This is a genomic window from Enterocloster bolteae (genome assembly GCF_002234575.2).
GTDB classification, from domain to species: domain Bacteria; phylum Bacillota; class Clostridia; order Lachnospirales; family Lachnospiraceae; genus Enterocloster; species Enterocloster bolteae.
This window is the reverse complement of sequence record NZ_CP022464.2, coordinates 1,153,430-1,614,802: the sequence shown is the minus strand read 5'-3', so window position 1 is coordinate 1,614,802 and position 461,373 is coordinate 1,153,430. Positions and strand designations below refer to the sequence as shown.

At 49.6% G+C, this 461,373-nt stretch carries 440 protein-coding genes, 5 tRNA genes, 4 pseudogenes and 2 riboswitches (2 of these 451 only partly in view); of the genes and pseudogenes, 80 read left to right on the top strand and 369 right to left on the bottom strand.

All coding sequences use genetic code 11. The features are described from left to right. The 9 genes from CGC65_RS07660 to CGC65_RS07625 form a co-directional block, all read right to left on the bottom strand. Positions 1–380: the 5' end (the start) of a carbohydrate ABC transporter permease gene (locus CGC65_RS07660; protein WP_227898691.1), read on the bottom strand. It extends 568 nt beyond the left edge of the window; 380 of the gene's 948 nt are visible here — the first part of the coding sequence; the start codon lies at positions 378–380; its stop codon lies beyond the left edge, outside the window. Continuing rightward, positions 346–1,251 (bottom strand): ABC transporter ATP-binding protein, encoded by a 906-nt coding sequence (locus CGC65_RS07655; protein ID WP_330361559.1) that lies wholly within the window; start codon positions 1,249–1,251, stop codon positions 346–348. Before CGC65_RS07655 ends, CGC65_RS07660 begins: the two co-directional genes overlap by 35 nt. A 10-nt stretch (positions 1,252–1,261) precedes the next feature. Then, positions 1,262–1,444, bottom strand: coding sequence for an ATP-binding cassette domain-containing protein (locus tag CGC65_RS32225; RefSeq protein ID WP_007038416.1), 183 nt, complete (start codon positions 1,442–1,444; stop codon positions 1,262–1,264). Between the two features lie 20 nt (positions 1,445–1,464). Then, positions 1,465–2,025, bottom strand: a complete 561-nt coding sequence (locus CGC65_RS07650) for a CD3072 family TudS-related putative desulfidase (protein WP_002569985.1) — start codon at positions 2,023–2,025, stop codon at positions 1,465–1,467. 141 nt (positions 2,026–2,166) lie between these two features. Further along, a complete protein-coding gene (locus CGC65_RS07645; protein WP_002569986.1) occupies positions 2,167–3,147 on the bottom strand; it encodes an ABC transporter ATP-binding protein in 981 nt (326 codons plus the stop codon). A gap of 1 nt (position 3,148) precedes the next feature. Further along, on the bottom strand, positions 3,149–4,186 hold the full coding sequence (locus CGC65_RS07640; protein WP_002569987.1) for an ABC transporter ATP-binding protein: 1,038 nt from the start codon (positions 4,184–4,186) through the stop codon (positions 3,149–3,151). Further along, positions 4,186–5,085: an ABC transporter permease gene (locus CGC65_RS07635; protein ID WP_002569988.1), complete on the bottom strand. Its 900-nt coding sequence runs from the start codon at positions 5,083–5,085 to the stop codon at positions 4,186–4,188. Before CGC65_RS07635 ends, CGC65_RS07640 begins: the two co-directional genes overlap by 1 nt. Positions 5,086–5,099: 14 nt before the next feature. After that, positions 5,100–6,050 carry an ABC transporter permease gene (locus tag CGC65_RS07630; RefSeq protein ID WP_002569989.1) on the bottom strand — a complete coding sequence of 317 codons (951 nt, stop codon included), beginning with the start codon at positions 6,048–6,050 and terminating at the stop codon, positions 5,100–5,102. Between the two features lie 86 nt (positions 6,051–6,136). After that, positions 6,137–7,771: an ABC transporter substrate-binding protein gene (locus CGC65_RS07625; protein ID WP_007038417.1), complete on the bottom strand. Its 1,635-nt coding sequence runs from the start codon at positions 7,769–7,771 to the stop codon at positions 6,137–6,139. Between the two features lie 495 nt (positions 7,772–8,266). Here CGC65_RS07625 and CGC65_RS07620 point away from each other — a divergent pair, with 495 nt between their 5' ends. The 3 genes from CGC65_RS07620 to CGC65_RS07610 are packed head-to-tail and all read left to right on the top strand — an operon-like array spanning position 8,267 to position 10,850. Beyond that, positions 8,267–9,268: an ABC transporter ATP-binding protein gene (locus tag CGC65_RS07620; RefSeq protein ID WP_002569991.1), complete on the top strand. Its 1,002-nt coding sequence runs from the start codon at positions 8,267–8,269 to the stop codon at positions 9,266–9,268. Beyond that, positions 9,265–10,068, top strand: coding sequence for an ABC transporter permease (locus tag CGC65_RS07615; protein ID WP_002569992.1), 804 nt, complete (start codon positions 9,265–9,267; stop codon positions 10,066–10,068). The genes CGC65_RS07620 and CGC65_RS07615 overlap by 4 nt, the downstream gene beginning before the upstream one ends. Positions 10,069–10,070: 2 nt before the next feature. Beyond that, entirely contained in the window at positions 10,071–10,850 is a 780-nt protein-coding gene (locus tag CGC65_RS07610) for an ABC transporter permease (RefSeq protein WP_002569993.1), read from the top strand. A 226-nt stretch (positions 10,851–11,076) separates the two neighbouring features. Here the strand turns inward: CGC65_RS07610 and CGC65_RS07600 are convergent, their stop codons facing one another. The 63 genes and pseudogenes from CGC65_RS07600 to CGC65_RS07280 all read right to left on the bottom strand — a co-directional run bounded on the left by CGC65_RS07600 (position 11,077) and on the right by CGC65_RS07280 (position 63,404). Further along, on the bottom strand, positions 11,077–11,334 hold the full coding sequence (locus CGC65_RS07600; protein WP_002569994.1) for a helix-turn-helix domain-containing protein: 258 nt from the start codon (positions 11,332–11,334) through the stop codon (positions 11,077–11,079). 13 nt (positions 11,335–11,347) lie between these two features. Beyond that, positions 11,348–13,153 (bottom strand): VirD4-like conjugal transfer protein, CD1115 family, encoded by a 1,806-nt coding sequence (locus tag CGC65_RS07595; RefSeq protein WP_002569995.1) that lies wholly within the window; start codon positions 13,151–13,153, stop codon positions 11,348–11,350. A gap of 4 nt (positions 13,154–13,157) precedes the next feature. After that, complete coding sequence (locus tag CGC65_RS07590) at positions 13,158–14,621, bottom strand: DUF3991 and toprim domain-containing protein (RefSeq protein ID WP_002569996.1); 1,464 nt, start codon at positions 14,619–14,621, stop codon at positions 13,158–13,160. Between the two features lie 12 nt (positions 14,622–14,633). Next, positions 14,634–16,559 (bottom strand): MobP3 family relaxase, encoded by a 1,926-nt coding sequence (gene mobP3, locus CGC65_RS07585; RefSeq protein ID WP_002578177.1) that lies wholly within the window; start codon positions 16,557–16,559, stop codon positions 14,634–14,636. A gap of 44 nt (positions 16,560–16,603) precedes the next feature. Continuing rightward, positions 16,604–17,011, bottom strand: coding sequence for a hypothetical protein (locus CGC65_RS07580; RefSeq protein ID WP_002570001.1), 408 nt, complete (start codon positions 17,009–17,011; stop codon positions 16,604–16,606). 153 nt (positions 17,012–17,164) lie between these two features. Then, complete coding sequence (locus CGC65_RS07575; RefSeq protein WP_007038421.1) at positions 17,165–17,374, bottom strand: type II toxin-antitoxin system HicB family antitoxin; 210 nt, start codon at positions 17,372–17,374, stop codon at positions 17,165–17,167. Positions 17,375–17,553: 179 nt separating this feature from the next. After that, complete coding sequence (locus tag CGC65_RS07570; RefSeq protein ID WP_002570003.1) at positions 17,554–17,838, bottom strand: hypothetical protein; 285 nt, start codon at positions 17,836–17,838, stop codon at positions 17,554–17,556. A gap of 493 nt (positions 17,839–18,331) precedes the next feature. After that, positions 18,332–18,616 (bottom strand): DUF6103 family protein, encoded by a 285-nt coding sequence (locus tag CGC65_RS07560; RefSeq protein WP_007038425.1) that lies wholly within the window; start codon positions 18,614–18,616, stop codon positions 18,332–18,334. Positions 18,617–18,651: 35 nt separating this feature from the next. Next, complete coding sequence (locus CGC65_RS07555) at positions 18,652–19,635, bottom strand: DUF5688 family protein (RefSeq protein ID WP_007038426.1); 984 nt, start codon at positions 19,633–19,635, stop codon at positions 18,652–18,654. A 210-nt stretch (positions 19,636–19,845) separates the two neighbouring features. Beyond that, complete coding sequence (locus CGC65_RS31665) at positions 19,846–20,064, bottom strand: DUF6103 family protein (protein WP_235622291.1); 219 nt, start codon at positions 20,062–20,064, stop codon at positions 19,846–19,848. Positions 20,065–20,085: 21 nt separating this feature from the next. Beyond that, complete coding sequence (locus CGC65_RS07545) at positions 20,086–21,243, bottom strand: C40 family peptidase (RefSeq protein WP_007038428.1); 1,158 nt, start codon at positions 21,241–21,243, stop codon at positions 20,086–20,088. 21 nt (positions 21,244–21,264) lie between these two features. Beyond that, the gene (locus tag CGC65_RS32675) at positions 21,265–22,806 is read right to left on the bottom strand and encodes an amidoligase family protein (RefSeq protein WP_007038429.1); all 1,542 of its coding nucleotides are present in this window, start codon (positions 22,804–22,806) and stop codon (positions 21,265–21,267) included. Further along, positions 22,803–24,611 carry a VirB4 family type IV secretion system protein gene (locus CGC65_RS07535; RefSeq protein ID WP_039897671.1) on the bottom strand — a complete coding sequence of 603 codons (1,809 nt, stop codon included), beginning with the start codon at positions 24,609–24,611 and terminating at the stop codon, positions 22,803–22,805. The genes CGC65_RS32675 and CGC65_RS07535 overlap by 4 nt, the downstream gene beginning before the upstream one ends. 34 nt (positions 24,612–24,645) lie before the next feature. Next, positions 24,646–25,245 carry a hypothetical protein gene (locus tag CGC65_RS07530; RefSeq protein ID WP_193466553.1) on the bottom strand — a complete coding sequence of 200 codons (600 nt, stop codon included), beginning with the start codon at positions 25,243–25,245 and terminating at the stop codon, positions 24,646–24,648. Next, a complete protein-coding gene (locus CGC65_RS07525; RefSeq protein WP_007038432.1) occupies positions 25,245–25,505 on the bottom strand; it encodes a hypothetical protein in 261 nt (86 codons plus the stop codon). The genes CGC65_RS07530 and CGC65_RS07525 overlap by 1 nt, the downstream gene beginning before the upstream one ends. Positions 25,506–25,527: 22 nt before the next feature. Continuing rightward, positions 25,528–25,899 (bottom strand): DUF7768 domain-containing protein, encoded by a 372-nt coding sequence (locus CGC65_RS07520; protein WP_007038433.1) that lies wholly within the window; start codon positions 25,897–25,899, stop codon positions 25,528–25,530. Beyond that, positions 25,896–26,798 carry a conjugal transfer protein TrbL family protein gene (locus CGC65_RS07515; RefSeq protein ID WP_039897673.1) on the bottom strand — a complete coding sequence of 301 codons (903 nt, stop codon included), beginning with the start codon at positions 26,796–26,798 and terminating at the stop codon, positions 25,896–25,898. Before CGC65_RS07515 ends, CGC65_RS07520 begins: the two co-directional genes overlap by 4 nt. A 39-nt stretch (positions 26,799–26,837) precedes the next feature. Next, positions 26,838–27,254, bottom strand: coding sequence for a hypothetical protein (locus CGC65_RS07510; protein WP_039897651.1), 417 nt, complete (start codon positions 27,252–27,254; stop codon positions 26,838–26,840). A gap of 156 nt (positions 27,255–27,410) precedes the next feature. Continuing rightward, the gene (locus CGC65_RS07505; RefSeq protein WP_039897652.1) at positions 27,411–27,947 is read right to left on the bottom strand and encodes a hypothetical protein; all 537 of its coding nucleotides are present in this window, start codon (positions 27,945–27,947) and stop codon (positions 27,411–27,413) included. A gap of 4 nt (positions 27,948–27,951) precedes the next feature. Beyond that, positions 27,952–28,287: a DUF3852 domain-containing protein gene (locus CGC65_RS07500; protein WP_002570017.1), complete on the bottom strand. Its 336-nt coding sequence runs from the start codon at positions 28,285–28,287 to the stop codon at positions 27,952–27,954. A gap of 219 nt (positions 28,288–28,506) precedes the next feature. Then, positions 28,507–30,201 (bottom strand): DUF8193 domain-containing protein, encoded by a 1,695-nt coding sequence (locus CGC65_RS07495; RefSeq protein ID WP_007038438.1) that lies wholly within the window; start codon positions 30,199–30,201, stop codon positions 28,507–28,509. A gap of 86 nt (positions 30,202–30,287) precedes the next feature. Continuing rightward, entirely contained in the window at positions 30,288–30,884 is a 597-nt protein-coding gene (locus tag CGC65_RS07490) for a DUF6550 family protein (protein WP_039897653.1), read from the bottom strand. A gap of 140 nt (positions 30,885–31,024) precedes the next feature. After that, positions 31,025–31,516: a hypothetical protein gene (locus tag CGC65_RS07485; RefSeq protein ID WP_007038440.1), complete on the bottom strand. Its 492-nt coding sequence runs from the start codon at positions 31,514–31,516 to the stop codon at positions 31,025–31,027. A 47-nt stretch (positions 31,517–31,563) separates the two neighbouring features. Then, positions 31,564–31,956: a DUF4320 family protein gene (locus CGC65_RS07480; RefSeq protein ID WP_007038441.1), complete on the bottom strand. Its 393-nt coding sequence runs from the start codon at positions 31,954–31,956 to the stop codon at positions 31,564–31,566. Between the two features lie 16 nt (positions 31,957–31,972). Further along, a complete protein-coding gene (locus tag CGC65_RS07475) occupies positions 31,973–32,845 on the bottom strand; it encodes a type II secretion system F family protein (RefSeq protein ID WP_007038442.1) in 873 nt (290 codons plus the stop codon). Between the two features lies 1 nt (position 32,846). Continuing rightward, the gene (locus tag CGC65_RS07470; protein WP_007038443.1) at positions 32,847–33,776 is read right to left on the bottom strand and encodes a type II secretion system F family protein; all 930 of its coding nucleotides are present in this window, start codon (positions 33,774–33,776) and stop codon (positions 32,847–32,849) included. Further along, positions 33,773–35,398: a type II/IV secretion system ATPase subunit gene (locus CGC65_RS07465; protein WP_007038444.1), complete on the bottom strand. Its 1,626-nt coding sequence runs from the start codon at positions 35,396–35,398 to the stop codon at positions 33,773–33,775. Before CGC65_RS07465 ends, CGC65_RS07470 begins: the two co-directional genes overlap by 4 nt. Continuing rightward, positions 35,392–36,201 (bottom strand): nucleotide-binding protein, encoded by an 810-nt coding sequence (locus CGC65_RS07460; protein WP_007038445.1) that lies wholly within the window; start codon positions 36,199–36,201, stop codon positions 35,392–35,394. Before CGC65_RS07460 ends, CGC65_RS07465 begins: the two co-directional genes overlap by 7 nt. Continuing rightward, complete coding sequence (gene cpaB / locus CGC65_RS07455; protein WP_007038446.1) at positions 36,194–37,030, bottom strand: Flp pilus assembly protein CpaB; 837 nt, start codon at positions 37,028–37,030, stop codon at positions 36,194–36,196. The genes CGC65_RS07460 and cpaB overlap by 8 nt, the downstream gene beginning before the upstream one ends. Before the next feature lie 156 nt (positions 37,031–37,186). Continuing rightward, on the bottom strand, positions 37,187–40,258 hold the full coding sequence (locus tag CGC65_RS07445; RefSeq protein WP_007038448.1) for an InlB B-repeat-containing protein: 3,072 nt from the start codon (positions 40,256–40,258) through the stop codon (positions 37,187–37,189). Between the two features lie 36 nt (positions 40,259–40,294). Continuing rightward, complete coding sequence (locus CGC65_RS07440) at positions 40,295–40,711, bottom strand: prepilin peptidase (RefSeq protein ID WP_007038449.1); 417 nt, start codon at positions 40,709–40,711, stop codon at positions 40,295–40,297. A gap of 10 nt (positions 40,712–40,721) precedes the next feature. Then, a complete protein-coding gene (locus CGC65_RS07435; protein ID WP_007038450.1) occupies positions 40,722–41,105 on the bottom strand; it encodes a SpoVG family protein in 384 nt (127 codons plus the stop codon). A 21-nt stretch (positions 41,106–41,126) separates the two neighbouring features. Continuing rightward, positions 41,127–41,255 (bottom strand): annotated as a pseudogene (locus CGC65_RS32395) (DUF6133 family protein); the annotation flags it as partial. Between the two features lie 171 nt (positions 41,256–41,426). Continuing rightward, entirely contained in the window at positions 41,427–42,095 is a 669-nt protein-coding gene (locus CGC65_RS07425) for a hypothetical protein (protein WP_007038452.1), read from the bottom strand. A gap of 13 nt (positions 42,096–42,108) precedes the next feature. Then, a complete protein-coding gene (locus tag CGC65_RS07420; RefSeq protein ID WP_007038453.1) occupies positions 42,109–42,369 on the bottom strand; it encodes a hypothetical protein in 261 nt (86 codons plus the stop codon). A 16-nt stretch (positions 42,370–42,385) separates the two neighbouring features. Continuing rightward, positions 42,386–43,051, bottom strand: a complete 666-nt coding sequence (locus CGC65_RS07415) for an RloB family protein (RefSeq protein WP_007038454.1) — start codon at positions 43,049–43,051, stop codon at positions 42,386–42,388. After that, positions 43,041–44,336, bottom strand: a complete 1,296-nt coding sequence (locus CGC65_RS07410; RefSeq protein ID WP_039897656.1) for an AAA family ATPase — start codon at positions 44,334–44,336, stop codon at positions 43,041–43,043. The genes CGC65_RS07415 and CGC65_RS07410 overlap by 11 nt, the downstream gene beginning before the upstream one ends. 393 nt (positions 44,337–44,729) lie before the next feature. Continuing rightward, positions 44,730–44,951, bottom strand: a complete 222-nt coding sequence (locus CGC65_RS07405) for a DUF6133 family protein (RefSeq protein ID WP_007038457.1) — start codon at positions 44,949–44,951, stop codon at positions 44,730–44,732. Between the two features lie 50 nt (positions 44,952–45,001). Next, positions 45,002–45,103 carry a hypothetical protein gene (locus CGC65_RS32670; RefSeq protein WP_390391313.1) on the bottom strand — a complete coding sequence of 34 codons (102 nt, stop codon included), beginning with the start codon at positions 45,101–45,103 and terminating at the stop codon, positions 45,002–45,004. A gap of 85 nt (positions 45,104–45,188) precedes the next feature. Beyond that, entirely contained in the window at positions 45,189–46,805 is a 1,617-nt protein-coding gene (locus CGC65_RS31645; protein WP_007038458.1) for a hypothetical protein, read from the bottom strand. Between the two features lie 118 nt (positions 46,806–46,923). Beyond that, complete coding sequence (locus CGC65_RS31640; RefSeq protein WP_007038459.1) at positions 46,924–47,085, bottom strand: hypothetical protein; 162 nt, start codon at positions 47,083–47,085, stop codon at positions 46,924–46,926. Positions 47,086–47,323: 238 nt separating this feature from the next. After that, complete coding sequence (locus CGC65_RS07390; RefSeq protein ID WP_007038461.1) at positions 47,324–47,932, bottom strand: YodL domain-containing protein; 609 nt, start codon at positions 47,930–47,932, stop codon at positions 47,324–47,326. Then, on the bottom strand, positions 47,913–48,203 hold the full coding sequence (locus CGC65_RS07385; RefSeq protein WP_007038462.1) for a hypothetical protein: 291 nt from the start codon (positions 48,201–48,203) through the stop codon (positions 47,913–47,915). Before CGC65_RS07385 ends, CGC65_RS07390 begins: the two co-directional genes overlap by 20 nt. 3 nt (positions 48,204–48,206) lie before the next feature. Next, entirely contained in the window at positions 48,207–48,494 is a 288-nt protein-coding gene (locus CGC65_RS07380) for an AbrB/MazE/SpoVT family DNA-binding domain-containing protein (protein WP_039897657.1), read from the bottom strand. Next, the gene (locus CGC65_RS07375) at positions 48,454–48,903 is read right to left on the bottom strand and encodes an AbrB/MazE/SpoVT family DNA-binding domain-containing protein (protein ID WP_007038464.1); all 450 of its coding nucleotides are present in this window, start codon (positions 48,901–48,903) and stop codon (positions 48,454–48,456) included. Before CGC65_RS07375 ends, CGC65_RS07380 begins: the two co-directional genes overlap by 41 nt. A 12-nt stretch (positions 48,904–48,915) precedes the next feature. Further along, positions 48,916–49,845: a DNA adenine methylase gene (locus CGC65_RS07370; RefSeq protein WP_007038465.1), complete on the bottom strand. Its 930-nt coding sequence runs from the start codon at positions 49,843–49,845 to the stop codon at positions 48,916–48,918. 15 nt (positions 49,846–49,860) lie between these two features. Continuing rightward, positions 49,861–50,322 (bottom strand): hypothetical protein, encoded by a 462-nt coding sequence (locus tag CGC65_RS07365; RefSeq protein ID WP_235622292.1) that lies wholly within the window; start codon positions 50,320–50,322, stop codon positions 49,861–49,863. A 228-nt stretch (positions 50,323–50,550) separates the two neighbouring features. Continuing rightward, on the bottom strand, positions 50,551–51,102 hold the full coding sequence (locus tag CGC65_RS07360) for a hypothetical protein (protein WP_007038467.1): 552 nt from the start codon (positions 51,100–51,102) through the stop codon (positions 50,551–50,553). A 52-nt stretch (positions 51,103–51,154) separates the two neighbouring features. Then, a complete protein-coding gene (locus CGC65_RS07355; RefSeq protein ID WP_105105481.1) occupies positions 51,155–51,994 on the bottom strand; it encodes a phosphoadenosine phosphosulfate reductase family protein in 840 nt (279 codons plus the stop codon). 232 nt (positions 51,995–52,226) lie between these two features. Further along, a complete protein-coding gene (locus CGC65_RS07350) occupies positions 52,227–52,652 on the bottom strand; it encodes a hypothetical protein (RefSeq protein ID WP_007038470.1) in 426 nt (141 codons plus the stop codon). Between the two features lie 137 nt (positions 52,653–52,789). Beyond that, positions 52,790–53,512, bottom strand: a complete 723-nt coding sequence (locus tag CGC65_RS07345; RefSeq protein ID WP_039897659.1) for a DUF5131 family protein — start codon at positions 53,510–53,512, stop codon at positions 52,790–52,792. A gap of 64 nt (positions 53,513–53,576) precedes the next feature. Further along, positions 53,577–54,002, bottom strand: coding sequence for a GNAT family N-acetyltransferase (locus tag CGC65_RS07340; protein WP_039897660.1), 426 nt, complete (start codon positions 54,000–54,002; stop codon positions 53,577–53,579). Between the two features lie 185 nt (positions 54,003–54,187). After that, positions 54,188–54,613, bottom strand: a complete 426-nt coding sequence (locus tag CGC65_RS07335; RefSeq protein WP_039897661.1) for a hypothetical protein — start codon at positions 54,611–54,613, stop codon at positions 54,188–54,190. Positions 54,614–54,851: 238 nt separating this feature from the next. After that, positions 54,852–56,456 (bottom strand): hypothetical protein, encoded by a 1,605-nt coding sequence (locus CGC65_RS07330; protein ID WP_007038475.1) that lies wholly within the window; start codon positions 56,454–56,456, stop codon positions 54,852–54,854. Positions 56,457–57,200: 744 nt separating this feature from the next. Continuing rightward, complete coding sequence (arsS, locus tag CGC65_RS07320; protein WP_390391315.1) at positions 57,201–58,154, bottom strand: arsenosugar biosynthesis radical SAM (seleno)protein ArsS; 954 nt, start codon at positions 58,152–58,154, stop codon at positions 57,201–57,203. Positions 58,155–58,187: 33 nt separating this feature from the next. After that, positions 58,188–58,520: an arsenosugar biosynthesis-associated peroxidase-like protein gene (locus tag CGC65_RS07315; protein WP_007038479.1), complete on the bottom strand. Its 333-nt coding sequence runs from the start codon at positions 58,518–58,520 to the stop codon at positions 58,188–58,190. Between the two features lie 14 nt (positions 58,521–58,534). Then, positions 58,535–58,963 carry a C-GCAxxG-C-C family protein gene (locus tag CGC65_RS07310; RefSeq protein ID WP_007038480.1) on the bottom strand — a complete coding sequence of 143 codons (429 nt, stop codon included), beginning with the start codon at positions 58,961–58,963 and terminating at the stop codon, positions 58,535–58,537. Positions 58,964–58,987: 24 nt separating this feature from the next. Then, positions 58,988–59,971 carry a heterodisulfide reductase-related iron-sulfur binding cluster gene (locus CGC65_RS07305; RefSeq protein WP_007038481.1) on the bottom strand — a complete coding sequence of 328 codons (984 nt, stop codon included), beginning with the start codon at positions 59,969–59,971 and terminating at the stop codon, positions 58,988–58,990. Further along, complete coding sequence (locus tag CGC65_RS07300) at positions 59,955–60,671, bottom strand: TVP38/TMEM64 family protein (protein ID WP_007038482.1); 717 nt, start codon at positions 60,669–60,671, stop codon at positions 59,955–59,957. The genes CGC65_RS07305 and CGC65_RS07300 overlap by 17 nt, the downstream gene beginning before the upstream one ends. Before the next feature lie 65 nt (positions 60,672–60,736). Next, positions 60,737–61,144: a hypothetical protein gene (locus tag CGC65_RS07295; protein ID WP_007038483.1), complete on the bottom strand. Its 408-nt coding sequence runs from the start codon at positions 61,142–61,144 to the stop codon at positions 60,737–60,739. A 9-nt stretch (positions 61,145–61,153) separates the two neighbouring features. After that, the gene (locus CGC65_RS07290) at positions 61,154–61,822 is read right to left on the bottom strand and encodes a YdjY domain-containing protein (protein WP_007038484.1); all 669 of its coding nucleotides are present in this window, start codon (positions 61,820–61,822) and stop codon (positions 61,154–61,156) included. Positions 61,823–61,842: 20 nt separating this feature from the next. After that, the gene (locus CGC65_RS07285; protein WP_007038485.1) at positions 61,843–62,577 is read right to left on the bottom strand and encodes a TVP38/TMEM64 family protein; all 735 of its coding nucleotides are present in this window, start codon (positions 62,575–62,577) and stop codon (positions 61,843–61,845) included. A gap of 572 nt (positions 62,578–63,149) precedes the next feature. Then, complete coding sequence (locus CGC65_RS07280) at positions 63,150–63,404, bottom strand: type II toxin-antitoxin system Phd/YefM family antitoxin (protein WP_007038488.1); 255 nt, start codon at positions 63,402–63,404, stop codon at positions 63,150–63,152. Positions 63,405–63,535: 131 nt separating this feature from the next. Here CGC65_RS07280 and CGC65_RS07275 point away from each other — a divergent pair, with 131 nt between their 5' ends. From CGC65_RS07275 to CGC65_RS07260, 4 genes are all read left to right on the top strand, one after another. Further along, on the top strand, positions 63,536–64,201 hold the full coding sequence (locus CGC65_RS07275) for an amino acid ABC transporter permease (RefSeq protein ID WP_039897678.1): 666 nt from the start codon (positions 63,536–63,538) through the stop codon (positions 64,199–64,201). Positions 64,202–64,246: 45 nt separating this feature from the next. After that, entirely contained in the window at positions 64,247–65,146 is a 900-nt protein-coding gene (locus tag CGC65_RS07270; RefSeq protein WP_007038490.1) for a transporter substrate-binding domain-containing protein, read from the top strand. Positions 65,147–65,184: 38 nt separating this feature from the next. Then, positions 65,185–65,922: an amino acid ABC transporter ATP-binding protein gene (locus CGC65_RS07265; protein ID WP_007038491.1), complete on the top strand. Its 738-nt coding sequence runs from the start codon at positions 65,185–65,187 to the stop codon at positions 65,920–65,922. Positions 65,923–65,994: 72 nt separating this feature from the next. Next, positions 65,995–67,218 (top strand): M20 metallopeptidase family protein, encoded by a 1,224-nt coding sequence (locus CGC65_RS07260; protein ID WP_007038492.1) that lies wholly within the window; start codon positions 65,995–65,997, stop codon positions 67,216–67,218. Positions 67,219–67,266: 48 nt separating this feature from the next. Here CGC65_RS07260 and CGC65_RS32390 read toward each other — a convergent pair. Both CGC65_RS32390 and CGC65_RS07250 read right to left on the bottom strand, forming a co-directional pair. Next, positions 67,267–68,120, bottom strand: a pseudogene (locus tag CGC65_RS32390) (N-acetylmuramoyl-L-alanine amidase family protein); the annotation flags it as partial. A gap of 50 nt (positions 68,121–68,170) precedes the next feature. After that, entirely contained in the window at positions 68,171–69,181 is a 1,011-nt protein-coding gene (locus tag CGC65_RS07250) for a virulence RhuM family protein (protein WP_039897664.1), read from the bottom strand. Positions 69,182–69,701: 520 nt separating this feature from the next. Between CGC65_RS07250 and CGC65_RS07245 the strand changes: the two genes are divergently transcribed. From CGC65_RS07245 to CGC65_RS07235, 3 genes and pseudogenes are all read left to right on the top strand, one after another. Further along, the gene (locus CGC65_RS07245; protein ID WP_007038498.1) at positions 69,702–69,869 is read left to right on the top strand and encodes a ribbon-helix-helix domain-containing protein; all 168 of its coding nucleotides are present in this window, start codon (positions 69,702–69,704) and stop codon (positions 69,867–69,869) included. A 3-nt stretch (positions 69,870–69,872) separates the two neighbouring features. Next, on the top strand, positions 69,873–71,498 hold the full coding sequence (locus CGC65_RS07240) for a recombinase family protein (protein ID WP_039897666.1): 1,626 nt from the start codon (positions 69,873–69,875) through the stop codon (positions 71,496–71,498). Positions 71,499–71,551: 53 nt separating this feature from the next. After that, positions 71,552–72,286, top strand: a pseudogene (locus CGC65_RS07235) (nucleoside recognition domain-containing protein); the annotation flags it as partial. A gap of 119 nt (positions 72,287–72,405) precedes the next feature. Here the strand turns inward: CGC65_RS07235 and groL are convergent. Both groL and CGC65_RS07225 read right to left on the bottom strand, forming a co-directional pair. Further along, on the bottom strand, positions 72,406–74,028 hold the full coding sequence (gene groL, locus CGC65_RS07230; RefSeq protein WP_002565270.1) for a chaperonin GroEL: 1,623 nt from the start codon (positions 74,026–74,028) through the stop codon (positions 72,406–72,408). A gap of 43 nt (positions 74,029–74,071) precedes the next feature. Beyond that, positions 74,072–74,356: a co-chaperone GroES gene (locus CGC65_RS07225; protein WP_002565271.1), complete on the bottom strand. Its 285-nt coding sequence runs from the start codon at positions 74,354–74,356 to the stop codon at positions 74,072–74,074. A 229-nt stretch (positions 74,357–74,585) separates the two neighbouring features. On the opposite strand from CGC65_RS07225, the gene CGC65_RS07220 reads away from it, so the two are divergent. Beyond that, positions 74,586–75,230 carry a hypothetical protein gene (locus CGC65_RS07220; protein WP_002565272.1) on the top strand — a complete coding sequence of 215 codons (645 nt, stop codon included), beginning with the start codon at positions 74,586–74,588 and terminating at the stop codon, positions 75,228–75,230. Between the two features lie 160 nt (positions 75,231–75,390). Here the strand turns inward: CGC65_RS07220 and CGC65_RS07215 are convergent, their stop codons facing one another. Together CGC65_RS07215 and pdxR are read right to left on the bottom strand one after the other, a co-directional pair. Continuing rightward, positions 75,391–76,338 (bottom strand): hypothetical protein, encoded by a 948-nt coding sequence (locus CGC65_RS07215; RefSeq protein ID WP_002565273.1) that lies wholly within the window; start codon positions 76,336–76,338, stop codon positions 75,391–75,393. Positions 76,339–76,455: 117 nt separating this feature from the next. Beyond that, a complete protein-coding gene (gene pdxR / locus CGC65_RS07210) occupies positions 76,456–77,859 on the bottom strand; it encodes a MocR-like pyridoxine biosynthesis transcription factor PdxR (protein WP_002565274.1) in 1,404 nt (467 codons plus the stop codon). Positions 77,860–78,118: 259 nt separating this feature from the next. Here pdxR and CGC65_RS07205 point away from each other — a divergent pair, with 259 nt between their 5' ends. Beyond that, positions 78,119–78,589: a hypothetical protein gene (locus CGC65_RS07205; protein ID WP_002565275.1), complete on the top strand. Its 471-nt coding sequence runs from the start codon at positions 78,119–78,121 to the stop codon at positions 78,587–78,589. A gap of 164 nt (positions 78,590–78,753) precedes the next feature. Here the strand turns inward: CGC65_RS07205 and CGC65_RS07200 are convergent, their stop codons facing one another. Continuing rightward, the gene (locus tag CGC65_RS07200; RefSeq protein ID WP_002565276.1) at positions 78,754–80,448 is read right to left on the bottom strand and encodes a glutamine--tRNA ligase/YqeY domain fusion protein; all 1,695 of its coding nucleotides are present in this window, start codon (positions 80,446–80,448) and stop codon (positions 78,754–78,756) included. A gap of 171 nt (positions 80,449–80,619) precedes the next feature. Here CGC65_RS07200 and CGC65_RS07195 point away from each other — a divergent pair, with 171 nt between their 5' ends. Continuing rightward, complete coding sequence (locus tag CGC65_RS07195; protein WP_002565277.1) at positions 80,620–81,321, top strand: AzlC family ABC transporter permease; 702 nt, start codon at positions 80,620–80,622, stop codon at positions 81,319–81,321. A 3-nt stretch (positions 81,322–81,324) separates the two neighbouring features. Next, positions 81,325–81,654: a branched-chain amino acid transporter permease gene (locus CGC65_RS07190; RefSeq protein WP_002565278.1), complete on the top strand. Its 330-nt coding sequence runs from the start codon at positions 81,325–81,327 to the stop codon at positions 81,652–81,654. A 141-nt stretch (positions 81,655–81,795) separates the two neighbouring features. Here the strand turns inward: CGC65_RS07190 and CGC65_RS07185 are convergent, their stop codons facing one another. The 4 genes from CGC65_RS07185 to CGC65_RS07170 form a co-directional block, all read right to left on the bottom strand. Continuing rightward, entirely contained in the window at positions 81,796–84,366 is a 2,571-nt protein-coding gene (locus CGC65_RS07185; protein WP_002565279.1) for a histidine kinase N-terminal 7TM domain-containing diguanylate cyclase/phosphohydrolase, read from the bottom strand. A gap of 14 nt (positions 84,367–84,380) precedes the next feature. Then, complete coding sequence (locus CGC65_RS07180; RefSeq protein WP_002565280.1) at positions 84,381–86,015, bottom strand: GH3 domain-containing protein; 1,635 nt, start codon at positions 86,013–86,015, stop codon at positions 84,381–84,383. Between the two features lie 6 nt (positions 86,016–86,021). Beyond that, positions 86,022–86,555, bottom strand: coding sequence for a hypothetical protein (locus CGC65_RS07175; RefSeq protein ID WP_002578384.1), 534 nt, complete (start codon positions 86,553–86,555; stop codon positions 86,022–86,024). Between the two features lie 454 nt (positions 86,556–87,009). After that, positions 87,010–87,369 (bottom strand): hypothetical protein, encoded by a 360-nt coding sequence (locus tag CGC65_RS07170; protein ID WP_002565282.1) that lies wholly within the window; start codon positions 87,367–87,369, stop codon positions 87,010–87,012. A 167-nt stretch (positions 87,370–87,536) separates the two neighbouring features. Here CGC65_RS07170 and CGC65_RS07165 point away from each other — a divergent pair, with 167 nt between their 5' ends. Continuing rightward, complete coding sequence (locus CGC65_RS07165; protein ID WP_002578414.1) at positions 87,537–88,718, top strand: ISL3 family transposase; 1,182 nt, start codon at positions 87,537–87,539, stop codon at positions 88,716–88,718. A 225-nt stretch (positions 88,719–88,943) separates the two neighbouring features. Here the strand turns inward: CGC65_RS07165 and CGC65_RS07160 are convergent. The 14 genes from CGC65_RS07160 to CGC65_RS07095 form a co-directional block, all read right to left on the bottom strand. After that, positions 88,944–89,016, bottom strand: a tRNA-Thr gene (locus CGC65_RS07160). Positions 89,017–89,270: 254 nt separating this feature from the next. Further along, complete coding sequence (locus CGC65_RS07155; RefSeq protein ID WP_024725852.1) at positions 89,271–90,218, bottom strand: L-lactate dehydrogenase; 948 nt, start codon at positions 90,216–90,218, stop codon at positions 89,271–89,273. Positions 90,219–90,340: 122 nt separating this feature from the next. After that, positions 90,341–91,402, bottom strand: coding sequence for a type IV pilus twitching motility protein PilT (locus CGC65_RS07150; protein ID WP_002565286.1), 1,062 nt, complete (start codon positions 91,400–91,402; stop codon positions 90,341–90,343). Positions 91,403–91,427: 25 nt separating this feature from the next. Beyond that, positions 91,428–91,907, bottom strand: coding sequence for a hypothetical protein (locus tag CGC65_RS07145; protein ID WP_002565287.1), 480 nt, complete (start codon positions 91,905–91,907; stop codon positions 91,428–91,430). A 51-nt stretch (positions 91,908–91,958) separates the two neighbouring features. Then, positions 91,959–92,474 carry a hypothetical protein gene (locus tag CGC65_RS07140; RefSeq protein ID WP_002565288.1) on the bottom strand — a complete coding sequence of 172 codons (516 nt, stop codon included), beginning with the start codon at positions 92,472–92,474 and terminating at the stop codon, positions 91,959–91,961. After that, positions 92,467–92,961, bottom strand: a complete 495-nt coding sequence (locus CGC65_RS07135; protein WP_002565289.1) for a DUF4860 domain-containing protein — start codon at positions 92,959–92,961, stop codon at positions 92,467–92,469. Before CGC65_RS07135 ends, CGC65_RS07140 begins: the two co-directional genes overlap by 8 nt. Positions 92,962–92,974: 13 nt before the next feature. Beyond that, positions 92,975–93,304 (bottom strand): hypothetical protein, encoded by a 330-nt coding sequence (locus tag CGC65_RS07130; RefSeq protein ID WP_002565290.1) that lies wholly within the window; start codon positions 93,302–93,304, stop codon positions 92,975–92,977. Between the two features lie 17 nt (positions 93,305–93,321). After that, the gene (locus CGC65_RS07125) at positions 93,322–94,380 is read right to left on the bottom strand and encodes a type II secretion system F family protein (protein ID WP_002565291.1); all 1,059 of its coding nucleotides are present in this window, start codon (positions 94,378–94,380) and stop codon (positions 93,322–93,324) included. A gap of 15 nt (positions 94,381–94,395) precedes the next feature. After that, a complete protein-coding gene (locus CGC65_RS07120; RefSeq protein ID WP_002565292.1) occupies positions 94,396–95,319 on the bottom strand; it encodes a transglutaminase-like domain-containing protein in 924 nt (307 codons plus the stop codon). Between the two features lie 30 nt (positions 95,320–95,349). Next, positions 95,350–96,093, bottom strand: a complete 744-nt coding sequence (gene rlmB, locus CGC65_RS07115; protein ID WP_002565293.1) for a 23S rRNA (guanosine(2251)-2'-O)-methyltransferase RlmB — start codon at positions 96,091–96,093, stop codon at positions 95,350–95,352. Further along, positions 96,090–96,560, bottom strand: coding sequence for a Mini-ribonuclease 3 (locus tag CGC65_RS07110; protein WP_002565294.1), 471 nt, complete (start codon positions 96,558–96,560; stop codon positions 96,090–96,092). Before CGC65_RS07110 ends, rlmB begins: the two co-directional genes overlap by 4 nt. Beyond that, a complete protein-coding gene (cysS, locus tag CGC65_RS07105) occupies positions 96,545–97,954 on the bottom strand; it encodes a cysteine--tRNA ligase (RefSeq protein ID WP_002565295.1) in 1,410 nt (469 codons plus the stop codon). The genes CGC65_RS07110 and cysS overlap by 16 nt, the downstream gene beginning before the upstream one ends. Before the next feature lie 83 nt (positions 97,955–98,037). Next, positions 98,038–98,589 (bottom strand): 2-C-methyl-D-erythritol 2,4-cyclodiphosphate synthase, encoded by a 552-nt coding sequence (gene ispF / locus CGC65_RS07100; protein WP_002565296.1) that lies wholly within the window; start codon positions 98,587–98,589, stop codon positions 98,038–98,040. A gap of 72 nt (positions 98,590–98,661) precedes the next feature. Continuing rightward, positions 98,662–99,585 (bottom strand): diacylglycerol/lipid kinase family protein, encoded by a 924-nt coding sequence (locus CGC65_RS07095; RefSeq protein ID WP_002565297.1) that lies wholly within the window; start codon positions 99,583–99,585, stop codon positions 98,662–98,664. Positions 99,586–99,763: 178 nt separating this feature from the next. On the opposite strand from CGC65_RS07095, the gene CGC65_RS07090 reads away from it, so the two are divergent. The 4 genes from CGC65_RS07090 (at position 99,764) to CGC65_RS07075 (ending at position 101,815) form a co-directional block, all read left to right on the top strand. Beyond that, positions 99,764–99,836 (top strand) — tRNA-Val (locus CGC65_RS07090). Positions 99,837–99,856: 20 nt separating this feature from the next. Further along, positions 99,857–99,930, top strand: a tRNA-Met gene (locus CGC65_RS07085). Between the two features lie 105 nt (positions 99,931–100,035). Next, the gene (locus tag CGC65_RS07080) at positions 100,036–101,163 is read left to right on the top strand and encodes an MFS transporter (protein WP_002565298.1); all 1,128 of its coding nucleotides are present in this window, start codon (positions 100,036–100,038) and stop codon (positions 101,161–101,163) included. Between the two features lie 13 nt (positions 101,164–101,176). Further along, positions 101,177–101,815, top strand: coding sequence for a sce7726 family protein (locus tag CGC65_RS07075; RefSeq protein ID WP_002565299.1), 639 nt, complete (start codon positions 101,177–101,179; stop codon positions 101,813–101,815). 57 nt (positions 101,816–101,872) lie between these two features. Here the strand turns inward: CGC65_RS07075 and bcp are convergent, their stop codons facing one another. From bcp to CGC65_RS07025, 9 genes are all read right to left on the bottom strand, one after another. Continuing rightward, positions 101,873–102,340, bottom strand: a complete 468-nt coding sequence (gene bcp, locus CGC65_RS07070; RefSeq protein ID WP_002565300.1) for a thioredoxin-dependent thiol peroxidase — start codon at positions 102,338–102,340, stop codon at positions 101,873–101,875. Positions 102,341–102,447: 107 nt separating this feature from the next. Next, positions 102,448–103,662, bottom strand: a complete 1,215-nt coding sequence (locus tag CGC65_RS07065) for a D-galactonate dehydratase (protein ID WP_002565301.1) — start codon at positions 103,660–103,662, stop codon at positions 102,448–102,450. 64 nt (positions 103,663–103,726) lie between these two features. Beyond that, positions 103,727–104,569 carry a carbohydrate ABC transporter permease gene (locus tag CGC65_RS07060; RefSeq protein WP_002565302.1) on the bottom strand — a complete coding sequence of 281 codons (843 nt, stop codon included), beginning with the start codon at positions 104,567–104,569 and terminating at the stop codon, positions 103,727–103,729. Continuing rightward, positions 104,562–105,455 carry a carbohydrate ABC transporter permease gene (locus CGC65_RS07055; protein ID WP_002565303.1) on the bottom strand — a complete coding sequence of 298 codons (894 nt, stop codon included), beginning with the start codon at positions 105,453–105,455 and terminating at the stop codon, positions 104,562–104,564. The genes CGC65_RS07060 and CGC65_RS07055 overlap by 8 nt, the downstream gene beginning before the upstream one ends. 27 nt (positions 105,456–105,482) lie before the next feature. After that, entirely contained in the window at positions 105,483–106,880 is a 1,398-nt protein-coding gene (locus CGC65_RS07050; protein WP_002565304.1) for an ABC transporter substrate-binding protein, read from the bottom strand. 187 nt (positions 106,881–107,067) lie between these two features. Then, positions 107,068–107,970, bottom strand: coding sequence for a helix-turn-helix transcriptional regulator (locus CGC65_RS30880; RefSeq protein WP_002565305.1), 903 nt, complete (start codon positions 107,968–107,970; stop codon positions 107,068–107,070). Positions 107,971–108,134: 164 nt separating this feature from the next. Further along, positions 108,135–110,072, bottom strand: a complete 1,938-nt coding sequence (locus CGC65_RS07035) for a PTS fructose transporter subunit IIABC (protein WP_002565306.1) — start codon at positions 110,070–110,072, stop codon at positions 108,135–108,137. A 21-nt stretch (positions 110,073–110,093) separates the two neighbouring features. Further along, complete coding sequence (pfkB, locus tag CGC65_RS07030) at positions 110,094–110,996, bottom strand: 1-phosphofructokinase (RefSeq protein ID WP_002565307.1); 903 nt, start codon at positions 110,994–110,996, stop codon at positions 110,094–110,096. 232 nt (positions 110,997–111,228) lie between these two features. Next, positions 111,229–112,083, bottom strand: a complete 855-nt coding sequence (locus CGC65_RS07025; protein ID WP_002565308.1) for a MurR/RpiR family transcriptional regulator — start codon at positions 112,081–112,083, stop codon at positions 111,229–111,231. Positions 112,084–112,330: 247 nt separating this feature from the next. On the opposite strand from CGC65_RS07025, the gene CGC65_RS07020 reads away from it, so the two are divergent. Further along, the gene (locus CGC65_RS07020; protein ID WP_002565309.1) at positions 112,331–112,996 is read left to right on the top strand and encodes a phosphatase PAP2 family protein; all 666 of its coding nucleotides are present in this window, start codon (positions 112,331–112,333) and stop codon (positions 112,994–112,996) included. A 201-nt stretch (positions 112,997–113,197) separates the two neighbouring features. Here CGC65_RS07020 and CGC65_RS07015 read toward each other — a convergent pair whose 3' ends face one another. The 11 genes from CGC65_RS07015 to CGC65_RS06965 all read right to left on the bottom strand — a co-directional run bounded on the left by CGC65_RS07015 (position 113,198) and on the right by CGC65_RS06965 (position 123,725). Further along, the gene (locus tag CGC65_RS07015) at positions 113,198–114,535 is read right to left on the bottom strand and encodes a uracil-xanthine permease family protein (RefSeq protein ID WP_002565310.1); all 1,338 of its coding nucleotides are present in this window, start codon (positions 114,533–114,535) and stop codon (positions 113,198–113,200) included. A gap of 231 nt (positions 114,536–114,766) precedes the next feature. Next, positions 114,767–116,017, bottom strand: coding sequence for an MFS transporter (locus CGC65_RS07010; RefSeq protein WP_002565311.1), 1,251 nt, complete (start codon positions 116,015–116,017; stop codon positions 114,767–114,769). Continuing rightward, positions 116,017–117,225: a MalY/PatB family protein gene (locus CGC65_RS07005; protein ID WP_007036755.1), complete on the bottom strand. Its 1,209-nt coding sequence runs from the start codon at positions 117,223–117,225 to the stop codon at positions 116,017–116,019. The genes CGC65_RS07010 and CGC65_RS07005 overlap by 1 nt, the downstream gene beginning before the upstream one ends. Positions 117,226–117,249: 24 nt before the next feature. Beyond that, complete coding sequence (locus CGC65_RS07000) at positions 117,250–117,990, bottom strand: creatininase family protein (RefSeq protein ID WP_235622211.1); 741 nt, start codon at positions 117,988–117,990, stop codon at positions 117,250–117,252. A gap of 68 nt (positions 117,991–118,058) precedes the next feature. Next, positions 118,059–119,438 carry an amidohydrolase gene (locus CGC65_RS06995; protein ID WP_002565314.1) on the bottom strand — a complete coding sequence of 460 codons (1,380 nt, stop codon included), beginning with the start codon at positions 119,436–119,438 and terminating at the stop codon, positions 118,059–118,061. A gap of 32 nt (positions 119,439–119,470) precedes the next feature. Continuing rightward, positions 119,471–120,172, bottom strand: coding sequence for a hypothetical protein (locus CGC65_RS06990; RefSeq protein WP_002565315.1), 702 nt, complete (start codon positions 120,170–120,172; stop codon positions 119,471–119,473). A gap of 11 nt (positions 120,173–120,183) precedes the next feature. Next, positions 120,184–120,897, bottom strand: a complete 714-nt coding sequence (locus CGC65_RS06985; RefSeq protein WP_002565316.1) for a DUF5058 family protein — start codon at positions 120,895–120,897, stop codon at positions 120,184–120,186. Between the two features lie 233 nt (positions 120,898–121,130). Next, the gene (locus CGC65_RS06980; RefSeq protein WP_002565317.1) at positions 121,131–121,610 is read right to left on the bottom strand and encodes a MarR family winged helix-turn-helix transcriptional regulator; all 480 of its coding nucleotides are present in this window, start codon (positions 121,608–121,610) and stop codon (positions 121,131–121,133) included. Positions 121,611–121,828: 218 nt separating this feature from the next. Next, positions 121,829–122,161 (bottom strand): hypothetical protein, encoded by a 333-nt coding sequence (locus CGC65_RS06975; RefSeq protein WP_002565318.1) that lies wholly within the window; start codon positions 122,159–122,161, stop codon positions 121,829–121,831. Between the two features lie 69 nt (positions 122,162–122,230). Then, positions 122,231–123,250 carry a glycosyltransferase family 2 protein gene (locus CGC65_RS06970; RefSeq protein WP_002565319.1) on the bottom strand — a complete coding sequence of 340 codons (1,020 nt, stop codon included), beginning with the start codon at positions 123,248–123,250 and terminating at the stop codon, positions 122,231–122,233. A 25-nt stretch (positions 123,251–123,275) separates the two neighbouring features. Continuing rightward, the gene (locus CGC65_RS06965) at positions 123,276–123,725 is read right to left on the bottom strand and encodes a CPBP family intramembrane glutamic endopeptidase (protein ID WP_002565320.1); all 450 of its coding nucleotides are present in this window, start codon (positions 123,723–123,725) and stop codon (positions 123,276–123,278) included. 158 nt (positions 123,726–123,883) lie between these two features. Here CGC65_RS06965 and arcC point away from each other — a divergent pair, with 158 nt between their 5' ends. After that, complete coding sequence (arcC, locus tag CGC65_RS06960; RefSeq protein WP_002565321.1) at positions 123,884–124,813, top strand: carbamate kinase; 930 nt, start codon at positions 123,884–123,886, stop codon at positions 124,811–124,813. 99 nt (positions 124,814–124,912) lie between these two features. Here arcC and CGC65_RS06955 read toward each other — a convergent pair whose 3' ends face one another. The 7 genes from CGC65_RS06955 to CGC65_RS06925 form a co-directional block, all read right to left on the bottom strand. Beyond that, on the bottom strand, positions 124,913–125,530 hold the full coding sequence (locus tag CGC65_RS06955; RefSeq protein WP_002565322.1) for a CarD family transcriptional regulator: 618 nt from the start codon (positions 125,528–125,530) through the stop codon (positions 124,913–124,915). Between the two features lie 64 nt (positions 125,531–125,594). After that, positions 125,595–126,059: a RidA family protein gene (locus CGC65_RS06950; RefSeq protein WP_002565323.1), complete on the bottom strand. Its 465-nt coding sequence runs from the start codon at positions 126,057–126,059 to the stop codon at positions 125,595–125,597. Positions 126,060–126,201: 142 nt separating this feature from the next. Beyond that, complete coding sequence (carB, locus tag CGC65_RS06945; protein WP_002565324.1) at positions 126,202–129,420, bottom strand: carbamoyl-phosphate synthase large subunit; 3,219 nt, start codon at positions 129,418–129,420, stop codon at positions 126,202–126,204. Continuing rightward, complete coding sequence (locus tag CGC65_RS06940; RefSeq protein WP_002565325.1) at positions 129,420–130,493, bottom strand: carbamoyl phosphate synthase small subunit; 1,074 nt, start codon at positions 130,491–130,493, stop codon at positions 129,420–129,422. The genes carB and CGC65_RS06940 overlap by 1 nt, the downstream gene beginning before the upstream one ends. Positions 130,494–130,719: 226 nt before the next feature. Then, positions 130,720–131,565 (bottom strand): MarR family winged helix-turn-helix transcriptional regulator, encoded by an 846-nt coding sequence (locus tag CGC65_RS06935; RefSeq protein WP_002565326.1) that lies wholly within the window; start codon positions 131,563–131,565, stop codon positions 130,720–130,722. 346 nt (positions 131,566–131,911) lie between these two features. Next, entirely contained in the window at positions 131,912–133,162 is a 1,251-nt protein-coding gene (locus tag CGC65_RS06930) for a peptidoglycan-binding domain-containing protein (RefSeq protein WP_002571884.1), read from the bottom strand. 113 nt (positions 133,163–133,275) lie between these two features. Next, positions 133,276–133,911 carry a cytidylate kinase-like family protein gene (locus tag CGC65_RS06925; RefSeq protein WP_002565407.1) on the bottom strand — a complete coding sequence of 212 codons (636 nt, stop codon included), beginning with the start codon at positions 133,909–133,911 and terminating at the stop codon, positions 133,276–133,278. Positions 133,912–134,070: 159 nt separating this feature from the next. Next, a riboswitch (FMN riboswitch) is annotated at positions 134,071–134,185 on the top strand. Positions 134,186–134,444: 259 nt separating this feature from the next. Between CGC65_RS06925 and ribD the strand changes: the two genes are divergently transcribed. The 4 genes from ribD (at position 134,445) to ribH (ending at position 138,117) form a co-directional block, all read left to right on the top strand. Further along, complete coding sequence (gene ribD, locus CGC65_RS06920) at positions 134,445–135,548, top strand: bifunctional diaminohydroxyphosphoribosylaminopyrimidine deaminase/5-amino-6-(5-phosphoribosylamino)uracil reductase RibD (protein WP_002565408.1); 1,104 nt, start codon at positions 134,445–134,447, stop codon at positions 135,546–135,548. Beyond that, positions 135,530–136,210 (top strand): riboflavin synthase, encoded by a 681-nt coding sequence (locus CGC65_RS06915; RefSeq protein WP_002565409.1) that lies wholly within the window; start codon positions 135,530–135,532, stop codon positions 136,208–136,210. The genes ribD and CGC65_RS06915 overlap by 19 nt, the downstream gene beginning before the upstream one ends. Positions 136,211–136,301: 91 nt before the next feature. Beyond that, positions 136,302–137,519 carry a bifunctional 3,4-dihydroxy-2-butanone-4-phosphate synthase/GTP cyclohydrolase II gene (locus CGC65_RS06910; protein WP_002565410.1) on the top strand — a complete coding sequence of 406 codons (1,218 nt, stop codon included), beginning with the start codon at positions 136,302–136,304 and terminating at the stop codon, positions 137,517–137,519. A 70-nt stretch (positions 137,520–137,589) separates the two neighbouring features. Continuing rightward, positions 137,590–138,117: a 6,7-dimethyl-8-ribityllumazine synthase gene (gene ribH, locus CGC65_RS06905; protein ID WP_002565411.1), complete on the top strand. Its 528-nt coding sequence runs from the start codon at positions 137,590–137,592 to the stop codon at positions 138,115–138,117. Positions 138,118–138,125: 8 nt separating this feature from the next. On the opposite strand, the gene CGC65_RS06900 is transcribed toward ribH, so the two are convergent. The 14 genes from CGC65_RS06900 to CGC65_RS06835 all read right to left on the bottom strand — a co-directional run bounded on the left by CGC65_RS06900 (position 138,126) and on the right by CGC65_RS06835 (position 157,236). Continuing rightward, positions 138,126–141,008, bottom strand: coding sequence for a hybrid sensor histidine kinase/response regulator (locus CGC65_RS06900; protein WP_007036771.1), 2,883 nt, complete (start codon positions 141,006–141,008; stop codon positions 138,126–138,128). Between the two features lie 131 nt (positions 141,009–141,139). Next, positions 141,140–142,855, bottom strand: a complete 1,716-nt coding sequence (locus tag CGC65_RS06895; RefSeq protein WP_002565413.1) for a GGDEF domain-containing protein — start codon at positions 142,853–142,855, stop codon at positions 141,140–141,142. 246 nt (positions 142,856–143,101) lie between these two features. Next, the gene (locus CGC65_RS06890; RefSeq protein ID WP_002565414.1) at positions 143,102–143,722 is read right to left on the bottom strand and encodes a histidine phosphatase family protein; all 621 of its coding nucleotides are present in this window, start codon (positions 143,720–143,722) and stop codon (positions 143,102–143,104) included. A gap of 21 nt (positions 143,723–143,743) precedes the next feature. Further along, positions 143,744–144,787, bottom strand: coding sequence for an NAD(P)-dependent alcohol dehydrogenase (locus CGC65_RS06885; protein WP_002565415.1), 1,044 nt, complete (start codon positions 144,785–144,787; stop codon positions 143,744–143,746). Positions 144,788–144,852: 65 nt separating this feature from the next. Next, positions 144,853–146,337, bottom strand: a complete 1,485-nt coding sequence (locus tag CGC65_RS06880) for an FGGY-family carbohydrate kinase (RefSeq protein ID WP_002565416.1) — start codon at positions 146,335–146,337, stop codon at positions 144,853–144,855. A 32-nt stretch (positions 146,338–146,369) separates the two neighbouring features. Then, complete coding sequence (locus CGC65_RS06875) at positions 146,370–147,308, bottom strand: transketolase family protein (RefSeq protein ID WP_002565417.1); 939 nt, start codon at positions 147,306–147,308, stop codon at positions 146,370–146,372. Beyond that, positions 147,301–148,134 (bottom strand): transketolase, encoded by an 834-nt coding sequence (locus CGC65_RS06870; protein ID WP_002565418.1) that lies wholly within the window; start codon positions 148,132–148,134, stop codon positions 147,301–147,303. The genes CGC65_RS06875 and CGC65_RS06870 overlap by 8 nt, the downstream gene beginning before the upstream one ends. 14 nt (positions 148,135–148,148) lie before the next feature. After that, a complete protein-coding gene (locus CGC65_RS06865) occupies positions 148,149–149,105 on the bottom strand; it encodes an ABC transporter permease (protein ID WP_002565419.1) in 957 nt (318 codons plus the stop codon). 5 nt (positions 149,106–149,110) lie between these two features. Further along, positions 149,111–150,628, bottom strand: coding sequence for a sugar ABC transporter ATP-binding protein (locus CGC65_RS06860; protein WP_002565420.1), 1,518 nt, complete (start codon positions 150,626–150,628; stop codon positions 149,111–149,113). A 58-nt stretch (positions 150,629–150,686) separates the two neighbouring features. Beyond that, positions 150,687–151,751 (bottom strand): sugar ABC transporter substrate-binding protein, encoded by a 1,065-nt coding sequence (locus CGC65_RS06855; RefSeq protein ID WP_002565421.1) that lies wholly within the window; start codon positions 151,749–151,751, stop codon positions 150,687–150,689. A 331-nt stretch (positions 151,752–152,082) separates the two neighbouring features. Continuing rightward, positions 152,083–153,099, bottom strand: a complete 1,017-nt coding sequence (locus CGC65_RS06850) for a LacI family DNA-binding transcriptional regulator (RefSeq protein ID WP_002565422.1) — start codon at positions 153,097–153,099, stop codon at positions 152,083–152,085. Positions 153,100–153,215: 116 nt separating this feature from the next. Continuing rightward, complete coding sequence (gene nrdG, locus CGC65_RS06845) at positions 153,216–153,752, bottom strand: anaerobic ribonucleoside-triphosphate reductase activating protein (RefSeq protein ID WP_002565423.1); 537 nt, start codon at positions 153,750–153,752, stop codon at positions 153,216–153,218. 1 nt (position 153,753) lies between these two features. Further along, complete coding sequence (gene nrdD, locus CGC65_RS06840) at positions 153,754–155,913, bottom strand: anaerobic ribonucleoside-triphosphate reductase (RefSeq protein WP_002565424.1); 2,160 nt, start codon at positions 155,911–155,913, stop codon at positions 153,754–153,756. Positions 155,914–156,198: 285 nt separating this feature from the next. After that, positions 156,199–157,236 (bottom strand): LacI family DNA-binding transcriptional regulator, encoded by a 1,038-nt coding sequence (locus CGC65_RS06835; protein ID WP_002565425.1) that lies wholly within the window; start codon positions 157,234–157,236, stop codon positions 156,199–156,201. 361 nt (positions 157,237–157,597) lie between these two features. Here CGC65_RS06835 and CGC65_RS06830 point away from each other — a divergent pair, with 361 nt between their 5' ends. From CGC65_RS06830 to malQ, 3 genes are all read left to right on the top strand, one after another. Further along, a complete protein-coding gene (locus tag CGC65_RS06830; RefSeq protein ID WP_002565426.1) occupies positions 157,598–159,838 on the top strand; it encodes a PTS transporter subunit IIBC in 2,241 nt (746 codons plus the stop codon). A gap of 66 nt (positions 159,839–159,904) precedes the next feature. Next, positions 159,905–160,777, top strand: a complete 873-nt coding sequence (locus CGC65_RS06825) for an endonuclease/exonuclease/phosphatase family protein (RefSeq protein WP_002565427.1) — start codon at positions 159,905–159,907, stop codon at positions 160,775–160,777. Beyond that, positions 160,665–162,311 carry a 4-alpha-glucanotransferase gene (malQ, locus tag CGC65_RS06820; protein ID WP_276327902.1) on the top strand — a complete coding sequence of 549 codons (1,647 nt, stop codon included), beginning with the start codon at positions 160,665–160,667 and terminating at the stop codon, positions 162,309–162,311. The genes CGC65_RS06825 and malQ overlap by 113 nt, the downstream gene beginning before the upstream one ends. Positions 162,312–162,400: 89 nt before the next feature. On the opposite strand, the gene CGC65_RS06815 is transcribed toward malQ, so the two are convergent. The 7 genes from CGC65_RS06815 to dapF (CGC65_RS06785) all read right to left on the bottom strand — a co-directional run bounded on the left by CGC65_RS06815 (position 162,401) and on the right by dapF (CGC65_RS06785) (position 169,063). Next, entirely contained in the window at positions 162,401–163,183 is a 783-nt protein-coding gene (locus tag CGC65_RS06815; protein ID WP_002565429.1) for an N-acetylmuramoyl-L-alanine amidase, read from the bottom strand. Between the two features lie 75 nt (positions 163,184–163,258). Then, entirely contained in the window at positions 163,259–163,699 is a 441-nt protein-coding gene (locus CGC65_RS06810; protein ID WP_002565430.1) for an Lrp/AsnC family transcriptional regulator, read from the bottom strand. A 33-nt stretch (positions 163,700–163,732) separates the two neighbouring features. Beyond that, positions 163,733–164,953 (bottom strand): LL-diaminopimelate aminotransferase, encoded by a 1,221-nt coding sequence (locus CGC65_RS06805; protein ID WP_002565431.1) that lies wholly within the window; start codon positions 164,951–164,953, stop codon positions 163,733–163,735. Positions 164,954–165,168: 215 nt separating this feature from the next. Beyond that, complete coding sequence (dapF, locus tag CGC65_RS06800) at positions 165,169–165,999, bottom strand: diaminopimelate epimerase (RefSeq protein WP_002565432.1); 831 nt, start codon at positions 165,997–165,999, stop codon at positions 165,169–165,171. 61 nt (positions 166,000–166,060) lie between these two features. Beyond that, positions 166,061–166,609: an ANTAR domain-containing response regulator gene (locus CGC65_RS06795; RefSeq protein WP_002565433.1), complete on the bottom strand. Its 549-nt coding sequence runs from the start codon at positions 166,607–166,609 to the stop codon at positions 166,061–166,063. 45 nt (positions 166,610–166,654) lie between these two features. Continuing rightward, a complete protein-coding gene (gene glnA, locus CGC65_RS06790; RefSeq protein ID WP_002565434.1) occupies positions 166,655–167,992 on the bottom strand; it encodes a type I glutamate--ammonia ligase in 1,338 nt (445 codons plus the stop codon). A 210-nt stretch (positions 167,993–168,202) separates the two neighbouring features. Further along, positions 168,203–169,063, bottom strand: coding sequence for a diaminopimelate epimerase (gene dapF, locus CGC65_RS06785; RefSeq protein ID WP_002565435.1), 861 nt, complete (start codon positions 169,061–169,063; stop codon positions 168,203–168,205). 235 nt (positions 169,064–169,298) lie between these two features. Between dapF (CGC65_RS06785) and CGC65_RS06780 the strand changes: the two genes are divergently transcribed. The 6 genes from CGC65_RS06780 to CGC65_RS06755 all read left to right on the top strand — a co-directional run bounded on the left by CGC65_RS06780 (position 169,299) and on the right by CGC65_RS06755 (position 175,199). Continuing rightward, a complete protein-coding gene (locus CGC65_RS06780; RefSeq protein WP_002565436.1) occupies positions 169,299–170,168 on the top strand; it encodes a helix-turn-helix domain-containing protein in 870 nt (289 codons plus the stop codon). 145 nt (positions 170,169–170,313) lie between these two features. Beyond that, positions 170,314–171,477, top strand: coding sequence for an ABC transporter substrate-binding protein (locus tag CGC65_RS06775; RefSeq protein ID WP_002565437.1), 1,164 nt, complete (start codon positions 170,314–170,316; stop codon positions 171,475–171,477). A gap of 154 nt (positions 171,478–171,631) precedes the next feature. Continuing rightward, positions 171,632–172,513 (top strand): branched-chain amino acid ABC transporter permease, encoded by an 882-nt coding sequence (locus CGC65_RS06770; RefSeq protein ID WP_002565438.1) that lies wholly within the window; start codon positions 171,632–171,634, stop codon positions 172,511–172,513. A gap of 10 nt (positions 172,514–172,523) precedes the next feature. Continuing rightward, positions 172,524–173,639 carry a branched-chain amino acid ABC transporter permease gene (locus CGC65_RS06765; protein WP_002565439.1) on the top strand — a complete coding sequence of 372 codons (1,116 nt, stop codon included), beginning with the start codon at positions 172,524–172,526 and terminating at the stop codon, positions 173,637–173,639. Further along, complete coding sequence (locus CGC65_RS06760; RefSeq protein WP_002565440.1) at positions 173,639–174,505, top strand: ABC transporter ATP-binding protein; 867 nt, start codon at positions 173,639–173,641, stop codon at positions 174,503–174,505. The genes CGC65_RS06765 and CGC65_RS06760 overlap by 1 nt, the downstream gene beginning before the upstream one ends. Continuing rightward, complete coding sequence (locus CGC65_RS06755) at positions 174,492–175,199, top strand: ABC transporter ATP-binding protein (protein WP_002565441.1); 708 nt, start codon at positions 174,492–174,494, stop codon at positions 175,197–175,199. The genes CGC65_RS06760 and CGC65_RS06755 overlap by 14 nt, the downstream gene beginning before the upstream one ends. A 76-nt stretch (positions 175,200–175,275) precedes the next feature. Here CGC65_RS06755 and CGC65_RS06750 read toward each other — a convergent pair whose 3' ends face one another. From CGC65_RS06750 to ftsH, 10 genes are all read right to left on the bottom strand, one after another. After that, positions 175,276–176,052 carry an FCD domain-containing protein gene (locus CGC65_RS06750; RefSeq protein ID WP_002571863.1) on the bottom strand — a complete coding sequence of 259 codons (777 nt, stop codon included), beginning with the start codon at positions 176,050–176,052 and terminating at the stop codon, positions 175,276–175,278. Positions 176,053–176,148: 96 nt separating this feature from the next. Beyond that, a complete protein-coding gene (locus CGC65_RS06745; RefSeq protein ID WP_002565443.1) occupies positions 176,149–177,081 on the bottom strand; it encodes an acetamidase/formamidase family protein in 933 nt (310 codons plus the stop codon). 19 nt (positions 177,082–177,100) lie between these two features. Further along, positions 177,101–178,090 (bottom strand): NAD-dependent epimerase/dehydratase family protein, encoded by a 990-nt coding sequence (locus CGC65_RS06740; protein WP_002565444.1) that lies wholly within the window; start codon positions 178,088–178,090, stop codon positions 177,101–177,103. 15 nt (positions 178,091–178,105) lie between these two features. After that, positions 178,106–178,807: a cyclase family protein gene (locus CGC65_RS06735; RefSeq protein WP_002565445.1), complete on the bottom strand. Its 702-nt coding sequence runs from the start codon at positions 178,805–178,807 to the stop codon at positions 178,106–178,108. A gap of 12 nt (positions 178,808–178,819) precedes the next feature. Then, positions 178,820–179,884 (bottom strand): sugar ABC transporter substrate-binding protein, encoded by a 1,065-nt coding sequence (locus CGC65_RS06730; RefSeq protein ID WP_002565446.1) that lies wholly within the window; start codon positions 179,882–179,884, stop codon positions 178,820–178,822. Positions 179,885–179,979: 95 nt separating this feature from the next. After that, the gene (locus tag CGC65_RS06725; RefSeq protein WP_002565447.1) at positions 179,980–180,960 is read right to left on the bottom strand and encodes an ABC transporter permease; all 981 of its coding nucleotides are present in this window, start codon (positions 180,958–180,960) and stop codon (positions 179,980–179,982) included. Between the two features lie 12 nt (positions 180,961–180,972). Next, complete coding sequence (locus CGC65_RS06720) at positions 180,973–182,466, bottom strand: sugar ABC transporter ATP-binding protein (protein ID WP_002565448.1); 1,494 nt, start codon at positions 182,464–182,466, stop codon at positions 180,973–180,975. A gap of 33 nt (positions 182,467–182,499) precedes the next feature. Continuing rightward, complete coding sequence (locus CGC65_RS06715; protein WP_002565449.1) at positions 182,500–183,258, bottom strand: 3-oxoacyl-ACP reductase family protein; 759 nt, start codon at positions 183,256–183,258, stop codon at positions 182,500–182,502. A 275-nt stretch (positions 183,259–183,533) separates the two neighbouring features. Next, on the bottom strand, positions 183,534–184,172 hold the full coding sequence (locus tag CGC65_RS06710) for a phosphoribosyltransferase (RefSeq protein ID WP_002565450.1): 639 nt from the start codon (positions 184,170–184,172) through the stop codon (positions 183,534–183,536). A gap of 218 nt (positions 184,173–184,390) precedes the next feature. Further along, positions 184,391–186,544, bottom strand: coding sequence for an ATP-dependent zinc metalloprotease FtsH (ftsH, locus tag CGC65_RS06705; RefSeq protein ID WP_002565451.1), 2,154 nt, complete (start codon positions 186,542–186,544; stop codon positions 184,391–184,393). Positions 186,545–186,782: 238 nt separating this feature from the next. On the opposite strand from ftsH, the gene CGC65_RS06700 reads away from it, so the two are divergent. Both CGC65_RS06700 and CGC65_RS31225 read left to right on the top strand, forming a co-directional pair. Beyond that, entirely contained in the window at positions 186,783–188,399 is a 1,617-nt protein-coding gene (locus tag CGC65_RS06700; protein ID WP_002565452.1) for a CTP synthase, read from the top strand. A 106-nt stretch (positions 188,400–188,505) separates the two neighbouring features. Continuing rightward, complete coding sequence (locus CGC65_RS31225) at positions 188,506–188,670, top strand: hypothetical protein (protein WP_002565453.1); 165 nt, start codon at positions 188,506–188,508, stop codon at positions 188,668–188,670. A gap of 187 nt (positions 188,671–188,857) precedes the next feature. On the opposite strand, the gene CGC65_RS06695 is transcribed toward CGC65_RS31225, so the two are convergent. The 5 genes from CGC65_RS06695 to CGC65_RS06670 all read right to left on the bottom strand — a co-directional run bounded on the left by CGC65_RS06695 (position 188,858) and on the right by CGC65_RS06670 (position 193,499). Beyond that, a complete protein-coding gene (locus tag CGC65_RS06695) occupies positions 188,858–189,601 on the bottom strand; it encodes an amino acid ABC transporter ATP-binding protein (RefSeq protein WP_002565454.1) in 744 nt (247 codons plus the stop codon). Next, positions 189,598–190,401: an amino acid ABC transporter permease gene (locus CGC65_RS06690; RefSeq protein WP_002565455.1), complete on the bottom strand. Its 804-nt coding sequence runs from the start codon at positions 190,399–190,401 to the stop codon at positions 189,598–189,600. Before CGC65_RS06690 ends, CGC65_RS06695 begins: the two co-directional genes overlap by 4 nt. 44 nt (positions 190,402–190,445) lie before the next feature. Then, complete coding sequence (locus CGC65_RS06685; RefSeq protein ID WP_002565456.1) at positions 190,446–191,390, bottom strand: transporter substrate-binding domain-containing protein; 945 nt, start codon at positions 191,388–191,390, stop codon at positions 190,446–190,448. 313 nt (positions 191,391–191,703) lie between these two features. After that, positions 191,704–192,612, bottom strand: coding sequence for a class B sortase (gene srtB / locus CGC65_RS06675; RefSeq protein WP_002565458.1), 909 nt, complete (start codon positions 192,610–192,612; stop codon positions 191,704–191,706). A gap of 26 nt (positions 192,613–192,638) precedes the next feature. Further along, entirely contained in the window at positions 192,639–193,499 is an 861-nt protein-coding gene (locus tag CGC65_RS06670) for a hypothetical protein (RefSeq protein WP_007036789.1), read from the bottom strand. 194 nt (positions 193,500–193,693) lie between these two features. Here CGC65_RS06670 and CGC65_RS06665 point away from each other — a divergent pair, with 194 nt between their 5' ends. Further along, positions 193,694–194,929, top strand: coding sequence for a BTAD domain-containing putative transcriptional regulator (locus CGC65_RS06665; RefSeq protein WP_002565460.1), 1,236 nt, complete (start codon positions 193,694–193,696; stop codon positions 194,927–194,929). Between the two features lie 107 nt (positions 194,930–195,036). On the opposite strand, the gene CGC65_RS06660 is transcribed toward CGC65_RS06665, so the two are convergent. The 7 genes from CGC65_RS06660 to CGC65_RS06630 all read right to left on the bottom strand — a co-directional run bounded on the left by CGC65_RS06660 (position 195,037) and on the right by CGC65_RS06630 (position 203,466). Further along, a complete protein-coding gene (locus CGC65_RS06660; RefSeq protein ID WP_002565462.1) occupies positions 195,037–196,422 on the bottom strand; it encodes an MATE family efflux transporter in 1,386 nt (461 codons plus the stop codon). Positions 196,423–196,573: 151 nt separating this feature from the next. Continuing rightward, entirely contained in the window at positions 196,574–198,010 is a 1,437-nt protein-coding gene (locus CGC65_RS06655; RefSeq protein ID WP_002565463.1) for a L,D-transpeptidase family protein, read from the bottom strand. A 205-nt stretch (positions 198,011–198,215) separates the two neighbouring features. After that, positions 198,216–198,929, bottom strand: a complete 714-nt coding sequence (locus tag CGC65_RS06650) for a peptidylprolyl isomerase (protein ID WP_002565464.1) — start codon at positions 198,927–198,929, stop codon at positions 198,216–198,218. Between the two features lie 152 nt (positions 198,930–199,081). Then, positions 199,082–200,305, bottom strand: coding sequence for a putative hydroxymethylpyrimidine transporter CytX (gene cytX / locus CGC65_RS06645; RefSeq protein ID WP_002565465.1), 1,224 nt, complete (start codon positions 200,303–200,305; stop codon positions 199,082–199,084). A gap of 12 nt (positions 200,306–200,317) precedes the next feature. Then, a complete protein-coding gene (gene thiD, locus CGC65_RS06640; protein WP_002565466.1) occupies positions 200,318–201,109 on the bottom strand; it encodes a bifunctional hydroxymethylpyrimidine kinase/phosphomethylpyrimidine kinase in 792 nt (263 codons plus the stop codon). A gap of 148 nt (positions 201,110–201,257) precedes the next feature. Continuing rightward, positions 201,258–201,367, bottom strand: a riboswitch (TPP riboswitch). Positions 201,368–201,446: 79 nt separating this feature from the next. After that, positions 201,447–202,751 carry an ATP-binding protein gene (locus tag CGC65_RS06635; protein ID WP_002565467.1) on the bottom strand — a complete coding sequence of 435 codons (1,305 nt, stop codon included), beginning with the start codon at positions 202,749–202,751 and terminating at the stop codon, positions 201,447–201,449. Between the two features lie 7 nt (positions 202,752–202,758). Beyond that, positions 202,759–203,466 (bottom strand): LytR/AlgR family response regulator transcription factor, encoded by a 708-nt coding sequence (locus tag CGC65_RS06630; RefSeq protein WP_002565468.1) that lies wholly within the window; start codon positions 203,464–203,466, stop codon positions 202,759–202,761. Positions 203,467–203,661: 195 nt separating this feature from the next. Between CGC65_RS06630 and CGC65_RS06625 the strand changes: the two genes are divergently transcribed. Further along, positions 203,662–205,119: a sodium:solute symporter family protein gene (locus CGC65_RS06625; RefSeq protein ID WP_002565469.1), complete on the top strand. Its 1,458-nt coding sequence runs from the start codon at positions 203,662–203,664 to the stop codon at positions 205,117–205,119. A gap of 92 nt (positions 205,120–205,211) precedes the next feature. On the opposite strand, the gene CGC65_RS06620 is transcribed toward CGC65_RS06625, so the two are convergent. Continuing rightward, the gene (locus CGC65_RS06620; RefSeq protein WP_007036796.1) at positions 205,212–206,537 is read right to left on the bottom strand and encodes a hypothetical protein; all 1,326 of its coding nucleotides are present in this window, start codon (positions 206,535–206,537) and stop codon (positions 205,212–205,214) included. 303 nt (positions 206,538–206,840) lie between these two features. Between CGC65_RS06620 and CGC65_RS06615 the strand changes: the two genes are divergently transcribed. Further along, the gene (locus CGC65_RS06615; RefSeq protein ID WP_193466550.1) at positions 206,841–208,046 is read left to right on the top strand and encodes an IS110 family RNA-guided transposase; all 1,206 of its coding nucleotides are present in this window, start codon (positions 206,841–206,843) and stop codon (positions 208,044–208,046) included. Between the two features lie 301 nt (positions 208,047–208,347). Here the strand turns inward: CGC65_RS06615 and CGC65_RS06610 are convergent, their stop codons facing one another. From CGC65_RS06610 to udp, 8 genes are all read right to left on the bottom strand, one after another. Then, positions 208,348–208,611 (bottom strand): CD3324 family protein, encoded by a 264-nt coding sequence (locus tag CGC65_RS06610; protein WP_002567755.1) that lies wholly within the window; start codon positions 208,609–208,611, stop codon positions 208,348–208,350. 210 nt (positions 208,612–208,821) lie between these two features. Continuing rightward, positions 208,822–209,400 (bottom strand): L,D-transpeptidase family protein, encoded by a 579-nt coding sequence (locus tag CGC65_RS06605; protein WP_002567756.1) that lies wholly within the window; start codon positions 209,398–209,400, stop codon positions 208,822–208,824. Positions 209,401–209,496: 96 nt separating this feature from the next. Beyond that, positions 209,497–210,249, bottom strand: coding sequence for an SIR2 family NAD-dependent protein deacylase (locus CGC65_RS06600; protein WP_002567757.1), 753 nt, complete (start codon positions 210,247–210,249; stop codon positions 209,497–209,499). 122 nt (positions 210,250–210,371) lie between these two features. Then, entirely contained in the window at positions 210,372–211,274 is a 903-nt protein-coding gene (locus tag CGC65_RS06595; protein WP_002567758.1) for a DMT family transporter, read from the bottom strand. Positions 211,275–211,391: 117 nt separating this feature from the next. Beyond that, positions 211,392–212,027 (bottom strand): deoxyribose-phosphate aldolase, encoded by a 636-nt coding sequence (gene deoC, locus CGC65_RS06590; protein ID WP_002567759.1) that lies wholly within the window; start codon positions 212,025–212,027, stop codon positions 211,392–211,394. Positions 212,028–212,095: 68 nt separating this feature from the next. Continuing rightward, complete coding sequence (locus tag CGC65_RS06585; RefSeq protein WP_002567760.1) at positions 212,096–213,283, bottom strand: phosphopentomutase; 1,188 nt, start codon at positions 213,281–213,283, stop codon at positions 212,096–212,098. A 12-nt stretch (positions 213,284–213,295) separates the two neighbouring features. Continuing rightward, complete coding sequence (locus CGC65_RS06580) at positions 213,296–214,498, bottom strand: NupC/NupG family nucleoside CNT transporter (RefSeq protein WP_002567761.1); 1,203 nt, start codon at positions 214,496–214,498, stop codon at positions 213,296–213,298. A gap of 25 nt (positions 214,499–214,523) precedes the next feature. After that, a complete protein-coding gene (gene udp / locus CGC65_RS06575; protein WP_002567762.1) occupies positions 214,524–215,303 on the bottom strand; it encodes a uridine phosphorylase in 780 nt (259 codons plus the stop codon). 390 nt (positions 215,304–215,693) lie between these two features. On the opposite strand from udp, the gene CGC65_RS06570 reads away from it, so the two are divergent. Then, positions 215,694–216,440: a GntR family transcriptional regulator gene (locus CGC65_RS06570; RefSeq protein ID WP_002567763.1), complete on the top strand. Its 747-nt coding sequence runs from the start codon at positions 215,694–215,696 to the stop codon at positions 216,438–216,440. Between the two features lie 10 nt (positions 216,441–216,450). Here CGC65_RS06570 and CGC65_RS06565 read toward each other — a convergent pair whose 3' ends face one another. The 5 genes from CGC65_RS06565 to CGC65_RS06545 form a co-directional block, all read right to left on the bottom strand. Next, the gene (locus tag CGC65_RS06565; protein WP_002567764.1) at positions 216,451–217,086 is read right to left on the bottom strand and encodes a response regulator; all 636 of its coding nucleotides are present in this window, start codon (positions 217,084–217,086) and stop codon (positions 216,451–216,453) included. Between the two features lie 58 nt (positions 217,087–217,144). Further along, entirely contained in the window at positions 217,145–218,779 is a 1,635-nt protein-coding gene (locus CGC65_RS06560) for a histidine kinase N-terminal 7TM domain-containing protein (protein ID WP_002567765.1), read from the bottom strand. A 225-nt stretch (positions 218,780–219,004) separates the two neighbouring features. Further along, entirely contained in the window at positions 219,005–221,974 is a 2,970-nt protein-coding gene (locus tag CGC65_RS06555; RefSeq protein ID WP_002567766.1) for a hypothetical protein, read from the bottom strand. A gap of 238 nt (positions 221,975–222,212) precedes the next feature. Then, positions 222,213–223,121: a PHP domain-containing protein gene (locus CGC65_RS06550; RefSeq protein WP_002567767.1), complete on the bottom strand. Its 909-nt coding sequence runs from the start codon at positions 223,119–223,121 to the stop codon at positions 222,213–222,215. Beyond that, positions 223,078–224,274, bottom strand: coding sequence for an MFS transporter (locus CGC65_RS06545; protein ID WP_002567768.1), 1,197 nt, complete (start codon positions 224,272–224,274; stop codon positions 223,078–223,080). The genes CGC65_RS06550 and CGC65_RS06545 overlap by 44 nt, the downstream gene beginning before the upstream one ends. A 167-nt stretch (positions 224,275–224,441) precedes the next feature. On the opposite strand from CGC65_RS06545, the gene CGC65_RS06540 reads away from it, so the two are divergent. Further along, the gene (locus tag CGC65_RS06540) at positions 224,442–225,365 is read left to right on the top strand and encodes an AraC family transcriptional regulator (protein WP_002567769.1); all 924 of its coding nucleotides are present in this window, start codon (positions 224,442–224,444) and stop codon (positions 225,363–225,365) included. Here the strand turns inward: CGC65_RS06540 and CGC65_RS06535 are convergent. The 52 genes from CGC65_RS06535 to CGC65_RS06275 all read right to left on the bottom strand — a co-directional run bounded on the left by CGC65_RS06535 (position 225,352) and on the right by CGC65_RS06275 (position 264,884). Beyond that, positions 225,352–226,125, bottom strand: a complete 774-nt coding sequence (locus tag CGC65_RS06535) for an SDR family oxidoreductase (RefSeq protein ID WP_002567770.1) — start codon at positions 226,123–226,125, stop codon at positions 225,352–225,354. The genes CGC65_RS06540 and CGC65_RS06535 overlap by 14 nt on opposite strands. Before the next feature lie 39 nt (positions 226,126–226,164). Continuing rightward, positions 226,165–226,923, bottom strand: a complete 759-nt coding sequence (locus CGC65_RS06530) for an IclR family transcriptional regulator (protein ID WP_002567771.1) — start codon at positions 226,921–226,923, stop codon at positions 226,165–226,167. A gap of 12 nt (positions 226,924–226,935) precedes the next feature. Then, the gene (locus CGC65_RS06525) at positions 226,936–227,565 is read right to left on the bottom strand and encodes an RpiB/LacA/LacB family sugar-phosphate isomerase (protein ID WP_002567772.1); all 630 of its coding nucleotides are present in this window, start codon (positions 227,563–227,565) and stop codon (positions 226,936–226,938) included. A gap of 44 nt (positions 227,566–227,609) precedes the next feature. Next, positions 227,610–229,094: an SLC13 family permease gene (locus CGC65_RS06520; protein ID WP_002567773.1), complete on the bottom strand. Its 1,485-nt coding sequence runs from the start codon at positions 229,092–229,094 to the stop codon at positions 227,610–227,612. Positions 229,095–229,151: 57 nt separating this feature from the next. Further along, positions 229,152–232,010 carry a molybdopterin-dependent oxidoreductase gene (locus CGC65_RS06515; protein WP_002567774.1) on the bottom strand — a complete coding sequence of 953 codons (2,859 nt, stop codon included), beginning with the start codon at positions 232,008–232,010 and terminating at the stop codon, positions 229,152–229,154. Positions 232,011–232,238: 228 nt separating this feature from the next. Beyond that, positions 232,239–232,451: a helix-turn-helix domain-containing protein gene (locus CGC65_RS32385; protein WP_080548708.1), complete on the bottom strand. Its 213-nt coding sequence runs from the start codon at positions 232,449–232,451 to the stop codon at positions 232,239–232,241. An 85-nt stretch (positions 232,452–232,536) separates the two neighbouring features. Then, entirely contained in the window at positions 232,537–233,292 is a 756-nt protein-coding gene (locus CGC65_RS06505) for a DNA adenine methylase (protein ID WP_002570846.1), read from the bottom strand. Positions 233,293–233,345: 53 nt separating this feature from the next. Next, positions 233,346–234,119, bottom strand: coding sequence for a C40 family peptidase (locus CGC65_RS06500; RefSeq protein ID WP_002570847.1), 774 nt, complete (start codon positions 234,117–234,119; stop codon positions 233,346–233,348). A gap of 14 nt (positions 234,120–234,133) precedes the next feature. Beyond that, positions 234,134–234,472, bottom strand: coding sequence for a hypothetical protein (locus CGC65_RS06495; RefSeq protein ID WP_002570848.1), 339 nt, complete (start codon positions 234,470–234,472; stop codon positions 234,134–234,136). A 421-nt stretch (positions 234,473–234,893) separates the two neighbouring features. Beyond that, complete coding sequence (locus tag CGC65_RS06485; protein WP_007035665.1) at positions 234,894–235,319, bottom strand: hypothetical protein; 426 nt, start codon at positions 235,317–235,319, stop codon at positions 234,894–234,896. Positions 235,320–236,089: 770 nt separating this feature from the next. Continuing rightward, entirely contained in the window at positions 236,090–237,085 is a 996-nt protein-coding gene (locus CGC65_RS06470; RefSeq protein WP_002570850.1) for a tyrosine-type recombinase/integrase, read from the bottom strand. 460 nt (positions 237,086–237,545) lie between these two features. After that, positions 237,546–238,562, bottom strand: coding sequence for a hypothetical protein (locus CGC65_RS06460; RefSeq protein ID WP_007037068.1), 1,017 nt, complete (start codon positions 238,560–238,562; stop codon positions 237,546–237,548). A gap of 1 nt (position 238,563) precedes the next feature. After that, positions 238,564–239,076, bottom strand: coding sequence for a hypothetical protein (locus CGC65_RS06455; RefSeq protein WP_002570852.1), 513 nt, complete (start codon positions 239,074–239,076; stop codon positions 238,564–238,566). After that, the gene (locus CGC65_RS06450) at positions 239,063–239,779 is read right to left on the bottom strand and encodes a baseplate J/gp47 family protein (RefSeq protein ID WP_002570853.1); all 717 of its coding nucleotides are present in this window, start codon (positions 239,777–239,779) and stop codon (positions 239,063–239,065) included. Before CGC65_RS06450 ends, CGC65_RS06455 begins: the two co-directional genes overlap by 14 nt. After that, complete coding sequence (locus CGC65_RS06445) at positions 239,779–240,225, bottom strand: DUF2634 domain-containing protein (RefSeq protein WP_002570854.1); 447 nt, start codon at positions 240,223–240,225, stop codon at positions 239,779–239,781. Before CGC65_RS06445 ends, CGC65_RS06450 begins: the two co-directional genes overlap by 1 nt. 1 nt (position 240,226) lies before the next feature. Next, positions 240,227–240,454, bottom strand: a complete 228-nt coding sequence (locus CGC65_RS06440) for a hypothetical protein (RefSeq protein ID WP_002570855.1) — start codon at positions 240,452–240,454, stop codon at positions 240,227–240,229. A 1-nt stretch (position 240,455) separates the two neighbouring features. After that, positions 240,456–241,445 carry an XkdQ/YqbQ family protein gene (locus CGC65_RS06435; protein ID WP_002570856.1) on the bottom strand — a complete coding sequence of 330 codons (990 nt, stop codon included), beginning with the start codon at positions 241,443–241,445 and terminating at the stop codon, positions 240,456–240,458. A 19-nt stretch (positions 241,446–241,464) separates the two neighbouring features. Beyond that, the gene (locus CGC65_RS06430; RefSeq protein ID WP_002570857.1) at positions 241,465–242,124 is read right to left on the bottom strand and encodes a LysM peptidoglycan-binding domain-containing protein; all 660 of its coding nucleotides are present in this window, start codon (positions 242,122–242,124) and stop codon (positions 241,465–241,467) included. A 17-nt stretch (positions 242,125–242,141) separates the two neighbouring features. Then, positions 242,142–244,259: a phage tail family protein gene (locus CGC65_RS06425; protein WP_002570858.1), complete on the bottom strand. Its 2,118-nt coding sequence runs from the start codon at positions 244,257–244,259 to the stop codon at positions 242,142–242,144. A 185-nt stretch (positions 244,260–244,444) separates the two neighbouring features. Continuing rightward, the gene (locus CGC65_RS06420; RefSeq protein WP_002570859.1) at positions 244,445–244,852 is read right to left on the bottom strand and encodes a hypothetical protein; all 408 of its coding nucleotides are present in this window, start codon (positions 244,850–244,852) and stop codon (positions 244,445–244,447) included. A gap of 17 nt (positions 244,853–244,869) precedes the next feature. Continuing rightward, positions 244,870–245,307 (bottom strand): phage tail tube protein, encoded by a 438-nt coding sequence (locus CGC65_RS06415; RefSeq protein ID WP_002570860.1) that lies wholly within the window; start codon positions 245,305–245,307, stop codon positions 244,870–244,872. Between the two features lie 10 nt (positions 245,308–245,317). Continuing rightward, positions 245,318–246,388, bottom strand: coding sequence for a phage tail sheath subtilisin-like domain-containing protein (locus CGC65_RS06410; protein WP_002570861.1), 1,071 nt, complete (start codon positions 246,386–246,388; stop codon positions 245,318–245,320). Between the two features lie 4 nt (positions 246,389–246,392). Further along, positions 246,393–246,863 (bottom strand): hypothetical protein, encoded by a 471-nt coding sequence (locus tag CGC65_RS06405; RefSeq protein ID WP_002570862.1) that lies wholly within the window; start codon positions 246,861–246,863, stop codon positions 246,393–246,395. Positions 246,864–246,878: 15 nt separating this feature from the next. Further along, a complete protein-coding gene (locus tag CGC65_RS06400) occupies positions 246,879–247,316 on the bottom strand; it encodes an HK97 gp10 family phage protein (RefSeq protein ID WP_002570863.1) in 438 nt (145 codons plus the stop codon). Next, complete coding sequence (locus tag CGC65_RS06395; RefSeq protein ID WP_002570864.1) at positions 247,316–247,678, bottom strand: hypothetical protein; 363 nt, start codon at positions 247,676–247,678, stop codon at positions 247,316–247,318. Before CGC65_RS06395 ends, CGC65_RS06400 begins: the two co-directional genes overlap by 1 nt. A gap of 11 nt (positions 247,679–247,689) precedes the next feature. Further along, positions 247,690–248,046 (bottom strand): head-tail connector protein, encoded by a 357-nt coding sequence (locus tag CGC65_RS06390; protein ID WP_002570865.1) that lies wholly within the window; start codon positions 248,044–248,046, stop codon positions 247,690–247,692. Between the two features lie 16 nt (positions 248,047–248,062). Continuing rightward, on the bottom strand, positions 248,063–249,016 hold the full coding sequence (locus CGC65_RS06385; RefSeq protein WP_002570866.1) for a hypothetical protein: 954 nt from the start codon (positions 249,014–249,016) through the stop codon (positions 248,063–248,065). Position 249,017: 1 nt separating this feature from the next. Further along, positions 249,018–249,692, bottom strand: a complete 675-nt coding sequence (locus CGC65_RS06380; RefSeq protein WP_002570867.1) for a capsid assembly scaffolding protein Gp46 family protein — start codon at positions 249,690–249,692, stop codon at positions 249,018–249,020. Between the two features lie 12 nt (positions 249,693–249,704). Beyond that, on the bottom strand, positions 249,705–249,830 hold the full coding sequence (locus tag CGC65_RS31530; RefSeq protein ID WP_002570868.1) for a hypothetical protein: 126 nt from the start codon (positions 249,828–249,830) through the stop codon (positions 249,705–249,707). Next, a complete protein-coding gene (locus CGC65_RS06375; protein WP_002570869.1) occupies positions 249,827–250,195 on the bottom strand; it encodes a hypothetical protein in 369 nt (122 codons plus the stop codon). The genes CGC65_RS31530 and CGC65_RS06375 overlap by 4 nt, the downstream gene beginning before the upstream one ends. Positions 250,196–250,268: 73 nt before the next feature. Then, positions 250,269–250,469, bottom strand: a complete 201-nt coding sequence (locus CGC65_RS06370) for a hypothetical protein (protein ID WP_002570870.1) — start codon at positions 250,467–250,469, stop codon at positions 250,269–250,271. Next, positions 250,459–252,180: a minor capsid protein gene (locus CGC65_RS06365; RefSeq protein WP_002570871.1), complete on the bottom strand. Its 1,722-nt coding sequence runs from the start codon at positions 252,178–252,180 to the stop codon at positions 250,459–250,461. The genes CGC65_RS06370 and CGC65_RS06365 overlap by 11 nt, the downstream gene beginning before the upstream one ends. Continuing rightward, positions 252,177–253,541, bottom strand: a complete 1,365-nt coding sequence (locus CGC65_RS06360; RefSeq protein WP_002570872.1) for a phage portal protein — start codon at positions 253,539–253,541, stop codon at positions 252,177–252,179. The genes CGC65_RS06365 and CGC65_RS06360 overlap by 4 nt, the downstream gene beginning before the upstream one ends. Before the next feature lie 23 nt (positions 253,542–253,564). Then, a complete protein-coding gene (gene terL, locus CGC65_RS06355; protein WP_002570873.1) occupies positions 253,565–255,319 on the bottom strand; it encodes a phage terminase large subunit in 1,755 nt (584 codons plus the stop codon). 294 nt (positions 255,320–255,613) lie between these two features. Next, the gene (locus CGC65_RS06350) at positions 255,614–256,096 is read right to left on the bottom strand and encodes a transcription termination/antitermination NusG family protein (protein ID WP_002570874.1); all 483 of its coding nucleotides are present in this window, start codon (positions 256,094–256,096) and stop codon (positions 255,614–255,616) included. 2 nt (positions 256,097–256,098) lie between these two features. After that, positions 256,099–256,671 (bottom strand): phage protein Gp27 family protein, encoded by a 573-nt coding sequence (locus CGC65_RS06345; protein ID WP_235622287.1) that lies wholly within the window; start codon positions 256,669–256,671, stop codon positions 256,099–256,101. Then, a complete protein-coding gene (locus CGC65_RS06340; protein ID WP_002570876.1) occupies positions 256,656–256,994 on the bottom strand; it encodes a hypothetical protein in 339 nt (112 codons plus the stop codon). Before CGC65_RS06340 ends, CGC65_RS06345 begins: the two co-directional genes overlap by 16 nt. 5 nt (positions 256,995–256,999) lie before the next feature. Further along, complete coding sequence (locus tag CGC65_RS06335) at positions 257,000–257,365, bottom strand: hypothetical protein (protein ID WP_002570877.1); 366 nt, start codon at positions 257,363–257,365, stop codon at positions 257,000–257,002. Positions 257,366–257,456: 91 nt separating this feature from the next. Next, a complete protein-coding gene (locus tag CGC65_RS06330) occupies positions 257,457–257,780 on the bottom strand; it encodes a Mor transcription activator family protein (protein WP_002570878.1) in 324 nt (107 codons plus the stop codon). Next, a complete protein-coding gene (locus CGC65_RS06325) occupies positions 257,764–258,258 on the bottom strand; it encodes a regulatory protein GemA (RefSeq protein WP_002570879.1) in 495 nt (164 codons plus the stop codon). The genes CGC65_RS06330 and CGC65_RS06325 overlap by 17 nt, the downstream gene beginning before the upstream one ends. A 48-nt stretch (positions 258,259–258,306) precedes the next feature. Then, complete coding sequence (locus CGC65_RS06320; RefSeq protein ID WP_002570880.1) at positions 258,307–258,963, bottom strand: hypothetical protein; 657 nt, start codon at positions 258,961–258,963, stop codon at positions 258,307–258,309. Further along, a complete protein-coding gene (locus CGC65_RS06315) occupies positions 258,960–259,199 on the bottom strand; it encodes an AbrB/MazE/SpoVT family DNA-binding domain-containing protein (RefSeq protein WP_002570881.1) in 240 nt (79 codons plus the stop codon). Before CGC65_RS06315 ends, CGC65_RS06320 begins: the two co-directional genes overlap by 4 nt. Before the next feature lie 92 nt (positions 259,200–259,291). Further along, entirely contained in the window at positions 259,292–259,564 is a 273-nt protein-coding gene (locus CGC65_RS06310) for a hypothetical protein (RefSeq protein ID WP_002570882.1), read from the bottom strand. After that, positions 259,545–260,030: a Gp49 family protein gene (locus tag CGC65_RS06305; protein ID WP_002570883.1), complete on the bottom strand. Its 486-nt coding sequence runs from the start codon at positions 260,028–260,030 to the stop codon at positions 259,545–259,547. Before CGC65_RS06305 ends, CGC65_RS06310 begins: the two co-directional genes overlap by 20 nt. Before the next feature lie 151 nt (positions 260,031–260,181). Further along, positions 260,182–260,433: a hypothetical protein gene (locus CGC65_RS06300; protein WP_002570885.1), complete on the bottom strand. Its 252-nt coding sequence runs from the start codon at positions 260,431–260,433 to the stop codon at positions 260,182–260,184. A gap of 16 nt (positions 260,434–260,449) precedes the next feature. Then, positions 260,450–260,677 (bottom strand): Lar family restriction alleviation protein, encoded by a 228-nt coding sequence (locus tag CGC65_RS30875; protein WP_007038264.1) that lies wholly within the window; start codon positions 260,675–260,677, stop codon positions 260,450–260,452. Between the two features lie 20 nt (positions 260,678–260,697). After that, the gene (locus tag CGC65_RS31220) at positions 260,698–260,874 is read right to left on the bottom strand and encodes a hypothetical protein (protein WP_002570886.1); all 177 of its coding nucleotides are present in this window, start codon (positions 260,872–260,874) and stop codon (positions 260,698–260,700) included. Beyond that, complete coding sequence (locus CGC65_RS06295; protein ID WP_002570887.1) at positions 260,858–261,253, bottom strand: hypothetical protein; 396 nt, start codon at positions 261,251–261,253, stop codon at positions 260,858–260,860. The genes CGC65_RS31220 and CGC65_RS06295 overlap by 17 nt, the downstream gene beginning before the upstream one ends. Before the next feature lie 126 nt (positions 261,254–261,379). Continuing rightward, entirely contained in the window at positions 261,380–261,649 is a 270-nt protein-coding gene (locus CGC65_RS06290) for a hypothetical protein (protein WP_002570888.1), read from the bottom strand. A gap of 13 nt (positions 261,650–261,662) precedes the next feature. Then, a complete protein-coding gene (locus CGC65_RS06285; RefSeq protein ID WP_002570889.1) occupies positions 261,663–262,625 on the bottom strand; it encodes an AAA family ATPase in 963 nt (320 codons plus the stop codon). A gap of 24 nt (positions 262,626–262,649) precedes the next feature. Further along, positions 262,650–264,605 carry a Mu transposase C-terminal domain-containing protein gene (locus CGC65_RS06280; protein ID WP_002570890.1) on the bottom strand — a complete coding sequence of 652 codons (1,956 nt, stop codon included), beginning with the start codon at positions 264,603–264,605 and terminating at the stop codon, positions 262,650–262,652. An 84-nt stretch (positions 264,606–264,689) separates the two neighbouring features. Next, the gene (locus tag CGC65_RS06275; RefSeq protein WP_048928831.1) at positions 264,690–264,884 is read right to left on the bottom strand and encodes a helix-turn-helix domain-containing protein; all 195 of its coding nucleotides are present in this window, start codon (positions 264,882–264,884) and stop codon (positions 264,690–264,692) included. A gap of 139 nt (positions 264,885–265,023) precedes the next feature. Between CGC65_RS06275 and CGC65_RS06270 the strand changes: the two genes are divergently transcribed. After that, positions 265,024–265,581 (top strand): helix-turn-helix domain-containing protein, encoded by a 558-nt coding sequence (locus CGC65_RS06270; RefSeq protein WP_002570891.1) that lies wholly within the window; start codon positions 265,024–265,026, stop codon positions 265,579–265,581. Positions 265,582–266,164: 583 nt separating this feature from the next. On the opposite strand, the gene CGC65_RS06265 is transcribed toward CGC65_RS06270, so the two are convergent. The 3 genes from CGC65_RS06265 to CGC65_RS06255 all read right to left on the bottom strand — a co-directional run bounded on the left by CGC65_RS06265 (position 266,165) and on the right by CGC65_RS06255 (position 270,141). After that, entirely contained in the window at positions 266,165–267,043 is an 879-nt protein-coding gene (locus CGC65_RS06265) for an FAD binding domain-containing protein (protein ID WP_007038269.1), read from the bottom strand. A gap of 12 nt (positions 267,044–267,055) precedes the next feature. Continuing rightward, entirely contained in the window at positions 267,056–268,162 is a 1,107-nt protein-coding gene (locus CGC65_RS06260; protein ID WP_002567776.1) for a zinc-dependent alcohol dehydrogenase, read from the bottom strand. Between the two features lie 98 nt (positions 268,163–268,260). After that, the gene (locus tag CGC65_RS06255; protein ID WP_002567777.1) at positions 268,261–270,141 is read right to left on the bottom strand and encodes a thiamine pyrophosphate-dependent enzyme; all 1,881 of its coding nucleotides are present in this window, start codon (positions 270,139–270,141) and stop codon (positions 268,261–268,263) included. A 408-nt stretch (positions 270,142–270,549) separates the two neighbouring features. On the opposite strand from CGC65_RS06255, the gene CGC65_RS06250 reads away from it, so the two are divergent. Continuing rightward, positions 270,550–271,359 carry an IclR family transcriptional regulator gene (locus CGC65_RS06250; RefSeq protein WP_002567778.1) on the top strand — a complete coding sequence of 270 codons (810 nt, stop codon included), beginning with the start codon at positions 270,550–270,552 and terminating at the stop codon, positions 271,357–271,359. A gap of 295 nt (positions 271,360–271,654) precedes the next feature. On the opposite strand, the gene ppdK is transcribed toward CGC65_RS06250, so the two are convergent. The 3 genes from ppdK to CGC65_RS06235 all read right to left on the bottom strand — a co-directional run bounded on the left by ppdK (position 271,655) and on the right by CGC65_RS06235 (position 277,449). Then, a complete protein-coding gene (ppdK, locus tag CGC65_RS06245) occupies positions 271,655–274,285 on the bottom strand; it encodes a pyruvate, phosphate dikinase (RefSeq protein ID WP_002567779.1) in 2,631 nt (876 codons plus the stop codon). A gap of 982 nt (positions 274,286–275,267) precedes the next feature. Then, complete coding sequence (locus tag CGC65_RS06240) at positions 275,268–275,957, bottom strand: response regulator transcription factor (RefSeq protein WP_002567780.1); 690 nt, start codon at positions 275,955–275,957, stop codon at positions 275,268–275,270. Further along, positions 275,929–277,449 carry a sensor histidine kinase gene (locus CGC65_RS06235; RefSeq protein WP_002567781.1) on the bottom strand — a complete coding sequence of 507 codons (1,521 nt, stop codon included), beginning with the start codon at positions 277,447–277,449 and terminating at the stop codon, positions 275,929–275,931. The genes CGC65_RS06240 and CGC65_RS06235 overlap by 29 nt, the downstream gene beginning before the upstream one ends. 266 nt (positions 277,450–277,715) lie before the next feature. On the opposite strand from CGC65_RS06235, the gene CGC65_RS06230 reads away from it, so the two are divergent. Together CGC65_RS06230 and CGC65_RS06225 are read left to right on the top strand one after the other, a co-directional pair. Beyond that, positions 277,716–278,345 carry a CDP-alcohol phosphatidyltransferase family protein gene (locus CGC65_RS06230; protein WP_002567782.1) on the top strand — a complete coding sequence of 210 codons (630 nt, stop codon included), beginning with the start codon at positions 277,716–277,718 and terminating at the stop codon, positions 278,343–278,345. A 22-nt stretch (positions 278,346–278,367) separates the two neighbouring features. Continuing rightward, positions 278,368–279,306 (top strand): phosphatidylserine decarboxylase, encoded by a 939-nt coding sequence (locus CGC65_RS06225; RefSeq protein WP_002567783.1) that lies wholly within the window; start codon positions 278,368–278,370, stop codon positions 279,304–279,306. Positions 279,307–279,417: 111 nt separating this feature from the next. On the opposite strand, the gene CGC65_RS06220 is transcribed toward CGC65_RS06225, so the two are convergent. The 14 genes from CGC65_RS06220 to mtaB all read right to left on the bottom strand — a co-directional run bounded on the left by CGC65_RS06220 (position 279,418) and on the right by mtaB (position 295,026). Next, positions 279,418–280,806 carry a glycine--tRNA ligase gene (locus tag CGC65_RS06220; RefSeq protein WP_002567784.1) on the bottom strand — a complete coding sequence of 463 codons (1,389 nt, stop codon included), beginning with the start codon at positions 280,804–280,806 and terminating at the stop codon, positions 279,418–279,420. 56 nt (positions 280,807–280,862) lie between these two features. Then, positions 280,863–281,516 carry a hypothetical protein gene (locus CGC65_RS06215; protein WP_156703654.1) on the bottom strand — a complete coding sequence of 218 codons (654 nt, stop codon included), beginning with the start codon at positions 281,514–281,516 and terminating at the stop codon, positions 280,863–280,865. Positions 281,517–281,610: 94 nt separating this feature from the next. Further along, a complete protein-coding gene (gene recO / locus CGC65_RS06210; protein WP_002567786.1) occupies positions 281,611–282,261 on the bottom strand; it encodes a DNA repair protein RecO in 651 nt (216 codons plus the stop codon). A 117-nt stretch (positions 282,262–282,378) separates the two neighbouring features. Further along, positions 282,379–283,290: a GTPase Era gene (era, locus tag CGC65_RS06205; RefSeq protein ID WP_002567787.1), complete on the bottom strand. Its 912-nt coding sequence runs from the start codon at positions 283,288–283,290 to the stop codon at positions 282,379–282,381. A gap of 21 nt (positions 283,291–283,311) precedes the next feature. Then, entirely contained in the window at positions 283,312–286,281 is a 2,970-nt protein-coding gene (locus CGC65_RS06200; RefSeq protein ID WP_002567788.1) for an insulinase family protein, read from the bottom strand. Positions 286,282–286,392: 111 nt separating this feature from the next. After that, entirely contained in the window at positions 286,393–287,220 is an 828-nt protein-coding gene (locus tag CGC65_RS06195) for a YdcF family protein (protein ID WP_002567789.1), read from the bottom strand. 106 nt (positions 287,221–287,326) lie between these two features. Continuing rightward, positions 287,327–288,562 (bottom strand): peptidase U32 family protein, encoded by a 1,236-nt coding sequence (locus tag CGC65_RS06190; protein WP_002567790.1) that lies wholly within the window; start codon positions 288,560–288,562, stop codon positions 287,327–287,329. Beyond that, complete coding sequence (locus CGC65_RS06185) at positions 288,559–289,218, bottom strand: O-methyltransferase (RefSeq protein WP_002567791.1); 660 nt, start codon at positions 289,216–289,218, stop codon at positions 288,559–288,561. The genes CGC65_RS06190 and CGC65_RS06185 overlap by 4 nt, the downstream gene beginning before the upstream one ends. Further along, positions 289,215–289,925: an endolytic transglycosylase MltG gene (locus tag CGC65_RS06180; protein ID WP_002567792.1), complete on the bottom strand. Its 711-nt coding sequence runs from the start codon at positions 289,923–289,925 to the stop codon at positions 289,215–289,217. Before CGC65_RS06180 ends, CGC65_RS06185 begins: the two co-directional genes overlap by 4 nt. A gap of 93 nt (positions 289,926–290,018) precedes the next feature. After that, positions 290,019–292,226: a ribonuclease J gene (locus CGC65_RS06175; RefSeq protein WP_002567793.1), complete on the bottom strand. Its 2,208-nt coding sequence runs from the start codon at positions 292,224–292,226 to the stop codon at positions 290,019–290,021. Between the two features lie 27 nt (positions 292,227–292,253). After that, on the bottom strand, positions 292,254–292,538 hold the full coding sequence (locus tag CGC65_RS06170) for a DUF1292 domain-containing protein (RefSeq protein ID WP_002567794.1): 285 nt from the start codon (positions 292,536–292,538) through the stop codon (positions 292,254–292,256). Positions 292,539–292,608: 70 nt separating this feature from the next. Continuing rightward, entirely contained in the window at positions 292,609–293,034 is a 426-nt protein-coding gene (gene ruvX, locus CGC65_RS06165; protein WP_002567795.1) for a Holliday junction resolvase RuvX, read from the bottom strand. A 220-nt stretch (positions 293,035–293,254) separates the two neighbouring features. After that, the gene (locus tag CGC65_RS06160; protein WP_002567796.1) at positions 293,255–293,515 is read right to left on the bottom strand and encodes an IreB family regulatory phosphoprotein; all 261 of its coding nucleotides are present in this window, start codon (positions 293,513–293,515) and stop codon (positions 293,255–293,257) included. A 149-nt stretch (positions 293,516–293,664) separates the two neighbouring features. After that, positions 293,665–295,026, bottom strand: a complete 1,362-nt coding sequence (gene mtaB, locus CGC65_RS06155; RefSeq protein WP_002567797.1) for a tRNA (N(6)-L-threonylcarbamoyladenosine(37)-C(2))-methylthiotransferase MtaB — start codon at positions 295,024–295,026, stop codon at positions 293,665–293,667. Between the two features lie 205 nt (positions 295,027–295,231). Here mtaB and CGC65_RS06150 point away from each other — a divergent pair, with 205 nt between their 5' ends. Further along, the gene (locus CGC65_RS06150) at positions 295,232–295,465 is read left to right on the top strand and encodes an HPr family phosphocarrier protein (RefSeq protein WP_002567798.1); all 234 of its coding nucleotides are present in this window, start codon (positions 295,232–295,234) and stop codon (positions 295,463–295,465) included. A gap of 172 nt (positions 295,466–295,637) precedes the next feature. Here CGC65_RS06150 and thiI read toward each other — a convergent pair whose 3' ends face one another. The 6 genes from thiI to CGC65_RS06120 all read right to left on the bottom strand — a co-directional run bounded on the left by thiI (position 295,638) and on the right by CGC65_RS06120 (position 301,750). Further along, positions 295,638–296,822, bottom strand: coding sequence for a tRNA uracil 4-sulfurtransferase ThiI (gene thiI / locus CGC65_RS06145; RefSeq protein WP_002567799.1), 1,185 nt, complete (start codon positions 296,820–296,822; stop codon positions 295,638–295,640). Between the two features lie 67 nt (positions 296,823–296,889). Beyond that, the gene (locus tag CGC65_RS06140; RefSeq protein WP_002567800.1) at positions 296,890–298,044 is read right to left on the bottom strand and encodes a cysteine desulfurase family protein; all 1,155 of its coding nucleotides are present in this window, start codon (positions 298,042–298,044) and stop codon (positions 296,890–296,892) included. A gap of 13 nt (positions 298,045–298,057) precedes the next feature. Further along, positions 298,058–298,807, bottom strand: coding sequence for a 16S rRNA (uracil(1498)-N(3))-methyltransferase (locus CGC65_RS06135; RefSeq protein WP_002567801.1), 750 nt, complete (start codon positions 298,805–298,807; stop codon positions 298,058–298,060). A 30-nt stretch (positions 298,808–298,837) separates the two neighbouring features. Continuing rightward, positions 298,838–299,794, bottom strand: coding sequence for a 50S ribosomal protein L11 methyltransferase (prmA, locus tag CGC65_RS06130; RefSeq protein ID WP_002567802.1), 957 nt, complete (start codon positions 299,792–299,794; stop codon positions 298,838–298,840). A 40-nt stretch (positions 299,795–299,834) separates the two neighbouring features. Further along, entirely contained in the window at positions 299,835–300,590 is a 756-nt protein-coding gene (locus CGC65_RS06125) for a sulfite exporter TauE/SafE family protein (RefSeq protein ID WP_002567803.1), read from the bottom strand. A 437-nt stretch (positions 300,591–301,027) separates the two neighbouring features. Continuing rightward, the gene (locus CGC65_RS06120; RefSeq protein ID WP_002567804.1) at positions 301,028–301,750 is read right to left on the bottom strand and encodes a hypothetical protein; all 723 of its coding nucleotides are present in this window, start codon (positions 301,748–301,750) and stop codon (positions 301,028–301,030) included. Positions 301,751–301,964: 214 nt separating this feature from the next. On the opposite strand from CGC65_RS06120, the gene CGC65_RS06115 reads away from it, so the two are divergent. From CGC65_RS06115 to CGC65_RS06105, 3 genes are read left to right on the top strand one after another with little or no spacing between them, the layout of a single operon-like run. Further along, positions 301,965–303,689 carry an ABC transporter ATP-binding protein gene (locus CGC65_RS06115; protein ID WP_002567805.1) on the top strand — a complete coding sequence of 575 codons (1,725 nt, stop codon included), beginning with the start codon at positions 301,965–301,967 and terminating at the stop codon, positions 303,687–303,689. Next, a complete protein-coding gene (locus CGC65_RS06110; RefSeq protein WP_002567806.1) occupies positions 303,689–305,584 on the top strand; it encodes an ABC transporter ATP-binding protein in 1,896 nt (631 codons plus the stop codon). The genes CGC65_RS06115 and CGC65_RS06110 overlap by 1 nt, the downstream gene beginning before the upstream one ends. Before the next feature lie 18 nt (positions 305,585–305,602). Further along, on the top strand, positions 305,603–306,061 hold the full coding sequence (locus CGC65_RS06105; RefSeq protein WP_002567807.1) for a MarR family winged helix-turn-helix transcriptional regulator: 459 nt from the start codon (positions 305,603–305,605) through the stop codon (positions 306,059–306,061). A 100-nt stretch (positions 306,062–306,161) separates the two neighbouring features. Here the strand turns inward: CGC65_RS06105 and CGC65_RS06100 are convergent, their stop codons facing one another. From CGC65_RS06100 to CGC65_RS06055, 10 genes are all read right to left on the bottom strand, one after another. After that, positions 306,162–307,061: a D-isomer specific 2-hydroxyacid dehydrogenase family protein gene (locus CGC65_RS06100; RefSeq protein ID WP_002567808.1), complete on the bottom strand. Its 900-nt coding sequence runs from the start codon at positions 307,059–307,061 to the stop codon at positions 306,162–306,164. A 12-nt stretch (positions 307,062–307,073) separates the two neighbouring features. Next, positions 307,074–307,859, bottom strand: a complete 786-nt coding sequence (locus tag CGC65_RS06095) for an aspartate dehydrogenase domain-containing protein (RefSeq protein WP_002567809.1) — start codon at positions 307,857–307,859, stop codon at positions 307,074–307,076. Between the two features lie 71 nt (positions 307,860–307,930). Further along, complete coding sequence (locus CGC65_RS06090) at positions 307,931–309,121, bottom strand: coenzyme F420-0:L-glutamate ligase (protein WP_002567810.1); 1,191 nt, start codon at positions 309,119–309,121, stop codon at positions 307,931–307,933. A 219-nt stretch (positions 309,122–309,340) separates the two neighbouring features. After that, positions 309,341–309,703: a TfoX/Sxy family protein gene (locus tag CGC65_RS06085; protein WP_002567811.1), complete on the bottom strand. Its 363-nt coding sequence runs from the start codon at positions 309,701–309,703 to the stop codon at positions 309,341–309,343. 31 nt (positions 309,704–309,734) lie between these two features. After that, a complete protein-coding gene (locus CGC65_RS06080) occupies positions 309,735–310,025 on the bottom strand; it encodes a DUF3795 domain-containing protein (protein WP_002567812.1) in 291 nt (96 codons plus the stop codon). 136 nt (positions 310,026–310,161) lie between these two features. Further along, entirely contained in the window at positions 310,162–311,067 is a 906-nt protein-coding gene (locus CGC65_RS06075; protein ID WP_002567813.1) for a helix-turn-helix transcriptional regulator, read from the bottom strand. 47 nt (positions 311,068–311,114) lie between these two features. Beyond that, positions 311,115–311,531, bottom strand: a complete 417-nt coding sequence (locus CGC65_RS06070) for a YjdF family protein (RefSeq protein WP_002567814.1) — start codon at positions 311,529–311,531, stop codon at positions 311,115–311,117. Positions 311,532–311,744: 213 nt separating this feature from the next. Further along, positions 311,745–312,608, bottom strand: a complete 864-nt coding sequence (locus tag CGC65_RS06065) for a type II restriction endonuclease (RefSeq protein WP_002567815.1) — start codon at positions 312,606–312,608, stop codon at positions 311,745–311,747. Continuing rightward, on the bottom strand, positions 312,602–313,399 hold the full coding sequence (locus CGC65_RS06060; protein WP_002567816.1) for a DNA-methyltransferase: 798 nt from the start codon (positions 313,397–313,399) through the stop codon (positions 312,602–312,604). The genes CGC65_RS06065 and CGC65_RS06060 overlap by 7 nt, the downstream gene beginning before the upstream one ends. Positions 313,400–313,409: 10 nt before the next feature. Continuing rightward, positions 313,410–314,237 carry a DNA adenine methylase gene (locus CGC65_RS06055; protein ID WP_002567817.1) on the bottom strand — a complete coding sequence of 276 codons (828 nt, stop codon included), beginning with the start codon at positions 314,235–314,237 and terminating at the stop codon, positions 313,410–313,412. Between the two features lie 205 nt (positions 314,238–314,442). On the opposite strand from CGC65_RS06055, the gene CGC65_RS06050 reads away from it, so the two are divergent. Both CGC65_RS06050 and CGC65_RS06045 read left to right on the top strand, forming a co-directional pair. Next, positions 314,443–315,264 carry a DUF305 domain-containing protein gene (locus tag CGC65_RS06050; protein WP_002567818.1) on the top strand — a complete coding sequence of 274 codons (822 nt, stop codon included), beginning with the start codon at positions 314,443–314,445 and terminating at the stop codon, positions 315,262–315,264. Positions 315,265–315,540: 276 nt separating this feature from the next. Then, complete coding sequence (locus CGC65_RS06045) at positions 315,541–316,872, top strand: MATE family efflux transporter (protein WP_002567819.1); 1,332 nt, start codon at positions 315,541–315,543, stop codon at positions 316,870–316,872. Here the strand turns inward: CGC65_RS06045 and CGC65_RS06040 are convergent. The 12 genes from CGC65_RS06040 to CGC65_RS05980 all read right to left on the bottom strand — a co-directional run bounded on the left by CGC65_RS06040 (position 316,842) and on the right by CGC65_RS05980 (position 328,964). Beyond that, positions 316,842–318,392, bottom strand: a complete 1,551-nt coding sequence (locus CGC65_RS06040; RefSeq protein WP_002567820.1) for a polyamine aminopropyltransferase — start codon at positions 318,390–318,392, stop codon at positions 316,842–316,844. The genes CGC65_RS06045 and CGC65_RS06040 overlap by 31 nt on opposite strands. Further along, positions 318,392–318,814, bottom strand: coding sequence for a DUF350 domain-containing protein (locus CGC65_RS06035; protein ID WP_002567821.1), 423 nt, complete (start codon positions 318,812–318,814; stop codon positions 318,392–318,394). The genes CGC65_RS06040 and CGC65_RS06035 overlap by 1 nt, the downstream gene beginning before the upstream one ends. 77 nt (positions 318,815–318,891) lie before the next feature. Further along, positions 318,892–320,001 (bottom strand): DUF4178 domain-containing protein, encoded by a 1,110-nt coding sequence (locus tag CGC65_RS06030; RefSeq protein ID WP_002567822.1) that lies wholly within the window; start codon positions 319,999–320,001, stop codon positions 318,892–318,894. Next, on the bottom strand, positions 319,994–320,380 hold the full coding sequence (speD, locus tag CGC65_RS06025; protein ID WP_002567823.1) for an adenosylmethionine decarboxylase: 387 nt from the start codon (positions 320,378–320,380) through the stop codon (positions 319,994–319,996). Before speD ends, CGC65_RS06030 begins: the two co-directional genes overlap by 8 nt. Before the next feature lie 215 nt (positions 320,381–320,595). After that, a complete protein-coding gene (locus CGC65_RS06020; protein ID WP_002567824.1) occupies positions 320,596–321,591 on the bottom strand; it encodes an SPL family radical SAM protein in 996 nt (331 codons plus the stop codon). A 197-nt stretch (positions 321,592–321,788) separates the two neighbouring features. After that, positions 321,789–324,254 (bottom strand): DNA helicase RecQ, encoded by a 2,466-nt coding sequence (gene recQ / locus CGC65_RS06015; protein WP_002567825.1) that lies wholly within the window; start codon positions 324,252–324,254, stop codon positions 321,789–321,791. 490 nt (positions 324,255–324,744) lie between these two features. Further along, a complete protein-coding gene (locus tag CGC65_RS06005; protein ID WP_002567826.1) occupies positions 324,745–325,413 on the bottom strand; it encodes an HAD family hydrolase in 669 nt (222 codons plus the stop codon). A gap of 12 nt (positions 325,414–325,425) precedes the next feature. Continuing rightward, positions 325,426–326,244: a PTS system mannose/fructose/sorbose family transporter subunit IID gene (locus CGC65_RS06000; RefSeq protein WP_002567827.1), complete on the bottom strand. Its 819-nt coding sequence runs from the start codon at positions 326,242–326,244 to the stop codon at positions 325,426–325,428. Continuing rightward, entirely contained in the window at positions 326,245–326,991 is a 747-nt protein-coding gene (locus CGC65_RS05995; protein ID WP_002567828.1) for a PTS mannose/fructose/sorbose/N-acetylgalactosamine transporter subunit IIC, read from the bottom strand. Positions 326,992–327,031: 40 nt separating this feature from the next. Next, complete coding sequence (locus CGC65_RS05990) at positions 327,032–327,502, bottom strand: PTS sugar transporter subunit IIB (RefSeq protein WP_002567829.1); 471 nt, start codon at positions 327,500–327,502, stop codon at positions 327,032–327,034. After that, positions 327,499–327,927 carry a PTS sugar transporter subunit IIA gene (locus CGC65_RS05985; protein ID WP_002567830.1) on the bottom strand — a complete coding sequence of 143 codons (429 nt, stop codon included), beginning with the start codon at positions 327,925–327,927 and terminating at the stop codon, positions 327,499–327,501. Before CGC65_RS05985 ends, CGC65_RS05990 begins: the two co-directional genes overlap by 4 nt. A gap of 23 nt (positions 327,928–327,950) precedes the next feature. Beyond that, positions 327,951–328,964 carry an SIS domain-containing protein gene (locus tag CGC65_RS05980; RefSeq protein WP_002567831.1) on the bottom strand — a complete coding sequence of 338 codons (1,014 nt, stop codon included), beginning with the start codon at positions 328,962–328,964 and terminating at the stop codon, positions 327,951–327,953. A gap of 301 nt (positions 328,965–329,265) precedes the next feature. Between CGC65_RS05980 and CGC65_RS05975 the strand changes: the two genes are divergently transcribed. From CGC65_RS05975 to CGC65_RS05960, 4 genes are all read left to right on the top strand, one after another. Continuing rightward, positions 329,266–330,087 (top strand): GntR family transcriptional regulator, encoded by an 822-nt coding sequence (locus tag CGC65_RS05975; protein WP_002567832.1) that lies wholly within the window; start codon positions 329,266–329,268, stop codon positions 330,085–330,087. A gap of 74 nt (positions 330,088–330,161) precedes the next feature. Next, positions 330,162–330,842: a FadR/GntR family transcriptional regulator gene (locus CGC65_RS05970; RefSeq protein WP_002567833.1), complete on the top strand. Its 681-nt coding sequence runs from the start codon at positions 330,162–330,164 to the stop codon at positions 330,840–330,842. 80 nt (positions 330,843–330,922) lie between these two features. Beyond that, positions 330,923–331,492, top strand: coding sequence for a GNAT family N-acetyltransferase (locus tag CGC65_RS05965; RefSeq protein ID WP_235622278.1), 570 nt, complete (start codon positions 330,923–330,925; stop codon positions 331,490–331,492). A 27-nt stretch (positions 331,493–331,519) separates the two neighbouring features. Next, complete coding sequence (locus tag CGC65_RS05960; protein ID WP_002567835.1) at positions 331,520–332,356, top strand: polysaccharide deacetylase family protein; 837 nt, start codon at positions 331,520–331,522, stop codon at positions 332,354–332,356. 146 nt (positions 332,357–332,502) lie between these two features. On the opposite strand, the gene CGC65_RS05955 is transcribed toward CGC65_RS05960, so the two are convergent. Both CGC65_RS05955 and CGC65_RS05950 read right to left on the bottom strand, forming a co-directional pair. Further along, entirely contained in the window at positions 332,503–332,859 is a 357-nt protein-coding gene (locus tag CGC65_RS05955) for an arsenate reductase family protein (RefSeq protein WP_002567836.1), read from the bottom strand. 27 nt (positions 332,860–332,886) lie between these two features. After that, positions 332,887–333,846, bottom strand: coding sequence for a hypothetical protein (locus CGC65_RS05950; protein ID WP_002567837.1), 960 nt, complete (start codon positions 333,844–333,846; stop codon positions 332,887–332,889). A gap of 136 nt (positions 333,847–333,982) precedes the next feature. Here CGC65_RS05950 and CGC65_RS05945 point away from each other — a divergent pair, with 136 nt between their 5' ends. Next, positions 333,983–334,618, top strand: a complete 636-nt coding sequence (locus CGC65_RS05945; protein WP_002567838.1) for an SGNH/GDSL hydrolase family protein — start codon at positions 333,983–333,985, stop codon at positions 334,616–334,618. Positions 334,619–334,703: 85 nt separating this feature from the next. Here CGC65_RS05945 and CGC65_RS05940 read toward each other — a convergent pair whose 3' ends face one another. The 5 genes from CGC65_RS05940 to CGC65_RS05920 form a co-directional block, all read right to left on the bottom strand. Further along, positions 334,704–335,573 (bottom strand): DUF6282 family protein, encoded by an 870-nt coding sequence (locus CGC65_RS05940; RefSeq protein ID WP_002567839.1) that lies wholly within the window; start codon positions 335,571–335,573, stop codon positions 334,704–334,706. Between the two features lie 15 nt (positions 335,574–335,588). Next, positions 335,589–336,869, bottom strand: a complete 1,281-nt coding sequence (locus tag CGC65_RS05935; protein WP_002567840.1) for a TRAP transporter large permease — start codon at positions 336,867–336,869, stop codon at positions 335,589–335,591. Beyond that, the gene (locus CGC65_RS05930; RefSeq protein WP_002567841.1) at positions 336,870–337,367 is read right to left on the bottom strand and encodes a TRAP transporter small permease; all 498 of its coding nucleotides are present in this window, start codon (positions 337,365–337,367) and stop codon (positions 336,870–336,872) included. A 38-nt stretch (positions 337,368–337,405) separates the two neighbouring features. After that, the gene (locus CGC65_RS05925) at positions 337,406–338,503 is read right to left on the bottom strand and encodes a TRAP transporter substrate-binding protein (protein ID WP_002567842.1); all 1,098 of its coding nucleotides are present in this window, start codon (positions 338,501–338,503) and stop codon (positions 337,406–337,408) included. Between the two features lie 336 nt (positions 338,504–338,839). Then, positions 338,840–339,697, bottom strand: coding sequence for a MurR/RpiR family transcriptional regulator (locus tag CGC65_RS05920; RefSeq protein ID WP_002567843.1), 858 nt, complete (start codon positions 339,695–339,697; stop codon positions 338,840–338,842). Between the two features lie 229 nt (positions 339,698–339,926). Between CGC65_RS05920 and CGC65_RS05915 the strand changes: the two genes are divergently transcribed. Continuing rightward, on the top strand, positions 339,927–340,850 hold the full coding sequence (locus CGC65_RS05915; protein ID WP_002567844.1) for an NAD(P)-dependent oxidoreductase: 924 nt from the start codon (positions 339,927–339,929) through the stop codon (positions 340,848–340,850). Between the two features lie 19 nt (positions 340,851–340,869). Then, positions 340,870–341,565 carry an RraA family protein gene (locus CGC65_RS05910; RefSeq protein WP_002567845.1) on the top strand — a complete coding sequence of 232 codons (696 nt, stop codon included), beginning with the start codon at positions 340,870–340,872 and terminating at the stop codon, positions 341,563–341,565. Between the two features lie 93 nt (positions 341,566–341,658). On the opposite strand, the gene CGC65_RS05905 is transcribed toward CGC65_RS05910, so the two are convergent. From CGC65_RS05905 to CGC65_RS05875, 7 genes are all read right to left on the bottom strand, one after another. After that, positions 341,659–342,585, bottom strand: a complete 927-nt coding sequence (locus tag CGC65_RS05905; RefSeq protein ID WP_002567846.1) for a ketopantoate reductase family protein — start codon at positions 342,583–342,585, stop codon at positions 341,659–341,661. A gap of 18 nt (positions 342,586–342,603) precedes the next feature. Beyond that, the gene (locus tag CGC65_RS05900; RefSeq protein WP_002567847.1) at positions 342,604–343,143 is read right to left on the bottom strand and encodes a nitroreductase family protein; all 540 of its coding nucleotides are present in this window, start codon (positions 343,141–343,143) and stop codon (positions 342,604–342,606) included. Between the two features lie 44 nt (positions 343,144–343,187). Next, a complete protein-coding gene (locus tag CGC65_RS05895; RefSeq protein ID WP_002567848.1) occupies positions 343,188–343,874 on the bottom strand; it encodes a YkgJ family cysteine cluster protein in 687 nt (228 codons plus the stop codon). Positions 343,875–344,002: 128 nt separating this feature from the next. After that, complete coding sequence (locus CGC65_RS05890; protein ID WP_002567849.1) at positions 344,003–344,845, bottom strand: MerR family transcriptional regulator; 843 nt, start codon at positions 344,843–344,845, stop codon at positions 344,003–344,005. A gap of 161 nt (positions 344,846–345,006) precedes the next feature. Continuing rightward, on the bottom strand, positions 345,007–345,315 hold the full coding sequence (locus CGC65_RS05885; protein WP_002567850.1) for a transcriptional repressor: 309 nt from the start codon (positions 345,313–345,315) through the stop codon (positions 345,007–345,009). A gap of 239 nt (positions 345,316–345,554) precedes the next feature. Then, on the bottom strand, positions 345,555–347,756 hold the full coding sequence (locus CGC65_RS05880) for a DNA topoisomerase III (protein WP_002567851.1): 2,202 nt from the start codon (positions 347,754–347,756) through the stop codon (positions 345,555–345,557). Positions 347,757–347,805: 49 nt separating this feature from the next. Further along, positions 347,806–348,540 carry a class I SAM-dependent methyltransferase gene (locus CGC65_RS05875; RefSeq protein ID WP_002567852.1) on the bottom strand — a complete coding sequence of 245 codons (735 nt, stop codon included), beginning with the start codon at positions 348,538–348,540 and terminating at the stop codon, positions 347,806–347,808. A gap of 128 nt (positions 348,541–348,668) precedes the next feature. On the opposite strand from CGC65_RS05875, the gene CGC65_RS05870 reads away from it, so the two are divergent. Next, complete coding sequence (locus tag CGC65_RS05870; RefSeq protein ID WP_002567853.1) at positions 348,669–349,685, top strand: GH25 family lysozyme; 1,017 nt, start codon at positions 348,669–348,671, stop codon at positions 349,683–349,685. A gap of 68 nt (positions 349,686–349,753) precedes the next feature. Here the strand turns inward: CGC65_RS05870 and CGC65_RS05865 are convergent, their stop codons facing one another. Both CGC65_RS05865 and CGC65_RS05860 read right to left on the bottom strand, forming a co-directional pair. Next, positions 349,754–351,538, bottom strand: coding sequence for a cobaltochelatase CobT-related protein (locus CGC65_RS05865; RefSeq protein WP_002567854.1), 1,785 nt, complete (start codon positions 351,536–351,538; stop codon positions 349,754–349,756). Then, entirely contained in the window at positions 351,528–352,448 is a 921-nt protein-coding gene (locus tag CGC65_RS05860; RefSeq protein ID WP_002567855.1) for an AAA family ATPase, read from the bottom strand. The genes CGC65_RS05865 and CGC65_RS05860 overlap by 11 nt, the downstream gene beginning before the upstream one ends. Positions 352,449–352,848: 400 nt before the next feature. On the opposite strand from CGC65_RS05860, the pseudogene CGC65_RS32380 reads away from it, so the two are divergent. Continuing rightward, positions 352,849–353,658: pseudogene (locus CGC65_RS32380) on the top strand (hypothetical protein); the annotation flags it as partial. Between the two features lie 82 nt (positions 353,659–353,740). Here the strand turns inward: CGC65_RS32380 and CGC65_RS05850 are convergent. Continuing rightward, positions 353,741–354,139, bottom strand: coding sequence for a hypothetical protein (locus tag CGC65_RS05850; protein WP_002567858.1), 399 nt, complete (start codon positions 354,137–354,139; stop codon positions 353,741–353,743). Between the two features lie 113 nt (positions 354,140–354,252). Between CGC65_RS05850 and CGC65_RS05845 the strand changes: the two genes are divergently transcribed. From CGC65_RS05845 to CGC65_RS05830, 4 genes are all read left to right on the top strand, one after another. Next, on the top strand, positions 354,253–354,474 hold the full coding sequence (locus CGC65_RS05845) for a helix-turn-helix domain-containing protein (protein WP_002567859.1): 222 nt from the start codon (positions 354,253–354,255) through the stop codon (positions 354,472–354,474). A gap of 163 nt (positions 354,475–354,637) precedes the next feature. Further along, entirely contained in the window at positions 354,638–355,498 is an 861-nt protein-coding gene (locus CGC65_RS05840; protein ID WP_002567860.1) for an AraC family ligand binding domain-containing protein, read from the top strand. Next, positions 355,488–356,417: a DMT family transporter gene (locus tag CGC65_RS05835; RefSeq protein ID WP_002567861.1), complete on the top strand. Its 930-nt coding sequence runs from the start codon at positions 355,488–355,490 to the stop codon at positions 356,415–356,417. Before CGC65_RS05840 ends, CGC65_RS05835 begins: the two co-directional genes overlap by 11 nt. After that, entirely contained in the window at positions 356,390–356,812 is a 423-nt protein-coding gene (locus CGC65_RS05830) for a DUF2000 domain-containing protein (protein ID WP_002567862.1), read from the top strand. Before CGC65_RS05835 ends, CGC65_RS05830 begins: the two co-directional genes overlap by 28 nt. A gap of 289 nt (positions 356,813–357,101) precedes the next feature. On the opposite strand, the gene CGC65_RS05825 is transcribed toward CGC65_RS05830, so the two are convergent. Beyond that, on the bottom strand, positions 357,102–359,345 hold the full coding sequence (locus CGC65_RS05825) for a glycoside hydrolase family 3 protein (protein ID WP_002567863.1): 2,244 nt from the start codon (positions 359,343–359,345) through the stop codon (positions 357,102–357,104). Between the two features lie 40 nt (positions 359,346–359,385). Beyond that, a complete protein-coding gene (locus tag CGC65_RS05820) occupies positions 359,386–360,891 on the bottom strand; it encodes an MFS transporter (RefSeq protein ID WP_002567864.1) in 1,506 nt (501 codons plus the stop codon). A 210-nt stretch (positions 360,892–361,101) separates the two neighbouring features. Here CGC65_RS05820 and CGC65_RS05815 point away from each other — a divergent pair, with 210 nt between their 5' ends. Beyond that, on the top strand, positions 361,102–362,322 hold the full coding sequence (locus CGC65_RS05815; protein WP_002567865.1) for a helix-turn-helix domain-containing protein: 1,221 nt from the start codon (positions 361,102–361,104) through the stop codon (positions 362,320–362,322). 6 nt (positions 362,323–362,328) lie between these two features. Here the strand turns inward: CGC65_RS05815 and CGC65_RS05810 are convergent, their stop codons facing one another. Further along, positions 362,329–364,332, bottom strand: coding sequence for an endonuclease MutS2 (locus tag CGC65_RS05810; protein WP_002567866.1), 2,004 nt, complete (start codon positions 364,330–364,332; stop codon positions 362,329–362,331). 418 nt (positions 364,333–364,750) lie between these two features. Here CGC65_RS05810 and CGC65_RS32190 point away from each other — a divergent pair, with 418 nt between their 5' ends. From CGC65_RS32190 to CGC65_RS05795, 3 genes are all read left to right on the top strand, one after another. Beyond that, entirely contained in the window at positions 364,751–366,106 is a 1,356-nt protein-coding gene (locus CGC65_RS32190) for a DNA-deoxyinosine glycosylase (RefSeq protein WP_002567867.1), read from the top strand. Between the two features lie 148 nt (positions 366,107–366,254). Then, the gene (locus CGC65_RS05800) at positions 366,255–366,767 is read left to right on the top strand and encodes a ferritin (protein WP_002567868.1); all 513 of its coding nucleotides are present in this window, start codon (positions 366,255–366,257) and stop codon (positions 366,765–366,767) included. Beyond that, positions 366,767–366,952 (top strand): (2Fe-2S)-binding protein, encoded by a 186-nt coding sequence (locus tag CGC65_RS05795; protein WP_002567869.1) that lies wholly within the window; start codon positions 366,767–366,769, stop codon positions 366,950–366,952. The genes CGC65_RS05800 and CGC65_RS05795 overlap by 1 nt, the downstream gene beginning before the upstream one ends. A gap of 73 nt (positions 366,953–367,025) precedes the next feature. On the opposite strand, the gene CGC65_RS05790 is transcribed toward CGC65_RS05795, so the two are convergent. The 8 genes from CGC65_RS05790 to CGC65_RS05755 form a co-directional block, all read right to left on the bottom strand. Continuing rightward, positions 367,026–367,478 (bottom strand): hypothetical protein, encoded by a 453-nt coding sequence (locus CGC65_RS05790; RefSeq protein WP_002567870.1) that lies wholly within the window; start codon positions 367,476–367,478, stop codon positions 367,026–367,028. Positions 367,479–367,510: 32 nt separating this feature from the next. After that, positions 367,511–368,176, bottom strand: coding sequence for a sugar O-acetyltransferase (locus tag CGC65_RS05785; RefSeq protein ID WP_002567871.1), 666 nt, complete (start codon positions 368,174–368,176; stop codon positions 367,511–367,513). Positions 368,177–368,333: 157 nt separating this feature from the next. Beyond that, positions 368,334–369,761: an MATE family efflux transporter gene (locus CGC65_RS05780; protein WP_002567872.1), complete on the bottom strand. Its 1,428-nt coding sequence runs from the start codon at positions 369,759–369,761 to the stop codon at positions 368,334–368,336. A 218-nt stretch (positions 369,762–369,979) separates the two neighbouring features. Further along, a complete protein-coding gene (locus tag CGC65_RS05775) occupies positions 369,980–370,414 on the bottom strand; it encodes a GNAT family N-acetyltransferase (RefSeq protein WP_002567873.1) in 435 nt (144 codons plus the stop codon). A gap of 69 nt (positions 370,415–370,483) precedes the next feature. Continuing rightward, positions 370,484–370,556 (bottom strand) — tRNA-Lys (locus CGC65_RS05770). A 23-nt stretch (positions 370,557–370,579) separates the two neighbouring features. Next, positions 370,580–370,828 (bottom strand): helix-turn-helix transcriptional regulator, encoded by a 249-nt coding sequence (locus tag CGC65_RS05765; RefSeq protein WP_002567874.1) that lies wholly within the window; start codon positions 370,826–370,828, stop codon positions 370,580–370,582. Between the two features lie 22 nt (positions 370,829–370,850). Continuing rightward, positions 370,851–370,925 (bottom strand) — tRNA-His (locus CGC65_RS05760). A gap of 287 nt (positions 370,926–371,212) precedes the next feature. Then, positions 371,213–371,671 (bottom strand): GNAT family N-acetyltransferase, encoded by a 459-nt coding sequence (locus tag CGC65_RS05755; RefSeq protein WP_002567875.1) that lies wholly within the window; start codon positions 371,669–371,671, stop codon positions 371,213–371,215. Between the two features lie 378 nt (positions 371,672–372,049). Between CGC65_RS05755 and CGC65_RS05750 the strand changes: the two genes are divergently transcribed. Both CGC65_RS05750 and CGC65_RS05745 read left to right on the top strand, forming a co-directional pair. Beyond that, a complete protein-coding gene (locus CGC65_RS05750; RefSeq protein ID WP_002567876.1) occupies positions 372,050–372,664 on the top strand; it encodes a helix-turn-helix domain-containing protein in 615 nt (204 codons plus the stop codon). Between the two features lie 152 nt (positions 372,665–372,816). Then, positions 372,817–373,482 (top strand): phosphatase PAP2 family protein, encoded by a 666-nt coding sequence (locus tag CGC65_RS05745; RefSeq protein WP_002567877.1) that lies wholly within the window; start codon positions 372,817–372,819, stop codon positions 373,480–373,482. Positions 373,483–373,567: 85 nt separating this feature from the next. On the opposite strand, the gene CGC65_RS05740 is transcribed toward CGC65_RS05745, so the two are convergent. The 9 genes from CGC65_RS05740 to CGC65_RS05695 form a co-directional block, all read right to left on the bottom strand. Then, the gene (locus CGC65_RS05740; protein WP_002567878.1) at positions 373,568–373,771 is read right to left on the bottom strand and encodes a hypothetical protein; all 204 of its coding nucleotides are present in this window, start codon (positions 373,769–373,771) and stop codon (positions 373,568–373,570) included. Between the two features lie 28 nt (positions 373,772–373,799). Then, positions 373,800–377,423 carry a glycosyl hydrolase gene (locus CGC65_RS05735; protein WP_002567879.1) on the bottom strand — a complete coding sequence of 1,208 codons (3,624 nt, stop codon included), beginning with the start codon at positions 377,421–377,423 and terminating at the stop codon, positions 373,800–373,802. A 10-nt stretch (positions 377,424–377,433) separates the two neighbouring features. Further along, a complete protein-coding gene (locus tag CGC65_RS05730; protein WP_002567880.1) occupies positions 377,434–378,267 on the bottom strand; it encodes a carbohydrate ABC transporter permease in 834 nt (277 codons plus the stop codon). Continuing rightward, entirely contained in the window at positions 378,264–379,163 is a 900-nt protein-coding gene (locus tag CGC65_RS05725) for a carbohydrate ABC transporter permease (protein ID WP_002567881.1), read from the bottom strand. Before CGC65_RS05725 ends, CGC65_RS05730 begins: the two co-directional genes overlap by 4 nt. Positions 379,164–379,402: 239 nt before the next feature. Beyond that, complete coding sequence (locus CGC65_RS05720; RefSeq protein ID WP_227179058.1) at positions 379,403–380,752, bottom strand: ABC transporter substrate-binding protein; 1,350 nt, start codon at positions 380,750–380,752, stop codon at positions 379,403–379,405. 319 nt (positions 380,753–381,071) lie between these two features. Further along, on the bottom strand, positions 381,072–381,827 hold the full coding sequence (locus CGC65_RS05715; RefSeq protein WP_002567883.1) for a peptidoglycan DD-metalloendopeptidase family protein: 756 nt from the start codon (positions 381,825–381,827) through the stop codon (positions 381,072–381,074). Between the two features lie 40 nt (positions 381,828–381,867). Continuing rightward, complete coding sequence (locus tag CGC65_RS05710; RefSeq protein ID WP_002567884.1) at positions 381,868–382,821, bottom strand: SpoIID/LytB domain-containing protein; 954 nt, start codon at positions 382,819–382,821, stop codon at positions 381,868–381,870. 257 nt (positions 382,822–383,078) lie between these two features. Beyond that, a complete protein-coding gene (locus tag CGC65_RS05700; protein ID WP_002567886.1) occupies positions 383,079–384,293 on the bottom strand; it encodes an FMN-binding protein in 1,215 nt (404 codons plus the stop codon). 443 nt (positions 384,294–384,736) lie between these two features. Continuing rightward, on the bottom strand, positions 384,737–385,777 hold the full coding sequence (locus tag CGC65_RS05695; RefSeq protein ID WP_002567887.1) for a M42 family metallopeptidase: 1,041 nt from the start codon (positions 385,775–385,777) through the stop codon (positions 384,737–384,739). A 204-nt stretch (positions 385,778–385,981) separates the two neighbouring features. On the opposite strand from CGC65_RS05695, the gene CGC65_RS05690 reads away from it, so the two are divergent. Then, entirely contained in the window at positions 385,982–387,853 is a 1,872-nt protein-coding gene (locus tag CGC65_RS05690) for a KAP family P-loop NTPase fold protein (protein ID WP_002567888.1), read from the top strand. 101 nt (positions 387,854–387,954) lie between these two features. Here the strand turns inward: CGC65_RS05690 and CGC65_RS05685 are convergent, their stop codons facing one another. From CGC65_RS05685 to CGC65_RS05640, 10 genes are all read right to left on the bottom strand, one after another. Then, complete coding sequence (locus tag CGC65_RS05685; protein WP_002567889.1) at positions 387,955–389,460, bottom strand: carboxypeptidase M32; 1,506 nt, start codon at positions 389,458–389,460, stop codon at positions 387,955–387,957. A gap of 205 nt (positions 389,461–389,665) precedes the next feature. After that, on the bottom strand, positions 389,666–390,913 hold the full coding sequence (locus tag CGC65_RS05680) for an NRAMP family divalent metal transporter (protein WP_002567890.1): 1,248 nt from the start codon (positions 390,911–390,913) through the stop codon (positions 389,666–389,668). Between the two features lie 23 nt (positions 390,914–390,936). Beyond that, positions 390,937–392,004 (bottom strand): dihydrodipicolinate synthase family protein, encoded by a 1,068-nt coding sequence (locus CGC65_RS05675; protein ID WP_146111401.1) that lies wholly within the window; start codon positions 392,002–392,004, stop codon positions 390,937–390,939. A 1-nt stretch (position 392,005) separates the two neighbouring features. Further along, positions 392,006–393,022 (bottom strand): NAD-dependent epimerase/dehydratase family protein, encoded by a 1,017-nt coding sequence (locus CGC65_RS05670; protein ID WP_002567892.1) that lies wholly within the window; start codon positions 393,020–393,022, stop codon positions 392,006–392,008. 198 nt (positions 393,023–393,220) lie between these two features. Beyond that, the gene (locus CGC65_RS05665) at positions 393,221–393,922 is read right to left on the bottom strand and encodes a TetR/AcrR family transcriptional regulator (RefSeq protein ID WP_227123748.1); all 702 of its coding nucleotides are present in this window, start codon (positions 393,920–393,922) and stop codon (positions 393,221–393,223) included. A 100-nt stretch (positions 393,923–394,022) separates the two neighbouring features. Further along, the gene (locus CGC65_RS05660; RefSeq protein ID WP_002567894.1) at positions 394,023–395,342 is read right to left on the bottom strand and encodes an MFS transporter; all 1,320 of its coding nucleotides are present in this window, start codon (positions 395,340–395,342) and stop codon (positions 394,023–394,025) included. Positions 395,343–395,357: 15 nt separating this feature from the next. Further along, positions 395,358–396,263, bottom strand: coding sequence for a phosphate acyltransferase (locus tag CGC65_RS05655; protein WP_002567895.1), 906 nt, complete (start codon positions 396,261–396,263; stop codon positions 395,358–395,360). Between the two features lie 49 nt (positions 396,264–396,312). Further along, positions 396,313–397,764: a Na+/H+ antiporter NhaC gene (nhaC, locus tag CGC65_RS05650; protein ID WP_235622297.1), complete on the bottom strand. Its 1,452-nt coding sequence runs from the start codon at positions 397,762–397,764 to the stop codon at positions 396,313–396,315. Positions 397,765–397,787: 23 nt separating this feature from the next. Beyond that, positions 397,788–398,849, bottom strand: a complete 1,062-nt coding sequence (gene buk, locus CGC65_RS05645; RefSeq protein WP_002567897.1) for a butyrate kinase — start codon at positions 398,847–398,849, stop codon at positions 397,788–397,790. Positions 398,850–399,090: 241 nt separating this feature from the next. Beyond that, the gene (locus CGC65_RS05640; protein WP_002567898.1) at positions 399,091–399,855 is read right to left on the bottom strand and encodes an IclR family transcriptional regulator; all 765 of its coding nucleotides are present in this window, start codon (positions 399,853–399,855) and stop codon (positions 399,091–399,093) included. A 259-nt stretch (positions 399,856–400,114) separates the two neighbouring features. Here CGC65_RS05640 and CGC65_RS05635 point away from each other — a divergent pair, with 259 nt between their 5' ends. From CGC65_RS05635 to CGC65_RS05620, 4 genes are read left to right on the top strand one after another with little or no spacing between them, the layout of a single operon-like run. Then, positions 400,115–400,333, top strand: coding sequence for a 4Fe-4S dicluster domain-containing protein (locus CGC65_RS05635; RefSeq protein ID WP_002567899.1), 219 nt, complete (start codon positions 400,115–400,117; stop codon positions 400,331–400,333). A gap of 3 nt (positions 400,334–400,336) precedes the next feature. Continuing rightward, positions 400,337–401,398, top strand: coding sequence for a 3-methyl-2-oxobutanoate dehydrogenase subunit VorB (locus CGC65_RS05630; protein WP_002567900.1), 1,062 nt, complete (start codon positions 400,337–400,339; stop codon positions 401,396–401,398). Between the two features lies 1 nt (position 401,399). Next, a complete protein-coding gene (locus CGC65_RS05625; protein WP_002567901.1) occupies positions 401,400–402,152 on the top strand; it encodes a thiamine pyrophosphate-dependent enzyme in 753 nt (250 codons plus the stop codon). Between the two features lie 2 nt (positions 402,153–402,154). After that, positions 402,155–402,718, top strand: coding sequence for a 2-oxoacid:acceptor oxidoreductase family protein (locus tag CGC65_RS05620; RefSeq protein WP_002567902.1), 564 nt, complete (start codon positions 402,155–402,157; stop codon positions 402,716–402,718). A gap of 226 nt (positions 402,719–402,944) precedes the next feature. Here CGC65_RS05620 and CGC65_RS05615 read toward each other — a convergent pair whose 3' ends face one another. The 12 genes from CGC65_RS05615 to CGC65_RS05560 form a co-directional block, all read right to left on the bottom strand. Then, positions 402,945–403,853, bottom strand: a complete 909-nt coding sequence (locus CGC65_RS05615) for an RraA family protein (protein ID WP_002567903.1) — start codon at positions 403,851–403,853, stop codon at positions 402,945–402,947. Positions 403,854–403,869: 16 nt separating this feature from the next. Then, positions 403,870–405,240 (bottom strand): mandelate racemase/muconate lactonizing enzyme family protein, encoded by a 1,371-nt coding sequence (locus CGC65_RS05610; RefSeq protein WP_002567904.1) that lies wholly within the window; start codon positions 405,238–405,240, stop codon positions 403,870–403,872. Between the two features lie 29 nt (positions 405,241–405,269). Further along, on the bottom strand, positions 405,270–406,109 hold the full coding sequence (locus tag CGC65_RS05605; protein ID WP_002567905.1) for a carbohydrate ABC transporter permease: 840 nt from the start codon (positions 406,107–406,109) through the stop codon (positions 405,270–405,272). 17 nt (positions 406,110–406,126) lie between these two features. After that, positions 406,127–407,041: a carbohydrate ABC transporter permease gene (locus CGC65_RS05600; protein WP_002567906.1), complete on the bottom strand. Its 915-nt coding sequence runs from the start codon at positions 407,039–407,041 to the stop codon at positions 406,127–406,129. A gap of 29 nt (positions 407,042–407,070) precedes the next feature. Then, positions 407,071–408,432 carry an ABC transporter substrate-binding protein gene (locus tag CGC65_RS05595; protein ID WP_002567907.1) on the bottom strand — a complete coding sequence of 454 codons (1,362 nt, stop codon included), beginning with the start codon at positions 408,430–408,432 and terminating at the stop codon, positions 407,071–407,073. Further along, positions 408,429–409,490, bottom strand: a complete 1,062-nt coding sequence (locus CGC65_RS05590) for a LacI family DNA-binding transcriptional regulator (protein WP_002567908.1) — start codon at positions 409,488–409,490, stop codon at positions 408,429–408,431. Before CGC65_RS05590 ends, CGC65_RS05595 begins: the two co-directional genes overlap by 4 nt. Before the next feature lie 561 nt (positions 409,491–410,051). Then, entirely contained in the window at positions 410,052–410,912 is an 861-nt protein-coding gene (locus CGC65_RS05585; protein WP_002567909.1) for a CAP domain-containing protein, read from the bottom strand. Between the two features lie 134 nt (positions 410,913–411,046). Then, positions 411,047–411,889: a carbohydrate ABC transporter permease gene (locus CGC65_RS05580; protein ID WP_002567910.1), complete on the bottom strand. Its 843-nt coding sequence runs from the start codon at positions 411,887–411,889 to the stop codon at positions 411,047–411,049. 15 nt (positions 411,890–411,904) lie between these two features. Next, on the bottom strand, positions 411,905–412,792 hold the full coding sequence (locus tag CGC65_RS05575) for a carbohydrate ABC transporter permease (protein ID WP_002567911.1): 888 nt from the start codon (positions 412,790–412,792) through the stop codon (positions 411,905–411,907). 53 nt (positions 412,793–412,845) lie between these two features. Beyond that, positions 412,846–414,147, bottom strand: coding sequence for an ABC transporter substrate-binding protein (locus CGC65_RS05570; RefSeq protein WP_002567912.1), 1,302 nt, complete (start codon positions 414,145–414,147; stop codon positions 412,846–412,848). A gap of 17 nt (positions 414,148–414,164) precedes the next feature. Beyond that, complete coding sequence (locus CGC65_RS05565; RefSeq protein ID WP_002567913.1) at positions 414,165–415,823, bottom strand: glycoside hydrolase family 32 protein; 1,659 nt, start codon at positions 415,821–415,823, stop codon at positions 414,165–414,167. A gap of 231 nt (positions 415,824–416,054) precedes the next feature. Beyond that, positions 416,055–417,029 (bottom strand): LacI family DNA-binding transcriptional regulator, encoded by a 975-nt coding sequence (locus CGC65_RS05560; protein WP_002567914.1) that lies wholly within the window; start codon positions 417,027–417,029, stop codon positions 416,055–416,057. 488 nt (positions 417,030–417,517) lie between these two features. On the opposite strand from CGC65_RS05560, the gene CGC65_RS05555 reads away from it, so the two are divergent. Next, positions 417,518–418,873: a uracil-xanthine permease family protein gene (locus CGC65_RS05555; protein ID WP_002567915.1), complete on the top strand. Its 1,356-nt coding sequence runs from the start codon at positions 417,518–417,520 to the stop codon at positions 418,871–418,873. 110 nt (positions 418,874–418,983) lie between these two features. Here CGC65_RS05555 and CGC65_RS05550 read toward each other — a convergent pair whose 3' ends face one another. The 7 genes from CGC65_RS05550 to CGC65_RS05520 form a co-directional block, all read right to left on the bottom strand. Next, the gene (locus tag CGC65_RS05550) at positions 418,984–421,521 is read right to left on the bottom strand and encodes an FAD-dependent oxidoreductase (protein WP_002567916.1); all 2,538 of its coding nucleotides are present in this window, start codon (positions 421,519–421,521) and stop codon (positions 418,984–418,986) included. Positions 421,522–421,854: 333 nt separating this feature from the next. Then, positions 421,855–422,769 (bottom strand): sugar phosphate isomerase/epimerase family protein, encoded by a 915-nt coding sequence (locus CGC65_RS05545; RefSeq protein WP_007038581.1) that lies wholly within the window; start codon positions 422,767–422,769, stop codon positions 421,855–421,857. Between the two features lie 10 nt (positions 422,770–422,779). Next, positions 422,780–423,814, bottom strand: a complete 1,035-nt coding sequence (locus CGC65_RS05540) for a Gfo/Idh/MocA family protein (RefSeq protein WP_002567918.1) — start codon at positions 423,812–423,814, stop codon at positions 422,780–422,782. An 11-nt stretch (positions 423,815–423,825) separates the two neighbouring features. Then, positions 423,826–424,788, bottom strand: a complete 963-nt coding sequence (locus CGC65_RS05535; protein ID WP_002567919.1) for an ABC transporter permease — start codon at positions 424,786–424,788, stop codon at positions 423,826–423,828. 7 nt (positions 424,789–424,795) lie between these two features. Further along, on the bottom strand, positions 424,796–426,277 hold the full coding sequence (locus CGC65_RS05530) for a sugar ABC transporter ATP-binding protein (protein ID WP_002567920.1): 1,482 nt from the start codon (positions 426,275–426,277) through the stop codon (positions 424,796–424,798). Positions 426,278–426,337: 60 nt separating this feature from the next. Beyond that, on the bottom strand, positions 426,338–427,444 hold the full coding sequence (locus CGC65_RS05525; protein WP_002567921.1) for a sugar ABC transporter substrate-binding protein: 1,107 nt from the start codon (positions 427,442–427,444) through the stop codon (positions 426,338–426,340). A 45-nt stretch (positions 427,445–427,489) separates the two neighbouring features. Beyond that, positions 427,490–428,332: a sugar phosphate isomerase/epimerase family protein gene (locus CGC65_RS05520; RefSeq protein WP_002567922.1), complete on the bottom strand. Its 843-nt coding sequence runs from the start codon at positions 428,330–428,332 to the stop codon at positions 427,490–427,492. A gap of 205 nt (positions 428,333–428,537) precedes the next feature. Here CGC65_RS05520 and CGC65_RS05515 point away from each other — a divergent pair, with 205 nt between their 5' ends. Beyond that, positions 428,538–429,554 carry a LacI family DNA-binding transcriptional regulator gene (locus CGC65_RS05515; protein ID WP_002567923.1) on the top strand — a complete coding sequence of 339 codons (1,017 nt, stop codon included), beginning with the start codon at positions 428,538–428,540 and terminating at the stop codon, positions 429,552–429,554. A 100-nt stretch (positions 429,555–429,654) separates the two neighbouring features. On the opposite strand, the gene CGC65_RS05510 is transcribed toward CGC65_RS05515, so the two are convergent. The 6 genes from CGC65_RS05510 to speB form a co-directional block, all read right to left on the bottom strand. Then, a complete protein-coding gene (locus CGC65_RS05510; protein ID WP_002567924.1) occupies positions 429,655–430,107 on the bottom strand; it encodes an NUDIX hydrolase in 453 nt (150 codons plus the stop codon). A 260-nt stretch (positions 430,108–430,367) separates the two neighbouring features. Next, on the bottom strand, positions 430,368–432,806 hold the full coding sequence (locus CGC65_RS05505) for a xanthine dehydrogenase family protein molybdopterin-binding subunit (RefSeq protein ID WP_002567925.1): 2,439 nt from the start codon (positions 432,804–432,806) through the stop codon (positions 430,368–430,370). 4 nt (positions 432,807–432,810) lie between these two features. Next, positions 432,811–433,269 (bottom strand): (2Fe-2S)-binding protein, encoded by a 459-nt coding sequence (locus CGC65_RS05500; protein WP_002567926.1) that lies wholly within the window; start codon positions 433,267–433,269, stop codon positions 432,811–432,813. After that, complete coding sequence (locus CGC65_RS05495) at positions 433,266–434,060, bottom strand: FAD binding domain-containing protein (protein ID WP_002567927.1); 795 nt, start codon at positions 434,058–434,060, stop codon at positions 433,266–433,268. Before CGC65_RS05495 ends, CGC65_RS05500 begins: the two co-directional genes overlap by 4 nt. A gap of 106 nt (positions 434,061–434,166) precedes the next feature. Further along, positions 434,167–435,603, bottom strand: coding sequence for a YjiH family protein (locus CGC65_RS05490; RefSeq protein WP_002567928.1), 1,437 nt, complete (start codon positions 435,601–435,603; stop codon positions 434,167–434,169). A 25-nt stretch (positions 435,604–435,628) separates the two neighbouring features. Continuing rightward, on the bottom strand, positions 435,629–436,579 hold the full coding sequence (speB, locus tag CGC65_RS05485; RefSeq protein ID WP_002567929.1) for an agmatinase: 951 nt from the start codon (positions 436,577–436,579) through the stop codon (positions 435,629–435,631). A 210-nt stretch (positions 436,580–436,789) separates the two neighbouring features. On the opposite strand from speB, the gene CGC65_RS05480 reads away from it, so the two are divergent. Then, positions 436,790–437,704, top strand: a complete 915-nt coding sequence (locus CGC65_RS05480; protein WP_002567930.1) for a LysR family transcriptional regulator — start codon at positions 436,790–436,792, stop codon at positions 437,702–437,704. Positions 437,705–437,708: 4 nt separating this feature from the next. Here CGC65_RS05480 and CGC65_RS05475 read toward each other — a convergent pair whose 3' ends face one another. The 6 genes from CGC65_RS05475 to ruvA all read right to left on the bottom strand — a co-directional run bounded on the left by CGC65_RS05475 (position 437,709) and on the right by ruvA (position 445,866). Further along, entirely contained in the window at positions 437,709–439,175 is a 1,467-nt protein-coding gene (locus CGC65_RS05475) for a peptidoglycan D,D-transpeptidase FtsI family protein (RefSeq protein WP_002567931.1), read from the bottom strand. Continuing rightward, positions 439,175–440,530: an FtsW/RodA/SpoVE family cell cycle protein gene (locus CGC65_RS05470; protein WP_002567932.1), complete on the bottom strand. Its 1,356-nt coding sequence runs from the start codon at positions 440,528–440,530 to the stop codon at positions 439,175–439,177. The genes CGC65_RS05475 and CGC65_RS05470 overlap by 1 nt, the downstream gene beginning before the upstream one ends. 5 nt (positions 440,531–440,535) lie before the next feature. Next, positions 440,536–442,896: a U32 family peptidase gene (locus tag CGC65_RS05465; RefSeq protein WP_002567933.1), complete on the bottom strand. Its 2,361-nt coding sequence runs from the start codon at positions 442,894–442,896 to the stop codon at positions 440,536–440,538. 82 nt (positions 442,897–442,978) lie between these two features. After that, on the bottom strand, positions 442,979–443,851 hold the full coding sequence (locus tag CGC65_RS05460) for a cell division protein ZapA (RefSeq protein WP_002567934.1): 873 nt from the start codon (positions 443,849–443,851) through the stop codon (positions 442,979–442,981). A 336-nt stretch (positions 443,852–444,187) separates the two neighbouring features. Beyond that, positions 444,188–445,195: a Holliday junction branch migration DNA helicase RuvB gene (gene ruvB, locus CGC65_RS05455; RefSeq protein WP_002567935.1), complete on the bottom strand. Its 1,008-nt coding sequence runs from the start codon at positions 445,193–445,195 to the stop codon at positions 444,188–444,190. 41 nt (positions 445,196–445,236) lie between these two features. Continuing rightward, the gene (gene ruvA, locus CGC65_RS05450) at positions 445,237–445,866 is read right to left on the bottom strand and encodes a Holliday junction branch migration protein RuvA (protein ID WP_002567936.1); all 630 of its coding nucleotides are present in this window, start codon (positions 445,864–445,866) and stop codon (positions 445,237–445,239) included. Between the two features lie 218 nt (positions 445,867–446,084). Here ruvA and CGC65_RS05445 point away from each other — a divergent pair, with 218 nt between their 5' ends. Then, positions 446,085–447,191, top strand: a complete 1,107-nt coding sequence (locus CGC65_RS05445; protein WP_002567937.1) for an exonuclease — start codon at positions 446,085–446,087, stop codon at positions 447,189–447,191. 69 nt (positions 447,192–447,260) lie between these two features. On the opposite strand, the gene CGC65_RS05440 is transcribed toward CGC65_RS05445, so the two are convergent. The 10 genes from CGC65_RS05440 to CGC65_RS05395 form a co-directional block, all read right to left on the bottom strand. Further along, complete coding sequence (locus CGC65_RS05440; protein ID WP_002567938.1) at positions 447,261–448,145, bottom strand: site-specific tyrosine recombinase; 885 nt, start codon at positions 448,143–448,145, stop codon at positions 447,261–447,263. A gap of 229 nt (positions 448,146–448,374) precedes the next feature. Then, a complete protein-coding gene (locus CGC65_RS05435) occupies positions 448,375–449,772 on the bottom strand; it encodes a lipase family alpha/beta hydrolase (protein ID WP_002567939.1) in 1,398 nt (465 codons plus the stop codon). Between the two features lie 22 nt (positions 449,773–449,794). Further along, positions 449,795–450,658 carry an EamA family transporter gene (locus tag CGC65_RS05430; protein WP_038282327.1) on the bottom strand — a complete coding sequence of 288 codons (864 nt, stop codon included), beginning with the start codon at positions 450,656–450,658 and terminating at the stop codon, positions 449,795–449,797. Between the two features lie 39 nt (positions 450,659–450,697). Further along, complete coding sequence (locus CGC65_RS05425) at positions 450,698–451,240, bottom strand: hypothetical protein (RefSeq protein ID WP_002567941.1); 543 nt, start codon at positions 451,238–451,240, stop codon at positions 450,698–450,700. Between the two features lie 92 nt (positions 451,241–451,332). Then, complete coding sequence (locus CGC65_RS05420) at positions 451,333–451,929, bottom strand: NUDIX hydrolase (RefSeq protein WP_002567942.1); 597 nt, start codon at positions 451,927–451,929, stop codon at positions 451,333–451,335. 40 nt (positions 451,930–451,969) lie between these two features. Beyond that, complete coding sequence (gene proC / locus CGC65_RS05415) at positions 451,970–452,767, bottom strand: pyrroline-5-carboxylate reductase (protein WP_002567943.1); 798 nt, start codon at positions 452,765–452,767, stop codon at positions 451,970–451,972. Positions 452,768–452,872: 105 nt separating this feature from the next. Next, the gene (locus tag CGC65_RS05410) at positions 452,873–454,141 is read right to left on the bottom strand and encodes a diaminopimelate decarboxylase (RefSeq protein ID WP_002567944.1); all 1,269 of its coding nucleotides are present in this window, start codon (positions 454,139–454,141) and stop codon (positions 452,873–452,875) included. Between the two features lie 109 nt (positions 454,142–454,250). Further along, on the bottom strand, positions 454,251–455,687 hold the full coding sequence (gene pyk, locus CGC65_RS05405; protein ID WP_002567945.1) for a pyruvate kinase: 1,437 nt from the start codon (positions 455,685–455,687) through the stop codon (positions 454,251–454,253). A gap of 77 nt (positions 455,688–455,764) precedes the next feature. Next, a complete protein-coding gene (locus CGC65_RS05400; RefSeq protein WP_002567946.1) occupies positions 455,765–456,595 on the bottom strand; it encodes a rhomboid family intramembrane serine protease in 831 nt (276 codons plus the stop codon). A 35-nt stretch (positions 456,596–456,630) separates the two neighbouring features. Beyond that, positions 456,631–457,572: a magnesium transporter CorA family protein gene (locus CGC65_RS05395; RefSeq protein WP_002567947.1), complete on the bottom strand. Its 942-nt coding sequence runs from the start codon at positions 457,570–457,572 to the stop codon at positions 456,631–456,633. A gap of 423 nt (positions 457,573–457,995) precedes the next feature. Here CGC65_RS05395 and CGC65_RS05390 point away from each other — a divergent pair, with 423 nt between their 5' ends. Continuing rightward, positions 457,996–461,373 carry the 5' portion of a 2-hydroxyacyl-CoA dehydratase gene (locus CGC65_RS05390; RefSeq protein WP_002567948.1) on the top strand. It continues 954 nt past the right edge of the window, so 3,378 of the gene's 4,332 nt are visible here — the first part of the coding sequence; its start codon is at positions 457,996–457,998; its stop codon lies off the right edge, out of view.

Genomic DNA, 461,373 nt, shown 5'->3' with positions numbered 1-461,373 from the left:
CTCTGGAAAAAAGGCTTGAACCGTATGTTGCTGTTTAACAGCAGAGCAAACAAAAGACCTGAGCCAATGGACAGGGGCGCCGCAAAAAACACCAGTACACATGTATTCTTCATTGCAATCCGGAAATTCTCATCGCACAGGATGTATCTGAAATTTCCCAGTCCCCATTCGTACACCGTGTCTGTCAGATAGTCAAACCTGGTGTAAAACCCCATCATAAAAGATTTATATATGGGATACACCTGAAATGTAAGCAATATGGCCAGGGCCGGCGCCAGATATAGCCAGGCACTCATCTCTCCCCATGTTCTGGTCTTTTGTCCCCGTTTTAAACCTGTATCCTTTTTATTTCCCAGCTCTCCCATTACACTCTGTTTCACCTTTCTCCGGGAAAAGGTATATTTTCTTTACCGCCAGATTTATAACATCACCTATCCCGTAATTATGGTCCCAGCTTACACAGGCTGTCAGCCTGTGGCCCCAGGTCTCCACCTTCAGGTAAATTTCCTTTCCAAGGGTCTGGACAGCAATCACCCTCCCCCTAAAATCACTGTGTTCCCGGCTGGCCACCACATAAATATCCTCCGGCCTGACACCTACCTCCAGGTCTGCCTGTTCCTCAGGCAGACCGGTCTGCTCCCACACGCACTTTTTAACCGGCAGCTCCATGCTGCCATGACCGCAGTCCTGTACCATCAATTTTCCCCCAACCATCCGGCAGGTAAGGAAGTTAATCGGCGGATTTCCAAGGAAACCAGCTGTAAACCGGTTGGCAGGATGGGTATACATATCCTTGGGTGTGGAATACTGCTGCATCACCCCTTCCTTCAGCAGAAGAATCCTGTCCGATATACTCATAGCCTCTTCCTGGTCATGGGTCACGAATATGGTGGTGATCCCCAGCTGTTTCTGCAAGGAACGTATTTCATCCCTCAGTTCAATTCTAAGTCTTGCATCCAGATTGGAAAATGGCTCGTCCAGCAAAAGAATCTTCGGCCGTTTTACCAGTGCTCTTGCAATCGCCACTCTCTGCTGCTGCCCTCCTGACAGCTGGCTGGGTCTGCGGTTTAAAAGATCTTCAATCTGCATCATCCCAGCCACTGCCCTTACCCTTTCCTCCCGCTGTGCCTTCGCAATATGGCGCATACGAAGGGGAAACTCAATATTCCGGCCTACCGTCATATGGGGATACAGGGCATAGTTCTGGAATACCATACCGATGTCCCTGTCCTCTGCCTCCACCTGGTTCACTCTCTTACCATCAAAAAAAAATATCGCCTTTTGTAGGCGGTTCCAAACCCGCAATCATGGAAAGTGTGGTGCTTTTCCCACAGCCCGACGGCCCCAGAAGGCACACCAGCTCCCCTTCCCTGATTTCGACGGACAGCCCTTTAACAGCCGTGGTGTTCCTGAATTTCTTGGTTATATCCTTTAAAATAATCACCAACTATCCCCTCCCGTGTCTTATGTACCTGCAACCAAAGACATGACTGCCTGCAGGTCCCCTGGCTTAAGTCCCTCCACAGGCAGCTGGATTCCTTCTTCCTCCATCATGGACTTAAGGACCTCCATCATGACTCCTGTTCCCGGCGCGCTATGACAGGTGGACAGTACCTCCTGCAAGTCCGTCCTTCCGGAGAACTCTCCTCCCCAGCACCCGCTGCAGGTACGCGACACTCCGCAGCTTGGACTGCCGTCAATGCCAACCACACCCAGCACAGAAAAACGCCCCTGTTCTCCCGGTGCCATATATGCCTTCATCTGAGTGAGAATAGGCTCCAGAATTTTTCTGCAATGCTCCCTGAAAAACGGATTGTCAAACTGCTCCTTTGTATGTCCCCACCGACCTGGTCCATAAAGGGTAAATTCCGGACAAGGCAGCTGAACCAGCTGAATTCCCTGTTCAACTGTCTTTACCACAAACTCCAGCCTGGACTCTTCCTCCTTTTTCCCGGTATCCCCGTACCGTACCACCTTGGCGGCTGTGTTCAAAATACAATGACTGACAAACAATATCTTCTGCATACTATATATCCACACCTTTGGCTGTTTTTCGCTCCTGCATTTGATTACTCTGACCTATAAGCGTAACCTTCATTATAGCACCTTATAAGCTTGTATTTTAATAGGATATTTCTATATGGATTTTTATATAATATATAATTTCTATTTCATTGCAATTCCACCCATCCGGTGGCAGGCCACCCTGTGTCCCGGATAAATTTCCTCCAGCTCAGGAGCCGACCTACGGCATTGGTCACAGGTGTAAGGGCAGCGGGTGTGGAACACACATCCCTTAAATTCATCGGTGTACATCGGCAGTTCGCCTTTAAGAGAGACCGTTCTCTTCTTGTTAAAGTCCGGAATGGAGGCAAATAATGCCTGTGTATACGGATGAAGGGGATGAGAAAAGAGTTCGTCCGTACCGGCCTCTTCCACCAGTGTACCAAGATACATAACGCCGATACGGCTGGATATATACCGCACCACGCCGATATCGTGGGATATGAACAGCAGACTTAGGTTCATCTCTCTCTGCAGGGAGGTCAGCATGTTCAGAATCTGAGACTGAATGGACACATCCAGCGCAGAAACCGGCTCATCACAGATAATCAGCTTCGGGTCGATAATCAGCGCCCTTGCAATACCCAACCGCTGCACCTGTCCGCCGGACAGCTCGTGTGGATAGCGGAAGTAATAATCATCGGACAATCCGACCATTCCCAGAATTTCCATCACCTTTTGGCGGCGCTCTTCTCCGTCTTTCATCCCCTGGACTATAAGGGGTTCCTCCAGCAGGGCCCCGACGCGTGAGCGGGGATTCAGGGAGGACAATGTATCCTGAAAGACCATCTGCAAATCCCGGCGCAGAGGGCGGAATTCACTGTCACTCAGCCTGGTCAGGTCCTGGCCTTTATAAAGGATTTCACCGCTGTCAGGTTTTACCAGACCCAGGATGGACCGTCCCGTAGTGCTCTTTCCGCAGCCGGATTCCCCCACCAGGCCATAGGTCTCGCCCTCGTACAGCGCCAGGCACATATTGGAGACTGCCCGCATATATGTCCTGGGAGGAAACAGCTTTCCCAGAGGGCCATATACAGGGTAGCGTTTCTGAAGGTTCTTCATTTCTAAAAGTGGCGTCTTCATCTTACATCACCTCCTGTTCCGTAACATATTTCCAACACTTTGCTTTATGGCCGGGATACACCTCCACAGATGGAGGGTTTTGCAGCATACAGCGCTGGTCAGCGTAAGGACAGCGGGTACAGAAACGGCATCCCTCAGGCACATTGGACAAGGGCGGCACCACGCCAGAAATCACATGCAGGGGCTGGCTGCGGTCTGAATCCAGACGCGGGATACAGTCCAAAAGCCCCTGGGTATATGGGTGAAGGGGACGGGCAAATAATGCTTCAGCCTGGGCCTCCTCAACAAGATTGCCAAGATACATAACGCGGACACTGTGGCAGATCTGGGCCATGGCTCCCAGGTCATGGGTGATAAACAGGACTGACATCCCCATGCGCTCGTTCAGTTCTGCAATCAGGTTTAAAATCTGCTCTTGTATGGTAACATCCAGAGCCGTGGTGGGTTCATCGGCAATCAGCAGCTTCGGCTCACAGGACAGAGCCATGGCAATCATCACCCTCTGCTGCATACCGCCTGACAGTTCGTAAGGATACTTTGTCATACAGTCCTGCGGGTTGGGTATGCCGGTCAGGTGCAGCAGCTCCCCGCACCGTTCCTCAGCCTGCTGTTTTGTCATCTTTTTATGCAGTATCAGCACTTCCGATAGCTGTCTGCCGACGGTGTGAACCGGGCTTAAGGATGTCATAGGGTCCTGAAAAATGACTGCAATCCGGTTGCCCCGTACTCCGCGCATTTCAGCCTGGGACACCTTTAAAAGGTCCTTGCCCTCAAACAATACCTGGCCTTCATAGTTCACATCCGAGTCGTATTCCCGCAGACGCAGGATTGACTGGGACATAACGCTTTTGCCCGAGCCGGATTCCCCCACAACGCCCACGATTTCTCCGGGCCTGATGCTCAGACTCACGCCGTCCACCGCTGTCAGTACTTTTTTCCGGGCCGTAAACCTTACCTTCAAATTACGGATTTCCAGCAATGTCCCTGCTTCATCAGTCATTTTATCTTGTATTATATTTTGCATTTCGTCTGTTTTCATTATCCTTTCTTCCTCCCTGCCGTACGCGGGTCAAGGTAATCCCGCAGTCCATCACCCAACAGATTCAGGCTGAGTACGCAAAGCACTACTGCCAGCCCCGGAAACAGAACGGTCCATGGCGCTTTCTGAAGCACCTGCTTACTGCCCTGCAGAATGTTGCCCCAGCTTGCAGCCGGGGCAGGAATGCCCGCCCCCAGAAAGCTCAGTGACGCCTCAGAGATGATTGCCTGTGCGAAAATAAAGGATGCCTGAACCGTCAGAGGCGAGATTACGCTCGGCAGGATCAGTTTCCAGAGTATGCGTCCACTGCCTGCGCCCTGTACCTTGGCTGCTTCCACATAGGGCAGGCCCCTGGTCACCAGGGCGCTGCTGCGCACAATCCGGGCAACACTGGGGGTGTAGACGATGGTCAGGGCTATTATTACATTTAGATTGCTTGCTCCCAGCGCAGCCATAAGCGCAATGGCCAACAGAACACCTGGTATGGCTATCAGGCCCTCACAGATACGCATGAGGATGTGATCCAGGATTTTGAAGTAGCTGGCATAGATACCGGTGACCGTACCCAGGACGCAGGACAGCAGCGCCACGGCGCCGCCTACCAAAAGAGAGACTCTTGCCCCATAGAGCACGCGAATCATCAAATCCCGGCCGAATTCATCGGTGCCAAAGGGATGGTTTAGACTTGGCCCCTTCAGACGGTCTGCAATAGCCATTTCATTGGGGTCCACATTGACAGCAGCAGGAATGATTATGGCAGCCAGCGCAATGAGAATAAAAACGGTAAGTCCTATAATCAGTCCTGGATTGGAAAAAAAACGCTCACGGCAAATCTGACGCTGTTCGCGGAGGATGACTTCACTTGTCTGGCAATCCGTTGCGGTATTTGATATTTTCATGATCTTCTCCTCCCCTACTTGTTTCCAAGCTGTATGCGCGGGTCCACAAAACCGTACAGAATATCCACTGCAAGGTTAACCAGCACATAAATAAATGTTACAAACAGAACCACTCCCTGAATAACAAAAACATCCCGGCGTGTAATAGAGGTCATGGTGAGCATGCCCAGTCCCGGTATGTTAAACAGTGTCTCGGTAACAATGGTTCCTGTTACAAGACTGCCAAAGGACTGCCCTACTACCGTCAATATAGTGGGACCGGCATTTTTCAGTCCGTAGACCAGGACCACAGCAGATTCCTTCAGGCCCTTTGCCCGGGCTGTACGGATGTAATTCATATACAATACATCCAGCATAGCCGAGCGGGACATACGGGTGATATAGGCGGCCTGGACCACTCCCAGCGATAGTGCCGGGAGCAGCAGATACCGGAGATGTTCAAGAATCCCCTGGCTCATCTGCACATAACCTGCCACAGGAAGCCATTTCAGATGGACGCCGAAAAACAGCATCAGAAACATACTGAGGAGGAAACCAGGTATGGCGATTCCCAGCAGAGAAGCCGATACCGTAATCATGTCAACGCAGGTTCCCCGTCTATATGCAGCCAGAATTCCCAAGGGGACAGCGATAACCAAAGATATAAGCTGCGCGAAAACAGCCAGGCTGAAAGTTGGGGCAAAGTATTCCCCTATGGCATCCAGCACGGTGGTCTGAAGGAAATAGGACTGTCCCCAATCACCGTGGAGCATGTTTATGAACCAGTCTGCGTACTGCACAAAAAAGGGGCGGTCAAACCCCAGCTCTGCATTTAAATCTGCAATGGCTTCTGGAGTTGCCTCCATGCCTAAAAGTGCTGTGGCTGGTCCTCCGGGAATCATATAGACCACCAGGAAAACCACCACGGACACCACGAACAGAGTCGGAATCAGAGAGAGAATCCGCTTTATGATATAAGATAACATTATTATTTCCTTCCCATCCAATCATCCATATTGATGTGACAAAAAGCAGGTGGGGGAGAACCCGCCACCTGCTGGTAAACCATACATTATACAGGAACTTTCACATTCCAGTAAAGCGGAAAGTCAAAGAAATTAAAGCCTTCCACGCCGGCCCCTGTGGCCATCAGGCCGCTGTAGTGTCCCAGAACGCTTGCCGCCCCATATTCGTACAGGAATTCCTGCAAATCATCCCATTTTTCGGAGGATTCCTCAGCGGAGGCCGCCATACGGATTGCGGATATCCCCTGGTCCACCTCCGGACGGTCCAGTCCGGCCCAATCCTTGGTCAGGACGGAAAGCTGAACCGGATTCAGGTTATAACGGTTGCTGGTTATATACAGGGAGAACTGGTCCGGATTGGCCCTGTGCTCCATGAAGGTTGCAAAATCATAGCTCTCAACCACTGCATTGATACCGGCGCTCTGTAATTCAGCCTGGACAACCAGGGTTGCATTATACATCTCGCCATAATCAGGGGTTGTTACCAGGACAATTTCCTCATTGTTATAACCGGCCTCGGTCAACAGCTCCTTTGCTTTCTCTATGTTATTCTGATTATAATATTCTGAACCCGCATCACTGCCCCACATCGCGTCATCCGGATTGCACCAGCCCGGATTGAGCACATACAGGTTGGGGTCGCCGTAGCTTGCCAGCATAATATCGTCACAATTCAGGCAGGCCATAATAGCCTGGCGCATCTGCTCATTGGTCATGATTCCTTTTGTGGTATTAAAGAACAGGTTGATGGTTCCTGCGGTCTTTACATAGAATTTAAGACTGCTGTCACCGGAAAGCTCCTGGTATCTCTCCTGCGGCATCTCTTCCGCAATGTCATACTGGCCAGTCTGTACGCCGGCGACCCGGGTGGAATCGTCTGTTACCACACGGAAGTAAATATCCGGGGTGGCTGCCAGCTTTTCGCCTGTGAAACCGGAGGACACTCCGGCGGGCTGCGCATAGTCCTCATACTTGACCAGATGAATGTACTGGTCCTGTTTCCACTCGTCCAGTTTGTAAGGGCCTGTGCCTATATATTCCGTTATACCCTCTGTTCCTGCAGAATCAATGACGGATTTCGGATAGACTGCAGGGAACTGAATGGATGCAGCTACCACGGTCATGGCATCGGCATACGCCTCCGGCAGTGTCATGGTAATGGTATAATCATCTGCTTTTTCAAATACGGTTCCTTCCAGAAGGGCCTTTGCCTTGCCGGATAATTCCAGCCAGCGGGACATGGATGCAACCACGTCATCCGCTGTCATTTCCTGTCCATTGTGAAACTTGACGCCCTGGCGCAATTTGATTGTGTAGACTTTTCCATCTTCACTTACAGTGTAGGAATCAGCCAGTACGCCGGCCGGCTCATAATTTGCATCCATTGCAAACAAAGGCTCATAGATATGGGTGCCGATTCCTCCTACAATGTTGGAATTGACGCCGTGAACATCCAGTGTTGGCGGATTTGCGGTGATTGCAACGTTCAGCTCCGTCTTATATTCTGTTTCCCCTGTCCCCTGTGCAGTTTCTGTTCCCTGGGTGTTTCCTGTTCCCTTAGCCGTATCTCCCGCAACCGCAGAGGTGGCCTCCTCCTTTGCCCCGCCGGACTGGCCACATGCAGTCAGCATCACAGCGCTGAGAGCCAGGGCAAGCAAACGGAACCATTTCCTGTGTTTCATAATAGTAAAACCTTCCTTTCCGACAGATACAGGTACCGTTAAAACAGCCGGCAGCTCTGTATCCAGAGCGTTGAATGATGTAAAAAATGACGTCCTGATTATAACATTTGTGTATTTTCTTGTCTACTTCCACCAATTCCAGGTTTAGTTCAAATATTTTTTCACATTTTTCTGAATTCCTGCCAAATTTCTGTTCTTTTATTTTAATTCAACAAATCCTATATTTAATTTCAACTATAAAGATGAGTATTTATTGGACTTTTGAAGGCCTGACTGAATTCAATCGTGTCCCGAATAGAAATGTTGTATAAACGTACTTTTTGTTCATAGAAAAAAACTATGTGTTTTTGATTGGCTCCTGCTCCCGTGCCTGGCTTTCCAGAGTATTTTAGCAGAGTATTTTTATTTCAATGCTGTTGACAATTTCTTTTTCAGGCTATAGAATAAGAATTTAATGCTAAAATGCCATACAGGCTTTCTGCGGAGGATAAAAACATGATTACATTGGAGCATATCTGCAAGACATACCGGGTGGCCAGGAGGAATTCGGGTTTGTCGGCTGCTTTTGCTTCCTTGTTCCACAGGGAATATGAAACCATCCACGCGCTGGAGGATATCTCCTTTCATATCCGTGAGGGGGAAATCGTGGGTTATATAGGCCCTAACGGCGCAGGAAAAAGCAGCACCATTAAAATTATGTCCGGCATCCTGGTCCCCGACAGCGGCCAATGCCATATCAACGGTATGAATCCATGGAAACAGCGGAAGGAATATGTAAAGGACATCGGGGTGGTGTTCGGACAGCGCTCCCAGCTGTGGTGGGACGTGCCTGTGGCAGATTCCTTTGAGCTTTTAAAGGACATATACCGCCTCTCAGACCAGTCCTACCACCGGAATCTGAGTTATCTGATTCAGCTTCTGGACATTGGAACCATCATAAGGACGCCGGTCCGCCAGCTTTCCCTTGGGCAGCGAATGCGGTGCGAACTTGCTGCCTCCCTCCTTCACTCGCCGCGAATCCTCTTTCTAGACGAGCCCACCATAGGGCTGGATGCCGTCTCAAAAGTTGCGGTCCGCAATATTATCCGGGAAATCAACAGGGACCAGGGCACCACCATTATCCTTACCACCCATGACACGCAGGATATAGAGGCGTTGACAAACAGGATTCTTCTCATAGGAAAAGGCCGCCTTCTATTGGACGGCGACCTTCAGATGTTGAAAAAACATTATTCTTCTGCCAAACATATTTCCATTGATTATACACCGGCCCCCCTATGTGGCAGGGCTTCCGACTTACTGGACATCCTTGAAAACGGGTTATCCGTTATCAAGGATATACCCGGCCATCTGGAAGTCCTGGCCGATACAACTACCGTCAGCGTGTCCCAGGTCATTTCCATCCTCAATTCCCGGCTGGAAATCAATGACCTGTCAATCACAGGCACCACCATGGATGAGATGGTTGTTTCCCTCTACCAGGAGTATTCAATATGAAAAAATATGCTTCCTTTTTCAAAATACGTTTCATACAGGGACTCCAGTACCGGACAGCTGCCTATGCAGGCATTCTGACACAATTCATGTGGGGAGCCATGGAAATATTGCTCTTTTCTGCCTTCTACCGCTCTGAGCCGGAAGCGTTTCCCATGGGTTTTTCCCAGCTTGCATCCTATTATTGGCTTCAACAGGCGTTCCTGGCCCTGTTCATGACCTGGCTCATGGAGGAAGAGATATTTCAGGCCATCTCCAACGGCACAGTGGCATATGAACTCTGCCGCCCGGTGGACATCTACTCCATGTGGTTCGTCAAAAGCCTTGCCAACAGGGCTTCCAAAGCAGTGTTAAGATGCATGCCCATTCTCTTGACAGCCCTGCTCCTTCCAAAGCCATACGGGCTGGCTCTGCCGCCAGACGTCAAAACTGCTGTCCTGTTTCTTTTATCCATGATACTGGGATTCCTTGTGGTAGTGGCATTTTCCATGCTGATATATATTGCAACGTTTTTCACCCTATCCCCCCTTGGAATCAGGGTCATATCCCTGTCCCTTGTGGAATTCATGTCCGGCGGAATCATTCCCCTTCCCTTTCTTCCCGGCAGGATACGCGGCATCATGGAGCTGCTTCCCTTTGCATCCATGCAGAACGCTCCTTACCGGATTTATTCGGCAAACATTGCTGGTGCAGCGGCTGTAAGCACTCTGTCCCTTCAGCTATTTTGGGTCATTGCCCTGACGGTCCTGGGCCATTATCTGATGTCACTCGCTTTGAAACACGCAGTCATACAGGGAGGTTGATTATGTTACGCTTATATTGCCGCTATTTCTCCATACAGCTGAAAAGTGCTCTTGAATACAAAGTTTCCTTCCTCCTCACGGCCCTTGGACAGTTTTTTGTTTCCTTTGCTGGTTTTCTGAGCGTGTTCTTTATGTTTCAGCAATTTCATACAGTGGATGGCTTCACCTACCAGCAGGTTCTTTTGTGTTTTTCCGTTGTCCTGTCCGCCTTCTCAATAGCGGAATTATTTGCAGCAGGCTTTAAAGGGTTCAGCCATGTGGTTTCCAATGGTGAATTTGACCGGATTATGCTCCGGCCCGCTGGTACCCTTTTTCAGACCTTTGCCTCCAAAATTGAATTTTCCAGCGTGGGACGCCTGTTGCAGGCAGTCGTTATTCTTGCTTATGCCATATGGTCTAGCGGTATCCGCTGGACCATACAGGGAGTTCTTCTTCTGCTTTTCATGATTCTGTGCGGTATTTTTCTATTCATGGGATTATACATCATCTATGCCACACTCTGCTTTTTTACCATAGAGGGGCTGGAGTTCATGAACATCTTCACGGACGGCGGAAGAGAATTCGGACGATATCCTGCCGGCATCTACGGAAGTTCCATATTAAAATTCCTCACCTTCATCGTCCCTCTGGCCTGCTTTCAATACTATCCCCTGCTTATTCTTTTGGGAAAAAGCAGCCGGAAGCTCTATGCTGCCGCTCCCATCGTATGCCTTATATTCTTCGCCCTCTGCTGCATATTCTGGAGGGCCGGAGTAAGCAGATATAAGTCGGCAGGTTCATAATAAGCCGTCAGGAATATACCTGCCGGCTGTGCCTCCTCCTACCCTCCTTACCAAACTTATCAGCTACCGCCCTCGCAAGGTGTGCAAACAAGTAACAGCTTCCACGTCCTTTATTATACTTTCTTCTCTGTTCTAAAGTTAAATTGGTCCCTTCCTGGCGGCCCATCCTGCCCCAGGGGGCGGCCCACATCATAACCGGACTTCCCCCCTGGCGTGACATTTGTATTTATTTCAAAAGGCGGTACAGATTTGAGCTTCTTCCTCCGTTGTCCCGCAACCTTGTCTCCTTTTGTATAAAGCCAGCTTTTACTAAATCATCAATTCCACGTTTCACAGTATTCCTCGATAACACAAGTTCTTTTGATATGGTACCGATAGAGGGATAACACGTACCATTCTTATCGGTCCGGTCTTTCAGGTACATATACACACTGATGGCACGGTGCGGTAATCCCGACTGATATAGTTTACGGAAATATCCCATTCCTCACCCCCCTCTAATCCACGCGGACCGGCAGCTTTCCTCCAATCGTCCCCGGCCTCCCATGTTCTTTTTTAACAAGCATACGCTCTGAACATCTTGTTTCTATTTCACTCATAACCTCCATCGCCGAGAGGTTAACTGCCAGCTGCCGGTTCATAATCTCCATCTCCAGTTCCAGTTTGTCCGCATAGCTTACCTTCCTGGCGGCCCGTTCCTGCAATTCATAAGGTTCTTCAAATGTAATCCCCCATTTCAGGAACAGTTTCAGCGTTGTCTGCATCGGATGTGCCCCAGTCTTCGTAACGATAAATGTTCCCTTTTTCAGTGCCTTGATTTCATCCGGTGTCATGAGCGGACGTGCGATCATCTGCAGGCTCTGGGACGGATCATTCCTTCCTCTGCTGACATATCCGGACAATACGGTCCTGTTTCCCATATGTTTTGACAGCACTTCCGCTGACTCGGAGTTTGGTGCAAACCCGCCAAAAATGCCATCCTGACAGTTATCAGTAATGATTTCACTCCCCTCTTTCCCATAATTTTTCTGGAGCTGCGCAAAACTCTGGATAATGGCTACAATGGAACACCGCCTGGACCGAACGGCGCTGAATGCCATCTCCAGTGATTCGATTTTGGGTATGGTCCCTATCTCATCCAGATAGAACATCACACGGTTTTTAAGCTTCCCTCCCTGTTCATCCGCGACCGCCAGGAGCTCCCTGTATAGCTGCTGGACAATCAGCGACGCCATAAAATACTTGGTCGCGTCTTCTTCCGGAAGGACAACAAAGATCGCAGATTTCGTATTGCAGAAACGTTCCGCATCAATCACTGTATCAAAGCACAGGATCTGCTCCAGTTCTGAATCCAGGAAAGCGTTAAGACGGGATAACGCGGTGGACATAACGGAAGCCATGGCCTGGTCCCCGGTATTGAGGGCGGATCCCGCAAACCATTTTGCTTTGTGGTCCGGGGGCAGCTTATCCATCAGCAGTTGGAACTGATTCTTTCCTTTTACGCCACTTGGCGCCAGTAAATCCTGAATTAGTTTGAATACTGAGATGATATGCCGCTTTTCCGGAGGACAGTATTCCGCAATCAATAGAATAACCGCAGTCAGAAGACCTTCCGCCGCATCATAAAAATAGGCATTCTGTCCATAAGATGCCGCGTCCCCTCCACTGGAATTGATAATGGTCTTTGAGGTGATTTTTGCGTACTTTTCTGCTTTTGCTTTTGCAGCCAGATTGCTCGTATCTTTCTGGTACTGGTCCATATACTGGTTGACCAGATGCAGCAGGTTATTGCCATCACTTCTTGTGGGATTTCTCAAATCGATAACAGCAGCCTCATATCCATAGTACTTCTTTGCTATACCTGCATAATTCCGAAACAAATCCCCCTTTGTATCGGTTGCCAGAAATGACATTCCTGACGCACAGGCATATTCAATGTTCGGATACAGAAAATACGCTGTCTTTCCTACACCGGCTGACCCAATCATGAGCGTGTGGACATCATCCGTATCAACCAGCGCAGTTACTCTTTTCCCTTTAAAGACTCCCCCCACAACCAGTCCCTGCGCTTCCGGTAATCTGCTTCCCCTGCGCCACGCTTCAGGGAGATATTCCACATGCGTAAATGTTCTTCGGATTTCCTGTTTCGTTGCAAAACGGGCCGTTCCATGCTGGCCGTCCCCTACTGTCTTACTTTTGATTCCATCCAACGTATAATGGCAGGATAGCATTGCAATCCCGCTAATCACTGCAAACATGAAGAATCCTATGACAATTAACAGTGTCACACCAGAACCATCCATCCCGCTACACCTCCTGTTCTTGAATCCCTTCCACGCAGGTAACTGTCACATTCCTATCAGACTCTTGTTGCTGTTCTTTAGTTATCTTGCTGATCTGGATGTAACATTTCATACAGGCCATGATGAACGTTCTGAAGGAGTCCGTTCCTGTTTCCATATCTTCTTTAGTACATTTCTGCATATCCAATGGACAAATGGATTCGACCGTCATTTTTAATTCCTCTGATTTTACCCGCATCCTTCCTCTGTCCCGGTGTGGCTGATAGGATTTAAACAGTTGGTTTGCAAGCTGCTCTTTTGTACAGGATGGTTCTTCGTTTCTATGGTTCTCCAGCAGCAGATGGAATCCGGAGGCAGACATATCTTCCAGGCACATGAGCATCTCCGCTCCATGGTCTTCCCCATATGTCACCTGCCGTTCCATTGCCATACTTAAGTGGTGAAAGGAGTCCTGAATCTGCTTTAGGGCTTCCTCATCTGTACATAACTTATCTTCCTGATTCTTCAACCACAGGCATAGCTTCATACACGTTAAGAGTCCTGGATGTTCCCTTGCAGGCGCTGGATGGATTCCGTGCATTTCCTTCAAGTCCTCGTTCCAATCCTTATTCCTGGATGACAGACGCGACACGTTTTTATATCCCTCTCCCTCCAGGATCTCCTTCAGCCGGTAACATCCCTCAATTCCAGCCGGGTCATGGTCCATACAGAGAATGACTTCCTGTAACCAGGGATGACTGTGCAGCATCTGAAGCATTGCGTGTTCGGATAATCCGTCCAGACAGATATAACTCTGTTTCTTCCATTCAAGGGGATAGAGTGTCAGGAACGACAGAAGATCAATGGCTGCCTCAAACACGTACAGTCTCGGACCTTCCCCACAGTAACCGAATCCATAGGCGGGATCTGAGCCCTCCACATTCAGCCGGAAGCTTTCTCCATTTGTGTAGGCTCCTTTCATATGCGCATGGCGCGCCTTGCCCTGATTGTCAAAGCCTACGAACACTGCATTATGCCGTCTCATTTCTTCATAGATGGCTCCCCGCTCAATGAAGAACATAAGGATTTCATAATCAACGAAACGTGTCCGGGAAAGATAAGCCAGGACACGTTTCTCATTCTTATATGGTTCCGGTAGTTGGAATTCCTTTCTGCTTTTCGCCTTGAGGCATGTACTCCCGTCCCCAGTTTCCCGGATGACCGGCTGGTAGTTACCTTCCAGCAGACACTTCATCGCTTCAACATACGTCATGTCATAGAATTCCTGCAGGAACTGGATTGTTGAACCTCCGTAGTTACAGCTATGCCGATACCAGGTATTATTACGTACCGTCACGCTGTCATGCCGTTTCCAACGCCATTCACTTCCGGACGGTTCCAGTTCCTCCCCCTGGCGTAAGAGAAATTCCACCAGGTTTGCTGCTCCTGCGCGTTCCTTTTCTTCTTCTGTGAAAATGACATATTCCAATCATGATCCCTCCTATCCCCGGATTCCCTGTGCTATCTTCTTTTCCTTAAGCTTGCGTCCTCTCTTGCGGTCAATCCATTCATGCATCTTGTTATGATCTTCGTTTTCCTGTTCATTAAACAGAGCAGACAGATGATGAAATAAGCGGATAACTCCTGACCGGAGTCGTATCCTTCCCCACTCATCCTTATGTTCCAGAAGATATACTGCATATGGATTACCCTGGTCTGCGCAATTCTGCAGCCAGAAGATGCCGCTCTCATCATCCCTGACCGTTGGTTCAAACAGGTATAGCTTTCCCAGTAGATACTGTGCGTACGTATTCCCATGACCTGCTCCCAGGTTCAGCCAGTAAACGGATGCTCCCAGATTCTTTTCCATATACAGGTCGTCATAATACAGCTTCCCAAGCCGGTATTCCAAATAAGCAGTTTCCTTTACGGTTTCAGCATTTAGGAAAACGCGGAATGCTCTGTTATACCATGCCTGGGATACTTCCGGATCCGGTTCGCATCCTCTCCCATAATGCAGCATCTGTCTAAGGTCACACATTGCAAACGTATTTCCCTGTTCAGCTTCGGAGTAAATCATCTGATTGGCTGTTCCTACGTCCGGCTTTTCTCCATCCGTTCCATACAGAATATTCCTCGTCTGCCTGTATTCGTCCGTCCATTTGGCATAACCATCTTCTATAAATTCCACAATACAGGACATATCATCATCTGCCACAACATCATCCGTAAATTCAGTTCCATCCATGATCTCCATATCCTCCGCAATCATCAGGCTCACATCATCCATCGGCTGCTCAGAAATACATTCCCCATACGCTTCCCATTCCATGGCCTCCCTGATAATCATATTTTTGATTTGCTTAAATTCCTTCTGCTTGGAAAGTGGGGGCGGCTCCGGCGTCTGATCTGAATAGATGTGTAAAATCTCCAGTCTGGATTCATACCATTTTTGATAACATTCAGCTATAGCAGGGTTGGTGGACAATACATTCACAATACGGTCTACCTGCTGCTTTACCCTTGGAGGCAGGTAACCATATACTTTTCTTCCCTTTGTCTGTTTCAGATCCGCTGCCAACTGTGTCATCAACTGCTCCAGTTTACTGCTTTCTTCCCATCTTCCCTGATCCTGTCCGAATAATTTCATCAGCGGGTCTGCGCTGGCCCTTACCAGCTCGTTCCTCTGAACCGTCTGATTCTGATACATCTCATACATATCCTGATGGAATATTTCTTTTGCGTACATGGCGCGCATCTGCTCAATCCCCTTTTCCGTCAGGAATCCTTTACCGGGGTCGCGGCTGTACGCAATCATATGGACATGTGGATGATGTCCTGCTTGATGGAAAGCCGCATACCATACCAGATTCTCTGGTGACATCTTCATGGCCTCCGCCATCTGCATCCGCTTACCGCGCAGCAAAGCTTCCCACCTTTTTACATTATCGTAACCTAATCGCACTGCATCCTCTCTCCGTATGGAAAGTATGAAGGTCCATACGTTCCCTTCATGTCTGGCGACTTCTTCCTGTACTCGTGACAGTATGACCGGCACACCGGCATCGGTAAACAGTCCATGTGTCCCCCTTTTCTCTACCCCGGGACGGCTGGCTATATAATCCACATAATTTTCCTTCTTTGCTACCAGGTCCATATTCTGCTCAATGGAAATAGCAATGAACGCCGATGCGTTACCCATGGTAGGATTCGCCTGATAATCACGATATTCATAAGACTCCTGCGTATCAGGAAGGGCCCGGAGTAATTCATCGATCAGTTGTTTTTGTCTGGCGGTTGCCGGCAGATGGTCGTGGGTATCCCTTGCCATCTCCACACCTTCCCGTGTGGCAATGTAACGGACCAGATGCGCCAGATGTGCTTTCTCATGCTTCAGGTAACGGCATTTCAATATGATTCTAGGCATCCAATCACCCCTGTTCCAGAAGTATCCCATGCCATGTACAAGTTCTATTTTCCTTTCTGATACGCCATAACAGATTCAAGATTCACCGAACCATTCGTATGCTTCACATCCTGGATGCACTTTCCCCTCAGTTTTTCCAAAATCTCCTCCCCCACATCACTCTGGGCCGCATACAGATTCATGAGCATGGATAACTCCACTGCAAGTTTGAATAACAACCTGGATGTCCGGTTCTCAGACGCTTCCACGATACCGGACATGGCCGAGGTAAGAATAACCGGCAGATAGGGGCTGCTTTCCTTCGATAAGAGATATCCGTTATAAAATGACACTGCATTTTCAATGTATTCGCTCCGGCTCTTACAGTTCCCCAAGTCCAGGCACTCATCCATCCGCTTCAGGGTCTTCGGATATAACCAGACCGGAATTCGTTTCTTCGTGTCGTCCTCCAAACACTCACCTCCATTCCAAAATATCCCCTTCAGAGCTTTCGTTTCACCCCCTTCATTTACAAACAAGAGCTGAAGAAAATGGTTTTTAATCAAAAAAGACCGCCACCTAATGTGACAGCCTAAACTGTGAGCATATAAACATTTCCATTTCACCTATGCATAGAGCAGACGGCCTTTCGGCTCTGGTATCTCACGCCCTATGGCTCTTGCCGTTTCAATCCACTCATCAATGATGGTTTCAACATTCTCCAGCGCTTCCACCGGTGTAGCCCCATCCGCCATGCACCCGGAGAGCTCTGGTACATCGACAATCCATTTCTGATCTTCCCCGGACCAGAACACAATGCGCTCATATCTATGCATCCTTACACCTCCAACTTCAGCAAATAGTTACCTATCATTTGTCGGCATGGAACTCTCCTTCCACTTCCTGTCATTAAATTATAACATCATACTTTTTTGATTACAAGCCACGATTGATCCCATCCAGTATCTACATACCTTGTCTTCATAATTCAATTCTAAATCACATTCTTTTGGATTCATAATCCATATATCATCTTCATCAAACGTATTCCATCCTTTACCCCTTCCTCATATAGATAGAGCTGGCATTCCCAGTTCTCTTCCAGCATATCATCAATGCAGTCCTCAATCCCATCACGTTGTTCCCCGCTAATCTGTTTAAGCCACCCATCCAAACGCTCATTCACCTTTTGCTGGATGATACGTTCTTCCGGTGTCTTGTTTTCCTGCCATTGACTGTCCAGTATTTCTACCCTGAAGGCCAGAATCTCATCTTTGGTTTTACCTGTTTTCTGTTTCATCGGTACCTCTCCTTTTCATTTGACACCACAATACCGATTATACTGATAAAAGTCCATATCCATATGTTATAAAAAACAAGGGATATATCTGACAGAACCACCTAAAGGGTGTACCTAAAACATGGGCAGGAATCCTGGATTCCCGCTATTTTTCATGTATTCCGACCACCTGGCAGGTGACCAGAACTCCAAACCGGTGCACCTTGGCGGATGCGGAAAACGCCCGCATTGCGGGCGATTGTGACTGGGAGGGGCGCCTTTAGGTGCACCTCCCTTTAACCTGCACACAAATCGAACGCCGGAATTACCTCTGAAATCTGCATGCTGATGGTCCATGATATCCCTGTCTCAGTACTTGATTTTACGCCGTTTTCTCAAATCCGCCCAAATTCCGTCGCTTTTTCCTGACATGCCCGGTACTCCCACTCTCCTCTGTAAAAGCCCACACGCTGGCTTACCGTGCGTCACAGGCCTGGTTTATCCGTACGCTGCCTTACGAATTCTCCGTGCTCCATGTTCCTTCCCCTGTTTCCAGTATTCCCTCATTTGCCCGGTTGGCAGTGTTCCTCCGTTCCTGGCTCCTCACGCCAGTCCTCCCTTCACATGTTTCCCGGCTTTCAATATATTCCCTGACGGCCGGCGGCACATATTTTTCATATAATTTTTGCAGGGTATGCAATAGTTCCACCTCCAGATCCACCTCTTTCTTTATCATATACTTTTCCAATGCCGACAGTTTCTCTTCATCATATTTCAGTTGGATGATTGCCTTTTTCAAAATAAACCTCCCTCTTTCAATAAATACTTCTTGACTTAACTCAAAAAATCCATCCGTCCCACATCCGGTCCGCCATTTCTATCAGCGTCCATTTCGATTTCCTCGCCTGCCTGATGGATGGACAACTCCTGTTTCTGGACATCATAATAGTAGACGTGGTCTGATAGGACTTCCTCTTCTCCCACCTCATTTTGGTTCACGAATCGGACTATATCTTCTAAGCCATCGTATATTCCATCATCAGGTATAACAAGCCATTCATGAATGGATGATGGCAGAAGGAAAAAGTTTCCTCCCTTGGCGGCAGCAAGCTCCTTCACTGCTTCCGGATATAGGATGCAGGAAGCACCAAATAATCCATCCTGTGATGTCAAAACGCTACAATCTAAAAACGAATCCAAACCATCCTCTTCAGGAGTTTCTTCCATTCCCAGGCTTTCGTTTAATCCATGAATGACATCCTCTAGGTTCCCGATGACGTATGGGGCATTTTCTCTACGGTTATCCATGGCCATCTGAAAAAGCTCATCTTCATGAATTCCCATTCCGGCAATCGTATGGTTGGTCAGTGTTGCACCGATTATCCCCTCCCCCGTATCCTGAATGATATATTTATAAATGACTGCCAGGTCAGCAACCATCCGATGTGGTACATGGGATAGGAGTTCCCGATTCCGGTCCGCATTAATCAATTCCATACGGATATTCTTTAAAATTCTGTCCTTTGTAAAATAAGAACCATTCAGTTGGATTCCCAAGTTTTCCTCCTCAACTGTTTTCATTAGCTGGTCAATAATCTCGTCCATCTTCTTTTTTCCTTCACTAAAATCAGCATAAAAGGAGTTCATTACAATGCCTGGTTGTTGTAGCTGGCCTGGCTTTTTTACGACAATTGAACTACTATTTTCCCGGTTCACCCTCTCCCGGTTCTTAATTGTCACCGAATAATCCTGTCCCATTTCCTTATATCTTTCTTCCATTCTCTTAGCTACTGTTGATATGAATTCCTGAAAAACCATGTTAGTTACCCCTCCTTCCACAGGAATATCCTGGTATCATTCGGCCGCATCTTACATCCCCATCTGCATGCCAGGGCCTTCTTCCTCCTGTACGTCTTCATCTAACTTGGGCGCATCTGGTTTCTGTACAACCGTCTGAACGGTTTGGCGTTCCTGCCGTTTATTCCGTTTTGCCTCTTTGACTGTTTCCTTTGTTCCTGGTGTGTTTTCCTACCCTGCTTCCTGATTTTCCTCTGTTTCAGTTGCAAGCTCGCCTGTCATCTGGAACTGAATGAAGTCCCTGGTCTGTTTTGGTACGGCCCGATTATACAGTCTGTCCAGCTGTTCTTCTAACAATGGCTCCAGATTCTGCTGCTCACGATTTAAGAAATATAACAATACATTCAATTTTTCCTCCGGGAATCCAGTTGTGATGTTCTTCTTTGCCATGGTCATATCCTCCTTACATTTCTATATTGATTTGTGTTCGTTTCTTTGATTCTCCTGTTCACTTTTTCCGGCTGTACTGAGCAGAGCCGGACGTCCATATAAAACCTGTTTGTCTGCATCGAACAAGTTCCTGTAAACTACTTTGCCACGTGAGGAGGATGCATCGACGACCATTCCGTTACCCGCATACATTCCCACATGGGTGATGTTCATGTATCTTCCATTCGGTTTATAGGACCAGAATATCAGGTCCCCCGGTACAAGACTGGCCCTTGTCACCACCAGTCCACGCTCCACACAGTACTGCGCCTGCTCCGCTGCCGTGCCTGGAAGATAGACCCCCAGCTGCCGGTAGGCCCATAGGGTAAGATAACTGCAGTCCGTATAGTCCCCCTGTCCGCGCTTTGCTTGGGAATATGGATCTCCCAGTCGGGTCATGGCAAGCTGCACGGCCAGACTTCCGGCCTCCCCCTCCGGCAGATCACTACAGACAGCCTCGTAAGCTTCAGGCGACAAGGTCCCATTCCATTCAGACCATTCCACAAATCCATCCCCCTCCGTGGGTGCGCCTACCCCATACACCATCCGGTAATATATTTCAATTGCATTGGCCTGGTCTATGTCATTTACTGCCTGGAGGCGTGAACGGATGTTGCTGTAAATCTCTGTCTGGCTGGTAAGCGGAACCGCCACCAGATAGGTTTCCTCTGTTGTATTCCCATCATCATCCGTCTCTTCCCTTGTCCGTTCTTCATATTTCACAAAGCAGTCCACGAATTCCTGTATCACGGATAATGAAACAGGAAGGCCCTCATAATCATAAAAAAGGGAATAGAAGATAGACTTTACCATCATTCCATCTATCTCTCCTTCCTCAATCATTCCGGTGACTTCGTCTATTACATTTCCTATCCGGTTGAAGCTGTTCTGCATCCCTACAATGAATGCCCGGTATTCCTCCGGTGTCTTTTCCGGTAACTTTCCATTCTCGAATACGGTCCTTACCGCATTCTGGTTATGTTCAGTCATCCCGGAAAGCATACCCATTATGAGTAGAATAACCACGAGGACAGGGGATAGAATGAGCCCAAATATGGTCGCCATCCGTTTCCTATGTGATTCATCGGCTGCCGCCAGGATGGATGCCTTTGCGATGGCTGCCAGCACAGGTGCTGCCATACTGACTTACCTCCTTCCTCATCATCTGAGGGAGTCCATCCCTGTCATCCCATCCTGCTGTGCATCCTCCTGCATGGCCAACCGTACTGAATCATTGACAGCAGCCTCCAGGACCACTGGGGCAAACCCTGCATTCCGATAACCTTCCCGGATGATATTCAGGTACCGGGATGATGGTCGGCCAAAGGATTGGCCCGGAGTCATGACATATACCATGGCCTCCATCTGCTCTCTTCCCATAGATACCTCCACCTGTTTCTTCTCATATAGGTGGGGATAGCCCTCATATCGGTCCAGTGCCAACTCGTCATCCCCCTGAATCTTCCATATCATGACAGGTACACAGCTGCCCTGTTTAGGCTCGATGGTTGCGAACGCATTTTCCCGACGGCCTCTGAAGAGCAGCTCATAATCCATCAGTTCCGCCAGCCCAACAACCCTGGCGGTGGGACATCGGCGTCTCATCTGTGTCAGGCTCAGGTTAGAGCCATATGCTACATATAACTTTCCCTCTTCCATTTTTTCCTCCATTCCGGTTTTCGTCATAGGATTCGATACGTCTCTTCCTTCCAAGTTTTCCTTTCCTTCCTGATTCGCGTTCTCCTCCATTTCACGTCTGGCCCGCAGACGCTCCTTCTGCCGCTCTGCCTGAGCTGGGTCCTTCCACGCGATACAGCCGTCCAAATGCTCAAGCAGATGCTTTCTGGTGTTGGCGAACTCCTCCCCTATCAATCCCAGGCGAAGCAGCCAGGTACGGAAGGTATATTTTTCATTTGTGCTTGTGGTCTTCCTTCTGCTGGCACATTTCTGGATGAGCGCCTGATAGCTAATGGCCAGGCATAGATGGATATATGCCTTTACTTTTCCGGCGTGGGTCGTGGAATTAAACAGTCTAAACTCAATCGTTCCCTTTTGGAATACGGAGTGCAGATTCAGGCAATGGTAACGCGTCTTATCGTAATGCTTGCTTCTCCTGCTTCTTCCCCTATACCAAATCAAGCTTACCTCATCCATATTTCTCGGCTTCTTCCGGTTCATCTCATCTAAAAAAGTCTCATCCACCGGTCGGCAGTATTGGTGTTTCCGTGCCACCTCAACCTGCAATGCCTTATAAATTAAGTCCTCCTTGCTGGCCATGATGTTCGTGATATTCCTCAAAGTCCGTGCATTGTGAGGGGTGGCATCCACATGGATATGAATACCGCAGGACTTATTAGCGATGGCCCCACCGTGTCGAAGTTGGCGGACAATCTCCTGTATATCAGGAATATCCGGGTATCTGCAGATGGGACTTACCACCTCCACCTTGTATTCGTCATTGGCAATTCCACTTTTGCATTCTACTTTTATACTGTTATCTAACACAACACGCCACTGACGCCCTTCTCTATCCGGTATCTCATAGACGTAATAAAAACCGCCTATATAAACTGGCGTGGTTCCCATATAGTCTCCAATGATGTCAGCCGCCGCCCTGCGTGTAAGCCCGGTCAATTCTATCTCAATGCCGAAGCGCTGCTCTCGCATCCCCGGTACCTGTTCGTTTTCCTGCTGCTTTGTCATCGCCCTCCCGCCTTTCCGAACAGTCTGGCCTTATAGGGTGGTGCCTGGACCATCAGGTTATAACGTTCATTCCCGCATTTATAAAGACATACGCCCCTCTGAGGATACTGAATCAAGTTGTATTCACTCTTTTCTAACTGGAGGGTATCCATATAGAAACCTGCATCCACGGCCCCTGCGTTGAACAGGAAGCTGTGTGTCGGGATGGCGAAAAGCGGCTTGGTATATTCGGCAATTCCCGGCAAGTTGTAGTCTTCCAGGTTCTGACTTGACAGGATAACAGCGCTGTCCTTCTTACGGACCCGTTTCATAAAATTTCTGACGTACTCGACCGCCGTCAGGTTGCTGAGGAACAGATAGAACTCATCAATGCTGGCAGCCGTCCTGCCGTTGGTCAGGAGCGCGTCACTCATATAGGACAGAATATTGAACAGCATTGCATTGCGGATGTTCTTGCTGGCCTGCAATAGTCCCTTGACACCGAACACGATGAAATGGTTATCCGTAATATTGGTATGCCCATCAAAAAAAGGAGCCTCCGCTCCCCTGCACATCGAGTGAAGCCCCAGAAGAATTTCCTGAAGGAGTTCTGCTGTGAACAGCTGGCGCCTGGTATCATCAAATCCCTGGTATTCCCCCTCAATCAGCTGGTATAGATCAGAAAGAATGGGATAATCCGTGGGGTTCAGTCTCTTGAAATCAGTCCTGTCCGTAAAACCAAACCGTTCATACAATCTCCCAACCATGATTTCAATGGCGTCAATATGCTGGTCTGTAAAATCCTTATAGGACCGGAAGAAATCCTTCAGGAATGAGATGTGCTGACTCAATCTGCTGGTCTGGCGGAATGCCATGGGAGCTCCTGTGTCATCCGGGCTTCCATTCTCGTCCCAGCACCGTATCTGCAGCAGATTGATTTTGTACTCGCCAGTCATGAGGTCAATGTAACAGCCGCCCAGGTTTTCCGCCAAATCCTGGTACTCTCCTTCCGGATCCAGGCATATGACATCCATTCCCGCTTCACGCATGATGCACAGAATCAGTTTTAACAGATACGATTTTCCCTGACCGCTGTTTCCCAGAATGAGGATGTTGGCATTGGTCTTATCCTCCGCACGCCGGTTAAAGTCCACGATGATGTTACTCCCAAACTTATCCCTGCCCAGGTAGAATCCATTCGGATCCGTCTTCCCGGAATAATGGAATGGGTACAGGTTTGCAACACTGCTGGCCGGGAGCACCCGTTCATACTGTTCCCTGAACACGTTCCACCCGGATGGCATCACACTGAGGAATCCCTGCTTCTGTCTTATGAGCAGACGGTCCACGTTCAACTTGGAACGCACAAGTTCTGTCAGGACTTCCGTCTGTAGCAGCTTAAGCTGTTCCGGATCCGCTGCCGTCAGTTCAATATATACAGCTGTATGCAGAAGCGGCTCTTTATTCCGGTGCATCTGTGAAACAATGTCAGCCACATCCTGCAGGTTATTGCCTGCTGTGATGGTATCCTGAAGGTTCTCCGTACTCCCCTGCCGCATCCGGTTCTTATTGGCAGCATTGCTGATGATTTTCCGTTCTTCTGCCGGGGAAACCTGCCGGGTGTAGATGCGCAGGGTCACTCCATCTTTCTCTCCCAGGTTCCGTAGGATGGCCTGCTCCTCAGTACTGGTCGGGTACTCCCTGAGTGCCCATACACACCGGTAGGTGTTCCCGCACACATAATGGTCTATCTCAAATTGGATGATGGAAGGGCTGACCATGTCTATAAAATCCTTCACATATACCTCATCATCCCTCCGATTCATTCTTTTTCTTCCGATTACTGTTCCCTCCTCCCCATCAATGGTCATGGAATATGACCCATCGCTCACCATCTGATTCCTCGAACCGCTCCGTGGTCACGTTCTGTTCAAAATACACAGCCAGAACCCTGCGGATGTCATCTCCATTTGCCCTTCTTGTGGTGAATCCCTGGTCATTCAGGGTCTTTTCAATTCGCTTCAGATACGGGGACACTTCCTTCTCTTCCTCTCCCGGAAGCCGCACAACAAGAATGAACTCCCGTGCCGTGGCCATCTGCACCTGGATCTGGTCCAGGAACTTCAGGTCCGCCTCAAGAAGTTTTCGGATGGCAGGATTTTCTTCCTCCTCTACCCGGTCCTGAATAAATTTCTTATTATCCTCAAAGTTCTCTTTGCTGTTCAGGCATAGCATCTCAAGTTCTGCCATTCCTTTTAGGACCGTCATGAGACCATATATTCTGGCAGCCAGGCTTGACTCCGACAGGACAGACAGGTTACTTGGATGAATCAGGAAAAATACCAGCTCACCATGTTCCATTGTCCGCAGGCTATAGTCTGTTATCTCCTGGATACCAATTAGTTGCCGTGTCCCTTCCTTCTTCTGTCCCGTCTTTTTATCCTTTTTCTCCTTCTTCATCATCTTCTCCATTCATAGGTCTGCTGCTGGGTCACAAAAAAGGCACATGCATATAGGATAAAATCCCGGATGCGTGTGCCATCAAACTGGATGGAAAGGAAACCATATACGGTTGTCAATACCATGGGTACCAGGATACCACTGACCGAAAAACAGGCGATGGAGAACACGGCTCCTATTCCTATAAATCCGATATCCCTTAAATCCCACAGCCACAAGGTGGCCCTTGCCCTTAGATGATCCGGATATAAATAGGTCATCTCATTTACCTCCTCCCTCCATTCATCCTATCTCCATTCTTATCAACATTTCCTGCCTTTCATTTACCGATGCAGTAATTTCATTCCGTCCCACGAACCTCACCTCCTTCCCAATCCCCTTGGCAAAGGCCAGTTCCTGCTTCATTCCTGCGGATATATGCTCCCCACATATCCATACACAGTCGCAGACTTCCATCAGCCTTAATCCCATTTCTATTCCCAGTCCACGTTGTGCCGGATCTGTATCGTCCAGGAACGCAGGATACATCATATGTGGAATCACAGGTATGCCGCCCTGCATCATACAATATCGGCCTGCCTGCCCTGCAAAGGTAAGGTTAGCCTCAACATCCCCCGCATAAGGGCTTGCTATATACACCAGTCCTGTCATCATTTTGGTATCAGCATCACCACCGTTCTTGTAAGATTAATTGCACTCTGGGCAGCATAGACGGAGCCCATCAGATTGGCCCTTGTACTTGTATCCATGCCGAACTGCCCCGCTATCCTTGGTATCTCACCACTGGCCAGCATAATTCCAAGCCCCAATAAGGCATGCTCTCGGATGACCAAAAGCCCTGCTGTCAGAAGGGTTGCCTGCAGGAAGGCTGTGAGACACAGACCAATCACCTGTTTGCACCAGTTCATGAAACCATCCACATATCCCCTGGGAACGGAAAACATATATAAACTCCCTACCGTAATCTGAGTGAGCAGGATTCCCCCTCGTTTAAGGTTGGCAAAGAACACCTTAATGATTGCATACCCCATCATGATGATAAGGAAGATGGTAAAGATTCCGTTTCCCGCCGGGTCCAATCCACCATATAAGAAGGACAGGTCTGCCTCCTTCAATGAACCTGCGGATGACAGGTTATCCATGATGCCTGCGGCAAGTTCCGTGACTCCAACACCCTGTCCTGATATGGCAGCACTTACCTGTACCTGAAGTGTGATAGCCAGCCGGTACAACTCCACCGGCACACTGGAAAATAATCCTACTGCCATAAAGCCTTTGATTGCATTGAGAGCTGTATCCTTCACACTTCCCCGTCCGGTCTGATATTCAATGGCACATTCAAATACCGCCACCACCAGCCCGGTCACATATAACGCCCAGGCAAGATAGACAAAAAAATGGACAATCCCCTGAACCCATACCAGATCAAATATCTCTGCGCCCATGTTTCCCATCATACCAAAAAACGAACTCAGAAAGCCTATCAGCTGTCCATAAAACCATTCAATGATATCCTCAAATACCGTATCTACGACAAAATCCCAAATGAACAACTCGTCTGCCCACACCTTTCCATCCGGAAGGCCGGATTATCAACACATCTGCTGGCCTTGTATTGGTTCTTGGAATGTCTCCACATAGGCCCTAACCGCATCAGCAAGCTTTTGGTAATCATCCTTGTTCGGCTGGTACACATACCACTCGGTTTTTTCCCGGTACCTCCATATATGGGGGCTAATCCCTTCCCCAAAGTTAGGATTTCCTGTCTTTTTTATTCCCCACAGGTCATGAAAATGCAGCATCATGCTGTCTATCTCACCCTCATTTCGGTTCAGCAAGGTGACTTTTAATGCTTCATATTGGTCTGCAACGCCACATGTCGTAAAACGAATTTTTATCCGTATATTATTGTCCAGTCTTCCATAGCAGGCATTCCCAATAAACCGTTTGTCCATAAAAGCAGTATCATCTGCAAAGAGTTTTTTAAGTTCCTGTTCAAAAAAAGTCATACCATCCTCCATTTAATCTTAAATACAGTTGCGTATTCACGCTGCCCTATGATACATTCTGACCGACAGAAATACACTCCTGTTCCTTTATATTGACCAGTTCAACCTGGCTGTCCACCAATAAAAGAAGCTCATCAAGACGTCCTATCAGGTCTGTCATATGTTCCTGCCAGCCCGTCCAATTCTCTTCCTTGAACCAACCGCCCCACTTCCTATTTTGTGATTCCGTTTGTGCGTTCCTAGTTCTGCCAAATAATCCTGTTCCAACATACTGAGATAAAAAATTGCAAGCCTTGAAGTATAGTGTTCTGGAGCGCAGTATATATTATGGGTAAGCTTTTTAAGCAGGTTTGCTTCAATGCAGACACTGCACGCAGAAGACTTCTTCATTGAACCATCCGTTTTTATGATATACCAATATTCTTCATCAATGAGAAACTCAAAAACATAGAAATCCCTGTATGTGCTGTTTGTAACCGCAGCACTAAAGGCTGCTGACTGAAGTGCCATCTCACAGCACTTATTTATGGCTTCCTGCTCATCTAACTCAAATTCTTTTGCTATTAATTCGTCACTATAAAAATAAGGCATGTTAGAATCACTACATGTCCAGACAACATCCTTATGGCAGAATCCATTTTTCAATATGCTGCAATAGGCTTCTGTCGTTGTGTCATGATACAGTCTTATCATCTTTTTACATCCCCAAAATCTGCCATATATAAGTGGGCGCTGTCAGAGTAAATACCAGACATGCGAACAGTATCGCTGGCCCGCTCCATTCAAATTGGCCATGTTTTCGGAAATCAAAGTACGCAGTTCCCAGTTTTCCAAAAAAGAATACAGCTAATACCAGGTCGATTGCAGGGAACACGACATGGTCAACGACTGCCCGAATCTGTATCAGTGCAGTTTTCCAGGTCTCCTCTATCGCCCCGGATACATTCCCATCCGCATAAGATATCATGCAGAACAGAAAAGACAGCAGCCATGAGGTCATCACTACTGTCCCAAAACGCTTCTTCCATTTCATAAGCTTCCTCCAATATAAAATTGTCTAATCACGATACACAGTGAGTAATATGAGTAACATTACCTTTTACCCTTCCCCATTCTTACTGCGCAGGATAATCACGTCTAATAATTCGTAGTTCAGGACCGGATCATAGCCCAGATGTCACTCGCAGCTACTATCCCCGTTACAAAACAGGTGAAACTAATATACCTGTTCAGGTACTTATTTGCCCTGCATCTAGGGACTAACTGGTCCGATATGCCAGTCTAACCATAAATCCCCCTGTATATCCACATCGTCTGAAAGGTCAAGGGATAACATGCCTTTGGGTGTCCAGCAGTCCAAAAGCCAGGTATACGCCGTATATGTTCCATCTGGCATCCATATCGGTGTAAAGTGGGTACGTCTGCTAAATGTTGAATACTCATTTTCCTTAAATTCAAACCGGGCATGGTAATCACCGCTGATCCTCTCCAACAATCTCCAATATGTCTGGTAATGAAATTCCGGGAAATAAGTCACAGCATTCTGTGCCCCTGTGACTGCACTGGATAGGGTGGTACTTACATCAGCTGTAACTTCCTGGTTGATTCCATACCCGCTTTTAATTATATCACCAGTTGCTGTGGGATTTTTCTCATCCGGGAATATATCCATCCCTCCTGACAGACTGGCCTGATACCAATCCTGGTCAAATTCCCACCAGCCCTCATCTTCCCAATATCCATCCTCATCTTCCCCTCCATCATGGTACACCCAATATTCATGCCACCAAGGCCTCCATATACTCCACTTGGCTTCCTTCATATGACTGTTGGATGGGAGGGAGGTTGGCTTCACATATGAATCATTCCTATCATCTGCAACCGGATTCGGGGGAGGATTCTTGTCCAGGTCTACTACCTTAACATGGATAGTTCCCTTGCTTGGATAACCTCCTCCACCTCCACTAACTTGGATTATGATATCCTGAGGTGTTTCCGGTGTGGTCCACCGAATCCAAGCCAGCTGCTCACTTCCTTCTGGATAGTACACTTGATTTACAGTGTAGTTCTTACCTTTTATATTAAATCGTACACTTGCAGGGTAATCCGGATCGGACTGGCCACCTCTCACAGTAACAGACGTAATGACTTGTGTATTGACACGGTAAACATAATCATAGGTAACTACTTCGCCTTGTTCCGGCTCATGTTCCTTAAAATGGATGATACCTAATCCCAAAGAGGATATGATTTGGTCCTCGGTAACTAATTGGTCTCTTGGTCCCGACCATGCCGGATAACCTAAGTCGGGAATCTCCAAGAACATAGAAAGCGGTACGTTCTTAAATAAAACATTAGGCAGCATATCCCGGATGTTGGTTCCCATCCTTGAATAATATGCTGCCTCGGTTGCTGTCATTGCCATGCGGATTCCATTGTAGGTCACATAAGCTACTGGTTCCAATAAGATTTTATAATCACCGTTTGTTATGGTTTCAAAGGGTATGCCTGTATCCTGTGAGATTAGCTGTATCATATATTCAGAGCAGAAGTATCGCTTTATTTCTTCAATACTACTATGTCCGCTGGCACTGGTGACAATTTTAGGTAACTTAATAGCAGGTCGTGCATAAACATAAGGAGTGGTGTCAACGGCTAACCGTGTACCGTTTCTATACGTAATCTTGTTTACTGTTCCAAAATGCAGTTGAATATCTGGACTCTTATTCGTATAATCAATCGATTTTGATATCACTGCTTGGTCTGAACTTCGTATAATCGAAATTCGAACCCCTTCATCACCTACAGACCACTTATTTTTCTGGCTCGTACCTTGCGACATATCTCCACCACCGCTATCTATATTGCCATCGCCAATGGCATAGGCATTACTGGAAAGTAATAGGGTTAATACAAATACAATAAGACATTTTACATATCTCGCCATCTATCTCCTTCACACAAAAAGCCGTTGAAACCAACGACTTTTTTATTATGATATCAATTTAGTTTTGTCTTGCTATAGTATTTTGTTCAATCCATTATACCAACCTGCTTATTTATATCACCATCCGAATCTACATCTATACCTATAGAACTGGAAGGCGTTACCCAACCAAATCCAGGTACATATATCATTCCTTCCTGAGGCGCAGATTCCGTTGCTTCGGTCGGAGCTTCGGTTGGCGGCTCTGTTGGTTGTTCTACCGGCTGCGGCTCCGTAACCACCGGCGGTTCTGTTTCCGGGGTTGGTTGCGGTTCTACAACAGCTGGATTGGTTGGTGTCACAGTCTCTCCATTTGGTTTCTTCGTTGGGTCATGTCTGTCCTCATCCTTTGGCTTTGCAGGCTTCGTCACCTCTGGCTGTATTTGTTGGACTGTTTCATCGGTTTGGTCTTTCGCAGGCGCTGCCGTTGTCTCTGCTTTCGTCTCCACCTTGACCGTTTCCCGAACTTCTTCACTGCTCTCTATCATAGGTTCAGCAACAGTAGTCTGGTCTGCCTGCGTGGTTTCCTGAACAGCCGCCGGCTCACTTTTAAACTGGCCCGCAATCAGGAGCACCAAAATCATGCACACAATCACAGCGCTCCCAATTATCATCCATTTCTTCTGCTTGTCATCCAATTTCATATACATCCCCTCCTCTTCCCTGTATCTAATTTCAACCTACCATAATAACGTTCTAAAGTCTAGATTTATTCTCCATTTTAAGGAAACATCGTATAATTATCAGCCAAACGCATCGCCAGATATCTTTTTCAACTATCCCATCAAAACACAGGCGTATAAGCTGCCTGTACTTTCATACGGATCTGCATGTCCGGCAGGCGGCTCCCGCCAAAATGAACCGGCACCCGGAGCAGGAACGTGGCATCTGCCAGGAAGCGTTCGCTGCTGTCCGAGGTTAAAGACACATTCTGTATAGTCACATCCAGGTCCGAAATACGGTACTCTTCCTTTCGGCCTCCGTCCATCCGTTTTACATGATAACTTCCATAGTCCTCCATTCCCAAAAGGTCATCCAGGAACCCATATACGTCACCATAATCCAAGCTTTCATCCCAGCCTCCCCCGGATGGATAGTAACCGCCGGAGTACCCCTCACGCACACCATGGTATACATCATCATAGTTATCATTGACTGTGGACAGGATAGCCTCCTGCACCGCATCCCTGACTCCCGCTGCAATAAGGTTCAGCCTGGCATATTCTGATATACCGCAAAAGAGGAACAGCACCACCAGGGCAGATGCAACGGCCAAAGGGATGCCATTACCTTCCTGCCCTGATATCGCCTTTCTCCATCCTGCTATTTCCAGTATACTTCCCCCTTTCCCTGTGCTTTGGCATGGAGAGTGACAGGATAGGTACCAAAGCCGCCAAACAGGCCAATATCCATCCGCATGGTCAGGGTCACCTCCACCTCCTCATTTAACTGGAACGGTCCACCCTCCGACCATTCCACCTCTGGCGTGAGTCCTGTCTTTTCCCGAAGGACGGTCTCTCTTCTGCTTGTCTCCGGACCAATCCGGCCCGCCATTTCTGCTTCCCTGCACAGTTCCTGTGCAAACGTGTCGAGTTGGTTCTTTGCAACATATACAGGAAGCACGTTAACGGCCAGTCCCAGCATCAGGAATACGCACAGCACCAGGACACACACATCAATATATCCCTCCCCGTTCTCATTTCGGATGATATTCACCAGCTCTCCCCCTTTCTTAAAACATGTTTCCCAGTGACTTAATGATTTCGTACCCAATGATAGCCAGATATGTCATGAGAAAACACAATAACATAAGAAATGAGAAGATACGTATTTTCGGTGGTATCTTCTGAGCCTCTTTCTTTAGCCGCTGCATCTCCAACTGCTTGAAATCGTGGCTTAACAGCTGAAAATAGGCTGCGCTGTCATCTCCCCTTAACACACCGATAAGTCCCCTCACCACATCTGAAAGCATAGGAGAATTCATACGGGCCTCAAACCGGGTCAGCGCTGCCTCATAACTTCCGGAACGCATGTCTGCTGTCAGGATATCAAGCTCTGCCCGGAGAGTATCGCTGGTATTCTTTTTGAAGTTCTCCAGGATGGACAGGACATCCCTGCTGCTCTTAAGGTCCTGTTCAATGGTTGCTACGAACCGTGGCAATTCCTGCTCCACCCTATCCCGTTTTTCCTTCAGTCTTTCTTCCGGCCTTCTGGATTCTCTGAAATAAACAGCCACCGCTGCAAAAACAGGTACTGGTGTCACAAGAGGCAGGAACAGTAAACACGGCAGAATGGGGATTGCTGTCACACCTGCCTTGACCATACAGGAGGCAGCATGGACCTCCGGGGTCATCCCCATCCCGGCGGCTTTCAGGATATTGCCCATCCTCCGCTTTCTGTACTCATCCAAAGTGATATGGCTTGCCAAAAGGACCGACAACTGGTCCATCCCGTCCTCCAGGAATTCAGCAGCTTTCTGTTTCCTGCTCCCACGTTCCGCAATCGCCCTGGCTGCTCCCATGCTTGGCAGTCTTAACACTCCCGCAGCCAGGAAATAAAAGCCGAATGCAAGAGATAGTCCAAATACAAACAGTAATGAAATCATGCTACCTCCTATATTCAATCGGCTTAGTAAGACGTATGACGGCTGCTGTAGACACAAAAATGACAACAGCCGTCATAGCCAGTATGGCCTGTCCGAACAGGGTATGCATTAATGTCTGGTACCAGTCATGGTTCAAGGCATACATGAGCGGAATGTTCCCGATGACAAAGATTACCATAGTGATGAATTCTTTCCTTGGTTCAAACACCAGGTTTTCCAGCTCTCCATTCACTACACGCATGTCGGACAGCTTATTCACGATGGGCGTGAGCGTAGATTTCAGGGAACGGTCATACTGGCAATCACCGATTGCATCCACCCACTCCTCGAACACATCATTGCGTATCTTCTTCCGTAACTCCTTCAACGCCGCCTCCATATCCGGATTAATGACCTTGAGCCTCACCAGAAAATCTTGAAACGCACTGCTGGCTGGCGGGTTCAGGTAGTGGATATTCTCATTGACTGCGGTCAAAATATCCTCGCTGCGCAGATAGGCGGTTGTAATGATGCTTAGGGCTGTCTCCAGCTCCGACGCAACAGCTTTCTTGTAATGGTGTTCCATGAGCCGGATATACCAGAAGGGAAGGAACAGGAAGCCGGTTGCCAGGACTGGAATCAGGAACACATTTCCCAACATAACGGCCAGGATTCCTCCTGCCATAAATAGTCCGAGGGCTGCAGCACAGATTAAGGAGATTCGGTCTCCTTTCCCGGTTAGGGCCAGTACCTCCTGACATAGTTCTACCTCCCGTTGCAGGATGGATGGCTTTTTTCTTTTCTGCGTTTTTTGTATCTCTGATTTGATGCTATCCGGCGATTTTAGGAAATGCCGGAATACCCCATCCGTAAATTCCATCGGTGTCAGCCGCAAAATCAGGAAAAATCCAGTCACCATTCCAGTGCAGGCCAGTATATTTACCATATTCATGCCCCTTCTCCCTCCCATCGCACAAGCTGCTCCTTCGGCATTCCATTCTCCAGGAAGCGCTTCTTCAGGCTTTCTGAAATGCCCTGTACCCGTTCATGCCCGCCATGGATGATGAAGCGGTCTCCATCCAGCCGGTTTTCCACTATGTTGTAATGGTATAAGGTTCTGTAGTTCCGGTTGCCGTCTGGCAGGATCTCGCATTCCATGATTTCCATTACCTTACGTTTCCGGTCCTCTAACTGCTTGGAAAACACAATGATGGGGAATGCTTCCGTTACTAAGGACATCAAAGTCTCATCTGAGATATCATATTTGCGTTTGCACAGTGTCACCATTCTCCGATAGGTTGACTCGCAGCTGTTGGAATGGATGGTCGTAAGCACAGTATGACCGGTCCTGGCTGCCTCCTGTGCAGAGTAAGCCTCTGAACTGCGCATCTCACCTACACATACAATATCCGGATTAAATCGAAGGGCCATGTCGAGCAGGTCATCCTGGTCCACCGTCTGTTTCTCATTCTCGGAATCCCTGGTCAGCGTGTGAATGACACGGTTCATGACCTTCCCTTCCTTCACCCGCACCAGGTCCAGCTCCCTTGAACCGTTCTCAATCGTAAAGATACGCTTGCTGTCCGGGACCGTGGTAAGAATCCAGCCGGCTAATGTGGTTTTTCCGGAGCTGGTAGCCCCTGCCACACACACGGAGATTCCATAACGGATGCATTCTGCCAAAAAGTCAAGCATCTCTCCGGTTGCTGTTCCCCCTTTCACGAAGTCCGCCTGGGTCATACTCTGCGGATTGACAATACGGATGCTGGCGCAGATTCCTACATCCTCATCCACAAGTGGTGTCTTAAGAACAGCAATACGAATGTTTTTCGATAGATGCCCTAACACGGCAGGGCTTGCATTGTCGAGGACCATCCCGCTTACGTGCAGCATGCGCCGGATGACATTGATGGCATGTTCCGGACTGTCAAAATGTTCCTCCAGCTTCTCATTTCTTCCATCGCTGTACTGTACCTCAATATCGTTCCAGCCGTTCACATCCACTTCCTCAATGCCGGTACCAAAGATATACTTGGTTAAGAATGAGAACTCTGCCATCTCAGTATACAGTCCATCCACCAGCTGAACCATGGTCATTCCCTGAACAGCAATCCGGTAATCCTGAATGTATTTTGTGATATAACGCTTGATCTGGGCTTTCACATCCGCGTCGCCATGGCCTGTCAGCAAGGTGGCATACTTGCTTGACACGTATTCCTGTACCTCCTGTAACACCTGAGCGAATTCTCGTCCTTCCCTGGCAGAAAAAAACAGGCCTTGATTCCTGGGTCCCCCATTTCCAGGCACAAATCCTACAGTGGTGTCATCTTCCCATTCTTCCTCCTGTACTTCCACTCCACCATTCTTCCGATCCGTCGGCATCTCTGGCCTTTTACTCTCTTTTTGGGGATGATGCAATGTCCCGGTGGCAGATATTCCGCTGTGGTCCGGTTGATGAAACTCCACGGCCTGTATTCCCCTTTCTACTGTCTGCGGCCCCATTTCCACGATCTTCGGCTCCGCGGCCTTTTCCGCCTGGAAGAACAGTGACTCCCCCCGTTTCTCTCCTAACATCCAAACACCTCCCTGACAATCCGTTCTATTTCCTTGCGGAATCCCCGGCTGTCCTTTAAAGACAGCTCCTTGAACAGGTTCCCGGCCAGAATCTGTTCCTCCACTTCGGCTGAGTGGGGAATCCGGAATGTTACATTTCCTAATACCCGTTCCACATGTTCACTGGCCTCATTTGGCCGGATATTGCTGGCTACCCGGTACTGTTTATCCGCATCCCATTCATGGTCCTGAAGGAGTGGGAGCTGACTGGACAGGTAGCTGATGGACTTAAGATCACACCCAACCAGACGCAGGACCGAATCCGCCTCCATGAGCGCGATTGCGGACAGAATATCATTGACAATATAGCTGCTGCAGTCAATGATAACATAGGGGGTCAGTTCCCGCAGACAGTCAATCAGTTCTGTGGCCTGGCTGGCACTATGGGGCGGATAGGTATACTCATTCTCCCCTTTCTGCATGCCCAGTATCATGAGATAGTCCTGATGTTTGTGCACCACGCAGTTCTGACGCACCAGGTTCTGCGTCACATGAGTCGCGGCCAGAACACTTCCCAGTGAATGTTCGAACTCCAGATCCCCCGGCGGACAGATGCAGGGCAGCATGGGAGCGGTCATGTCACATAACAGGAGAGACACATTCCTCTTACGGTCCGCCAGGTATTTTGCCAGTTTCACGGCCACCGTTGTCTTTCCGCTTCCAGGACTGCCCCACACTGCCAGTACGCCTCCCCTGTCCTGGTATTCCTGACAGTTCCCCTTTTCTTCTCTGGAAAAAATGCTGTGCTTCTTGATATTAAGCATTTTGTTCCTCCATTTCTTCTGTTTCTACGTTTTCTTCCCCTTCTGTATCTTTTCTGTCCTGTGTTTCTGTTCCTCCTTCCCCTCCTTCTGTGGCTTCCTCCGGAGGATATAAACGTTCCAGTAACTGCTCCTGCGCTACAATGAATTGCCCGGCTGTCTCAGCCTTCCCCCGGTATACAAGGGCCGCATGCAGATTTCCCTCTGTCTCAAGCTCTGCCAGGACCTTACACTGAATGGGGGTAGCCAGTAATGTCAGAGTCGCCGGAAGGGATTTCTCCTTCTCCTTGTCTCCGCCCGCTGTATTGGCGTCCACACCGGTGCTGGCGGTCACTGCGATGACCTGGACATACTGCAGCTCCTGTGGTATAACGGTTTCTCCCATCTTTCGGTAATCCGGTGCAAGGATGGACACGATATCACCGCTTCGCAGCTTGCCGGATACCCCCGCAGCAAAGGATTTGACGGTCACGGATATGGCCTGTTTCGTTCCATCCAGCTGATACAGGTAGGTATCTGCACCTGGGGGCTGGACCGAAATCTTGGAATAAAGAACATAGTCGCCTGGCAGAAGATCGGCTGTGGCATAGGCCCCTACGACACTTCCTAAATCCTTCATTACATTTTCGGGAAGGTTATATCCACCTACCTCCACCATCTGAACCTTATCTTTTGTGATCTCATCCCCAGCCTTGATGGCTTTCTGGACACGCACGATATCCGTTTTTTCCGAAATTGCCTGATTAAATAAAGGGGTGGCCAGGAAGCAGATGGCCAGCGATAATACAATACAGAGAATGCCAAGGACAGTCCTGTTCTTAAGCAGTTTCATACGTTTCCTCCCAATTCCCCCACCCGGGATATTTGTCTTACATAATGCTTCTTTCTGTTCCCTCTCCTGATACTTTCCAATACCAGGATTGGTATTGAAACTGACAACCAGGTCTTTTTACATATCTTCAAATTCATTTCTTCATTCTCCTTCTGATCATTCCTGTTTCCGTGCATGGGAGGATACCTTGCTGATTAGGTATAGCACCAGTATGATAATGATGAACAGCAAGACGGCTGCCAGAACGGCCTTGCCTTGATCCGCCTCTTTGTTCCCACCTTCCTTTCCTGGCTCACTTGCACTGGCTGTCCCTTTCTTTATGGCTTCTGCTTCTTTGCCTGTCACATTATTGGCAGACGCAACAGGGATATCACACTCCGATTTGACCTGGGTCTGCCTTACATCCTCTTTTGCAACCGGTCCCCATAACACAGGCGTTCCGGGTTCAATCAGGGGTTCCATGGTCGGTTCCTGCTGAACAGTCAGGGCGGTCCAGTCCTGAAACGGATAGTATGGTCTATATGCCCGCTTTCCTGTTGCATGGCGGCCGCCTGTTCCCCCTCCCGAATGACGTGGTATATACTTCTCGTCATCCTCCGTTCCAGGAATGCGATCCGGTCCATTGGTCCAGAGCTCATCATCCTTTGTTCCGAAGATTCCGTCCTGGCCCGGACGGATATTAGTCCCTTCCTGCTCTCTACGGTTATCATAGCAGTCGTCTTCCGTGCCATATATTCCATCGGGACCAGGTATCAGGATTAGGTCATCCTCATTTCCTGGTATTCTATCCGGACCATTAAACCATATCTCATCGTCCTCCGTCCAGAATTCACCATCCGCTCCAGGACGCACATTGGTGGATGGATAGGAATTCTGGTTATCATACCAGTCATCTCTGGTCCCATAAACCCCATCCAGTCCGGGATGAATTCGCACGTCATCCCCTGTTCCAGGAGTACAGTCCGGTCCATTAGACCAGATTTCATCCTCTTCGGTTCCGAAAATCCCGTCATTCCCCGGCCTGCGGTTGGTAGATGGATAGCTTTCACTATGAGCGACCCAGTCATCTGCGGTACCGGGGATTCCATCCCATCCATTGGAGACAGTAATATCATCCTGGGTTCCAAAGATGCAATCCGGTCCGGGCCGTGTATTCCACCCATTACCGTCATCCCGGTAATCATCCTCAGTGCCGAAGGTCCGGTCTGGTCCCGGGAAATACTTACGCCCCTCATTATCCAAATAGAAATCATCTTCCGTCCCGTACTGACCATCCACTCCTTCGTATATTTTCCGGTCATCACGGGTACCTGCCACCCCATCCGGGCCATTCAGATACAGGTTATCATCCTCCGTCCCGATGGCTTCATCCTTACCTGGCCGTCTATTCGTCCCATCTCCCAGGTCCCGGAATACCAGGGTGAAATAAGCGTATGCGTCCATGTCCCGATCTACCGTATACTCATATGCGGATACAATCTTCTGTCCCGGTTCAGGAAGTGCCTCCCCATACATAATTCCTTCCTCTTTCTCTTCCCCATAAGGTTGGGCATACCATCCCAGAAAAGCATAATCCTCCAGGACAGGGACCGGGAGGATTCCGATAGTTTTATCATATATGACTGCTTTTCCATCTATATCGCAATGGGCGTCCCTGGTATGAAACGTAATTCGGTACTTATTGGCGGACCAATGAGCGTGATAGGTCGTATCCTCATGTGGTACGTCAGTTTCTTCCGTAATCCGGGTCCCTCCAGCCGGTTCCGTATAAAAACCTAGCAAGGTATATCCCTTCCGGATAAATTCCGGAAGCGTCCCGAGCTTCCCTGTATATAGGAGCCCCTTCTGTACATTCTGTCCCCCATCCATCCCATCCGCAAATGTTATGATATATGTGTTTGGAAGCCACTGGGCATACAGAGTGACCGTACCCCCATAGATTTTCGTCAGATTGAGTACGGACTGGCCATCCCCATAAGCAGTGCCGCCGCCATCCGGTTGGCTGTTCCATCCCTGGAATGTATGGTAATCCCTGGTGTACTGGTTAACCGGTAACACAACCGGCGTCTGATAAACAGACGGCTGACTGTTCATGTTCCCGGAACCTCCGTTGGCATCAAATACGATCGTATACGGATTGTATTTCACATCTGTCCTGGCAGCACACCCCGGGCGGGTACACCGTTTAAAGTAGGTACCATCATTGGCACCCATGTAATAACCGTCGCTGAATGCATGTCCCAGGACACTGGTGGATTGGGTCTGGACCGAGCCACAGTCCCGGCAGGTCCGTCTCTGAGTTCCCTGTACCGTACAGGATGGCTCGGATGCGGTGGTCCATGGTCCATAATCATGTGCCACATTGAGATGCATGGTCCAGTGCGCCGGTCCGTAATATACCCGGTCCCCCTCATTGTTCACTGTGTTCCACCCATCGGCATGAGCATCCCAGTTTCCCGCCATATCACAAGTAACACGCATAAGCCAGGCATATTTGTATCTGGAATAGTACGAATCAGATGGATGGTACAGTTTTGCAAAGTCACTGAATCTGCGGCCTTTATTATCGTTGATATAACTTAAATGAAAATAGGAATGTTTGCTCGCCCCCATTGGCCTCAGGATGAGGAGCTGCCCTGTCTTTAAGTTGACTGTTACCTCACTCCGGTTCAGGGAACCATTGCTGCCGGAACCGACCTGAATCTGCACGTCCGCACACCCATTTGGGCCATACGTCTTATACAGACTGCTGGTAACTGCTGCGGCCGGAAGGGATGGCAGGTAATTGGCTGACTGCGCCGGATATACCTTTGGGATGCGGACCGCATTTTGATTGGCATCCGGATCCCAATCCCCCTGATAATACTCCGCCCCATAAGCAGCCCGAAGCAGACTACGTGGGCTTGCATACGATCCCTGGACTTCTTTTAGTTCCCCTGCTTCTGAATCACTTTCTCCTGTTTTCGTATCCTCCATGTGTACTGCCTCTGATGGGGTTGCTTCCCATACCGTTACATCGGAACAAGATGTACCGTTTCCTTCCACGTTGGCATCCACTGCTTCTTCATCCGTATACATTCCCTCCTTCTCTTGGGCCGGCATGGCAATTACTACGTCCCACTGTCCTGATGGTCCCGCATCCCCGGAAGGGGACTGGTCTGAAGCATATGCCACCTGATGGGATAACATAGCCATGCTTAGTAAGATGCATAACTTCTTTTTATTCATATCTGACCTCCGCCCATTCATTATAGTAGCCGTGTCCTATCCTCCTGCACACAACACAGCCAGACAGCCCATTGTTAGGAATGGGACCATGGGGTATGACGTAGGGGGACGGATGGCCTTCCATGAACACCATAAAAGATAGCCCATATGAAACACAAGCAGGGACGCGGTCCCTAATATTGCCGCCCTCAGTCCGCCATACATTCCCAGGTGCATACCGCATGCTGCCATAAACTTGATGTCCCCGCCACCGATTCCTCCCCAGCACCCTGCTGCAAGAAGAAAAGGGATGGCGCACAGAACCCCTGCCAGTGTTCCGCTCCGCAGCCCCAACAGGGAACAGGCTGCAATACAAAGATTCAGCCAGTCCGGTACCATCCGGTGACGAAAATCGATATAGGAAGCCCCCAGCATGAGACCAATCCACAAGGTCAGTTCAAGGTGCCTGTACATCCTTTTCCTCTCACATGGACAGGCCTGTCGGGGCCATCTGCGGGACAGGTGATTCTGCCATCTGTGTCATCTTGCCCTGCTGTATCGTGAGCGCCTCCTTATAAGCAGACGTCAGGGCTTCCGTCATCTGTGTCCGGAATTCTGCTGTAATTGGAAAACAGATATCCCTAAACTCCCCGTTTCCGGTACGATAGGATGGCATGGACAGGAACATGCCTTTCTCACCGTTCATCAGGCGTACATTCCGTATGGCCAGACACTGATTCAGATTGATGGACGCTGTGGCAAGAATGTTCCCTTCCATGCTGATGGAATTAATCTTTACATCAATATTCATCTTATTACCTGCCTGTCCCTCTGGTTGTGTTTTGGATTGTGCTTGTTGTGCCTTCATTTCTTAATACGCCTCCCTTTCTTAACCTGAATAATTGAACATTTCCATGACCCTCTGGGGCAGGGTTGTCAATACGGTATCTGCAAACAGCTTATAGAGCCCTGCTAACAGAAGGGCGTCAATGACAACCGCCATTAAAATCCTGATGGCTTTTCTGAACCTTGGATATACACGATTCAGAAAATCTCCGGTTAGGTAGTGCCAATAATTTGGTTGGTAAAGTGCTCTGTTCAATTCAATTACTTCTCGCTTTCTTTAATTTTTTGTATATAAAAACACGATTGAATTTTTAGGTTCAACCGTGTCTTTACTCGCTCACAATTATTCCGAAAGCATATCTTTATACTTTTGATACAATTCTTTTGCACGAAGCAAAATAGCCTCTTCGTCATCTATAAAGTCATCACTTATTTTTTCTTCAATTGCAAATAGCTTGTGTGGATTATATAAGTCCGAGGAAAAACCTCTCAAGCTATCTATGTAATGGCTTTTATGACTTTTCTCCATTTTAAATGATGCTAGACCTGGATTAATAAACAAATTATTTATCATATCTGCCTCATAATAATACATAAGCTGTTTTTCTTCAATATTAACAACTGGACTTTTTGCAATCCAATTTCCATGTATTTTTTGGTTGTCTGTATATGAAGAACCTTGAATAATAATTCCTTCTAAACTCTGCTCAAATCGTTCACATATATATCTTATTTTTCCACTATTACCTACAAAAAATCCTACCCATGTACCCTCTAAATAATAATTTCCAAGGATTTTTTTCTTTATCACTTTATTATTATTAAAAGCTTTTCTCAATAGTGTAGCTACACTACGATAAAACCCTAATGAAATTAATCCAGATAATATTGTAATTATAAAAAAAGGTATTGTATTAATCTCCATGAGTTTACTAATTCCTAACCAAAGCAAGTACATAAATATGGTTGTACAAGCAATAATCACAGCATTAAAATTTTCTAATGGTGTCATTGTTCCTCCCGATTTAAAGCAAAGTCCATTTTGCTATTACACTATTAATAATGTCATCCTGATCTGTTTCGTTTTTTTGCCAACCTTTTACGAAGCTTATATCTTTTGAATCTGGTAACTGTTCTTCTCGCAATTCTTTTATTTTTAATCTACTAGGCATTGCAACAGCTTCACCAACAATTATTGCTTCTCTTCTTGATAATGAAGAACTCTGGTTTGCACAATCAAATAATATTTGAACTTCTTCCAATATTCCTTTGATTTTATCGTCCATAACTCATTTCTCCCTATCAGCTTATCTTTTTCAGTATTTCCGCCACCAATCGCTGCACCATACAAGCCGGCCACATCTCCGATGGCAGCTTCTTCCCATCTTCCACACACTTCTTCAAACTTCTTTCCGCCAATACAACCGCCTGTTCAAAATCACCATACTGTATCAGCTTGCGATAAACGTCCCTGTCGTTCTTATAATACTTCTGCCCGATAACCTTCTCAAACTTGTCCGCAAACCGATCACAACAAGTATAAGACTCCCTGATTGCAGGCATCTCCCCGAAATACGCATACATCCATATCTCAAAGCAGGGATTTGACCATCCTGCATGCACCCCGTTTTTCTCCGCCGTCCATATAATCTCATCAAATCCTTTCACCTGATCCCGGTCAAATACAATCCATGGAATCCGGTATTGTGATTCCTTTCCGACAAGTTCCAAAGCTCTTTTTACCAGTTCTACCGTTTTGGCCTTCTCAACCTTAATAATCAACCGATCTTTCAGCTCTGCCGGTATGCTGTCACGAAGTCCCTCAAAATAATTTTTCTCCGTTTCCTCGGTGTCTGTCACAATCAAGTAATATCCCAGTTCTGGTACTCTCTGCCCCATCCGCTGATTCCGGTCTTTCCTCTTGCCGGCCCTGCGGTCACTGGGCTTTCCCCCACTCTTATTCGCCATCCGTGCTCCTCCCCTTTAACATTTCCATAGGCCGGAGCGCAGGGATAGCGCCATAGCTGCCCGTCAGATAATTCTTTGCCAGCGCTTCATCACGGCGTACCTTGTTTCCGTCTTCATCCTTGAAATCAGCAAGGGAATACAAATCGGAAACTCCATCCTGATTCTTGTCCACCAGCCATATTTCATCCCGACGCAACAGCTCGTTGGATAACTGCCAGATGTCATGTGTGGTAAAAATCATCTGTGCATGATTGGTATTAATTTCCGGAGACAAAAAAGTCAATATGATGTTTCTAACCAATAACGGATGAAGTCTTGCATTCAGTTCATCTACAAACAAGGTTCCGCCGTTATCAAGCACCTCTTTCAAAGAGGGGTATAAGGCAAACATTTTCAATGTTCCACTGGATTCGCTTTTCAAAGGTATAGATTCAAATTCATCGCAATCCACCATCTTATGCAGTGCGTCAATCTTGTAACTGAGATCGGACTCTTTTTCAATTTCCCGCTGGACTTCCTCCACTTTAAAATCACAAATGGCATTATCAAAAGATGCAAAATAATTCACCACATTGCTCTGTATTTTCCTACTGGTGGTAAAATCTTTCGGCAACACCTGTGAACGGAAAAAGTTCTCTGCGGGATTTCCGAAGTCCACAACCTCGTTATTCAGAAACCAGTCCCTTACCTTTTTCAGTTTCGATATCTTCAGCTTTGCCCCTAGAGATACAATCAAAGTCTCCTTTTCCAATGCGACCTTTATATTTTGGGTACTGCTCTTTGGCAGCCCGTTTACTTCCAGCTCTTCACCTTTTTTCCGATAGAAAATAGTTTTATACCGGTTTCTCGCTGTCTTGGCCTTGGAATAAAACCATTCTTCCACCACTTCATCGTTCTGCAACGCAAAACCATACTGATAAATTTTCCCCGTGTTCTCCGAATTATCAACAAAAAACACTTCAAAAGTTGATTCCATACCTCTGCTCTTACTGTCAAACAAAAAAGGGCTTACCCTAATGTAATCCGAATCTGTTTTTTGCCTGCTGTCGCTTTCACCGCCAAATTTAAAGGATTCCTCCACATAATAGCTCATGAATTTAAAAGCATCGTAAATGTTAGACTTTCCACTGGCATTTGCACCATAGATAGCCGCAACCTTCAACAGCTTATCATTTGCCAACTCCACCACATGATCTTCATGCTCTGTTATCTTTGTAGCTGACAAATCCAGGGATACCTCATCCCTGAAGGATTTAAAATTTTTAAAGTTAAACTGTATCAGCATGGCACTCTCCTTCATTTCACACTCTTTTACGCTCTTAATCCTATTATATGCCATTTTGTAAATAAATCAACGTTTATTTTCGTTTTTTCTGTATTTAACCGTATATATATTTGTCTATAATATAAAAACAGCTTTTTTCTTGTTTATAGGGTGAGGCTAGTCTTTCATCATATAACAGCAAAACTTATCTCCAACTTTGGTTTCAAATAAAAACATTTTTCCATGATTTATCCTTCCTGCGCCTCTGCTGTCTGCAAGAATATTGCTTGTCCTTACATACAGCTTCTTTGCCCTTATTTTTATAAAATTCATCAAAGGCATTAGTCAAATTATAATGCCTTTGATGACACAATATATTATAATTTTCAACTCCAAGCTAATTAAAATCTTTTCTTAGCCGGAATAATTAAACATCTCTGTAACACGCTGGGTCAATGTTGGCAGTACCGTATCAGCGAATAACTTATACAGCCCTGCCAGCAGGAGGGCACCAATGACAACAGCCATCAATATTTTGATAGCGGTATCTACGAATCCTTCCCCGCGTTTATCTGCCATTATCTGAACTAATTTTGTTCTTATCTGAATCATCTTAAAGTTAATCCTTCTTTTCATAACGCAGCCTCTCTTTCTATCATTTTATTGGATGGAGGAAATCAATGTCACTACCTCGGCCATGTTGCGTCGAGATGAGCCGAATGCTTGACGTCATAACAGAACAGACCCCCTGGGACGGTACCCCGGTCGGGCCGCATATTCGTAAACAGGACAGGCTTGTCATCGTGCTAGGACAACAGGCAGTCCTCCTTAGTTGCATTGAAAACCGCCATTGCATTTTTCCTTCCCCTGCCTTTACTGCATGATCATGCCGTTTTGCTGCTCTGTCTGGTTTTTCAGTTCCGCCTCCGTCAGGATTACAAAATCCCCACCGGAATGCCAGAAGCTGACGTGCAGCTCTTCCTGATCAATTTTGATCTCCTGTTGCTCAAACCCCTCCCCCCAACCATCACTGCATTGTCCCGACCATGCTTCGGTCAGTTCCCGCAGTTCACCCTCGGACAATTCGCCGCGCGTCTGTACCTCCAGCACACCCCACAGCCTGCCGTCCCATGCTTCCACGGTAGGATTCATGCTGTAGACCTTGCGGGCAAGAAGCTCGTTTTTCAGATAGACCGCAAGGCCACGGTCGCCCTCGGAATCAATGCGTCTGTCCGCAATAGCCCGCAGGATTTCTTCCCGGTAACCACACACCTCATGAGCGCTCATTTCTTCCGGCTCCCAATTCAAATCGCCGTATTCATCACGGGTGAATACCTGCGTATACAGAGGGCTGAACAGTCGGAGCATGGTCAGTTCCTCCGGGAGTTGCCGGATAGGGTGGTCATACCGCTCCACAATGCCAAAGCTGGTGAGCACCACGCCATTTTCTTTCATCATGGCTTTACCTAACGCATCAAAATTCACAAATTCTGCGGTAATTCCATCCACACAGCAAATGTCCCCCTCATCCATAAGATATTTTGCATAATCCTCCGGGGTTTTGATGTCCTCCGGCAGAAGATGGTACTGACACAGTGCATCCGCAATTTCTGGAAGTTCAAACATACTGCCAGGTACCTCCGCCTCCATCACAGCCATGAACAGCCGGTACTGTTCCTCCAAAACACCCACATAGGCAGCGCCCAGATTCAGACATTCTAAGCCATCGTAATTGGGCAGACGCTCCAATAAGCCAGGGATGGAGCTGGTACAGGAGGCGTAGCAGTCCTCCAAATCCTTTACGCCGAGTTCGGCAAGTACCGCTTCAATGCATTCCTCCGTGGCCGGGAACGTGAGGGTGACACGATTGGGCTTACCCTTGTGACTCAGCCGTACGGTGATAATACCGTTGGGATTACAGTATGGTTCTGGGAGCTTCTCTCCGTCGTAAACTATTTCCAGTGGTTCGTCTTTCCTAAAGACAAAGCCGGAATCGGTGAACACGCCGGGGTGATCCGCCAGATACCTGTTTGCCACCTGATCATAGGCAATATAGTCCGCAATGCTGCCCGGTACATCGATCCCGCGTTCTTTCAACAGATGCCGTCCCATTGCGTCCGCATCCTTTACGCCGGGGAGCCGTTCAAACTTGTGCAGGTTGCAGGAGAGGTTGACTATATCCCGTAGGCTTTTGGAGGGCTCCAGTTCGAGAATGCCAGTCAGTATATTTCGCTCCCTATCGCACAACCCACCGATCCTGCGAGAGAGAAATCCCAACTCGTTCAGTTCCTGCTCGTCGATTTCCATGCCCGGCAGGATACGATCCAGACTTTCGATGGATGTGTCGGCGGAAATAATGGCGGTCGTGATGTCCCGCGAGCAAATGGCCTCCAGCGCGGACAGCGTTTCCTCGCTTTCATCAAACGAGCCGGGAAGCTTCAGCGCGGCTTCCTGCCCGTTGTCGCCTCTCATGATGGTAATGTTTAGCATTCGGTATCCTCCTTAAAATTAGAAATAAACGCGGTTCTATAACGGCGGGTGTGCGGCAATAAGATAGAGGGCTGAGAGACCACCCCTGCGGAGCACATTTGAACTATGACGTTTCACATCACATCCCCATCTCCGGTTCATCCCCTTCCTCCCATTCCATATCCCTATCTTCCTCTATCGGTTCCCGGTCCATCTCATGCTCCGGATTCATCTGCAGTTCATACGCACAAAGGACAGACTGGTCAAACTTCTCCCGTATCTCACGGCTTTCAAAAAACATGCATCCTTATACCCGGCATGGAAAGGCATCTTGGTCCTTGGCATCACAACTTCAATCCCATAATCATTTTCCTTCACCTTCACATTCCGTATGGTACAAATATCTCAAATCCGCACTTCAGCTGTAGCAAGGATACCGATTTCCGGCTGGAGGTTTGTGATAATGGACTGGAAAAACAGAATGGTATTTCGTTCCATGGTTTCCTGCATTTCCTCATTTTCCACCCTGTCTTCATGTCCTACGCTTCCTTCATTTCCTGAATAGGTTGTCTCTGGCTTACGTCCTCTCCTTTCATATGGTCGGTTCCCTGGATATCCAGGGATTGTCCCTGAATAAACCCAATCTTCTGGAATCCGTAATGATCAACATAGTAAAACTCGCTTCCCTGCCTGTCATATAGTTCAAGGACATCCGAAATAGAAATAGGATGCCCTGTAGTCCGTTGCGGGAACTCTCTCTCAAACTTGGTATAGATTGCTTCCAGGTCATCTGTCTCAATCTGGCAGTCATATACCACCTCGTACCGGCTGGAGTCCGGCATTCCATGACGTGATACCTGGTCCTCGAAATCAAGAAAACGCTCCTCTGGCGGCACTTCCGGCCTCAGTTGGTGGAGCCTGCAGTTCCTGAATGGCTTCACCTCCCCGGTCAGATCCACCTTCCCATGTACGAGACGGTCATACACGCCATCCTGCCAGCATGGTTCCAGCCCCTTCTTCTCCTGCAGGAACCGGATCAGGTATCCGTTCTTAAACATCGGATCAAGGACAGCCTTTCCATCTTCCACATATCCGGCCATGTTGCCATAATACAGGATGAGGTTGTTCTTAACCGCAATACCTGCCATCCCCTCTCTCCTTCCCGTATCTTCGTTTCTTTAGAAGACAGTCCAGCTTCTCCCCCAGACCATCCTCCGCGCAGAACTGGATGTTCCCTCCTCTCATGATAAGGACAGGAGCTGCATGGGAATCCAGGAACACAATCAGTTCGGGCAGTGTCTCCTGCGCCATGAGGGCCTCCAGCTGTTCCTCATCGAATGGCATCCTTAGCTTTACCATCCCATCCCGGCCTGCCATATAGGCGCATAACAGCCGTTCCCTGGACTTTACCTCATCCATATGTCATCCCTCATCTTTCTGTATAAGTTCAGCTAATTCAGCCAAAAGACTCACACGGCTTTTATCCGGCATCTGACGGACAGCGACACGGACATATGCCTCCATGGCCTCCGGTGACTGGTCCCCTGCCTCAATCAACTCCACCTTCATCAATCCAATCCATCCGCCATTATCTGCCTCCAGCCGTATGATATCTCCCGGATGCATTCCCGCTTCCTCACGTACACTCTTTGGAAGATAAATCCTGCCATTACCGTCCACGATTCGGTACGTCCTCTTCAAACCTGCCATCTAATCCCTCCATTTCCATAATGATCCGTACTTTCTCAGGGTTGATTCCTATTTCCGAACACAGTTCCAGTATTTCACGCGGCACGATACCCCCGGTCCGGGCTGGAAGAATGGTAATTCTCCTATCCTCGAACACAACCTCCAGGTCCTCATCCGGCTGGATACCGGCTTCCTCTAACAGTTCCTCCGGAACCGTCAGCTGTGTTCCATCCTCATACAGCTGGTCCGGTGTGAGTTCCCCCACCTCCAACGGGCTTACGAACACCTCCGGCCCGCCGCCATCTTCTTCCGCCAGATATGTGACATAGACCGTTCCATCTGCATCTGTGCCAATCGATTCCAACACTTCTGCCGGTATTATCACTCTCCCGTCTGCCTCTGGCCTCACATTTAATTCTTTTAACCGCATGCTCCTCCTTCCTTACGGATAAAATCCGTATACATCCGACAGTTCCATCTGTTCCGGCAATTCCCTGCTCCTACATGCTGTATCATAGTTTGATATGAACACCTCCGCATACTCCTCCCCCTGGTTGTACCGCTGTGCCAGGTTATTCAGCCGTTTAACAGTCTCAATTCGATATCCTTCATACAGTTCACGGATATAGGCACAGTCATTATAGGATAACAACCATTTTCCCTGGATTCCCCCAAGCGCGTCACGGAGCCGTACATGGTCCTCCCGGCGGAACACCACTTCGTAATGCCCTTCCGTTTTGTAATAAGGCGGGTCGCAATAAAAAAAGGCATCCTCCCGGTCATACTGCCGTATAAGTGCCTCAAAATCCTTGTTTTCCACCACAGTACCGGCCAGCCTCCTGCTTCCCTCCCAGAGCAGCCCAAATGTCCTGCGTATATCGAAGGGCTGGCACCCATAGGAAATACATCCGCTTCCGTAGCTGTACCGAATAAGCTGATAAAAACAGGCAGCCCGTTTTACATCATACATCCCTGCGCGTTCCTCCAGAATAGGCCGGATTTCCCCACACGCCTCTGGTGTCAGACATTGTTCTGCCAGATGTCCCTCATCCTGATACCACAGACCTGGAGCCATGAATTCCTCCCGATTCAGGAATCTTTTCAGATAGTCGAACTCTTCCCTTCCATTCAACGGAAAGAATCCTAATTCCTGAATCAATGCCAACGGCCTGTCCCGCACACACCGGAACAGGTTGGTCAGGTCCGAGTTATAATCATTGTATACTTCCATCCTATCCCGCGGCTTTCCGAACAGGACCCAGCCTCCCCCGCCAAAGACCTCGATATAACGTCCATAGGATAAGGGAAAACGCTGATAAATCAATTCCCTGAGGGCCTTCTTCCCTCCAATCCAGCTGATGATGCTGTTCAATGGGGCAGCACCTCCCTACACCATACCAATCTGTTCCATTCGCTTCAGGCCATGTTCACGCAAAAGGCATCCGGTTAGAAGGACAGCAAACATTCCCTGGTCCACCAGGCTGCGGTCCGTCAGATCCGATACCTTCACACACCCGGCCCGGTAATACAGGTCCTTGGCCAAGTGGTACAGGATGTATCCTTTCACATTGATGCCTCCAAGCTGGATGTCCGGAAAAATCACCTGCGACATAGTAATGGCATCCCGTGCCTTATCCCAGAGATATCCGTCAGCGGCTAACAGATAAAGGGCGCAGGCGTAGGATGCCTTTTGGTCCAGAGCAAGAATCTGTCTGTGTCCCATAAGACCTCTGTATCGTTCTTCATGTTCCCGGTTTCGATAGACAGGGCCTTCCATACACGATTTTGTTTCCTCTACCCGCTCTATGAACTGACTGTCGGGAATTCGGAACCGCAATTCCTTTAACATCTTCTGGTATCCTGAACGCTTTGTGTCTCTGCAAAAAAAACAGGAGACCGCCATCTCCTGTTCCTTCCTGTCCGGAAGGCAGGGATGACTCTCCTGCATCAACACTTCGAATGCCTCTAAACTGCTGCCTGATAAAAAACGTCCTGCTGGCATTTCATTTACCTCTCTTTCCTCTGTCCTGACTTGTTTTATGGTTATTCATTTTTCACATTCTTGTAGACCGTATTCTTACTGCACCGGTTCCTGGAGTCCCATCTGACTGTTCTGTCCTGTTTCCAGAAGCTGTGCCCCCTGAAAAAAATAATGGACCAGGCGTCTCATGTCCTCAAACCCTTGGGGTTCCGGCATGCAGACCGTGATAACCGCTGCATCTATAATGCTTCGTCCGTCCCAGATCCGGGAAAATTCACGGCTTTCTCCCCAGTAACCATCTCCTTCTGTTTTGAATTCCTCATAGCGGCCATCCACTTCAAATAAATAGGTCGCTGTATCAACTCCAATCTCTTTCTGCTCAACGTCCTGTCCCTTATAACAATAGCCGTCCATGTAGGTACTGATGGTTCGTTCCGGAGCCATGTAGAGGGTCATGGTATCCAACTTTTCTCCTGGCAGTTCCTCAATGGGTTGTTCCTGCAGTACGACCCGTGCCACAAAATTTTTAGTCACATTACAATCCACCACCAGTCGTTCAAGCTTTTGGTCCTCAAAATGTTCAAAATACATCGGATCACCGAACTGTATATGCGTTGGACAGTCCACTACATAAATTTCTTTCTTCACACCTCTCTCCTTTCAGGACACAGATATTACAACCTCTTACTCTCATCACTCCTCACTCCCCATTCTCTGCCCTCCACAGCTCCAGGTCGGACAGACTGATTTGTCCTTTCGTGTTCTTATCCTCCATCCACCAGGCAAAGACATCCCCTGCATCCTTCCATCGGGTTGCTATCCCCTGCTCCTGGATATAGGTCAGCATCACGCCGAATGCCCGTAGATAGGCCCTTTGGTAGCTGGGAAAAATGCGAAATTCGGTCCAACGGTTCTTTGCCGCCATGGGGCAGCCAATGCACCCCACCCGGTGAAATCCCCATTCATACAGCGGGTTTACCGGGATACGCTCGGACTGGATATAGTCCCATATATCCCGATCCAGCCAGTCTACAATAGGATTGCAAATCCGTTTTCCTTTTATGGTGCATGTCTCAAATAACATACGCTCATCGACGTTGTCATTGTTGAGAATGATTTTCTTGTTCCTATCCCTTGTGTAATTCTCAAAAACACCACGGTTATTCCTCCGCTTCTGGCTTTCTGCCCATCGCACCCCGGTCGTAATGAACCGGTCCTGACAGGAATTTTCCTTGAGGATCTCACAACAATAACGCTGCAGCCTTGTGGGTGGGAACCGTTTCATCGGAATCAGAGACCACATGGATACCCGCTGGCCCTTATAATACGGATAGTGAATGCTGCATGGGATTCCCTTGCTTTCGTATTCCCTGAATATCTGCCGTATATAATAAATTGTCTGTGGTGCGTCGGCAGTAGTCAGATTATGGTGAAGCTCAAAGGGTATACCGGCTCTCCTCACAATCTCCCTGCAAACAGCACTGTCTTTCCCTCCACTATCCGTAACGATTAAGGGACGGCCATACATCCGCAACGACATTTCAGATGCAGTTTTTACTCTTTCTATCGCTTTCTGCTCTAAATCCATTCCAAAAAGAGTCAGATATCTTTTCCCGGCCGGAACTCTGCCTCCTTCCTTTTTGCTATCTTGCAAGAGAAAGAAAAAAGACACTGACTCTCATCAGTATCTTCGTATCGCTTCGATCTGCTCTTTTTTATTTACATTACAAACAATCTCACCTCCCTTCCAACACAGTTTCATTCCCCCGCTTTTACATACTGATTGCAGAATCATTTTTCAGTTTTGCCTCCTCTGTATCCAGAGACAGCTTATCCTCCTGGACGATCGTTGACTGAGCAGACTGTCGCATATTCAGTGGAATCCTGTCATTCGAAAATATATCTGTCAAAAACGCTCTGCCGCCTAATTGACAGACGCATTGGAATGCCGCATTAAAACTGTCGCAGTTTTTCTCAGCCTTTACTGTGGAGATAGCTTCCCCAATATGGGGCATAGCCTCCTCGTAAGTTCCCATTTGCAGCATTCCCTCTGGTGATATTCTTATAAAAGCTCCTGACTCACCACCCATATAATAGAGCGCGCCCCACCCGCTTAGGCGAGTAATTGTATCTTCCCGCCATCTGCAGGAGCTTCCCGCAGTTATCTCCCCCCAGTAATTAAATTCTTCTTGATTCATAACACCTCCTCTTTTAGGTCTCTACAGAATATGATGAGCATTTAATATAAAAATTCTTTGAGTATACCGAATGCGGACATAAAAATAGAGGCGTCATGACAAATTCTTAATGTATGCCACAACAACCTCTATATCATTTAGCATTTATAATTTATCCCGGCCTTCTGCGCCTGGCTCATCTGGGCCTTCCGGTCTATCAAATACACCTTATTCCCCTTCTTGAACTTTGCCCCTGTCTGCTTAAACCAGAAGGGCACATCATATTCCACACATTGCTCCATAGAATCAAGTATCCAGGCGAAGTCGCAGACCCTTGCGTCCGGCCCGGACTCTCCGCCGCATGTAACCCCTTCTATCTTCCCTGTAGCCAAATATTTCCGGATATCGATTTGTTCCAGCATTGGCTCATGAATTACAGTCCGGTGTTTGATTGGCAATTCCAGAAAAACGGGAAGGCGGTAGTCGGCCCGATTCTGGTTCTCACAGGTACAGCAGATGGTCACATTCTCATATCCGCTTCCCCAGTCCCCCGGTAATCCAACCTCAAACCGGTGAATGCGTTTGGTAATAATAACAAAATTCAGATCGCTGCGCCTACGAATGATATCCCATGCTTCCGCACGCCATCCATCTGCCTCATCCAGAAAAAAATCAGAGGTCATGCAGGTATACACCCTCTCACCATCCGACTGCAGCTTGTAGTCACCCTTGCGGTTACATTTAACCGGCATATCAAAGTTAGAAGTACGGGTTACAACACTGCTATCCTTACCAAATTCAGCATCTCTCCGATAAACATAGCAATTCGTACAGCCTGGACTGATTTTTTTACATCCATGCCATGGATTCCAGGTTGACATCTTACCACCTCCGGTTTTCACTACCAAACAGATCAAAAAGCGCCCTCTCCTGTAATTCAGGCTCCTATTCCCCGCTCTCATAGACCATTAGGCATTCACTCTCCCCAGTTTCTTTTTCTGTCATTCTCTCCCGGACCGTGAACCCTTCTTTCAGGTAAAAGGCCATTGCCCCTGTATTCTTATCGAACACATGCAGGGACAACCGTTTCTTCTTTTTCACCGTTTCAATTAGCTGATGGCCAATTCCCTGTCCCTTATGTCCTGCCGCTACAAAAATACCGGCAATATATTCCGCGTCCATTCCGATGAATCCCAGAATTTCTCCATCCTCCTCGTACACATATACCTCTGCATTGGGCAGTACCGATTTTACGGAATCAAAATTCTTCTTCCAATACTCGGCGTCTATAAAAGAATGGGCTTCCAGATTTCCCTGAAGCCATATATCCATAATCTTGTCTAAATCCTGAAATTCAAATAATCGAACCATCTCTCTGCCTCCTTGTTTCTCTATTATATCGGACCAACATCTATTGTGCAAGTCTTGGCAGAACATTTGTTTGTTCTTGTAAAATTATGGCTTCGATAATTATATAGTAACCAAGCGTTTTGTTATATAGAATTCATCATTATTATGAGCCAGGATGATTTTCTACAGTCTTGCTCCACCGCCTGCTATCTCATTGATATATCTCCTAATCCAATCTCCTCATTCTCCTGAGCGGAGATGCCCTGACAAAGTTCTGACTGCTGACGCTCCTCAGTCTTTTGTGCAGAGCCTTCATCAAGAAAACCACCTAGCCTGTTAGGAACATAATCAGAAAGCCACATACCTCCATATGTCTCATGACTACAAAGTCTCCATATAGCCAGTCTTCCGAAATTGAGTTTTACATCCTCAAATGGAAACAGCAGGTTGGTTAATCCTTCATAGAAAAATGACCTCACGTTTCCAAACTTTGTCCCTTCCAGTAAGATGTCTTCCTGTGTCAATCGTTCATTAATCCCATCCACCCATTCTTGTATGTCGCCTCCACAGCCCTGCAAAATCAGCCCATCCTTATGTTTCATCCGACGTAACTCATCTATTGTGATCTCCATGAAACTCCTCCTTCTGTTTTTATGATAGCTCAATTCGCCCATATTTCGATAAAGCCATCGGTCTATATACCTCTCAATATGACAGACCGCTGCTCTCACCCGTTCTATCACTTTCTGCTCTAAATCCAATCATCAAAGAGTCAGATGTCATTTATTCCTGTCGGAATCCCACCTCCTTCCTCTGTCTTCCTACAGGAGCGTGATTTGTATAAAAAGGGGGAGCCCTCTTTTTTCTATGTTACATATACAGTTCCATCCTCCCTGGTTCCTGTTCCGGAAAGTCTGGCCTCTTTAACTCCTCTTCCGTCTTAATGCACAGCGCAGTCCCATAGTCCTCATCCCATAGTCCGATATGCATTTCTCCCCCTTCTGTATGGACAGGATATTCGATGAGGGACAGCCCCCATCCCTCCTTCATCTGACGCAGCCAGTCCCTCTTCAATTCCTCTTGTTCTGCTTCTGTCAATATTCCTATTGTCCTTACCTCAAGGGCACACCACACTTGTCCGTCATAAACTTCGAGCCCCGGAACCATACGTTCCACCTTTGCACGTAGCAGCTGATTATTCAGGAAAACTCCCATACACTCTTCGTCGGATGGCAGATGTCGCTTGATTGTAGCCTCTATGACAGTCTTTCGCTTGATTAAACCTTCACCCGATAATATCTCAGGCATGAAACTCTCACGGTCATGCCTGAACAAGGAGACTGTCAGAGGGCTATAGAGCCGGATGGTCCTGCTTTCTGACAGACGTCTGCTGTAATCCCTGGTTGGATGGAATACATGACCGGTGGATGTGGTTACCATGTATCGGTCCGGAAAAGATTCTATATATTCCTCAAAACGGCAGAACGGTTTCAGTTCTTCTGGAAGAACTATCCTGGCATACTGTAGGGCCAACATTCTCGCCATCGTTTTACGCCCCATCTTATCAGCAGGGACATACACATAATTTTCGTATCCTTGGATAATTTCACATGCCTCCCCTATGGTTTCCGGCAGTCCGGCTTCCAGAATAGCATAGAGTTTTTCCTTCTCTAATATCCCCCTTTTTGCGACTTCCCGGTTGATTACATCGGCTACCTGGTCCAGTTCAGATAACGTAATTCCTGGCGGAAGATAACAAGGAAGTTCCCCCAGATAACCGCTGGTGTACTGTATGGCATATGCATTCCATTTACTCACTGACAGGCTGGATTTCTTCTGTTCTGTAAGCGGAAGCTGGAATATTTTCTTATTCCATTTCTCATCTGTCATATGGACAGAAAGAAGGCATCCTCTGTGGGGTTCATATCCCTGTTCCTTACTACTACATGGGACGCTCTGTTTCCTGGTCACATAACCCATGGGGGTCATACAGCCTTTTGTGTATATATATTCCCTTCCAATGGATTCAAGGTCCAGAAACGGTTCGATTCTCTTGTCTATCTGTATTCCCCGCTTTTCCAGTTCCAGACGCCCGGCTGCTTCCCAGTTTTTTATGCGGTCATCCAGGATGTAACGGTCCAGATTCCCTGCCACATCCATTACCGTTTCAATTGTGTCCGGATGGTCCCACATAAGAGCTGCTCCGAATCTTGCCTTTTCATCTTTTCCCCACACAACCATCTCTCGAGCCAGCTCATTAAGCAGCTCTATATGTCCATTCGCAAATACCGTACAATCTTCCAGGCATTCTGCCAACGATGGGACGTCCGAGTCCACCCCGGCAACAAACGGTATCATACCGGAAGAATGCATACCCTTCAGCTCCGTGTATATCCGTTCTATTTCATCCTGACTGGCGGGTAGGTCCATCCATACTCCCTGGCTGACATTCTCTCTCTTGATATATATTCGCATCTTACATCTCCAATTAAAAAGGGACCTCCATGAAGGCGGCCCTGCATCTATTCTAAATCTAACACACCAGTATCACGATTCTTAAACTCATTGCATCACCATGTCTGATTCTAACCTGGCGAATACCCACACAAACGTCTGCCCAATTCTGAATACAACACCATGGGAGCCATGGCAACACCATTCTTCTGTATATAACGCTCCCCATAACCCTGGAAATCAAAATAAGTGAAGGAAGGATCGTCTGTATCAATACCTGCTTTCTGAAAGAAATGAAATGACAGATGGGTCCAGCTCATAGCAGTTTAAATTGTTTGCAATATTCAGATTCAACTCCAGGTCATTACTTTGTTCAAATTCCAATACCGCCTTATGTTTTATCTGTGTTTCCTAAAATATATCTGGCGATTACATCGCAGGACAGGTCTTTCACTTCTCGTTCCCGACTTATCATGTAATTAAAAAACCGATACTAGGAAATGTTCATCTTTTCTACATATTCGGACATGTCCCGTCCTTGGATGAGCAACCCTTCTGTTTGTTTCATTTCCTTTATTGGAACAATAAATAAGGACTGCCCCCTCTAATATGGCAATCCCTATCATTACAATCTATATTTATACATTCATATATCCGCCTAGTTAAAAGCTGCTATGATAATTTATCTTATCAAAACAGTCCTTTTTACCGATATCTCATTTGGACTAATGAAATAAACCATATAATCTTTCATATCTACATGATTTACGCTTCAGTTGCTCCTCCACAGCTAGAACCTTGACCGGCCGTACATCCGTAGCAATGATTACCAAAGCATATTTTCCTTGCTCTATAAGGCTTTCCAACCAAATCGAAGATTGTCTCACTCGTTGAAACAGGCAAGTCTGATGCCTGGTTGAAATCACAGTCATAAATCCTTCCGTCATAACCTACGGAAACCTGGTAACGGCACATAAGACCTTCAACAGTTGCCTGGTTAAAAGAGCCGCACAGCTTCCTCATATAACTATTTAAATTACAGCTATTCTGAAGAAAATAAAAAAATCGCCCAGTAGGATTGTTTGTTATTGTGAACAGATGATTAAATACGATTCCATAATCTCCTAGCAGCTTGGCTTTATATTCTTTCTCCATAGCCCTCTGAACCGGAGGAAAAAATGCCCCTGATGGATTATAGACCATGTTCAAAACCAGGTCGTCTTCCCGTCCATATCCCAATGAATTTAATTCCTGAATAACTCTGATTGCCTTGTCAAAACTTCCGTCTCCTCTTACACGGTCCATAACCTTGGCCTGGTAATAAGGCAGGGAACAGACCACCTCTATCTTATGATCTGCAAAAAACTTCGGTAGATGTCTATATCCTTCTTCTGTCAGTATTACAAGATTACTACGTACAATAACATGGCTGCACGCTTTGCAGATTTCTTCCACAAACCACTCAAAATGAGGATTCATTTCCGGTGCTCCACCTGTAATATCCGCAGTCTTGACCTTTTGTTCCCTGCAGACCGACAGACATGCCTCCATTACCTCACGCCTCATGATTTCCTTACGGTTTGGACCTGCTTCTACATGGCAGTGCTTACATGATAAATTACATAACTTCCCCACATTGACCTGAAGCACGTCCAAATTATTTTCCGTATACTGGAAACGTTCCTCTATCCGGCTTTCAAACGCCTGTATATGCTCCATTTGATTCAATTGAACTATTGACTCATTCATCTCTTATAACTCCAATTTCTTTATAATATTCTTCATCTGTACACCGTGCACCAATGACGCACCTCCCCTGATAGCCGCAGCCACATGGATCGCTTCCAGCATCTGGTCCTGACTTACACCTTTGTTCAGACAGTCATTGGTATATGCATCGATGCAATACGGACACTGCACAGTATGGGCCACTGCCAACGCAATCAATGATTTCTCCCTTGCTGTAAGAGCCCCCTCTTCAAACACCGAATTATAGTAATCAAAAAACTTTTCTGCCAACCTTGGTGATTCCTCACCGATAGAAGCAAACTTTTCCAAATCTTCCAGATTATAGTAAGTGTCCATTTTGCCCTCCTTCTCTACACCATCTTCTCCAGGATTTCTATTACATCCCTCACAACACATGGACAGAAATCAAACAGCAGTCCTTGTTCCAACACTTGTTCCATCTCACCTGCCTTCGAAATGTCATACCCTAACAACTCTCTGCACATGCAGGATTTGTACCTATCGGCAAACAGACGCTTGAACTCTGAAGTCTTTTCACCCATGATCTCTTTCTGCTTCGAATCGTTATTCTCACTATGTCCATATCTGAGACCAATTACCATCAATGCACCGGTCACTGCACCACATGTTTCACCACACTGCATTCCACCTCCAAAACAGGCAGACATCTTTCTGAGGAGGCTTTCTTCTATCCCCAATTCATCCGCAAATCGGCCTGCTACTACCTGCGAACAATCAATCCCCTGCATAAATAAGTCTTTTATTTCCTCTTCTGTCATCTTTCTTCCCCCTTTTCCCGGTCCTTACCAAAATTTTGTCATCATCCTGTTTATCATCGACCTTGCCACATCTGGCTGTTCGTGGAAATCCAGGATTTCTGTCAGAAGGTGCGAGACCCCCTTACAACCATTGCGTGTAAGGTTCCCCGCACAGGACGCGCAATATGTGTAGACTTTTTTATATCCTTCTTCTGCCACATGGCATGCCATATCTCTGGCCAGGTCTGGTTCCTTTCCTCCCGCGCATCCTCCCAATCCACAACACTGTGTTCCTTTTATAATTTCAGGTTCCTGCTGAAAGAACGGGTTCAGCCAGGACACCCACTGCTGTTCCTCCCTGTCTGGACATGGCAGAAACAGCCTTCCCTCGCCCTCAACCTTCCGACCGATTCCAAGCTGTGATAATTTCTCATAAATACTAAGAACCTGTATTTCCAACTTATCCTTTAGGAAATAATAGCAATTTGGACAGAGCATAACGATTTCTTGTATGCCTGATACATGAAGTCTTTCATTGATCCGCCTGATAATCTTCTCTTCTTGTTCTTCCAGTCCAAGCTCAGAGACCGGTTTGCCACAGCAGTCAAACAACACACCCATATCTGCCTCATCCTTCAATACTTTGATTAATTTCCTGGTCGTCTTCGGATAAAAAGATGGAAAATTACACCCTGGAAATAGTACGCTCTTACCTGTCATATGACGCATATTCCGAAATATATAATTTTTCTTTTCTGACAACAGTATGGAATATCCTTTTTCCCGGCACTTCCCCCCACTCTCTTCTACTTGCGCTCGCCTCATGTCCAAGATAATACCGCGGCCATCAATCCCGATGGGGCAAACCTCTGAACACTTTCCGCATAGGAAACAATGGTATGCGAGCGCTCTCAGCTTAGCCGTATCACCGATATCCACCCCATACTTTGTCAGAAATGAGCAGTGTTTTTGACAGAGATGGCAGTGTATGCATTTATCCCCATCCTTTATCTTAGCTTTCCTGTCCATTGATTTCCTCCATCCGCTCTGACTGTACCACATACTTTTTCTTGAAGAACATTCCCATACCCATGACTATTACTGCCAGTATGACTGCAATGCTGATATAAAGTACCCTGTTCTCCTTATCCGCTAATCCTGAAGTTCCGATGGTGTACATGGCTGTACCCGGCAGCATAAAAATCAGTGAGAATATGGAGTAGGTGCTGAAAGGAATATCCGTAACACCATACGCAAAATTTTGGAGATTATAGGGAAACAGCGGTACAAGCCTGGTAATCATCAATACAAATAATTCATTCTTACCAGCTTCATCGAAAAGCCACTTTTTAAGGTATCGGTTTTTCATAACTACCGGTTTAATACTATCCTTCAGGAAGAATCTGCCTGCCAGAAACGCTGCCATGGCACCTATCATGGTAGCAAGGGAACAACAGATTGTCCCCAATACCGGTCCGAAAAGCAATCCTGCCAGAATAGCAAAGGTGACCCCCGGAAGAGTTAACGCCACGCAACCCACAACAGTGATCACGGTGTACAGGAAAATTGCATTCACCAGATTTTCTTCTGCCATCCGCCTTAGAAGATTTAAACTTCCTGTTCCACTTAACACGGCCGACCAACCAAATATATGATTGCAGACTAATATGGCCGCTATCATTCCTATGAATAGAATAAGCTTTTTATATGTATGAAACACTGTCTTCATTTACATCTCCCATTGACACAAATAAGCGTTGACTTTTACAAAGCACAACGCTTACCGTTTTCTTATTACCTATCTGCCTGTATTATTTTTAAGATATCGTTTAAACCGATAATTAGAATGCCTGCTGCCGTAATAATACATAATATTAGATTAATTTTAGAGAATGGTATTCTTGTCTGATGGATTCCTTCCCGCACCAATGCGGCCGGTACTACTTTCATCCGCTCACCCCCATACATGAGAAGTCCAATCACAGAACAAATAATCAAATTGCCGGCTGTGAAAAGGCTGTTAAACACAACTTCCTGTTTCCTAAAGACAAACAATACCACCATAGTTGAAAGGATTAATAATCCCCCAAAAATATATCCGGTATTCACCCGCATCTGCAACCATTCATTCTTAAAACACAAAATGGCAATGGTCATGGCCCATAAAAAACTATTATAAACAATTTTAAACAGCTTCATCATGACAATTGCCTATTTTGCCAGACGGAAAATAACAGTTACCTGGGTGCCATCCTCTGGCAGCACATCCTTATCCCCGTAGAACTTGGCAATATCATTCTGTGTGGTTCCTGTGGGCCATGCTGCATCGCTAACAATTCCAGTTGCACAACTGTCCAGACAGAGCACACATCCTGTATTATTTTCTTTGGCACTCTCAATATTTCCTCCAAACCGCAAATCCATGGTATAGTCTTCTGTGCATTTAATAATATCCTGGTATGGGATTTCTTCCTGTCCCTCCCATTTCACAAAGACATCAAGCTTATCACCTTCCACAGCTTTTCCATTATCTGGTCCTGCTTTCATATCTGCTGCGGTTAAGTTATCACCGGCTTTGGCTCCAATATCAAGCAATGCCTGATAAAATTCCTTCTCATCAGCCAGCCCCCTAAGCACTGCCTTTTCTCCGTTGGAACCACCCTTATATACAATACCATGTCTCGTTGGTTCTGTAAAATATGTACCATTTACTTCACAAAGCATGATGATTTCTTTCTTGTCTTTATCAACCGTCATGGTTTCCACTGCCGCCTTCTCCTCGGCCTTACTTTCAACCGTATTGCTCTTTCCTCCACAGGCTGCAAGTGAAAACACCATTGCGGTTGCTACCATAATTGCTGTTAACCTCTTCAATTTCATAATTAAACCTCCATGATCGATTAGATATTATCTGTAATATCCACAGATTTATCTGAATTCTTTTGCTTTTGTTTCTCTACATATAACTGCCTAAACAAAACGATGAGTGCTGACAACGCAAACAACAGAAGAAGTGCTGTGACAAACATCTTAGCGCCACCAGTCAGCATGCCACCAACATATGAGTAAATAATGGTGGCTGGAAGTTGTCCAATACCAGTAGCAATAAAAAAGCTGCCAAAGGACATGGATGTCAGACCTGCTGCATAGCTTACAATATCAAAGGAAATGAATGGCAGCAGCCTTGCAATGAGTATGCTGAGACGTCCATGTTTTTCAAAAAACTCATCAATCTGCTTCAAACTGGTCCTGCTGGTTAGCTTCTCCACTGCATCACGTCCCAATAGCCTGGCGATATAGAAGCATACTGCCGCACCTGCCATGGCGCTGGACCACGATAAAATAGCTCCTTTCCACCATCCAAACAGATTAGCATTTGCAAATGTAAGCAGAAACGCAGGTAACGGCGCTGCTATGGACTGCAGTATCATCAGCAGAAAAGACACCAGCGCTGCATAAGCACCATACGATTCGACAAACTGCCGTACCACGGTAAAATCCCCGCTCACAAACATTTTTAGAATATTATTCATTGTAGCATTAACAGGTGGAACAAAAAAATATACCAGCATACCCAACACAATTAGAGCTATAACAAGATATTTCCCAATCTTCCTTGATTTTTTCTTTTCCATATTCACCCCCCTTTCCTAAAGACTTATCATATTCATTCTAATCATCTCCCGTAACATTGACCAATGGTTCTTTTCTATTCAATTAGGTCTTTGATAGATTAAATCTATGGAGTCGTATTCTATTGCCCCTCTCCTTTCATTATCTTCGGATGACCTTTATAAGCTCCGACACATCAATTTTTTTGATATGATAATCTTAACCAAAAGGGAGATAATACATTTGAATTCGATACAAACATTTTTTCTATTTATCCAAGACCAAATATTAGGAATGCAAACCTAATTTTACAATTTCTATTAAGTCTTCAACTTTTTCGATACCGCATCAACATGGCATTTTATCTTATGTTCTACTAAAAATAGAACTACCCACTATTAGTTCCCGGTAACCGCGGTTTGCATATCTGCCAGTTTTTCGCTCCGCGCAACGGTATGGATATTCTTCCAGACTGAAAATACCTGCCTCCAAACGGTCCGCCTGCTTTTCTGCCTATTCCGGAACCTGTTCATAAATATACTGGTAAATACTGTCTAAATCCCACAGGGCACGCTGAAACATCTTGATTGTATATTTATTTTGCATACTTTCTCCTCAATCCGCTCAATGCCTCCCTGGCATCCATAAGGATGTCCCCACCTTCCATTTCTGTCTCCGCTTCTGCAATCGCAGCATCAATCTGTGTATCAGTTATCAGACTCTCATACGCTTCAATGCTCATCAAAACAAGAGCCCCATAGCCATTTTTTGTTACAAAAATCGGTTCCTGGCTTTTATGGCAGATATCTGAAATTTCATTCGTTTTCCTTACATTTATAACATCATTCAAAATATTTATCCGCCAAAAATCTCCATAGATTTTGCCAACTGGATTTCGTAGATTTCTCGATATATAATATGTCTGCTGTTCAATGCATGTTCAATTTAACATAAAGATAAAACATCATGAAAGGGTATGGTATGAAATTTAACTGGAGCTATTTCTTTCAAACACTTCCCTATATTGCGAGTAAGCTAAATGTGACTCTGACCCTGACCATTATCAGTGCTGTGTTCTCCCTTGTCATCGGAATGGTCTTTGCCATCATCAGCTATTACAAAGTTAAGGGTGTGAGCCAGGTCTTAAAAATCTGGATATCCTTTGTCCGCGGTACACCGGTTGCCGCCCAGCTGTTCTTTTTCTATTACGGTCTGGCTAACCTGAGTTCCCTGATTCTTAATATGTCTCCCACCGTGGCTGTTGCGGTCATCATGAGTCTGAATATGGGGGCATTTGTTTCAGAATCCATACGCGGAGCATTGATTTCCGTGGATGAGGGGCAAAGAGAAGCAGCCATGGCCTTTGGCATGACAGGTTTCCAAATGACAATCAGAATCGTCATACCTCAGGCAATCCGCGTTGCACTTCCTCCTCTATTCAATGACTTGATCAATCTTTTTAAAATGTCTTCCCTGGCATTTCTGGTTGGAGTCAGGGACGTGATGGGGGCTGCCAAAATCGAAGGTGCCAACACCTTCCAGTTCTTTGAGTGCTATGCCTGCGTCATGCTGATTTACTGGGTTATAACACTGATTCTCACTGCTATCCAGAAAGTATTGGAAAAACGGTGCAATGCTATATTTTAGACCGTTTACTTATAAATTACAATATTCATAAAACGGAGGATTCATATGAAAAACAAAAAGATAACCGCTCTTATTATCTCGGCAGCTCTGGCAGCTGTTTCCATGGCAGGTTGTACAGGACAGAGCCCGGAGACTGCCGGCTCTGCAAAAACCACACAGACAAGCCAATCCGAAGAAGCTAAGACTGACGATTCCGGCAATGACACGAAACAGGCTGAAAGCCGCACTGTCATTGTGGGAACTGCCGGTACCGGCGAACCTTATTCCATGGTTGACGACAAAGGGAACTGGACAGGAGCCGAAGCTGACCTGTGGGCTGAAATAGAAGCCCGCACCGGATGGACCATCGAGATGAAACAGGTTTCAGATATGGCCTCCCTGTTTGGAGAGCTGAACACTGGTCGTGTGGACGTGGCTGCAAACTGCTTTGCCATTACCGAAGCCCGTCTGAAAACATATATCGCATCTGACCCAATCTACGCGGATGCGCAAGTCATCATAGTCCAGCCAGACAGCGAATATCAAACACTGGATGATTTACGCGGACATACCATCGGTGTGACAGCCGGACAGGCTGCCCAGACAACCGTTGAGAACATGGCTCCGGATTATGATTGGAAAATTGTAACTTATGAGGATTCAAATGCAGGCTTTCAGGATTGTTCCCTGGGGCGCATAGACTGTTATGCCAATACGGTCACCAACATTGAAAAAGCAGAAAAGGCCCAGAACCTGGAATTTCGTATGTTGGACCAAAAGCTGTTTGGAAACAACGTAGGCTGGTGGTTTGCTGACACTGAGGAGGGAACAGGACTCAGGGATGAAGTCAATGTGGTATTAAAGGAAATGCATGAGGACGGAACTGTTTCTGAAATCATCACGAAATGGTTTTATGAGGATTTATCCCAGCTTATTAGCGACGAGTGGTTGACGGCAACCCACTAAATAATAGCTGAAAATCTGCCGTTGAAGGGAAATAACAGATGGTTACAGTAGAAAATCTGTCCAAAACATTCGGAACTGATACGGAAGTTCTAAAGGACATTAATCTGAATATAAGGAAAAATGAAATCGTGGCCATCCTGGGGCCATCGGGCACCGGAAAATCAACCCTGCTGCGCTGCCTGAACTTTCTGTGTGTCCCCACCACGGGAATTATTCAGATCGGCAATGCGCGGGTGAACGCGGCCAGTTATACTTCTAAGGAAGTACGGAACCTGCGACGCCAGTCTGCTATGGTATTCCAGGGTTATAATCTGTTCAAAAATAAAACAGCCCTGGAAAATGTAATGGAAGCTCTCGTAACAGTGCAGAACAGACCAAAGGCGGAAGCAGAGGAAACTTCCTTACGGCTTTTAGAGAAGGTGGGCATGCTGGACCGCAAAGATTTTTACCCGGCCAAGATGTCGGGGGGACAGCAGCAGCGTGTAGCCATTGCCAGGGCCCTGGCTGTTAATCCGGACGTTCTGCTTTTTGACGAACCCACTTCCGCCCTGGACCCTGAACTTGTAGGAGAAGTACTGAATACCATTCGTCAACTGGCCGAGGAAGATTCCACCATGGTTCTGGTCACCCACGAAATCAAATTCGCAAGAAACGTTGCTACCCGTATACTGTTCATGGACAATGGAATGATTGCCGCTGACGGTTCTCCCGAGGAAATCATTGATAATCCCGAAAATCCAAGGCTGCGCCAGTTCTTAAATTTCGTAAGCAAATAATTTTTATCTATGATACCGGCCTCACTTCTGTGGGGCCATATTACATTTTAGTTTGATTCAGGGAGGAAACGAATGCTGACAAATCAAATACTGACAGAACAAATCAAAGAAGAAGCGGAGCAATGCAGAGAGGAATTAATCCAATTTCGCCGTGAACTCCACCAGCATCCAGAGCTTTCCATGGAAGAATATAAAACCTCTCACAAAATTGCCGAAAAATTACGCTGCCTGAAAGGGATGGAAGTGATTACAGGTGCAGCCGGAGGGACCGGGGTTATCGGTATCCTGAAAGGAACAAAGGGCCCCGGAAAAACGGTTCTCCTGCGGGCAGATATTGACGCTCTGCCTATAGAAGAAAAAACCGGACTTCCCTACGCGTCAGAAACAGCCGGCGTAATGCACGCATGCGGACACGATGGTCACGCCGCATGGCTTTTGGGCAGCGCAATGATTCTGTCAAAGCTGCGAAGTCACTTTCCAGGTAACGTTGAATTTGTCTTCCAGCCCGGTGAGGAAAATGGGCTTGGCGGTAAAAAAATGGTTGAGGAAGACCACATACTGGAAAATCCTGCTGTAGACGCTGTCTTTGCTGCCCATGCATGGCCGGGGGCAGCGGCCGGGGAATTGCATGTGGCCAAACGATGTGCCTTCGGGTATCCCGGAAGCTTTGAAATACAGGTAACCGGCCGGGGTGGTCATGGTTCCTGGCCTCATGAGTGCGTAGATCCTATCGCCGTAGCGAATCAGATATATTCCGGTCTGCAGCAAATCGTATCACGACGCCTTCCTGAAACAGCACCACGGGTTCTGTCTGTATGTACCATACATTCCGGCCCTCAGGATAAAAGAAATATCATTCCTGACTGCTGCACGATGACGGGTACCCTAAGGGCAGACAAGTTGGAAGTCATGGAACAGATGGAGGACGATATAAAGCGCATTGCCCAGGGAATAGCCGCTGCAAACGGAGCCTTTGCCAGGGTGACGACCGGTCATGGCCGTGCAGTTATCAATTCCCCTGATGCAGTCCTGTTCTGTCTCCAGTCAGCTGCCGGCATATTAGGCAAAGAGCATGTTAAACTGGATACAAAACCTCATCTGGGAGGCGAGGATTTCAGTGAATATGTATCCCGTGTACCGGGAGCATACGTTTATGCCGGTATAGCGACTGAGAAAAATAACGGGACCTTTGGGCTACACAGCAGCAACTTCATGCTGGAAGAATCCATGATACCCAAGATGGCCGCTGTGTTTGCTCAGTTTGCAGTTGATTTCCTGGAAAAAGGAGGGTTTTAGCCCTCCTTCTGTTCCTAAATTCAAATCATGATTTTCTCTGTCTTTTCTCTATTGTCCAAAATACTGGTCCACCCCAGCCACCAGGCCGTCTGCCAGAGTGGTCAGCGTGGCGGAGGAATGAGCGGACGCCTTATCTCCCAGCTCAATATCCACAGACGGCACCGTGGAAAAGGAGGTCTGGGTCAGATCCATGGCCATGGAACCGCCGGAGAATATCTTGACACCCGCTCCTTTAAGCCCGGACACCAGGTTTTCGCCAAGGGCGTTGTGCTGCTGCCAGTGGGATTTCACAGGTTCCATGTTCCGGTAGGATTCCACATCGGGAACGCTCATATAAAAAGCCCCCTTGTTATTGGTGATGGAGTCCCAGTGAAGGGCAATATGACAATTGCTTGCATTATTGCCAATAACGGTCCTGGCTATATTGTCCAGCTGGACATCGTCGCTCTCACGGATCATCAGACATCATATCCTGCCACCAGCAGCTTATCCTTCAGTATCTTTGCCATGGACAGCGTCACCTTGCTCTCAGGGGTTCCGTCAGCAAAGGTCATACCGCCTGACACGGCCGCCGCCATGGTGGTACCTCCGGTTACCTTTGGAGTTCCGTCTGGGTGACACTGGGTCTTGACGGAAGCGCCGCCCTTGATTCCATGCTCCACGTTGACGCAAACCGTGATTCCCTTTGGACTTGCTGCCTCGGAACGGTACAGTACCGCCGCACCCGAATGAATCTTGGAAAACTCCGCGTATTTCCATGAGGGATTCATGGTTATCTCCCCGCTGTCCACACAGGCCTGAGGCTGCAGTGCCGTTGTCTCCGGAACCTGGGTGGTTATATATTCCGATGATATGTAACCCGGTGTTCCATTATAATCGATTCTGGTCAACTGCTCTCCCTTCTGGTGATTGGATGAAATAGATATTTTTATTATTGACATCCTTATACTTACTACAAATCAACTTTCATTACCAACTTATCAAAATCCGACTCATATAATTGATCTTGTATCACCCTGTATTTTTCAAATTCACTTTCTGCAAATGCTTTTGCAATTTCATGCGTAACTTTTCCCTTATCCAGCAAAATATCCTCATCATTCATTTTCAGAAAAACTTCCAGCTTAGTTGCCCAATCCTCCATCGTCATGGGAATATGCCTTTTTGCCTGTCTTTCCGCATAATCCAGATACATTGACACAAACTGATTCAAATCCTGTAACTCACTCTGAGATAAATAGTTCTTCGCTATGCTTACATCTGCTTTAACAATCTTTCCACCTGGTGCATTTTTCCATGTGGTCAGCCCCATATGTTCTTTTTTATGGTCTGCCCTCTCGACTATAACCTCCGCAGCGGTATGACCATGAATCGCATAATGAAGTTTATTCTGTACGGTCTTAAAGAACTCCTTTGTTGTTACTGCATCTTTTGAATAATCAACTGCTGTAGCGTAAATGTCAGTTATCTTTTGATAAAATTTCCGCTCACTTGCTCGGATTTCCCTGATCTCATCCAGTAAATGTTCAAAATATTCCTCGTCAAATATTTGCCCATTTTCCAATCTTTTTTTATCAAGTACATATCCCTGCACCGTGTATGTTCTTAATACCTTCGTTGCCCATTGGCGAAATTGGGTTGCTCTTAATGAATTAATTCTATAGCCAACTGAAATTACAGCGTCAAGATTATAAAATTTTGTTTTGTATTGTTTTCCATCAGAGGCAGTTGCCGAGGATTCCTCGATAACTGCCTCTGGTACTAGTTCCCCGTCCCTAAATATATTTTTTAAATGCAGTGAAATATTATCAATACTACATTCAAATAACTGTGCCATAGATTTTTGCGTCAACCAAACATTCTCATCATGTACTCTAACTTGAATTGAATCTGTTGAATTCTGTTTTGTAAATACAAGGAAATCTATTGTACTATTCCTAATTTGAAAATCCTTGTCTGCCATAGGAACCTCCCTTTTCATATTACTTCCACACCACTTGTATCCTTGCTTAATTATTCTATCATTCCGAAACAAATGTTTGCAACATAAAAAGCGCCCATTTTCTGAGCGCCTTTTACTATATAACATTATATCTTAATTGTACCTTCAGCGATATCCATTTCAACAGCTCTTTCAATTCTTTATATGTCGCTACACTGTCCCTTCACGGTTCTATCTGCATTTTCAGACAAATGGTAACCTTTTAAATCCTCTTTACCTCTCCAATTTCCATGAAATCTTCCTGCCATCCTGATATTTTTTCTCTATAAAGTTTCCAATCTTTTTTCGATGGTTCTATCATTTTATATCTCTCCTACACATCTTTAGAATAATTTATCACTTTCCCTTTTCTGTTATAAGCACTCATCACAGGCTAAGCCCCATCAATGTCGCCTCCTCCCTATTCTTTATATAAAGAACACTAAACCCATCCAACAACCTTGACAAAGGTGTTACACTATGGTACACACTATACAAGGAGGTGGAGAATTTGGCTGTTTCTAAAAATAACATAAGAGTACCTATAACAATCCCAAAGGAATTAAAACAGCAGTTAGATAAAGTGGCAAAAGAGGATAAGCGTACCTTTTCCAACTTATGCGCCAAAATTCTGTCTGACTATGTTGAGCAAAAAAAGGATGGTGAGTAATCTTTGAGAATCTATATATACAGCCGTAAATCGGTATATACGGGTAAAGGGGAAAGCGTTGAAAACCAGATTGAAATGTGCAGGGAGTATATTTCAGCCAAAATCCCCGAATCAGATAAGGCGGAAATTGTCGTTTATGAAGACGAAGGCTTTTCTGCAAAAAATACGAACAGACCGCAATTTCAGAAAATGCTCCGTGATATAAAACTAAACAAACCAGAATATGTTGTTTGTTACCGCCTTGACCGTATCAGCCGTAATGTCAGTGACTTTTCTTCTCTGATTGAAGACTTGAACAGCTATAATATTTCATTTGTCTGTATCAAGGAAGAATTTGACACCTCAAAGCCTATGGGAAAGGCCATGATGTACATAGCTTCGGTTTTCGCCCAACTGGAAAGAGAAACGATTGCAGAGCGTGTCCGTGACAATATGCTAATGCTGGCAAGGACCGGACGCTGGCTGGGCGGCACTACCCCCACAGGATTTACCTCTGAAAAGATACAGGAAATCATCATTGACGGTAAAATCAAGACTTCCTGCAAGCTAAAGGACAATCCGGAGGAACTTAAAACCATCGACTGTATTCTGGAAAAGTTTTTAGAACTCCGGAGCATATCCGGAGTAAGCAAATACTTAATCAAGCAAGGAATCAAATCACGTACAGGTAAAATATTCTCTCTGTTAGGCATTAAAGAGATACTGCAAAATCCAGTTTACTGTATCGCTGATGAAGACGCATGGGAATACTTTACGGAACATCATTCGGACGTTTGCTTTGAAAAAGCCGAGTGCTCCAATAAATATGGTCTGCTGACATACAATAAACGTGATTATAGGAAGAAAAATGCCCCAAGGCAGGGTATGGATAAATGGATTGTAGCTATCGGAAAACACAAGGGGCGTATTTCCGGTAAAAAGTGGGTAGCCATTCAGAACATCTTAAAAGATAACATCCCCACAGGTACGAAACCAGCTATCATGCATAATGACTATTCCCTGCTGTCCGGCTTAATCTTCTGCGATAAGTGCCAGAGCCGGATGTTCGCAAAGCAGCGAAGCGGCAAAGGAGGCAACCGTGAACTCTACGACTATATTTGTAACAACAAACTGCGTGGGGGTCTAAAATTATGTGACTGTCAAAACCTCAACGGGCAGCAGGCGGACGATATTGTCTGTGAATACCTTATGCAGTACACGGATGAAAATTCCGGTATCTACAAACTGCTGGAAAAACTGAAACAAGATTTACAGGGCCAGACACAAAAAAGTCCCCTATCAATCATTGATGATAAAATCACCAAATGTAACAGCGAGATGGACAACCTGATCAACACACTGTCACACGGAAACTTAGGCACAGCTTTCATTGAACGTGTAAATGCCAGAATCATGGAACTGGACAAAGAACTGGCTTCCATGAAAGAAGAAAAAAAACGTCTGCAAAAGGATGTCAGCGTCATAACTGACAGGGAAATCCAAGTTGATATGCTGTCCACGGCGTTGTCCAGCTTCAAGGACAATTTCCATACACTGGCAATCGAAGAAAAACGTACCTTAATCAAGCTGATGGTTAAGAAAATTGTCTGGGATGGCAAAGATCTCCATATTTTTATCGACGGCGAGTAGGGAACTGTCAGCCCTCTACTCGTCGTACGGAGCGAAGTTGCCTTTTGGCTGGTGGCGCATTCCCCACACTCATCGCCATCATCTCCATGTTCTTTGTGGGTGTATCCGGAGGAGCCTTTGACTCCATGCTGTCAGCCCTGCTCCTGACCCTGTTTATTGTACTGGGCGTATGCATGACCTTTGTGGTCTCCAAAGCCCTTTCCATGACCGTGTTAAAGGGAATTCCCTCTTCCTTCACCCTGGAGCTGCCTCCTTACCGGCGTCCCCAGATTGGCAAGGTGATTGTCCGTTCCATCTTTGACCGGACCCTGTTCGTGCTGGGGAGGGCCATTGCGGTGGCTGCCCCTGCGGGCCTTTTAATCTGGGTCATGGCAAATGTACAGGTAAACGGCATCACCCTGTTAGCCCATTGTTCCGGTTTCCTGGATCCCTTTGCAAGGCTTCTTGGAATGGACGGAGTGATTCTGATGGCATTTATCCTGGGGCTTCCTGCCAATGAAATTGTAATTCCCATCATTATCATGGCCTACATGGCCCAGGGAAGCCTTCTGGAATTTGACAGCCTGGCACAGCTGAGGGAATTGCTGGTAAATAACGGCTGGACCTGGATTACCGCTGTCAGTACCATGCTTTTCTCCCTGATGCACTGGCCCTGCACCACCACCCTTCTTACTATCCGAAAGGAATCAGGCAGTTTTAAGTGGACAGTTATGTCCTTCCTGGTGCCTACGGTCTGCGGAATCGTGCTGTGCTTTGCCTTTACAGCCGTAGCCCGGTTGTTTGTATAAAAAGAGCTTCCCCGCACATACGGCAGGAAAGCAAAAAGGATGGGACAGCAGCACACATATTCCTGTGCTGTGTCCCATCCTTAATTATACTTTATCAATCAAATATCGTGTCTGGGGGATTAATACATTCCGCCCATATCAGGTGCTGCCGGGCCTGCCGGAGCCGGCTCCTTGATGTTTGCAACAACAGTCTCTGTTGTCAACAGTGTGGAAGCAACGCTGGTTGCGTTCTGAAGTGCGCTTCTTGTAACCTTTACAGGATCCAGGATGCCTGCTTCAATCATATCCACATACTCTTCCTTGTAAGCGTCAAAGCCGTGGCCTACAGAGGATTCTTTTACCTTATTTACAATAACGGAGCCTTCCAGTCCTGCGTTGGCCACGATGTGGTACAGAGGAGCCTCCAGAGCCTTTAAGATGATTCTGGCGCCGGTCTTCTCATCGCCTTCCAGTCCGTCAGCAACACTCTTCACTTCTCCTGCTGCGTGTACATAAGCAGAACCGCCGCCTGCGATGATGCCTTCCTCTACGGCTGCTCTTGTGGCGTTCAGCGCATCTTCCATACGAAGCTTAGCTTCCTTCATCTCTGTCTCGGTTGCAGCGCCAACACGGATAACGGCTACACCGCCTGCCAGCTTAGCCAGACGCTCCTGCAGCTTCTCTCTGTCAAAATCAGAGGTGGTTTCCTCGATCTGCTTGCGAATCTGGGATACCCTTGCGGAAATGGCATCCTTGTCGCCCATGCCGTCAACGATGATGGTGTTCTCTTTCTGAACCTTAACGGATTTTGCACGTCCTAACTGCTCCATGGTTGCATCCTTCAGATCCAGGCCCAGCTCCTCAGAGATAACAGTGCCGCCTGTCAGGATAGCGATATCCTGCAGCATCTCTTTCCTTCTGTCGCCGTAGCCGGGAGCCTTCACAGCCACTACGTTGAATGTGCCTCTCAGCTTGTTTACAATCAGGGTGGTCAGTGCTTCGCCTTCCACATCCTCAGCGATGATGAGAAGTCTTGCGCCCATCTTAACAACCTGCTCCAGCAGAGGAAGCAGATCCTGGATGTTGGAGATCTTCTTATCGGTGATCAGCACGTATGGATCGTCTAAGTTAGCTTCCATCTTATCCATATCTGTGCACATATAAGCGGACAGGTAACCTCTGTCAAACTGCATACCTTCAACCAGGTCAAGCTCTGTCTTCATTGTCTTGGATTCTTCAATGGTGATGACGCCGTCCTTGGAAACCTTCTCCATAGCGTCTGCTACCATGGTTCCCACTTCATCATCGGAAGCAGAGATGGCAGCTACCCTTGCAATCTGCTCTTTGCCGTTGATCGGCTTGCTCATCTTCTTGATAGCTTCCACAGCTGCATCTGTAGCCTTCTTCATACCTTTTCTCAGAACGATTGGGTTTGCGCCTGCTGCCAGATTCTTCATGCCTTCGTTTACCATGGCCTGAGCCAGAACAGTTGCTGTGGTGGTACCGTCTCCGGCCACATCGTTGGTCTTGGAAGCAACTTCCTTGATCAGCTGTGCGCCCATGTTCTCATATGGATCCTGCAGCTCGATTTCCTTTGCAATGGTAACACCGTCGTTTGTAATTAACGGAGCGCCGAAGGACTTATCCAGGACAACGTTGCGTCCCTTCGGTCCAAGGGTCACACGTACAGTATCTGCTAACTGGTTAACGCCTGCTTCCAGTGCCTTGCGGGCTTCTACGCCATATTTAATCTGCTTTGCCATCTTTCATCAACCTCCAATATTCTATGTTCTACTGTTTTATTTATTATTCAACAACTGCCAGGATATCGTTCTGCTTTACGATAACGTACTTCTCATCCTCAATCTCTACTTCTGTTCCTGAGTACTTGGAGTAGATTACCTTGTCGCCGGCCTTAACCTGCATGGTTACTTCCTTGCCGTCAATAACTCCGCCTGGTCCCACTGCAATGACCTCTGCCTGCTGCGGCTTCTCTTTGGCTGCCCCCGGAAGGACAATGCCGGACTTCGTTGTCTCTTCTGCAACTAACTGCTTTAACACTACCTTGTCAAACAATGGTACTAACTTCATAATTGAATTCCTCCTTGCTCGATATTCTGATTTTTCTTTCTTGATTTTTTTCCTTACTACTTTCTTTTGCTCACATGATATGTTATATCACCAGTTATTAGCACTGTCAAGAGTTGAGTGCTAATTTCTTTTAATTTTATTGTTTTTTTACAATTTGCTGTTTCTTTTTTTTTCCATTCGTATTACAATAATAACAATAAGGCATAATATGACCCATAGGGGAGCTTTTATGCATCACCATTACAAGAAAGGGGTTTTTGGCATGGCAAAGAAAGGTTGGGGTAAATTCGTGGCATTTGCAGCAGTAACCGGTGCTGTAGCTGCCGGCGTTTCCTACGTACTTCAGTATAAGACATACCACAGGGAGCTGGAAAAGGATTTCCGGGAATTCGAGGATGGCGACGAGGACGGGACAGATCGCACCATTGATACACGCAGCCTGGACCGCAATTACATCTCTCTTTCCTCCAGCAAGGACGAATTCAAGGTGGCTGCCAAAGATATGGCCCAGGCAACGAAGAATGTCCTTAAGGATGCCGGAAGCCTGCTGTCGGACACGGCCCATGAGGCGGTTTCCGCTGCCGTGGACACGGCTCAGATTGCTCTGCAGACCGTGAAGACAAAGAAAGCGGATTTCATGGATGAGCACTCCAGGGATAAGGATGATGATTCTGATTTGTTTGAAGATGAGGGCTTTCTGGACGACGACTATGTGGACGAGGACGACCTCTATGATTACCGCCGCATGGACGGCAGCTCCTCCTATGATTCAGGAGATCTTACGGAAGATGATTACGACGACAGCAGCGAGGAGCCTGAGAAATCGGAAGCAGGCCGCTCTACCGCTATCATTGAGGAAGATACACTGGAATAACACAGCGGTTTAGGACCATGTAAATGAACCAAAACAGTATAAAACAGAAAAACTCCGGGAGCATGACAGTTCATGTTCCCGAAGTTTTTTGGCACTTTATTCTGTATTTCATTTATCCGTTTACTCTTTTTTTTCTTCTTTTTAACTCTTTTTGACTCCTTTATTCCTCCCAGGCCAGAAGGTTAATCCACACAGGCTGGTCAGCCAGCTTCTCATCCATGATGTAGGCATGGCTGTCATCCTCCTGGGACATAAGCTGATACTCCCCACGTTCCTCTATATAGATCCAACGGTCATCTAACTGTACCGTACCGTCCTTTACTTCCAGCTTCCAGGTGGATGTCTCTCCCTCCTGGTTCAGGGTGGTATAGGTTACCTCTCCCTCCAGCCTGTCACCGGAAAACCTTCCTGTCTTGCACACATCCCTGGCTTCCCCTTCCGGGCTGGTCTCATAATAGCAGTATCCTGTATGGCCCAGGCCCTCCATCTTCCCATCCTTCCACAATCCCTGGGAGTAATCATACCTGGGGGCATCCAGTTCAACCACCTGAAGGGCCGTACATTCCCCTTCCGGCCTGCCGCCCTTAAAGGTACCGTAATACAGGGTCTTAGGCATGGTAAGGACCAGCCCCTCACCCTCCATGGACTGGCTGAATGACCGGCCGTCATAAAGATACCGCGCCCCATCCATGACCTCATAAAACAGAGTCACAAGCTCCTCCTCACCGCTGTCCATGACCTGGGCGGCAGTCTCCAAATCCCGCGTCTCTAATGCATTTATGATTTTGTCCAGAACCGCCTTCTGGGATTCTGTCACATCCGGAAGGATCTCTGCGTCTTTCCCTCCCGTCCGGGCCAGATCCTCCCCTGCGCCTTCTGCCGCCTGCGCAGCCCCTGCGGTACCTGGATAAGCCCCGGCCTTCCCCACGGGACCGCCATCTTCATCCGCCGGACCTGCCTGGTTATACATCCGGCCATAAGCGCTGCCCGCCGTTCCTGCCTGGTCATAGGCCCTGTCATGCTGCCCCCAGAAGGCACTGATTCCCAGTACCGCTGCAAAAGCAGCGGCAGCAGCCATATCTGTCCATGTATTATTCCTGCCCTTCATGGCATACCATTCCTTTCCTGTCATTTTTCCTGTTATATTACCTGCTATATTACCTGCTATATTATCTGTTATTTAACCTATCATCCTGCCTGCTGTCTGAAAAATTCATACAGCAGCTTAAAATGTCCAGGCCTTACTCAGTAACTTAGTGCCATTTCGGATTTCCTCCTCGCTGAGACTGGCATATCCCAGCATAACGGTTGAATCAAACAGCTTCTCCTCCGGCTGTATGAAGCATCCTGATATTCCATAAACCTTCACTCCCAGTTCAGCCGCACGGGCCACCAGACTTTCTTCCGTCTCTCCCTGCCTGTGGGTCAAAAGCACATGCAGCCCTGCATATTCTCCCCTGATTAAAAACCGGTCCTCCAGTTCCTTAAGCCCTGCCATCAGAGCATCATGTTTTCCCTTGTACAGGGCTCTCATGCGGTTCAGGTGTCTCTCATAATATCCCTGGGTTATAAACTGATAGAGAATGTTCTGGTCAATCCTGGACACCGTGGAAAGATAGAAACCGGCTCTTTCCCGGTATGCCTCCAGCAAATGCTCCGGCAGCACCATGAATCCCACACGGATAGCCGGGGCTATGGACTTGGAAAATGTTCCCATGTAAATCACACGGCCGCCCCGGTCCATTCCCTGCAGCGCGGGAATGGGCTTTCCCTTGTATCGGAACTCGCTGTCATAATCATCCTCTATCAGATACCGGTCTGCACCGCTGTAAGCCCAGGCCAGCAGCTCCTGCCGCCGCTTCACAGGCATGACAATCCCTGTGGGATACTGATGGGAAGGCATCACATAGGCCACATCCGCGCTGCTGCGGGAAAGCCGCTGCACATCCATTCCATATCGGTCCATATCCACGGGAATCACAGGATATCCCTCGCCCTTAAGCACTCTGTATGCCTGCTTGTATGTGGGGTTTTCCATGGCGATTTTCCTGCCGTTTCCCAGAATCTGGGATAGGAGCATCAGCAGATACTCGCTTCCTGCGCCGATGAGTATCTGCTCAGGCCTGCAGTCCACCCCCCTGGCGGAATGGAGGTAATCACCTATGGCAGTCCTGAGAGCCCTTTCCCCCTGGGGGTCTCCTGCCGCAAACATCTCCTTGTTATCATCCACCAGTGTATTCCTGCTGATTTTCCTCCACGTATTAAAGGGAAAACTGTCCAGATCAATTCCTCTGGGAGAAAAATCCACCTCGTAACGGTCCTTTCCGGTGTCTCCCGGCTCTACAAAAGAACCGCCTCCCTTTTGCCGTACTTCCACCAGCTCCTCTATCTTGCAGACAAAATAACCCTTGCACGGCAGTGCCTCTATATACCCTTCAGACAGCAGCTGGTCATAGGCCATCTGGGTGGTACTGCGGCTCAGCCTCAGGTTCCTGGCCAGTATACGGGTGGAAGGCAGACGGCTTCCGGACTCCAGCTTTCCCTGGCGGATTTCGTTTTTTATGTACTGGTAAATCTGTTCATAGAGAGGACTTTCTGACTGACTGTCAAAGGGTACTATCAATTCCATTTTCCGCCCCTTCCTGCCGCAAACTGGCATTATCATTTGTATTTGAAATAAACATTCTAATCATACCAGTTCAAGTGGGAGATGTCAATGTGTTTTTATATTTATTCTGTTAATTCGTATTATTCAAGCAAAATACAAAGATTATTCAAAGATAATATACTCTTTTTTCTGATTTGTATATTGTAATCACCACGGTATGGAATTATAATAAAAGTAGGAAGACAATCCAATAAAATCAGTTGAGAAAGGACGGATGGACATGAGCGAACAGACTCTGAATATGTTAAAGAAGCTATCTCCCAAAAAGGAACATTCACTGGCTTTCCGCTGTTTCATAGGGGCTGCGGCCATTGTGCTGCTGACCGTGTCCGTGCACATCCTGGTGTTCACAGCCATAGAGAAGCACAGCGAGATAAGGAACCTTCCGGAATGGTACCAGCTGCTGGCAGGTCTGTCTGTGGATGCGCTTTACCCGCTGTTCATAGTGTCCCTGGCATCCATCATCAAGCGGGTGTTCCGTATACCGGTACACCGTCTGGAACGCAAGGTTTTCAAGTTTACCTATCTCTGCCTTGGACTTATCGCCGCCTCCAGAATCAGCATGTATGTGGGACTCTATGTATTCTTTATGGCTTTGTTTGCGGCAGGCACAGCCATATATATCATTATCGGCATACGTTTTCTCTACGAACTGTTTAAATACCGCTTCATATCCTGCCGGTATTATTAAATGGTGTACTATCAGATTACGCGTTATCAGGTGATCCGTCACCGGATTATGCATGGGATACGGTCATAACAAATGCCGGGGACCTTTTTCATCAGGTTCCCCGGCATTTTCTTTATCGCATAAATGACTGCTTTGATTTATCTGTTATTACCTCATGGTTCATCCTATTTGGGAAGCTTAAATGAGCTCTTTAAGGATACAATCCGGTTAAACACCGGCTTCTGGGGCGTGCTGTCCTTGCAGTCCACACAGAAGAAACCGTTGCGCACAAACTGATAGCTGTCATAGGCCTCTCCCTCTGCCAGGGCCGGCTCAACGTAGCACTCCTTTAACACAACCAGAGAGTTCGGATTTAAGTTAAGGCTGCCGTCTTCATTCAGCTTGCCCTTCTCCTCGTCCACAATATTCTCATAAAGGCGGCACTCCACCTGTCTTGCTGTGGGAACAGCCACCCAGTGGATGGTTCCCTTTACTTTGCGTCCCTCAAAACCGGAACCGCTCTTTGTCTCCGGATCATAGGTGCCGTGTACCACGGTAATGTTGCCGTCAGCATCCTTCTCACATCCTGTACACTTAACGAAATATGCGCCCATCAGGCGTACCTCATTGCCGGGGAACATACGGAAATACTTTTTAGGAGGCTCTTCCATGAAATCCTCCCGCTCAATATAAAGCTCCCGCCCAAACGGCACCTTCCTGTCTCCCAGCTCCGGATTCTCCAGATTATTGGGAACATCCAACATCTCCACCTGTCCTTCCGGATAATTGTCAATGACCAGCTTCACCGGATTCAGAATAGCCATCATACGGGGCTTCTTAAGCTTTAAGTCCTCGCGGATACAGTATTCCAGCATGGCGTAGTCCACGGAACTGTTGGCCTTGGATACGCCAACCATCTCCACGAACATCTTGATGGCCTCCGGTGTATATCCCCTTCTCCTCAGAGCCGCGATAGACACCAGACGGGGGTCGTCCCAGCCGTCCACGATGTTATCCTCCACCAGCTTCTTGATATAGCGCTTGCCGGTTATCACATTGGTCAGATACAGCTTGGCGAACTCAATCTGGCGCGGCGGATTCTCAAACTCGCACTCCTTCACCACCCAGTCATAGAGAGGCCTGTGGTCCTCAAATTCCAGGGTGCAGATGGAATGGGTAATGTGTTCAATGGCATCCTCAATGGGATGGGCGAAATCATACATGGGATAGATGCACCACTTGTCGCCTGTGTTGTGGTGGGACATGCGGGCAACGCGGTAGATAACCGGATCCCTCATGTTGATATTAGGGGAAGCCATATCAATCTTGGCTCTCAGCACCTTCTCTCCATCCTGGTACTTTCCCTCCTTCATCTCCTCAAACAGAGCAAGATTCTCCTCCACGGAACGGTTCCTGTAAGGACTCTCCTTGCCGGGTGTGGTAAAGTCTCCCCTGTACTCCCTGATCTGGTCGGCTGTCAGATCACAGACAAACGCCTTTCCCTTCTTAATCAGGAATACGGCGCACTCGTACATCTGGTCAAAATAATTGGACGCAAAGAAAAGCCTGTCCTCGAAATCAGCTCCCAGCCACTTCACATCATCCATGATGGACTCCACGAATTCAGTCTTTTCCTTTGTGGGGTTTGTATCGTCAAAACGCAGGTTGAACTTGCCGCCGTACTTCTGTGCCAGGCCGTAGTTCAGTAAGATGGACTTGGCATGTCCGATGTGCAAATAACCGTTTGGCTCCGGCGGGAAACGGGTCTGGACATGGTCATAAACGCCCTCTGCCAGGTCCTTGTCAATCTCCTGTTCAATGAAATTCCTGGAGACTACCTCCTTTTCCTCAGTTTCCATTACGGTATCCTTGTCTGCCATAATTGTTCCTCCGTTACGTTGCTATTGTGATAAATATAATTATTAATCATAACACAATTCTTTTATCAGTGAAAGGGGAAAATACATTTTGCAGTGGAAATCTTGTCCCATGTCTGCTATACTATATTAATGTGCTAAATTATGTACAATTATGAGGAGATTTACCAAACCATGAAAAAAGCAGCAAAATTCGCTCTGATAAAGACCATCCCCATATTCCTCGGCTACCTGTTCTTAGGAATCGCCTTTGGCCTCCTGTTGCAGAAATCCGGTTTGGGTGTGTTCTGGGCCTTTCTCATCAGCACCCTGGTTTACGCGGGTTCCATGCAGTTTGCCCTGGTGGGCATCCTCACCGGCGGCTTAAGCTATGTGACCACGGCTGTCATGACCCTCTTTATCAACAGCCGCCATGCATTTTACGGACTCACCTTCATCGAGCGCTTCAAGGAAATGAGAAAGACCTATCCATATATGGTATTTTCTCTGACGGATGAAACCTATTCCCTGTTATGTTCCATGGCCCGTCCGTCTGACTTTACAGACAGGGAATGGAAGGCAGCCACCTTCTTTACCTCTTTTTTTGATCAGTGCTACTGGATAGCCGGGTCCGTGTTGGGCGCCCTTATGGGTGAGCTGATTACCTTTGACACCACAGGTATTGATTTTGCCATGACCGCCCTGTTTGTGGTCATATGCGTGGACCAGTGGAAGGCGGCAAAGACCCATATACCGGCTGTCACCGGTTTTATATGCGGCGCACTGTTTCTGGTGCTCATCCGCTCTTCCAACTTCATCCTTCCTGCCCTGGCAGCTGCCGTAGCCATGCTGCTGTTCCTGCGCAGGACTGTGGAACAGAAAATGGAGGAGGATTAAACCATGACCCAATCAAATTATGTACTAATTACCATACTGGTTTGCGCTCTGTGCACCCAGGTAACCCGTTGGCTTCCCTTCCTTCTCTTTGGCGGTAAAAAAGAAGTCCCCGGGCTGGTCCGCTACCTGGGAACCATTCTCCCGGCCGCCATCATGGCCGTGCTGGTGGTCTACTGCCTGAAGGGAATCACACCTTTAGCCTACCCTTATGGCCTGCCGGAGCTTATATCCGTTGCCGTGGTGGTGGGACTCCACCTCTGGAAGGGAAATACCCTTGCCAGCATTGCGCTGGGAACGTTGTGCTACATGATGCTGGTACAGTTGGTATTCTGATGAGGCTCTGACCATGTTCCGGCTGTGCTCTGACCAACCCATATATAAAAGCCTGTTCACGCTTTATAATGTGTGAACAGGCTTTTCTGCATCATTTTATTTTATAATAATTTTATTTCATACCCATTTTATATGCATTTATTAAATCTCTGCATCCGTCCCTTCCGGCTCCCTGCTGCAGACGTCATTCCCATCGTTCAGCGCAGGCCTGATCATTCCATCCTTCAGCAGGCCGATGAATACCGGCACCAGCTCCGGATCAAACTGTGTTCCCGCGCCCCGTTCCAGCTCATTGACAGCGAATTCCACCGACATGCTGGGCTTGTAGCTGCGCTTGGATACCATGGCGTCAAAGGAATCTGCAATACAAAGGATTCTTGCTGCCAGAGGTATATCCTTCCCTGCGATGCGCCTGGGATATCCCCTTCCGTCATACCGCTCATGGTGTCCCAGAACAGCGGGAATCACATAATCCATAGAGGGGAGGTGGCGTATGATTTCCACGGATGCCTCCACATGGCGTTTCATGGTACTGTACTCCTCATCCGTCAATTTTCCGGTTTTATTCAGTATGTTTTCCGGTATCCCTATTTTTCCGATATCGTGAAGCAGGGCCGACTCCTTAAGAATCTCCTGGTATTCCTCGCTGGTTTTCAGGGCCTGTCCCATGGCATGGGCATAATAGGCCACATTCTTGGAATGCTGGAATGTATAATGGTCCTTTGCGTCAATGGCAGCTGTCAGGGCATAGATGGTGGGAGCATACTCAGAATACATGCTTCGGTGCTTCTTTGCCAGTCCCTCGTCTGTATCCCTCACCCCGATGATTCCGTCCGAGTATACCCGGATTCCGTTCTTTCCGGAACGCTTCACATGGTATACCGCACAGTCTGCATTGGATATGAGCTCATTCATGGACGCGGCTGCGTACGGAGCCGCACAGATTCCGCAGCTGACAGTCAGGGGCTTTAAGTAAGTGTCCGTACAGTCCAGATTCATATTCTGGATCTGCCGCGAAATGTTCTCAGCCAGGTTCTGCGCTGAATAGATATCATAATCAGGCAGGATGACGGCAAATTCCTTGCCGCTGTAGCGTCCGCAGTAGCCGTTATCCCCCACAGTCCCCTGTATGATACGCGCAATATGCACCAGTGCCTTATCTCCCTCATGATTGCCGTAAAGCTGGTTGTACAGCTTAAAATCATCCACGTTGAAGATGACAAGGGCCAGAGAGGTCCGCCTGCATTTTTCGTAATTTTCCTCCAGTGTCTGGCAGAAATATTTCCGGTTCAAGAGTCCGGTAAGCTCATCTGTTCTGGCTTCCTCATATGCCTTTTCATAAAGCCTGGAGTTCTTCACCGCAATGGAGCTTACGGATTCAATGGAGTTAAGGAATATGATGTCCTCCTCGGAATACCCCTGGGTACGCATCTTTCCCCGCTTCTCCCTGCCCCCTAAAAGCACCAGTCCGGCCAGATCGTTCCCATCCTTAAGAGGCAGAATACACTCAATCTTAAGGACCTCCATCTGGTATTTTTCTTCCTCCCACATGGACTTGTATTCCACGGTCCTGCGGAAATCCTTAAGCAGCAGACAGGAATCATGGCTTTTAAGCCAGTTGATAAGCGGCGCGCTGCCGGCCAGAGAAAAATTCTTGTCATCCAGGGGACTGCTGCTGAATACAGCCGGATAATTCCCCTGGGAATCCCTGATGCAAATATAAATCTTCCTTGTGTGCAGGGTATTTCCTATGACGTTCACCAGGGCATTCAGGATTTCAGTCAGTCTGAGGGATTGGGACACAATGGCGGTGTATTCGCTGAGACGTTCTGTCTGGCTCACCTCCTCCTTAATAAAAATCCGGTCAAAAAATCCTTTGGCCACCATGTAAATCAGCAGTGTGACCAGCATGGTCATAGTAGCCACAATCATGACGCTGAAAGGGGCCAGCATTGGTATATCCCTGCGGATGATGCCGTCCAGGGTCTGGGCCACATTGTAAAAGGCCAGGGCGCTTACTGCCATGGCAATGATGTAGCAGTTGCCTCTGGATACCAGCAGGGTCATGCGGAACACATGCCTGGAATAAAGCGTATAAAACATCACCCCTGCATTCAGCACCCCTGACAGTATATCAATGGGAAATCCATTGAACAGAGGCACAGCCATATTGCCTGCAAAAAGCAGGAGTATACCTGACAGCAGCGGTACCACCTTGGCCTTCAGGGCCCTGTTTTTCCGGCTGCTCCATATGATGGCGGCCGTATGTATGATTACCAGGAAGCAGAGTCCGTACATAATGCTGGCACGCCAGTCCATATGATAGACAAACACGGCGCTGGCTCCATTCCACTCGATAGCAGGCGGCTGGACCAGGTTTCCTGTCCATATATTATAGAGGTTCACCAGAAGGATAAGCACCAGCCACATCCTGTGGGAGCTTTTCGCCTTATGGCCGCAGAAATCCCTGATAAAGCAGAAAAACGCACACGGCACCAAGCTGATTCCTGCCAGCGAAAGATGAAACCACAGCTCATAGGACGGCCAGGCCCGAAGCCTCATCAAAAGGGAACCGCCGGTCCACAGAATCATGGCGCCCAGCACAGCGATAAAATCACGAATCAGCCGTGATTTCTTAGCCGACATAAAAGCCAGCATAAGAAAGGTATAGAAATATAAAGCTGTTATGGATATAAAAACATAGCTTCTCATACAATCAGTATCTCCTAATATCTCCTGTGCCCGTCAAAAGCCGCCTGCATCTTTATCATTTCCTGTATATCGTGGATGGACGGGTTGATATGCCGCAGTGTCTTTCCTGTCTTTTCCCGATAGGAGGCAAAGGTGCCGCACCGCAGGACAGTTATCTCCAGCGGGTCCATACCCAGTATACGTTTCAGATCATGGTAATCCTGGTCCACGTATTTAAAATAAATGGTCAGGTGTTCCTTCAGAAGTTCCCGGCTTACGGCCCGGTTCACCACGCAGCCCGGCGCCAGCTCCACGTACATATGGAGGTATGGCCTCCCTCTGTCCTCAGTAAACTCCTTAAGGGCTGCCCAGTCCGTCACATCAATTCCGGAAAGGCTGATAACATTCTTAATGGAATTTTCCGAAATCCTTGTAAAACCGGCAATATCAATAATATCCGGTACCCGGTCAATGTACTCAAACCTGGGAATCCGTGTCTCATCCTCCTTGCTGGTAAGTCCCAGACAGCGGTAGACATCCCCCACCCGGTACCGGGCAAATGCCCCGCCTTTCAGCACGGTAAGGACAATTTCATACACCTCCCCGGCTGCCACCTCATCCATACATATGGTCCTGGGAACATAGGAGGGATCATCCAGATTCTTGTACATTTCCGCTTCCGGTATAAATTCATAAAAGCATGCATCTGGAAAAAAGTACAGTCCGTTGCGGTTCCATGTCTCTGTCCCGATAAAACTGGGCTCTGTCCCCGCAAACACCTCCACGGGCCTGATGCCCCACAGCTCCTCCAGGTCATCTTTATAGCAGCGGTTATCTGTTCCGGCGCACAGAAATCCCTTCAGCCTGAACAGATCCTTGGGCATCAATCCCCGTCCTTCCTTTTCACACTGTTTCTTAGCCTTAAGATACCGCAGGGTCATGGAGGGGGGCATGGTAAACAGCTTTTTAAGGAAAGACCCGCCCTTCTTACCGCCCTCGGACAGACTGGCAATACTCATACTCACAAAATAAGCCACGCTGCCCATGCCAAAGAAGAAGTCAATCCCCTTTCCCAACCCCATCTTGAATCCCTTCTTATTCCGCTCGGAAAAGGTCATGTTTACGGCCTCGTCCACCGGAGGAAGAAACTCTATATGGAGCTCGTCCGACAATCCCAGGGGAATCAGGCCCGTGATATAGGGCAAAGGCGCCAGGCCGTATAAAAATGTATCGCCGATTCCGATGTCAAAACTTCCCCTGCCCTTGCTGGTTGCCATCATCAGGCAGGTAAGGATATTATTTTTATAGGTCTTCAGCATGCCGCTGGTGTAGGGCGCCACCTTAATGGGATGCTTGCCGCCCTCCCAGGTGGTCTGTATCCATATAATGGGTTTATCAGGAAGCATGTCCTCCTTCTTAAGGAGAAGAACATCCGCATAATCCTCATAGGTAGTCAACGGCACCATGGCCCTAAACTCCTCTATATTCTCCGGTCTCTTGTCCTTTAGAATTTTCTTTCCAAGAGGGCTGGCGCACCAGAGTCCCATCTGCTCCTCCAAAAGCCTTCTCTGGATTTTCATATAAGACGCCATGTCCAGGTCCAGAAATCCGCAGTATTCCTGCCATATCCTGTCATACTCCTGATTGGTCAGCTTTTCCTCAAATGTCATTCTGATTCACCGCCTTTTCCACAGTCTGGGTAATAGAAATGGTACCTGTTCCTGATACTCCCTGTAGTCAGAAAACTCCTCTACAAATATAAGCCTGTCCTGATACCAGGCATACAAAAGGTTCAGCAAAGAAAGGCAAAGACTGAGCATCACCCGGTTCAGCTCCCCGGTGGACAGGCCCGTACAGAAAAAGCAGCCAAAAAACCACCAGATGCCTGGATGACGGCACCAGCCATACATACCTGAGCGGCAGACCTTGTGCCGATCCGCCTCCTGGCAGTATGTATTGTCAAAGGGCAATGCAAAATACAGCGTATAAATCAATACAGCCAGAAAAAATGCGCCAGGAAGGAGCCATACAGATTGTTCCTTAATTCCTGAGGAGACGCAGGCATATACCATTCTTCCTCCCACCACAGCCAGCAGCAGGTTCCCTGCTGCAAAAAGCGGTAAAAACCACTTTTTCTTCAAAAAAACCCGATTCCAGTCATACAGGAAAAACATTCCAAAGGCCCCTAATCCAAAGCCCCAATCCAACACCTATATCCCCCCTTCCCCATATATAAAAGGGAGTCCGCTCTCTTCATGATTCCAGACTCCCAACCGTATCTAAAATAAATCCTCCCATCTGTTCTCAACCTTTGGGAAATTATGTAAAGTATCATGTAAATAGCAACTATTTGCCGAATAGTATAAATTCTATCATAAATATGCCGAAAAAGGAAGGGATTTGTCCAGGTATTATTTATCTTTTCTTATAAATAATTAGGTTATTTTGTAATCATGCTAAATTTATTGTTTTTTAGATACAATTATTCTCCCCTCGCCTGTTTAAAGATACTCTTCCAGGATGATGATTGATATGGACATTTACAAGGATAAAAGGATAAGTTGGATTGTGGCGCCAATGCTCCTATGGCTGCGGCAAAAAAAGAGACAGCCCAGGCTGTCTCTTAAAATTCTTACCACATAAAATTCCTATCCCTTAAAATTCCTATCCCTTAAAATCCATTTCTGTTGTAAATTCCTTGCCGCAATATGGACAGGTGACACGAACCACAGGTCCTTCTAATCCGTTTAGGGTTTCGTACATCTCCTGTAAGAATTTCAAATCAGAAGCAAACAACTTTTCTATTGTTTCAACTGTTACCAGCGGAAGACTGCCCAGTTTTATAATAACATGGGATAATATAATAATTGCCGCATAATCCGGGTTCTGCATTACCCTTGGGTCCCTCATTGCTCTTATTTCGTCCATTGCTGTTGCCAGGCGCATGATCCCATTCTTATGAAGATTTCCTTCCTCATCCATGTACCCTTTCGGCAAAGTGAATTCGTATTGTGTCTGCAGCATAACCTCTCCTCTCCTTGCATGTTAATATGGTTCTATACTGAATGTTGGGGTGTGCTGAAAAGCACACTTCCAACATTCTTTTCGTTGTAATAAAATACATCTATAAGAAGCCTCCTAAACACATTATCCCGACCAAAGTTTAATGTTACGGAGGTGACCCCTTATAGATGTACCCTAATTATACCAAGGCCTTCCTTAACTTGGAAGGTGTTTTTATTAAAAAAGTGGTTCAGGCAGACTCTTTCATTAAAATTTTCATCCAGTCCCAACCGGTAGAACAGACTTGTCCCTGCTGTGGGGCTAAAACTAAACGGATTCATGATTACCGTTTACAAGAAGTCCAGGACATTCCCTTACTGGGAAAACAAGTAATCCTGCTCCTTCGCAAACGCCGCTACCTCTGCCCATACTGCCGCAAACGGTTCACGGAATCCTATTCGTTCCTCCCCAGCTACCACCGCAGGACCCGCAGACTGGCATTTTACATTGTCTCCCTGCTCCGGCAGACCTTTTCCTTAAAACAGATCGCAGAGCTTACCGGTGTTTCCGTCCAGACGGTCTGCCGCCTTCTGGACACGATTTGCTATCCTCCGCCTGACCAGCTTCCACAAGCGCTTTCCATTGACGAATTCAAAGGCAATGCTTCTACCGGTAAATATCAGTGCATTCTGGTTGATCCGAAAAAGCGCCGGATCCTCGACATTCTCCCGGATCGGACACAGAGCCATCTGGCTGATTATTGGCGGAACATTCCCAGGAAAGAACGCCTGAAGGTAAAGTTCTTCGTCTGCGATATGTGGCGCCCCTACACCGAACTTGCACAGACCTTCTTTCCAAACGCTACAATCATCGTGGATAAATATCATTTCATCCGGCAGGTGACATGGGCGATTGAAAATGTACGCAAACGGCTGCAGCGGTCCATGCCGGTTTCTCTGCGTAAGTATTATAAACGCAGCCGGAAACTCATTCTGACCCGCTATAAAAAGCTGAAGGATGAGAACAAACAGGCCTGTGATTTAATGCTTCACTATAGCGAGGATCTGCGTCTGGCACACCGCATGAAAGAGTGGTTTTATGATATCTGCCAGATGGAAGCGTATCGTCAGCAGCAGAGGGAATTTGATGACTGGATTGCGAATGCACAGAGCTGTGGGATCAAGGAATTTGAGGACTGTGCTAAGACCTACAGGGCCTGGCGAAAAGAAATCCTGAATGCCTTTAAATACGGATTGACAAATGGTCCCACAGAAGGATTTAACAACAAGATAAAGGTATTAAAACGGAGCAGCTACGGAATCCGGAATTTCAAACGGTTCCGAACCCGGATACTTCACTGTACATCATAGGATAAAAAGGTCGGTAATGCGGAGGCTTATTTGGCATGCCCAAAATCAGTAAAACCTGGAACTAAACATAAAAAGGGCCCTTTTCATAGAATTGGGGCGGGATTTTAACAAATCCCACCCCAACTATTGACAAAGAGCCGTTAATATTTAAAATATACTAATACTTCCAATATGTACCATGGAGAACAAAAGAAAAAAAGCCTGGTAAATACCAGGCTCTCCACAAGCTGCTGACGGGAATCGGACCCGTGACCTCCGCACTACCAATGCGACGCTCTACCGACTGAGCCACAGCAGCTTATTCTGTTTTGGTGCGCTCTCGCGAACCTTGTATATATTATCATGTCCGTATGGTTTTGTCAACAATAATTTTCAATTTTTTCAAACAATTCACCAACGGTTCTTTCTTGCCTTCTCTTTCTTACCTTCTATCCCCGCCAGTACAAACCGCTGCTCCCGCAAGCCTTCCCGGCAATCATGAGCAGCAGTCTGTGCGGCGGCTTCCCAAAAGATTCTAAAAAATCGAATCCCCAATCAACCCATTTCCATATATCAGAAAATCCCGTCATATCCTTCACGCAGCGTATCACAGGAGCGGCCCAGCTTCTCCAGCTCCTCCGGTGTCAGGGACAGGGGAAGGACCCTCTGTACCCCGTTCTGGTTGATAATACAGGGAACTCCGGCAAATACGTCCATCTGACCGTACTCTCCCCGCAGCATGGCGGATACGGTAAGTACGCTGTGCTCATCCCCCAGAATGGCCTTGGTTATTCTGGTAAGGGCCATACCAATGCCATAATAAGTGGCACTCTTGGCCTCTATGATTTTGTAAGCGGCCGTGCGGACCTCTTCCTCGATTTCATCAAACCGCTGCCGGCATACCGCTTCCCCGTTTTCTCCGCACAGTTCCAGTATGGGCTTGGTGGCCAGCAGTGCCTGGCTCCACGGCACAAACTCGCTGTCCCCATGCTCTCCCATGACATAGGCATGGACATTTCTGGGATCCGCCTTCAGATAATCGCCTAACAGGTATCTGAGCCTGGCTGTGTCCAGGGCTGTTCCTGTTCCCAGTACCCGTCTCGGATTAAAGCCTGACAGGGTACAGGTTATCCTGGTCATGATATCAACCGGATTGGTTGCCACCAGAAACAGTCCGTTAAAGCCCGATGAGGTAACCGGCTCAATGATGGAGCGGAACACCTCAGCATTCCTTTTCAGAAGATCCAGCCGGGTTTCACCCTGCTTCTGGGCCACGCCGGCACATATGACCACAATATCCGCGTCACTGCAGTCGTCATACTCCCCTGCATATATTGTCATGCTGGAATTGGCAAATGCCAGGCCATGGTTTAAATCCATTGCCTCCCCCTCGGCCCTCTTCTTATTTACATCAATGAGCACCAGCTCATCACACACCGATTGATTCAGAAGGCAATAGGCATAGCTCATGCCCACCATTCCAGTTCCTACGATTACCACTTTCCTCTTATCTGCTCTCACGTGCTGCTCCTTTCCCACCGTCCCGGTCTGCTGTTCATAACCTTAGTATATCTGGAAAACCTGCGTCTTATTCCGGCAGCATTCCCAATTGGTTTTTCCAGGACCTCCGGCAGGTCCGGCGGCTACCTGGCCAGTTTCTTTTCCATTAACTCGCTGTTGCTGCTGTAAGCTATCGCATTTTCACGTGAAATCACTCCGTCACGGTATAATTTAATAAGGCTGTTATCCATGGATATCATACCTTCCTCCTGGGAGGTGGCAATGATTCCGTCTATCTGGTGAATCTTGGATTCCCGTATCATATTGCGGATTGCATTGTTTAAAAACATAATTTCAAAGGCTGGCTGCACCCCGCCGTCTACTGTAGGTATGAGCTGCTGGGATATAACCGCATCCAGCACCATGGCCAGCTGGGTCCTTATCTGCTGCTGCTGGTTTGGCGGAAATGCATCGATCACACGGTCAATGGTATTGGCTGCTCCCACAGTATGAAGGGTGGAGAGAATCAGGTGACCTGTCTCCGCTGCTGTCATGGCTATGCTGATCGTCTCATAATCTCTCATTTCACCTAACAGAATAACATCCGGCGCCTGGCGCAGGGATGCCCTCAGACCTGTGACGTAGCTGTCCGTATCCGTAACAATCTCCCTCTGGGTCACCACGCTCTGTTTATGCCTGTGCAGGTATTCGATGGGGTCCTCCAGTGTGATGACATGGGCGTTTCTGGTGCTGTTGATTTCGTCAATAATACAGGCCAGGGTTGTGCTCTTACCGCTGCCTGCGGGTCCGGTCACCAGGACCATTCCCTTGGTAAGCCTGGATACGCCGATGATGCTGTCCGGCAGATGGAGCTGTCCGGCATCCGGCAGCTCAAAACGCACCACCCGGATGATTCCTGCCAGGGAGCCCCTCTGGCGGAACACACTGGCCCTGAAGCGCGATACCCCCGGTATGGCAAAGGAAAAATCATCATCTCCGTGGGACTGGACCTTATCCATGCCCCGGTTCTTTGCCAGGCCGTATATCTCGGTAATCATCTTGTCCATCTCATCGGGCATGATCCGGTTGTCACCCTGATAGATAATCCGGCCGCCAATCTTATAGGAGAAGGGCATGCCTGGTATAAGAAATATGTCAGCCGCATTCTTCTCCACGGCCGATGTAAGCAATTCCATCACATTCATCTGTTTTGCTCCTTTTGCCTCTGTTTTATTCCTGGGACGGGGCTGCTCCGCCCCACACAGGCATAGAATTATCTATTTCATACTCATCACTGGCATATACATACCATGACTTTATATCGTAATGCTTTTCCCCGCACATGAGAACCAGCTCAATGCGCAGAGACTGTCCCCTGTCCATAGGGATGTCCGTGGAAATAAGGCCGGTTTCCCTGTTGTAAAGCTCTCCCAGCCTGTCCTTGATATCCAGGCTGCACTGGGTGGAATCCTTTCCCTCCCCCATTTCCTCTGTCAGGACCTGGTCCACTTCCTTAAGCCACTGCTGCCCCCTGCTGTCCGCCTCATAATAAGCCTGGACCGCCTCCCCATTGCGCCCGGCCAGCTTTAAATCGCCCTGGGCGCTGCTTAAGGACAGCAGTCCAAAGGTTGCCATGCACAGAACAATGAAAATAAGAATCAGGGACGACGCCCCTATATTCACTTTATTCCTGGATGCCTCTCCTGCCATCTGTCTTTCCTTTCCGTGTTTCATTTTCCCTAAATACGGCGGTACACAGTTTTAGGGGCCGGCATAGGTCTCTGTCTGCAGCCGGTACAGCATCTTTCCCTTATTGGCCCCTCTGCCGTAGCGCATGATAAGTATGTCTGCCCGCTCCATCTTATCCACTGTTCCGGTGTATATGACCCCCAAAAAGGCGGGTTCACTGTCAGGTTCAGTTTCCTCCCAGCTGCTGTTCCAGTACATGGTATGGATTCCTTCGTAGCCTTCGCTCTGTACCAGCTCCTGGTTCCACTGAACCTGTTCCTGGTTTCCCTCATCGGCATCTGCCAGGTGTTCCCATATGTTTCGGTCCGGCAGCATCTCTGACCACCGCAGAGCCTGCCCCGCCTTAAGCTCTTCTGCCAGACTCTGCGCCTTAAGCACCGCCTGATTTATGTCCCGGGCATCTTTGCTTATGTTGTCAGCCTTCACAAACACCAGAACACAGATACTGGCGCAGATGATGAAAAACCCCACCACCACCAGCATTTCCATTAAAAATGGCCCTGAACCGGACCCGCTTTTTCTATTCATCCGTCTCAAGTCCTCCGCTCCGCAGAGAAAGCTCCAGGCTTCCGCCGCCCTCTCCCACGGTCTCTATACGCAGCAGCCTGCCGTCCTTAGAAAACTTCAGGCCCTGGCATTCTAAAATCTCCAGACCGTCCGCAAGCCCCAGACCGCTGGATGTGTCTGTAAACAGTTCCCGGATGCTTCCTTCGTCCCAGTAAATCCATGTGACGTATTCTGAATCCCCAATCTCCTGTTTCATCTCCAGCACCTGGATCCCATCCACATCCGCCACATTTACCATCCCGGCCCGGTCGCCCTGGCGCACCTTGTTGGCAATGTAGCTGAGGGCTGTGTTGCCTGTATAATTGGCATCGCTGCGCACATTGATATTTTCATATACCCGGCTGCCAATCAGCACTGTGAAAAGGGCACACAGCACAAATACCAGAAACAACAGCATGGTAAAAAGCACGCTAACGGCATTCCCCTTTTTGTCTGTTTTCCGATTCATAACTGTATGCCCCCTACTCGTCTATGGGTATGATGGTTATTTCCGGCATCACATTGGACGCGAAACCATCGTAAAACACATTGTATTTCTTTCTGTTAATCTGGACCGCGTAATTCTCCTCCAGATATTCCACGCTGGGCGGATAACGGCCCTCAATGGCATAGCACTGGACCGAAGCCCTTGCCACTGCCTTTCTGAGAGTCTCCTCCTCCCTTGCGCCTGTCCTACCCGAAAAATTCAGCACAGCGGCAGCAAATAATGCCACCATGGCCGCCATGGCCGCCAGGGACAGTATGTAACCCAGTGCCTGGCTCTTCTCTTTTTTCTCAGACTTAACCTTCATTTACTGCCTCCTAACTGTTATCCGATAGCGGACAATACGCCCACCAGAGGAAGCATGACGGACAAAAGGACAAGTCCCACTGATACAGCCAGAACTGCCACAATGGTCGGTTCAAACCTGGCAATCATATCATCAATGGCAGTATCAGCCATCTCCTCATAATCCTGGGATATCTCATCCATAACGCTGTCCAGGTGGCCGCTTCTGGTTCCTACTTTAATCATTTGTACATAAAAACCGGAAAACAGGCCGGTATCCTTCATGGCCTGGTAGTAGCTCTCACCCACCTGGAGCTGTTCCGAGCATTTCCCGATGCGGACTGCCACGCTTTCATTCTCAACCAGCTCCTTTGCCAGGTCCATCCCCTTTTCCAGCTCCATACCGCTCTTTAAGGTCAGGGCCAGCACAGCAGTAAATCGCCGGTTGGCCACTGCCAGGGCAATCTTACTGCGTCCCTTCACAAAATTCACAAAGCGCTCCACCAGGGCAAAGCGTTTGCCGAATTTGGAGGCTGTCCAGATCCCGCACAATGCCAGGGCCAGCACAGCCCCCGCAATAAGGGCTGCGCCGCTTAACCAGCCTCCCAGCCTCATGGCCGAGGCTGCCACAGGCGGCATCTGGGCCCCCAGCTGCTCATATACCTTGTTGAACACGGGCATGACCTTGGAAAACAGCACAAAGAGGACCACCAAAAGCATTACCACCATCATCACAGGATATGTGACCGCATTCTTTATGGCCCGCAGGAGCCGGTATTCCTTCTCATAGTAATCGGACAGCGATTTCATCATCTGGTCCATGGTTCCTGTCTGCTGTCCCAGCTTGGCCATACGCACCACATAAGCCGGGAATACACCCGTATCCTCCATAACTTTGAAGAAGGGATCTCCCAGCTCCACGCCCTCTGCCATATACAAAAGCATATCCTTCTCGCCCTGCGAGGCTGCATCCTCAGCCATAATGGCCAGCCCTTCCTCTAACGGAACAGCTGCTTCCAGCAGCAGAGATATCTGCAGACAGAATGCCGACAGCTCCTCATAGGAATACCTGTAATAAGCCTCTCCCTTTTTCGCCATCTCTTTTGCCTCCCCTTAATAGCTGTATTTTGCCCTGTAGTTAGAGCCGTTTCCAATGTACTGCATGATTTCCTGGCTCTGACCGCTGGAGGACGCAAAGGTGGGGTCCATCAGTTTCCAGCTGTTGCCGTCAAAGTAGATGATATTATCCACCCATCCCTGGCCTTCCAGATATACATTAATCCATGCGTGATACAGATTCCCCGTATAGCCCACTACCAGCTTGGTAGGAATGTCCTGGGATCTGAGCATGGCTGTCATAAGGGCCGCGTAGTCAAAACAGATTCCCTTTTTCTGCGCCAGAACCACATCCACATTGGGCAGATAGCCGGACTGGACCGAACTTGCCTTGGCCGTATCATAGGTGACATTGTTGATTACATAGTTATATACGTTGGACACCACTTCCAACTGGTCCGTTGCGCTGGCAGCCACGGATGCGCCTGTCTGCACCGCTGCGCTGGCAGCATTGAAATTCACATACTGGTTGGGGTACAGGAATGGTCCGAACTGGTTGGTTATAGTGGCATTTACATTCTGGCTGAAGGCCTGGGAATACTGGTTTCCCTGGATATTTTCAAACACCTTCACCGAGTAGCTGCCGCTGCCCTCAGACAGAGGGAACACCTCGTATACGCCGCTGCTGCTCAAATCATATGTATATGTCTCGGAACCGCTTTTTGTAATCTGGACCTTAATCTTGCCCACGCTTCCCGTGTACTTTACCATAATATACCCCTCCGACACATTGGATGCGTCCAGGGTAGCCTTCTCATTGCTGTATGTAGTGACTCCGGAAGCAATGGGAGTCAGTACATGACTTCCGGCAGGCTTTGTGTAGGCCAGGGCCGTCACCGGTACCTGGATACTGCTGACGGCAAAAAAAGCCGCTGCCGCTGCCGCTGCAAGCTTTACAACAGGTTTATATGCTGTCTTCATATCGTTATCACTCCTTTTTCTCTAAAAGGACTACATCTCCAGGCGCTGCCTTACAATCTCATAGGCCAGCACGCCTGCCGCAACCGATGCGTTCAGGGAATCAATATCCCCCTTCATGGGAATGGACGCAACCATATCACAGTGCTCGCGCACTAGCTTGCCGACCCCTTCCCCCTCATTTCCCACCACCAGTCCGATGGAACCTTTCAGGTTCATCTTATACATGAGTTCTCCGCCCATGTCGGCGCAGACAAACCACATGCCCTTTTTCTTCAAATCTTCCATGGTGGCCGTCAGATTTGTGACCTTGGCTACCGGCGTATAGTTTAAGGCTCCTGCCGATGTCTTTGCCACGGTGGCTGTCAGTCCCACGGCACGGCGTTTGGGAATAATGACGCCGTGGGCCCCTGCCAGGTTGGCCGTACGGATGATGGCTCCCAGGTTGTGGGGATCCTCTATGCCGTCTAACAGTATGAGGAAGGGCGGCTCTCCCTTTTCCTCTGCCGCTTTCAGCATATCCTCCACCTCGGCGTACTCATAGGCTGCCGCATAGGCGATCACACCCTGATGCTTTCCTGTCTCGGATATCTGGTCCAGCCTTTCCTTTGGCACGTAGTTGATGATGGTATCGTATTTCCTGGCTTCCCTCAGGATGGTGCGCACCGGACCGTCCTGGCAGCCGTCCAGCACGAACAGCTTGTCGATGGTCTTGCCGGACCGGAATGCCTCCAGCACGGCATTGCGCCCCTCTATGGTCAGTTCTTCGTATCTCATGTCTTATCTCCTTCCGGGTCCGGCATCCTGCCCAGCTTTTCAAGTCCCTGGCTTATCAGATATACCAGCCTGTTGTATTCCTGCCTCAGGAACAGCCACCCTACCAGGGCTTCCATTCCTGTGGCCATGCGGTAATCAATGACAGAAGCGTTCTTGGCTGATGTGGCTGATTTTGCATTGCGCCCCCGCTTGAACACGGCATGTTCCTCCTGGGTAAGCATGTCCTCGATGGCCTTTATAAGCTCTGCCTGTGTCCCGGCCTTTACAAGCTCCGAACTCTGCTTATGCATTTTATTCACCTGCATGCTGCCCCGGTTTATCACCTTTGTGCGTATGATGACCTCATACACCGAATCTCCAATATAGGCCAGAACCAGTGGCGAGTAAGAATTCTCATCCACTGGTTCAAGCCTCATGCACTGTCTATAATATGTGAGAAATTCCTGAATGGTTACGCTCTCTTCCACTTTACGCCCTCTCTGGTGTCCTCTAATACAATTCCCATATCCAGAAGCTTTCCGCGGATTTCATCCGCCAGCGCAAAATTCTTATCTTTCCTGGCCTGCTGTCTGGCTTCAATCATCTCTTCGATCTCGCTGTCCAGCACTTCTTCCTTTTTCTCCGTGATAATGCCCAGTACATCGCATAGTTCTTCTATCATTGTCTTCATATAAGATACGAATTCCCTGGTACCGGATTCATCTGCAGTGGTATTTGCCAGCTTTACCAGTTCAAATATGGCTGAAATAGCGTCCGCGGTGTTGAAGTCATCATCCATGGCTTCCTCATACTTGCCCCGCAGCTTATCTGCCTCTTCCATAGTTGCCTGCTCCCCGGCAGTCTTGGAGCTGTCGGAAGCCTTTGCCTCCAGATCCCTTAACTTCTCCACACAGGTCAGGATACGCTCCAGGCCGTTCTTGGAAGCCTCCATCAGGTCGGCGCTGAAGTTAAGGGGGCTGCGGTAATGGGCGCTGAGCATGAAGAAGCGCAGTACCTGCAGGTCGTATTTTTCACTGATTTCCCTTACTGTAAAGAAATTCCCCAGGGATTTGGACATTTTCTTATTATCAATATTAAGGAATGCGTTGTGCATCCAGTATGTGGCAAAGTTCTTGTCGTTGGCGCACTCACTCTGGGCAATCTCGTTCTCATGGTGAGGGAATATCAGATCCTCGCCTCCGGCATGAATATCAATCTGCTCGCCCAGGTAGCGTTTGGACATAACGGAGCACTCAATATGCCAGCCCGGACGTCCGTCGCACCATGGCGACTCCCAGAAAGGCTCCCCTTCCTTTTTAGGCTTCCAGAGCACGAAATCGTTGGGGTCTTCCTTGCCTTCCTCACCGGTGACCTTAATTTCACGGAATCCGGACTGAAGCTCATCCAGGTTCTTATGGGACAGCTTTCCGTATTCCTTAAAGGAACCTGTCCTGAAGTACACGGTCCCGTCCCCGGCCACATAGGCGTGGTTCTTGTCGATAAGGGTCTGTATCATCTCCAGCATGCCGCAGATTTCCTGGGTTGCCTGAGGATGGACCGTGGCAGGCTTTACATTCATGGCTGCCATGTCCTTTTTGCACTCCTCAATGTACCGGCGGGACACAGTGTCAGCGTCCACACCTTCCTCAATTGCCTTTTTTATGATTTTGTCATCCACATCCGTGAAATTGGACACATAGCGCACGTCGTAACCCTTATACTCAAAATACCTGCGTACCGTGTCAAATACAATCATGGGCCTGGCGTTTCCTATATGGATGAAATTATACACCGTAGGGCCGCAGACGTACATCTTGACCTCCCCCGGGGTCAGCGGAACGAATTCCTCTTTTTTTCTGCTCAGTGTGTTAAATATCTTCATACTCTTATTCTCCTCAAATGAATCTCTTGCGGCATGTCTGGAACATACCAGGTCAGCTGTGTCAGAATGTGTTTTATCCTGTCTTATTCTTCCTTCGCCCGGCTGCAGCCAGGACAGCCTCCACAGCCGCCTTCCATTATCTTACTATCATAGCAGTAATCTGCTGTTTCCGTCAATAAGGTAATTGCCTGAGAAGAGATTCCTTCTCCGGTTCCTGTAAATCCAAGCCCTTCTTCAGTAGTGGCCTTGACGCTTACCCTGGACACGTCCAGATGGAGGGCGTCTGCTATGTTTGCCGCCATCTGCGGCCTGTATTGAGCCAGCTTGGGACGCTGGGCTATGATGGTGGCGTCTATATTCTCAATCACGTACCCTTTCCCGTCCAGAAGTTCTCCTACCTTCTTTAACAGTTCTATGCTGGAAATACCTTTATATGCCGGATCCGTGTCCGGAAAATGCTGTCCGATGTCTCCCAGGGCTGCCGCCCCCAACAGGGCGTCCATCACCGCGTGGACCAGAACGTCCGCGTCGGAATGGCCTAAGAGGCCTTTTTCATATGGGATATTGACGCCGCCTAAGATTAGGTCCCGGCCTTGTACTAATTTGTGAACATCGTATCCTTGTCCGATTCTCATTGTGTCTCCTTTTTTACTGCGTCTGCGCTACTCCACCATCACACCGTGACTGCGCTGCGCTCATTGCCCGCGTCATATCATCATCCTTACCTTCCTGGCTATGCAGCTGGCTTGGATGTCGGTCTGAAAGCCGCAGCTTTCTCCGTCTGCATGGACGGGCAGGGCTGCTTCCGTGTGGATGGATACTTCCCTGCACTCGTAGGTTCTGACACCTTTGGGCCGGCGCCTTCCTATGAGGGCTGACAGCAGGACGGGTATCAGCTTTGTCCTGGTACCGTGGCTCATGACGCAGATGTTTAATTTTCCGTCGCTTCCGTCTGCCCTGGGGGCAAAGAGGAAGCCGCCGCCCTCTGAGGGCTGTATGTGACAGGATATGAAAAGGATGTTGTTGAACTCCACCTTTTTTACCCCGTCCAGTAAAATGTATCCTTTGCAGGATTTGCATTTAAAAAACTGGTGTATACCTATGAGTATATAAGAAAGTTTCCCCATACCCAAACGATTTAAACGCTGGCGGCATCTGGAGGACAGGGCATCCTGACAGACTGCTGCGTCAAATCCGATTCCGGCGCTGACCAGAAACCGGCGATGGGATACCTCCTGATTTCCATAGGTAAGGACTCCGTAATCAATCATGGTGAAATGCCGGGGGGCCAGCTGTTTCTTAAGACACTTTATGGTGCGTCCGGGCATGCGAAGGCTCCTGGCCAGATCGTTGCCGGAACCGGCCGGGATGTAGCCCAGACTTAAAGGCCCATGGAAAGACACACCGTCCAGAACCTCGTTCATGGTTCCGTCCCCGCCCACGGCGATGATATATCTTGGCTCATCATAGCTGTCTGTCAGCCGCATTGCCGCGGTTCTTGCGTCCCCAATGCCTTCTGTCAGGAAAACTTCGTATTCAATATTATGACTTTCCATATAACGGGCTATGGCTTTCCAGATTTTAAGACCCTTGCCGGAGCCTGCTTTGGGATTTACAATGAAGTTATACATGAAGGATTCAGGTCGTCCTTTCTACTATTTTACTCTGCCTTAAATTATAGCATAATACCCTATAAAACACTAAGAAAATTTCTATAAAAAAAGTTGTAAAAAAAGTCTTGACAATTACCACAATTTATCATATACTGTACAGGCAGTCGCGAGTGAGACACAAACGACGGCAGGATATGGGGTCTTAGCTCAGCTGGGAGAGCATCTGCCTTACAAGCAGAGGGTCACAGGTTCGAGCCCTGTAGGCCCCACTATCTACCAAATTAAATATGGCGGAATAGCTCAGTTGGCTAGAGCACACGGTTCATACCCGTGGTGTCGAGAGTTCAAGTCTCCCTTCCGCTACTCGAGAAGCTTTGGATTGTCAAGGCTTCTTTTATTTTGTCGCCGGGTATTTGCCTGCCAGGGCGTTTTATCCGTCTGAAATCTGCCAGGGAGGACACAAGCATCATGGAAAAGGAACAAATCTTTCAAAGAAACGCAGGATTTCTCGCGTTTTTTCTAAGCGGCATATGCGCCATCAGCAGCGGCGTGGTCGTAAGCATGCTGCAGGAGACCTACGGCTTTGCATACGGCATGACAGGGACACTGCTGTCCCTTATGAGTATTGGTAATCTGCTGGCCGGTTTTGCTTCCGGCATGCTGCCTGCGAAAATCGGAACCAAGAAAACCGTGGTGCTCCTGACAGCAGGCTATGGAGCTGGATATCTGATCATGGGATTTTCCGGATGGATGCTGGTTCTTATGCTGGGCTTTTTCCTGGTGGGCGTTGCCAAAGGAAGCACCATCAACACCTGCACCATCCTGGTGGCTGATAACTCCGGCGACCGTACAAAGGGCATGAACATTATGCACAGCTGTTACGCCCTGGGCGCGCTTTTGTGTCCGTTCTTCATCGGCGCGGCCATGAAGGCAGGGAATGCCGTTCCCATGCTGGTGTTAGCATCCTGCGGTTTCCTGCTGTGGCTGACCTTCTGTGTGACTCCCGCGGAAACAAAGGCCATGAAAAAGGACAGGAGCATAGATAAGGGCTTCCTTAAAAGCAAAAAATTCTGGTTGCTCACCGGTCTCCTGTTCTGCCAGAATGCGGCGGAAACCAGCGTAACCGGCTGGATGGTTACATATTTTAAAGGAAATGGCATCATATCAGGTTCCCTCAGTCCTTACACCGTGACCGTGATGTGGGGCGCCACCCTGATTGCCCGCCTGCTCATAGCATTTGTAATTCCTATCAAAAACAGCTATTCTGCCATGATTAAGATGGGTATTGGCTGCATCATTTTCTACCTGGGCCTGATGATGGCCGGTACCCAGACCGCTGCCATCCTGCTGCTGTTCGCCTTTGCCTTTGCCATGGCCGGCATGAATCCCACTGCCGTGGCCAGCGCAGGCCGTATGACCAGTGCGGCCAGCATGGGAATCATGCTTCCGGCTGCCAGCAGCGGCGCTATCATCATGCCCTGGATTATCGGCATGGTGGCTGAACATGCAGGCATTGAAATCGGAATGGCTTCCAATATCATTCCCTGCGCAGGCATGCTTCTATTCAGCGTGGCTGTAAAACGTCTGAAAGAATAGGAGCTGTGAAGCCATGCTCTACGATAAGGATATACGGGAGCCTCTCTTTGATTTTCTGGAGGAGATGTACGGAAAAATACGTATTCTGGAAGAAAAACAGATAGGAAAATCCAGGGCGGATATCGTCATGGTTCTGCCGGATCTGGTGGCAGGTATCGAAATTAAGAGTGACGCCGACACCTATGCCCGTCTGAAACGCCAGGTAAAAGACTATGACCAGTTTTACGACAGGAATTATGTGGCGGCCGGCTCCAGCCATGCCCTGCACATCGAAGAACATGTCCCTGAATGGTGGGGAATCATCACCGTGGAGCAGGTGGCCGGACAGGCGGACTTTTATCTTCTCAGGGAGGCCAGGCCAAATCCCGGGGTAAATCTCAGGAAAAAGCTCAGTATCCTCTGGCGGCCGGAGCTGGCCCATATCCAGGAATTGAACGATATGCCTAAATACAAGGAAAAGAGCAAGCAATTCGTCATTGATAAAATCGCAGAAAAGATACCTGAAGAAATACTGTCAAAGCAGATAAGCGGCGCCCTGTTTGAACGGGATTATAACGAAATTGAACATGTGATACAGGAATTTAAAAAGACCCGGACCGCTGGCACCATGAAAGGGCGCGCCGGGCGCACCCGAAAAGGCAGACGTTCATGATACGCCTGCCTTTTCCTAATCCGCATTTTATTGGTCTATATTACCTGTTCCACTTTTCTATTCCGCCTTACCATCCAGATAATCCAGTATCTCCTGGGCATTGGTATCCGGCTTTGCTTTTTCAAACACCTTCTCGATGACGCCATTCTCATCTATTACATAGGTACTTCTCACCACTCCCATGGAAACCTTGCCGTAAAGCTTTTTCTCCTTCCACACATCGTATGCCTGGATGGCAGTAAGCTCTGGATCGGACAGAAGGATGAAGGGAAGTTCATGCTTGGCGGCGAAGTTGGCATGGGACTTCTCACTGTCCCTGCTGACGCCTATGACCTCCACGTTCCTCTGTTTAAATCCAATGTACGCGCCTGCAAAGGCACATGCCTCCCTGGTGCATCCGGGCGTGTTATCCTTTGGATAGAAATACAATACCACCTTGCGGCCAAGAAAAGAAGACAGTTTAACTTCCTTTCCGTCCTTATCTTTTAATGTGAAATCCGGTGCCTTTATCCCTGCACTTAACATGTCCCGTATCCTCCTTAAGCAATTGGCCAGGCTCACAGAACGCGCACTGGCCTATGAGATTATATTATTGCAGGTATCCGTGCTTGTCAAGGACTCCTTTGTCCATCCTACGGCCTTACAGCCGTCCCGTCAGGCAGTCTTGCAAACAGCCAGCTGTGATCCATATCCACTGCCGGATATTTGGCGGCTTCCTTCTCATCAAAGCCAACACCAATGCCTGGTGTGTCGTCCACATATGCGTACCCATCCCTGATTTTCGGGCAGCCCGGGAATACAGCCTCTTCCTCCTGGGTAAAACCGGAGAACTCCTGTATTCCAAAGTTATGGCTGTTCAGGTCCAGATGCATCTGCGCGCACATTCCAATCGGTGACAGATCATTGGGACCGTGCCATGCGGTCCGCACGCCGTATGCATCGCAGAAATGAGCCAGCTTTACAGCAGGGGTTATACCTCCTATATCGCTTAAGTGCACCCTTATGAAATCAATCCACTGGTTTTGGATAATGGTTTTCCACTCAGCCGGATTGGTAAACAGCTCTCCCATGGCAAAGGGCACAGCTGTCTGCTCCCTCATATACTTATAATACCCTACCTGGTCAGGAGCCAGAGAATCCTCCAGGAAAAACAGCTTAAATGGTTCCAGTTCCTTTGTAAAAGCAAGGGTGTCTGCCAGTGATAACCGCTCATGAACATCGTGCATGACCTCAAGCTCCCATCCAAAATCCTTCCTCACCTGCTCAAACAGGCGGATTACACTGTCCATATACATTTTCGGATGGAAATACGCGCCTTCCGGTGCCCCCTCCGGTTTTACCATCTGCTGGCGCCTGCCGTCGAAGTTCCCGCCGTAGGTCCCCATATGACAGCGGATGTGCCGGTATCCTTCCTCAATATATCGGCTGATGCACTCTTTTACCTCTTCCAGGCATCCTCCGTCTGCATGGCGGTAAACCGTCACGCCTTCCCTGGCCTTTCCGCCAAGCAGGCTGTAGAGCGGCATACCGGCCAGCTTTCCCTTGATGTCCCACAGGGCCTCATCTACTCCTGATATTGCATTGTTGAGGATTGGACCATTGCGCCAGTAAGAGCTTCCCATCATGGTCTGCCAGATATCCTCTATATTATGTACGCTCCTTCCCTTTAACATAGGGCAGAGATATTCCTCGATGGCTGTAACCACAGCCTTGTGCCTCCATGTAAAGGTAGCGCATCCGTATCCAAAGAGTTCGGGTTCCGATGTCTCTACCTTGACAATGACCAGATTAATTCCCCTTGGCGCTGTCACAAATACTTTTATATCCCGAATTGTTATGTTATCCATGTTCTAATTCTCCTGTTTTTTATAATATATATCCCCGTATTATGTAACCTCCGCCCATACAGTATCAGCTCTTAACTGCCCCGCCTGTCATGCCTGCAATAAAATACTTCTGGAAGCATATAAAGAGAACCACCAGCGGCAGGCTGGACACAGTGGAAGCAGCCATCAGATCATTCCATTTAATCTGGTACTGGGAATTCAGGGAAATGATGCCCACGGTCAATGTCTTCAACTGGTCGTTGGAAATCAGGACTGAGGAGTACATATACTCATTCCATCCGCTGAACAGGACAAATATGGCAACTGCTGCAATGCCCGGCACTATCAGGGGCAGTATGATGTTCCAAAAAATCCGGAAGCTGGATGCCCCGTCCACCCTGGCCGCCTCGTCCAGCTCAATGGGTACTGTCTTAAAGTAGGAAACCAGCATCCATGTGCTGAAGGCCACATTGGTGGCTGCATATACAATGATAAGCCCAATCAGCTTGTTGGTCATATGGTATTTGGAAAGCACCGCATAGAACGGTACCACCAGCATGACGCTGGGAAACATCTGGGTTACCAGAAGGAAATCCATCAGCTGTTTTTTACCCTTAAACTGGAATCTGGTCACCCCGTAGCCGGCCAGACATGCACATGTAATACAGATAATCATGGCAAAGATACATGTTACCAGGCTGTTAAGGGTCATTCTTCCGAAATTGTAGGTAGTGAAGAATTTGCGGAAGGACTCCAGGCTGATTGGGTCCGGTATCCACTGGGGTTTAGGCGAGTAGGTCTGGGCCTCTGTCTTGAAGGCAGTGGAAATCATCCAGAGAACAGGCACCAGCACCATAAGGGCCAGCAGAATCAGTACCACATAACAGAGCACTTGTTCCATTCTGCGTTTCGACTTCATTTTATTCATCCTTCAGCACCACCTTATACACAGAGTTTATGAGATAACAGATAATGAAAACCAGGATTCCCCATGCTGCTCCTTTACCGAATCTCAGGTCATTGAATGCGGTTCCGTATATGCTCAGGCTGATCAGGTTTGTGGCTGTGCCCGGCCCGCCCGCTGTCATGGTAAAGACCTGGGTATACTGCTTGAACCACCACACGCTGTCCAGGATAATCACCGTTGTCAGAATAGGCTTTAGGGAAGGCAGGGTGATGTAGCGGAAGCTGTCCCACTTATTTGCCCCGTCAATCACCGCCGCCTCATACAGGTCCTTGGAGATGCTCTGGAGTCCGGCCAGTATCATGGTCATGACCAGAGGAAATCCCTTCCATATACAAGTGAACACCACGGACGGAAACGCCAGTTCCTTGCTGCCCAGCCAGGATATGTTGGCTGAAATGATACCCAGTGACTTCAGCATATCGTTTAGTACACCATACATGGGATTCATGATCCAGGTAAACAAAAGGGCTATGACAGCTTCCGGAAAAAGCCATGGGAGCATAAAAATGACCCTGAATACAGTCCTTCCCCTGAACTCCCTGTTTAGCAAGGTTGCCAGGATGAAACCCAGGACAAAATGCCCGATTACCACAAATATCATGAACTCAAACGTAAGCAGCACCGATTTATAGAAAGACGGATCTGTAAACGCCTCTATATAGTATTTGAAGCCTACGAATTTCCACTTAGTCACCAGGTTAGTATTGAAGAAGCTGATATAAAAGCCATAGGCCATGGGATATATAATAAGGGCTGCCAGCATGAATACAATGGGGAATGCAAATAAGTATCCGTCATTCTGGTATTTGATTTTACCCGCGGTTCCTTTTGTTTTTACCTTAGACATGATATCATGACCCTTTCTTTGCCTGTATTAATTGTAATCTTCCAGGAGCTGATCAAGATCCTTTACCAGCTGTTCCGCTGCCTGGTCGTTTGTTTTCTCGTTGCTGAATACAGCTGCATAGGCATCGCCCAGGGCGCTCTTAAGTCCGCTGATTCCCGCAAAAGCCAGGGTCGGACGGCAGCCGTCCTCAATCTGCTTTAAGAAACCTGCATAATCATCTCCTGTTATATAGGAAACCTTCTGTCCTTCGGTGGTGGACGGAATCTTGCCGCTGGACTCCCAGAACTTCATATCCTTATCGTGGGAGGTAAAGAATGCCAGGTATTTGGCGGCAGCTGCCTTCTCTGCGTCAGTTGATTTGGCGGTAATAGCATATCCCTCAGCTCCCAGCATAGTGCCTGAATACTCTCCGGGGAGTTTAAAAGAACCAAGCTTTCCTTTTAACTCAGGATTGTTGGCATAAGCAACGCCCAGGGCATTTGGTCCGGTAAGGAACATGCTGGTATAGCCCATGGCAAAGTAGTTTGCCGCTGTGGGATAATCCACCTCTGTGATACCGGTTGGAACCACACCCTCCACATTGTTCATATCTGTCCACTTAGAAAATACATCCACGAATGCCGGGTCTGTGGTAATATCTGTCTTCCACTCATCCGATCCATCCTCCTGGTAAGCAAGCTCATATCCATTGCTCCAGAGATAGGACATAAAACGGCTCTGCCCTGAGGAATTATTGGAGCCTACCATGGAGAATCCCCACTGGTCCACCTGTCCGTCCCCGTCCGTATCCTTTGTCAGCGCCTTTGCACAGTCCACAAACTCATCCCATGTGGCAGGCACTTTAAGCCCAGCTTCCTCAAAACGATCCATCCGGTAGATAACGGCCTGCGGCTGTACGGCCACCGGATAATAGGTCATCTGCCCGTCAATGGTGCAGGCATCCATAACGCCGTTTGCCAGGCCGTCAATAGCTTCCTTGTCCATCCAGTTGTTAAGGTCCTCTGTCAAACCCAGGTCATAAAGGGTGGGCACCTGGTCAGCAGATGTGAAGAACATGGTGGGAAGGTCATCCGGGGAGGTTGCCATGGCTGCCAGCTTTGTATAAATATCACCGGAGGCAATGGCCTGGATTTCCACCTTAATGTCCGGATTTTCCTTCATAAATTCCTCTGCGTACTGATATATGTACTGGCCATGAGGATCCTCAGGCGCATATCCGTCCATGACGGTCAAAGTAACCTGTTCTCCGGACGCGGCCTGTGTATCCTTATTTCCCGTCCCGGTACCGCCATTATCCTTTGTGTCCCCTGCCTTTACTTCCTCTGCCTTTGTATCTGCCGTGCCGGATGATGAGCCTGCGCATCCTGTCACAAGGGATGCCGCCATCACTACGGAAAGCATTGCTGATAAGAATCTTCTTTTCATGTCAGTTCCTCCATTTCATTGTTATAAATCTCTCTTAATTACCGGCCGGTAATCGTTTGTTCTGATGGGAATATCATACAACAACTGATATGAGGAATGTGATTATTATTTAGTCAAAAATCACCATTTTTTTGTCCTGTGACAAAAATCTGCATAAAAATAGCAGCTGGTATACAAAAATCACCAGCTACTTTCTTCTGCATCGTCTGCTTGTTTCCCACCATTCATGTGCAGATTTACGGTATTGAAGGGGAGAAACGTCCATAATTGATTTAAATTGCCTTAAAAATGTGTTTACGCTGTCATAACCGCATCTCTCCGCTATCACTGCCACGCTATCACTACTATTTTCCAATAAACTGGCAGCCTCGCAGACCCTCACCGTATTGATGTACTTGTTTAAGTTGTATCCGCAATACTTGGTGAAATCCTTGCTGATGGTTGTTGGGTGAAGAAAAAATTTTTCACCCAGCATATTCAGGTTCAGCTCCTCATTAAAATGAACATCAATGTATTCCTTAATCTCCAGCATCCTGGCATTGGAAGGCGAGATACCCGACTCACTCCGCTCAAACCGGAAGACTCGAAACAGCAGCACTGCTATCTGGGTGATAATGGTCCGCTGAATCTGGGTACGGAAGGGCTTATGCACCTCGCCCTCCTCCTTTAAATAGCACAGCATATCGATCAGATGTCCAAACACCGCCCGGTCCACATTTTTATAATTTTGGACAAACACATCCGGCGGGGGCGTACCAAATACCTTCTGCAGGTCATGGTCCAAGATAATACTTCTATAGTAGGTTGGTTTGGCTGTGAAGCCGTATCTTGAAAACGGCAGCCTGTCAATCCGCCTCAGATGGTGTTCCATGGCACCTATGACCAGAATATCATAGGGCTCCACATGGTACTTCCTGCCTGAGATATAGTAGTCCGCAGCCCCGTCCTCCACCAGGAGAATCTCACTGGTATTATGGATGTGGTGCATCTCGTTCTTCTCATATTCACAGGTCCGTGAAATATTATAATTATCCTCACTGATTGCCCGGAAATGGTCCGGCTCATAGTAATCATTAATCTTAATCTCCATGTGGTAACTATAACATACCTGCTTCTATATGTCAAAAACGCAGCTCCCCGCACCTATTGGCATGCCACTGATAAACCTCAGCATTCCCCGGCTATTTATACTCTTATATTGTTATGACCAAATACTCCCCTGTCATCTGCAGCACCGCATATCTTGTTATCCCTCTATTGCGCCGCGTTTTTCTTAAGCATCCCCAGAATCACGCATCCGGCCGCTGCTCCCGCAACCACCGCAGCCAGATACATAAGGTGATTTCCAATGGTGGGAAGGACGAAGATACCTCCATGAGGCGCCCTGAGGGTGCAGCCAAATGCCATGGAAAGCCCTCCTGCAATCGCAGAACCGATGATACAGGAAGGAATCACGCGCAGCGGATCCTGGGCCGCAAAGGGAATGGCTCCCTCTGTGATAAAGGACAGGCCCATTATATAATTGACAATACCGGACTGGCGCTCCTTTTCCGTAAACTTGCTCTTAAAGAAAGTGGTGCACAGGGCAATGGCAATAGGAGGCACCATACCGCCTGCCATGACAGCGGCCATGACCTCAAAGTTGCCCTCTGCCAGCTGTGCGGTTCCGAACACATACGCTGCCTTGTTAAACGGACCGCCCATATCAATGGACATCATGCCGCCTAATACCATCCCCAGCACAATCCGGCTGGTGCCGCCCATTCCGTTCAGGAAGTGGGTGAGGCCATCGTTAATCATACCCATATATGGGTTGATGAATGTGGTTACCACTGCTGCCAGGAAGATACCGATAACCGGATAGAGAAGCACCGGCTTGATGCCTTCCAGCGACTTTGGCAGCTTTGAGAAAAGCTTCCTTAAGCCCACCACAATATATCCGCCTACAAAACCTGCAAACAGAGCGCCCAGAAATCCTGCGTTCACATCGCCGCCTGCCGGGTTGACAAAGGTGGATCCCATCTTGGCAATCAGTCCTGCCACCAGGCCCACTGCCAGGCCGGGACGGTCCGCGATACTCATGGCGATGAAGCCGGCCAGGATAGGAAGCATCATTCCGAATGCCTGCTCGCCCACGGTCTTAAGATAGGCTGCCAGAGGCGTATTCTTACCGAAGTTGGCCGGATTGATGGAATAATCGTCAAACAGGAATGCCAGGGCGATCAGGATACCTCCGCCGATAACAAAGGGAAGCATGTGGGATACGCCGTTCATCAGGTGCTTGTATATGGTCCTCCCAATGCTGTCATTGCCTTCCGACACGGACTCTCCCCCCGCGGCTCCTGTGTGATGGTATACCGGCACCGTGCCGTCCACAGCCCGTTTGATCAGTTCCTCGGCCTTGTGGATGCCGTCGGCCACAGGGACCATGATAACAGGCTTTCCGTCAAATCTGGCCATCTCCACGTTCTTATCCGCTGCAATGATAATGGCATCCGCCGCTGCAATTTCTTCCCTTGTGAGCACATTCTGGGCTCCGCCGGAACCGTCGGTCTCAGCTTTCAGGGCAATTCCCAGCTTCTTTCCCGTATTCTCCAGGTTCTCAGCCGCCATGTAGGTGTGGGCAATGCCGGTGGGACAGGCCGTAACCGCCAGAACACGGTAACCGGAGGAGGCGCCTGCTTCTGCATCCGCCTTTGCATCCTTGGCCGCCTCTCCCTCAGGCGCTCCAAAACGCTCTGTCTCTGCCTCATCTATGATGCGTAAAAATTCATCCTTATCCGCTGCCCCCATAAGCCCTTCCTTGAATCCGGGATTCATAAGCAGGGTTGACAGGCGGGATAATGCCTCCAGGTGTACGTCTGCTCCCTCAGCAGGCGCCGCAATCATAAACAGAAGGTTGGCCAGGGAGCCGTCAAACGCGTCGTAATCAACGCCCTCTGGAACCACCATGGCCGCCAGTCCGGGCTCCTTTACCGCCTCTACCTTTGCGTGCGGAATGGCAATTCCCTCACCGATGGCCGTGCTGCCCAAGGCTTCTCTTGCCAGTATGCCCTCCTTATATCCGGCGGTGTCCTTAAGCCTTCCTCCGGCATCCATCAGGGATACCAGCCTGTCCACGGCCTCCTCCTTATCTGAAACCTTTACGCCCAGTTCAATACTCTCTTTTTTTAATAACTCTGTAATCCGCATAAATGCGCCCCTCCTAACCGGTTAAAGTGTGTTTAAGAGTCTCATAATTTCATCTTTTGTTCCAATTCCGTCGGAAAATGCCGTCGCGCCGCCGCAGGCTGTTCCCAGCTTCAAAGCGTATGCATAATCCCCTTTTTCCAGGTATCCGGCTATGAATCCTGCCACCATGGAATCCCCTGCCCCAACAGAATTCTTTACCGTTCCCCTGGCAGCCTGCCGGCGGTGTACACTGCCGTCCTCTGTTACCAGTATGGCTCCGTTTCCTGCCATGGATACCAGCACATTCACCGCTCCCTGTTCCTTAAGCTTCCTGGCATGGAGAATGATTTCCTCCTCTGTCTCAAGCTCCAGCCCAAACATCTGTCCCAGCTCATGATTATTGGGTTTAATGAGGAACGGACGGTACTTTAAAACCTTCAGGAGCAAATCCTTCTCCGCATCCACTACCATGCGGATTCCCCTGCCGTCCAGGCGTTCCATGATTCTCTGGTAGATGTCACTGTCAATGGCAGCCGGTATGCTTCCGGAAAGGACCAGCACATCCTCCTTTTTTAGATAGGAAAGCTTCTCAAAAAGCTGGTCCACATCGCCGGCTGTAATCTCCGGTCCCATGCCGTTGATCTCACTTTCCTGGTCGGACTTCAGCTTTACATTAATACGGGACATGCCCTTCTCCACCTGGATAAAATCTGAATCAAATCCCAGGCTCCTGACTCCCCGCTCTATCTCCCGGCCCGTAAAACCGGCAATGAATCCCAGAGCCGTACTCCTGTATCCCAGGTTTGCCAAAAGCGCTGAAACATTGATGCCCTTGCCTCCGTAAAAGATGTTTTCCCTGATGGTCCGGTTTACACTTCCCAATGCAAAATGTTCTACTTTAACCACATAGTCCAGTGCCGGATTAAATGTTACCGTGTAAATCATATATCTCCGCACCTCCTTTTTATGAAATTTTATTTCTTATGTTGTCTCTATCATAATACGATGCTATATTTTCGTCAATAGTATTTTATAAGAAAATTTGTTTCATACATTTTTTTGTCGCAATATACAAACAGACGGCCTGTTTCCGTAAAAAGCCGTCTGTTTTTTGTGCATTATTTTCTATTTTATCGTTAGTACTGCCCCGCGTAAATAACAGCGAAACACGGTTCCATTATTTCTTATCCGGCGATATGGCTTTTTCATGACGCCGTATATGCTCCATGGACCCCTTCATACCAGCCCGGAGCAGAAGGTAAAGTATTTCCATCACTGCCGTAGCCGTCACCCTGGAAAACCAGAACTCCTCTGTCAGCAGCTTTTCCCTGGTGGCAGTGACAATCTTGTAATCACATATCCTGGCCAAGGGCGAATTTCCATTATTGGTAATGAGAATGACCGTGCATCCGTTTTCCTTTGCCCCCTCTGCCAGGGTCTGAAGACGCTTGGAGCTTCCTGAATTGGATATGACCATAACCACATCCTCCTGGCCCAGGTTAAAGGTATAGGCAGTCTGGGTTTCCCATATATCCCCTGCCACAGCCGGTATTCCCAGCTGGTTGAATTTGAAGGCGCCGTCCAGAGCCACGGGAATGGTATTGCCCACGGCTGCCAGCTGCACCATTCGGGCATGCTCCAGCCTGTCCAGAATATGTTCCAGATTGGCCGGGTCCATCATGTTCACGGTCTCCGTCAGCTCAGCCACCTTGTTAGCCAGTATATTCTGAAGAGACTGCCGCAGATCGCCGCGGTCAATGTCATTGGACACATTCCGGTCCATTTGTTCTTCTTCCAGCACCTCCCTGGCCAATGCCAGCTTCAGGCTGTGGAATCCTTTGAAGCCGCACCGCCTGCAAAACCGGGATACAGTGGCGTCGCTGGTCCCGCTGGCCCTGGCCAGCTCGCCCACCGTCATATCCACCACTTCCGCCTTATGCTCCATCATGTAATCCGCTATCTTTTTCTCTGCTTCAAAAAATTCGTCATAGGAGGAGCAGATGACTCCCAACGCGCTTCGTGTCTCTCCCATATCATATTCCGCCTGTCTCATGTAAATTTATTTCATGGTCTAAATATAGCACACAAAACTTAAAAATAAAAGTTGTTTTTCGTCATATATTATAATGCTTTATGAAACTTTATTAACTTTTCGTTACTCCCCTTGTTTTTCCTTTTTTACTGTGCTATAATCTCTAAACGTTAACATATTATTAACAATTTGTTTATATTTAGCCGCATATTATCAGGTCTTCAAATGTGAGAAAGAGGCTGGTATCATGAAAAATATTATAACATTTCTTTCCAAGTACAAACATGCATGGCTGCTGTGTTACGGCTTCATTTATCTTCCATGGTTCTGTTACCTGGAAAAGACAGTCACCCGTCATTACCATGTAATGCATGTTGCCCTGGACGACTTCATACCCTTCAACGAATATTTTATTATTCCCTACATGATGTGGTTTTTATACGTGGCAGGAACCATAGTTTTCTTCCTTTTCCGTAATAAGGAAGACTATTACAGAATTTGTACCTTCCTGTTCTCAGGTATGACCATCAGCCTGATTATCTGTACCTTTTTCCACAACGGAACAGATTTCAGACCGGCCATTGACCCGGGTAAGAATATATTTTCCGGCATGGTCGCCGCCCTGTACCAGACGGATACGCCTACCAATGTATTCCCCAGCATCCATGTGTACAACTCCATCGGCACCCACATCGCCATCATGAAGAGCGAGTCCTTTAAGAAATATCCCTGGGTGCGGGCCGGTTCAGCCATCCTTATGGTTTCCATCTGCCTGTCTACCGTATTCTTGAAACAGCACTCGGTTATCGACATGGTGGGAGCAGCTATCATGGCTTATGTGATTTACGGGATCGTCTACGGATACAACTGGTCTGCCGAAGACAAGAAGGTCACCCAGAAGGCGCTCAGTTAAAAGGCCGGAATTTAGATGTTTGGAAATTAAATGTTTGGAAATCAAATGTTCGCAAAATCAAATGTTCGCAAAATCAAATGTTCGCAAAATCAAATGTTCGCAAAATCAAAACCGCTGTATGTCAGTCATTCTGCAAACTGGCATACAGCGGTTCTTTTATCCCTATGCTTTTTATTTCTATACTTCTGTTACATATCTCCCCTACCGCTCCTCTTTATCCTTTGGCAGCAGCAGGTTCAGGAGAATGGAAACAACTGCCGCTATGACCACAGGCGTTTTTGCAAACACCACGGTCATCCAGGAGGGAAAACCGCAGAGCGCGTCGGATGCCTGGGTAACCCCTGCTCCAAGAGCCACCGCTATACCAACGATAAAGCCGCTTCTCACCGACAGGCCTGTATTGAATATCATGCGGATTCCGGTCACTGTGATGGCGGCAAACACAGTCAGGGTAGCTCCGCCCAGCACACACTGGGGAACACTGGTGAGAAAGGCGGAAAACTTTGGCAGTATTCCCGCAATCCCCAATATAATGGCTGCCAGAGCAGCGACCCAGCGGTTCACCACCTTGGTGGTGGTGACAATCCCCACATTCTGGCTGAATGTCACATTGGGAAGTCCCCCAAAAAAGGCTCCTATGATATTGCTCAGCCCGAATCCCAGAATACCGCCCCGCAGCTCCTTATCCGTGGCTTCCCTGTCCATTCCGCCCATGGTGGTGGCTGTCACATCCCCCATGGCCTGCAGGGAATTGATGGCAAACAGCAGACCGATTGCCACACAGGATGAAACTTCAAATTCAATTCCAAAATGCATTATCTTTGGAAGGGCAAATATGCCTGCACGTCCCACAGCGCTGAAATCAACCATTCCAAACCCAAGGGCAACGCCGTATCCAACGATAATTCCGATAAGTACAGAAGCCAGCTTTATGATTCCCCTGCCATAATTATTACAGACTATGACCACAGTCAGGGTAAGTGCTGCCACCAGCCAGTTCTGCCAGGAACCATAGGACTCACTGCCCTGTCCTCCTGCCATATAGCGAATGGCAATGGGGTATAGGGACAAGCCGATGCACAGGATGACAATACCTATAATCAGCGGCGGAAACAGTGACTTGATCTTGTTGTAGGACAGACCTACCAGTACTGCCACGATTCCGCCTACAATCTCTGCCCCGAAGATGGTGGCTATACCGTAGCCCTCCACAATGGTGGACATGCTTGTGACATAGGCAAATCCAACCCCGACAATCAACGGCAGTCCCGCTCCAAACTGAAGGCTGCCTTTCCTGAATCCGACCGGGAATACCTGCAAAAGGGTGGCCAAAGCAGATACCACAAGAGCCGCCTGGACAATGATGACCTTATCTTCCCCGCTTAAACCGGCCACACCCGCAATGATGATGGCAGGGGTCACACATCCCACTATCATCGCCACAATGTGTTGGAAAGCCAGGGGAAGCGCCTGTCCCAAAGGCGGCATCCCGCCGTTCAGTTCAAAAACTGATTCTTTTTTGTGTTTGCCTTCTTTCATTTTACCTCCTTTTCATATAAAAAGGTCCTATGAAAGCAAACAGAAAGACAGCCTGATTATAGCTATTTTTCCATTATGCGTTCCATAGAACCACTTTTTTGTTTGTATATATGAATAATTTTTTGACGTTTTATTTATATCTTATTGTAAAATAATACCACAATGTTAAATGGTTGTCAATCTTTGTTTGTAAAAATGTCGGAGTATAAAATGTCAGAGATATACACTGATTCACTGACAGCATTTTTGCAGGACACGCCGTTCGTATTCCCTGTCAGCGCTTATATAGAGTATGAAAATAACTGCGCTCAGCAGCAGATAGAAATACCAGGCCGCGACATAGGAACCGGAAGCATCGTATATCCATGCAGACATGGATGTGCCCAACGCAATTCCTGCCATATTTCCTGCATTGCATATCCCGTATATGGACGTAAATTCCCGTGTACCAAAAAAACGTGTCACCAGACAGGTGGCCGGTATGGACTGGATGGCATTGGCAAGGCCAAACGCAGCGGCAAACAGATATGGTATGCCCGGCAAATCTGCCATGAGCAGAAATCCCAGGGAAGCTGCCAGCGCCAGACATATGTAAACGGAGGCTCCCTTTATCCCCAGACGGTCATAGAGAGTTCCCAGTATGACTTTGCCTGCCATCAGAACTCCCATGGACAGGGAATATATACCAGATGCATACTGCTGCCCGTATCCCATATCTGTAAGATATGCTATCATATGCTGCTGAATCCCCATAGCCACTGAACTGGCCAGCACCAGCGCTGCCAGTATCAGCCAGAACCGCCTGGTACCCATGGCCTGGGCTCTGGTAAGCCCGGTTTTTATATTCTGGTCTCCGGTTTCCGTGTCTCCCGTTCCCCCTCCCCCGAACTTCCCATCCTCCGGCGATTCCTTTATAACAAAGAGGATGACCGGTACCATAAGCAGCAGGTACAGGCTCCCGATAAAGCGGTATCCGCTCCTCCAGCCGTAATCTGCCACCATATGTGAAAGGACCGGCGTCACCACCATGGCCATGAGTCCGGAGCCTGCCAAGGCAACCCCCACCGCCGTCCCCTTCTTTTTTGTGAACCAGTTAGAGAGAATCTTATTTACGGGAATCAGATTCGTAAATCCAAATACAAGGCCGCATAGAACGGCATTTGCATAAAAGAACCACAGGCCCGGAGCAAAGGAATAGCAGAACAGGCAGATTCCCGCAATCACGGAACCGGAAACCATCAGCTTCTTTAGACTGTACTTTTCCATCAGCCTCCCCTGGAAAGGGGCAGAAAACATGCCAATCACAGAAAATATGCTGGAATATAAGGCAATCTGGCTTCTGGACACCCCCAGCTCTATGGAAACAGGCTTCAGGAATACTCCCACGGTATTGGACAGGACCCCAATATTACACCCGCATACCACTGCACAACCAAGCACAACAGACCAGCCATAAAATAATCTGTTTTCCTGTTTTTCCATCACGCCGTCCTTTCTCCCCGGATATGAAACACATACCGTTCCAGCCGCGACATGGCTTCCTCACAGACTGACATAGGACATGCCAGATTAAGCCGGACGTGCTTCGGCGCCAGGTAAGAAGCACCGTCATTTCCAAGCACGCCGCAATGCTCCATGTCCTTAAGTATCTGTTCGAAATCCAGAGAAGGCGCAGAACAGTCCAGCCATCCCAGGTATGTCCCCTCCGGCATCTGCATCCTGACTCCGGAAAACCGGGATGTTACATAGTCATGTACATATTCCTGGTTTTTTCTGATATACCGGTTGAGCTGTTCCACCCACTCCCCACCCTCCTGGTATGCTCCAATCAGCGCCTCGCAGGACAGCACATTGGGATTGTTAAAATGGGTCATGACCGCAGCCTTCTCCATGGCATCCCGCAGCCACGGTGCATACGCCACAGCATAGGCACAGCGCAGACTGGCCAGATTGAAGGTTTTTGTGGGCGAATACAGGCTTATGGTAATATCCTTTGCCAGGCCCGATACCATGGCAGTGGGTATATGCTGCTTGCCCCCCGGCGTAAAATCGGCCCATATCTCATCTGAAATTAAAAGCACATGGTATTTTCCGCAAAGGACAGCCACATCCCTTATCTCATCCTCATCCCAGACCCTGCCCGTAGGATTATGGGGGGAGCAGAATATAAATGCTTTCACCTTGTTATCGAGAATTTTCCTCTCCATATCCTCCAGATCCAGGCGCATTATTCCTTCCCGGTCCGGCTTCAGCATACTGGGGCAGAGCACCCGCCCCAGATCCCCAACGGTACGGATGAATCCTGAATAAACAGGTCCGCTGCACAGTACCCTGTCTCCCGGAAGGGTAAATGCCTGAAGCGCTGCTGCGATTCCCCCCAGTACTCCATTCTGATAAAGTATGTGCTCTGGCCGCAGGTCCTCATTGTGAAAATGCCTCCCATGCCAATTCATGATTGCCTCATAAAACCGGTTATCCAGATTAAAATAGCCGAACAACGGATGCTCCATCCGCCGTCTAACCGCCTCTATCACACAGGGTGCAGTAGCAAACTCCATGTCGGCAATTCCCATGGGTATAATATCCTTCCTCCCCTCATCAGATGCCTTCCATTTTATAGTTCCGGTTCCTGTACGGTTCCACTTTTCATCAAATATTGATTGCATATCCAGTTCCTTTCTGTCGTCCATCCCCTACCTTCCCGGGTCTGCCGGTTACTGCCACAGCTCCGGGTCTAACAGCGCCTGGACCAGATGGCTGGCCACTGCCTCCCACAACTGTTCCCCCTTTTCCCTGGTGGCAGCATAGCTGTTTCCCAGGATGCCTGTCTCTGTACGCGTCTCAAAAGGCAGGAAGGTGAAAGGCCGGCCCGGACGTCCATGGGGCGTTCCTTTTTGTACATTTCCACCTTTGGCTTCCTTATAACAGGGGTCCACCAGGCTCTCATCCAGAGCAAGCATAAGGGAGGTCTCCACCTCGTCCGCATGGAAAATATTGCTCTGCGTATCCAGAATGGCCTCAAAATCCCCATTGCATCCCACATAATACGGAACCCAGGAAATATGGATGCCGTATCTGGTGACAATATCCATAACAGCCATGTCGGTAGGTGTCCCATTCCCTCCGTGTCCGTTGACACAGCATATATTTCTGAATCCATGGGATACGATACCTCTGGCTATGCTTGTGAGATAGTCCATATACAGCCTGGGATCCAGGGACAATGTCCCCGGATAACTTCCGTGGTGCAGTGAGTTGGATATGGTGACAGTGGGAGCTATCACCGCGTGACGGCCCATCTCATCCAGCTTTTTTGCCGCAATATCACAGGCAGCCTCTGCCAGCATGGAATCCGTACCCGCGGGAAGGTGCGGGCCATGCTGCTCCGTTGCCCCCAAAGGTATGAGTACCAGGGTGTTTTCTTCTGCCAGCTTTCTCAGTTCTTCTCTGTTCAAATTGTCCCACCTGTAAGGATGTTTCATCGCTATCTGCAGTCTCCTTTCCTGTAACTGTTCCTTTCCTCTTATATCCGGAAGGAACACTTTTCATAGGGCGGCATCTTTCTGGCATTTCTGGATTCCGTAAAATCCTTCCAGAATCCTTCCACCAATCCCGGGTTCTTAAGTATGTCCAGAGCGCTCTGTGAAATAATCTTGCTGGTATAAACAGCTGCCTTTTCCCCGATAGCAGTTCCGGCTGCCGCAGTGACGGTCCAGTGGTGCGCCCTGGTTCCTGCTACTTCCCCAAGGCCGCTGAGCTGTATGGTGGGAAGAATGTGGCTCACATCTCCCACATCTGACGTGCCTCTGAAAAATGGAATAGAATCCCAGTCCTTAACCGGAGAAGTCTTGACGGGAATCAGCGCATCCGGCTCCTCAGGCGGTTCCTCTTCAAAGAAATTCCGGTGGAGCTTCCTGGCAAATTCATAGTCCTCCCCGCTGTACGTGAGAGGCGGTATCTTCTTTACCTCTTCGTATACATAACGGTTCAGGGCAATGGCCGGGAAATTGCCCCTGCAATAGGTGCGCAGGGTCATCTTAAGCTTCGTCTCCGTCATAATGGCTGCCCCCTGGGCAACTGCCTTGACCCGTTCCACCAACTCCCTGTTCTCCTCATCCCTGGAGCGGATATAATAGAAAACAGATGCATGTTCAGGAACCACGTTGGGCATATCCCCGCCGTCCTCATAGACATAGTGGATGGAACATTCCGGTGTCATGTGTTCCCTGAGGTAATTCACGCCTATGTTCATAAGCTCACAGGCGTCCAGGGCGCTTCTTCCGTTCCATGCCCTTACCCCATGGGCTGTCTTTCCGAAATATTCAAAGAGAATACTGGTCAGAGCCATGTTGGTATAGCCCGCAAATTTAAGTTCATGTCCCCCCGGATGCCACATCAGGCACACGTCCATATCGTCAAAATATCCCCATTTGGCCAGCCACACCTTACCGTCGAGAGTCTCCTCAGCCGGACAGCCCACATAGATGATGGTGCCGGACAGCTCCTCCCTCTCCGCTGCGAATTTAAGGGATGAAGCGGCGGCTGCCCCGCAGCCCGCAATGAGATTGTGTCCGCATCCGTGTCCGCAGCCTGGAACAGGACTGTAATAGGGCACATTTTCCTGTCCAAGACCCTTTAAGGAATCCAGCTCTCCCAGTATTCCGATAACCGGCTTCCCGCTTCCCCATTTTGCATATACTGTATTATGAGGCGCGGACTGCGACTGCGGCTCCTTGGCATTGAATGTACGCGTTTCAAACCCTTGTTCCTTCATAAATCCGGCCAGACGCCCGGCCGTGTAGTATTCTTCCATGGCAAACTCCGGATGCTCCCAGATATCGTGCATCAGTGTTCTTGCCTCTGTCTCATATTCGTCATACCATAACTGGATATAATCGTTCATCGTTTATCCCATTCCTTTCGCTGTGGGGTGACTTAGTTCTTTCCTGCCCCGGACTGGTGCAGGATGTATGCAAAGATACAGGTTACGGCTATGTCCGTCAGCAGGCCGTACCTGGTAAATCCGGTATATCTGCAAACCAGGAATACCACAAATGCCAGGGGGACATATTTGATGCTGCCCTTGAAATTCGCCATAAGGCGCATGGTCAGCATGGATCCGTACAGACAGGGAAGCACGTATCCCAGCGCTTTAAGCACCGGTTCCGGCACCACCTGAAGCATGGCCGATCCCACCAATATAATCACTGTCAGCACAATCAGACTGAAGAAAATGGACATGCCCACACCGATAACCGTTGCCATCTGTCCCCTGGGACTGCTGTTGTCAGAATCCGTGGCGCTCTGCACCGCCACTGCCACCGGCACACGGGTATTGCCCACGTTGCCGGCCAGATAAGACATGTAGGTTCCGGCTGCCCCCAGGATTGGAAAATACGAGATAGGTTCCGCAATCCACCCTCCCACGCCGGCTGCGCAGGCTGCTGCCGCGCAAGCCATGTAAGCATCCGCCGGGGCAGTGAATCCCGCAACGAAGTGCATATACAGGACAGGTGCAAACATCAGTATGAATGCAATAGCCATGGTAGCCCGTCCAATCAGATGCACCTTTTTAACATATACATTGCTGTAGTCTTCCTGAAGCTGTTCCTTTGTCATCACGTTATTTTCTTCCATGACCCTACCTCCTATAAACCTGAGTAATAAGCCACCGTGGCGCAAATCATACCCGCCAGCATGGCAATGCTCATTGTAAAGTTTCCAAGACTTTTCTTGCCGGACTTCTTCACATATTTTGTCAGTGCAAATGTACACAAGGCCGAAGCTGCGAACCCCACCAGGTTAGGTGAGGACTTGGACGCGTTATTGGCCCCCAGATAGACCAACAGGGCCATCATAGCTGCCAGGGAGAAGGCAGGCAGGAAGCTGCGGCTGCTCTTGGCAGCCTTTACCATGGCGTCGTCCATAGGCTTGACCGTGATAAGAGTATTAATAAGGAAGGGCGCAGAGCCAAGTGTCATAGTAAAGAGGCACAATGTCAGGGTGCTCTCTGTTATCCCCTCTGTTCCCAGTGTCACGCCCAATGTGGATGCCGCAATCTCCGCCATCTGCGTTTCATAAGCAGCTGAACCAATCACTCCCACTCTCATAAATGACAGCACAGGTCCTATCAGGCTGACCAGGCCCAGGGCCACCACGATAATGGAGCAGGCCGGCGCTATGGCAGATACACAACCAATTTTCATAACAGAACGCACTTCATCTTCTGACAATACCCGGTGTTTCTTGTTAAACATCAGCGCATTGCGGATGAACAATACCGCCTGGATAATTACCAGGCCAATAATTAAAAGGCAAAACAAAAAACAGATTCGGTTTACAGTGACCATGGCTTGACTCATACTCTTTTCTTCCTTTCTCGTTTGTAAACTTGGTTTACTTATTGTAAAGTTACTTTACTTTATGTAAATATTCTATACCTTATTTTCTCCATTGTCAATACGCAAAATACACTTTTCTGATTCCCTGAAATACGGCCCAAGTGCGGCCCAGGGACGCACTTCACATAATAATACAAAAAAAGAAAGCATCTAAAAAAGATGCTTCCGGCTTTTCAGATACCTTATACAATTGACTACTTAAACTCATCCATCTGCATATGATAATCGCTGTAGGCCTGCAGGATTTGAAATGCAGACTCAATCTGCTCTTTTGTGAAGCGCTGCTCCAGATAAGAGATGAACTTGCCAAAATTTTCCGTGTCATAAGACCGGTGCATTTCATGAAGCTCCAGTCCCTTCTCAGTAGGATAATACAGGACCTTCTTTTCATTATACCGCTCCCGCCCCCGGTAGAGGAGTCCTGAGCGCTCCAGCTTCGTCAGCATCTGGGTGGCTGCCGCCCGCGTCTTATTCCAGCTGTGTGCCAGCTCAATGGCGGATATTCCCGGATTCTCCACCACATATTTCAGAAAGTGGACCTCAGTGGCCGTATAGCTTTCACCGTTCCCATACTCATGGGATGAATTGGATGCACGGCAGAAACTGGCCGCACGATGCATGATATCTGAAGCCTCAAATGTTGTAAATGTATAGTCATTTCCTCCCTGCGTCAATCCCTGTTCCTCTCTTTTTCTATTGTCTCAGATAAAAATCTTAATTCCATTCTATCCAGTTTATGGGCAAAAGTCAACCTTTCCCTCCGTAATATCCCCCTCCCGTCCATCCAGTAAAGATAACAAAAAAATCCGCAGTCCTCCTGTCCAACAGGATTTCCGCGGATTTTTCACTTGATTTTTCACCTGAGTATCGGATTGACAAATTTCGCTTGGACTTACTGCCCCTTTGAAAAAGGATTCAGCATTTTGCTTACCACTTCCGCCTCAGACGGGCCTTCAAACAGGGTGCTTCCCTGGTCCTTGGCTGGTATGCCGTCCACCCTGGAGCCGTCAATTCCGCCCCTCATCTCTACTTCATGCTTATAGTCAGCCAGGTATTTTTCGATGGCGCTGATTTTGTCCTCAGGCGCCTCCATACCTTCCTTAGATAGTCCCATGATGTCCATGACCGTATCCAGCTCACTGGCATCCCAGTCCTTAAGAACTGTGTTTGCGAGAAACTGAATCCGCTCCCTGATTGAATTGCACTTCAGAAATTCTTTTACCATTTTTAAGACCTCCAAACATATGGAAATTTCTTGATACCGGCTATACTATACTACTTCGTTAAAAAGATGTCAATTAAAACCGTAAAATTTCTGCGTTATTTTATATCCCAGAATCAAAAGTTCCCTTCCGCCCTTGCCGGGAAGGTTGCAGCCCTGTCCCAGAAAGCCCATTCTGAGCCGCAGGTAAAGGGGCAGATTCTGCTTTTTCAGGTACTGCCACAGCTCTTTCTTTTTCTCCAGGTTTTCCTCTGTTCCGGATTTGATAGCCAGGACAGAACAAATGGTCATCATGATTTCCAGGTATTGTATCATGTAGTGGCGCAGCTTCCTGCTGCTTATCTTCATGGCATCATAATAACCTAACATCAGCTTGGTGACCCGAATCTGCTGGTCAATGCGGCCAATCATCACCTCTTCGTTGACGGACTGGTCCTGCCTTCCGATGTAATAGCGGTAGAAATTCACATCCAGGTAATAGATATGCTTCACATGAGGCAGGGGCTGGTACACAAAAATATTATCCACATAAAAGGTATGTTTGGGAAGCTCCAGCCCGCACTGGATCAGCAGACCTGTCCTGTAAATAACAGAGTGCATCAGTATATACTGCCCTGTCATGAAAAACTTCACGTCATTCCATCCAAATACCTTGTCCTTTGGAAATGCCGTGTGGTATTTCATCACTTTTTTCCTTCTGGCCCCTTCCTTCTCATAGACAAAGTTGGTAACCAGCATGTCCAGGGTCTCTCCCCCGTATACAAAGCGCCTCAGGGTATCAAGAACCTGTACATATGCCTCCTCATTGACCCAGTCGTCGCTGTCCACCACCTTAAAGAAAATGCCTGTGGCATTTTTAAGTCCTGTGTTCACCGCTTCCCCATGCCCGCCGTTTTCCTGGTGGATGGCACGGCAGATAGTGGGATATTCCCGGGCATACCGGTCAGCAATTTCTCCTGTCCTGTCTTTGGCGGATCCGTCATCCACAATGATGATTTCCACTTCCTCCCCGCCCGTAAGCAGGGTGTTGATACAGTGCTCCATATAGCTTTCCGAGTTATAACAGGGGATTGCCACAGTCAATAACTTCACCTTTCTACCTCCTCATTATGAGTACTTAGCCAAACGCTGCCAGGGCTGCCAGATTGGCGGCCCCGTGCATCAATACTGCCATGGGATACTTGCGGTATTCGCTGCCTTCATAGCCCCATGCCAGCACCATTCCCAAAAGGAATGCGTATGTGCCTTGAATCCAGTTTCCATGATATATCCCAAAGGCCAGGGAGGATATGACCGCCGCCGGAAGAAAGGCCATGAAACGCCTCAGCCATCCGTACAGAACCAGGCGGAAGGCTCCTTCCTCCAGAATGGGAGCCAGGACCAATGTCATCCACAGCAGTTCCGCTCTCCGGTATATGGCCGGAATCATGGCCTGCTCATAGGATGATAAGAGACTGCCGGGCCACGGTATAACATTCACCAGCAGATTGCCGGCCAGTGCCGCCGCCGCTGCCGCCAGTACACGCTTCTGCCACCCTGGGGGCAGAACCTGTTTTCCATCCCTCATACGCTTCCTGTCCTTCTATTCTTATTCTGCTGACAGTATAGCATGGCTCCCCGGGTTTTGCCACCATCTTTTTACTCTTTCCATTGCATTTTTTCCCATATTACCCTATAATAAACTTAATTTATATGACAATTTTAAAGACAAGCGAGGTACGGATTATGGCGAAAAAACGCATCGTAATGGCCATCGGCCACAAAGATATGGGAACCAATCTTCCTGAACAAAAGGCAGCTGTGGCGAGAACCGCCAAAATCATCGCTGATTTCATCCAGGAGGGATGGCAGGTAGCCATTGTACACAGCAACGCTCCCCAGGTAGGCATGATTCACACAGCCATGAATGAATTCGGCAAACAGCATGACGGTTATAGCCAGGCTCCCATGTCTGTCTGCTCCGCCATGAGCCAGGGTTATATCGGATACGATCTTCAGAACGGAATCAGAGCTGAACTCATTAAGAGAGGCATTTACAAACCTGTAAGCACTGTATTGACCCAGGTGACAGTGGACCCATACGATGAGGCCTTCTATACCCCCGTCAAAGTCATCGGGCGTGTGATGTCCAAGGAGGAAGCGGACGCCGAGGAAGCAAAGGGCAACCATGTAACAGAAGTGGAGGGCGGTTACCGCAGAATCGTAGCATCTCCCCATCCTGTTGCCATTGTGGAGATCGATGCCGTCAAGGCTCTTATGGACGCAGACCAGATTGTCATTGCCTGCGGAGGAGGCGGCATTCCTGTCATGGAACAGGGCTATAACTTAAGGGGCGCCAGCGCCATCATTGAGAAGGACCTTGCCACCGGACTGCTGGCCAAGGAGATCGATGCTGATGTGATGATGATACTCACCAGCGTGGATAATGTTACCTTAAACTACGGCACGCCCCAGGAACAGCCCATCAGCCACATGACCATAGACCAGGCCAGGGATTATATCAGCCAGGGCCAGTTTGAATTCGCCTCCATGCTGCCAAAGGTATCTGCCTCCATTGATTTCCTGGAGAGCGGAAAAGGCAGGAAGGCCATCATCACCACCCTGGATAAGGCAAAGGACAGCCTGAAAGGCCATGCAGGCACGGTAATTGAATAAAAACTTTGATTTAAGCGCTTTGATTTCCATAGGAAAACAGTAAAAAATCCACTAACCCCAAGTATTTTCCAAGGGTTAATGGATTTTTTTATATACCTTTTATGCTTCTGCCAGCACCCGCTCCGTTATATAGCTGACCATCTCATCCTTTTTCATCCCCAGAGACAGGGCCAGTTCGGAATACAGATTATCCTCCGCTGTCTTAAAATACCGCTCGTCCAAATCCGTCATCTTCTTTCCCTGCTCCAAGCGGTCCTTTCTGCGCAGGTACAATGCTTTTATCATGCTGATCCACACCCGGCAGTCACAGGTCTTAAGGGCTTCCTTATACCGTTCCTCCCGCTGTTTATCATTGGTCACCTCCATCTCCTTCACATCCGAGATTTTGTCAATCAGTTCAAGGGCCTCTTCTTTGGAAAGAAGCGGCCTGGTTATGGTTTTCTCCGAATCCACAGGCGTCACAATTTTACTGTCTTGCTGATAATAGGGACGGAGTACATAATACAGCCGGTCCTTTGGACCATCAGGTCTGTCGATTGTGATAATATCCATCACCTCGCAGACGCCCCTGATGCCGTATATGATATACTGACCTTTCTGATACATAATTTTACCGCCTACTTCCCTTATTTTATAATACTTATATTGTATCACTAAAAGGGTGTCGATGTCAGAAGTTTTTTGGCGCTGCCTCAAATTTTGTAAAATATATACCATGGTGCCGCCTGGTTTTTTGTATACAATAACCAGTTCATTGTTCTTTGCAGGCTCCTGTCCGGTGTCAGTCCTCCTTTGCTTCCACCACAGCCAGTATTTCGGTGGCGCTGCCCCCCGGAAGCTCATTGGCTCCAATGGCAAGTCTTGCCGCGATTCCCGCTTCTCCATATAAATCCCGGAACAGCCGGCTGGCCCCGTCTATGACCTGCGGCTGATTTCCAAATCCCTTGGCGCAGCGCACATAGCTGATAATCTGTACAAACTGTTTTACTTTATCCAAATCGCCCAGTTCCGCCTTCAGAACAGACAGAATATTAAGGGCGCATATTTGGGCGGACCTCTGGCCATCCTCTATGGTCAAATCCTCCCCCACAACGCCCACCACCTGGCGCACTCCATGGATGTCCGGCGTCTGACCGGCAATATAAATCAGATTCCCCACTCTTCTTGACGGTGCATACAATCCGTTGGGCTTTGGCAGCTCAGGAAGTTCAAGTCCCATTTCCCGCAATTTCTGTTCTACTTTCATAACCTTCTCCTTATTATTTTTATATTTTCTGCATTCTTTATGCAAAGGCGCTGCATACAGCAGACGAACCACCATACCCAGCGCCTTCGGCACAAGCCATTTCGTTAAACACGTTCTTCTCTATGATTTCCTTTTCATTGCCTTACGCGTTCTTTACCGTGGCAATGTCAATCAGGGTCAGCTCCTTGGCCCGGTTTTCCAGGCTGGTTACCAGCGCATTGGCCGTATCCAGGGAGGTCAGGACATTGACGCCTGTCTCGATGGCATTGCGGCGGATGATGAAACCGTCATGGCTGCGCTCCGCGCCCTGGGCCGGAATGTCGATAATCAGGTCAATCTGATGTCCCAGCACCAGGTCCAGGATGTTGGGAGATTCCTGCTCCAGCTTGCGGATTTCGTAAGCCTTTACACCGTTCTTATTCAGTGTCCGTGCAGTACCCCTGGTGGCAAATATCTGATATCCCACAGCAGCAAACCTGCGGGCAATATCCACGGCCTCCTCCTGGTCGCTGTGGCGCACGGACATAATCATTTTCTTGTATTTTGGAAGACGGATTCCCGCTCCCTCAAATGCTTTATAGAGCGCTTCATTGAACGTCTTTGCAATGCCCAGACACTCGCCGGTGGACTTCATCTCAGGCCCAAGGCTGATGTCGGCGCCCCGAATCTTCTCAAAGGAGAACACAGGCATCTTGATGGCTATATAATCAGCTGCGGGCTGCAATCCCGGTTTATAGCCCAGCTCCCGGATGGTATGGCCGCAGATAATCCGGGTTGCCAGCGGCACGATGGGGATGCCGGTAACCTTGCTGATATAGGGAACCGTCCGCGAGGAACGGGGATTCACCTCGATGATGTATACGTCGTCACCGTCCACAATGAACTGAATATTAATCATGCCCTTTACGTGGAGGGCTCTTGCCAGCTTCTCAGTGTAGTCCACTATGGTGTCGATATTGTGCTGGGTGATGTCCTGGGCCGGATACACGGAGATACTGTCGCCGGAGTGGATACCGGTACGCTCTATATGCTGCATGATACCGGGAATCAGAATGTCGGTGCCGTCACAGATGGCATCCACCTCTATTTCCTTGCCCATGATATACTTGTCAACCAGAATCGGATGCTCCTGGGCTATCTGGTTGATAATGCCGATGAATTCGTCGATATCCTCATCGCTTATGGCAATCTGCATACCCTGTCCGCCCAGCACGTAGGATGGCCTCACCAGCACCGGATATCCAAGCTTATGGGCTGCTTCCTTTGCCTCCTCGGCCGTAAATACGGTATGTCCTGCGGGCCTTGGAATATTGCACTGCTCCAGGATGGCGTCAAAGCGCTCCCTGTCCTCTGCCGCGTCCACATCCTCTGCAGCCGTACCCAGAATGGGAACTCCCATCTTCATCAGGGCTTCCGTCAGCTTGATGGCTGTCTGTCCGCCGAACTGCACCACTGCGCCGTCCGGCTTCTCAATATCCACGATGCTCTCCACATCCTCCGGGGTAAGGGGTTCAAAATACAGCTTATCCGCAATATCAAAGTCCGTGCTGACGGTCTCCGGATTATTGTTGACAATAATGGTCTCGTAGCCTTCCCTGCTGAATGCCCAGGTACTGTGGACAGAACAGAAGTCAAATTCAATTCCCTGTCCAATACGGATTGGGCCGGAACCCAGAACAAGCACCTTCCTGCGCCCGGTGGTCTGCTCAGCCTCGTTAAAACCTCCGAAGCAGGAATAATAGTAAGGTGTCTCGGCCGCAAACTCAGCGGCGCAGGTGTCCACCATCTTATAAACCGCGCGGATACCGTTGTCATAGCGCAGCTTCTTTATATCCTCCTGGGAGGTTCCCGTAAGCCTTGCAATTACATTGTCGGGATACTCGATTCTCTTGGCCTCTGCCAGAAGCTCTGCCGTCAGACTCTTTTCTCCTGAGCCCACTGCCTTCAGGGCGTCCTCCATCTCCACCAGAATGGCCAGCTTGTCAATAAACCAGAAATCAATTTTAGTGACGTCGTGTATCTGCTCATAGGTGAATCCGCGGCGCAGCGCCTCTGCAATTCTCCAGATGCGCATGTCATCCACCCTGTTTAATTCTTCTTCCAGTGTTTCGTCGGAAAGGTCCGTAAAATCATAGGACAGCAGGCAGTCCACATGCTGTTCCAGAGAACGGATGGCCTTCATGAGAGCGCCTTCAAAATTGGTGCAGATACTCATGACCTCTCCTGTGGCCTTCATCTGGGTGCCCAGGGTGCGCTTTGCGCTGATGAATTTGTCAAAGGGCAGCCTTGGCATCTTTACCACGCAGTAGTCCAGCATGGGCTCAAAGCTGGCATATGTTTTCTTTGTAACCGCATTTCTGATTTCGTCCAGGGTATATCCCAGGGCGATCTTGGCAGCCACCTTGGCGATGGGGTATCCCGTTGCCTTGCTTGCCAGGGCCGATGAACGGCTTACACGGGGATTTACCTCGATAACACAGTACTCAAAGCTGTCCGGATTCAGGGCGTACTGCACGTTGCAGCCGCCGGTGATTCCCAGCTCGCTGATGATGTTGAGGGCAGAGGTGCGGAGCATCTGGTACTCCTTGTCCCCCAGGGTCTGGGAGGGAGCCACCACAATGCTGTCTCCTGTATGGACGCCCACAGGGTCAATGTTCTCCATATTACAAACCGTGATTACATTGCCTGCGCCGTCGCGCATCACCTCGTACTCGATTTCCTTCCATCCGGCGATGCAGCGCTCCACCAGCACCTGTCCCACACGGGAAAGGCGCAGTCCGTTTTCCAGTATTTCAGCGCACTGTTCAGGATTGGCGGCAATACCGCCGCCGGAACCGCCCAGAGTGTATGCGGGACGAAGCACTACAGGATAGCCGATTTTTTCGGCAATCTCCAGACCATGCTTTACATCCTCCACAATATCAGAGGGAGCCACAGGCTCACCGATTTTCTCCATGGTCTCCTTGAACATCTCGCGGTCCTCGGCCTTCTTGATGGTCAGGGCCGTGGTGCCGATCAGGCGCACATTGTGTTCTTTAAAGAAACCTGCATCCTCCAGCTCCATGGCCAGGTTAAGACCTGCCTGTCCGCCCAGGGTGGGCAGCACGCTGTCCGGCTTCTCTTTTAATATAAGCTGCTCCACCACTTCCACGGTAAGGGGCTCGATATAGACGCGGTCCGCGATGTCCTTGTCTGTCATGATGGTTGCCGGGTTGGAGTTGAGAAGCACAACCTCAATTCCCTCTTCCTTCAGGGAACGGCAGGCCTGGGTGCCTGCGTAATCGAATTCTGCCGCCTGTCCGATGATAATGGGGCCGGATCCAAGCACCAGTACTTTTTTGATATCAGGATTCTTTGGCATCAGTCATTCACCTCCATCATTTTAAGGAAACGGTCAAAGAGGTAACCTGAATCCAGGGGTCCGGGGCATGCTTCCGGATGGTACTGCACCGTGAAGATATTCTTGCCCACATACTTTAAACCCTCGTTGGTGCTGTCATTTACATTGACAAATGCGGGGACTGCCACTGTCGGGTCCAGATTGTCCGTATCCACCACATAGCCATGGTTCTGGGAAGAAATATATACTCTTCCTGTCTCCAAATCCTTCACAGGATGGTTTCCGCCTCTGTGTCCGTATTTTAATTTATGGGTATCCATGCCGTTGGCCAGGGCCATGAGCTGGTGTCCCAGACAGATGGCAAAGATAGGCACATCTGATTCATAAAGCTTTTTCACTTCCCGTATGATGGCTGTATTTTCCTTTGGATCCCCGGGGCCGTTGCTGAGCATGATGCCGTCAGGTTTTCCTGCCAGCACTTTTTCTGCGGGTGTGTCAGCCGGATAAACCGTTACCTCACATCCCCTCTGGTTCAGGGAACGGGCAATGTTTCTCTTGGCGCCGTAGTCCAGAAGGGCAACCTTTTTACCGTTTCCGGGAAGGACGTATGTTTCTTTAGTGGTGGTCTTAAGCACCACGCCTGTGACGGTATACTCCTTCATGCGCTTAATGGGCTCGCTAAAATCGGTATATTCCTTTGTAGTAATCATACCGTTCATGGTGCCTTTTTCTCTTAATATTTTGGTAAGGGCTCTTGTATCGATACCGCAGATACCGGGAATGTCGTGTTCTTTTAAGAAGTTTTGAATGGTATCCTCGCTTCTGAAATTGCTGGGGATTCTTGATAATTCTCTTACAATATAGCCATCCGGCCAGGGCTTTGCTGACTCCATGTCCTTATGGCAGATTCCATAATTGCCAATAAGGGGATATGTCATGACAACGGCCTGTCCTGCATAGGACGGATCGGTCAGCACTTCCAGATAACCGGTCATTGACGTGTTAAACACGATTTCACTGATGACTTCACGTTCAGAACCAATGCTGGTCCCGGTGAACACAGTTCCATCTTCCAGTATGAGGTATGCTTTCATATGGGGGTACCTGTCCTTTCTTATGTGTTTGCTTAAGGGCCATGTGACCTCAGCCCAAATTGTAAAGATTATACTGTATTTCATATGAATTTGCAATGACTTTAGGAGCTAAATTTTTTTGTGATAATCAAATTTTTTTTAGTACAAAGAGGGCAGTATACAGACCGGACGAAACAAGGACAGGACCAAAAATATGCGCCCTGCCCTTGTCTCTGATGTCTGCTTTTTATAGGGAATGTCTGCCTCCCATCCTTCCTCCGCGGCGCCGGTCCTCTGTCCCGTGTTCTCTGTCTGCTCCCGGAAAACCTCTCCTGCCGAACCGGCTGCCACCCCCCTGTCCGCAGGCTCCTCCTTCCTCCATCCGGGGCCAGTGCTCCATCATCTTCTCCAACAGGGAGGACAGCTGCTTTTTCTCATCTTCTGTCAGCCCGTCAAACATGGCTCTGGCTTTCTTCATATGTTCTTCCCTGAAATTCCGGGCTGCCTCCATTCCTGAATCTGTCAGTTCCAGATTCATCTGGCGCCTGTCCCTTTCATTCTGCCTGCGCATGATATAACCGCACGTTTCTACCTTATTGAGAATCTCGCTGAGGGAACCTGACTGCACTCCCAGCATGTCCTGAAGCTCCCGCTGTGTGATGATTCCCCTTTCCGCCAGCATGGCCAGTATTCTCTGCTGGCCTGTCTTTCCGCCCATTCCGTAACGGAAAAAGTGGGTACAGGAACGGAACTGGTACAAAAGGATATCCTCCAGGGACATGTCTTCCCGGTTAAGATGTCCGGGACATCTTCCATGAAACCCATGGCCTTGTCCATGATGATGCTCCCGAAAGTGTTCACCCTCGCTGGGGTTTTCCTGAAAGTACCGTGTTCCTTTTCCGCATTCCAGGGCGTCTGCCTGACAATGGTTGGGACAGCATGGGCAGTAGTCCTGGGTGGTATCATTATTAGAATTACTGGTGTTGCCGGCATTACTGGTATTGCTGGCATTGCTGGCATTGCTGCTATTGCTGCTATTGCCGGCATGATTGGTATTTTCCATCTTGTCCATTTCATTTCTATTCTCGTCCATATCGTTCTCTCCTTATCTCGCTGATGCCGCCAATCCATATCACAACCATCTGATTTTTTACTTCATCTGTCATCTTAGATATTATCTCAAATGCCATCCGGTTCCTATATGGTCTGACGAACTAATTAATTAGTTAGGTACCTTGTGTTTTATATCTTACTCCTGTTTTTTCTTTTTGTCAAGGTACCTTGTTAATTAATTTTAATTTTTCCTGTCCGGTCATATCCACCCCCACCCCCACCCCCACCCGCCAAAAAAGCCCGCCGCAATTAAAAACAAGCCCCCGGCAGCACCGGGGGCCATCATACCTTTCACTTCTTTTTCATCATGCTGCAAAATCAGATTATTACACTAATTCCGCAATCCGGGTAATTCCCACATAAATATGCGATATTTTATACCATGTGGCAAAATCCACCACTCCTGTCTGGGGCAGTCCGAAGATAGACTGGAATTCCCGCACCGCGTTCGCTGTTCCGGAACCGTATATCCCGTCGGGCGTCACCCTGGGAATGGCCGAATAAACCGTTGCTATCTCATCCAGCTGTTCCTGCATCTGGCGCACCTTATCCCCGGAGCTTCCTATGGTCAGGTCGCTGCCAGGCCAGGAGGCCGGTATCCCGGATATCTGCTCCGCTGTGTTTACATAAATGCTGTCCCCGTAAAAATGACGCAGAATCTCAATGGGACTGTAGCCCTGCTCTCCAAGGGAGCATGACCCCCACTGTGTCATCCAGTTCGGACACTGGACCTGGCGCCCGTCACAGTACTGGGTCAGGATAGGCTGTCTCACACCCGGACGGGACAGGTAGTTATCAAATATCTCATCCACGATCAGGCTGATGCTCTCGAATATATTCCTTCCATATATCCACTTGTGGTCAAAGGCAGTGGAGGACGTGATGGTGAAATCATAGCCCTGGTTCCTGTACCACTCAGTGTATACCCGGTTCAGGGTAAAGGACATGATTGCCAGCACATTGGCTGTTATGGTGGCCCTGGGCCAGGTGGAATATATTTCGCTGGATGCCACATTTTTTATGTAGTCCCTGTAGGGCACATAATAGTCCTTGGCCGTACTGTCCGTTGGCACCCCGTCATGGACCACCACGGTTTGAGGCACTACCACCCGGCTGAGTACGATTTCCCCGCTCTCGTTCACTGGTTTTATCTCTGGTTCCGCTATCTTTGGGGGATAATTCCCGTACAGGGTATGATCCGGTATCACCACCGGGTCTTCGGGAGGTGTTTCCCCGCCAACCGGTGTCATGACTGCCGGCTGTATGGCCGTGGCCTGGGCCAGTATCTCGGTGCCTGATATGGCCAGAGGCTCAAAGCCCTCTGCCTCCACCATCAGGTTATATTCTGAATAGGGCTGGATAATGCTTGGTTCCAGACTGTATTCCACAGGGGGCGCCGGAAGCTGCACCTGCTCTGTCTGGCCTGAACTGTTGGTGGTCAGCTGCTCCACCGTGCGGTCCGGTTCTCCTTTATAGCTGATAGTGACCCTGGCGTTCTGTATGGGAAAATTATTCTGTATGTTGATTACGTTAATCTGCAGCAGTCCACTGGATGTCCGTTCTGGATTGGTTGCCATGTAATACCTCGCAGTTTCTTTTCATTACCTAAATATAATACGGCCCAGCCTATTATATGCATGTATTTTCCCCTAAACCTGAAAAGTGCAGCTTAGGGGCAGGTTCCGGCACGCTACAGCTCATATTCCTTAATCCGCAAATAGGCACGTATGGCTTCCATGGCCCCCTCTGTTCCCAGGGATGCCGTGTTCAGCATCAGGTCGTAGTTCTCCACATTTTCCCAGTCGCGGCCTGTGTAGTACCGGTGGTAATCCCTCCGCTCCCTGTCAATGCGCTTGATGTTCTTCCTGATATCCCTGGGCTCATAATAGCCCAGATCGCTGATTCGCTTTTCCCGGTATTCCATATCCGCGTACAGGAATACTCTTACCAGACCTTCCGCGCCCTCCAGCACATAGTCGGCACAGCGCCCCATGATAACACAGCTCTCCTCCGCCGCCAGCTTTCGTATAACCTCGGACTGGAACCGGAACAGATTGTCCGCCGACACCAGGTCGGAGCCAAAGGAAGGACTTCCCTTTTCCGGGGTCAGGCTCTTGATAATCTTATACAAAAGCTTGTTTCCCGCCTTCTCGTCTGCCAGATAGTAATAGCTCTCCTTGATACCGCTTTGGTCTGAATTCATGCGCAGGATATTCTTGTCATAGAAATGGATTCCCAGTTCCTTGGCCAGCCTGGCGCCGATTTCACTGCCGCCGCTGCCGTACTGTCTGCCAATGGTCACAATGAGTTTCTTTCCTTCCTTCATACGCCCATCCTCCTGTTCTGACAGCGCAGGCCCACGCCTGCTTCCATGGTTTGCTTTCATGGTTTCATTATAGCACAATGCGCCCTGAGATTTAACCGTTATTCCAAAAATCCTTCTTGACATACCGCCGCACAGTGCTTATAATAACACTCAATTGAATAATATCTTCAGGGCAGGGTGCAATTCCCTACCGGTGGTACAGCCCACGAGCCGCAAGGCATGATTCGGTGAAACTCCGAAGCCGACAGTACAGTCTGGATGAAAGAAGATGGAACGATGACATGGACGCGCTTATGCGCTTTTTGTGGCTGGTTGAAAGTGCCCTGGAATGAACTATCATTCCAGGGCTTTTGTGTACCTCCCACCCCCATGCCCTCCATATGGCACAGAAACTGTGCCTTGGGTTTTATATTTTCTGCCTTGAACGATACCGGTTCAAGGCATTTTTTATAGCTGTTTTTTACAGCTATGAACCAGGGGACAGGCCATGGCTGCGCCATGCGTGTCCCATCATTTGTAAAGGAGGCACCGCATTGAACGATTCTGATTACATGTCCATCGCACTGAAACTGGCCAGAAAGGGCTGCAAAAAGGTCAGCCCCAATCCCATGGCGGGTGCTGTCATTGTCAGGGAGGGCCGTATCATCGGACAGGGCAGCCACCTTTATTTCGGTGGGCCCCATGCAGAGCGGAATGCCCTTGCATCCCTGACCGAATCTCCCAGGGGCGCAACCCTGTATGTAACCCTGGAGCCCTGCTGCCATCACGGCAAGACCCCGCCCTGCACGGATGCCATCATAGAAAGCGGCATCCGCCGGGTGGTCATAGGCACAAGAGATCCCAATCCCATGGTATCCGGCAAGGGCACCAAAATCTTAGTAGCCAACGGCATTGAAGTGACAGAAGGTATTCTGGAAGAAGAATGCAGGGAACTCAACCACGTATTCTTCCACTACATAAAGACCGGCCGGCCCCTTGTTATCATGAAATATGCCATGACACTGGATGGCAAGACAGCCACCTTTGCCGGGCATTCCCGATGGATTACCGGGGAGAGAGCGCGCCGAAGGGTCCATGAGGACAGAAGCAGGTATTCTGCTGTCATGTGCGGTGTGGAAACCATACTGGCCGATGATTCCCTGCTTACATGCCGTCTCCCGGATACCAGGAATCCGGTGCGGATTATCTGCGATTCACAGCTTCGCACACCGCCGGATTCCCAGGTCGCTGCCACCTGCTCCCAGGCCAGGACCATACTGGCCACCTGCTGTCCTGACAGGGAAGCATGGCTTCCCTATGAAGAAAAGGGCTGTGAAATCCTCCTCCTTCCGCCCCGTGAGGGACGCGTGGATCTGAATGCCCTCACAGAACGCCTGGGACAGATGGGCATTGACAGCGTCCTGCTGGAAGGCGGTTCCACCCTCAACTGGTCCGCCCTGAACCAGGGAATCGTAAACAGAGTGCAGGCCTATATTTCCCCCGGACTCTTTGGAGGCGCAACCGCCAAAACACCTGTGGGAGGCAGAGGGGTGGAATTCCCATACCAGGGCTTTTCCCTGGGAAAGACCAAAATCACGGTCCTGGACCAGGACATTCTTATCGAAGGGGAGTTGATGCCATGTTCACAGGAATCATAGAGGAAACCGGAATCCTGATGTCTGTTCAGGGCGGTTTATCCGGTTCCCGCCTGGCCGTCAAAGCAGACAGAGTCCTGGAGGACATTCAAAAAGGAGACAGCATTGCCGTCAACGGTGTCTGCCTTACCGCATATTCCTTTGATTCCGGCTGTTTTTATGCGGATGTAATGCCTGAAACCCTGAAGCGTTCCAATCTCGCCCGTCTTCCCGCGGGAAGTCCCCTTAACCTGGAACGGGCCATGACGGCAGGCGGCAGGTTCGGCGGACATATTGTGTCAGGCCATATTGACGGCACCGGGACCATTGTGAGTATTGCCCGGGACGGCAACGCCCTGTGGTACACCGTCCGCTCTGACCCGTCCATCCTGCGCCGCATCATCGAAAAGGGTTCCATTGCCATAGACGGAGTCAGCCTGACGGTTGCCCGGGTAAGGGATCAGGATTTTTGCGTATCCCTGATTCCCCATACAGCCTTCTGTACCACTCTGGGAACCCTGAAACCAGGCTGCGTGGTCAATCTGGAAAACGACTGTGTGGGGAAATATATCGAAAAATTCATAAAAATCCCCCCGCCATTCCACTGCACAGAAGGGGTGGACAGCAAAAGCACGGGGACCGGCAGCCGAATCACGCCGGAACTGCTCAAACAATATGGATTTTGAGCGGCGCCAGTACCGGACAGCAAATAAACGAATCATTAAAAACAGGACACCTGAATTGTCCCCATTAAAAACAAGGAGGATTTATCGCACCATGGAAGGATTCAACACCATAAAAGGATTCAGCACCATAGAAGAAGTACTGGACGAACTGCGCCAGGGAAAAATCGTACTGGTGACAGACGATGAAAACAGGGAAAATGAGGGCGATTTTATCTGCGCCGCCCAACATGCAACCACGGAAAACGTGAATTTCATGGCAGTGCACGGCAAAGGCCTTATCTGCATGCCCATGAGCCCGGAACTGTGTACAAGGCTTAAGCTTCCCCAGATGGTATCCCACAATTCCGACAACCACGAGACAGCCTTTACTGTTTCCATTGACCACATAAGCACCTCCACCGGCATTTCCGCGGCCGAACGGGGCGTAACGGCCAGACAGTGTGTAAATGCCCGGTCCCGGCCTGAGGATTTCCGGCGTCCCGGCCACATGTTTCCGCTGGCAGCCAGAAAAAACGGAGTGCTGGAACGGGCCGGACATACCGAAGCCACCGTTGACCTGATGCGCCTGGCCGGTCTCAGTGAATGCGGGCTCTGCTGTGAAATCATGAAGGAGGATGGAACCATGATGCGGATGCCCCAGCTCCTTAAGCTGGCCGGACAATGGAATATGAAAATCACCACCATCAAGGCTCTCCAGAACTACCGCAAACAGCACGATAAGCTTGTGGAATGCGCTGCCGTCACCCATATGCCAACCCGTTACGGCACCTTTAAAGCTTACGGCTACAGGAACCTGCTGAACGGGGAACATCATGTAGCTTTGGTAAAAGGAGAGATCGGGGACGGCCGGGACTTGTTATGCCGGGTCCACTCGGAATGCCTGACCGGCGACGCCTTTGGCTCCCTGCGCTGCGACTGCGGACAGCAGTTTGCCGCTGCCATGGCCCGGATTGAGCAGGAAGAACGGGGAGTTCTCCTCTACATGCGCCAGGAAGGCCGGGGCATCGGGCTTCTCAATAAACTCCGGGCCTATGAATTTCAGGACCAGGGCATGGATACCCTGGAAGCCAATCTGGCTCTGGGTTTTCCGGGGGATTTGAGGGAATATTTTATAGGAGCACAGATATTAAGAGACCTGGGAGCCAGGAGCCTGCGGCTTCTGACCAATAACCCGGATAAGGTATACCAGCTCTCGGGTTTTGGCCTGGAAATCAAAGAACGGGTGCCTATCCGGATGGCGCCAACGGTTCATGATCTGTTCTATCTAAAGACAAAGGAGCAGCGCATGGGACATTTGATGCACTATTAAAAACCTGATTCATTATTGAGAAACTTCATTATTAAGAAACTGCCATCTATCCAGAATAGGAGAATCCGCCATGTATATATTAGAAGGAAAACTTGTTCCTAAAAAAATAAGGGTAGGCATTGTCGCCTCCCGTTTCAACGAATTCATTACCTCCAGGCTTCTGTCCGGCGCCCTGGACTGCCTGCGGCGCCATGAGGTGCCGGAGGACGATATCACCGTGGCCTGGGTTCCGGGCGCCTTTGAGATACCGCTCATCGCCTCCCGCATGGCTGCCAGCAGACGGTATGACGCCGTCATATGCCTGGGCGCCGTAATCCGTGGCAGCACCAGCCACTATGACTATGTGTGCAGCGAGGTCTCCAAGGGCATTGCCCAGGCATCCCTTGCCGCCAAAATCCCGGTTATGTTCGGCGTGCTGACCACTGAAAACATTGAGCAGGCCATTGAACGTGCCGGGACCAAAGCAGGCAACAAGGGCTATGACTGCGCTGCGGGAGCCATCGAGATGGTAAATCTGATACATGAACTGGACAAAAGAACGGCGGATAACAGCTTATCCGTCACACCCTTCGTCCAGGAGGAACCTTGCCGCCAATAGCACGCTGCTTATAAATGCTTCTTCAGCTCATCCAGCACTGCCTCCATATCCAGAGGCTTCACCAGATAACCGTTCATGCCTGCCTCATAGGCCCTGGCCTTATCCTCCTCAAAGGCATTGGCCGTCATGGCCAGTATGGGAATTCTGTCCGTGTTCTCATCCTCCATGGCGCGGATGGTTCTGGTGGCCTCCAGTCCGTCCATCCGGGGCATGCGTATATCCATGAGCACAGCGGAAAAATATCCGGCCCCTCTGGACTTATACAGGTTCACTGCCTCCTGGCCGTCCTCTGCGGTTTCCACCTCCATGCCCCGCATCTCCAGAAGGGTTCTGGCAATCTCACGGTTCAGCTCGTTGTCATCTGCCAGCAGCACCCGGCAGCCCGAAAAGTCCTCCCGCTCCTTTTCAGCCCCCTTCTCTTCTGATCGGTTCACTGCCCGGGCAAAAGCATCGTATATGGTACCCCCAAACAACGGCTTTGAAATGAAACAGTTTACCCCCGCATTTCTGGCCTCATCCTCGATGCGGCTCCAGTCGTAGGCGGATATCATAATAATGGTGGTATCCGGCCCAACTAAAGCCCGAATGCGCCTGGCTGTTTCCACACCGTCCATATCAGGCATCTTCCAGTCGATCATGGCAATATCGTAATGCCTGTTCTCTTCCAGCAGACGCTGCACCTCCTCCACAGCCCTGAAACCGGAATCCACCCAGAGGGATTGGGCCCCGGCCTTCTCAAGTATGGATGTGGCCTGGCTGCCCACCAGCGGGTCGTCATCCACCACCAGCACGGCCAGGCCCTGAAGCAGCTCCCGCTTCTTTCTCTGGCGCTCCATCTCCTGGTCATCCTCCGCCAGTTTAAAAGGCAGTGTGACCGTAAATACGGATCCCTTTTCTTTCTCACTTTCCACCTCAATGCTGCCGCCCATGAGCTGGACCAGATTATATACAATGGAAAGACCCAGACCGCTTCCAATGTTGTTGCGGGCTGTTTCCGGCGCCTCCTGTTCAAACGGCATGAACAGGCGGCTGCGGAACTCCCTGGACATCCCGATTCCTGTATCCTTCACCTGGAACCTCAGATAGGAAAATCCATTGGTCCGCTTCTGCTCCTCAATCTGAATCTGAATCCTTCCTCCTGCCCGTGTGAATTTCAGCGCATTGGACAGCAGGTTCATGAGAATCTGTTTCAGGCGCAGCGGATCTCCTATATAAAACTGCTCCAAAGGCTCGCTGTGGTAAATCACATACTCAATCTGCCGCTCTTCCGCCTGGGGATATATAATCTGATTCACCTCGTCCATCAGCTCCGTAAAATCAAAGTATTCGTGGGCCAGCTCCATTTTACCGGTCTCAATCTTAGACATATCCAGGATATCATTAATCAAAGAGAGCAGGTACCTGGAGGAAGCGTCAATTTTACAGAAGCAATCCTGGACACTTCTTCTGTCATCTAACTTCAGCTGCCCGATGGTGCTCATACCCACAATGGCGTTCATGGGTGTGCGGATGTCGTGGCTCATTCTGGACAGAAAATCGGATTTAGCCTGGTTAGCAGCCTTGGCCGATGCCAGGGCATCCCGCAGCAGCTGCTCCTGCCGGGCCTGCTCCGCCCTCTGGCTGTCCAGCACCTTCACCAGTTCAATGGCCAGCACATCGTCGTTAAAGGGATTCTCCACATAAATAATCTGCACAGACAGCCAGTGGTACTTGCCGTCCATTCCCATCTTCTGAAACTCCATGTAGATGTCCCGTTCTCCGGCGGCAAACCTGGCCAGGACGTTCTCTCTGGCAAAGGCCGTTTCAAAATCCTCCCGATAGGATGGATACACATCGGGAATATCCCCCTTTATCATCTCCGTATAGCTTCCACAGCGCCCGGACAGACAAGCGTCCTGGTCCTCTATAAAACAATTATAAATATCCTTTGTCAGGTTCAGGCTCATAATCAGGGGATAGGCCGTACAGATCGCCGCCCTGAGTGAACGGTTCTCTATGAGCTGCTGCCTTTCCTGCTCCAACTCCAGCTGTTTTATATCCGTCACATCCGTAAAGACAGCCTGTATAACCTCCTGGCCGTCCGCATTGACAATACGGCCCATGATGACGCTGATCCATATCTGCTTCCCATCTCTGCTGAAGGTATGGCGTATATAAGATGCCGTATCCCCATTCAGCGCCAGTCCCCCTATAATGCCCTCAATCCACTCCTTGTCTTCATCCAGCACCATCTGAAAGGGATTCTTTACCTCACGTCTGTATTCCTCCTCGGAGCTATATCCGTAGAGCTCCCACCCCATCCGGTTCACATTTACAATCCGGTGCCCTTCCCCTCTCTCAAACTGTATAATGCCGCAGGGCACTGAATTGTACAGCTGGCTCAGGAACCGGGCCTGCTGTATGTATTTCTGCTCACGCCGGCGCAGCTCCCCCTCCAGCTCCAGATAAGTACGCTTTCCTGATTCCGCCGGAAACAGTTCATCCTCTTGTATTTCACCAAACGGCATGGAGTTGTGGATATGAATGGTCTCCAGCGCCTCACCCTTTTCCCGGAAAATAAAGGTAATTCTCTGCTGTGTCCTGATATACACGCCTGTTCCCTCCCTGGACTCAAGCTCACTGACACCCTCACAAAGCCACAGGCCGGCTCCCATCTCCATGACTTCGTACTGCTCATCAAACATATTGCAGGAAGACAGCTCATCCTTTCCTTCCCTAAACCAGGCGGCCACGGCATCACGTCCCTCTGCCTTCTGCATCTTTCCACCGCCCAGCCATATGATATCATCCGCAAATGTGGATATGAGAAGTTCCACATCATTCTCACAGAAATACGAAGAAAGAATGCGCCTGGCAAACTCCCTTACTTCTTCTGATGACCATTTTTTCATTTAAATCCTCCCCTAATCTGAAGCATCCGGCATCCTGGACCAGCTGCGGCCCCATATGAGGATTACCAAAAAAGCTGCCCGCTGATCAAGAATGACCCGAAGGGCAGCAACGTTCACTCTAATATATGATCCTATAACAAATCCGAATAAAATGCAAATCCATTCTTACCTTTTCTCTTCACCGCATATGCCGCCTTATCCGCTTTCTCCACCAGGGCGGCAATATTAGTCCCATCTGCCGGATACATGGATATGCCGATGCTGCATGTAACGCAGAAGTCATGGAAATCCCTGTCCATTACACTGCGGACAGAGGCACATATCCTTTGGACACACTGACGCACACCCGCTGGTGAGTTGACCGGATGGAGCAGGGCAAGGAACTCGTCCCCTCCAACGCGCCCGCTCAGGTCCGACGCTCTCAGTGTTTTCTTAAGGACTCCCGCCACCTCCTGAAGCAGCAAATCCCCCTTGATATGGCCCAGGGTGTCATTGATCACCTTAAAATTATCCAAATCCATAAACAGGACCGCGGCTATTCCATCCTCCCCTTCCAGACGTTCCGCAATCATGTCTTTCACCGCCTGGTTATAAAGGCCTGTGAGAGGATCGGTCTGAGCCTGCATAAGAGCCCTTTGGAGAAGCTTGTTCTGACGCTTCTGTTCCAGATAAATGTCCGTGACATCGGTCCTTGTCATCAGCACCATCTGGTTCTCTTTATCATAATAAAGATACTGCAGCCTCTTTCGGGTATACCCCCTCTGAGAGTCCATAACGCCGCAGTAAAAACAGTGTTCCCCTGTCCGGTCCAGCTCCTCCAGCACGCGGCTTATACGCATTTCACAGATTGCCAGCTCCTGATCCTCCGGGGCTATGTATTTCCTCACATATGTCTCAATGGCTTTCTCATAGTCATCACAGTGATCGGGCGGAAGAAGCGTACCGTCCCCTTTGCTGCTGAACATGACATAGCTGTTATTCCTGGCATTGAGATAAATGAAATAATCGCAGTGGCTGTATACATACCGCTCCACAATTCCCTTTAAGAGGTGCTGCTCGCTGGTATCCCGCATGGCCAGATATACCTTGTCCGGCATATCCTCCCGCCTGAACAGCATGGCGTTTACCTCTGCCCACCTGAAGGTTTCCCCATCCGCGGAATACCGGACCTCCAGGGACATGTTCTTCTGCCCATTACCCCATACTTCCCGCATGTGTTTAAGGGAAAAGGTTCCTGCAAATATATCCCTGTCCCCGTGATAAATGACGTTGCTGCATAAATATCCCACCATCCTCCCCCACTGAAAGGAGCGCAGGGCCATGTCCGGCATAGGGATACACTGAATAATGGTCCCGATTCCCAGGTCCAGATCCAGCTCAGCAATCCCTATATAGGCATCCAGGAACACACCAAACAAATCACGGTTCATCTGCATAAGCCTGGCCGCATTCCGGCTTTCAATATCCACAGTGTAAAACAGAGCCTTATCCCTGCCGCAGGCATCACATGAAAAAAGGGTTCCCCTGACCCAGCGTTCACGTCCTCCCTGCTGCATCCTCCGGAATTCCCCCTGTTTTCCGATTTTATGGGCACATACCTCATCCAGACTCTGACGGCTGAACAGTGCCAGAAAACCAGCCCTGTCCTCCTCACAGACAAATAATTCTGCCGCTGCCCGGACATCCATCTCGCCTGTCCCGCAAGCCGCATCCCCCTTTCCCGGAGTCAGGAAAATGGGCCTGAGAATCCTTTCTGCCACATCCACTTCAAAGAATTCATCGCAGGCATCCTTAAGGACAAATGCATATAGATCCATTTTCACCGGGTCCACTACCACATGGTTCATATTCATTCCCTCCCGGCGGCCGTGTGCACTGCCGTTTCTAACGTTCTGTAATGTATTATATGTATTTTATCATCATCCCCACCCTCCGTCAATGACCCGCCGGCATGGATTGGATGAAAGAGGAACCGGACTTCAGGGACAAAAAAGATGTTTCCTCCAGAGAATCATGCCCGGCGGAAACATCCTGTTTCGCATACGCTGCTTCATTTATTACTTCATTATATATTATTTCATAAATGTATGGCCTCATATATCATCATTATAATAAACAGTCCCTTCCTCCATTACCTGAAACACCCCTTGTTCCAGGGAAAGAACCGTGACTGCACAGTTTTTCTGAACCGGCCCCTTCCAGAACGCATCCGGGGCAATCCCGTCTATGATGCACACCATTTCCCGTATCAGGGCGCCGTGTCCGCAGACCAGCACATGGTCCATCTGTTCCTCCAGAGGTTTAAGCTCCTGCTCCAGAAACTCCCGGCAGCGCTTTCTCAAATCATCATAGGTCTCCCCGCCCTTAGGGGGTACGTAGGCGGAGGGATGGGAAAAATAACGGTGAAGCCGTAAAAACGGCAGTCTGTGAATCAATGCCAGCAGCTGGCCCTCCCTGTTTCCATAGCTGATTTCCAAAAGCCTGGAATCCTCCATCAGGGGAAGTCCGCGCTGTCCGCTTATGAGCTCTGCCGTGCGCCTGGCACGGGACAATGGACTGGTATAGATCCGTTTAAATGGGATATCTTTCATTTTCTGTCCGGTGAGGAAGGCCAGGGCCTCTCCCTTCTCATTGAGGGGAATATCGGCCTGGCCCTGTATCTTCCCCCTGCGGTTCCACTCCGTCTCTCCATGTCTAACCAGATAAACCTTCAACCTCTCCTCCTGCCTGGTTCATTACATCCTGATAACCGCCTTGATCACCTCATCCTTGTGGTTCAGGCTGTAATCCACTCCCTCTATGACATCCTTAAAATCAAAGGTATGGGATACAATCTTCTTAAGCGGTATAAGTCCCTTGCTGACAGCACTGATAGCGGACGGATACAGGTTGCGGTAACGGTATACAGAGTAAATGGTTCCCTCCATGGCATTCAGCGTGGCTATATCCAGCTCCAGTACCGGCTCAGGCGAAACGCCCACAAGGGTAATCTTTCCGGCCCTCTTAATCAGACGGCATGTCTGAAGGGTGGTGATACGGTTTCCGGCGCACTCATAGACCTGGTCCACGCCGCCTCCCGGAAGCGTTTTCACAAACTCCTCTATATTCTCATTTCTGCTGTTAAATACCCTGGTAGCCCCCAGTTCCCTGGCCTTCTCCAGACGCTTATCCAGCACATCCGCCACATATATCTCGCTGACTCCCCGTGCCTTTAAGGACATAAGGGTAACGAGGCCGATACACCCAGCTCCCAGCACCACTGCCGTCTCTCCCAGCTTTGCATTGGACAGCTCACAAGCGTGCATACCCACGGCCAGCGGTTCCATGAGACCGCCCTCCATGGTGGAGACATTGTCCGGAAGCTTGAAGGTCATGCTGGCTGCATGGGTACAGTACTCTGAAAATACCCCGTCCTTCTCGCCGGGAATAGCCATAAACCGCACAGACCTGCAGAGGTTATAATGTCCCTTAAGGCAGTCCTCACAATGACCGCAGGGAACTCCCGGCTCCAGGGCCACCCTGTCCCCAATCTCAAATCCGGTCACGCCCTCTCCGATTGCGCTTACTACTCCGCCAGGCTCATGTCCCAGCACCAGGGGACCGTCCGGCACCCAGTTGGCCAGGCGTCCCTCTGAATAAAAGTGCAGGTCGGAACCGCACACGCCTACATACTCCAGTTTAATCTGCAGTTCTCCCGGACCTGGCTGTGGAATCTCCCTCTCACACCACTCCATTTTCTTTTTTCCTGTCATAACCGCTACTTTCATTGTTCCTTCCATATCAAAGCCCTTCTTTCATTTATAATCCAACGGTTTCCTATATCCTTAAATATTAGGTACTCCTGTTATGATCTGGTCAGCACGGTACCTACCGCAGCCCTCCATCCATCCTGCTTTTGACGTCTGGCATCCTGGTCCATGGCTGGTTCAAACACGCTCCGCTTCATCTTTCCGAATATGCTTCTGTCAAAGAATCCCAGGGCCAGCCCGGCCGCATAGGCTGCTCCGATACCAGACAGCTCCTCCGCATCCGGTACAAGAACCCGGATATCAAGAATATCGCTCTGAAACTGCATCAGATACCGGTTCCTGGTGGGGCCTCCGTCCACCCGGAGCTCTTCAATCCTGACTCCCGCATCCTGGCTCATGGCCTCCACCACATCCGCAATCTGATAGGCAATACACTCCAGTCCGGCCTTCACCAGCTCCGGTGTTCTGGTCTTGCGGGTAATGCCAACAATGGCTGCCCTGGCCTCGCTGTCCCAGTAAGGCGCTCCGATGCCTGTAAAAGCAGGCACCAGATAGGTGGTATCATCCTCATTGGCCTGTCTGGCAAGACCTTCTGTCTCAGAGGCAGACGCAATCAGCTTCAAATCATCCTTCAGCCAGGTAATGACCGCTCCTGTATAATTGATATTTCCCTCCAGTACATAATTCACCCTGCCGTCCATGCCCCAGGCCAGGGAGGTTACCACACCGTGGGTACTTATGACCGGCTTTTCTCCAATGTTCATCATAATGGAAGAGCCCGTGCCGTATGTAGTCTTAATCATCCCCTTTTCCAGGCAGCCCTGGCCAAACAGGGCTCCGTGGGAATCCCCCAGCACGCCGTGGATAGGTATGGGATTGTTCAGGTAACCCTCTAAATCCGTATCCCCAAACCATGCATTGGAATCGCACACCTGGGCCAGGGCATTTGCAGGAATCCCAAACAGACTGCACAGCCCCTCATCCCATTCCAGGCTGTGTATGTTGAACAGCTGAGTCCTGGAAGCATTGGAATAATCTGTTTTAAAGGATGCTCCTCCGGTCAGCCGGTAGACCAGGTAGCTGTCTATGGTCCCCAGGCAAAGAGTTCCCTCGGACGCTTTTTGCGGCGCCTCCTTTACGTTCTCCATGAACCACGCCAGTTTTGAGGCCGGAAAGTAGGGAGACAGATTGATTCCTGTTGTACGGCGCACCCATTCCGCCTTCCCGGACTCCTCCACCCGCGCACAGATATCCTTTGCCCTGGAACACTGCCACACAATGGCATCTGCCAGCGGATGGCCGTCTGTCCTGTCCCAGACAGCCGATGTCTCCCTCTGGTTGCTGATTCCCAGCCCCGCCACCTGTTCTCTGCGAATCCCCGCCTTTTCAATCACATCCCTCACCACCTTAAGGGTGTTGGAGTAGATTTCATTTAAATCATGGGATACCCACCCTGCATCGTTTATAATCTGCCGGTGGGGCCGGTCTCCCCTGCATATCAGGTTTCCCTCCTGGTCAAACAGCAGGGCCTTGGTTCCCTGGGTGCTCTGGTCAACTGATAAAAGATACTGCTTTTCCATTGCTTCTCCCTTCCTTTTAGAGCTGTCTCAGATTAGAGCTGCCTCAGAAGTTCCTGTACCCTTCGGGCAATTCCCTGCCCGGTCAGGCCGTAGTATTCAAACACCTCTGCCGATGTGCCCGTAATGACAGGTTCATCCGGAAGGCTTAAGTTCACCACCATCCTTGGACAACAGGCAGATACCACCTGGCTCACCCTGGAGCCCAGCCCGCCAAAGGGCGCGTGTTCCTCCACAGTCACCACCAGCCTGGCTGCTCCGGCTGCCTTTTGGACCGCCTCCTCATCCAGAGGCTTCACACAGTACATATCCACCACACCTGCGCTGATTCCTGATTCCCCAAGCAGACGCCCTGCATCCAGCGCAGGCTTTACCATCTCCCCGCAGGCAATGATTGCCACATCCCCTCCCCGGGAAAGGACCGTGGCCTTATCCATGGAAAAGGGTACATTTCCCTCCTCATAGATATCCTCCACCGCGTTCCTGCCCACACGGATATAGGCAGGCTTATCGTCCTTTAACAGCTCCTTCACCAGGCAGGCTGTCTGGAAACGGTCGCTTGGAAGATAAACCCTCATATTAGGTATGGCGGACAGGGCCGCTATGTCCTGGGCCGAATGGTGGCTCATGCCCAGCGCTCCGTAGCTGACGCCCCCGCTGATGCCGATGAGTTTTACATTGGTATTGGAATACGCTGCATCCACCTTAATCTGTTCATAGCTTCTGGTGCTGAGAAAGCAGGCCGGGGAAGCCGCAAAGGGTTTTTTACCGCATTTTGCCAGTCCTGCCGACACGCTGACCAGATTTTGTTCAGCAATGCCCATTTCCACAAACTGGTCCGGGCAGGCATCCGCAAAAGGAGTCAGGGATGCGGAACCCCTGGAATCACTGCACAGCACCACAATATCTTTATCCTCCTTTGCAGCCTCCATCAGCGTGTCACAGATGGCCTTCCTGTTGGGTATTTTATTCATGAAGCAGGGCCTCCTTTCTTTTTTCAAAATCCCGGATGATTTCACTGTATTCCTGGGCTGTGGGAACCTTGTGATGCCATGCAGCCTTATTCTCCATCACAGGAGAGCCGCACCCCTTTACTGTATTGGCGATAAGTACGGTGGGTTTTCCTTTCACTGTCTTGGCTTCCTCGAAGGCTGCGTCCAGCTGGTCTATGTCATTTCCGTCCGCCACGTCAATCACATGCCATCCAAAGCTTCGGAAACGCTCATGCAGGTCATCGTGGCCCATGACATCCTCCGTACACCCGGAAATCTGCAGCCGGTTCCTGTCCACCACGGCGCACAGGTTATCCAGGCAGTAATGGCTGGCTGCCATGGCGCCTTCCCACACAGAGCCCTCTGCCAGCTCCCCGTCCCCCATGACCACATAGACACGGTAGTCCTTCCGGTCCATCTTTCCCGCCATGGCCATTCCCACACAGACCGGAAGACCGTGGCCCAGGGAACCGGAATTCATCTCGATTCCCGGAAGCTTGTTGTTGGGATGACCGATGAATTTTGAGCCGAATTGGCTGAAAGTGGAAATGACCTCCTCCATGGGAAAGAATCCCTTTTTCGCCAATACCGCATAATAGCTTTCCACGGAATGGCCTTTGCTGAGCACAAAGCGGTCACGGTTGTCCAGCTCTTTATTTTCAGGGCTTATATTCATCTGTTTCATATACAGCTCCACCAGAATCTCCATGACGCTCATGTCGCCCCCGATATGCCCGCCCTTTCCCGCGATAATCATATCCACCACATGTTTTCTCAAGTCATACGAAAGGACCTTAAGTTCGTTCATTTTTTCCTCCTTCTCTACTTTACCGACTTCCTGAACCGGTCAAGACCCACTGCCAGCAGAAGGACCACGCCCATGCACACCTGCTGCCAGTATGTGTTTACATTCAGGATGGTAAGCCCATTCTGGAGTACGGAGATAAAGATGGCTCCAATCAGGGTACCCACCATGCTTCCGATACCGCCCTTTGTGAGGCTGGCTCCGCCTATGACGGCAGCAGCGATTGCGTACATCTCATAGGACTGGCCTGCGATGGGCTGGCCTGAATTCAGACGCCCCATATACACGATGCCGCTGAGCGCCGCACAGAATCCAGACAGCACAAAGGCAGCCAGTGTGACCCTTTTTACATTGATGCCGGAAAGCCTTGCCGACTCTGAATTATCACCCACCGCGCAGACCTTGCGCCCTGCCGTGGTCTTTTGCAGGGCCACATGCCCTATAATATAGACAATGGCGATGAGCCAGACGATATTTGGTATGTAAAGTATACTTCCCATGGCAAAGCTGGTCATTCCCTGGGGCAGCCCCACCACTGCCTGGCCTCCCGTATACAGGTATGCCATTCCCCGAAACAGCCACATGGTGGAAAGCGTCACGATGAAGGGCGGAAAGCCCAGATAAGCCACCAGGCTTCCGTTAAACAGTCCCAGCAGGATACCGGTCAGCAGCACAGCCGCCACGCCCAGTCCCACATTGCCGGTTCCCACCATAAGGGTAGCGCCCACACAGGAGGACAATGCCAGGGAGGCGCCCACGGAAATATCAATGTTTCCGGAAATGATGACATAGGTCATACCCACTGCTATGATGGCATTGGTACCGCTCTGAATCAGGATGTTCCTGATATTGCTGGGGGTGAGAAATATGTTGCTGAGAGCGGTAAACACCACTACCAGGATGACAAGCCCCAGAACGGTTCCCAGGCTTCCTGTTAAAAGTTTTTTCAATGAAATATTCTTAGCTTTATCCACTGCACTTACCTTCCCTTCGTCGTAATGTGCCTGAGCACATTGTTCTGTTCTATCTCTTCCGCTTCCAATTCACCGGTTATCTGGCCTTTGGACATAACGATAATACGGTCGCTGACCGATACCAGCTCGTTGACCTCCGAGGAAATGACGATGGCTGCCTTTCCCTCCTGCGCCGCAAAATTCCTGATTAACTGGTGTATCTCGGCCTTTGCGGCCACGTCGATGCCCCTTGTGGGCTCATCGAAGATGAGAAGGTTGCAGCCTGCGTGGAGCCACTTGGCAATGGCCACCTTCTGCTGGTTTCCCCCGCTTAGATTTACCACCTGGGTGGCGGATGTGCCTTTGGTTTTCAGCATTTTTATGTAATTGTCCGATACCTCCCGGACCCTTTTCCAGTTCATGAACCCGCGTCTGCTGACCGCCGTCATGTCACAGTGAATGGTATTTTCCTCGATTTTCAGCCCCAGGGACAGGCCGTCCTCCTTGCGGTTCTCACTCAGGTATCCCAGCCCCGCATCAATGGCCTGTCTGGTATTCGTAATCCGCCTGGCCTTTCCGGAAACCTTTATAACGCCGCCCTTTAAAGGGTCCGCGCCGCATACCATCCGGGCCAGTTCTGTCCGCTTGGAACCTACCAGTCCCCCGATTCCCAGCACCTCCCCCTGGTATACAGTCAGGTTTAAATCCTGGATGAATCCGCCGTCCGTAATATGCTCCAGCTCCAGAAGAGGAATGCTTTTTGCCTTGTCCCGTCTGGTGCGCCCGCCTCCCATTGGCTGGCTAAGCACCTTTCCGCTCATCATCATAATGACATCGTCCGGCGTGCTGGTCCTGACATCGGATGAGCCCACCAGTTTTCCGTCTCTCATGACGATTGCCCTGTCGCATATCCTGAATATCTCATCCAGACGGTGGGATATGTATATGGTGGTGATTCCTCTGGCCTTTAAGGTCCCGATAATTTCAAAGAGCTGTTCTGATTCCTCATGGGTCAGGGAGGTGGTGGGTTCATCCATAATGAGCACCTTGCAGTCCACGGCCAGGGCCTTGGCTATCTCCACCATCTGCTTTTCCGGCAGGGACAAATCTCCTACCCGGCCCCTGGGGTCAATGTGTCCCGCATTCAGCTTCGCCAGCTGTTCCTTTGTATCCGCGTACATTTTCCTGAAATCAATGAGGTTTCCCACCTTCCTGGGCTCATGGGACACATATACATTTTCCATGACATTCATCTCTGACATAAGGCTTAATTCCTGATAGATGATAGCCACACCGAATCCCCTGGCCTCCAGAGTGGAATACTGTTTGGGAAGGGGACGTCCGTCCAGGACGATGTCCCCTCCATCCCGCGTATAGGCACCGCTTAAAATTTTCATCAGCGTGGACTTGCCCGCACCGTTCTCCCCCATGAGGGCGACTACCTCGCCCTCATAGAAGTCCATGGAAACATCGTCCAGGGCCCTGACGCCCGGAAATTCCTTCACAATATGCTTAAACTCCAATATAGGTTTGGAATGTTCCATATTTTACTTCTCCAATCCGCCCGTTCCCGGGGCTGTTCTTCCTGGCAGTTCCCTGATTTTAATATCCCTTTTCGGTAAGACCTCTGAGCGGGAACCGCTCTGCGGCGTACTCATAAATGGTCTGGTCTGTCAGCCCGTCCACAAACTCGCCTGTAACCAGGGTGCAGTCATAAAGAATTTCCCTGTCGTAGTGGTAATCACTGTTCATAACCAGAGCCGTTGCCAGTTTCACGCCCATGGCGCCTTCATCCAGGTTAGGAAGTGACACAAACGCATCCAGATCACCGTCCATGGTCATGTTCACCGCATCCAGAATTCCGTCATATCCCACCAGAATCAGGTCATCTGCCTTCTTGCCCGCTGCCTTGGCCGCATTGACCATGCCCACTGCCATCTGGTCGTTGCAGGCAAATATGGCTTTTACGTTGGGATTCGCTGTCAGGATGTTGGTAGTCACGTCAGCTGCCTTATCGCTGGACCACTCGGCTCCCTGTTCCGCAACCACCTTGATTCCCGGATATTCCGCACAGGCCTGCATGAATCCGGCATGACGGTCAACGCCTGTGGACTGTTCCATCAGTCCTGTGATGATAGCAACCTCGCCTTCCCCGCCCAGCTGCTCGCATATGTACTTACCTGCCTTGTAGGCTCCGGCCACATCGTCGCCGCCCACAAAAGCGTCAATCACGCTTGTATCGCTGATTCGCGTATCAAAGTTCACTATTTTTATTCCTGCTTCCCTGGCCTTCTTGATGGCCGGAATCACGCCGTCCGAGCTGGCCGCCGAGACCACAATGGCGTCTGCCTTCTTCTCAATGGCAGCCTCAATCATGGATACCTGCTTCTCCAGGTCCACTTCCTCCTGGGGAATGGCAATGGTCAGATCCACGCCCAGATTATCTGCTGTCTGCTGCGCAAAATCAGATACGGAAATCCACCAGGGATTGTTCAATGTCTTTCCCACCCAGTAAACGCTGATACCCTCTTTTTTCTCAGTTCCCGCTTCCGCCTCCTTGGCATTGTCATTGGTGGCGGATGCCGCTTCCAATCCATTGGACGTACAGGCTGCCAGACTCAGGACCGCCAGACCGGTTAACAGGATGCTTACTACTCTTTTCTTCATTGTGTTCCTCCTTTTGATGTGAGAAAAATGGTTTCTGCACATATGCCCTGTGATTTAACTAAATTTAATTAAGTTGTTGTTTTGTGCATTATAACCATTTATTCTCTTTGTTAATGGGTTTCCTTGTGCTTGTTACACGTAATATAGCAGGTTATACCTTTGGTGTCAATAGTTTTTCACTAAATTTTAATTAATTTAATTAAATCAAAAATAAATTTTTAACGATATTTACTTAATATAATTAAGTTCGCAAGGGTTAAAGACAAAAAAAGAGCATATACAGCATTAAATGCCGTACATGCTTCTGCATATCTTCTGTTTTTGATTTGGTTTAATCCGTTATTTTTTTCACACTTCCGCGTTTCACCAGGCTGGTTCCTATCTCCACCTTCAGGGACTGTTCTCTCCCCTGGTCCAGGCGGGAAATCAGCAGATCCACGGCAGCCGGTCCAAATATATCCTTTGGCACGTTAATCGTGGTCAGCTGAGGCTCCACCAGGGTACTGATGGGCCGGTTGTCAAACCCCACCACGGAAATATCCTCCGGTATCCGGTATCCGCATTCCTGCATGGCCCTGATTGCGCTGCATCCAATCAGGTCATTTTCCGCAAAGAAAGCCGTGGGAAGGCGTTTGCGGCCCTCCAGGTATTTCTTCACGTCCCGCTTCACATCCTCCTCGGAATACCCCACGTCAACCACATACTCCTTGTTGAAAATGCCTCCCAGGCTCCTGAGCTTGTGCTTGAAGGCATTATACCGCTCGTCAAAACTGTTGATCCTGACCTTGCTGCGGATATATCCAATCTCCCGGTGCCCCATGCCGCACAGATAGGACACCGCCTTGCTGGTACCCTGTACATTGTTGATGGACACCGCATCCACATCGTTTTCCTGAAATGAGTTGTCCAGGATGGCAAATGGAATCTGGGATTCCTTGAACAGCTGGAGGTCGTCATAATACATTTCCACCGCAAAGATGATGAGGCCTTTATATCCGCCTGATTTAATCTGGTGTTCCTGCTCCGTCCTGGGCATGGTTTTATTGATGTAGAGGAAGTTAAGGGTATATCCGTAATGGTTGATACGGTTATTGATTCCCTCCAGGATATATGTGAAAAAAGGGGACTCATCCACGATGCTCCCCTCACGTTTATAGACCACGAACCCAATGGAACCATTATTGATTCTCTGTTCCTTCAGCATGTATCCGCAGTCCATTTCTTTTATTTTCTGAATGATTTCCTGACGGCGTTTCTCACCCACCCCTGGTTTGTTGTTTAATACCAGAGAAACCGTAGCCGTGGACACCCCCAGCATTTCCGCTATATCTTTTGCTCTCAGCGCCATTTGCAGACCCCCTTTGCCATACAATTAAGTTGATTTTACTAAATTATTAACTAAATTGCAATACCAAAAGGCATTCCGGATATGTCCACGCATCTCCGGACATATCCGCAACAGCGCTAAATTCTTCCGCTGCCCATCTCCAGCAGCTTCGCGCTCCCGCTCTCAAGGGTGGCCCTAAGATTCAGAATGCGCTGGTTGGACGATCCCCGGAAGGGGAGGCTGATATCCTTAAGGGCCTCCACAAACCGCCCGTCCACCAGCACGTCAATCATGGACAGCATCCGGTCCGTATAGCCGCACCTGGCCCGGCTGTCCCTCAGAAGGTCCTGTTCCAGGGTATATCCCGTATAGCACCACAGGTTCTTCTGCGGATAGCGCTCTCTCACCTTTTCCAAAAAAGGCACCAGCGCCTTCTGGTTCTCCGGCTCAAAGGGCTCTCCCCCCAGAAGGGTGAGGCCCTCTATATAATCCGGCGCAAGGGCGTCCAGGATTTCCTCCTCCGTCTCCCCTGTAAAGGGTTTCCCGAAGCCGAAATCCCACGCCTCTTCGTTAAAACAGCCCGGACAGTGGTGGGTACACCCTGACACAAACAGGGATACCCTCACGCCTACGCCGTTGGCAATATCGTTCTTCTTGATTGTACCGTAATTCATCTTATAAATGGAGCACCCTTTCCTTGATTTCCTGGGTCCTGCCCTGGTTCCAGAACTGAGTTCCGATGTAGCCGCAGGTTCTCCTGGCCACATTCAGCTTGTTCTCGTCCCGGTTGCCGCACTTGGGGCATTCCCACACCAGCTTGCCGCTCTCATCCGTCACGATCTGAATCTCGCCGTCAAATCCGCACTCCTGGCAGAAATCGCTCTTGGTATTTAACTCTGCGTACATGATATTGTCGTAGATATACCGTATGATCCCCAGCACGGCCGGAATATTGTTCTGCATGTTGGGTACCTCCACGTAGCTGATGGCTCCGCCTGTGGAAAGAGCCTGGAACTGCGACTCAAATTTCAGCTTTGAGAAGGCATCTATTTCCTCGGAAACATTTACGTGATAGCTGTTGGTGATATAGCTTCTGTCCGTCACGCCCTCTATGATGCCGAAACGCTTCTGGAGGCATTTGGCAAACTTATAGGTGGTGCTCTCTATGGGCGATCCATAGATGCTGAACCCGATGTTAGTCTCATCCTTCCAGCGGTTGCAGGCCTTATTCATGTACTCCATGACCTCCAGGGCAAAGGGAGTAGTCTCCTGGTCGGTATGGGACTTTCCGGTCATGTACTTCACGCACTCATAGAGTCCCGCATATCCCAGGGAAATGGTGGAATAGCCTCCGTAAAGGAGCCTGTCAATGGTTTCGCCCTTCTTAAGCCTTGCCAGGGCGCCGTTCTGCCAGAGAATGGGCGCCGCATCGGACAGCGTGCCTCTCAGACGGTTGTGGCGGCACATCAGTGCCCGGTAGCAAAGATCCAGCCTCTCGTCAAAAATCTTCCAGAAAGCCTTCATGTCTCCGCCGGAGGACAGGGCCACATCCACCAGATTAATGGTCACCACTCCCTGGTTGAAACGGCCGTAGAATTTATAATTTCCATTTTCATCCTTCCAGGGGCTTAAGGCGCTGCGGCATCCCATGACAGGGAAGCAGTTACCTTCCTTTAATTCCATCATCTTCTTCTCGGAAATATAGTCGGGAACAAGGCGCTTGGCCGTACATTTGGCAGCCATCTCGGTCAGGTAATAATACTCGGTTCCCTCGTTGACATTGTCCTCCTCCAGCACATAAATCAGCTTGGGAAATGCCGGAGTAATCCACACGCCCGACTCATTCTTCACCCCCTGGTAGCGCTGCTTCAGAGTCTCCTCGATAATCATGGCCAGGTCCTTTTTCTCCCGCTCGTTCTTAGCCTCATTCAGGTACATGAACACGGTCAGGAAGGGGGCCTGTCCGTTGGTGGTCATCAGCGTGATGACCTGATACTGGATGGTCTGGACACCCTTGGTAACCTCCTTGCGGAGCCTGTTTTCCACCACTTCGTGTATGGCTTCCTCGGAAGGCATGCAGCCAAAGGTCTTAACCTCCTCCTGGACCTCCGCGTATATTTTCTTTCTGGATACGTCCACAAAGGGAGCCAGATGGGCCAGGCTGATGCTCTGCCCGCCATACTGGTTGCTGGCTACCTGGGCGATAATCTGAGTGGCGATATTGCAGGCCGTGGAAAAGCTGTGGGGCTTCTCAATCCTGGTCTCGCTGATAACCGTGCCGTTCTGCAGCATGTCCTCCAGGTTCACCAGATCGCAGTTGTGCATGTGCTGGGCAAAATAATCGGAGTCATGGAAATGGATGATGCCCTCCTTGTCAGCCTCCACGATGTCCTGGGGAAGGAGCATCCTCTTGGTCAGGTCCTTGCTGACCTCCCCGGCCATGTAATCCCTCTGCACACTGTTGACCGTTGGATTCTTGTTGGAATTCTCCTGCTTCACATCCTCATTATTGCACTCAATCAGGGACAGAATGCGGTTATCCGTTGTATTGGCCTTGCGTATAAGGGAGCGCTGATAGCGGTATCTCACATAATCCTTTGCAAGCTCAAATGCGCCTGTAGACATGATCTGGTTCTCCACCATATCCTGGATCTCCTCAACGGACACAGCCCTGTTAAGCTTTACACACTTGTACTCCACATAATCCGCAATGTCCTTAATCTGCTCCAGACTCAGCTTGTTTTTTCCGGCAGCCGTATTGGCCTTTGCCACAGCCACCACGATCTTATTGTTGTCAAAATCCTCTTCCGCGCCATTCCTCTTAATAATCTTCATCGTCACTACACTCCTTTTATCCTAATGCTCTCCCTCGCTGCCTGTCTTCAGGTAAACGGTTTAAAGGCATCTTATCACAGAATACTGGAAAAATCTGTTGCTTGTGCAACAGTATAAGATTTTACCACTAAATGTTGTGTTTTTCAAGAGGAAGTATACGATAAGATGTATTTCAGAAAAATAAGACAATTGGCTGAAATCCCGGCCGAACCTGGTGATATGTCTGACAGCAAAAAGGCGCCCAGGCAGTCACCTGCCTGGGATGTATTATACTGTTCCAGTATCTCAATCACCGCAGAACCCTCCGGCTCCCGCACAGCTCTCCCGCTCCACCATGTGGTGGGGAACAATGATTTTCGTTGCCACCAGCTCCGGATTTTCCACATGGCTTATCATCTGGGCGGCTGCCTCGATTCCCAGCTGGCAGGCATTCACATCCACGGATGTCAGGGGCGGAAAGGTGAGTCTGGCGAGAAGGGAATTGTTAAAGGACAGGATGGACACATCCCCCGGTATGGACAGCCCCAGACCAATACATGCCTTCTCCAGGGCCACTGCCAGTATGTCGTCGCTAACCAGTACGGCCGTGGGTCTGTCCTCCCTTGCGAACAGGGCCGCCAGGGCCTGGTCCTGCTCCTCCGGCACAGAAGGCACTTCCACGCACAGCTGGCCGTCAAAAGGAATCCCCCGCTCTGCCAGGGCCAGCATATACCCCATTTTCCTGTCGTGGTTATAAAGAAGAGAATGGTCCCCGGACAGGCAGGCAATCCTTACATGGCCCAGATTTAACAGGTACTCCGCCGCCTCCCTGCCCGCAAGCACATTGTCGTTATCCACATAGATGGTCTGGTTCACATTCCGGCACGCTTTTCCAATGAGCACATACAGCAGTCCCTCTTCATAGAGATAATCCAGAACCGGGTCCTGCTCCCTGGAGTAGAGCACGATAAATCCCTCTGCCAGGCCGGTTCTCGCCATGGTCTTTATGGCCTGGAGGATCTCATCCTCATTCTGTCCCGTAATCACGGTATTGATGTACTGCTTCTGGTTGCAGTACTGGCTGATTCCCCGTATCATCTCCAGGTAGAATGGATTCTGGTAAGCCTCCCACTCCGACGGGGGCAGAATGATTCCCACGGTGCGGGAATTCTGGGTCGCCAGACTGCTGGCCTGAAAATTCGGTTCATAGCCCAGCTTTGCCATGGCCTGCCTGACCTTTTCCTTGGTCTGGCGGCTGATAGAGGGATGGTCCTTGCAAGTACGGCTTACGGTGGATGGCGACACCCCTGCAAGGGCAGCCACGTCTTTGATTGTAACAGGCATAAACAGCCTCCTTAATATGCGTCTCATTTTCATCGTCACAGGGATATATATGAACCTATGGTCCGGATCCGCTCTCAGGCTCCTTCCACCAGTTCCATCACCGCAGTTCATACACGCCCTTCCTATATTGTAAAGTTTAATGCAATTTTTGTCAACTCGTTTGCGCTCTGTTTGCGCAATCTTCCCCTGACTTTTTGCATTCTGCTCCGGAAAAATTGCACAAATACCTGAGAGTATTTTTGTCCAAAACGTAGAAAACACAGGATTTTGAAAATATCTATTGCATTCTTCATGCAGCCAGACTATATTTAACGCAAGCGGTTGCACAAACAATGCAACAATTAAACTCAGGAGGTTACATATGAACAAGAACACTGACGGCTGTATTGGAATCAGGATTCTCTCCCCTTTAACCGGAACAGCGGTCCCTTTGGAGGAAGTGCCGGACCCTGTATTCTCACAGAAAATCATAGGAGACGGCGTTGCTATCCTGCCCCGGGACGGCAATCTGGTCAGTCCCATTGACGGGGAGGTGGTTTCCATAGCAGAGACCCTCCATGCCTATGGCCTGCGTTCCGAGGACGGCATCGAGGTCATGGTCCACTTCGGTCTGGAGACCGTGGCCTTAAAGGGAGAATGCTTCCAGTGCTGTGTAAAGATCGGAGATAAGGTGAAGGCCGGCAGCCTTCTGGCAAAGGCCGACTTAAAAGCCCTTGAAGAAAAACAGGTCAACACCATCACGCCTGTCCTTATCTGCGGCGGAATGGAAGGCCGTTCCATGAATGCCTTCACAGGTCCTGTAAAGGCAGGAGCAGATACTGTGATAACGGTTTTAGACCATTGCCCGCCGGACGCAGCCGAAGAAGCTGATGCAGCCTCCCCCCATAATCCGGACACTGCCCCAGCTGCAAATACGTCTTCCCCCGCAGACGCTGCGGACAGGAAAGCCGGAAAGCCCAAAAAATCCCTGATCAATTTTGACTTTCTCCAAAAGCTGGGCAAGGTCCTGATGACAGTCATTGCCGTCATGCCCGCAGCCGGACTGATGATCAGCGTAGGAAAGCTCATACAGATGGCCGGCGGGGATATGGGAGCTGTCCTTACAATCGGAAGCACCATGGAGACCATAGGCTGGGCCGTAATCAACAACCTGCACATCCTGTTTGCTGTTGCCATCGGCGGCTCCTGGGCAAAGGAACGGGCCGGCGGCGCTTTTGCGGCTGTCATTGCCTTTATCCTCATCAATGTTATTACCGGCGCTCTCTTTGGTGTCAGCAGCGCCGACTTAAACGACCCTGCCGCCGTGACCCGGACCCTGCTGGGCCAGGAAATCCTGGTAAACGGATACTTCACCTCGGTCCTGGGAGCTCCCGCGCTGAACATGGGCGTGTTCGTGGGCATTATATCAGGCTTTGCAGGAGGAGTTATTTACAATAAATATTACAATTACAGGAAGCTGCCGGACGCCCTGGCCTTCTTTAACGGAAAACGCTTTGTCCCCATGGTAGTCATCCTCTGGTCCGTCATCATCTCACTGGTGCTGGCCATTGTCTGGCCTGTGGTTCAGACCGGCATCAACTCCTTCGGCGTGTGGATTGCCAACTCCTCCTCCACCTCGCCTGTGCTGGCCCCCTTTATCTACGGAACCCTGGAAAGGCTTCTCCTTCCCTTCGGCCTGCACCATATGCTGACCATACCCATGAATTACACCTCCTTCGGAGGCACGTACACCATCCTCACGGGCGTCAACGCAGGTTCCCAGGTTTTTGGTCAGGATCCGCTGTGGCTGGCCTGGGCAACAGACCTTATCAACCTTAAGGACGCGGGAGACATGGCCGGGTACCAGAACCTGCTGGCCACCATCACCCCTGCCCGTTTCAAGGTAGGACAGATGATTGGCGCCACTGGCCTTCTTCTGGGCATTGCCCTGGCCATGTACCGCCGCGTGGACCCGGATAAGCGCCGCAATTACCGCTCCATGTTCATCTCCACTGTACTGGCCGTATTTCTCACAGGTGTCACAGAGCCTCTGGAATTCATGTTTATGTTCTGCGCCCTTCCGCTGTATCTGGTATACGCAGTGCTGCAGGGATGCGCTTTTGCCATGGCCGGCCTCATCCACCTCAGGCTTCATTCCTTTGGCAACCTGGAATTCCTGACGCGTGTTCCCATGTCCATCCGCGCAGGACTTGGCGGAGACCTGGTAAACTTCATCCTCTGTGTGGCTGTATTCTTTGCCGCAGGATACGCAATCGCCTATTTTATGATAGGAAGGTTCCATTTTGCCACCCCGGGCAGACTGGGCAACTACACCGACGACTCTGTCTCAGAGAACAGCCAGGGCCGGGCCGGTTTTGCATCATCCGGTGACAGCCAGGCCGGACGCATCATCTCCCTTCTGGGCGGCAGGGATAACATTGTCCTGGTGGACGCCTGCATGACCCGTCTGCGCGTCACGGTAAAGGACGTGGATAAGGTTGCCGGACTGCCCCAATGGAAGGCAGAGGGCGCCATGGGTCTGATTAAAAAGGACGGCGGCATCCAGGCCATCTACGGACCGAAAGCAGATGTGCTCAAATCCGATATCAATGATATACTGTAAACAGGCCGCTGCCATCCACCCACCGCAGCTGCCTTCTGTAACTGAAAACCACCGGAGGCAGGTAGTATGAAAATAATGACACTTAACACACACAGTCTGGCGGAGCCGGAATATGAATCCAAGCTCGCCGCCTTTGCCGGATCCCTTGTCCAAATCAAACCGGATATCATAGCCCTCCAGGAGGTCAACCAGTCCAGGAGCGCTCCGCCCGCAGCCTCCGGCTGGCTGCGGGAATCCGGCTATGTTCCCTGCTGTGCCAAAGACTTAAACACAGTCTCCCCCTGCGCCTCCCGGGCAGTCATACGCGCAGACAACCACGCCCTTAACCTGGCGTTGCTCCTGGCCCGGGCCGGTGTTTCCTACCAGTGGACCTGGACCCCGGCCAAGGTAGGATACGGGATATACGACGAGGGTCTGGCCGTCCTCAGCCGTTCCCCCATACTGGGGACCAGCCAGTTTTACATCACCGGCATCCGGGATTATGAAAACTGGAAAACCCGAAAAATACTTGGAATCAACACCCGGACAGAATACGGAAATGAATATTTTTACAGTGTCCACATGGGTTGGTGGAATGACAGCGAAGAACCCTTTGAGGGACAATGGAACCGCATAAGCAGCGGCCTGTCCCCCTTAGCAGAAGAACGTCTGTGGCTCATGGGGGATTTCAACTCACCGGCCCACATAACCGGCCAGGGACGGGACCTGATTCTGGCCTCAGGCTGGTTTGACGCATATGACCTGGCTGCTTCCAGGGATTCAGGCGTCACTGTGGCAAATGCCATTGACGGATGGCGGGAACAGGGAGAGATACCGGGAATGCGTATTGATTACATCTGGACCAGCCGCAGGGTGCCGGTTATTTCCTCCCGAACCATATACGACGGCACATCCTTTCCCGTTGTATCAGACCATTTTGGAATCATCACAGAATATTAAACAGGACAATGCCTGCAAAAAGGAGCATATAGATATGAAACGAGAAAGCGGAATCTTACTATCCATCACCAGCCTTCCCTCCAAATACGGAATCGGCTGCTTTTCAAAGGAGGCCTACGAATTCGTGGACCGTTTAAAGGAGGCCGGCCAGTCCTACTGGCAGATTCTCCCCCTGGGGCCCACCAGTTACGGGGATTCCCCCTACCAGTCCTTTTCCACCTTTGCAGGCAATCCCTATTTCATTAGTCTGGAGGACCTTATACAGGAAGGCGTCCTTACAGAGGAAGAATGCAGCCGGGCTGACTTCGGCAGCCGGCCGGATTTTGTGGACTATGCAAAGGTCTACGAAGAGCGGTACCCCCTGCTGAGAAAAGCCTATGAGAGGAGCAGCATAAGCCTGGACCCGGAGTTTCGGAAATTCAGGGATGAAAACAGATGGTGGCTGCAGGATTACGCCCTTTTCATGGCAGTAAAGGCCCGGTTCAAAGGAACTGCCTGGACCCGGTGGGCACAGGACATCCGCCTGCGCTGGCAGAACGCCCTGGATTACTACCGGAGGGAGCTATACTACGACATAGAATTCCATCAATACCTTCAGTTCAAATTCAGCCAGCAGTGGAAAAAACTAAAATCCTATGCCAATGCCAACGGAATCCGCATCATAGGGGACATTCCCATCTATGTGGCCATGGACAGCGCCGACACATGGGCCCATCCTGAACTCTTTGAGCTGGACCGGGACAATATACCGACCGCAGTTGCAGGCTGCCCTCCTGACGGCTTTTCCGCCACAGGACAGCTCTGGGGAAATCCCCTGTACCGCTGGGAATACCACCGCAGCACAGGCTATGAATGGTGGCTGGCCAGGCTGGCCTACTGCTATAAACTGTATGATGTGGTAAGGATTGACCATTTCCGCGGATTTGACCAGTACTACTCCATTCCGGCCGGCTCCGGCACTGCCGTCGGAGGCCATTGGGAGCAGGGACCGGGAATCGGCTTCTTCCACACCGTGCGCAGCGCCCTGGGAGAAAAGGAAATCATTGCCGAGGATCTGGGATACGTGACAGACTCCGTCAGGCAGCTTGTAAAGGACAGCGGATTCCCGGGCATGAAGGTACTGGAATTCGCCTTTGATTCCAGGGATTCCGGCTGCGCCAGCGATTATCTTCCCCATAACTACCCTGAAAACTGTGTGGCCTACACCGGCACCCATGACAATGAAACCATCAAAGGATGGTATGCCTCCATCACAGCCCAGGAACGGAAGCTGGCCAGGGATTATCTCTGTGACAGCTGTACCCCCGCCAGCCGTCTGCACATGTCCTTTATCAGCCTGATTATGCGCAGCCAGGCCAGAATGTGCATCATCCCCCTTCAGGATTATATGGGCCTGGACAATGACTGCCGCATCAACACCCCCTCCACTGTGGGCACCAACTGGAGATGGCGCCTTCTTCCCGGCCAGATGTCGGATCCGTTAGTGAAAACCATTTCCTCCGTCACACTGCGCTACGGGCGCTGGAACTGGTGATATGTAAAGCTGCCGCAGGCCAAATCCATGAGAATTTGGCCTGCGGCATTAACCTGTCTATATTTAGAAATTATTTACAATTAAATTCATCAGTATATGGCCCGTTCCCTCACCAGCACAGTGGGATATCCCATGTTTCTTAAGTTCCTCTCCATCTGTACCGCATAGTCCATATTGAGGAAAGCGCCAACCCTTACCTTGTACAGTCCGTCGTCGTAAACCAGGAAGGCCGGAAGGCCGCTGGCCTGGAGTTCATTCACCAGCCTGTCTGCCGGCATCCTGGTGCGGAAGGCTCCTACCTGGACCTGATAATATTCCGGTCTCTGCGCCTCCTGCTGCCGGATGGTTTCCAGCACACCGTCTGCTATGGCCTGGGCAATGGCATCAAAATTCTCATCAAAAAACCGGTTGTCATCCGGATTATCAATAAATCCCGCTTCCACCAGCACAGCAGGCATCTGTGTCTTTCGCAGCACGATAAGACCGGGGCGCTCCTGTACTCCCAGGTCCCTGAACCCTGTTTCCACCAGATTGCGCTGGATATTATCCGCCAGCATGGCCGGCACACCTGCATCCTCATACACCAGCGTCATGGCGCCGCTTGCAGTTCCCGGTACCGGGAATGCATTCCGGTGAATGGACACAAAATAATCGGCCCCTGACTGGTTTGCTATCCGGGCTTTCTCAAGAGGCGTGTCGTATACATCCGTGGTCCTTGTATATACCACATCCACCCCATTATTTTCCAATATCCGTCCTATGGCAAGAGCCAGCCGCAGGGTATCGTCTTTTTCCCGGCGCCCGTCGTACATGGCGCCCGGCTCTTCGCCGCCGTGGCCGGCATCAATTATGACTCTCTTAACATCTGTCATACCAGATTCTCCTTCATATATGACTCTACATTATACCATATGTGAAAGTAAGACAAATGTTGACTGAACCTGGAACTAAATTTCGTCCACATCCACTCCTCTGGGACCAACATGGGTGGAAAATACGATTTGTGTGCTTGTCCTGCCGAATTTCTGCAGCTGTCCTATGAACATATCCAGCTCCATGGTACTCTTAAAGGCTACCTTTAACAGCATGGAAAATCCTCCGGTGACACAGCTGCACTCCAGTATATGGGGCACCTCCCGGGCATAGGCATAGAACTGCTCCTTGTCCTCGGGTATCACCTCCAGGTTAATGTATGCCAGTATGTGATACCCCAGCTTCACCGGGTCCACAGAGGCATGGTAGCCTGTTATGATACCCTCCTTTTCCAGGCGTTCAATCCTGGCTGATACCGCCGGAGAGGATAGAAACGTATTCTCTGCGATGGTCTTTAGGGAAACCCTTGCATTGTCCTGTAAAAGCTTTAGTATCTTGCGGTCAATCTCATCCATATTACCCTTTTCCTCCCTGTTCTCCTGCCCCTGTTACCTCCTGAGGGCCTTTATCCGTTTTACAGCCTCCACCGTATTCTCGTAGGTTCCAAAGGCCGTCAGGCGGAAATAACCCTCGCCGCTGGGCCCGAAGCCGCTTCCCGGTGTTCCCACCACATTGGCCTGTTCCAGAAGATAGTCAAAAAACTCCCAGCTGTCCATCCCGTCCTCCACCTTAAGCCAGATGTAGGGCGAATTGATTCCCCCAAATACAGTGTAGCCCGCCTCCTTAAGCCCTTCATAGATAACCATGGCATTCCTCTTATAATACGCCACCTGCTCCATGACCTGCCGGCTGCCCTCTTCGGAATATACGGCCTCACCGGCTCTCTGCTCAATATAGGGGGCTCCGTTGAACTTGGTGCCGTGGCGTCTGGCCCACAGCGAATGCAGCATTACATCCCCGCACTTTAAATCCTTCGGAACCACGGTAAATCCCAGACGAACGCCTGTGAACCCGGCTTTTTTTGAGAAGGAACGGAACTCAATGGCACAGGTTCTGGCTCCCTCTATCTCAAATATGCTGTGAGGCACATCCTCCTCGGATATATAAGCCTCGTAAGCAGCATCATAGAGAATCACGGCCCCTGCCCTGTTTGCATAGTCCACCCACACCTTTAACTGGTCCCTGGTCAGCGTGGTGCCTGTGGGGTTATTGGGCACACACAGGTAAATAAGATCCGGCGTCTCCTGCGGAAGCTCCGGCACAAAATGATTCTGCGCCGTACAGGGCATGTAGATCACATTGCTCCACATGCCCGTGTCAGGGTCATAGCTGCCTGTACGGCCCGCCATGACATTGGAATCCACATACACGGGATACACAGGGTCGCACACCGCAATGCGGCTGTCCTCGCTGAATATCTCCTGGATATTGCCGCAGTCGCTTTTGGCTCCGTCCGATACAAATATCTCGTCTGCCTCCACATGGCAGCCCCATAACCTGTAATCCTTTTCCACAATGGTCTCCCGTAAAAAGGCATAACCCAAATCCGGCGCATAGCCGTGAAATGTCTTGGCCTGTCCCATCTCGTCCGCCGCCTTGTGAATGGCTTCCACAATGGCCGGGGCAATGGGAAGTGTCACATCCCCGATTCCCAGCCGTATAACCTGCCTGTCCGGGTTAGCCTCTTCATATGCAGCCACTTTTTTCGCAATGGCGGAAAAGAGATAGCTTCCCGGCAGCTTCAAATAATTCTCGTTGATCTTAAACATGTGTGCTTCCTCCTGGCCTCTGCCTGTCTGAAATATGAAAACACCCCCAAAAACCGGATACGCCCTTTGCCGCAGGATACAGCGCCATGTCTTTTCCATGTCCGCCGCCGTGCCGCAAAAGGTGTACCAGGACGCGCGCCGTCGCGCGTCTGGTTCCTGAGAGTGTATATTGAACATTTTTCGCTTTAAAGTATTAACTGATAAAATTCGCCTTATCAATCATAATATATTTCTTCGGGTATGTCAATAGAGCCCCGGAACACCTCCACGGCCGGCCCTGTCATAAACAGATGGCCCGACTCCCTTTCATACCGTATCACCAGTTTTCCTCCGCGCAGAGCCACCTCCGCCTCATCCTCCGTATATCCCATGAGGATGGAGGCCATGACGCTGGCCGTGGCGCCTGTGCCGCACGCCCAGGTTTCGCCGCTTCCCCGCTCCCACACCCGCATCTCAAGGTGCTTACGGTCCGCCACATGGATAAACTCCGTATTCACACGGTCAGGCGCGAACCGCTCATGGTTCTCAAAGGCCGGTCCAATCCGCTCCAAATCCAGACAGTCCACCTGGTCCACATAATAGATTGCATGGGGATTTCCCACGTTGATTCCTACAAACCGGTATTCCTTCCCGTCTACCGTGATATCCTCCGGCAGCCTGGATGTGAGGGCTGCTTCCCCCATGTCCACGGTAACGGACACTGCCTTTCCATCCTCAATTTCCAGCTCCAGCGTCTTGATCCCTGCCAGTGTCTCCACTGTGATAGTCCTTTTATCCCTATCCACCAGACCATGGTCGTAAACGTATTTACCCACGCAGCGCACACCGTTGCCGCACATGATTCCCTGGGACCCGTCCGCGTTGTACATCTCCATTCTGCAGTCCGCTGTCCGGGAGGGGCATATGAGAATCAATCCGTCGGACCCGATGCCGAAATGGCGGTCGCTCACATAGATGGCTGTCTTTGCCGGATCCCTCACCGTCTCCTTAAAACAGTCCACATACACATAATCATTACCTGTTCCCTGCATTTTTGTAAATTCCATATCCGTCTCCATCCTGCCGTATTACCGGCATTCTAATCATTCTTTCCCTTATCCGTCCCCGTCACACATGGATGAGGCTGATTACCATCTGTGCTGTCTCCACCAGATTGGTGCCGCTGTCCATGCTGCATTTCTGTATATATCTGTGGGCTTCCGACTCCGTCATATTGTTCCGTTCCATCAGCAGTGTCTTTGCCTCTGTTATGATATCCTGCTCCTCCCTGCTGCGCTCCTTTGGCCTGCTTCTTCTCCTTCTGCGGATCCTCTCCTGGGCCTGCACCATCATCTCCAGGGTATTTAAGAGGTCGTGGACCTTAAGGGGCATGGGCAGGCAGATAACCCTGTCCGGGCACTGTCCGCCCCACCTGGCAGGCGATGAAATCAGAAGCATGTCAAAATCTCCCGGCAGGCACTGGCGCAGCTCGTCGTACATCATATCCTCAAACCGGTAACCGCTCACCACGATTCCCCCGTTCAGACAGTCCGCAGCCGACAGGGCCTGACCGCCTGAGGTGCAGACTGCCACTACCTGGAAACCGTTTCGGACCAATATGCTCTTTATATTCTTCCCGTCCTCCGGCTTGGAAAACGCTACGATGATGTTAGTCACATGTCCCACCTCCAGGTAAAACCTTATTCACAACTGCCGGCGCCATCAGTATTTATACAGATACTGGCTCACTTCCCAATCCGTTACCTGAGCCCGGAAATCCCTCCATTCCTGCTCCTTGGCCTCCAGATATTTGGTGTAAATGTGCTCTCCCAGCACCTCCTTCATAAAAACATCCCCGCTGTATGCCTCGATGGCGTCCCCAAGGGTTTCGGGAATCCGCTCCACGTTGCGTTCCCTCAGTTCCTCCGGCTCCATGGTGAACATATTTCCCTCCACACATGCAGGAAGTCCGGTTTTCTTTTCAATTCCGTCCAGTCCCGCCGACAGGCAGGCCGCCAGGGCCAGATACGGATTCATGGCAGAATCCGGGCACCGCAGTTCAATGCGCGTACTCTCCCCTCTGGGGGATGGTATACGAATCAGGGAACTGCGGTTGGAGGTAGGTGACCAGGCAATATAAATGGGCGCATCGAATCCCGGAATCAGCCGTTTATAGGAATTCACAAGCGGATTTGTCAGGATGGTCATGGCCTTCATGTGCTTAAGAATGCCGGCCATGAAATAATAGGCGTCCCTGCTCAGCCTCAAAGCATCCTGGTCATCCGCAAACAGGTTCCTGCCCTCCTTGTCTGACAGCGACATATTGATATGCATGCCGGATCCGTTCATACCCTCTCTGGGCTTCGGCATAAAGGTGGCATGGAGTCCGTGGCGCTTTGCTATGGTCTTTGCCGCCATCTTAAAGGTCATGATATTGTCCGCAGCCCGAAGCGCGTCCGTGTACTGGAAATCAATCTCATGCTGGGCCGGCGCAATCTCATGATGGCTGGCCTCCACCTGAAATCCCATCTCCTCCAGGTTCAGCACAATATCCCTGCGGACATTTTCCGCCAGGTCAATGGGAGACACGTCAAAATATCCCGCCATCTCATGTGTGCTGGTAGTGGGCCTTCCCTCCTCGTCCGTGTGAAAGAGAAAGAATTCACATTCCGGACCCACATTGAGCACATATCCCATGTCCTGCGCCCGCTTGACAGCCCGTTTGAGCACATACCTCGGATCGCCGGAAAACGGGGTCCCGTCCGGGTTATACACGTCGCAGATAAACCTGGCCACCTTGCCCTGCTGGGGCCTCCACGGAAAGACCTCAAAGGTATCCAAATCCGGATACAGGTACATATCCGACTCGTCAATCCTCACAAACCCTTCAATGGCAGATCCGTCGAACATGCAGCGGTTATCCAACGCCTTTTCAAGCTGGCTGGCGGTGATGGCCACATTCTTAAGCATTCCGAAGATATCCGTAAACTGGAGGCGGATAAACTCCACATCCTCCTCTTCCACCATACGCATGATGTCCTCTTTACTGTATTTGCTCATAATAATCTCCCTCTCTTGCAAACTGTGATACCCACAAACACGCAGAGGCGGGAACCTATTACCATGCTCCCGCCTCCTTAAAATCCACCGGGCAGGGACAGAGCCCCCTTAAGACGCCCTCGTCATCCTTCCCTTACCCCTGCTTTTTGTTATAAAAAATATATCAGCAGATATTTCATTTGTCAATGAATTTCCTCTATTTTTTTGATATCACTTTAACGCGCGAAGCTGTTCTGTGAAATGGCTTCCCAGTTTGACGGCACCCACATATCCCACATCTCCGGTCATGTGGACCACACCTTCCCCGTCAATCTCCAGCTCCAGGGTGCCTCCCGGCATCTGCACAAACATCTTGGGATCCGTAAGCCCCAGACGGTAGGCCGCAGCCGCAGCCGCACAGCAGCCGCTGCCGGAAGCCAGTGTGTAGCCCGCTCCCCGTTCGTACACTTCGGTCTGGATATGGGTCCGGTCCAGTACCTTCATGATTTGTGTGTTGATTTTCTCCGGGAACTGCCTGGCGCTCTCAGAATACCTTCCAATCCTGCACACCAAATCCTTTGAAATCTCATCCATAAGGATAACGCAGTGGGGATTGCCGATGGACAGGCAGGTAACAGGATAGGGAATCCGGCCAAACACCATGGTCTCGTTGATGATTTCCCTGCGGGGTCCCTCCACCGGCACATCGTCGCTCCAGAAGGATACCTTTCCCATGGATGCCTTTAACCGGGTGCCCTCCTCGTTCAGATAATGGATGGACGCCTCGCCGCCCTGGGAGGAAATGGTAAAATCTTTTTTCTGTACATACCCTGCGTCCTTTAAATATTTGGCAAAAATCCGGACCCCGTTTCCGCTCTTTTGCGCCACACTGCCGTCCGGATTCCATACCACCATGGAAATCTGCTCACCGTCCAGAACAGGTCCCTCCAGAATCCCGTCGGCACCCACCCCGAAATTGCGGTTGCACATAAGCTGTACATTGGAAGGGGTCAGCTTCAGTTTGTTTTTATTGGGGTCGTATACCAGATAATCATTTCCCAGTCCATGATATTTTTCCACTACAATCCTCATATAGATATCCTCCCTGTCTGCGGTCTGTTTTAGCGGTACTCATTGCCGGCTCCTGACTCACTCCGCCGGCTGTTAACTTTACCATTATTTTATCAAGCATTTTTTGATAATAATATAGATATATTGCTATTTTATATTGCAAATAATGCTGTATTTATTTTATACTTAAAATATCCCCACAAACGATGTTTCCATCACACGGAGACACGGCATGCAAAAAGGAGGTAACGGTTCCATGCCCATCACAGATGACGCCCCTGCGTTTGAGCGCCAGGGATTCCTGAAAGAGGACTTCCGGCTGTTCCATTTAAAAGATAAGGTAAGTCCCTGCTATGAATTCCACTATCACGATTTCCTGAAAATCATGGTGCTGCTGGAGGGAAAGGTCAACTATGTCATAGAAGGACGCTCCTATTCCCTTCACCCCTTTGATATTGTGCTGGTGGGGCGGGGGCAGATCCACCGGCCCGAGGTGGACTCGGGGCAGCCCTATGAGCGGCAGATCCTTTACCTGTCCCAGGATTTTCTGGACCGGCACAGAGAAAACGAAGATTCCCTGGACCGGTGTTTTGCCACGGCAGCCTACCGTCATTCTAATGTTCTCAGGCTGAAGAAGGAGGTCCGGGCGAACATGCTCTCCCTTTTAAAGCAGCTGGAACGCTCCCAGAACTGGCAGCAGGAAGAGTTTGCCGGTCCCCTCATGAGCCGCCTTTTATGCCTGGAATTTCTGGTGGAGCTGAACAGGGCCTCCATGGATGACAAGGCCCAGTACCTTCCCACGGGTGTCTTAAACTACCGGGTCTCCGGCCTTATATCCTATATAAATGAACATCTGGACGAGGACCTGAGCATCGGGACACTGTCCTCCTTAAGCTGCATCAGCCCGTACCATATGATGCGTATTTTCAAAGAAGAAACAGGATGTACCATAGGAAATTACATCACCGAAAAGCGCCTGATTTATGCCAGGGACCTGCTGGGTGAGGGGGTAAATGCCACGGACGCCTGCTTCCGTTCCGGCTTCAGCCATTACTCCACCTTTCTCAGGGCCTACAAAAATCACTTCCAACAGCTGCCAAAACGGAATCCTGGCACTAAAATATAAAGTATTTCCTGAATTTTCTTGAATTTTTTCTGATTTCTGTTATAATATACTCATTGTTTTCCTATTGAGGACAGTTGTCTTTGTGAGGTGAACACGCAAAATAAACTGGTCCGGGATAAATTCAATGAAACAGGAGGAATGTATTATGAGAATCAGAAAAGTAGCAGCAGTGACCATGGCGGCATGCCTGGCAGCCAGTGCCCTGGCAGGGTGCGGCAGCAAGAAATCAGACGAAAAAGTCATCAAAATCGGCGTGTTCGAGCCGACCACCGGTGAGAACGGAGGCGGAGGCTATCAGGAAGTACTGGGTATCCGCTATGCCAACGAGATGCACCCCACCGTCAACATAGGCGGCGAGGAATATGCTGTCAGGCTGGTGGAGGTAGATAACAAATCCGATAAGACCGAGGCTGTGAACGCGGCCCAGAAGCTGGTAAGCGAAAAGGTCAGCGTGGTGCTGGGAAGCTACGGCTCCGGCGTGTCCATTGCAGCCGGACAGATCTTCGCAGACGCCAAGATTCCGGCCATCGGCTGTTCCTGTACCAACCCACAGGTAACCGAGGGAAATGATTATTATTTCCGTGTATGCTTCATCGACCCCTTCCAGGGCACGGTCATGGCGAATTACGCATTCCAGAACGGCGCAAAGAGCGCTGCCGTGATTACCCAGCTGGGCGATGACTATTCCTCTGGTCTTGGATCCTATTTTAAGGAAGCCTTTGCAAAATTGGGCGGCAACATTGTCAGCGAGGAACAGTTCCAGACAAACCAGACTGATTTCAAGGCCATCCTGACCAACATAAAGGCGGCTGACCCCGACATCATCTTTGCCCCGTCCTCCATCACCACTGCCCCGTTAATCATCAAGCAGGCCAGGGAGCTGGGAATCACGGCTACCATTGCTGCCGGCGATACATGGGAGAACTCCACCATCATCGAGAACGCGGGCGCCGACTCTGAAGGAGTCGTAATCTCCACCTTCTTTGACGAGGCGGAACCGGCTAACGACGAGGCTGCGGCCTTCATCAAGGGCTTCAAGGAATATCTGGTAAAGGAAAAGCAGGAAGACATTATCCCGGCTGTCTCCGCCCTGGGTTACGATTCCTACCTGGCTGCCATCAAGGCCATAGAGGACGCAGGATCCACCGATACCACCGCCATCCGCGACGCCCTTAAGAATGTAGAGATTGACGGCGTAACAGGAAACATCACATTTAATGAGACCGGCGATGCCAACAAAGATATCGCGTTCATTAAGACCATCAAGGACGGCAGGTTCCAGTTCCTGACCACCACTACTGTGGAATAGGGCATCTGGCGAATTACATATGGATACAGGGCTGCAGGCGGCAAACGCTGCTGCCTTTAGTCTTAACCAGCCTTGGACGTTCCAGGGCTGGTTGCATGTTTTAACGGATTTCTGGATACGGACCTTACTATAAAAACACAGGAGGCAGACTCATATGAGTTTAACAACATTTCTTCAGCAATGCCTGACCGGCATCTCCCTTGGCGGGGCCTATGCGCTCATTGCCATAGGCTATACCCTGGTCTACGGCATCCTCCGCCTCATCAATTTCGCTCACGGCGATATCTTCATGATGGCCGGATACTTTATGATTTTTGCAATGGCAAGCCTGCCATGGTTCATTGCCATTCCCGTCACCCTGATTGTGACCATTCTTCTGGGCGTCACCATAGAGCGGGTGGCCTACCGCCCCTTGCGATCCGCACCCAGAATGTCTGTTATGATTTCAGCCATCGGCGTTTCCTACCTTTTGCAGAATCTGGCCACCTACCTCTTTACCGCCCTGCCCAAAGGGTATCCGGAGATTCCTTTCTTAAAGAAAATCTTCCGGATAGGCGGACTGTCCGCCTCCTTTGTCACCTTCCTGACCCCTGTCCTGACCCTGGTGCTGGTCTATCTTCTCATTCTGCTGATTAACCACACCAAAATAGGCATGGCCATGAGGGCGGTTTCCAAGGATTACGAGACAGCCTCCCTTATGGGCATTAAAATCAATAAGACCATCACCTTTACCTTCGCAGTGGGGTCCCTGCTGGCCGGTATCGGATCCATTTTATATTTTACGGACCGTATGACCGTATTCCCCTTCTCCGGCGCCCTTCCGGGCTTAAAATGCTTTGTGGCTGCCGTGTTCGGAGGAATCGGCAGCATTCCCGGAGCTGTCATCGGAGGCTTTATCCTGGGGCTTGGAGAGACAGCCCTGGTGGCCATGGGACAGTCTACCTTCAGCGATGCATTTACGTTTATCCTGTTGATTGTCATGCTTCTCATCCGTCCCACAGGACTCTTTGGTGAGAAGACGACCGATAAAGTGTGAGGTGGCGGACATGAAGAATATGACAAAGAACAAGAACAAACTATATACCCTCATTGCCCTGGTAATAATCATCGGTTTCCTTGCATTCCTGCAGTCTGACACTGCCGAATACAGCTACCAGATATCCATTCTGGAGAGAAGCGCCATCTATGCGGTGGTGGCTGTTTCCATGAACCTGCTGACCGGCTTTACGGGCCTGTTCTCCCTGGGCCAGGCAGGATTTATGGCCATCGGCGCCTACGTGGTTGCCATCTTTACCATCCCGGTGGGATCCAGGGCCAGCGTATACTATGTAAGCGGCATATCACCGGTCATTGCCAATATCCAGCTGCCCATCCCCGTGGCCCTGCTCCTTGGCGGACTGGCGGCAGCAGCCATGGCTGCCCTTATCGGAATCCCGGTACTGCGCTTAAAGAGCGATTATCTTGCCATCGCAACCCTTGGCTTTTCGGAAATTATCCGGGCGTTCATTGCAGCCCCCATGTTTGACACCATTACCAACGGTTCCTACGGTCTTAAGAGTATACCGGGCTTTCCCAATATCTTTGCGGTATTCGGCCTGGCCGCCCTGTGTATTGCCCTGATGGTGCTTCTCATTAACTCCTCCTACGGCAGGGCATTTAAATCCATCCGGGAGGACGAGGTAGCTGCCCAGTCCATGGGAATCAACCTCTTTCATTACAAGGAGCTTTCCTTTGTGATTTCCTCCTTCTTCACAGGAGTGGGAGGCGGAATGCTGGCCATGTTTATGCGATCCATTGACTCCAAAACCTTCCAGGTAGCCCTTACATATGATATCCTGCTGATTGTGGTCTTAGGCGGCATCGGCAGCGTTACAGGCAGCGTGGCAGGCGCATTCCTGGTCACCGCAGGCAGGGAGCTGCTGCGCTTCTTCGACGATCCACTGACCATTGCCGGGGTAAGTGTTCCCCTGTTCCGCTCCGGATTCCGTATGGTCATTTTCTCCATCCTTTTGATGGCGGTTGTGCTCTTCTACAGCCGCGGTATCATGGGAAACCACGAATTCTCCTGGGACGGACTGTTCCGGCTCATACGGGGCATTCCCGGCAAGTTTAAGAGAGGCAGGAAAAAGCCCTCTTCCGCCAAGAAGGGAGGCATCCACTGATGAACAACATGGAAAACAGCGTAAAAAATGTACTGCATATGGAGAGCATCACCATGCAGTTCGGCGGCGTCGTGGCAGTGAACGGACTGACCCTGGATGTAAATGAACACGAAATCGTGGCCCTCATCGGGCCCAACGGGGCAGGCAAAACCACTGCTTTCAACTGTGTCACAGGTATTTACCAGCCCACCTTTGGTTCCGTATCCTTTAACGGTGAGGTCATACTGGCCGATACGCCCCAGGGCAAAATGCGGCGCCTCTATGAGGGCGATATAACCCCCACGGACCTGACTCCCGTGCGCAAGACACCGGACCAGGTTACCAAGCTGGGCATTGCCAGGACCTTCCAGAACATCCGTCTCTTCGGCGCCCTGACTGTCTTTGAAAACGTCCTGATTGCCAAACATATGCGGGCAAAGCAGAATGTGTTTTCAGCCACACTGCGCCTCAACCATGCTGAGGAAAAACGCATGCGGGAAGAGTCCATGGAGCTTCTGGAAATGCAGGGACTGGCCCATTTAAAGAACGAAATCGCCTCCTCCCTGCCCTACGGACTCCAGCGCCGTCTGGAGATTGCCAGAGCCCTGGCCACCAGTCCCAGCCTGCTCCTTCTGGATGAACCGGCGGCCGGCATGAATCCACAGGAAACCCAGGACCTGACTGATTTTATCCACAAAATCAGGGACGATTACCACCTGACCATCTTCATGATAGAGCACCACATGGATTTGGTCATGCAGATATCAGACCGCATTTACGTGCTGGATTTCGGCAAGCTCATAGCCCACGGCACGCCCGACCAGGTCCAGAACAATCCAAAAGTAATAGAAGCATATCTGGGGGTGAGTGAAGATGCTGAAGATTAATGATTTAAGAGTAAATTACGGCGGTATCGAGGCTGTAAAGGGAATCAGCTTTGAGGTACCGGAGAAATCCATTGTCACCCTCATAGGCGCCAATGGAGCAGGCAAAAGCACCACCCTGCGGGCCATCGCAGGACTTGTAAAAGCCTCGGCAGGCTCCATCCAGTTTGACGGTACAGAGCTGTTAGGCATGGATACCCCTGATATTGTGTCAAAGGGCATTACCCTTGTCCCTGAGGGCAGGCGGGTGTTCCCGGACATGACCGTTATCGAGAACATAAAAATCGGAGCCTATTTGAGAACCGATTCCCTGGACCAGGATATAGAATGGGTCTACAGCCTGTTCCCCAGGTTAAAGGAGCGCAGCTGGCAGTTAGCCGGCACTCTGTCAGGAGGGGAGCAGCAGATGCTGGCCGTGGCCAGGGCCCTTATGAGCCATCCAAAGCTGATGATGATGGATGAGCCGTCCCTTGGCCTGGCCCCTCTCATTGTCCAGGATATATTCAACATCATAAAGGAAATCAACAAACAGGGCGTGACCATTCTTCTGATTGAGCAGAACGCCAACATGGCCCTGCGTATTGCTGACCAGGGTTATGTGCTGGAAACAGGCCGGATTTCCCTGTCAGGCACCGGCAGGGAGCTGCTGGCAGATGAGTCTGTGAAGGCGGCTTATCTGGGGAAGAAAAAGAAATAAGATAAATGCCGGAACTGCCACTCTAAAAAAACAATATGGCAGTTCCGGCATCATTATTTTATCACTATTTGCATAACTATAAAGTGATCTCCCTGTCTCTTTTAACCAGACCAATTATCTGATTCAAATGCTCCTCCATCAACCGGGTAGCTCTCTCTTCATCTCTATCCTGTATTGCCTCCAACAGCTCCTGATGCACATTCACATATTCCATGGCATGCTTTTTAGCACTTAAGGAAGGTACCCTGGCTTCAATCTGATGCTCTTCATAAGCTAATAAACGAGCCACAGCACTCATAAACTTATTTTTAGCTGCATCAACAATATAAATATGGAAATCAAGACCTGCTCTGGAATCATCCAACTCGTTACTAAGAAGCATTCTATGCTGGTCCAGGGCATCACTCATCTGCTTAAAGTCTTCTTGGGTAGCATTCTGAACAGCCAGCCTGGTAGCCTCTCTTTCAATGATAAGTCTGGTTGACAACACTTCAATCAAATCATCAAAATGGGTAATCTCTACCGAATCCACAATATCATTACTCAATATACTCTTATGAATCCGGCTTCGAGTCTTCAAAACTTCATCAATGCCTTTCTTTGTCAAAGCCCTTCCTTTATTTGACACAGGAACCGTAAAACCTTTATTATCCAGTATTTTAAGCACTCTGCCAATGGTTGCTGTCCCTATATGAATTTCAAGTATATCGAGTTCATTTTTCAGAGTCCACGATCCTACCACATCATTATACTGCAGTATGATGTCCATAATAATATATTCAAGTAAATCACCGCGAGCAGAAAAGCATTTCTCAATTTTCTTCATATCGTGCATAAATAGTACATTACTCATTTTTTCTACCCATTTCCCGTCCTATTGTCGTTCAACCTTTTACATAATACCATCATTATAAATGGAAAATCAGTAAAAATCAATATTCCTATCTCTTTACTGGAAAATGCTGCCCTTAGGCAATATGGCATGTACGCCCCGTATTCCATTAACAATCTGTGTAATACGAAGATTCACTGCCACACTACACATTGATAACGCCTCTCTGTATTCATACCCATATAACCGTTCCATCAAGAGTGCCATATTACCAAGCGCATTGTAGGAGGCGTCTGTCAGACTTTCTGAAAATCCAAATGCGACCCACCCCCCAGGTGTATCGGCCACTGGGGAGCCAAAACTCCCCTCTTGAATCTCCAATCTGATCCTGACTTCCTTCATAGGGCATTCAATGGCTGTACAGCCTGATTCGCCATCTCCCTGGGCCGCATGTCCATCTCCAACTGAGAACAGTGCTCCTTCCGTAAATATAGGCAGGTACAAGGTACTCCCCTCTATCAATTCTCTGCAATCCAGATTAGCCCCATGCAGTCCCGGAGGATGTGTAGAAACTGGTTCAACACTATCCGGAGCAACCGCCAAAACCCCCATAAATGGACTCATTGCGACCTGATGCCCTCTATGACTCCTACACGTTCCTCTTTTCTTATCCAAATCCCATATGAGAAAGTATTCTCCCTCCTGGCATTCAATTCGTCTCAGATGATCCAAATCCCCATCCCCCACACGGCTCCACCCCCAATCTGATGGAACAATCTTTTCCAAATGTGCTGCTAGGGTCATCCCTGGTCTGGCTCCCTCAATGTAAATTGGTCCACAAAGAGCATGACCACAGTCTTCCGGAAGCTTTCTCGGAAAAAACAGACCGCTGGAAGATTCCGGCTTGGCAGGGCGCTCCAGTCTCCAATCTCCTTCCAATGTTGAAAAGGTCACAGTATCACCAGAACGTATTCTTAAGGCTGGAGGTATCTTATTGGATAAATGCCCATGTAAGTTTTCTCTCTCAGGACCTATGAAATAATCTGCCATTTGTTAGTTCCTCCTCTTTTTATTGCCTCACCAAATCAGGATAGCTGTCCGCCCAGCTGGTATAATCTTCAAATGCTTCTCTGCAACCATACTGTGAAATAAATCCTGTATCTTCCCGCAATCTGGAGACATCAAACATACCATTATCCATCAATGCATGAAATTTGATATTTGCTTCCGAAGGTGTTCCAATCTCATATGTAAATCCATAATATCGTTTTGCCAGCATATCGCACCACTGTGCTATGGACCATCGGTAGACAGAACTGCTATTGTATACCACATGGTTTAACTGTCCGGGTGCAGCCTTAGCCAATGCTGTTATTGATGCTGCGACATCCTTCACATATACCCAGCCTGTCATCCCCTCTTTCGGCAGGATTGCATGGCGTCGTTCCAGAGCTGCCTTCAGTGTCTGACACGGAGCACTCATCGTATCTCTTACCCCCGTGTCAAATTCCCACGCTCCAAAGACATCCCCTAACCGAATGGCTCTGACATCCATATTGTATAATTCTCTGTAACGAAGGGCAATGTGTTCGGACGCAAACTTACTGATTTCATATACATTTGATGGCTTTAATGGTACTGTTTCCCGGACGGGATCATATTCCTGTGACGAAGTTCCATATACCGCCACTGAACTCACATAAATAAATCTGGTTGTCCCACAATTTTTAGCGGCTTCCAACGCGTTAATTGTACCCAAAGTGTTTACTCTAAAAATCTGCTCGAACTGCTTTATTTCACGTTCCCTTCCCGGTGTTATTACAGCGGCATGGATAAACACATCTGCATTACTGGTCAGCAGTTCTGACTCCATATGTGCTTTGTCCAATACATCTCCACAAACCCAGCTGACCTTACCAGGACAATTTCCAAACATCTTTTCCGCCTGCTGTAAAAGAGGTTGGTTCGCGTAAATAACTACATCATCACCCAGTCCTGCTAAATGGTAGGCAAGGTTAATTCCTACAAATCCTGTACCTCCAGTCAAGAAAAATTTCATCCCACTACCTTCCTTCTATTCCTCTATTACTGCATATGCGCGTACTGGAGACCCTGAACCATCTTTTAATTTCAGAGGAGCGCCATAGAACATGAATTCTCCTTTTCCTATAAGTTCCGTAAGATTTATCAGCCACTCATAATGTGTAATTCCCAGATTCCTGCACGCCCGATGGCTCGGGAACAGATTTAGATCCATAATATCTGTTGACGGTCCCTCTACACCATGCAGTCTGGAATTATGGTCTGCAAGCCATTTAACTGCTTCAGGAGTTATTTCAGGATTCACAGACAGTATCTTCTTGTCCGGGAAATACTTATCGTGAATTCCTGTAGCCAAAAGGACTATATGACCGTCTACTTTTACTCCTGTTGCCTCCTGTGCCTTCTCCATATCTTCTGCTGTAATTTCTCCGCGTTCCGGTATATGTGTCATATCAAAACAGACTGCTTTGCCGAAGAACATATCCAGAGGCATTCTGTCTACACTCAGTCCTTTGGGATTCATATGAAAGAAGGCATCCACATGCGTCCCAATATGTTCTACCATGCCAATATAATTCCACGTAGAGGTAAACGGGTCCTCAGGTGTACCGGATTCCGTCCTTCTGGATTCCTCATGGGATACCAACTGTACATAAATATTACCTGGAAACGCATCCTGTGCCGGCATGTTGCTTGTAATTTCCAATGTTAAATCAATCACTCTTCTGCTCATAATCTTACTCCTCTATTTAATGACTTCTTCCGGTTTCAATACATTCTGAATTTCCGGATCATCCAGATTGTCAATGGTAACCCACGTTACCGGCACATCAATCTTTTTCTCAACTGTTTCACCATTCAATACCTTGATGGCATTAAGCACTGCAGTTCTTCCAATCAGGTACGGATTCTGGGCCACTGCACCATCCACATAACCATCACGTATGGCGTCAAGAACTTCCGTGGATGGGTCAAAAGCAACAAATATTTTTTCCTTTAAATCTCCCTCCCGCACCCCGAGGGTAACACCAGCCGATGAACCTTCATTTACCGTATAGAACCCGGTAATATCAGGATTGGACGTCAGTATATCCTGTGTGATATTATAAGTCTGATTCCTGTCTCCCTTACCATAATATGTACCTATAATTTTGTAATTTGGATAGGTTCCCAGTTCATCGGAAAAACCTTTCTCCCTGCCGCCCTCCTGTACAGCGCCCGGTACTGCAGATACAATTGCAAACGTTCCGCCTGCATCACCTGCCAGCTCTTTTAATTTCTCCGCTGCAAATTTTCCTGCTGCTTCATCGTTTGTACTTACTGTTGAACGCGGAAAATCAGCATTTAGTTTTCCATCCATAATAATAACCGGAATACCAGCATCCTCCGCCTGCTGCAGAACTGGTACCATACCATCGGGATTCACAGGAGATATGACAATAGCCGATACACCTCTCTGTATAAAATCCTCAACCAATTTTACCTGACCTTCCAAATCAGTATCTGTCCTGGTCCCTTGGAAGTCAATTGCATATCCTTCATCCAGTCCAGCGCTCTGGGCCCCAATTCTTACATACTGCCAATAGTCAAACAAAAGTGATTTCGGAATAACCGCTATTACCTTCTCCGCATCTTCTTTTGCCTCAGTTGGTGCAGCGTTTTCCTTTTGTGCAGTGCTTTCCTTTTCCGTCTGTGCCTGTGTCTGCGCTGCTGTATCCTTTTTTTCCTCCGCCTGTTTCTGCGCTCCGCATCCTGCGAGCATACTAATGACCAGTGCTGCCGCCAATGTAAAACCCCATACTTTTTTCATTTGCTACTCTCCTTTACACATTGTCATTTACATTATTAACATTGCTACACTCACATCAATATCAGACTTCTGTACTCTCTCTACCCTCCCCTCTATTACTTTTTCCTGCTTCTCAACATATCAATGTATACTGCTGCGATAATTACCATACCAATGGCAATCTTCTGATAAAAATAAGATAGACCCAGCAGATTAAGTCCATTGTTTAAAACTCCCATCATTAACGCGCCTATTAATGTCCCTATTATACTGCCCTGACCTCCTGACATGCTCGCACCACCAATTACAGCTGCTGCAATTGCGTCAGTCTCATATGCTTCTCCAGAATTAGGCTGACCAGAAATCACCCTGGATGTCAGGATTATACCCGCAATTGCTGCCATAAGACTACAACACAGATACATCATAAACTTCACCTTTTTTGTATTTACACCAGAAAGGTATGCTGTATTTTCGTTACTTCCCAAAGCAAAAATATGTCTGCCAAATTTAGACTTATGAAATATGATTCCCATAACAACTGCCAATACCGACAGGATTATGATTGGAACAGGAATGGTTCCAAATGCTCTTCCTGCTCCCAGGACACTGAATTCCGATGGCAGTCCGGTAATAGGCACTCCATCACAAGCTACATATACAATACCTCTGGCAATGCTCAGCATACCTAGTGTTGCTATAAAGGGAGCAATTCCTCCATATGCAATGATAAATCCATTGATTGCCCCGCAAGTCAAGCCTGCTGCAATAGCCATGAGAATTGCTATAGGAATACTTACATCATGCACAAGCAGCATAGATACCACGATACTTGAAAGTCCTACCACAGAACCCACAGAAAGGTCTATACCGCCTCCTGTAATAGTATAAGTCTGCCCAATGGCAACGATTGCAATAATAGAGGTCTGCAATGCTATGTTCAGCAGGTTTTTCTGTGTAAGGAAATTCCTGGCCGTAAAAGAGAAGAATGTGCATAACAGCAGCAGCCCTAATAAAATACTTGCTTTTCCCAGGATTGATTTTAATCTTGTAACCCCAATATGGGTAGCCGATAATTGCTGCGTCTTTTCTTTCATTCGTATCCCCTCCTATTCTTGTGAAGCGTAATAATATATTTTTTCCTGGGTTGCCTCACTGATATCTAAATCTGCCGCTAACTTTCCATGGCTCATTACTAATATCCGGTCGCTCATTCCCAGTATTTCAGGTAACTCTGACGATATCATGATTACGGTCACACCGTTTTCCACCAAAGTATACATTAATTGGTAAATTTCCATCTTGGCCCCCACATCTATTCCTCTGGTAGGCTCATCAAAAAAGAAAATATCTACATTGGCGCTTAACCATTTAGCTAATACTGCTTTCTGCTGGTTCCCTCCACTCAGAGAACCGATATTCTGATTTCGGCCCGTGGTCTTTATATTCATTTTTTCTATATATTCATCTGTTCTCCTGTTAGCCATTCCTTCTTTCACCAGCCCCCAAAAATTGACAAGTTGGTCATATGATGAAATAAGGATGTTGCTCTTGATATCCTGATTGAGCATTAAGCCATCCCTCTTCCGGTCCTCTGTGGTATATCCTATTCCTGCCCGGATGGCTTTTTGAGGTGAATCAAATTTTTGTTTTTTTCCGTGAACAATAATTTCACCAGCGGTCGGGCGCAATTTTCCGAATATTGCATGAGCTAATTCCGTCCTTCCTGCACCCATGAGACCAGCAATTCCCAATATTTCTCCCTTATAAGCCTCGAAACTAATATCCTCCAGTAAGCCTTTTACAGAAAGCCCTTTAACCTCCAGTGTCTGCTCACCCCTCTTATATTTCGGCTTCTTTGGGAAATATGCCTCCAGTTTCCTGCCCACAATCTCACTTATCAGTTGTTCTTCTGTGATATCACTCAGCAGGTGCTCTCCAATGAAATGCCCGTCACGCAAAACCGTTACCCTGTCAACAATCCGTTTTATATCGCTCATCCTATGGGAAACATATATAATGGCAACTCCCTGTTCTCTGAGATGTTCCAGAATACCAAATAAAACCTCAGCCTCTGAGTCCGCTAATGCTGACGTAGGCTCATCCAAAATAAGTAGCTCACAATCGTACGAAAGCGCCTTTGCAATCTCCACCAACTGCTGTTCTGCCACACTCAACTGAATGACTTTCTTATGTATATCAATCTTAAGCTGAAGTCTGTCTAACAATTTCTGTGCATCCTGATCTGATTTTTTTTCATCTACAAAACCAAACTTCTTCATTGGTTCTCTCGCGATAAATATATTTTGTGCAACATTTAAATCCGGAAGCAGGTTAAATTCCTGATGAACGATACCAATGCCATAATGGTATATTTGGGAAGGATGACTGATATTCAATGGTTCCCCTTTATATGTCTTCTCTCCGGAATCCGCCTGTACAATACCCGTAATAATTTTAATAAGTGTGGATTTTCCAGCACCATTTTCTCCCATAAGCGCATGGATTTCTCCTTTTCGCACTTTCAGGTTAACATTATGGAGTACCTGAACTCCTGAATAAGACTTATTGATTTCCTTCATTTCCAACAAGACATCATTCATATTTATCCCTTTCTCCAGCCATGGTAACATCAATTAAAGCATCACATCTCCGCAGTTTGGTCCCAAGGTCTGCCCTGTGTATAAATCTCCATCTGGTGAACTGGCTAAAAATATAGCAGATGGTACAACTTCTTCTATCTCTCCAAAACGTGGTATAGCCAAATCCTTCATCTTATCTTTTCTCCACTCATCTGATACGCTTTCCATCATCTGTGTATTAATAGGACCCGGTGCAATGCAATTAACATTAATACCAAATTTGCCCAAATCCCATGCCAGTGATTTTGTCAAACCTATGACTCCTGCCTTAGCCGCTGCATAATGGCAATGATCCGTCCCCCCCTTCTGGGCAATCTGTGAAGCAATATTAATAATGCGGCCCCTTTTCTGTTTCATCATAATCGGTACTACATACTTACATGTCAGAAAAAAACTTCTTAAGTTGACAGCTATCATTCTGTCCCATTCTTCAATTGTCATGTCAACTATAGATTTAGGGCCTGTAATCCCAGCGTTATTGACTAAAACATCTATATGCCCAAATTCTTCCCAGGTACGCTGTATTAACCTTTCAGCTGTTTCCTCCTGTGATATATCTCCCGGCGCCAAAATTACCCGTACACCCAACTTTTCCATATCCTGCGCCCATAACTTCATTTTCATGTCATCACAGCCATAATAATTTAGTGAGAGATGAGAACCTTCTCTGGCAAATGCTTCGGGAAATCCACGGCTCATCCCGTAACCATAACCAGCCCCTGTTATGATAGTAACCTTCCCCTCTAATTTCATATTTTTGCTCCTCTCTTGCAAATCATATTGGATTAAATGAATAAACCCCCTCACTACTCATCAATGATGATTAGTGTTTCTACTGTCAATATAGCATAACATTTTCTAAAAATCAAGACCATTTTCAGCAATTTATAGCATAAATACGTTCTATTATCAGAATCAATAAAAAAAGTCCTGGTTTAACCAGACTAAAGCTGGAGCAAAATAAAAAAAACCGGAGAGCATTCACTCCCCGGCTTTAACCTGCATCCTATATATATCACAAAACCTCACTACAAACTGGTATACCCATAAGCATTCACCAACGCATCCAGCTTCCGTCCCTGCTTACACAGAGGGCAGTCCCTGTAGTCATAATACGTATAATCCGGCAAATCCTTCCTGCCAAAAATAGATGTAATTCTGAATCCGTTAAGCTCCTCCAATGCGCTGAAAATAGCGGTAATGGCTCTCAGATTGCCGCCGTAATACCGGATGGACTCGATTCCCTTGTTCAGTGCCAGGCCTGTGGTCACGGACGCGGTCAGGATGATGACATTCTTATCCCGAATCATGGGAAGTATGTTCTCCTTGAATATCATCTGGCTGTTGCTGTTGAACTCCGGAGTCACGATGTAGATAGTCTTATGGGCATTCATGGAGAGAACACCGGCGCTGGTCAGTTCCTCAGCCAGGAAACTGCCCACGACCTGGGTTCCCTCAAGACACACAATGGTATCTACCACCGTGTCATAGAGGAACAGCCCCGACAAGCTCCTTGCTATCTCCTGGGCCTCGCTGAGCCTGGTCTTTAAGGTGGTCATATCCAGATAATAATTGATATGGGCATGGTTGGTGGCAAAGTGTCCCGGTGTAACCTTAAGCGGTGCATTACAGCCGGTGGTATGTATCTTAACATACTTATTATCCATAAAAACGCCCCCTTTTACAATGGTACGGACATCGGTTTCTATATGTATTATTATACTAAATAATCCTCCCTGGTACAAGGGCTATCCGGCTGTCTTACCATTTTCTGCTAAAAATTACGAACATCCTGCGATGTTCCCGTCCTTCCCTCCATCCTATAAAACAGGCGCCGGGGCTGCTTCCCCGCAGCCCCGGCGCCTGTTGCTTTTATGATTCAATGCTACAGATTTCTGTCATTTCCAGGATGACTCCACACTGTATCCTCGGTTTTCTTCTCCGGCTCATTGCCTCTGTCTGAAACCTCCGGTCCTGACTGATTTCCCGGATTTGACTGTGTCTGCGGATTGGCCTGTTCCTCTGGATTCACCTGCTCCTGCGGATTGGCCTGTTCCTCTGGGTTTACCTGCTCCTGCGGATTGGCCTGTTCTGCCTGATTCTCCCGCTCTCCCCGGTCAGCCTGGGTTTCCGGGTTTGCATGAAGCTCCTGCGAAGCCGTGCCTTTGTCATCATCCTCTTTTGGTTCCTCCGGCTCAGGAATACCCTTAACCCTGCGGAATATCTTCATGAATTCCTTGCCGGTAATTGTCTCCTTGTCAATGAGGAATGCGGCAATCTGGTCCATGGCATCCTTGTTATCGCTCAGGAGGCGAATGGCCTCATCGTAGGAATCCTTCAGTATCTTCATGACCTCCTGGTCAATCTCGGCTGCCGTTGCATCACCGCAGTTTAATACGGCCCGGCCTGTCAGGTACTGGTTCTCCTGGGATTCAAGTCCCATAAGGCCGAATTTATCAGACATACCGTACTGGGTAACCATGGCCCTGGCCAGGTTGGTGGCCTGCTGGATATCGTTGGCCGCTCCCGTGGTAACTGTCTCAAATACGATTTCCTCGGCGGCACGGCCTGCCATCAGCTCTACCAGCCTGGCCTCCAGCTCCTTCTTCGTGTTGAGGTACTTCTCCTCCTCCGGCACATTCATAACATATCCGAGAGCGCCCATGGTCCTCGGCACAATGGTAATCTTCTGCACCGGCTCCGAATGCTTCTGGAGCGCGCTTACAAGAGCGTGGCCCACCTCATGATAGGATACAATGCGGCGCTCTTCCTTGCTCATGATACGGTCCTTCTTTTCTTTACCCACAAGAACCACTTCCACCGCCTCAAACAAATCCTTCTGGGACACTGCGTTGCGCCCGTGTTTAACCGCATTGATGGCTGCCTCGTTCATCATGTTGGCAAGGTCGGCGCCCACTGCGCCTGATGTGGCCAGGGCTATCTCCTTAAAGTCTACGGATTCGTCCAGAAGCACATCCTTGGAATGTACCTTCAGTATATTGATACGGCCGTTCAGGTCCGGCTTATCCACCACCACGCGGCGGTCAAAACGTCCGGGACGAAGAAGGGCCGGATCCAGGACCTCAGGACGGTTGGTGGCGCCCAGCACCAGAAGTCCCTTGGTGGAATCAAATCCGTCCATCTCGGAAAGAAGCTGGTTCAGGGTCTGTTCACGCTCGTCGTTGCCGCCCATACGGCTGTCACGGCTGCGTCCAATGGCGTCAATCTCATCAATAAAGATAATACATGGGGCATTCTCAGTGGCGTTCTTAAACAAATCACGGACACGGGACGCGCCCACGCCCACGAACATTTCCACAAAGTCAGAACCGGAAAGGGAATAAAAAGGCACATGGGCTTCGCCTGCCACTGCCTTGGCAAGCAGGGTCTTACCAGTTCCGGGAGGGCCCACTAGGAGGGCGCCCTTGGGCAGCTTGGCACCAATCTTTGTGTATTTGCCCGGATTGTGGAGGAAATCCACGATTTCTGTCAGCGACTCCTTGGCCTCGTCCTCACCGGCCACATCCTTGAAGGTGATGCCGGTTTCCTTCTGGACGTACATCTTGGCATTGGACTTGCCCACGCCCATGATTCCGCCGCCGCCCATGCGCTTCATGGTGAAGTTCATAAGGAACAGCAGGAACAGGAATGGGACAGCGTAATTCAGCAGGACCAGAAGAAGGGTGCTGCTGTCGCTCTTCTCACGGTTGGTAACCACGTTATTATCCAGTATCCTGTTGACAAAATCATAATCCCCTTCCAGTCTCACCACATAATAATCCAGATTCTGGGAATACTTAGTATTACCCTTCTTAGGGATGACCGTGATTTCCGTGCTGCCCACCTTGATGGAGTCCACCTCGCCGGCTTCCACCATCTGGACGAACTCATTATAGGACAACTCCTGACGTTTCTTGGAATTCAGATAGTTGTTCATACTGCTGACCACGATAAATGTAAGTATGGCAGCAACCACCAGCATGGTTATGGTCTGCCAGTTACTTTTCATATTCGGGTCCTGTTTGTTATTATTATCCATATTGTACAAATTCTCCCTCTGAATGGGTCATCTATCAATTTCCAGCAAAAACCCATTCTCTACCATTATAGTGTCAGTCTCCCCATAAATCAAGAAAAGAACAATTAATTTTCTTAAATTTTTACAAAAAGTCCTGGATTTATTCTCAATGAGGATGTATAATGTTTCAGTTATTTTTTTGATACTATATCAAACAAGTCACACACTATCCACAACAAGAAAAGGAGGTATCCCCATCATGCCAGTCAAATACGTATTCGTAACCGGCGGCGTAGTCTCCGGCCTGGGAAAAGGCATCACTGCGGCATCGCTCGGCCGCCTGTTAAAGGCCAGAGGCTACAAAGTGACCATGCAGAAGTTCGACCCCTACATCAACATCGACCCCGGCACCATGAACCCGGTCCAGCACGGAGAAGTCTTCGTGACGGATGACGGCGCCGAGACAGACCTGGACTTAGGCCACTATGAGCGTTTTATCGACGAAAGCCTCACCAGGAATTCCAACGTCACCACGGGCAAGGTCTACTGGACGGTCCTGCAGAAGGAACGCCGCGGAGACTTCGGCGGCGGAACCGTACAGGTAATCCCCCATATTACCAACGAAATCAAAAGCCGTTTCCACCGCAACTACACGGAAAACGAGACGGAAATCGCCATCATCGAGGTCGGCGGCACGGTCGGCGACATCGAAAGCCAGCCATTCTTAGAGGCCATCCGCCAGTTCCAGCATGAGGCAGGCCCAGGCAACACCTGCATCATCCATGTCACTCTCATACCTTACCTGAAAGCCTCAGAGGAGCTTAAGACCAAGCCGACTCAGGCCAGTGTAAAAGACCTTCAGGGAATGGGCATTCAGCCCGATATCCTAGTCTGCCGCAGCGAACTCCCCCTGGACGACGGCATCAAGACGAAAATCGCCCAATTCTGCAATGTTCCCAAACATCACGTACTCCAGAACCTGGATGTGGACGTGCTCTATGAAGTACCCCTTGTAATGGAGGAAGAGCATCTGGCCCAGTCCGCCTGTGAATGCCTGGATCTGCCCTGTCCGGAGCCTGAGCTGGCAGACTGGAGGGCCATGATAGAGGCCTGGAAGCATCCAAAGCAGGATGTGACCGTGGCCCTGGTAGGCAAATACATCCAGCTTCACGACGCCTACATTTCCGTGGTGGAAGCCCTGAAGCACGCCGGGGTGGCCAACCGTGCCGCGGTCCACATCAAATGGGTGGATTCCGAGACAGTCACTCCGGAAAATGCCCCCGAAATCTTCAAAGATGTGAGCGGTATCCTGGTTCCCGGCGGCTTTGGCGACCGCGGCATTGACGGAAAGATTCACGCCATCCAGTATGCCCGGGAACACCGCATACCATTCCTTGGACTTTGTCTGGGAATGCAGCTGTCCATTGTGGAGTTTGCCAGAAATGCGGCCGGATACGCGGATGCCCACAGCGTGGAGCTGAATCCTGCCACCACCCATCCTGTCATCCATCTGATGCCGGAACAAAACGGAGTGGAGGACATCGGCGGCACCTTAAGGCTGGGTTCCTACCCCTGCGTCCTGGACAAGACCTCCAAAGCTTATGGCCTGTACGGCGAAGCCACTATTTATGAGCGCCACAGGCACCGGTACGAGGTCAACAACGACTACCGCGCCGTGCTTACAAAATGCGGCATGATGCTCTCCGGCCTGTCCCCCGACGGACGGATTGTGGAAATGATAGAGCTCCCCGGCCATCCCTGGTTCATTGCCACCCAGGCCCATCCGGAGCTTAAATCCAGGCCCAACCGGCCCCATCCCCTGTTTAAAGGTTTCGTAGAAGCCGCTTTAAAAGAAAAAACAAAAAATAACGTATGACAAAAATGGCTGCCCTGCTTTTGATCTGCCAGTATGAATCATCCGCCTTTGCGCAAACTATGGTTAAGATTCAATCATAAGCGCATCACAAGGAGGTGAATCCCAAATGGATCACAAGAAAAAAGACGATTTTGACGTTGACATACAAGCCTGCTCCACCATGGACTGTACCGGCCTGATTCCTTCCCTGCCCCAGGACGAGGCAGAGAAGGAGGCCTATGAGGACCTCTATCCATATGTCACCAAGGCTGTTTCATCGGACAGGGAATAATGACAGGGCAGCCCAAATGAAAAAAACGGAGCCGAGACCCCTAAGCCTTTGCTCCGTTTTATTTTATGCATCGTTTTATACATCGTTTTTTGCATCGTTCTATGCATCATCTTACACATTATCTTACTTTCCTGGTTCTGCGGTCCATATGGACTCCCTGCTGCCGGCCGCGGCCAGCCAGCCTCCGTCACCCATGCATAAATCTGCTTAAAAACTCCTGGGTCTGAAGCTGTTTCGGCGCACCAAATATCTGTGAGGGCTCTCCCTCCTCCACAATCACGCCGCCTGCCATAAATGCCACATGGCTGGACACATCCCTGGCAAAGGCCATTTCATGTGTGACGATAATCATGGTAAGGCCCTCTCCGGCCAGCTTGCGCATGACCTCCAGCACCTCGCCCACCATCTGCGGGTCCAGTGCCGATGTGGGCTCATCGAACAGCAGCACCTCAGGCTCCATGGCCAATGCCCTGGCAATGGCCACCCTCTGTTTCTGTCCGCCGGAAAGCTGTCTGGGCTTGGCGTTGATATAGGGAGCCATTCCCACCTTTTCCAGATAATACATGGCATTCTTGTGGGCATCGGTCTTGTTCTTCTTAAGCACCTTGACCTGTCCGATCATACAGTTCTCCAAAACAGTCATGTTGTTAAACAGATTAAAGCTCTGGAACACCATTCCCACCTTGGAGCGGTACTGGGGCGCATTGACCTTCTTATCGGCAATATTGGTTCCATGGTACATAATTTCGCCTGTGGTAGGCGTTTCCAAAAGATTCAGACATCTGAGCAGTGTGGATTTTCCGGAACCCGACGCGCCGATGATGCAGGTCACATCCCCGCTGCTGACTGAAAAGTCAATATCCTTAAGCACAGGATTGGTACCGAAGGTTTTGCTCAAATGACGGATTTCTAATATCCTGTCTCCTTTCATCGCGCATCCTCCTTCTTCTTATCCTTTTCATCCGGGAACCGGTACATACCGCTGGTATGGGCCAGGGTGTCGGTGGTGGCCAGGTCGTAGCTGTCCGCGCCGTCCATCCTGTTTTCCCACCATCGAAGGATTCTGGAGCAGGTGAATGTCATGATGAAATATATAATCATGGTGATGGTATATGCCTCGAAATTCATGTACAGGGCTCCCGCAGCAGCCTTTGTCTTATACAGCAGCTCCGTAACGCCGATAACAGAGAGCACGCAGCTGTCCTTGATATTGATAATCAGGTTATTGCCAATCTGAGGCATGATATTCCTCAGGGCCTGGGGCAGAATCACATAGAGCATGGTCTGTACATGGGTCATGCCGATGGCCTTTGCTCCCTCTGTCTGGCCCGGGTCAATGGAAAGGATTCCGCCGCGGACTGTCTCAGCCATGTAAGCGCCTGTATTGATGGAAAGAATGAAATAGGCGGCGCCCCACATAGACATATTAATTCCTAACATGGGCAGAAGCCCGTAATAAATGAACATGGCCTGGGCCATCATGGGCGTTCCGCGGAAAAACTCCACATAGGCGTTCAGAATCAGTTTCACAGCCCAGAGCACGGCCCTTTTAACCGGGTTGTCCCCCCGCTCACTTGGTATGGTCTGGACAATACCCACGGCAAAGCCTATGATACAGCCCACCAGGGTACCTACCAGGGCAATCTTAAGGCTTACGCCTGCGCCCTGGAGCATCGACATACCGTATCGGTTGAATACGACCATAACACGGCCGAAAAAATCTGTTGGCATATCCCTTCTCCTTACTCTTTCACGTACTTTCGCCTGACGGCAGCTTAGTTTGCCAGAGGCTGAACAGAGATAGCTTCATCCATCATCTTGGAGAAGTCATCCTTTGTCATCTTTGTGAGAACGCTGTTAATGGCATCCTTTAACTCTGTATTCCCCTTCTTTAAGGAAATACCGATATTGATATCTTCATCCGTCACCTGGAAATCAGCATCGCCGCCGCCAAACTCAATCATCTTGAAATTAGGATAAGCGATGAGAGCGCCCTTGCCTGTAGGCTGGTCTGTAACAACCAGGTCGCACTTGTCAGCGTTTAAGGACATCAGCATATCGGGAGCGCTGGCAGTGGCCGCCAGGACATTGGCATCCTGAATCTGAGGCAGACAGGTGTTGTACCAGATGGTGCTCTGCTGGGAAGTACAGGTGGCTCCTGCAAGATCCGCCACGCTCTTGGCATCCGCGTACTTGCTGCCTTCCTTTACAAGGGTAACGATGGTTGCATAGTAATATGGCTCAGTGAAATCCACTGCCTGAAGACGCTCAGAAGTAATGGACTGTCCTGCGATAACACAGTCAACCTGACCTGTGGTAACAGCCGGAATCAGGGAATCCCAGTCCAGACGTACGATTTCCAGGTCATAGCCCAGTTCCTCGCAAATCTTCTTTGCCATCATGACATCATATCCGTAAGCAAATTCATTGCTGTCCGCAATGGCAACCGCGCCGTTGGAATCATCGGGCTGGGTCCAGTTGTAAGGCGCATATGCACACTCCATGGCCACGCGCAGCGTCTTTTTCTCTCCGCTGTCTGCTGCTGTGGTGTCTGCAGCGGCATCACTCTCTGCCTTGGCATCGCCGGCTGCGGTTGTTGCCTCTGCCTTTGTGTCTGCTGTTGTTGCCGCTGTGCCGCCTCCGCCGCATGCTGTCAAAGAACCGGCAGCAAGGACGCCGGCCAGAACCAGGCCTAAAACTTTCTTTGCACTCATTTTCATAATAATCTCTCCTCTTAAAAATATTCCAGGCTTTACTGTCTAAGAAAAAAGCCACACCCATCCTCACAGGTATGACTCCACTGTCATCTGATGACCGGCAATCCCAAACAGCTAAAACCTTGCCCTATTAAACATGGCGCACTTTACTTTCTTAAGCATATATGCGCCTAACGTGCTAAGTATAACATAACTCGTTCTGTTTTCCAATACCCAAATACGTTTTTTTATGCAGGAAAAAGGTATAAATAATTGTAAAAACAGCCATAAATCCTTTAACTGGGAATTCATGGCTGTCATATATAATCATTTCCTGCTATTGGCTTTCCTTTGCCCTGTCCGCTGTTTCCTGAACGGTTTCCCCGGCTGTCTCCTGTGCCTTGTCACCCATCAGATCATCCATGCGCTGTAAGAATACATCATCAGGCTGGATTTGTTTTCCGTCCTCATCCACCTCCACGGCAAACAGGAAGGTTCTGGCATCATTGATTTCGTAGCTGCATGTAACCAGGGTGTACAGGGTCCTGGCCGGATATGTAATCTCGACGCCGTAGCTGCACGGCTTCACCATCTCATGCACAAAGGCGTCAAAGGATTCCTGGGATTTGAACCTGGTCTTCCGCACAATAGGCTGGGCCTCCCCGTAGTAGGCGGCCACTGCCTTTAACCTGATTTCCCGGTCAGGGGTGTAGATGCTGAAAAACTGGTGCTCCTTAAAATACGCCTCGTCCTTGTACCGGTTCACGTCCTTGAACATGCTTCCGTTCTTCATATTATGGCCGTACAGCACATTATTGCGTCCCACAAAATCTCCCTGGCTCTCAAAATCCAGGTAAATGGCCCCCGCAATATTCTCCTTGCCGTAAAAATCATGATTCAGATAGAAATCGTTGTCCTCTCCCTGAACAATGGGGTAATCAATGTTGGTATCCGGCACCCGGATCCATCCGATGGTATCCGGATTCTCCTTCATCAGCTCTTCAAAATTGATGGGAGATACATAGGGCTCTGTCTCCGGTTCCTCTGTCCCGGGCTCTGTCACTGCTTCCGTGGACGGCTGCGCAGTAGTCTCCCTGGCCAGTTCGGCCAGCCGCTCATATTCCTCCCTGGTCCTCTTGTCCTCTATCCAGCTGTGGATGCTCATGGCACCGCTTACCAGCATCACGGCCAGTAAAACCAGGATGATGACGCCCCGTATCCTGCTTTTTCCTTTTTTCTGATCCATAAATGATTATGTGTCCTTTCCTGCTGTCATCCCATATGGCCGGAGGCCGCTTTGAGCTCTTCGTTCCATCCTTCGCTGTCAGCCACTGCCTCCTGCATCAGAAGCAGCATCTCCAGGAAGCTGCGGAAACTAATCTGTCTGCGCTTTTCCTTCCAGCAGATGGTTCCCTGCCAGGTAGCGTTCCTTCTGAACATGACCCTTATAACAAAGGTCATGGGGCCAAAGCCCCCTGCATTGACCAAAACGCTTCTGGGACTGATAATGGTTCCTTCCTCCCCGCCATCCGCAAGAGGTAGAAGAAAACGCTCCACTTCATCCCTGAGTTCAAACTCACTGGCAAATTCCCGGCGGTCCGCCACGGCTGGATGGGATACGTCCCCGCCCAGGACGAAATGGCTGAAATTGCGCACAGACACCTCGCACATCCGCTTGCCCAGGCCGTGCATAATATCACTTCCGTGTCCGAGAGAACGGTCCAGATACTCCATCAGATCCAAAAAGCTTTCAAAAGAATAGGTGCCGCCGTGTCTCAGGTCCATTATATCACCCTGCCACGTGGAATGAAACCTGTATTTCACATGAAGGCAGAACTCGGCCAGTTTTCCCTGAAGCCGCTTCTTTCCTGCCTCCACTCCACACCTTAAGGATGAACTGCCATGTTTTATTCCCACAAAGGACCTATGGTCCACACTCTTCATGGGATAGCGGAGCTCATCGAACAGTTTTTCCAGACAAATAGCCATCTCCGATATACAGCCAAAGGGGATTTCCTCCTCCAGACTGTCATGGTAGAGCCTTCCCTGTAACAGGCGGCCATCAAAGCTGTCAATGGCTATATTTACATATTTGTACGAATCCGGTAGGGTCCCTGTTTTTGCAATCGACATATATTCACCTGCTTTTCTCTAATAAATTGACATAGTAATCCCATTAAACCTGTTACCATTATAACAGCCTCCGGTTACAATCCGGTTACAAAAGAACACCTGGCCGCTTTTTTATGTATTTTTTTTCTGGACAATTATGGCTCTGGTTAGTATACTTATCTTAGAATGACCCCGTTTTGCAAAGGAGAGCAGACATGAATGCATCCGTTATGGAAGATAAACCTACTATTTATATAAAAACCCTGGGCGGTTTTTCCCTCAGGGTTGGCGATAAAGAGATAACCGACAACAGCAACCAGTCAAAAAAACCCTGGTGCCTTCTGGAATATCTGGTGGTATTCCAAAAGAAATCCATCAGCCCCGGTGAACTTATCAACATCGTATGGGCTGACGACCCCGGCGTCAACCCGGGCGGTGCCCTTAAAACCCTGATGTTCCGCAGCCGCAAGCTGTTAGAGCCCCTGGGAATTCCTCCCCAGAAGCTGTTAGTCCAGCAGAGAGGTTCCTATTGCTGGACCCAGGACTATTTATCCGTCCTGGACATCGACCAGTTCGAGTCCATCTGTACCAGGGTCCTGAACCATGACATGGATGAGGACGAGGCCCTTAACCTTTGCCTTGAGGGGCTGGAACTGTACAAAGGTGATTTCCTTCCCAAATCCGAATATGAATCCTGGGTTATCCCCATCAGTACATACTACCATTCCCTGTACCAGAAACTGGTTTATAAGACGGTAGAGCTGCTTACTAAAAAGGAGGATTTTTCCAGAATAACATCCATCTGCCAGACAGCAGTAGGGATAGAGCCTTTTGATGAAGAATTCCACTACCACCTGGTATACTCCCTCTACAGGGACGGCCACACCAGTCAGGCGATTGAAGAATACAACCATACCCTGGACCTGTTTTATAACGAATTCTCCATTTCTCCGTCGGACCATTTTAAGGATTTATACAAATCCATCCGCAGCAAGGAGCAGGGTATCAATACAAACCTGGATTCCATTCAGGAGACGCTTAAGGAGGAAGCCTCAGGGGGGGCTTTTTACTGTGAATATCCTGTATTCCACGACCTGTTCCAGTTGGAACGCAGGGCCATCGAGCGTACAGGGGACTCCATCTATCTGTGTCTGCTCACCATCGGTGACCTGGACGGACATGCCCCGAAGACAACGGTCCTCAACAAGGCCATGGAGCATCTGAACCATGCCATCCGTGACTCCCTGCGCTGCAGCGACGTGTACACCCGTTACAGCATCAGCCAGTACATCGTCCTTCTTCCCACCGTGACCATGGAAAAGGGTGAGATGGTCATGAAGCGGATACTGAACAACTTCCGCAGGCTCTACAGCCGCAAGGACCTGATTGTGGACTACAAGCTTCAGCCGGTGCTCCCCTGGGAACGCTCTCCTGCAGGCCTTGGTGAATAAAAAGAGTTTTGGAAAATAACAAATTTGTGGTATTCATGAATCAGAAAAGCTGCGGCATTATCCTTCATTGGATTTTCTCCCGCAGCTTCTTTATTTTGCTTTCCCAATCATTCAGCAGTGTCTGTAGCTGTGGCCCTGCTCCTTCCATAAAAAAGATGGTTCAGGTTCTTCATCACATGGCGGTAAGCCGGTATGAGAAACAGATCCGCGGCAATCCAGGCCACCGGGCTGGCGATGCACACCGCTATATATCCAAACACAGGCACCAGGCAAAAGCCCACAAAGGAGCGCGCTGCCATCTCGCATACCCCGGCAATAATGGCCAGCCTGGAATACCCAAGTCCCTGTATCATGAACCGCACCGCATTGACAAAGACAAGCGGAATATAGAACAGGCTGTTGCCGATGAGGAACAGACGCGTGTTCCTCAGGATTTCCCCTTCCCCCTTATCCACAAACATGAGGGCAATCCACTGCCCGAAGATACAGAGCACTGCAAAGGCTATGACGGCATAGACGCAGCCCATGACAGCCCCAGCTTTCAGGCCCTGATCAATACGGTCCAGCTTCCTGGCCCCAACATTCTGTCCGCCGAAGGTGGCCATGGTGGATCCCAGGGCGTCAAAGGGACAGCAGAAGAACATGCTGATTTTGCTGCCTGCCGTCACCGCGGCCACTGCCATGGAGCCCAGGGAATTGACTGCGGTCTGCAGGATTACACTTCCTATGGCGGTGATGGAATACTGCAGACCCATGGGAATTCCCATGTTGCACAGAATCTTCATATAATGGGCATCCGGCCTCCACTCGTCATCATTCATCTTAAGAATGGCAAATTTCTTTTTCATGTACAGCAGGCACAGGATTCCTGACACAGCCTGGGCCGTGATGGTGGCCCAGGCAGCTCCTGACACGCCCATCTTAAGGACCAGAATCGTAAAGAAATCCAGAGCCACATTTACCACAGATGAGAACACCAGAAAAATAAGAGGGGTGGTGCTGTCGCCCAGGGAACGTATGGTACAGGACAGAAGGTTATAGAGATAGGTGGCCGGGATACCCAGGAAGATTACGAAGATATAGCTGTAGGCCCCATCAATAATATCCTCCGGCGTCTGCATCAGCTCCAGGATATTGCGGCATAACAGGCACACGGTCACAGTCATAACCGCTGAAAACAGGATTGCCAGCCACGCGCTGTTGGCCACAAACCGTCTGAGGGCCTTCTCGTTCTTTTCCCCGAATTTCTGGGCCACCGGAATGGCAAAACCACTGCACACCCCCAGGCAGAAACCGATAATCATAAAGTTGACGGAGCCGGTGGATCCCACCGCTGCCAGGGCCTTAACCCCCAGGCACTTGCCCACGATGATGGTATCCGCCATATTGTACAGCTGCTGGAACAGCAGCCCGCACAGCATAGGGATAAAAAAACCCAGTATCAGTTTTACCGGGGAGCCTTCCGTCATATCCTTTGTCACATTTGCGGCCATGTATGTATTCCTCTCTGTTTCCATGAATTTCATCCCAATAATGTACTCTCTTAACCTGCAATTTGCAAGTAGAAAATATCACTGGAATCCGGGACCGGGACATACATTTTACACAATAGGCCGGGAACAGATTCCCGGCCCATCATGCCTGTTATTGGTAGCAGAGTACAGGCATTCCCTTATAAATCAAGTCATAGAGCACGCTGGCTTTTTCCGGCGGAAGGTTGATGCAGCCATGGCTTCCGCTGGTCTGGAAGATGGTGCCGCCGAATTTGCTTCTCCATGTGGCGTCATGGAAACCAATGCCTCCGTTAAAGGGCATCCAGTAATCCACATGGCTCTCGTACTCATAGGTTCCGTCCGCCTTCTTGGCTCCCCTCAGTATCCTGTCCTTTTCCTTGTAGGTCAGGCTGTAGATGCCTGGGGGCGTGTCGTAATTCTTGGATATGTTTCCCGTGACGCAGGGTGCATCCCACACCAGGTTTCCTTCCTGGAACATGTATACATGCTGTCCTGTCAGGTCCACCTCCGCATATGTGGTGCCCCAGTCAGGAGCCGTGCGGCTGGCTGCCGTCATGGCGTATACGGGTTCCCGGTCCACAGGACCGGCTGCGGGACCGGCCTGAATCAGGGCTGCCAGGGCCTGGACCTCGCCCGCCACATCTATCTTCCAGCCATAGGGGCCTGTCAGCTCCACATCTTTGCCTGTGGCTGTATGGAATACGCGGGCAGTTCCGGCCGTATCCCTTCTGGACGCCATCTCTGTCACAAAGGCCGTGATTTTCTCCAGATCAACCGTCGGCACCCCGTCCTGGCTTCCTGTTATCCAGGTGGCTATGGTCTCACCGCCAAGGGTCTCCTTCTCACTGCCAAACACATAATTAACGCTCATGTCCCGGTACTGGTTCATGCGGCTGCACAGAGCTATAAGATTCTCATCTGTCTCCCATATATTAACCTGGTAATAACAGCCTGCGCTGTCCACATCCACTGAGTTCTGCCCTGCTTTTACGGCGGCGGTAATCACCTCCGTTGTTTTGGCCTCGTCCACATTATTGCCCTGGACAGCCGGTATAATGGAAAAAGGCTGTCCCTCCTCATAGGAGGATATGCGGGCATCGGAAGTGACGGTGATGCCGGAGCCGCTTATCAGGGTCAGAGCCTTAATCCTTGCCCCCAGGGCCTCCTGGCTGTAGGTCACTGTCATGGCCATGGTATGGGAGTTATCCGCATCCGGTCCTGAGACACGTCCGGCTGCGTTCTGCGCATCCAGTATGGCCTTAAGTCCCTCGGGAACCTCCACCTTGTAACCGATGTCCGTACCTGCTATGGTTTCCTGGCGTCCGCCTCTCTCCCTGATGGTGAGATTGTATTCACCGGCATAAAAACCCTCGATTCTGGCCTTGGCCTCATCCACGGTCAGTCCGCCCACTCCCACGCCGTTGACTTTTGTACCGGATACAAAACGGGTTGTATCCCCGCTCTCATCCGCCAGGGACACAAACGCCCCTGCCAGCACAAGCACAGCCGCTGCCATTACCGCTGCGGCCAGCCTTCCCATCCATGTCCTCTTCCTTAACTTCTGCATAAACAATCCTGCCCTGCCTTTTATTGATATTTACTACATTTTTTTCCTCTCCTGCCTGAAAACGGCAGGACGCCTTCTTAACATAACAGCCCTTCACCATATTTTCAATATGAAAATCAAAAATGTAAGAATTCTTCATAAAAATATAAAATCCGGGGTCCCAAAAACAGGGAAACCCGGATTCTTTCGTATACCAGTACCTTTATCAGTCCACTACCTCTATGCTCTCAATGACAGGCTGGTTGTCCTTTGCCACGGAACCGTTGTTGTCTTCCACCTTTGTATCCTTGCAGATGGCATCCACTACCTCCATGCCCTCTGTCACATATCCGAAACAGGCGTAATCCCCGTCCAGGAATGTGCTGTCCTCATGTACAATGAAGAACTGGGAACTGGCGCTGTCCTTTATCTGGGAACGCGCCATGGAAATCGCTCCCCTGGTGTGGGACAGTGGGTTCTCCACTCCGTTGTTGGAAAACTCGCCTTTGATTTCCTGGTCAGAACCGCCCATGCCCGTGCCCAGGGGATCGCCGCCCTGAATCATGAAACCGCTTATGATGCGGTGGAAGGTAAGTCCGTCATAGAAACCGTCCTTTGCCAGCTTCAGGAAGTTAGCCACTGTGATGGGGGCCTCGTCCCCGTAAAGCTCCACGGAAATGGTGCCGTAGTCTTTTACGTTAATCTTTACATGGTGTTTGCCTGCCGCTGCCGCAATTTCCTCTGAGGCTGTATCCTGGGCTTTCTCCGAAGCCTCTGCTGTCTTGGCTGTCTCCTTTTTTTCCGTCTCCGCCTTGGCTGCATCTGTCGTGGCCGCCTCGGTCTGCGCCGCCGTTGTTGCGGCCCCTGCGCTGGTGCTGCACCCGGTCAGGGCTGAAACTGCCAGTACTGCTGCCGCACATATACACATCCATTTTTTCATTTATTCCGCTCCTCTTCTTATGGAAAAACCAGTCCGCCGTCCTTCTGTCCGGCCATTTTCCCGTAATAGACATCTGGGCGTTATGTCACCCGGACTGCCAGAGCATATTGTAACACCTGCAATGCCTTCCCGTAAAGGACTTTATAGAAATATCATACTTTTGTCACATTTTCCCGTCCGGGCAGTGCGCAGCAGGCAGACATCACCCGGCGGCACACCACGCACAGAACCACGGTGACCGCCATGTCGGGAAGGGTGCTTCCCACAGGTGTATCCACCCGCATCAGTATGCGGTAGATTACAAAACCAGCCAGCCAGATCAGCAGGTTCGGCAGATTGGCCTCCTCCGCCTCATGGTCCTGCCTGATGATAAAATAATCCGCAATCTGAATAGCAATCATAGGGGCAAACACAGAGCCAATCAGATAAAGGAAATCCGTAATATTATCCATGGGGTATACCATGGCTGCTGCGGTGCCGGCAAGGGTCACTGCCACTGCCGCCCATTTTTCCTTTATCCGATGTGTGATGGACACGCTGGATACACCGGCAGAGTAGGCGTCCAGGAATGTGGTGGTCACGGTAGACAGAACAATAATGAGAAGCCCTGCTGCTCCCAGTCCTGCCTTGACCATGATAACAGATATATCATATTCGCCCGTGTAGATGGCTGCTCCCATTCCGATGACATACATAAAGCAGCTCACCAGGCCGTAGACCAGGGCGCTGGCAGCCGTTGCCCTGAAGGGTTTCTCGGCCTCCCTTGTATAATCGCTTATTAAGGGCAGCCAGGACAGCGGCATGGCCACCGACAATTCAACTGCGGCCCCAAAGCTCAGGGAACTGTCTGCCTCCATGGACGGCTCCCCGCTGCCGGCAAATATAACCCTGCACAGGATGAGAGTCAGCACAAACAGCGCTGCCATGGCTGCCGTATTGATTTTTCCCAGGTTCCTGATTCCAATTAAAAGCCACACCAGAATCAGACCGCCAATCACCAGGCACCAGACCCACAGGCCTGCGTTAAAAATACCGTTGGCAGCCAGCCCGCCGTCATAAATCATGATGGAGGTCCAGCCCACCAGCTGCAGGACATTGAGCCCGCAAAACAGCAGGCTTCCTTTCTGCCCAAAGCTCATCTTCACTGTTTCCATGGAGCTGCGCCTGGTATATCCGCCGATGAGTCCTGCCATGAACAGCAGGGCGCAGCCAATCACATGGCCCAGCACAATGGCTGCCAGCCCCTTTCCAAATCCCAGCGGCGCCAGATATGTGCCTGTCAGTATCTCAGCTATGGATACCCCTGCCCCAAACCATATAAGGCTGTTGGCAGACACGGAGGTCCCTTTTTCCTTTATACTTTTCTTTTCCTTCATGCTCATTCCCCCTTAATACTCGCCCCGGATGGCAAATCCATGATTCATTGGTCCGCTTCCCTTTCCCAGGTCCAGCTGGGCTTCCAGCGCGCCTGAGAGATATACCTTGGCCCGCTCCACGGCCAGGTCCATATCCATGCCCTTGGCCAGGTTGGAGGCAATGGCGCTGGACAGGGTACAGCCTGTCCCATGGGTATTGGGATTGTCAATCCGCCTGCCTTTAAACCATTTCAGCTTCTTGTCCCGGTACAGCAGATCGTTGGCATCATTGAGCTGGTGGCCGCCCTTAAGAAGCACGGCGCATCCGTAGCCCTCCCCGATGGCCCTGGCCGCCGTCTCCATGTCGCCGGGATTATGTATCTCCATTCCTGACAGCACCTCTGCCTCCGGGATATTGGGAGTCAGCAGGTTTGCCATGGGAAGAAGGACTTCCTTCAGCGCCTCTATGGCCTCACTGCTGATCAGACGGGAACCGCTGGTGGATACCATAACCGGATCCACCACCACATTGGCAGCCCTGTAAAATGCCAGCCTGTCCCCGATGGCCTCTATCAGGCCGCCGGAGGAAACCATCCCGATTTTTACTGCATCCGGGAAGATATCCGTAAATATGTCGTCTAACTGTTCCTTTAAAAAAGATGGAGTTACCTCCATGATTCCTGTTACGCCGGTTGTATTCTGGGCAGTTAGTGCCGTTATGGCGCTCATGGCATATACCCCGTGAGCGGTCATGGTCTTGATGTCTGCCTGGATACCGGCGCCTCCGCTGGAATCGCTTCCAGCGATTGTTAATGCTGTTTTCATTGTCATTCTCCTTTTCGCATTAATTTTATAAAGCGGCGGAAGGTGGTGCCCCCAATCCGCCGCCGGGAAGCTCCGGCGCCCATGCCTGATACCACACAGAATCGTCCCGCATATCAAAAAAGCGGAACACCAAAACAGGTGCTCCGCCGGCAATCGTCCGTTATGGTCCCTACGTTGGCATTATCCAAATCAGGTAATGGGTCTAAGCATGAACAGCTTACTCTCAGCCCACTTAAGTGAGCTCCCCGTTTATTTACAACTACCATTATACATGGTTTCAGGAAGATTGCAATGCTTTTATCTTGTCCTGAGCCGGAAATGAGCCGGAAAGTACATCCTATCCCAGGGCCCTGTCCACGATTTTCACCATGGCCGTAAAGGTGGTGTCATTGTAATCCACATCAAACTCATCCCCCGGCTGGTTCAGTATGCGCTTTATGCTCAGTATGCCCAGACCGCCGTCCCGTTTGCTGGACAGTATCCTGCTTCCGTTCTTTTTAATCTGCCCGTTGTAGGAATTTTCCACCAGCATCATAAGGTGGTCGTCCAGCCACCTGGCCTGGACCAGGATGAAACGCGGTCCTGTCAGGCGGCGGCATGCTTCCAGGGCGTTTTCCAGCAGGTTGCCGGTGACAATGCACAAGGTCAAATCGTCCACCGGCACATGGGCGGATAAATCCACCCTGGCAGTGAACTCCACCCCATCCTGCCTTGCCCTGGCGGCATACTCCTGCAAAAGCCCGTTTACGGCCTGGTTCTGGCAGAACACCATCTCAGCCGTCATGTCCAGCTCCCTCTTCAGATTCATCAGGTAATTGGTCCGCTCTCCCCTGTCCATGTTCAGAAGGGCATGGATGTGATGGCGGAAATCATGCTTGATGATGCGCACCTGTTCAATGTAATCCAGGGTCTGGTTATAATGCTCCCTCTGCTGGCTGATAAGCTGCCTGGCAAACTGCAGCTCCTCCTCTGTCCTGCGGCGGCACATGATTTCCAGGGTGCTGCTCAGAATAAGCACATAGAGCACCAGTATCATGATGCACAGCGCCAGATAGAACAGCACGTCCTCCAGTCCCCGCTCAGCCAGGGAACGCGATGAGAATATGGTGTTGTTCCCGATAAAAAGGATGAACAGGGAGACAGAAGGGTATGTCAGCAGCAGGGAACAGGATCGCCTGGATAACTGGTCAAAAAGCCGGTTTACCTTATCCCTCAGCCAAAACCGCACAAACCCATAAAACCCGCAGGCCCACAGCAGGGATACCGCCACACAGATTTGTCCGTATGTCAGGGACACATGCCCCTTTAATATCCAGGCAGCAAACTCGTTCAGCGATGCGGACAGGACCGCGAACAGCCACGCGGATATGTACAGGAATCCTTTCTTAAGCAGGGTTCCTTTAAAAAAGACAAGGAGCACCAGAAAGTAAAGACAGGAAAATATGCCCCGGAACACAAAAAAGACCTGGGGGCTGATATGGAATATGGATTCCATGGATATCATGATGACCCACAGGTAGGCGGAAATGGCTGCTATGTTCTCCCTGTAACTGTGTTTTGGATCCAGGCATACAAAAATGGGCATCATACGCACAGCCAGGTTAATCAGATTCATAAAGACAGTACATGCCGCGTCGTTCATAGGTACCTCATTTCAGACGGTAATGGTAATAGGCATTCTTGCTCAGTTTATAAAAGTTCCTGGATATGGGAATCATCTGTCCGTCCCGCATGTAAAAACAGGAATCTTCCAGCTTGTCCACATAGTCCAGATTCACAAGGTAACTCTGATGGCAGCGCAGGAACTGGGCATGGGGTTCCAGAACCAGCTGCAGCTCAGACAGCTTCTGGTTGACGGACAGTACTTCCCCATCCGTCAGCTTCACAAAAACACGGTGAAGCCGGTTCTCAAACCAGGCCAGGCGCTCCAGGGGAAGCTCCACATTCACCCGGTTATGGACCACGGACAAAACAGCCTTCTTCACTCCCAGCCTGCGCCTCACCACACGCTCCATGGTGGACCAAAAGTTCTCTTCCTCCACAGGCTTTAAAATAAATCCCGCTGCCTCCACGCGGTATCCCTCCACAGCTGATTCCAGGGACGATGTGATAAATACCACCACCGGATGATCCTTGTCTTCCGCCAGGGCCTGTGCGGTGTCAATGCCGCTCATTCCGGGCATCAGCACATCCAGAAGATACAAATCATACTCCCTGCCCGACTCCAGAAGCTCCCTTCCGGCGGCATATGTATCTATACGCACCTCAATGCCTTCCCGTTCAAAAAAACGGCCGGCATATTCTGCTGCCTGAAGGCGTTCCTCTTCTGTATCGTCACAGACAGCCACATTATACATACCCGGGACCCCCTCTCTCATAAAACTGCTGTACGGCGCACAGCCTATCCTATATTTTATTGGCATTTATGCCATAAGTCAAGTTCCCCTGCAAAGTATCATAATCGGTATATTTTCTGCAGAAATGGTCCTTATTCCACCCAGGCTCCTATGGTAGAATAAAGGTAAGAAAAACATTTTAACAGGAGGGGTTTTATGGGTTCAAATGTAATTGTAACAATCATCGTAATCGTCTACCTGCTTTTCATGCTGTGGATTGGCTGGTACTCATCCACCAAGATATCCACCAACACCGACTTCATGGTGGCCGGACGCCGTCTGGGACCGCTTCTCATGGCCGGTACCCTGGCAGCCACGGAAATCGGCGGCGGCAGCTCCCTGGGCGTGGTACAGAACGGTATGTCAGGCTTCGGACTCAGCGCGTCCTGGTACATAACCACCATGGGTATCGCCTTTATCATCCTCAGCTTCGTGGCTCCCAAATTCAGGGCAGCCACGGTCAAGACGGTTCCTGAATATTTCCGCAGACGTTACGGAAAATCCTGCGGAATTATAACAGCCGTCATCATGCTTCTTCCCCTGGTGGGGCTTACCGCCGGACAGTTCATTGCTTCTGCCGTCATCCTGTCCACCATGCTGAATATTGACTACCAGGTGGCTGTTATCATTGTAGCTGTTGTTGTTACGGTCTACTCCATCATGGGCGGTCTCTGGAGCGTTACACTGACAGACTTTGTCCAGGTATTCCTGATTGTCATCGGCATGATTATCGCAGTTCCCTTTGCCATGAATTACGCGGGGGGCTGGGACAATGTTGCATCCAACATACCAGAGGGCACATTGAGCCTGTTCCAGGGCTATGATCTGTTTGGAATTATCTCCCTTGTAATCATGTATACAGCCACCTTCTCCGTAGGGCAGGAGGCTGTGTCGCGATTCTACGCTGCCAGGGACGAAAAGGCAGCCAAGGGCGGCGCCTGGCTGGCAGCCCTGGTAAACTTTATCTACGCCTTTATTCCCACCATCCTGGGCATCATCACGCTGGCCCTAATCAATATGGGCAAATTCAGCTCCGCGCAGTTTGAGTCAGTGGGCGCGCGTTACGCCCTGCCGGTCCTTGCCATCAACACCATGCCGGCCCTTATATGCGGACTTCTGTTCGCAGGCATCATCTCCGCCACCATGTCCAGCTCTGACTCCGATCTCCTTGGCGCAGGCTCCATCTTTGCCAATGACATCTATAAGGCAGTGCTGAAGCCGGATGCATCCAGCCAGTCCGTCATGAAGGTTACAAAAATCGTCATGTGTCTGGTGGGCCTGGCCTCCATGTTCATCGCTCTCTTTAACACACAGAGCATTGTATCCATCCTGATGTTCTGCTTCACATTAAGAGCAGCCGGTTCCTTCTTCCCATATGTCATGGGACATTACTGGAAAAAGGCGTCCACGGCAGGCACCATCGCCTCCCTGATCGCCGGCACCATCGTGGTGGTATATCTGGAACACATTTCAAAGGGGATGCTTTTCGGCATCAAGTTCAGCCAGCCCATCATTCCGGGTCTGGCGGCTGCCTTCATCTGCTTTATTATCTTCTCACTGGCCATGCCGCCTGAGAAGGAGACCACGGAGCTGGCTCCTGAGGAAGATGATTAATTATTAACCATTACAGGGACTGTCTGTTGCCGGTGTATGGCCGGCGAAAACAGTCCCTGTCTGCTATTGATACTCCTGGTTCTTAGGATGCTTTATGATCTGCTCTTCCTCCAATCCTCCACCACCTGCGCGGCCATTTTCCCGGCCGTGTCCCTGTTTAAAGGCATGACCCGGCCATGATAGGGAAAATATACCAGGTTGGACCACAGCACCTCGTATCCTCCCTTATCATACTCTTCTGCGGTGGGCAGATAGCTGCTGCATCCGTTGGTATAGCCGTTGAAAAACAGAAGCGGTGCCTCTGCCTCCTTCCAAATATCAATGGCGATCCGGCACATGGCCTCATTGGGAACACCGCAGAGACAGCCCTGGTTGACAAAAAGATACTGAATCTCTATGTCAGCATACTGCTTTTGTATGCCTTCATCCAGAAGGCGCTTCACCTCCTTCAGCCACATCCTCCCGTCAATTTCGCCTTCCCTCTCCGCCTCCTCTGCAATTTCCTCTGCCCTTTCCATGTCCGGCACATCAGCCGCAAACCGGCAAAAGGAAGATCGGATTTCCACGCGCTCCAGGGGCATCAGCACCAATGAGGCATACACAGCGTCCACGGACCGGAACATATCTTCCGCCATCTGTTCCAGGGCCCGGCGGCTCTGAGGCACATATTTTTGCCTGTATTCCTGTGAAAATCCTTTCCGGGCCATCTCCCAGCAGTGAATCTCCACATATTCCATGTTGTCCTGATGATATCTGGGACGAATATCCCCGGCAGCTCCCTGTACCATCATCACCGGGCAGCCGTATGCTTCCTCCAGCCGTTTCCTTGCGGCCCCCATATAATCTGCGGAGATAAAATAATTATCCCCGGACAGTACATTTGCATGGGCTGTCACGCGAATAAGAAGGACCTCCGGTTCCTTTCCGTCCCGGGCCGCCAGCTTTAAAATGCCTAACCGCCCGTCCATCTGCTCCGGTTCATTCCTCCGGTTCACCCCCACAGTGTTTTCCCCAATCCCCCAGGCCGCCTCCATGGATTTCATTTTTCCCGCGGCCTTCCGGACAGCCGTATCTGCCTGCCGGCATACCATTTCAAAGTAATCCGGTTCCTCCGCTGCATTGGGCGCACTGTGAGTATGGGAAAAGCATACCATAATCCGCTCCCTTCCCGTGTGAAGCGCAGCAGCCGCCCTGTCCCGCAGGACATTGGACAGCTCCACTGTAAAGCCCAGGCTGTCTATGACAATAAGGCCGCCCATGACGCCGTCAGCCTCCCATACCAATGCCTGGAGCCTTAAAGAATCCCTCACGCCCCTGGAACGGTTATCCGGACGGTAAAATCCCACCATCTCAGACGGATTATCCGGCGTGATGTCCGCCTCTCCATATCCGGCCTGCACCATATTACATGTCTGCATGATAAAACACCTCTTTTCTACTACAATATATTTATGGTTAATATCCCTTACAGCCAGTAAGGAATTATCCATCTTGTTGCTTAAGCTGTTACAATGTTGGAGCAATCGGTATATCGGCCTCCTTTCTTGGACTTCGCGTCCGTAATTAAGACTGATAACCAGCTCCTCATTTGCAGCGTTCGTTTTATGCAGGTTGAACTGCCTTTGGTACGTTCGTGTCACACCACAGTAGATTGAATAGGCAATGAGTAAAACTGGTACTTATCTATTGCAATAATCTTTAGGAGTGACAAATTTATGAACATGAACGCTGTTGGTATTGATGTTTCCAAAGGCAAAAGTATGATCGCCATTCTACGACCTTATGGAGAAATCGTTTCTTCTCCCTTTGAAATCAAGCACACCTCCAGTAACATCCAATCCTTAATTGAGCAGATCCGATCAATCGAAGGTGAATCACGCATCGTTATGGAACATACTGGCCGTTACTACGAACCACTGGCTCGTGAGCTTTCTCTGGCAGGTCTTTTTGTAACTGCCGTAAATCCTAAGCTCATTAAAGATTTTGGAGCTCATTCTCTCCGCAAAGTAAAATCTGATAAAGCTGACGCTGTAAAAATAGCTCGTTACACCCTTGACAGTTGGACGGAATTGAAACAGTATAGTCTTATGGACGAACTACGCAATCAACTAAAGACCATGAACCGTCAGTTTGGCTTCTACATGAAACACAAAACAGCTATGAAGAATAACCTCATCGGTATCCTCGATCAGACTTACCCTGGTGTTAATACTTACTTTGATAGCCCTGCCCGTGAGGACGGCAGCCAGAAGTGGGTTGATTTTGCTACTACATACTGGCATGTGGACTATGTTCGTAAATTCTCATTAAATGCATTTGTCGACCATTATCAGAAGTGGTGCAAACGTAGGAAGTATAACTTTAGCAAAGACAAGGCTGAAGAAATCTATGGAGCTGCAAAGGAGCTTGTTCCTATACTTCCAAAAGATGATCTAACCAAGCTGATCGTGAAACAGTCCATAGAACAATTAAACACTGCTTCCAAGACCGTGGAAGAGCTCCGTACCCTGATGAATGACACAGCCGCCAAGCTGCCGGAATATCCCGTTGTTATGGGTATGAAGGGTGTTGGCCCGTCTCTTGGCCCTCAGCTTATGGCTGAAATCGGAGATGTCACACGCTTTACCCACAAAGGGGCTATCACTGCATTTGCTGGTGTAGACCCAGGTGTCAACGAATCCGGAACCTATGAACAAAAAAGCGTTCCAACCTCCAAACGCGGCTCATCTTCCCTCCGAAAAACCTTATTTCAGGTCATGGACTGTCTCATCAAAACAAAACCGCAGGACGACCCTGTATATGCGTTTATTGATAAGAAACGTGCTCAAGGAAAGCCTTACTATGTCTACATGACTGCAGGCGCTAATAAGTTTCTGCGTATCTATTACGGAAGAGTAAAAGAATATCTAATGTCTCTTCCAGAATAGAGAATACCACATCCTTTCAGACCAGCAGATAATGGTGGTCTATTTGTTGTACCTGAAATTTAATCAACAATAAATCTTGAAAATTTCTCATTTTCCTATTGACTTTTTATTTGCAGGCTTAATTTCTGTTTTCTTATTTCTATTTCCTTATTTCCGGTGACTCTATCCTATCTCCCGGGAAACGGATATGCAATCTACTGTTTTCTTCTGTAGAATTCTGTATTATGGTTTCCGCATCAGCCTGATATACGCCACTCAAACCTGCCGAAAAAGGGAGCCGCGCACTGCGGCTCCCCATGGTTTACTTCTGATATACAATTTTTCGTATGGCGTGGACAGAAAGACAGTACTTATCCCCCAGCTCCTCCAGGGATACCCCCTGCCGGTAAGCATCCACGATTCCGGCGTTCCGCTCCGCCAGCTCCCTGCGGCAGCCGCTTTGCTCACCCCAGGCCCTGTGCCGGTCTTCCCTGGCCGGGATATAGATATATCCGGCCTGTATGTATTCCTGCAGTTCCTCCACCAGGTGATGGGGGAGGACTGCCTTTGCATTGACATATTTCATGTCGGCTCACTCCTTATCTTCATCACTCTTAAGGAAGCAAAGCCAGCATTCATCTCAGCGGCACATATTACTCCATGCAGGCGCCGCTGAGCTTACAGGCTTTGCATGGAGCCAGACATTGTTGTTTTTCTTTTTATTCCTGCACATGATTCTCTCCTTCCAAACCATCCTCATCCCTTAACCAGGCCTGATAACGGTATCTCTGAATCACTACGGCCCAACTGTTACCGGAACTCCCAGAGGACAGTATTCCCACAGAATATCCATCACATCATTTGTAACCGCGATGCAGCCGGAGGTTCCTCCTCCCTGGTCCCCGTGTATCTCAATGGCCCCGCCTAAAGGAGTATTCCAGGGCGGCTGTATGCCTGCCTTGTTAGCCTCCACAATGGCATTATACTGTTCCTCATTAATCAGGCCGTCTCTCAGGCCCCGCTCTGCATCCTCGGCATTGGGATAGGATAATCCCAGAGCCAGATAGCATATGCTCTGGTCATTTCTTGTGCACACATAGAACGATCCGGAGGGCGTGATTTCGTCTCCCTCCTGCACCTTGTCCCCTGTCTCGGACCGCCGTCCCAGCTTTACGGGCCAGGTTCCTATGGTCTGGGCATACTGTTTCAGCGTCAGCGTATTTCCCATCTTGCTGACATAGATGTTCACCCCATTGACAGAAGGCTGGTAAGCTGCCCCCGGTCCTGCATTCTGCCCGGCCAGGGCGCTCAGAGGACCGGCCGCCGCCAGGCACAGTGCCAGCACTCCGGCAGCAGCACATTTTCTGAATTTCATCCTGTTCCATCTCCTTACGCTTATTTCTATTTGGTTTAGTATACCATATAATCCCAAATTCTAAACCAATGTAAGAAAATCGAAAGGAAAATATATCTATTCTTCTGTTTTCTCCTCCCCATACCCCAGCTGGGGCAGCACATTCATGGGATGGTCCAATATCACCAGATTGGCGTCCTTATCCAGATAGTGCTCCTGCTTATGTATGATTACCATGCTCCTCCCGGCAAAATACTGTATGTACTGGCAGAACACCTCGGAAGCCAGGGTAGTCCCCAACAGCAGCAGGGTATCTGCCTTTGTTATCTCCTCCGTGGTCTTAGTCATGTTCTGGCTATCCACCATCTCTCCAATCAGGGAAATCATGGGCCGTATGGGAACATTGCAGTCCCTGCAGATTGGCACCCGCTTCGCACCCGCCATATATCCGATGGGATACTTTTTCTTACATCTGGGGCACTGGTTCTGGTAAATACTTCCGTGAAGGTTTATGACATGACGGCAGCCGCCCCTGCGGGCCTTGTCATAGATGTTGCTGTCTATGATGCATTGGAGCTTTCCGGCCCTCTCCATGGCAGCCAGGGCCGGGCCGGAAGCAGTGTCCCCTGGCGCGTTGTGAAGCATCTCCTTTTTGTAGAACTCGAAAAACTGCTCCGGACGGGTATTATAAAATGCACTGGTATACATTTCCTCAACACCGTAGCCATACCGGTTCTCAATGTCATAGGCCTTATCCTGCTTCTTAATACCGATGAAACCGCCCTCTTCCATCATACCGGAACCACAGAGAGCCACAGTATAGGTACTATCATCCAGAATCTTTCTTAACTGAGCTATTTTTTCATTCATAGTGATACCCCCTTCCAGTCCAACCCAGCAAATGCCTCCCGGGAGGTTACAACTGTTACTTATTATCACTATTATATAATTTTTTCCAGATAATTTCCACCTTTTTTGGCAGTTTTATCTTACTATTTTCCTTTTAAAACGTCATTTTCTTTCTTTTCCACCTGAGAATAAAGGAGAACGCCCCCGATTGTCACCACACCTCCCGCTATCTGCAGGAGCGCGGGCACTTCCCTGAACAGAAAAAGCGCAAAGGCAGCAGCAGCCACAGGCTCGCACAGCTTGGAGGCAGATACAAAGGAAGGGGAAAAGAATTTCAGGCACCAGCTGAAAATACTGTGCCCCAAAAGAGTGGAGCACACACTGAGAAGCAGGCCCACAACCACGGACCTCACTCCGTATCCCGTAAAGGCCAGTCCGCTAAAAGCAGTTGCCAGCCCCAGGGCCAGGGCGCAGAACACATAGACAATGTAGGTATAAATCGTGGTGGACATATAACCCCTGGCCTGACGCCCAATGAGGGTGTATACGGCGCAGAATACAGCCGCGGCAAGGGCCAGCACATCCCCGTACAAATGGTTTCCCCCGGCGGAGTAGTCAGAAAAGGCAATCAGAAGGCTTCCGCCCACCGTCACAAGGATACTTACACCGGCAGGCACAGATATCTTCCCCTTCATGAACAGACAGTATCCCCGCGCCACCCATATAACCTCCGTGCACACAATGGCAGTGGAACTGGCCACTGAAGTCTGGTTCAGCGACTCGAACCATGCCGTAAAATGCAGGGCCAGGAACACTCCGCTGGCCCCGCACAGCAGGACTGTCTTTCTGTCCGTTTCCCTCAGTTCCCGCCTGCAGTCCTTCCGTCCCAAAACCACAGGCGTCATCAGCGCCACGGTCCACATCAGGCGGTAAAGGGCTGTGACCACAGACGGAGCCTGGGAATATTTAACAAAAATAGCCGATAATGATATACCGGCTATTCCTATGATTATCATGACCAATGGATGTTTTTCCATCAATTTCATCTTATGTATCCTCGCTTATGTGATTGGTTGCCAAACTGCTGTAGAAATTCTATCACACCAATGCTCCTGCGTCCAGATACTTTCTTGAATAACTCCCGTTGATTGCCCGGCTGCCGCCTATGGAATCAGCCTGCTGGTTCCCAGCCGGTCTGCGCCCAGCTCTATGAAACGCTGTGCATCTTCAATGGATGCGATTCCGCCGGCTGCCTTGACCTTGACCTCGGGGCCTGAGTACTTCCTCATAAGGGCCACGTCCTCCGGCGTTGCGCCGGCTGTGGAAAATCCGGTGGAAGTCTTGATGAAATCCGCCCCTGACTCCGTGACCACACGGCACATTTCCTTCTTCTCTTCCTCTGTCAGAAGGCAGGTCTCGATAATGACCTTCAGGCATCTGCCGCCGCAGGCAGCCTTAATCTGTCTGATTTCATCCAGGACCTGGTCGTAATGTCCCGCCTTTACAAGGCCGATGTTGATGACCATATCAATTTCGTCCGCACCGTTCTTCACCGCGTCCTCTGTCTCGAACACCTTCACCGCGGTGGTCATGTTGCCGTTGGGAAATCCGATTACGGTGCAGACAGCCAGCTTATCCCCCACAAAATCCTTTGCCTGCTTCACATAACAGGGAGGAATGCACACAGAGGCGGCGGTGTATTCCAAGCCTTCCCTGCACAGCTTTTCTATCTGCTCCCAGGTAGCTGTCTGCTTTAACAGCGTGTGGTCTACCCTGCTTAAAATGTCCTTCTTATCCATTATTTTCTATCCTTTCTATCCGTCAGTCAGCTGCCCCCGGGGAAAAATCCAAGAGGCATTCTTCCAAATTACAATTCGTTCAGAACCGAAGTCCCTATGGTGCCTTCCGGCATCTTCACCCCAAAGTTGTCAGCAACCGTGGCTCCGATGACTGCAAATGTATCTGCGCTGCCCAGGTCCTTTCCGCCCTCCATGGAGGGAGAATAGGCGATGAACGGCACCTGTTCCCTGGTGTGGTCCGTGCCTGTATAGGTGGGGTCGTTTCCATGGTCCGCGGTGAGAATCAGAAGATCGTCCTCCCCCAGAAGCGGAAGCAGCTCTCCCAGCTTTTCATCAAAGCGCTCCAGCTCCCTGCCGTACCCTTCCGGATTGCGGCGGTGTCCCCACAGGGCGTCAAAATCCACCAGGTTCACAAAACAAAGCCCGTTGAAATCCGTTTTAGCATACTGGATGGTCTGCTCCATGCCGTGGACAGACGAGTTGGAATGGTTGGACTGAGTCAGACCCTCGCCGTCAAAAATATCGTATATCTTGCCAATGGACACCACATCATATCCCGCGTCCTTAAGGGCGTTGAGGGCAGTCCTTCCATATGGCTTCAGCGCGTAATCATGGCGGTTGGAGGTGCGCCTGAACTCGCCCTTCTTCATGCCGGTATAGGGCCTGGCAATGACACGTCCCACCTTCCACTCATCCCGCAGGGTCAGTTCCCTGGCAATCTCGCAGTAGTGATACAGGTTGTCAAGTCCCATGGTCTCCTCGTTGCCGCATATCTGAAGCACGGAATCAGCGGAAGTATACACGATCAGATGGCCTTCCCGAATCTCCTCCTCCGCCAGTTCATCCAGGATTTCCGTTCCGCTGGCGCTCTTGTTGCCGATGATTTTACGTCCGGTCCGCTTCTCCAGCTCGCCTATCAGTTCCTTCGGAAAACCGTGGCTGGTAAATGTCTGGAAGGGCGTGGTCACAAGAAGCCCCATCATCTCCCAGTGTCCCGTCATGGTGTCCTTGCCACGGCTTCTCTCCTTCAGACGCATGTAACGTCCCAAGGGGTGTTCTGCCGGCTCCATACCCTCTAAGGGGTGCAGGTTGACCATGCCCAGCTTTTTCAGATTTGGAATCTTAAGCCCCGGAACCTCCCGGGCAATATGTCCCAGGGTGTCCACCCCCACGTCTCCATATTCCGGTGAATCCTCCACTGCCCCGATTCCAAGTGAATCCAGGACCACAACAAAGATACGTTTATATTTTCCCATCTTACGACCTCCTTAAAATAATGTGACCAGGCCCACCACCATGGCGCTGATCAGGCTTACCGCCACACCGCCTAACATGGCCTTGAACACCAGGCGGGCAAGGGTGCTTTTCTTTTCAGGGCACAGGACCGCGATGCCTGAAACGCAGATTCCAAGGCTGGAGAAATTGGCAAACCCGCACAGGGAAATGGCGCATATCATCCCTGTCCTGTAATCCATGGAAGATATCATGGATCCCAGCTGCTGGAACGCCACGAATTCATTGAGGACCAGCTTGCTTCCCAGGAGATTTCCTTCCAGAAGTATTTCCGAAGGGTCCAGGCCCATAAAGAAGCCGAAGGGGGCAAATACATAGGAAAATACCTGCTGAAGGCTGATGCCGCAGACGCCTAACAGCTTATTCACCGCTGCCACCAGCGCCACCATGGCCACCAGGGACGCGCCGATGGACAGCGCCATCTGCATGCCGGTGACAGCTCCCTCTGCAACTGCCTCTATCACGTTGGTATTATTCCCCTTATTGTCCATCTTAACGCTTCCCACTTCCCGGACCTCCTCTGTCTGGGGCAGAAGCATCTTGGCCACCATAATGCTGCCCACCGGCACCAGTGTGCTGGCAATCAGAAGATACTCCATGGGAATGCCCAGGGCCGTATAACCGCCCAATATGGACACGGACATACTGCCCATGCCGGAAACCAGGACCACCATAACCTCGCTGTCCGTCATCTGGCCCAGGTACTTGCTCACCAGAATGGGGCTGTCGGTCTGTCCCAGGAACATGTTGGCAACCGCCACAAAGCTTTCCACCTCGGAGGTGCCCATAAGCTTACCCACTGCTTTACCAATCCATTTTACCACAAATCCCAGAATTCCGATATAGTAAAGAAGACTTACCAGGGCAGACAGGAATACAATGTTGCCCAGGACCTGTATGGCAAAAACGGATCCGGTGGCAGCCGTGCTGTCTGCCAGTGAACCAAACACAAAGCTTAAACCATCCTGACCGCAGTTGATGACGCTGGTCACTGCATCCGATACCCTGGACACCACGTAACGGCCGGCCGGAACCTTTACCAGAATCACCGCAATCAGGAACTGGGCAATCACTGCCTTGACCAGCATTTTGACGGATATGTTTTTCTTCTTCCAGGAAATCAGATACATGATGGCCAGTACCAAAAGGATACCTGTAAGGTTTAATAATATTTTCATTTGTCCCCACCCCTTACCTTTCTCCTTAAGCCTGCTTATCTGCCTGAATCAGTCTGCGGACGGCTTCCACCGCCACCTTGATGGCTGCCTCCGTATCGTGGACAATAGGATTATCCAGTCCTGCCTCCTGGCGCTCCTGGTTACCCACCACCAGGAAATCAGAACCGCAGCGCACCCTTAGGTGGCTGGCTGCAATAAACAGGGCAGCGGATTCCATCTCAGACGCCTTGCAGCCCATGCGCTTCCATGCCTCCCACTTGTTTAACAGCTCATAGCTTACCGGCATGCGTTTGGGCTCATGCTGCCCGTAAAACGCATCCTTGCACTGCACCACTCCCGCGTGATACGTATATCCCAGCGCCTTTGCCGAGGAAACCAGGGCATTGGTCACATCCAGGTCAGCCACGGCCGGAAACTCGATGGGTGCGTATTCCCTGCTGGTGCCCTCCATTCGGATGGCGCCTGTGGCGACCACGATATCCCCGCCCTTCACGTCCATGTCCATACCGCCGCAGGTTCCCACGCGGATAAATGTATCAGCCCCGCACAGCACCAATTCCTCCATGGCAATGGATGCAGACGGTCCGCCGATGCCCGTGGAGGTCACGCTTACCTTTTCCCCGTCCAGATAACCGGTGTATGTAACGTACTCCCTGCTGTCCGCCACCAGTACCGCGTTGTCAAAATGCTTTGCAATCTTTTCACAGCGCTTCGGGTCTCCGGGCATGATGACATACCGTCCCACGTCTCCCTTCCTGATCTGTAAATGATACTGTAATCCTTCTTCTCCTGAATAGTTCTGCATAATAATTACCCTCTCTTTTAATTGATTTTTTGTTTGCGCCTTTACCTGAATCTGCTTGCATTCCTGCCGGCATCTGCGCTTTTGTTTTTGTTTGTTTATTTATTTGTCTGTTTATTGCTTACTTGTATAATATCATTTAACTTGTATAATTTCTAGATGGAATATTTTACAATTATCATAGTCAATTTTTGTATATATTGACAATAAATATGCGGTTTTTCATGGTGTTTTACTGGTTTTAGTCTGTTGTACAACTAGACATGTCTATTTTGTTGACAAATCAGCCTTTGGGAATTATGATGTTGAATAAGGACTTGTATATTTTTGTGATACAGCCAGATTTGTGATACAGCCAGAATTGTGACACAGCCAGACAGGAAGGGTGAACCTATGGACGCAGATGTATTATCTGAGAAAGCAAAGAAATTAAAACATGTAAAAGTATATAACCGCCTGTATTCCATGATACAGGACGGCGTGTATCCTCCGGGCAGCCAGCTTCCCTCCGAACCGGAGCTGGCCCTGCAGATGGATGTAAGCCGCATGACCCTGCGCAGGGCTCTGGCTCTGCTGCAGGAGGACAATCTGGTCATCAACATACGCGGTAAGGGAAACTTCATCAGCGAACGCAATCCCGGCGCCAGTATGCCGGGCCTGGAGGTCACACAACACCCGGTCCGCTGTACTCTGTCCGGATCCATTGACGAGACAGAGATGGAATTTCGCATAGAACCTCCCACAGAATCCATCAGTCAGAACCTGAAGCGGAAAACTGCGGTGGTGGTGATCGCAGACCGCTGGTATAAAAGCGCCGGAAAGGCGTGCGCCTACAGCCTCAGCTTCATTCCCATCGAGGTTATATCCGGGAAACAGATAGATTTAAGGGAGAAAGAAGATTTATTCCAATACCTGGAGCATGGTGTATATGAGGATGCCGTCAGCAGCACCTGCCAGCTCTCCTACACCACCACGGGCAATTTCACAGCCGTCAAGTACATGCTCTCCCAGCACGCCTCCTTTATTCTGGTCCAGGAGACACTATATGATGAAAACAGCCGGGTACTGGTATCCAGCAAGCACTATATACCGGTGGAATCCTTCAAAACCCAGGTCAATGCTGTGGCCGGACGCGCCTGAAGGGCCATTTTTATTCATCCAGATTATGCTTGACTGCAAATACAGCCAGCTGGGTCCGGTCCTTTAGCTTAAGCTTTTCCAGCAGACGGGAGATGTTGTTGCGCACCGTCCCCTCTGCCAGGAATAGCGCCCCCGCAATCTCCCTGTTGTCCATTCCCCGGGCAACCAGCCGCATGATATCCCGTTCCCTGGGCGTCAAATCCCCGGCCATGTCTGCCTTTATTTTGCCGGGCGCCATCTGACGGCGCATCCCCTCAAATACGCTTCCTCCAAAAACCCGCATCCCGGCGCATACAGCCTTGACGGACTGGATGACCTTGTCATCCTCCATCTCCTTTAAGATATACCCGTCAGCACCGCTTCCCACGGCTGCATCCACGGTTTCCCTGTCATCAAAGGTAGTGAGCACCAGCACCTTTATATCCGGATAGTCCTCCTTGATTCTGGTAATCCCATAGCTGCCATCGTATTCCGGCATGCGCATATCCATAAGCACCACGTCCGGTCTGTGCTTCCTGCACAGCTGCCACGCTTCCCGGCCGTCAGCGGCCAGTCCCACCACCTGTATGTCTTTGTCCTGCTCCAGTATGGCCCTGAGCCCCTGTCTCAATATCTGGATATCATCGGCAATCACTGCTTTTATCATATGGTTCTGCTCCTTTTTCCTCTATCCCTTATCTGCCGGCACACGGCACACGGCGCCCTCAGTTTCCGTACGGCAGGCATATATATATCTGAAATCCTTCCCCGGATTCGGATATGAACCGGACTGTTCCCCCTGCCTGCTCTGTTCTCTGGCGTATACCGCGGATTCCGTTTCCCTCCTCTATATGGAGGCATCCCTTTCCGTTATCAAACATATACAGGCTCAGGCTGTCTGCGCCGAATTTAAGTATCACATCCATGTGGGTTGCATGGGCATACTTATGGCAGTTGGTAATGGCCTCCCTGAGGCAGTCATAAACCACCGGAGACAAATGGGAATATTCCTGCCTGTCCTCTCCCTGTATCTCCACCTCCACCTCAAATTCCTTCACACTGCCGGTTAGCTGGTATACTCCCTGGGAGATAAGTCCATAGGAGGCGGACTGCCTGAGATTATTGATGGAACACCGCAGCTCCCGGATCCCGCTGCCGGCCAGCTCCTGGGCCTGGATCAGGTACTCCTCTATGCGCTTGTCCTGTTCCTGTCCTCTCTCCTCCTTATATCCAATCCGTATGAGCCTGAGCAGCGAATTTATCATGGTCAGCGTATGTCCGGCGGTGTCATGCACCTCCTGGGCAATGCGGTTGCGCTCTTTTTCAATGGCAAGACTCTGATTGGTCACAGCCAGTTCCCTGCCCTGCTCCAAAAGCTGGTAATATCTTCCCACATCTGTGAGCATAATGGTTCCCGCAACCATATCCCCCTTCTTATCCCTGTGGATATACTGCCTGACCTCCAGCCTTCTCCTTTCACCATTGTCTTCCAGCGTAAATACAGGTGTCTGAGAATCCGCACAATCTGCTTTTGCGCCCTTTTCCCCCAGAATTCGCCTGAGCGGTTCCATATCATCTCCGGTTTGCAGCCCCAGCCAATGTACGGCAGCCCCGTTGCAGTAGGTAATCTTATCACGCCTGTTATACACCACCACGCCCTCTGCAATGGAATCAAATATTTTATCAAAGGCCATGGTATTGACATCCAGGAAATCATACCGGAACACAGCCAGCAGCATGAGAACGCTGGTCAGGGAAAAAGCAGGAGGCGTCAGGTCAAAGCCTGTTCTCACAAGCCCCGTCATATAGAGCAGGTTAAAAGCCAGAGGCACTGCTGCAGCCAGCAATATGACGGCAATATGCGCCAGCGCCACACGGTTCTTTTTAAAAGCCGCCAGCACCACAGCCATGCCGGCCAGGACGCAGATATAGGTATAGACCATATGAATGTAAAATACAGGCCCGTACACCACCTGAGCCACCTCGAAACTGGCATAGAATAAATGGTGGTATTCATTTGTCAGGAGAACCGAATAGTTAACAGCCGAAATACCGAATAAAAACAGTTCCGCCCCATGCCCCAGTTTTCTCCGGCTGTAGAGAAACGCAAACTCCAGCCATGCCGGTCCGATGAAGCTGATTCCTATGTAGGAAATACCATATGCCAGATACTTCATCCCCTTTGTCATGGGCAAAGCCGAAAACAGCTGTGGCATACACCAAATAATGATAAGGAGCTGACAGGCTGCCAAAGCTCCTGTGGTCCTGGTTTTATCTGCCTTCATCAGCAGCCAGCCTGATGTGTAAAGAGACAGGCCAATGGCGGATAGATAGGCAATCCTAAGCATGATATCAAGCATATCCCAAACCTCCTCCGGGCAGTTTTCCCGTTACTTTCACCTATAAGGCAAAACGGGGCGCAGGCATGGCCTGTACCCTTGATTATAGCCGCTCTGCCGCTGTGTGTCAAAAGAATTGCAGACGGTCACTTTCCCCACCGCCGCTTACCCTACCGCCGCTTCCTCTACCGCAGCTTCCTCTATCACCGCTTCCTCTATCACCGCTTCCTCTATCACCGCTTCCCGTCAACGCTTCTTCATTTCGTTCACCGCTGCAAAGACAATGAGTCCCAGTCCGGCTGCCAGCAGATAGACCCACCATGACAAGCTGAGCCAGAAATCTTTTGTCATGTAAAGCGCCACCAGTATCATGATGATGCCGGAAATCCGAATCCATCTCATACATTTTCTCATATGCGCCAGGAGGAACACAGCCAGATTGACAGCCTCCAGTATCAGCGCATCCCATACGGCTCCTGTAGATAAGGCATCCGATGCCATGGCCCCCAGGCACAGGCAGTAGAGAACCGTCTGCAAATTTGTTATCTCTTTTCTGTCCCCCCATATGCGGCCCAGACTCCAGATAAAACCAGCAGCCGGAATCAGCTGTATCTCCAGGCTTAGCATCTCCGGCCACCGGATAAACGGCTGGCGCCAGAATGCCGCTGCTGCCAGAGCTGCTGCCAGCGTAAACGCCGCCCTTTTCCAGTGTTCCAGCACTGCAAACTGAAGTACATACAGAGCTGTCAAAAGAATATACGCGCACTGCCATCCGCGGCCTGCCTCCCATGCCATGGGTATCAGGACAAAGATGACCAGAATGTGGAACCAGTCCACGTCCCATCCTCCGCTCTCCCCTTCACGGCGTACCATAACAGGTCTGAACCGCCGGAACAGAATCCCCGAAAGGATGAGCAGCGCCGCCGTGGCGCCATATACCTGGTTTTCGTTCAAACCATACCTTGCCGTTGCTATCATGGGAAGGGGGAGTACAGCGGCTGCGGCTGCCAGATGCAGCCAGCTGCAGCCGCTCCGGTAAAGCATCACATAGATGACTTCAAATACCGCCATACAGAGAATCATATTCCAGAGCGCCAGAGATGGATCGCTGTAAAATGCCCCCATCATCATCAGGAATACTGTCATACCTGTACAATTCCAGAACCTATCCCTGATTTTGCTGCGGTCATGCAGGATAACTGATGCATATTCCAGACCGTATACCGCCGCTGTCCACACCATCCGGAGCACGCCGTTTGCGGTCGCACCTTCTGCCAGAAGATACACGCCTGCCAGGGAATACAGACAACTGCCCCTGATGAACCGTTCCCGCGCCGTCCCCTCCCTGCCAAAAGATTTCACCAGCAGGTAAACAGACAGAAGAAGGAAAAAAGAAAGAGTCTCCTGATTCTCCAGCCGGGCAACCGCCTGCGCAGCCGTGCCAATGGCCAGTATGGGAATACAGAATCTGTCTTTCTTCACCATATCCCATATGGACACAATCAGCACATACCCCCATACAACCACATCGTATCCCACATCCATGCCCAATGTTCTATTAAAAACCTCCCATCCGGTCAGGGTAAGGGCAAAGAGCACTGCCGCAACGCTGCCGCGAAGTACCGGGTACCGTCTGCCCCACTCCGCCATGACCGCCGCCAGAAGAATCACCACTGCGGATGCTGCCAGCTGATTTCCCAGACTGTCCCTGGAAAACAGCATATCCAGCAGCAGTACCGCCATGTCAATTGCCAGAACAGCGGAAAAAACACATCCGCCCGCCAGATTATTAAGAGGATTTTTAAACCTTCTCTCAGCCAGAAACCATACCGCGGTCATGGCTGCCCCCAAAAATACCTGATATGTAAAATCCACGGGGATACAGAAGCCTGCATACTGAAAGAAAATCATCATGGTCAGACTGTGAAGCATCTTCATTTCCGGGCTCCTGCGCCGCAGCGCCACAAGGGCGGTCCCGGCTGCCATCAGCCCAAATGCCAGGGTATCCCAGAATGTAACTTCCCAAATTCCCAGAAACAGTATTCCTATTATGAATCCAATCCCGCCTGCCACAGCTTTATAAGCCATCATTCCGCTTATTATCCAGAACTGGAGCGCTGCAAAAAGGCCGAATTCACCCATAAATTCGTCTATAAACCGATCTGCCGGGGCGTTCATGCTGCCTTGCAAACCTGATTTTCTCCTGTAAACCTCATTTCCCCCAATCAAAAGAAAGGAGTAATACATCATACCATTCATGCAATCCGGCCATTCAAGCTTTAACGCTCCCATCAAAAAGCACATGCTGACCGTCATTCCCCACAGGCAGGCCTGGGTATAGACCTTGTTACGAAATCTCCTGATTTTGGAAAAAAGAGCTATCTCCGTGGCTATACTGCCTGCCAGCAGGACACGGTAACGGTTTTCTCCCTTTAAAATAAACTCCGGACCCAGCAGCCCGAAATATCCAGCCGCCAATATGGTAAGAAATAAAAACACGCTGCCCAGAATATAAAAGGCCTGTCCCGTCCGCTCAATCTTAAAATATTTTTCAGCTGCCCAGCTTGCCCCGAAAAACAAACCGGATCCCCCCAGGACCATAATCACCTTGCAGACACTGGGCAGCACATGCCATGCCGTGGTGGCGAAAATCAATCCGGCCAGTACCACAAATATCACTCCGATCACCAGTGCTGCCGTCCCCTGGAAGAACCCCCCATCTATTTTCGGCGCCCTGACCAGAGCTGTCTGCTTGTGAGGTATTTCCGGCACCCGACAGGCAGACTCAGCTTTCTCAAAGTCCTCTGGTACTACAATTGCTTGCCCAGGCCCATACCATGCCGCTGACTTTTCATGCTGTGTCACTGCATCCGCCGTCCTCTCATGCTGTATCTCTGTATCCGCCGGTCCTTCATGCTGTATCTTTATATCCGTCGGCTTCTCACGCTGTATCTCTATATCCGCCGGTCTCTCATACTGTATCCCTGTATCCGCCGGCCTCTCACGCTGTATCTCTATATCCGCCGGCCCTTCATGCTGTATCTCTATATCCGCCGGCCCTTTATCCTGCATTCCCGTATCCGCCTTGTCAGTTCCCCTTGTCAGTTCCCATATCCTTCTCTTATACCGGCTGTTGGCAACAGCCAAAACTATTATGGCAGCCAGTTCAGCAAAAGGAGCCACCAGCCATATTAACAAAATGATAAACCACTCCATACCCATTCCCCTTTCTATCCGTCTTTCCGATACCGTCTATACATATTTTCTTTTCATGTTTTCATTATAAAATATAATCCAGTCCGGTTATAGATGCTGTCCGTCATTACAGCAGTGACATTTGTCACTGATATTTGATTCTGTATAGGGTTCTCCCATAAACAAAAACAGCAGCCACCGGCAATCGTCCTTTTTAAAGACGCCAACTGCCAATGACTGCCATATATAAATTTTTCAGTTAACCATTCTCACCAAGAATACGCTCCAGCTGCCGGACCATTTCCTCATATGGAACCGTACATCCATGGCCGCCTATGGAGATAGACGGCTTTGTCTTTCCGTGATAATCACTTCCGCAGGTAATCATCCTGAATCTGCCGCGCGCAGCCTTATGATAAACCCCCGCCTGTTCCTCCGAGTGGTAGCTGCTGAATGCCTCTATTCCATCCACTCCTGCCTCCAGTATGGGATCCAGCAATTCCCCGCAGTCTTTTAAATTAACCCCCGGATGTGCCAGCACCGCATATCCCCCGTTCCTGTGTATGATATCAACCGCCTGCTCCAGTTTTGGATATTTCATTTTAACATAACAGCATTTTCCCTGAGAATAAAAATCCCAGTAAAAATTCACATAAGGGTTATCGCCTCTTGCCCCGCCTTCCCTGTAAGGAAGAAGCAGGGGATGGTCCTTGTATTCCTCCCGGCCAAGGAGCACCTCTGCAAACATTTCCCCGGTCCACCGGTCCTTCCAGTAGTAATCTCCGGCCAGTTCCTCCATATCCTCCTCTGTTACGTCAAATCCCATTTTCCTGGTTGCGCAAAGCATCTGCCTGGATGCCGTCGCTGCCTGACTGCTTATATTGTCTTCGATGTCGGCAAAATCATCACTGGTATCGTCAAATCCATACCCCAGTACATGAAGATTCACACCTCTGAACGTGCAGTCTATCTCTATGCCGGAAACGTACCTGATTCCGGCCCTCCTGGCCGCCTGTCTGCCCCCGTCGTTTGCCCGCACACTGTTGTGGTCCGCAATGGACATGACGCGGATGCCGCTCATGGCACACTGTCTCACCAGCTCCTCAGGACTGAATTCGCCGTCATCACTGTAATAGCTGTGCATGTGTAAGTCCATTAACTTTTCCATTCTGAACCCTCCCCATCCTTTCTGTCATCCCAATCATCAATACAACAAATATGACCAGACACACGGGATACAGCGTTACGCTGATACGCTCTGCCGCCACCCCAAACAGCGGAGGCATAAATGTGGATCCCACATAAGCGCAGGCCATCTGCATGCCCATCATGGACTGGGAATACTGCACCCCAAAGTTATCCGGCGTTTCATGAAGCAGGCTGGGATAGATGGGAGCACAGCCCAGTCCCACCATGATAAGTCCTGTTAGTACCGCTCCGTCACCGGCCGGAAGGAGCAGTATCACAGTTCCGGCAAAGGCAGTCAGCTGCCCGCAGCGCACCATGTTCCTGTCTCCCAGCCGGTCCGTGACAAAACCGCTGGCCAGTCTGCCCAGGGTAATCCCCAGATAAAAAAACGAAGCCCACTTGGCCGCTGTCTGGGGAGCAATCCCCTTATGCAGCACCATATAACTGCTGGCCCACAGACCGGCTGTAGCCTCAAGGGCGCAGTAACAGAAAAATGCAGTCAGCACCGCCTTTGCCCCCGGAAGCCGCAGCCCCTCTCTCAGGGTAATCTGCCTGTGGGGGGTATCCTGTCCGCTGTTTCCATCTTTCTTTACCTTCCACAGAGGAAGCGACAGCACAAGACAGGCCACCAGCGCAATCTGAATCACACCCACCACCATATAACCGGAATTCCACTTAAAGCCGCGTGTCAGACACAGGCCCATGATATAGGGTCCTGCCGTTGCGCCGATACCCCAGAAGCAGTGAAGCCAGCTCATGTGGCGGGATTTATAGTGGAGCGCCACAAAGTTATTCAGTCCTGCATCCACGCTGCCTGCTCCCAGGCCATAGGGAACGGCCCAAACACACAGCTGCAGGAAGGAATGGGAAGAGGAAAAGCCAAACAGGGCTGCTGCCGTCATTGCAACACTTACAACCGTTACCTTTCCTGTCCCAAAATTCCTGATAAGCCTGTCACTGAAAAGGCTGGAAATTATGGTGCCGCCGGCAATAATCATGCTGATAATGCCTGCATAGGACACCGAAGCTCCCAGCTCCCGGTACATGGACGGCCATGCTGAACCCAGAAGCGCGTCCGGAAGTCCCAGACTGATAAACGCCAGATAAATAATCACAAGTAATAATTGAAACATCTCATCCTCCTGTTACTGAGCACTCGGAACCCCCGATACGGCCTCCTGCGCGCAAAGCATATAAAACATATAATAAATACACACCAAAAGAATATCGTCTTTTCCTTCTTGATTCAACCCAAATCCCGACTTATAATATAAGAAAAACGACCAATCGGAGGACTGACATGGCATTACAGGACTGTACCCTGAATTTAAACCGCACAGGAAGGGAACTGCAGCCCCATGGGACGCCGGACTTTCCCTGTGCAGGATATTCTTCTGTATATACAGACAGTGCCGGGGATGTGGTTCCCTGGCACTGGCATGAGGATTTGGAAATTATTTATGTTGAGTCCGGACATCTGAAACTGCAGGTTCCGGGTAAGACCCTTCATCTAAAACAGGGGGAAGGCGCTGTCGTCAATTCCAATATACTGCATTTTGCCGCGGCAGAGCCCCTTTGCGAACTCCACTCTCTGGTCTTTCACCCTCTTTTGGTAACCGGAGAAAAGGATTCCGTGTTTTCCAGGAGGTACGTGGCACCGCTTCTTCAGTGCAGAAGTTTTGACATCTGTCCATTTGACTATCTTGCCGGAGACTTAAGAGCCGGAAATCCTGCGGCCGTGTTCACCGCTGCCTTTGATGCATTTTGCGGCGAACCATTGGGATACGAGTTTGTGGTCCGCGAAAAACTGTCTTGTATATGCTGCTGCCTGTATATGTACTATTCCCATGCCATGGATTCCAGTAAACCAATGCCGGATACGGATAATATACGTATCCAAAAAATGATAAGTTTTATCCATGAACATTTTCAAGAAAACCTGGACCTGGCCCAGATTGCCAGGGCTGCGGATATCGGAGAGCGTGAGTGCCTGCGGTGTTTCAAACGCGCCATCCAGACCTCTCCCCTGCAGTATCTGCTGAAATACAGAGTAACCCAGGGGGCTTCCATGCTCCTTCGCAGCCCCCACAGCAGCATATCCTCCATAGCAGGCATGTGCGGATTCAACAGTCCCAGTAATTTTTCCCAGATGTTTGTGCGCTTCTTCAAGTGTACGCCCAGGGAATACAGGAAAGCCAGCTGCCCGCCTTCTATTTTCCCATAAAGCCTCCGTCAACCGGAATCACCGCGCCGGAAATATAGGCCGATGCATCGGATGCCAGAAAGACCGCCAATCCCTGCAGATCCTCCATCCTGCCCCAGCGCCCCGCGGGAATCCGGCTGGTGATTTCTTCATATTGCTTTGGATTTACTTCCTTTATATTGGCAGTTAGTTCAGTGGCCATATACCCCGGTGCAATTGCGTTAACATTCACGCCCTGACCGGCCCATTCATTGGACAGTGCCTTTGTTATTTGTGCCACCCCGCCTTTACTGGCACTGTATGCCGGAATCAACACACTGGCAAAAAATGCGGTCATGGAAGCTATATTGATTATCTTACCATATTTTTGCGCCAGCATTGTTTTGCCGGCCAGCTGCGACATATAAAATACCGCATTCATATTAAGAGCAATAATTTTCTCCCAGCGGTCATGCGGAAAATCAACAGCCGGAGCCCTAAACTGTATGCCAGCTCCATTCAGCAATATGTCCACCCTGCCTCCCAGATTCTCCAAACATTCATTATATATATTCTCCAGCTCTTCTGTTTTGGTCAGGTCGCCCCTTACCGCATGTACCATGGGACCTTTTTTTGCCATCTCCCCGGCGGAATCTTCAACCATATCCAAAATATCCAGCAGAACCACCTCGGCCCCTGCATCATGGAGCGCCTGTGCCATTCCATTACACAGCCCCTTTGCACCGCCGGTCACAATTGCCTTCTTACCCGCCAAGCTAAATTTATCTATAAAATTACTCATATTAAATATCCTTTTCTGTTTTTGTTTCCACAGCATATCTTAACTGCGATACAATCCGTAACCTAATTCTTTGCTTATCTGGCTGCCATATTTTTTCATGCATAATGTATATTTCTTAATGGTTGCCTCAGTAATCTGCTCCTTGGGAGCAGAAATACCGATGCAGCAGCTGACATTGCCGCTGTAATTGAAAACCGGTACTGCCAGGCATCTCACCCCCAACGTGCGTTCCTCGTCATCCAGGGCATAGCCCTGCTCCCTAATCTTCTTTAACTCTTTTTCTAAATTCTGATAGGTTGTAATCGTATTGGATGTATAATGTTCAAAATCATAGTCGCGGAAGATGTCTTCAATAAATGACGGAGGTTTGTAAGCCAGAACACATTTTCCCACAGCGGAACAATGCCACGCTTCAATCATTCCGATCTGGGCCGAAAGATTGTATTCCCTCTGGCTCCGTACCTGATCCACAATATACATTTTGCGATTTCCCATTGCCGCCAGATGGACACTTTCTTTGGTATCATCACAAATTTTGTATAGGTAGGGCCGCGCTACAATAGCCACATTGAAATTTTTTTTAACTCCTTCGCTAAGGTACAGATTCCGAAATCCTAGCCGGTATTTCTTACTGACCGGGTCAATACTTACCATATCATAGTGCATCAGCGTTGCCATCAGGCGGGAAACCGTACTTTTGTCCACCCCAAGAACGGATGCCACCTCCACAATTGTCGCACTTCCTCTTTCTTGAATGATTGATAAAATCTCAATTCCTCTCGCCAATGACTGTACCATATAATACCTCTCTTACCTGTTTTCCCCCAGTAATTCAAGGACTGCCTTTGCCTTTTCACCGCCATCCGCCAAGACCTTCATAAAATCTTTACTTCCCGCAATTGCTTTTAATATTTCCGGATCCGAAGCTTTTAGAATATCTGTAAAATCTTTGTGGGAAAGCTTTGAGATACTGGCTAGTGTCTGGCGGCTCATTGCCTGACTCTTCGCTCTTTCCTTAGGGTAACCTGCCCCGGCCGGGTCTGCAAACAATTTTTCAAAAATATACTCCAGATTTATGCTGCCCGCCCAGCCATATCCTTTATTAAGCGGCAGGGACACGCAGTTGCCTCCGTTTATTTGTGAAAAGAGCCAGGCGTCTAACGGTTCCACGATCAAACCGCACACCACCCCCGGGAATTGCAGTACACCATTTAAAAAACCCTGTCCGGTGCCGCATCCCCCAATAACGAAGTCGCAGCTGCCGGTATTTAAAAGAACAGCCGCCATATAACTGGTGTGAATATACGTTAAAGACGGGGTTTGTTCCGGATTCTTCATCCCCACATTCAGTACCTCTGCATTGGTGGTCTTATGTAATGCGTTGACAATATCTTCATTTCTGATTGAAGCACTTACTTCATTGATAACCGCGATTTTCATGTTCCCTTTCCTCCTTTCGCCATAACCAGATTGCCTTCTGCTTCTTAGTACAATCCTGTTAACAGTCCAACGCCGTACATAACGACAGCCACGATTACACAGGACACAATCGACATCAGGACTCCTGCCTTTGCAAAATCTTTGATTGAAAAATACCCCGCTGAATATGCAATTACGTTTGTCGGAGTAGATGTAATTAAAATAAACGCCAGTGAAGATGCCAATGCCGCCGGAAATGCTATGGCCAACGTGGATATCCCAAGATTAATAGACAGCTCTATAATAATAGGAATAACAATACTTGCAGATACCGTGGCGCTGGAAAGCGTAATATTCATCAGCGATACACTTAATACCACCACAAAAATCATCAGAATGGGGCTTAATCCGCCCAGATTTCCTAACAGCCCCAGCGCGATCCAGTTTGCAACTCCTGTCTGGTAGAGCACCATTCCCAGGGATACGCCGGAAAGTACTAAAATGATACTGCTCCAGGACATTTCCTTTTCTATTTCTTTATATTTCGTTTTGCTGACACCCGGGAAGAAAAACAGCATTGTGGTTAAAATAACCGGCAAAGCAATTGGAATATCAACGCCCAACAGATCTGAAAGCTGTGAGGAAAACACCCATAGCGCAACCGTTGCAACAAAAAGAATTAAAGTAACCTTTTCATCCCGGGATAGCCTGGGCTGATTTTTGAATTCATTCCTAATCTCCTGATTTGTCCTTTTAAGATACTTCATTTCAGGCTTGAATGCCAATAAGAGCAGCCCCCATGCAATGGGAATATGAATCAGTGAAATCGGAACCCCGTATATCATCCAGTCCAGAAATGAAACATCAATTCCGGCCATATCCTTCATAAAGCCAATGGCCAATGGATTTGGGCCGTTTCCTGCAGGAGTTCCAAATCCGCCGATTAAGCTGCCCCAGGCCACAGAAATGAGCAGTGCCTTACCGAAGTTGCTTTCCAGCGGCTTTAATCCCTCCTCATCCAGAAGAGACTTGGCCAGCGGCATAAGCATGGCAGCAACAGCCATGTTGGAAATCCACATTGACAACAGCACGCCCACCACCAGGAAGCCTAATATAACATATTTAGTGCTGTTTCCGGTGATTGAAAGGCATACATTAACAAGCCTTTTTCCAAGCCCTGATTTATTGATGAACGCACTTAAGATAAATACGCCGATAAAGAATATAACATTAATGTTGCCAAAACCGGTTTTAACAATGCCTCCAAAGGAATCGACACCGAACAGGGCCAACAGCGCCATTGCCAGCAGACCTGTAAAGTGGAACGGAATCGCTTCTGTTATCCAGAGCAGAAGGGCAAAAATCAAAACAGCCAGTGCATTCTGTCCTTCCGGTGTCAGCGTTGCATCTTTTATCGTAGCAATTGATGCCGGAAAGCTGACATTCTTAATAAATACCAACACAATAAGGCTAATACATATATAAATCCATCTTTTTGCATTTACTGATAAACCACCCGATGTACCCGATACATTATTTATATTACTCATAATCAATTTTCTCCATTTTATCTGATAATCTGACTGCGCGGTGAGAAACGAAGATGATTATTCAGACATTTCATTTAAGATCTTTTCCGGTGTAGCCGGAAGTGAAGTGACCCGTACCCCCACGGCATCATAAATGGCATTCACAATTGCCGGTATTGTGGGCAGAGGAGCCGGCTCTCCAATTCCCTTTGCGCCAAGGGGACTAAAAGGATCCCTGTTTTCAACCAGACTGGTGCAAAACATCGGCACATCCACGCTGGTAGGAAGAATATATTTTGCAAAGTTCCTGTTTACAGGCACACCTTCAGATAATACAAAATTTTCCATAATAGCCTGTCCTATGCTCTGAACAGCGCCGCCTTCGATCTGCCCTTCAATCCCCTGAGGATTGATTGCTCTTCCAACATCATGGGAAGCCCAGATGCCAAGAACATGAACCTCTCCTGTAAACGTATCAACGGCAACCTCCGCAATCTGGCTTCCAAACACATACGCCTGCCAGGGATTGCCTTCTCCGCTCACCGGATCCAAGGCTTCATGATGAGCTGTATACGTGCCTGAACCCAAAGGAACATAGCCCCTAACCTTTTTACAAATATCAACGGCCTCTTTAAGAGAAAAATCATAACGGGAGTGGCCCTGCACAAAAATTCTTCTGTTCCTCATACAGATTGAGGAAGAATCAACATTCCAGTAGGCTGCAATTTCCCTTATAAATTTCTCTTTTACATCCCTGCATGCATTTAATACCGCATTGCCAATCATATACGACTGTCTGCTGGCACCGGCATGGGCGGCTTCAGGAGATCTTGCTGTATCGTTATCCCCGATGGTAATATCTTCCGGATACATTCCAAGTTCATCCGCCGCAATCTGTGTTAAAACGGTCAGAATACCTTCGCCAATCTCAGTAACACCGGTTAATATCATAGCAGTGCCGCCGTCGTCAATTTCGACAAATGCTCCGGCCTTATCAACCGTTGCGCAGCGTCCTATTCCGTACCACCCGGTTCCGACACCGCGCCCGTATTTAAATCTTGCTTTACAAAGTTCAACAGCAGCAGGTGCCTTGAACTCACTGCCTGGTATGTAAGGCTGTACAGTCTGGCTGCCCTTTACATCTTTTCTCACCCGGCCTCTTACATTAGACGGCCCCGGTTCCCATGCGGCCATCCGTGCACATTGCTTCAGCGTTTCACAATAGCTCACACTCCCCAGTACCTGCCCGGTATGGGTAACAGCTCCGTCCCTTACTCCGTTTATTAAACGCAGTTCAATTGGATCAATTCCCAAACGTTCAGAGCAGATATCCATCGTTGATTCGATTGCAAAGGTCGGCTGTAAGATTCCGAACGTTCTCATTGCCCCGGAAGGCGTATTGTTTGTATAGTAACCTTTTGAGATAACCCTGACGTTCTCTATTTCGTAAGGTCCCGCTCCCAATATGGCTGATTTAGCCACTGTTCCTTTTGTGGAAAAACAATAGGCTCCCCCATCTGATTTTAAATCTATTTCAACTGCTTGTATTTTGCCGTCTTTCCTCAATCCGATTTTATGGTGAACTAAAACAGGATGACGTTTACAGCTTCCAATCATGGAATCATTTCTGGAAAAGACCAGCTTTACAGGCCGTTTTGTTTTAAGCGCGGCAATGGCTAAAATACCCTGATAAATCATATCCTCCTTGCCGCCAAAGCCGCCGCCCACAGGCGTCATGATAACCCTGATTTTATTGATGGGCATGTCAAGAATTTTCGCCAAAAGCATGCGGTGATGAGTGATATCCTGATCACATGATTTTACCACCAATACTCCGTCAGGATCGCAATACGCAAGACCTGCTTCCGTTTCAAGATAGGCATGATCCACACATTGTGTAGAATAATCCTGTTCAACAATAATATCGCTGTTTCTAAAACCGTTTTCAACATCGCCTTTTATAACAGATGTGAAAGAAACCACGTTGTCCGGGTAATCATCATGAACCACTGATTTACAGCCAATTGCATCGGCAATACCAGAGACAACAGGAAGCTTCCTGTATGTAATCTCAATTAATTTTTCAGCTTCTTCCGCCTCTTCTAACGTTTCAGCTACAATAGCTGCAACCGGTTCTCCATAAAAACGGATTTTACCCTTTGCCAGAACGGGCTGATCATGATAGTAGACGCCAAACCCATCTTCGCCCGGCACATCTTTACTGGTAATAACCGTTTCAACCCCCGGCATCGTAAGTGCCTTTTCATAATCAATCTTCAGTATCTCAGCATGAACCTCCCGGCTTCTGACAAGGTGGACATGAAGCATTCTGGGCATCGTCATGTCGGCCGCATATTCCAGTGCGCCCGCAGCCTTCCCCTTGGCGTCCACTCTCTCTATCCGTGAACCGATGATTTTGCCTGTATCCGGAACAATGGAATCCAGACAATCAGCGCTTTGGTCATGATTCAGGATATCCCGTGCCAATTCTATGGCTTCAACTATTTTGACGTAGCCTGTGCATCTGCATATATTTCCGCCGAGACGTCTTCTAATTTCGACTTTATCAGGATGCCTGTTTTCTTTTAATATGGTTGTCGCTGCCATAATCATACCCGGAGTACAATAACCGCATTGAACAGCCCCGGCTTTTATGAAACATCTTTGTATAATACTCAACCCGTCAGTTCCAATGCCTTCTATGGTCAGAATCTCACAGTGATTGGCTTTGATAACCGGTATCATACAGCTCTTTTTCAGTACGCCGTTAATCAAAACAGAACAAGTTCCGCACTCTCCTGCATTGCAGCCCTTTTTTGTTCCAATCAAATGAAGCTCTTCTCTCAAAAAATCCGCAAGTCTCATTGACGGAGCAACATATTTACAAACTTTTTTGCCATTTACTTTTAATTCTATCTTTACAAGTTCTGCATTCATAATTTTCCACTCTTTTAAGATGCATTTTTGCGTCTTCGGCATTTGGTCAACACGGTACAATATTAATTTCTGCAAGTGATTCATAAAGACCGGTGTAGCTTTTCGCGTAAAACCCAAAATATTTTCACATAAATTCCAAAAATTAATTACTTTTATAGAATTAATGAAAATATAAAAAGGCATTTGAAAGGTATTTTTTTTCCCTTCAAATGCCTTTTTACTTCTTCATTATCTTGGCTCATCTGGTATGTATTCCAATATGTCTGAAATATCACAGTCTAAGGCCCTGCAAATTCGGTTAAGATGCTCCAGGCTGATACGTTCTGAAAATTCGTTATAAATGTCATTGATTGTTGACGCTCTTATGCCTGTTATTCTCGCCAATTTTGCTTGGCTCCAACGTTTTTCACCCAGGAGCCTTGATAAATGAATCTTGACCATCCAATCACCCCTTAGGGATGATTCTACCGCTTATGCCAGGCCTTTTTTTCGTTTTGTTATATTATAGCGAATATCGTTATGTTTTTCAGAAATTCGTTATGATTAGTTCTCTATAAGCAGCAGGTTTATTCGAATCTCCCGCCAGCGTGCTGTTTCGGACAACCTCTTTACAGGGATATTGAGAATACAATTCACGAATCATAGGTATATCATTATAGGAAAGAATAAATTTTCCTTTGATATTTTTCAGTATCTCCGCTAAACGTTGATGGTCCTCCATAGTAAATGTGACATTATAATAAGTCTCCGTCCCTACATAAGGCGGATCCAGATAAAACAGAGCATCCTTCCGGTCATAGACACCTATCAGATTCTCAAAATCCTTGTTCTCTATCACCACACCCTGAAGCCTCTTTTGGACTTTCACCAGATAATCTATCGCATTCTCTATGCTTTTAGATGAAGTTGCGAATGTACGGTAATCGCTCCCGAAGCTTATTTTTAACAAATAAAAAAAACGTGCAGCTTTTTGAATATCTGTCAATCCCCTCATATCCATCTGCGCTCTATAGTCATAAAATTGCTCGCGGGAGGGTAAAAGCCACTGCAACTCCTCCTGTAGGGCACTGCAATGATATTTAATGCAGCGATACAGATTGACTAAATTTCCATCCCGGTCATTGTACACTTCCATCTGACCGGCTTGCTTCTCTTTTGCAAAGAGCACCCAGCCGGCCCCGCCAAAAACCTCGATGTAACGTCCGACATCCTCAGGAAAACAGCCTAGAATCTCCTTGCGTAATAACCTCTTTCCACCAATCCATCCAATAAAACTATTCATCCATCGTCCTTTCTAAGGGGTAATCGGACGGATGTCTAAATATCTATTGTTCCCTACCAATTAAACACATACCGACGATTTGCCATGTCGTACTCCTCCGCAATCCGGAGCGCTCCCCTGGCATCTGTAATCATGCACTTGCCCTCGTCGCTGCCCTTGACTGGACAGAGTAAAAATGCCTCACCGGCAGGGTCCACCTGGTAGCCGGTCAGCATGTAGCCCTCGCTGTCAAACAGATACCAGCCGCAGGTACCGTCCGTTGCCTCCCGGAGCCAGTACCAGCCATTAGCCGCATAGCTGCCGTCTGTAAACTGATACCACCAGCGCTGGCCGTCTGCGGCCGGCCGGAAGCCCTGAGTGTATGTCACTGGGACCGGGGTATAGTCGATGTCGCAGAGCTTGAGGACCTTCTGCCAGGGTATGGCCGCCACTCTGGACTTGATGGTGCCGTAGTTAATGCCCTTGGCCTCTATGCACCATCCATCCCCGATATACACCCCGATGTGGCCCGGCTTCCAGAGCGCCCAACCGACCATGGACTCGTCCAGATGGTCAACACCTATCCGCTCCACGGCTGTGTCGTGGTAGTTGTAGCTGCCGCGTAGGATACCCGTGTACCAGCTGATGAGGCCGGAACAGTCCGTGCAGCGCTGGCCTATGTACTTGGCTGCCTTGGCCCTATAGGTGGATGTGTATGTTCCTGGGTTCTCTCGGGCCAGGCGGTCCAGGATGGCCTGGGTAAGGACCTCACCCTTGGCTCCGTAGACGTATGGGGTTCTAAGCTTACTTTTACAGTGTTCTACTAGCCCTACTGATGTTTTACTCATCGTATACCTCCATTCTAATTACCTGGATACGTTGTTTTTGGCGTTTTGGTCCGTTTCCATATCTCCGACACCCGTTCCCATCCGTCCATTGCCACCAATGCTACGATAAATGCCATAATTACACAAGCAAATACAGTATACCAATTAATGGGGTGGTGAATCCACGCCATCAGTGCAATAAAGACAGCTGGGCAAAGTACCAAAGATAACACAATGACTACCGCCTGTGTAGGTAGCTTGTCCAGGCCTGGCCAGGATTTAATAACCTGAGTGATGACTGACACCAGGAATGCCATTAGCCCAATAGCATTCAACAAATACGATACATACTGCATGATTGTACTTACATCCATACTTTTTCCTCCTTGATTTGCATATTTATCTATAATAAAAGGCCCGTGCGGGCCTGAATTTTTCGTAATTAATGTGTATAATACCAAGATTGCTTGCGTGGAGCTGGACCTGTCCGCATATGGCATCACCAGCGGTCAGGCTGTACGGATTAACAATGTGGTTATTATAACCTTTTGGCATAATACCGCCGTGCCAACGGGAAAGGCCATGAATGCAGTTGCTTTACCAGACGATTTTAAACCTACCACTAACAAAGTGGGGACGGCTGTATATATGGATTCATCAAGTGCTGTTGCACTCGGTACCAGTATTGTTAAACCGGACGGATATATATACCTGGATTCCGCAATTACCCGCGTAAGGGTTGAGGCAACAATCGCTTATACAGTAAAATGATTATTTTGTGTAATTTATTGGTACTCATGGGATTAAAAACACCTCATGAATTTCCGACCTGTTAATATTAATATTTCCATCACGGAATCCAATATAATAGTATCCTAAATAATCGCGGACATCTAACTCAATAGTCCCAGTACCGTCTGCGCTTACTACAAAATTAGCTCTATCATATGTTGGTACCGGATTTCTTCCGATACCGATACTTAACAATTTTGAGCCACTTGTCTCAAAAATTAGTTTCGAAAAACCAGTTATGTCTATTGCATTGCCTATACCCGCTGCAAAATGGCAGACTGTCTCCTGCGTGTTTCCGGCAGATATTGATTCGTTATTTACATTAACAAACGCATTGGATTGTCTGTATATAGGCGATACAGGGATACCTTCTATGATACCATGATTAAATAAATATAATGTTGACGGATACAGCTTATCCCACATCATCTGCACAGCAGTGGTGACGGAATTCACCTCTGGGCGAGAACTGTAATCCAAGTTGATAGTTTTGGTATTGCGCCCATTAGTATGATTATTCAGGCAAAATTCAGTTTTATACATTTTCCGTAGTGTGTTCAATACCAAGATAGATAAAAAAGCAACCATATATCGTGATCAGACTGATATGGGTGGAAAATACGATAGCAATACTGTTAGTGTAAAATGGGGTACGGACTCCTATGGAAATTATTATATCTATATACTGGTAGATGGTACCGCTGTCTGTGCGCTCCCAGGTTGGACAAGACTGGATTAAGCGCTAACTTCTGATATCCATTAGATAATCCCAATAATTTTAGTTATCGGAATGTCAGATGTTGAGATTGTGCCAGCACAGTATCTTGTATTATTCGTAAGCCGGATCGTATTGCCATTCCGGATTACTGAGAAGGTATCTATGTAAAGGTCGCTATTAGCCAAATACGTGAAAGTCAAGATTGAATCACGCCATACCGAATGGGCGCCGATGCTATTATGGAATATCAATACTCTGTAATTGCTACAATCCGGGACATCCTCTGGGGTGGTAAAAAAGCTGCTTCCCGTCCAGAGTATCTTACCATAATTATCATTCTTGGTATAATGCCCCGAAGGCCAAAAAAACAGGCTGCATAACAATACCATGCAATTGTAACTGTGCTCAACAGCTATACAAGGGTACAATAAATAAACCTCCCTGCAGGCAGGCTTTCAAAAGTTCTATCTTGTATTATTTTCTATCCAGCCGCATACATATCGTACTCGTACTTAATCTTTCCAACACCATTTTTGGCATAAATCCGTGTAGTTTCAACACTGGCATGCCCCATTAAATCACAAAGGGTTGGTAATGGCATACCCTTATTCAACGCGCGTGTAGCAAATGTATGACGAAGCAGATGCGGGAATACACGCTTTCCCAGCCCGGCCTGGTTTGCAATTCTACGGATGATATTTTCCAGCGCATTCTTCTTCAGACCTTGGTGAGGCGCCCTGCTGGAAAGTATAACAGCCCCCGCTCTACGACCATCTAAATACCTTTCCAGATACTCCATGGCTCTGTCTCCGAAGAATACAATACGCTCCTTCTGGCCTTTTCCCAGTACTTTCACGCATCCAACCTGCATATCAATGTCCTCTACATGCATCCCTACTACCTCGGAAACACGACATCCAGTTGCCAGGAACAGCTCCAACACTGCATTATCACGGACGTTTCCCCCACAGGCAATCCTCAACTTCTCAACCTCCCTGCTGGTTAAAGCCTCCCGGATTTCTGCCACATACTTAATGGGATCAACTGTTGCCATGGGATTTTTTCTGATATACCCACGGTCATGCAGAAATGCAAAGAAAGAGCTTGCGATACGTCTTTTATGGTCCTTTGTGCTGGTACTTATTTGCCGCACCTGCTCATAATAGTTCAGGCACTCAACCACATCTTCCCCTGTTATCTCCTGTACAGGCTTTCCCACATATACCAGCAGGTCAGTTAGAAACCGCTGGTATTGGTTAACTGTACTGGCTGAATAGTTCTCGAACCTCATTTTTCCAATGAAAATGTCCAGCTCCGGGAAGCTGACCACATTGGTACTCAGCCCTGTCTCCCTCTTGGCTACCTCATAGTTTCGGAGCACCGATGATAATGCCCCATCAATCACCTGCAGCGCAGGCCGGTCCAGCTCATTGGATAGCCTGGCCATCAGTTCATCTTTCAATCTTATTTCATCCATTCTAAAACCCCCTTCTCGTTATATTTGGATACTTCTATTTTACGAGAAGGAGGTCTAATCTTCCAGCCTGCTTTACTGTGCGCAATACCAATTTTAATAATAAGCAAAATCGTGAATGGATATATGCTGCTACCCTGTCAAATAAGAATACCGCATCTGTTGGCGTGAATATAAGAAATTACAGAGAAGCCTGTATAATCATAAATGGCCACAGAAAATCAGGTTCAATAATGATAGTTGATGATGTTCTACATTTCATTGCTCCCGAAGCTGGTACAGGGACTATGGCTTTTATGTACCTGGTTAAAGTCAACATTGTTAACGGAGGATTTGGCCTTTATGTAGAGGCGGCTAACCGAATATGTTTTCTGGAGTCCAATGCATGGCTGGAAAACAGAAATTGGTCTAATTCTTTTAATTTATATATCCGATGATTAAGTTTTGTAGCTATAGAAAATGACTATTTTGTATATATAAAATATGCTCGAAACTGATCATATCCAATCGCGGTAACAATATCTCCCTTAGATAAAGGATACATAAAAGGTGATGCAGTATTGCTTCCACCACCTGAATGATTCCAGCCCACCTGGGTACTATTAACATAGATGTAGCAAGCAGTTGTTCCAAGACTATATACGCCACCACATATGTATCCATCGTTAGGAGCAGTAAATGGCAGTGATACTGATTTATAATTTTTATAGTCTGGCGCTTTAATAATCTTGGTATTGAGCACATTAAGCTGTTCCTTTAGCAGCTTTCCCATCGGCCCCGATAGAACTGTTTCCTCATCTGTAGACAGAAAATCATTTACTATCTTACTCTTAAGGACATACGTTCCCAGCCGTTCCATTAAACCGGTGTTCGTTACAAACTCGGTCAGCAGCTTATTTGTAAGGGCGTCTATCAGCCCCTGGCCGGTGGTCCCTGCTCCCGCTTCTCCTCCAAGTATCCCATGAGTATCTATCGCTTTTAGATTAGCGGCCGTAAAAGTATCCCTGGTGATGATACTTCCCGGTGTCACAGCCGCTATCACATTGCTGACGCTGCCGATCAGTACATACAGAGTGAACTCCGCGAACTTTGACCGGTTCGTGGACCCATTGGCATAGATATAAGTTGGATCCGTTGAGATATCCATGTACCCGTACAGTATCTCTCCTTCATCCGGATCCTCCGCAAATACTCCCACCTCTGTGACCAGAAATCCCTCCGTTACGTTGTCGCTGCTCACCTGTACTGTGATATAGGCCATGTCATCCTGTACCCCGTAATCCGCTATCTCCGCATCTATTTTATAAGCATTCAGGCCAATCATGGATTCCGGCGAATATCCCTCTGGCGGTTTACCGGTCCCTACGGCAGCCCGTGTGAACTGCAGACTTCCCTGGGATGCCGCCAGCTTTGTTAGCAACCTAAATCCCTTACTGACAACAAACGTTCCTGTTGCCTGAATTGCATGTTCATTTGCCATCTTATCTTCCCTCCGGATATACAATCATTTTTGTATGTATGTACATATTTCCCTGTACCCTGACATGGGCCTTCCCTTCCCGGTGCCCATTCGTTTCCTGTGGCCGTCCTATGTATCTTACATAGGTTCCCAGCATGGTACCTGCATACAGCTTTCTTTTCCCTGCATAACGCTGCAGATATTCATGCACCGCTTTCAGATGGGCCGGGATATACTTCATGATGCGCTCCTCCTGTTCCAGGACCGGCTCCCTGGCATCAAAATAGTAACGGATAGTCAGGGTCAGATGCTCCGCATCCTCCAGTATCTCGCAGTCCCATCCGGTTATCTGTTTTATCTTGGCCTTCAGGTTTGGGATGTTCATGACTTCCTCATTTAACAGTATCATCCTCTCCCGCAGCCACTCAACCACTTCCAAGACCACATCCAGATACGCCTGTTCCGCCTGGAGCAGGTCCTCCATCTGTGGAATCCGTATCTTAATTCCCGGAAGCATTTTTTCATCCAGAAGCATTTAGTGTCAGTCCTTTCAATGCGAAAAATCGATCATAGGAAGCTGTTATGGACTCTTCTCCGTTATTCACGGTATAATTCACTATCTCCTTCACACCAGGCGTCCCGCCTATGAGCATTCCAATACGATAGTAATTCAATACTGTTTCTTTCTTTCCTTCCAGGGCAACTTCCGCCAGGTAGGATTTCACCTCCTTGCCTGCCTGGGTGCGGACGCTTTCCATATCCGCCCCTTCCTGCAGCTCGATGATGCCGTTAATAATCACCTCCACTGCCTCCGCTGCACGGATGACCGGCTGCGCTCCCACCGGCCTCTGGGTCTCAATGTAGGCTCTGACCAACTCCACCACCTCTGGTGTAGGTGCTCCGGCCTCTGGCGTGAGCAGGGCCACGTGGACGATTCCGGACCCATCTCTAACTCCATGAACTCGCGCACTGCCGATAACCCGTTTCCCTTCTGCATTTTCTACCTGCCTGGCCCAGAACGCATAGTGATTTTCATTTCCGGATGTGATGATCTCGTCAATCCGCAGGTCAATCTCATCCCACAGGGGTTTAATCAGCATGCTGTTATACCGGGCCAGCTCCTCAGACACGGCTTGCATGTTATCCATGGAGAAGCTCCCTTCAATCCGGGTGTCCTCATTTTTCAGTCCAGCCTTCAGCCTGGCCAGGATATCCGATGCGTTCCATTCCAGTTCCATTACCTCACCGCCTTTATATCATGTTGTATGGTTTCTTCACCGTACACACTTCTGCAGCGGAACGACTCCTTGATTCCATCCTTTTGTAGCACGAAATCGAATTCCGATAGCTCCTCTATATAAGGGTTACACATCAGTGCTTCCGTTGTGTACCGTTCCAGCTCCATCTGGGTCACCTCATCGTTCATCGGTTGGCCTATCAGCTGCTCCTCTATCTCGCTCCCAAACGTAGTATCATAGGCCGTATATCGGTACCTGGCTGTTTCCAACGCAAAATAAATCCAGATGCGCAGGGCCTCATTCCCCTGAACCAGATAGGTCCTGCCATCATCATCCAGTTTCAAGCAGTGTTTTTCAAAATCATACGCATATTCCCGGAACAAGGGAAGTTTCTTAGATGCAGCTTCCTGGACTGTCTCAGTATTAATAAATGGAAATACTCCCATGTCACACCTCCCTGCAGATAACATAAAAGGAGCTTCCTATCTGGGCCGCCAGCACGGTATCTCCGGCCATTGCGTCACACTGTGGGTTCCCATGAACATTATGTGAGAACAGCTCCCCTCCAATCCGGATGGCAGATGGCGACACATATTCCGCCAGGATGAGGGGACTGCTCCCGTTTGCCCCTTGTTCCTTAATACGCCTTGCCAGCTTTGCTGTATAACCTCCCATATCATCCTCCTCGCTTCTGTTTCTTGTTCTCGGATGGCTTATCAATCTCAACCTCATTCATCAGGTTCTGGAATGCAAGGGTCAGGCTCATCGTAGATTCCCCATTGGAATATTTGTGGCTGTCACTCTCAATAAAGAACTGACCTATCAGGCCGGTTTCTTCCTCCTGTACCAGCAATGCGTATCCGGCCATCGCCCGTGTGTCATCCGGGATTCCCGTGACCGTAGTGGATGGATCACTTCCATGGAGCAGATTCTTAGCTTCCGCTGCTGCGTCCTTTCCCTCTTCCTGTTCCAGGACTTTCTGGATGGTGCCATAGGCCGCCTGGCTTTCTGTATCCTCCACAATTCCCACTACGGTGCCCTTTTGATTGGTGATTAAAACCTTATTGACAAGGTTTTGAAGGGTGGTCTTGTAAGTAGCATCTGACAGGTTGGAATCTCCGGTCAGAATCACTCCGCTGTCCTGGCCTTTTTCAATGACGGATACCCGGTTAACCTCCGTCATCATCAGCTGATATTTCTTACCATTCTTCCGGGCGGCTGCCGTATAGGATGATTGTATGACCTGATATCCGGTCTTTTTTACACATGGATTCGTGATTGTAATACCCGTGGCTGCCATCGTTCCGGCCGTGATTCCAAGTGCCCCGCATACATCCCTTGCAATGTCCTCCGGAGCCCCGTTATAATCCTTCGTCAATTCGGATCCTGTTAAATAGAATATCAGGTCATAAGCCAGATACCGGACCAGGTTGCTTCCTGCCATCTTTTCAATATCAAAGATAATTCCGCCAAATAAGAAGGTTCCCGTGTCCGTCTGAAGGAGTACCTGGTCTCCCTCGTTAATGGTCACATTTGGGAAGTTTGGGTCCTGCGTGTTCTTGGCAATGGTAAATTCCAGTTTCCTGGCTATCTGTCCACTGTCCCCGCTCCAGGTTATGGTTTCCACCAATTCACTCAGATCCTTATCGCCCACCAGGATATTCAACTTTCGTTCTCCTTTCCGATTACGGGATTGCCAGGACCGTCCCCGGATAAATCCACCAGCCGTTGTTACTGCTGCTTTTTCCATGCTGCTTGGCGGCTGCTTCAATCACGGCACTGTTGGCCGCATATATCCGGGAGCTTTGGGTCCCGTTCCCGTATGCTTTTTTTGCGATCCCCCAAAGGGTATCCCCGCTTCCCACCGTATGGGTCTTAGCCGGGACTGCCTCGTCCGGGCGTTGTTTCAAGCCGTTGTCGCGCACCTGCAGCGGGATGGACACGGTCGGCACGGTCAGGTTCCGATACTCCGACAGCTCCAGCGTATAATACATATCCCCGCCGCCTTCCTTTACCTTAAAGCTGCATTTGTCAATCAGCATAGCCAGGTTGACTCCCATGTCCGTAATGATCAGGCGCTTTGTTTCCTTGTTCTCTTTCCAGTTCTCAATCTTAGCCTTGTATTTCTTAGGGGACATATCAGCATATCGGTAAAAAGGAGATTCCCGGCTAGGGAAAAAGGAGGAGATGGTCGCTGTGGCGACATCCCGGTTCCCCTTTAGATTGACCGTCCCCATGTTAAGGAGGGTCAGACGCTTATTAAGCTGCGGTGTGATGACTTCCAGTTCTACCGGGTTAACCGGCAGGACAATGTCTCCCAGCTTGATTTTCCTCGTTTTTCCCATAAGCCTCTCCTTTCTGTTTATGCCGTATTATCGAGTTCTTCTATGATTTTCTTTGCAGTGCGTTCGCTGATTTCCTCAATGTCATCCTCACTCCTTACATGGACTTCATCCGCTATCTTTTGGATTTGGATCGTGATGGTCTTTCCACCAGATGGCGTCACATCCCCTCCATCGGCTGGGTATCTGGAAAGTTGGATTATATTACTGTCTCCCATTGCTGCCCAGGCAAAGCTTTCCTTGGAAGGCAGTATCCGCGTCCCCTTCGGAAGGTCAATCAGCTCAGGGCCCTTCTCACCCACCCAGGTGGGACCGCCTCTCCAGTTATTGTCTCCTCTGGCGTTCTTCCCGGGACTGGCACCGCCTCCGGAGCTTCCGCTTCCGGTATCTCCTCCGCCGGTCACCAAATCCTTAACCTTGGACCAGGCCCCGGCCAGTAAGTCCGCACCCTTTCCAATGGTGTCAAATATCGGTTCAAGATGGGACCACACCCCGCTGATTGTATCCTGGATGCCAGGCCATACCTTCTGGACCACACCAAATACCAGCTCAAAGGTGGTAATCAGGATATCCATAACCGGGCTGATGATGCCCCAGGCCGTTTCCAGTACCTTAGCAATCGCTGGGCCTGCCGTTTCTATAACGGAATGGATGAATTCGGACCGCTCCGCCAAAAATTCCACCACACCGCCTATCTTGTCACCGATTTCCGACATGATGGTCGTGACAACCGGAGCTACTGCGGAGATGGCTGAGCCAATCCCGCCCGCCACAGCCCCAATGATAGAGGCCGCCTGTTGGATAATCGGCACCAGGCTCATGACCACGGGGCCGATACCCGTCATGGCCGTGGTAACAACCGGGGCTATCTGTCCAAATACCGTGGACATACTCCCTAAGAAGCTGGTTGCGATGGGCAGAGCCGTGGATACCACGCTGCTGATGATAGGAGCTATCTGAGTGAAGGCGGTCTTAGCCAAACCGATTCCCTTCCCAAGTCCCTGTCCGAATCCGGAGCTGAGTTTCTTTAAGACGGGCTGTGCCTCGTCCATTAGCCCAATCACCTCAGACAGGACCGGCTTTAACTGCTCCACCACACCAAGGCCGAAGTCCGCCGCGTTGCTTTTCATTTTGCCGGTAATCGTGGACATAAGCCCCGCTCCGGAACCGGCCAGCTTTCCGGCTGCTCCTCCAAAAAAGTCCTGAAGTTCACCGGATACGCCGGAAAATCCCTTCTTTTTGAATTCCTCCGCTGAAACCTTGAAGCCGAAGGATTTAAGCCGCTCCGTCTCCCCGACCTTTAAGTCTCCCAAAGCCTCGATGGCGTCCATGATGGAGGCGGTCCCTCCGCTGGCTGCTGCCATATCCTCCGCCAGCGTTACCAGGTTCATGGCGTCCGTGGTGCTTCCACCAGCAAGTGAAATGGCCCTTGAACCAGCCTGGATAACTTCCCCGGTTTCAAAGGGGGTCGCATTGGCATTTTCCCTCAGCTGCTGAATGTAGGACTGGGACTGCGCCTTTACATCCGCCTGGGAAAGCTCTTTATTCGTGGCCCCAACGAAATGTTCAATGGAAATCTGCTGCTGTTCCAGCTGCATCCCCGCACTGACGGATGCGCCAAGGGCCGCTGTTCCGGCTGCCGCAGCAATCCCCACCGGTATCGCCACAGCCTTGGCTGCCTTGCCAATCCTTCCTACAATTCCCTTGATGGCCCCGCTGGCCTTGTCCACCACCTTAACGACGGGGGAAGCCACCTTTCTTCCCAGACGGTCCAATGCACCGGCTGTCTTTTTTACCACCTTGAAAGCCGTATCCTTCGCCTTCAGCACGGCTGTTACAGGTCTCCCCACAGCCTTCAGGACAGTTCCCGCACCCTTAATCACCTTTGTGGCTGTATCCTTTGCCTTGACTGCCACCGTGACCGGTTTGGTTTTCTTCGCCGCATCCGTAACACGTTTTAACGCTCTGGTCGCATCGCTTACATCGGCCTTTAGTTTTCTGGGTGTTCCCCATACGCTTTTCAGGGCGCTGGATGTCTTTTTTGTATCCTCACGGAGTTTTGACTGCTCGCTCCGGAGGTTCCTCAAGGTGGCACTGGCATTATCCTTGAGGCTGATGCTTCCTGTTACGCCTCCCATCGCCTACCTCCTTCTGGACAGTACCCTGCATAGTGCCTTAAAATATTCCTCCTCCCGCTTTTGTTCCAGCCGCATGGATGCGACAAAGAAAAGCTTCTGGGATAGTCCCATGGACAAGAGATATTCCGGAGTGAATCCCTTCTGGATGTAATAGCTTAAAAACTCCGCCTCTCCATCCAGCCGGATTAGTTTTTTAGGCTTTCCTCTATGACCTCAATCTTGTTCTTTCCACTGACGCCGGACAGCTCCATGATCTTTTCCGCCAGCTGCCGGGTCTCATAAATCTCAAAAATGTCAACCACATCCGTGTATTCCTGGATGTTTCCGTCCTCCTTCATCTGCTTGGCAACCGCTTTTAAATCCGGATCCACAGTGGCTATGTAGACGGAATATTTATCACCCGCGTAAGGGTCATCCGTATTATCAATCTCCGATACCTCCGCAATCTCCTGTTTTGAAAGGCCGCGGATCCGGATCCGTTCATCCATACTTGGCACCCGGACCAGGCAGGTGCGGTGTATCTTCTTTTCCTCCGCCCGTTTTTCTGCCTTTGCTAAAAAGCGTTTAAAAATATCCTCTTTATTCTGTTCCATTTTCCGATTCCTCCGTCCTATTTGATTTCGTCCAAGTTCTTCATGTCGCTTGGGGTAAAGCCGAACTCCCACTCCTCCTGTACCTGTCCCCCTGTCTCCCAGCTGATGACCGGGATGGTGTTCCACCATACATTATCCGTGCTCCAGCGTTCTATCTGGCCGTCCACGGCATCCGGGTCCTTCAGCTTTGCAATGATCTGGCAGCGGACATCCTGGCCTGCACTCAGCTTTTCTAAGACAGCCTTTGCCCTGGAATAAACCTTCTTGATGGACAGGGTACCTGACCCCTTAAGCCCAGTCATCTTGCTGTCCACGTCCATCCCCATCTGCACATCCTCGCGGTTGACCTCCACCTTCTGTTCAATCTTCTGGAGAACGAATATCTTTTCACCGTCCACCCAGACCTCGCCCCAACTTCCGGTCAGGGTCCGGTTCCCTCTCACGTTTCCTGCCATTGTCTCCTCCTTACATATTCACGGTCATCTGCAGGTCCTCCATTGCGTCCACGAACTTCACATGGCTGGCAATGAACACCTTGGCCCCAGTGTTGGCTGTCAGAATTTCTGTCTCTGTCATCTGGGATACATCCTGTCCCCGTTCCTGCAGGTACTGCTTCTGGGCCTGTGCGTCCACCGATGCCGTATTGTCATAGCTGGCATCCAGCACCTCCCCTGCGAGTCCTGCCTGATATGCACGTACGGCCGCCACGAACAGCTGCTTGTTGTCATAGTCATTCACATACTTTCCTACATAGCTGTCTGTGAAGGTGTTGCGGATGTCGTCCTGATAGAGATCCATCCCCTCCACAATCTTAATCTTGCGCACATCCTCCGTCTTTTCCTTCGTAAAGGTGGTCAGGCTGTTGACGCCCCGGCCTACCTTGTATTTCTCCCCGTCAAACACCAGGATGAACTCTCCCTTGTTAATGCGTTCATCCGGGTCCGATGGACACTCTGCCTTTAATACGTCTCCCAGCACATAGTAAGTGCTGGAGCGTGACAGAGAAAGCCCGGCTAAGACCCCCGCAATCCGTGCACAGTATTCCTTTGCCGTGTGGGTCTTTCCAGTAATGGAGGACTCTATCCCATCCGTGGTCAGATTGATAATCCCTTCATGGTCGCTGGCACTTGCGGCCAGCACTGCTTTAAACGTCTTATGGTTCTTATTCCGCATCTCCTTAATCCAGGCCGCCAGCGTGGTCTTGTCCTCGTCTGAAATATCCGGATAGCACAGGTAATTCCAGCGCAGGTACATCAGCTCCTTCAATGCCGCAGCCAGGTTGGGGGACTCGGCGGACTCCCTCAGTACAATCACCCGCACGGGTCCTCCTTCAAATAGCAGCTTTAAATATCCGTAGTTGGCTTCCGTCATGTGCTCAAAGTCAATATCCAGGATGCTCTCATAAACCGACAGCCTCTGTCCGCCCTCCGTGTCATCCTTTATCATACAGACCACAATTCCCCTCTCGCTCCGTTCGATGGCGGAGGCGGCAAGGCCCTTAAATATAATTGTGATGTTCGGTAATCCTAATGCCATGTTCTCATCCTCTCTCGCTTCTCATTTCCAGTATTCCAATCTCCGTTCCTTCCTCCGCCCGGTCCGATACGATGAAGGTAAGAGGGAAGGTCAGGTGAAGCATGCCGCCGCTGATATTGGTGGTAACGCGGGCTACCGTGGCTGCCCGCCTCTCTCCTCCGTAAGCAAATGGAAAGACCGGCCGGAATACGCGGTCCAGTTCCATGGCCTTTTCGCCATATCTGCGGATTGACTCCTCTGGCTCATGGTAATCTACGGATACCATCAGGGCCGCTTCTGTCTGGTCCGGGCTGATAGTCGTAAATGAGGTGGGAATCACCTCCACAAAATACCATTTACTGCTATCCTCGTTCTCCGGTTCCAGCGTCCTGTCCGTCCGCATAATTTCCTCGGCATACACATCCACATCCGGTTCATGACCACGCAGCATGCTGATGGCCGCATCCTTTACTGCCTGTAAGATGTTCTCATCCATACAGTTCCTCCTGTCTTATACAATGTCATGGGTGTTCAGAAAATCGTTCATCCATTCCTGCAGGTAACCGGGAAGTACGGCCTGAAGCTCCGCAAGGGACAGCTCCATCATGTGGGCCCCCTTAACCGTCTTTGCTTTCAGGCGCTTCCCCAGGGCCGGAACATACTGCCCTACTTTCTGCCGGTGTCCCCATTCCACTGCTTCGGCATACTCTACGTTGTTGTACACCTCAATCACATATTCATCCCCACGCTTCCGGACTTCTCCCACCTTCCAGTTGTTCTGCAGCCAGCTGGTCTTTTTAGGAGTTTTCTCCTTGACCTTGCCCTGCAGCTCCATGGCCACCTGGATGACCATGGCCTTAAACTCTTCCGGATACTGCTCCTCAATGGCCCTGGCCAGTTCCTGTTCCCATTCGTCCAGTCCATCCATACGGTATTCCGTCCCGGCCATCAGACACGCTCCTGTTCCATGACAAGCGGGACCTGGTTGTGAGAGGGCTGACGCTCGGCCAGTCCGGCCATGGCTTTGGTGAGCCGTCCCCGCTGTTTAATTTCCAGATAATCATTAGGCTCTATCTCTATCTCCGGACGCACAAACAGACTATACTGGGTGGGGACACTTCCGGCGGGCAGTTCCCGGTTCAGTGTTCCTCCCGTATGGGTGGACAAAGCGCAGGAGATGGATTCATAAACCTTCCTTCCCTCCGCTTTCCTGTGAAAGGCCGTCTCCCCGTTTGGCAGACGGTCTTTGAAAGGCCGGTAAACAGTCACGGTATCTTCATAGGTCAAAGCCAGGATATCTGCTTCTGTCATGTGTTCCTCCTTTATTTTGGCAGGTTCATCTTTTTATAGCGGCGTAGCTGGGGCTCATAGTCTTTCAAAAGCCGGGAGGATGCCTGGGTAAGGGCCGTGTCGTCTCGATAGGTGATAGAGGTATCTCCCCTGGTCACGGAGGAGACGGCCCCCGCACTGGACAGGTTCATCTCCTCCTTTAAGGTGTCCTCCACCATCTGTGCGATCACCGGCTCCAGCATTTTAGGTATGTCCTCCCGGTTGCAGCGGATGAGGACCATGGTTCCAATCCTCCGAATACATCGCTCCACATCTGATTTCTTGTCATCCGATAGCTTTAGGGAGGCCATCACCTCCCCGGTTATCCATGTAAGCTGCTCACTGGTCATCTGCGTCTCCCCTCCATTATGCCGGTTCTTCCGGTTCCACAGAGGCCGGTTTTGCCTGTTTAAAATTTGCACGGCAGGTCTTGAGCTTTTCCTTCGTGATCCACAGATCATGGTATCTCCGGTAATCCCATCCCCATGCCCGGGCCTTCTGGTTGGTTTCCGGGTCAAAAATTCGCATTTTGTCCGTTTTAGAAACCGCGATGGGGGCGTTCTGCGGCGTGATAAGCCAGTTAATGTCAATAGCGTCCTCCGCCGCCTTAAATCCACCTTTTTCCTGTCCGGCTGTCTTTCCGTCCTGGAATACATACTTGGACTTCATGCGGCTAGAAGGCACGGACCGTAAGGGAATCCCATTCAAGGATTTGACCTTGACTGTCACTTCTCCCTGGGAAAAATCCGTCACGTCCAGCCTCCTGGACAGCTTGTCCGAATTGTTCAAGAGGTTTAAAACCAGAGTAGAGATAGAGACGATGAGAGGGATGTTCTCCCCTACTACATCCTGAACAGCCGCTATATCATCTAAGAGCGCCTTCAGGATACTCGATTCCGTAGGCGTATAGCTGTATGCTGCCAGGTCCACTCCCATGCATTTTTGCGCGATGGTGCTGTAACGGTAGGCATCAATCTCCGGGACCACATGGACCCGCTGGAATTCTCCCATCAGGCTGGCGGCTGCCAGTACAAAGCCGGACTCATCCACATCGTTTTCATCGATCTGGAAAGAGCGGCCCCTGTCCTTGGTCATCTTCATGGTCTGCCACGAAAGGTCCACGCTGCCTGCGACAAACCCGTTCGCTCGGTCATAGTCCGCCAGCCCGTCCATGACGACATTGGGTATTTTCACCTCATCGCCCCCGCTGTAGCGCACCAGGTCACGGTTCACCTCCATCCAGCCGGATGTAGCCTGTTCCACAGCTGCCGCGTCAAGCTCCGGCTGAAATATCTTTGCATACTCAATTGTGTTTGCCATCTTATAATCCTCCTCTGATTCGTTTCTGGATTTCCGCGCTGATCATGCCGTCTGTCAGACTGGCTGCTCCTCCCAGTCCCTTGGGAGTGGTGCCCTTAAGTCGCTCCTTGATGCCGGTCTCCAACTGCTCCTGGTACATGGCTCCAATCTTCTCCAGGCTGGCCGCCATCCTGGCTTCATCTGTATAATCCAGGAATTCCGACAGTCCGCCCGGAAGCTTCTTCTCCGCCAGCTTAGCGGACGCTTTCTGTTCCAGCTCCATCCGCTTCAGTTTCCCGGTCAGCTCTGCGTTCTCCTTTTTTATGGCCTCCCGCTCCTCGGCCTCCCGTTCCTGCGGTGAAAGCTTCTCCAGGCGCTTTTCCTCCGCCCGCCGGGCCTCTTCCGCCTCCTTTGCTTCCTTTACGGCTTTTTCAATCTCTGCGGCCAGCTCTGCCTGGGTATAGGTTTTTTCTGCCTGCTTTTCATGGGAAGCCGCCTTCCCGTCTGTCCCTTCCTCCTTTGTTTCCCCTGCTGTTTTCCCATCCTTTGCGGGCGTCTGTGTTCCTGGGCTCTCCTCTTTCTTCTGGCTGCCTCCCAGGAGGCTGCGTATCTTATCAAGCAGTCCCCCCTCCTCCTGTTTCTCTCCCTGCTGCTCCAATACCGTTTCTGACACAGCTGCCTTTGTTCCTTCTTCCATCCAATGTTCCTCCTATCCATTTACTTCCGCCATGATTTGGGCTTTTTCTTCCTCTTTGATCCACTTCTTTTTGACCGCATTGGTCAGATATTGTTCGTTGCCTGTTTCTCGATAGATACGGGTCAATGTCTGTATCATGCTCCCTCACCTCCTGTCAGTGCATCCATAGTAAGCACATCCGTGGTTTCCTCCACTGCCCCTACTCGGTCCGCCAGCTTTTCGAGTTCCGTACGTTCCCGGATCCCCCAGGAAGCAAGGAGGGTGCCGTCCTCCTTTCCCCGGACTACCAGCACCGGATTTCCAAGTATGAGGTGCTCATATGTCCCGGTCACCGTATCACCATTCTTTATCTGTACCCGGGATAAGTTCTCTTTTGTCATCTTCTCCCAATCCGTCATTAAGGCTTCCCGCCCCTCATAGGCGGCCTCCATCTGCCCCAGGCAGGATCCGGCTTCCAAGATGATGGCTGTTCCGTCCTTTAACAGTAATTTACGTTTTTCCATGATGTTCTCCTTCCATTGCTCCTATTTTTGCGTAATAAAATAAGCCCCATAGATGGGACTCATTCTCATTTCGTTACTGTATCGTTCTTTCAGATGATTCTGGCTCAATCCGATGCGGGCAGGCGTTCTTCCCGGACCATATCTCTTTTGGGATTCCTTTTTCATATGACAGGCAGTAGTGGAGCTTCCATGCCTCCTCCTCATCACAGGGAGCCAGGATTCCCTCCATCAGTTCATCGTATACCAAGCAGTTTTCACAGTTCTCATGCTTCATGCGATTTACACTCCTTCACCAGGCGTTTTATGTATTCCGGCATCGGCTCCCCGTTTTCGTACATAACCGCTGCCTCACAAATAAACTCCCGTTCATTTTCCGAAGCGCGGTAGGAAATACCATAAATATCGCCGCTTTTCATAGCCCTATTATAACATTCCTTTAATTCCCTGTCATCCCGCATCCCTGTTTCGTTTACAATCATATGCATCATTTCATGCTGGATGACACATGCTATCTCACGGCCGTTATATAAGACATTTCCCCGGCTGTAGCGTTTTAATTCCATCTGCCTGCCATATGCCTCCCTGACTGCTTCCGATGCCCCTTCATTTAGTCTCGTCCGCAGCTTTCCCATGGAAGTTTCAATCCGTTTTGTCCAGTTCAGTACACTTCCTTCATAATACTTCTCCGGCGCATTCATGAGTGCCGTACCCATCCGTAATTGTTTTCCAACGGCTGAGCCTATTTTTCCAGGCGCATCCCGGGAATCAAATATGGTGATTTCATCCAGTTTCTGAAACGGGGCCTTTGCAAGCTGCCGTTCCAGCTCCGCAGCTGCTTTCTTGTAATTTGCTTGATTGACCTCCCCGGTCACCTTTACCTTGGATGCGTAGGGCTGCAGCAGGCCGGTCGCCTCCCGTCGTTCCTTTAGGCTCGCAAAGATGCCTTTCTTAACCGGCTCCTGTCCTGGTCCTGATTCCACTTGATCCGCTTCCTCCATATGCTTTTTCTTCCATTCTTCAAACTTCGGATTGCTTTCCAGCGGATTTCCCTGGCGCTGTTTAAATACAGGTATATCATATGCAGCCACCGTGGTACATTTACAGTTCGGATGGATGGGCGGCAGGTTTTCCCCGGCGCGTGCGTCTGATAGTTCAAACATCTGACCATTCAGGCGCTGGCAGATTTCACAGCCTCCCCCCAGGAAACGGTACTTTGTCACTCCGGCATCCTGATACGCAAGCAGCTGGCCCTGATTGGCAAAGTAACTGGCCTCCGTCCGTACCAGACGCTGGGCCGCATACCTTCCCTTCCCCATCACATCGTCAATCTCCTTTGCAATCTTATCCACACTGGCCCCGCTCATGAATCCCAGAGTCAGTTCACGGCGGGTCAGCGCTGCCAGCTGGTCCGTGTTGTCCCAAAGCGCTTTTGAATACTGCCTTCCGCTCCATGGATAAGATAATATCTGCTTTAACAGCCGTTCATCCACCTTCGACACATCCCAGGCCACGCCCCCGATACTCTGGATATCGAACATTTTACGTTCATAGTTGGTCTGAACAAGGCCTTCCAGCAGTCCGGTCAACTCTGTCTCTGACCGGCCAGCCAGACGTGACATGTTATGGTACACATTCGCCAGCAGCTGCTCCTTCCGGCTGACCTGGCTCTTGGCCGCCAGGGTGTTCAGTTCCAAGGCCAGCCGCGAATCCTTCCCCTGGCCTTCCAGTTCCTCAAGGTATCCCTCCAATGACTTTTTCCATGTACTGTATTCCTTTCCCGTCAGCAGCTTTGAGGCCTGGGCCTCTGTCAGCTGATTGTCCCTTGCATACCGGCTGTAAAAGGCCCGTATTTCATTTTCAAGGCCATTCACACATTCGTCATACAGCTCCATCAAGTCTGCCTCGCATCCATCGGACGCTTCTGCGTTCCGTAAGACCTGTTCTTTTGCTGCTTCAATCCATGCATTGCGTTGCCGCTGGTTCATCCTTTTTCAGCCTCCCCTTCCTGGTCGGCCTCTTCGGTCTGGAATGCCCGGGCCAGGTTCTGGTACATACCAAAGGATTCCATCCCCTCCTGTTTCTCCTCCTCCAGCTTTTCCAGCTCCTCCTTCGGATTGTCCACAAAGGGCAGAAGTTGCAGCAGCGTCTCCTTAGACAGCATACTGGACAGGTTTCCTATGATTTGTGACTGCTCCAGGATGTTCTGCGGCTTATTACGCCGGAACTGCATATCAAGGTCCCGGTAATCATAATTATGTCCCAGCAGGTTCAGGACGTGGGTAATTAGCTCAATCCTCCGCTGCAGAGCCCGCTTGAACTTCCGTTCCTTGATGGCGCATATCTGCTCCAGGCCCCACAGCTTATAGGAGACCGCCACACCGGACAGATTCCCTCCAAACGCCTCATCTGTCATGTTGGGGACATTGGCTCCCAGGTGGATATCCTCACGCAACCGGTTCTTATAGTTCTCGAGCGCCGTGTCATCCACTGTCTTTAAAATCCATCCCACATCTCCTCCATCCTCCAGAATGACGGCACGTTCCCGCTTCATCTGCGCTATGTCCTTGGAATCCACATCCCCCAGCCGCGTCACCTTCAGGATGGCATCGTCATTGTACTGAAAATAGTTGGCCGTATTGGATTGCACCCGGTTATAAGCGTCAATCTCGGAAAGGACCCCTTCAAAGTCCCCAATCCGCTCCCGGTTGTTGACGTACTCGCAAAATGGCACGTCATTCCAATAATGCTCTTTCCACCCGGTCACTTCTAACACTCCTCCGTTAAAAGATTGTAGGTAGATAACCTGGGTCCACGTCCAAAACTCCACACGCAGGAGAATATTCCCATTCTTATCCATGCCCCGCACCATGCGGATGGCCGCAAGCGGGGAGGTGAACTCGCTTTCCGTCTCATAAAACAGGATAAGGTTTTCCGGGAAAACCAGGCCCAGCCGGATCCTCCCGTCCTCATCCAGATAGACCATCTCAAAGCAGTCCCCTTTGATGCTGCACTGTTTCCCCAGCTCCGTGTTGTGATCCTGCTCATCGTTATAGTCGAAGATATCCTGAATGGTCTGCAGATATTCCTCGTTCTCGGAGCTGTACACCACCGGCTGCCCCAGGAAATAGCCTGTGGCCGTGTCGGTGATGTAGCGGGCCATGTTATTGACAATCCGGTTGTCACCTCCGGTCTTATCTGTCCGCTCTGAATGCAGGATGTCATGATCCCCCACATAGTAGCGTTCCAGTTTCCTGTATTTCATTTGGTAGCTTTGCTTCACCACGATTTCCCGGATATCCTTCACCGTCAGGGACTCGATGGAGGCCCGGTCCATATATACAATCATTGGATTCCTTCTTTCCTTTCTTGTCAGATCAGGCTCTCCCTTGGAATGACCTTAAACTTTCTGACCTTCTTAGCCAGGGTCCGGCACCCTTCCAGGGCGTCTGGGCCATCATCATGGGCCCCCATCGGGAACTGTACCAGCTGCTCCAGCAGGCGCTTATGACGGCGGTTAAACTTGATGTATTTGTTCTTGATATCCGGCTGCATGGTCTGGATGCGCAGTGTCTTGTCCGCCGTCTGCGGGACTTCCTCCACAGGCAGGTACAGCCCCGCTCTGGCGCTGGCTTTTACCAGCTCCTCCTTTAAAAACCATTGGAACTGCACCGTCTCACAACCAAATTTCTTATATCCCCTGCCATAATCCCGTCTGATCCGCCGCTCCTTTTCCAGGATATCCGATATGATGCGGTCCGGATGGCGCCGCTCGATATCAGCGTCAAACACATACATATATCCCGTTCCCTTATGCTTAGCCAGTGTAATGATAGCCGAAAAGTCGCTGTGCTTGGTCTTTCCAAGGGATGGGTCCACAAAGCCGTAAAACACAAAGCTGCGGTCCTTAAAGTCCACCTCGGCTTCGTTGTAGTAATCCAGCCATTCCTCCTGGAACAGGCAGTCATCCGGGTTGATAGGTTCGTTCTGTTCCTCGCTGTTAAAGGATGCCTCTCCCTCATCAATCCGCATCTTCATCAGGTCATAATAGGACAGCTTCTCCTCCCACAGTACCTCCGTCCCTTTCAGCATCTCTGCCTTATGGGCTTCAAAGAATGCCTTTGCATCCTCCGCATGGGAATCATTGGAAAGGTCCGTGTATATGTCCTCCCATTCCTTCCAAAGGTCATCTGCCTGGGAAAAGGAGAGCACCGCTTTGTATTTGATGGATTTATACCCCGTGTTGGTCAGGGTATGGGCTAATAGGCTGTCATAATGCAGCAGGGTCCCGATATACACGATATCCGTATAGCTGTCGCCTGCCTTGGAAACAGCCTTGTTAAACCAGTTTGAAAGCTTGGAACGCTGCTCCGCTGTCCGGACGTTCTCATCATTTTCAATATCATCCAGCACCAGCAGGTCCGGCCTCCAGTTCCGGTGCTTCCTGCCTCGTATCTTCTTGCCCGACCCGATAGCCTCCACCTTTATGTTGGTGGTGGTCAATATTACATTGTTACGCCATACCTTTCCCTGGAGATTCCCGAAGTCCTCCCGTATCAGGCCGTTTTCCTCAAACTCCACACGGATATTCTCGAGAAAGCCCTCGGCCTGGTCTGAACTGTCAGAAAGGATGATGGGGTAATGTTTGTATTGATACAGGATGGCATGCATACTCCCCTTGAAGGTCAGCGTGGTACTCTTGGCGTGGCCTCTCGGTGCTGCCACGGCCCTGCGGCAGCCCTCCAGACGGTTGATTTCCCTGGCAGCCTTTCGTGTAATGGGAAAACGTCCCTTTAACACACCGTCCTGCCAGATGGCATCCAGATCCCGGTGGAAATCCGGAGAGGGCCTGGAAAAGTAGTGGGGGAAGTAAGCGCGGCCAAAAAACTCCATGTCAATGGCTCCCAGCTTCCTGCGAATCCCCTCAGGTCCGGTAAGTGGCAAGCCGGAATCATACTCCTTTAAAAGCTGTCTGCGTTCCGGCTCCTCACCCTTCCTTAAAAAAACATTCAAAAGTTCATCCAGGTCGTTTAAAACGTTGTCCTCTTCCTCATAAAAAGCCCGGCTTTCTGCCTCCGCCAGCGCCCCCATCAAGGTGTCAATGCTTTTCTGCTTTCCTTTCCTCATGGCTTCCACCTCCTCCCTGTCGTTCCCGACTTCATATACGGCCCGTATTTGGATTTTTCCGTCTATTGGGGCATTCCCCCGCCAGGAATCTTTTGAACGCTTTTAAACGGGTCCTGATACGATTTAAACGGGGTCTTGTCCCAATCAAAAACGGAACCCCGCCTGGAGTTCCCGGAAGGACTGGCTTCGCCATCCCGACCGGGCATTGCCCGCTTGGTTCCGTTTCCTTATGTCCGCGCGCTTCCTGCACCGGGACGAATCAACCGTCTGCGTTCTTCGCGTTTCCTGTCTGTCCTATACTTCCTCTGGCAGCCGGATGCCCAGCTGCACCTCTTTCTTCTCACCACAGATAGACAACTCAATGGTAGCCCTGAGGCTCCGCTTATCCATCCGTATGATACGGCTCTTAAAGTTCTGCAGGATGCCTGTTTCAATCTCCAGGCCTTCCTCTGTCTCCCGCATCAGTGTGGGCTCCAGGGGCCTTCCTCCCTGCCCGGCCAACAGCCGGATCCATTCTGCTTCCAGATAGGTCAGGGTACCGGACAGCAGCTTTACGATTCCTGGGACAGCCTTCAACCTGTAATAATTTCCGGCATTGTAATCCATCTGAAGAAACACATAACCGGGAAACAGTACATACTCCTTTGTTCCCCAGGCTCCTCCGCTGCGGACCGGACGGTTCTCTACCGGTGCCAGCGTCTGGAACCCCATGTCCGTCAATTTCGCGGCAATGTCTTTTTCTTCCCCGGTCCTCACCTGAACCACATACCACAGCATGGCTATCCCTCCATCCCTTCCTGCTTCTTTTTGTTCAGATAGGCGCTGACTTGCTGGTACAGCTCCGGCTGTTCCTTGGCCATGGCCTCGAATACCAGTCCCTTAACCGCTTCCAGTCCGGCCTCATAATTCTCCCGTGTCTGGACTTCAATACGCTTCTTGTAGGCCGCTGCGCGGATAAGGCCGTTGGTCTCCTTAATCAGCTTATCCACCGGCACTTCCTTCATCTGCTCCTCGTCCACGTTCGTCAGGGCATTCATCACATGATGGCTGGCCAGACGGATAAGCGCCTCCGATGTGTCCAAATCCGGATAGCGGTTCATTTCATCCATCAGCATTGAAAAGTTATTCTGAGCCACGTTAATCATTTCCACCGTGGCCAGGTACTTCTTGGCATAGGTGCAAATGGCCATTTGGCTCATTTCCTCACCGTTTTCCTTTAGATATGTTACAATCTCCTTGTAAGTGCTTCCGGTCAGCAGCATCTGCTCCACTGTATCCTTTAGCTCCGGAGGAAGCCGGTCTACCTTTCCAATGCTGCGACGCCGGTTCTCGCCGCTCATACCTTCACACATTCGTCAGTCAGACTTCCCTGCATCAGCCGGATGCCCTTTTCCGACGCCCTTGCTTCCAATTCGTCATAATCATAGTCGGCCAAATCCGCGCCAGAAATGTGTCCCTCAATGGTACGTGTTTCGATGTATCCGGCCAGCTTCAGGAAATGGATGCTGTCCATAAATTCCGGCTTTTCCACGCCCCAGTTTTTCACTCCGACCCGGACCTGCTCCAATGGGCTGAAGCCGCTCCGGTTCAACAGGTTGATACAGGTAAGGACCGATCCGTTGTTTGCCGGGAACGCATCCGCTCTGATCCGTTTCATCATTTCGTCTCTGTTCATATCACTCACCCTTTCTTTGCTGCTTCTATCATCATTTCCATCATCCGGTCCAGCTTCCGGTCCATCTTGCTGATTTCACGGATAAAGTCATCTTTGGTCAGGTAGTTCTCACGAATTTCTTTAATGTCCTTCCGGCATTCATCAAAGTCCTTCTGGTGGGTATCCCTGGGTGTATAATCCTCACGGATTTTCCGGATATCGTCCTTAAGTTCTTTCGTCTGCTCCTTCAAATCCTCTTTACTGGCAGATTGTTCGCGGCCCTCCCGAATCTCCGTGTCGTGCCGATCTACCTGAGACATGGTCCGTTTCAAAAAATATGAGACAACCCCGATTCCCAGGGTGATTACCGTCGTTATGACCCATTCATTCATCGCTAACCTCATAATTCAAAAAAATACACCTGCAAACTAGTGCAAGTGTATCTCATCATGGGGCAATATTCAAAAAAAGTACTTAAGAAATTTAGTACAAAATTCCTTTTAAGGATATCTGGCCATCCATCGGCCTTGCCCTTATCTCGCGGGCTTTCTCTATGACTATATTCCGAATCCAAGTTTCTGTCAATCCATATTTCAGGGCAAGCTCGCGGTAGTTCTTTCCGTCAAACTCCTCCCGTATAAGTTCGTCCCTCACCGGTTTCTCCAGGCTCTCTATCTTGGGGATATAAATGGGGGTACCGTTATAGTTCCTCACCAAGGCCCGGAACGCCTCTATACCGATAAGTCCGGCAAGGGTACGCTGCTCCTCATCCAGATCCTCCATCTGCACCTTATCCAACAGGTCCATCCTTACACCCCCTTACGGCACTCTTTACATAACCCTTTAATACTTCAATCAGCTTGTTTCCTGAATCGAAGTCAATCCAGGCAAAGGGTGTCCTGGCAATTGCGTCCATTCCCAGCTCCTTTTTGATGATGGCGCACAGACGGTCTCCCAGTGATACACTCTCAGGCTTTCTATCGTACTTGGCCAGCTCATACATCAAGGCCCATATCTTCTTCTGCTGGCCGCTTGTTACCCCGCCAGGCCTCGATGGATGTTCCCGTTCTCGCCGGGGCCTTGGAGGGGCCTGACCGCCCTGCAGCTGCGTAAGCCTGGCAATTACAGATTCCGCTTCCCGGTAGCTCAGGGCCTTCACGGATTCTTTCCCGGTTATGGTTGCCACCAACGCATGCAGCTCGTCCTCATGGTCATGGCCCACAAGGCTTAACTGATGTCCAACAGCATAAATCCGCTTCATCTGATATGAGTCAATGCTTCTCATGGATTTATCTCTCCCCTCCTCTATGGCCTCCTGGCCTGCTGACATTCCCTAACTTTTTTCTTCCGCTCCTACCGTCACCTTGAGGCTCTCATCCACAATCACGGCCGCGTTGATGATATCCACTGCTTCCTGGGGTGTCCCGCTCCATTCGGCTGCCTTCAGCACCTGGAGCATCCACTCCCAGTTGACCACCTCTGACACCAGATAGGCCCAGTCGCTGGCTTCCTTTGCGTCCAGCCCGGCTGACTTCATCAGGCTTTCCGTATCCTTCTCATACTTTCCTTTTAACTTCTTACGCAGCGTCCGCTGCAGCTTCTCATCCTTCGTGATGGCCTGGATGGTATCATCCAGTGTTCCTTCCGTATAGGCGCCAAGATAGGCGATGGTGAACAGGCGCTTGGCCGGAGCTGCAAGGGAGTAGCTGGTCTTTTCCGTTACAAAGTCCGGATAAACGGTATTTAAAAGCCGTTTGACCATCGCCATGGAGACTGGCTTGACCGTTTCACTGTTTCCCACCACCACCCGGGCATTACTGCTGCCCCAGTATTCCACGGTCTTTTTCTTGGTGTCCTTTAAGTCATTGACAGCCAGGTTCTCAAACCACGCCTTGATTTCCTCCATCTCCGCCTGGACCCGCTCCTTCTGGGCCGTCAGCTCCACCAGACGGTCCGCCTTGGCTTTGACTTCCTTTGTTTTCTCCGTCACTGAAACACCTCCGCAATCTTCCCGGCACAGGTCCGACAGACTTCCATCCCGCATACGGCAGCCACATCCTCCACTGCCCCGCAGAACCGGCAGGCTGGGACATGCTTCACGATATGGATTCCGGCCGCATCCGCTGTCACATCCACTGGGACCCCCGGAAGGATTCCTGTTTCCTGGCGGAGCATACGCGGAATTGTGATGCCGCCGCCTTTGGTAACTTTTTTACTTATCTGCATGGATTTCCTCCTTTCCCACTCTGCATTGATCAGGGCTTGTGACCTGCACCGGCTATAGGCCGGTGGCTGCATTAGGAAGGGGCAGCTGCCCCTTAGCGGTTCCTTTTTCCATACCGCCACTTATTACTGTATTTCTGTACCTGGCAGACCAAGGTGAATACCGCTTCAATCCGCTGTTCCTGCTTCATCTGGTCACTGTCCAGCGTATAAATGAAAAGCTTACTGCCGTTATCCCTTATGTATACGGTCTCCTCCGTGTGCAGGAGCAGCATGTTGCCGGTGTATACTTCCCCATACCAGCGCAGCTTCCCGCTGCTGTCAATCACACGGGGTTCAAAGTAAAACTCATCCCTTAGTGCCTTCATCCTTTCTCACCCCCATCCAGGCCGTCTGGAGCAGGAAACCCAGCAAGTTCCATATCCGGTCCCGAATCTTCTCCATGCAGGCCTCCTGGCCAATCTCCACCGAATAGTTTCTTGGATCCACGCAGGCACTGGATTCCACCAGCTCAAACCCATTTTTCAGGATGCACCGAACCACAGTCGTGCGCTCCCCCAGCTTCATGACCTCTATCCGGTCAATGAACGCCTCCACCATTCCGGGTCCGATGCTCACGCCGGATGGGAGTTGCGGGTTATCATCCACTTCCAGATAGGAGTGGTCAAACATCCCTTTGGGGCTCCAGCTGACATATCCATCCGGATACTGTATCAGGTATCCTTCATCTTCCGGGTTTTCATCCGCCGGGATTTCCCACCCACGGTATCTGTTATACGCGCCTCTTGTCATTGGACGCGCCTGAACCAGCTTGGTTCCTATGTATTTCTTCATGTGTTTTTCCTCCAATTTCAGATTGTTTTTAAGAAATATGCAAGTATATTCAACCTCAGATATATCACGGCCGCGAAAATGATCATGGCAAGTAAGCAGGAAATAACTTTTAACTTCATAAACGGTCTCCCTTCCTTCGCAGTCTTTCAGTTTAGTCAAATAATCTTTGTCCGCAAAATTCACAATACTTCTTTAACGGATTTTCTGTTCCTAAAACGATTGTTCCGCATGTTGGGCAATAACTTCCACAAGTATGAGGTTGTTTGACTATCTGTTTTTCCAGGGCTTCAATACAGTTTCGGCTGTGTGCCACTGAAAGAAGTGTTTTTTCTGAAAAATCCTGCGGAAAAATCATACCCTTTTCCCGATTTAAACTCTCTTCCATCGTCAATTCTGTTTTCATCTTTACCTCCAAAATCTTAATTTTCCCGTCTATTCCAAGCCTCTACTGCCGCCTTAATTGTAGGTTTATAGCCTGTTGAAGCACCGCACCCGCCATCATTTCTATTACATACGGCAGAATAATATCCTGTATCTTCACACCTCTCAAAATTTTCGCAATCCCCTAAATCATGGCATGTATCAATTACGATATTTTTACTTCCACAAAATGGACATGCTTTCAAATCGCCTTCAATCACTCTCACAGTCTTTTCCTCCTAAAATATTAATATCCCAGATACCGGCCACATGTCCCAAGGGGGCATACCGGATTCAGGTACTTTCTTCCCACTGCGCATACACACAAGCTGATGCTCTCACCCCTGCTGTCCTCTATTACTCGCCTGTGGCGACAGGACAGGCATCGTTTTCCCGTCTCTGTGGGCCTACGCTCCTTTTCCATCCCCGCCTCCTTCTACTCTCGGCTTGTACGTTCTCTTCCCGTCCAGGTATTGTTCCTCCGTTTTCTGACGGCCCACCAGCTGATTTATCCGTTTGAGCATTGCCCTAGCTGGCTGTTCCCGGAAGAATTCCACTACCTGCTCATTCCGTTTCATGATGTCCTTTTGTTCCCTGCGCATCTTTCGGCTCCTGTAGAGCTTCGTTGCCACACGGCCCCGTTCCTTGCTGGTGGCCGCAAACTCCATTTCATGCAGCAGGTCCTGCAGACGCCGGTCCTCAAGAGCTACCGCTTCACTGGCTGTCCGGTACTGCTCCTCACATTCCTTCACCCATGCCAGGAACTCCTCCAGCCGCGCGGATTGATTTACCTGACTCTTCAACTTAGCCTCCCTCCTCATATACGTTCTTTTTCCTTCTGTTTCCTCACTCTGCATCTGTCAGGGCTTGTGACCTACACTATCAGGTGGCTGCATTAAGGAGGGGCCTCGGCCCCTTTTACGAATGAGTTATTCCCGGTGTGAAGGTATCAGGCATCCGTCCTGACGGCCTTCTTTATATCCCTTCAGCCACACCTGATCCGCATCCAGACGCGTTCTGGTCTGGAATCCAATCAACCAGCCCCCCAGGCCCGCCAGAACAATCAAACCCAGAACGCTGATGAATCCCCATATTCCAAGCTTGCCCCCCATCACTAAAACTGTTAGTACTGCCGCCATGCTGCTCCCGATCATAAGTCCTCTTACCATCATTATCACTTTTTCATTTAAACGCTTCATGCCTGTTCTCCTCCTATATAAACCTGATTCCCATGGTACCGGCCACCCGCTCAAGTCCAGCCATTGAGACATCCTCATCATTTACCGCGTTACGGAACACATTGACCATTCCACGGATTCCCCACTTGCTTCGGCTGATGCTGTGCAGGTAGTCAATCTCTTTCGTCATCCTACGTTCTTCCAATGCGGGAAGCAGTTTGACCACATCTTCCCTTTTGATGTCTGTAGTCCGGTACCGGCCATGGAGCCGGGTCCGGTTAAACTGCTGGGAAAAGATAGCTTCTTGTCTGCCCAGCATCTTATTGTATACTTCTACGTTACCGATCAGGACGATGCCGATTCCCGGTTTCCCCGTAAGAGGATCTTCATCCACCCAGCCCCTTATCTCTTCCAGAGCCATGAATTTTAGGTTCTGGGCCTCATCAATGATAATGATTTTATCCGTTTCCTTCAGCTTGTCCTGGATTGCAAGGGACAAATCTTCCGTCCGCTGGTTCTCCGGCAGTTTCAATGCCCTCCCGATCATTTTCAACAGACTTCTTAACGTCCCAGTGCTGGGAGCCGCCTTCAGGTATACCGTGGTGGATGGGTTGTCCTGAAGGAACTTCGCAGCTGCCTTGGTTTTCCCGATTCCGGCGTCTCCGTCAATAACCACAATCCCCTTCTCAAGCTGGCAGTAGCGGATTAACTTGTAGGCCGCTTCCGATATGGATGTAGGGATGTAGCCCTGCAGGTTGGCCCGGAAGGGCTCCGCCTTCCGGCTGTTCTGGCCCTGCTCTTCCTTAATCCGGAAGAATTCTTCCAGCTTTTTCTCGACCTCCCCTATATCTCCCTTGTCATAGACGCTTCGGCGGTACTGGCTAAGTACTGCCGCGCTAATCCCCAGGATCGGTGCTGCTTTTGCCTGGCTTAGGCCCTCCGCCTCCAGGTAATCTTCCAGCTTCTTCTGTAATTCTACGTTATACTCTTTACTCATTGCATTTACCTCCCTGACTGTTACTTATCTCTGTTTTTCCTGTTCATGTCTGATTTCCGCATTCCGGATCATTCGATCCAGATCGATACCTCCAACCACCTTCTTAAATGCCGGTTCCTCGTCTGCCCTCTGAACCTCTAGCACCTTGGGATTGGCCTTACCCTGGTAATTCTCTTTATTGTATTGTGCCTCCTTCAGCACCAGTTCCATGGCTGTTACCTTGTCACAGTCTGCCAGGACAGCATGTTCAATATATTCCTTAGCAACCTTTTCCAACCTCCGGGTTTTTGCCATAGCTGCTTTGACATCTTCTCTGCTGGCATTATAGGAAAGAACTGCTTCATTATCCGCTGGTACCGTCATAATGTAACGGTCCTCCAGGTCATAAATCCGTACCTCGCTTAAATTATCCGGGTCATATCTGAAATACACCTTCTTGCCCAGCATGAGATGGACAAAATCATCGTTCCAGTAATCAATTCGCCCTCCTGCAATATCCAGGTGCACCCCTCGCCTGCCTACGGTCTGTGCACGGCTGCTGCGCATAAGCATGAGATTCAGGGCTTCTGCCGTGGCTGTGCGTTTTTTAATCAGATGTTCGTTAAATACATCCATTTTGAGTTTTCCATGGTCTGCCGGGACCGCCCCATGATAGGGCTGAAGGTTGAAATAATAGTCAATCACTGCCTCGACATATTCCTGAAACTCATCATCTGAATAGATTTCACCCTTCTTTAAAACGCCTTTTAAACGTTCTGGCTTTTCAACCACACTGCCTCCTGTATAAGTATCAAACAACCGTGACAGGGAATCCTTGACATCGCGGAACCGGCGCTCAATAATCTTGGCCTTTGCGTTTCGGACGATGGCATTCGTCATGTTGATTCCAAGCCGTTTGAACACGCCAGGCGGTTCAAACCGCTCCTCGCCATTCTTTGGCTTCTTCCTGCGGTGTCCCAACCCTCCAATATCGAAGGTCAGGAACTCCCGTCCATTATCCACATAAATGTTATCCGGGATGCCGTATTCCAGAATCCCCTTCCGGAGTGCAATTAGTGTGGCCTCGGAACTGGGGTTGTATGTAATATAGTAGCCGGTCAGAATACCGCTGCGGGCATCCATGAAAGCGGTCAGATATGGCCTGTGCTGCTTACCATTCTTGTCCACCACGATTACATCAAATGTATGATTATCGGCAATCCACCACTCATTGCTAGCAATATCCTCATAGATTCTGCGGATATAGGGAGCACAGCGGTCATTGTATGCCTTATGGCCTTCACGCCCCAGCACCTTCACGCCTTCCGGTATATCCCGGTTAAGCTTCCGGTAAAAAGAGGAATAGCTGGGGATATCCGTATACAGCTCCGGCTGCTTTTCTCTTATCCACATCTTGGTATACTCCAGGCACTTCTGGATGGTATGCTGACCCTCATCCAGGTAGTAATAAAGGAATGCCTGCCAGACAGTCTCATGGATGTCACTTGTGCCTTTTCTCCATTTTCCACGCTTATCTGTGAGACCGGCCATATTATTCTCCCGAACTGCTTTCCATTTTCGATATAAGATATCCATGGAAATGGTCCGGTCTGGATATTCCAGGCTGCACCAGATAAGAAACTTCTGGTCGGTTTCCCCCTTGCTCCTCTTGGGAGCCAGGTTACGGTATTCCTGCCATTTTCTCACCAACTCTAGCCAGAAGTCTATCTCCAGCCGTTCTTCTGCGGAAAACTGATCTGTCCCTCCCCGATTCTCCTCTTCTATACCGTTTTCCTCGCGCATCTGTTCTACCTGCATCTGATACCAGCGCTGTTGGAGTTCATCCGGGAGACTTTCCAGGGGAATCTGGTACACTTTTTGGTTCCTATTATTGACTGTTTTCACTGACGGAAGTTTTCCTTCTTTAGCCATCCTTTGAATATACTGAACTCTACATCCCTTAACTTCTGCCACCTGCTTTACAGTGAGCATCTGTCCCATATCCTAATCACCACCTTATAGTCTCTCATCTTCAGATTCGGGGAACTGCCTCTACATTACGGAACATATGCCCCGCTTCAACATTTATTTTTCATGAAACTGTTCTTCATTCACAGAAAAGGTAAGACAAAATAGTTTGATGAACATAGGTGTAGGTACTGTTTTTCCATTTTCAACTTGACTTATATATGACTGTTCAACAGTCATTGCATGTGCAATGTCTTTTTGCCTAAGTCCTTTTTCTTTGCGTATATTTTTGATAATTTTACCAGCATCCAAATCATTCACCGCCTTAATTGATTTTTTTATCTCTCTAATATATAATTATCAGTGTATTAATATTTTATATCTGCTTACTGATATTTGTCAAGTTGTTTTGGAAGTTTTTATCAGTATGCTGATATTTATTGGAGGGAAAATGAATAATATTAGTGATAGAATACGAGTGCTTAGAAAATCCGAACATTTAACTCAAAAAGAATTTGCAAAAAGACTTTTGATATCTCAATCTTATTTAAGTGGATTGGAAAACGGTAACGAAATTCCTACTAATAAATTACTAAAGCTTATTTGCTTAGAATTCGGAGTAAGTGAGTCATGGCTTTTAAATGATAATGGAGAAATGTATACGGAAGTATATGAAAATGATAAAGCGTCCTTGACAGAAGTGTCAAATGGTGCTTTACTCAAAATAATGACTCTCCTTTCAACAAAATCTAATGTTGAATATGGTTTTTATGCTAATTCTCTTAGTTTATTTTCTAATATGTTAGATTGTTCTCATTCCCTTGGGGAAGATAGAAAATTAATTTATCTTGAATTACTTACAACATTGGTAATGGACTTGGATCGCATGGTTTATGTTTCATTTAATAATAAAGATTCGAAAAATATAGATAAACACAAGCAGGTAATTAGGAATGATTTGGATGCATTTTTTAATTATATAGTTAAAACAGACATCCCTTCTTTATAAAAAAGTTTATCGTAATTTAGAATTGTTTTGGTGAAATTGTTATATAATAACGGATTTTGTTACGATTTTCAGATTTGCGTTATGATTCTTTTTTGAATTGACTTCCATAAATAGGCCTGATATACTTTAGGTACATTTATCTCCATACCAGACTGCCCTCTGGTATATATAATGGGAATCGGCAACTTTACCGATTCCCATTTTTAACTATAATTTAGTCTTTTAGCAAGTTGGTATTGCGGTTGGTATTAAGATTCACTTCTTCCTCGTAAAATCATCCCTCTTTTGAAGGGTGGCTTTCAAAAAACATTTAAATTAAAAAAACGCGTAAAATCAATGGTTTTAAGCGCTTTACTGGTTTACTTTCAAACGGTTTTTAAACGGTTTTTGAACGGTTTTTATGGGACATTCTTTATAAGTTATCTTTTATCTCAAAACGACCTTTTTAGCCCTTTTCTTTTTTTCAAGTTGGTATTGAATTCTCCTTGAAAATTTAACATTTTTTCTAGCTCTTTAAACCTAAATACGGCCCTTTTCAGGGGCTTTCCTACAACGTAAGGAGATTTAAGGAGTTCTAAGGGTTCTAGTTGGTCTCTTTTTGGATTCTATACGTTAAATTACAACCGGCCAGCAAAAAGTTTCTGATGACTGTCTTTCTATACTCTCTTCTGCTTCTGGACTTAACAATATCTCCGGGAATACATTCGGCCATCTTCAGAATCATATCCTTTGAAATACGGTTTCCCTTCAAATTGTCCTCGATTTCATTTAATCTTACAGGAGCCGGTCCGATTCCTCCAAACGCAATTCTGACATCCTTAAAATATTGATTCGTTTCATCGGCCTTTACTAAAAAGGCAGAGTTCACGGTTGAAATACACAAAGAGCGTCTAAGCCCGACTTTTTTAAAGGCACACCCGTAATCTTTCAATATGGGGCATGTAACTGACTGGATAACCTCTCCTTCCGACAACGAAGTTTTGCCAACCCCTTTAATAAAATCCGATAGCGGTACATCACTCATGCAAATATCGTTATCGTTTTGCCTAATCGTATGAACCGTTGCATCCATGGCCAATAAAGGCGGTATCAAATCAGCGCAGGGAGATGCGTTTGCCAGGTTGCCTCCAACTGTTGCAATCTCCCGTATCTGCTGATCTGCAAAGTAACTGGCTGCATGCCTCAAAACAGGCACAGTGTCAATTAATTCCGGTTCTTCTAAAAACTGTTGTATTCTGGTATTTGCCCCAATTGTTATAAACCCGCATTTAGATTCAATTATGGAAAAATCTTCAATGCTGCTGATATCAATTGCAGAGTCCTGACCGTTAAAAGGAGTCCTTTCTTCTGCAAACAGATCGGTTCCTCCGGAAATAATATCAAAGGAATGAGCATTATGTTCCATCAAACGGAAAAGTTCTTCCTTTGATTTCGGCATATAATATTTTTTGTATTGAAGCATACAATTACTCTCCTAGCCCGGAATCTTCACAACTACTTTGATTGCGTCGTCTATTCTTTCTTTTGAATATTTCAGGGCTGTAAGCAGATCCCCAAAGCCAAATGTATGAGTATGAATCAAGGAGGCGTCAAAGCGCTTTTCGCTAATCAGGGAAGCCGCTCTGTGAACAGCGCTTCTGCCTTCGCCTCTGATGCCAAAGAGAGAAATGTTATTGCGGACCAAAGCTGCCACATCAACCTCAACAGGCTTTGACGGAAAAGCGGCCAGACAGATTCTTCCGCCCCTTTTGACCATATTGGCTGCTTCATTGACAGCATTTGGGGCGCCGGAGCATTCCATTACATAGTGAACACCTTCACCATTTGTAATTTCTTTAACCGCCTTGACAACATCCTGGTTTCTGACATTTACAGTGTAATCTGCCCCCAGTTTTTTACCAAGCTCAAGTCTGTTATCTCTTGTACCGGTCAAAATTACCGGATTGGCGCCCAAAGCCTTAGCGACCGCAACCGCCATCAGACCAATGGGGCCTGGTCCGGTTACAACCACCGACTGACCTGCAATCAAACCGCCAAGGGTATCTAAACCATACATTGCAGTTCCGGCCGTCACAATCAGGGTTGCCTCTTCATCAGTAACATTGTCGCCCACATGGCACAACGTATTTACATTGTTGATAGCGTATTCCGCAAAGCCTCCGTCCGTTGTAAAACCATTGGCTCTGTGGCCTTTATCGTTGCCTTCGTAGTTTTTGCCATAATTCAGGCACGAAGTATACATGCCCTCGCGGCAGCGCTCACAGCTGGAACAGCCGGCATGGATTTCCACTGCCACTCTGTCGCCAACTTTATACTCATCAACACCATCTCCCAGCTTAACAACGGTTCCCATATACTCATGTCCGGGCGTAAAGCCCTTATTAAAAGGCAGACCGCCTTGAATCATAGCGGGTGGTCCGTTTTCAATGATTTCCAAATCAGTGGCGCAAATAGCCACCGCATCAATTTTTACAAGTACCTCTGACTTTTTAGGCCGCGGAACCGGTTTCTCTTCCAACGTAAGTACTCCAGGATCTCCCAAGACCCATGCTTTCATTGTTTCTGGAATTTCATAATTCATAGAATATTTCCTCCTTTTTTATTGTACATTTTTTAAGTCATCCGTTTTCATAACAACACATGACCGTTTTCTCAGATAATGCAGTGCTCTTAAAGGGCCTAAAAGCCAATCGTATGTTTCAGTTTCTGGACCCTTTCACACCAATTTCCAACATTCCAGTCCCCAAAAGAACCAAGGCCGGACAGCTCGTCTCTGCCGTAATATACGGGGACATGCACCAGGGACAGACCATCATGCTCATATGCCTGGCTTAATGCTTTTTCAAGTTCCTCGGCCGTAGCTCCGCCATAGAATCCCTTCACCCCTTTGACTGCTTCTGCCATTTGAACGTAATCTACTATAACTGAATCATCGGTCTTATACTCTACGTCATATTGAGAGTGCTGCAGACTGGTAATAGCCCCCATACGCCGGTTATCAAACAAAACAATCATGCCTCTGAGTCCATGCTGAACCCCGTCAATTAATATCTGGGGATTCATCATAAAGCTTCCGTCACCGGTAAAGGCCACAGGGTAATCTTTTCCTCCTGCCAGTGCAAAAGCAAGCATGGAGGATACTGCAAATCCCATATAGGATGAGCCTGTGTCTGTTATTGTTTGTCCCGGTTTTTCATCTGTTACAATCTGGAACCCGTTTGCCTGAACATCCCCCGCGTCAAATATTTTTACGCAGCCATGCATATCCGCAAAGTCCACTGCCTTTTTGATGGCTGCTGGCTCTGTCAGAATGGACTCTCCCCTCTTTTCATCCACCAAGACAGGATTGTCATATCTTCGCTGCTTATAGGTCTCCCACTCCATTCTCTTATCCGTACATTCTTTCAGCCACTCAGGGTCAGATGTTTTATTTTCAGTTTTTTTCAGCAGCTCAATTATTTTTAAGAGTACTTCTTCTGCATCACCCTGTATGCGCACAGAATTATTATATTGGGCCAGGTCATCGTAATCGCAATTGATATTTATAATTTTCTTAGCCTTACGAAACGAGGTTCCTGAACTGTCCCATTGACAAACGCCTCTTGCTCCAATGGCAATCATTAAATCACATTCGTTCATAGCGTAATTTCCGCATATTGAACCCTTGGAACCGCCAACACTCATATTGCGCTTTTTTGAATATGGATATAAGCCCGGTACCTGCGGTCCGTGTACATATACAGCATCTGTCAGTTCTAAAAATTCCTCCAGTACTTCGGCCGTGACATCTGCTGCTCCGCCTCCAACTTTGACTGTAATCCTGGACGAATCGAGGATAGCCTCCAGTGCGGCGTTGAAAACGCTCATATCTGTGCTTATAACTTTTGACTCCTCTGATTTTTCAGTAAACTCAAGCAGATTGCAGCTTTCCATTAATTTGGGCTGGATATTCATGGGAAGAAGCATGTAAAATGGTGTACGTTTTGCTCTACCATGGACTGCCGCATCTCCTCTTTTCAACGCTGTAAACACTGCTTCCGGCGTATGCAGCGAATATGCAGGCCCAAATGTTGACAGGAGCCGCAGAAACAGTTCCTGCTCCCTTTTGGGGATTTGCTGCATGTTAGGCCCTTCACTGTGGCTGGTTTCATCACCCATCAAATAATAGACGCCAAGGCCATTGGCCAACGGAACCAGCGATCCGGCAGCGGCCTGTAAGGCACCCGGTCCAATGGAAGTAAAAACCGCCGGAACCTCATTATATTTCCATCTGAGCATTGCCGCCACATGGGAAGCTTCTACTTCGTTCCGGACATTAACCGTCTTAACAGCACTTTCTTCTTCATATATACGCAGCACTTCACCGACATCAGTCATTCCATGACCGAAAATACCCACAAAGGTCTTCACACCCTGATTTATTAACCCTAACACAACTGCCTCGCTGAGGCTGATGTCCTGAAATTGTTCCAGGCTGCCCGCTTCCACAGCTTTACGAATTGTGCCGTGTGTTTTAATCTCTTTCGCACGTTTTCTTCTCTGTTCCATCATTTCATTCATAATTATTCCTCTATATCCTTCTTAATTTCATGTGCTTCCATCTTCCCCGCCTCTTTCTAGACATTTGCTTCCATTTAAACTTACTTCCTCCTTCTGGTAATCAGTTCGGTTAAAATTACCGCTTTCTTGGATTTGATTATATCATAACGAGAATATGTTACAATACACAATCAGGAACTCGATTGCGCATTATGCAACCACGGGTAATTTTGTCTTTTTTCAACAAATAAACAAGGTATTTATAGTCATATTTGCCAAAGTAGTGTTAATGTAAGATATATGTTATAATGAGAGAAATCCATATGGGGTGGGGAATTCGATCCAAAACTGTTGGGGAAATCGATAGATAACATAAAAAATATTGATGCCGGAATTGATACCGGCAAGGATTCTTATAGGAGCGATAAAATGATACAATCTCTTGATCGAGCAATGACAATTCTGTCAATTCTTGAACAGAAAAACACGGCAAGCGTTACAGAAATTGCGGAAGAATTAGGTGTAAATAAAAGCACTGTCTCCCGGTTAATGGAGACTCTGAAAAAACATGATATGGTGCAGGCAGATCCTGCAACAAAAAAGTATGGCCTGGGCTTTAAAATCTTATATTTGGGAGAAGGCGTAAAACGTAATATTAATATCATAACAATTGCCCGTCCCTTTTTGACAAAGCTTTATGATGAACTGGATGAAAGTGTACATTTATGTGCCTTCAATAACGATGCAGCCTATGTAGTAGATCAAGTCCAGTCAAATAAGGTATATAACCTGTCCGCTACTGTCGGCATGGCGGAGCCGCTGCATAGTTCCTCTGTCGGAAAATGCATCCTTGCTTTCCGCGCCCCTTTCGCTGCTGTGCGTTTGTTAAAGGACTACCCCCTGACAGCTTATACTCCGAAAACAATTACAGACATGGACATTCTGATGGAACAGCTGGCAATCATACGCAGCCAGGGCTATGCAGTGGACGACGAAGAGATAGCTTTAGGCGTCAGATGTATCGCCGCCCCTATTTATGATTATCGCGGCGAAGTAAATTACAGTCTGGGCGTCTCAGGAACAACCAACAATATAAAACCAGCTGCCATGGACCGGTATCTCTCAGCACTGCTGTCTGCCAGCAGCCAAATCAGTTCTGCGCTGGGTTATAAATGCGGCAGACAACGCCCGGAAGTTCAACCACCCGTTCCGTATGGAGATAGCGGCCGGGAAGAATAAAACGGCTGAGAGTACAGAAAAGCGGGCTCCGAAGAGTCCGCCATCCATGGTATGCCGCATTTATCAACTGTTTTTATCCCCTTTATTGTTTCTGTCATGGTAAATGTAATTGCCCGTTACATATGCAGGGGTTAGACAGAAATAAGGACGACAACTAACTCAAATGAAACCCTCAGGAATTGCAGTCCTGAGGTTTTCCCTTTGTGCTTCAAATAGATATAATCTCTTTTGGCTGTTTATATTATATCAAGCACCGATTACAAAATTACTTAATAGTTTGTAATAAACCATAATGTTACTTATTGTTCAACGCCGCCTGTGCTGCTGCCAGACGTGCAATCGGAACACGGAATGGTGAGCAGGATACATAGTTCAGTCCAATCTTATGGCAGAACTCTACGGATGAAGGATCGCCGCCGTGCTCGCCGCAGATACCGCACTTAAGGTCTGCCTTTGTGGAGCGTCCCTTCTCAACAGCCATCTTAACCAGCTGTCCAACGCCTTCCTGATCCAGCCTTGCAAATGGGTCAGACTCGTAAATCTTAGCCTTGTAGTAGGAATCCAGGAACTTGCCGGCATCGTCACGTGAGAAGCCGAAGGTCATCTGTGTAAGGTCATTGGTTCCGAATGAGAAGAAGTCTGCCTCTTCTGCAACCTTGTCAGCAGTCAGGGCTGCCCTCGGAATCTCAATCATGGTACCGATGTGGTACTGGATATCGGAGTTCTTCTCCTTCTTAACCAGTTCAGCAATCTCAACCACTACGTCCTTAACGTACTTAAGCTCTTTCTTCTCGCCAACCAATGGAATCATAATCTCAGGAACAATGTCATATCCGCACTCTTCCTTAATCTCGATTGCAGCTTCCATGACAGCCCTTGTCTGCATCTTGGCAATCTCCGGATAGGTAACAGCCAGACGGCATCCGCGGTGGCCCATCATTGGGTTGAACTCATGAAGTTCTGCACACTTGGCTTTAACATCCTCAACCGTCATTCCCATATCATCAGCCAGTGCCTTGATGTCATCCGGATCGGTAGGAACAAACTCATGCAGAGGCGGATCCAGGTAACGAACGGTCATAGGTCTTCCCTCCAGAGCCTTGTACATGGCCTTGAAGTCGCCCTTCTGGAATGGAATCAGCTCGTTTAATGCTTCTTCTCTCTGCGCAACTGTCTCGGACAGAATCATCTTACGAATCTTCGGAATTCTCTCTGCGTCAAAGAACATATGCTCTGTACGGCAGAGACCGATGCCCTCAGCACCCAGCTTAACTGCGTTCAGGGTGTCGGCAGGGGTATCAGCGTTGGTGCGTACACGCAGGGTCCTGAACTGGTCAGCCCACTCCATGATGCGCTCAAAGTTACCGCTTACAGTAGCTTCCTGTGTAGCGATGTCACCCTTGTAGATCTTTCCTGTAGAACCATCCAGGGAAATGTAATCTCCCTCATGGAATGTATGTCCGCCAAGTTCAAATACCTTAGCTTCTTCGTCAATCTTAATCTCGCCGCAGCCGGATACACAGCAGGTACCCATGCCGCGTGCAACAACTGCTGCATGGCTGGTCATACCGCCGCGGACAGTCAGGATACCCTGCGCAGCGTGCATACCCTCAATATCCTCTGGGGATGTCTCCAGACGAACCAGGATAACTCTCTCGCCTCTGCCGCCCTTGCCGGCATCCTTAGCCTCGTCAGCTGTAAAGTATACCTTACCAGCTGCAGCGCCAGGAGATGCAGGAAGCGCGCTTCCGATTACTTCGCCGGCCTTCAGTGCTTCCGGTACAAAGGTTGGATGCAGCAGCTGGTCTAAAGACTTAGCCTCGATTCTGCATACAGCCTCTTCTGGTGTAATCATGCCCTCATCTACTAAATCGCAGGCAATCTGGATGGCTGCCGGAGCAGTCCTCTTGCCGTTACGTGTCTGTAAGAAGTACAGCTTGCCTTCCTCAATGGTAAACTCCATATCCTGCATATCCCGGAAATGGTTCTCCAGCTTCATAGCCAGATCCATAAATTCCTTATAGCACTCCGGAAGGTCCTCTGCCAGCTTGGAGATTGGCTGTGGTGTACGTACACCTGCAACCACGTCTTCACCCTGTGCATTAATCAGGTACTCACCGTAAATTCCCTTTGCGCCGGTGGATGGGTTACGTGTAAACGCAACACCTGTACCGGAGGTCTCGCCCTTATTTCCGAATACCATGGTCTGAACATTAACAGCAGTACCCCAGTCGCCGGGGATATCGTTCATACGGCGGTATACGATGGCACGTGGGTTGTCCCAGGAACGGAACACAGCCTTAACAGCGCCCATCAGCTGCTCGGTAGGATCCTGCGGGAAATCCTCGCCGTTCATAGCTTCCTTGTAAACAGCCTTGAATTTTGCTGCCAGTTCTTTCAAATCATCAGCAGTCAGATCTGTATCAAAATGTACGCCCTTTGCTTCTTTCATCTCGTCGATGATTTTCTCGAAGTAGGACTTTGGAACTTCCATAACAACGTCAGAATACATCTGGATGAATCTGCGGTAGGAATCGTAAGCAAATCTTGGGTTGCCGGTTTTCTTTGCAAATCCCTCAACTGCAACGTCGTTTAATCCCAGGTTCAGGATTGTATCCATCATACCAGGCATGGACGCCCGTGCGCCGGAACGTACGGAAACCAGTAACGGATCCTCTGTATCGCCGAACTTCTTGCCATTGATACCTTCCAGCCAGGTAATTGCCTCAAAAATCTGGTCCTGAATTTCCTGTGAAATCTGCTTGCCACAGTTATAATATTCGGTACAAGCCTCTGTTGTAACAGTAAATCCCTGTGGAATGGGCATTCCCAGGTTTGTCATTTCTGCTAAGTTGCAGCCCTTGCCGCCAAGAAGGTTTCTCATTGCCGCACTGCCTTCGTGGAACTTATAAACCCATTTTGCCATAAGTTAATTCCTCCTCATGTTCTTGTAGACTGGCATTCTACGCTCTGTTTTTTGCCTTTCATTTCTGAACGGAACAAATATATATGTCTTGTCCGTCCACCTCGTTCATTATATCACAAAGATTTCGCGAGTAAAGAGTTTTTCCGTGAAAATTTGTTAAATTTTAAGGTAAAATCGCTGTAAGCACTTTCATTTTCTGTCATTATCACATATGCGTTATTTAATCGTATATGCGAACTTTCGGTGTTGTATGTACATAACTTTGCGAATAACCCTGAATCCGTCAAAAGCCCAGCCCGGTTCATTTCCGTCTCATTTATGTAAGCTCTTCCAATATTCGGGAGCAAATGGATGGACCGAAACCATATAGCCAAAGCAAAATCCCGTGTACTGGCATACACGGGATTTTGCTTTGTGTCCAAATGGACATACTTAACTTCCTGGCTAAGATTATTTTACACCAAATCAAGTGTCATGTTAATATTATACCTTAAACCGGTAGCACATAAGCTGTCCCTGGTTTAACCGTGCCTAAAGTTTTATACCTCTTTATCCCTTGTTATCTCTAGGAACTTTCCACATCTTACCTTTTCTTTCCCTCTTACTTTTTTCTAGCCGTGTTGCTTTCGGTAGTATTTGTGGTAGTACAGGAGTTTCATACTACCATGAGGAAAAGTAATGTTATCATCCTTCTTGTTCCATAGACATCTCCATCTGTATAAGATATAATGAATATGCTGTCGACTCTTTCCAGCAGGAAGGAGGTGTCTGCATGGAACTCTTAACTACTTTCATATTTTCTGTCATGGCAAGTGTAGCTGGCTACTACATATGCAAATGGGTAGACAGAAAACATAAAGACAGCTAACCTAAAAAGAAATCCCGTGTACTGGCATACACGGGATTTCGCTTTGTGTCTACATGGTCTTAACTACTTTCTTAGCTATCTTTATATTACACTAAATTTAGTGTTATGTCAATATCACACCTTAAACCGGTACCCAACCCCCCATATCGTCTCAATATACTGCGGTTTGGCCGTGTTAAACTCTATCTTCTCGCGAATCTTCTTAATATGCACCGTTACAGTGGCAATGTCCCCAATGGACTCCATATCCCATATCTTGCTGAACAGCTCCTCTTTGGTAAACACATGGTTCGGGTTCTGGGCAAGGAAGGTCAGAAGGTCAAATTCCTTTGTGGTAAAGGTTTTCTCCTCCCCGTTGACCCACACGCGCCGGGCTGTCTTATCTATTTTCAGGCCGCGGATTTCAATCAGCTCATTGGCCGGCTGCCCGCTGCCAATAAGGCGCTCATACCTGGCCATGTGCGCCTTCACCCTGGCCACCATCTCGCTTGGGCTGAATGGCTTGGTGATATAATCGTCTGCTCCCAGTCCCAGACCGCGGATTTTGTCAATATCCTCTTTTTTGGCCGAAACCATAATGATGGGCGTGTTCTTTACTTCCCGTACTCTCTTACATATCTCAAATCCATCTGTACCGGGCAGCATCAGATCCAGAATCAAAAGATCATAGTCTTCCTTCAGCGCCTTATCCAGACCGGAACTTCCGTCATTTTCAATCTCTACCTCAAAGCCGGACAGCTCCAGATAATCCTTCTCTAACTCTGCTATGCTCTCCTCATCTTCCACGATTAGAATCTTGCTCATCCTGTAAAACCTCCTGATATTTTCTTAGAACAAAATGTATCTCTGTTCCGATTCCTTCCTTGCTGGTGGCCCATATACGTCCCCCGTGGTCCTCCACAATCTTGCGCACGATGGATAAACCTATACCGCTTCCTCCCTGGGCTGAATTGCGGGAGGAATCCGTGCGGTAGAACCGGTCAAAAATATTGGGCAGGTCCTTTGCTGCTATGCCTTTTCCATTATCTTCTATTTCAACCTGGATAAAATCGCCTACGTCCTTTATCCTAATATTGATAATGCCCTTTTTCTTATCCAGATATTTTACGGAATTACTGATGATATTATTGATGACACGCTTCATCTGCTCTGCATCGGCAATGATGACCACGTCTTCATCCACATAATTGAAATATCCCAGCTCAATCCCCCTGGCTTCCATATCCAGGCCAACCTCCTCCACGCAGTCCCGGAAATACTGGGCCACGTTGATCTTGCTGAAGGTATAGGGAATCTTATTTGTATCAATTTTGGAATAAAAGGTCAGCTCGTCAATCAGCCTGTCCATATCATTAGACTTATTGTATATGGTACGGATGTATTTGTCCAGCTTTTCCGGCGAAGACGCCACACCGTCCAGTATGCCTTCCACGTATCCCTTGATAGCCGTAATCGGTGTTTTCAAATCGTGGGAAATATTGCTGATCAGTTCCTTATTATCCTTGTCATACTGTATCTTGTCCTCCGCGTTCTCCTTAAGCCGGATACGCATTTCCTCAAAATCCTGGCACAGCTGGCCTATCTCATCATCCGCGTCCACATCCAGTGTGAATTCCAGGTTTCCGTCGCGAATCTTCTTCGTGGCCTCCTGAAGCTTGTTCAGCGGACTGAGAATGGAACGGTATACCCAGTATGTCAGCACAATGCCCGCAAACACCAGAATAGTGACACCCAGTATCAGCATCTCCCTTATCATGGATTTTACTTCCGGTATCAGGTCATCCACATTGGAAATAATAAAAGCGCTTCCTTCCTGGCCGTCCGGAAAGGTGAAATCCATCTGCTTGATCAGGTGCTGGCTCTCGCCGTCCAGATAAATGCCGCCCTGTAAGTCTCCCTTCATCATATCAAACCTGGGCAGCTGGGCGCATATGGCCTCCCCTGCGGCTTTATTGCTGTCACCGCAGTACAGAATGGTATCGCCTTTTCGCACAATCAGATATGCATAATGGCTTTTCAGTTCAGCGTTGACCTTATCCAGATATGATAAATCGTTGTAGAGCCCCGGATCGTTGTCCAGTGTATTCCTGATGTCCTCCTGGGAGCGCTTGGTAATACGGTTAAATATCTGCATGGAATTGCCTGAGAACAGATCCACCTGCTCCGTAAGTCCGTACTCCTTGGTGAAGGACCTGGTCTGATAATTGCTGAGTGCAAGAACCAGCAGATAAAACAGCAGCATGGGAACAATGGTTATGGTTAAAAACGCCACCGCAAGACGGGTCCTCAGTTTCATAAGCCCCATCCTCCTTTGTCATGATACGGTCTGACATTATGAGTACTGCATCGTATAAGCTTCCTATACAATGCAGTACTCGCTTCCGTCCGAAAACAAAGACAGTCTGTCATCCGTTATTGCTAGTATATCACAATAACTAATTTTCGTTTATAAAAGGTTTCTAAATTTTATGAACAAAAGTCCTGTTTTTCCTTGTTTCCTCCCGGATTTCTGATATAATGATAATATTGTCCTTATAAAGCAAGGACCAAAAGGACGAATGATTGGGGTTGTATTTTATGATAGGATTTTACAGCTACACGGTTGTATTGACATATTTGGGACTGGCTTCCGCAGCCATGGGCATGATTCTCACCTTCCAGGGGTTTGCAAAATACGCTTTGTTCTGTCTTGCGTTCTCCGGCCTGTGCGACATGTTTGACGGCAAGGTGGCCCGTCTGAAAAAAGACCGCACGGAAGATGAAAAGCGCTTCGGAATCCAGATTGATTCTCTCTGTGATGTGGTCTGTTTCGGGGCTTTTCCCATGATACTGTGCTATTCCATCGGTATGCGGGGACCGGCAGGCATCTCCATACTGGTATTCTATCTGATTGCAGGTGTCATCCGCCTGGCATTTTTTAATGTCATGGAAGAAAAACGGCAGGATGAGACAGATGAAGCCCGCAAGTACTACCAGGGACTTCCCATCACCTCCATAGCCATTATTCTGCCTCTGTTCTGCACCCTGCGCCCTCTGCTGGGCCACAGATTCCTGTCAGAGCTTCACATCTGCATCCTCACCGTGGGTCTGCTGTTCATCATTAATTTCCCGCTGCGCAAACCCGGCTGGAAAATGCTGACCCTTCTGGTCGCCATTGTATCCTGTGCACTGATTAAGATATATTTCTTCTGATAATAAAGAAAGGTGTGATTCCATGCAATATGCAGACAGAACCGGCCGTTCCCTGGGCGGCAGCACCCTCCAGGACCGTTTCCTGGAGAATCTATATGCCAGCTTTCTGGGACGTATGCTCATAAAACCGCTGGTCCATCCGGCTTTTTCCAAAATCTGCGGCGTTTTTCTGGACTCGCCACTGTCAGCGCCCATCATTCCCGGCTTTATGAAGTCTGCCGGTATCTGCGCCGAGGACTGCGAAACACCGGCCGGCGGAAGGTACCGCTCATTTAATGCCTTCTTTACCCGCAGAATGCTGCCGGAGGCAAGGCCTTTCGACGCCAGGGACCATATATTGTGCAGCCCCTGCGACGGGTTTGCAAGCGTTTATCCCATCCACAATAACATGCGTATCACCATCAAGCACACCCAATATACGCTGGAGCAGCTTTTAAGGGACTCCGGCCTGGCTGCCCGCTACGCCGGCGGCACCGCCCTTCTCTTAAGGCTCACTGTATCAGATTACCACCGCTATGCCTATGTGGACCGCGGACGGCGCTCCTCTTACCGCAGGATTCCCGGCGTGCTCCACACAGTCAATCCGGCAGCCGCCAGCCGCCGTCCTGTCTACAAAGAAAACTCCAGGGAGTATTCCCTGCTGCGCACCGGTTCCTTCGGCACAGTGCTGATGATGGAGATAGGGGCTCTTATGGTGGGGAAAATTGTAAATCACCACAAAGCTTATACCAGCATTGATGTGTTCCGCGGTCAGGAAAAGGGCTACTTTGCCTTTGGCGGCTCCTCCATCCTGCTGCTCTTCCAGCCCGGCACCGTTGCCATTGACAGAGATATCATGCGCAACACTGCCCTGGATGTGGAAACCAGGGTACGGATGGGTGAAGCCATCGGCCAGGCAATGACAGCAAATGAAATGAATCCAAACGAAATGAATCCAAACGAAATGAACTCAATTAAATGATCCCAATTAAATGTTCCCAATTTAAATCTTCCCAGCACAAAACCTCCGCAGTTCCTTCCCGGAACCGCGGAGGTTTTTCTTCTGCATTTCCATGCAGTGTCCTTTTATCTTCTAAAACATAAACTTCTCAGCAAAGTAGTCCTTAAGATCAGCAATCGGAACCCTTACCTGCTCCATGGTATCCCTGTCGCGGACTGTTACTGCATGGTCTTCTTCTGAGTCAAAGTCATAGGTAATACAGAATGGAGTTCCGATTTCATCCTGTCTCCTGTATCTCTTACCGATATTGCCCCTGTCGTCAAACTCGCAGTTGAAATACTTGGAAAGCTCGGTGTAAATCTTTTCAGCACCTTCATTCAGTTTCTTGGACAAAGGAAGCACACCCACCTTTACAGGAGCAATGGCCGGATGGAAGTGAAGGACAGTCCTTACATCGCCTTCCCCGATTTCCTCTTCATCATAAGCAGCGCACAGGAATGCCAGCGTCACGCGGTCAGCTCCCAGTGAGGGCTCGATAACATAAGGAATGTATCTCTCCTTTGTCTCATCGTCAAAGTAGGACATATCCTGTCCGGACACCTTCTGGTGCTGGCTTAAGTCATAGTCAGTCCTGTCTGCAATGCCCCAAAGCTCGCCCCAGCCAAACGGGAACAGATACTCCAGGTCTGTGGTAGCCTTGCTGTAGAAGCTCAGCTCCTCAGGAGAGTGGTCCCTGGCCCTCAGCTCATCATCCTTGATTCCTAATGACCTTAACCAGTTGATGCAGAATTCCTTCCAGTAAGCAAACCACTCCAGGTCTGTGTCAGGCTTGCAGAAGAATTCCAGCTCCATCTGCTCAAACTCCCTGGTACGGAATGTAAAGTTTCCGGGCGTAATCTCGTTGCGGAAGGACTTGCCGATCTGGCCGATGCCGAATGGCACCTTCTTCCTGGAAGTTCTCTGTACATTCTTAAAGTTAACGAAAATACCCTGGGCAGTCTCAGGACGCAGGTAAACCGTGCTCTTGGCATCCTCTGTTACACCCTGGAATGTCTTGAACATCAGGTTAAACTGGCGGATATCCGTGAAGTCATGGGCGCCGCAGCTTGGACAGCAGATATTGTTGTCATCAATGTACTGCTTCATCTGCTCCTGTGACCAGCCGTCAACAGAGCCTTCCATCTGGATTCCATGGGCGTCGTTATAATCCTCAATCAGTTTGTCTGCGCGGAATCTCTCTTTACACTGCTTACAGTCCATCAGAGGGTCAGAGAATCCGCCCAGATGTCCGCTGGCAATCCATGTCTGGGAATTCATCAAAATAGCACAGTCAACGCCTACGTTGTAGGGGCTCTCCATGATGAACTTCTGCCACCAGGCTCTCTTTACATTATTTTTCAATTCCACACCCAGGTTGCCATAATCCCAGGTATTGGCCAGGCCGCCGTAAATCTCAGAACCTGGATACACAAAGCCCCTGTTCTTGGCCAATGCCACGATTTTCTCCATTGTCTTTTCCATATCTGCATCCTCTCTTCTTAATAATTATAGATTTAATATAAATTAAATTATAAGAATTACTTTAATATGATGTAACTGGTTCCCTCTCCGGAAGTCTGCACCCGGTTGGAATCCTTCAGGACGCAGCCCTCGCTTACATACTGGATTTTTTTCTCCGTCACAATGACGCCCTGTCCCGCAGCCTTGACCACCATGCTCTGTCCGTCCTTAAGAGCTGTCTCCTGGTCCACCGCCTTCCCCTTCTCATCCTGAAAGGAAACCTCCGCAAGTTCACCGGACATGGCTGCCACCCTGCCTGTATCCAGTTGGGTGAACGGCACATTATAATCTCCAATCTCCTGGGCAAATTCAATGAGACGGCCCGGAGCGTCGTATTCCGTAACCAATGTGGCTGTTCCGTTCCCCATGCTGGCTGAAACAATGGCCACCGGAAGTTTCTCAGAGCCTTCCGCATTCTCATAGGAAGCAGCCTTACCCAGTCCGCTGTTAAAATCAATGATTTTCTGTCCGGCCGAGTTCTTTAGTTCGTCCTCCGTATAACTGCCCTGCTGGTAAGTCTCCACCGAAGCCCACCTGACACTGCCGTCGCCTGCCACGTAGACGCTGTTCTCAGTGGGGGCTTCGGCTCCCCCCATGCCTATCCTGGAGCATCCCGTAACCACCGCAGCAGCCGCTGCCAGCAGCAGAATCCCCTTCACAATCTTCTTCATAAATATTCCTTCCTCATACTTCTTTGCCGCCGTACCGGGCATATGGACATATTATATCCTCTGAATGCCATAATTTCAAGCCTTATGACGGATTTTATGCTGTCAGGGTTTCCAAAATTTCCAGGGAACGGAACTCATGGCGCACAAAATACCGTCTGCTTTTTTCCACAACAGACTCAAATTCCTTCAGCACTTCTTCCTTCAGCGCAAATTGATAAAGGGATTCCGACGGTGAGCAGATAACATACTCCCAGGCATAATGACAGGAATCAGAGACCGGAACCGGAGGGTCCTGGGTATATTCCCCGTTGATTACCATACTCTTAAGCTCGAAAACCCTGCGCACCAGCCGGTTGGGAAGGGCCGGACGCAAAAGAGCTCTGAGGGACTGGTACAGGAGCTTTAACAGTTCTGTGCCGTCCAGATTTTCCTGGGCGAAATAAGCTGCGGTTTCCAGAAAATAGGAGCCATAGCAGGCTGCCTCCATGTCCGTGGACAGCCCGTCAAAATAATTGGTAATCTGGGCTGACTGGAGATTGTAGGCATTCCTGCCTTCATAAAGGTTAAAATTGCCAAAACAAAAAGGCCTGCTGGCCGCCATCAGAGGATTGCCCGGTTTTCTGGCGCCATGGGAGAAGGCCGTAATCTTCCCCCTCTCCCTTGTGAGCAGCACCAGACGCCGGTCAAAATCCCCGGAGGGAGCCGAAAGGAGAACCATCCCAGTTAATGTTACTGTCTCTCTCATTTCCAGTTTCTTCCTCCTCTCAGCATTTCCATCAGACCCTTGTCAAATCTCTGTGGTTTTTCCACCGTCAGCGTTGTAAAACCAACAGTTATCAATATTAATGTGTGAGATTTTTTCTCAAATTTCTTTTTGATTGTAGCCGTAGTTCTTCATATACAGCTCGCTGTCCCGCCATTCCTTTCTTACCTTAACCCACAGCTGCAGGTTCACCTGTGTGTCCATCATGCTTTCAATCTCTTTCCTGGCCTCTATGCCGATGCGTTTCAGCATGCTGCCGCCCTTTCCGATAATGATGCCCTTGTGAGATTCTCTCTCACATACAATACTGGCCTCAATATCAATCAGGCCGCCCTTGCGCTCCTTCATCTTCTCAATGGTCACCGCAATGCCATGGGGAATCTCGTCGTCCAGAAGGCGCAGCGCTTTCTCGCGGATAAGCTCAGCAGCAATCTGGCGCATAGGCTGATCCGTCACCGTGTCCTCATCATAGAACTGCGGGCCGTAAGGCAGGTATTTGAAAATCAGCTCAGTCAGCAGATCCGTATTCTTATCCTTCAATGCAGAGAGAGGTACGATTTCCGCAAAATCGCAGACATCCTTGTAGGCCGCAATAAAGGTAAGAATTTCATCCTGGTTCTTTACCGTATCAATCTTGTTGATTACCAGAATGATTGGGGTTTTTACATTCTTAAGCTGCTCCGCTATATGGCGCTCGCCTGCGCCGATGAAGGTGGCAGGCTCCACCAGCCAGAGAATCACATCCACTTCCTTCAGAGTGTGCTCAGCCACGTTCACCATATATTGGCCCAGCTTATTCTTGGCCTTATGGATGCCAGGGGTGTCTAAGAAGATAATCTGGCCCCTGTCATCTGTGTACACGGTCTGTATCCTGTTTCTGGTTGTCTGGGGCTTATCAGAGGTAATTGCAATTTTCTGTCCAATCAAGTGGTTCATCAGAGTGGACTTTCCCACATTGGGACGTCCAATCAACGTAACAAAGCCCGATTTCTTCTGTATATTCTCTTCCATTTAATTCTCTCTTCCTTAAAATTAGTGGTAAAGGTTCTTCACCTCACCAAACATGCTCTCCTGGGCGCGAATCTGCTGGTCATTGCCAATCACGCACAGCGCCCTGGTGTCCAGCACAGCCTGTACAATATCAGCCAGTGCCTTTATATCCTCCTGGGTCACATCCAGAATCTGTTCCCGCTCCTTCTGCACCATCTCATCCGTCACACCGGAAAGGTATGCCGACAGATTCCTGGCTCCCCTCAGAGAAGGCGTAAGAGGCGTATCAACGTCGCTCATGGTGCCGATGACATATTTTGTCATGTCCCTCTCGTCAATGGAGAAGCTTCTCAGATAATCCGGAATTCCTTCATACACCTGGTTGGTGGCTTCCAGGTTGGGGTCCCTGTAGGATACCAGGCATCCGTCACCCGTGCGGCTGAAGCTGCTCATGCATCCGTAAGCACCTCCCTTTACCCTCAGGTTCATCCACAGATATTCATAGTTCATGATGACCTTTAAGACTCTCAGCGCTCCTGTGTATTCCAGTTTTCTTCCTCCTGCTTCCTTTCCCGCAAAGCTGCCGCATCTGGCCACATAGTTAACCTGGGACGCTGTCTTAAAGCCCTCATTGCGGTTGTCCGGCCGGAATACAAACTCATACGTTCTCCCGTCTCCCTTTCCAAGGACTGAACGGAAGGTCTTAAGTTCTGCAGGCAGCCTGCTGTAGCCTTCTGTATCAGCTGTGTATGCCACCAGCAGATTATCTGATGTAAACAGCCGGGCGCAGACATCCTTAAGCCTGGCAATCAATTGTCCTCTGCCGGAAGCATCCTCCGCGAACCTGCGGCTGACATCCTCCAGAAATTGATAATATCCAACGCCTCCGGTCATATCGTTGAAGGCCGCTGACGCAGAGAAATATGACGAAGCCCTGCCAACCGCCGCTCCATGGGAAGCATCCTCCATCTTCATCCTGGCCCTGGACCTGGTCTCGTCCAGAATTTCACCCAGGCGCTTTTCATCATCCAGTCTGGATCGGGTTAGAATCTCCGCCAGAATAGAGAAGGCAAAGTCCAGTTTATGGTACAGCACCTTTGCGCTGGCAACAAAGGCCCCTGTAAACTGTCCTGGATGCGCTGCATCCGGATAAGACGACACCGCAAAGCTCACGCCGCCGCTGTTGAGGTAAATCTCGCTGGTCAGATCCCCGTAGCTGTAGTGCTCCGTATCCACATATCCCAGCACTGCCTTAAGAAGCCCCACATAAGGCAGGTCCTCCACCGGCACCCGGCTGGTGTCAAACAGCACCTTCAGATATCCGATTCCGGAGGTGAACAGGTTGCTGTGGATAACGTTCACTCCGTCCTCCATCTTGACCTCATAAGAAAAACGGCCGCCTTCCCGTTCAATGTCCTCCCGCTGCAGCATAGGAATTTTTTCCAGGTCCTCCTGCTGTGACGGCTCCTCCTGGTACTCCTTTAATTGTCTGGTCCGGGCAGTCAGGGCCTCAAGCTCCTCCCTGCCAAGGGATTCCTTATAGGTCTTCAGCCTTTCAGCCAGATTGCGGTCCTCCTCAGCTGTCTGGTTCACCCTGGGGCGCACCGTGATAACCGCCTCATGAGGATTATCCAGCAGATACCGGTGTATCAGCTGTTCAAAATAGCCTTCCTCCACCGCCTTTTTCAGATAGTCAAAGGTTTTCTGGTATTCCAGATGGAGGGTGGGCTTCCCGTCATACAGCCAGCTGTCCAGAGACCAGAGTCCGTACATAAGGCCCTTGGGAGCGGAACCGTAGTCCGCCTCGCGGTAACGGAACTCATAGAGGTTCAGTCCGGCCAACAGGCTCTTTCTGTCAATCCCCTGGTCAGCCAGCCTTCGCAGCGTTCCCTTTACAACTGCAAGGAATTCACCCTTTTGCTCCGGATTGGCATTCTTGGCAATGACGGAAAAATACGGCTGCAGAATCCCGCAGTCATAGCCTCCCAGTATATCCTGACCGATCCCCGCATCAATCAATGCCTGCTTCAAGGGCGCTCCCGGCGCGTTAATCAGCGTATATTCCAAAATCTGGAAGGCCACATAAAGTACCGGATCCAAATCCGTACCCACCACGGTATTGATGGAAAGATAGGTCCTGTCCTTTGTCCCTTCCTCCTCTGTGACAGAGTAGGTGATTTCTCTCTGGACCGGCTGTTCAAAGGGCTGCTGCACAGCTATGGCCGAGTCTGCATGGCAGTCCTCTCTGTCATATTGTCCCAGATATTCCTGGTCCAGCCATGTAAGCTTCTGGGCCATATCCATGTCCCCGTAGAGATAGATATAGCTGTTGGCCGGATGGTAGTAATTGCGGTGGAACGCAATGAATTTTTCATAGGTAAGCTCCGGTATCACGGCAGGATCTCCGCCCGACTCATTGGAGTAGGTCGTATCCGGAAAGAGCACATTTCTGGTAAAACGGTCCAGAACACTTTCCGGTGAAGAAAAAGCGCCTTTCATCTCATTATAGACAACGCCGTTAATAGCCAGCTCATCCTCCGGCGACTCCAGTTCATAGTGCCATCCCTCCTGAAGGAATATCTTTGGCTCCCTGTAAATAGCCGGGTGGAGAACGCCGTCCAGATATACGTCCATCAGATTCTGAAAATCCTTGTCATTGCAGCTGGCAACAGGGTATACGGTCTTATCCGGATACGTCATGGCATTCAGAAACGTGTTCAGCGAACCTTTTACCAGTTCCACAAAGGGGTCCTTGACCGGAAACTTATCCGAGCCTTCCAGTACACTGTGTTCCAGTATATGGGGAAGTCCCGTACTGTCATCGGGCGGTGTACGAAAACCGATATAGAACACCTTGTTCTCATCCTCATTGGACATCAGAAAAATCCTGGCGCCGCTTTTTATGTGTTCCAGCACCATGGCCCTGGAGTCCATTTCCTCCACGTACATCTCTTCTGACACGCGGTAAGCGGCCAGCTCTTTTACCTTTTCCAGATTCCTTCCATCTGCCATTGCTTCAATCTCTCCATTCTATCGTTCATTCAGTCATATGGTGATAATAGCTATTCTGCCATTTTTCCCGCGGCCCATACACCGGCCAACTCATATGTTCCGTCCATACCGTCACATATTCCCCATGAGCCTGTCCTTCAAAATAGAAGCACATTCCCTCACGCACAGATGGATAAACAGAACCGGGTCGGATTCCGCAGATATGCCGTATACGTTGTCAAATCCCCATTTTTCCGCTGTAAGCCTGGCACGGTAAATATGGAAATTACTGGTGAGAACTCCTATTTCCAGCGGCTTGTCCGGTGCAATGGCATAAGGAACCGAGCCTGTCTTTCCGGGCATGGGGATAATCTCCTTCTTGTCCTTCATCCGGTCCTGCTCTATGACAATCTTGCTGTAAGCAATGTTCTCCACCGTGCTGGTGGAATCGGACTCCATAAGCAGCTGCCTGGGACTGACCCCGTTGTACACCAGATAATCATACATGACCTGGGCCTCGCTGTCTGCTTCCCCCGGCCCCTTGCCGCCGGAAAGCACCAGAATGGTGTACGGATTCTCCTCCGCATAGACAATGGCCCTGTCCAGACGCTTTTTCAGGGAATTGCTGACCGTATGTTCCTTGACCCTGGCCCCCAGCACAATCACATAATCCAGGTTGGCCTTTCCCGGCGTGGCTGCTCCCAGAAATACCAGGATACAGAGGATTCCCAGCACAGCCACTCCCGCAATACAGGTGGTAACCACCGACACCGGCACCCAGCGGGGGATCCGTTCCATATTTCTGGCATAATACCATTTTCCATATACCAGAAATACAAGCAGGGCCGCAAAAAACAGCCATATGAAGGCAAATGAGGTGCTTATGCCTGCATACACAACTATGATTATAAAATAAACAACGCAAAGCACTGCCAGCCCAATGAGTACTCCATCTAACATCCCAAGGCACCTCCTGTCTGCCGGAGCCAATAAAGCCCAGGCGCAGTTTCTTCCTCCCGAATTCCGGACAATCAAATTTCCAGTCTCTTCCAGTTCTCAGCTTTGTCTAATCCACGGCCTCTTCTTTTCTCCGCAGGATATCAAAAACAGACACATCCCCGGACAGCTTAACCCACAGAATCTGCTTTGGATGGGGAGCGCTCTCCTGCTCATTGCCCTCATGGTCTGTTATGGACTCCACTGTAACTTCCAGGTTCTGTCCGTCGGGCTTCATCACCTCAATGGTCTCCCCCGCAGAAAATTTATTTTTCTGTTCAATCCTGCACCGGCCCCGGCTGTCCGTTTCTTCCACGGTCCCCAGGTAGGTGTAGCTCTTTACATAGGTGCTGCTGTCATATATGTGGTCATCCGAAGTGGGCTTGCCGAAGTAAAAGCCAGTGGTAAACCTGCGGTTGGTGCATTTTCCAATTTCTTCCCTGTACCACGCCAGATTCTTCCTGTACACAGACGGATCCTTCAGATAATCATCAATTGCCCTGCGGTAGGCCCTGGTGACAGTGGCCACATAGAGAGCTGTTTTCATCCTTCCCTCTATCTTGAAACTGTCGATTCCGGCATCCATCATCTCCGGAATATACTCCACCATGCACAGGTCCTTGGAGTTGAAGATATAGGTGCCCCGCTCATTTTCATATACAGGCATATATTCTCCCGGTCTGGTCTCCTCCACAAGGGAATATTTCCAGCGGCAGGGATGGGTGCAGGCGCCCTGGTTGGCATCCCTTCCCACAAAATAATTGCTCAGAAGGCATCTGCCGGAATAGGATATGCACATGGCGCCGTGGATAAAGCTCTCTATCTGCATATCCTGAGGGATGTGGTCCCGGATTTCCCGGATCTCCGCCAGGGACAGCTCCCTTGCAGACACCACCCGCCTTGCCCCCAGTCCATGCCAGAACAGATAGGTCCCGTAATTGGTGTTGTTGGCCTGGGTGCTTATATGGATTTCCATGTCAGGAAGAACTCTTCTGGCAATGGCGAACACACCCGGATCTGATATGATGAGCGCATCCGGCGCCACATCCCTCATCTCTTCAAAATAAGCCTCCACCCCCGGCAGGTCTCCGTTATGGGCCAATATATTGGCCGTCACGTAGACTTTGACCCCGCGCGCATGGGCAAAGGCAATTCCCTGTTTCATCTCTTCATTGGAAAAATTATGGGCCTTGGCCCGCAGGCCAAAGGCCTCACCTCCGATATATACGGCATCTGCCCCGTAAACAACGGCTGTTTTCAGCACGTCCAGGCTTCCGGCCGGTATCAGTAATTCTGTCTTTCTCATTCCACTCTCTCCGTATATTTGGTACTGACGGCAACTCCGTCCCCTATGGGGATGATGGCTGTCTCCAGTCCCTTTCTGTGCTTAAGCTCGTAGAGATACCGGCGCATCCTGCTGTGGATGGTCCTGTTCCTGCGCTCCACTGCAAATCTGGATTCCACGATATCTCCGTCCTGAAGTACATTGTCCGATATGAGGACTCCCCCTTCAGGCATCAGCGCCAGAATCATGGGCAGCCAGTGCAGGTACTGGCCTTTGGCGGCATCCATGAACACCAGGTCAAAGGTCTGGCCCTTAAGTCCGGCCAGCAGGTCATCTGCATCCCCTTCCAGAAGGGTGATACGCCCTTCCTCACCTGCGATTTTAAAATGTTCCCGGGCCGCCGGAATCCGTTTCTCATACTTCTCGATGGTGGTGATGCGGCAGTTTTCCGGCATCACACGGCACATGAGAAGAGAAGAGTATCCCACAGCGGTTCCTATCTCCAATATACGGGCCGGTCTCAGGGCTGCCACCAGGGTCCTTAAAAGGGCTGCGGTTTCCCTGCGTATGATGGGCACCCGGTCCCTTTCCGCTTCCTGTTCTATGGAATCCAGCAGGCTGCCCTGGCTGGATTCCAGGGAACGTATATAGTCCGTAATCCTGTCATTTACAATCATTGGGTTCCATCCTCTGCTGCATCCTCAATCCATCCGCCTTCCATCTCCTGGTCCTCGCCTTCATAGGTCTGCTCATTGGCCTGGGCCTCCTGGGAGTCAAGGGCATCCTCCCCTGACCGGGACCCAGGAGCCGCGTCAGCCGGTATTTCCCCGTCTGTCTCTGCCGCTGCGGCTGCACCGTCCTGGGACGCAGCTGCCGCAGCCGGAGATGTCTCCTGGTCCGAAGCACCGCTGTTCCCGTTTTCCTTCTCAGATGTCCTGCCCTGGGACGTCTTGGCTTCAGCTGCCTTGGCGCCGCCGGACTGGGCCGGTTTTGCACTGTCTTCGGTTTCCGGCTTTTCATTGAGAAGCTGGAGTATTTCCTTGGATGTCATGGACGTATTAAGGGTATAGGTGCCCGGATAGATGGTGTCGTAGTCATAGAACTTGCTCTGGAAAATAAAGGCAAACTCACTTTTAATAAGCCCCTTATGCGCAAGAAACTGCGCAGCGTCAGACACGGATTCCTTTGAATCAATCTGGACTACCATATCCTGTCCGGGGGCCTCGTCCACTGCCTCGGCAAAAAATATCTCATGGCCAAAGGCATAGCCCCTGGCAACCGCCTCATACAGCAGCAGGATAATCAGGGCATATACCATGAGCTTCACGGATATGCCGATTATGGTGGTGGTGATTTTGTTGATTTCCCTAGTTCTATTGCTCATAATCCATTCCTCTTATCCTGCCCGGCGTCTTCATGACCGCGGTATCCCGGACCGGTATGCTGCCGCCCAGGCAGCACACCGGTCCGTTATCTGTTATACCTCCATGATAATTGGCAGAATCATGGGATTGCGCTTCATGCGCTTCCACAAAAAGTCACTTAAACTGTCTTTAATGATGTTCTTTATCTTACCCCAGTCGCTGACATGGCGGTCCAGGCAGTCCTGCACTGCGTCGTACACAATGGTGTGGGCCTCCTCCAGCAAATCCTCGGATTCCCGCACATACACAAAGCCTCTGGACACAATATCCGGTCCCGCAAGCAGCTGGTTGCTGTGCTTCTCTAACGTCAATACTACTACAATAATACCATTTTGTGCAAGGTTTTGTCTATCCCGTAATACAATATTGCCCACATCGCCCACGCCGAGGCCGTCCACGAAGATGCCTCCGCAGGTAACGTGGTCTATCACCTCGCAGCTGTCCTCGTCCAGGGCCACCACGTCGCCGGAGTTGACCATGACAGCATTTTCCTTTTGTACACCCATAAACTGGGCCAGTTCCCTCTGGGCCATACGGTGGCGGTACTCGCCATGGATGGGGATGGAGAACTTTGGATGCACCAGGGAATAAATCAGCTTCAGATCCTCCTGGCAGGCATGTCCTGATACGTGGGTATCCTGGCAGATTACCTCAGCGCCCTTCATGGACAGCTCGTTCACCACATTGGCCACTGCCTTTTCATTTCCAGGAATCGGCGTGGAGCTCAGCACCACCACATCTCCCGGCACAATGGATACCTTCTTATGGATGCTGGCAGCCATCCTGGAAAGGGCGGCCATGGACTCGCCCTGGCTTCCCGTGGTAATGAGCACCGTGGACTCCGGCGGGTAGTTCCTCAGGTGTTCAATGTCGATGAGGGTTCCCTCCGGCACATTGATATACCCCAGCTTGCTGGCAATATCCATGATAGTCACCATGCTGCGGCCTTCCACCACCACCTTGCGCCCGTATTTGTATGCCGTGTTCACCACCTGCTGAACCCGGTCCACATTGGAGGCAAAGGTGGCCACGATGATGCGCCTGTTCTGGTGCTCCGCGAATATGGCGTCAAATGTCTTTCCCACCGTACGCTCGGACATGGTGAATCCGGGACGGATGGCATTGGTACTGTCTGCCATCAGGGCCAGCACGCCCTTCTTGCCCAGCTCCGCAAAGCGCTGCAGGTCAATGGGATCCCCAAACACCGGCGTGTAGTCAATCTTAAAGTCTCCTGTGTGCAGCACGGTTCCCACCGGTGTAAATATGGCCAGGGCGGATGCGTCCTGGATGCTGTGGTTTGTCTTCACGAATTCCACTCTGAAGCATCCCAGGTTCACGGACTGTCCGTGCTTCATCACCTTGCGCTTGGTGTTCTTTAAGAGGCGGTGCTCCTCCAGCTTATGCTCAATCAGGGCAATGGTCAGCTTTGTGCCGTATACAGGCACATTGACCTGCTGCAGGATATAAGGCAGGGCGCCGATATGGTCCTCATGGCCATGGGTGATGACGAAGCCCTTCACCTTGTCAATGTTCTGCTTTAAGTAGGTCACGTCCGGTATAACCAGGTCAATGCCCAGCATGTCGTCCCCCGGGAAGGCCAGTCCGCAGTCCACCACAATGATGCTGTCCTCATACTCAAAGGCGGTGATGTTCATTCCAATCTGCTCAAGACCGCCTAATGGAATGATTTTCAGCTTGCCCTTTCCGTCCTTTTTTCCATCCCGTGCCTTCTGTCTGGCCGGTGCGGGAAGCGCCTTTGATTCACCGGAATTTCTGGAGTTCTTGGACTCCCCGGAATTCCTGGATGCCTTGGACTCTCCGGAATTTCTGGACTCTCCAGAATTCCTGGACTCCCCTGAACCTCTGGATGCCTTGGACTCTCCGGAATTCCTGGACGCCTTTGCGCTGCCGGTTCCCTTGGAGGACCTTGCGCCGGCGCTGTCCTTGGACTCCCTGGCAGCAGTTCCGGTCTGGTTCTCTCCCTTTTGTCCGCTCCTGCTCTTTGCCTGACCCTGTCTGGAACCCGTATTTTTCTTTTTCTGGGCTTCCCCATTTCCTCCCTGTTCCTTGGAAGCGGTCTTTTTCTGGGCCGGTCTTCTATTCTGGGACTTCTTCACAGGCTGCTCCTGTGGGGCCGCAGCTCCTGCTGTCTCCTGGACACCGGCATCCTGGGCATTGTTTTCCTGTACGGCCTGATTCGTTGCCTGTGCAGCTGCCTCTGGCGCCACCTCTGCCGTATTCTCTTTTTCTTCTAAATTCAAATTGATTCCTCCAATCTTTCTTTCTATCTATTTCTCAAGGTCCACATCTGCATCGCTTAACAGTTCTTCAAACACTTTCATCAGTGCGTCCAGTTCGCTGTCGTCTTCCACAAACTCATACACGGCCTCAGCGTCCTGCTGTCCTGACATATCCTTAAGGATATAGCACTCTCCGTCCTCGCCTTCCGGCGCGTCTGTCACAAGCAGATAACTCCTTGCATTTATCCTTGTTTCTTCCAACACATAAAAATCCACGGATTCTCCGGAATCCGTCACCATGGTAATCATATCTTCTCTCGTCTTTTCTTCCATTTCTTCTCTCCTGGCGCCTGTCTGTCACGCCTGACGCGACCGGCCGCATTGTCCATGTCCCAATTGCATCCTAACTATACTGCAGGCTGTCCAGATACCCCTGCAGAATCATGGCTGCCGCAATTTGGTCCACGCTTTTCTTTCTGTTTTCCCTGCGAACACCGCTTTCAATCAGAACCCGTTCTGCCGCCACTGTGGTGAGACGCTCGTCCCAGAGGATAACCTCAAGACCGGTACGCCTTTCCAGGGCCGCTTTGAACTCCTGGGTCTTTTCCCCGCGCTCGCCCACTGTATTGTTCATATTCTTAGGATAACCAAGAACAATACGTTCAATCTCGTATTCACCAATTAATTGCTCAATCCTCGCAAGGGTCTGACGCATCTTATTCTCGCTGGCCCTGGTGATTGTTTCCACTGTCTGGGCAGTGATACCTAAAGGATCGCAGACTGCCACCCCAACTGTTTTCGAGCCAAAATCCAGACCCATTATCCTCATATTCAATTCCTCCGGTAAACGCAAAAAATCGGAATGCACCATAAAAGCAGCTGGCCTATGGCCAACTGAATGCATCCCACTCATATCCATCCGTACATTACTGTAAAGGCCCGTTTCCGGGCCTTCTGTTATTCACGCCGCATATCCTGCCTGCCCGTGGCGGGCCGGATGCCCCTGGAGCGCCTCTGTAAATTGCCCCGGAACCAGTCTGAAACAGTTCTTATTTCAGACGGGCATCAATATACACAGCCATCAGTTCCTCCAGAATCTCATCCCGCTCAACCTTCATGATAAGACTTCTGGCGCCCTTATGGCTGGTAATATAAGTCGGGTCCCCAGACATGATATAACCCACGATCTGGTTCACGGGATTATACCCCTTTTCAGTCAAGGCAATATATACCTGCTCCAGTACGTCGCTTACTTCTATCTTTTTGTCCTGAACAGCTTGAAAATATTGAGTATCTTTTATATTGCCCATGTCATCACGTCCTTTAAGTATTCTTCTCTATTCTACATTATATTTTGCTATTCGGCAATAGATTATTTTCTTAATTTTTTCTAATTATTGTCATGTTTCTGTAAAATGTCGCACAATCTTTCCGTCTTTTCGGAAATATGTTCCTTTTTTCAAGAAAATTCCACCTTTAACATCTCATCGTTCAGCAGCCCGGAAGCAAAAAGCTCCATAATACGCCCGCCAAACTCTTCCCGGTTCATTCCGTCCTCCAGCGGCAGGGCTGCTCTGACATACTGAGGAGTATGGCCCATCATATACCATTTTCCCCCAATCTCAGCTGCCTCCTCAAACAGGACCGATACCCGGCTGCCTGCAAAGCGCTCCCTGTACTCACGCGACATGGTCTTTTCCAGCTCCAGCAGCACGTCGCTGCGCCGGGCCTTTACCTGCTCCGAAACCTGGTCCTCCATGACAGCCGCCCTGGTGCCCTGGCGTTTGGAATATTTAAAGACATGCATCTCATAAAAACGCACTGTCTCCAGAAATCTTCTGGTCTCCTCAAACTCTTCCTCTGTCTCTCCCGGAAACCCTGCAATCACATCCGTTGTAATGGCCGGGTGGTCAAAGATCTCCCTGAGTATGCCGCAGCGCCTGAGATAATCCTCCGTGGTATAATGGCGGTTCATGCGTTTTAATGTGGCATCGCAGCCGCTTTGGAGGGAGAGGTGGAAATGAGGGCAGAATTCCGGAAGTCCGGCCAGCTTTTCGGCAAATTCCCTGGTGATGATTCTCGGCTCCAGGGAACCCAGACGGATGCGCTCCAGTCCCTCAACCCGGTGAATCCGCTCTATCAAATCCCACAGGGGACCGCTGTCCCAGTCTCCGCCCTTTACCGGGCTTCCTTCCATGTGCTCTGTTCCGTAGGAGCTTAAATGGATTCCCGTAAGCACCACTTCCCTGTAACCCCGGGCCACCAGCCCTTTAACCTCAGCCTCCACATCCTCCGGCTTCCGGCTTCTGACCCTGCCTCTGGCATAGGGGATAATGCAGTAGCTGCAGAACTGGTTGCAGCCGTCCTGGACCTTGATAAATGCCCTGGTATGTTCTCCCAGACGGCTCACATGAAGCTCCTCATACTCCCGGGCCCGGGCAATATCCAGCACATAGCCGCCTTCATCCCCCTGCCTGTCCTTCATGTATTCTTCCAGAATATCCGCCAGACGCGCCTTATTGTTATTGCCCACAATGATATCCACGCTGTCATCTTCCTTCAGGGCGTCGGATGCCACCTGGACATAACAGCCCGCCGCCACCACCACAGCCTCAGGATTTAACTTCTTTGCGCGGTGGAGCATCTGGCGGGATTTGCGGTCCGCGATATTGGTCACGGAACATGTATTGATAATATAGACGTCCGCCTTCTGGTCAAAGGGTACGATTTCATAACCGCGCTCCTCTAACTGCTGCTGCATGGCTTCTGTCTCATAAGCATTCACTTTGCATCCCAGGTTATGTAGGGCTGCTTTTGGCATTGTAAAACCTCCTGTTTACGGTCTGTTGCGACCCTTTATACATGGCTTGCGCCCTATGGAACTCTAACCAAATTACCATATTGTTACTGCGTTTTTCATGCAATCTCACTATTGACTTTTAGTCCCCCTGTCTGTAGTATTAAAGCAAAGCAGGATTCACTGCAAACATAATCCATACACACTTACCACAAGGAGGGTTTTTCTCATGAAAACAGTTCGTATTTCGTTAAATTCCATTGACAAGGTTAAGTCATTTGTAAATGATTTATCTAAGTTTGATGTTGATTTTGATCTGGTTTCCGGCAGATATGTGATTGATGCAAAGTCTATCATGGGCATCTTCAGCCTGGATTTATCCAAGCCAATCGACCTGAACATCCATGCCGAGAGCTGCGTTGATGACATTCTGGCTATCTTATCACCATACATCATCGCTTAATCTGCTGATTCTTCATCCGCTGCCCAGGCAGCGTGACAAAGCACATAGGTCATCAGAAACCATCAGAGTCTGCCGAGGCAGACTCTTTTTTGCGTTTGTTTTGACGTTTGCTCCCTGAGCGGACTGGTCTGTTTTTGTGTTTGCTTCCATGTCAGACCGGTCTGTTTTTCCCTTACCCCTGGCAGAGAATCTGTTCCGTGGTCTCCAGAGCAGTCTCCACCAGCTGGTCGATTTTCTCCTCCAGACGGCGCTCCGAACTGTGAATTACATTGATGTTGGGCTTTGTCACCGGATGCTTGGCCACAAAAATGGTGCAGCAGTCCTCGTAAGGCTGTATGGATGTCTCGTAGGTGCCGATTTTCTCAGACACATCCACGATTTCCTGTTTGTCAAATCCAATGACAGGCCTGAACACAGGCATGGTGCACACCTCATTGGTGGCTGCCAGGGACTGTAAGGTCTGGGAGGCCACCTGTCCGATGCTCTCGCCTGTAATGAGGCCGATGGAGCCGGTGCGCTCCGCGATGGTCTGGGCAATCCGCATCATATAGCGGCGCATGATGATGGTCAGCTCCTCATGAGGGCACTTATCATAAATGTAGAGCTGGATGTCCGTGAAATTCACCACATGTAGATTGATGGGGCCCGCGTATCTGGCCACCAGGTTTGCCAGGTCCACCACCTTCTGCTTTGCCCGTTCGCTGGTATAAGGCGGGGCATGGAAATACACTGCGTCTATCTTCACGCCTCTCTTGGCAATCATGTAGCCTGCCACCGGACTGTCGATGCCGCCGGACAGCAGCAGCATGGCCCTGCCGTTGGTTCCCACAGGCATGCCTCCGGGTCCGGGTATCATCAGTGAAAACAGGTTGATCCTCTGGCGCACCTCCACATGGAGAATCACATCCGGGTGATGGACGTCCACACGCATCTGGGGAAACGCTTCCAGAATCACCTCCCCCATGTCGCGGTTAATCTGCTCCGAAGTCACGGGATACTGCTTGTCCCCCCTGCGGGCATTTACCTTGAAGGTGATGTTCTTATCCGGATAAACCTGGTCCATGTACTCCACCACATGTTGTTTCAGGTTCTCGTAATCCTTATCCTCAATCTGCACCATGGGGCAGATATCCGCGATGCCGAATACACGCTTCAGCGCCTCCACCGCATCGTCGTAATCATAGTCTGTTTCCGCCTTCACATAGATGCGTCCTGACTCCTTGGTGACGTCAAACTGCCCCTCCACGCTTTTCAGCGCATAGCGGATCTGCTTTATGAGGGCATCCTCAAACATATACCGGTTTTTGCCCTTGGTGCCAATCTCTGCGTATTTAATTAAAAATGACTGGTACTGCATCTTTTACCTCTTTCTGTCGCTTAATCGTCCCTTTCATTGTCCTGCGGGGCCGAATCATTTACACGGTTCAGCCTCTGTGGTACCTTCTCAGCACCGGCAGAAGCTCTTCCAGGACTTCCATGCAATAGTCTATCTCTTCTCTTGTGTTGAACACGCCGAAGCTGAATCTCAGCGTGGAATCCAGCAGTTCCTGCCTGACCCCGATGGCCTTTAAGGTTCCGCTGATTGCCGGGTGATTGGAAGAACAGGCGGATCCGGAAGAAACATAGATTCCCTTGTCCTCCAGGGCGTGAAGAAGGACCTCGCTTCTCACACCCTGAAAGCTTGCGCTGACAATCTGGGGCGCGCTCTCCATTCCCTTGCGGCTGTTGACAGTAACGCCCGGCAGGGACGCCATGCGGTCTGTCATATAGTCTTTCAGGCCGGTAATATACTCCACCTTCTGCTGATGGTCTGTGTAGATTTCCCTGGCCGCCCGGCCCATGCCCGCGATGCCAGGAACATTTTCCGTGCCTGAACGCATGTCCTTTTGCTGGCCTCCTCCGTAGAGAAGGGGACGGATCTTCACCTTCTCGTCAATATAGAGAAAACCCACTCCCTTGGGGCCGTGAATCTTATGGGCACTGACAGATAACAGGTCGATTCCCTGCTTCTTAGGGCGTATGGTAAGCTTGCCGTAAGCCTGGATGGCGTCCACATGGAAAAGGATGGCCGGATTCTTCCCATGGATAAGGGATACTATCTGCTCCACCGGTTCAATGGCGCCCACCTCGTTGTTCACATACATGATGGATACCAGGATGGTGTCCGGACGGATGGCTGCTTCCAGTTCCTCCAGGGAAATGTGGCCCTGGCTGTCCACAGACAGATATGTGACCTCAAACCCCTGCTGCTCCAGATAGGCCAGGGGGTTGTAAACCGAGGCATGTTCGATTCTGGTGCTGATGATGTGCTTTCCGGCCCTCTGGTTGGCCATGGCGGTGCCGATGAGAGCCATGTTGTTGGATTCCGTGCCGCCGGAGGTGAACAGGATTTCCTTATCCCTGACCTTTAATGTTTTAGCAATGTCCGCCGCTGCCTGGCGCACATACTGCTCTGCCTCCATTCCCTTTCTGTGCTTGGCAGAGGGATTGCCGTAATCCTCCGTCATGGTCTTTACCACAATATCCCTCACGCTGTCAAACACGCGGGTGGTGGCTGAATTGTCAAAATATGCTTCCATTATACAAACTCCTTTACAGCGCCCCTTCCAGCCGCATCATAAGCACCGACAGCAGGGCCAGCCCCGCTGTCTCCGTCCTCAGTATCCTGCGTCCCAGACTGATGGGCCGCACGCCTTTTGAAAGGGCCAATTCTATCTCCCGTTCATCAAAACCGCCCTCCGGGCCGATAAACACAGCAATGTCCTGTCCCGGCCCCGCGGCATCCAGCTCCGTCTTTGTGCCGTCCATCCCCGCCTCATGTTCATAAGGAATGAGACGCACGGAAAATCCCTGGCTTTCCACATAGTCAAAGGCTTCTTTTAAGGTCATAATGCCGGATACCCTGGGAACCAGGCTCCGTTTGGACTGCTTGGCGGCGCTTTCCGCAATGGCCTGCCACCGCTTGACCTTGGCCTCTTCCTTTTTGGGGTCCAGTTTAACCACCGTGTTCCTGGTGGACACAGGCACAATGCCTGCCGCCCCCAGCTCCACAGCCTTCTGTATGATGAACTCCATCTTATCAGATTTGGGCAGTCCCTGAAAGAGCCAGATTCTGGAAGGAAGCTCTCTCCCCTCCTCCTCTGTCTCAAGAATCCGTACCGTGACTTCCTGTCCGGCGATTTCCTCCGCCTGACACAGGTAGTCCCTGCCGGTGCCGTCGCTGACCAGCATTTCCTCCCCCTGCCTTATGCGCAGGACATTCTTTATGTGGTTCACGTCAGATCCGGTTATCCTTATCAGGCCGTCCTCCACCTGCTCAGGGTTCACAAAAAAATGATGCATGGCTTTCCCTCAGGTCCTTCCTTATTCATCCTATTTCCTTCTGGCGGTCACGCTCACCCATTCTCCCTGGTATGTGATTTCCACCACTTCCAGCTCCGGACAGCGCCCAAAGGCCTCCTTCACCGCCTCTTCCTTCATATCAATAATGCCGGAGGTGATGAAGATACCGCCTTTTTTCAGATGGGCCGGTATCTCATCCACCAGCAGAATAATAACATCCGCCAGTATGTTGGCCACTGCCACATCGTACTTACCGTATCCCGCCCATTCCTTGACGGAAACATCGTCTATGATATTACCCTGGAGTACATGGAACCTGTCTTCAGGAATGCTGTTGGCTTCCAGGTTCTCCCTTACGGCGTTGATGGCATTTTCATCCAGGTCCGTGCCCCACACCTCTTCTGCCCCCAGTTTCAGGGCTGTGATTCCCAGGATACCGCTGCCTGTTCCCACATCCAGCACCAAGGTGTCCCGGTTCACGTACTTTTTCAGCTGGCGGATGCACAGCTGGGTGGTCTCATGCATGCCTGTTCCAAAGGCCGTTCCCGGGTCAATCTGCACCAGAAGCTTGTCCTTGTGCTCCTCCGGTATGGTTTCCCAGGTAGGCTTAATCAGAATATCGTCCACTGTAAAGGGCTTAAAGTATTGTTTCCAGTTGTTAATCCAGTCCTTGTCCTCTGTCTCCGACGCGGTGATGGTCCTGGCGCCCAGATCCGCAAATGGGGACAGCTCGTCCAGGCCCTCTTCCACCCGTCTGAGGTAATCCGCCACATCCGCGTCATCATCCAGGTAAAAACTTATCCTGGCAACGCCTTCGTCCGGAGGAAGCTCAGGAAGAATGTCAATAAACATCCCCTTTGTCTCCTTCTCTGTCAGAGGCACATTGTCTTCGATTTCGATTCCTTCTATACCAATGTCATCAAACATGCTGCTAATCAGGTCTACAGCCTGTGTTGTGGTAGTTAATGTAAATTTTTTCCATTTCATGTGATTCTCTCCTATTTCCTATGTGCTGTTTACGGGCTGCTTATGTGTTGCTTATTATTTTAATGAACAATACCCCAAGCACCGCCAGTACCACGGGACGGACCACCTTCTGGCCGTCGTGGGCCACCATGCCTGCCCCGATGTAGTGTCCCGCAATGGAACACACGCCTGCTGTAAGCCCCAGCGGGTAGTAAACATTTCCGGTGGCAATAAAGGTCACCAGGGCCGCTATATTAGAGGAAAGATTGATTACCTTTGTCTGGGCGGAGGCGCTGCGGGCGTCCATCCCGGCAGCCCCTGTGAGAATCAGAATCAGGAAGGTTCCTGTTCCGGGTCCGTAAAAGCCGTCATATCCCCCCACAAAAAAGGCCGCCGCCATGGAGATGGCAAATACCTTATTTCTGGAAATATCTTCCGTCCTGTCCCTGGCTCCCATATCCTTGTTCCTGAGCACGTAAAACGCCACAACGGGCAGCACCACAATCATCATGTGCTTGATGACGGATTCCGGCACCATGAGGGCCAGATGGGCGCCCAGAGCCGAACCCATAAGGGCGGCCGCCGAGGAGCACACCGCCATAAGCACCTTTCCTTTGAGAAAACCGTGCTTTGCCAGCCGGGCCGTGGAAACAGTGGTGCCCATGGCTGAGCTGAGTTTATTGGTACCCAGGGCCACATGGGCGGGCACCCCTGCAATGAGATATGCGGGCAGAGCAATAAGCCCGCCGCCGCCTGCAATGGAATCCACCAGTCCGGCCAGGAACACCAACGGGCACACAATTAGATATTGTAACATGATTGTATCCTCTTTTCTGTAAAACAACCTTTATATTATCACATATTATGAACACTGGCAATAAGCGGCAATTTTTTTTTGCAATAAAAAAGCCCCGCCCTGCATTAACATTATGAACGGATGAAAGAAAGATGCCGGGGCAGGAACGGGCAGCCGCGAAAGCCCCAGGGGACAGGGATTCCGGAACATACAATCATAAACCTAAAGGGCGGCAAAAAGCCGCACGAAATTCCAATATTGCATTACACTCCATCACACACACATACCGGATGGAACGGCTCCCAGGCATTGAACCAAAATACAAAAGAAACGGATTACCATACAGTTACCATATAAATAAGGATACAAAAGAAAAAATTGCTTCTGGTCTTAAAGTTACCATACGACAAAAACAGAAAACCCCGGCGCCTGCTTGCCACAGGCGCCGGGGTTTTCCGCTACCGGACCAAAGCCCCGTCCGCTCCCACCACATAGCCGTCCGGGGTTGTGGTATTCACAAACAGCCGTCCCATGGTACCGTCGGACTGGGTATTGAAATAATAAAGCTGTCCGTCTATCATCTGCCAGCCCGTGCGCATCATGCCCAGAGTGCCGTCATCCAGAGGATTCAGATAATACCGGTTTCCGTCGCTGTCCGTGAACCATCCCGTCAGCATATATCCGTTCTGGTCAAAGCGGTACCAGCGGTTATGTATCAGCTGCCAGCCCCCGGACAGCCAGCTGCCGCCGCAGAGCTGGAACCACCAGCCCCCCGGACTGTATCTCCAGCCCTGGCCGTACTGGACCCCGGGCCCTCCATTGTAATACCACCAGTCGTCATCATCCCAGTCATCCCAGTCATCATCATTGGGATCCCACCAGTATCCGGGATCAAACTGGGCCGTGGACGTATCCGGCACATTGGTATTAAAGCCGGGGTAAGCCCTGACCGTATTATCTGTGGTAACCTGGGCATTGCCCTGAGGCGCTGATGGGCCGCCGTAATCATAGGTCCCTGACGGCGCAGTCCCATAATCATACTCCACACCGGGGCCGCCCCTGCGGTAATGGTCATAATACCAGCTGTCTCCCGGCCCATAGGCCAGGCAGTCCTGTACCGGCAGGAAAGACAGAGCTGCAGCAGCCGCCAGTATAAGCGGCACAGAAATCATCCTTCTCATGTTTTTCTCCTCTTTTTCTTAGGTCTGTATTACATTTCCCATTACATTCTCAAATACATTCTCAACTACCTTCTTACGCATATCTAAAAGTATATCACAACACAATTGACATTTTCAACACATGAGCATACAATAGTTGTATGTGCAATTGTTGCGAATGCATTTATTTGACTTATGTAACTTATGTTACAGTTCAATGAAGGAGGATTCCGGAATGAAGGAATTTTTATCTTATCTGAAGCCTTACAAAAGGGACGCGGTGCTGGCTGTTTTCTGTATTGAAGCCGAGACCGTGTTTGAGTTAATCATCCCGCTGGTCATGGCTTCCATTGTGGATGTGGGCGTAGCCACCGGGGACCGCCATTATATCCTGATGAAGGGGCTGCAGATGGTTCTCTTTGCCCTTATCTCCCTTGTGCTGGGCCAGGGCTCCGCCATGTTCTCGGCCCGTTGCGGCCAGGGACTGGGGGCCGAAATCCGCAAGGCGGAGTTTGCAAAGCTGCAGCAGTTTTCCTTTGCCAACACAGACCATTTCAGCAGTTCTTCCCTGGTGACCCGCCTTACCAGCGACGTTACCACCATACAAAACTCTGTTGCCACAGGCATGCGGCCCGCTTTCCGCTCACCGGTCATGATGCTCACCGCCATGGCCGCTTCCTTTTACATCAATCCGCAGCTGGCACTGGTGTTTCTGGTGGCTGCCCCTGTTCTGGGTGTGCTGCTGTTTTTCATCATCAGCCATGTGCGCCCCCTGTACAGTGTGATGCAGGGCGCCATCGACATGGTAAACCGCATCATTCAGGAAAACCTGACCGCCATCCGTGTGGTGAAATCCTATGTCCGGGGCGATTATGAAATTCAGAAATTCGAGGAGGTCAATTACAATCTGCAGTTCACAGCGGAAAAAGCCTTCCGCCTGGCAGTCCTCAATATGCCGGCCATGCAGTTAGTCATGTACTCCACCATCCTGTGCATCCTGTGGTTCGGAGGCAGGCTGGTCACCATAGGTGGCGTGAAGGTGGGCGAGCTCACCGGTTTCCTGAGCTATGTGATGCAGGTTTTAAATTCCCTGATGATGTTCTCCAATGTGTTCCTTATGACCACCAGGGCCCTGGCTTCCTGGAAGCGTATCTCGCAGGTCATGGATGAGGAAATCGACATCAGGGAGGATGCGTCCAGCACCCTGGAAGTAAAGCACGGTGATATCCGGTTTGAGAATGTGTACTTTAAATACAATCAGGAGGCTGCCGAATATGTGCTCTCAGACATTTCCTTCCATATAAAGCCGGGACAGACCGTGGGCATCATTGGCCAGACAGGCGCTGCCAAGAGTACGCTGGTGCAGCTGATTCCCAGGCTCTATGATGTCACCAAGGGCACTGTTTATATAGACGGCCGCCCGGTCCGGGAATACTCCCTTAAAGGACTGAGGGATTCCATCGCCATGGTGCTCCAGAAAAACACCCTGTTTTCCGGGACAGTAAAGGATAACCTGCGCTGGGGCAGGGAAACAGCCACGGAGCAGGAAATCGAGGAGGCCTGCCGCATTGCCTGCGTGGATGAATTCATCGACCGCCTGGAGCGGGGATATGAAACAGAGCTGGGCCAGGGAGGCGTCAATGTGTCGGGCGGACAGAAGCAGAGACTCTGCATTGCCAGGGCCATCCTAAAGTCTCCCAGGGTGCTGATTCTGGATGATTCCACCAGCGCCGTGGATACGGCCACAGAGGCCAAAATCCGGGATGGACTGGCAAAGAGCATGCCGGATACAACTAAAATCATCATTGCCCAGCGCATATCCTCCGTTGCCCACGCAGACCAAATCATCATACTGGAGGACGGACGGGTGAACGCGGTCGGCAGCCACGAAACCTTGCTGGCTTCCAACCAGATTTATCAGGACATCTATCATTCTCAGCAGGAAGGGGCGAATCTGTAATGGCAAGAATAGCAAATTATAACCGTCCCAAGGATACCGGACGGACCTTAAAGCAGATGTTCGGCTACCTGGGCCGGCACAAGTGGTATATGCTGGTCATCGCCCTCCTGGTGGCAGTCAGCGCCCTGTCCAGCATTTCAGGAACATACATGTTAAAACCAGTCATCAACCGTTTCATTCTCCCGGGTGACATACCGGGGCTTGTAAACATGCTGCTGGTCATGGGAGGGCTGTACCTGTGCGGCGCACTCTCCTGTTATGCCTACAATCAGATGATGGTCCATATTTCCCAGAAGGTGGTGAGCGAAATCCGCTCCGACCTGTTCCGGCACACCCAGCGCCTTCCCCTGACCTACTTTGACGCCCATACCCACGGGGAGCTGATGAGCCGTTTTACCAACGATGTGGATACCATCAGCGAAGCCCTTAACAACAGCTTTGCCATGATGATACAGAGCTTCATAACCATAACAGGGACCATCACCATGCTGCTGGTGCTGGACTGGCGTCTTTCCCTCATTGTCATGGTTTTTCTGCTTCTCATGGTTTTGTTCATCCGTTATAATGGAAAAAGGAGCAGGAAGTATTTTATCCAGCAGCAGAAGTACCTGGGAAGCATCAACGGCTTTGTGGAGGAGATGGTGGCCGGACAGAAGGTGGAAAAGGTGTTTAACCATGAGGCGCAGGACTACGAGGAATTCTGCCGCCGCAACGAGGCGTTCCGGACAGCGGCCACCAGGGCCCTGACCTATTCCGGCATGACGGTTCCCACCATTGTGGCCCTGTCTTATGTAAACTATGCCCTGTCAGCCTGTGTGGGCGGCCTGTTCGTCCTGTCAGGGTTAACGGATTTGGGGACCCTGGCGTCCTATCTGGTGTATGTGCGCCAGAGCGCCATGCCCATGAACCAGTTTACCCAGCAGATTAACTTTCTTTTGGCTGCCCTGTCCGGAGCCGAACGTATTTTTGATATGATGAACGAGATCCAGGAACTGGACGAAGGCACTGTGACGCTGTGTAATGTGCGCAGGAACGACCAGGGCGGCTGGGAAGAATGCAGGGAATTCACCCACTGTTTCGCCTGGAAGGTGCCGCACGAAGGTCCGGCTGATATGGCAGAGCCCCATACCGGCTCCCAGTCCGGCTTCCGTCTCATTCCCCTTAAGGGGGATGTGCGTTTCGACCAGGTTGTGTTCGGATACACGCCGGAGAAAACCATTCTGAACGGCATCAGCCTTTATGCGAAACCGGGGCAGAAAATCGCGTTTGTGGGTTCCACCGGCGCCGGAAAGACCACCATCATCAATCTGGTAAACCGTTTCTACGAAATACAGCAGGGAACCATAACCTATGACGGCATTGACATAAGAACCATTAAAAAGGACGATTTGCGCCGTTCCCTCTCCATGGTAATCCAGGATACCCACCTGTTCACCGGAACCATAGCGGACAATATACGTTACGGACGGCTGGATGCCACAGACGAAGACGTGGTAACCGCGGCCAAGGTAGCCAATGCCCACTCCTTTATCCGGCGGCTGCCCCAGGGATATGACACGCCCCTTCACAGCGACGGCGCCAACCTGTCCCAGGGCCAGCGCCAGCTCCTGGCCATTGCAAGGGCAGCCATCTCCCGCCCGCCTGTGCTGATTCTGGATGAGGCCACCAGCTCCATTGACACCCGGACGGAAAAACTCATTGAAAAGGGTATGGATGCGCTGATGGACGGGCGCACTGTCTTCGTCATCGCCCACAGGCTGTCCACGGTCCGCAACTCCAAGGCCATTATGGTGCTGGAAAAGGGAGAAATCATAGAGCGCGGTAGCCACGAAGAACTGATTGACCAGAGAGGACGGTATTATAAACTGTACACAGGCCAGTTTGAACTGGAATAGAGAAAGGAAACATGAACCATGATGAAACAAGAGCAAGTGCGCCGCCTTCTGGTGAGGGCGGAAAGGGCAAGGAAACATCTGATGCAGCCCCATTTCACCCGGATCGGCCTTACCTTCGGCCAGGGCCACGCCCGCATCCTGGATGTACTGCTGGCCCGGGACCATATCACCCAGAAAGAACTGTCAGATCTCTGCCATATGGATGTAACCACCATGTCCCGCTCCCTGGACCGTCTGGAGGAATCCGGCTACCTGGTAAGGGAAAAGGATCCGGGATGCCGCAGATCCTATCTGATATGCCTCACCGGCGATGGTGCCGCAGAGGCCCGCAGGGTACGCAAGGTGCTGGAGATGGTGGATGAGGTTATATGGAACGGGCTGGATCAGGATGAGATGGAAGCATTCTGCGGCACTATGGAAAAAATATGCAGAAACCTGGAGGAATGCGATTTTAAATTTGATGAGCAGGAAACGTAAGGGAAAACCGCCCGGTCAGAATAGAACTATTCCGGCAGGGCGGTTTTCCTGTTTATATGTTTATTTTATTCATACCATTTCATCCGTCTGCCGGTTCCATCTACTGCTGGTTCAGATATGTACGGATATTATCCAGCACCTTTTTGCTGAGCAAATCAAAGGCCTGCTTTGTTCTTCCGGCAGAGATATGGGCGCAGAATACGCCCGGATGGCGAATCAGTTCGCCGGTGCTGTCTCCCAGCGCGCCCTCTGTATCACAGATAAAATAATTATTTCCCTGATCCAGCCATGTTTTCAGGGCAGGAAGGTCGAATGCAGGTCCGATGGAGGTATTGAACAGGATTTTTCCCTGTCCCAGCTGTGTGAATTCTTCCTCATGAAGCAGAATCACATTCTTATTCAGACAGGCAAAGACCACCTCGCTGCGGGCCAGCAGTTCCTTTAAAGGCCTGTAAACCAGCCCCTGGTCTTCCCTGTCCTGCTTCCTGGAACGGCTGTAATAGGACACATCCGCTCCCATGAATTTCATGGCATCCGCTATCATTCCTCCCGACACGCCCATTCCGATGATACCCACCTTTAAATCCGTGATTTCAACCGGCATATCCCGAAACATGGGCCGGTCGAAGCCGTGAAGGAAACGCACCAGCTCGCAGAGCACGTATTCCACCACTCCCCTGTCTCCGTAATCCCTGATTCCAAGCACTGTAATGCCCCGTTCCCTGGCGCAGGCAATGTCCACATTGGCGCTTTCCTCCGAATAGAGGCTGCAGCACATGCCAATGTACCGGATAGAGGGACAGCTCTCAATTACATAGCGGCTGATTCTGGATGTGTAGCTTACCAGCACTGCGTCCGCATCCCCGATGCGCCGGATGATTTCCTCATCACCGGACGGAACATCTTCATACAATGTTATCTCCCCTGCATACCCGCGCAGCTCCTCCTCTGCCTGTGAAACCAGGTTCACAGGCTCTATTGCCACTAATTTTTTAAACATGTCCATTTCCTCCTAAAATACAATGGGTGATACAATATTCTGCAAAACCGCCACCACGCTCCAGCCGGCAATGGCGCTGGTACTGGAGTAAATATCCACAACAGCCTTCACGCCTTCTATCTCGGATGTAATCTTATGGTCATCCCCAACCATGCCCGGAACGCTGTATATATCCACACGGGTATCCTCCGGACCCACGGTCGCAAGGGATGAGGCCACAGCCACATTCACCTTGGTGGGAAGGAGTGAAATGGCTTCCTTTGCATTACCATGGAATACGTGGCTCTCCTGTGTGTCCTCCATCAGGCGCTCTTCAAAAAGCGGGGTTCCCTTCAAGGATGCCGGTCCCTTTTTTGTCCTGATGCCTGCCTCTGCCTGTCCCATAAGGGATATGGTCCGCAGCACATCAAAACCTCCCACTGCACCGGATGCAATGTACACCCTGGTTCCATGGACGGCAGCTGTTTCCTTTACCTGTCCATAAAATTCCTTATCTGCAAACGCTCCGATGGACAGCACAATCATACTGGCACCGGATGCCAGAATCTTCACTCCGCAGTCCTTGACCGACTGGACCGAAGCTGCCTCCGCAACATAGTCAGGGGCCAGCGCCAGAAGCTCGTCTATGGTGCTGCATGCCCGGCACCCGCCTTTTTTTGCCAGAAGCTCTGTCTTTTCCCTGGTTCTGCCCAAAACTCCCACCAGCTCATATTCATCCAGCATTCCCTTCAGGCCGGCTTCCACTATAATATCGGCCAGATAGCCATTGCCCAGGATTCCAAGTTTTAATTTTCCCATTGTAACCTCCTAAAACGAGGGCTGAACGCTCAATAAAAGCCTTCAGCCCTCCATGTCTCTTTTTTTATGGCTTAGTTTGTATAGTTGTCAAAATATCCCTGAACCAGGATAACCGGTGTTCCCTTATCGCCGGAACCGCTGGTAAGGTCGCACAGAGAGCCTATAAGGTCGGTAAGCCTTCTGGGCGTGGTTCCCTGGGATGCCATGTCGCCCACCAGATCGGATTTCTTTTCCTTGATTCTCTGGGAAACTGCATTCTTTAAGGCTTCTCCGGACAGATCCTTAAAATCATTGTCAGCCAGATATTTTAATTTTACTTCGTTTGGCGTGCCTTCCAGTCCCTCTGTATTGGCAACAGATACCACCGGGTCAGCCAACTCCCAGATTTTCCCAACCGGATCCTTGAACGCGCCGTCGCCGTATACCATAACTTCCACATGCTTTCCTGTGCGGTCCAGGACTTTTTTCTGGATATCGTTCACCAAATCCATACAATCCCGCGGGAACAGCTTAATGGTGTCCTCGGTTGACTTGTTGGAGCCCAGAAGGCCGTATTTTTCATTGCAGCCGCTTCCGTCCACCGGGGCATTCAGGATATCATCCATGCCGCATACCACCTCGGCTCCTGCCTCCTTTAAGATGCGCTTGGTGCGCATACGTGAATGGATGTCACAGGTCAGCACCTTCCTGGTATGATTTAAGATTTCTCTGGGATTATTTGCAAATACCACCTGGGCCTCTGCGCCCTGCTCTTCAATCAGCTGGCAGTAATAGGACACATAGTCCACTCCGGTAAACGGGTGCTTATTCTCCCCGAACAGTTCCCTGTAGCGCTTCAAATCCAGCACATCGCTGTAAGGGTTGATGCCGGCCTCGTCTACCTGGTCTAAGGATACCAGGGAATTCCCCACCTCGTCGCTGGGATAACTGAGCATCAGCACCACCTTCTTTGCTCCTCTGGCAATTCCCTTTAAGCAGATGGAAAAACGGTTTCTGGACAGAATCGGGAAAATGACCCCGATGGTCTCTCCGCCCAGCTTTGCCCTCACGTCCTCTGCAATGGCATCAATGGAAGCATAATTGCCCTGAGCCCTGGCAACCACGGACTCTGTCACGGAAATGACATCTTTGTCCCTGATCTCAAAGCCCTCGCTTTCCGCTGCGTCCAAAACGCTGTCCACCACGATTTCAGCAAGATTGTCCCCTTCACGGATAATCGGGCAGCGGATTCCTCTCGAGATTGTTCCTACTTTTCTTTCCATATGTATCTTCTCCTAATATATTATAATTTTCGTCATACTATTTTATTATAGTATAAAATACGGGATTGTGGAAGTATTTATTTTCGCGGAAACCATACGCGGGAACCATAAACCTGCAGGGACGCCGCGGGAACCATAAACAGCAGCCCGGTATCACTTTCCTTCGGTGACATGGGCTGCTGTTTTTTCCGGATATTTTTTACATTCCCGGCTCTGGTTTTAAGATTTTCGTTTCCCTGATTTTGGTTGGGATGGCTTTGACACAGATTGCTTTGGCTTGTGCGGTTCTGGAAGCTGACCGCAAGTATCCAGGACCAGGGCGGTCAGAAACTCTCTGTCATCCAGCTCCTCCACCAGATACATTCCCGGACGGCCGCCATGAGGCGCCACCGGTTCTGCTTCCGGGAGATGCTTATGTCCTGCTTCTGTCACCTTTATATAAAACTGGTTGTTCTCTACCGTTCCAAAGAACGTTCCCCCGCACCACAGGCCATACTCGCCAAATAATTTTTTATAGGAAATGGCACCTGCGCCGCTTAACTGCGCAGCTACATACTGAACATATTCCAGGCTGGAAGCCATATTGGGTCCTCCTTGTTTGATATGTAATCTGTCAATCCAGGGACCGGAGTACTTCCAGCATCTTTTTTAAGCCTGCCGCGTTTTCCTCCGGCGTCCTGGCGGGGTCCTGCTGGTCATACCGGCTGCACGGGAGTTCACTGCATCTGCCGCAGTGGGGCAGTTTCTTTTCCTCCACGCAGCACCGGTATATACCGCACCGCTCCTCCCCTGTGTATTCCAGCCAGAATGGTTTTCCCTGTATCTTTGGGCACCCCCCGCATTCCTTTTGGTAATAAGGACATTCATTGCAGATACATCCGCAGCATGCCACAATATTCTCCATCATCCTTCCTCCTTGCTATGAGCACTTAGATGCTGTGTTTCAGCACTTTACACACGGCGTACGTCATGTTTTATGAACTCATTTTACCGCAGGAAACAGGACATCTGTTTGTCATGTTTACAGACTGCTCTGGTATCTATCTGTAAATTTCATAGACACGGCGTCCCAGCTCTGCAAGCTCCCCGCGGAATTCGCAGGGCTCCAAAAGCTCAATCTGGTCTCCCAGGCTCAGTATCCAGCAGAACAGGTTTTCCTTGTCCGAGTATCCGGCTGTAAACATAAAATCACCGTCCGGCAGTTCCTCCAGAGTCTCCGGGCCAAATTCATCTACAATCCTCCATTTAATGGAAGGCTTGCACCGGGCTTTTACCAGAAAACGGATGGGGAAAGGACGGTCCGCCTCATTTTCATAAGGCGGCAGGATACGTTTATCAAAGACCTCCTGGCAGCATTCCAAATCCACCATACGGTTCAGCTTAAACAGCCGGTAATCCTGGCGCATCAGGCAGAATCCCCACACATACCAGGAGGACCACTGGAATACCAGCAGATACGGCTCTATTGTACGGCTGGTTTCCCCCATGGGCGAATAGTAAGTAAAACGTATGTGACGCCGTGTTTCTGCGGCCTCCTGAATCAGGTGTATTTTAGGCGCCAGTGACTGCCGGTACCAGGACGAGAGATTAATGAGAATACTGCTGTCACTGCTTATCAAATCCTGCTTTCCAAGGGCCAGCTTGTCCATCAGCAGACGGTATCTGGCTGACCCTGATACGCTGTCAAGGCTTCTGAGGCCTGCCAGGATTGCATCCATTTCCCCGGATGTAATCAGGGTACGGTCCATTCTGTATCCCTCCATAATGGAAATCCCTCCACCGGGTCCCCGGCTGGTAACAAGAGGGATTCCGGCCTTACAGATATCCTCTATATCCCGGTTGATGGTCCTCCGGGACACCTCGAATTTTTCCGCCAGATAGGGGGCGGTTACCTTTTCCCGCTGGAGCAGGATAGACAGGATACCGATGAGACGGTCTATTTTCATGGATGGCAACCCTCACTTTCTTGGTTTTTAAAAACACAGAGGCAGTGTTACCTGCCCCTGTGCTTTTCTTTCTTTTTTTGCTGTTTCAGTTCAAACTGGCGTCTGGCCTCCGCTTCCTTTTTCTCTCTGCTGACCGCCTTCCTGCCTGTCTTTATCTGCTCATGCTGCAATTTCAGGGCCTGCTGGGATTTGGTACCCATGCCTGACTCCCGAAGCTCCTCTCTGACCTGGCGCTTCACGCGCTTTGGGTTTTTAAGATGCTCACTTACAGCAGCTGCCACAGCCGGACTAAACCGCAGACCATAGTATTCCTTTGCCAGGAATCCGTGTACCTCGTAATCCTTTGGCTCCGGGCCAAAGGTAATCTTGCACACAGTCATCCTTCCTCTTTCCACCCGCTCCAGTATTCCAATCCAGAATGGGTCCTCGAAAAATACTCTCAGTACTACCGATACTTTGTCCATGACAATTCCTCCTTTGAAATGTGATGAACAAAGAATGGACGACCCAAGGAGGGAGGGTTACTGACATCCCTGTCTCCCCGCCAGTTAAAGCAGGACTATAGGAATGCGGCTGGACTACCTACCAGCTCTGCAGGTTTTTATCCTGCGTTGTGTTTTTATCTTTGCTTTTTGATTTTACCATACAACTGCATACTTTTCTATTCTTTATTGGCATCACACCAATAATGCAGTCATAACCGAATGTTCCATATCGTCAATATTATAAACATGCTCCATCACTTCAAAGGTTTCCCGCAGATTCCCTCTGGCACTTTTCCAGCCAATGCCATCTGTAAACCACACAAAGGAAAATCCTTCGATTGTGTCCGCCTCCTGGGAAAGCATTTTATAGCTTCTGGCGGTTTCATTCAGCTTCGAGCCCCCGCTGCTGTAAAAATTCGTTTCAACCGCATAAATCATGGACTCTGTTTTTACCACGAAGTCAAACCGCTTTGCGGCCTTGCCCTCGTTGGATAAAGCGGACAAATCAATATCCCATTTATTCTCAATATCTTTCAGGTACATCTCTTTAAAATAATTCTCATCCTTTGTAAATCCTGCGGCAATGATATATTGCTCCACCAGATCTTCCATCTGGTGCCCGCCCCGGTTCTTACGGCCATTGGAGTCAAGTCCTGTCTCAATCCCCAGCGCATAGTCTACCAGATTGTTTACCAGATGCTTCTGCAGCAGATCAAACAATCCTGTTTTTCTCATGAATATCTTATATTGATCCATATCATAATTCATTGTTTTAAAATTATACTTAAACGCGCCGTTCTCATCCTGGGCATAGATTTCGTTGCTCCGCACAGCCAGAAGCAGGGGAATACAGGACAGGGTTTCCGGATATTTTGTTATTATTTTTTCAAAATCATCTTCTATATTCACAGAACCTATCAGTGAATTTAGTATGTTTAACTCGATTTTTATATCCTCCACATTACGGACTACCTTGTCAAAATCTATGTAATACCGGTACCCTGAAATACTTGCCCGGAATTTACTAAGCCATGCGTCAAAATCTCTTTTTACCACTCCAGTGCCTCCTGTATCTGATCCAAACGTCTCTTCGCTATATCCAGATATTCTTCGTTATTGTCAATTCCGATAAACTGCCTTCCGTACTTTCCGGACACCACCCCGGTTGTCCCGGAACCGCAAAACGGATCCAGTACCACGTCCCCCTTTTTTGTGGACGCCAAAATAATCCGTTCCAGTAAATACTCCGGTTTTTGCGTGGGATGCCTGCCGGCCCACTTTTCCGACGGCCTGGTGAGGTTTCCCTCCCACACATCCTTCATCTGTTTCCCGCCGTTCATTTGCTTCATCTGCTCATAGTTAAACAAGTGCCTGGCCTTCTTTTCATCCTTCCTGGCCCACAAAATCGTCTCTGTGGAATGAGTGAAGCAGCGGCAGGCCAAATTGGGCGGCGGGTTTGTTTTCTTCCAGGTAATATTATTGATTATCTTATACCGCTCCTGCTGAAGCGCCATTCCGATTGAATAAATATTGTGCAGGGTACCGGATATCCATATGGTTCCGCCGGGCTTCAGCACCCTTCTGCACATGCGGATCCACCTGCGGTTGAAAGCATGGTTTTCCTTAAAATCCCCGCCCTCATCCCAGGACGCCTTATTGACTGATACCATTCTTCCCCCTTGGCAGGTTATGCCGTTATTGCTCAGAAAATATGGCGGATCTGCAAATATCATATCAACACTTTCCGGCTTCATTTTCCGCAGCAGCTCAAGACAGTCTCCCAGATAAAGCTTTTTTGTATCAGTCCCATAATATGCCTGGATTTTTCCCCGCATCAGCTCTTCCATAGATATACCTCTAATAATTCGTAATGATGATCTCCTGACCCACCCGGTTCTTTGCGTCAGAATTTATCATACGCTTTACATCCACCACCACTTTGTTGAAATCTGCATATAACTGATTGATAAAATCTGTGTTGTGATTGGTCAGCATACAGTAGCATCCCCGTTCTGTAAGCTCTCTGAACACGTCAGCCAGACGTCTGTGGCTTTCAATGTCAAATCCCTCCTTTGTATAAGACTCAAAGGACGTTGGATTCAAGGGGGCGTAGGGACTGTCTATAAAAACAAAATCACCCTTCTCTGCCAAATCACAGGCATTCTGAAAATCGCCTTTCATAATCTTCACCTTCTGAAGGCTTTGTGATACAGCCATGATACTTTCTTTGCTGCAGGATTCCCTCACACTGTTATTATAAGGTACATTAAACAGGCCTCTTCCGTTTACTCTGTAAAGACCGTTAAAGCAGTGTTTGTTGAGGAACACGAATAAAACAGCTAATTCCATATCGTATTCCGCCCGCATCATTTTATCATTATAGTTTTCCCGGACTTTATAATAATACTCTTTTCCTCCATCTGCTATTCTTTTATCATACTCTGAAATAGCATCGGCAAATTCTTCTGGTGAAATTTTTATCTGCAGGTAGGCATTGATCAATGATTCATTTATATCATTAATAATGGATTTTTCCGGCTGCAAATCAAAATATACTGCACCGCCGCCCACAAATGGTTCCATATATCCATTAAAATGTTCTGGCAGTCTCGCTTTTATCTGTTCAAGTAATTGTCTTTTGCCGCCCGCCCATTTCACAAATGGCTGTGCACTGATTTCCGTCATCGTGTTTCCTTTCACCCATAAAATCATAACATTTATGATTCATTATAAGTGAAAGTTAAATAAAACACAACCTGCAACTGCCTTCTTTCGGAAAACAAAAATACCCGGGCAAAAATGCACCGGAGAATATTTCCCTGAATTTAGCAAATACTATTTTATGTCAGATTAAATCCAACCGATTGAAGGATAAAAGGAGAAAGAGATTATGAACAAAAATATGCGTACATGGGTCATCGGAATCTGCGTGGCCCTGGTCATCATCGTGGCCGTGGCGGCTGCGTTTGCCAACAACCGCAGCGGCTCTGATGACGGACAGACCTCTCAAAGCCAGACAGAAAGCACCTCTGCGTCCGCAGCGTCACAGACGGAAACAGAAACAGGTTCCAGGGAACAGGCATCCTCAAATTCCGGCAATGCTGCCGACCACAGCGGACATAACGGACATATGAACGCTTCCGGAGACGACCTGAGCCGTTACCTGACCGAACAGGATTCTATCATGATGAATATGATGGAGGATATGGTCATCCGCGAAAAATCAGGAAATGCTTCCCTGGACTTTCTAAGGGGTATGATTCCCCACCACGAGGCAGCTATCAAGATGTCTGAGAGCTATCTGAACTACCAGGGAAAAAGCGATGAGCTAAAAACCATTGCACAGGATATCATAACCGCCCAAAAGGATGAACTAAAACAGATGAACGAGCTGGTTAAAACGTATGAAACGGACGGAAAAAAGGATCAGACAAAGGAGGACGCTTATCTGGAGCAGTACAGCAAAATGTTTGCCGATGACTCCATGTCCCACCACATGGATACCTCAGATGTTGACAGTCTGGACCAGGCCTTTGCAGAGGGCATGATTATGCATCATCAGATGGCTGTGGATATGGCCAGGGATATCCTGGAGTATACAGACTATGAAGAGATACGCACCATGGCCCAGAATATTATAGATGTGCAGGAGAAGGAAATTGCCCAGATGGAAAAGATCCTGAACGATCAGCAGGAATCCCAGCCGGAATAAACAGGAATAAAACATCGTAAACAGGATTCTCCAATTGACACCCGCCCTCCCCCATGCTATAATCTCCCCATAAAAATCCCACCCATCCGCAGTCCGGACACAGGCTGGATTTTTGCCGCCGGGTAAAAATATCAGCGTCAGGCTTTCTATCGTCAGGCCCAGGAGCAATACGAATCAGGAATCCCATTCCTCATCCGCTCCAGAAGATAGAAGGTACTGGCGCTTTTTGTGTTTCGGAAGATGCCGGAAGGTATGGGAACCGTTCAGGAGGTCACCATGCAGAACAACTATGCAGAACAAACATCGTGCTTAAAAGAATTTGCCAGATACACCTCGTTAAACGTACTGGGAATGATTGGTCTTTCCTGCTATATACTGGCAGACACCTTCTTTGTCGCCAAAGGTCTGGGAACCAGCGGTCTTGCAGCCCTGAACCTGGCCATTCCCGTCTACAGCTTTATCCACGGAAGCGGACTCATGTTCGGAATCGGCGGCGCCACCAAATTCTCCATCAGCCGCAAATCAGGGCTTTCGGATCTGATTTTTACAAACACCCTGTTTTTCGCCGGAATTACGGCCCTTTTGTTCTTCCTGGCCGGACTGTTCCTGTCCCCGCAGATTACAGCGCTTTTGGGCGCTGACAGCCAGGTGGCCGCAATGACCCAGACCTACCTGAAAATGATACTGCTCTTTGCCCCGGCCTTTATTCTCAATGATATCCTGGTCTGTTTCGTGAGGAATGACGGAAATCCCAGGCTTTCCATGCTTGCCATGCTGGGAGGAAGCATGGCCAATATCCTGTTGGACTATGTCTTTATTTTTCCTCTGGGCATGGGCATATTCGGCGCCGTACTGGCTACCGGGCTGGCGCCCCTTATCAGCATAGCCATCATGTCCGGCCACTGGATGGGTAAGAACAAGGGATTCCATCTCGCCAAAACAGAAATCCAGGGACAGACCGCCCTCCTTATCCTGTCCCTGGGATTCCCCTCCCTGATCACAGAAGTATCCTCCGGCATTGTCATCATTGTGTTCAATGTGATTATCCTTGGACTAAAGGGAAATGTGGGCGTGGCTGCCTACGGCGTCATAGCCAACCTGTCCCTGGTGGTCATATCCATTTTCACCGGCATCGCCCAGGGAATGCAGCCGTTAATCAGCAGCGCTTACGGCCGGGGTGATTCCGCCAGAATCAGGGGGATACTGCGGTACGGGCTCGCCACCGCGGTTTTCATCTCCCTGACACTGTATGCCGGAATTTGTTGGGGAGCAGCTCCCATAACAGCCGTATTCAACAGCGAGAACAACCTTAAGCTGCAGGAAATAGCGGAGTATGGGCTAAGGCTGTATTTTACAGGCATACCGGCTGCGGGGCTCAATATCATCCTGTCCATCTTTTTCACCTCCACGGAGCAGGCTGTGCCGGCCCACATCATTTCCCTGTTAAGGGGCATGGTGCTCATCATTCCCATAGCGTTTTTCCTGTCCGGCCTTTGGGGAATGACCGGTGTCTGGCTGGCCTTTCCTGCGACGGAGCTAGTTTGTGCACTGACAGGCGCTGCCATCTGTAAGCGCTTCTACTCCCAATCCTTCTCTGCTTCCAGGTAATAATGCAGCAGCCTGGGCTCCGACAGTGTGTTGGCCGTCAGCCTGTCCCTGCGGGGCTTCTCATCCTCCGCAAATAAAAACAGTCCCCTAAGGCCGGACTGATTTAAGAATTTTCCCTCTGCCTGAAGCTCCAGGCCGTCCACAGACACCTTATCCTTGGAAGCCAGCTGGAATCCCCAGTCGCCGAAAGAGGGCACCTGTACATGGTAGGGATATACATATGGAAATTCCTGTCCCACAGTTTTATTGATGCACCAATAGGCATCTGCTGCATAGTAAGGACTGGTGGACTGGACCGACATAACCCCATGTTCCGTGAGATTATTGCTGCACAGCCGGTAGAACAGGTCCGTGTACAGCTTGTTCAGCGATTCGCTGTTGGGATCAGGGAGGTCTGTGATGATTACATCGAATTCCCCATCATATCCCTCCCCGCCCTCATTGCGGTAATTGTTTTCCAGGTACCCGTAGGCGTCCTCACTGCGGATTTCCAGCTTGGGACTGTCAAGAGAGCCCTGGTTCAGGGCAGCTATGTCCTGATTGGTTCTGCACAAGTCCACCACCCTGGCATCCAGGTCCACCAGCACGATCTTCTCCACCTCCGGATATTTTAATATCTCCCTTACAGCCAGGCCGTCCCCTCCTCCCAGCACCAGGACATTCCTGCGGCTTTTAGCCGCTGACATGGGTATATGCACCAGGGCCTCATGGTATCTGTACTCGTCCTTGGAGGAAAACTGGATATTTCCATTGATAAACAGGCGGATATCGTCCTTATGTTTGGTGACCACCAGCTTCTGGTACGGTGTCTGTTCCCGCAGGATTACCTTGTCCCTGTAAAGCCCCTGTTCAATTCCTGATGCCACATTTTCCGAAAACAGCATTCCCAGCACCATGAATGCACACGCCAGTCCGCTCACCAGTCTCCACATGGAAAACATTCTGATATATCCGCGGTAGGATACAAGAATAAACAGGGATATGCCCAGGTTCAGACTGCCCACCAGAAAGGCAGTGGAAAAATATCCCAGCTGAGGCAGCAGGAGCAGCGGAAACGCAATGGAGCCCGCCAGCCCTCCGATATAATCAAAGCTGAAAATACTGGAAAGGGTAATGCGCAGATTGCCCGCATTTTCCTCAATGATTCTTGTGAGAAGGGGGATCTCCAGGCCTACCAGCATTCCAATCAGTATGATTTCCAGGTACATCACAAGCTGGTAGGACTGCACATAGATGTTTGCCAAAAACAAAAGCAGGGAGCTGGTCCCTCCCAGTATACCCACGCCGATTTCCACAAAGACAAACCAGTCAAACAGCTCTGTCCTCACATATTTGGAAAGGTAGGACCCCATTCCCATGGCGCACATATAAAGGCCGATGGTGATGGAAAACTGGGCTATGCTATCCCCCAGCAGATAGGAGCTGACGGAGCTGATTAAAAGTTCGTATATGATGGAGCAGCCGGATATGATGAAGGTGGTGAACATCAGCCGGCGGTAAGAAAATGTCCCTTCCTTCATCACATAATCACTCCGCTTATAATGATGGACAGCCCAATAAACATTCCTGCAACCATAATGCCGGCAGCCGGGTTCCCGCCGCTGATTTCCTTATTGAGATCATATTTCCGGTTGATCAGGTTCAGCGCCAGGTAGCCCAGAACGCAGAACACCAGCCCCACCACATAGTAATATATGGTTGAGGCAATACCGGTCAGCAATGATTCGTGAACCGCTGTGCCGGCAGGGGACACAACAGCTGCCCGGATAATGATTCCGATTCCAACGGAGATACCCGCCATAACGCTTCCCACCGCCACATTCCCCTTCTTGATTTCCGCCGGGAACTCACAGGGAATCACCAAATCCACCACAAATGTACCAAAGAGCATGAGGGCTGTGCCCAAAACGCAATAAACCATAATTGTAATAAATTCTGCCATAATCTTCTCCTTTTTGATTTGGTTTTGTCCGAATACATACTGCCGGTTTACTTTCTCGCCTTTTTCGCCTTTTTCGCCTATTTGCCGGAGCTGATTCCGCCTCCGGATGAGCGCCTGGAATTGATGCTGCTCTGGCGGACGCTGTCTGAATAGCTTTTGTAAGGATCCACGGGATTGGTGTCAACGGTTTCGCCGCTGTAGTTTTCGTATCCGCTGGTCCGCTGTCTGTATCTGTCCCTGTCGCCGAAAAATCCCCTGGAATAATAGAATCCGCGGTAATAAGAATGGGTATGGCCGGTCGCATGGTAAGGCGTGTTGGTGCTCTGATATACATAGGCGCGGGAACTGATCTGCACCATGGTGGTCTGGTCCGTGCTGGTGTATACCAGACAATATTCACTCTTTGTCAGGATAGCCACCGAATCATCTTCTCCATTCTTCTGCACATCCTCGGTCCCGCCGTCAATGGCCTGGATAATTGCCTTAGCCGCGTCATCCACGGACAGGTCAGTGGAGTACACATCCGCCCTCTCCTTCTCGTTCAAATCAGATGTAATTGACGTCTGATAGGAGAAATTAATATTACCTTCCAGATATTTATGTATGGTCTTCTTATTTGATTGTATGTACGTATAGGATAACACTCCAAGAACCGCCAGTATCACTGCCGCCACAGCCAGGTTCTTCATATTGACAAAACCAAGGGTCCTGTTGCTCTCCACCTGTCCGGAACAACCGCTGTCCAGGAGTACGATTTCATCCATATCCAGATAACAGCCTTTGGAATACTCTGTTTCATCCTCCCATTGCTCCACCGCAATGATGAGCTCTTCGGTACCGTCCTCGTACTCCGTATAACGGACCGTGTCTCCCGGCGATGTATCCACCTGGCCAAAGCAGGACGTGACAACTGCCTGCCCCGCATCCGCCTGGCGGTAACCATCCCGGAATATATTCATCTCATCAAACTCACTGCCATAGGGACACTGGGTATAAATGGCGTATTCTTCATAAATATTGTCAATGCTGAGCCATTTTATACCCCTGGTCCGGGTTTCCAACAGGCAGTATTCCCACCAGCGGGAACCGTCTGAACGGTTGTGGAACTCAATTCCCCCTGTGACCCGGTATTCCGCCCCTTCTATGGACAGGTTCTGGTCCTTATTAAACTGTAATGTCTTACCCATGGACGTCCTCCTTTGCCCTGTTTAACGCCCTCTTAATCAGCCTTGTTTCTGCCTGCTCTGCCTTTAAGGACTCTGTGAGAAGGCGGCATATCTCTCCCGGTATATCCTCCTGGCAGGAAAATATATCCACTGCCGCATACCCATACTCAGGCCAGGTGTGGATTGAAATGTGGGAGGTGGTTATGACTGCCACCGCGCTGATGCCCATGGGCGAGAATTTATGGTAGCATTCCTCCACAATTCCTGCGCCTATGCATTGGCAGACCATGTGAATCACATTTTTTATGGAATCCACATCATCAATATAGGACGTCCGGCATCCATAGAGGTCCACAATCAGCTGCCTGGCCTCTGCAATATCTGTTTCCTTTCCTGTCATGGCAATTTCCCTTCATCGTTTAAGTGATTCCGGGGCTCTGCTGCCATGGAAATACGGCAGCAGCAGCCTCTTTCTGATTATATCAGACTGACTATATGGATACAATTGCCAAATTCTTACGATAATACAAACCCATAATACAAAACGCGCATGCCGGTTCCCATCACAATGGATATCGGAACGGCACGGCACATTCAAACTGCGGCAAGGCCATGTCAGCTTATATAAAGTATGGGCACATTTCCCAGTACACGTCCTATCTCCTGCCTCAGATACAGCTGTGCCTCTTCCCTGGATTCGGCCCGGTAGCAGTACCTCCCCCGTCCCCTGCCCGTCATCTGCTCCCTGTCATACAGGTCCGGCGCATTGGGAAATGCTTCGCTGTTAATGGCCCGGTGGACATAGGAATAGGTCATCAAAATAATCTCCAGAAACATCTGGCTTTTCATTTTATCTGAAAGTCCGTCCCTCAGTTCTTCCAAGAGGCCGGTATACATTTCCTTCCAGCCCTCCACTAATATGACGGGAGCTATCAGGAGTCCGCAGGGATATCCCGCCTCACACATCTGATTTACAGCCTCGATTCTCTGTCTTAAGCCGGATGTGCCCAGCTCTATCTTCTGGATAATGGGCTGAGGATTGACGCTCATGCGGAAAATCACCTTGCCTCTGTGGTCCAGGTCCAGCAGAGGTTCCACCATATGAAATTTGGTGGGAAATGTAAGTTTTCCCTCCCCCTCCTCTGCAAAACGCGGAATTGTATAAAGAAGATTTCCCGTAATTGTGTTCTCCAGCACCAAATCGCTGTTGCTTCCAATCTCAAAGGTAAGGGGGGTGCCGCTGTTCTTTCCCTTTTTGATGATGCGGTCCAGCATCTGCTCCCGGTTCACAAACAGTCTGAGATAAGCGCATTTATTATAGTTGCAAACCAGATAGCAGTACAGGCACATGGCCGTACAGCCGGATGAGGTGTATGGGACCAGATAATCGGATACCTTGTGGTTTTCCACGTATTTGTGGGTCTTTCGTATGCCCGCAATCAGATTGCGTTTCATGTGTCCGAACTGGTCATTGGGTTTTTCCTGCATTTCCCGGATGGAATTATGGCTCTCAATGGGAATCCACGGCAGGTCCCCGTATTCCTCCCTGAGCTGCCGGCCCAGAGGGTAGTCAAAGATAGCCGGTTCATAGTAAACTGCGTCAAATTTCATGGATGCGCCTTCCTCCTGATAAATTCATGGACAATATGGGAATTGGGTTCAATTTCTTATTTTTACTATTTAACATTCCCCAAATCTGTGAAGTTATCAATGGAAAAGCCGCTGTCCCTTTAATGGGCGGCAGCGGCTTTGTTTGAACAGTATCACCGAACGCTTCTGTTTTTCTCCTTCTCCCAATCACATAACAATCATATTTTTTCCCATAACCACTCTACAATCCCCCGCTGCGCTCTCTCGCCATAAAAGAACACCTCATATTCATTCCCCTTCTCACTCAACCGTTTCTCTGCCTCAATTCCAAATTCCCGGCCCTTGTCCGTCAGTCGTTTGCGGGGTATTCCATTTACGTAATATTCCTCAAAATTCCCATCCTCCATCAATTTCTGTTCAACGGATTTTATGGTCAGCCGCTTCATTGTATCCTCATCCCGCAGGCTGTTAATCTGAGATACAAAATCACTGAGACTGGACTGTTCTGAGTATCGGACTCTGGCGGCCAGTTCCCCGGTCATGACAAAATCCGTTTTGCCTTTACCTGTTTTTTTCTTTCTGTCCGTGTTTAGCCCTGCCGGTGCTTCCCTGGTTCTTTCATCCTCCCGGCTGTCATTTCCTTGGCTGCCATTTCCCAGGCTGCCATTTTCCTGCCTTTCATTTTCCGGGCCTCCGTATTCCCAGGCGGTCAGGGCTGTCTCCAGGGACCAGTCGTCGAACGCATCGTTGTCGCTGGTAAAATACAAATCATCACCCTCAAAAGATATCTCAGCAGGACTGTCATTCATTTCCGCCTGCACGCAGGCCAGAAAACGCTCCCCGTATTTCTCATACTTAAACTCTCCCACCCCTGAAACATTCAGCATCTCCCCTTTCGTAACCGGCTTCACGATGCACATATGCGTCAGCGTCTTATCTGAAAAAACCATATAAGGCGGCACCTTTTCTTCCTTTGCAATCTCCGTCCTGACAGCGCGCAGCTTCTCAAACAGCGTTTCGTCTGCTTCCGTAAACTCTGCTCCGCCCGGTCCGGACAAACCTGCTGCCAGCCCCTTCCTGCCTTTTCTTCCTTTTCCGGCACTTGCGCCGGACGCTTTGGCAGGATGCTCCGCTTCCCTGGCCATCTTCATGGTCACCGGCTCTCCCTCTTCCAGTATTCCCTTTGACTTTCCTGTCAATTTTACAATGGCATATTCATCGTTTGTCACTGCCAGATATCCGTTCAGCATCAGATGGTTCATCACCTGCCGCAGCTTGTAGGCCGGTACCTTTGCCAGTTCCCCATAATGCGGGTTCTCATCCATCCTGTAATTGCGTATCTTCGCTGTATTGGCACCGTGGACCGTATCAATCATCACATTGGTTCCGTACCTCTGCCGGCTGCTCTCCACACATCCAATGAGTATCCGGGAAATATCCGTCACATCCACTGTCTCAAACTGGCTCAGGCAGTTGGAGCAATTGCCGCAGTAATTGCTTCCGTACTCCCCAAAATATCTCAGTATGTAATCTCTCAGACATTCATTTGTAAAGCAGTAAAATGTCATCTTGCGCAGGCGTTCCCTGTCCCGCTCCATGACGATTTCCCGGGTTATGGGGTCCAATGCCTCGTTGTCCTGGTTATGGTCAATAAAGAACTGGTTGGTCACCACATCCTGGCCGCCGTACAAAAGGATGCACTCTGAGGGTTCACCATCCCTTCCTGCCCTGCCGGCCTCCTGGTAATAGGATTCCATATTCTTCGGCATGTTATAATGCACCACAAACCTGACATTGGACTTGTCAATCCCCATGCCGAAGGCATTGGTGGCAACCATAATCTGGGCCCTGTCATATATAAAATCCTCCTGGTTATGCCTGCGCTCGCTGTCGCTTAAGCCAGCATGATACCGGGTGACGGAGAAACCTTCCCGGATCAGCTGGCCGCAAACCTCCTCCACCACTTTCCTGGTCAGGCAATAGATGATACCGCTTTCCCCCTTATGGCGTTCCAGGTAATTTACCATGGTGGCATATTTATCCTTGGGAGACTGTACGCCGAAGTAGAGATTCGGCCGGTTAAAACCAGTGGTCATGACCTGGGGATTTCTGAGCATAAGTATGTCGATGATATCATCCCGCACTTCCGCTGTGGCGGTGGCTGTAAATGCACTTACAACGGGCCGCTCCGGAAGCTGGTTGATAAAATCCACTATTTTCAGATAACTGGGCCTGAAATCCTGGCCCCACTGTGATACACAATGGGCCTCGTCCACAGCTACCATGGATATCTTCACCTGGCTGCTCAGCGCAAACCGCAGAAAGTCCTCAGACATCAGGCGCTCCGGCGCAACATAGATAATCGGATATCTGCCGGCTCTGGCCAGGTCCAATACCTTATAATACTGGGCCGCTGTCAGGGAACTGTTAATGTAGGCAGCCAAAATACCCACCTGGTTTAAGTTGCTTACCTGGTCCTTCATCAGGGAAATAAGCGGGGAAATGACCAGGGTGATTCCGTCCATCATAAGGGCAGGGATTTGATAACACAGGGATTTCCCGGCCCCGGTGGGCATGACTCCCAGCACGTCCCTTCCTTCCAGAATGCTCTGGATCAGCACATCCTGCCCATCCCTGAATGTGTCATAACCAAAATAATGTTTTAATATTTCATATTGTGTCATCATCAAACTCCTCTGTATTGCTCCGGCATAAAAGAACCCAATCGTCCCTGTTCCCGGCGTTTAGCGCCAGACTTATCTTCAGCTGTGCTTCAAAACCATGGAAAAATGGCGAATACGCCCCGCAGCGGACCTGCTGCCTAAAGCAGACTAAACCGATTAAACATATAGATGTAATTCATTATAACAAATCCGAAATGATAAAACAATGGTGATTTATGAGCCTGATGGTGGTTTCTTTGGCCTATTCTTTGGCCTATTCTTTGGCCCATTCTCCGGCCCTTTCTCCGGCCATTCTCCGGCCCTTTCTCCGGTCTATTCTTTAGTCTATTCTCTGGCTTATGTTCTGTCAAAAAAAACAGCCGGACATCTCTGTCCGGCCGCATCACATATTCCATCATCCTATCACAGGCAGTGTCCTCTCCTTTTTTAACAAATTTATGGAATCCCGGAATCCGCCGCAGTCTCCGGTAATCCCTGCCCCATGGCCTCCCTATGGCCTCTGCCATGGTTTCAGCCAGGGTGTGGAGAAAACCAGCCGTTTCAGCAGCCCGGGTATCTCCACGCTGTCCTCTGCCAGCAAATCCCCGTCCCCAAACTCATCCGCACCTCCATATCCGTACCTGCATCCGATAAACGCTGTCTCATTGGCCTTTGCCGCCTCCCTGTCATAGAAACGATCCCCCACCATACAGCACCAGTCCGCACCGGCCCGCTCTATCAGCACACCCAGGCTGTCTGCCTTGTCCTGTCTGGAGGTCAGGCCCTGTATATAGTCAAAATACTCCCTTATGGACAGTACACCCAGCACATCCTCCAGTTCCTCTTCCTTTGCATTGGAACAGACCGCCAGGACGTACCCCTGTTCCTTTAGCTCCCCAAGCATTTCCGGGACCCCGGGATAGGTCTGCGCCCTCTCACGCATAAGAGGTGCCCAGTGCCTCTCCACCGCCCGGTAAAAGCGCCTAAAGGCTTCCTCGCTGTCATCACCCAGAAAGAACAGGCTGTCATCCCTAAAGGGAGCACCGAACCTGGAGCGTATCACGCTCTCTGCAACAGGCCCGGCCCCCAGCTCCTTAAGGGCTTCCTGATAGGCTGCCACTGCGTATGTATGAGTCATGTTCAGTGTCCCGTCCAAATCGAACGCCACCAGCTTTGTCATTTTCCATCCCTCCTAGAAAATTCCAATCCAACACCCCGCAATGCAGATTACAAAAATGCCCAGAATGATGGCAATGGTTTTTACATTCCGGTTAAACAGCCATACACAAAGAAATGTGGCTCCCAGAGGAAGCAGTCCCGGGAAAATCTGGTCAAAGATGGACTGCAAAGTGGTCTCTGTTCCTGAAAATTGAAAGGTCAGGGATGTCTTAAGCGTCACCATGGTTCCAATCATGGCTCCTATGACCGTAAGTCCCAGTATGGATGCCCCGTAGGACATTTTTTCGATAAGATGGTTCTCCGCAGAGTTCTCCAGGAACCTGGTTCCCATCTTGTAACCGGCATTTCCGGTAATATACTTGGTAAGAAAATGGATTGCCGTGTACAGGAAGAAATACAGAAGGGCTCCCAGTATGCTGCCCTGCTGGGCAAAGGCAATACCGATTCCCGCCGTGATGACGCGGAATGTACCCCAGAAGAAGGAATCGCCAATACCGGATAACGGGCCCATAAGCCCCACCTTCAGGTTATTGATGGATTCCTTATTAAAATTGTCTGCTTTGGCGCATTCCTGTTCCATTGCAACAGAAAGGTCAATGACAAAGGGAGAGACATGGGGCGTGATATTAAATGTCTCTGTATGCCGGTGCAGCGCTTCAAAATAATCATCGTCTTTTGGGTAAATCTTTCTCAGAGGCTTTTCAATGGAATACATAAATCCATAGGCCATCATTTTATCAAAGGACCAGGAGGACTGCATGGTAAAGCTTCTCCAGAACACACTGCGCAAATCCTTCTTTGTTATAAGGGAAGTTTCCTTTGTCTCCTGCATCTAAAAATCCTCCTCTTCTTCAAATTTCATATTTCCCACGGCAATAAGCGCCATGCACAGTCCGGCCACTGCGACTCCAATCACATCCATATTGATATACATGACTGCTATGAATCCCAGGAACAGGTAGGGCATCAGTTTTTTGTTGCCCATCATTTTAATCAGAAGCGCAAGTCCCACACAGGACAGCACGCCGGCCGCCACGTCAAATCCGTCCAGCACGACCTGGGGGATCAGCTTGATAACCGCATTGATACTGCCTGCGCCAAAATACATGGCAAAGAACACCAGGAGCATGGATGGAACGCCCACCATCAGCGGCAGTGTGATGAGATGCCACATGTTTGCCCTTCTTAAATTTCTCTGAGCCAGGGCCTTCTCGATCTGTTTGCCTCCCCAGCTGGCGCCTATGGCGTAACAGCCGTTTCTCCACATCTGCAGGAATATGGACAGAGGCAGAGCCAATGCAACGGCTGTCCCCACTCCCTCCCCGCTTTGGATGGCAATGGCTGTTCCCAGCACGCTGGAGGCATACACCTCCGGCGGTGTAGCGCTCCCTACCATAATAGATCCCATAAACATCAGTTCCAGCGTGGCGCCTATCATGATTCCGGCCTGGAAATCCCCCAGAATCAGCCCCACAATGGGCGCGGTAAATAACGGCCTCCCCATCATGGACGCCCCAAATGTATATTCGTCAATGGCAGCCAGAAAGGCCACAATTGACACCAGTATTGCCTGAAGCATAATCCTTCTCCCTTCTCTATCCTCTGACTGATTCGTCTTATTATATCAATGTCATTGCATCCGTCTCTTTATCTGTAGGCACTGCCCGGCACTCAACCACTGCACCGGCCTGAGCCATGGCGCGGATATTCCGGACATCATGGTCGTCAACAGCCAGGGAATTGGTGATGATCCTGCGGCCCTCTGTCTTTTTCATATTGCCAAGATTGATGTGGTCCACACCCTTCACATGCTCTACCAGTTTCAGCGCGTCATCCGTATTGCCCACTATAACAAACACCTTGTACTTGTCCGTCTTTGTCCCGTTTAAAAGGACAATGGCATCCGCCACGGACTTTATGGAAAATTTGATTCCTGCCGGCGCGGCCAGCTTAAGGGTAGTGGCCCGTATCTTATCTGCCGCAGCCTCATCATTTACGACCAGTATGCAGTCAGCTCCCAATGAATTGGTCCAGGCAAAGGCCACCTGTCCATGTACCAGTCTCTCATCCACTCTTGTAATCTTAATCATACGAAATCCTCCTCACTCTCTTCAAAAGCCTGCTTCATCAGACCGTTGATAAACACACACCCTTCCCTGGCTGCCTGTATTCCCTGTGTAATCAGCTCCTGGGTATCCATGGCGCTCTCCAGCATCGGCACCATGGCCAGCAGCATGGGCGCATTGACGCCGGCCAGTACGTAAACCCCCGGATGGGAGATATGCCCTGAGAAAGCATTGGCCACGCTGCCGCCCAGCACATCTGTCATGACAATCAGCTCGTCCCCGTCCTCCAGCTCATCCACCACAGCGGCCGCTTCCCTGTCCATATCAAAATCCGGTGTGGTATACGCGCTCAGGACACCTACCTTTTCATTTCCTCCCAGGACAAAATCCATGGTCTGCTTCAGTCCTCCGGCAAATTCACCGTGGGTCGCAATCAATATCTTTCTCATGGGGCAATCTCCTTTTCTATTCCTTAATACTCCACCGTCCTGTAGTATCTGCGTATATCCAGGCTGTGGTCCTTCACATGTTCAAAATGAGCGCTGACACGCTCTAACTGGGTGGACATGACCATGGGGGAGACATACTTCCTCATATCGGCGTCAATCCCCTCCAGAGGATAATCCCTGGTATCCCACACCTGCACCACATCCGAATACTTCCTGACAAAGTTCTCCACTCTGTCAACCAGTGGGCGCGTCTCGTCCTCTCCTTTAAAAAGCATAAAGCTCATGTTCTTATCCGTCATCTCCACAGTGCCGTGGAAAAATTCTGCCGCATGAATGGATTTGGTAGGAATCCAGAGCATTTCCTCCAACACGCACATGGCAAAGCAATATGTCTCCCCCCAGGTATTGCCGGCTCCCACACACATATGGAAGCCTGTATCCTTATGCTTTTCTGCAAAAGCAAGTGCTCGTTCGTCGTTCTGCTCCCGCACCTTTAACAGTACCTCCGGCATCTTCCGAAGTGTTTCCACAAACCGTTCGTACTGAGGAAACTCTCCGTTTTTCAGCATCAGTCTGGCTCCCAGGGCAAAAAACTGTATATGCAGCTCCTCCACCAGATTGTCATTGCAGGCAGCATTCTCAACCACATAATCCGAGACAGCAGCCAGAGGAGCGGTCCTGTCCCCCACAAAAGAAATCACTGTGGCTCCCATGCTTCTGGCATACTCTGCCGCCGCAATGGTTTCCTTGGTGGTTCCTGATAAGGAGGCCGTGATAAAGAGAGAATCTCTGGTCAGTGATCTGGGCTTTGCGGCCAGCAGCTCGGCGGCAATTTCATGATACCATACCAGAGTGGAGTTTGTCTTTAGCATGTATGCCAGCGGGCTGATGATAGCATAGGTGCCTCCCGTTCCAACCAAATAGATGTTTTTATATCCCAAATCACTCACCTTATCCGCAATCCTATTAATCTCACCGATCTGGGCCACTGCTCCATTTAAAGTTTTTAAGAAATCCTCATTCTGAAAACCGTACATCATAATCCTCCTCTTGATTAGACAAATTGAATTTTATGTATTTAACCGGATAGCGTTTGTACAAACCATCTTGTGTTTTTAATATACCAACATCATCCACCTTTGTCAATACCATTTTCGTACCAATTATATTTTATTTTATACAACATTACATTTTCCTGTTTCTTTTTTTCCAAAATATGATATAATGAGGCAAGGGAATTAAATCGTGCCTGTCCGGAATGCGGACGGTTTCTGCCATGGCAAAAGACGGTTTCAGACCCGATAAAGAATAAATGGATACCCGGCATGGAGGAAACGGATGCAGAGGAAACAGATACAGGGAGAACAGATACAGGATAAACAGATACAGGGAAAACAGAGGCAGAGTACGCAGACACAGAGACTGACAAAATCAGAGATATTTACCCAGACGCTGAAACGCAATATACAGGAGGGGACCTATCCCTATGGCACCGCCCTGCCCGCTGAGCGGGAGCTGGCCGAGAGCTTTGGACTTAACCGTTCAACCGTAAGGGCCGCCATCCAGACCCTGGTGGAGGAAGGATTGTTAAAAAAGGTCCAGGGCAAGGGAACGTTTGTGATGCGCCATGCCAGGGATAACGCATACACCCATTTCCGGGGCATGAGCGAGCTGCTTAAAAATCATGGATATGTTCCTTCCTCCAGGATTTTATATACCGGTCCCACACCAGCCGGTTACAAGCTCTCCCATCTGCTGCAGGTGGGCGAAGATACGGTGTTGTACCGTATCATGCGTCTGCGTCTTGGCAACGGACTGCCTGTATCCATTGAAAATACCTTTGTTCCCTATGAACTGATTCCTGATATAGAGGATATTGATTTCCAGATATACTCTCTGTATGATGCATTTGCCATGAATTCTCTTCGTATTGCCGGCATACAGCAGGTTTTCTCCACCACCCGTGTGCGCAACTCCGAAGCCAAATACCTGAACGCAGAAAACGGGAGCCCGGTGGTATCCATTGCCATCACCTCCGCCAGCGAGGAAAACGGAATCATTGAGTACACCAACGCCCTGGTGCTTCCGGAATTCTGTAAGTTCTACTCCGACGGCGTTATCCAGGACAGCAAACTCAATGTTTATGCGCAATCCATATAGACCACTGATAGGTTTTAAGATACCAGAATAACCTTTATTCCATCGTGACACCTATCACCAGAAAGGGTAACAGTATGCCAAAAGTTTTCAATCTTCTAAGTTACGACATTGCAGAATATATAGAAAAATACATCCACGAACATGGACTGCAGCCAGGAGACCGCCTGCCCACGGAACGGGAACTGGCGGCCCAGTTAGATATAACCCGTGTCAGCGTGCGCCAGGGATACAAACGTCTGTTAGACCAGGGCGTCATCCGGTCTGAAAACGGCTATTATGTGAATCCGCCCAGAACAGACCGTTCCCTGACCGCCTATTGTTTTCCCTATGCGGATTCTTATTTGCATCCGGACACATTTTCCGTAAAATCAACCGAGTATATGCCGGAGGCCATCCGCAATATATGCAATAACATGCTGAATGCCGACCACAGTTCCCATCTCAACATGAACCGTTTTATCGAATATCTGTCCGATATTCCCGTGGGAATCACTTATACGGCCCAGACCAGCTCGTCCATGCCGTCCTTCCCAGGACTATTCTATCTGCGCTCCCTGCCGGAGGGACTGAAACAGACCCAGTATATGCGGGTCCATCCGCCCAGCCGTGAAGAATATGAACTGCTGGAGCTGAGCGAACACGACAGTATGCTGATGCTGGTAAATGGTTTCCAGTACGAAGGCACCCCCATTGCTGTCAGCGTTTCTCTCTGTGTGGGGACCAGGATGAATTTAATTGCCCCCATAACCATATGATTCCCTATGGCCAAAAGGACTTCCCTCACCAGGTCCGTCCCCAGGCCGATCCGTATGATACCCATAAGGAGTTGACCGCTATGAAAATCCTACCTGCATGCGCCGCCGACACAGCAAAAATATACCGCATCATGACCGAAGCCCGCTCCCTGGCGCCGGACCCCGGCTGGTACTGTACCGACTCAGAGGACTATATACGGTCCCACATCGTAAATCCTGATGCGGGAATCGTCTTTAAGGCAGTGGAGCATGATTGTCTGGCTGCCTTTTTCATCATTCATTTTCCGGGTAACACCCCTGACAGCCTGGGGCACTACATGAACCTGGAGCCCGAGGCCCTTGACAGGGTGGCCCACATGGACTCCCTGGCAGTCCGGCCCAGCTTCAGGGGGAGAGGACTTCAATATCAGCTCATGGCCAGCGCAGAGCAGTATCTGATGACTACCTCCTATTGCCACCTGATGGGGACGGTCCATCCTGACAACCGGTACAGCCTGGGCAATTTTCTCAAACTGGGATACCGGATTGTGACTACCACAAAAAAGTACGGCGGGCTTCCCCGCCATGTCCTGTATAAATCCATAAGCAATCCCCCTTCTTTTACGGGTTCCGGGAATAATACCGCCTCTGTTTCTATATATTTAAAGTAATTACTTCTGAAACAGGACCTATCCTTTATGAAAAACAGACTCAGAAGACTTCCCATGAAGAAGCTGTTACAGACCACCCTGCTGTTCGCCCTGGCCTTTTGTGCCGGACGGCTGGCTGCCCAGGTAGTGGAATACAACCGTCCTCCCGAAGCAGTGACCACCTCAGCCGACGGCAACTGGGGACTTAGTTTCCCGGGCGAGGGCCAGATGCCTGTGGGAAATGCCACCGCGGATTATCTGAAGCAGTTCAATGCCTACTATGCCCAGAATACCCAGGATAAGGTCATCTACCTGACCTTTGACGCGGGTTATGAAAACGGAAACACAGCCGCTATCCTGGACGCCCTGAAAAAACACAATGTGCACGCCACCTTTTTCCTGGTTGGAAATTATTTACAGACCAGTCCGGACCTGGTAAAGCGAATGGTTGCCGAGGGCCACAATGTGGGAAACCATACCTTCCACCATCCGGATATGTCGAAAATCTCCACCAAGGAAGCCTTTGAAAAGGAACTGAATGACCTGGAAACCCTGTACCAGCAGACCACGGGACAGCCAATGAAAAAGTATTACCGTCCCCCCCAGGGCAAATACAGTGAAAGCAACCTGAAAATGGCCAATGACATGGGCTATAAGACTTTTTTCTGGAGTCTGGCCTATGTGGACTGGTATGAAGATAAGCAGCCAACCAAAGAGGAAGCCTTTAAAAAGCTGCTGACCCGCATTCATCCCGGCGCCATTGTCCTGCTTCACAGCACCTCCAAAACAAATGGGCAGATTCTGGATGAACTTCTGACCAAGTGGGAGGAAATGGGATATCATTTTGGAACCCTGGATGATTTGGTGGCGGCAGACCAGACATAGAGAATGGCTGTTTCGTACTCCATGTTCCACAATTATTATGAAAAAACAATATCATTTAAAAATGCCGGAAGAACGCACTGTTTACAAGGTGCATCTTCCGGCATATCATATTTCATGTCAGGTTGATTATATGTGTGTGTTAAAATCTACAGCAGCTTTTCCTTCCACTCCGCCTCCTTAAATCCAGTGAGCACAAAGCCATCCCCCACCACCAGCGGTCTTTTCACCAGCATCCCGTCCGTGGCCAGAAGCGCCAGCTGCTCGTCCTCACTCATGGACGGCAGTTTATCTTTCAGAGACATTTCCTTGTAGATATTTCCGCTGGTATTAAAGAAACGCTTTAGAGAAAGCCCGCTCATCCCGTACCATTCCTTTAATTCCTCCAGGGTGGGATTCTCCTCCCTGACAGGCCTTTCCACATAGGAAATCCCATTGGCATCCAGCCACTTTAAAGCCTTCTGGCAGGTAGAGCATTTTTTGTAGCATAATACGGTAAGATTCATTTTCATTCCTCCATCTGTTCTATTTCCTTATTCTGCGGCAAACCTGAGGGTCCTGGCTGAACCGTCAAAACAGGATGTATCTTCATTATAAGTAACCATATCCTCCGTCGAATATGTAAGCAGGGCAGAATGAGTTCCCCCCATCCATCCCCCGATTTCTTCCTCATGGCCTGCCATGTGTTCTGGCCGGGCAGCGTCAAACTCCACAACGCGGACATCGCCAGGTCCTGCCGTCACTTTTCCATCTGACTTTATGGATGGCTTCATCTCCCCGCTGCCGCCTGCCAGCACCGCTGCACCGCTGCCCTCTGCCGTCATCTCCCCTTCTGATTCTTCCACTTTGATTCTGCATGAATAAATGCCGATTCCACATTGGCCCAAAGCTGAAACCGTACCGGTTCCACCGGCAATATCCACCTCCGGACACGATATTCCCGCATACGTTCCCTTTATATCCAGCTGTCCGCCCTCCAGGCGCAGGGCTGCCTGGCCGTTTTCCGTCCGATTCCCCAATATGCCTGCTGTTTTGGCTTCAATGTCCAGGCTTCCCTTTCCCCGGATGACCAGGGTACCTGAATGTATGCGTATACCTGCACCTTCTGACCGGATCCAGCTGCCGCTGCCCTCCTTTAACTCGATGGTTAAATCCCCTGTTATATCAATTGCCGGGCGGGAGGACTCCGCGTTTTCCATGACTGTGTTTTCTATAACCGCATTGTCCAATGTCAGCGTATAGCTGTCCCTGGAATTTCTCAGTCTCCATCCGTTTCCCTCCGCCATCTTTCCCCTTCCCGGAAGTTCCACCTTTCCTTCATTTCCCAGGTAAAGAGCTGTCAGCGGCACCTGCTCCCTGGACTGGGTCAGCCCATATCTGGATGCCAGATATATGCCTGCGCTGGATATGGCAGTGCAGAATGCAATGATAAGAATAATGAACAGAACAGCGCGTACTGTCCTGCCCACAAATCCTTTTGAAATCTTATCCATATAGATGTTTCCTCCTGTTACAGTTTCGTTTATTTTATCATAAAGTAATCCATTTTTCCATTACTTGTGATATCATAGGAGAAAAGTGTGGTTACTGATTGGAACAGCTCAACCATGCAATAAGGAGGTTCTGTCTATGATAAATATTCTCTGCTTCGGCGACTCCAACACATTCGGGACCAATCCCAAAGGAGGACGCCATTCCTGGAATACCCGCTGGCCCGGACGGCTTCAGGTTCTGCTGGGGCCTGAGTATTATGTGATTGAGGAAGGCATGGGCGGACGCACCACGGTATGGGATGACCCGCTGGAGCCCGGACGATGCGGCATCCAGGCCCTTCCCATGGCACTCCAGAGCCACAAACCGCTGGACCTGGTCATTCTGTTCCTGGGCACCAATGACTGCAAGGCCCACTTTCATGCCTCGCCCAGGGTTATAACAAAGGGAATGGAAAACCTGTGTCACACGGTACAGGGATTTGATTACGGGGAAGGCTATAAGAAGCCTAAGATTCTGGTGATATCCCCTATCCATATAGGAAATGACATGGAACACTGTCCCTATGTCAGTTTTGATGAAACCGCACCCGGTAAATCAATGGCCCTTGCGCCCCTCTATCAGGAGCTGGCAAAAGCTGAGGGCTGTCTTTTCCTGGATGCCGCATCCCTGGCCGGTCCCAGCAGCATTGACCAGCTCCACATGGACGCAAAGAACCATGGGGCATTGGCTGAGGGGATCGCTGAGGTGGTGAAGGGGTATTTTGAACCCTAGGGGTGAAAAAATGGCTGTCCTGGATATTTTCATAACCCAGGCAGCCTTTTACTTATTCTATTATATTTTCTCTGACTCTTTCTCTCTATTCCACTAAAAATCCGGGATTTTGGCAAATCATAGCTGATATTTCTCCCGCTGTGAACCCCATTTCCAGAAGGCGTTGCGCATAATCCCAAAGCCCGTCATCGGGATATTTACCATTGGCCTTTCCTAGATCCGTGGTAATAATGCACCGTTGCGCGCCTATGGTCCGAATTTCTCCGGCCACCTTTTCCCAGGCAACACACCCTTCTTCAGGAGAAGTATATGAATGTTCAATCCATGCTCCCAATTTCACAAGTTCCTGCTGTTCTTCAACCGTGTAGTGAGTAAATTCCCAATCAGCATGCGTTATAAGCAGTTTTCTAAACCCCCTTTTAGATGCTACCCGGGCAAGGGCAAAAGTTTCCTTATGTGTAATATGACCTGTGGCCAATACCAAATCATGGGACTGGACCACATCCAGTACTTCCTGCATCTCACAGCACAATTCACCTGATTCATCTATAAGGCAGTAAGACGGCACATTCCGTCCAGCATCCAGCATCTTCTTTTGCATGTCTATATATTGAGGCAGATGTTTCAGGTAATAATCCTGTTGGGAAGCAGAGTCAAAAGTAGGACACCATACAATTTTGGCCCCCATTCTGGCAGCTGTCTCCACTGCCAAAGGATTGAGTCCGCCAACGGACGCATTTAAGGTAATGGTCCCCACTGCGTTGCACCCCGGATAGCAGGCCCGGACTGTAGCCGCCTGAAGACACGTAGGAGCATAATGGGACTTAATGGCAAATCCCTTCATTCCTCTTTTTACTGCGCGCTCTGCCATTTCCAGTGCTGTTACGGAACGTGGTATAATATCTGGTCCGCAGTGAATATGCAGGTCATAGGCATGTTTCAACAAATCAGTCATTCCAGCACACCTCCTCTATGCAGATAATAATGACGGCAGGAACGTAACAATAGGCGGAAAAATGATACAGAGTATGAGCGCTATAAAGGATGCGGCAAGGAACGGAAGAACCCCTATCACCACCTCGCCAAACGGCTGCTTGGTGATACCCACCACAGTAAACAGGTTTGCACCAAATGGCGGGGTCACAAAACCCACAATCAGACTGATACAAAATACCACTCCCAAATGAATTTCATTGATTCCCATAGCCAGCCCTATAGGCGCAAGGACCGGTGCCAGCATTACAACGCTGGCCAGACTTTCCATCAGACATCCGATAAACAGGAGTACTATGAGAAGAAGTATCCAGTACAATGCCTGACTGCCTCCCAGCATGGGTACTACAAAATTTGCAATCTTTGTTGGTATTTGTGTGGTGGAAAGTATCCAGCAAAACACAGATGCCCCAGCAATCAAAAAGCATATCATAGCAGAAGTCTCTATAGTTTTCTTAACGGAATCAATGAACGATTTAACAGTAACCTTATGATAGACAAGGGCCAGTACAAAGCTGTAAACAACTCCTACTGTGGCAGACTCAGTGGGGGTGAAGATGCCTCCATATATCCCGCCAAGTATGATAACCGGCAGCAGTAACGTGGGAAGTGCCTTCCAGGTAACTAAAAGCTGCTCTTTCAAGGAATGCCTTTCCAGATTAACCTTCAGCGGAAGCTTTCTTGTTTTTATCGTATTTGCAACAGCCAAGCATATTGCTATCAAAATTCCCGGAACAACACCGCCCATGAACATCTTTGTTATGGATACTCCCATGGTCGTTCCGTAAACTATCATCACAATGCTGGGAGGAATGATGGGGCCCAGGGCTCCCGCCATGGCAGTCAGCCCTGCTGCTGTCTTAGGCGGATAACCGTTTTCAATCATAGCCGGAATCAGAATGGAACCAATGGCTGCCACTGTAGCTGGACCCGAGCCTGACAGTGCGGCAAAAATAGTACAACAGATAATGGTCACCAGCCCCATGGCTCCTTTGAATCCTCCAAACAATGAATACACCCAGTCAATCAAACGTTTTGAAAGGCCGCAGCTCTCCATGATGTAACCCATAAGTGTGAACAGAGGGATTGCCAGCAGGGAGGAGGAATCCAATCCCAAAGCCAATTTCTGGGCCACTACCAACAAGGGTTTAAGGGAGGTAACCTGAAGGAATACCGTACTGGACAGTAAGATACAAAAGCCAATGGGCAAACCGAAAAATATCAGTACTAGCAAAAGGATAAACAGCAGAGCTCCCATTTATATCTCCTCCTTTCCATCAGAATATCCCGCAAGAATACACCAAATCGCTTCAACTTCATATATCAGTATTAACATTCCCAATACAGGCAAAGCGCCATATACAAGACCGATAGGCAGCTTTAAGGCTGTAGAGGTCTGGCGCATGGTGACCTTACACAGGGCCAGCCCGTATTTGGCAAGTATAATTCCCATGTAAAAAATGAGCAGATGAATGGCCAAATTGTATATCCTCTTTGTATTTCCTTTCAGTTTTCCTGAAAAAAGATCAACGATAGCATGTCCCTTGGATTTTACAAGGCATCCTGAACCAATCAGATTAAACCAAAGGAAACAGTATCTTGCACATTCATCTGTCCAGGAAAACGTGCTGTTCAGCACATAACGGCTGAATACCTGCAGGCCGCTGGCCACAATCATTAAAATCACCAAGACGATACAGACAGCAATCATAATACGGTATATCCATGTGCAGATTTTTCTATATGCCCTCAGCATAACCCCTCTCCCTTCTATCCCGTGATTTTATCCGCTTTCTATTTTTGTATTAGATTCATGACCTTGTCATAGAAATCCGCACCTATGGTATCCCTGTATGTATCGTATATACCTGCATCTGCACAGGCTTTCTTCATTGCCTCCACATCCACATCCTCGTCAATGGTCATTCCTTTTTCCCTTAACTGGTCAAACACATTCTGCTCCTGATCTTCCTCCCATTTTCTCTGCTCTCCAGCAGCCTTATCCGCAGCTTCCTGTATCACCTTCTGCTGTTCTTCTGTCAGACTGCTCCACAGAGATTCAGATATCATCAAAGGATTAGGACTGTACAGATGCCGGGTCAGGGAAACATGGCTACAGACTTCGTAATACCCGTTGGCCAGTACCACAGCCGGAACTATCTCGAATCCGTCAATCGTTCCCTGCTGCAACGATGTAAATACATCGTTAAACGCAAGGGGGGTGGGATTGGCATTCATAGCCTTAAATGTACTGAGATAAATATCGCTCTCAGGTACCCTGATTTTCATTCCGCTAAAATCATTCAGACTTATGACTGCTTTATTACTGATTACGTCCCTGAATCCCCCCTGCCCATAAGCAAGTATCCTTACACCGGACTCCTCTGCAAATTTATCCATGAGTTGCTGTAATTCATCAGATTCCAGCACGGCGTAGGCGCTTTCATAATCATTGTAAACATAAGGTAGGTCCAATATGGAAAAAGCCGGGTCAAAATTGCTGATTACCATGTTAGCAGTTGAGGCCATTTCAATAGTTCCCAGCTGCATTCCCTCTACCATATCGCGTTCCCCTCCCAGGGAAGCGCTGGGGATTATCTCAATATCAATGCTGCCATCAGAAAGTTCTGCCACATACTGTTTGAACAGCGTACACATCTTGTGATGGACACTATCCTCAGAATCAGCTTCCGTATGCCCTACCTGGATAACCAGCTTCTCAGCTGTTTCAGCCTTTGTCTCGGTTTTCTCATTTTTCTCGGATTTCTGGGTCTCAGTTCCTGCACTGGTACTGGTCTGCGAACCTCCGCATGCACATAAGGAAAATGATATTGCCACTGCCGTGGCCGCCATAATCATATTTCTTCTTCTCATCCGTTTACTTATCCTCATACTTCTTCTCCTTTCATTTACCCCAATCATTTACATTTTCCCCTTTTACCACCACTGAATTGTTTGCAACATTTTATCAAATTAATTGTAGTGTGTATTTCATTTTGTACATTTAGTATATCCACTATATTTGCCGCTGTCAAGCAAAATTTTGTGGCATTTTTTTCACAATCCCCCTCCCCTTGAAGTAAACACTACACACCTATTTTTAAAAATTGCCCCACATCAATTCGTGAATCAATGCAAGGCATCCTATCGCTAAAGCGTGTCTCCAAACTATGTTTTGTCCATTGGGAAAATACCCCCCCCCCCCATGCATCATGCGCCTGTCACATATCATGGCATGCGGAATTCAGTGGTAAGCGCATCTCTCTCTTTGGCTCGTTTCCGGTATTCCTCACTGTTTTTGCGGCATACCAAAGTCACGATATATTCACCTATCATCTCTACGCCGATGGCCGAATTAAAAAAGCTCATGTGGGACGTCTCAGCAATAAAGGATATATCAGAACATGGAATCATGGGTGCCAATGGGCTGTCTGTCACGACACAGATCCTGGCCTTATGGGATTTGGCCACATTGATTAGGAACATGTCAATCTTATAGTACCTGGCAAATGAAAACAGAATAAAGATATCCTCCGGACCAATATCCTGTAGGATTCCCATTGCTTCTGTTTCGTTATGTGGCAGTGTGACAACCTGATTCACAGCAAATCCCAGCAACCGCGCAAAATGGCCTGCCACTCCCATACAACCGCGCAGGCCGATTATGTACTTGCGTTTGGACATCAGTATCATGTCTGTAAGTGCATCATAACTTTCCACCGGATTCTGGTGAAATGTCTTAGTAATATTATAATTCATTAATTCCACAAATGTATCTGGAATATTTTGGTCATTAAATTTCCCGGACAGCACATCAAAACGGTCAGATAACTGCATATTGCGTACTGCCGCGCTTGCTTCTCCTGCCAAAGAGTTATAGATATCATTTTTTAAATCTGTAAATCCCTTATATCCTATCGCTCTGGAAAAACGGATGATTGACGCATCACTTACACCAATCTCTCTGGCCACATCCATGGAAGACATATTTCCGATCCGTTCCTCATTTTTCAGAAAATAATCTGCTATCCTGTGCTGCTGGTTTGTAAGCTTTGATTCCTTAAGCCGCTCTGCCAAAATTGTCATCCTATCCCCTCCTCTGCAAATGCTGTCCTACTCGTTCCAGTATAGCATCATAATGATAGCTTTGTCTATTTCTTTGAATACCATACAACATCTTTTTGTAATAATCACTACATTTTCTATATTGACAGCAGCGTTTTTCTCAGATATACTGTTTGTATCGATTGAAGTGCGCACAACATTTTATTGTTTTATATGTAGTATATAATTCTTTTTATAAGGAGGGACAAACATGCTTGTGTATCTAAGCGAGTATATCCATCCCGATGCGGTCAAGCTGCTAAAGCAGCATGGAGAAATCACGGATACATTTGACCGCATAAGGGAAATTGACGCCATCATACTCCGCACAGCTAACATAACCCGCGATATCATATCACAGGCCAGCAGTCTGAAAGTAATCGTAAAACATGGTGTTGGATGTAATACCATTGATTTAGAAGCTGCTAAGGAATATAAAATACCTGTTATCAACACTCCAAAAGCTAATACCAATTCCGTTGCGGAGCTGATAATTGGTCTGATACTCAATGTGTGCAGAGGCATTGCATTCTGTGATGCCAAGAGCCGCCATGAAGGTTTTGGTCGGATTGCCCCTCCGGAAATGACAGGCATTGAATTGACTGGTAAAACCATAGGCCTTGTAGGTATGGGCAACATCGCACTGCGCACAGGCGAAATCCTGAAAAACGGTTTTGACACCGTACTGGTGGGGTATGATCCATACTGCACGGCTGAACAAGCTGCCATCTTCGGAATCAAAAAATACAATGATTTAAACAAAATGCTGGAGGTCTCTGATATCGTGAATATAAGTGTTCCGCTGACCCCCTCCACCAAGAACCTGATAGCCGGTGATTCATTCCTGCACTTTAAAAAAAACGCTGTTCTGATTAACGCAGCCAGAGGCGGCATTGTAAATGAGGACGACTTATATACAGCCCTAAAAACCAGACAATTAAGAGCCGCTGCCTGTGATGCCTTTGTGAAGGAACCGCCTACTGGCGAAAATAAACTAACCAAATTAAATAACTTCTGCGCAACGCCTCATATCGGTGCCAACACAGAGGAAGCCTTATACCGCATGGGTATGGAGGCAGTTAAAGCTGTAATTGGAGCTATTGAGGGAAATGCGGCAAAGTACCGGGTGGTATAGAAAGAGAGGATGACTTATTATGAGTAAAGTAGGATGTGTGATTATAGAAGATTTCAAACGGCCTGACAAAGCACTGGTAGAAAAGTTCAGAAATGTGGCGGTTGCTAACCTGGATGACTGCATGAACCGCATATCGGCTGTCCATGAAGATATACGGCCTGTAAACAAAGGAAAACTCCTGGGACCTGCATTTACAGTCAAGGTCCCTTCCGGCGACAATCTCATGTTTCATGCAGCCATGGACCTGGCCAAACCTGGCGATGTGATTGTCATTGACGCTGGCGGAGATACCCGCCGTTCCATCTTTGGCGAGCTAATGGTGACATACTGCCGAAAGCGCGGTATAGCCGGAATCGTGGTGGATGGCTCCCTCCGCGATGTGGACGCCATGTCCCAACTCACTGATTTTCCGATATATGCAAGAGGCATTACACCTGACGGTCCCTACAAAAATGGACCAGGTGAAATCAATACCCCCATTGTATGCGGCGGCAGACTGGTAAATCCAGGGTTCATCGTAATAGGGGATGAGGACGGTGTTATCTTTATCAATCCCTCGGATGCTCCTGAGCTTCTGGAAAAGGTCAATAAACTTCATGAAAATGAAATAAGGATTATCAATACCATAGAAAAGGATGGTACATATATTCGTCCATGGGTAAACGAAAAATTAGAAGGCCTGGAAGTTGAACGCATAAACTATGTTGAATATTAAGCACGCCCAGTCATATGAGCCAAAGTAGTCCGACACTCCCGCATAGTTAAACCGCCGGAAAACAAATCCCGTTTTCCGGCGGTTCTGCCTTTGTCAGCGCCTCTCCATCCCCTTAATCCTCCGGTACAGCTCCCTGTTCACCGGCACATCCAGGCCGGCCGCCTCTGCCCGGCGAATCACGGTGCCCGCAAAAAATTCCACTTCCGAGGGCCTGCGGGCCAATCCATCCTGCCGCATAGAGGGCATACCATCAGGGTTCAGACTGTCAATCAGGTCAACATAGGCGTCCAAATCCTCCATGGTCACCCGGATTCCCTCTCTTCCGGCCAGCTCCACTACTTCAGCCATGGCTGCCTTCATCATCTGTCTGGCCGGTCCCGGCCTTTGTACGGTTCCATAAGTCCCTTCCTCCACCATGACAGCCTGGTTCACCCCCACATTCAGCATCCATTTGCACCAGAGCCTGCGCAGGATATCCGGCTCCCTGGTATAGGGAAGTCCTGTCCGCTCAAACAGCTCTGTGACCGCCTCCAGCATTGCCTCTTTCTGCGGTTCATGTTGGGGAATCCCTATACATATCTGTCCCATATGGGAATAGGTCAGCTCATTTCCCATCTTCACGGCATCCATTCCCTGGGCCACGCAGTACAGCACGTGCTCCATTCCCAGTATGTTTCCTATGACGGCTTCACTGGTAATTCCATTGAGTACGGAAAGAATCACGGTATCCTTTCCCACCTGATTCCTGACCATGGGGACAGACGCCTCAAGCGCAGTGGCTTTCACGGCAAATATGAGAAGCTGGGCCGGTCCTCCGGGGTCTGCTTCATCTCCCGGACAGACCGCGAATTTCCATCCTCTTCCGTTACAGTATACCGTGGTATCCCGGTAACGTTCCACCCGGTCCCTGTCTGCCAGGAATGTCACCTGCTCCAGCCCCAGGGTCCTTGCAAAGAAATCCCCGTACAATACACCCAACGCACCCATTCCTACTATGGATACTCTCGTAATCCTGTCCATGCCTTACCTCCGCGCTGATTAATAGAATCTGGCAATCTCCCGGACCGTACAGCGCTTTGGCATCTGAGGATCGGCCGCGCCATATCCAAGGGCAATGACCGCCGCCACATCCTGGTCCTCCCCAATGGAGAGCAGTTCCCTCAGCTTACCAGCATCCCTGATTCCCATGACCAGGGTGTCCAGGCCCAAATCCTTTGCCTTCAGCAGAAGGTTCTGGTTATGCATCCCCAAATCGTAGCAGCCCCATCCGTTTCCCAGCTCATTGGAAGGGGTTCCGTCATTTTCATATCCTGAGCGGTTCTTAACAAAGGCGGCCACAATCAGTACAGGCGCATCCTTGCTGTTTGTCTGGTTAAAGGCCGGAAGGCAGGTTTCCTTTACCCTTTTGAGCATGTCATCTGACATAACCACATAGTATCTGGCTGTCTGGGAATTTTTCCAGGAAGGCGCAAGGGTGGCTGCCTTAAGGATCTCCTCCACCTGTTCACGGCTCACTTTCCTGTCCGGCTGGTACTTTCTCATGCTTCTTCTTTCCCTCAATACTGCATCTAATTCCATATGAATCTTCCTCCTGTCCATTGGTTGATATCCGAAAACTGCTTTTAAAGGCTGGTTTTAATTCCGGAACGTGCCGCAAACTCAGAAGCCTCTGTAATCCTCCTGTAAAACTGCGGATAGAACTCTTCCCCGCTGTTATAAGGAGTTATGTAAAACTGATTCAGCACATACATAACCACCGTTCTCCTGATGTCCAGGCTCCCATTTTCTTCCAGTCCATGTTCCAGATCCTTGAGAAAATAATGCCAGTCATTTACAAATTTCTCATACAGCTTTACATCCGGGGTATCAATCCACTTGCGGACCTTTACCTTGCTTCTGTTATCCTTAGGACACTCATGGACCTGAAGGAAGTAGCTGAAGGACCGGTTCTCATACAGTCTTCCCAGCGGGAAGAGACGGCAGAACCCAGGCCTGTAAGAATGGATACCGCACCTGCCCTCTCCGTTCAGGAAGGAACAGGCCTCATCCCGGCCTGTCATCCGGATATTGGGCAGGATAATGCCGTCCACCATATTCACCTCAAGTGGGCCAGACAGAAGCTGTTCCGGTGTCATCCCAAGGTTCCCCGTAAGACGGAACATATCCATAGGGTCCAGTATGATGGATGACCCCATACCGCGGCAGCAGGCAGAACAGCCTTCACATCCGCCGCTGTCAGCCCTCACCATATCATTGATACCATATAATTTCCCGTCGGATATATCCTCCAGACTGACTTCTCGTTCCATAGCTCCCAGTACTCCCTTTCCAGCAGTTTCCATAAATAGTTCTAACAGACAGTATACCACCCTTTTCCGGTTTCACGCAACCATGCTTTTATGGGGCAAAGCCATCTGAAAAGCCGTCCTGTTTCACCCTACCCTCTGTTTTTAAGCACCATAACAGCTATGGCCAGACCTGCTATCACAGCCATCCATCCACATGTCACCCACAAGGGCAGCTGAATACCCAGCGCCTTATTCAAGGGAATTAGTACCAGAGAGGTGAGCCCGATCTGGTTCAGAAAGCAGACTCTTTCATACAGCTTCCCCCTGTCCCTCTCCTTTTTCATAAACGGCTTTCCGCTGTCCGGCAGAATCCGGTTCAAATCAGGCACCTGCCAGCGCGCCTTTCCCGCTGCGGCAGCTCCCAGGAGCAGAGCCGGAAACGGTGAAATGGTTATGACAAGGCGCCAGATCTGAATGAATTTCTCCGGCAGTCTTATTCCCAAAACCTGGTTAATTGGAAACATAATCATGGATACAATGCACAGAAAACAAAATAAGTATGCCATATCCCTTGCCTTGCACAGCCTGTCAATCCTGTCCTTTTTCATGATATCCTTTCCTTTCTTTTCCCATTCCAGTTTCATTTCCAGCAGCTGCGGGTCCAGTGTGTCAAACCTCCACCCTGAATCCCTGACCTCCAGACACACTTGTCTGACGCGCTCCAGCTCCTTAACTTCCTTTTGTATCTGTCCTGCCCGCGCTTCCATGAGAACCGCTGCCCTCTGAGGCTGGTCTGCCAGCTGGCGAATCTGGGCCACTGAAAATCCCATGATGCGGAAAATTCGTATCTTTCTCAGATGTTCCACATCATCCTCACTGTACTCCCTGTAATTATTGGAACTCCGGCCCGGAGCTAAAAGACCTTCCTTCTCGTAAAACCTGATATTGGCTTTTGTGATTCCAGTCAGGGTCTCTACCTCTTTGATTGTCATATACACACCTCCTTACAGGTTTATTGTAGGGGTTGAATAAGGTTGAATGTCAAGCCATTCCCGTCTTTTTATATATTTCTTCATTTATGTCGGACAAAAAAGACAGAGGAATCATGCGCCTGACCGTGCATGTCTCCTCTGCCATATGTATTGTTCTGTATCTAATCCATCCAATCCCCGGCCTGTTCCTCCACGCAGGGACGGTCCGGCAGGCTGTAGCGGTAGCATCTGCTGAATACGCCGATTTCTTCCAGAGTAGATACCATGCGGTACACGGTTGCCATACCAATGGCCGCATCGCGCTTAGCCGCCTCGTAATATATTTCTTTACAGCAGTTCCACTTTCCGCTCAGTATGACATCCAGAAGGATCATACGCTGTTTTGTCATACGTTTCCCCTGGCTCCTCAGTTCCTGGATGACCCGCTCCTTCTGCCACGTGCCGGACTCCTCTCTTTGTTTCCACGGCATATCACTCAGCTCCTTTACTTTGCTGTCAGGCATTGCTTCTGCCCTTTAGACGTTGCTTCAGCTCTATTTCTTAAGTAAGTTAAAGCTAACCCACATTTTCTAAAATATGCAGCCAGGCGCCTCTGTTTCCTGTTCCCCACAGGAATTAGATATCCCTAACTGCATATATAGATTAGCATCAGCTAACTTTCTTGTCAAGAATTTTTTTATTTTACAATCATTTTACCGTCGCTTTTCCATCAGCCCTTATCCTTCAGATTGAGCCCTGCCAGCGCCTTGGCAAATGCATTGTTGACAGGCTCCTCTGCTTCCTTTTTCTGCTGGTTCAGGTATCGGGCCACGTCCTTTTTGGTCACTCCGGCGCCTTCCTTTTTCCTGCGCTCCTCAAAGGCCTTCAGCTTCTCCTTATGACCGCACCTGCACACAAATATCTGGGCATCCCCCTTGCCCTTAAGCTCCATCTTTTTATGGCAGACAGGGCATCTGGCATTGGAGGTGCGTGAAATGACCTCCCGGTGGCCGCATTCCCGGTCCTGGCACACCAGCATCTCCGTATTCTTTCCCTTTACAGCCAGCATCCGCTTTCCGCACACCGGGCACTTTGTGTTGGTCAGGTTGTCATGGCGGAACGAACCCTCACCTGTCTTAATCTGGCGGATCAGTTCCTGGGAATATCCTCTGATGTCCTTCATGAACGCGCCTCTTTTCAGGCTTCCCTTTGCAATGCCCGACAGCTTCATCTCCCAGTCCGCTGTCAGCTCCGGCTTCTTCAGGTCCTCAGGCACCAGCTCCAGGAGCTGTCTGGCCTTGGACGTGAGGCAGATATCCTTGCCCCGCTTTTCAAGCAGAAAGCTGGAAAACAGTTTTTCTATTATATCCGCCCTGGTGGCAACGGTTCCCAGACCGCCGGTCTCCCCCAAGGTCTTTGCCATGGCCTTATCCTTTGTTTCCATGTACGCCACAGGATTTTCCATGGCGGAGAGCAGGGTTGCTTCATTAAACGGGGCAGGCGGTTTTGTCTTACCCTCTGTCATCTTAAGGGACAGGCCATGTAACACATCCCCCTTTTTCAGATCCGGCAGCTGCTGGTCCTTTACCTCCGGCTCATCCTCCTCTTCCCCGTCATCCACAGCCGTGTCATAAGCAGCCTTCCAGCCCTGGCCCTTTACTATCCTTCCCTTTGCAATGAACCGCTGGCCCCGGATATTTGCTTCCAGGCTGGTCTCGTCATATTCAAAGGGTGGATACAAAACAGCCAGGAACCTGCGCACCACCAAATCATAAATCCGGCGTTCATCAATGGTCATATGGTCCATCTGCACATACTGTTCCGTGGGAATGATGGCATGATGGTCGGAAACTTTGCTGTTGTCCACAAAAAATGGTTTCGCCGGCAGGGGCTGGTTCACCAGCCTTCCGGCCAGCATCTTATAGGGGCCGACGGAACACGCCTTCAGACGCTCCTTAAGGGTGGGGACAATATCCGCGCTCAGATACCTGGAATCGGTTCTGGGATAGGTCAGGACTTTATGGTTCTCATAGAGGCGCTGCATAATGTTCAGCGTATCCTTGGCAGAATAATTAAACCGCTTATTGGCATCCCGCTGCAGCTCCGTCAGGTCATAGAGAAGGGGCGGCTGCGTCTTTTTAGGCGTCCGCTTTACCTCAGCCACAACAGCCGTCTCCCCCTTAAGCTCCTGAGCCAGTCCCTCCATCCGGCCGCGGTCAAAGGAACGGTGGCTGCCTGTCCCTGCATCCTGCCATGTAAGGACCAGCCCGTCCTTTCTGGCCTGAAGCCCAAAGTATGGCTGGGGCACAAACGCGCGTATCTGCGCCTCCCGTTTTGCTATCATGGCCAGAGTCGGGGTCTGGACACGGCCGCAGGAAAGCTGGGCATTGTATTTGCAGGTCAGGGCCCTGGTGGCGTTGATGCCCACCAGCCAGTCCGCCTCTGCCCTGCACATGGCTGCGTCATACAGGTTATTGTATTCCCTTCCGTCCTTCAGGTTGGCAAATCCCTCCCTGATAGCCTTATCAGTCACGGATGATATCCACAGACGCCGGATAGGTTTATTGCACCCTGTCTTTTTCAGAATCAGCCGGGCCACCAGCTCTCCTTCCCTTCCTGCATCCGTGGCAATGATAATGTCCCCCACATCCCCCCGGTAAATCTGGGTTTTCACAGCCTGGTACTGCTTTGAGGTCTGCTTGATGACCTCAAGTTTAAATACCTCAGGCATCATGGGAAGGTCCTCCATCTTCCATTCCTTGTACTTCTTATCGTAATCCTCGGGGTCAGCCAGGGTCACCAGATGGCCCAGCCCCCAGGTTACCACGTAACGATCCCCTTCAATGGCGCCGTTTATATTTTTCCCGCACTTAAGAACCCGGGCAATGTCCCGGGCAACAGAAGGCTTTTCTGCTATTACAAGTGATTTCATTGATATACTCCTTATCTCAGTTTTAAACCGGAGGCCCCTGACGTCCCTGTCAGGAACGTTTCCTGGCCGACACAATCAGCATCATGGGTCTTCGCATTTCATCCAGCATACCGGGAATATGAAGCATACTATCCGGCGGCTGCGGCTCCACCACCTGGCTGAGTTCAAAGCCATGGGTCAGAAGGGTATTGAGGTAAGTGGTCAGGGTTCTGTGGTACTTAACCACTTCTTCTCCCAGGAACACAGCCTTGCGCTTCCCCTCATAGTAATAATTATCCACAGGAAAATGGAGGATGTTTCCATTTTCATCGTAGTACCAATCCTGGCTTCCGTAGGCAGTAAATACGGGATGCTCCACGGAAAACACGAAATATCCACCGGGAGCCAGCGAATCCCTCACTTTATCCACCACCTGGCTGAAGCTTTCCACATAGTGAAATGCCAGGGAGCTGAGCACCACGTCAAAGGATTCATCCGGGAAATCAATGTCCTCCATGGCACACTCCACATACCGTACCCTGGAATCCTCGGTCTTTTCCCTGGCCACCTCCAGCATCTTACCGGAAATATCCACACCCACGGCAGAAACCGCTCCGTGTTCCATGGCATAGATACAGTGCCAGCCATAACCGCAGCCCAGATCCAGAAGGCGCTGTCCCTGAAAATCAGGCAGCAGCGCCTTAAGCGTCTCCCACTCTCCTGCTCCGGACAGTCCTTTTTTAGAACGCTCCATCTGACTGTACTTTTCAAAAAATATATCATTGTCATATTTATTTTCTTTCATTATTATCTTCCTTTCCACGTATTGCTGCCTTCATTCTAGCACATTCCCCCTGGCCTGTCACCGCTGTTTTCATTTCTTCATATAGTATATTGTACCGATTAACACTCTACCTTTAAGGAGGATTGACAATGAAACATTTACGGGGCGCAGCAGGTATCATCCTGTCCCTTATCTTTGCCGTGTGCTTCATGTGCTCTCCTGCATTTGCGGCTTCCCGCCTGTACCAGGGCATGGATGTCAGCAGCTGGCAGGGCGATATTGATTTCCAGGCTGTCCGGGCTGCCGGTATCCAGGTGGTCTATCTACGGGCCGGTGTGGGATTGGAATATGTGGATCCCTATTTCCAGTCCAACTATGAGAAAGCCCTGGATGCAGGCCTGAACATCGGATACTATCACTATGTGACTGCCGCCGACACCTTCCAGGCCAGGCAGCAGGCAGAATTTTTCTATTCCCTGATACGGGACAAGCAGATTGACTGCTGCCCGGCCATGGATTTTGAATCGTTCCCAGGTCTGAGCACCCAGGAAATCAATGCCATCGGACTGTCTTTCATGGAAACCCTGGGCAGCCTCCTGGGATATGATCCAGCCCTATATACAGACTCCTACAACGCCGCCTACCTGTGGAGCAGTGACTTTTCCTCCTACCCCCTGTGGGTGGCTGACTACGATGTAAACCAGCCTGAGAGCACGGGCCCATGGGATTCCTGGGACGGTTTCCAGTACTCGGACAGGGGACGGGTACCGGGAGTAAACGGCGATGTGGACATGGATTTCTTTAAGGATTCCATGTTTATTATCTCCCGGACACCCCAGCCTGAACCAAATCCCGGCGATATAGGAGTCCTTCTCACCTATAAGGTGCAGGGCGGCGATACCCTATGGAGCATCTCCAAACGATTCGGCACCACCGTGGACCGGCTGGCTGCATTAAACCATATCTCCAATCCGAATATAATTTACAGGGGACAGATTCTGGAGATTCCGGATATTCCCGGCGCCATCATATACCGGGTGAAAAGCGGCGACACCCTCTGGGCCATTGCAGACCGTTTTGGCACCAGCGTATCAGATCTGGTATTTACCAACGCAATAGCAAACCCCAACCTGATTTACGTGGGGCAGGTTCTTGTCATACCATAATGGAGAAAAACAGGGATATCCTGAAAGCCTGTCCGGCTCCGGGATATCCCCTCCTTATGATTCTGCTGCTACCGGCCGGACCGCAGCTGGCTGGTCAGCAAATTTCCAACCGTATCCGCAAGCTGCCCCATCTCCTTGATCCTGACAAAACCGCTTCCGTAAATCTTCCTGGCGCCTTCCAGGTCGCTGTCCAGGCCGTAGAATACAGCCATGACCCTGATTCCCTGCTTTTTAAGCTGCCGCACCTCCATGGCCGCGTCCTCAATGCCTACATCCCCCGAATACTCCTTCCCCCGCACAGCACCCGAAACAGGAGCCATCCTTTGTTCGTCATTGGGGCTGGCATCTGTCAGCACAATGAGCAGGCGTTTCTCGCAGGAGGACTGTCCCGCCAGATGGCCCGCTGCCCTGAGGGCCAGACCATCCCGGTTCCATCCGGCTGCCACATAGTCAAGAATTCCTCTGTTTTTCTCCTTCTCCTCATATCCGCGAAACAGGCGCATCACCGTGTAATTCTGAATGGTGGAAAAGGAATACACCTGGACCGGTATCCCGCAGCGGGTAAGGCTCTCGGCAATCACATATCCCTGCGCCGCTATAACGGCTTCATGCCCCATCCGTGACGCAGACGCGTCCAGCATCAAATCCACGGAAACATTCTGCCGTTCTTCCTCTGAATTTTTCAAAAACACACGGTCATCTTCCAGATACACAGCCCGCCAGACTGCCTCCCCCATCATTTTTCCCTGCCGGCTTTTTTCGGGTACAGGCTGCAAATCCACCAGAAGGGTATTCTGAATCCGTTCCATCAGGCGCCGTATGCTGTTCTCATACTCCGGCCTGTTGGCTTCAAACTGTTCCCTGTTCTTTTTTCTCTGCTGCCGCGCCTCCCACAGCTGTCTGGCCGATTCCCCGCGGTCCGGGACCTGCAGGAATTTCTCTCCCCTTGTAAAATGGAGGCTGCATGTGCTGTGGCATCCCGTGCAGAGCATATGGCAGATAGCCTGATTCTGCTGCTCTGCATACATGGAAATACCATAGCAGGCATCTATATAGGAGCGGACCGCCTCCTCCCTCCGTTTCGAGGATGCCTCCAGCCAGAAGCAAAAGCCCTTGGCTGCATCAGAAGGCTTTTTATGGGCCTTTCCGGATTTTTCACATTGGTCATCACCGGATTCAGTGGAATCCTGTCCATGCTCATTCAGTGTATTCCTGACAATCACGCCGTGGGCAGGCCGGACAAAGCGGAAGGGCCTAATTATGCTTTTAATCCGTTTTCTGTTTTCTTTTCTCTTTTGTTCTGAACGGCAGTCAAACCGGAAATATTCCCACAGTATGCCGGAAACGCGCTCCATGATTTCATCGGTGTCGGCAGACCCGTCAAAGGACAGGCCGGACAAAATCCCCCGCTCCCAGGGCGTCACCCCGGGCTTCTCTCCCAGAACCATCCTGCCCCAGCCCGTCTGAAGGGACTGGACCAGCTTTTCCTGAGCCGACCATTTGGATTCCTCCAATACCTGGGCCCAGTATTCCCTGCGCAGCTCCTCCAACCCAGGCCGCCCTTCCCGCTCCTTCTCATAGGCGCCGCACTCCAGGCCAAGCCAGAATATGGTATCATAGATATCCTGGAGCGCCGTGCCCTGAAATGCCCCGAACATTTCCGACACTTTCCCGCCGTCATACCATCTGTGGACATAACCGATAATACTGTTGAGATAAAGGTCTGCCCTTCCGTACCGGTCAAAAGCCATGAATTCCGGCCGGAAGGAGTGGTCCTTTGCCGCAGTCCATATCATGTTGAGGGCCCGCCGCTCCTCCCCGTCATATTCCTGCATTTTAATATCAGTCTGCAAACAGCTTCTCCCTTTCCAGTTTTTTAGGAATCCTTGCCCTGATTAAATCCCGGACCAGGGTCTGTTCATAGGGGTCAAAGGACTTGTTGGTAAGTCCCATATCCAGGGCGGCTCCCGCATCCAGCCCCCGCTCCATGAGCCGGACAGCATCTAACAGTCCCCTGAGGTCCAGGGGGCGGGTGGAGAGCTGGGCGCTTTGGCATTTTCTCTCTATATCCAGGAACAGCTGGACAAACTGCCTGGCATATGTCCTCTTAAGGCCGGGATACTCCCGGTCTATGAGCTTTTCCAGGTTTTCCCCGGTTATAGCCGGCATCTGCAGACAGGAAAATCTGGAGGTCAGGGCCTCATTTAACTCCCTGGTTCCTGCATACCCGTAGTTCATGGTGGCGATGAACCGGGTTCCCTCGTCCATACGCACCACATCGTAGCCCGGCACATCTATGGTCCGCCTGAAATCCAGAATTCCATGGAGCACGGCCAGTGCCTCATTTCTGGCCATGTTGATTTCATCCAGTACTCCAAAACCCCCGCTGATTCCGCAGCGGTACACCGGTCCCGGACGGAACACAACGGCTCCGTTTTCAAATGTATCTGTTCCTATCAGACCGGACGCATCCATGTTAACGTGAAGGGAGATGTCCCAAACCGGCCTGCCAAACGCTGCCGCCAGATTCTGGGCCAGTATGTTCTTTCCCGTTGCCTTCGGCCCTGTGAGAAGCAGATTCTGTCCGCACAAAAGAGCTGCAACGGCCTGCTCCCATACGTCCCTTCCATAATACAGGTACCTGGGCACGGGTATCCTGCCCCGGTCCTCCTCCCTGACAGGATGGGAAGCCCTGAATTCCATAATTCCTTCAATTAAGCTGCTGTTTATCTTTTCCTCTTTTAAGAATTCAATCACCGTCATGCCCTCTTCCTCTTTTTTACAGTCTGATTGTAGCACAGAATCCTTTGATGGTGCAGATTTTCTGCGGGTTTGAGAAAATATTTTTTTGCAGGGTTTGTAAAAATGTTTTTATACCTGCTTCTCCAAGTCACGGATGCTATATTAGAACTACCAGACAATAGCAGACTCACCAACCAGGTACATTAGGAATACATTCCGTTATACCCTTTGTCTGTTTCCCACCACTTCATTGGTGTTATCTTAACATCTGAACATCTTACCATTTATTTTTATATTCAAACGCTTATCCTAATTATTTCATTTTCATTATCCACACAACCTATACATGGCTATTGTCCGGCATATAAAAAGGGATTATAATAGGAATAGCTTCCTTAATGTTTACCGGAAAAGGAGGCTCATGCAGCAACACACGTTACCCCCCTAACCATCAAATACAGGATACCCCCAATCAGCTGGAGGATAAAGTCCTAAAAACAGCTGCCATGTTTTTTGGTCAGGATCTTCTTCCATACCTGGGTGTCAGGGGTCGGATTACCGGCCTTGTTCCCACAGAACAGATTCACCTTGAACTTCGCAGGATGGAAGAAGATTTTAACTATATGATGGAAGACGGCTCCCTGCGGCATCTGGAGTTTGAAAGTGACAGCATTACTTCCAGGGATCTGCGGCGTTTCAGGGAATACGAAGCTTACTTAAGCCTGATATATAACTGCCCTGTTATTACCACAGTTCTATGTACTTCCCATGTCAGGCGAATTAAACAGGAACTCGTCACCGGCATCAATGTATACCGCATCCAGGTAATCCGTATCAAGGACCGGAACGCGGATAAAAATTAATTGATATTCTTCAATCAGACCATGTAGCTGTATCAAAGGAAAACCTTCGCCGCATGGAAGCCATGTTTTATGCCCTGGCCATCAAATTTCTCGACAAAACAGAATTAAGGAAAGTAAAGGAGAAGATTAATATGACCCTGCTCGGACAGATGCTTATGGAGGATGGAATTGAAAAGGGAGAAATGACCAAGCTCGTATCTCTGGTCATGAAGAAAATGAAAAAAGGACTTTCCCCGGAGGAGACAGCAGAGTTGCTGGAGGAAAGCCCGGATTGCGTCAGCCGGATTTACGCCGCAGTGCAGGCCAATCCCGGTCTGGATGAAAATGGAATCTTTGAATTTATGAAGAAAAAGGATAGAGAGAAGGACTAATATCCTCCAATAATCATTACCGCACATAAAGCCCGGGTATTTTATCTCTTATAATAATCCGGGCTTTTTATTTCTCCTTTCACTTCACCGTCATCACAAACCGTTCCCTGTCATCCTTCACATTATACCGGTACCGGTCCTCTTCCGCCTGGGCATACCGTACCTCACAGCATCTGAGTCCCAGCCGCCTGGCCGTATCATTGGTATAGATGTCCATAGTGATTTCCACCGGATATCCCATGTCATAGCTGAACCGCACATCACGGAATTCATTGTTGATACACGTCTCAATCATATCCCCGGCAAATGCCTCCTTATCTCCTATGTACAGCTTATTCGCAACAATGGTTATGTGTTCTGTCCTCTTTCCATCCCGGGAGGAGGATATGGTATTCCTCACCGACACGCCCCTTCCCCACTGCAGATATATACAAAGAGCCATCAGAATCAGTGATGCATGCATCCGTCTTTTTCTCATTCCGCTTCGTCCCCCACCTGTATTATTATACATATTGTACTTTAATACAGCTTATATTTCAATACATCCGGAGATATACTTATCTGGAGCTTATACAGAAAGGCGGGGACGGAATGCATATTGAGATTGATTTGGAGCGTCTGCTAAAAGAAAAACATAAAAGTAAAAACTTTGTGTGTGAAGAATGCGGCCTGCAGCGGACTCAGTTCAATAATTACTGCAAGAACAAGGTTTCCCGCGTTGACCTTACCATTCTTGCCAAAATGTGCGCTTGTCTGGACTGCACGCCCAATGATATTTTGAAAATAGTAAAAGAGACGGCAAAAGATGAATAGAACACATGACGCCATGTGAAGCTGTTCATCTTTTTTTGCGCCTGTATTTCCAAAAAACAAAATGCAGCGGCTAAATTCAATCCATTCTGGTGTCATATCTTGCAAGATTTTCCCTTCCCATTGTGTTAAAATAGCAGAAAAGCAGTTTAAAAGGAGCAGCAAAATGATACAGGAGCAGGAACAGCGCCGGGTCTATTATGATAAAGACCTTAAAATAGAAGCCTACAATCTGAGCGGGGTTGTACAGAAATTCCCCAATCATTTCCATGAATATTACGTCATAGGCTTTGTGGAGGGCGGAAAAAGACATCTCTGGAGCCGTAACAAAGAGTATGATGTCAGCGCCGGGGATTTGATTCTCTTTAATCCCAGGGACAACCATTACTGCGCGCCCATAGACGGGGAACCGTTGGACTACCGTGCGGTCAACATCGATCCCTCTGTCATGGAGCAGGCGGTAAGGGAAATCACAGGCCGGGAATTTACGCCCCGCTTTACCCGGAATGTGGTGTACCGCAGCGACATAACCCAGTCCGTATCCGCCCTGTACGGAGCCATATTGCGGCGGGCCACAAGGCTTGAAAAAGAAGAAGCCCTGTTCTTTCTTCTGGAGCAGGTGCTCCAGGAATATGCCGCCCCATTTAAGGAAGAGGATATATCCAGGCCCGATGACCGGATCCAAAACCTGTGCACCTACATGGAGGACCATTTTTCAGAAAATATAAGCCTGGATGAGCTGCTGTCCATGACCACCTTTGGAAAATCCTATCTGCTGCGCTCTTTTACAAAGCAGGTGGGCGTTTCTCCCTACCGATACCTCCAGACGATCCGCCTGGACAAGGCCAAAAAATTCCTTGAACAGGGCATGCCTCCTGTGGAAGCAGCGGCCATGGCCGGATTTTCAGACCAGAGCCATTTCACCAACTTCTTTAAGGAGTTTATCGGGCTCACACCCAGACAGTATCAGAAAATATTCTTATCAGAACCTGATGAAGAACAAAAGGAGCATTATCATGAATCATAACCGTACCGCCGCAGGCCATCTGGCCGCATTTGTCACCATCCTCATATGGGGAACCACCTTCATATCCACCAAAGTCCTGCTTCGGACATTCAGCCCTGTGGAAATCCTGTTCATCCGGTTTGTCATGGGATATCTGGCGCTGTGGCTGGCCTGCCCCCGTTCCCTGCGCCTTACATCCGCCCGGCAGGAGGGACTCTATGCAGCGGCGGGGTTCTGCGGTGTTACCATGTACTATCTCCTGGAAAACATCGCCCTCACCTATACCCTGGCATCCAACGTGGGCGTCATCATCTCCATTGCACCTTTCTTTACTGCCATCTTGGGCTGGATGTTCCTGGGAGGAGAGAGACCACGCTTCCGGTTCTTTGCCGGATTTCTGCTGGCCATGGCAGGCATCAGCCTGATTAGCTTTGGCAATGGGGCCGCTTTATCCCTTAACCCCACAGGAGATTTATTGGCCGTGGCTGCCGCAGTCATATGGGCCGTGTATTCCACCCTAACAAAAAAAATCAGCGCATTGGGCCACGGCACTGTCCAGAGTACCAGAAGGACCTTTTTTTACGGAATTCTGTTTATGGTGCCGGCTTTGGCCTTCATGGACTTTTACGTGACACCGGCTCAGTTTACTGACATGAAAAATATCCTGAATCTTTTATTCCTGGGGCTGGGCGCATCTGCACTGTGCTTCGTGACATGGAACACAGGCGTAAAGATACTGGGCCCCGTAAAGACCAGCGTATACATCTATATGGTGCCGGTTATCACCACCCTGACTTCGGCCCTTATATTAAAAGAACCGGTAACAATACCGGCTGCATTGGGAATTATCATGACACTGGCCGGATTGTTTTTATCCGAACAGAAAACCACGAAAAAAGGAGAACCAAAGATATGGACCACCAAAATGAAAAATGTGTAATGGTAATCGACGAGGAGCTGCCCACCGGCATCATAGCCAATACAGCCGGGATCATGGGAATCACCCTGGGAAAAAAACTCCCCGAAACAGTGGGGCCGGATGTATCCGACCGGAACGGAAGGTCCCATCTGGGCATTATCGCGATTCCGGTTCCCATTCTGAAGGCAAGTAAGGAAAAATTAAAAGAGCTGAGGCTTAAGCTTTATGAACCCAGCTTTTCAGAGCTGACAGTAGTGGATTTTTCCAATGTGGCGCAGAGCTGCAATGACTACGACGAATTCGCATCAAAAGCCGCCCAGACAGACGGCGACAGCTTCCAGTACTTTGGGGTGGGCATCTGCGGCGCCAAAAAATTGGTTAATAAACTGACCGGAAACCTGCCGCTGTTGCGATAGGAAGGAAAGCACAATAGGCTGTAATACCGGTCAGCGCTGCAATGGGAAGCCGTGAAGCTGCGTCCCACTCTCTGAAGAACACCAAAAATCCTGTCTTTCATATTCCTTCTCTCTTGTCTTTTTCGTCCTACCGCACCCCCTGGCTGTCCAGACACAAATAAGGCACTAACTGTTAAGAACACTGTCTCCAATGTCCTCTCTCAGTTAATGCCTGCATCACCAGTGACACGCGCTTAATTGTGCACTAATTTTATTTTCCTTTTTGTGCAAATATGCCAATTCACCTTTTCTATTCCAGCGTCAGTCCAAAGTCCAGCTCATAGTAATTCCCCTCGCTGTCCCGGTAGGCATAAGCCTTTCCATTTTCATCCTTCATGGACTCCGGCATGTATTTGTCCTTGTGGTACCCAGGCACGTCGTTGCGGGATATGCATATGCCGTCCCGGTCCACCCGGATAACGCTGTCGTTCCTTGGAAGGGTAATGGGCATCCTGCCCGTGGGCGCACACCTTCCCATGATGACGTCCAAAACCGCGTCCGTATAGGTGTCAAATCCTGCCAGAAGGGCGTCCGCACAGGGTTCCACGTTCCCCACTTCCCAGGCCAGGGTGAAATTAATATTGGAAATCACCTTTCCCCCCCTGCTGTGAAGGGACTCGTAAATTTCCCGGATTCTCCCTGCCCCCAGCAGAGTGGTCTCCTGGTGGAAGGAATCAGCCGGGCGGCCCTGGCTGTCCACATCCCGCACCTGCTTGTTCTCACAGATATCCAGTTCCAGATACCCCTTGGTGGAATGGAAGTATTCGCCTGAGCTTGGACGGATAAACAGAATAGCGAAATCAGCTTCCCTGTAATCCTCTGTCAGCTCCGCCTGAAACCTTCCTGCAAAGGACGTTCTGACCGCGTCCGTTTCCCTGGCTGCAGCCTCCGCTTCGCAGCCAAAGCATTCCACATATACCTTTCTGCCTGCTGTCTTCTCCCTATCCAGGGGAATCAGGCCCTCTTTGTTTTTTAAGAGCACCACGGACTGCTGATGCACCCGGTAAGCGTCCTCCCAGTGTTTCTTTGTGGCTACCACCTGCTTTGCTGTCTCAGGGTCACGGTATGGGTTGTCGAACATGCCCAGTTCAAACTTTTCCTTCAGGGTCCTGGTCACCGCCCTTGTCAGAGCCTCATCGGTCAGCACCAGATCACCGGCCCGGTACCCCTGGGGCACCGGATGGCCCTGGGCCGTGTAATATCCGTTCCTGCCGCGCTCATATGCTTCCCTGGCGGAAAATACATCCAAGGACCCGCTGATGATATCCACTCCGGTATTGACAGCCAGCGCGATTCTGGAAGGCACATCCAGCTCCTCCACCCCCCAGGCCATCTTGTTGGAGATGCCGGAGTCGCTGTTCACATATCCCTCAAATCCCATCTGTTCCCGCAGAAGCCCCTGTATGAAAGACCTGTTAAACGCAAACCCTACCGGCTCCATCTCCATGACATCTCCGCCCGGACCATACTGGGGCCTGCTCTTGGCAGCTGACGGTTTAGCGTAATATGGCATAATGGAGGAAGCCTTTTTCTCTATGGCTGTGCGGAAGGCGGGCAGATGGTATGTGCGCAGGCTGTCCTCTGTCTGGTACACATTCCACTGTCCCTGGACATAATGGGGGTCGAATCCGTTTTCCCTGGCTCCGCCTCCCGGGAAATGCTTGATGGTGACAGCGACTCCGTCTCTTGTCACGCCCCGGCTGCTCCCCTGTATGCCGGGAATCAGACGCTCCATGATGGTGCACACAGTCCCCGGATCCTCACCAAAGGTTCCATAGGATCTCTGCCATCTGGGGTCTGTCATGACATCGGCCATATACATATACCCCTTCTTCATTCCCACTGCATCCCATTCCCTCCGGATACACTCTGCAAAGCTGTCTATGAGTTCCGGTCCGCTGCCCCTGACAGCTGCCGCGATTCCCAAGGTCCCGGGCCAGGCGGCAAACACGCCTGCCGCATCGTTCATGCCGAACACAATTTCCCCGTGCTCATTCCGGGAATTGGAAAGGACCATCACAGGCAGGGCATGGCCGGTTCCCTCTGCCACCATGTTAAGCTGGTTAATCCAGTCCGCCAGCTCTCCCGGCCCCGGATTCTGACGCAGGATGAAATGACGTATACCCATTTCTTTTAATGTGTATGTGGTTCCGTAAGTCTTTTCCACATTAAAGATAGACTCGTCCTGCTCCACAATTTCCTCGTTGAGAAGACCGCTTTCATCCACCTTTGTCCTGTCCTCCTGGTAAATTCCCATTTTCCAGGAATTGACGAACAGCATGCCGATTTTCTCGTCAGCAGATAACTCTGCCGCCAGGGAAGCCGCCCTCACGGCGGGAGTGTTGCGCCAATCCTTATAGGGAGCCAGCCTCCCATCCCCTGTCAGGTCCCTGAAATACAGCCCGTCTTTTTCAATTACCGGCCTTACGGTAACTCCGATGACAGGACCGTTTTCATTTTTATAAAAACGAATGTTAGCTGATGCCTTATTCATATCGTTCCGTTCCTTCCTGCGTTTACGCTCTTTCTCTGTTTTATGACACTGCTCCGGCAGCTGCTTCCTCAGCGCCGTCCGGGCGGGTTCCCTTTCCGGCCAGTGCTTCCTTCCTGTTTTCCAGCTCGTCCTGGATTTCAGCCATTTTCACCTTATCCAGATAGTACCAGCGCATGGCTATGATTGTGGCAATATGGCCCAGGATAGGCACGATGCAGAAACATACCATAATGGCCATGTTAAAGGTGGAGTTTACAGGTTCATTGGGCTTTATCACCACATTTCCCACCCCTGCCAACGTCAGGGCAAATCCCTGAATCATGGCGGAAAAGGAGGATATGATTTTATCAATAAAGGAGAACATAGTCCCCATCATTCCGGGTACAAAACGGCCGCTGCGGTACATTTCATAATCCGTACAATCGGCAATCATGGGAATGATACCTGAGTTTCCCATGCTGGCCAGACATTTCTGCACCAGGAACATTCCCAGGAATATGGCCGGCACTTTGGGGTCAGGTCCAACCACAAACATAATGGCCAGCATAATCATGGATCCCCATGTTCCCACAAGGAAGGTGCGCTTAAGGCCAAACCTCCTGGACACAAACACACCGCCGATGGAAATGGCTACTAACGGCGCGATGAGGATACTTGAAAATACACCCTGAAGACTGGAATTCAGCAGCATATTGGCAAACAGGTATGTCATGGTGCCGCTCATGAGCAGCTGCCCCAGTTTATCCGTTGCAGCAGAGATAATCAGCATCTGAATGGGACGGTTGTGCATGACGATATCCTTGTAATCCCTGAACTTTACCTTTGGCTGGGAACCTGCCTGGCCAAAGAATTCAGGCCGGTCCTTTGCGCTGATTCCGATGATGGCAAGGATGGTAAACACAAAGGATATCACCGCAAGAATGACAGCCGCTTCCTTCCACATGGCAGGATTTATCATACCCAGGCCCTTTCCGTTCTCACCCGCAAATTCCCCCACCGAATATTTTTCAGCCAGTATGGTGGTGATGAGCATGGGCACAAGAGCGCTGGCCATCTGGGTCAGTACACTGTCAAACCCGGCAAATATGGGACGCTGTTTGGGATTATTGGTAAGCACGGCCTGGCCTGCCTTGGTGACAACGGTCTGACAGGTATAGCCGATAATATAGATAACATAAAATACCGTGGTAAACATATATTTCCTGGAAATTCCCCAACCGGACGGCGTATTGAAAATCACAATCAGGCTGCACCAGATAATGATATTGCCCACAAGCATGTAAGGCCTGAACTTGCCGAAGCGGCCGTTGGTCCGGTCCACTAAAAATCCCACCAGCGGGTCCGTAACAGCGTCAAAAATACGGGTTCCCGTGGCAATCAGGCCCACAATGGCAGCAGCCAGCCCAAGGACATTCTGAGTAAAGTACGAATACTGCATCATCAGGAACATGGCGATATTGGTGGCGCAGTTATTCAGTGAAAAGAACCCAATCTGCCATAATTTCGCGTTGTTATACTGTTTTACAACACTTTTATTCTTCTCCATTATATATAGTCTCCCTATGTTCACACATTTTCATTTTTTGTTTGCCGGCTTTATGTTTGTAACAATATTCTAACACACTTGATTTTAAAGAGTTAGGATTATATAATATTATTTAGTAATATCTTGTCATAGTTATTTAGCCGATTCGTACAATATTTTATTATTTTTTTGTGCAAATCCTATATAATATATCATTCAGGGAGAAATATGATGGAAGAACATGAAAAAGCGCTCATATCCAGGCAATTTATAGAGGTCATGCTGAAGGTCCCTGTCATCCTGTGTCCCGGGCGAATAGAAGCCATCGAAACCAGCATCAAAGAATACTTTCCGGATTTCATCAAAAACAGCTTCCCCTTTTTCATAACCCGTTCCATGGCGGAGTCCTTACAGACGGGAACCCTGTATCACATAACGGATTTTATAAATCTTCATTTTAACCTGTTCCTGTATGGCGGGGGGACTCAGCTTCTCATCGCCGGTCCCTATCTCTCCCATCCGGCAGATACTGCCTTTTGCGAGCAAATTCTCCAGGATAACGGAAAAAATCTGTCCCTGCTTGTCCCCTTCAGCCAGTTCTGCCTTAGCCTGCCCGTAGTAGGCAGCTCTCAGATGCTGGAAGTGATGCGGACCGCCATGAGGGTCATTACCGGCACGGACCGGGAAATTCCCTATCTCCACTATGAACCGCAGAGACATTACACCCAGGAGATATCAAACCTGTCGGCCGAGGGTGTGGACGAGGCATCCATGGAACTTCTGGAACACCGGTACTATTATGAAAAGCTGCTCTTGCAGGAGGTCGCCCAGGGCAGCCAGGATCTGGCTCTTAAGTATTACAGGCAGTTCTCACAGGAGAGCCGGTCCATTGTCCGTACAGAGGACCCGCTACGCACGGCAAAGAACCTGGGTTTTTCCCTGAATACCATGCTCCGCAAAAGCGCTGAGACCACCGGCATCCATCCTGTGTATCTGGACATCATCTCCTCCAACTTTGCCATGCTCATTGAAAATGCCAACAGCATACGGGAAGCAGAGGAATGTAAATCCCAGATGATAAGCGCCTACTGCCGCTTTGTCCGTAAAAACCGTCTGGACCAGTACTCTCCCCTGGTCCGCAAGGCCGTCACCTACATCCGCATCCACCTGGCTGACCAGCTCACTCTTGCAGGGATTGCAAAGGGCATCCGTGTAAGCCCCTCCTATCTCTCCCGCCTGTTTAACCGGGAGACGGGGGACTCTGTATCCAACTTTATCACTAAAGCCAGGGTGGAAAAGGCTGCCGGACTTCTCTCATTTTCCGGCATGTCTATCCAGAACATTGCGTTTTATGTGGGGTTTGGGGATTTGAATTACTTCAGCAGATGCTTTAAGAAATATAAAAAGATGACGCCCACTGAGTACAGGGCGTCATCCTCCATCGGGGTGTAGGGCCGGCTATTCTTCCGCCCGCACCTCCATGTTTCCCACATATTTTCGCTCCATCTGATGTCTGGCTTTGCGGTTCTCCACGCTGTCAAACACGATGGAAAAATCATAATCCTCAGGGTACAGCTCACTGGCTCTCACCTTTAGTTTCAGACGTTTCTGGTTTACCAGGCGTTTTTCGCGCTTTACCTGGACAAGGACATTTCCGGTCTGATCCGCCGGCCTCACAACAATGCCAATCTCCCCCTTTGGAAGGACCTCTACACTGTCGCCTCTGGTATACCCCTCCTCCGGGCCTGCGGCAGCCGGTTTTCTCTTTATGGGGACAATGCAGGGAACCAAAATCCGCTCCAGCCCTCCCGGCCATTGTCTTCCCGGTGATTTTTCCAGCGGTTTTTCCTGAGACCTTTCCTGCGGTTTTTCTCTGGTCTTATACAGTGTTTTCTCCCTGGTCTTTTCCAGCGGCTTCTCCAGCTCTCCCCCGTCTCCGTAAGCCTCAGAGGCGGCTGTCCGAATCATATCCTCCGGCATGCCCAGCCTCTTTGCAATATAGAGAGCGCAGCTGTCCCCGGTCTTTCCCATCTCCAGTCTGTATAGGGGACGCAGGTTTTCCCGGTCAAAGGCCATTCTGGCGCTGATGAGTTCTGCATGGCGGCCCGCATATGTCTTAACCTCCGGATAATGGGTGGTGACCAGGTAAAGGCATCCCCGAAGCCTCAGCTGCTCCAGTATGGCAATGGCAATCCCCATTCCCTCAGCCGGATCCGTGCCGGATCCCAGTTCATCCAGAATCACCAGACTCTCCCCGGTGGCCCGCTTTAATATCTCCAGCACATTGGTGATATGGGCTGAAAATGTAGAAAGGTTATCCAGAATATCCTGACCGTCCCCAATATCGCATAATACCAGGTTGCGCATGGCGATGTCCGCCTCCCGGCAGGGCAGGTGCAGGCCGGAACATGCCATGAGCACAAACAGTCCCACGGTTTTGATGGCAACGGTTTTCCCTCCTGTATTGGGGCCTGTGATTACCATTCCCCGTGTTTCTCCCCCCAGCTTAAAATCCAGGGGCACATTGGAATCCCCCGGCAGCAGGGGATGCCTGGCTTCCTTCAGGCATATGATGCCCTGGGTATTGACGGCCGGTTCCCTGGCGTCCATCTGCGCGCTGAGCTTTCCCTTGGCAAACACAAAATCCAGTTTTGCCAGCAGAGCCAGGTTCTCCTTAAATCCGTCCTCCTCCATGGCAATCCTGTCCATAAGCGTGTACAGGATACGCCTCTCCTCGCAGTCCTCCTCAATCCTGAGTCCCTCTATCTCATCCTGCATCCTGGCAATGGTTTCCGGCTCTATAAATACCGTAGAGCCGCTGGAGGACCGGTCTATGGTACTGCCCGGTATTTTAGATTTATACTCCTTTTTAACCGGCAGGCACAGCCGTCCGTTCCTGGTAACCAGAAAGGATTCCGCCATAAACTTTTTCTGTGATTTTAAAAGGGCTTCCGCCTTATCCTTGATTTTTTCTTCCAGAAGCTGCAGGTCCCGGCGGATATCCCGGAGTGTATTGGACGCGCGGTCGTCCACCCTGCCATGGCGGATAGCTCCCTCGATTTCCTCCTTCAGCTCCGTCATAAGCCTGAGGTTTTCCCCATAGCAGGACAGCGGAATGCCATAGGACATTCCCTTGTCCAGATATGACCTGACCCGCCTGACCGCAGCCAGGAACATGCCGATTTCCTCCATCTCCTCCGGCGTAAGCAGCTCGCCGCGGACAGACCGGGCCACAAACTCCGCCGTATGTTCCATGGCCGGCATAGGAGGCGTGCCCGCCAGCTCTAGCATCTGCCTGGCCTGGGTGGTGTCTCTCATGCTTCTTCGCAGTTCCCCCTCTTCCATGCAGGGCACAAGCCCCCTGGCCATCTCCCTGGCCTCTGCTGAATTGGCAAGGTCTGCCAGCTGTTCTCTTATGATATCAAATGCAACTGTCTTATATGCTTCAAATGTTCCGTTCATTGTTCTGTCTGTTTCCTCTCTGTTTCCTTGTTCATCCATGTTCCCTGTAGGGAATATCTCACAATATCGAATCGGTTTCAAACATAAAAATGGAAGACAAAAAAAAACTACGGACATCCACTACAGGCAATGTCGCATAGGTTCCAAACGATACCATATGATTCATCTGTCATGGATTCCGGAGTACACAAAACCAGGCCCGCCGGGCGGACAATCATTTCATGTACACAATCGGTTTATTTATCTTCCACAAACAGACACAATTAACAAAAAGACACCTCGCTTAAATATTACTGCATTTGATAATAGCAGATTTAAAGGCTCCAGTCAACATTTTTATTTCAAATTGTGCTATACTAAATTGTGGCTGAATTGTGCCATACGAAAAGGACAACAACAATCCGGAGGAATGACTGACATGCCTTTTGTTTCACTTATCATACCTGTCTACAATGCGGAAAAATATCTGCGGCGCTGTCTGAACAGCGCCATGGAACAGACCTTCCAGGACATGGAAATAATCGTAGTAAATGACGGAAGCCAGGATACCAGCCTGGAAATCTGCCGGGAATATGAAAAAATGGACCGCCGCTTCCGCGTCATCAACAAAGAAAATACCGGGGTATCGGACAGCCGCAACCAGGCCATAGAGACAGCCAGAGGCGAATACCTGCAGTTCATGGACAGTGACGACTGGCTGACCCCGGATGCCACGGAAAGCTTTGTCCATGCGGCCAGGAAATTCGACTGCGACCTGGTGGTTTCAGACTTTTACCGTGTAGACGGGGCTGTGTTTACGGAAAAGCAGCACATACGTGAACGGGGTCTTCTTACCAGGGCCCAGTATGCGGAATATATGATGCGGGAACCGGCTGACTTTTATTACGGCGTACTGTGGAATAAACTGTACCGCCGCAGCATTGTGCAGGAGCATCAGCTAAAGATGGATGAGGATCTGCGCTGGTGCGAGGATTTTTTATTTAACCTGAACTTCATCCGGTACGCCGGGCGGTTCACGGCCATCCAGACTCCTGTTTACTACTATATGAAACGGAAGGGCAGCCTGGTGAGCACGGACTGGAAAAAGGCCAATACGGTAAAGCTGAAGCTCCGTCTCCTTAAGGATTATAAAGAATTGTACCAGAGCATGGACCTTTATGAAGAAAACAAGCTGAAGATCAACGCCTTTGCCGTATCCATTGCTAAAGACGGTGGAATCGGAGCCCCCATGAGCCGGCTCAGGAAAAAGCTGAGCGAGGAGGATTACATTGAAGATGAGCTTCCGGCAGGCTACACCCGGGTATGCCACACGCTGGGTCCCATTTACGATGAGGCATCCCGCATACTGATACTTGGAAGCTTCCCCTCGGTAAAATCCAGGGAACAGAATTTTTACTACGGCCATCCCCAGAACCGCTTCTGGAAACTGATGGCCCGCCTGTTTGAAGAACCTGTGCCGGAGACCACGGAGGATAAAAAGGGACTGCTGATGCGCCATCATATCGCGCTCTGGGACGTGGTGGCTGCCTGTGACATCAAGGGCTCCAGCGACCGGAGCATCCGCAATGTGATACCCACGGACCTAAACCGGATTCTCCGCACAGCCCGCATCGAAACAATCCTTGCCAACGGCGACACGGCCTTTCAGCTCTACCGCAAATACTGCCGGGAAACAACAGGAAGGGAAGCCGTCAAATGTCCATCCACCAGCCCTGCCAATGCATTTTTCACCCTGGACCGCCTGGCCGAGGCGTGGGGCCGGGAGCTGTTCTGACAAAGCAGGTGCAAAACCCGGATCCAAATTCCCCCAAAACGTCCCAAATACTCAGATTTTTCTTGCCAAAGGCATATAAAACAAGTATGATGGAGATACACCTGAACATAATTATTCAATTATAATTATATATTGAAGGAGGCTGTACATGTTAGATAAAAAGGTAGCAGAACTGATCAACACACAGGTAAACAAAGAATTTTACTCCGCTTATCTGTATCTGGATTTTGCCAACTACTACAAGGACGCGGAGCTGAACGGCTTTTCCAACTGGTACCAGGTCCAGGCCCAGGAGGAACGTGACCACGCCATGCTGTTCATCCAGTACCTGCAGAACAACGGAGAGAAAATAACTCTGGAGGCCATCGCCAAGCCGGACAAGGTGTTTGAGGACTTCAGGGGACCTCTCACTGCCGGGCTGGAGCATGAAAACTATGTGACCGGGCTTATCCATGATATTTATGACGCCGCGTACTCTGTCAAGGATTTCCGCACCATGCAGTTTTTGGACTGGTTCGTAAAGGAGCAGGGCGAGGAGGAGAAGAACGCCAGCGAACTGGTAAAACGCTTTGACCTCTTCGGCCATGATCCCAAGGGACTCTATATGCTGGATTCCGAATTGGCGGCAAGGGTTTACGCCGCTCCCTCACTGGTGCTGTGATGGGGAAGGATAAGTACATATGTCCCTGCTTTAAGGTGACAAAGGACGATATCAAGAAAGCAATTGAAGAAGGTGCTGATTCCTTTAAGAAAGTAAAAAAAGCCACGCATCTGGCCGCGGGATGCGGCCACTGTAAATGCAGGGCTAAGAAGTATACGAAAAAGCGGCTGGGTAAGATCAAATAACATTCAGTTTAAAAGCGTGTCCTCACACCGGAATATCTCATGGGGGACACGCTTTTTTACGTATCAGACCCTCTCAGATGCAGGCCGAAATCATCCTGAAAAAGTGGACATTCCCAAAGCATTTCCCCATTTCGTGTAATTCAACAACGGACGGCATCTCCTGCGGGTTCCATATCTCAATCACAAATGTGGCGAATCCGCACGGTTTCACATAGATGAGTTCCTCAAGCGAGGACGGCTGGTGACAGCAGGGCATCCGGATTCCCAGGTATTTAAATGCACTGCCGTCATATGCGGTGTCCATGGCCTTCTGCCAAAACTCCCTATCCACTTCACGTCCGCACCAGGGACAAAATATGTGCTCCAATTCTCCTGCGCAGTCAATGAACTGCACGCTTTTATAGTTGGTAAATGTAATTCTGCCGTTGGATGTCAACTTAAGCATTCCGGCAGCACGTTTTATCTGATCATCCGTATATTTAGGATAATAGTATCTGGGAAATATTTTATATATGATATCTGACATCACGTTACCTCCTGCCAGGACCTGCCGCAATCTTACATATCAATCTTCCGGTCCTTATAATAATATATCCGGTCCCGTTCCCCTATCTCCCTGAGTACGCGGCATGGGTTTCCCACTGCCACCACATTGGCGGGGATATCCCTGGTGACCACGCTTCCCGCTCCTATGACAGAATTATCCCCAATGGTAACGCCCGGCACCACCACGGCTCCCGCCCCTATCCACACATTCTCGCCGATATGCACCGGCATGTTGAACTGGATTCCTTTCCTGCGAAGCCCCGGTTCCACCGGATGGCCTGCCGTGGCAATGGTCACATTGGGCCCAATCATACAATGGGAGCCAATGTAAATCTCCCCGTCATCCACCAGTGTCAGGTTAAAGTTGGCATAGACAAAATCCCCCATATATACGTGTCTGCCTCCCCAGTTGCTGTGAAGAGGCGGTTCAATATAGCAGTCCCGGCCAATGGAGCCAAACATCTGCTCCAGAAGGCTGGTGCGCCTGGCGCTTTCCCTTGGCCTGGTTGCGTTGTAATCATAGAGCAGCTCCATACATTCCATCTGTTCCTTCAGAATATCTTCGTCGCCCGGAAAATACAGGCGTCCCTCCTCCATGCGTTTTGCTGCGCTGTCACCGTCTCTTACCCCGTCTGTTCTCCCGTCCTGGTTCCTTTGTTGGTTTCTCTCCGTCTCCATCCAAACGCGCCTCCCTTTCCACCTATTTCCCAGCTATGGGAATCATTGTACTATATTACCGCTGGAATGAAAAGCAAAAAAGTGCACTGCTTCACGTCCGCCTCACTTTCCTTGCGGCAGCTGCGCGTGGGGCCCGCCGGGTGGCGGAAGGGGGATTTTAACATATCTTTCGTTCCACAGCCAGTCCCCCCTGGGATGCGCCGGACAGGGCCACTTCCCCGTCTTCCAGACGGTTTAATTTTCTGAATACCGCTGCCATGCACAGCACTGCCGCCCCAAAGGAGATTACATCCGCCGCCGGGCCGGAGTACAGGGCGCCTGTCACCCCAAAAAATCGCGGCAGCACCAGAGTCAGAGGCACGCTTAACACAAAGTCCCTGAGAAGGGACAGCAGCATGGAGAGGGCGGGCTTTCCCATGGACTGGAGGAAAATGCTGCATGATTTCTGGATGCAGCAGAGCACAATCCCCCCCAGGAAAACGCGGAAAGCCAGCACTGCGAATTCATTGTACAAACCGTCCTCGCTGCCGAATACGCTGATAATCTGCACCGGAAATACCTCAAAACATATCAGGGACACCAGGCCCACACTGAACTCAGCTGCCATCATGGTTCTGAAAATCAGCTTCACCCTGCGCCATAATCCTGCTCCGTAGTTATACCCCACAATGGGCTGGGCCCCGGCCGCAATCCCCACCACAACAGAAATCACGATCTGGAATACCTTCATAACAATCCCCACCACAGTCATTGGAATATCCGCCCCATATTTTGACCCGGCCCCGTAAATTACCAGCACATTGTTCATAACCGCCATGATGACCACAATAGACACCTGGGTCAGGAAACTGCTGATTCCCAAAGGCAGGACATGCTTCAGTATCTCTGCGTCCGGTTTAAAGCTTACGCGCTTCAGGCGGAAAGATTTGGGCCTAAACAGATAATAAACTGCCAGCAGGGCGGATACAATCTGACCGGTGATGGTAGCCAGGGCAGCTCCCTTCATTCCCCATCCCAGCACAAAGATGGCCACAGGGTCCAGAACCACGTTGAGCGCGCAGCCTATAAGGGTGGAAAACATGGCAAACTGCGGGCTGCCGTCTGCGCGGATAACGGAATTCATGGCATTGGCAAACATGAAAAAGGGGATTCCCGGAATGAGATATAAGAAATATTCCCTGGCATATCCTATGTTGTTCTCTGTTGCGCCGAACCCCCACAAGATACTGTCTCTGAAAAAGGCGTACAGCAGGGTAAGAACGATTCCGGAAGCAGTGATAAAGACCACTGCATTGCCCACGCTTCTGTGTGCATGTTCCCCGTCCCTGCGTCCCTGGCAGATACTCAGATAGGCAGCGCATCCGTCGCCCACCAAAAGAGACAGGGACAGGGCGATGACGGTCACAGGGAATACCACGTTGGTGGCGCCGTTTCCCAAAAAACCAATGCCCCGTCCAATAAATATCTGGTCTACAATATTATAGAGGGCGGACACCAGCAGCGACATGATGCAGGGTATGGAAAATCTCAGCATCAGCTTTCCGATGGATTCTTCCGCCATATATTGGTTTGTATTTTGATTCATATTAACCTCCGTTTTTTTATTTGCGCAAATAAAAAAGCCGCAACCTTCCGTGAATGGCCTTCACGGAAAAAGTTACAGCCATATTGCAGCTATTACTATACCATTTTTTTCAGAACACTGTAATACCCAAATATACACAAACTTTGGAGTCATATACATTGTGCAATTTTTATACAACGTGGGTTTTTTATACACGCTTCACTTCATATAGATACAATTCACTTTTCTATCGAAAAATACCGGATGAACCGGTAATGACTCCGTTCCATTCCCTCTCTCTCATAAAAGCGGTGGGCGCCCAGCCTTGTCCGGTTGGTGCTGACCTCAAAACGGACGCAGCCGGCTTCCCGGGCAATGTGGTACGCCTCCTGAAAAAGCCCATGGCCAATCCCCTGGGAGCGCATGCTGTTTCTCACTGCCAGCTCTACGATTTCCCCAATTTTGCCGCATCTGCACAGCATGGTGCCTATGCGCAGATTTAAGACTCCCGCCACCTCTTTATCCATCTCCGCCACCAGGCAGTGCATTTTGTCATCTTTCATATAATCCCTGTATGCCTCATGGAATCCCTCCTTGTCCAGGCTCATTCCCTCCAGCTCACAGAGCAGTTCATATATAGCATTCTCATCCTTTTGCGTTGCATAACGTATCACAGATATACCACATCCTTTCTGTGAACCATTGTACCACAAAATGAGTCATTCCGGTACCGGTTTACGCAGTGCGCCTGCTGGGGTTTGAACCCAGGACCTGCCGGTTAAAAGCCGGTTGCTCTTCCATCTGAGCTACAGACACATTCTTTCCTTTTTTCTCTTTTCTCAACCAGCCGTCCTTTCATCACCGCACTCAGCCACCAGTATGTCATTCACCGATTCTCCCAGAAGCAGACTCAGCGCAAACATATTGTCCAGGCTGGGCAGTGTGTCTCCCCGCAGCCACTTGTATATGGCGTTGGTGGTGGAAAATCCGAAATAGTCCCTGAGGTACGGGACGCTCAGTCCCTTTGACTTTCTCAATCTATTAATCCTCCGGCCTGTTTCCACCGGATTTATGACTGGATAATTCATCTTCGTCCTCCTTTTTTGCAGAGGGCGGCCGACGGGATTTGAACCCGCATCATCCGGAACCACAATCCGGTGCATTTCCATATCTGCCACAGCTGCCATTTTCCTTATATGGAACTAAAAAACCGCCTGCCCATACGGACAAGCGGCTAAAGGAATTCAGAAGATGATTCATCTAAATGAACGGTTCCTGAATATGCGCATACCATAAGGGCATCCAAACAAAACGCTGTTTGTGAGCGTCTTTCTGTACGTGATGTTTATGGCTTTTCTGCGCGTCTAAACGGAACATGTCATTTCCTCCCTTTCTCATTTTATGCCTTGATTCTAGCATGGATTTTACCGGATGTCTATATACCTGTGGTATACAGACGGGCTTACGGCAGGTTATTCCGGCAGATACATCTCGTCCTCCATCCGGCAGAAGCCGTACCGCTCATACAGCGGCCGTCCCATGCCGGTGGCCTCCAGTGCAATGAAACGGATGCCGCGTCCCCAGGCTTCCTGTACCAGCAAATCCAGTGTTCTCATGGCAATGCCTTTTCTCCTGTACTCCGGGTCCGTATACATGTTCATGATATAGGCCTTCATTCCCGTTGGATTATGGTATGTGGGCATGACCTGATAGAAGCTGATTCCTCCAGTTCCGATAATCAGGTCCCCGTCGTATACAAGATAGGCCACATGGCTTCCATCCTCCAGACTTTTTTCATAATAAGTCCGGGATTCCTGTTCCGTCTGTCCCATATCCGCCGAACCATCCAGTTTGTTTGCCGCCCTCAGGACCTGGATTCTCGTCTTAACCAGGTCCTCCAGCTTTTCCATTCCCACCTTTTCAAAACGCATCCTACTCTGCCTTCCTTTGGTTTCTTCCTGTTTTTTGATTTAAAGCCCCTGAATCGTCATAGAAGCATTTATAAGTGTCTATATGAAGTGCTTGCTTTTAACTAAGGGAATTATACTACAATCCGGCGAAGTCAACAAGAACAAGGTAAACCTTGCAGCCGGAGCAGCCACACAGCCTGTCTCTGATATTGCGGATATAGTAATACGTCCTTATTGTAATTGTGGCGGTCTGCAAAATTGATTGGATATGAGCATATGCGGCATAGTATTGATTGTAACAGAGCATATTATTTACAAAATTTTGTTGCTATTATTCGTATGTCCGTATATAACTAGAGATAATACGTATGAAAGTAAAAAACAGGCAGGAGGGCAGGCATGGAGTTCAACGAAAAACTGCAACAGCTTAGAATCGGGAAAAATTTAACGCAGCAACAACTTGCAGAGCAATTATATGTATCACGAACAGCAATTTCAAAATGGGAAAGCGGCAAAGGCTATCCTAACATTGAGTCACTCAAATGTATTTCCAGATTTTTTTCTATAACCATAGATGAGCTGCTATCGAGTGAAGAATTAATTACCCTTGCAGAAGCCGAAAACCACTCTAATGTTAATAGGATTCATAACATTATCAGCGGAATAATAGATGTACTGGCAATTGCACTTATTGTATTACCAATCTATGGAGAACCCCAAGGCAGCCATTTTTATCATGTAAATCTTCTGTCAATCACTCATTTATCAAATATAGATATTGGAATATATTGGGCTATTTATTTACTCATAATTGGGTTTGGAATTGCCAGACTTGCTTTTATCTTTTTGGGTAAAGAACGCTTGTGTGGCATTATCTCAAAAGCTTCTGCTGCAACAGGGGCTGCGGCAATCTGTTTATTTGCTGCGGCAAGAGAACCATATGTAACCATACTGCTGTTTTTGTTTTTTGCAGTAAAAATATTTTTATTGCTGCAGCAAAGCAGGACAAAATAGTCATACATCCTTAAAAAACAAGCTCTGACACGATTGGTGTCGGAGCTTTTCTCTATTGTGACGGTAGGTTTCTTGTGCTCCGGGCTACATGGATAGATAATCAAGGGGCGTCGGCAAGTAATTTATCACAGCAAAAGAAAGGAATGTATACTATGCAAAAGAAATCAAAGAAATGTATCATCACAACAGGAATTCTGTTTCTGATTTTTATGCTTTTTACTGTTATAATCAAGACCATTGATGTACAGCCTGTCGGACCGGAGCAGTCTACGATAGGACTGGCTTCTCTGAATCAGTTTGTATTTAACCTTTTTGGAGTGAACCTGCTTTGGTATAACATTACTGACTGGTTAGGTATTGTTGCCATAGTAATTGCTCTGGGTTTTGCAATCCTGGGACTAATCCAGCTCATACAGCGTAAAAGCATTTGGAACGTTGATCCACGCATTCTATTGCTTGGTGCATTTTATTTTATCGTCATTATAATTTATGTTTTCTTTGAAATTGTAATCATCAATTATAGACCCATAATTCTCTCCCAAAGTTTAGAAGCATCATTTCCGTCCTCTCATACAATGATTGTAATTTGTATTATGTCCACAGCAATGCTGCAGTTTCATTATTATTTACGTGACAAAAAAGTTTGTCTGTGGACAATAGATATAGCTTCTGTTTTGATGATTGCAGTAACAGTAATAGGACGGCTTATATCGGGAGTTCATTGGTTTACAGACATCGTGGCAGGCATTTTACTCTCATCAGCGTTAGTTGCTCTCTATTATTCCACCCTAAAATATATAGAGGAAAAGAAAGGCTGAGGATAAATAAGCCCGTATACTGCCGCACGACGCAGAACCGATATACAGGCTCTGTCTGCTTCCCAGGGTGCCATTCTGTCCTGTCTCACTGACAGCAGGTTGTATCTTCACGGTATTCCTGAGCCTGGCCGGACTGGCGGCCCGTTCTCCCCTGCTCCGTCTGATACATCCACCGGACCAGGCGGCCGGACCTGCCCGTCCTTATCTTACCATTATCTTCCCGGGCTTTGCCAACTCCTTTGTAGGCCACGGCAGGATGCTCATACCGGTCATAGGAGCCACGGGCCATATCACCCTGCGTGGTGTTCTGGTGGATATTATGGTTTTGGGGATATCATGTGAAGAAGCCTTACCGGTCCCAGAAGGCCTGACACATAATTCCGGCTGTCCCGGTCCATGTTGTCCTCGTTCCAGTACCGGTTCCATCCCAGGGCCATTCCCTCGTCCACCAGCATGTGGCGCCGTTCATTGGAGGCCAGGTTGGATACCAATATGGTAATCTCATTTTCCCCGGGCCTGAGCAGGGAAGTGATGTCCGCCCTATAGGGACGCCACAGCCTTGTATCTGCCAGCCTGCCGTTGATCCAGATTTGGGCACAGTGGTTTACCCCGCCAAGCTCCAGCATGTACGTGCCCTCCAGTTGCTCCACGGACCATGTGTTTGTATACCTGCACCTTCCGGAGAACCACGGAAGTCCGAGCATACGCCAGTCCGAAAGATTGACAGCAACTGCCTTCATGGTTACGCGGATTGGCTGTTTCAGACCGTCGCTGCATCCGCCTGCCGTTATCTGTATGGTGAGTATGTGAATGCGCTCATTGTCCGGGAGTATGTGTACGCCATTTTCCCAATGCACCTCTTTGCCGTCCAGCATACAGACCGCTGCTCCGGTTGTAACAGGCTCATATAGAACTGACGCTCCGGCAGGTATTGTGACTGTATACCAGAGCTTTCTGGGATAGGTCAGGGTCTGCCCAAATAACGGAAGGTCCCCCCACGGCTTCAAAGGCGGTTTTCCCCTCTCCCAGGCTTTCAGCCACACATGCTCCAGACCTGTATAATTGAAATTCAGGACCTTCCGGACATCAAAGCCGGCTGCCGTAAACCGCCCGTCCGAATCCGGCTGTTCCCACCCTTTAATCAGACTGTCATTTACAATCCAGGTGCTGTCGCTTTTCACAACTTCCACGTTTGTTCCCTGAACGATGATTCCTTCCATAAGAAGGGAAATAAACCGGTCTGGGGGCAGCTCCTCTGCGGAGCAGACATATACATCATGAAGCGGGTTGCGGTTTGTTACATGGAATGCCAGAATATTCTCCCCCTGGGTCAGCTGGCCCTTATCACCAAATACCACCGGCTCTCCGTTGCTGATTCCTTTGTAAACCATTGTCCCGTTGATAAAGCACTCAAAGGAATCCACCGCTGCCGCGCAGAACTCCGCCTTTTCAGGCGCATGTTCCAGGAATACCGTCTTTCTGAAATACAGATCCGATGCATCCAGCTGGTCATTCCAGCTTCGTCTGCGTGTAATCCACCGTCCATTCCAAAGGCTCATATGGCGGCCGCAGCTCCCCTCCTCCCCGGATTGGTTGCAGATCCGGATGGTCTCTGTTCCGGAGGATACATCAGAGGTGAATTCTGCGATTGGGATTTCCAGATCCGTACTCTCTTCATTGTGTGCATTATCTCCATGATTCGGGCCGGACGGGGAAAGGGGAAGAAAATCCCATTTTCCTGTAATCCACTCTTCCTCCCACCGGATATCCCCCGTAAGGGCCGGTTTTGCCTGTCTGATTGTATCTTCCTCCAAACCAAACAGTACGTAGACAGCTTCTCCCGGTTCCAAATCCATGTATATCAGGACACCGCTGCCTGCCTGACGGCCTCCGCACATTTGGGCGGTGCCCGCCTGAGTGTATACAGCCTGCACCATATCCCCTTTTTCAATATCCAAAAGGACCGGTGTAGAAGCATGGCTGAAAGACAGCACCAGATTACGCCTCTCATCGCTGCTGTTGGCCACCAGATAATAGTCAACATTCCCTGCCGTTCTATGATTCAAAAAGATGTTTCCGGTATTTCCGTAAATCACGGATGCGGACGGCGCAGCCAGTCCGGCTGCTGCTTGCGGAATACGGCTGATGCTGTGTACATTTCCCCTGAGGACCGTGTCCCAGTATCCGTTTACGCTGCATCCGTTCGCCCTGTCCCCGCCAGCCCTGTTTTCGCCGGACCGGTTTTCGTGAGCCAGACCGGTCCTGTAAAACAGGACGCTGCCTCCGGCCTTTGTCCATGCTTCCAGCTTTGCCACGGTTTCTTCCATCAGGCTTCCCCCTTCCGGAAGGAGGAGCACTTTAAAACGCTGCTGCCCCAGGCACAGCTTTCCGTCACATATATGAGCATTTAAAATGGATTCCTCGTCCACCATATCCGTGTCCAGCTGGTGCTCAATCATACAGTTGAGGGCCTGGTGGAATCCGTTGTTTATGGCCTGACCTGCGGGATTTTCCTCTCCGTTCTCCATATTTTCATCCATGTCCCCTATGGGATACAGGATGGCGTAATCTACCACAGGATTTCCCTGGCTGTTCATGAAGGATAGACGCCTTATGTAGTCGGCAAATATTTTAAAATAGTCCCAGTAAGGATTCTGATAGAAAAAACTGGTGGGCCAGTCACTCTGGGAACCCTGGTGGTCACACTCGTAGTAGAATCCATGGAGGATGAACATGCCGGTTCCCATGGCGGCCAGAGTATTGATTCCCTTTTTAAATTCCTCCATGGTGCAGTTCCATCCCGCGCCTCCCAGGGCTTCCGACATAGCCCTCTCTTTTCCATATATTCTGGCCACGGACACAGAATACTTGGGCTCGCAGTATGTAATCCTTCTGGGATACCGGTACCGGTAATCGTGGCAGTCAGAGCCCGGCACCATGAGATGGCGCATGGTCTTAAAATAATCGCCCTGCCTTCTGGGATGTTCCCACAAAAACTCCTCTGTGTGGCCTGTCAGCTTAAGACCGTATTTCCCGCACCAGTCTGATATCTGCCTGAAAAACGCTTCCTCATACATGGCGGTTACGAGGGAGAAATAATCCTTTCGCACCTGTTTGTCCCGCTCAGACACGCCGTCCACAAGAGAAGGAAGCTCGTCCAGTATGTCATAACCGTATGTCTCCCGGAACCGTCCAGGCAGCCGGTCCGTCCAGGGCAGGGGATTTCCCATCATGTAGATTTCGTCAAAAAAGATACCCGGTATCAGTTTCCCAAAATCCTCCCCCCACCGCTTTCTGTATTCCTCATGGGTCAGTTTTATGAAGGAGGCAATGGTTTCGGGATTCAGATAGTCCACGGCCTTTTCTAATACTTTTTCATAAAACTCATAGATAAAACCATCTCTTTTAACCACGCGGTACGGCATTGAGGACGGATTGGCGCCGCTTTGTCCCTTATCCTCCGGGTTGGCGGCATCCGGGTTGGCGCCGCCCTGATTTCCGCTTCCCTGATTTCCGCCGCCCTCATTTCCGGCACCTTCATTCCCGCAGCCCCTATTCCCGGCATCTTTTTTCACCGCCCAGAGTCCCTTTGCCATGTTGTCCCTTCCCCGAGACAGTATCCTGGAAGGCTTTTGGAATCCATAATCAAAGGTACTACCTGCGGTGCCGCTGGGCCAGGCATACTCGTCGTAGAGCCAGGGAGCAAATCCCTGTTTCCTGGACTCCTCCACACAGACCCCGACAGCGTCCCACCACTCATCCTCCAGATAAGGAGTCTTAAGGTAGGCCCTGGGGTGCATAAAGCCCCCGTACACGCCTTTTTCCACCATCTGGCCAATCTGCCAGGCCAGGCGTTCCTTTTTCAGTTCCCCGTTTAAGAACCAGAAGGCCAGCACGCTGTATTCCCTTCCCGGGTCCTTAAAATCACGAATCAAATCCATACCCTTCCTCCTATCCCTTCACCGCACCGGCGGCAATGGACTTAACAAAATTCTTCTGCATACACAGGTATACCACCACAATCACAAGAGCGCTGATGGACAGGGCTGCAAACACAGGAGTATAACCCACTGTCTCCGTTTTCTTATTGAACAGGGCCACACCCACAGAAAGCGTATATTTGCTCTCGTCCGTAATGGAGGTCAGAGCCCACAGGTATTCATTCCACACCTGCATGGCCGAGAGAATGGCCATGGTGGCCAGGATGGGCTTTGCCAGGGGCAGCATGATTTTGCGGAACACCTGCATGTTGCTGCATCCGTCCAGCTTCCCCGCCTCCATTAACTCATCGGGCAGATCCTCAAAATAGTTCCGGCAGATAATCAGTCCCATGGGAGCAAACCCCTGGAAATAAGGAAATACCAGGGCCGGAAGGGTATTGACCAGATGCATCCGGTTCACCATGGTAAACATGGGGAGCAGAATAATAGCCGTGGGTATCAGCAGATTGAAGATGATCATGTAATAAAAGAAGGTCTTGCCCGGAAATGTAAGCTTTGCAAAGGCATATCCGGCGCAGGTGACAAACACCAGGTTCACGGCAGTGGTTACCAGGGTAACCACCACGCTGTTCATGAAATACCGGGACATGCCGGCATCGTTCCAGGCCGTGGCATAGTTTTGGAAATTGAGCCTGGCCGGCAGGGTCCAGATACTCTTCAAAAACTCAGTCTCTGTCTTAAGGGACTGGATGACCACCCACAAAAGAGGGTATACGGATATAAAAAATGCCAGCAGCATAAAAAGAAACAGAAATAATTTATATACATTTTTCTTATTCATCATAAAGCCCTCCCTGCCCTTTTCTTCTGGACAATGGTTTTAACCGCCATAATCGCCACCATAATAAGCATCAGTATGACGGAGGCAGCCGTACCAGCGCCGAAGTCCCTGTTTGTAAATGCCTTTGTGTAAATATAGGATGTCATGACGTCGGAGGCGCCTCCCGGTCCGCCCTGGGTCATGACCCATATCAGGTCAAAGAGCCTGAGTCCGTTGGTTACGGTCAGCATGGCCAGCACCGCGAAGGTGGGCTTTAAATAGGGGATGATAATGTAAAACAGCTTCTGCCGGAAATTAGCGCCGTCAATCTGGGCCGCCTCCAGGAAATCCTCAGGCATTTTTGTGATATTGGCATACATAATCAGCATATTAAATGGCTGGGAGCGCCATATCCAGGTAACCGCAATGGCCCAAAGGGCTGTCTCAGGACGGCTGAGCCAGGCCTTTGCATACTTTCCCAGTCCTGCCATCTTAAGGAACTGGTCCACCGGTCCGATGGTTGGGTCATAGATGATTCTCCATATACATCCCACCACCACCATGGATATCAGATAGGGGATAAACAGACCCGCATTGAAGATTTTCTTGCCCGGTACGCCCACATACAGGATATAGGCAAACACAAACCCGATGGGAATGGCAAGAAAGCTGACCATGATAAGGTAAAATGTGTTCCACAGGGAACGGACAAACTTGGGGTCCGCCAGTACCTTGGCATAATTCTTAAGCCCCACAAAATGTTCCAGGGCTCCCAGACCATTGTACTTGTAAAAACTGGTCTGCAGCGCGTTAACAAAGGGTATGTAAAGGAAAATGACCATGACAATGATGGTGGGGGCAATCAGGGCCAGCGCTGTCATCATTTCCTTTCTTTCTTTTAATGTTTGGGATGATTTCATTGTTATATCTCCTCCTATTGGGACGGGCATTGCCAGATACGGCGCAGGAACCTGTGCCTGTTCCTGCGCCGCCTTGCCTTACAGCCTGATTTCCGGGCTATGTCTGGTGAAACTGCCTGTGATGATGCTGCCTGCGGTTATACTTCCTGCGGTTATACGGCCTGCAGTTATATCGCCTGCAGTTATATCGCCTGCAGTTATATCGCCTATGGTTATACTGCCTGCGGTTATGCCCTGTGTCAGTTCAGGTTGGACAGATAGGTCTCCTCATAGAGCTGGTTCAGCTGATCCGTCACATAATCTATGTCATAGGTGCCTAATAGGTAATTGGGCTCCAGATCCGTCAGGAACGTGTTCTGGATTTCCGTGGTTATGTTCACCGGCACATAGATGTCGGGGATGAAACCGTTTTTGCCTGCATCAATATATCCCTGCATGGCCTCGTTGTCGCTGGTCAGCTCAAAATTGGTAAGTCCGGGGTTGATGAACTTTGCGTAATCTTCCGAAAACGCAGTCTTGGATGTCATGAACTTCACGAACTCGATGGCCTCCTCCTGGTGCTTAGAGGAATTGGTCACTGCCCAGATACTGCTGGATCCGCCCAGACATCTGGCTGGCTTTCCCTCCACGCCCGGCAGGGCATAGGAAGCCAGCTCCACTCCCTCAGGCACATTTTCCGTCAGGTAGGAAAGGTAGTTCGGCTGCAGCATAACCTGCACCAGTTCCTTCTGCACAAAGAGCTGCTGCATGGTCTCCCTGTTGCCGGTAAGGCCTGACTCCGGGAACCATCCCTGGTCCCACATATATTTGAACTTTTCAAGGCCCTTTTTCACGCTCTCAGAAGAAAAGGTCATGGAACCGTCCTCAAAGGCGTTGGGATTGGCGTCCAGCTCCTCACGGCAGTACTGGTCCCAGAAGATTCTCGGCCACCAGTCCATGTTCTGCTGCTGCATGGATACAGGAATCTTGCCTGCTGCCTTTATGGCCTCGCAGTTTTTCTCAAACTCTTCCCATGTGGACGGCACATTCAGTCCCAATTCCTTATATACATTCTTATCGTAGATAACAGCCACCGTAGTCATGGTAAAGGGCACGCCGTACAGCTTGTCCGCATAGTCGGAACCAATTGCCTTAAGGGTAGCCTTACAGTTGCTTAACAGAGTGGGGTTGATCGTCTCTCCCCAGTTTGCATCCTTCTCATAATTCTGTCCGTTTTCCACTGCGTCAGTCAGGTCCACCAGCAGGCCGCTCTGCACCTGGTCCCCGATGAACTGGGAGTTGGTCATGACCACATCCGGCAGTTCGTTTGCCACATTCAGCGCCGTAAATTTAGAATAGTAGGAGTCCGATGGAACATACTCATACTCAATGTTTACTTCCGGGTTTAGTTTTTCATATACGGAAATCATCTCCTCCACCATTCCTCCGTAATTGTCCAGTACCTTTATGGTAACCTTTCCGCTGCCGTCCCCTGCTGCCGCTGTATTTCCCTCACCGGATGCTCCTGCATTTGAAGAAGCGCATCCTGTCATGGCTGACGCGGACATGGCCGCACAGGTTAAAAGCGCAATCATTTTCTTATTCATCATAATCCTCCTATACACTATGTTTTCTCTCTGTTTATCCTGCTTTTCTACCATTTCACATATGCTGCAAGCTTGCATGTTCAATTTGTACAGCCCAATCATACAATACCGCAGGGTTTTTAGTCAATTTGCAATCAATGCCGGAGGAATACTTTCGTGTTTTTCTGAGTTGTACTTTCATTCCGGGATGGTACTTTCTTGTTATGAGGCGGTTTTTCCCTTATTTTACGTGCAAAAAGGAAGAACAGAAAACATCTGTCTGCTTTCTGCTCTTCCCGGATTACTTTCCGCTATTTACGTTTTCCCGATAATGTTCCGGACCCTATTCCATATAATCTAAGGGGTCCACCGTCTTATCCTGATGCTTCAGCTCAAAGAATACATTGACGCCTTCCACGGAATAATACTTTGTAGGCTCTGACACGTAGCCCAGGGTCTGTCCCTTTTTCAGATACTCGCCCTCTGCCGCGCAGACTTCCTTTAACTGGCCGCAGGTGGCTGTGTACTCATTGCCAAGGTCCATGACAACGTAATTTCCGATTTCCTCATTGGAGCCAACTTCCAGTATCCTGGCATTGGCCGGGGCACCCACCGGAGTACTCACATCAGACTGGATTACAAGGCCGGGATTGCATTTGTACTGGTCCAGGGTAGGGAAATAAATGGTCTGGTCCATGCTGTAGTCCAGAAGCACATTTCCCTTTACAGGCCATTCCATCTTGCTGGTATCTGTAAAATTCAGCACCAGCGCATCAGCTGCATCCTTTCCCGCTCCAGCTTCCGCCGCCAGATCATTTCCCTGGTTGGCGTTCTGGGCCACGGCTGCCTTGGTAGGAGCCGGCTCGCTCTTTTGTGTCTCTTTTGCCGCATCGGAGGCACCTGCCACCTGCGGCATTTCCGGTGCGGTCTCCTGGGCAATCATTTCTGGCTGGGGCACTTCAAGGTATGGATTCGTCTCATTACCTTTTCCTCTTTGTACGGTAATCACTCCTGCTGCGGCTACTATAGTCAGCAGGCCTAACACTAGCATGACAAGAAACAGCTTATCCTTGAACATCTGGTTTACTTTCTCTTTCACGTTTATCACCTCGGTACTATTCTTACCAAACCAAGGCTACTTATTCAGAAATGAAAGCAATATTTTTATAAAAATATCCAAGGATATCTTCGGCCTTCCATCCCTCCTTTGCTTTCTCGTTGGCAGTGGCCTGACTCAGCCCGTAGCCGTGCCCGATACCCTTCACCACTGCCCTGATTCCGTCCTCATAGGGCTCCAGCACAAAGCAGGAGGAAGCCAGGCCCAGGGCATACTGTACCTCCTCGCCTGTATAGCCCGCGCTGCCAATCTGCACGGTATCCACATACCCGGCATCGTCCCTGGACACAATCTGTATGGTGTCCGGTACCTGGGATGCCTCAATGGTCCTGGAGCCGGATTCCCCGGCCGGTATGCTGTTGATATCCGACACAAACGACTCCCTGGAAAAGGAAAGCATCTGCATGTATCCCTCTGCCTCCACGTCCCCGGGACAGTCCACGGTCTGGAGATAGGGATGAGTAAAATCCCCCTGCCTGGTCATGCCCGCTGTGGCCCTGCAATACATGGGGTCAATGCATTTTCCCTCGTAGGTCATGACAATGCCGGAGGTGGCCTTGACCGCGTCCTCCAGTTTTTTGTAATATTCCGGGAACCGGCTGGAACCCCACAGCTTTTTTAACTGGTCCGCCTCCAGATAATCCATATCCAGGGCGGATTCCGCTATCTCCTCCCCATCCCCGGTGCCCTCCATCTGCCTGCATATGTATGTCCTGGCAATAATGGCCTGGGCTTTCAGTGCTTCCGGCTCGTACTCCACCGGTATCTGCCTGGCAATAACTCCGGGCAGGTATTCCTCCATATCCATATAGTAGGAGCCGCTGGTCCGGTCCAAAAGAATCCGCCGTCTGCCGGATATTTCCTTCTGCTGCTCATAGCGCAGCTCCTCTCCCCGGATTGTGCCTGTCCATGCAAGGGTCCCTACATAAGGCACCATGAGCCCGGTAAGGGCCGCCCATATGATGCGTTTATTCACAAAATCCAATCCCCTCCTTCCTGTATGCTGACATGGGAAGCTTACCTGTGTCACGGCACTCCCCTATCATTAATATATGAACAGAAGGACATACCTATGTGCCATGCCTTTTACAGCACAAAAAATATCGCCGCACCGTGCTCGCGCCGGCAGGCGATATTTAGGTTATTATATAATATTCAGGAGATTTTTATTGGACTCCTGCATGCAGGCGGATGCGCAAATGCAGCCGTTCAGCCGGTGCGGGTGCAAAACAGTTACAAGGCCTGCTCTCCTGCTTCTGTGTAATGATGTACATAGTACATGGCCCCATTGACTGCGTTTGTGACCGCTTTGGACGTAATGGTTGCCCCGCTGATGGCGTCTATCTGCGAATCCCCGGGATTCCCGGAATCCGTCACAGTCAAAGCCTCTCTGCCCTTTCCTTCAAACTGTTCCTTAAAGACATCCTCACTGGCTCTCATGCCCAGTCCGGGCGTATCCTCCAGCACCAGGAACTCCAGGCCGCGGATGGTGCCGCCGCTCTCAAACGCCACGGAGACAGCCACATTTCCCATGTAACTGTCCTTTGAATGGGCATTCACCACCCAGCCCATCAATGCGCCGTCCCTGTCCTTTGCAGCTGCCGCCGCGTCCACACCCACATCGCCGAAGTCTGAGGAAGCCAGCTCCTTATTGCAGTCCTGTATAAGTTCAAAATCCATGACCTCGAAGCTGTCTGCCTCTGGAAATGACTTTCTGAATCCCTCCTGCAGCTCATTGGCCCGTTCCTCATCCGTGGTATTCAGCTCCTTTTCCACACGCTTTAGCTCATCAATGGTCACCACCCACCGCAAATCATTGTAGCCGTAAAAACCGCCCAGCAAATCAATGGCCGCCTCCCCCTTGAAGTTACCCCCCAAAAGGTTGTCGGATTCAAGATAGAGTCTGGCGGTCCACTGTCCGCCAGGCAGGTTGGTCCTCCCGCTCTCATCCTTCAGATTCGTGCCGCCGGACAAGATATCCACTGTAAAATAAATACCCGTGGGATGATCCGGCTCCCCGGTCTCAAAGGTATTGGGACCGGTTTTGATGAAAGTCTCCGTGTATTCGTACACAGGATCATTTTCCAGCTTCCAGCGGTACTTGGTGAGATCCATTTCCTGGGTTACGTCCTCTGTGCGGCGCTCCACATTCCAGCTGCCCTCAGAGGGGTTATATTCACAGGTCTGGATCAGCTTTCCGGACACAGTGTAGGGAATCACCGCCCTGTCCATGGCCAGAACAAAATCATAGACCTCCTCATAGACATGGCCGTCCTCATCCTTCATGCCTCCCTCCAGCCACTCCGCTTCAAAGCTGCTGTGGGGAATCTCAAAAAATGCCTCTTCAGGTTCAAACACCCGCTCAGGAGCCTTCACACGGCTCCCGGAACATCCGGTGGACACCAGCACACCGGCAATCAGCACACATATCAATATACCTTTTTTCATAATCCTCCTGCGCTCCATGCTTATTTGATGATTTCATTTTACCATAGTCTGTCCCCTTCCGGGTAACATGTTCCAAAATCTGTTCTGCCAAGCTTTCCCCATTCCCCGGTTTTCCGCTAATTCAGCTGCCGGATGCTGCTGATTTTCATTTATGGATAGATAAACCTCCAACTACTGCTGTTAAGTTGGAAATCTAAGTAAGGCATCCCCTGGCTGCCATGAAAATTTTGCATGTTTTATTGATAAAAGGCATACGGCTCAGGAAGCATCCGCTTACATACAGGAGCCTAATAAGAATCTTGTTATAAGTTCTCCCCAGGAGAAAAAAGACTATCTATTAAAACGAAGCAACACCGCTGAGAAAGCCTTACAGAATGAGGATTCCAGCGGTGTTTGCTTCCTTTTCACTGTCAAGGATGGGATTCCATAATATTTTCCCAGACTTACCCGATATATGCCTGAATCAGCCTGAACGTATTCTCAGCACCGTCCCTGTGGCTTCTCTCATATCCATGGGATGCGTAGACGCCCGGTCCAATCAGAGCATGGCGCACGTCATGGCCTGATTTCAGGGTCGTTTCAACATCAGAGCCGTAATGTGGATACACGTCCACGGCATAGCCGATTCCATGCTCCTTGGCCAGCTCCACCAGGCGGCACAGGATATCGTAGTTATAGGGTCCGCCGCTGTCCTTTGCACAGATGGATACCTCACGCTCCGTACACTGAAGGCCCTCTCCCACACAGCCCATGTCCACGGACCAGGCTTCGGTTACGCCCTCCGGAACAGAGGCAGAACCGCCGTGCCCCACTTCCTCATAGATGGTAAAGTGGGCATACACCCGGCGCTCAGGTGTCACGGACTCATCCTTAAGATACTTGGCATAACCCATCAAAATAGCTGCAGACAGCTTATCATCCAGGAAACGGCTCTTGATGTATCCGGATGGGGTAATCCTTGTCCTGGGTTCAAAGCACACATAGTCGCCGGGCATGATGCCAAGTTTCACTGCATCCTCCCTGCACGTAACGTCCTCGTCCACCAGCACTTCCACCGTATCCCATGTGCGCTCGGTCTTTTCATAGCTGCCGTTTACATGTACGGAGGCATCCACCAGCTGGCAGGTTCCCTCATAGATTCCGTCCGCCTTGGTAATAATACGCACATTCTCAGCCTCGGCATTGGCCGGCTTCATGCCTCCTATGTTAGTCAGCTTCAGCCTGCCGTTTTCCTTAATCTGGGCAACCATGCCTCCCAGGGTGTCGCAGTGGGCCTCCAGCAGGATCCCGTCTTCCTTATTCCTGCCGCCAAAATCAGCGATGACGCCTCCCTTAACCGTGCGCCGGGCCTGCACCCCCAATGCCTCCAATTCCTTTAACAGGTACTCCGTCACTTCCCTGCCGTATCCGGAAGGACTGTCAATGGCTAACAGGTTCTTGGCCTGCTCCATTATATAATCCACATACTTCCTACAGTCAGACATATCCGTTCTCCTTTGTTGTTGGTATTTCTTACTCAGAGTCATTCTACCATACAGGGACGGTTTAATACAAGGGACAACCTGCTTCTATCTAAATTATTCCATACTTATAAGATGGTTCTATCCACACATGGCATGTTATGATATAATTTTACAAAACCCATAATTTCATATGGCATCAATTAATACATACTGGAGGACCTGCTGGTGAGAGCAAATGATACAAAGATAATTTCCGTTACGGATTTACCTGCATACGAAGATGAATTTGATATCAAGCATTATATAAACGGACTTGCCAACTTTATAAAAAGTTGTGAAACCCCATTGACAATTGCCATCCAGGGAGAATGGGGCAGCGGCAAAACTAGTATCATGAACATGGTACGGGAGCAGCTTGACCATACCAAAAATTTTAAATATAAATCCATATGGTTTAACACCTGGCAATACGCCCAGTTTGATTCCGCCTCACGCTTAAACATAATGTTCATTACAGATTTAATAGAACAGGTTTTTGAAGGAGAGGATGTATGCAGCAGTCAATCTCTCAATAAAGCGGACCCGGTAAAAGACATATATAAGTTATTAAAGGTAATATCTTCCAATTATATGGACAGAGTGTTCCAAGAAAAAACAGGAGTTAATAATATCACAAATATAATTGCAAATACACTCAGCAAAGACAATGAATGGGATTACCAAAAATATTTGAATACGGAATCTCAATCCATCCGAAAATTTAAGGATACGTTCGAATCATTTGTTGATTACAGCTGTTATCAAAATAAATATGACAGAATTGTCTTTTTCATTGATGATCTGGACCGGATCGATCCCTGCCGGGCAGTTGAACTAATGGAAATCATAAAAAATTATCTGGATTGTAAGAAATGTATCTTCGTTCTTGCCATTGATTACGACGTGGTAATCAGGGGGGTAAAGGCTAAATTTGGAGAGACCCGGGAAAGTAAGGCCCGAAGCTTTTTTGAAAAAATAATACAATTGCCTTTCATGGTGCCCACTAATTATTATAATGTGGAAAAATATGTAACAAACATGCTGGGGAGATTTGGTATCACTGTGAATGATTCTGAATTAAGTGATAATTTATTTAAACTAATGAAAACATGTACTACAAACAACCCGCGCGCAATAAAAAGGCTCCTTAATGTTTACGCTTTAAACAGCATGGTTAATTGTACGCAGGGCATCAACAGCACACCCGATTTTAAAAACATTTTACTTTTAGGTGTATTGGGAATTCAACTTTCATATCCAAAACTTTACCAATTTGTTTTGATAAATGCCAAATATCTTTCTATGACCGTTGAAGGTAAACAAGTCTGCCTTTTGGAATATATAACCAATCCAGAGTATCAGGATGAGCTGGCGAATACAGATGCAGATATTTACCTATATAAAGCCCCAAAAAATATACCTGAATTATATTCATTAAAAGAACAATTAGAGGAAGCCGGTATATCCGATGAGTGGGATGAATTATGGGGAGTACTGGAAACCTATACAAAACTTCTGAAAGACAGCAAAAATTCTATTCCCACAGGCACATTAGAGATATTTATAAATATATTGAATTTATCAGAGCTTTCTTCTTATGGCTCACAAAAAAAGGACGTTTCCAAGAGAAGCATTCCCTTGGACTATGAAATATACGGCGAAAAGAGACATGCTGATTCCGCTATTGAAATGTATCTGTATGTCATGGAAAAAATTCTGACGAAAAATGCCGCCCCTTTAGATAGACAGCAAATACGGGACTTATATACTACTGTAGACTGCTTTTACGATTGCAGCAAATTAATCGCCAATGGTAACTTTGACGGTAATACTGAGGAAATGGTTCAGTTCATCAAAAAAAAGGCAAAAGACGGCAGTCTTCCTCCCAGTTTGGAAGGACAAACCGTCTCAAAATTCCGCCAGGGAAAATTTGTAGAAATTGGAAATATAAATGCCTTTATAGGTGCTTCACTGAGCCTGCCGCTTATGCGCAATTATATTAAATCACTTTTGGAATACTTTGGCGATAGCGATCTTTTTGAGTGTCGCTACTCATAGGACTCTAATACAAATAAATAGCGCTGATTTATTTAATACTAATTTTAAATAGACCAGCGCTTTCTTATATATTGATTATTCCCGGTTTATATTCTTTATATTTAGCCCTTGCTCTCCAGCCCGTATAACCTGGAGTACTTCTCCTTCAAATACCTGACATAATATTCCGGATTAAAATCCTCCCCGGTCACATCCTTCAGTATCTGACGGCTGTCTTTTAACTTACCATACTGATGAATGTGTTCCCTGAGGTAATCCCGTATCACATCCACCCTGCCATCCTTAAGCAGGCTGTCAAAATCCATGATTTCCTTCATATGATAATATAACTGGGCTCCAAAAGCGCTGCCCAGGGCATAGGACGGGAAATATCCAAAGGATCCCTGGGACCAGTGGATGTCCTGGAGCACTCCCTCCGCCGGGTTCTCTGGACGCACGCCCAGATACTCCTCATATTTGTCAGCCCAGAGCCGGGGCAACTTCTCCACGTCCAAATCTTCCTCTATCAGCATCTTCTCAATCTCATATCGAATCAGCACATGGAGACTGTAGCTCAGTTCATCGGCCTCTGTGCGGATTAGGCCCGGAGTCACTTTGTTGACCGCCTCCACGAACTGGTCCAGGTTCACCTTGCCCAACTGTTCCGGAAACATGGCCTGCACCCTGTCATATATGGGAACCCAGAAGGAACGGCTGCGCCCGATAATATTCTCAAAAAACCGTGACTGGGACTCATGCATCCCCATGCTGGCCCCCTGGCCCACAGGCGTGAGCGTCAGGTCATCCCCTATGCCCAGCTCATAGATGGCATGCCCGGCCTCATGGATCACAGAAAACAGGGAACTGTCCACACAGTCCGTGTAATGGGTGGTGATGCGCACATCCTTGTTGTGAAGGTTGGTGGTAAAAGGATGGGCGCTGACCGCCATAACGCCCCGGTCAAAGTCAAATCCCACATATTCCGCCAGGAACCGCCCCAGCTCCTCCTGCTTTTCCTCCGGGTAATCGCCCTTTAGGAAGGAATCCTCAATCATCTTTCCCTCTTCCATCACCTTTTTGAGAAACGGCACCAGCTGTTTTTTCAGCACACTGAAAAACCGGTCCAGGTTCTCCATGGAAAAACCCTTTTCATAGTCATCTAGCATCACATCGTACAGCTTCTTTCCATCCTTTGCCCTGTAACCCGCAAACTTTTTCTGGAATCCGATGACCTTTTCAAGGGTTGGGGCAAACGCTTCAAAATCCTGGTCCTTTTTGGCCCTGGCCCAAACGCTGGTAGCCCTGGCTGTGAGACGGGCGAATTCCTGGTATTCATCCTGGGGAATGGGGCAGATCTGTTCCCTCTCTTCCAGCAGCTCCCTTACATTGGCAGCCTCTGCCGTGGTCAGGCTTTTATCACCCCGGCATTTCTCCAGCAGTTTTTTCATCTCATCGCAGGTCACTGCCTGAAAATATTCCCCTGACAGAACCCCGATCACCTTGGAGGTAAGCTCTCCCGCTTCCCTGGGGGCCAGTGTCTCATTATCCCACTCAAACAGTGTCATGGCTGTCTTGATGGCCATGGCCTTATCCATATATGTCTGTAACTCACCGTACGCTTTGCTCATTGTTTCGCTCCTCTCGCATTTTGTATTCTCCGGATGATTCATTTGACTCGTTCGCCCAGTACAGGTGTAAAGCACTCTAAACAAGTTTCTCCTGTATTTTTATTATTACTCACAGCAGAAAAAAATTACCGTTGACCTGTCATGAATCTATTTAATTATAGTGCGGTTCCGGTTGGTATTCAATGGGAAAAGTCATGCGGGACTGCTACAAAGCGATTCCATTCCACAATAATATCTGGTTGACGGACAGGAATACCACCCATAAAACCGCTACCCATCCAATTACTGTGGTCACCTTACTATTTTTATGTTTTCCCAATACACTCTCTTTACTGCTCAAAAGCATCAACATCACGGTTACCAGAGGCGCTCCGATAATGGTAGCTCCCTGAGCCATGATTGTCAGCTGAATGGGATTGGAGCCAAATATCAGTCCCACGCAGGCTCCCAGGGCAATGATGATGCTTGAGAACATCTTTACCCAGAAATCATTGATGGTTTTTCCTAATTTCAGTGAGTCTGCAAGGAACGTTCCTCCAATAACCGCATTTGCTATCACAGAAGAGAATACGGCCGCAAAAAATCCAAGCAGAAAGAGCCCGTTTGCAAATTCTCCCAGTAAAGGTTTCAGCAGTGCCGCGATGGATAGAACACTGGTAATCTCCGCTCCTTTTGGCAGGATGGTGGCTGCGGTTATCAGTATGATAGCTGTAATACATGACAAAATGATAATTCCGGCCGTGGAATCCCGTCCTGCCTTATCATAATTATCCATGGTCCACCCCTTCCCCTGAACCAGATAACTTTGGCAGGCAGCTCCTGCTATACTGAAGGTAGTTGCAGACATTGACACGATAATCTGCCATCCGCTTACCTTGCCCGGGATAAATCCCAAGGCCAATTCACCGTAATGAATCCGGCCAAAAAAGAATACAATATTACCGGCAAAGCAAACAAGCATGATGAGTACCATCACTGTCATTATTTTTTCCAGGAGCTGATAAAAACTGCTGGATCTCCAAATCAATACCATGATTATCAAAAAGCTGACAATAATCCACACTTTTATTCCCATAAACGGAAACAATGCGTTTAACGCAACCCCTGTGTTAATGTTATTCCCGGCTTGAAATCCTGTACAAATCAAGGAACAGCACAGTCCAAACAAAACTGCCATGCCTCTTGAATAATTGTCCTCAATATGTCCCAGCATACTCTTCTCGCCCACACAGCCGATTTTAGCCGCTATCTTTGTAAAAGTTATCATAAATACAGCCGCCAGCGCCAATACCCACAGATATGAATATCCAGCCGATGCCCCTGCTTTGGATGCTGTTATGATGCTTCCCGCGCCAAATACCGTTGCTGCTATGATGAGCCCTGGACCCAGGGATGATATCAGCTGCCTCAGCCAGCCCCCTTCTCGGTCCGTTTTCTTATCTCTGTTCCCCATACCATATTCTCCCTTCTGCCTGCTTATATATCAAGGCCCCATCTATCCAAATTGCCTGCAACAAATATATCATCATTCCATTGGGGGTACATCCTGTATATCCGGTTGATTTCCTCTATCTGTTCCTGAGATATGGTCTCCTTTGGATCCAGACACAATGTGTTTTTAAAGATCCCTTGTCTCCTAAGTATCTCATGGAGTCCGGGGATACATCCTCCAAACTCATGAGCCGCATCAAAAAATGCTCCGTTAATATCCGTTAGCTCCGCTGCCTGCGTTAATAAATCTGCGGGGATGCAGTCCTGTCCCTGTATATGCTTAACCTTTTCAAACAGCTCAACTGCTTTTTTCGTCCATACGCACCAGTGTCCCAGCAATCCTCCCCTAAAACCAATGTTCCGTTCAACTCCATCCACGGTAAAGCGGTAGGGCGTTAAGAGGTCCACAAGCAGATTATCGTCATTACCGGTGTAAAGCGCGATTTTCTCTTCCCGTCCTGAGAAAGCAACGGCGCGCATCACATCAACCGTAGAATACCGGTTAAAGGAAGCACACTTTATGGCTACTACATTGGGAATCCTGCAAATGTTTTCCCAATACCTGTATGTAAACCGCCTGCCCCCCACTGCTGTTTGAAGATAAAAACCAATGACGGGCATGATTTCAGCCACAGCCTTTGTGCGTTCCAGAAGTTCCTCCTCTGTCAAATGCCCTAAGCCGCCAGGGCTTAAGAGTACTGCATCGTAACCCATCCTTTTTGCCAGAACAGCCTCGCTCACAGCCTGGTCTGTCTCACCGCATACCCCGCTTATTTTTACAATGGTCTTTTTATGCTTCTCTTCAAAACGTCCTATTTCCTCTGAGACAAGCTGGAGAATACGCTCCAGGAACCGGTGCTCCGGATTTCTGATTGCAAACTGGGTGCTGTGCACTGCTGTTGCGATGCCGCCCACTCCTGCGTCCAGATAATACCGAATCAGAATCTTCTGGGTTTTTTCATCCATGCTGCGGTCCTCCTTCAAGGCCAGAGGCGTGGCTGGTATGAATGTTCCTTTTGAAAGAATCTTTAATGCTTCTTCATGTCTGTTCAATTTAATAGCGCCCCCCTCTCTCCTCAAAATGCGTGGGCAGTCCAAGGTTTCTGCCTCCATCCGCCACCCATTCTGCCTGCCAGCGTATCAACGTGTCTGCCGGAACAGCAGGATATCCGAATTGTTCCATTGCCTGCGATGCGTTGTTCAGATAAGCGTCATTGCCTTCTTCCCCCTCAAATATTGGTTCCCTGTCCAAAAATCCACCTATTTTCTCAGCCGCTTTTCTTACAGAAATCACCTCTGGACCCGTGACATTCATTATCTTTGGGGGATTGGATGCATGAAGAAGGCCTCTCACCCCAATCTCAGCAGCACTACCCTGCCAGATGCAATTAAAGCAAGGGGTAGTTACAGAAATGGGAGTTTGGTTCATAATCTTATCAGCAATATCAGCCAGTACCCCATATCTTAAATCCACCGCAAAATTTAATCTGTACATAAATACCTTGGTACCGTAACGGCTGGAGTAATATTCAAAAGTACGCTCTCTTGCAAGACAGCTCTGGGCATATTCCCCCACCGGAGCCACCTTATCCTTTTCCGTACATCCGCCGGATGCCAATGGCACCATAGGATAAATATTGCCGGATGAAAATACCACAATCCTTGATTTTTTATATTTCTCCCCTACAAATGCAGGCAATACGGAATTAACTCCCCAGGTCATCCATTCCTGTCCGTCCGTACCGAATTTTCTCCCTGCCATGTAAATAACATTCGGGACTTCCGGAAGATTTTCTAATTGTTTCAAATCCTGTAAATCCGCCTGGATCATTTCCACATGATTTTCTTCCAGATATTTTCTTACCTCAGGATCATGGAAACGTGATACGGCGATCACCTTCTTATGAATGCCTGCCCTCTCCATGGCCTTGCTGGCCAAAACGCAGATTGTGTGTCCCATTTTCCCGCCAGCTCCCAAAACCAAAATATCGCCATCAATCCGTTTCATATCCTCCACCATTGCCAGTGTTGGTTCTGTCAATACATCATTCAGCTTTTTCTCTGTCCACATATGCTTGCTCCTTTCCATCCGGATATTCCTATACCCGCTTCTGTCACAATGACAGCATCCTTTTGCCTGTATTTTGCTTATATTTAATACAGGTGCTATGCCATACCCCTTCAAACCTTAGTTTGCATTTTTTCGCCCCCTCCTTTTATATATAACTAGTTAGTTAGTTTTTATATAAAAACATAAGCCGAAACCGGCTCAGTCTTTTTTTATATAAGAAACAACCATCTTGGTTACCTGCTTGATTCGTCTTTCAATCTCATCATTCTTATCCAAATCTTTTTTTAAAATCTGTTTTAAGGTCCAGCGGTTGGAAAAATAGTTAAAGCTGCATGCAATCAATGTCTGGAATATATCTTCTTCACATACCTGTTCCGAAATTTCCCCTGCTTTTTTCCCTTCCTCCATTATCTTTCCCAATTCCAATCGGATGGGGTTTTTTACATCCCCCAGCTCCTTTTCCTGGAAATAATATCCGTAATTCAGGTTTTCCCACATGACCATCCTGACATAGGAAGGATTATCGCGAAGGAAATAAAAATAAGTCCTCACCAGATCCGTTATCTCAGATATACAGTTCTTCTGATTACATATGACCAAATCTTCACTGTCTCCCAACCTGTCGTAAACATTTTTAAGAACTGTTTTATACAGTTCCTCTTTATTTCCAAAATACTGGTAAATCATACCTTTATTAATCTTTGCCTTGGCAGCAATCTCGTCTACCCGCGCTCCATATATTCCCTTTTCGGAAAATTCCTCTTCTGCTGCCTTTAATATGGCCTGCTTTGTCTGGGTGGATTTTATCTCTTGTTTCGTCATGAATTCCTCTTTCTCAAAAACTAACTGGTTGGTTATATTATATAAAAGAATGGCAGCAATGTCAATACATTGATTCAAACATATTACGCAACCTCCCCCGCTTCCCATCCCCCACATAAAAATGAGCCGCCCACAATCCCTCGGCAGCTCATCCTTTCTTTTCTTTCTAACAATTCCCTCACTGCGCCTGAGCAGCCTCAGTTCCGCCTTCCACCGGAACCAGGCCCGCAGCCACATATTTCTTCTTATATACAACAGTAGCCACGCCATTGATGACTCCGACCACCATAATCGCGATGATGTAAATAAAAATCCTTGTATATCCGGCGTTGCCGCAGGTGTCCAGCCAATGGCCGTACATGGCTGCCTGGAACAGATCCGGGCAGAATCCGATGGCGCAGACAACGCCGGCAGTGGACGCCGCATAGCGCCTGGGTATTTTCACCTCAGACGGCACCGCAAACATGGCGCCTCTTGCAATATGTACCATAAAACCAATCACCAATGTCATAACAGTCAGAAGGACTGACGGCACCCCTGCGGGCATGAACATGAAAATCAGGGTGATGACGGCGCCGCAGGCCAGAACAGTGGCTATGACCGATGACACGGAATGAATGCGGTCCCCCATATATCCGCCCAGAGGAGCTCCCACAATACGGATTCCATACGTCCTGATGATGGCGATGGCCCCGGATCCCACCACAGTTGCCCCCAGCACATTTGTGAAATACGGGGTAAAGTATGACAGTGTCTGGTATGTGGAATATGTGGCAAATACCGCTATGCCCGCAAACCATGTGCGGGGATCCTTAAACACTCCCGCCCATTCCTTCATGGACAGCTTGGTCTCCTGGCCGCTGTCCCCTCCGTCCTGGCCTTTCCCTGCCTTTTCAGGGTCAGGCAGCAGGAACACCAGGGCAATGGTTGCAATAAGCCCGACTGCTCCGTAGCTTATGATGACCGCCTTTAATCCTGCCACGCCTCCCATGGCTCCCACTGCCACCTTGGCATAGAGGCCCAGGGCAATAAAATTGATAATAACGCTTGCCAGGCCGCAGGCTGACTCCGTAAATCCGAATATGGTGCCCTGGCTTTCCTCATCCCCCACCAGACGCACCAGCTTTGTATGTGCCGGAAAATAGAGGATTAATCCCGCAACAGCCAGGCCCGCCCAGATAAAGATGGCAAAGGTGTAGCTCATATTCATGGCCAGGAGAAAATTCAGGGCGCAGGTGATGAACATTCCCAGAAGATAGACCTTTTTTGTGTTAAATTTATCGCTTAACGCGCCTCCAAAGGGCGCCAGCAGATTTCCGATTCCGAAAATGGCAATCAGGAAGCCCAGCTGCGTATTGGTGGCGTGAAGGGCGCCTGCAAGATCATCATAAAATACATACTGTACAAAAGGTGTGGCATACACAACCGCAAATGCCAGACCCATAAAAAATACGATTAAAAGCTGTTTACCGGTGATTGAGACCTTTGAATTAGACATAATAACCCCTCCTGTTTATTTACCTGATTGGGCTGCCAGGCAGGCCAATGCAATGGAATTCAGTTTGATTTCTGCTGTGTCGGAACGCGACCCCAGGATAACGGGGTTGGAAGCTCCCAGCACAATACCGCCCCATGGGCTGCGGCAGAGATGTATCCATGACTTGCCCATGATATTGCCCGCCTCTATGTTGGGGAATATGACCAGATCCACATCCCCTGTAATCCTGCTGTCGATTTTCTTGTGGGCCGCTGACTTTGGGTCAAATGCAACGTCAAATGCAATGGGACCTTCTATGATGCATGGAAGAAATCCCTCTTCGTTTTTAACCGCCTCTACCAGACCGGCCGCATCCGTGGTGGAAACCACCTTGGGGTCCACCATCTCGTTGGCCGTGAGCACCGCCACCTTGGGATTCTGTATTCCCATATTTCGGACCGCGTACAGAAGGTTCTTAAGTATATCCTTCTTCTGCTCCAGGTTCGGGGCCACATTGATGCCGCTGTCGGAACAGAACAGCAGCTTGTGATAGCCCGGCGCCTCGTAGACAGCCATCATGGACAGCAGCCGTCCGGTACGAAGCCCCCATTCCCTGTTGAGGATTCCCCTCATATAGACGCTGGTATTGACAAGCCCCTTCATCAGTACCTGGGCGCTGCCGTCGTGTACGGCCCTGACCGCCCGCTCCACTGCCTCCTCCTCCGTGCCGGCCTGAAGGATTTCCAGAGGCTTAAGCCCTATGTGGCCGCAGAGTTCCTCTATCCTTTCCCGGTCTCCTGTCAGCACGGGTTTTATAAATCCCTGGTCCGCTGCTGCTTTTACCGATAAAAGCACTTCCTGGTCAGCCGCCTGGGCCACGCTTACCACCAAAGGCTCTGATGACCTGACCCGCTCCTGTAATTCTGCAAAATTCTTTATCATGGTTTATTTCTCCTCAATATATATTATCTTAATTGGCCAGCCCTAATCATCAGCTTAATTTATGGCTGTGAATCAATCTATGGCACAGGCTCTTTTTCTCTTCCGCGCCAACCTTCAGCACATAGATGCCGAACATGGCCAGGACAATGGATAAAACAGGGTTTACATAATTCAATACTGCATATTTCCAGTACTGGGACACGCCCACCCCAAGGGTGGAGAGGATAAATACGCCGCTGGTGGACCAGGGAATAAATACCTGGGTCAATGTGCCGCCTTCTTCCAGCAGCCGCGAGAGCATTTCCGGGCGCAGTCCCCTTTCCCTGAATGCTTCCTTATATAAACTGCCGTTTACCACGATGGAGAGGAATACCTCCCCCATGGTAAGGGTGCCGAAGGTTGTGCTGGCTATGACCACCGGCACCATCATCCTGTCGCTCCTGACCCGTTTAATAATAACCTTCACGATTTGGGGAAGATACCCCACATGCTCCATAACACCCCCGAATGATATGGCGATACAGGACAGGGAAAATGTATACATCATACTCTGTATTCCGCCCCTCAGCAGCAGCTTATCCACCAGCTCCACACCGGTGGATTCCGCATAGCCGTAATTGAGTCCGGCCACCACCTCGCTCATGGGACAGCCCTGATAGAACACTGCCACCAATACAGCCAGGACCGTGCCGATGGCCATACTGGGAACTGCGGGATATTTCATCAGGTTCAGAATCAGAAGCACCGCCATAGGCATCAGCACCAGGGGGCTTATGTGAAACCGGCCGCCGATGGTATCCAGAAACAGGTTTACAGTATCCATGCTGAAATTCCCTCCGTGATAGGATAATCCCAATACTGTAAATACTGCCAGAGTAATGATATAGGAAGGAAAGGTAGTCTTCCACATAGCCCCAATATGGGCATACAGCGTGGTTCCCGCTGCTGCGGGGGCCAGGTTGGTGCTGTCTGATATGGAAGACATCTTATCCCCGAAAAATGCCCCTGATATAACCATGCCCGCGGTGAGAGGCGCAGGTATCCCCATACCTGCCCCAATTCCCATCATAGCCAGTCCCATGGTGCCCACGGTTCCCCAGGACGTGCCGATGGATATGGATGTAAGACTGCACAAAAGCAGGCCTATGGGAAGGAAATAATCAGGGATAATATATTGCAGTCCGTAGTAAATAAGGGCCGGCACGGTTCCTGAAAATATCAGCGAACTGATTATGATACCGATAAATATAAATATGATCATGGCTGCCAGGGCCTGGCCCAGGGATTTCTTCATACAGTCCACCAGGTCCATGAAGCTGTAGCCCAAAGGCACCGAAGCAATGCACACCACGGCCAGGGCGCAAAGCAGCACAATATGTATGTCATAATCAAGCAGCACAACCCCCAGCAGTAAAACCGCAATGGCTGCCCCAAACACCAGGAAGGACATGACGGCCCCCGGCTGTCTCTTTTCTTTGTGGTCCTCGCTCAATGAATCCACCCTCTTCCTCTCATATGGCCAAATCACTCATATTCCCTGGGTTCTTCTTCCCCCTTAAGCACCCTCAGCGCCCCAAGGGCCAGGGCTGTCATTTCGAATTCCCCTGCCACCACTTCCACCGGCGCAAGGAATCCCACCATACGCCTGATTTCATCTGTCACATACCGGGAATGGGCTATGCCTCCTGTCAGTACAATGCAGTCCACCTTTCCTTCAAAGACAGCCGCATACGAACATATCTCCTTTGCCACCATGTACACAAACGCTTCATAGACCAGCTTTGCCGTCTCGTCCCCAAGTCCCATCCGGCGTTCCACCTCACCGGCATCTTTTGTGCCCAGGTAGTCATACATGCCGCCGGTGCTGCTGATTTTGGCCACCATCTCTTCACGGGTGTATTTTCCGGAATAGCACAGCTCCACCAGGGGGTAGGTAGGAAGTCCGCCGCTCCGCTCCGGAGAAAAGGGACCGTTGGTCCTGCCTCCGCTTCCATCTATCATCTGGCCGTTTTTGTGGGCCACCACGGAGTTTCCGGAACCCAGATGGGCTATGATCAGACTGCTCTCCTCATACTTCTTTCCGATACGCTCCGCTGCCCATCTGGCCACAGCTTTATGGTTCAGCGCATGAAACCAGCTGGGACGCTCCAGGTCGGAAATGCCTGATATCCTGGCCTTCGGCATCAGCTCATCCACCGAAACAGGGTCCACCACAAAAGACGGCACCCCAATCTGGTCTCCGATGCTTCTGGCCAGGGCCGCTCCCAGGTTAGAAGGATGCTCTCCGTGGACCGCATGTTCCAAATCCTCCAGCATCCTCTCATTCACCCGGTATGTACCGCCCGGTATAGGGTTCATAAGCCCTCCCCGCCCAGCCACTCCGGACAGCTCATGTATATCCACGCCTTCTTCCTCAAGCGTTTTAAGGATCAGCCCCTTCCTGTAACCGAACTGGTCAAATACATGGCTGAACCCGCTTAACTCCTCCTGGGTGTGAATAATGTTCTTTTTGAGCACCTGTTCCTCATCCTCAAATACAGCGATTTTTGTGGATGTCCCTCCAGGATTGATGATTAATAGTTTCATTGAAAATTACCCCTCTTTCCGTCTGGTGGTTTAAATGTTGTTCTATTGTACGGAACACCGTTCTGTAAAAGAGATAAAAAAGAAAGGAAACTCAATCCGTTCCTTTCCCCTTCCTGTATCAAATCACATACAGCAATGGTTATAGACAGCATAATAGCATAGCTTTCATGTGTTGTCAAATATTTTTTGTGCAATTTATCTTTTCCCCTCTGCCGCGCCTGGCAGGCAGACGTAAATATCCCTAAAAATTCCCAGATATATCCCTGGCGGTATTGCAGACAGCCTCAATCCTGTCCTCTAAATCCGAGGAGTTCATACGGCTGGTGGGGCCGGAAAGACTGATGGCCGCAACAGCCTTTTTATTGCGGTCAAGGATAGGGGCTCCTATGCAGGTAAGGCCCATCTCCTGCTCCTCATGGTCCATGGCGTAACCCCTGCGCCGCACCTTGTCGATTTCCTCCTTCAAATCCTCATAGGAAAGAATGGTGTTTACCGTATATCGGGTCAGCTCCCGTTCCTCATAGGGTGCCCAGTCTATATTATCACCAAAGGCCAGAAGGCATTTTCCAACCGCAGAGCAATGGCACTCACTGAGGGAGCCTACCGGCGGGTTCACGGTCAAAAGCTGCTGGTCGCTCATCTCCTTCAGTATAATGACACTGTGGTATACATCGCCGGGATTATGCTCTAATATGGACACGTTCACCACCTCATGGTATTTCTGGTGCAGCCTGCGGGCATAAGGCCGTATAACCTCCTGGATTCCCATTTTATTCTCCACGCTCTTTCCCAGCACAAACAGCTGGCTTCCCAGCCAGTACTTCTCTGTCTCCGGGTTCCTGCTCACAAATCCTCTGGCTTCCAGAGTGGATAAGGTGCGGAACACCGTACTCTTGTAAACCCCCATATCAGAAGCAATCTGGGTTATACCCACTTCCCTGCCCTGCTTATTTAAATAAATTAACAGTTCCAATGCCCGGTCCAATGCCTGGATCGTATCAGCCATCCTTTGTTTCCTCCTATATTCCAGTTACATTCCGTATCCTGTATGTATCCAAACCATCTGATAATAATTAAAAACCATTTTTTTAACGATGTCAAGGATAAACGGTGTTTGTGCACTATTCATATATTTGGGCTTTTATTTTTGTCTAAATAGCAAATAGTCTCCTACTTGACAATTAAAATGCAGCAGATGTATAATTCCATTTAACGGAACAACGTTCTATACAGCAGAACACAAAATATTGACAGGAGGATTAATTATGAAGGTCACGGTAAATAAAGACCGCTGCAAGGAATGTGGATTATGCATCCACCACTGTCCGAGAAAGGCTATCAGCAAATGTGATGTCCTGAATGCCAACGGTTACTATCCGGTCCAGGTGGACGACGAGGCGTGTATTGCCTGCGGAATGTGCTACATCACATGTCCGGACGGCGTATTCCACGTATCAGGAAATATAGAAGGGGAGGTTAAATGATTCATGGCAGAGATGATGAAAGGCAATGAAGCCATTGCAGAGGCAGCCGTCAGGGCTGGAGTTAAATTCTATGCAGGTTATCCCATTACACCGTCCAGCGAGATTATGGAATATTTATCCTGGCGTCTCCCGGAAGTGGGCGGCAGTTTCGTGCAGGCGGAAAGCGAGCTGGCAGGCATCAACATGGTAATCGGCGCAGCCGCGTCCGGAGTCAGGGCCCTGACCGCTTCCTCCGGCCCAGGCATATCCCTGAAACAGGAAGGCGTATCCACCCTGTCCGACGAGGGCCTGTCCGCGGTTGTCATAACCCAGGTAAGATACGGCAACGGGCTGGGCACCCTGCTGTCCGCCCAGTGTGATTACAACCGTGAGACAAGAGGCGGCGGCCACGGCGATTACCGCTGTCTGGTATTTGCCCCTGCTTCGGTCCAGGAATTCGTGGACCTGATGCGCCCGGCTTATGAGCTGGCAGAAAAGTACCGCGTGGTATCTGTCATGATGGGCGAAGCCACCCTGGGCCAGATGATGGAGCCGGTAACCCTTCCCGATTTCGTGGAGGCAGAGCGCACCCCATGGGCGTTAAACGGCCATTATACATATAAAAAAATCGGTATCTTTGAGCGGGACTCCATGAAGGAAGCCGTGGAGCTGGTAGACAAATATAACACTATCAGGGAAAATGAGCAGCGGTGGGAAGATGAGGGACTGGAGGATGCGGACTATGTATTCGTGTCATACGGAGTTCCGGGCCGCAGCACCCTTGGCGCTGTCCGCGAGCTGAGGGCCCAGGGAGAAAAAGTGGGAATCATCCGCCCCATCACGGTCTGGCCGTTCCCGGAAAAAGCATTTTACAAAATCAATCCCAACGTAAAGGGAATCATCACCGTGGAGGCCAATGCTACGGGCCAGCTGGTGGATGACGCTGCCCTCTACACGAAAAAGGCGTTAAAGGAGCGCAATGTGCCGGCCTACGCCCTTACCTATGTGTTTGGCACGCCAACCATCCGCAATATCAAAAAAGACTATTTTGAAGTAAAATCAGGCAGCAAAAAGGAGGTATATTAAAATGTCAGCTTCCAATAAAGAAAGAAAAGTCCCTGTTCTGGTAGATAAGCCAATGGACTTCTGCCCGGGATGCGGCCACGGAATCATAAGCCGCCTCATCATGGAGTGTCTGGATGAACTGGAGCAGAGTGATAACATCATCTTCCCCATTGGAGTGGGATGTTCCTCCAATCTGGGTGCAGGCCTGGAATGCGACCGCCTCCACTGTTCCCATGGACGGGCAGGCGCAGTGGCCACCGGCATGAAGCGGGTCAATCCGGATGTCCTCATCGTATCCTACCAGGGCGACGGCGACGCCTACAACATAGGAATCGCGGAAACCTTCAACGCGGCATACCGCAATGAAAACATAACTGTTATCGTTGTGAACAACACCAACTTCGGCATGACCGGCGGTCAGATGAGCCTTACCACCATGGAAGGCCAGAAGACCTCCACCAGCGTGCATGGACGTGACTGCAGCGTCACCGGTTATCCCCTGCGTTTTCCTGAGATGGTGGCCAGGGAATTCCCCGGCGCTGCCTACGCGGCCAGGGGCACAGTGACCAGTCCTTCCAAAATCAACCAGCTGAAGGGTTATATCAAAAACGGCCTCCAGGCGCAGATGAATCATGAGGGATACTCTGTCATCGAAGTGCTCTCCCCCTGTCCGGTGAACTGGGGACTTACCCCGGTAAAGGCCATGGAGCGTATTGAAAGCGAACTGGTCCCCTACTATCCATTAGGTGAATTCAAGAAAAGAGAGGTGCGTTAATCATGAAGGAAATCGTATTTGCAGGTTCCGGCGGACAGGGTGTATTGACAGCCGGGCTAATCATCTCTGATATTGCGGCCACAGAGGGCATCAATGTGACCTGGGTCCCCTCCTACGGCTCCGCCATGCGCGGCGGCACTGCCAACTGCACGGTGAAATACTGTGAGAATACCATTTATAACCCATCCCAGGAACAGCCTGACCTGCTTCTGGCCATGAACAGCCCATCCTTTCACAAATTCCTCCCCCTGGTAGCGCCCGGCGGGGTGGTGGTAATCGGCGACCTGGTGGAGATACCGGAGGATGCCCGGAAGGACGTGACCTATGTGCGTGTGCCGGCCACCAGGATTTCCACTGAACTAAACAATCCCAAAGGCGCCAATATTGTCATGACAGGCGCCATCGTAAAGCTCATGGGTGACTTTACCAAGGAGGCAGCCATCGCAGCCATGATCCATATGTTTGAGAAAAAGGGAAAATCCCGTTTTAATGAAGCCAATGAAAAGGCATTCAACGCCGGGTATGACGCGGTGGAAACACTGGCTTTGGATTCCTGCGTAAGATAAATGATTTTGAGGCATCCGGGAGGAATACCAACGGTTTCCCTCCCGAATGCCCCTCTATTCATACAAATAGTGATATGTAATACGGCCTTTGCAATCCCTGTTCCATCAGACCGCCATTTCTGATGGGGCAGGGTTTTGCAATTGGCAAACCCTCTGCCCGCTTATTGGCAGGTCTGCATGATACCGTATCACCATTACATAAGGTATCTGTCACGCAGGATATCCATTACACAAGATACCCCTTCATCAATTCATCCACCGCTTCCTGATCTCCTCTGGCCGCATTTATTTCCAAGGACCAGTCCAGTCCCCTGTACTTCTCACAGGAGGAATCATGTTCAATAAAATCGATCATTTTGTCTACCATTTCCTCAGGCCAGACCGTGCTGTCAATTTCAGCCGCACTGTATGTTCCCTGTTCCAGCATGGCAAAACCAAATATATCCTTGGCATGTGATTTTTCAGCGCTGTTGACCAGCTCCTCCACAAGATATGCGGGGATAAACAGGATACCGCTGGTGGTGCCCATGACAATATCGCCGGGCATACACACTGCCTTGCCAATCTTTGCAGGTCCGTTATAGGATGTCATCAGGCATTCCCTGATGGGGGTGGGGTCTGTTCCCCTGTAATAAACCTGGGTGTCAATCTTCTGCATCTGCTCGATATCGCGCACGCCTCCCCATATTACAGCGCCCCCTGTCCTGGTCCTGACATTGATGGCTGTGGTCAGATTCCCGCCTACAAATGTGCCGTTCCAAACCTTGTCAAACATGTCGGCAACCACCACATCCCCTTCCTGCAGGTGGTCAACCACCCACTGGTTGCATGTACCCTGATACCCTCTGGCATCCCCTTCCGTCCTGACAGCTTCCATTAAATCAGGTCTTGTGGGCATAAAGACAGCCGTTACAGCCCTTCCTACCAGTTTCAGTCCGTCGTGCAGCTTCTTCATCTCACCCTCAAACTGAAACTTGTAGTCCTTAAGAAATAAAGGCAGCCATATCTCCTCAATTGTCATGGTCCGCAATTTATCCAGAAGATAGTCCGGTACCCTGGGCCTTCCGTCTTCAAAGCGCTCTCCCTTCCACCGGCTGGTCAACTCTATAATCTGATCTCTTGTATAATAAATCATATTTTCCCCTCTCCCATTATGACCAGGTGCGGTCATGTGAATAATCATTGTCCCAATCGGATGTATCTGCCCACATATCCGGGTAATCCGGATGGAGATGTTCACGTATCACTTCATCCTCCAGGTTTTCAATCCCAAGCCCCGGCGCGTCAGGCACTGTTATATATCCGTTGTCTACGATTGGATTTGGCAATCCTGTTACCAGGTCGGACCACCATGGAACGTCCACGGAATGGAACTCCAAAGCCAGGAAGTTTTCAGTGGCTGCAATACTGTGGACCGCTGCCATACAGGCAATGGGGCTTTCCGCCATATGTACTGCCATGGCCACTCCGTATTCCTGTGCCATGTCCCCGATTTTCTTGTTCTCCAGTATGCCACCGCTGGTCAGAATATCCGGATGGATGACTGATACGCCTCCCCGTTCCATAAGAGGACGGAAATTCTCTTTCAGATATATGTCCTCACCTGTACAAATGGGCACTGTGGTGGAATTTCTCAGCCTTACGTACTGGTCTGTCAGCTGCCAGGGTATCAGGTCCTCCATCCATGCGATATTGTACTTCTCGATCCTTCTGGCCAGCCTGATGCAGGATTCCACGCCTATATGCCCGAAATGGTCAATAGCCAGAGGAATCTCATACCCAATCACACTTCTAACATCCTTTACATACTGCTCCAGAATATCATAACCATATTCCGTTACCTGGACCCCTGTAAACGGATGGGGAATATTCTGCATGTCATACATCCGGTTCCTTAAGCTCCTCTTTTCCGGAGTCAGCCTGCGGCTGATGGCCTCATATGTCCTGGACGACTGGTTTAAATCCCCGACCATGCCTAACGGCGCGCACAACGCCCCCGGAATGTCATACAGAAGATCGATTCCCAAATCCATTTTCAGGAAAGTAAATCCCTTCTCCATCCTCTTTTTAAGGGCTTCCCCCATTTCCTTGCCGGTATGTTTTCCCTCGATATCCGTATCGCAGTACATTCTGATGCGGTCCCTGAATTTACCTCCCAGCATCTGATACACCGGTACCCCATATGCTTTTCCCGCCAGGTCCCAGAGGGCAAGCTCTATGCCGCATACTCCGCCGCCCTGTCTGGCAGGGCCTCCGAACTGTTTAATCCTGCGGAACAGCTTATCTATATTGCAGGGATTCTCGCCTATAAGACGGCTTTTAAGTGCCAGCACATAATTGCGGGACCCGCCGTCCCTGACTTCTCCATAGCCCACCAGTCCCTGGTTTGTATAAACCTTTACCAGGGTACAATGCATGGGAGCCCCTACAATATCAGCTACCCTTATGTCCGTAATCTTTAAGTCACCTGGTCTGGAATTGGTATTCACATGATCCATAAGCATATCGTCTCTATCTTCCATTCCTGTTTCCTCTCTTTTATTCTCGCGTTTTACTTAACACTTCCTTCATATTTGCCGGATATGAGCATGCTCTGCGCAACAATATAAAGCAGCGTTACCGGCAGTGAGCAGACCACTGAAGCGCTCATGATTCTCCCCCATATGGCGGAATCAGCATACTTGAAGCCCGATATGGCTACCGTAGCCGTTTTCTGCACATTGCTGGTTGTCATAATCATGGCATACAGATATTCATTCCACGCCATGGTAAATGCAAAGGTGGCCACCACTGCAATTCCGGGAAGGGCAATCGGCATAATGATATACCACAGCGTCTGCAGACGGTTGCAGCCGTCTATAAGCGCCGCCTCCTCCAGCGCATATGGAATCGCCTTAAAATAGCTGATAAGCATATAGCAGCAATAGGGCACTACAAATGTAGGGTATATGATTAAAAGCGAATATTTATTATCATAGAACCCCAAGCTGCTCACAAACACATACATGGGTACGAACAGCACCGCCGTAGGCATAAGGTATGAAATTATAATACTGTTCCTGAAAAAAGATCTTCCCGGATACTTAAGCCGTGTCATTGCATACGATCCAAGTATACCGATTGCCAGGCATATGATTGTTGTAATGGCCGCTATCACAAAGCTGTTCCAGACATTGTGCATAAAAGAGGTGTTATAAATCAAATCAATATAATGATCAAAGGTTATTACATTTGAAAATAACGGCGGTCTGGCTACATACATTTCTTCATTTACAGTAAGGGATGATTTTATCATCCAGTAAATGGGAAAGATTGTCCATAAAAGCGCAATCATTAAAATCCCGTAGGTAGCTGTGGTCCGCATGATCCGGCTGCGTTTCTTCATTACCATCCAGTCCATCTCCTTCCCTATTCATTTCTGTCCCCATTAATTACCTTCTGGGATACCAGAATCAGTATGAGCATTAGCGGTATCACCGACACTGCCACCGAGAGAGCCCTGCCAAATGAATTCTGTATAAATGCCAGGTCATAGGTGTAAGTGGAGATTACACTGGAGGAGTAAATCGGTCCACCTCCAGTGATTAAAAATACATTCTCAAAATCATTAAAGGTCCATATGGTTGACAAAAGTGTGGAAATGCCCAAAACACTTGAGATTCCCGGAAGCGTTATATACCAGAAACGCTTAAACATACCTGCGCCGTCCACATAGGCCGCCTCAAAAATCTGTCCGTCCAGAGTCTGCAGCGCTCCCAGAAGACTGAACATGAAGAAAGGCACACCTCTCCACACATTCACAATCATGGTGCTTAACAGCGTGATATCAGGGTTGCTCAGCCATGGGATAGGAAGGCTTATAAGCCCGGCTTTCAGCAGCAGGCTGTTGATAATGCCGTACGTGCTGTCATACATCCATCTCCAGGTAGTGGCCGCCACCATTCCGGGCAATGCCCAGGGAATAAGAAGCGCGGTCCTGAAAAATGCCTTTCCCCTGAACTTCTGGTTCAGGATAACTGCCAGCAGAAGTCCCAGCGCCAGTTTCGCCGTGATACATCCCACTGTATAGATAATCGTATTGTACAGGGACTTCCAGTAAATCTTATCCCCAAATAGAGCCAGATAGTTGTCAAACCCAATAAACTGTTCCGGTACCCCTACCACTTTGTTCGTAAAGCTTAAGTACAATGCCCTTATAAACGGGATTCCGGTAATACCAAATATCACGGCAGCAATTGGCACCATCAACAGAAGCCCGAGACGCTTATCTAACAGCTGCTGGGAATGCGAATACTTCCTTTTCTCTGATTTTTTTCCTGCCATCTTATCCCCCTGTCATGCCAATTCCATTGTTAGTTATAAATCTTATTGAATTCTGCCTCCAGATGGTCCAGGGCTTCCTGCGGATCAGCCTTGTTAACAACTATTTCCTGTACGGCCTTAACGCAAAGCTGGTTTGTAAAGGATACCGTAGCCCTTTCATCTGACGGCGCCGGATAATAGGTCTTATATGTATTCTTAGAGTTGGCAAGCCATCCTGCATTGACCGGGTCCTTCCAGAAATCCGTGTCATCCACTCCGTTCACCACCGGCTGCCACATGGCACCCATGGCTTCGATCATGGCGTTATAATTATCCAGGTCCTCAAAATAGTATTTAACAAACTCTTTTGCGGTCTCTGTATTTTTACCTGTCTCAAATATTCCGAATACATTGGCGCCGCCCAGGGTGAATGCCTCTCCGGTTGGCCCTGCGGGATATGCGATGATCTGTGTATTCGCAAGAAGATCTGGTTTTTCCTCTTTCATACTGGATACCACGGAACCTGAATTTGTGATGACACCCACAGTACCGGCCAGGTATGCGTTATTATTCCAGCTGTCGTCTCCCGTAATCGCATCAGGCGGAATCAGTCCCTCTTCATATAAGCTTGCAATAAATTTAAGTGCTTCCAGTGTTTCGGGAGAATTAACCGTTACCTTTCCGTTCTCGTCTACCGGAATTCCTCCCCAGTCCAGTATAATGGTTCTGCAAAATCCCTCGGCATCTCCTCCGCCGGATGCGCCCATGGCAAATCCAAGACCGTAAAAGCCGTTAGCCGGGTCATTCATCAGCTTGGCGCCTTCCTTCAGTTCTTCCCAGGTTGTGGGAATATCCATCCCGGTTTTCTCCCACTGGTCCGTCCTTAAGTACATGCCGGGCGCCGTAAATGCCAGTGGCACAAGATAGGGCTTGCCGTTGAAGGTTCCCAGTATTTTTGAGTTCTCCGTAAAATCCACGGCCTCAAATATATCTGAGCACTCTGCTATCTGCTGCATGGAAACAAACTGCCCCACCAGCGTATCATCACCCACAATCAGGTCAGGGGCATTGCCTGCTTCAATGGCAGCCATCAGCTTCTGCTTCATATCAGCAGCAGGTATGACCACATAATCCACATCCACATGATTCTCGCTGGCAAATTCGTCTACCTTTGCCTTCATCATAGTGTTATAGCCCTCAACATACTCTGACTTATCCCAGAATACCATCTTCTTCTGTTCCGCGGCGCTTCCTCCTGATTCCGCTGATGCTGTTGTCTCAGCCTTGGCGGCGGTGGGAGCTGCTGTTGTAACCACGTTTTCCGATGATTTCACAGAACATCCCGCAACCATAGATGCTGCTAATCCAAATCCCAGTACAAGAGATACTATTTTTGTATATCTTTTCTTCATAACTTCCTGCCTCCTCGCTTTTTAGGTTTTGAAGTTGAGTTTTTCACACACACCTTCAAACCAACCAGTTCCGACTCAAAAGGCTTTCCGCTGTCAATCAGCTTTACAAGCTTCTTCATAGCGATTCTCGTCACCTTCTCAGCCTTGGATTCCACACAGGTAAAATCCTGATACTCCTCATCTACATTGGAATTCTTATAATACTCAAGAATCATCACAGACAGGTCTTCCGGTATCCTGATTCCATATCCCTTTACCACATCCATAAATTGGTTCATAAAGCAGCTGATAATACCAACTGCTGTTGGACGGTTTGCAGGATTAAGCAGTTCATTGAACAGCAGCTTGATATCGGATGATGATTCATTCTGATTGATTCTGATATAAGAATAGTCCAATTTCTCTTCTTTCCTTTCAGACATAAACTCATTAAAAGCCGTACTTCTCACAGTCTGCACCACGCTGTTGGACTTTCCCTCCGTGACAATGGCCACTTTTTTGTGCTCCAGGTTATAAAAATACTCCAGTACATCCTTCATCGCTTTGCCGTGGTCAGACGCCACATAATTATAATTCTCCAGGCTGAGTATCTTACCCACGCACACATAAGGGATTCCTGCCCTCTCAAACTCCCTGAAGGCCAGACTGTCTTCTTCCAGGTCATACAATAGGATGCCGTCTACCAGAGACGACGACAGGCTCTTTAAATACTCTGTGTCTTTATTGATATCATCTGAATCCATGGAATAAATCAGAGTATTATAATCAAATTTCTTTGCTTCCTCGCCAAGAGCCGAGAATATGACCGGGTAATACATGGTATCGTTTAAATGTGAAATATTTCTGGGAATGGCTAAACAAACTGTCTTGCTGTGATTTTTAGACGACAGCCTGCGGGCGCTCAAACTTGGTGTATACCCCAATTCATCAATTGCATTTTTTATCTTCTTTTTCGTCTCGTCAGACATTCTCTCGAAATTTCCATTCAGATAATTTGATACAGTGGACTTGGAAACCCCTGAAAGCTTTGCTACATCAGATATTGTCGCGTTCTTCATACTCTCACCTCATGAATTATGATAATAAACCAATATTACCACACTTCCTGCTCAAAAAACATGGTCTTTTCGCAAAATACGTGTAGGTGGAACGGTTTAGTAGAACGGTTTATCAAATGTATAAAAAAAATAAAAACTGCTTTGGTGGAGCGGTTTATCTCTTCCCTTATTTAATAATATAGCATTGAACATTATGCTTGTCAATGTGTAATTTATTTTTATTTTTTTATGCATATTTTATATTCTTTCACACAAAAACATTTTATCTCCTCAATACATGCATGGTTTTTTTGTTTGTTTGATTATTTTTTTGTATTTATTGACAGCTTCAACCTGTTTTTAATGTAACACACATTAAATTACAATTCTTTTTTCTGACTGTTCCTTATACATGGCATGGATCCGCGACGCTGCATTTAAAAGCCTATATGGCCGTAATGGAGGCTTCCGGTAAGTCATCGTCCTGAGATGGCAACAGTCTGTACGTCCTGCTCCACAGCCTGTAAAAAAACACCAGCCGGCCGGATCTGCTTCCGGCCTGGCTGGCTATCTTCTTCTATCTTACTTTATGAACAGCTGTGTCCAATAATCGGTTCCGCTGGCATCCTGATAATGCCCTACCCCAATAGAAGTAAAATCACGATTCAGGATATTGGCCCTGTGGCCTGAGCTGTTCATCCAGCTCTGCATCACTGCCTCAGGCGAGTTCTGTCCGTAAGCAATATTCTCACCCACACTCCGGTAGCTGATTCCCGCCTGTGTCAAGACTGTACTGAAATTGCTGCCATCAGGCCTGGTGTGTGAAAATGTGCCCTTGATTTCCTGCGCTCTCTTGTTGGCTGCCTCTGCCACGCCTTCGTGAACAGACAGCGGACTAAGACCCGCCTTGGCCCTCTCTGCATTTACCAGTTCAACCACTGCGTCCGCAAATGCGTCCTGGCTGCCGCCGTTATCCGGGTCGCCGGGAACCGTATCCCCCGGAGCCTCGGGAGCCGTACCTGGGTTATCCGGCTCACCCGGCAGTGAATTGTCCGGCAGTGAGCTGTCCGGGCTGTCAGGCAGTGAGTTGTCCGGCAGTGAGCTGTCCGGCATCTCAGGTCCCGGCAGTTCCGGTGTGGGGAAGATGAAGTCGGGCGGCGTAACCTGCGGCAGACTGTTGTCCGGCAGCACAGGTCCTGCTCCCCATCCGTTATTCTGGTTCCCGTTGTTATTCTGGCCCCAGCCGCCATTCTGGCCCCAGTTCCCATTCTGGCCTATATTACCAGGAAGACAGTTCTGTCCTCCCACTCCAATCACGTATGCGCTTCCATTAGCAAAAGGAATCTGATATGTAGATACGGCTGCCAGTGATGTCACCGGTATGGCTGCGGATACAAGCATGGCTGCGGCTGCGGACAATGTGTACATGGATATCTTTCTCATGGTTACCTCCTTATGTGTTACATAATTATTACATTTCTGTTACAAAACTATAATAGCACATAATATTTGGAAAACCATTAGGGAAAGAATGGAAATAATGTATGCCGCAGCCCCTCTCCGGCGCCAGCTCTCTGCTACCCCTTTATGCCAGTGGATGCAATACCTTCCACGTAATATTTCTGAAGAAATACGAACATCAGCAGCATGGGGATTGCCGATATGGTCAGGGATGCCATGATAGCGCCATAGTGTATTGGCTTTGATCCAAAAAACGTCTGGATGGCCAGCTGGATTGTCCTCATGTCCTCCCCTGTAACCACCAGCATGGGCCACATGAAATCATTCCAGTGGGCCACGAAGTCCAGGATGAAGATGGTGGCGTACACCGTGCCTGAGATGGGCATTACAATGGTAAAAAATGTCTTGATGGGGCCGCAGCCGTCTATGGCTGCCGCTTCCAGCAGATCATCGGGAATGTCTAAGAAGAACTGGCGGAACATGTAGATGGAGAAGCATTTCCCCACAAAGGGAACAATCAGCCCGGCCCAGGTATTCACCCACCCAAGGCTGGCAACCTCCTTGTAAAGGGGCAGCATGATAGCCTCCATGGGAAGCACCATAAGGCTGATGACCACTGTCAGCAGCAGCTCCTTTCCGGGGAAATTGAATTTTGCCAGGGCATATCCGCAGACGGAATTGACCGCCAGGTCCAGGATTACAATTACAAACACATAGAACAGGCTGTTGAGGATGAATTTCATCATATTTACCCTGGTAAACACCTCAACATAGTTCCCAAGAGTGGCCGCTGTGGGCCAGAACGTCCTGATATTGCTCATGTCGGAGAATATCTGCGCCTCCGGTTTCAGGGACGCGGCAATCATCCACAGGAGCGGCGATACAAAAATCAGGGCGACAATTGCATTTCCGCCATAGAACAAAACGCGTTTCAGGATATCTTTTTCCTTTAATCCCATGATTCTCCCTCCTCCTTAATCTGCCTTGATGACCCGCTTCAGCATCAGCGACATGGTGACCACTATGACAAAGAATACGGTTGCCACGCTGCAGGCGTACCCGAAATTTCTGCTCTGGAAGCCCTGTTCATAGATATAATACACAAGGGTCCTGGTGGAGTTCTGGGGACCGCCCTGGGTCATGACATAGGGCTGCGTGAACAGCTTCATGGCCTGGATCATTGTAATCATCACAACGTATTTAATCACATTCTTAAGTCCCGGCAGGGTCACATACAGAAACTTCTGAAAGGCTCCCGCACCGTCAATGGACGCCGCTTCATACTGGTCTCCCGGTATGGCCTGAAGTCCTGCCAGGAAAATCATCATCTGATACCCTGCCGCCTGCCAGGCCGACATAAAGATAATGGAATTCATGGACGTCTTGGGGTCTGTCAGGAAACCGCAGGGGGCAAAACCCAGCTTTGTGAGAAACGCGTTCAGAAGGCCTGTGCTGGGGTTGGGATTGTACAGCACGCTCCAGAGGATGGCAACCACCACCATGGATGTGATGTTGGGGCTGAAATAGGCTGCCCGGAATATGGATACTCCCTTTCTTCTGGATGAAATCAGCATGGCTAAAAGCAGGGCCAGAATGCACTGGAAGGGAACTACCACCACCGTAAAGTAAATGGTATTAACCAGGGATTTCTTAAAGTCCCTGTCCCCAAACAGCTCCACGAAATTATCCAGTCCGCAGAATTTAATCTTATCCGGCCTGAGGATATTGTAATCAGTAAATGCATAGCGGACCGTGGAAACAGCAGGCAGTATGAGGAACGCTGCCAGCAGCACCACTGCCGGAAGGATGAACAGGAACGCCGCCCGTCTTTCATGGACCTTATTCTTTGTACCATACTTCATGATATACCTCCTTTCCCTGTTAAAGGGAAGGGGGACCATTGTCCCCCTCACCATTACTCCGCGTAGTTCTTCTGGTAGTTGGAATCAAAATCAGCTGCCAGCTGGTCTAAGGACTCTTTTACATCCGCACCTGTGAACATATTCATCATGGCCTCTGAAAATCCGGGCGACAGCACGGTATAGCCGGGTGTTCTTGGTCTTGGATGGCCTGTATTCAGTGACTGCTCCTTAAAGAGGGAGCGGGGATATTCATTGTACTCTGTCAGCGTGTCATAGCTGGATGCCCTGGTGGGAAGTTTTGCTATGGCCTGGGCGTAAGAGGTCACATTTTCCTTATTCATCAGATAGGAGATAACAACGCCTGCTGCTTCCGCGTCCGCGTTCCTGGTGATGCAAGCAGCCCAGTCCCCTGTGGGAGATGTGTTGATGCCGCCATTGTCAGCCACCGGAAAGTATGTAACGCCCCAGTTCAGATCCGGGAAGGACTGCTCCAGAGTGGCCACTTCCCAGGAACCGCCCAGCATGGTGGCGCATTTTCCATTGTGGAACTCCTGCTTCATGGGGTCAATATTGGCATAACCATCCTGAATCAGACTGTTGAGGAAATTGGCTGCTTCAATGCCCTTTTCACTGTTCACATAGCCGTCGGCCTTGGAACCGTCTTCACTTACAAAGTCAGTGCCGTTGGAAATCCAGAACTGCTCCAGCACATAGGGAAGTCCCTCGCCCTTATCCATGATGATGTTGGTTCCGGCCACATCGCTGGTGGTCAGCTTCCCGGCAATGTCAGCAAACTCAGACCAGGTCAGGGCGTCCTCCATCTTATCCGGCATGGTGATGCCGGCCGCGTCAGTCATATCTTTATTGTAGTACAATGCCACGGAACTCTCTGTTGCTCCCAGGGCGTACAGCTTGCCGTCATAGGTTCCCTGCACTTTGATGGATTCCACGAAATCACTTAAATCCTCCTCTGTAAAATAGGAGTCAATGGGTACGATGATTCCGTCCGCCGCGTAATTGGATATGTTGGGACCGTCCACAAACAGAATGTCAGGCAGATCATTGCTTGTCACGGCCGCATTGATTTTATCCTCGTAAGCATAGGAATCCGCCCGCACGATAGCTTCCCTCTTAAGCTCGATTTCTCCCTTGTGTTCTTCATTGAAGGCATTGATTTTCTCAACCCACCACTCTTCAATAGCCGGTTCATCCGTGGGACTCCAGATAGTCACCAGTTTAGCCCCGTCGCTGCCTGTCTTTCCTCCCCCTGATTTGGAACTGCCGCCGCAGCCGCTCAGTGCACACGCCGCCAATACAGCTGCCAGTGTCATACATGCCAATCTCTTATTCTTCATAATCCTTCTCCCTCTCTTCATGATTTATGGTTCCAGATGGACTCCATGGTCCATACCTCCAGACGCTTCAGACTTCCGGCAGCAAAATCCGCCTCCAGATGCCCCCTGGTGCTTTCCTGGTAAAACAGCTTGGTGCCTGCGGCCTCGCCGTGGTTTAAGTAAACCTCTGCCACCCTCCGGTCCATAAAAATCTCCACATAGCGGACCGCGCTGACATCAGACGGAAAACGGACCTCACTCACTTCCTTCCTGGTGGATACCAGGCTAGTCACACCATTTTTCCGTTCCAGATACAGGGCGTCATCTCCTTCCCTGGCAAGGGTCACCAGGAAATCCCGGTCGTCTCCAAGCTTAATTTTCACAAAAAATGAGTTGCCCGGAACAATCACAGGCGGGACATCCTGTCCTGACACTGCGAAAATACGCTCCTTCAGCAGTCCGTAACATTCCTTTACCGGCTCCGTGAACAGCCTTCCTTGTTCCATGTGCAGTTCCCTTGGAAGGGAAAAACTGCCGCAGGCGCCTGTGGGCTTAACCCGGTGTTCACCGTAAAAATCAGATATCCACCCTATGGCAATCCTTCTGCCGCCGTGTTCAAAGCTCTGCACCGCATAGAAGTTGCTTCCAAAATCATACCACTGCTGATGTTCTGTCTTAAACCTGTCCCCGTCAAAGGTCCCGGTATAACACCGTGTCATCTGATACCGGCCGGCCTCATCGCGGTGGCACATCCATGCACCTGCGGCCACATATTTCCCATCCAGTTCAAAAAAATCCGGACACTCAAAGGTCCTGATTCCCGGTTCGTGCTCCTGCAGGAGAGGACCTTTAAAGCTCCACGCTCCATTCTCCCGGACATACAGCAGGATAGACGGCACACCGTCCAGGCTGGATCCCAATACCATATAGTCCATGCCTTCTATCCGCTGTACCTTGGGGTCCCTGAAATCAAAAGACGCTCCCTCCGGTCTTTCAGTAATGCACGGGCGCTCCTTCTCCACATGGATGCCGTCCCAGCAAACAGCCTCTGTCTGCCATTCCCTGGTTTCCTCACCGTCCTCCTGGGGACCGTGGTGACGGGTCAGATACAGATGCATCTGTTCTCCCTCCACCTGGGCGCTTCCCGAAAAGGCTCCTCCTTTGTGTTCTTTATCCCTCCACAAATCCGGCTGCGGTTCCAGAACATAGGGCATATGGGTCCAGTGAATTAAATCCCGGCTCACCGCATGGCCCCAGTACATATCATTCCATTCCTGCCCAAAGGGATTGGACTGGTAAAACAGATGGTAATATCCCTTAAACCAGCAGAGTCCATTCGGATCATTTACCCAGTTCATAAAAGGATTGAAATGATACTGTTCCCTTACAGAAGTATCATACCATTTTCCCAGTTCCATTTCATCACCGCTGTCCGGATCCAGGAATCTTATTCCCCTGTCCATCAAATCCGGTCCCCCGCTCAGATACATCTGGGTGAAAGAGACCCCTTTACGGCTGATGCGGTATATCCCCTTCTCAGGAAGGGCCAGCTGTACCAGACGGTACCAGTCGTCATTCATGTGAACCTGCTGTTCCTTTCCTCCGGGTCCTTCCAGACAAATCCAGCCATCCCTGTCATCTGTTTTTTCAGCAAATATACAGACGGACTCATATTCCCCGTTGTCAAATTCCAACATCCACATCACCTCCTTTTATCCTGTCTGTGTCTATTTTTCCTATATGGAACCCGTTCCATATCCACACTATAGTACTATTAGATTGATATGTCAATATGCTTTTGTAAAAAAGCGCAAAAATAGTGCACATTATACAACTTTTCGCCTCGTATATTGTGCACTATTTTCATTCTATTTCCAGTTTTTGTATCTATCGTATTCAGCCCTTCTCCGTGTTCCACATGGAACACATTATATCGTTCCACCTTTTTGTATGGAAACAGGCAGAATTTGTTCCATCTTTACCTTCTTACCATCTAACAGGTCCATCATGGTATCCACACAGGCTGTTGCCAGTCCCGGTATATCCTGCGCTATGCTGGTAAGCTTGGGTGTAAACAGCCGGGTCATATCAACTGCGTCATAGCCAACAATATGGAGTTCCTCCGGAACCTTCACACCTCTTTGGTTTGCTATGTTAAGGCAGTAAAGGGCTCCTATATCCGTAGTGAACACCCCGTCAATATCCCGGTAAATATCCATGTACTGTTCCATGATACGGCAATAGTAATCATATTCCATCATATTCCACGCCATTTCAATGGTTTTGACAGATGCCCCATTTTCCTCCATAACCCGATTAAATTCCTGGTGCCTGTCATTGGAGGGCGTATGGACGCGGAAGGAACCGCCAAAGTTCAGCACATTCCTGCAGCCTGCATCCAATAGAAGCCGGGCCGCCATCCTGCCTCCTGCCTTGTGATCTGAATGTATTATGGGAATGTCCGGTCCCAGGTTCCGGTCCATGGCGACCACCGGCTTATTCAGGTTCAGGTACGCGTAATCCTGGAGGGAATGGGCACCGGTGATGATGCCGTCCATTACGTTCTGGCGCAGCATGTCAATAAAGTCCTGCTCACGGTTGCTTATCTCAATGGTATTGCAGATCATGGCCTTATAACCGTTCTTATAGAGCTGGATCTCCATGTGCTTCAGCAGCTTGCTGAAAAATGGATTTTCCATATCAGGCACCACAATTCCAATGATTCCTGTCCTGTTCCGGAACAGGTTCCTGGCCAGCTCATTTGGCTGATAGTCCAGTTCCGCAGCCATTGCAAGGATTTTTGCCTTTGTATCCTCCGCCACATAGCCAGTTCCGTTAAGCGCGCGGGAAACAGTCCCCACCCCTACACCTGCTTTTTTTGCCACATCCCTGATACTTGCCATTTGCCCAGACAACCTCCATCGCATAAAACTTCATTACATTGCACTAATTACATAGTACTAATATCTTAGCAGGAGGAAGGTAAAAACGCAAGCGGGTCCCGGAAAGGTTTCGGCAGGTTCTGGCGGGTTCTGGCGGGCATCTGTTTTAATATTTCGTCAATATTCACAATTTTTTCTGACTAATTCAGTCAAACACGATATTCTTTCAAAAGAATATTGATTTATATATTATATATGATAGACTAAATACCGTTATAAGACAAATATTTAACAGCTGATATTATCAGGTGATTTTGTTACAATTTTATATTTCACAGACTTGGAACGAGAGTTTGGCAGCCTTTTACAAAGAGCTGCGGCTCTCGTTTTTTTATTTGTGCAGACATCAGAGCATTAAATCTCCAGGAGTTTGGCAACCTTTCACAAAGTGTTGAAGCTTTCATGAAAGCGTTTTTAAATATCAAAGAAAATCAGGAGGGAAAACAACAATGTCACAAAAGAACACAGCAACCAGCACTTCAAAATTCCAGCTTGACGGCAGGCCCAGTATGAAGGAAGCAGTGCCTTTAGGCCTGCAGCATGTACTGGCCATGTTTGTAGGGAACATCGTTCCTATGATTTTAGTCGCGTCAGTAGCCAACCTGTCTGTTCAGGACGCCAACATGCTGCTCCAGTGCTGCATGCTGGGAGCTGCCATCTCAACCGCAATCCAGCTCTATCCCATACGAATCGGAAGCATACAGATTGGCTCCGGCCTTCCCTGCATGATGGGACTTACATACGTATTCCTGCCGGCCTGTCTTTCCATTGCCGGCAGCAAAGGAATTCCCTATATCTTCGGCGCCCAGATTGCGGCGGGTGTCATTGCCATCAGCTACGGAACACTCCTTAAGAAAATGTCATCCTTCTTCCCTCCTGTGGTAACGGGGACCATTGTCATGACTGTGGGCGTTTCCATCTTTAATCTTGCCATCGGCAATATTGCGGGCGGTACATCATCACCTGATTTCGGTGCCCCCATCAACTGGGCAGTGGGCGTATTCGTGGTGCTGGTCGTACTGGGATTCAATGTGTTCGGCAAAGGCCTTCCCAAGGTTGCAGCCATCCTTATCGGTATGACGGCAGGCTACATTTTATCGGTCATTCTGGGACTGGTAAGTTTCTCAGGCATTGGAGAGGCTGCCTGGTTTGCTGTTCCAAAGCCTTTTGCATTTGGCGTAAAATTTGATTTAGGATATATTCTGATGTTTGTACTGCTTTACTTCATTGTTGCCGTACAGATGATAGGCGATTTCAACGTATCATGCATGGGCGGACTGGACCGCGAGCCCACCCCGGATGAAATCGGAGGAGGAGCCACCGCAAACGGAATCACTTCCATTATATCAGCCGTACTTAACAGCTTCCCCACCGCCACCTACAGCCAGAACTCCGGTATCGTGGCTCTGACCAAAGTGTGCTCCCGTTTTGTAATTCTGGTTGGCTGCGGAATCCTTTTCCTGGCCGGTCTCTGTCCCAAGGTAGGAGCCGTGCTGTCCACCATCCCCAACTGTGTGATTGGCGGCGGTACCGTGGTTGTATTTGCAATGATTGCCACCTCAGGCATGAAGCTTCTTGCCAAGGCCGGATACTCCAACCGGAACTGCCTGATTATAGGCGTATCCCTGGCATTCGGCCTGGGCACCCAGTTCTGCAAAGGCGCCAGCGCCCAGTTCCCTGCCGGAATCGCTGCAATGCTGGAGGAGAACAGCGTTATTCTCACATCTTTGCTTGCGATTATTCTCAATCTGGTGTTTCCAAAGGATCCGGTTGTGGCGGCAGAGAAGGAGGGCAAGGCGCAATAATTGTTTTTATATAGAAAATAGCACTGGAAAACTCCCAGTGCTATTTTTATATAACTGTTATTCCCTTTTCTGGTGGTTCTCATATTGCTCTGTGTCCAACATACATCTGCCTAATTCTCCATCACCTCCTGATACGTGGCATGGTTCTCCATCGCCTCAGTCATGGCCGCCATCCGGGATAAATCCCCCATTAGAATCACACCGCTCATCCGGTTATTCAGGAAATAGTATTTCCGGTACTGTTCCTTACCCATATCCCTGAATTCCACTGTCTTATAATAGAGGTTCGGGTTTCTTCCGTTGTCGCCCGCGGCAAACAGGGCGGTATTCATGCCGTGGAAGGTCAGGGCCGCAGGTACAGGCGTGTATTCCAGACTGTCCCCGGCCGCGTTGGCACCCGCAGTCTTGCCCTGTTCCACCGCTTCGGGCCAGATGCCGTAATTCCCATCATGGTACTGTGCACAGTCGCCGCAGGCATAGATGCCGGAAACCGAGGTCTCCATGCGCTCGTTGACAACTACTCCCTTCTTTGTCTCCAATCCCATCTTCTTTGCCAGCTCTATGTTGGCGCGGATGCCTGCGGACACAATCACCATCCCGGCTGCCACCACTTCCCCTGTTTTCAGACGGACACCGCTCACATGGCCGTCTCCCTCGATGGCTTCCACATTGACGCCGGTGCGGATCACCACCCCGGCTTTGGATGCTATTATCTTCAACTGCTCCCCGGAGCTCTCATCCATCTGACGTCCCATCAGGGATGGAGCCATTTCAAGCACCGTCACCTCAAGGCCTGCCTTCTTAAGCTCCCATGCTGCTTCCAGTCCCAGAACACCGCCTCCGATGACCACGGCCTTCTCCGTGCTCTTCATCAGAGCCTCCACCCTTCTGACATCAGAAAGCCGTCTGATTGCCGCCACCTCCGGTAATCCGCTTCCTTCCATCGGCGGAATAAAGCATTCACTTCCCAGCGCGTATATCAGCTTCGTGAAACGCAGCTTTGTTCCGTCGTCAAGAAGCGCTTGCCTGGCATCCGTATCCACGCTCTCCACCCGTTTTCCCAGCATCTGGCGCACCTGATTTTCCTCATACCATGGGGCATCCACCATAGCTATCTGCTCCGGCTCCAGGCCTGCGACCAGGGATTTGGTCAGCATGGGACGGTTGTAGGACGGATAGGGCTCCTCGGATACCATAGTAATCCGTCCTGTGGCATCCCTCTCCCGGATGGCCTTGGCGGCATTAAATCCGGCTGCGCCGTTACCGAGAATCAGATAGTCGTTTGCCGTGTTATTGGTAAAATCATTTGCCGCATCCTCCACCGGCACAAAGTTCTCCCGGCCCACGCCGCAGACAGGACAAATCTCGATGGAGGAATCAAAAATCTCCCCGCAAACCAGGCATTTAACCAGCCTCCTGCCGCCCTTTGCCGCCGCTGTCCCCGGCTTCTTGGACTGCACCAGACACCCGAACTGATATCCGAACTCATAGGCACCCACCAAATCTGCATCCGAGGGTTTAAACCTCACCTTAAATCCGTCTACCACCTTCATTTTCAACTGTTTCAGGCGCTCCGTGATATGGGGTACGCCCTCGCCGCTCCAGCCGTAGCTGCCGAACGCTCCCGCATATTTTCCGCCGTGGGTCACGCTGAACATGCCCAGCGTCAAATCCCATATAGGACGCAGCGCCTCGGCAATGATGGTGGGCGTGCCAAACAGCATTCCATCTGCAAACTGCAACTCCTCCTGCACTTTCGCCGCGTCGGCCGTCACCATATCGTAGCTGCGCACGTCAATATCACCGCTGTCGGCAATTCCCTGTGCAATCTTCTCCGCCAGCATTCCCGTATACCCGTAGGCGCTTACGTAGGGGATGATAACGGTCTTCTTCCTGTTCGGATTCACCACTGTGGACCATTCCCGGTAAAGGGCCATCACCTGCTTAATTCTGTCCCCCACCAGCACCGGGCCGTGGCCCGTGCACACCATGCTGATATCCAGGGATTCCACCCGGTCCAGGGCCTTCAGCATAAAGGGTTTATACGGCCCGATAATACAGTCAAAATAGTAGCGCAGCGCCTTTAAATAATCGTCCTCATTCTGAATCTTATCCGACACCACTTCTTTCAGGCAGTAGTGGGAGCCGAAGGAATCACAGGTCACCAGAATCTGCTCCTCCTCGATAAATGTGTACATGGTATCCGGCCAGTGCAGATTGGGAACCAGCATAAAATGCAGTGTCCGCTTGCCAATGGTCATCCGCTGGTCGTCCTTTACCGCAATGCTGACAAAGTCCCGGTTCACGATTTCTTTTAAGAAACTAATGGCACAGGGAGTGGCCAGTATCTTCATCTGGGGACTGTAATCCAGCAGCCGCTCCACACTCCCCGCATGGTCCGGCTCCGTGTGGCTGGTCACCAGATAATCAATCTTCGTGACATCTATGACCTCTTTTAATTTTTCCAGATAATCGTCAAAAAACCTGGCCTTTGCCGTCTCAAACAACACCACCTTATCCCCTGTTTTCATCACATAGGAATTATAGGTGGTGCCAAACTCCGTATACATCACAATATCAAACACACGCAGCTTGTCGTCAATAATACCCGTCCAGCAGAACCCGTCTCTCAATTTAATCGCTTCCATGGTCAGCACCTCTCCTTTACATACATTTATTATAGGGCATATGTTATTTTATGATTCCACTTTAACGCAAATCCCACCCTGTGTCTATTGCATTTGCCACATATTGGCAGTCCGTTGTCAATCTTAGCCCTATTTGTGCACTTATGACTAACTGCAATAAGGGGCCGCCAAAAAGAACAATACGAAAAATATGTGTAATATCATCGGAAAAGGAAATCTCCGGAAAAACCATAAACATGATTTTTCCGGAGGCCGATTTTTAGAGAGAAAAAACAGGGAATCGTTGGGAAAAGGGTGAGTAATTATGAGATATTAGATTATACTGGCTTTTTATTATATTACAAACTGCTCTATGTAACGTTTTGAAAGCTTTAAGCTGTCCAGAATCCTTTCCCGGTCCGACTCAAATGCCCGGTCCTCAACTTCCACACAGGTAAACCCATCATAACCAATATCTGTCAGCGCAGACACATAACGTCCCCAGTCCACATCTCCCAGTCCCGGAAGCTTGGGCTCCATATATTCCAGCGGATATGCCATAATTCCCACATCCTTAAGCTTCTGGGGATAAACCTTAATATCCTTATAGTGTACATGGAATATCCTCTCTCTGAATTCATAGATAGGCTGAATATAATCCATCATCTGCCACACAAAATGGCTGGGATCGTAATTGATGCCAAAGTTTTTGCTGGGTATTATATCAAACATTTTTCGCCAAAGGGCGGGTGATGTAAACAGGTTATGCCCCCCTGGCCACTGTTCTCTTCCAAACAGCATCGGGCAGTTTTCAATTGCGATTCTGACACCGTGCTCCTCAGCATATTGGATAATTGGAGGCCATATCCGGCCAAATGCCTCAAGATTTTCTTCCACGCTCTTAGTCTGATCCCTGCCCACAAAGGTGGTGACCATTCCAATGCCCAGCTTTTCTGAAAATGCAATTACCTTTTTAAGGTGCCGTATGGCATCCTCCCGTTTCTGAAAATCACCGTCCATGGTATTGGGATAATATGCCAGGGCGCTGATCTCAACTCCTGTCTTTTTACATGTCTCATGAATATGCGCCACGTACCCACGGCTGTCATTATCCACGTCAATATGGCTTACACCCGCATAGCGGCGTTCCGCTTTCCCTTGGGGCCAGCAAGCGGCTTCCACGCACTCATACCCCAGTCCGGCAGCCGTAACCATCATTTCCTCAAAAGTCCATCCATCCAGGATGGCACTTACAAACCCTAACTTCATTTCATTCTCCTTAGCCTATTTTAATTGTTTTTCCTGTTTTGGCAGATTCTATACTTGCAAAAACTGCTTCCATAGCGCTGAGTACGCTTTTTCCACTGAGCTGTGCTTCCTTTCCGTGAACAATACAGTCCATAAAGGCATCTATTACACCTGATTTTGTCTGCTTGTCATTGGTCTGAATCTGATCTACATTGTACAGGATAGCCTCATTGTCCGGCTTTATAATCTTGATGCAGTATTCCGGGTCTTCATAGATACGCATAATCCCCTTGGACCCGTACAATATGGTGGAGTTGTCTTCCTGACCATAGTAAGTCCAGCTGGCTGTCATAGTTCCCACTGCGCCTGATTCCATCTTATAGATACAGATGGCATTGTCATCCACCCCGATCAGGTTTCCGCTCCCATCTTTTTTATCCAGGGTGGTAATCACAGCTGTAGTCTCTGCTACGTATTCTCCCATCAGGTACTGGATCAGATCTGTCTTATGGATTCCCAAATCTGCCATAGCTCCCATGGCAGCCTTTTTTTTGTCAAAAAACCAGGTATTACTGCCGGGATCAATGCTCCAGCTTTCCGGCCCTCCATGTCCAAAGGTAGTCTTAAAGGTTATAACCTTTCCAATATCCCCGCGCTCAATCAGCTTCCTGGCAAGCGCATGGCCTTTGGCTAGTCTCTGATTCTGCCCAATCATAAGGCATTGTCCTGTTTTCTCAGCAGCTTCTGCCATCTGGCGGCACTCCTCAAGGGTTACTGCCATTGGTTTTTCGCAAAGTACATCCTTCCCCGCCTTCAGTGCCGCAATGGATATCTTTGCGTGAAACTCATTGGGAACACATATGGAGACAGCGTCAATTTTTTCATCCTCCAGCAGTTCTTCATATGTCTCATAAACTCGGCCTCCGTATGTACCGGCGAGTTCTCTGGCCCTCTCCGGGTTCAGGTCATAAAACGCATCCAGTCTTGCGTCCCGGTGGTCTGCGTATTCCGGAATATGCCTTACCTGAGCAATCCTTCCGCATCCAATGATTCCTATACTTTTCATCATGAACCTCCCTAATTCTTTGTGAGCATATGGACTCTGATGGCGCTGATTCCCAGAGATATGATAATCAGGGCGCCGGAAGCAATCTCCTGAAGATAAGAGTTGACTCCCAGTATATTCAGCACGTTGGAGATAAGTCCCATAAGCAGTACGCCGAAAAATGTTCCAACAATATTTCCCTTTCCACCGTTAATAGGTGCCCCGCCAATTACCACCGCTCCCATGGCCTGAAGTTCATATCCCGCTCCTGTGGAAGGCAGGGCTGAGCCTACCCTGGACAGCAAGAGAACAGCAGCCAGGCCTACAAAAAAGCCATTCAGGGCAAAGAATATAAGCTTATTCCTGGTCACTTTGATACCTGACAGGAATGCCGCTTTCTCATTAGAACCAATGGCAAAGATACGCCGTCCTATCTGCGTATACCGCAGTATAATGCCAACCACCACACACCCCATCAGGCTGATAATAAAAATCAGAGGAATTGCCCCAAACAGGCGGAACCGGTTCATTGTATCAAATTTTCCGTACACGGTCTGAATGACTCCTTTTGTCAGATAGAGGGCCGCTCCTGTATATACGCTGGTGGTTGCCAGCGAAATTATAAAGGAAGGCGCTTTAAAAAGAATCGCAAGTACCCCGTTAAAAAACGTACAGAACATGGCTGTGAGGATGCCCGCCGCCGCTGCTGCGGGAATGGGGATCCCCGCGTTCATCATCATGGCCATGAGACAGGAGCTTAGTCCAATGACCGCTCCAACCGATATATCAAAATTCCCTGATATAATCAGGATAGTAGCGCCCGCAGCCACCAGGCCCAGAACTGCAATCTGCTCAAAAATATTCATCACATTGTTAAGCATAAGAAATCTGGGATTTTTCAGCGCCGTAAGCACGGATATCAGTAAAATAATCAACAGAAGTATGAGCCACTGCTGACTTAAAATTTTGTATTTCAGATTATTTCTGTCATTCATCTGTCCTTCACTCCTTCACTCCAATATACTCTTTTATCAGCCTATCTTCTGTGGCATCTGCCGAATCCAGGATACGCACCAGCCGCCCTTCCCTCATGACCCCAATCCGGTCACTCATGGAAATAAGCTCGGGCATGTTGGAGGATACCATAATTACAATCTTCTGTTCCTTTGCCAGTTTTTCAATCAGCTTATAGATTTCCTCTCTAGCCCCCACATCCACGCCCTTGGTGGGCTCGTCAAAAATATATACATCCCCGTCCTCCAGAAGCCATCGGGAAATAACCACCTTCTGCTGGTTGCCGCCGCTCAGATTTCCTACCTCCTGCTCCTGGCTGAATACCTTTATCTTAAGCTGCTGTATGCTTTTTTCCACAATTCCTTTTTCCTTTCTCAGATTCAGAAAAAAAGAATTGTCGTTTTTTGATATAGTAAGATTTTCCCTGGCCGAACGTATCAGAAAAAGGCCTTCACCCTTTCTATCCTCAGAAACAAGGAATACACCTCTTTTTACAGCGGATTTTGGAGTCGTGGGAGTGATATCCTTTCCATCCAGGGTCAGGGTTCCTGAATCCCTTTTATCGGCTCCGTATATCATACGTACCAGCTCCGTCCTTCCCGCGCCCACCAGACCGCCCAGGCCAAACACCTCCCCCCTGGACACTGAAAAGCTCACATCCCGGACAATACCGTTGCCGGAATAATGCACTGCCTCAAGGGCCCTGTCACCGGATGAAAAACTTCCTTTCTGATAGAAGTTGGATGCATCCCTTCCCACCATGGCCTTAATCAGCTCATCCTGATTTGTCTCTTTCAGTATAAGCCTTTTTACCATTACACCATCCTTCAGGACATAAGCCATATCTCCCAGACGGAACATCTCCTCTAAATAATGGGAGATATAGATGATGCCCAGTCCTTTTTTCCTCAGCTGTTCCACCAGATTCATAAGAGATGCGGTCTCCTCCTCTCCCAGAGAAGCCGTTGGCTCATCCATGATCAGAATCCGTGCTTCCTGATGCAGGGCTTTTGCAATCTGAAGATTCTGTTTCTGTCCCGGTGAAAGCTCTTCCACAAGCATGGAAGGCTTCATATCCATGCTGAGGCTCTGAAGCAGCTTCCTTGTCCTCTCTTCCTGCTCCCTGCTGTTCACAAAAGCTCTGCCCCTCAGCCTTTCATTTCCCAAAAATATGTTGTCGGATACTGTAAGGGAGCTCACAAGGTCGGCATCCTGGTAAATGGTAGCGATTCCCAGATGCATGGCCTGACCGGGAGTCATCCGTTCATATGTGGTTCCAAATATAGTGATTTTTCCTTTGTCCGGTTTTTCCGCGCCGGAAAGTATCTTGATCAAAGTGGATTTGCCGGCCCCGTTTTCACCTGCCAGGCAAATAATCTGCCCCGCCTCCAGCTCCAGGCTCACATCCTTCAGTACCTGTATGCCGGAAAAGGATTTGCAGATTCCGTCTATGGATAAAATATTTCCCAATTCCTTTCCCTCCCTTTATCTATAAATGGGGATTCATATGAACCCCCACTTAAATGTTTCTTATTGCATTAACTCTGGAAAATACTCTTTTGTCAAATCCCAGTAACATTCATCCACTTCCCATGGCACTACCTTGGTCTTGTCATCAATATTACTCTGGTCCACAGGCATAATGGGAAGTTCAACCTGCTGCTGAACTGCTGTGCTGGCTCCGGTTGCGTACTGATTCAGTACCTGATAAGAAACAAGTCCCTCCCAACCAGGAGATGATGAGATGGTATAATCCAGCTTGCCGTTCTTAATAAGGGGAAGGCCCGCGGGAGAACCGTTCTGTGAAACCACCTTATACTGGTCTGACACTCCCTGAGAATCCAGCATTTGGATAATACCGGCTGCCATGTCCTCATTCATAACAAAAATAACCGAAAAGTCTTTGCCGGAAGCAATCGCATCCTGTGCCACCGTGATAGCTTTGCTGGGATTATATTCCCCTTCCTGAATATCAATGATCTTATTTTTACCCAGTTCATCCACCTTTGCCTGCATAGCTTCATTTATCCTCTGACAGGGCACTGACTCAAAGTTTCCCGTGATTACAAAGATATTTTCACCTGGGCAGTTATCCGCAAACCACTGTCCGTAATTGTTGCCCATCTCTGTCCAGTCAAAGTCAATAGCTGCAACAATGTCGTTCCCATTGTTATCCAGAGCTGTCCCCACACTGTCCGTTGACACCAGCGGTATACCTGCCTTTGCGCATTTTTCTGCTGCGATTTTAGCTCCGCTTTCATTAAAAGAAAAGATACACAACCCGTCAACGCCCTGGTTTATCATGGAATCAATATTGGAGACTTCTTTGCTGACATCGTAGTCTGAATTTAAAATAACTACCTTGTTGCCATCCTTCTCCGCTCCCATCTGAAATCCTTCCACATTGCGCTGATACCATGTGTCAGGCCCCGGCGTAATATAACCATAAACCTTCCCCCCCGCACTTTCCGCGCTGGACTCCTCTGCTTCTTTGGGACTGGCCTGCTCTGCCTGAGACGTTTCTTCCTTTGCCGCGGTCTGTGCTGGGGTTGTTGTCTCTGTCTGGGATGAACCAGAACAAGCAGTCATCAGAGTCATTCCCGAAACCACCATTAATGCTAACAGTCCTTTTTTCATTTGACACCCTCCTTAGTTAAATGTTTTTGATTTATAATTATATATTTATAAATTCTCCTTCAGAAACTTCAGCCCCTCTAAGGCCAGCACATCCTGGCTGGCAGCCAGGGGTCTCCACAGAGAAACCGCTTTGGCAATCTCTGTTATATCTGTGGTAAAAGATTCAATCACCACCGCGCCGTCGTAACCAACATCCCTCAGCGCCTTGCTGATTTCATCCCAGTCAATATGGTCCTGTCCCGGAGTTCCCCGGTCATTGGAACATGCATGAAAGTCAAACAGCCTGCTGCCCGCCCTGCGGATCGCCTGCCCCAGGCTTTTCTCCTCAATGTTCATATGAAATGTGTCCAACAACAAACCTACATTATCACATCCAATCTCATCCAGAAGTTCCACCCCCTGGTCAACTGTGTTCAGAAAATCCGTCTCAAAACGGTTCAGGGGTTCAAGGGCCAGCCTGATTCCTTTTGTGGCGGCATAGCCCGCAAGATCCCTGAGATTATCTACTGCATAGGATCTCTGCCGTTTCCGTTCTTCCTCTGAAGCCATCCTTGCCTTACCGGTTGCCGCATACATAGGTCCCGCCACATAGGGTGAGCCGAAAACCGATGCCATATCAATCAGCGTCCTGATATACTCCATCCCCTTGTCCCTGTAACGGGAATCATCTGAGCTGATATCCCGCTCCGGGCCAAAGGCTCCGCATATGTTAATCTGTATACCTGCCATATCAGCTTCTTGCTTCACATAGGCCGGGTCAAATGACGAGGGATCCTCCACACCTATCTCATAGATGTCAAATCCCAGCTCCTTGGCATGCTTTAATTGTTCTGTGGTATGATTTGAAAACGGGGATACCCAGACATAGGAACTTACACCAAACTTCATTTTTCCTCCTTTTCATGTATTTTACATTTTTATGTAAAATTATTTCATTTTCTTCTAGTTTTTATGGCTTTTTCATTTAATACTATATCTTTTTTTCATTTTATTGTCAATATTTTGTAAAAATTTACATTTTTTACATTTCTCCTGTACATTTCTTCTATTTTGGTGTATTCTAAATATATCATTAGATTGTGAGGTATCAGCCATGGCAACAAAACCAACCATTTCCCAGATAGCAGATATGTCCGGTGTCTCTATAGCCACCGTATCACGCTTTATCAACAATACAACTGCAGTCAAAGGCAGCACTGCAAAAAAGATCATGGAAGCCATCCATTCGCTGAATTATCCATTGCCTGAAAGCTTTATAACAACCAATACAAAAAAGGACGGCAAGGTCATACTGATCAACATACCGTCTGTCTCCAATCCATTTTACAATGATGTGATCAAGGGAGCACAGGACGCGGCCCTGCGCCATGATTACTACACCCTGGTAAATGTCCAGCATCTTAATTCATCTACTGAATCAACCTTTTTTAATCTGTTAAATAACATTAACCTCTGCGGCGCCATTATATTAAACGCCATGGACCAGGGATATTTTAACAGCCTATACCATACTATTCCCTTTGTACAGTGTTGTGAGTATACGGAAAACCAGGACCTGGTCTCCTATACCAGCATTGATGACGTGGCGGCTGCCAAGACAATGATGGAGTACATCCTGTCCACCGGGCACACAAAAATTGCTTTTCTGTGCGGACCGGACCGGTATAAATATGCCCGCCAGAGAAAAGCTGGATATATACAGACACTGGAAGCCGCCCATATCCCCCTGAACAAGGACTGGATCATTCAGCTGCCTGAACTAGACTTTGACATGGCCCTCTCCTCCACGCACCAGCTCATGTCCCAGAAGGAGCATCCCACAGCAGTGTTTGCAGTCTCCGATGTACTTGCCGCAGCTGCTATACGCGGATGCCGCCTGGCCGGGCTTTCCGTACCATCGGACATTATCGTTACAGGATTTGATAATGTGAACATATCCCAGGCCACGTCCCCGCCCATCACAACCATTAACCAGCCAAAATATCAGATGGGCTACATGGCATGTGAGCTGCTGATTGAAAAATTAAATACCCCTGGCGCAAAACCGCGGCAGGTACTGCTGAACACAGAGCTCATCATACGGGAATCCACACAGAGGCAGCGGACCTAGCACCAGAACATCCCGAATCGGGAAGCATACTTTGGAGTCAAATTGGACTCAAAAGGGCGTCCTGCCCTCGCAGAACGCCCTTAAATACGTACTTATTCACTTAAAAATACTTCTTGCTTCCCCAAAGATTACTCTTCTTCAAATCCAGATACTCATTATAAGCCTTTTCCAGTATCTGCTTCTCATTGGAAAACTTCAGCAGATGGTATGCCTCGTAGAACTTATAATACCCGGAATCCAGAAAGTACTCTTCCCGCTGTGGTTTGCTGTAATAGCTGTCGGCCATCATCAGATACCAGTGTACGTCCTTTTCCACCACATCCTGGGGTGTGTTAAAGGAGTATTGGCTCTTGCCGATATACTTGATAATGGATGCACTGACACCGGTCTCCTCCTTCACTTCACGGAGGGCCGTTTCTTTATACTCTTCGCCAGCTTCTACTGTTCCCTTAGGCAAAACCCATCCCTCATACTTGTTCTTGTAATTCTTATAAAGGACGAGGATTTTCCCTCGAAATATAACCACACCGCCGCAGCTCGTTGCTTCAATCATTGCAATTCCTCCTGGTGTTGGTGTGAACCTGATCTGCGTCTGTACCGGACGAGTCCTTTACAGGGCCCGCGTGCGTCCCGCTAATTAATGTATGCAGCACTGCATCTGTTGTCCCGGTTACGCAATCATAACTGGTCTTAGTATACAACTTTTGGAAAGGATATGCAAGGCTTATCTGCTATTTCAGGGCTGGCAGGTATTGGGAGACAGGGTTTGGCAAACGCCGGACAGTCATGCTGATACCGGTATCCGGCCAGGCTTTAATCCAGGCCGTTCATCCCTTTAAATACTTTCTCCGCGGTTATGGGAAGCTCCCGTATTCTCACGCCCACTGCATTGTAAACCGCATTGGCAATGGCCGGAGACGGGGTGTTGATAACCACCTCGCCGATGGATTTAGCGCCGAATGGGCCGGTGGGCTCGAAGCTGCTCTCAAACTCCACCTGCACCCTGCCCACATCCAGACGGCTGGGCACCTTGTACTGCATAAAGGAATTCTCATGGACCTTTCCGTCCTTTGAATAGCTTACATCCTCATACAGGGCCATGCCGATTCCCTGGACCAGACCGCCCTCTGTCTGAACCCTTGCCAGGTTTTCATTGAGAGGTGTTCCGCAGTCCACAGCGGCAGCAAATTTGATTAATTCCACCTGGCCTGTCTCCAGATCCACCTCCACCTCGGCGGCTCCTGCCATAAAGGGCGGCGGGGATATGGGCGAGGAATGGGACTGGGTCACCTGAAGGGCGTCCTCATTGGCGCACTGGACCCTGTTCGCCAGGTCCTTTATGGTGATTTCCTTCCTGGTGCCGTCCGCCTCGCAGGCCAGCTTATATACCCGCTTTCCGTCAAACTCCAGCTCATCCGCTCCGGTTTCCAGGTATTTGGCTGCCTTGTGGAGAATTTTTTCCTTCAGGGCTTCACATGTCTTTACCACTGCTGTTCCGGTCAGATAGGCAGTGCTGGAAGCATAGGAGCCGGAATCATAGGGTGAAATGTCCGTATCAGCCCCAAATACCACGATATCGTCCAGCTCGCAGCCCAGGCACTCGGCAGCCACCTGGGCCAGCGTGGTGTCGCAGCCTGTTCCCATGTCGGCGGCACCGATTATCAGGTTGTAAAAGCCGTCGTCGTTTATCTTAATGGTGGCGCCTGCCACATCCACCCCGGATATGGAGGAACCCTGCATGGCCATGGCAAGTCCCACACCGCGCACCTTTGAACCGCTTACCTGGCGTCTGGGGTATTTTCCGTCCCATCCTATCATGTCCTTAACCCTGGCCACACAGCGGTCCAGAGCGCAGCTGTCCGCTGTCTCACCGTAATAGGCCGGCATCACGTCCCCTTCTTTGACCATATTAAGTTCCCTGAATTTCACCGGGTCCATGCCCAGCTCTGCCGCCAGCTCGCTGACCGCTGATTCCACGGCAAAGATTCCCTGGGTTGCCCCGTATCCGCGGTACGCCCCGGCCGACATCCGGTTGGTGTAGACCACGTCATAACTGAACCGGAACGCCTCAGGCGTGTGGTACAGCGGAATGGATTTATGGCCGGACAGGCCCACTGTGGTGGGTCCATGTTCCCCGTATGCCCCTGTATTTGACAATGTATATACATCCATGGCTTTCAGTATACCGTTGTCATCGCATCCCAGCTTCACCCGTACCTCCATCTCATGGCGGGGTGAGGACGCAATCTGAGACTCATAACGGCTGTAAATGATTTTAGCTGGCTTTCCTGTTTTCCAGGTCACGATGGCAGGGTACACCTCTGCCACAACCGTCTGTTTTGCCCCGAATCCCCCTCCGATTCTGGGCTTGATGACGCGAATCCTGGATTTGGGTATATCCAGGGCATGGGCCAGGATTCTTCTGGTATGGAACGGAATCTGGGTGGATGCCACCACATTTAACCTTCCATACACATCCAGATGGGTGTAGGCCCGGAAGGTTTCCATCATGGCCTGCTGGTTGGCCTTGGTGTGGTACACCCGCTCTATCACATGGGTACAGCCTGCAAATGCCTGTTCCAGATCCCCATGACCCTCAATGCCTGAGGCGCAGAGATTGCGTCTGTTGTCAGCTCCCACATCGCAGAGACTCTTCCAGTCCTCCTCCGGGTGCACTAGTATCTTTGCGTCCTTGGCATCGTGCATGTCCAGCACAGGCTCCAGGACTTCATATTTTACACGTATGAGACGCATGGCATGGTCCACCACAGCCTCATCCCTGCCTGCCACGATTGCCACCGCATCTCCGGCAAACCGCAGCCTGCGGTCCAGTATGAGCCGGTCATAGGGACTGGGCTCCGGATAGGTCTGCCCCGCCATGGTAAAACGGCTCTGGGGCACATCCTTCCATGTGAGAATGCACTCAATACCCGGTATCTTGGCGGCAACGCCGCAGTCTATCTCCTTAACCATGGCATGGGCGTAAGGGCTTCTGAGCACCTTTACCACCAGGCAGTCCTTTAATGCCAGGTCGTCCGTAAACACCGGCTTGCCTGTCACCAGGGCCCTGGCATCCTTCTTGATGAAGGGAGCGCCTACCACACGGTAATTTCTTCCGGCATATGCACCGCCTGCGCTGCCGCATGTGCCGCATGTGCTGCCGCATGTACCGCATATGCTGCCGCATGTACCATCCGTACCGGCGCATGTGCCGCATGTACTGTCAGACGTCTTATTATCTGTATATCCCATCCGCTCACACCTCCTGTTTCGATTCCAGATATTTCTTAACTGCCCGCAGCTGGGACATATATCCGCTGCAGCGGCACAGGTTGCCGGCCAGATACTCCTTGATGGCCTCCTCATCCGGGTTTTTAAGCTCCCGCTCCATGGCCAGCACATTCATGATGAAACCGGGGCTGCAGAATCCGCACTGCTCCCCGCCTTCCGCTGCCAGAAACATGCCGAATTCCTCTGCTTCCTTCTGAAGTCCTTCCAGAGTGGTGACATGGCGCCCGTCTGCCCTGACAGCCAGGATGGAACATGACAGCACAGGCTTTCCGTCCAGCCATACGGTGCACAGGCCGCAGTTGGCTGTCTCGCAGCCGCGTTTCACGCTGTAGCAGCCCAGGCTTCTCACTAAATCCAGAAGAAGGTCATCCGGCTCAGCCTCTGCCTGCACATTTTTTCCATTTAACCGAAACTCTATATTCATCCTTTGCTTACGCTCCTTCCTGTCAGTCTCTCCATAAGGCGTCTTGTATACACAGCAGCCAGCTGGCGGCGGTACTGTCCGCTTGCCCTCGTATTGCTGCCATAGGTAAAGGAATCAGCCGCCTCCCCGGCAAGCTGCGCCAGACTGTCATACCCGTCGTCCCTGATTTTCACGACCTGGGCCCGTCCCGGCCTGGCTCCCACCGCCACATACCAGTCATTGCCCCACCGGGATACACAGCAGGCTATGACCGGGAAATCCGTTTCCGAATTCCTCTGGGTGGTATAGGCTGCTTTTCTTCCGTCTTTTTTTATAATGATGCGCACCAGAATATCCCTGTCATCCCGGCGCACAGGCCGTTTGGCAAATTCCTCCAGAGGCACTATGCCTCCGTGATAAAGCTCCACATATGTATCCAGGGCCATCAGGCAGGTCAGGATGTCGGAAAATCCAAAGCGGCTGTAAATGCTGCCTCCCACTGTAGCCAGGTTGCGCATCTGAACGCCCACGATATGGCGTGTACATTCCTTAAAAACGCCTCCGAAATACTGGTCAAGCCCCTGGTCTGTCTCCAACTGGCGCAGGGTGCACATGGCGCCAATCCTGAATTCTTCCTTGGTTTCCTCGATTTTATCAAGTCCCAGGCCGGACAGGTCCACGATGGTACGTTTGGTCACACTGGTCATCTTAAGCCACACCATGCCTCCCACAACCAGGCTGCTGCGCTTCTGGCATAGTTCATACGCCTCGGACAGACTGTCCACTTTTACATAATCCTCTGCTCGGAACACGTAGATTCTCCTCTCTTGTCAAATGCGTGAATACACGCCCTAAAATAAAGCAAACAGGGAGATTATATCATGAAATCTCCCTGTTTTCTACATATACCGTTATTCTTTAAAATAATAAATGCATGAACAATGCGCTGATTGGTATGGCCACAATGGTCCGCTCAAAGAAGCAGACAATCAGTTCCTTCAGAGATACAGGTATCTTCGTTGACATCATGACCACGATGGTCTCAGAAAAGAAGATAATCTGCACCATGGACACGGTGACTACCATGTACCTGGCCCCCACGGCCAGGGTGCCGACCTTATCGGCAATCATCAGCACGGGTAAAAACATTTCCGCGATTCCAACCGGAAGGGAAGGCGCAATCTCAGCCGCATTGGGAACCTGTAACAGGACAAGCAGGGGTTCAAATAATTTGCCAATCCAGTTAAATACCGGGGTATAGGTGGCGATGAGCATTGCTATGATTCCCACGGCCGTCAGAAGTGATATTACCTTTGGCAGCACATAACAGCTGTCTAAAAGGCTGGACCGGATTTCTTTCAGAAGATTGGGCGCAGTGGCCGCTTTCTTGACCGCCCTGGAGGCTCCTGTCTTAAGCACTGCCCTGGCAGGTACACGCTCCGCCAAAATCTCTTCCTTTGTCTGCTGCCGTCCGTCTGCAAACACAGACGCCTTGCGGGACAGCGGGGGAATTCTGGCCATAAAGAAGCTGACTATAAGAGTCACCAGCAGCGCTATAAAATAAATAGGCAGAAAATATTCCGAAAGGTCTGCTGTCTCTATCACCTTATAGGCAAATCCCACGCTGACCGCGCTGAATCCCGTGGCGATGAGAGCCGCTTCCTTTTTCGTATAAATCCCCTTCTGATACAGCTTGCTGGTAATCAGAACCCCCACAGAGGCAGAACTGACAAAGGACGCAATGGCATTGACAGCACTTCTTCCGGGAATCTTAAACACAGGCCGCATAAGCGGCTCCATCAGGCTACCGATAAAATCCACGATTCCGTAATTCAGTAAAAACGGCATGAACACAGCACTGACCGGAATAATCCAGGCCACGTCCGTGGCAATGGAGTATACGGTTTCTCCTATGTCGGGACTGACGATGGCAGCCGGTCCCTCAAAGGAGGGAAAGGTGTAGTGCAGCATCAGAATCAGGGCGAATATACTGCCCAGCAGGTAAAACAGCGGATGCAGCACCGAATCCTCCTGATAATACCTGTAAACAGCTGAATCCTTGTTTTTGCAGAAATATTTTCCGTATACGCTGGCCAGGCCGTTTCCCATGATGATAATTCCTCCCATCCAGAGTCCCGCAAGTCCCAGGCCGGCTTTGATATTCTTATATATGATGCCGAAGGTGACATCCGTGCTTCCCCTTACAGTGACCGGGACAAAAAAGATGATGACTGCAATCAGGGTGAAAATGACTGCCTTTACTATCCCGCTTCTCCACTGTTCCCTGGTAAGCACCAGTGCATCTAATACCGAGTTGTCATTTAGGTTCCCGTTCACATTATTGTCATTTTCCATGCCTTATCCTCCATTGCAGCTGCCGCTATTTTGCCTTTTTCTTCACTGCCAGGATGGACAGATATTCAAATACAATGTTGGCTGCCAGATAAGCGGTTATCTCACCGTGGTCATATGCGGGCAATACCTCCACCAGGTCAAATCCCACAAAATTCAGGTCCTTTATTTTTCTTACCAGATCCAGGGCTTCCAGGGAAGTAAAGCCTCCCACCTCCGGGGTGCCTGTTCCGGGCGCATAAGCGGGATCTACGAAATCAATGTCAAAGGTCAGGAAGCAGGGCTTATCCCCCACGCGCTCCAAAATCGTCTTAATCAGGGTCTCTAAGCCCATCTCCCTTACCTTGTGGGCCGGAATCAGCTTCATTCCCAGCTCTGCCGCCATCTTATGCTCATCCGGGTCATACAGGGAGCCGCGCATTCCCACCTGAATGGAATGGGACGCATCTATCAGATTTTCTTCCAAAGCCCTGCGGAACGGCGTGCCATGGTTATATTTCTGGCCAAATACCTCATCACATAAATCGGAATGGGAATCAAAGTGCACCAGGGCAACCGGACCGTACTTTTTCGCAACCGCGCGAAGCTCTGCCAATGTGATGGAATGGTCGCCGCCCAGTACGATGGGACATGCATTTTCCTTAAGGATATTGGCAACCCCTTCTTCAATTGCCTGATAGGTGGGATGTATGTAGCCAGGAGTCACATTGAAATCGCCTATGTCCCCGCCCTTTAACCCGTCCATAATGTTTACCTGCATGATTACATTGTTAGGCTTCATCATGGCTGAGATATTCCTGATTGCATTAGGGCCAAAGCGTGAGCCGGAACGGAAGGAGCTGGCAGTGTCAAAGGGAGCCCCTGCAATAGCGAAATCCAGACCTTCTGCCGAGTCCACCTTCTGCATTCTCATAAATGTTCCCATATTACAAAATCTTGGTGATGATAAGGCACTTGCCGGTTGTTTAATATCTGTCATTATATAACCCTCCATATTATTTAACTGTATTCAATTTGATTCGTGCGCACTTTTAGTTTTATTGGACTTATTGTCGGCAATTTTCCGTTAACAAAAGCATACCATCTGGAAGGCCTTCTGTGTTATATTAATACTTGATATGTTATATGGAAAATCATATAATTAGGTAGGGACTATATAAAAGCTGCATATATGACAGAGGGGTTATCTATGGATATCAAATATTTTGAATATGTAATTGAAATCGTGGAATGCGGTTCCATCAACAAGGCGGCCCAGAACCTGCAGATGCTGCAGCCGAACCTTAGCGTATGCATCAAGAATCTGGAGCAGGAACTGGGATTTCCCATCTTCCGCCGGCAGCACAGCGGTATACGCCTCACCAATGAAGGTGAACTGTTTCTTAAATCCGCCAGGAAGATTGCCACGGAACTGGAAACCATCCACAACATTCCGTCCATGTTCAGCCACAAGGACAACCTTTCCATTTCCTGCACCTATTCATTTGACTTCATGAACCATTTTCTTAAATTCAAGAAGAAAAAACCGCCCACAGCCTGCGAGGACTCATTTAAGGAAACCGGCCTGATCCAGACCATCCGCGATGTGGTGGAACAGCGGTACCGGATGTCCCTGTTTTACTGCTTTGACACGGTCAGCGATACCTATTACGCCCTTGCCAAAAAGCATAATCTGAAGCTGATTCCCATTGCCCGCAACCGTCCCCTGATCCTTCTGGCATCAAAAAAGAACCCCCTTTCACGTAAGAAGGAGATTCCTTTTGACAGTATAACCGATTATAAGTTCATCATGTATGAAAATTTTAAGTTTGACGAATGGCTGAAAATTCTGAACTTTAAAAATGACAATAATATCTTATATGTGTTCGACCGGGGCGGCCTCATCGACGCCATCCGCCAGAGCCGGTATGTCACTGTGATGATGAAACGCTTTACCGATACATACAGCGAGGACTGCGTGGAGATTTCCATTGTGGACGCTCCCTTTGGCATGGACGCCTACTGCCTGTATCACGCCTCCTACACCATGAATTCCAGGGAGAAGCAGTTTATCCGGGAATTAAAGGAGCTGTTTGCGGATCATCCTGCAGATCGGCCCATATAGATATTCAACGGCTCATATAGATATCAAAGAGCTGTCTGGCTATGGGGGCGGCCGCCTTCCCCCCGCTGCCGCCTTCCTCCACCAGAACCGTCACCACCAGCCGCGGGGACTCAGCCGGCGCAAAACCGGTGAACCAGGCGTGGGTTTCCTTTCCTGTCTCAAACTCCGCAGACCCTGTCTTGGCTGCCACCGTATAAGCATCCGTGCGCACAGCCGACCCTGTTCCCTCTGTGACAACCGCCCTCATAAGCTCCGTAAGTCCTGCCGCCTCCTTTGCGCTCATAAGGCTTCCGTACGCGGCGGGCATGAACTTTTTGATGGTTTCATCCCCTGCGCTGACAACAGAGTCCAGAAAATAGGGCTTCATCAGAGTGCCGCCGTTGGCTATGGCAGCCGTAATCATGGCATTGTGAAGGGGAGTAATCTGGGTCGTCCCCTGTCCGATGGAGGTCTGCAGAATTTCCCAGGTTCCGGCTCCGGGTTTCATGTTGTAGGCGCTCTCCTTATAGGGAATCCCGCTCAGGGGAAGCGGTCCGTTAAAGAGAAGGTCCCCGGCGGTGCTGTTCCACTTTCCCAGGTCCATTGTAAGGCCCAGGCTGGCAAATGCGCCGTTGCAGGAATTGGCAAATGCCAGGGTGAAATCCTGATGTCCGTGAGCCGTACTGTGATAGCACTTAATCCGGTATTCCCCGTTCTCGTACACACCGCCGCAGTCAAACTGGTAATTCTTATAATCCGCGGGATGTTCCCGCATATATTCCAGCGCAGTCACTATCTTAAAAGTGGAGCCGGGTGGGTAAAGCCCCTGGGTGGCCCTGTTTAAAAGCTGGCCCTCCTTATTATCCTGGGCGGTCAGGGCTTCCCAGTCCCCCAGCAGGCTGTTGGGGTCGTAACCGGGCTTGGATACCATGGCAAGTATCTTGCCGGTATCCGGCTCCATGGCAATGACCACGCCCTTCCTGGCTCCCAGCGCGGCATAGGCAGCCTGCTGGAGTTCCGTATCCAGGGTGGTGTATACATCGTCCCCCGGATTCTTATTGCCGGTCAGTTCATTTCCCACCTGCTCCATCAGATTCACATGGGAGGTCAGCAGATAGAAATTGGCCAGGGCCTCGATTCCTGTCTTGCCTTTGGTGGAATAGCCCACCGCATGGTCAAAGATATCCCCGAAGGGATACACCCTTGTCTCGTTTCCCCCGCCGTCCATCTGGGTCTGGGCCAGCACCGTGCCGTCCGATGCCAGAATCCTGCCCCTCACGATGCGGTCCGAAAAGCTGTCCAGCCTTGCGTTGTAGGAGTTGTTGATTACATCCTCGCTCTTTACCTGGAGGAAATATCCCAGATAGGCTGCCAACCCCAGGAACAGGGCCACCACCACATAGGTGATGCCCAGAATGCTGCGGTTGGATTTTGAGTTGGGCTTTGGATTGGGCTTTGGATTGGGCTTTGGCCCGGCATCCGCCTTCTTCATCACGGCATCACCTCCTCTCCGGTTTCTTCCTCATCGTTGCGTTTCAGAATGTAAAGCCCCTGGATAATGCCAAACAGCAGGAAGGTTCCCAGGATGGAGCTTCCTCCGTAGCTGACAAAGGGCAGCGTCACTCCTGTGGACGGTATGAATTTGGTCACCCCGCCAACCGTCAGGAATACCTGCACAATATACTCCACCCCCAGGCCAAATGCAATCAGCTTGTAGAACACGGCCTGCATTCTGGCTGCAATCATCATGAACTGGATAAAACAGCCCAGGCAGATAAGAAGTACGCAGATGGCAAAAATGGCTCCCATCTCCTCTGACACCGCTGAAAAGATAAAATCCTTCTCCACCACCGGTATCTTTCCCGGCATTCCCTGGCAGAGTCCCATGCCAAACCATCCCCCTGTGCCGATGGCAAAAAGGGACTGGGTAATCTGGTATCCCTTGTTCTCTATATCGGCCCACGGATTGCTCCAGGCCGCCACCCTGCGGCGCACATGGTCAAACAGCTGGTAGGCTGCCAGGGCGGCTCCTGTTCCCAGGGCGCTTCCCGTTATCAGATACACCCAGCTTCCTGTGGCAACAAACAGCATCAGCAGGTAAGTGACAAAGAAAATCAGGGCGCTTCCCAGATCCTTTGACAGCACCAGAACCAGAACATGAGCGCCGGCCACGGCCGTTGTCAGGAAAATGGTTTTGAAATCCGTGGACTGATAGAACATGGACGCCACAAAAAACACAAAGGTCAGCTTCACAAATTCCGACGGCTGGATGGATACTCCTGCTATGGTAAGGGACAACTGGGCGCCGAAGCTCTCGTTTCCGGCAGCCCATACCACCAGAAGAATCAGGAGCCCTGCCCCCGCATATACCCACTGAAGCTTATAAAGCTGCCATACCCGCTCCATGATATAGGGCACCAGCCAGGCCAGGGCCGCGGATATGACCACAATGGCAAACTGGCGCAGGGCCTTGTCCAGGCCCTTTGCCATGGACAGCCGGGTAAGCATGATAAAGCCCACGCATAACAGCATACAGGCGTTGTTTACCAGCAGTCTGGACACATTCCGGTACAACAGGCGGTACAGGTAAATATAACACAGGAAAAAGACCACCTGCGCCCCGTAAAATGCCAGAAGCATGGCCTGCATTCCCTCGTCCTCTGTCTTCAGGAACATGACCAGGTATGCCAGAAAATGTATGGCGAACATGGCCCGGTTCTGTCTGGCACATACCCTGCGCTTGCGTTCCATATCCGGGAAGGAAAAGAAGCGGAAATTCGCATAGGTATAGACTGCCATCAGCAGTATCATCAGGTATTTGGATATTTCTACAATCAGATTGGTCATAAGCCTCACTCCACTCCGCGCTTAAAGTGTCCCCTGGTAAAGTCTCTGAAGGGGGCTTCCACATCCCTGCCATATACAAAGGAACCGATGAATGCATCCAGTACCTTTTCTGTCTGCTCTGTTCCCTCTACCGTAAACTGAAGGCGGAGGCGATCCGGCATGAGCCGGCCCACCAGCTTTTCGCTGCCCAGCAGGGACAGGGGCGCCGGATTGTAAATGGTATTATAGCAGAAGGAACAGTGATTCTTTACCGGAAGTAAGGCGCCTGTCCTGTCCTTCATCATAAGTGTTCCCCGTTTATGGGTACATCCTTTCACCGTATTGGTAATGCACTGGGCCGATACCATCATGGGCGCGTTTCCATAGATAATAAGCTCGCTGGCCATCCCCAGGCCGCGGCAGGCCCCAAGAACAGGCTCTATCTCACGGCTGTTCAGCTCCCAGGGCATGGTGAGCAGGGATGTCCCCATAGAGGCCAGCACCTCTGCGGACCGGCTGTTCCAGCCATATACCGAGGCGTCCATGCCAAAGGGAAGGGACGTCTTTTGATTTTCCTGTTCCATAAGATCCTTCAGCCATACGGCCTCCTCCAGCGCTCTGATCAACACGCCGTCAAAGCCTGCCTGGCACAGCAGGTGGCGGTTCGCTCCCAGGTACCTCTGGGCATGGGAACGGAATATCTGCGGAAGGGCCAGCCAGCACTGTTTTCCCCTGTCGTGGCAGCGGTCTGCAATATCCCTCCACTGGTCCGGATTAAAACCGTCCGCATCCAGATAGACCACCGATATCTCACCGCGGGCCAGCACAGGAGAAAGCTGGGCTGTTTCTTCCAGGAAGGCGGTGAGGACAGACTGGGATTGCGGGGCCGCGGTTTTGGTGGGAACAGGCCGGAATTGCGCTCCTATGCCCCCTTCACCTGTCAGCACCCTGGCGCCGGTGAGCTTTTTCTCCAGCTCCTGAAAGCCGGTGCGGCGCAGCTCATTGAGGGCCTGGACCGGAAGGAATAAATCTCCTTCTATTTGGGCTGTAAGTGTCTCGAAGCTAAAGGGGCTCCCGCCCGTCTTATTCAGCTGTTTTAATACCTTCTCCCGGGTCATGGGCTGATGTTCGGCCGCCTGGGGCGCCTGGCCCAGAACCTGAACCTTTTCCCCGCGGCTCTCCAGCGTCAGGCGGCTGGGTTCTCCCTCTGCCAGCTCCACATGCCCCCGCACCTTCTCCTTCAGTTCGGCCACCACATAGGTCTTATCCAGATATTCAAAGAGTTTCTGGTTTCCCTCCCTGAACTCCGGTTTTTCCTTCAGCGCAACCATGCCCCGTCCATTGTGCCGGGCATAGTAGCCGTCTGTGAACCCGCCTCTGTCAAAGAGATCCAGGAGCATTTTCCTGTCCTCGGGCTCCACGAAATATCCGTCCCTCCCCTGCTCCAAATACCGGTCCACGTACTTGCGGTAAATGCTCACCACACCCGCCGTATATCTGGGGCTTTTCATCCTGCCCTCTATCTTTAGGGAGTACACGCCTGCCTCTATGATATCCGGCAGGATGTCCAGGGTGCATAAATCCTTCAGGCTCAGCACGTATCTCTCGCTGCTTTTATTGAGAGGGGATGGGCCTGTCCGGCCGGAGGCGGCCGGCTTTTGGTTCCGGTTCTTTTTTCCGGTCTGTTCTATGATTCGGGACCTGGCACCTGACTGGCCGGCCTGCTCAGGCGCGCAATGTTTGTCTTTCTGCCGGCTTAAATCTCCAGGCTCATACACTGTATAGGGAAGACGGCAGGGCTGGGCGCAGCGTCCCCTGTTTCCGCTTCTGCCGCCGATAAGACTGCTCATAAGGCATTGTCCTGAATAGCAGTAGCAAAGGGCTCCGTGTACAAAGCTCTCTATCTCTATGTCTGTCTCATCATGGATCCGCCGTATTTCCTCCAGCGACATTTCCCTGGCGGTGACTACCCGGCTGCATCCCATTTCCTTCATCATCCTGGCCCCGTATACGCTGGTCACTGTCATCTGGGTGCTGGAATGAAGCTCCAGCCCCGGAAAATGCCGGCGCATGAAAGCCAGGGCTCCCAGATCCTGGACGATGACACCGTCCAATCCCCTGTCGCAGTAGGGACGCATGTAGTTTTCCAGCTCCTCCAGCTCATCTTCCTTGAACAGGGTATTGACTGTCATATACAGACGGCGTCCGTGCAGATGCACATAGTCGATGGCCTCCAAAAGCCCCTTTTCATCCGGGTTATCCGCGTAGGCCCTGGCTCCGAACCGGCTGCCCCCCATATAGACCGCGTCAGCTCCTGCTGCCACTGCTGCCTTCATACTGTCAAATGACCCTGCCGGTGCCAGTATCTCTACCTGTCTCTTCTCCATTTTGTCCAACCTTTCCTGAACTGTTTCCCTGAAATAAAAGATGCCTCACGTATCCCCATGAGACATCCCCCTCGTAATCTTCTTATCTTCTTCCACCTTTGTGGGAACCGGCTTTTCTGGCTGCCTGCAGTGCTTTTCTGGCAAGCTCCTCATCCGTCATTCCCCCTGCGGGCGCCGCCGCAATGGGTTCCGCAACAGGCGCAGCAGGCGGTGCCGCGGTTGCCGCTGCCTGAGCGGAAGCTGCCGTCATTCCCCTGCCTGCTTCTGACGCCGGGTTTAACACCCGCAGTGACGGAGCCGGCTGCTTCTGTGCAGTCTGGACTGCCGGCGTGTCCGGCTGCTGCGCGGATACGTCTGCTTCCGGTGTCTGCGGCACGGCCTCCGGCTGGGATGATTCCCGGGCACCGGAACCGGAAACATATTCCGTCCGGGAGGCATTCAGTGTGATGCCCGCCTCCACTTCCACGGTTTCTTTTATCTCCTCCACTGCCTGCACTACGGCATTATTTTCCGTATCAGCGGATGGGTTATTTCTGAGATTCTGAAGGTTTTCCCTGGCCTCCTTTAATTCGCCTTCCAGCTGGGCGGTCCGGCGGTTCAGACGATCCAGTTCCCTCTGGCGCTCCTCCAAGTCCTTAAGCACTGCCTCCAGCTTCATCTGTGTGCTGACCAGCTCATGCTTTAAGCTGTAGGTCTCCTTCTCCATATCGTTCTTCTGACGCTCCATTCCCTCGCCCCATTCCACGGCTTTGAAATAATCGTCTGCTATATTTAACTCCGTCATGACCATCTGGTAATCCGCGCTCTGTTTAGTGAATCCCGGTACCTTCCTCATGGCGCTGTTTTTCTCGTTTACGTAGCTGGCAGCTTTCTGGAGATAGCTCTCATCCTCGCTGCCGCCCAGTGTGTATACTTTTCCGTCTATTAAAACTTGGGTGTAATTTTTTGTATCCATTCTGCTCCCCTGCTTTCCTGCTTTGCTGGTTTGTGGCCTGATGATTTGTGTGGCTGGTTTCCGCGGGCCTGCTGATGCGCCGGCTGGTACGCGGTGCGTCTGCCGGTTTCTTAGTGCGCGGCTGATTCCAGAGGGCGTCTGCCTGGTCCGCTGATGCGTCTGCCTGGTCCGCTGTGCGCGTTCGATTCCGCTGCGCTCCATCTCACTCACGGGCTTCGCCCTATGAAAAAAGACATGGGCAGATTTCCTTATGTGCCGGCACAACGGCAATCTGCCCATGCCTTTTTTCGCACTGCTCATTGCCTACGTGGACATTATACCACACCCCCAGCCTTCTTAACAAGGCGGTTTCTGCATTTCTAGCCCCAGGTGGCGGCAGGCTGTCTCGGTGGCCATGCGGCCCCTTGGGGTGCGGTTGATTAGACCGTTCATAAGGAGGTATGGTTCGTATACCTCCTCCAGGGTTCCTGAGTCTTCTCCCAGGGCCGCTGCCAGAGTATCTAATCCCACGGGGCCGCCGGAGAACTTTTCTATAATCATCAGCAGGATATTCCTGTCGTTCTGGTCCAGTCCCAGCTTGTCTACATCCATGATGTCCAGGGCAAAATCAGTTACCTCCCGGGTAATAACGCCGTCATATTTGACCTGGGCAAAATCCCTGACCCGCTTTAACAGCCGGTTGGCCAGCCTTGGGGTTCCCCTGGAACGTCTGGCCAGCTCCATGGCTCCCCCTGCTTCGATTTCAACGCCCAGGACCCTGGCGGAGTGGAGGATAATGATTTTCAGTTCCTCCGGCGTATAGAATTCCAGCCGCTGGATCACACCAAACCGGTCCCTTAGGGGCGCGGTGAGAAGTCCTGCCCTGGTGGTGGCTCCCACCAATGTGAAATGGGGCAGGTCCAGACGTATGGACCTGGCAGTGGAATCCTTTCCCAGCATGATGTCAATGGCAAAATCCTCCATGGCCGGGTACAGCACCTCCTCCACCTGACGGTTCAGACGGTGTATCTCGTCCACAAAAAGCACATCCCCCTCCTGGAGGTTATTCAAAATGGCCGCCATCTCCCCGGGCTTTTCAATGGCCGGGCCGCTGGTGACCTTCATATTGGTTCCCATCTCATTGGCAATGATGCCGGCCAGCGTGGTTTTGCCCAGACCCGGCGGGCCGTAAAACAGCACATGGTCCAGGGGCTCCCCCCTGGTCTTGGCTGCTTCTATATAGATGTTCAGGGTGGATTTAATCTTCTCCTGCCCCACATAATCCCTGAGACATTGGGGTCGGAGCGTGGTCTCTATGCGCTCGTCTTCCGCCGTCACTTCTGTTGTTATAATCCTGCGTTCCATTTACACCTCTGCATATCCCAATTTGACGTTTGCCAGAATCCCTACAGGAAGGACAAATGCTTCAGGGACGCCTTCAGCACATCCTCCGAAGTCATTCCGTCCGTAACCTCCACCTGCTTCACTGCCCTGGATGCCTCTGTGTTGGTGTAGCCAAGAGCTACCAGTGCCTGGACCGCCTCCTTGGCCGCTTCCACCAGGCCTGCCACGGATGCGCCTGTATCCGCGGCACCCATGCCGGCCCCGCCGGCCATGTTCCCCAGCACATCGTCCATGGATATCTTGTCCTTCAAATCCAGAATCAGGCGCTGCGCCGTCTTGTTGCCAATGCCCGGCGCTTTTGCCAGAGCCTTCACATCCTCGCTGACAATGGCAAGGCGCAGGTCGTCGGGACGGAGCACGGAGAGAATTCCCAATGCTCCCTTTGGTCCGATGCCGTTTACTCCCAGCAGCTGCCTGAACATGTCCCTGTCCTGGCTGTGCAGGAAGCCATAGAGCGTCATGGCATCCTCCCTTACCTGAAAATATGTATAAACCGTCACCTCTTTCCCCATTCCCGGAAGCTCCGGGAGCAGGGAGACAGGTACGTGGATGGCCAGGCCCACATGGCCTGCCTCCACCACGATAACGTCTTCCTCAATGGCCATGAGAGGCCCTTTTACGTAAGAAATCATGTATTCTTCCTGTTCTTTCTCTCTCTAATGTCCTGCCCTTCATCATATCATACCCATGAATTCAATGCAAGTCTGCCGAACAAATATTCTGTTTTGGACCAAACTCCGGGCATCAGACACTTGCGTTCCTGGATTTTTTAGTATACACTAACCCATAGGGGATATCCGGAACTGACCGCAGCTCATATCCGGTTCCCTCTAAAAAGGAGTGACTACACATGATAACCATTAAACATCCTGTTGATTTACCTGACACATATCCTCTGGACCGCATCGGCCCCCTTAAGGACCTGCTTTTTTTCGATATAGAAACCACTGGCTTTTCCGGCGACACATCCCAGCTGTATCTGATCGGCTGCACATATCACGACGGCTTTGGCTGGAAGCTCATACAGTGGTTTGCCGACTCGCGCGAATCCGAAAGGGAGCTTCTGACAGCCTTCTTCACCTTCATGGAACGCTTTAAGATACTGGTACATTTTAACGGAGACGGCTTTGATATCCCCTATCTCCTAAAATGCTGCCGCCGGCTGGATCTGCCCTATAATTTTGACCGCATAAAAAGCGTGGATATCTACAAAAAAATAAAGCCCTACCGCAAGCTGCTGGGCCTTGAGAACATGAAGCAGAAATCCATAGAACAGTTCCTGGGCCTTGCCCGGGAAGACAAATACAATGGAGGGCAGCTCATAGAGGTTTACCGTGAATACCTGATGACCCATGAATCCTTCCTGTACGACCTGCTGATTCTCCACAATGAGGACGACTTAAAGGGCATGCCCTCCATACTGCCCATCCTGAGCTATGCGGATATGATGGAAGCCCCTTTTTCACTGGAATCCCAGCAGCTTTTCACCTATGACGACATGGCAGGAAATGCCTGCCCCTTTCTCAGCCTTACCTGGAAAAGCCGCTGCGCCATCCCGGTGCCCCTGGCATACGACAGCGCCCCGGTGAGCCTGGAGCTGAACCGGGATACTCTTGTATGCAATATTGCCCTCTACCAGGGAGAGCTCAAGTACTTTTATTCCAACTATAAGGACTATTACTACCTGCCCCTGGAAGACACGGCCATTCATAAAAGCGTAGGCGAATACGTGGACAGGGATGCGCGCACAAAAGCCACGGCCCGGACCTGCTACACAAAAAAGCAGGGGCTCTTCCTCCCCCAGTTCGGCGCTCTCTGGTCCCCGGCTCTCATGCAGGAATATAAAGCATCCCTCACCTACGCGGAATATGAACCGGAAATGCTGACCCCGGACAGCATGGCTGACGCCTATGCCAGGCAGATTCTCTCCTATGTGAGCCAGGCAAAGGAACTTTAATATCCTGCACCACACAAAAAAGCCCTGTCAAAAAGACAGGACTCATTTAAACATCATTACCGCATTTTCCTATTTTCTGGGCAAAGCCGCCCGGTAGGTTTCTCCCACCGTATTGCCGGAATAGGCAGCGTACATATGGGTGGTGGTGGAATCGGAATGACCCAGCATGGCCTGGACCGCATGGATATCGGCGCCGCCCCGAATCAGATGGGCCGCAAAGGAATGGCGCAGGGTATGAGGCGTTATATCGGCCTGGATACCGGCCTTTTCCCCGTAGTACTTGATAATCTTCCAGAAGCCCTGGCGGCTCATGGCCTTGCCGCTGCAATTGGTGAACAGCCACTGGGATTCCTTACCCTTAAGCAGCTGTGAGCGTCCCTTTTCCAGATACACGCTCAAAGCCTGCTTGGCCGGCTTCCCAAAAGGAACCATGCGCTCCTTCTGTCCATCCCTGCAGGTGATATAGCCCACCTGCATGTTAAGATCCGAAAGCTCCAGCCCGATTAGCTCTGACACACGTATTCCCGTGGCGTACAACAGCTCCAGCATTGCCTTGTCCCGTATTTCCTTGGATGTTGTCATGCCCGGCTGGTCCAGCAGAGCGTTGACCTCATTCACGCTCAGTATCACAGGGGCCTTTTTCTCAATCTTGGGCGCTTTCAGGAGCTCCGCCGGGTCCTTGCGGATTCGTCCTTCTTTGAACATGAAATTGAAAAAAGCCTTCATGGATGCCAGCTCCCTGGATATGGTGGTCGTGGCCTTCCCCTCTTTTTCCAAAAAAAGGATATATGAATTCAGACTGGTCTTAGTCACCTTTTCAACTTCTGTTATTCCTTTATCCTCCAGAAAAGACTTAAGCTGCATCAAATCTCTCTGGTAGGAAATTTCCGTGTTCCTGGAGGTCTTTTTCACATCCCTCAGGTAGCTCACAAAGCTTTTTATATCGGACGTCATATCGCTATTTTCCCCTAACCCGTTTCTCACAAAAAGTAGCCCAAAATCGTATGCTGACTATCATTATATCTGCATTTTTCCATAAAATCAAACACATTTTTCCCACTTTGGGCCCCATTTTCAGGTGATTAACATAAAACATACAACATGTTGGAAGGGGGTATTTTTGCATGTCAATATGTTGTAAAGCAATGGTAAAATATTTTTCTCACATAACCCCTGAAAAACATCAGAATCCCTTTTCTTTCAGTGTTTTTACCAGCTCCACATAAAACTCCGTCACATCAAATCCCTTGTAATCCTCACGCTTTAAATCAATCATATCACCGTGGGATATACCTCTGTGCTTACGGTTGGCAATGGTACCTTTAAACTCGCCCCACATGGCGGACTCCGGTGTCACCAGCCCGTCATTTTTCCCATCCACAGCCCGGATGATAAGGTAAGGAAACCATAAAAGGGGATCGCTGAGGAAATCCCTCATAACCGATGCGTAACTCTGGTAATAAACCCCCGGCGCATCCGCCACCTCTTCGTTGAAACAGATGCTGGCTCTTGTGCTGAACTGGTGGGTGGCCGTGTAGAAGTCCGGGTGCGAGTCACCGAACCTGCTGAACCACAAATCAAATACACCTGCAATGGCGCGGTACAGGCCTTCGGGCAGCCTGCACGCGTAGTCCACGAACCGGCAGCCCCGGTGAGGCGTATTGATGGTGGTCAGGGACGCTACCATAGGTGCCGCTCCCAGCCTGGATATGGCATAGCGGGAATCCAGGCCGCCCTTGGAGTGGGCAATGATATTCACCTTTTCACATCCCGTCTCCCTGCATATCTCCTGTATTTTTCTGTAAATATCGCCTGCATTGTACGCAACCGTTGCAAATGCCTCCTGGTTGCCGTAGTAGATATCCGCCCCATACCGGGCCAGCTCCCTTGGAATCCTGCCCCAATAGTTAAAATACCGCAGGTCCCTGAACCCCACCCCGTGAACCAGAAGCAGCGGATACCTGGTGCTGCATATCTGCGACTGGGCGCGTACCTGGCGCACGGATTCCTTGTAGCAGGCAAAATCATATTCCCCGTGTACAATTCTCATGGCATAGAGCAGAACCCCCAGGTTAAGACCCGGAATCCACATGGCTAAGAGCATCAGGATGCGGTATTTGAGCCGCAGCCGGACAGAGGTGAAAAATATGCGCAGGATTCCGTTCCACAACAGGATAAACAGCATGATTGCGCTGTAGATGCCGTTTATCCACAGAACCCTCTGGTCATGTACGGCCCGGTACGCCTTGGGATACAGCCATAAAAGGACGGCTGCCTGGGCAGCGAACCCATACAGGGCGCTGTAGCACAGACTCCGGCCGCCTTCCATGATGGTCACCCGCCATGAGGCAAAGAAATCTTTTTTTCTGGGCATGATATTGTAAGCCATCCAGACCAGCCAGGTACAGGCCAGCCCCACAGCCAGAAGCCCTGTCCGCACAGCCGGGCTAACGGCTCCCTCCGGCGGCCAAATCCCTCCTGCCCATACACAGGCTGCCAGGGGTATATTCACTGCATATGGTATGTACAAAGCCAGGAACAGCCGCTTTAAGCAGATTCGTCCCGTTTTTTTCTTCTTCACGTACATCTCTCCTTTTGGATTCCTATAATAACAGCAGAAGCGTACCTGCGGTCAGAAGAACCAGACCTGCAAAGGATTTGCGGTCCAGCCTCTCCCCCAGGAATATTCGGGAAAACAGTATGGTCACCAGAATGCTGAGCTTGTCAATGGGTACAACGACACTGGCAGGCCCCTCCTGCAGGGCCCTGTAATAACACAGCCAGGAGGCCCCTGTGGCAAATCCCGAAATAACGAGGAAACACCAGCTCTTTGGCGCGATTCTATCCAGATGCTTCTGCTTTCCCTGAAGGAATACCAGGAGCCAGGCCATTGCCAGCACCACGCAGGTACGGATGGCTGTTCCCAGGTTGGATTCCACTCCCTGTATTCCAATTTTTCCCAAAATAGCTGTAAGGCTGGCAAATGCAGCCGATAAAAGGGCAGCCCCAAGCCATCTTCTGCTTCCTGTCTTTTCCACTCCTTGGTTCCGCTTCTGAATCATCATCAGGGTGCCTGTCCCAATCAGGACCATGCACAGGATTTTCATACCCCCAAGTCCTTCCCCCAGTATCAGGGCGGCCAGAAACATGGTCAGTATGGTGCTGGATTTATCAATGGAGGCCACCTTGTTCACATCCCCCAGCTGAAGGGCCCTGAAATAAAACAGCCAGGAAGCCCCTGTGGCCACGCCGGACAGTACCAGAAACAGACAGGTTTTGGCGCTTATGGTTCCTATGGAACCAGCTGAACCGGTAAGGAACACCATAATCCACGAAAACACAAGAACCACTGCGGTACGGACCGCGGTGGCCAAATCCGAGTCCGTATCCCTGACGCCGATTTTCGATAAGACGGCAGTCAGGCCGGCGAACACAGCTGAACCGAACGCATACAACAGCCATTCCATATTTGCTTCCCCCATTTATCCTTTGTATCCTGTGCTCCCCTATGGAAAAAGCCCCCACAGGAAGGGTGAAACGAAAACCTCCAGAAACGCCCCTGCGCCGGTGATAATTAACAGCAGAAGTCCGGGCAGGATATGGAGCTTTTTCTGAATCTGGCCTGACCAGCCTGACAGCACGTACCACACCAGGAGATAGACCAGACCATGGGGCAGGACCGTACATAAAAATGCAGCGATTCCCAACAGTCCCTTGCGGATGGTCAGCACAGACAGAACCACTGCCAGGCTCATCCCTGCGTAAAAGGTCAGGAACCCAAACAGCATCTGGCTGCACACAGTAACTCCGGCCAGCCACCCGCCGCAGGTCTCCAGGGCCCTCTGCCTGAATACAGTTATATATTCCTTTACTCCCCTGTTTCCGCTTCCGAAGGAGCCCGCTGCTCCCAGGATACACCCCTGCACCGTGGGACCGCCAAATGCCAGCGCGGCTGCCGTACCGCAAAAAATCCCTGCCGTAAAACAGAACAGCAGCCAGTCCTCATAGGTGAGCGTCCCCAGACGCAGCCTTAACCACCTCATTCCCATGCATTATCCTCCTGTCCCAGTTTACAGGTAAGAAACATATCATCTGCAGCTTCTCCCCCACTACTGTATGACAGAAATACATGGTTTATGACTTAGCCCTTGACCATGGTGTCCTTCTTATCCTCAGAACAGTATTTTCTGGCATAGGCCATAATGGCGGCAATGGTCTTGCCGTCCGTAATCTTTCCTGTGTATATCATGTCCTCCAGCTCTCCCAGGCTGCATGGAACCACATTGATCACCTCATCCTCGTCCAGATTCTGATGGGAGGGAATCAGGTTGTGAGCCACGAATATGTCAATGGCCTCATCGCAGAAGGCAACGGTTGTGGTAAGGCTCATAAGGTACTCCAGGTTCTCCGGTGATTCCACCCTGTATCCTGTCTCCTCCTCCAGCTCCCGGAACGCGCACTCCACCTTGGGCTCCCCCGGCGCATCCAGCTTGCCTGCCGGAATCTCCAGGGTGTAGCGGTCCAGGGCATTGCGGTACTGGCGCACCATAAGGATTTTTCCATCGTCGGCAACAGGCAGGACAGCCGCCGCACCATCGTGATGGATGAAATCCCACCTGGCCTCATGGCCGTTAGCCAGGACCTTGTCCTCGTATATCTTAAGAATGTTTCCCTCATATTTAAGCTGGCGGTCCAGCCGTATCACCGGTATCTGCGTATTCTTTTCCTTATCTTCCATGTCTGTTCCTTCCTCTCTGTTTTGGTTTGATATTATTGTCCTACTTCATGCTCTGGGTCTTCTCATAGCAGGCGTCCGCCGCCTTGATGAGCGCATTTCTCAGTCCGTGCTCCTCCAGGGCTGATACGCCCGCAATGGTGGTGCCGCCCGGGGAACACACCTCGTCCTTTAACTGCCCCGGATGCTTTCCTGTCTCCAGAATCATTTTTGCGCTGCCCAGGACAGTCTGGGCTGCCATGGCATAGGCAGTCTTTCTGGGAAGGCCGTATTTGACCCCTCCGTCAGCCAGGGCCTCAATAAACATGTACACAAAAGCAGGCGAACTGCCGCTGACACAGCCAACTGCGTCCATAAGCCGTTCTTCCACCATCTCCACCCGTCCGCAGGAGGAAAATATGTCCCGTACGGTTTCCTTTTCCTCCTCTGTGCAGGAGCCTTCCCTGCAGGAAATGCCGGTCATGCCTTCTCCCAGCATGGCAGGCGTGTTGGGCATGGCTCTTACCACCCGCACATTCCCGCCCAGGCGCTCTGTGATATTGGAAATCGTGACGCCGGGAGCCAGGGATATCACCACCTGCTCCGGCGTTACCACATCCCTTATCTCCGAAAACACCGCGTCAAAATACTGGGGCTTTACCGCCAGTATCAGATACTTCACCGCCTTTGCGCATTCCCTGTTGGAACCGGCATGGGGCACCTTTGTCCTGGCTGTCACTGCCTCCATCTTATCCTGATGGGCCGCTGAAAATATCATATCCTCCGGTCTGTGCGTCTTGAGAAGCCCGTTTAAAATGGCATTTCCCATGTTTCCCATTCCTATAAAACCAATCTTTACCATCCTCATACCTCCTTGTCATATACATTCAAACCGCAGCAAAGCCCCGGCAGACTGCCTTCTGCAGTGCGCCAGGGCTCCCGGGCATACCTGATGCCTCTTCATTCATCAGTCAATATTCCTCAGTATATCACAAAAATCAAAGGTAGCAAAGTAATCCTCAGGAGTTTCTGCCCTGCGTATCATCTCCACAGTGCCGTCCTCCTTTAACAGAAGCTCTGCTGACTTCAGCTTTCCGTTATAATTATATCCCATGGCGAATCCGTGGGCTCCCGCATCGTGGATAAACAGAAGATCTCCCTTTTTAATTTCCGGAAGCATGCGGTCAATGGCAAACTTATCGTTGTTCTCGCACAGGGAACCTACCACATCGTACATGCGGGTACATGGCTCATCCTCCCGGCCCATGACCGTGATGTGATGGTAAGCACCGTACATGGCCGGCCGCATCAGGTTCACGGCGCAGGCGTCCACGCCCACATACTCCTTATAAGTGTGCTTCTCATGGATGGCCTTTGTCACCAGGGCGCCGTAAGGTCCCATCATGAAACGTCCCAGCTCCGTGCACAGAGCCACATCATCCATACCGGCGGGAACCAGAATCTCTTCATAGACCCTTCTTACGCCGTCACCAATTGCCAGGATGTCATTGGGCTCCTGGTCCGGACGGTAGGGGATTCCGATGCCGCCGGACAGATTGATGAACGCGATATGGACGCCTGTCTCCTCTTTCAGTTTAACAGCCAGCTCAAACAGAATCTTTGCCAGCATGGGATAGTATTCATTGGTCACCGTATTGCTGGCCAGGAACGCATGTATGCCGAAATGCTTTGCGCCCTTTTCCTTCAGAATCTTAAATGCCTGGCCAATCTGCTCTGCGGTCATGCCGTATTTGGAATCGCCGGGATTGTCCATGATGTCATTGCTGATTTTAAACAGACCGCCCGGGTTAAAACGGCAGCTGATGGTCTCCGGAATATGTCCCAGGGTTTCCTCCAGACACTGGATATGAGTGATATCGTCCAGGTTGATGATGGCTCCCAGCTTTTCCGCATAGGCAAATTCCTCAGGAGGCGTATCGTTGGAGGAAAACATGATGTCAGAACCGGAAAAACCGCATGCCCTGGACATCATAAGCTCTGTCATGGATGAGCAGTCCGTGCCGCATCCCATGTCTTTCAGTATATTTAACAGGAAAGGATTGGGCGTGGCCTTGACCGCAAAATATTCCTTATATCCCCTGTTCCAGGAAAATGCCTGCTTAAGCCTGGCGGCATTCTCCCTGATTCCCTTTTCATCGTAAAGATAAAAGGGCGTAGGGTATGTCCTCTCAATCTCCCTTAATTGTTCCAGTGTTGCAAATGGCTTCTTATCCATTATCTATGTGTCTCCTTTCCCTTTTTGCGCAAAAAGCCTGTCAGGAAGTACAATATGTTCAATTGTACTCCCGGGCAGACTTCCTTGTCCAGTGTTTTTTAGTTATGCTCTACTCGATATTAATAACTCTCATAATATTGGTCTGGGTGGCTGCCTCATGGCGTCTTGCGTAGGTTACGACTCCGGCTGTGATGACGGCCAGCTCGCCTTCCTCCACAAGACCTCTGTTCTTAAGCTCCTCCACCGAGTTCTCAATCAGTTCGTCCGTGGACTCTGCGCGGCGGGACCATACCGGTACCACGCCCCACTGAAGCTGCATCTGGCGGACCGTAGCCATGCTGGGGGACATGCCGATGATTCTGGCGCCAGGTCTCCATTTAGAGAGCATCTGGGTGGTAAAGCCTGTAATACTGGGAGCGATGATGACATCCGCATCCAGGTCATGAGCGGTTGATACAGAGGCAAAACACACTGCATTGGAAACATTCTTCATGTTCTGCTCCGTCACCTTCCTCTGGCGGTACCCTGCATAGTCCAGATGCATCTCTGTCTCCAGTGCAATGGAAACCATCATCTTAAGGGCGTCCACAGGATACTTGCCCATGGCTGTCTCACCGGAAAGCATCACCGCGTCCGTGCCGTCATACACTGCATTGGCAACGTCCGTCACCTCGGCCCTGGTTGGCCTTGGGTTGCGGATCATGGAATCCAGCATCTGGGTGGCTGTGATAACAATTTTACAAGCCTCGTTGCACTTGCGGATAATTTTCTTCTGGATGTGGGGAACCTTCTCTGCCGGTATCTCCACGCCCATGTCGCCTCTGGCTACCATGATGCCGTCCGCTGCCTCGATGATGGCGTCCAGATTCTCGATGCCCTCCGCGTTCTCAATCTTTGCAATAACCTTCATACTGGAACCCTGCTCATCCAGCATGGCCTTGATTTCCTTAATACAGTCAGCTGTACGTACAAAGGATGCCGCGATGAAGTCAAAGCCCTGCCTGATTCCAAAACGGATATCCTCTTTGTCCTTATCTGTCAGGGCCGGAAGCTTAATCTTTACATTGGGCACATTGACGCCCTTCTTCTCTCCCAGCTCTCCTCCGTTGATGACCTCACAGACAATGTCTGTATCCTTCACCTGGCGCACTTCCAGCTCAATCAGTCCGTCGTCAATGAGAATCCGGTTGCCCGCGGCAACATCCTCATTCAGTCCGCTGTAATTGATATAGCCGATGGTATCGTCACCTACCAGCTCCCTGGTGGTCAGGGTATAGGTCTGGCCTTCCTTCAAAGTCACCTTTTTGCCGTCCTTAAGCTGCCCTGTACGGATCTCCGGTCCCTTGGTATCCAAGAGCGCTGCGACCGGAATATCCAGCTCCTTGCGCACTTCCTTTAACAGCTCCAGGCGTCCCTGATGCTCGTTGTAGTCCCCGTGTGAAAAGTTAAAACGGGCCACATCCATACCATTCCTGGCAAGCTCCATCATAATGTTTTTGTCGCTGGTATTGGGGCCCATGGTACAGATAATCTTGGTTTTTTTCATGTTTCTTCCTCCATAAAATTGTGAGAGTTAATTGAAAGTTAATAGTGTAACGGCAGATTCAGACGTGAAAGACGGAATCATGATTTGGGGGAATCCGATTTTTTCACGTGCTGGTGTGTATATAAATGATCCATGCAGTACTCATAGCTGCCTTCACATTTTGAACAATAGCGGAACTCCATGCCGGGACTTTCCTCGTCGGTCCTGCCGCAGACCGCGCACTTGTGGTGGGTGCGGTTTACGGGCCGCATGGTCTTTACCTTGAAATCCTGCTTGCGCTTTACTTCCTTTGGGCTGTATTTCTTAAAGTCCTTTGTCATCAGGAAGAAAATGATGAAGTTGGCAAGGGACAGGAAAATGGCGATTCGCTGGGGTAAGCTGCCGTATACGAACCCGAACACCAGGAAAAAGGCATCAAACAGCGCCAGCCATTTGGCCTTGATGGCAAGTATAAAGTAAATATAAAAGTATTCCTCCGGGAACATCACTGCGTAAGCCAGGAATATGGACATACTCAGGTAAGAGGTGTTAAGGTGCATATCCCATCCCCAGATAAAGTATACAATAAACTCGGCAAGTATGATGCCGATGGCTCCCATAAAAAAGAACACGTTAAAGCGGAACGCTCCCCACACCGCCTCCAGGGACCGGCCCAGTGAATAGTACATGAGCGCCGCAAAAATAATCCAGAAGGGGCTCAGTGTGGGCGGGTACAGCAAAAATGTCACCAGCCTCCAGACCTGTCCGTGAAGAATAGCCTCCGCGTCCAGACTCAGGTACCGGGTAAAGAACATGGGGTCCATGTACATCATGACAAAACCCATGACATACATAATGATAATGTAATACATCAGGTTGTGAATGGCATATCTGCCAAACCGGCGCTCAAGCTTATTAAAAAATCTCATCCTATCATCCTTTTCATTTGCCTGTGTGGCTTTATTTAAAACAGGTCTTTCTTATTAAATATATACGCAACAAACAGTGACAGCAGAAGGGTCAGGCCCAGTACTATGGCAAATCCGTAGGGACTGTCCGCAAAAGGCATGCCATGAGAGTTTACGTTCATGCCGTAGAAGCTGGCAATCATGGTTGGTATGGACAGAACAATGGTAACGGTAGCCAGAAACTTCATGACAATATTCAGGTTGTTGGAGATAACCGATGCAAACGCATCCATGGTGCCGCTCAAGATGCCGCTGTATATGTTGGCCATCTCAATGGCCTGCTTGTTCTCCACGATTACATCCTCCAGCAGGTCCGTGTCCTCCGGGTACTTCTTTATCTTCTCAATGCGCAGCAGCTTTTCCAGCACCACCTCGTTGGAACGAAGGGAGGTGGTAAAGTATACCAGCGACTTCTCCAGCTCCAAAAGCTCAATCAGCTCCTCGTTCTTCTGGGACTGGTGGAGCTTGCGCTCAATGACTTCACTCTTTTTATCAATGATTCGGAGGTATTGCAGGAACTGGGTGGCATTTTTATAGAGAATCTGCAGGATAAACCTGGTTTTCATGAAGGTGTGGAAATCCCTCACCCTTCCGTCCATAAAGGAAGTGAGCACAGGCGTCTCCTCCAGGCAGACCGTAATCAGCACATCCTTGGTGGTGATGATAGCCAGAGGGATGGTGACAAACCAGTCCTTGCCGTTGCGCTCCTCTATGGAAGGAATGTCCACCAGAATCAGGGTGTATTCATCCTCCACCTCTATACGGGACCGCTCTTCCTCATCCAGAGGCGCCCGCAAATGGTCCGGATCAATCTGATAGGTATCTGCGATGTCAATGATTTCTGAGGCTGTAGGGTTTGTTAACGCAATCCAGCAGCCAGGCTGCATCTCTTCCTTTTCGTGCATAGCACCGTCTTCGGTCTTAAAAATCCGTATCATGCGAACTCTCCCCCATTCTGAAATTATACGTTCTCATTATAGTGACTGCCCCCGCTTTTGTCAAATGAAATAGCCTTCCATTTTATATTATACCGAATATTTTTCAGGGAGAATACATAAATTTTACCTGAACAGTAAAAAGGGAACCTTAGAAACATGCACAATTTTCGCCATTTCTTCACGATTTTTTAACGCCTGTCCCCAATTGTATTTATACTTATTTTATGTTAAACTCTACTATGAATGTCCAGCGTCTTATCGCCGGAATTTGTTGCATAAGTCACAGTATTCCCCATAAAACTGTATTATGATACATGTAAAACAGCTTTACGGTCCCCCAGTACTGCCGGACATGGTTTTCCCCCATGGAGCGGCGGAACAGCCGTCAAGTTACAAAGGAGGTCAGGGTAAAACCCCGCATATATGAAATTACATACAAATACCCTTACGCTTGGAATCGACATTGGTTCCACAACCGTCAAAGTTGCACTGTTAAATCAGGCTTCCCATATAGTATTCTCCGATTATGAACGCCATTATGCCAATATACAGGAAACTCTGGCGGGACTTTTAAAAAAGGCCCGTGAGATAACCGGACCCATTCAGGTAATCCCTGTTATAACCGGTTCCGGAGGGCTCACCCTCTCCTCCCATCTGGAGGTTCCCTTTGTCCAGGAGGTAGTGGCCGTGGCCTCTGCGCTTCAGGACTTCGCGCCTCAGACCGATGTGGCCATCGAGCTGGGCGGTGAGGACGCAAAAATTATTTATTTCACCGGAGGCATCGACCAGAGAATGAACGGAATCTGTGCGGGAGGCACCGGTTCTTTTATTGACCAGATGGCGGCCCTGCTCCAGACGGACGCTTCCGGCCTCAATGATTATGCAGAACATTATAAGGCCATATACCCCATTGCGGCCCGCTGCGGTGTGTTTGCAAAATCCGACATACAGCCCCTGATTAATGAGGGCGCCACCAGGGAAGACCTGGCTGCCTCTATTTTCCAGGCCGTGGTCAATCAGACCATCAGCGGTCTGGCCTGCGGCAAGCCTATCCGGGGAAATGTGGCGTTCTTAGGCGGTCCCCTCCACTTCCTGCCTCAGCTTCGGGAAAGCTTCATCCGCACCCTGCGCCTGACGCCGGAGCAGGTTATTGCGCCGGATCACTCCCACCTGTTCGCTGCTGTGGGGGCAGCCATGAATCCCCAGGATAACCAGGAGGCTATTCCCCTGGAGACCCTGATTCAGAGACTGTCCTCAGGCATTAAGATGGATTTTGAGGTCAAGCGCATGGAGCCCCTCTTTAAGGACCAGGAAGACTATGACCGGTTCTGTGCCCGCCATGCCAGCAACCATGTAAAGAGCGGGGACCTGTCCTCCTATGAGGGGTGCTGCTACCTGGGCATTGACGCCGGTTCCACCACCACCAAGGCTGCCCTGGTAGGCGAGGACGGCACACTGCTGTACCGTTTCTATGACAATAACAACGGAAGCCCTCTGGCCACTGCCATCCGGGCTATCCGGGAGATAAAGGAACAGCTGCCTGAAACCGCCCGTATTGCCTACTCCTGTTCCACCGGTTACGGCGAAGCCTTGTTAAAGGCAGCCCTGATGCTGGATGAGGGAGAGGTGGAGACCATATCCCACTACTATGCGGCTGCTTTCTTTGAGCCGGATGTGGACTGTATTCTGGACATCGGCGGACAGGATATGAAGTGCATCAAGATTAAGGACGGCACAGTGGACAGCGTACAGCTCAACGAGGCATGCTCCTCCGGCTGCGGTTCTTTTATCGAGACCTTTGCCAGGAGCCTGAACTACAATGTGGAGGATTTTGCCAGGGAAGCCCTGTTTGCCAAAAATCCCACGGACCTGGGCACCCGCTGCACGGTATTCATGAATTCCAATGTAAAGCAGGCCCAGAAGGAAGGAGCCACCGTGGCCGACATTTCCGCGGGTCTGGCTTATTCCGTTATTAAGAACGCATTATTTAAGGTAATTAAGATAACAAATGCTTCCGACCTCGGAGAACACGTGGTGGTCCAGGGAGGCACTTTCTACAACGATGCCGTGCTCAGAAGCTTTGAAAAAATATCAGGATGCCCGGCAGTACGCCCGGACATCGCAGGCATCATGGGCGCCTTTGGCGCTGCCCTCATTGCCAGGGAACGCTATCACATGGCCAGTGAACCGGAGACCTCCATGCTCTCCCTTGAAAGGATCATCGGCCTTAAGTACAGCACCTCCATGACCCGCTGCAAGGGCTGCAACAACCACTGTGTGCTGACCATCAACCAGTTTGGAAGCGGACGCCGCTTTATCTCAGGCAACCGCTGTGAGAGGGGTCTTGGCCTTGAAAAGGCCAAGAAAGAGATTCCCAATCTGTTTGATTACAAGTACCACCGGATGTTTGACTACGAATCCCTGCCCATGGACCAGGCGGACCGCGGTACGGTAGGCATTCCCAGGGTGCTCAACATGTATGAAAACTTCCCCTTCTGGGCTGTGTTCTTTAAGAAGCTGCGCTACCATGTGGTGCTGTCTCCCCAGTCCACCAGGCAGCTCTATGAGCTGGGAATCGAATCCATCCCCAGCGAATCCGAGTGTTATCCTGCCAAGCTGGTACACGGACATGTGACCTGGCTCATCAAGCAGGGCGTAAAGTTCATCTTCTACCCCTGCATCCCCTATGAGCGCAATGAAAGCCCGGACGCAGGCAACCACTACAACTGCCCCATGGTCACCTCCTATGCGGAAAACATTAAAAATAACGTGGAGGCGCTGGCCGAGGAAAACGTGCGTTTTATGAATCCCTTTATGGCGTTTACCAACGAGGAGATTCTCACCGATACCCTTGTAAAGGAATTTTCCAGGACATTCCAGATTCCGGCTGCCGAAGTCAGGATGGCTGCCCATGCCGCCTGGCAGGAGCTGACTGCCTCCCGCGATGATTTGATGAAAAAAGGCGAGGAGACTCTGGCCTGGCTGAAGGAACACGGAAAGAGGGGCATAGTCCTGGCCGGCAGGCCCTATCATGTGGACCCTGAGATTCATCACGGTATACCGGAGCTGATTACCTCTTATGGATTTGCCGTCCTCACCGAGGATTCCATATCCCATCTGGGCAGGGTGGAACGGCCTCTGGTGGTGACGGACCAGTGGATGTACCACTCCCGCCTTTACGCTGCTGCCAGCTTTGTAAAGACCCAGGATAATCTGGATCTGATTCAGCTCAATTCCTTTGGCTGCGGGCTGGATGCAGTGACCACGGACCAGGTTGCCGATATCCTGACCCATTCCGGCAAGATTTATACGGTGTTAAAGATTGACGAGGTCAATAACCTGGGAGCTGCCAGAATACGTATCCGCTCCCTCATCGCAGCCTTAAAGGTAAGGGACCAGAGACATTTTGAGCGCAGGGTGGTGTCCAGCGCCTATCACCGGGTGGTGTTCACCAAGGAGATGAAGAAGGATTACACCCTTCTCTGCCCCCAGATGTCGCCCATTCATTTTGACCTTCTGGAGCCGGCCATCCGCTCCTTTGGATATAAAATCGAGGTATTGCAGAACCACAACAGAAACGCAGTGGACGTGGGACTCCAATATGTAAATAACGACGCCTGCTACCCGTCCCTCATTGTCATCGGACAAATCATGGACGCCCTGCTGTCAGGCAAATATGACCTGGACCACACGGCTGTCCTCATGAGCCAGACCGGCGGCGGCTGCCGCGCATCCAACTACATCGGCTTCATCCGCAGGGCTCTGGAAAAGGCGGGAATGCCCCAGATACCGGTCATCTCC

Bases quoted from the DNA above. Each gene is read 5' to 3' on its own strand.
- CGC65_RS07250 (WP_039897664.1), bottom strand. From the start codon at position 69,181: ATGGCAGACAAGGATTTTCAAATTAGGAATAGTACAATAGATTTCCTT.
- CGC65_RS07035 (WP_002565306.1), bottom strand. From the start codon at position 110,072: ATGCGGATTACAGAGTTATTAAAAAAAGAGAGTATTGAACTGGGCGTA.
- CGC65_RS06390 (WP_002570865.1), bottom strand. From the start codon at position 248,046: ATGACCAGTGAGCAGCTTACATGGATAACCGGGGAGGTGATGGCCTCC.
- thiI (WP_002567799.1), bottom strand. From the start codon at position 296,822: ATGCAGTACCAGTCATTTTTAATTAAATACGCAGAGATTGGCACCAAG.
- CGC65_RS06310 (WP_002570882.1), bottom strand. From the start codon at position 259,564: ATGAAGGCACTAAGGGATGAGTTTTACTTTGAACCCCGTGTGATTGAC.
- CGC65_RS06560 (WP_002567765.1), bottom strand. From the start codon at position 218,779: ATGCTTGATATCATGCTTAGGATTGCCTATCTATCCGCCATTGGCCTG.
- CGC65_RS06035 (WP_002567821.1), bottom strand. From the start codon at position 318,814: ATGGCAGAATTTATTACAATTATGGTTTATTGCGTTTTGGGCACAGCC.
- buk (WP_002567897.1), bottom strand. From the start codon at position 398,849: ATGAAACTATTAATCATCAATCCTGGAGGGACATCCACAAAAATCGCT.
- CGC65_RS05440 (WP_002567938.1), bottom strand. From the start codon at position 448,145: ATGACGTCCGATATAAAAAGCTTTGTGAGCTACCTGAGGGATGTGAAA.
- CGC65_RS06100 (WP_002567808.1), bottom strand. From the start codon at position 307,061: ATGTTTAAAAAATTAGTGGCAATAGAGCCTGTGAACCTGGTTTCACAG.
- CGC65_RS07080 (WP_002565298.1), top strand. From the start codon at position 100,036: ATGGAAAAGGAACAAATCTTTCAAAGAAACGCAGGATTTCTCGCGTTT.
- CGC65_RS07065 (WP_002565301.1), bottom strand. From the start codon at position 103,662: ATGGATAACATAACAATTCGGGATATAAAAGTATTTGTGACAGCGCCA.
- CGC65_RS06520 (WP_002567773.1), bottom strand. From the start codon at position 229,094: ATGAGTAATATAAATAATGTATCGGGTACATCGGGTGGTTTATCAGTA.
- CGC65_RS06500 (WP_002570847.1), bottom strand. From the start codon at position 234,119: ATGAGTAAAACATCAGTAGGGCTAGTAGAACACTGTAAAAGTAAGCTT.
- CGC65_RS05515 (WP_002567923.1), top strand. From the start codon at position 428,538: ATGGCAACAAAACCAACCATTTCCCAGATAGCAGATATGTCCGGTGTC.
- CGC65_RS05580 (WP_002567910.1), bottom strand. From the start codon at position 411,889: ATGGGATTAAAGGAAAAAGATATCCTGAAACGCGTTTTGTTCTATGGC.
- CGC65_RS07130 (WP_002565290.1), bottom strand. From the start codon at position 93,304: ATGAAGGTTAAGTCTGAGAAAAAAGAGAAGAGCCAGGCACTGGGTTAC.
- CGC65_RS06535 (WP_002567770.1), bottom strand. From the start codon at position 226,125: ATGAGTAATTTTATAGATAAATTTAGCTTGGCGGGTAAGAAGGCAATT.
- CGC65_RS06525 (WP_002567772.1), bottom strand. From the start codon at position 227,565: ATGAAAATCGCGGTTATCAATGAAGTAAGTGCTTCAATCAGAAATGAA.
- CGC65_RS32385 (WP_080548708.1), bottom strand. From the start codon at position 232,451: ATGGTCAAGATTCATTTATCAAGGCTCCTGGGTGAAAAACGTTGGAGC.
- CGC65_RS06685 (WP_002565456.1), bottom strand. From the start codon at position 191,390: ATGAAAATGAGTGCAAAGAAAGTTTTAGGCCTGGTTCTGGCCGGCGTC.
- CGC65_RS05600 (WP_002567906.1), bottom strand. From the start codon at position 407,041: ATGGCAGGAAAAAAATCAGAGAAAAGGAAGTATTCGCATTCCCAGCAG.
- CGC65_RS06715 (WP_002565449.1), bottom strand. From the start codon at position 183,258: ATGAAATTAGAGGGGAAGGTTACTATCATAACAGGGGCTGGTTATGGT.
- CGC65_RS06995 (WP_002565314.1), bottom strand. From the start codon at position 119,438: ATGAACGATTATATCCAGTTATGGTATGACGAATATGAGACAGAGGCA.
- CGC65_RS06990 (WP_002565315.1), bottom strand. From the start codon at position 120,172: ATGGAAGAAAATAACGTGATGACAAAGGAACAGCTTCAGGAAGACTAC.
- cpaB (WP_007038446.1), bottom strand. From the start codon at position 37,030: ATGAAACTGCTTAAGAACAGGACTGTCCTTGGCATTCTCTGTATTGTA.
- CGC65_RS06460 (WP_007037068.1), bottom strand. From the start codon at position 238,562: ATGGCAAATGAACATGCAATTCAGGCAACAGGAACGTTTGTTGTCAGT.
- CGC65_RS07425 (WP_007038452.1), bottom strand. From the start codon at position 42,095: ATGACACCATTAGAAAATTTTAATGCTGTGATTATTGCTTGTACAACC.
- CGC65_RS06965 (WP_002565320.1), bottom strand. From the start codon at position 123,725: ATGAGGGATGGAAAACAGGTTCTGCCCCCAGGGTGGCAGAAGCGTGTA.
- CGC65_RS05480 (WP_002567930.1), top strand. From the start codon at position 436,790: ATGGATATCAAATATTTTGAATATGTAATTGAAATCGTGGAATGCGGT.
- CGC65_RS06365 (WP_002570871.1), bottom strand. From the start codon at position 252,180: ATGAACCAGCGGCAACGCAATGCATGGATTGAAGCAGCAAAAGAACAG.
- CGC65_RS06665 (WP_002565460.1), top strand. From the start codon at position 193,694: ATGAATGCATCCGTTATGGAAGATAAACCTACTATTTATATAAAAACC.
- CGC65_RS06440 (WP_002570855.1), bottom strand. From the start codon at position 240,454: ATGGGAGGTTATACAGCAAAGCTGGCAAGGCGTATTAAGGAACAAGGG.
- CGC65_RS05875 (WP_002567852.1), bottom strand. From the start codon at position 348,540: ATGAAAGAAAATAAATATGACAATGATATATTTTTTGAAAAGTACAGT.
- CGC65_RS07220 (WP_002565272.1), top strand. From the start codon at position 74,586: ATGCATCACCATTACAAGAAAGGGGTTTTTGGCATGGCAAAGAAAGGT.
- CGC65_RS06330 (WP_002570878.1), bottom strand. From the start codon at position 257,780: ATGGACCTGTTGGATAAGGTGCAGATGGAGGATCTGGATGAGGAGCAG.
- CGC65_RS06805 (WP_002565431.1), bottom strand. From the start codon at position 164,953: ATGTTTAAGATCAACGAGAATTATTTGAAGCTGCCGGGAAGCTATCTC.
- CGC65_RS06190 (WP_002567790.1), bottom strand. From the start codon at position 288,562: ATGAGAAAGACAGAATTACTGATACCGGCCGGAAGCCTGGACGTGCTG.
- CGC65_RS07270 (WP_007038490.1), top strand. From the start codon at position 64,247: ATGAAAAACAAAAAGATAACCGCTCTTATTATCTCGGCAGCTCTGGCA.
- CGC65_RS06935 (WP_002565326.1), bottom strand. From the start codon at position 131,565: ATGGACGAGAATAGAAATGAAATGGACAAGATGGAAAATACCAATCAT.
- CGC65_RS05930 (WP_002567841.1), bottom strand. From the start codon at position 337,367: ATGCTGAGGGCATATAGAAAAATCTGCACATGGATATACCGTATTATG.
- CGC65_RS06870 (WP_002565418.1), bottom strand. From the start codon at position 148,134: ATGAACGAACTTAAGGTCCTTTCGTATGACTTGAGAAAACATGTGGTG.
- CGC65_RS06515 (WP_002567774.1), bottom strand. From the start codon at position 232,010: ATGAATGCAGAACTTGTAAAGATAGAATTAAAAGTAAATGGCAAAAAA.
- CGC65_RS06915 (WP_002565409.1), top strand. From the start codon at position 135,530: ATGTTCACAGGAATCATAGAGGAAACCGGAATCCTGATGTCTGTTCAG.
- CGC65_RS06040 (WP_002567820.1), bottom strand. From the start codon at position 318,392: ATGAAGGAAGGGACATTTTCTTACCGCCGGCTGATGTTCACCACCTTC.
- CGC65_RS06325 (WP_002570879.1), bottom strand. From the start codon at position 258,258: ATGAGAAGCATTGACTCATATCAGATGAAGCGGATTTATGCTGTTGGA.
- CGC65_RS07145 (WP_002565287.1), bottom strand. From the start codon at position 91,907: ATGGCAGGAGAGGCATCCAGGAATAAAGTGAATATAGGGGCGTCGTCC.
- recO (WP_002567786.1), bottom strand. From the start codon at position 282,261: ATGAGAGAGACAGTAACATTAACTGGGATGGTTCTCCTTTCGGCTCCC.
- CGC65_RS06760 (WP_002565440.1), top strand. From the start codon at position 173,639: ATGAACAACATGGAAAACAGCGTAAAAAATGTACTGCATATGGAGAGC.
- CGC65_RS06740 (WP_002565444.1), bottom strand. From the start codon at position 178,090: ATGAAATTTTTCTTGACTGGAGGTACAGGATTTGTAGGAATTAACCTT.
- CGC65_RS06635 (WP_002565467.1), bottom strand. From the start codon at position 202,751: ATGAACGACGCGGCATGTACTGTCTTTATGAATCTGATTAACCTGGCT.
- CGC65_RS06410 (WP_002570861.1), bottom strand. From the start codon at position 246,388: ATGGCATTAGGATTACCGAACATCACAATTATATTTAAGGGCCTTGCC.
- CGC65_RS07275 (WP_039897678.1), top strand. From the start codon at position 63,536: ATGAAATTTAACTGGAGCTATTTCTTTCAAACACTTCCCTATATTGCG.
- CGC65_RS05745 (WP_002567877.1), top strand. From the start codon at position 372,817: ATGCAAAAGAAATCAAAGAAATGTATCATCACAACAGGAATTCTGTTT.
- CGC65_RS05955 (WP_002567836.1), bottom strand. From the start codon at position 332,859: ATGAATCTTACCGTATTATGCTACAAAAAATGCTCTACCTGCCAGAAG.
- CGC65_RS06530 (WP_002567771.1), bottom strand. From the start codon at position 226,923: ATGGTACAGTCATTGGCGAGAGGAATTGAGATTTTATCAATCATTCAA.
- CGC65_RS07595 (WP_002569995.1), bottom strand. From the start codon at position 13,153: ATGGATGGTTCTGGTGTGACACTGTTAATTGTCATAGGATTCTTCATG.
- CGC65_RS07570 (WP_002570003.1), bottom strand. From the start codon at position 17,838: ATGAAACAGAAAACAGGTAAAACCAAAGATGAGATTCTGGCCTTCAGG.
- CGC65_RS06875 (WP_002565417.1), bottom strand. From the start codon at position 147,308: ATGAATAAAATACCCAACAGGAAGGCCATCTGTGACACGCTGATGGAG.
- CGC65_RS05545 (WP_007038581.1), bottom strand. From the start codon at position 422,769: ATGAAGTTAGGGTTTGTAAGTGCCATCCTGGATGGATGGACTTTTGAG.
- CGC65_RS07135 (WP_002565289.1), bottom strand. From the start codon at position 92,961: ATGAATCGGAAAACAGACAAAAAGGGGAATGCCGTTAGCGTGCTTTTT.
- CGC65_RS07125 (WP_002565291.1), bottom strand. From the start codon at position 94,380: ATGGCGAAAAAGGGAGAGGCTTATTACAGGTATTCCTATGAGGAGCTG.
- rlmB (WP_002565293.1), bottom strand. From the start codon at position 96,093: ATGAGATACGAAGAACTGACCATAGAGGGGCGCAATGCCGTGCTGGAG.
- CGC65_RS06710 (WP_002565450.1), bottom strand. From the start codon at position 184,172: ATGGATAATAAGTATGTTAAGATACATACCACCGGCTGTAATGCACCG.
- CGC65_RS06610 (WP_002567755.1), bottom strand. From the start codon at position 208,611: ATGAAATATGTCAATGCAAAGGCAGTCCTCCCCCATCACCTGGTGGAG.
- CGC65_RS07025 (WP_002565308.1), bottom strand. From the start codon at position 112,083: ATGGGAGAGACACGAAGCGCGTTGGGAGTCATCTGCTCCTCCTATGAC.
- CGC65_RS05555 (WP_002567915.1), top strand. From the start codon at position 417,518: ATGTCACAAAAGAACACAGCAACCAGCACTTCAAAATTCCAGCTTGAC.
- CGC65_RS06445 (WP_002570854.1), bottom strand. From the start codon at position 240,225: ATGGGAGTATTTCCATTTATTAATACTGAGACAGTCCAGGAAGCTGCA.
- srtB (WP_002565458.1), bottom strand. From the start codon at position 192,612: ATGGATCAGAAAAAAGGAAAAAGCAGGATACGGGGCGTCATCATCCTG.
- CGC65_RS05565 (WP_002567913.1), bottom strand. From the start codon at position 415,823: ATGTTGGAATTTGACAACGGGGAATATGAGTCCGTCTGTATATTTGCT.
- CGC65_RS05685 (WP_002567889.1), bottom strand. From the start codon at position 389,460: ATGAGCAAAGCGTACGGTGAGTTACAGACATATATGGATAAGGCCATG.
- CGC65_RS06505 (WP_002570846.1), bottom strand. From the start codon at position 233,292: ATGAATAGTTTTATTGGATGGATTGGTGGAAAGAGGTTATTACGCAAG.
- CGC65_RS07555 (WP_007038426.1), bottom strand. From the start codon at position 19,635: ATGGTTTTTCAGGAATTCATATCAACAGTAGCTAAGAGAATGGAAGAA.
- CGC65_RS06120 (WP_002567804.1), bottom strand. From the start codon at position 301,750: ATGAGAAGGATGATTTCTGTGCCGCTTATACTGGCGGCTGCTGCAGCT.
- CGC65_RS31225 (WP_002565453.1), top strand. From the start codon at position 188,506: ATGGATCACAAGAAAAAAGACGATTTTGACGTTGACATACAAGCCTGC.
- CGC65_RS06765 (WP_002565439.1), top strand. From the start codon at position 172,524: ATGAAGAATATGACAAAGAACAAGAACAAACTATATACCCTCATTGCC.
- CGC65_RS07495 (WP_007038438.1), bottom strand. From the start codon at position 30,201: ATGGCGAGATATGTAAAATGTCTTATTGTATTTGTATTAACCCTATTA.
- CGC65_RS06755 (WP_002565441.1), top strand. From the start codon at position 174,492: ATGCTGAAGATTAATGATTTAAGAGTAAATTACGGCGGTATCGAGGCT.
- CGC65_RS07500 (WP_002570017.1), bottom strand. From the start codon at position 28,287: ATGAAATGGAAGAAGCGTTTTGGGACAGTAGTGATGACCTCATGGCTG.
- CGC65_RS06770 (WP_002565438.1), top strand. From the start codon at position 171,632: ATGAGTTTAACAACATTTCTTCAGCAATGCCTGACCGGCATCTCCCTT.
- CGC65_RS06570 (WP_002567763.1), top strand. From the start codon at position 215,694: ATGGACGCAGATGTATTATCTGAGAAAGCAAAGAAATTAAAACATGTA.
- CGC65_RS06725 (WP_002565447.1), bottom strand. From the start codon at position 180,960: ATGAAAGAAAAGACGCAGCAATTATCGGCTACCCATATTGGGGTTACA.
- CGC65_RS06670 (WP_007036789.1), bottom strand. From the start codon at position 193,499: ATGTCGATTGCAAAAACAGGGACCCTACCGGATTCGTACAAATATGTA.
- CGC65_RS07290 (WP_007038484.1), bottom strand. From the start codon at position 61,822: ATGAAATTGAAGAGGTTAACAGCAATTATGGTAGCAACCGCAATGGTG.
- CGC65_RS06885 (WP_002565415.1), bottom strand. From the start codon at position 144,787: ATGGAAGGAACAATGAAAGTAGCGGTTATGACAGGAAAAAAGAAAATG.
- CGC65_RS05605 (WP_002567905.1), bottom strand. From the start codon at position 406,109: ATGGTAATGAAGAAACGCAGCCGGATCATGCGGACCACAGCTACCTAC.
- CGC65_RS05995 (WP_002567828.1), bottom strand. From the start codon at position 326,991: ATGCTTCAGGCAATACTGGTGTCAATTGTGGCCTTTCTGGCTGCCATT.
- CGC65_RS07020 (WP_002565309.1), top strand. From the start codon at position 112,331: ATGAAAAATATTATAACATTTCTTTCCAAGTACAAACATGCATGGCTG.
- CGC65_RS06485 (WP_007035665.1), bottom strand. From the start codon at position 235,319: ATGATGTGGGATAAGCTGTATCCGTCAACATTATATTTATTTAATCAT.
- CGC65_RS05750 (WP_002567876.1), top strand. From the start codon at position 372,050: ATGGAGTTCAACGAAAAACTGCAACAGCTTAGAATCGGGAAAAATTTA.
- CGC65_RS05465 (WP_002567933.1), bottom strand. From the start codon at position 442,896: ATGGAGAAGAGACAGGTAGAGATACTGGCACCGGCAGGGTCATTTGAC.
- CGC65_RS05785 (WP_002567871.1), bottom strand. From the start codon at position 368,176: ATGGAGACGGAGAGAAACCAACAAAGGAACCAGGACGGGAGAACAGAC.
- CGC65_RS05740 (WP_002567878.1), bottom strand. From the start codon at position 373,771: ATGGCCCGTGGCTCCTATGACCGGTATGAGCATCCTGCCGTGGCCTAC.
- CGC65_RS07340 (WP_039897660.1), bottom strand. From the start codon at position 54,002: ATGGTTCGATTATTTGAATTTCAGGATTTAGACAAGATTATGGATATA.
- CGC65_RS07490 (WP_039897653.1), bottom strand. From the start codon at position 30,884: ATGAAATTGGATGACAAGCAGAAGAAATGGATGATAATTGGGAGCGCT.
- groL (WP_002565270.1), bottom strand. From the start codon at position 74,028: ATGGCAAAGCAGATTAAATATGGCGTAGAAGCCCGCAAGGCACTGGAA.
- carB (WP_002565324.1), bottom strand. From the start codon at position 129,420: ATGCCAAAGAATCCTGATATCAAAAAAGTACTGGTGCTTGGATCCGGC.
- CGC65_RS05765 (WP_002567874.1), bottom strand. From the start codon at position 370,828: ATGAATTATCCAGTCATAAATCCGGTGGAAACAGGCCGGAGGATTAAT.
- CGC65_RS06880 (WP_002565416.1), bottom strand. From the start codon at position 146,337: ATGGAAAAGCAGTATCTTTTATCAGTTGACCAGAGCACCCAGGGAACC.
- CGC65_RS05500 (WP_002567926.1), bottom strand. From the start codon at position 433,269: ATGAATATAGAGTTTCGGTTAAATGGAAAAAATGTGCAGGCAGAGGCT.
- CGC65_RS05575 (WP_002567911.1), bottom strand. From the start codon at position 412,792: ATGAAGTATGGTACAAAGAATAAGGTCCATGAAAGACGGGCGGCGTTC.
- CGC65_RS05850 (WP_002567858.1), bottom strand. From the start codon at position 354,139: ATGAGAAAAAGACGGATGCATGCATCACTGATTCTGATGGCTCTTTGT.
- CGC65_RS05655 (WP_002567895.1), bottom strand. From the start codon at position 396,263: ATGATAAAGAATTTTGCAGAATTACAGGAGCGGGTCAGGTCATCAGAG.
- CGC65_RS07505 (WP_039897652.1), bottom strand. From the start codon at position 27,947: ATGATAAGACTGTATCATGACACAACGACAGAAGCCTATTGCAGCATA.
- CGC65_RS05780 (WP_002567872.1), bottom strand. From the start codon at position 369,761: ATGAATCAAAATACAAACCAATATATGGCGGAAGAATCCATCGGAAAG.
- CGC65_RS05410 (WP_002567944.1), bottom strand. From the start codon at position 454,141: ATGGATAAGAAGCCATTTGCAACACTGGAACAATTAAGGGAGATTGAG.
- CGC65_RS05620 (WP_002567902.1), top strand. From the start codon at position 402,155: ATGAAGGAAATCGTATTTGCAGGTTCCGGCGGACAGGGTGTATTGACA.
- CGC65_RS31220 (WP_002570886.1), bottom strand. From the start codon at position 260,874: ATGGAAAAGGAGCGTAGGCCCACAGAGACGGGAAAACGATGCCTGTCC.
- CGC65_RS06385 (WP_002570866.1), bottom strand. From the start codon at position 249,016: ATGGCAAACACAATTGAGTATGCAAAGATATTTCAGCCGGAGCTTGAC.
- CGC65_RS07180 (WP_002565280.1), bottom strand. From the start codon at position 86,015: ATGACATTTGAGGAAAAGCTGACCAATCAGGAGTATGACAGGATATGG.
- CGC65_RS06200 (WP_002567788.1), bottom strand. From the start codon at position 286,281: ATGGCAGATGGAAGGAATCTGGAAAAGGTAAAAGAGCTGGCCGCTTAC.
- CGC65_RS06595 (WP_002567758.1), bottom strand. From the start codon at position 211,274: ATGAAATTGATGGAAAAACATCCATTGGTCATGATAATCATAGGAATA.
- CGC65_RS05680 (WP_002567890.1), bottom strand. From the start codon at position 390,913: ATGGGGAACAGAGATAAGAAAACGGACCGAGAAGGGGGCTGGCTGAGG.
- CGC65_RS05910 (WP_002567845.1), top strand. From the start codon at position 340,870: ATGAGTAAAGTAGGATGTGTGATTATAGAAGATTTCAAACGGCCTGAC.
- CGC65_RS07365 (WP_235622292.1), bottom strand. From the start codon at position 50,322: ATGTTAAAGGAATTGCGGTTCCGAATTCCCGACAGTCAGTTCATAGAG.
- CGC65_RS07355 (WP_105105481.1), bottom strand. From the start codon at position 51,994: ATGTCGTTGCGGATGTATGGCCGTCCCTTAATCGTTACGGATAGTGGA.
- CGC65_RS06780 (WP_002565436.1), top strand. From the start codon at position 169,299: ATGCCCATCACAGATGACGCCCCTGCGTTTGAGCGCCAGGGATTCCTG.
- CGC65_RS05630 (WP_002567900.1), top strand. From the start codon at position 400,337: ATGGCAGAGATGATGAAAGGCAATGAAGCCATTGCAGAGGCAGCCGTC.
- CGC65_RS07600 (WP_002569994.1), bottom strand. From the start codon at position 11,334: ATGGGATATTTCCGTAAACTATATCAGTCGGGATTACCGCACCGTGCC.
- CGC65_RS07075 (WP_002565299.1), top strand. From the start codon at position 101,177: ATGCTCTACGATAAGGATATACGGGAGCCTCTCTTTGATTTTCTGGAG.
- CGC65_RS06540 (WP_002567769.1), top strand. From the start codon at position 224,442: ATGGCATTACAGGACTGTACCCTGAATTTAAACCGCACAGGAAGGGAA.
- CGC65_RS06125 (WP_002567803.1), bottom strand. From the start codon at position 300,590: ATGTTACAATATCTAATTGTGTGCCCGTTGGTGTTCCTGGCCGGACTG.
- CGC65_RS07285 (WP_007038485.1), bottom strand. From the start codon at position 62,577: ATGGAAAAGAAAAAATCAAGGAAGATTGGGAAATATCTTGTTATAGCT.
- CGC65_RS06380 (WP_002570867.1), bottom strand. From the start codon at position 249,692: ATGGAAGAAGGAACAAAGGCAGCTGTGTCAGAAACGGTATTGGAGCAG.
- CGC65_RS07460 (WP_007038445.1), bottom strand. From the start codon at position 36,201: ATGCTTAATATCAAGAAGCACAGCATTTTTTCCAGAGAAGAAAAGGGG.
- CGC65_RS06270 (WP_002570891.1), top strand. From the start codon at position 265,024: ATGAATAATATTAGTGATAGAATACGAGTGCTTAGAAAATCCGAACAT.
- CGC65_RS06565 (WP_002567764.1), bottom strand. From the start codon at position 217,086: ATGATAAAAGCAGTGATTGCCGATGATATCCAGATATTGAGACAGGGG.
- CGC65_RS06370 (WP_002570870.1), bottom strand. From the start codon at position 250,469: ATGAAGCATGAGAACTGTGAAAACTGCTTGGTATACGATGAACTGATG.
- CGC65_RS06600 (WP_002567757.1), bottom strand. From the start codon at position 210,249: ATGAATGAAAAAATAGCTCAGTTAAGAAAGATTCTGGATGATAGTACC.
- CGC65_RS06115 (WP_002567805.1), top strand. From the start codon at position 301,965: ATGAAGGAATTTTTATCTTATCTGAAGCCTTACAAAAGGGACGCGGTG.
- proC (WP_002567943.1), bottom strand. From the start codon at position 452,767: ATGGTAAAGATTGGTTTTATAGGAATGGGAAACATGGGAAATGCCATT.
- CGC65_RS06055 (WP_002567817.1), bottom strand. From the start codon at position 314,237: ATGACGGAAATCAGTGCACAGCCATTTGTGAAATGGGCGGGCGGCAAA.
- pyk (WP_002567945.1), bottom strand. From the start codon at position 455,687: ATGAAAAAAACCAAGATTATCTGTACCATGGGCCCCAATACCAGCGAC.
- pdxR (WP_002565274.1), bottom strand. From the start codon at position 77,859: ATGGAATTGATAGTACCCTTTGACAGTCAGTCAGAAAGTCCTCTCTAT.
- CGC65_RS07305 (WP_007038481.1), bottom strand. From the start codon at position 59,971: ATGGACAGGAAAGCTAAGATAAAGGATGGGGATAAATGCATACACTGC.
- CGC65_RS06925 (WP_002565407.1), bottom strand. From the start codon at position 133,911: ATGAAGGAAGGAAAGAAACTCATTGTGACCATTGGCAGACAGTACGGC.
- CGC65_RS06605 (WP_002567756.1), bottom strand. From the start codon at position 209,400: ATGAAATTCAGAAAATGTGCTGCTGCCGGAGTGCTGGCACTGTGCCTG.
- CGC65_RS07385 (WP_007038462.1), bottom strand. From the start codon at position 48,203: ATGGATGAGGTAAAGTCCAGGGAACGGCTGTTATGCGCCTATATGGCA.
- CGC65_RS05430 (WP_038282327.1), bottom strand. From the start codon at position 450,658: ATGGAATGGCTGTTGTATGCGTTCGGTTCAGCTGTGTTCGCCGGCCTG.
- CGC65_RS05820 (WP_002567864.1), bottom strand. From the start codon at position 360,891: ATGGAGAAGAATAAAAGTGTTGTAAAACAGTATAACAACGCGAAATTA.
- CGC65_RS06455 (WP_002570852.1), bottom strand. From the start codon at position 239,076: ATGCTTCTGGATGAAAAAATGCTTCCGGGAATTAAGATACGGATTCCA.
- CGC65_RS06860 (WP_002565420.1), bottom strand. From the start codon at position 150,628: ATGGAACATTCCAAACCTATATTGGAGTTTAAGCATATTGTGAAGGAA.
- CGC65_RS06180 (WP_002567792.1), bottom strand. From the start codon at position 289,925: ATGAGCAATAGAACTAGGGAAATCAACAAAATCACCACCACCATAATC.
- CGC65_RS06895 (WP_002565413.1), bottom strand. From the start codon at position 142,855: ATGAACCATGTGGTAGTGGACCCGGTGAAAATGGATCTATATGCATTT.
- CGC65_RS06345 (WP_235622287.1), bottom strand. From the start codon at position 256,671: ATGTGTGAAGGTATGAGCGGCGAGAACCGGCGTCGCAGCATTGGAAAG.
- CGC65_RS05830 (WP_002567862.1), top strand. From the start codon at position 356,390: ATGGACCACCAAAATGAAAAATGTGTAATGGTAATCGACGAGGAGCTG.
- CGC65_RS05735 (WP_002567879.1), bottom strand. From the start codon at position 377,423: ATGGATTTGATTCGTGATTTTAAGGACCCGGGAAGGGAATACAGCGTG.
- CGC65_RS05880 (WP_002567851.1), bottom strand. From the start codon at position 347,756: ATGAAATCACTTGTAATAGCAGAAAAGCCTTCTGTTGCCCGGGACATT.
- ruvX (WP_002567795.1), bottom strand. From the start codon at position 293,034: ATGAGGATAATGGGTCTGGATTTTGGCTCGAAAACAGTTGGGGTGGCA.
- CGC65_RS05560 (WP_002567914.1), bottom strand. From the start codon at position 417,029: ATGGCAAGTATCAGGGATGTGGCAAAAAAAGCAGGTGTAGGGGTGGGG.
- CGC65_RS06625 (WP_002565469.1), top strand. From the start codon at position 203,662: ATGGGTTCAAATGTAATTGTAACAATCATCGTAATCGTCTACCTGCTT.
- CGC65_RS07350 (WP_007038470.1), bottom strand. From the start codon at position 52,652: ATGAATCAAGAAGAATTTAATTACTGGGGGGAGATAACTGCGGGAAGC.
- CGC65_RS06085 (WP_002567811.1), bottom strand. From the start codon at position 309,703: ATGGCTTCCAGCCTGGAATATGTTCAGTATGTAGCTGCGCAGTTAAGC.
- CGC65_RS07405 (WP_007038457.1), bottom strand. From the start codon at position 44,951: ATGAAAAGAAGGATTAACTTTAAGATGATTCAGATAAGAACAAAATTA.
- CGC65_RS06265 (WP_007038269.1), bottom strand. From the start codon at position 267,043: ATGCTTCAATACAAAAAATATTATATGCCGAAATCAAAGGAAGAACTT.
- CGC65_RS06825 (WP_002565427.1), top strand. From the start codon at position 159,905: ATGAAAATAATGACACTTAACACACACAGTCTGGCGGAGCCGGAATAT.
- CGC65_RS05985 (WP_002567830.1), bottom strand. From the start codon at position 327,927: ATGAGAAAGATATTGATTGCGACCCACGGTGAATTTGCCGGAGGACTG.
- CGC65_RS31640 (WP_007038459.1), bottom strand. From the start codon at position 47,085: ATGTTTTTTGAAAGCCGTGAGATACGGGAGAAGTTTGACCAGTCTGTC.
- CGC65_RS07140 (WP_002565288.1), bottom strand. From the start codon at position 92,474: ATGAATAGAAAAAGCGGGTCCGGTTCAGGGCCATTTTTAATGGAAATG.
- CGC65_RS07470 (WP_007038443.1), bottom strand. From the start codon at position 33,776: ATGAATATGGTAAATATACTGGCCTGCACTGGAATGGTGACTGGATTT.
- CGC65_RS07190 (WP_002565278.1), top strand. From the start codon at position 81,325: ATGACCCAATCAAATTATGTACTAATTACCATACTGGTTTGCGCTCTG.
- CGC65_RS05585 (WP_002567909.1), bottom strand. From the start codon at position 410,912: ATGAGAAAGATATCCATGTACACATTGTCCGCAGCCGCAGCCATGCTT.
- CGC65_RS05610 (WP_002567904.1), bottom strand. From the start codon at position 405,240: ATGGAAGATAGAGACGATATGCTTATGGATCATGTGAATACCAATTCC.
- CGC65_RS06150 (WP_002567798.1), top strand. From the start codon at position 295,232: ATGAAAACAGTTCGTATTTCGTTAAATTCCATTGACAAGGTTAAGTCA.
- CGC65_RS05790 (WP_002567870.1), bottom strand. From the start codon at position 367,478: ATGTCAGATATCATATATAAAATATTTCCCAGATACTATTATCCTAAA.
- CGC65_RS06075 (WP_002567813.1), bottom strand. From the start codon at position 311,067: ATGAAAATAGACCGTCTCATCGGTATCCTGTCTATCCTGCTCCAGCGG.
- CGC65_RS05840 (WP_002567860.1), top strand. From the start codon at position 354,638: ATGATACAGGAGCAGGAACAGCGCCGGGTCTATTATGATAAAGACCTT.
- CGC65_RS05795 (WP_002567869.1), top strand. From the start codon at position 366,767: ATGGGGAAGGATAAGTACATATGTCCCTGCTTTAAGGTGACAAAGGAC.
- CGC65_RS07465 (WP_007038444.1), bottom strand. From the start codon at position 35,398: ATGTTAGGAGAGAAACGGGGGGAGTCACTGTTCTTCCAGGCGGAAAAG.
- CGC65_RS06220 (WP_002567784.1), bottom strand. From the start codon at position 280,806: ATGGAAAAGACAATGGAGAAAATCGTGGCATTGGCCAAGAACAGGGGC.
- CGC65_RS06650 (WP_002565464.1), bottom strand. From the start codon at position 198,929: ATGAAAAAATGGATGTGTATATGTGCGGCAGCAGTACTGGCAGTTTCA.
- CGC65_RS05550 (WP_002567916.1), bottom strand. From the start codon at position 421,521: ATGGAAGCGATTAAATTGAGAGACGGGTTCTGCTGGACGGGTATTATT.
- CGC65_RS06555 (WP_002567766.1), bottom strand. From the start codon at position 221,974: ATGGAGTGGTTTATCATTTTGTTAATATGGCTGGTGGCTCCTTTTGCT.
- CGC65_RS06910 (WP_002565410.1), top strand. From the start codon at position 136,302: ATGGAAGGATTCAACACCATAAAAGGATTCAGCACCATAGAAGAAGTA.
- CGC65_RS07185 (WP_002565279.1), bottom strand. From the start codon at position 84,366: ATGAGAAGCTATGTTTTTATATCCATAACAGCTTTATATTTCTATACC.
- CGC65_RS05965 (WP_235622278.1), top strand. From the start codon at position 330,923: ATGAAAATCCTACCTGCATGCGCCGCCGACACAGCAAAAATATACCGC.
- CGC65_RS05935 (WP_002567840.1), bottom strand. From the start codon at position 336,869: ATGGGAGCTCTGCTGTTTATCCTTTTGCTAGTACTGATATTTTTCGGT.
- CGC65_RS05860 (WP_002567855.1), bottom strand. From the start codon at position 352,448: ATGACGGTGATTGAATTCTTAAAAGAGGAAAAGATAAACAGCAGCTTA.
- CGC65_RS06110 (WP_002567806.1), top strand. From the start codon at position 303,689: ATGGCAAGAATAGCAAATTATAACCGTCCCAAGGATACCGGACGGACC.
- CGC65_RS06080 (WP_002567812.1), bottom strand. From the start codon at position 310,025: ATGGAGAATATTGTGGCATGCTGCGGATGTATCTGCAATGAATGTCCT.
- CGC65_RS05520 (WP_002567922.1), bottom strand. From the start codon at position 428,332: ATGAAGTTTGGTGTAAGTTCCTATGTCTGGGTATCCCCGTTTTCAAAT.
- CGC65_RS07380 (WP_039897657.1), bottom strand. From the start codon at position 48,494: ATGGCAGGTTTGAAGAGGACGTACCGAATCGTGGACGGTAATGGCAGG.
- CGC65_RS07315 (WP_007038479.1), bottom strand. From the start codon at position 58,520: ATGGACACTTACTATAATCTGGAAGATTTGGAAAAGTTTGCTTCTATC.
- CGC65_RS07530 (WP_193466553.1), bottom strand. From the start codon at position 25,245: ATGAAGAAGGAGAAAAAGGATAAAAAGACGGGACAGAAGAAGGAAGGG.
- CGC65_RS07120 (WP_002565292.1), bottom strand. From the start codon at position 95,319: ATGAAGACAGCATATAAACCTGTTGTAAAGCTTGCAGCGGCAGCGGCA.
- glnA (WP_002565434.1), bottom strand. From the start codon at position 167,992: ATGAGCAAATACAGTAAAGAGGACATCATGCGTATGGTGGAAGAGGAG.
- CGC65_RS05730 (WP_002567880.1), bottom strand. From the start codon at position 378,267: ATGATGAATAAGAAAAATGTATATAAATTATTTCTGTTTCTTTTTATG.
- CGC65_RS05725 (WP_002567881.1), bottom strand. From the start codon at position 379,163: ATGAAATCATCCCAAACATTAAAAGAAAGAAAGGAAATGATGACAGCG.
- pfkB (WP_002565307.1), bottom strand. From the start codon at position 110,996: ATGATTTACACGGTAACATTTAATCCGGCACTGGACTATGTGGTTAAA.
- CGC65_RS05635 (WP_002567899.1), top strand. From the start codon at position 400,115: ATGAAGGTCACGGTAAATAAAGACCGCTGCAAGGAATGTGGATTATGC.
- CGC65_RS05990 (WP_002567829.1), bottom strand. From the start codon at position 327,502: ATGATTAAGATTACAAGAGTGGATGAGAGACTGGTACATGGACAGGTG.
- CGC65_RS07435 (WP_007038450.1), bottom strand. From the start codon at position 41,105: ATGAAGGCACAACAAGCACAATCCAAAACACAACCAGAGGGACAGGCA.
- CGC65_RS05800 (WP_002567868.1), top strand. From the start codon at position 366,255: ATGTTAGATAAAAAGGTAGCAGAACTGATCAACACACAGGTAAACAAA.
- CGC65_RS07265 (WP_007038491.1), top strand. From the start codon at position 65,185: ATGGTTACAGTAGAAAATCTGTCCAAAACATTCGGAACTGATACGGAA.
- CGC65_RS05970 (WP_002567833.1), top strand. From the start codon at position 330,162: ATGCCAAAAGTTTTCAATCTTCTAAGTTACGACATTGCAGAATATATA.
- CGC65_RS06280 (WP_002570890.1), bottom strand. From the start codon at position 264,605: ATGGGACAGATGCTCACTGTAAAGCAGGTGGCAGAAGTTAAGGGATGT.
- CGC65_RS06695 (WP_002565454.1), bottom strand. From the start codon at position 189,601: ATGAAAGGAGACAGGATATTAGAAATCCGTCATTTGAGCAAAACCTTC.
- CGC65_RS07295 (WP_007038483.1), bottom strand. From the start codon at position 61,144: ATGATGAAGCTGTTTAAAATTGTTTATAATAGTTTTTTATGGGCCATG.
- CGC65_RS05835 (WP_002567861.1), top strand. From the start codon at position 355,488: ATGAATCATAACCGTACCGCCGCAGGCCATCTGGCCGCATTTGTCACC.
- CGC65_RS06730 (WP_002565446.1), bottom strand. From the start codon at position 179,884: ATGAAAAAAGTATGGGGTTTTACATTGGCGGCAGCACTGGTCATTAGT.
- CGC65_RS06250 (WP_002567778.1), top strand. From the start codon at position 270,550: ATGATACAATCTCTTGATCGAGCAATGACAATTCTGTCAATTCTTGAA.
- CGC65_RS07475 (WP_007038442.1), bottom strand. From the start codon at position 32,845: ATGATTTCATTACTGTTTGTATTTGGACTATCTCTTGCATTCGGCTTT.
- CGC65_RS05595 (WP_002567907.1), bottom strand. From the start codon at position 408,432: ATGAAGAAAAGATATACAAAAATAGTATCTCTTGTACTGGGATTTGGA.
- CGC65_RS07445 (WP_007038448.1), bottom strand. From the start codon at position 40,258: ATGAATAAAAAGAAGTTATGCATCTTACTAAGCATGGCTATGTTATCC.
- CGC65_RS06735 (WP_002565445.1), bottom strand. From the start codon at position 178,807: ATGAGCAGAAGAGTGATTGATTTAACATTGGAAATTACAAGCAACATG.
- CGC65_RS07345 (WP_039897659.1), bottom strand. From the start codon at position 53,512: ATGTCAACCTGGAATCCATGGCATGGATGTAAAAAAATCAGTCCAGGC.
- CGC65_RS06000 (WP_002567827.1), bottom strand. From the start codon at position 326,244: ATGCAGGAGACAAAGGAAACTTCCCTTATAACAAAGAAGGATTTGCGC.
- CGC65_RS07440 (WP_007038449.1), bottom strand. From the start codon at position 40,711: ATGTACAGGCACCTTGAACTGACCTTGTGGATTGGTCTCATGCTGGGG.
- CGC65_RS06425 (WP_002570858.1), bottom strand. From the start codon at position 244,259: ATGGGAGGCGTAACAGGAAGCATCAGCCTCAAGGATAATGCCAGTGCC.
- CGC65_RS05905 (WP_002567846.1), bottom strand. From the start codon at position 342,585: ATGGACAGGATTACGAGAGTATCCATAGTAGGAATGGGTGCGTTGGGT.
- CGC65_RS06400 (WP_002570863.1), bottom strand. From the start codon at position 247,316: ATGGCCGGGACGGAATACCGTATGGATGGACTGGACGAATGGGAACAG.
- CGC65_RS06375 (WP_002570869.1), bottom strand. From the start codon at position 250,195: ATGGAAAAACGTAAATTACTGTTAAAGGACGGAACAGCCATCATCTTG.
- CGC65_RS07620 (WP_002569991.1), top strand. From the start codon at position 8,267: ATGATTACATTGGAGCATATCTGCAAGACATACCGGGTGGCCAGGAGG.
- CGC65_RS07520 (WP_007038433.1), bottom strand. From the start codon at position 25,899: ATGATGACAGGACTGGTGTATATAGCAAGCCCTTATGCGGGGGATGTT.
- CGC65_RS06045 (WP_002567819.1), top strand. From the start codon at position 315,541: ATGCAGAACAACTATGCAGAACAAACATCGTGCTTAAAAGAATTTGCC.
- CGC65_RS06830 (WP_002565426.1), top strand. From the start codon at position 157,598: ATGAACAAGAACACTGACGGCTGTATTGGAATCAGGATTCTCTCCCCT.
- CGC65_RS05490 (WP_002567928.1), bottom strand. From the start codon at position 435,603: ATGGAAAATGACAATAATGTGAACGGGAACCTAAATGACAACTCGGTA.
- CGC65_RS06630 (WP_002565468.1), bottom strand. From the start codon at position 203,466: ATGTATAATGTGGCTGTCTGTGACGATACAGAAGAGGAACGCCTTCAG.
- thiD (WP_002565466.1), bottom strand. From the start codon at position 201,109: ATGAAAACAGCATTAACAATCGCTGGAAGCGATTCCAGCGGAGGCGCC.
- CGC65_RS05540 (WP_002567918.1), bottom strand. From the start codon at position 423,814: ATGAAAAGTATAGGAATCATTGGATGCGGAAGGATTGCTCAGGTAAGG.
- CGC65_RS07510 (WP_039897651.1), bottom strand. From the start codon at position 27,254: ATGACTTTTTTTGAACAGGAACTTAAAAAACTCTTTGCAGATGATACT.
- ispF (WP_002565296.1), bottom strand. From the start codon at position 98,589: ATGAGAATCGGACAAGGATACGATGTTCACAAATTAGTACAAGGCCGG.
- CGC65_RS05670 (WP_002567892.1), bottom strand. From the start codon at position 393,022: ATGTGGACAGAGAAAAAGCTGAATGATGTATTGACAGAACCAACACTG.
- arsS (WP_390391315.1), bottom strand. From the start codon at position 58,154: ATGGAGCATATACAGGCGTTTGAAAGCCGGATAGAGGAACGTTTCCAG.
- CGC65_RS05720 (WP_227179058.1), bottom strand. From the start codon at position 380,752: ATGATGAATAAGAAAATGATTGCGCTTTTAACCTGTGCGGCCATGTCC.
- CGC65_RS06720 (WP_002565448.1), bottom strand. From the start codon at position 182,466: ATGAATGATGTCTTGTTGGAAATGAAGGAAATCAATAAGTCTTATTCA.
- CGC65_RS07170 (WP_002565282.1), bottom strand. From the start codon at position 87,369: ATGCTGCAGACACAATACGAATTCACTTTGCCGAAAGGGTACATGGAT.
- CGC65_RS06985 (WP_002565316.1), bottom strand. From the start codon at position 120,897: ATGAGTCAAGCCATGGTCACTGTAAACCGAATCTGTTTTTTGTTTTGC.
- CGC65_RS05695 (WP_002567887.1), bottom strand. From the start codon at position 385,777: ATGTCTGACTGTAGGAAGTATGTGGATTATATAATGGAGCAGGCCAAG.
- CGC65_RS05870 (WP_002567853.1), top strand. From the start codon at position 348,669: ATGAAACATTTACGGGGCGCAGCAGGTATCATCCTGTCCCTTATCTTT.
- CGC65_RS05510 (WP_002567924.1), bottom strand. From the start codon at position 430,107: ATGATTGAAGCAACGAGCTGCGGCGGTGTGGTTATATTTCGAGGGAAA.
- CGC65_RS05980 (WP_002567831.1), bottom strand. From the start codon at position 328,964: ATGTACGGTTTTCAGAATGAGGATTTCTTAAAAACTTTAAATGGAGCA.
- CGC65_RS05625 (WP_002567901.1), top strand. From the start codon at position 401,400: ATGTCAGCTTCCAATAAAGAAAGAAAAGTCCCTGTTCTGGTAGATAAG.
- CGC65_RS05570 (WP_002567912.1), bottom strand. From the start codon at position 414,147: ATGAAGAATAAGAGATTGGCATGTATGACACTGGCAGCTGTATTGGCG.
- CGC65_RS07215 (WP_002565273.1), bottom strand. From the start codon at position 76,338: ATGAAGGGCAGGAATAATACATGGACAGATATGGCTGCTGCCGCTGCT.
- ruvA (WP_002567936.1), bottom strand. From the start codon at position 445,866: ATGATTTCTTACGTAAAAGGGCCTCTCATGGCCATTGAGGAAGACGTT.
- CGC65_RS30880 (WP_002565305.1), bottom strand. From the start codon at position 107,970: ATGGAGATTAAGATTAATGATTACTATGAGCCGGACCATTTCCGGGCA.
- CGC65_RS07635 (WP_002569988.1), bottom strand. From the start codon at position 5,085: ATGAAAATATCAAATACCGCAACGGATTGCCAGACAAGTGAAGTCATC.
- CGC65_RS06030 (WP_002567822.1), bottom strand. From the start codon at position 320,001: ATGGGTAAGACATTACAGTTTAATAAGGACCAGAACCTGTCCATAGAA.
- CGC65_RS07055 (WP_002565303.1), bottom strand. From the start codon at position 105,455: ATGTCTAAGGTAAAAACAAAAGGAACCGCGGGTAAAATCAAATACCAG.
- CGC65_RS06835 (WP_002565425.1), bottom strand. From the start codon at position 157,236: ATGCCTGTTACAATCAAAGACGTGGCTGCCCTTGCAGGGGTGTCGCCA.
- bcp (WP_002565300.1), bottom strand. From the start codon at position 102,340: ATGTTAAGTGCAGGGATAAAGGCACCGGATTTCACATTAAAAGATAAG.
- CGC65_RS06495 (WP_002570848.1), bottom strand. From the start codon at position 234,472: ATGGATGTAAGTACAATCATGCAGTATGTATCGTATTTGTTGAATGCT.
- CGC65_RS31665 (WP_235622291.1), bottom strand. From the start codon at position 20,064: ATGGCAAAGAAGAACATCACAACTGGATTCCCGGAGGAAAAATTGAAT.
- CGC65_RS06105 (WP_002567807.1), top strand. From the start codon at position 305,603: ATGATGAAACAAGAGCAAGTGCGCCGCCTTCTGGTGAGGGCGGAAAGG.
- CGC65_RS05470 (WP_002567932.1), bottom strand. From the start codon at position 440,530: ATGACCAATCTGATTGTAGAAATATCCAAATACCTGATGATACTGCTG.
- CGC65_RS06235 (WP_002567781.1), bottom strand. From the start codon at position 277,449: ATGAAACTGAGGACCCGTCTTGCGGTGGCGTTTTTAACCATAACCATT.
- CGC65_RS07525 (WP_007038432.1), bottom strand. From the start codon at position 25,505: ATGACCTATTTATATCCGGATCATCTAAGGGCAAGGGCCACCTTGTGG.
- CGC65_RS05640 (WP_002567898.1), bottom strand. From the start codon at position 399,855: ATGGCTGATACGATCCAGGCATTGGACCGGGCATTGGAACTGTTAATT.
- CGC65_RS07650 (WP_002569985.1), bottom strand. From the start codon at position 2,025: ATGCAGAAGATATTGTTTGTCAGTCATTGTATTTTGAACACAGCCGCC.
- cytX (WP_002565465.1), bottom strand. From the start codon at position 200,305: ATGAAGGAAAAGAAAAGTATAAAGGAAAAAGGGACCTCCGTGTCTGCC.
- CGC65_RS07330 (WP_007038475.1), bottom strand. From the start codon at position 56,456: ATGCGAATATATATCAAGAGAGAGAATGTCAGCCAGGGAGTATGGATG.
- CGC65_RS07005 (WP_007036755.1), bottom strand. From the start codon at position 117,225: ATGGACGACAGAAAGGAACTGGATATGCAATCAATATTTGATGAAAAG.
- CGC65_RS06185 (WP_002567791.1), bottom strand. From the start codon at position 289,218: ATGATTGTAAATGACAGGATTACGGACTATATACGTTCCCTGGAATCC.
- CGC65_RS06545 (WP_002567768.1), bottom strand. From the start codon at position 224,274: ATGTTTCAATTATTACTTGTGATTATTTATCTGGCGTTTATCAGTCTG.
- CGC65_RS07310 (WP_007038480.1), bottom strand. From the start codon at position 58,963: ATGACAGAAGAGGAAATAAAAGACTTATTTATGCAGGGGATTGATTGT.
- CGC65_RS06255 (WP_002567777.1), bottom strand. From the start codon at position 270,141: ATGAATGAAATGATGGAACAGAGAAGAAAACGTGCGAAAGAGATTAAA.
- CGC65_RS06060 (WP_002567816.1), bottom strand. From the start codon at position 313,399: ATGGAAGAGCTGATGCGGGGAAAAATCCAGGCATATTATGGGACTGAT.
- CGC65_RS06260 (WP_002567776.1), bottom strand. From the start codon at position 268,162: ATGAATTATGAAATTCCAGAAACAATGAAAGCATGGGTCTTGGGAGAT.
- prmA (WP_002567802.1), bottom strand. From the start codon at position 299,794: ATGAAATGGAAAAAATTTACATTAACTACCACAACACAGGCTGTAGAC.
- CGC65_RS07625 (WP_007038417.1), bottom strand. From the start codon at position 7,771: ATGAAACACAGGAAATGGTTCCGTTTGCTTGCCCTGGCTCTCAGCGCT.
- speD (WP_002567823.1), bottom strand. From the start codon at position 320,380: ATGACAGGAAAGGAAACAGATATTGCAGAGGCCAGGCAGCTGATTGTG.
- CGC65_RS05505 (WP_002567925.1), bottom strand. From the start codon at position 432,806: ATGGGATATACAGATAATAAGACGTCTGACAGTACATGCGGCACATGC.
- CGC65_RS31530 (WP_002570868.1), bottom strand. From the start codon at position 249,830: ATGATACAGACATTGACCCGTATCTATCGAGAAACAGGCAACGAACAA.
- CGC65_RS06615 (WP_193466550.1), top strand. From the start codon at position 206,841: ATGAACGCTGTTGGTATTGATGTTTCCAAAGGCAAAAGTATGATCGCC.
- CGC65_RS07010 (WP_002565311.1), bottom strand. From the start codon at position 116,017: ATGGAAAAACAGGAAAACAGATTATTTTATGGCTGGTCTGTTGTGCTT.
- CGC65_RS06855 (WP_002565421.1), bottom strand. From the start codon at position 151,751: ATGAAGAAAAGAGTAGTAAGCATCCTGTTAACCGGTCTGGCGGTCCTG.
- CGC65_RS06160 (WP_002567796.1), bottom strand. From the start codon at position 293,515: ATGGGCAATATAAAAGATACTCAATATTTTCAAGCTGTTCAGGACAAA.
- CGC65_RS06620 (WP_007036796.1), bottom strand. From the start codon at position 206,537: ATGCAGACATGTAATATGGTGCAGGCCGGATATGGAGAGGCGGACATC.
- CGC65_RS06810 (WP_002565430.1), bottom strand. From the start codon at position 163,699: ATGGATGAGATTGACCGCAAGATACTAAAGCTTTTACAGGACAATGCA.
- CGC65_RS05425 (WP_002567941.1), bottom strand. From the start codon at position 451,240: ATGGGAATGAGGTGGTTAAGGCTGCGTCTGGGGACGCTCACCTATGAG.
- CGC65_RS05890 (WP_002567849.1), bottom strand. From the start codon at position 344,845: ATGACAATCAAAGAGGTAGAGACCCTGACTGGAATCACAAAAGCCAAT.
- CGC65_RS06950 (WP_002565323.1), bottom strand. From the start codon at position 126,059: ATGAAAGTAGAACAGAAATTGCGGGAAATGGGACTTGAACTTCCTGAG.
- CGC65_RS06405 (WP_002570862.1), bottom strand. From the start codon at position 246,863: ATGGATGAGAACATCTTACAGGCAGTAAAGGATGCGGCCATCAGCATG.
- CGC65_RS06450 (WP_002570853.1), bottom strand. From the start codon at position 239,779: ATGGAACTGGAATGGAACGCATCGGATATCCTGGCCAGGCTGAAGGCT.
- CGC65_RS06170 (WP_002567794.1), bottom strand. From the start codon at position 292,538: ATGGAAGAAAAGACGAGAGAAGATATGATTACCATGGTGACGGATTCC.
- ribH (WP_002565411.1), top strand. From the start codon at position 137,590: ATGTATATATTAGAAGGAAAACTTGTTCCTAAAAAAATAAGGGTAGGC.
- CGC65_RS06850 (WP_002565422.1), bottom strand. From the start codon at position 153,099: ATGGCGCTGAGAGCAAAAGATATAGCGGAAATGCTGGGGGTGTCCACG.
- CGC65_RS06285 (WP_002570889.1), bottom strand. From the start codon at position 262,625: ATGAGTAAAGAGTATAACGTAGAATTACAGAAGAAGCTGGAAGATTAC.
- CGC65_RS06750 (WP_002571863.1), bottom strand. From the start codon at position 176,052: ATGAGTAATGTACTATTTATGCACGATATGAAGAAAATTGAGAAATGC.
- CGC65_RS07060 (WP_002565302.1), bottom strand. From the start codon at position 104,569: ATGAATAAAATGAAGTCGAAACGCAGAATGGAACAAGTGCTCTGTTAT.
- CGC65_RS06290 (WP_002570888.1), bottom strand. From the start codon at position 261,649: ATGAAGCGTTTAAATGAAAAAGTGATAATGATGGTAAGAGGACTTATG.
- CGC65_RS07260 (WP_007038492.1), top strand. From the start codon at position 65,995: ATGCTGACAAATCAAATACTGACAGAACAAATCAAAGAAGAAGCGGAG.
- era (WP_002567787.1), bottom strand. From the start codon at position 283,290: ATGGAAGAGAATATACAGAAGAAATCGGGCTTTGTTACGTTGATTGGA.
- CGC65_RS06340 (WP_002570876.1), bottom strand. From the start codon at position 256,994: ATGAACAGAGACGAAATGATGAAACGGATCAGAGCGGATGCGTTCCCG.
- ftsH (WP_002565451.1), bottom strand. From the start codon at position 186,544: ATGGATAATAATAACAAACAGGACCCGAATATGAAAAGTAACTGGCAG.
- CGC65_RS06690 (WP_002565455.1), bottom strand. From the start codon at position 190,401: ATGCCAACAGATTTTTTCGGCCGTGTTATGGTCGTATTCAACCGATAC.
- CGC65_RS06305 (WP_002570883.1), bottom strand. From the start codon at position 260,030: ATGAAGAAATACATAGGAACCAAGCTGGTTCAGGCGCGTCCAATGACA.
- udp (WP_002567762.1), bottom strand. From the start codon at position 215,303: ATGCAGAACTATTCAGGAGAAGAAGGATTACAGTATCATTTACAGATC.
- CGC65_RS07630 (WP_002569989.1), bottom strand. From the start codon at position 6,050: ATGTTATCTTATATCATAAAGCGGATTCTCTCTCTGATTCCGACTCTG.
- CGC65_RS05960 (WP_002567835.1), top strand. From the start codon at position 331,520: ATGAAAAACAGACTCAGAAGACTTCCCATGAAGAAGCTGTTACAGACC.
- CGC65_RS06315 (WP_002570881.1), bottom strand. From the start codon at position 259,199: ATGCAGATAAGTAAAAAAGTTACCAAAGGCGGCGGCATCACAATTCCG.
- CGC65_RS06350 (WP_002570874.1), bottom strand. From the start codon at position 256,096: ATGCTGTGGTATGTGGTTCAGGTGAGGACCGGGGAAGAAAAAGACATT.
- CGC65_RS06335 (WP_002570877.1), bottom strand. From the start codon at position 257,365: ATGAATGAATGGGTCATAACGACGGTAATCACCCTGGGAATCGGGGTT.
- CGC65_RS06470 (WP_002570850.1), bottom strand. From the start codon at position 237,085: ATGGATGAAATAAGATTGAAAGATGAACTGATGGCCAGGCTATCCAAT.
- CGC65_RS06050 (WP_002567818.1), top strand. From the start codon at position 314,443: ATGAACAAAAATATGCGTACATGGGTCATCGGAATCTGCGTGGCCCTG.
- CGC65_RS05975 (WP_002567832.1), top strand. From the start codon at position 329,266: ATGCAGAGGAAACAGATACAGGGAGAACAGATACAGGATAAACAGATA.
- CGC65_RS07050 (WP_002565304.1), bottom strand. From the start codon at position 106,880: ATGAAAAGAAGATTCTTATCAGCAATGCTTTCCGTAGTGATGGCGGCA.
- dapF (WP_002565432.1), bottom strand. From the start codon at position 165,999: ATGGAATTTACAAAAATGCAGGGAACAGGTAATGATTATGTGTATGTG.
- CGC65_RS06550 (WP_002567767.1), bottom strand. From the start codon at position 223,121: ATGGAAAAGTTAATGGACTTACACATGCACAGCTATTACAGTGATGAC.
- CGC65_RS05590 (WP_002567908.1), bottom strand. From the start codon at position 409,490: ATGAAGAACGCGACAATATCTGATGTAGCAAAGCTTTCAGGGGTTTCC.
- CGC65_RS05945 (WP_002567838.1), top strand. From the start codon at position 333,983: ATGATAAATATTCTCTGCTTCGGCGACTCCAACACATTCGGGACCAAT.
- mtaB (WP_002567797.1), bottom strand. From the start codon at position 295,026: ATGCCAAAAGCAGCCCTACATAACCTGGGATGCAAAGTGAATGCTTAT.
- CGC65_RS05845 (WP_002567859.1), top strand. From the start codon at position 354,253: ATGCATATTGAGATTGATTTGGAGCGTCTGCTAAAAGAAAAACATAAA.
- CGC65_RS32190 (WP_002567867.1), top strand. From the start codon at position 364,751: ATGCCTTTTGTTTCACTTATCATACCTGTCTACAATGCGGAAAAATAT.
- CGC65_RS05755 (WP_002567875.1), bottom strand. From the start codon at position 371,671: ATGCGTTTTGAAAAGGTGGGAATGGAAAAGCTGGAGGACCTGGTTAAG.
- CGC65_RS06745 (WP_002565443.1), bottom strand. From the start codon at position 177,081: ATGGCAGATTATTTCATAGGTCCTGAGAGAGAAAACTTACATGGGCAT.
- deoC (WP_002567759.1), bottom strand. From the start codon at position 212,027: ATGGATAAGAAGGACATTTTAAGCAGGGTAGACCACACGCTGTTAAAG.
- CGC65_RS05395 (WP_002567947.1), bottom strand. From the start codon at position 457,572: ATGATACGGATTTTTAAGACCGAAGACGGTGCTATGCACGAAAAGGAA.
- CGC65_RS06955 (WP_002565322.1), bottom strand. From the start codon at position 125,530: ATGGTATATATTTTACAAAATTTGAGGCAGCGCCAAAAAACTTCTGAC.
- nrdD (WP_002565424.1), bottom strand. From the start codon at position 155,913: ATGAAGATTATTAAGAGGAATGGCGCGGAAGAGGATTTTGACAACAAT.
- CGC65_RS06195 (WP_002567789.1), bottom strand. From the start codon at position 287,220: ATGTTAGATGGAGTACTCATTGGGCTGGCAGTGCTTTGCGTTGTTTAT.
- CGC65_RS06420 (WP_002570859.1), bottom strand. From the start codon at position 244,852: ATGGAACAGAATAAAGAGGATATTTTTAAACGCTTTTTAGCAAAGGCA.
- CGC65_RS06775 (WP_002565437.1), top strand. From the start codon at position 170,314: ATGAGAATCAGAAAAGTAGCAGCAGTGACCATGGCGGCATGCCTGGCA.
- CGC65_RS06140 (WP_002567800.1), bottom strand. From the start codon at position 298,044: ATGGAAGCATATTTTGACAATTCAGCCACCACCCGCGTGTTTGACAGC.
- CGC65_RS07415 (WP_007038454.1), bottom strand. From the start codon at position 43,051: ATGGCGAATAAGAGTGGGGGAAAGCCCAGTGACCGCAGGGCCGGCAAG.
- CGC65_RS06215 (WP_156703654.1), bottom strand. From the start codon at position 281,516: ATGAAGAAGATTGTGAAGGGGATTCTGCTGCTGGCAGCGGCTGCTGCG.
- CGC65_RS05815 (WP_002567865.1), top strand. From the start codon at position 361,102: ATGGAAGAACATGAAAAAGCGCTCATATCCAGGCAATTTATAGAGGTC.
- CGC65_RS06240 (WP_002567780.1), bottom strand. From the start codon at position 275,957: ATGAGCAAGATTCTAATCGTGGAAGATGAGGAGAGCATAGCAGAGTTA.
- CGC65_RS06360 (WP_002570872.1), bottom strand. From the start codon at position 253,541: ATGATTGTATATATGGACCGGGCCTCCATCGAGTCCCTGACGGTGAAG.
- CGC65_RS07015 (WP_002565310.1), bottom strand. From the start codon at position 114,535: ATGAAAGAAGGCAAACACAAAAAAGAATCAGTTTTTGAACTGAACGGC.
- CGC65_RS06095 (WP_002567809.1), bottom strand. From the start codon at position 307,859: ATGGGAAAATTAAAACTTGGAATCCTGGGCAATGGCTATCTGGCCGAT.
- CGC65_RS05460 (WP_002567934.1), bottom strand. From the start codon at position 443,851: ATGGATACAAAAAATTACACCCAAGTTTTAATAGACGGAAAAGTATAC.
- CGC65_RS07390 (WP_007038461.1), bottom strand. From the start codon at position 47,932: ATGGCAGGTATTGCGGTTAAGAACAACCTCATCCTGTATTATGGCAAC.
- CGC65_RS05525 (WP_002567921.1), bottom strand. From the start codon at position 427,444: ATGAAAAAAGGACTGTTAGCATTAATGGTGGTTTCGGGAATGACTCTG.
- CGC65_RS32675 (WP_007038429.1), bottom strand. From the start codon at position 22,806: ATGACAAAGCAGCAGGAAAACGAACAGGTACCGGGGATGCGAGAGCAG.
- CGC65_RS05445 (WP_002567937.1), top strand. From the start codon at position 446,085: ATGATAACCATTAAACATCCTGTTGATTTACCTGACACATATCCTCTG.
- CGC65_RS05900 (WP_002567847.1), bottom strand. From the start codon at position 343,143: ATGGAATTAGATGCAGTATTGAGGGAAAGAAGAAGCATGAGAAAGTAC.
- CGC65_RS06815 (WP_002565429.1), bottom strand. From the start codon at position 163,183: ATGACAGATGTTAAGAGAGTCATAATTGATGCCGGCCACGGCGGCGAA.
- CGC65_RS06700 (WP_002565452.1), top strand. From the start codon at position 186,783: ATGCCAGTCAAATACGTATTCGTAACCGGCGGCGTAGTCTCCGGCCTG.
- CGC65_RS06900 (WP_007036771.1), bottom strand. From the start codon at position 141,008: ATGAAAAAATGGTCATCAGAAGAAGTAAGGGAGTTTGCCAGGCGCATT.
- CGC65_RS07375 (WP_007038464.1), bottom strand. From the start codon at position 48,903: ATGCGGTTAAAAGAATTAAATGTGAGGCCAGAGGCAGACGGGAGAGTG.
- CGC65_RS31645 (WP_007038458.1), bottom strand. From the start codon at position 46,805: ATGCTAAACATTACCATCATGAGAGGCGACAACGGGCAGGAAGCCGCG.
- recQ (WP_002567825.1), bottom strand. From the start codon at position 324,254: ATGACACAATATGAAATATTAAAACATTATTTTGGTTATGACACATTC.
- CGC65_RS07645 (WP_002569986.1), bottom strand. From the start codon at position 3,147: ATGAAGACGCCACTTTTAGAAATGAAGAACCTTCAGAAACGCTACCCT.
- CGC65_RS05895 (WP_002567848.1), bottom strand. From the start codon at position 343,874: ATGGAACGAGAAGTCAGTCTGGAGGATATATCCGACGGGAAATTATAT.
- CGC65_RS05810 (WP_002567866.1), bottom strand. From the start codon at position 364,332: ATGAACGGAACATTTGAAGCATATAAGACAGTTGCATTTGATATCATA.
- speB (WP_002567929.1), bottom strand. From the start codon at position 436,579: ATGACAGATATTAAACAACCGGCAAGTGCCTTATCATCACCAAGATTT.
- arcC (WP_002565321.1), top strand. From the start codon at position 123,884: ATGGCGAAAAAACGCATCGTAATGGCCATCGGCCACAAAGATATGGGA.
- CGC65_RS06020 (WP_002567824.1), bottom strand. From the start codon at position 321,591: ATGAAATTTGACGCAGTTTACTATGAACCGGCTATCTTTGACTACCCT.
- ruvB (WP_002567935.1), bottom strand. From the start codon at position 445,195: ATGGAACGCAGGATTATAACAACAGAAGTGACGGCGGAAGACGAGCGC.
- CGC65_RS07610 (WP_002569993.1), top strand. From the start codon at position 10,071: ATGTTACGCTTATATTGCCGCTATTTCTCCATACAGCTGAAAAGTGCT.
- CGC65_RS05420 (WP_002567942.1), bottom strand. From the start codon at position 451,929: ATGGAAGATAAGGAAAAGAATACGCAGATACCGGTGATACGGCTGGAC.
- CGC65_RS05915 (WP_002567844.1), top strand. From the start codon at position 339,927: ATGCTTGTGTATCTAAGCGAGTATATCCATCCCGATGCGGTCAAGCTG.
- CGC65_RS05535 (WP_002567919.1), bottom strand. From the start codon at position 424,788: ATGAATGACAGAAATAATCTGAAATACAAAATTTTAAGTCAGCAGTGG.
- CGC65_RS06585 (WP_002567760.1), bottom strand. From the start codon at position 213,283: ATGGGAAAATATAAACGTATCTTTGTTGTGGTCCTGGATTCACTTGGA.
- terL (WP_002570873.1), bottom strand. From the start codon at position 255,319: ATGAGGAAAGGAAAGCAGAAAAGCATTGACACCTTGATGGGGGCGCTG.
- CGC65_RS05950 (WP_002567837.1), bottom strand. From the start codon at position 333,846: ATGGATAAGATTTCAAAAGGATTTGTGGGCAGGACAGTACGCGCTGTT.
- CGC65_RS07335 (WP_039897661.1), bottom strand. From the start codon at position 54,613: ATGGAGATCACAATAGATGAGTTACGTCGGATGAAACATAAGGATGGG.
- CGC65_RS06940 (WP_002565325.1), bottom strand. From the start codon at position 130,493: ATGAAAGCATACCTCATACTGGAAGATGGAACTGTGTTCACCGGGACC.
- CGC65_RS07225 (WP_002565271.1), bottom strand. From the start codon at position 74,356: ATGAAGTTAGTACCATTGTTTGACAAGGTAGTGTTAAAGCAGTTAGTT.
- CGC65_RS05885 (WP_002567850.1), bottom strand. From the start codon at position 345,315: ATGCCGTGGAAACAAAGAGAGGAGTCCGGCACGTGGCAGAAGGAGCGG.
- CGC65_RS06005 (WP_002567826.1), bottom strand. From the start codon at position 325,413: ATGACAAAGCTGGTGGCGTTCGATTTGGACGGGACACTGAACATGACT.
- CGC65_RS06580 (WP_002567761.1), bottom strand. From the start codon at position 214,498: ATGAAAATATTATTAAACCTTACAGGTATCCTTTTGGTACTGGCCATC.
- CGC65_RS06070 (WP_002567814.1), bottom strand. From the start codon at position 311,531: ATGGACAAAGTATCGGTAGTACTGAGAGTATTTTTCGAGGACCCATTC.
- CGC65_RS06225 (WP_002567783.1), top strand. From the start codon at position 278,368: ATGCAATATGCAGACAGAACCGGCCGTTCCCTGGGCGGCAGCACCCTC.
- CGC65_RS05660 (WP_002567894.1), bottom strand. From the start codon at position 395,342: ATGTCTAATTCAAAGGTCTCAATCACCGGTAAACAGCTTTTAATCGTA.
- mobP3 (WP_002578177.1), bottom strand. From the start codon at position 16,559: ATGCCTAGAATCATATTGAAATGCCGTTACCTGAAGCATGAGAAAGCA.
- CGC65_RS07165 (WP_002578414.1), top strand. From the start codon at position 87,537: ATGTACCCTAATTATACCAAGGCCTTCCTTAACTTGGAAGGTGTTTTT.
- nrdG (WP_002565423.1), bottom strand. From the start codon at position 153,752: ATGAATTACGGTACAATCAAGAAGAACGATATTGCCAACGGCGTAGGC.
- CGC65_RS05700 (WP_002567886.1), bottom strand. From the start codon at position 384,293: ATGAAAAAAGGTATATTGATATGTGTGCTGATTGCCGGTGTGCTGGTG.
- CGC65_RS06395 (WP_002570864.1), bottom strand. From the start codon at position 247,678: ATGACAGAAGCAGATATCCTGGCTTTGACCTATGAAGATACCGTGACT.
- CGC65_RS07300 (WP_007038482.1), bottom strand. From the start codon at position 60,671: ATGAAGACAGTGTTTCATACATATAAAAAGCTTATTCTATTCATAGGA.
- CGC65_RS05940 (WP_002567839.1), bottom strand. From the start codon at position 335,573: ATGACTGATTTGTTGAAACATGCCTATGACCTGCATATTCACTGCGGA.
- CGC65_RS05925 (WP_002567842.1), bottom strand. From the start codon at position 338,503: ATGAGGATAAGTAAACGGATGAGAAGAAGAAATATGATTATGGCGGCC.
- dapF (WP_002565435.1), bottom strand. From the start codon at position 169,063: ATGAGGATTGTAGTGGAAAAATATCATGGACTGGGAAATGATTATCTG.
- CGC65_RS06415 (WP_002570860.1), bottom strand. From the start codon at position 245,307: ATGGCAGGAAACGTGAGAGGGAACCGGACCCTGACCGGAAGTTGGGGC.
- CGC65_RS05920 (WP_002567843.1), bottom strand. From the start codon at position 339,697: ATGACAATTTTGGCAGAGCGGCTTAAGGAATCAAAGCTTACAAACCAG.
- CGC65_RS07535 (WP_039897671.1), bottom strand. From the start codon at position 24,611: ATGAATCGGAGGGATGATGAGGTATATGTGAAGGATTTTATAGACATG.
- CGC65_RS07575 (WP_007038421.1), bottom strand. From the start codon at position 17,374: ATGCATAGATATGAGCGCATTGTGTTCTGGTCCGGGGAAGATCAGAAA.
- CGC65_RS06430 (WP_002570857.1), bottom strand. From the start codon at position 242,124: ATGGGAAAAACGAGGAAAATCAAGCTGGGAGACATTGTCCTGCCGGTT.
- CGC65_RS07615 (WP_002569992.1), top strand. From the start codon at position 9,265: ATGAAAAAATATGCTTCCTTTTTCAAAATACGTTTCATACAGGGACTC.
- CGC65_RS07640 (WP_002569987.1), bottom strand. From the start codon at position 4,186: ATGAAAACAGACGAAATGCAAAATATAATACAAGATAAAATGACTGAT.
- CGC65_RS07420 (WP_007038453.1), bottom strand. From the start codon at position 42,369: ATGGACGATAAAATCAAAGGAATATTGGAAGAAGTTCAAATATTATTT.
- CGC65_RS05615 (WP_002567903.1), bottom strand. From the start codon at position 403,853: ATGATTTATTATACAAGAGATCAGATTATAGAGTTGACCAGCCGGTGG.
- CGC65_RS06975 (WP_002565318.1), bottom strand. From the start codon at position 122,161: ATGGTAAAAGAATTTCTGAAGTGCAATTCAATCAGGGAGCGGATTCAG.
- cysS (WP_002565295.1), bottom strand. From the start codon at position 97,954: ATGAAGATATTTAACACACTGAGCAGAAAAAAAGAGGAATTCGTTCCG.
- CGC65_RS06300 (WP_002570885.1), bottom strand. From the start codon at position 260,433: ATGAAAACAGAATTGACGATGGAAGAGAGTTTAAATCGGGAAAAGGGT.
- CGC65_RS06655 (WP_002565463.1), bottom strand. From the start codon at position 198,010: ATGCAGAAGTTAAGGAAGAGGACATGGATGGGAAGGCTGGCCGCAGCG.
- CGC65_RS06090 (WP_002567810.1), bottom strand. From the start codon at position 309,121: ATGGAAAGAAAAGTAGGAACAATCTCGAGAGGAATCCGCTGCCCGATT.
- CGC65_RS06135 (WP_002567801.1), bottom strand. From the start codon at position 298,807: ATGCATCATTTTTTTGTGAACCCTGAGCAGGTGGAGGACGGCCTGATA.
- CGC65_RS07545 (WP_007038428.1), bottom strand. From the start codon at position 21,243: ATGGCAGCACCTGTGCTGGCAGCCATCGCAAAGGCATCCATCCTGGCG.
- ppdK (WP_002567779.1), bottom strand. From the start codon at position 274,285: ATGGCAAAATGGGTTTATAAGTTCCACGAAGGCAGTGCGGCAATGAGA.
- CGC65_RS05825 (WP_002567863.1), bottom strand. From the start codon at position 359,345: ATGAATAAGGCATCAGCTAACATTCGTTTTTATAAAAATGAAAACGGT.
- CGC65_RS07195 (WP_002565277.1), top strand. From the start codon at position 80,620: ATGAAAAAAGCAGCAAAATTCGCTCTGATAAAGACCATCCCCATATTC.
- CGC65_RS07200 (WP_002565276.1), bottom strand. From the start codon at position 80,448: ATGGCAGACAAGGATACCGTAATGGAAACTGAGGAAAAGGAGGTAGTC.
- CGC65_RS07150 (WP_002565286.1), bottom strand. From the start codon at position 91,402: ATGAATGTGATGGAATTGCTTACATCGGCCGTGGAGAAGAATGCGGCT.
- CGC65_RS06930 (WP_002571884.1), bottom strand. From the start codon at position 133,162: ATGGCAACCAATCCAGAACGGACATCCAGTGGACTGCTGCAGATTAAC.
- CGC65_RS07205 (WP_002565275.1), top strand. From the start codon at position 78,119: ATGAGCGAACAGACTCTGAATATGTTAAAGAAGCTATCTCCCAAAAAG.
- CGC65_RS07095 (WP_002565297.1), bottom strand. From the start codon at position 99,585: ATGTATAACTTCATTGTAAATCCCAAAGCAGGCTCCGGCAAGGGTCTT.
- CGC65_RS05475 (WP_002567931.1), bottom strand. From the start codon at position 439,175: ATGAAGAAGGCGGATGCCGGGCCAAAGCCCAATCCAAAGCCCAATCCA.
- CGC65_RS06660 (WP_002565462.1), bottom strand. From the start codon at position 196,422: ATGGCCGCAAATGTGACAAAGGATATGACGGAAGGCTCCCCGGTAAAA.
- CGC65_RS05400 (WP_002567946.1), bottom strand. From the start codon at position 456,595: ATGAGATTTTTTAATAAGCTTGAGCGCCGGTTTGGCAGATATGCCATT.
- CGC65_RS07410 (WP_039897656.1), bottom strand. From the start codon at position 44,336: ATGCTGATACAGTTTAACTTTAAAAATTTTAAATCCTTCAGGGATGAG.